This is a genomic window from Pseudomonas sp. S2_A10 (assembly GCF_054668465.1).
The window spans coordinates 3699711-4161083 of record NZ_CP162773.1; the positions used below are offsets into that span (position 1 = coordinate 3699711).

Sequence of the window (461373 nt, forward strand, 5' to 3'; positions counted from 1 at the left end):
AGGTCCTGGGCTCGATCGAAGAGGGCGGCGCTGCTGCTGCCGCTCCTGCCGCCGCTGCTGCTCCGGCCGCTACTGCCGCTGCCGCACCAGCTGCTGCCGATGGCGAAGATGACCCGATCGCCGCTCCTGCCGCGCGCAAGCTGGCTGAAGAAAACGGCATCAACATCGCTTCCGTTGCCGGCACCGGCAAGGGCGGTCGTGTGACCAAGGAAGACGTGGTAGCAGCGGTTGCTGCCAAGAAAGCCGCTCCGGCTGCCGCACCTGCCAAGGCTGCTGCTCCTTCGGCTGCTGCGCCTGTGTTCGCTGCCGGCGACCGCATCGAGAAGCGCGTACCGATGACTCGCGTACGTGCCACCGTGGCCAAGCGTCTGGTTGAAGCCCAGTCGAACATGGCGATGCTGACCACGTTCAACGAAGTCGACATGACCGAAGTCATGGCGCTGCGTTCGAAGTACAAGGACCTGTTCGAGAAGTCCCACAACGGCGTACGCCTGGGCTTCATGTCGTTCTTCGTGAAAGCGGCCACTGAAGCGCTGAAACGCTTCCCGGCTGTCAACGCGTCGATCGACGGCGGCGACATCGTTTACCACGGCTACGCAGACATCGGCGTTGCCGTTTCCAGCGACCGTGGCCTGGTGGTACCGGTTCTGCGTAACGCCGAGCTGATGAGCCTGGCGGAAATCGAAGGCGGCATCGCAACATTTGGCAAGAAAGCCCGTGACGGCAAACTGTCGATGGACGAGATGACCGGTGGTACCTTCACCATCACCAACGGTGGTACCTTCGGTTCGATGATGTCGACGCCGATCGTCAACCCGCCGCAGGCAGCGATTCTGGGCATGCACAACATCATCCAGCGTCCGATGGCCATCAACGGTCAGGTCGTGATCCGTCCGATGATGTACCTGGCTCTGTCCTACGATCACCGTCTGATCGATGGCAAAGAAGCTGTGACCTTCCTGGTGACCATCAAGAACCTGCTGGAAGATCCGGCTCGTCTGTTGCTGGATATCTAAAAAGCAGCTGCAAGCTTTCAGCTACAAGCCTCAAGCTCAGGGCGAGCGGGTGGGCTTGCAGCTTGGAGCTTGCGGCTTGTAGCTTTATTGCTAAAGAGGATTTTTTGAATGTCGCAGAAATTTGACGTAGTAGTGATCGGTGCCGGCCCTGGTGGCTATGTAGCGGCCATCAAGGCTGCTCAGTTGGGCCTGACCACTGCCTGCATCGAGAAGTACACCGACGCAGAGGGCAAGCAAGCCCTGGGCGGTACCTGCCTGAACGTAGGTTGCATTCCTTCCAAGGCGCTGCTCGACAGCTCGTGGAAATACAAGGAAGCGAAAGAAAGCTTCAACGTTCACGGTATCTCCACCGGCGAAGTCAAAATGGACGTCGCTGCGATGGTTGGCCGCAAGGCCGGCATCGTCAAGAACCTGACCGGCGGCGTTGCCACCCTGTTCAAGGCCAACGGCGTTACTTCGATCCAGGGCCACGGCAAGCTGCTGGCCGGCAAGAAAGTCGAAGTCACCAAGCCGGACGGTTCGGTTGAAGTGATCGAAGCGGAAAACGTCATCCTCGCGCCAGGTTCGCGTCCGATCGACATTCCACCAGCTCCGGTCGACCAGAAAGTCATCGTCGATTCGACTGGCGCGCTGGAATTCCAGTCCGTTCCTAAACGTCTGGGCGTGATCGGCGCTGGCGTTATCGGTCTGGAACTGGGTTCGGTGTGGTCGCGTCTGGGTTCGGAAGTGGTGGTTCTGGAAGCTCTGGACACTTTCCTGATGGCAGCCGACACCGCTGTTTCCAAGGAAGCGCTGAAAACCCTGACCAAACAGGGCCTGGACATCAAGCTGGGCGCTCGCGTTACCGGTTCGAAAGTCAACGGCGAAGAAGTCGTCGTCAACTACACCGATGCCAACGGCGAACAGACCATCACTTTCGACAAGCTGATCGTAGCCGTTGGTCGACGTCCGGTGACCACTGATCTGCTGTCTGCCGACTGCGGTGTGGAAATCGACGAGCGCGGTTTCATTGCCGTTGATGACCATTGCGTCACAGCTGTACCGGGCGTCTTCGCCATCGGTGACGTGGTTCGCGGCATGATGCTGGCCCACAAGGCTTCGGAAGAAGGCATCATGGTTGTCGAGCGCATCAAGGGCCACAAGGCTCAGATGAACTATGATTTGATCCCTTCGGTTATTTATACTCACCCGGAAATCGCGTGGGTTGGCAAAACCGAGCAGGCGCTGAAGGCCGAAGGCGTTGAAGTCAACGTCGGCACCTTCCCGTTCGCCGCTTCCGGCCGTGCCATGGCTGCCAACGATACCGGTGGTTTCGTCAAGGTCATCGCCGATGCCAAGACCGACCGCGTATTGGGCGTGCACGTGATTGGCCCGAGCGCTGCAGAACTGGTTCAGCAGGGCGCGATCGGTATGGAATTCGGCACCAGCGCTGAAGACCTGGGCATGATGGTTTTCTCCCATCCGACCCTGTCCGAAGCCTTGCACGAAGCTGCTCTGGCAGTGAATGGCGGCGCCATTCACATTGCCAACCGCAAGAAGCGTTAAGACACACAATAAGAAACCACGGCGGTAGCGGCCCGTCGTGAGCCTTGCGAGCAAGACTCACCGCGGAATGTCCGCCGGACGCAGTCTTGCGTAGCCCAGCTACGCAAGCAGCAGTCACAGGTGGCGCGGCACTCAAACGAGCGCAGCGCCGAATGCGCAGTACCTAACGAAGACGGTAAAAAGCATGAATCTTCACGAGTATCAGGGTAAGCAGCTGTTCGCTGAATACGGCCTGCCAGTTTCCACTGGTTACGCAGTAGACACCCCGGAAGCAGCAGCAGAAGCTTGCGACAAGATCGGCGGCAACGAGTGGGTCGTCAAAGCCCAGGTTCACGCCGGTGGTCGCGGTAAAGCGGGCGGCGTAAAGCTGGTTCGCAGCAAAGAAGACGCCAAAGCCTTCGCACAGCAGTGGCTGGGCAAGCGTCTGGTGACTTACCAGACTGACGCCAATGGCCAGCCAGTCACCAAGATCCTGGTTGAATCGTGCACTGATATCGCTAAAGAGCTGTACCTGGGCGCTGTCGTTGACCGTTCGAGCCGTCGCATCGTGTTCATGGCTTCCACCGAAGGTGGCGTGGACATCGAGAAAATCGCTCACGACACTCCAGAAAAAATTCTCAAGGCCACTATCGATCCACTGGTTGGCGCTCAGCCATCCCAGGGTCGCGAGCTGGCATTCCAGCTGGGTCTGGAAGGCAAGCAGGTCACTCAGTTCGCCAAGATCTTCGTAGGTCTGGCCAAGCTGTTCAAAGACCACGACCTGGCTCTGCTGGAAGTAAACCCGCTGGTGATCAAGGCTGACGGCGATCTGCACTGCCTCGACGCGAAGATCAACATCGACGCCAACGCCATGTACCGTCAGCCTAAGCTGAAGGCTTTCCACGATCCGTCGCAGGACGATCCGCGCGAAGCGCACGCTGCCAAGTTCGAACTGAACTACGTAGCGCTGGAAGGCAACATCGGTTGCATGGTCAACGGTGCCGGTCTGGCCATGGGCACCATGGACATCGTCAACCTGCATGGCGGCAAGCCAGCCAACTTCCTCGACGTAGGTGGTGGCGCTACCAAGGAACGCGTTACTGAAGCGTTCAAGATCATCCTGTCCGACCAGAACGTCGCGGCAGTACTGGTCAACATCTTCGGCGGCATCGTTCGCTGCGACATGATTGCCGAAGGCATCATCGGCGCCGTGAAAGAAGTCGGCGTGAAAATCCCGGTTGTTGTTCGCCTTGAAGGCAACAACGCTGAGCTGGGCGCTAAAGTACTGGCAGAAAGCGGTTTGAACATCATCGCTGCTACCAGCCTGACCGACGCTGCTCAACAAGTTGTCAAAGCTGCGGAGGGCAAATAATGAGCGTCCTGATCAATAAAGACACCAAAGTTATCTGCCAGGGTATTACCGGTTCGCAAGGTAGTTTCCACACCCAGCAAGCCATCGAATACGGCACCAAGATGGTTGGTGGCGTAACTCCGGGCAAGGGCGGCACCGAGCACCTGGGTCTGCCAGTGTTCAACACCGTAAAAGACGCAGTAGCTGCCACTGGCGCTACCGCCAGCGTGATCTACGTTCCGGCTCCGTTCTGCAAGGACTCGATCCTGGAAGCGGCATTCGGCGGCATCAAGCTGATCGTCTGCATCACCGAAGGCATTCCTACCCTGGACATGCTGGACGCCAAGGTTAAGTGCGACGAGCTGGGCGTAGTCCTGATCGGCCCTAACTGCCCAGGCGTGATCACCCCAGGCGAATGCAAGATCGGCATCATGCCAGGTCACATTCACTTGCCAGGCAAGGTCGGTATCGTTTCCCGTTCCGGCACCCTGACCTACGAAGCTGTGAAGCAGACCACTGACGCCGGTTTCGGTCAGTCGACTTGCGTCGGCATCGGTGGTGACCCGATCCCGGGCTCGAACTTCATCGACATCCTGAAGCTGTTCCAGGAAGACCCGAAGACCGAGGCGATCGTGATGATCGGCGAGATCGGCGGTTCGGCTGAAGAAGAAGCGGCTGCCTACATCAAGGCTAACGTGACCAAGCCGGTTGTTTCCTACATCGCTGGTGTGACTGCTCCTCCGGGCAAGCGCATGGGCCATGCTGGCGCAATCATCTCTGGCGGCAAAGGCACTGCAGACGAGAAATTCGCTGCGCTGCAAGACGCAGGCGTTAAAACCGTGCGTTCGCTGGCAGACATCGGCAAGGCCCTGGCCGAGCTGACTGGCTGGGAAGTGAAGAAGTAAGCTTCGGCTGACTTTTTAGCTCCAGCAACAAAGGCCACCTTCGGGTGGCCTTTGTCGTTCCTGGCGTATGAGAATTTTGAGAGCTGTAGTGGCGAGGGGATTTATCCCCGCTGGGCTGCGAAGTGGCCCCCATGCTAGCGACCATGATCAGTCAGGCAGTTCCAGCTCGGATTCTTTGGGACTGCTGCGCAGTCCAAGGGGGATAAATCCCCTCGCCACAGGTTCGTTGTGATGAATACAGGTTCTCTGTATGAAAAATAGATATGTAAACGCGACACTGAAACGTCGCGTATCGGATAGTTCGCCCTCTAACAGTGCGTTTGTCAGCCAAATTCGTTAGGCTGGCCGCCATTTTTGCGTCCGCCGCCCACAAGGCAGCTACGCGCTTTAAGGGTCAGTCCCATACGGATCGACAGCATTTCCCTAATCCAACAGGGCAATCCCCCTCTAAATTCCGATTTCAGTAGTGTGGTATTACCTTAATGAAAGTTTTGAAAGGTCAGGACATCCTGGCACTTGGTTTTATGACGTTTGCCCTGTTTGTCGGGGCCGGTAACATCATTTTCCCGCCGATCGTCGGCTTGCAGGCCGGGCCTCATGTCTGGATGGCTGCGCTGGGCTTCCTGATTACCGCCGTTGGTTTGCCGGTGGTCACCGTGGTGGCGCTGGCCAAGGTCGGCGGTGCGATGGATGCGTTGAGCAGCCCTATCGGCAAGATCGCTGGCGGTATCCTCGCGGCGGCATGCTACCTGGCCGTGGGTCCGCTGTTCGCCACCCCGCGTACCGCGACCGTATCCTTCGAGGTAGGTCTGGCGCCATTGACCGGCGAAAGCCCGCTGGCGCTGTTCCTCTACAGCTCGGTGTACTTCCTGCTGGTGTTCTTCATTTCGCTCTACCCTGGGCGGTTGCTGGATACCGTTGGCCGCTTCCTCGCACCGCTGAAAATCATTGCGCTGGCAGTACTGGGCATCGCCGCGTTCGCCTTGCCGGCGGGTGACATCGGTCACGGCACACCGGAATATGTGGCGGCACCGTTCTCTCAGGGCTTCATCAATGGTTACCTGACCATGGATACCCTCGGCGCACTGGTATTCGGCATCGTTATCGTCAACGCGATCCGCTCCCGTGGCGTCGAGTCGCCGGCGCTGATCACCCGTTATGCGATCATCGCCGGGCTGATTGCCGGCGTGGGGCTGGCACTGGTCTACGTCAGCCTGTTCCGTCTCGGTTCCGGCAGCCATGAAGTCGCGGTCGGCGCGACCAACGGCGCGGCGGTGTTGCATGCCTACGTGCAGCACACCTTCGGTTCGCTGGGCAGTGGTTTCCTTGCGGTGCTGATCTCGCTGGCGTGTCTGGTCACGGCGGTCGGCCTGACCTGTGCCTGCGCTGAATACTTCAGCCGTGTGCTGCCGTTGTCCTACAAGACTCTGGTGATTATCCTCGCAGCGTTTTCCCTGCTGGTCTCCAACCTCGGTCTGACCAAGCTCATTGCTTTCTCGATTCCGGTACTCACCGCGATCTACCCGCCGTGCATCGTTCTGGTCGCACTGAGCTTCTGCAAGGATTTCTGGCATGAGCACGGGCGCATTCTTGGCCCGGTGATGCTGGTTTCCTTCGTTTTCGGCACCATCGACGCCCTGAAAGGCGCTGGTCTGGCCGACTGGATGCCAACTCAGCTGACCCATCTGCCGCTGAGCGAGCAAGGGCTGGCATGGCTGGTGCCATGCGTGATGACCCTGGTGGTCGCCGTGGTCTGTGATCGTCTGCTGGGCAAGCGCAGCGAAGTCACTGCCTGACGTGATGTGACCCGCCACAAGCGGGTCAGGCACGGTTAAACAGAAATGCCCCGTATCAATCGATACGGGGCATTTTTTATCAGAGCTGATAATCCTCAACCCAGATAACGTACGACCAGAGCTCCCACATTGACGTTGTCGCTGTCACGGCTCAGGAGTATTCGCTTGTCGGGCTGCACTGCCACCGAGATCCATTGCATACCTGGCCCCATAGAGTGAGTAACGTATCCCTTGCCATCCCCAAAGGTTGTGTCCAGTTCACCCGTTGCCAGATAGCGGCAGGCAAGCATTTGCTCCCTGGTTATTTGCCCTGTACTCCCCACCACAACCAAACCATCCTCAGGCTCCCCACTTAGATCGAACAAAGTGCAACCGTCGGTTAATCCAAGATCAGTGACAACAGGCTTACCCTGATTGAATGCGAGATTTGGTCTACCGTTCGGGTTGTACGCGGCCATCATTGCTTTGCGTCCTTTCCCCCAAACGTCGTTGGGAGATGTGTCGACCTGGCCAGCAACAAAGAAGCTGCCGTCAGCACGTAACATCAGGCTTCGTACGCTGACCGGGTAATCCGATGGAATGTAGACGGTCCCGGTGCCATCATCGCCGAAGTCTTTATGGGGCGTTCCATCGACGTTCAGGCGCACAATCTTTCCTTCTCCAGCGCTCGAACCTGCAACTGTGATTACTCCATCCTCTGCTACTGAAATCGAAGCAATGCCCATTGCAAGATCCAGCCAGCCTTTGTTGTTGAAAGCGGTATCGAAATCTCCATTCTGATCAAGTCTGAACAGTCGGTCGCTTTGACCGACGAGTATTTTTTCATCAGCAGTCAGTACTAACCTGGTTCTGGATTGCGACGTGATGGAAGCTTCCGGTTTTGGCAATTGCGATTCGGACTGTGGCAGGAAAGGGACGTAAACCGTCCCATCGGGACCGAAATCGCGATCTCTTTCACCATCAGCGAAGAATCTGGCAAGCGCAAATCGAGTTCCTTGGTCCTCATCATATTGATACCCAAAAAGCAGCGCCTTGCCGTCTTTATAAAGACAGGCGCCAGTTCCGCTGGCTTGTCCCGAACCTGTAAACGTACCTACGATCAAACCGTTTTGATTGAAGCCAGTATCGTTAGTACCGTCCGCCAGTAATTGCGCCAAATGAAAACTGACTTTGCCCTCTACAACAGTTTGTCCCACGAGAAGGATCTTTCCATCCGGGCGCAAGCCTGCGATTTTCAAAGCCTGGCTTCCCGTAGCAAATGACTCGGCGTACCCCCGGTTGCCAAACGTTGTGTCAATGGGCAGCGCAGCGTTCAAAGGTCTCATGCTCAAATCCTTGTCTGATAGGGGAGCAGTCAGTGTTCCCGTTTGAGAAAACGACCTTATGCCTCGCCATACCCTCGGCGCTACTGTCAGAGTTGACAGGTATAAGCCTCTGAAAACTGATAGCTGCGGTCTATTTTGAATAAATTTGACTCTTCAATGAGCGTGTCTTTTTACGAGCCAACACGTCGAAACGAAGGGTTCCCTCCATCATTCCTCTTGCTCAGGACAACGAATGTCGTTCATCCAAGCCAATCTGATCCACTTGCTCGCCGCCGTCTGGTTTGTCGTCTGCTGGGGCGGTTACACCCGTTATGCCACCTGGAAGGCCCGTGATACGGCGTGTCTGGCCAGCGTGTTGCACCTGTACCGCGAAGACTGGATGCGCCGCATGCTGCTGCGTGACAACCGTATCGCCGATGCCAGCGTGATCGGCAATCTGGAACGCAACGCGTCGTTCTTCGCCTCCAGCACGCTGATCATCCTCGCCGGTATCCTCACCGTGCTCGGTGCGTCCGACCGAGCCGTGTCGTTGTTGGCGGATATTCCGATGGTGCAGCAGGCGTCGCAGGGCATGTCGGAGATCAAGTTGCTGTGTCTGGCACTGGTGTTCGTCTATGCGTTCTTTACTTTCAGCTGGTGCATGCGCCAATACAACTTCGCTGCGATTCTGGTCGGTTCAGCGCCGATGATCGGTGAGCGCCAAGTGACTGAGCAAGAACGCAAGGCGTTCGCTTCGCGGGCGGCGCGGGTGATTTCGATGGCGGCCAACCAGTTCAACTTCGGCCTGCGTTCTTATTACTTCGGCATGAGTATGCTGGCGTGGTTCGTCAGCCCGTGGCTGTTCATGATCATGAGCGCGGGAGTCGTGGTGGTTTTGTATCGCCGCGAGTTTCATTCCGACGTTCTCGATGTCATGGTCTATACCCCTACAGAGGCGCCCGTCCCTGAGGCGAACAAAGAGGCTGTTTGATGAGTATTCCGTTCTGGTGTGTGTTTATCAGTGCTTTATTGATCTATGTGGCGCGTATGCCGGTGGCCAAGGCCATGAAAGAGCAGGGCGGGTATGACAATCACTTGCCGCGGCAGCAGCAGGCGCAGTTGACTGGCTTCGGTGCGAGGGCGCTGGCGGCCCATCAGAACAGCATCGAAGCCTTCATCCTCTTCGCCGTCGGCGTGCTGATGGCGCATACCACGCAAACCGCGGGTTGGCTGATCGATGCGCTGGCGATCATCTTCGTGATCTCGCGAGTGTTCTATCTGTGGTTCTATCTGGCCGATCTGGCGAAGTTGCGCAGCCTGATGTGGCTAGTTGGCTTCATCTGTTCGTTGTTACTGATGATTAGTCCGACTTTTAGAACAGTGTTGCTCTAACCGGTAAATCGCAGGCAAAAGAAAACCCGCACTTGGCGGGTTTTCCTTTCACACCACAAAGCTTATTGCTTTTTGGCGGCTTCTTCTTGAGCAGCGGCGTTCGATTCAGCCTGAGCTTTGGCAGCTTCGGCGTTTTCTTTTGCTGCGTCGTTCACTTTATCCTGAGCTTTGTTCATGTCTTGCTGAGCTTGCTCAGCATGTTGGTTTGCATCTTGAGCTTTGTCCTCGGATTTTTTATCGCAGGCAGCGAGACCGAGGGAAGCGGTCAACATCAAGGCAATAGCTAAAGTCTTACGCATGGGGTGTATCTCCTTATGGAAAATAACTACTGGCCTTAAGAACTCGGCGCTACGGGTTAAGTTCCTCAATTGTTTCAGATATATAAGTTTGTTTTATCACGGAACTTTTGCCGCTTTTCTCAATACTGGCACAAGGCCCAAACGCGAGTAATTATCACATGGCCGAAAACCCCGTTTTTGAGCGCGCGACGCGCTTTTTATCGGCATTGCGCCACTGTCAGGTCCTCGGTCTGCAGGTGCACAGTGCCTCCAGCGAAGGGCTGATGGTGATCCTGCCGTACAGCGAAAAAATCGTCGGCAATCCCGAAACCGGAGTCATCCACGGCGGTGCCATCACTTCATTGATGGACACCGCCTGCGGCATGTCGACACTGTGCGTGCTGCCGGAGTTCGAAGTCTGTCCGACCCTCGATCTGCGCATCGACTACATGCACGCCGCTGAACCGCATAAAGCGGTGTACGGCTTTGCCCAGTGCTATCGCGTCACCACCGATGTGATCTTTGCCCGTGGTTTTGCCTACCAGGACGATCCCGAGCAACCGATTGCCCACGTCGTCGGCACATTCATGCGCATGGGCATCGGCCTGAAGGGCAGCAAGGGTTTCGCGGGCGCGATCAAGGGAGCGAGCCAATGAGCAACGATCTCAGGGAGCAGCTGCAACAGGCCCACGCGCAGGGCGATTACACGCCGCTGCTGGCGTTGATTCCTTATGCCGGGCTGATCGGTATCGAGTGCTCGCGAGTCGGCGATGAGTTGCTGTTCAAGCTGCCGGCGAACAAGGACAACATTGGTAACCCTTTATTGCCGGCGATCCACGGCGGGGTAATTGCCGGCTTCATGGAGCTGGCCGCAGCCCTGCATCTGCTGATTTTCACCGGCACGCCGGGTGTGCCGAAGATCATCGATTTTTCCCTCGATTACCTGCGCGCCGGGCAGTTTCGCGACACGTGGGCCAGGTGTCAGGTCTGCCGTCAGGGGCGTCGCGTGGCCAACGTTGCGGTCACGGCGTGGCAGAGCACCGAGGGCGAACCGATCGCCACCGCCCGCGCGCACTTCAAAATTGATGAGCCCTTGAAATCCTGAACAGCGCCCCCAACTCAGATGACAACCCGCCGCAGACCATTTCGGGTCGCGGCCACTGCCATCTGATTGGAGTTTGATGACCATGAGTGTGGAAACTCAAAAGGAAACCCTGGGCTTCCAGACCGAGGTAAAGCAGCTGCTGCACCTCATGATCCATTCGCTGTATTCGAATAAGGAAATTTTCCTTCGCGAATTGATCTCGAACGCCTCTGACGCTGTCGACAAGCTGCGCTTCGAAGCCCTGGCCAAGCCGGAGTTGCTCGAAGGTGGCGCTGACCTGAAAATCCGTGTGAGCTTCGACAAGGACGCCAAGACCGTCACCCTCGAAGACAACGGTATCGGCATGAACCGTGACGATGTGATCACCCACCTGGGTACCATCGCCAAATCCGGCACCGCCGATTTCATGAAAAACCTGTCCGGCGATCAGAAGAAAGATTCGCACCTGATCGGCCAGTTCGGTGTCGGCTTCTATTCGGCCTTTATCGTCGCCGACAAGGTTGATGTATACAGCCGTCGCGCCGGCACTGCCGCCAGCGAAGGCGTGCACTGGTCGTCGAAAGGCGAGGGCGAGTTCGAAGTCGCCACCATCGACAAGCCAGAGCGCGGTACCCGCATCGTCCTGCACCTGAAATCCGGTGAAGACGAATTCGCGGATGGCTGGCGTCTGCGCAACATCATCAAGAAGTACTCCGACCACATTGCTTTGCCGATCGAACTGCCGAAGGAAGTCACTCCGGCCGAAGGCGAAGAGGCTCCGGCCGTTGAATGGGAAACCGTCAACCGCGCCAGCGCCCTGTGGACCCGTCCGCGCACTGAAGTCAAAGACGAGGAATACCAGGAGTTCTACAAACACATCGCTCACGACTTCGAGAATCCGCTGTCGTGGAGCCACAACAAGGTTGAAGGCAAGCTCGAGTACAGCTCGCTGCTGTACGTGCCGGCCCGCGCGCCGTTCGACCTGTACCAGCGTGAAGCGCCGAAGGGCCTGAAGCTTTACGTGCAGCGTGTGTTTGTAATGGATCAGGCCGAGTCGTTCCTGCCGCTGTACCTGCGCTTCATCAAAGGCGTGGTCGATTCCAACGACCTGTCGCTGAACGTGTCGCGTGAAATCCTGCAGAAAGACCCGATCATCGATTCGATGAAAACCGCGCTGACCAAGCGTGTGCTCGACATGCTGGAAAAACTGGCGAAGAACGAACCTGAGCAATACAAGGGCTTCTGGAAAAACTTCGGTCAGGTCATGAAAGAAGGCCCGGCAGAAGATTTCGCCAACAAAGAGAAAATTGCCGGTCTGCTGCGTTTTGCATCGACCCAGGGCGACGACGGCGAGCAGATTGTCGGTCTGGCTGACTACCTGGCCCGCGCCAAGGAAGGTCAGGACAAGATCTACTACCTCACCGGCGAAACCTACGCGCAGGTCAAGAACAGCCCGCACCTGGAAGTCTTCCGCAAGAAAGGCATCGAAGTGCTGCTGCTCACCGATCGCATCGACGAGTGGCTGATGAGCTACCTCAGCGAATTCGACGGCAAGACTTTTGTCGACGTGGCGCGCGGTGACCTCGATCTGGGCAACCTGGACTCGGAAGAGGACAAGAAAGCCGCAGAAGAAGTCGCCAAGTCCAAAGAGGGTCTGGTCGAGCGCCTGAAAACTGCGCTGGGTGATTCCGTGGCTGAAGTTCGCGTGTCCCATCGTCTGACCGACTCGCCGGCCATTCTGGCCATCGGCGAACAGGATCTGGGTCTGCAAATGCGCCAGATTCTCGAAGCCAGCGGGCAGAAAGTCCCGGATTCGAAGCCGATCTTCGAGTTCAACCCGAGCCACCCGCTGATCGAGAAACTCGATGGCGAGCAGAGCGAAGAGCGTTTTGGCGATCTGTCGCACATCCTCTTCGATCAGGCCGCCCTGGCGGCGGGCGACAGCTTGAAGGATCCGGCCGCTTATGTGCGCCGGCTGAACAAGCTGCTGGTTGAACTGTCGGTTTGATCACGTTGTAGGAAAAACCCGCTTCGGCGGGTTTTTTCATTCTGGTGTTTACACAATCAGGAGTCAGAAATGAGCCAAGTCACTGTACGTTCCGTGGTCTATCAGATTGACGGCCAGACCTACGAAGGTCGCCTGGCGTTCGACGCCGAGCACAAGGGCGCGCGCCCGGGTTTGCTGATGGCGCCGAACTGGATGGGCGTCAGCGCCGGTGCTGAAGACATTGCCAAAACGGTGGCGGCCGAGGGCTACGTGGTGCTGATCGCGGATGTCTACGGCCAGAGCGTGCGTCCGCAGAACGCTGATGAGGCGCTGGCAGCGATGATGCCGCTCAAGGACGACCGCGCGCTGTTGCGCAAACGTCTGCAAGTGGCATTTGAGCAATTGCAGAGCCAGGGCGAAGCGGCAGTGGATACCTCGAAACTGGCGGTGTTCGGTTTCTGCTTCGGTGGTTGCTGTGCGCTGGATCTGGCCCGCACCGGCGCGCCGGTAAAAGCGGCGGTGTCGTTCCACGGCACGCTGGATTCGCCGAACCCGGCGGATGCGCAGAACATCAAGGGCTCGGTGCTGGTGCTGCATGGCGCGTCCGATCCATTGGTGCCGAAAGAGCAACTGCCAGCGTTCGAAGATGAAATGAACGCGGCGAAAGTCGACTGGCAACTGCTCAGCTACGGCGGCGCGGTGCACTCGTTTACCGATCCGCACGCCAATGTGCCGGGTAAGATGATGTACGACGAAAAGACCGCCAAGCGCGCGTTCAAGTCGATGCATGATTTGCTGGATGAAGTGTTCAACGGCTAAAAGCGAAAAGCCCCTCACCCTAGCCCTCTCCCGGAGGGGAGAGGGGACTGATTGAGGGTTGCTCGGGAGTGGCGTCGACCTGAACGTGAATAGGCGAATCCATAATCGCCGAGACTTTTCAGGTCGATGTATAACGCAAGACGCCTCGGTCGGCTCCTTATCCCTCTGGGATAGGCGACTGATTGAGGGTTGCTCGGGAGTGACGTCGACCTGAACTTGAATAGGCGAATCCATAATCGCCGGGATTTTTCAGGTCGATGTATAACGCAAGGCGCCTCGGTCGGCTCCCTATCCCTCTGGGATAGGGGACTGATTGGGGGTTGCTCGGGAGTGGCGTCGACCTGAACGTGAATAGGCGAATCCATAATCGCCGAGACTTTTCAGGTCGATGTATAACGCAAGACGCCTCGGTCGGCTCCCTCTCCCTCTGGGAGAGGGCTGGGGTGAGGGTAAGCGGCCTAGCGCGGTAGTTCGATCCGCTCGACTTCCCCCGGCACCGTCGGCCAATCCCCGGCCGCCCACTTGCGCCGTGCCTCATCAATCGCCGCCGGATCGCTTGCAACAAAATTCCAGTTGATCCGTCTCGGCCCGTCCAGTGCCGCGCCGCCGAACACCACCGCGTGTACATCGGTTTCGGCAAACAGGCTCATCTCTTCGCCGGCTGGCAACACCACCAGCGCATGCGGCTCGATCGCCTCGCCATTCAACTGCGCATCCCCGCTCAACACATACACCGCGCGTTCTTCATGCTCGGCCGGAATCAGCAATGTGGTCGCGGTCTGCATCTTCACTTCCGCATACAGCGTAGGAGAAAGCACCGGCACCGGCGATTCCAGGCAAAAGCCTGACCCGGCAATCATGCGAATCTGCACGCCGAGGTTATCGCTGACCGGCAACGTCGCTGCCGGGTGATGACTGTAATGCCCCGGGCCTTCTTCGTGTGCCTTGGGCGAGGCCAGCCAGACTTGCAGGCCGTGCAGGGTGAAGGTCTCGGCAAGCAGTGGCGCAGGCGTACGCTCGACGTGGGCGATGGCGCTGCCAGCGGTCATCCAGCTGACATCGCCGGCACCGACCACCTGATCGGAGCCCAGACTGTCTTTGTGCTGCAATTGCCCTTCGAACAGATAGGTAAGTGTCGACAGGCCAATGTGCGGATGCTGTCGGATATCCATGCCTTTACCCGTCGGATAAATCGTCTCGAGCATGTGGTCGAAAAACACGAAAGGCCCGACGTTGCGGCATTTGGCTGACGGCAGCGGGCGCAGGATCGGCTGGCCTTCGACGTCTTCGGCGCGCGGGCAGATGATCAGGAGTGGCGTGTCCATGGTGCATTCCAGGCTGAGCGGGTGATGCCAGAAGCATAACCCGCCGCTGGCATTGGGAGGATTATTGGCTGTCGAAGCCTTGTGGTGCGTGGGTTTCGATACTGACTTCGCTGGTGGTCATCAATTTGTGAATCGGGCAGCGATCGGCCACACGCAGCAGTTCCTCGCGCTGAGCGTCGGTCAGTACACCTTTGAGGGTGAGGGTGACATGCAGGGCGTATTTGCCTTTCTGCTCTTGGCTGTTGTCGCGCTTCACTTCGACTCCCACGCCGGTCAGCGGGATGTCTTTTTTCTTCGCGTACATCTTCAGGGTCAGCGCTTTACAGGCGCCAAGGGCGGCGTCGAAGTAGTCGTGTGGCTCTGGCGCGGTGCCTTCACCCCCAGCGGTTTTCGGTACATCGGCAAACAATTCGTGGTCGTCGATCTGGACGGTGTGACGAAAACCTTCGGCAGAGACGGTATTGACGGTAACAGTCATGGAAACCTCACAGGCGGCAGGAAAAATCGTTCGATCAAAACAGACCTTGCAGTTATAGAGCATTCGCGGCAGTGGGCGTTCCGCTTTTCGGCAGGGATGAACCCTTGTCGTTCGGGCGCGGTCTAGGCTATGCCCATCTGCCGGAGATTACTTGTGTCCTTGTCTCGTCTGAGTCTTGCCTGTCTGCTGCTGTTCGCTGGCAGCGCCAGTGCCCGCGAATACACCTACAGCGATGCGCACCTGCATTACGTGGATTTTTTCCAGGAAAGCGCCGGCATGCAGAAATTGCTCACGGCCATGAAGGACAATTCCATCGAGCACGTGATGATTTCCGGCATTCCCGTGGCGAAGAAATGGCATGAAGACGAACCCAAGCGCCCGCGTTATTACGCCGGTGATGACGCCGATGCCTATTGGTACAGCGCCACCGATGTGATCATTGCCGACGCGGTGGAAAAACTTGCGCCGGAACAGCGCCAGTACTTTCATCCGTTCCTGTCCGGCTTCAATCCCAATGACAAGAATTCCGCCGCGCACATCCAGCGCATGCTCGACCTGTATCCGGGGTTGTGGCAGGGCATCGGCGAGGTGTTCACCCGACACGACGATCTGACGGCGCTGACCTCCGGCGACACGCCCCGGGCCAACAACGAGGCAATGACCAAGATCTATCACCTCGCTGCGGAAAACGATCTGCCGGTGATGCTGCATTCCAACATCACTTCCAAGCGTGAGAAAAATCCGCTGTACCTGAAGGAAGTCGAAGAGCCGCTGCGCAACCATCCGCACACGCGATTCATCTGGGCGCATGCCGGCACCAGCGCCGAGATCCATCGGCATCAGACCCAGTTGCCGTTTCTCCTGCCAACCCTGACGCGCATGCTTGAGGCTTATCCGAATCTGTTTATCGACCTGTCGTGGAGCATGCTCACGCCGTATCTGCTGGACGAGCAGGGCAAGCCGCGCGCCGAATGGCTGGCGCTGGTGGAAAAGTATCCCGAGCGCTTCATGCTCGGCTCTGACGTGGTAGGACGGTTCAACAAGCTTGGTCAGGAAATGCACAGCTACAAGCCGTTTCTCGATGCGCTGCCGGAAGGGGTGGCGCGCAAAGTCGCGCGCGATAACTTCCTGGCAATACTGCCGCGCAACACAGAAAAACCCGCTGCTCCGCGCTGAAACGTCAAAGCCATGAGTTCGGACTAGCCGCTCGTTTGCCTATCGCTTTTTCGTCTTACGCAATTTCACGGCAATGCCGATACCTTCTAAAGCAACCCGCTGCAGGCTGATGCAGCGCTTTTGGAAGGAGCCAGAGTGATGAATATCCGTAGTCTCAATATTGCCCCGCGCGCCGGTCTCGGTTTCGGCCTGCTGGCCCTGATGGTGTTTGCCCTCGGCGCGTTCGCCTTGCTGCAAATGTCGAACATGCGAGCGCAGTCCGATGAAGTCGACAACAACTGGCTGCCAAGCGTGATGGCGGTCGGTGAAATGAGTCAGGACATGCTGCGCCTGCGTGCGCTGACCATGCGCCTGTTGCTCAACCGTGACCCCAAGGCACTGGAGCAGAATGTCGCCAAGCTCGACGAGCTGCGCAGTGGCTTGAGCGAAGCGCAGCAGCGTTATGACGGTCTGATCGTGCTGCCTGAAGAGCGCGTATTGTTCGAACGCTTCAAGGGCACCGAGCACAAATACCTTGAGCTTCAGGCACAAGTCCTACAGCTGTCGGCGCAGAATCGGGTCGCTGAGGCTGCGACGATTCTCAATGATCAGATGAGCCCGCTGGCCGATGAAATCGCCGCCACTTTGCGTGAGCTGGTCGAGTTGAATAAACAGAATGCCGGTCTGGCCACTGAGGCCGCGCGGCTGGTGTTCAAGCAATCGCGGCTATGGGTCGCAGTAATGATCGCCATGGCTGCGCTGATTACCGTCGGCCTGGCGTTGCTGCTGACGCGCAGCATTGTCGTGCCATTGTCGCAATCGCTCAGCGTGGCCGAGGTGGTGGCCGGTGGGGATTTGACCGGTGACATTCACATCGCTGGCAAAGACGAGCCGGCGCGTCTGCTGCAAGCGTTGAAAAGCATGCAGCACAATCTGCGCGACACGATCCGGCGCATCTCCGAGTCGTCAACGCAGTTGGCCTCGGCAGCCGAAGAACTCAGCAGTGTCACCGAAGACGCCACTCGCGGCCTGCATCAGCAGAGCCAGGAAATCGAACAGGCCGCCACTGCGGTCAACCAGATGACAGCAGCGGTGGAAGAGGTGGCGAACAACGCCGTGGCCACGTCCGAAGCCTCCCGCGAGTCCGACCGCATCGCCCGGCAAGGGCGCGAGCAAGTGCAGCAGACGGTGACGTCGATCGAGTTTCTCGCTGGCGATGTCACCAATAATGCCGCGCAGGTCGAGGCGCTGGCGCAAAAGGTTCATGGCATCAGCAAAGTGCTGGACGTGATTCGCTCGATCGCTGAACAAACCAATCTGCTCGCCCTCAACGCCGCGATCGAAGCCGCGCGGGCCGGTGATGCCGGGCGTGGCTTTGCAGTAGTGGCAGATGAAGTGCGGGCGCTGGCGCATCGCACCCAGCAGTCGACCCAGGAAATCGAGCAAATGATCGGCGGGATCCAGCAGGGCACCGATTCAGCGGTCAGTTCGATGCAGCAAAGCAACTCAAGGGCGCGCTCGACCCTCGAGCTGGCGAAGAGCGCAGGCTCGGCCCTGGAGGAAATCGCCTCGGCGTTTACCTTGATCAACGAGCGCAATCTGGTCATCGCCAGCGCCTCGGAACAGCAGGCAGCGGTGGCGCGGGAGGTGGATCGCAACCTGATGAATATTCGTGATCTGGCGATGCAGACATCGGCTGGGGCCAATCAGACCAGTGCGGCGAGTCAGGAGTTGTCGAAGTTGGCGGTGGATCTGAACGGGATGGTGGCGCGGTTTTCGGTGTGAGTTTGACCTTCAAAAGCCCCTCACCCTAACCCTCTCCCGGAGGGGAGAGGGGACTAATCGTGCGATGCTTTGGAATCCATATTCGACTCGGTTTCTCAGGTCGATGGTTAGCGGCAGACACCTCGGTCGGCTCCCTCTCCCTCGGGAGAGGGCTGGGGTGAGGGGTAGGGCCGCCGCGCAGTATCATCGAACAGATAAACAAAAGCCCCGCATTCGCGGGGCTCTCTGTTCTTGCGACGGATCAGCTGCCTTTGACAGTCTTGCCGTTGACAGTACCGTCCTGGAGCATGATGTTGTACTCCTTGCCGTCAGTCTCGACCTGTTGCAGGCGCACCAGCAGGTAATCCCAATCCTTGGCGAACCACAGCACGGTGATGCGTTTGCTTTGTGTCGGATCGCGCACGCGCTCGACCTTGATCGCATCGATCTGGCCGGCCTTGGTGTCGACCTTTTCCGAACCCAGCACGCGGAAGTCGTAGGTATCGACTTCGCCATCATCAACCACCTGATAGCTCATGCTTTTCTTGCCGGCGGCAACGTCGTGCTGCAGCGCCAGTTGATAGGTCGACTTGTCGACCATGCCGCGGTTCAGCGGGATCTTCACCGCGTCGCCACGGTCGGTGCCGGTCACGAGTTTATTGGCCCAGTCGAAGTCCAGATCAGCTTTTTTCGCTTTGCCCAGACCACCGCGTTCAAAGTGGTAGGACTGTGGCAGCAGGGTGTCCTTGTCCAGCTTCAGGGTGCTTTCTTCAGTCAGGCTGGCGATCATCATCGAGGCCTTGAAGCTGAGCTTCCAGACGCCGTCGGCTTCCTTGGTCAGGCTGCGTTCGGCGGTGCCGCTCATGGGCAGCTGCTTCCAGTCGGCGGTGTAGCTGGCGGAGAACGGTTGAAGGTCCGCTGCCTGCGCGAAGGGCAGGGCGAACAGAGCGCAAGCGAAGAGCAGGGCGCGACGCATAATATCTCCTAGTGTCGAATCAAGTGGCCGCTGGCGGCGAGTGGCTGACCGTCGAGTAAAGCACCCTGGTCACCGAGTGTCAGCCTGCCTTCGGCAAACCAGCGTACTGCCATCGGATAGATCAGGTGTTCCTGGGCGTGGACTCGTTGCGCCAGACTTTGCGGCGTGTCGTGCAACTCTACCGGTAATACTGCTTGTACGACCAGTGGTCCGCCATCGAGTTCCTCGGTGACGAAGTGCACGGAGCAGCCATGTTCCGTATCGCCGGCCTCCAGCGCGCGCTGATGAGTGTGTAACCCTTTGTATTTGGGCAGCAGCGACGGATGGATGTTGAGCAGGCGACCCTGGTAGTGACGCACGAAATCAGCGCTGAGAATGCGCATGAAGCCGGCCAGCACCACGAGTTCGGGGTTGAATTGGTCGATCAGTTCGATCAGCGCGGCATCGAAGGCCTCGCGGCCTTCGAATGCCTTGTGATCCAGCGAGCGGGTGGCGATACCCGCGTCGCGGGCGCGTTGCAGGCCGTAGGCGTCGGCGCGGTTGGAAATCACCGCAGCGATGCGGACCGGGCTGTCGCCGGTCCGCGTGCTGTCGATCAGAGCCTGCAAGTTACTGCCGGTGCCGGACAACAGCACCACGACATCACAGGACTTTGGCATCAGTGAGCCTTGAGGTTCTTCAGCTCGACCTGCGCAGCGCCTTCGGCGGCCACGGCGATCTGACCGATGACCCAAGGCTGCTCGCCGGCGTCACGCAGGGTGTTCAGGGCCACTTCGACGTGCTCCTGAGCCACGCAGATGACCATGCCGACGCCGCAGTTGAGCACGCGGTGCATTTCGGTTTCATCAACGTTGCCTTTCTCTTGCAGCCAGTCGAATACGGCCGGGCGAGTCCAGCTTGCCACGTCAACCACAGCTTGCGCGCCTTTTGGCAACACGCGCGGGATGTTGTCGAGCAGGCCGCCACCGGTGATGTGGGCCATGGCCTTCACAGCGCCAGTGTCCTTGATCAGCTTGAGCAGTGGCTTGACGTAGATGCGGGTCGGGGCCATCAGCAGGTCGGTCAGCGGTTTGCCGTCGAGCTGGGTGTTTTCGATGTCGGCGCCGGAGACTTCGATGATCTTGCGGATCAGCGAGTAGCCGTTGGAGTGCGGGCCGGACGATGGCAGGGCGATCAGGGCGTCACCGGTGGCGACTTTCGAGCCGTCGATGATTTCCGCTTTTTCCACGACGCCGACGCAGAAGCCGGCCAGGTCGTAGTCCTCGCCTTCGTACATGCCTGGCATTTCAGCGGTTTCGCCGCCGACCAGCGAGCAACCCGACAGTTCGCAGCCAGCGCCGATGCCGGTGACAACCTGGGCAGCGGTGTCGACATTCAGTTTGCCGGTGGCGTAGTAGTCGAGGAAGAACAGCGGCTCGGCGCCGCACACCACCAGATCGTTGACGCACATGGCGACCAGGTCGATGCCGATGCTGTCGTGCTTGTTCAGGTTCAGCGCCAGACGCAGCTTGGTGCCGACGCCGTCGGTGCCGGAGACCAGCACTGGCTGCTTGTAGCCGGCCGGGATTTCGCAGAGGGCGCCGAAACCGCCCAGGCCGCCCATGACTTCCGGGCGCGCAGTGCGCTTGGCGACGCTCTTGATGCGTTCGACCAATGCTTCACCGGCGTCGATGTCTACACCGGCGTCCTTGTAGCTCAGGGAGGGTTGCTTGCTCATGATCCAGGCCTTTAGGGGAGGGGATTCAGGGGGTAACGACCGAGTTCAGCGGGAACATCGAACTCGATGGGCGATCGCCTCACGCGAGTTTCGAGGGGCCCGGCTGTTGCCGGTCTGCGAAGGCGCGCGATTTTATCAGGCTTGAGGGGCAGCGGCCATCCTCGCACCGACGGGCAGGGCCATATCGGCGGAAATTTTTTGCAATCGCAGGGTATGACTGCCTGTATAAGGTGTGGCGATTAACCGTCTATCGTTAGGACTGTGCAAAAACTTACCGCCACCGTGTGAATGTTTTGCAAGAGGTGGGGGTCACAGCCTTGCTCAACCGGTTCACGCGGCGTGTTCCAGCCGCTCCTGTCGACGGGAATTTTCCATGCGTTTTTGTAAATTGTTATTTGTAGGCTGCCTGACGCTGGTCAGCCTGGCGAGCCATGCCGAAAACCTCAAAGGTCTGTATCAGGTGCGTCAGCCGGTCAACGGCCAGGCGCCGGAAGAGCGCGATCGCGCCACGCAGGCGGCGCTCGATACCCTGGTGCTGCGCCTGACCGGCGACCCGAAAGCCGCGCAGAACCCGGGGCTGGCGCCGATCCGCAAGGACCCGCAGCAGATCATCAGCCAGTTCGGTTTCGATGCCGGGCCACCGGAAGTGCTGAAAGTCGATTTCGATCCGGCAACCACCGAGCAGGCCTTGCGTCGGGCCGGGTTGCCGGTGTGGGGCGCCAGTCGACCGTCGATCCTCGGCTGGTGGCTGAACGATTCAACTGAAGGTGCGAGCCTGGTCGGTGACGGTCAGGCCGCAGCCTCAGCGTTGCGCACGGCCGCACAACATCGCGGTTTGCCACTGCGCTTGCCGCTGGCTGATCTCAGCGAGCAATTGGTTGCCACCGCACCCGCGCTGGAAAGCGCTGACCCCGCGCCCTTGCGCAGTGCTTCGGAGCGCTACAACGCCGACGCCTTGCTGGCGGTGCATGCCCGCGAAGAGGGCGGACAGTGGCAGGCAAAATGGCGCTTGTGGCTCGGTGATCAGAAAGAGGCCGGCAGCGTGCAGGGCGCCGATCAGGCTGCGATTGCCGATGCGGTGATGCTGGCGGTGGCCGAGCGTCTGGCGCCGCGATTCGTCGCCAAACCCGGCGCATCGGGTCAGCAGACGCTGGAAGTGCAGGGCATGAATCTGGAGCATTATGCGGCGCTGCTGCGGTTACTCGAACCGTTCGGCGTGCGTCTGCAAAGCGTGCAGGGCGATCGGATCGTCTATCGGGTCAATGGCAGCGCCGATCAGTTGCGCGCGCAATTGTCGCTGGCGAAGTTGCAGGAGCTGCCGGCCGAAGCGCCGGTTCCGGTGGCGCCTGCCCAGCCAGCGGCGGATGGTACGCCTGCGGTTGCAGCGCCAGCGCCAGCCCCGGCAGCGGCGGCACCGTCGTTGCGGTTTCGCTGGTAAGTCTTTCCTTATATAGAAGCATCAGGAGTGGTAAATGGCCGATACGCGGCGTTGGTTCTGGCTCGGTGGGGTAGTCCTGCTTTGCGCGTTTGTATGGTTGCTGCATCCGATCCTCACGCCGTTTCTGGTCGCGTTGTTGCTGGCTTATCTGTTCGATCCGCTGGTGGATCGTCTGGAGCGGCTCGGGCTGTCGCGAACCTGGGGCGTGATTGCCGTGTTTGCCTTGTTCACCTTGATCGTCACGGCGTTGATGCTGGTGCTGGTACCGATGCTCGCCAAGCAGTTGCTGCGTCTGTACGAGCTGGCGCCGCAGATGCTCGACTGGTTGCAGCACACCGCTGTGCCGTGGGCGCAAGCGAAGCTTGGTTTGTCGGACGGCTTCTGGAAGTTCGATAAAGTCAAAGCCGCGATCAGCGAGCACATGGGCCAGACCACCGACATCGTCGGTGTGGTGCTGAGTCAGGCGACGGCCTCGAGCCTGGCGCTGATCGGCTGGCTGGCAAACCTGGTGCTGATTCCGGTGGTGAGCTTCTATCTGCTGCGCGACTGGGACGTGATGATGGGCAAGATCCGCAGCCTGCTCCCACGTGATCGCGAAGAGCGCGTGGTTGCGCTGGCGGGCGAGTGCCACGAAGTGCTCGGCGCGTTCGTGCGCGGGCAGTTGCTGGTGATGGTTGCGTTGGGGGTGATTTATGCCGCCGGCCTGATGATCGTCGGTCTGGAACTGGGGCTGTTGATCGGCCTGATTGCCGGGCTCGCGGCGATTGTGCCGTACATGGGTTTTGTCATCGGCATCGGTGCGGCATTGATCGCCGGATTGTTCCAGTTCGGGGGCGATCTGTACCCGATGGTCGGGATCGTCGCAGTGTTCATGGTCGGTCAGGCACTGGAAGGCATGGTGCTGACGCCGCTGCTGGTCGGGGACCGCATCGGCTTGCACCCGGTGGCGGTGATCTTCGCGATCCTCGCGGGTGGCGAGCTGTTCGGTTTTACCGGCGTGCTGCTGGCGTTGCCAGTGGCGGCGGTGATCATGGTGCTGGTGCGTCATGTCCACGACTTGTATAAGGACTCCGGGATCTACAGCGGCGTTGACGAACCTGAGCTGTGATGGCGCGGGCGGCCCGGCGCTTGGCCGGGCTGCCGCGTTTCGTTCGAGCGAGGGCGCCAGAGAATCTGTCATCAAACCGCTGCGTCAACGCAAACCTTTGATTTTGCTTGGGGTCTGTCGCATTGTGCGCTCAGCCTCACGGGTATAAACTTCGCCAACTTTACACAGAGGCCACTAACGGTTCCTTTGAGAACTGTTCAGTCAGCATGAAACCGATTCAGCTGCCCCTAGGTGTGCGTCTGCGTGACGACGCCACCTTCATCAACTACTACCCAGGCGCCAATGCCGCTGCACTCGGCTATGTCGAGCGTCTCTGCGAAGCCGACGCCGGGTGGACGGAGAGCCTGATCTACCTGTGGGGCAAACACGGCGTCGGGCGCACGCATCTGTTGCAGGCCGCGTGCCTGCGCTTCGAGCAGATGGGCGAACCGGCGGTATATCTGCCGCTGGCCGAGTTGATGGACCGCGGCGTGGAAATCCTCGACAACCTTGAACAGTACGAACTGGTCTGCCTGGATGACTTGCAGGTGATTGCTGGCAAGGCGGACTGGGAGGAGGCGATGTTTCATCTGTTCAACCGTCTGCGTGACAGCGGCCGGCGCCTGCTGATCGCCGCGTCCACTTCGCCGCGCGAATTGCCAGTGAAGCTGGCCGACCTGAAATCGCGCCTGACCCTGGCGCTGATCTTCCAGATGCGCCCACTCTCCGATGAAGACAAATTGCGTGCGCTGCAATTGCGCGCATCCCGTCGCGGTCTGCACCTGACCGATGAAGTCGGGCACTTCATTCTCACTCGCGGCACGCGCAGCATGAGCGCGCTGTTCGATCTTCTCGAGCAGCTTGATCAGGCGTCCCTGCAAGCGCAACGCAAGCTGACCATTCCCTTCCTCAAGGAAACTCTTGGCTGGTAGTAGTGGGCTTTTGCCAGCTTTCAGGCGCCAAAAAACCCGCGTCCCTGCGCCGATTCACCGGCCAGACGAGTTACGCGCTTAGATGTAAACGCGAAACCGGGAAGTCACATAAAGTTCGATTGAATTTGCAAATGAGGACGATAGCGGGCATAGTCTCGGCTTCTTTACAACTATCAGCCACGGTCGTGCCCATGCTAAAGCGCTTCGCACCCCTCGTGCCTCTCGCACTCGTTACCCTGTTATTCGGTTGTGCTGCTCATTCTCCGGTTCAAGAGCCGCCGCAACAGGTCAAGAATTCTGCTACCGCCCAGTCTTCCGTTATTTACCAGGAAGAGCTGGACACCGAAAAAGAACTCAACCAGTTCAACGGCAGCAAGCCTTATCAGCTTCCTGTTCTGGCTGACAGCATCCTCGAACGCGGCATGTCCCTGATCGGTACCCGTTACCGTTTCGGCGGTACCTCTGAAGCCGGCTTCGATTGCAGCGGTTTCATCGGTTACCTGTTCCGCGAAGAGGCGGGCATGAACCTGCCGCGCTCGACTCGCGAAATGATCAACGTTGATGCGCCACTGGTTTCGCGCAGCAACCTTGAACCGGGGGATCTGCTGTTCTTCGCCACCAATGGTCGTCGCGGTCGTGTCAGTCACGCCGGGATCTACCTGGGTGACAATCAGTTCATCCACTCCAGCAGTCGTCGCAGCGGCGGTGTTCGCATCGACAGCCTGGGTGACAGCTACTGGAGCAAGACCTTCATCGAAGCCAAGCGTGCACTCGCCATGGCGCCGACCGTGGTCACCGCTCGCAAGTAACCTGCATGTCGCTGCGTTCGCGGCGACAAAACGGCACGGCAACGGAGTAGACCTAAACTTTACAAGGTGAAGTTAAAGTCTTACTTGAAGTTTGCCGCGTAGCCGCTAGAATCCTGAATCTATATTGATGGCAAACCGCCTGCGTGATGACGCAGGCGGTTTTGTTTCTGTCCATTCGGCAGAGAAAGCCGCAGCCAGATCAGGATGTTCTGCTTATGACGATGTCGGCCCGCCTCACCTTAATCCTTTGCGCCGCGCTGCTCAGCGCCTGCGCCAGCCGCACACCGCCGCCAGCCCCCGTGGTTCGCGCGCCGATCGTGTTCGCTCCCTCCCAGGCTTTTTCCCCCGTTGCTGAAGACGTGTTGTTCCGTGCCCTCGGCCTGGTCGGTACGCCGTATCGCTGGGGCGGCAACACCCCGGATTCCGGTTTCGATTGCAGTGGTCTGATCGGTTTCGTATACCGGGACGCGGCGGGAATTTCGCTGCCACGCTCGACCCGCGAAATGATCGTCATGCAGGCGCCGAATGTCGGCAAGGAAGGCCTGCAAACCGGCGACCTGATCTTCTTCGCCACCAATGGCGGCTCGCAGGTCAGTCATGCGGGGATTTACGTGGGGGAAGGGCGCTTCGTGCATGCCCCGGCCACGGGCGGCACGGTCAAGCTCGATAGCCTGTCGAAGGCCTATTGGCAGAAGGCGTATCTGAGCGCCAAGCGGGTGTTGCAGCCGGGGCAGCTGGCGCATAACCCCTAGTGCGTATGCATAACTAAATGTGGGAGCGAGCCTGCTCGCGAAGGCGGAGTGTCAGTTGACAATGATTTGACTGATAAACCGCTTTCGCGAGCAGGCTCGCTCCCACATTTTTTGCTTCGCGCTTAACTTACTTGCTGGCAGAAACGCGCCACACCTTGTTGCCCACATCATCTGCCACCAGCAAGCCACCTTGCTGATCGATCACCACGCCCACCGGGCGGCCCAGCGCGTTCTCGTCCTTGTCGAGGAAGCCGGTCAGCACATCCACCGGCTGCCCGGTCGGTTTGCCACCACTGAACGGTACGAAAATCACCTTGTAGCCACTGTGCGGTTTGCGGTTCCACGAGCCGTGTTGGCCAATGAATGCGCCTTCCTTGAATTGCGCCGGCAAGCGGTTGCCCTCTGCGAAGGTCAGGCCCAGCGAAGCGGTGTGCGGACCGACCGCGTAATCCGGAGCGATGGCCTTGGCCACCAGATCAGGATTCTGCGGTTTGACCCGCACATCGACGTGTTGCCCGTAGTAGCTGAACGGCCAGCCATAGAAGCCGCCGTCCTTGACCGAGGTGATGTAGTCCGGCACCAGATCGCTGCCGATTTCGTCACGCTCGTTGACCGCTGTCCACAAGGCGCCGCTGGTGGGTTCCCAGGCAAGGCCGTTAGGGTTGCGGATGCCCGAGGCGAAGATCCGGTGATTGCCGGTCGCACGATCCACTTCCCAGATCGCCGCGCGGCCTTCTTCCTGATCCAGACCGTTTTCGCCGACGTTACTGTTCGAGCCGACGGTGACGTAGAGCTTGTTGCCGTCCTTGCTGGCGATGACGTTTTTGGTCCAGTGGTGATTCAGCGTGCCGCCGGGCAAGTCGACGACTTTGATCGGTTGGGTCTTGATCTCGGTGGCGCCCGGCTCGTAGTTGAAACGCAGCAGGCGGTCGGTGTCGGCTACGTACAAATCGTTGCCAACCAGCGTCATGCCAAACGGCGAGTTGAGGTTCTGCAGGAACACCGTGCGGGTTTCCGCGACGCCATCGTGGTCGGCATCACGCAGCAGGGTGATGCGGTTCGGGCTGGGCACGCCGGCGCCGGCCTTGCCCATGACTTTCTTCATCACCCAGCCACGAATGCCTTTGCTGTCATCGGGCTTGGGCGGCGCATTGGTTTCCGCCACCAGCACATCGCCGTTGGGCAGCACGTAGAGCCAGCGCGGGTGATCGAGGCCTTCGGCAAACGCGGCGACCTGGGTGCCGGCCGCTGCGATCGGTTTCGCGCCGTCCGGCCAGCCCACCGCCGGGGCGATGTTGACTGTCGGTATCAGCGTCTTGTTCGGTTCGGGCAGTTTCGGTGACGGGCCGGTGCCGTCGGAGACTTGCAGGCTGGAGGTTTCACCGCAGGCGGCGAGCCCGCCAGCGACGGCGATGATAAGAGCGAGTTGGGCCTTGCGCATTGCTGATCTTCCCTATGAATGCATTCCTAAACATAGAGGAGGGCGCAGGCCCGATGGTTCAACTGCTCAACCGCGGGCTTCCTTGAACAGCACGGCGATGCCGGGATGATAGTTGCCCGCGTCGCTGTGCAATTTGCGATAGGCGTAGGGGAAATACCAGGCCACGGCGCAGGTGTGTTCCTTTTGCAGGTCGTCGACCATGTCCTGCAGTTCTTCAGGGCTGGCGCTGTGCTGGGCTTTTTGCGGAGCAACAAAGAGGCAGCCGAGCTTGAGATCGCTGGCGTAGCTGATGCGCTTGGCATCAGCGGTGACGTCGAGCAGTGCCTGGGTCAGGTTGAGGTTGTTGACCCGTGGCCAGCGTTGCGTGGCCTGAATGAACGCGCGGTCTTCGGCGCCGGCAATCAGCAGGTCGGCGCGAGCATTGCGTTCGCCTTCTTCGTTCTGTTTGCGCGTGGCCGTGTCGTTCAGCGTGACCATTTCAGCCATCCACGCCGCTGCCGCGAGCAGGCCGAGATTGGCTTTCTCGTCGTGCCAATATGGCGTGTCGTTGTCGCCGCGTACGGTGTTGTAGCGATCGATACAGTCAAACCAGCGTTCCAGCAGCGGGCGCAGGAATTCCAGGCGCGGGTTGCTGATGATCATGCCTTGCATCGTCGTCATCCTTATTGTTGTAGTGGGCTTTTCGGGAAAAGCATGGCTCTTTGATATCACTTGTCGCAGTCTGGCACAAGATTGCCGCTGCACAATGGATCAACGGCAGTTATTCGCGCGCAAAGCGCCTCTTCAATTGACGCTCCACCCCCAACCCTCTAACCTTCGCCGCTTGTTTCAGGTGCTCTGTGGCCCCGCGTCGACAGAGTGAAACAGGGAAGCCGGTGAGGGTGGTCTTCAAGCGAAGCCACGACGATCCCGGCGCTGCCCCCGCAACGGTAAATGAGTGAAAACTGCGCCTTGAGCCACTGCCTCGAAAGAAGCGGGAAGGCGCGCAGTCCGGCGAAACGCCGCTCATGAGCCCGGAGACCGGCCTGATCCATCTCAGCGGCATCACGGTGGGCGATGCCAGGCTTTTTGCCGTCTATTCTTGTGCCTGCCCGCCGTTATCCAGCCTCAACGGAGAGCTCCCCCCATGACTGATTCCCCCGAGCGTGACGAACGCCATCTGGCGCGCATGCAGCGCAAGAAAGCCGTGATCGACGAACGCATTGCCAACTCGCCCGACGAATGTGGCCTGGTGCTGGTGCTGACCGGCAACGGCAAAGGCAAGAGCAGCTCGGCGTTCGGCATGCTCGCCCGCGCGATGGGCCACGGCATGCAGTGCGGCGTGGTGCAGTTCATCAAGGGCCGCAACAGCACTGGCGAGGAATTGTTTTTCCGCCGCTTCCCCGAGCAAGTGCGTTTCCACGTCATGGGCGAAGGCTTCACCTGGGAAACCCAGGATCGTCAGCGCGATATCGCCGCGGCGACCGCCGCTTGGGAAGTCTCCCGCGAATTATTGCGCGACCCTTCGATCGGTCTGGTAGTGCTCGATGAGTTGAACATCGCCCTCAAGCACGGCTACCTCGATCTCGATCAGGTGCTCAGCGATTTGCAGGCGCGTCCGCCGATGCAGCACGTGGTGGTCACCGGTCGCGGCGCCAAGCCGGAAATGATCGAGATGGGCGACACGGTCACCGAAATGGGCATGCTCAAGCACGCCTTCCAGGCCGGGATCAAAGCGCAGAAAGGCGTCGAACTTTGAAGCAACCACGTCACTGCCCGGCGGTGTTGATCGCCGCGCCGGCCTCCGGTCAGGGCAAGACCACCGTCACCGCCGCACTTGCCCGTCTGCATCGCAACCAAGGGCGCAAGGTGCGCGTGTTCAAATGCGGCCCGGACTTTCTCGACCCGATGATCCTCGAGCGCGCCAGCGGTGCGCCGGTGTATCAACTGGACATGTGGATGGTCGGCGAGCAGGAAAGTCGCCGGCTGTTGTGGGAAGCCGCCGCCGAAGCCGACCTGATTCTGATCGAGGGCGTGATGGGCCTGTTCGACGGCACGCCGTCCAGCGCTGATCTGGCGCGCCACTTCGGTGTGCCGGTGCTCGGCGTGATCGACGGCACCGCCATGGCGCAGACCTTTGGCGCCTTGGCGCTGGGCCTGGCGAAGTATCAGCCGGACTTGCCGTTCGCTGGCGTGCTGGCCAACCGCGTCGGCACCTTGCGCCATGCGCAATTACTCGAAGGCAGCCTCACCGAAGGTCTGCGCTGGTACGGTGCGCTGTCCCGCGAAACCGGTATCGAATTGCCGAGCCGCCACCTCGGCCTGGTTCAGGCCAGCGAATTGAATGATCTGGATCTGCGCCTCGACGCGGCCGCCGATGCGCTGGCCAGCAGTTGCGAGGTCGCGCTGCCACCCGCCGTAGAATTCGCCGCGCCTGAGATCATCGCCGCCGAGCCTCTATTAAAAGGTGTGCGCATCGCCGTTGCCCGCGATGAAGCCTTTGCCTTCACCTATGGCGCCAGTCTCGATCTGCTGCGGGCGATGGGCGCCGAATTGCGCTTCTTCTCGCCGATCCGCGACACGCAATTGCCCGAGGCGGACAGCCTGTATCTACCGGGCGGCTATCCAGAGTTGCATCACGTCGCGCTGGCGCAAAACGCCTCGATGCTGGCGGCGATCCGCGCGCACCATACGGCGGGCAAGCCCTTGCTCGCCGAATGTGGCGGCATGCTTTACCTGCTTGATTCGCTGACTGACGTGGAAGGCACCCGTGCTGAGCTGGTCGGTTTGCTCAAGGGCGAGGCGGTGATGCAGAAGCGTCTGGCGGCGCTGGCGTTGCAGGCGGTTGAATTGCCGGAAGGGGAGTTGCGTGGGCATACCTATCATCATTCCCTGACCACCACAGCGCTGACGCCGATTGCCCGTGGGCTGAGTCCCAATGGCGGGCGCGGCGCTGAGGCGGTTTATCGCGAGGGGCGGATGACGGCGTCGTACGTGCACTTTTATTTCCCATCGAATCCGACTGCGATTGCGGCATTGTTTGCGCCAGATCGTGAGGCCGCCTTCGCGAGCAAGCTCGCTCCCACAATGGATGACCTGAACCCTGTGGGAGCGAGCCTGCTCGCGAAAGGGCCATGACCGACAACACATTCTCCGAAGCCGAACGCGCAGCGGTCTACAAGGCCATCGCCGAGCGCCGCGACATGCGCCACTTCACCGGCGGCAGCGTCGAGCCGCAACTGCTGCGTCGTCTGCTCGAAGCCGCTCATCAAGCGCCGAGCGTCGGTCTGATGCAGCCCTGGCGCTTCATCCGCATCAGCGATCGTGCTCTGCGCGGGCAGATCCGCGATCTGGTGGAAGAAGAGCGCATCCGCACTGCCGAAGCCCTTGGCGAGCGCAGCGATGAGTTCATGCAGCTCAAGGTCGAAGGCATCAACGATTGCGCCGAAGTGCTGGTCGCAGCGCTGATGGACGATCGCGAAAAACACATCTTCGGTCGGCGCACGTTGCCGGAAATGGACATGGCCTCGCTGTCCTGCGCGATCCAGAATCTGTGGCTGGCCTCCCGTGCCGAAGGCCTGGGCATGGGCTGGGTTTCGTTGTTCGAACCGCAAGCCTTGGCGGATTTGCTCAAATTGCCGGCCGGTGCGAAACCGCTGGCGGTGTTGTGTCTCGGCCCGGTCAAGGAATTCTATCCGGCGCCGATGCTGGTACTTGAAGGCTGGGCGCAGGCGCGGCCGCTCAACGAGTTGCTGTACGAAAATTATTGGGGAGTGAGTCAATGAGTGTGGCGTTGCTGAGTGTCGCCGCAGTAGCGCTGGATGCGCTGCTCGGTGAACCGAAACGCTGGCATCCGCTGGTGGCGTTCGGCAATTTTGCCGGGCGCATCGAGCAACGCTTCAACGCCGGAGGTCGTGGCTGGCGCAGCCATGGCGTGACCGCGTGGGTTATCGCGGTACTGCCGCTGACCTTGCTCGCCACGGCATTTTCCTGGGCGCCCTATGTCGGCTGGATTGTCGAGATCCTCGCGCTGTATTGCGCCCTCGGCATGCGCAGCCTCGGCGAACATGTCGCGCCGGTTGCGGCGGCGTTGCGCGCCGATGATCTGGACGAGGCGCGCAAGCGTGTCGGTTATCTGGTCAGCCGCCAGACCGATGAACTCGACAGCAACGCTGTGGCCCGTGCCGCCACCGAATCGGTATTGGAGAACGGAAGCGATGCAGTGTTCGCTGCGCTGTTCTGGTTTGCCGTCGCCGGCGCGCCGGGCGTGGTCCTGTATCGCTTGAGCAATACCCTCGATGCGATGTGGGGTTATCGCAACGAACGCTTTGAACGTTTCGGCTGGGCGGCGGCGAAAATCGACGACGTGTTGAACTACATTCCTGCGCGTCTGGTGGCGTTGACCTACGCGCTACTGGGCAAGACCCGCCTCGCGCTCAAATGCTGGCGCACCCAGGCGCCGCAGTGGGACAGCCCCAACGCCGGCCCGGTGATGGCGGCCGGTGCCGGTGCGCTGGGCGTCGAGTTGGGTGGCCCGGCGATCTATCACGGCCAACTGCATGAGCGCCCACAACTGGGCGAAGGTGCGCCGGCGGATGCCGATTCCATTGACCGTGGCTGGCAATTGGTCCAGCGCGGCGTATGGTTATGGCTGCTGATGCTTTGCCTGGGGGCGGAATTTTATGCTTGAGCACGGTGGCCGGTTGCGCAAGGCTGCACTCGATTACGGGATTGCCGAAGCCGACTGGCTCGACCTGTCGAGCGGCCTCGCGCCGTGGCCGTTCCCGATCCCGGAAATCCCGCTGCGCGCCTGGGCGCGCTTGCCGGAAACCGACGACGGTCTGGAACAGGCCGCCTGCGATTACTACGGCGCCGCGCAGGTGTTGCCGGTGGCCGGCTCGCAAATGGCCATCCAGTTGCTGCCGCGTCTGCGCCGGGCCGGCAAGGTCGGCGTGTTGTCGCCGTGCTATGCCGAGCATGCCGAAGCCTGGCGGCGCAGCGGTTACATCGTCCGTGAAGTGCTCGAGCAGGAAGTCGAGTTCTTTCTCGACAGCCTCGATGTATTGGTGGTGGTCAATCCGAACAATCCGACCGGCCTCAGCCTGACCCCGGCACGCCTGCTCGACTGGCATGCGCGGCTGGCGCAACGCGGTGGCTGGCTGGTGGTCGACGAGGCGTTTATGGACAACACGCCGCAGCTGAGCCTGGCGCCCTATGCGCATCAGGTCGGGCTGGTGGTGTTGCGTTCGTTCGGCAAGTTTTTCGGTCTGGCCGGGGTGCGCCTCGGTTTCGTTCTGGCCGAGCGCAAGTTGCTCAAACTGCTCGCCGAACAGGTCGGGCCGTGGGCGGTGAGCGGGCCGACGCGGGTACTCGGTACGGCGTGCCTGCAAGACACCGAGGGTCACACCCGTCAGCGGATTCGCAGCGATGAAGCGAGCGAACGGCTGGTGGCGCTGCTGACCCGTTGCGGTTTTGCACCGCAGGGTGGCTGCGCGCTGTTTCAGTGGCTGATCACCGAGCACGCCGAAGCGCTGCACGAATTCCTCGCCCGGCGCGGCATCCTCCTGCGCCTGTTCAGCCACAACAGCAGTGTGCGTTTCGGCCTGCCAGCGGATGCCGCGCAAGCGCTGCGTCTCGAACAGGCTTTGCAAGCATTCGCCAAGGACCACCCATGACCACTCTGATGGTGCAAGGCACCACGTCCGATGCCGGCAAAAGCACGTTGGTGACGGCGTTGTGCCGCTGGGCCACTCGCCAGGGCGTGGCGGTGGTGCCGTTCAAACCGCAGAACATGGCGCTCAACAGCGCAGTCACCGCTGACGGCGGCGAGATCGGCCGCGCGCAGGCAGTGCAGGCGCAAGCGGCCGGTCTTGAACCGCACACAGACATGAACCCGGTGCTGCTCAAACCCAACAGCGACACCGGCGCGCAAGTGATCATTCATGGCCGCGCGGTGACGACGATGAACGCCGTCGCCTATCACGATTACAAGGCCATCGCGATGCAAGCGGTGCTCGCCTCGCACGAGCGACTCAGCGCTGCGTACTCGTTGGTAATGGTCGAAGGCGCCGGTTCGCCGGCGGAGATCAATCTGCGCGCCGGCGACATTGCCAACATGGGCTTTGCCGAGGCAGTGGATTGCCCGGTTTTGCTGATCGCCGACATCAATCGCGGCGGCGTGTTTGCGCATTTGGTCGGCACGCTGGAATTGCTCTCGCCGAGCGAGCAGGCGCGGGTCAAAGGCTTCATCATCAACCGCTTTCGCGGCGATATCGCCTTGTTGCAACCGGGCCTCGACTGGCTGGAGCAGCGCACCGGCAAACCGGTGGTCGGCGTCTTGCCCTACGTGATGGACCTGCACCTTGAGGCCGAGGACGGCATCGACCAACGCCAGGCCGACAAGGCCGAGCAGGTATTGAAAGTGGTGGTGCCGGTGCTGCCGCGCATCAGCAATCACACCGATTTCGACCCGCTGCGTCTGCATCCGCAGGTGGATCTGCAATTTGTCGGCCCGGGGCAGGCGATTCCCGCCGCCGACCTGATCATCCTGCCGGGCTCGAAAAGCGTGCGCAGTGATCTGGCTTATCTACGCGCCAATGGTTGGGACGCGGCAATCAATCGGCATCTGCGCTACGGCGGCAAGGTGCTGGGGATTTGCGGCGGTCTGCAGATGCTCGGTGAGCAAGTACACGATCCGCTTGGGCTGGAAGGCGCTGCCGGCTCCAGCGCCGGTCTGGGGCTGCTGGCGTTCGAAACACAACTCGAAGCCGAGAAGCAACTGCGCAACGTGCGCGGGCGGCTGGCGTTGGAAAGCGCCGCAGTCAGCGGTTACGAAATACACGCTGGCGTAACCAGCGGGCCGGCGCTGGAGAATCCGGCGGTGCATTTGGACGACGGTCGTTGCGATGGTGCGCAAAGTGCCGATGGTCAGGTGTTTGGCACCTATCTGCATGGCTTGTTCGAATCCCCCGAGGCGAGCGCGGCGTTGCTGCGCTGGGCCGGGCTGAGTGATGTACAAGAGGTCGATTACCACGGCTTGCGCGAACGCGATATCGAACGGCTGGCGGATCTGGTGGAGAAGCATCTGGATACCGGGCTGTTGCGGCGGCTCTGCGGGATTTGAGTTGTCTGGACTGGCCTCTTCGCGAGCAGGCTCGCTCCCACAGGGAGACGCGATCAACGGTGGGAGCGAGCCTGCTCGCGAAGGGGCCGGTGGTCTCACCACACATTTTTGGATGAACCCATGCTCCAACTGATCCTCGGCGGCGCCCGCTCCGGCAAGAGTCGTCTGGCGGAAAAACTCGCCAGCGACAGCCATCTGGCGGTCACCTACATCGCCACCAGCCAACCGCTCGACGGCGAAATGAACCAGCGCGTCGCCCATCACCGCGCGCGCCGCCCAGTCGAATGGGCGTTGATCGAAGAGCCACTGGAACTGGCCCGCGTGCTGCGCGAATCCGCCGGCGCCGAGCGCTGCCTGCTGGTCGATTGCCTGACCCTGTGGCTGACCAATCTGCTGATGCTCGACGACGCCGAACGTCTCGCCGCCGAGCGTGAAGCCTTGCTCGACTGCCTGGCGTCGTTGCCGGGCGAAATCATTTTTGTCAGCAACGAAACCGGAATGGGTGTCGTGCCGCTGGGCGAATTGACTCGCCGCTATGTCGATGAAGCCGGTTGGCTGCATCAAGCTCTGGCCGAGCGTTGTCAGCGAGTTGTCCTGACCGTCGCCGGCCTGCCCCTGACTTTGAAAGGACCTGCGTTATGAGCCCGACCTGGTGGCTGAACCCGTGCAAAACCGTGAACTCGGACATCATCGCGCAAGCGACCGAGCGCCAGCAGCAACTGACCAAACCGGCCGGTTCGTTGGGGCGCCTTGAATCGGTGGCCGTGCAACTGGCCGGTCTGCAAGGTCAGCTCAAGCCAACGCTGGATCAAGTCTGGATCGCGATTTTCGCTGGCGACCATGGCGTGGTAGCCGAAGGCGTATCGGCTTATCCGCAGGAAGTCACCGGGCAGATGCTGCTCAACTTTGTCAGCGGCGGCGCGGCGATCAGCGTGCTGGCACGTCAGCTCGGCGCGCAACTGGAAGTGGTCGATCTGGGCACGGTGAATCCGACGCTGAATCTGCCCGGCGTGCGCCATCTGAACATTGGCGCGGGAACGGCGAACTTCGTCCAGGGCGCAGCAATGACTCAGGCGCAGGGCGAATCGGCCTTGCAGGCCGGTCGCGACAGCGTCTTGCGCTCGAAAGCCGCCGGCACCCAGTTGTTCATCGGCGGCGAGATGGGCATCGGCAATACCACGGCGGCCAGTGCGCTGGCCTGTGCCTTGCTCGATTGCCCGGTAGCGCACCTGACCGGCCCCGGTACCGGGCTGAATGCCGCTGGCGTCAGCCACAAGGCGCAAGTCATCGAACGCGCGCTGGCGCTGCATGCCGCACAGCGTGGCGATGCCTTGCAGACGTTGTTCAATCTTGGCGGTTTCGAGATTGCCGCGTTGGTCGGCGCCTATCTGGCCTGCGCGCAGGAAGGCATTGCGGTGCTGGTTGACGGCTTTATCTGCACGGTCGCCGCGCTGGTCGCGGTGCGCTTGAATCCGGCCAGTCGCGAGTGGCTGTTGTTCGGCCATCGCGGTGCCGAGCCGGGCCATCGTCATGTGCTGGAAACCTTGAGCGCCGAACCGTTGCTGGAACTCGACCTGCGCTTGGGCGAGGGCAGTGGCGCAGCGTTGGCGGTGCCGTTGTTGCGCCTGGCCTGTGACCTGCACGGGCAAATGGCGACGTTCGCCGAAGCGGCTGTCGCGGATCGCCCGGCATGAGTCTGCGTCTGGATCTGCTGCGTCACGGCGAAACGGAACTCGGCGGCGGCTTGCGCGGCAGTCTCGACGATGCGCTGACCGCAAACGGCTGGACGCAGATGCGTGCAGCGGTGGTCGACGGCGGGCCGTGGGATCGCATCGTCAGTTCACCATTGCAGCGCTGCGCGCGCTTCGCCGCCGAACTCGGTGAGCAATTGAACCTGTCCGTGCATCTGGACAAGGATCTGCAAGAGCTGCATTTCGGCGCGTGGGAAGGGCAGAGCGCGGCGGCGTTGATGGAAACGGATGCCGAAGCGCTGGGGCTGTTCTGGGCTGATCCCTATGGCTTCACGCCGCCGCAAGGCGAGCCAGTCAGCGCGTTTTCCGCGCGGGTGTTGGCGGCGGTCGCGCGGTTGCAGGCGGCTTACGCCGGCGAACGGATTCTGCTGGTCAGCCACGGCGGCGTGATGCGCTTGTTGCTCGCGCAGGCACGTGGTCTGCCGCGCGAGCAACTGCTCAATGTCGAAGTCGGCCACGGCGCGCTGTTTGCGCTGACGGTCGAGGCTGACGGCGCGCTCAAGGAAGGTCACTGAGATGTTACCGCTGTGGATCGCCTTGCAGTTTCTCAGCAGCCTGCCGATTCGCCTGCCGGGCATGCCCGAGCCGCAACAGCTTGGCCGTTCGCTGCTGTTTTATCCGCTGGTGGGATTGCTGTTCGGGTTGATCCTCTATGCGTTGAATCTGTTGTTGGCCAGCGCGCCGATGTTGCTCCATGCGGCGCTGTTGCTGACCGTGTGGGTATTGCTCAGCGGCGCGCTGCATCTCGATGGCTTGGCGGACAGCGCCGATGCCTGGCTCGGGGGTTTTGGTGATCGTGAACGTACGCTGACGATCATGAAAGATCCGCGCAGCGGGCCGATCGCGGTGGTCACGCTGGTGCTGGTGTTGTTGCTGAAATTCGCCGCGCTGCTGGCGCTGATCGAGCAAGCGCATACCCTGGCGCTGATCATCGTCCCGGTGCTCGGGCGGGCGGCGCTGTTGGGGTTGTTTCTGACTACGCCGTATGTGCGTGCGGGTGGCTTGGGTCAGGCGCTGGCCGATCATCTGCCGCGCAAAGCGGGGTGGTGGGTGCTGGGGTTGAGTGCGCTGGGCTGCGTGTTGATCGCGGGTATCGGCGCGGTGCTGATTTCGCTGGTCGGGTTTGTCTGGCTGCGGCGATTGATGATGCGGCGGTTGGGTGGGACTACCGGGGATACGGCAGGGGCGTTGCTGGAATTGCTGGAGATGGGGGTGTTGGTGGGGCTCGCTTTGGTCTGAAGGATTTGCGTAGATGATGCCGGCCCCTTCGCGAGCAGGCTCGCTCCCACCTTCGAAATGCAATCCCCTGTGGGAGCGAGCCTGCTCGCGAAGGGCCTCACCGGCAACAATGATGTTCAGAGTAAACTCATCTGTAACTTGATTTAACACACTCGCGGGTATATACACGCATCATGCTTCCTTCTCAGTGTTTATGCACCAACCTGCGTCGCGCCGCGCGTGGCGTCAGCAGGCATTACGACGGCGCTCTCGACGGCTTCGGGATCAACGTTGCCCAGTATTCTCTGCTGTGCAATCTGCAGCGGCTGGAGCAACCGAGCATTTCCGAACTGGCTGAGGCCATGGGCCTGGATCGCAGCACCCTCGGGCGCAATCTACGTGTGCTGGAGGGCGAAGGTCTGGTGGCGCTGGCCGAAGGCGAGGACATGCGCAACCGCATCGTGCGCCTCACTGAAACCGGCGTGCAGCGGCTGGCAGCGGCATTGCCGGCGTGGGAGGCGGCGCAACAGCGGCTGATCGACCGGCTCGGTGCCGAGAAGCGCGAAACCTTGCTCAAATTGCTCGACGAACTGGCCTGACGCCGGTTTCTTCGCGCTCAAGCGGGTATATACCCGCGACTGGAGAATAACAATGACATCGATGTGGCGTACGTGCGGTTGGGTGTTGCTGGGGAGTGCGCTGATCCTGGCGTTGTCATTGGGCGTGCGTCACGGGTTCGGCTTGTTCCTGTCGCCAATGAGCGCGCAGTTCGGCTGGGGGCGCGAAGTGTTTGCCTTCGCCATAGCCCTGCAAAACCTGATCTGGGGCCTGGCGCAGCCGTTCACCGGCGCGCTGGCCGACCGCTTCGGTGCGGCGAAAGTGGTGCTGGTCGGTGGGATCCTCTACGCGGCGGGCCTGGTGTGCATGGGCCTGTCTGATTCGGCAGTGACTCTGTCACTCAGTGCCGGTCTGCTGATCGGTATCGGTCTTTCGGGCACTTCGTTTTCGGTCATTCTTGGTGTTGTGGGTCGCGCTGTGCCGCCAGAGAAACGCAGCATGGGCATGGGTATCGCCAGCGCCGCCGGTTCGTTCGGCCAGTTTGCGATGTTGCCGGGCACTCTCGGGTTGATCGGCTGGCTCGGCTGGTCGGCCGCGCTGTTGGTGCTGGGCCTGCTGGTGGCGATGATTGTGCCGCTGGTGAGCATGCTCAAGGATAAACCCCTGCCGGTGCTTGGCCATGAACAGACTCTTTCCGAAGCGCTGCGTGAGGCCTGCTCGCACTCCGGATTCTGGCTGCTGGCGTTCGGCTTTTTTGTCTGCGGTTTTCAGGTGGTGTTCATCGGTGTGCACTTGCCAGCGTATCTGGTGGATCAGCATCTGCCCGCCAGTGTCGGCACCACGGTGCTGGCATTGATCGGGCTGTTCAATATCTTCGGCACTTACACCGCTGGTTGGCTTGGCGGACGCATGTCCAAACCGCGTCTGTTGACTGCGCTGTATCTGTTGCGCGCGGTGGTGATCGTGCTGTTCCTGTGGTTGCCGGTGACCACCACCACAGCGTATCTGTTCGGCATGGCCATGGGCTTCCTGTGGCTGTCGACGGTGCCGTTGACCAACGGTACGGTGGCGACCTTGTTCGGCGTGCGCAATTTGTCCATGCTCGGTGGCATCGTCTTTCTGTTCCATCAGCTCGGTTCGTTCCTTGGTGGCTGGCTGGGCGGGGTGGTGTACGACCGAACCGGGAGTTATGACTTGATCTGGCAAGTGGCGGTTCTCTTGAGCCTGCTCGCGGCGGCGCTGAACTGGCCGGTGCGCGAGCGTCCGGTGGCCCGCCTGCAAGCTGCGGCGAGCGCAGCATGAGCCGGATCTGCGCGCGATTCGCGCTGACCGCACTGGCTGCAGCGCTGTTGGCGCTGGTGTGGTGGGGCTGGCAACGCGGCGGTCTGGCGCTGATGCAGTTGGGCATGAGCATTTGCTAGATGGCAGCGTGGCGAGTAACGTCGAAGCCTGATGACTGCCCAAGGAAATTCGACATGTTGATGCGCTGGTGTGCTGTTCCCGCGTTGCTGATGGCGTTGACTGGTCTGGCCCAGGCCGCCGACTGTCCTGAGCTGCTGCAAGGCTCGCTGCCCAAGCTGCGCGCCAAGGAATCCATCGATCTGTGCAAGCAGTACGCCGACAAGCCGCTGGTGGTGGTCAATACCGCCAGCTTCTGCGGTTTCGCGCCGCAGTTCGAAGGCCTCGAGGCGCTGAACAAGCGCTATAAGGATCAGGGGCTGGAAATGCTCGGTGTGCCGTCGAATGACTTCAAGCAGGAGTCCAAGGACAGCGCGGAAACCGCCAAGGTCTGCTACGCCAATTATGGCGTGACCTTCAACATGACCGAGCCGCAGAAGGTCCGTGGCGACGACGCCACGCATCTGTTTCAGGTGCTGGCCGCGCAGAGCAATGCGCCGAAGTGGAATTTCTACAAGTATGTGGTCGACCGGCAGGGCAAGGTCGTGGCGAGTTTTTCCAGCTTGACCAAACCGGATGACCCCGAGTTTATTGCCGCGATCGAAAAGGCCATTGCCTCCAAACCGCTGAAGCCCTGAAGCCTTGTGATGGTCCTGTAGGAGCTGACGAGTGCAACGAGGCTGCGATCTTTTGATCCTGGAATTTCAAGAACAAAAGATCGCAGCCTCGTTGCACTCGTCAGCTCCTACCGGTTTGTTCGATGCCCAGGCATGAAAAAGCCCCGCCTCTGTAAAGAGAGCGGGGCTTTTTTCGTGGGCGAGGGTTTAGCCTCGCCACGGTGCATCAGAAGCGGTATGTCGCGCCGACACCGAAGCCGTTTGCCGAGTTTTCATACTTGGCATCGTAAGTCTGGCCGCGCGCGTTTTCGTTGCGGATGTTGACCGACTCTTCTTTCAGGTACGAGTACGCGACGTCGATGGTCAGGTCGTCGGTCGGGCTCCAGCCGGCACCGATACTGAAGATGGTGCGGTCGCCAGTCGGGATACGCGGCGAGCGGTCTTCGTTATTGGTTGGCGACTGGTCGAAGGTCAGACCGGTACGCAGGACCCATTCCTTGTTCAACTGGTACGAGGTACCCACGGCATAGGCCCAGGAGTCATGCCAGTTCTGGTCTTCGTTGATCGAACCGAACTGACCGGCCAGCAGAGGCTGCACGCCGGAGTTCTTTACGGTGATCTTGTCCAGTTGGCTCCAGCGGGTCCAGGTGGTGCCGGCGTAGACGTCCCAGCGATCGTTGATCGCCTGGGTGACCGACAGGTCCACGGATTCCGGCGTGGTGATCTTCAACGAAGCGTCGTACTTCTGGTTGGCGCCAACGCCCACCAGCGCCAGAGCGTTGTAGTTGACCTTGGTGTCGCCTTCGAGCTTGTAGTCGACCTTGGAGTGATAGGTCAGGCCGACACGGGTGGTGTCGGTGGCCTGTACCAGCAAGCCGACGTTGTAGCCCAGCGCGGTGTCGTCACCCTTGATCTTGACCTTGCCGTCCGGCAGTGCCTGGGTGATCGACAGGTTGGATTCCAGCGAGCCGTCGATACGGTTGATGGTCGGGCCGAAACCGATCGACACCTTGTCGTTGAAGGCGTAGCTGACGGTTGGCTGGAAAGTGATGACTTGCACTTCGGACTTGCTGCCGAAGTAACGACCGGCGAAGCCGTTTTCGTAATCCGTGATCAGGCCGAACGGTACGTACACACCGAGGCCGAATGCCCAGTGATCATCGATCGGTTTTACATAGAAGCCCATCGGTACGGCAGTGAGGGGCACCATGTCGCCCTTGTTGCTGCCGCCATTAGGGCTGGAGCTGGTATCGCTGATATCGGTATGCGCGTCGACCAGGGCGACGCCGCCGGTGACTTGTTCGCGCTTGATGCGCGCCATGCCGGCCGGGTTGCCATAAACAGTGCTTGCGTCGTCGGCAGAAGAAGATCGCCCGGCAAAACCAGTCCCCATCCCACTGATGCTTTGTTCGTTGAGGGCAAAACCTGCCGCGAAGATTTGTGTGGAGGCAAGGGTAACGGCGAGGCTAAGGGTGGTTTTGAGCATGACTTTTTTCATTATTAGAACTCCTGGTGATCACCGGGGCGAAAATTACCAACATTTTCGTCCCAGCGCTATAGCTTGTAAGCCTTGAGTTAGAGCGGTTTTGTAGGACAATCCGACCAAAATGGCGACTTGTTGCGAGAACTTGTGAAACCGCCCGGTCAGCAAGCGACCTGATTCAACGGTGAAACACAGGTTTGCCAGGCATAGGTGAAGTCGCGCAAACGGCCTTGCGGTTGAAAGGTCTGGCGCCAGATGCGCGCCATGCCGAGCAGGTCGGTCGGAGCGGGGAGGATGGGGTTCTGTTCTTCTACCAGCAGCCAGGCGATGGCCGTGGCGTAACGCAGATTGACGGTCAGTTCCAGATGCGGGCCGCTAAGGAATGCATGCTGACTGGCGAGGCCGCGCACCAGGCTGGCGCGCTCCGGGTCGAGCGCCAGATAATCGTCCCAGAGCGCCTGATGGCGATGCTCGGCAATCCGGTAGAGGCCGTGGCCGCGGCGGTCGTGCAGGGCAGAGCCGAGGGCGGATTGGCTGGCAGCGATACCCAGCAGCAGGGATTCGGCGGTTGCGCAGTGGCGTCCCAGATAGATCAATGTGGGACGGATCACATAGCGGCACAGTTCGCTGGCAGCGATACCCATAACACCCTCGGTTCTTGTTGTTGAGGGCGAGTCCTGAAGGGGCTTTGGCAGCAGTGGATCGAATCAGGCTCGCCGCAAGCGGGTCAAGCCGCTTGAGTTGAAGTGTAGTGTCATATTCAGCGTGTAAAGGACTGTTTTTAAAATATTTCCGCCATCGCATACCGGGCGTTAGATCGGAACATGCTTAGAAGCGTTGCGCTAAAAGTGAAATATCAGGCAATAAAAAGCCCCGCTTTTCAGCAGGGCTTTGCTTTCGCAGCCTGTCCGGCTTTCAGGCAACCAGTGCCTGACGGGTACGCTCGATCACGGCCTGCAGCGGTTCGGCGCTGGAGTATTGATCGGGGTACAGACGCTCGCTGTGACGAGCGATACCGTGTTCATTGACTACGGTGAAGCTGAAGCAGCCTTTGCGAGCGGCCATGATCAGGCAGTTCATTGGAGCAAAAGCGTTGGTTAGGGTGCGAATGGCATCCTGAGTCTGGATTTGAGTAGACATAGTTATTAGGTGTTCCTACAAATGACACGGATAAGAACCGTGCAACGTTAAAACGTTCCAGTAACGTTGATCACCATTGATCGAACGAAGAACCCGACTGGAACAAAGCAGCCAGTTTGAAGCGCTGATAAGTGAGCGCGCTTGGGCTGGCAGGTAGGTACTTAGGAGGACAGGCATCACAGCGAGGGCAAAGGTTCTGGGCCCGGGGTGAAGATCCTGATCAATTTGCAGGTTGGTTCGGTCAGAGTAAGTGTTCTTCGCAACGCCCTTTGCTTTCGTTCAAAGGCAGCGTCGTCGCAAGAGTTACCTGGAAACCATCGAGGGGTCGTTCCCGCTTTTTTCGGCAGTGTCTTCCTGTTGGAAGTTGACCGTGGGAGATGTTCGACCGGAATTGACTTTCAGCTTGGTACTAACGCCGCGGATAGTAACGGATTCGTTCGGGCGAAGCAAACCCCATGACGAAAAAAGCTTCGCACGGAATGGTCGTGTCACACCGTCCGTCGGCGTGCATGCTTTTCGCAGAGCCTTTCGGTCGTTCGCAGCTGCGCAAAATGACCCGAAAAAGCGCACGCATATAACCGGCGCACAGGTACTTGTGCACATTAGTTGCGCAGAGCGTAACGCAACTGTCACATCGATCCTGACTCCAGTCGCTGCCTGTATCAAAAGTTTAAGTCAATGAAAAATATCGTCTTTTTTTGTTGGTGAAAAAATCGTCAGTTTGACTGCGAGCCCCATTCCATAAGGCTTTGCGAGGATCACAGAGCGGTTGTCCACTGACTTATCCACAGCTTCTGTGGATTGTCCCTAGCGCTTGCTCTAGGACGGGCGTGCCGGGTTTTTTTCGACTTTACCTGTAAGAAAAAGAGAGTAAAGTGGCGCGCCTTCCGATCTGTCCCGCAGTGCTTTATGAAGTTTCGCTCAGTATCAGACTCTGTTACCTCCAATCCGACCTCTGTTACCGCTCCCAAGCGTTTTTCCGTACGTGTGGCTGAGTGGCTGCTCGATGCGCCGCGCCTGAGCGACAGCCCCAGCGCCAAACACCTCGCGGGCCGCCTGCTCAAGCAACCGGCCCGTGAAGGTGTAGTCGCTGCGCAAAGCCGTCTCGGCCAATTGATCTGCCGTGAGTGCGGCAATGCCCGTGACCGGCGTATCGGTCAGGAGCTGCTGCGTCAGGCCGCCCGCGCCGGTGACCGTCGCGCACAGCAGGAACTCGGTCTGATCGAAGACTGAGCTGTCCAAGCCCAGACACCTTGGTTAACCTTCAGGCTTTATCCGATTGGCAGGAGTCGCTATGGCTATGGACTTGACCAGCATATTGCTTGGTCTTGCGGCAGCAGGGGTGCCGCTGCTGGCGCTGGCCTGGCAACTGCAACGCCGGGCCAGCAATGCCCAGGCCGATCTGGCCTTGCTCGAAGAGCGCCTGGCCATGGCGCAACTGGCCCAGGACGGCCTCACCGGGCAGCTTGAAGCGAGCCGCGATGAAATCGCCGATCTCGGCCAGGCCAATGCCGCCAAACAGGCAGACCTCGCCGCCCTGCGCCGCGAAGTTGAATTGCTGCAGATCGAGCGCGATGACGCCCGCGATGCCTCCCACGCCTGGAACCTCGAACGCGCCAACAAGGACGCTGAGTTGCGCCGCCTCGACGCCCACGCTGCCTCGCTGAGTGCCGAACTGCGCGAACAACAGGAAAGCCATCAACAACGTCTCAACGACCTGCAAGGCTCGCGCGATGAGTTGCGTGCGCAATTCGCCGAGCTGGCCGGCAAGATCTTCGATGAGCGTGAGCAGCGCTTTGCCGAAACCAGCCAGCAGCGGCTCGGGCAGTTACTCGATCCGTTGAAAGAACGCATCCAGTCCTTTGAAAAACGCGTGGAAGAAAGCTATCAGGCCGAAGCCCGCGAGCGCTTCTCGCTGGCCAAGGAGCTGGAGCGTTTGCAGGCATTGAACCTGCGCCTGAGCGACGAAGCGACCAACCTGACTCGCGCGCTCAAGGGCCAGAAAACCCAAGGCAATTGGGGCGAACTGATCCTCGAGCGCGTTCTTGAGCATGCAGGTCTGGAGAAGGGCCGCGAGTACCAGACCCAGGTCAATCTCAAAGGCCCGGACGGTGAGCGTTTCCAGCCCGATGTAATCATTTATCTGCCCGGCGACAAGCAAGTCGTGGTCGACTCGAAAGTCAGCCTCACCGCGTATCAACAGTATGTTGCGGCAGATGACGACACGTTGGGGCAGATCGCGATTAAGCAGCACGTGTTGTCGCTGCGCAATCATGTCAAAGGTTTGGCCGGCAAGGATTACAAGCGCCTGGAAGGCCTGCACAGCCTCGATTTCGTCTTGCTGTTCGTGCCGATCGAAGCGGCATTTTCCGCTGCGTTGCAGGCTGAGCCGTCGCTGTTTCAGGATGCTTTCGACCGCAATATCGTGATCGTCAGTCCGACTACGCTGTTGGCCACGCTGCGGGTGATCGACAGTCTGTGGAAGCAGGAACGGCAGAGCCAGAATGCCCGGGAAATCGCTGAGCGGGCGGGTTGGCTGTACGACAAGTTCGTGTTGTTTATTCAGGATCTGGACGAAGTGGGCAATCGTCTGCAGCAACTGGACAAGGCTTACAGCTCAGCGCGTAACAAGCTGACAGAGGGGCGCGGTAATCTGGTCAGCCGCAGTGAGCAGTTGAAGTTGCTTGGGGCGCGGGCGAGCAAGAGCTTGCCGGCGGATTTGCTGGAGCGGGCGATGACGGATGTTGATGGGTTGGTTGAGTTGCCTGAGTAGGCGTCGTTTTTTGGGCTGATTGGGGGCATATCCGTTGCTGCGGGCGTGGCGGCTGGCGGTTTCGCCTGACGGCGACTTACTTTTTTACAAGCGCCAAAAAAAGTAAGCAAAAAACGCTAGCTCCTGCGTTCGGCCCTCGCAGGCTCGGGTTCCTTCGCTCCGGGATCGATCCGGGCGCAGCGGCTACGGTTTGCTTCGCTGCACCTCCTTCCGCTGTGTCTGGCTGCGCCAGACGGTCGCTGCGCTCCCACGCCCGGATCAATCCCTCCACTCAGCCTTCCGACGTCGCCGGTGGATCAAGATCAAAAGCACTCGAGCTTGCGCTCATTGTTGAGTGGGGCGGCTGCGCCGCGGGCAGCTTCGCTGCTTTGCTTTTCTGTGGGAGCGAGCCTGCTCGCGAAGGCGTCTGCAAGGTTACCTTCTACAACGGCAAATACCGACTCAACAGTGCCCGCAACGCCGCCGGCTTTACCGGTTTGGCCAGATAATCCAGGCCCGCCGCATGCACTTGCGCTACGGTCTCCGGGCGTCCATCCGCGCTGATGACCACGCCGGGCACGGGTTCACCCAGGCGCGTGCGCAACCACGCCATCAGCTCTGTGCCGGTATCGCCGTGGTCGAGGTGATAGTCGACCAGCGCCAGTTGCGGCCGCACGCCTTCATTCAATATCGCTGCGCATTCTTCGCGATTGCGCGCCGTCCACACTTGGCAGCCCCAGCGGCTCAGCAGGCTGTTCATGCCGATCAGGATGCTGTCTTCGTTATCGATGCACAGCACCTGCGCGCCGCTGAGCATTTTGCTGTTTGGCTCGACCGTGGCGCTCGCCGCAGGCGTTTGCGTGCGCGCCAGCGGTACCGTCACGCTGAATACACTGCCGCGCCCCGGCCAGGAGCGAACGCGCAGGGTGTGCCCGAGCACGCGGCACAAGCCGTCGGCGATCGCCAGACCCAGGCCCAGGCCTTTTTCGGCGCGGGTCTGGTGGCTGTCGAGGCGTTTGAATTCTTCAAAAATTACCTGCTGCTTGTCTTCCGGAATGCCCGGGCCGCGATCCCAGACTTCCAGACATAACTCACCACCGCGCCGACGCACGCCCAGCAGCACCGGGCCTTTGGCGTAGCGGAACGCGTTGGTGAGGAAGTTTTGCAGAATCCGCCGCAGCAGTTTGATGTCGCTGTCGATGCGCAATTGACTGCCACGCACCCGGAACGTGAGTTTTTGCTCTTGGGCCAGTGCCTTGAATTCCGCGCCGAGGGTGTCGAACAGTTCGTTGACGGCGAAGGCTTTGCGATCCGGGTTGATCTTGCCGTTTTCCAGGCGGGAGATGTCCAGCAGATCGCTGATCAGGTCTTCCGCCGAGCGCAGCGAGCTGTCGAGGTGTTGCACCAGCTGCTGCGCCTCTGCGCTCAAGCCTTCGTTCTGGTGGGAGAGGGCGGCGGAGAACAGCCGTGCGGCGTTCAGCGGTTGCATCAAGTCATGGCTGACAGCGGCGAGGAAGCGGGTTTTCGACTGGTTGGCCGCCTCGGCATTGCCCTTGGCTTCGGTGAGCGCGACGTTGAGTTGCGACAGTTCCTGGGTGCGCTCGCTGACCCGTTGTTCCAGCCCTTCGTTGGCCTCGGTCAGCGCCTGTTCGGCTTCGCGGAACGCGGTAATGTCGGTGAAGCTCATGACAAATCCGCCGCCGGGCATCGGGTTGCCGATCAGCTCGATCACCCGGCCATTGGGAAACAGCCGTTCGGAAGTGTGCGCGCGGCCCTGACGCATCCAGTGCAAGCGTCGCGCGACGTGCACTTCCGCTTCGCCGGGGCCGCACAAACCGCGTTCGGCGTTGTAGCGAATGATGTCGGCAATCGGCCGGCCGACGCTGATCAGGCCGTCGGGGTAGTTGAACAGCTCCAGATAACGCCGGTTCCACGCCACCAGTTTCAGCGACTGGTCTACCACGCTGATGCCCTGGGTGATGTTCTCGATCGCGCCTTGCAGCAGCGCTCGGTTGAACTGCAGCACTTCCGAGGCTTCGTCAGCGATTCGGACTACGTCCTCCAGCTGCATTTCCCGACCTTCGATGGCGGCTTTTACTACAGCGCGCGTCGAAGAAGCGCCGAGGACACCGGCGAGCAAACGTTCGGTATGGGCGATCCATTCACTGTCGGCGTTCTGGTTGGGGTTGAAACCCTTGCCCTGACGGTAGGCGAAGCGAATGAAGCTCTGCCGCGCGCGTTCTTCGCCGACGAAACGCGCCGCCAGTTGCAGCAGATCGTCGATCTGCACCGCCAGCATTGAACGAGCATTAGGCCGCGCGCTGATTTCCTGACCGATGAAACGCCCGGCCTGCCAGTGCTCGGAAACCCGCGTGCGCGACAGCACCGAGACCCAGGCGAACAGGGTGAAGTTACCCGCCAGCGACAGCACCACGCCTTGAGTCAGCGGCGTAATCGGCAGGTTCAGCGGATTGCTGTGCAGCCACGCCAAGCCGGGGAAACTCGCCAGCGACCAGCCGAGACTGTGCGCGGCAATCGGCAGCACCAGCGTGTAAAACCACAGAAACGTCCCGGTGGCGAGGCCGGCGAACACGCCCCGGCGGTTGGCCTGTTTCCAGTACAGCGCGCCAAGCATCGCCGGCGCCAGTTGCGTTACCGCCGCGAAAGCGATCTGGCCGATGGTCGCCAGGCTCGCGGTCGAGCCGAGCAAGCGATAACTGACGTAGGCCAGCAGCAGAATCACCACGATGCTGACGCGGCGCACCGAGAGCATCCACTGGCGGAACACTTCGAACGGGCGCTCGGCGTTATTGCGGCGCAACAGCCACGGCAACAGCATGTCGTTGGAGACCATGGTCGACAGGGCGACGCTGGCGACAATCACCATGCCGGTCGCTGCCGATGCACCACCGATAAACGCCAGCATCGCCAGCGCCGGATGGGCCTGGGCCAGCGGCAGGCTGATCACGAACGAGTCGGGCAGCACGTGGCTGGGCAGCATCATCTGACCGGCAAGGGCGATCGGTACTACAAACAATGCGGCCAAAGCCAGATAGGCGGGGAACACCCATTTCGCCAGACGCAGATCCTGCGGGTCGATGTTCTCCACCACGGTGACGTGAAATTGCCGGGGCAGGCAAATGATCGCCATCATCGCCACGCCGGTCTGCACCACCATCGATGGCCAATTAATCGTTTCCTTCCAGTACGCCTCAAGGCGCGGGGCGAGCATCGCCTGATTGAACAGGTCGTCGAAACCGTCATACAGGCCGTACGTGACGAAGGCGCCGACGGCGAGAAAGGCGAACAGCTTGACCAGCGATTCGAAGGCAATCGCCAGCACCATGCCACGGTGGTGTTCGGTGGCGTCGAGGTTGCGCGTACCGAAAACGATGGTGAACAGGGCTAGCACCAGCGACACGATCAGCGCCGTGTCCTGGGCGCGGGTGCCCATGGCATCGGCGCCGGCGCCGATCAGCAGGTTCACGCCAAGGACAATGCCTTTGAGTTGCAGGGCAATATAGGGCAACACGCCGACCAGACAGATCAGCGCCACAACCACCGCCAGCGATTGTGATTTGCCGTAGCGCGCGGCGATGAAGTCGGCGATGGAGGTGATGTTCTCCTGTTTGCTGATCATCACCATTTTCTGCAGGACCCACGGCGCGCCGACCAGCAGCAGGATCGGCCCGAGGTAGATCGGCAGGAATGACCACAGTTGTTCCGCCGCCTGACCGACCGCGCCGAAGAACGTCCAACTGGTGCAGTAAACCGCCAGCGACAGGCTGTACACCCAAGCGCGCACCCGTGGCGGCAACGGCGTGCTGCGACGGTCGCCGTAGAAGGCGATGGCGAACATGATGGCCATATAGGCCAGGGCAACGACGGCGATCAGCCCGGTGGACAACGACATGCAGCACTCCCGACAAAAGACTCCCCGGCACTCCTGCCCGGGCGGACAGTCTCGCACGCGCGCGGCGGTTAGTCAGTGTCGACCAAGGTCGTGGCGTGGCGGGGTGTCGCAGGCGGGGTACCGGGTGGTTTTTGTGGTGCCCGGGCGGGCCTCTTCGCGAGCAGGCTCGCTCCCACTTTCTGGAATGCATTCCCTTGTGGGAGCGAGCCTGCTCGCGAAGGCGTCAGTCCTGCCGCAATGCAATATCGATCAACCGATGCAACTCATCCACCTCCAGCGCCGTGGCCGAAAACAGAATCCGGAACACCACCGGCGCCACCATCAGATTGATCAAGCGATCGACACTCGGTGTGTTTTCATCCGGATAGCGATCGACAATGGTCTGCAACTGCGCACCAATGATCGCCACGCAATAGCCCGGCGTAGCGCTGGCCTGCACATCGCGCATCATGTTGCGCCCGAATTCCGAACTCATCTCGTCGAGATATTGCTCGGCCCAGGCGCGGATATCGCCGCGCAGGCTGCCAGTGTTCGCCGGTTCGCTGTCCGGGCGCATGCGGGCGAGGGCGACGTCGGCGAGTAATGCCGCCAGATCACCCCAGCGGCGGTAGATCGTCGACGGCGTAACCCCTGCGCGGGCGGCAATCTGCGGGACGGTCACGGTGGAACGTTCCTGCTCTTGCAGCAGCGCGTTGACAGCCGAATGAATCGACTCTTGTACCCGGGCACTGCGGCCCCCGGGGCGTAAACCTTCTTTAATAGCCATGCGGCAGACCTTAACACAAAGAATTTGCTTTAAGCGCTGGGCGGTAGCACACTGCGCAAAAGCAAAAAATTAGCTTTTGCGGAGTATGCCCATGACCAGCCCCTTAAATAGTGTCGCTTCCCACCAGTCGAGCTTGTGGTTTCTGGCGATCACCTTACTCAGTTTTCTCGCCGCTTCCACCGCGCCGACGCCGTTGTATCACTTGTATCAGGATCAGCTGCATTTCTCGGCAGCGATGTTGACGCTGATCTTCGCCGTTTACGCTTTCAGTCTGTTGGCGGCGTTGCTGACGGTTGGTTCGCTTTCCGACCATCTCGGACGCAAACCGGTGATCTTCAGTGCAGTGCTGCTCAATGCGCTGGCGATGCTGCTGTTCATTTATGCCGACAGCGTGTCGTGGTTGATCAGCGCACGGGTGCTGCAAGGTTTCGCCACCGGCATGGCCACTGCCGTATTGAGTGCAACGCTGCTCGACACCGATCGTCAGCAGGGGCCGCTGATCAACAGTGTCGCGCCGTTACTCGGGATGGCTTTGGGCGGTTTGGGCTGTGGCTTGCTGGCAGAATTCGCACCGGCGCCGTTGCAGCTGACCTATTGGTTGCTGTTGACGTTGTTCGTGTTGCAGGGCGTTTATGTCTGGCGCCTGCCGGAAAGTGACTCGCGGCAGGGTGGGGCGCTGGCGTCGTTGCGGCCGACCCTGCACGTGCCGGTGCAAGCGCGTTCAACGTTGTGGCGAGTGCTGCCGCTGAACACCGCAACCTGGGCGCTCGGAGGTTTTTATGCCTCGCTGGCACCGTCGTTGGTGCGCACCGCCACTGGCTCTACCTCCAATCTGATCGGCGGCGCTACGGTCGCGGCGCTCACCGTGACCGGAGCGTTGATGATTTTCATGATGCGCAATCGTCCGGCCGCTCAGGCGTTGCGGCTGGGCGCGAGCTTGCTGCCGATCGGGCTAGTGCTGATTCTGCTCGGTGTGCATGGCGCCAGTCTGTCGCTGTTTTTCTTTGGCACCCTGGTCGCCGGTTGCGGCTTCGGTTCCGGTTTCCTCGGTGCGGTGCGCAGTCTGGTGTCGCTGGCCTCGCCACACGAGCGAGCCGGGTTGATGTCGGCGTATTACGTGCTCAGTTATCTGGCGTTCTGTTTGCCGGCATTGCTTGCCGGGCACCTGGCGCGCAGTTTCGGGTTGCTGGCGACCACTGATGGTTACGGCGTTGTATTGATCGTGCTGGCCGTGGCTGCGCTGCTGCTCAGTCTGCGTCCGCAGACAGGCAGAGTTTGCAGCGCTCCTTAAGCGCGTGTAGATACTTATCTGCAAAACAGATAACATTTAGAGATATTACCCGTTATATCGATATTCGATTCGGATCTACCATGGACTCCACCTCACCAGAGGACAGGAGTTCATGATGATTTGCCCCAACAGTGTCACCCCCGGCTACAAACCTTTCAGCCAGCTTCAGCATCCGCGTGAAGTGATCCGCCAGTTCACGCCGAACTGGTTCGCCGCGACCATGGGCACCGGTGTGCTGGCATTGGCGCTGGCCCAGTTGCCGCTGGCCATTCCCGGATTACGCGTCGTGGCCGAGGGGCTGTGGCTGTTCAACATTCTGTTGTTCAGCTTGTTTACTGCTGCCTACGCCGCGCGCTGGATTTTGTTCTTTGACGAGGCGCGGCGGATTTTCGGTCATTCCACTGTGTCGATGTTCTTCGGCACCATTCCCATGGGCCTGGCGACGATCATCAACGGCTTTCTGTTGTTCGGGCTGCCGCGCTGGGGCGACGGTGTCATTCAGCTCGTTGAAGTGTTGTGGTGGATCGATGTAGCGATGTCGCTGGCCTGCGGTGTGTTGATTCCGTACATGATGTTTACCCGTCAGGAACACAGCATCGATCAGATGACTGCGGTCTGGTTGCTGCCGGTGGTGGCGGCGGAAGTAGCAGCGGCCAGCGGCGGTTTGCTCGCCCCGCATCTGACCGACGCCCATGGGCAACTCGTCGTACTGACCACCAGCTATGTGCTCTGGGCTTTCTCCCTGCCGGTGGCGTTCAGCATTCTGACCATCCTGTTGTTGCGTATGGCTCTGCACAAGCTACCTCACGAAAACATGGCCGCGTCGAGTTGGCTCGCCCTCGGTCCGATCGGCACCGGTGCGCTGGGCATGTTGCTGTTGGGCGGTGAGGCGCCAGCGATTTTTGCCGCCAATGGCCTGGCAGGCGTCGGTGAAATCGCTGCGGGCCTGGGCCTGGTGGCGGGGATTACGCTGTGGGGTTTTGGTCTGTGGTGGATGTTGATGGCGCTGCTGATCACCGTGCGTTATCTGCGTGACGGCATTCCGTTCAACCTCGGCTGGTGGGGCTTCACCTTCCCATTGGGCGTGTATTCGCTGGCGACGCTGAAACTGGCAAGTATCCTCAACCTGACATTTTTCAGTGTATTCGGTACGGCGCTGGTGATTTTGTTGGCGGCAATGTGGCTGATCGTCGGCAAGCGCACCGTGCAGGGCGCGTGGCGTGGCGAGCTGTTTGTCTCGCCGTGTATCGCAGGTTTGAAGAAATAATCCGAAAAGTTTAGGTAAGGTGTGGCCTGGATCGTGGTGCGGGATTCCAATAACAAGCACCCAGGCCTCACTACCTAACATCAGGAAACACGGAAGATGAGTCACCCCTCACAGTTCAACCTGTTGCGCACCCGGCGCTTTTTGCCCTTCTTTATTACCCAGTCGCTCGGCGCGTTTAACGACAACGTGTTCAAGCAGTCGTTGATCCTCGCCATCCTCTATCGGTTGACCATCGAGGGTGACCGCTCGATCTGGGTCAACCTCTGCGCGCTGCTGTTTATCCTGCCGTTTTTCTTGTTCTCGGCGCTGGCCGGGCAGTTCGGGGAAAAATTCGCCAAGGACGCGCTGATCCGTCTGATCAAACTCGCGGAAATCGCCATCATGGCCGTAGGATCGATCGGCTTTCTCTTCGATCATCTGTCGTTGATGCTGGTGGCGCTGTTCGCCATGGGCACGCACTCGGCGCTGTTCGGCCCGGTGAAGTATTCGATCCTGCCGCAGGCCTTGCGCGATGACGAACTGGTCGGCGGCAACGGTCTGGTGGAAATGGGCACGTTTCTGGCGATTCTCGCCGGGACCATCGGCGCCGGGATCATGATGTCGACCGAGCACTACGCGCCGGTAGTCTCCGCCGCGATCGTCGGCATTGCCGTGCTGGGTTACCTGGCCAGCCGCAGCATTCCGCGTGCGGCGGCATCGTCGCCGGAAATGCGCCTGAACTGGAACATCTTCAGCCAGTCCTGGGCGACGCTGAAACTCGGTCTGGGCCAGACGCCAGCGGTGTCACGCTCGATTGTCGGCAACTCGTGGTTCTGGTTCGTCGGGGCGATCTACCTGACGCAGATCCCGGCCTACGCCAAGGAATGGATGCACGGTGACGAAACCGTGGTCACGCTGATCCTGACCGTGTTCTCGGTGGGCATCGCGCTGGGTTCGATGCTCTGCGAAAAGCTCTCCGGGCGCAAAGTCGAGATCGGTCTGGTGCCGTTTGGCTCGTTTGGCCTGACCGTGTTCGGCCTGTTGCTGTGGTGGCATTCCGGTGGGATCCCGGACAGCGTCAGCGGCCATAGCTGGATTGCGGTGCTGGGCTTCGTGCACACCTGGGCGGTGTTGATCGACATCCTTGGCCTGGGCATTTTCGGTGGCTTCTATATTGTCCCGCTGTACGCGCTGATCCAGTCGCGTACGGCTGAAAACGAACGCGCGCGGGTGATTGCCGCCAACAACATTCTCAACGCGTTGTTCATGGTGGTGTCGGCGATTGTTTCGATCGTTTTGCTGAGCGTCGCCAAGCTGTCGATCCCGCAACTGTTCCTGGTGGTGTCGCTGCTGAACATCGGCGTCAACGCCTACATCTTCAAGATCGTTCCGGAATTCAGCATGCGCTTCATGATCTGGCTGCTCAGCCATTCCATGTACCGCGTCGAGCACCGCAACCTTGAAGCGATCCCGGACGAAGGCGCGGCGCTGCTGGTGTGCAACCACGTGTCGTTCGTTGACGCCTTGCTCATCGGCGGCGCCGTGCGTAGGCCGATTCGCTTTGTCATGTACTACAAGATCTACAACTTGCCGGTACTGAACTTTATCTTCCGCACGGCGGGCGCTATTCCGATTGCCGGACGCCAGGAAGATATCCAGATCTACGAAAAAGCCTTCACACGCATCGCTCAGTATCTGAAGGACGGTGAGCTGGTGTGCATTTTCCCGGAAGGCAAATTGACCGCCGATGGCGAGATCAACGAGTTTCGCGGCGGCGTGACGCGGATTCTCGAAGAGACCCCGGTGCCGGTGATTCCGCTGGCGCTGCAAGGATTGTGGGGGAGTTTCTTCAGTCGCGATCCGAATAAGGGTTTGTTCCATCGCTTGTGGTCGCGGGTGACGCTGGTGGCGGGGCCGGCGATTACCGAAGGGACCGAGCCGGCGAAGTTGCAGGTGTTGGTGGGGGAGTTGCGCGGATCCGTCAGATAGTTGTTGACTGGACGGCCCTCATCGCTGGCAAGCCAGCTCCCACAGGTTCGATGGTGTACACCAATCTTGTGGGAGCTGGCTTGCCAGCGATGGGGCTGGTGGCTTAAGCGCTGACCTTGAGCCCGATCAAACCGGTGACGATCAACGCCACACTGGCCAGCCGAATCAATGCCATCGACTCGCCGAACAAAATGATCCCGGCGATCACCGTACCCACCGCACCTACGCCGGTCCAGATCGCATACGCCGTACCCAATGGCAATTCCTTCATCGCCAGACCGAGCAAACCAAGGCTGATGGCCATGGCGGCAACGGTGAGGGCGGTGGGAAGCGGGCGGGTGAAGCCGTCGGTGTATTTCAGGCCGACGGCCCAGCCGACTTCGAACAGGCCGGCGCAAAACAGAATGATCCAGGACATGCAGGACCTCCATCGATTGACGGGGTCGTCCCCAGATGAATGACTCGATCGAGCCGCAGGGTCGTCCCCGCGTTGCGCAATATAGTGACGAGCATTAACCCGGGGATCAAGTTTTCAGCCTCAGTCGACAGCCCGTTGCGCGAGGTTGTCGCGGTCTTCCTTCTCGCTCATGCGCCGGAAGTACGTCGACAGCAGCGCCCCGGAGATATTGTGCCAGACGCTGAACAGCGCGCTCGGCACCGCCGCCAGTGGCGAAAAGTGCGCACTGGCCAATGCCGCGCCCAGTCCCGAATTCTGCATGCCGACCTCCAGTGCCAGCGACTTGCGCTGCGCCAGCGGCAAGCCGAACAGGCGCCCGGTGAAGTAGCCGAGCAGATAGCCGAAGCTGTTATGCAGCATCACCACCGCCATGATCAGCAGGCCGGACTCGGCGATTTTCGCCTGACTCGCCGCGACCACGGCGGTGACGATAATCACGATGCTGACCACCGATACCAGCGGCAACACATCCACCGCATGCCGCACCTTGTCGCCGAGCAAACGCTGCGCGACCACGCCGAGAACGATCGGCAACAGCACCACTTGCAGGATCGACCAGAACAGCTCCATGAACGATACCGGCAGCCACGCCGAGGCCAGCAGCCAGATCAGTGCCGGGGTCAACAGTGGGGCGAGGAGGGTAGTGACCGCGGCAATCGCCACTGAAAGCGCCAGATCACCGCGTGCCAGCCAGGTCATCACGTTCGAAGAGGTGCCGCTCGGGCAGCAGCCGACCAGAATCACCCCGACGGCGATTTCCGGCGGCAGGTGAAACACCTGGCAGAGCAACCACGCCACACCGGGCATGATCACGAAATGCGCAACCACGCCCAGCGCCACCCGCCACGGATGGCGAGCGACGGCAGCGAAGTCGTCGAGCTTGAGGGTCAGGCCCATGCCGAACATCACCAGACCCAGCAGCGGTACGATCGCGCTTTTCAGGCCGATGAACCACGCCGGTTGCAGGAAGGCCACGACGGCGAATATCAGAACCCAGTAAGCGAAGGTATTGCCGACAAAGCGGCTGAGTGCAGCCAGTGCGCGCATGGCTTGATCCTTATTTTTGGTTACACCACAAAACATTGTGGGAGCGAGCCTGCTCGCGAAAGCGGTGAGCCAGATACATTAATGTTGCTGGCGCACCGCATTCGCGAGCAGGCTCGCTCCCACAGGTTAGATGCTCGTCAGGGTCAGATCCCCTGCGGCATCTCTTCCCCACCCAACGCTTCAACCAGCGCCGGCAGGAAGTCGCCGAAGGTCAGCATCATCAGGGTGAAGCTGGCATCCAGTTGGCCCAGGGCTTCATCGCCACCGTCCTGTTCCGCCTGATCCTGCAGCAGATCCTCGAATTTCAGGCGTTTGACGGTCATCTTGTCGTCGAGCATGAACGACAGTTTGTCCTGCCACGCCAGCGACAACTGAGTGACGACTTTGCCGGTGCTCAGGTGCAGCTGGATTTCTTCGCTGGTCAGGTCCTGACGCTTGCAACGGACGATGCCGCCGTCTTCGTGGGTGTCGCGCAGTTCGCACTCGTCCAGTACATAAAAATCGTCGGCGGCTTTCTGCGTGGTGACCCACTCGGTCATCACCGCAGTCGGTGCCATTTTCACGGTCAATGGACGCACGGGCAGGGTGCCGATCACTTCGCGCAGCGTCGACAGCAGGTCTTCGGCGCGTTTCGGGCTGGCCGAGTTGACCAGGATCAGGCCCTGTTTCGGCGCGATCGCGGCGAAGGTCGACGAACGACGGATGAACGCGCGCGGCAGAAACGCCTGGATAATTTCATCCTTGATCTGGTCGCGTTCCTTCTTATAGACCTTGCGCATCTGCTCGGCTTCGATCTCTTCGACCTTTTCCTTGACCGCGTCACGCACGACGCTGCCCGGCAGAATGCGTTCTTCCTTGCGCGCAGAGATCAGCAGGAAATCGCCGCTGACGTGCACCAGCGGCGCATCTTCGCCCTTGCCGAACGGTGCAACGAAACCGTAAGTGGTCAGCTCCTGGCTTGCACACGGCCGCGCCAGTTTGGTCGCCAGTGCAGTTTCCAGCGCCTCGGCATCGACAGGCAGGTCTTGGGTCAGGCGATAGATCAGCAGGTTCTTGAACCACATGGGGCGAGTCACTCCTTTATACAAAGGGGGGCATTATTGTCTTCGCCGGGGCATAGGCCAACCCTTCTCTAAGCCTTTGGAAGGCCTCGGAAAATTATTTAAAAAAGTGCTTGCCAGAGGTTGGGGTGCTCCGTAGAATGCGCGCCACACCGAAGCGAAGGGTGATTAGCTCAGCTGGGAGAGCGTCTGCCTTACAAGCAGAATGTCGGCGGTTCGATCCCGTCATCACCCACCATTCGTTTCAAGTGTTTAGCGCAGCGGTAGTTCAGTCGGTTAGAATACCGGCCTGTCACGCCGGGGGTCGCGGGTTCGAGTCCCGTCCGCTGCGCCATATTCGGTAACCTGGACCACTGAACGCCAGGTCACCACGGAAAAACCCGCTGAGGCGGGTTTTTTTCTGTCTCAAGGTTGTACCCGCGGGATGTATCGTTTCACCGGTTTTCAGATTTTTTTGAAAATATTCAATTAAATCAACACTTTACGAAAACCTGTGGCATAATACGCCCCGTAACGAAGCGAAGGGTGATTAGCTCAGCTGGGAGAGCGTCTGCCTTACAAGCAGAATGTCGGCGGTTCGATCCCGTCATCACCCACCATTCGTTTCAAGCGTTTCGCGCAGCGGTAGTTCAGTCGGTTAGAATACCGGCCTGTCACGCCGGGGGTCGCGGGTTCGAGTCCCGTCCGCTGCGCCATATTCGGTATCTGGAACTGAACGCCAGACACCACAAAAAGCCCGCCTTGTGCGGGCTTTTTGCTGTCTGCGATTTATGAAATCGCCGCGCTACTGCGCCGCATTGCGGGCATGCCGATAGTCGCTCACCGCCTCGTACACTGCCTTGCGCAAGCGATTGATCCCGCCCACCGGCCGATGCGCCTCGATGCCGAACCACGGGTTGAACGACAGGTTGTCGCATTGCAGATTCAGCGCCGGCGTATCGAAGTCCTGCGCGGGCAGGGTGATCCGCGCCACCGTTGCAAAAGGCGCATCCTGCTCACGCCACTCAATGCTGGTGTTTTCGATCGGCATGTACTTGTTCGCGTCCTGGCGCTGGATCTGCAGGGCAAAACACGCCGGCACCCGATCCGTGGATAACTGTTGATTCAGTGCACTGCGCAGAAAATTCGGCAAGTCGTGATTCTGTTTGGGCAAGGTATACGCCGGGCAACGCTCCGGATCCGGCACGACGCGGAATTTCGCATTGGCCTCACCGAACTTGTAGGGTGATACAGAGAAATATGTAGTCTCGGTCGGACTGTCCGGCGGCGCTGACAGGGTTGCCAACGCGATGAATAGATGACGGACCTGCCAGGTGCGCGGATCCCATGTCGGAAAAAACGCCATTACCTTCTTGCCGTCAGCCTGCGCCGCCACATTCTGACGATACTCGGCGACATCGCTGACAAAGAAATTCGGATGGCTGAACATCACGAAATCCTGTTCATGCTGGTCCTGGCGGTTGCCGAGCAGTTGCTTGCCAGGAACCTCGAACAGCTTGATTGCCATCCCGCGCGCGTCGCGAATGCTGTCGAATTGCGGGTAGGCATTACCGTTGGACAACCGGATCAGCGCCTGCCAGGTCTTGCCCGGCTCGCTGAACACACCCTGTCGCAGCGATTGCGCCAGTTCCGGTAAAACCTGCACTTGCGCCTTCACGCAGCCATGCGCTTTGGCGTGGGCATCGCGCAGATAACGCGTGCTTTCGCGATGCTGGTCGACGATGCGCACAGCGGTTTGAATGATGTCCTGGGTCATCGCCGCTTCGCCTGGTGGAATCTGTTCCTGCGCCGACACCGGCCCACGATGCTGCCAAGCGAACCACGCGGCGGCGATGGCCCAGCCGAGCAGGCCGATGATCAGCAGGATCAGCAGCGTCTTGCCAAGCAAACGCCCCAACCAGAGCCAGAAGCGAGCCAGTGGCGGCAGTTCTTTTTTGAATGTCGGCATGATCATGGCAACTGCGCCTCCAGTGGTCCGCCCAGCACTTTCAGGTATTCGAGCAGCGCCCAGCGCTCCTCTGGTTGCAGGAGGCGGCCGATCACCCCGTTGCCGCGAGCGCCGGCGCGGAATTCGTGGCCGCTGTTATGGTTGCCGCTGATGCGCGTGTCGAACAGAAAACCGTTGGTGAAAGGTTCGGTGCGATAGCCGAGGTGGCGCGGGTCGTATTCGAGCGTGCCTTTATAGAAGGTGGTGGCGCGCTCATCCTGCGGTGACAGCAACTGATAGATGCTTGGCACCGAACCGTTGTGCAGAAACGGCGCAGTCGCCCACACGCCAGCCAGCGGTCGAGCCTTGTAAGCGACCTTCTCGCGCACGCCGATCGGCAGGCCGAAACCGTCCACGCGCGGTTTTTCTTCCGGCGTGATCTGCGCGTCGCGATAGGCACGGTTTTCCACGAACGCGGTGACGTAAGCCAGGCCCTTGGCCACCGACAATTGGCTCAGATCAAGCGGCGCTTTAGGTTCGGGGTGCAGTCTGACGTCCATTTTTTCCAACTCTTTGACATCCCATTGCAGCGCGCTCAGGTCGAAACGATGGCTGGCAACGTTGTTGGCCGCATTCGGATCGGTACCGATCACCTCCACGGGAATCATGTGCAAGTGCTGCACCCAACGTTCGCCTTCCTGCGATTGGCGCGGGACATGGCAGCCGGCGCAGTTTTCCGCGAACAGCGCGCGGCCTCTGGTGGCCAGCGGCTTGTCGATCGCTCCGAACAGATCTTCCGGCCAGGTCGGCGGCTTCAACTGCTGCAAGGTTTCTTCGATAGCGTGCAGATCGCGCACGCGCACGCTGGAGGGATAGCGCTCAGCGCCTTGCAGCGGCTGGCCGTTGCCGTCGAAGAAATTCAGCGTGGCACCGACGCCGAGCGCCTCGCCGATATTGCGCGCCATTGGCTGTTGAGCCGAGCCGTTCCACTGCACCCAGTCGAACGTCCACATGTCCCACAGCTGCGGGTAATCCACCGGGGCATCGGCCACACGGTAGTTGGCAGGGGAAATCGCATCGCCAAACGTCGCGTTGGCAATCCGGCCGAACGCATCGGTGCGCCCCGGGCCTTCCTCGGTCGGGTACAGGCCGCGATGGGTGTCGTTCCACGCCACTTTGACGAAGGTGTTCAGCGAGGTCTTGAACTCGCTGCGCAATTGTTCGCGGCGCGCTTCGTAATCATCTCCGAGCACCTGGCGGGCGAAGCGCTCGAACTTCCACGGGTTGTAGTAAGTCGAGGCGAGACTGGCGACCAGGGCCTGTCCGAAACTGCCACCGCGCAACGTAGGAACGCTGGAAGGCAACACGTGCTGTGCGCTGCCGCCATCGATACGTACGGCCTGGCCTTTGACGCGCAACTCGCCGGTGTGGCAAGCGGCGCAGGTGATGTCCAGATAATGCTCCGAGGCGTTGCCGGGATTCTGGTGCCGGGCAAAACCGACGGGAAGGTTGCCGGGGTTGTTCGCGCTCGCTTTCTGCTGCGGGTCGACCAGGAAGCCGAAACGGGCGAGATATTCAGGGGAGGCGAAGCGCTGCTCGGAGAACGGCAATTCCAATGCCTGGAACCACTCGTAACGCAGGCCTTTGACTTGCGTACCTTGGGGCGTGAAGTAGTAGGTCCGCCGTTGCTCTTCGCTCCATTGATCCAGGTAACGTACCTGTTGCGGCGGGGTGTAGGAGGGCAATTTCGGATTGGCGACGTAATAGACGGTCACCGCGAGGGCGATTATCGCCAGCACGATCACCAGAGTGAGAACGCGGAATAGAAGGCGCAAGTTAAACATCCTTGTCGAATTGTTGCGCTGTTATGCCTGAGCCATGACTGCTGGGCAAGTGGCCATTACGCCAGACGCTGAGGCAAGCTCCGATGACGCTTGTCGTCCGTGGATGACAGAAGCTTCATCCAGCCGTTGCCCAAATGCGTTTTAATCCCTGAACTTATCGGAAGATTCCTGCTCTCATGCCGGTAGCCATTGGTCGTGGCGGCCTGATAAGCTCGCGGCTTTACTCGATTGCCCATTCGGCGCATGAACAAGGAAATAGCATGAAACAGCATCGGTTGGCGGCGGCGGTAGCCCTGGTTAGCCTGGTACTCGCGGGTTGTGACTCGCAGACCAGCGTAGAGCTGAAAACCCCGGCGCAAAAAGCTTCCTACGGCATCGGCCTGAACATGGGCAAAAGCCTTGCCCAGGAAGGCATGGATGATCTGGACTCCAAAGCGGTAGCCCAGGGCATCGAAGATGCCGTTGGCAAGAAAGAACAGAAGCTGAAAGATGAAGAACTGGTCGAAGCCTTCGCCTCGCTGCAAAAGCGTGCTGAAGAGCGTATGGCCAAGATGAGCGAAGAGTCGGCAGCCGCCGGCAAGAAATTCCTCGAAGAAAACGGCAAGAAAGCCGGTGTAACCACTACCGCTTCCGGCCTGCAGTACGAAGTAGTGAAGAAAGCCGACGGCCCACAGCCTAAGCCGACCGACGTAGTCACTGTTCACTACACCGGCAAGCTGACCAACGGCACCGTGTTCGACAGCTCCGTAGAGCGCGGCAGCCCGATCGATCTGCCAGTCAGTGGCGTGATCCCGGGTTGGGTTGAAGGTCTGCAACTGATGCACGTTGGCGAGAAGTACAAACTGTACATCCCTAGCGATCTGGCTTACGGCGCTCAGTCGCCAAGCCCGGCAATCCCGGCCAACTCGGTTCTGGTTTTCGACCTGGAACTGCTGGCCATCAAGGATCCAGCCAAAGAAGACGCCGCTGCCAAGTAACACGCAACGGCATCGCCAACAACGCCTCGCTTATGCGGGGCGTTGTTGCATCTGCAGGTCAGGAAAGGTAAACAGAGCGAACTGACGCCGTTCAACACAGTCATAGCTTTGAGGCTGCCCGCGCTAGACGCCCTGAGCTGCCAAGTCAATGAAATATTGGGCTTTTTTATGTGAGTAAAAAACGCCCGATCTGAGCGCAGCCCTTATGAAACGGGGCTCTCAGCGCTGAAATGCAGCTCTGTTCACAAGGTTATCCACAATTTGTGTGGATAACATTTCAACGGGAAGAATAGATGAAAGCTCCGTGGAATTTCGCTCGATTCCTGCCGTTGGCCGGTCGCCTGCTGGCCCGTGGACGCCTGCCGACCCTATTGTTTGCCGTGGCCAGCAAAGGCGCCGCGCAAGGCAATCGCCTGGGCAAACTCAAGGATGATCTGCGCTTGCTGCAGTCGCTGTGCCTGGCCTACTGGCGTGGCGAGTATCGCGCGATCAGTGCCAAGTCGCTGATTTCGGTGGTGGCGGGCCTGATGTATTTCCTCAGCCCGGTGGATGCCATTCCGGATTTCATCCCCATGTTCGGCATGCTCGATGACATCGCTGTCCTCGCCTGGCTGATGAAAACCCTCGATGACGAGCTCAACGCCTTTCGTCTGTGGCGCAAGCGCCAGCAACCGGAGAAGCTGGCGGTGGTTGAACGCCTCCCTGATACCCCTGAACAATTGCAGCTGCAAGGCCCGAAAAAGCCCTGACTGACGAAGACTGCCTACAGATAGATACCACTCGCGACCTTGGCCGCTGTTAGGATTACACTTCTAGGGAAAAGTGCCGACTCGCTAAGTGGTGTTGTCCTACGGGGTAGTCATGGATATTCAGATAATTGCACGCGATGGCGAACCCGAATACGCGGTTCTGCCGTGGGCTCAATATCAGGCTTTACTGAAAGCAGCAGGGATCAACGCAACACCGGTGCAGCAGCCAGCAGCGCCGCTCGCCGCCTCGCCGGAGCCGATTCTTCCGGGTCTGGATCAATTACGCAGTTTGCGCGAAGGGAAGGGCATCGCCATCGAGGCGCTGGCCCGCACGGTAGGCATCAGCCCGTCTTACCTGGCCATGATCGAAAGTGGTGAGCGTCAGCCAGACGCCGCGATTCGCCGCAGCCTGGCCTGGGAACTGACGGTGCCAGGTTGGAGGGATGAATCGTGAGCGTACGCATCAGTCGTCAACATTGGGACGGATTGCTGGGGGAACTGGATCAGGCGCGCCGTCAGCGCCATCTTCTGACCTATCGAGCCTTGCTTGAGCGTTTGCAGCTACCGACTCCGGCGATGCAGACGTTGACGGCTGCACTGGAGCATCTGGCCGCACTGGACGCCAAAGCCGAGCAGCCGTTGCGCAGTTCGCTGGTCATCAGTCAGGGCGCCAGTCGTTTGCCGCGTACCGGTTTTTTTGAATGTGTCGAGCGTCTGGGGCGCTTTTCCGGGCCGTCGGATGGCGTTGCGGCGGCGTCCTGGCATGCGTCGGAAGTGGTGCGGGTCTTCGAATACGAATACCCGGAATCGGCGGAGGCCTGAGTGTTTCTGCGGCTCAAGGCGCGGGCCGGTTACTGGCTGGCCCGCCGGCTGTTTCGTTGGTCGTGGTTCGTTCGCCAGCCGCGTGGCTGGCGCTGGCTCGAAGGCCAGTTTGCACGAATGGCCAACCTCGGCGATGTCGGTGCGCAAAGCTTTTATGGGCACATTCTGACTTTTCGCGGCGTCGGGTTGGGCGCGCGTGAAGAAGGGGTGCGTTTACTGCGTCTGGCGGCGTTGGCTGGTGATGGTAAAGCGGCGTATCAAGTCGGCGTGATCAGCCTCGCCGGTACCCCGAGCAAGGCGCCGGATCCCGCTGAGGCCGCTCGTTGGTGGAGCATGGCCGCCAAAGCCGGCCACCCGTTGGCCGAGCTTAAGCTGCAACGGCTGATGGCTGGTGATTCAACGCAGTAATTCCATGTATGTCTTTTAAATAAACGCGGCGTGAGGTTTTCCTCACGCCGCGTTTACGTTTTTGCCTGCACGTTTTTCGCTGGATGTTGGATTGCAGATTAGTCCTACATCCTTTGCCTACTCGCCTGACTTCTTTCCTCTTTGATCCCCCGCACAGTTCCCGCGACTAATTTCTTGCGCGAGGGACCGCTCATGCTTCAGCCCGTTTTTCAGTCCACCTTGTTTGCTCGCGTGTGTTGATGGAAGCCATCGCGCGCATCGAGCAGGAACTCGACAGCTTTCCGCAAACGCTCAGCCTCTACCGCAAACAGCTCGATCACTGGCTCAGTCGCAGGGTGGACCAGATCAGTGAGGCAGCAGACCTGCCATCGCTGGTGGGTATGGAGCGGATCATTCGCTTCGGCGATCGCAGCACGGCGGTCAGTAGCAGCGACGAGGAGTTTTCTTCCAGCGTCGTCCAGTGCCCGCAGGGCGGGCTCATGCAGATCGAGAGCAAGTTCGAATCGGTCTACGACATCCCGCTGGGCAACATTTCCGTCGATGTGGTCGACGTGGATAGCGGCAAGACCGCGCCGGTCACCCTTGATCAGCAGGGCAAGGGCGAATTCAGAGGTGAAGAGGGCAAGTTCTACCGCGTTCTTGTGCACAGCGCTGTCACCTCCAATCAAGTCGCGAAGCTGTTCGAATCCTATGACGGTTTGACCGGCGAGCTGGACGGCTGGCTGCGTAGCGAGTGGCAAGGTTTCAAGCCGCAGTGGTCACAGTCGGTAGCGGCCGCAGCCAGCAACGGCATGCTCGCCGGCAGTTGGGCGGCCATCGAGGGGGTATGGGACAGCCTCGGACTGCTCTCGGAAATTCTTCAGGAACCCGGCAAGTTCGCCGAGCGTTTGGGCAGTGGCGCGGCTGATCTGATCGAGCTGGCACAGACCGCTCCGGATCTCATGGAAAAGCTGCAGTTGCTGGTCAGTGACGAAGCGGCGATGTGCTTGCTGCTGCGGTCGGCAAGCCTGTGGCTGGACATGCTGCCGCCCAGCGAGATTGCCGGCAAATCTGCTGAAGTGGCGTCGATGATGATCGTGCAACTGATCATCGATGTGTTGATCAGCGTGGTGCTGACGTTTGTCGGAGCGGGGGCGGGGATCGCTTATCTGACGCTGCGTCTGGCTGACCGCGCAGCGCAGCTGTTCAACGTCGCCAAGCGTCTGGTCAAGGCGCTGTTCAGCATCGTCAACGCCTTTATTGAATACGTCGACCGCTACAAAGCCGTTGCCGCGCGGGGCATCGCCGCCGGGGTGAAAAAGGGCCGGATGCAATTGCGCTGGGATGCCAAGCGCAACGCCATGTTGAAGAAAGACGAGCCCCACGACGACGTCCCCGACCAGGCGAAAAACCCCAACGGCGATGCCGCCGATTGCGTGCCCAATACTTGCAAAAACGGCTGCCCGGTGTCGATGGTCACCGGCGAAGAACTGCTGACCCTGACCGACGCAGTGCTTGATGGCGTGCTGCCCTTCGAGTTCACCCGCTTGTACCGCAGCAGCGCGGTCGAGATCGACATCGGCCTGGGTTTTGGCTGGAGCCACACGCTGGCCCATCGCCTGTCCTTCGACGGCGACGGCGTGATCTGGATCGACCACGAAAACCGCCGCACCCGTTTTCCCCTGCCCAACGTCGCGCGTCCAGCGATTCACAACAGCCTGTCGCGGGCGGCGATCTTTCTCGGCGAGGAACCGGAAGAACTGATTCTGGCTCTGGCCGGCGACAGCGCGCGGTTCTACCACTTTCGCGCCGGCCGGCTGACGGCGATCAGCGACGTCTACGGCAATCGTCTGACCCTGCAACGCGATCGCTCCGACCGCATTCAGCGTCTGGACAACGGCGCCGGCCGCGCGCTGCTGTTGCGTTATGACCGCACGCAGCTGGTGGCAGTCGATTATCAGGTGTTCGTCCAGGGCGAGTGGACCACCGAGCAAAACCTTGCCACCTACAGCTTCGATGCCCGGCAACGCCTGCTGGTCGCGACCAACGCGGTCGGCGACAGCGAGCGCTACGACTACGACGACCACCACGTCATCCTCCAGCGCCAGTTGACCGGCGGTGCGAGCTTCTTCTGGGAGTGGCAGCGCGAGGGCAAAGCCGCCCGCTGCGTGAGGCACTGGGCGTCGTTCTCGCAGATGAACACCCGTTACGTCTGGAACGATGATGACGCCAGCGTGACCGTGCATTACGTCGACGGTACCGAAGAAGTCTACGTCCACGACGAGCGCGCACGGCTGGTGCGCCAGGTTGCGGCCGATGGCGGCGAGCAGCTCAAGGCCTATGACGAGCAGGGGCGCTTGATCGCCGAGCAGGATGCGTTGGGCGCGGTTACCGAATACCGCTATGACGAACTCGGACGGCTGATCGCGCTGATTCCGCCGGACGATGCACCAACGTCCTACGAGTACCGCAACGGTTTTCTCTACAAGCGTTGCCGTGGTGATGCGGTGTGGATCTATCGGCGCAACGCTGAAGGCGCCGTCACCGAAGCGGTCGATCCCGACGGCCAGGTCACCCATTACTACTACAACCTGCGCGGGCAATTGCTGTCGCTGCGTTATCCGGACAGCAGCCGCCACCGCTGGGTGTGGAACGAGCTCGGCCAGCTCATCGAAGAAACCCTGCCGGACGGCGGCGTGCGGCGTTTTTCCTACGATGCGCTGGGCCGGCGGATTACCACCCAGGACGAATTTGGTGTTGTCAGTCGTCAGCAGTGGGACGCGGCCGGCCGACTGATCCTGACGACTTCTCCTACGGGCAGCACGCACGCCTACAGCTACGGCGCCTACGGCCAGATCACCGCTGAGCGCGATGAACTCGGGCGCATCACCCGCTACGAATATGACGACGACCTGCACATGGTCTCGCGGCGGATCAATCCTGACGGCACCCACGTGCAGTACCGCTATGACCATACGCGGCTGTTGCTGACCGAGATTGAAAACGAGTCCGGAGAAAAGTACCGACTGGATTACACGCCGACCGGATTGATCCGACAGGAAACCGGGTTTGATGGGCGGCGCACGGCTTATGCCTACGACCTTAATGGTCATTTGCTGGAGAAGACCGAGTTTGGTGATTTCGGCCCCAGTCTGGTCACCCACTATGAGCGCGACAAGGCCGGGCGTTTGCTGGTCAAAACTCTGCCAGATGGGCTCAAAGCTCGCTACGACTACGATCGCCTCGGTCGGTTGATCGGTGTCGATGACGGGCAAAACCATCCGCTGGCCTTCGAGTACGACCGTCAGGATCGACTGATCACCGAGCATCAGGGCTGGGGCACCTTGCGCTACGCCTATGACGCCTGCGGCCAGCTCAAACGCCTGCGCCTGCCGGACAACAGCAAGCTCGATTATCACTACGCCAAGGGCGGTGCGCTGAGCGCTATCGACCTCAACGGCACGCCGCTCACGCGCCACGTCTACCACTGCGGTCGTGAACAGCAACGCCAGCAAGGTCTGCTGCTCAGCGAATACTCCTACGACGATCAGGGCCGCTTGCTTGCCCACGCTGTAGGTCATCGCCACGCTTCGCTGTACCGCCGCGATTATGCCTACAGCGCCAACGGCAATCTCGAGCACATCGCCGACAGCCGCCACGGCCAGCGCACCTACGGCTACGACGCCCTCGACCGGTTGATCCGCGTACGTCACTCGCGCGACGAACTGCCCGAATCCTTCGCCCACGACCCGGCGGGCAACCTGCTGATGCAGGACCGCCCCGGTCCCGCGCAGATCAAGGGCAACCGCCTGCTGATGCAAGGCGACCGCCATTACGACTACGACGCCTTCGGCAACCTGATCCGCGAACGCCGAGGCCACGGCCAGACCCTGGTCACCGAATACCGCTACGACTGCCAGCACCGCCTGATCGGCCTGACCCGCCCCGACGGCCAGACCGCCACTTATCAATACGACGCCTTCGGCCGCCGTATCCGCAAAACCGTCGACGGCGCCATCACCGAGTTCTTCTGGCAAGGCGAACACCTCGTCGCCGAAAGCAGCGCCAGCCAATACCGCAGCTTCCTTTACGAACCCGGCACCTTCCGCCCGTTGGCGATGCTCGACGGCAAAGGCCCGAAAAAAGCCTGCCCCTTCTACTACCAACTCGACCACCTCGGCACCCCGCAGGAACTCACCGACTACAGCGGCGAAATCGTCTGGTCCGCGCAATACGACGCCTACGGCAAAGTCGCCGCCGTCACCCTCGCCGGCGAAGACTATCTGGACCAACCGCTGCGTTTTCAGGGGCAGTACTTCGATGTTGAAAGCGGATTGCATTACAACCGGCATCGGTATTACGACCCGAGGCTTGGGCGGTATCTGACGCCGGATCCGGTGAAGCTGGCGGGTGGGTTGAATCAGTACCAGTACGTGCCGAATCCGACGGGGTGGGTGGATCCGTTGGGGTTGAACGGATGCCCGCCAGATGGAGACGGAAAAGGGAATCCAACGGCACCATGCGGGAATGCAAAGGTTGATACCAGAGAACCTCTTCCACCGGATATAGAATGGTCGAGTCCTAGCGTTAAACGAGCTTCTGCGCTGCTGGATCAAGGTGCTAAGGACGTTACTGTTAACAGTCGAGCTGAAGCTGAAGAATTGTTCAGAGGGAAATATTTAGGTCAAGGATATAGGAATGCTGAAGAGTTCAATTCCGTTACCGCCAAAGACTATTTCCAAACGCCCTTTGGGAAAGAATCGTACTATCACTGGGATGACACAGCTGTATCTAATGTTGTGAATCGAAAAGTTTACATGGCAAATCATAGTCCTGACGATCCGCATGCTGTCATGCCTCATCTACAATTGCATCCAAAGGACGGCAAAGTAATCCGAATTTACTGGCCAAACTCATTTGCAGGTCAAAAATGAAACAGCAGAAGAAAATCGCTCGTAGCGTATGGTATGGACTCGAAGGGACGAGCTACGACAATATTGCACAAGAACTTCCGTGCAAAGATCACTCAAGTCGAAAATGGGTCTCAATATATGCTATATACAAATATTCTTTCTCAGGCGATCCGCATCAATATTACGATTTTATTCATAAATCGAAAGGGTTTAGGTTTTCGATTGTAGTGTTTACTCTGGCTATTAAAGAAATTGGCTCCAGCGATGGTATTGATGATCGGGATGTCGTGATATTAAACTTTTTGCCTGTTAATTCTGAGGAGGATATCTATACGGTTTTGGAACGGCTCGCGATCAATCCGGAATTATTCTGCCCCCCATGGCGGTGCGGGTATCCGATTTGATTAGTCCATTGCCACCGCCGGCGTAGAGCACACAACGCGATGTTGATGGAGTCTGTGAACTAACGAATTCACACGAGAGTAATATGGGGCGAGCCTCATCAAACGGAAAAATGAGCATTTACAAAGTGATTTCTAGAAAAGTATGGTGGGGGCTGGAAGCTAGAAATTACACAGAGATAGCCCAAGAGATGCCTTCGCATGATCGTTCGCTTCGGAAATGGGCTGCCATTTATGCTGTGTATCACTTGAATTTTATGGATAGGCACCCAGGAGAACGCTATTACGACTTCCTTGAGGATTCCAAGAGCTCTAAGTTCGTCTTCATTGAGTTCACCGTGCCAGTTCATATTTTGGGAACCAGAGATAGTTTTGGTGCTAGCGATACCACAATTACAAAACTGAAAAAAATGGAGACGGAGGACGAAATAAATGCCTTTCTTGAATTGAATGGGATCAATCCAGAGTTGTTCGTTCCCCCTTGGGCTTGCGACTATCCGATAGATTGAGAATTAGTCGTGACTACTTACTACCCTTCCGTGTCTTGAAAGAGGGGCATGTGATCGCTAGATTATGATTGTGAACTACATGGAGTTCATGATGCGCTACTGTGCTGGGGTTTAACCAACTAGCTGTGATGTCTGGGCCGGAGGCGCTATAGCATCGAGCAAATACACACTAAACCCCACAACCCCCTTCGCATGATGCTTAGCCTGCGAAGCCATCTCCGCAAGCTGGCTGGCATCAAGCGTTGCACAAGCTTCAGGTCGCAAATGCACCACCCCAATCGATAACGACAACAACGCAAATTCTTGCCGCACACCCTGTCGGTTTGGCGCTACAAAACAACCGGCTTCCAGATGCTCGGGCCGATAGAACCGGCGGCATTGGCTTTGGAAATCGTCGAGCAGTTGGTTGAGGCGTTTGCGCCAGTCTTCGGGGCCGAGGACGAGGAGGAAGTCGTCGCCGCCGATGTGGCCGACGAAGTCGCGGGTGGGGTCGATGCGTTCGTTGAGGCATTGGGCCAGGCAGAGCAGGACTTCGTCGCCACGGCCGTAGCCGTAGATGTCGTTGAAGGGTTTGAAGCTGTCGATGTCGACGTAGCAGATAATGGACTCGCGGGCCTGTTGCAGCAGGCGGGTGAGGCACTGCTGGATCGGTACGTTGCCCGGCAGCAGGGTGAGGGGATTGGCGTAGCGCGCCTGCTGGATTTTCAGTTCGGTGATCAGTTTCAGCACGTCGATCACTCGGCCGAGGCCTAGATAACCGCCGTTGAGGGTGATGATGAAGTCTTCTTCGATGCGCTGGCGGGCGCGGCTGGTGATCAGGCGGCTGACTTGCTGCAGCGACTGGCTGATTTCCACGGCGAGGAAATCATCGTTCATCAGGCGGCTGATCGGTTTGCGCGCGAACAGATCGGTGGCAAACGGTTTGAGCAGTGCGTCCGACAGCGAGTGGCGATGGACGATGCCGCAGGGCTGGCCTTGTTCGTCGAGCACCGCGAGCGAATTGAGGTTGGCCTGGCGGCGAAAGGCTTCCAGTACCGTCGCGGTGGGCGTATCGCGTTGCACGGCGGGCTGGTCGTTGAGCAGGGCGCTGAGGTCGCTGCCTTCGTCATTCAGCGCGACGGCGCTGCTATCGTGTTTGGGCATCATCGCGCGAGCGTCGCGGGATGGATGTTCCTGAGGGCGGCCGAGCAGGTAGCCCTGCACCAGGTCGACGCCCATTTCAGTCAGCACCGCGAGTTCTTCCGGTAGCTCGATGCCTTCAGCAATGACCTGCGCGCGGGACGCTTTGGCGATTTGCAGAATCGAACCGACAAACTCTCTTTTCAAGGCGTCCTGATGAATGCCATCAATGAAGTGTCGGTCGATCTTCACGTAGTCCGGACGCAATTCTGACCATAAACGCAGGCTTGAATAGCCGGCACCGAGATCGTCCAGAGCAATGGAAAAGCCCATCGCCCGGTAGTGGTGCAGGGCGGTTTGCAGTAACTGAAAGTCGTCAATCGGCGTCTGTTCGGTGAGTTCGATCACCACTTGGCTCGGCGCAATCCCCAAGTCCTGCAGCAGCTGCAATGTGCGGCCCGGTTGGTGCGCGGCTTCGAGCAAAGACTCGGGTGAGACATTGAGGAACAGCTTGCCCGGCAGTTGCTGTTCGTTGAAGCGGCGGCAGGCGCTTTGTCGGCAGGCGATTTCCAGTTCACTCAATCGACCAGCCTGTCGCGCCACGGCGAACAGGGCAATCGGCGAGTGAAGAGGGCTGTTGGACGGGCCACGGGTGAGGGCTTCGTAACCGAGAATGCGGCGTTCGGAAAGACAGATGATCGGCTGGAACAGGCTGTGTAAACCGCTTTGAGTCAGGATCGAGCTCAAGGCGCTCAGCTGTTCGGTCGTGGTCATGGCAGTCTCTGGCGATAAAAAAGGACCGGGAGCGCCTGCTCCCGGTCCTTTATTGCACGACAGAATGATGACTGTTTGATGACGATCCGGGGATCGCCAGCACTAAATTGCCATCACTTACTTCTTGGCCACCTGATTGCTCAGTTTCAGGTAATCCAGCAGCACGCGCCCGGTTTCGCTCAGGTAGGCATCGTCTTCTGGTTTGACCTTGTCCGGCTCGGCAGCGGCCAGTGCGTCTTCGTCTTCTTTCTTCAGCTCTTTGAGCGGTTCTTCGCCTTTGGCCTTGCGACGGATGTTCTCCATCGCCAGTTGCTTGGCGTCGATGTCGGCGTGCTGGGCACGACGATCGGCTTCGTTGAGGCTGACGGTTTTTTCTTCCATCAGTTTCTGCGCCAGGGCCAGCTTGTCGCGGATGAACACGAACTCGGCATCCTTGTTGGTGCGCGAGTCATGTTCGGACTTCAACTGGGCGAGGAACGGCTTGAACGGATCGGCCGCCGGCTTGATCGCCGCGCGAATGGTGTCCCACGGCATGGCTTCCGGCAGGGCACTTTCGCCGATTTCCTTGGTGTCGATCAGCGACGGGTAGTCGATGTCCGGCAGTACGCCCTGATGCTGGGTGCTCTGCCCGGAGACACGGTAGAACTTGGCCAGGGTCAGTTTCAGTTCGCCATGGTTCAGCGGCTGAATGGTTTGCACGGTGCCCTTGCCGAAGGTCTGGCCACCGATGATCAGCGCACGGTGGTAGTCCTGCATGGCGCCGGCGAAGATCTCCGAAGCCGAAGCGGACAGACGGTTGACCAGCAGCGCCATCGGGCCTTTGTAGAACGCGCCCGGGTTTTCGTCCTCGAGGACGTCGACACGGCCATCGGCATTACGCACCAGCACGGTCGGACCTTTGTCGATAAACAGGCTGGTCAGTTCGGTGGCTTCCTGCAGGGAGCCGCCGCCGTTGTTGCGCAGGTCGATGACCACGCCGTCGACTTTGTCCTTCTGCAGCTCGGTCAGCAGCTTCTTGACGTCGCGAGTGGTGCTCTTGTAGTCCGGATCGCCGGCACGGAATGCCTTGAAGTCGAGGTAGAAGGCCGGGATCTCGATCACGCCAAGTTTGTAGTCCTTGCCGTCCTGTTTCAGGCTGAGGATCGACTTCTTCACGGCCTGATCTTCGAGCTTCACCGCTTCACGGGTGATCGGCACGATCTTGGTGGTCTGGTCGTTCGGCGCATTGCTCGCCGGAATGACTTCCAGACGCACCACGGTGCCTTTAGGGCCGCGAATCAATTTGACCACTTCGTCCAGACGCCAGCCGACCACGTCGACCATTTCCTTGTTGCCCTGGGCAACGCCGATGATCTTGTCGGCCGGAGCGACCTGCTTGGTCTTGTCCGCCGGGCCTGCCGGCACCAGACGCACGACCTTCACTTGATCGTTGTCGCTCTGCAACACGGCGCCAATGCCCTCGAGGGACAGGCTCATGTTGATGTCGAAGTTTTCCGCGTTATCCGGCGACAGATAATTGGTGTGCGGGTCGTAGGACATGGCGAAGGTGTTGATGTACGCCTGGAAGATGTCCTCGGCGCGGGTCTGGTCGAGACGCGCCAGCTGATTCTTGTAGCGCTTGGTCAGGGTTTCCTGGATCTGCTTCGGGTCTTTGCCGGCGATCTTCTGGCGCAGCACTTCGTCCTTGACGCGTTTGCGCCAGAGGTCGTCGAGTTCTGCGGTGGACTTGAGCCAAGGCGCGTCCTTGCGATCGATCAGCAAGGTCTCCTTGGTGTTGAAGTCCATCTTGTCGACGCCTTTGTTCAGCTCGGCAAGGGCGAAGTCCAGACGCGCCTTGACGCGGTCCAGATAGCGCTTGTAGATGGTGAACCCGGCGTTGAGGTCGCCGCTTTTGAGGAAGTCGTCGAACTGGGTCTTCCACTTGTCGAATTCGGCGATGTCGCTGGCCATGAAATAGCTGCGCGACGGGTCGAGCAGCTTGATGTAGCTGTCGTAGATGATCACCGAGCGCGCATCATCGAGCGGCGGCTTGCTGTAGTGGTGACGCTTGAGCAACTCGACGACGTTCAGGCTGGCGATGACTTCATCGCGATCAGGCTGCAACTTGTCCCAGCTGTTGGCTGCGAATGTGGTGCCCGACACCGGCAACAGGCCGATACCGATGAAAAGAGCGAGGGCGGTGCTGGGGAGCAGATGCTTCATGCTGATTCGACGCGGGGACAATTGATAACGCATATTAGGCCGTCTTTGAAGTCGCCGGTTCTTTGAGAGCCGGTCGCATAATGCAAAAAGCCCGGCGCTACAGCTTCGGGCTCAGTCCAGACTCACTATGGAGGCAGTGTGAAGGCATTGCAAGGCGTTGAAGGTCAAGTGGCATGGGTTGAAGAGCCGAGTCCGACGTGCGATGTAGGACAAGTCCGCATCCGGGTGGCGGCAGCCGGCCTCAATCGCGCCGATTTATTACAGAAAGCAGGGCTTTATCCGCCGCCAGCCGGGGCCAGCCAAGTGCTTGGTCTTGAGTGCTCCGGGGTGATCAGCGAGGTCGGCGCGGGCTCGTCCTGGCAGGTTGGCGACCGGGTTTGCGCCTTATTGGCCGGGGGCGGCATGGCTGAAGAGGTGGTCGTCGACGGACGGCATGTGTTGCCCGTGCCCGAAGGTGTTTCGCTGATCGAGGCGGCGGCATTGCCCGAGGTGTACGCCACCGTCTGGCTGAATGTGTTTCAACTTGCAGCGCTGAAACCCGGTGAGAAAATTCTCCTGCACGCCGGCGCAAGTGGAATCGGTTCAGCCGCCATTCAGCTGTGCAAAGCCTTCGGTAACCCGTGCTGGGTCAGCGTCGGTTCCGCCGAACGCCTGGCTTACTGCGAAGCATTGGGTGCGCAGGGCGGCGTGGTGCGCACCGATGAAATTGAAAGCCTGCGCGACTTCGGGCCGTTCGATGTGATTCTCGACCCGGTGGGCGGCAATTATGCGGCGCTGAACCTCAAGCTGATGGCGCTGGACGGACGTTGGGTGCTGATCGGTTTGATGGGCGGGCGCGAGGCGAAACTGGATCTGGCGCAGGTGTTGGCCAAGCGTGTGCAACTGCTCGGTTCGACGTTGCGCAGCCGTAGCGATCAATTCAAGGCCGATCTGCTCAGTGATCTGGGCCAGCATGTGTGGCCGCTGTTTGCCGAGGGCCGCTTGCGTCCGCAATTGGCCAGAGCCTTTGCGGTGAAGGATGCCGAAGCAGCGTTTGCCGAACTGGCGAGCAATACGGTGGCGGGCAAGTTGGTGTTGGTGATCAATGAGGGTTTGAGCTGACAGCAAAGCAAGGTCAAAAGATCGCAGCCTTCGGCAGCTCCTACAGAGGCACGCATTCCAAAAGTAGGAGCTGCCGAAGGCTGCGATCTTTTGCTTTTATTTCCAGAGGTGGATCGGCCAGCCGGATTTTTCTGCGTGCTCGAGTAGCACCGGATCCGGATTGACCACGTGTGGAAAATCCACTTTCAACAGCAGCGGCAAGTCATTGCGCGAATCGGAATAGAAACTCGCGCCCTCGAGGTTTTCTTCTTCGGCGTCCAGCCATTCCAGCAGGCGAGTGATCTTGCCTTCGCGGTAGGTCAACGTGCCCACGGTATGGCCGCTGTAAACGCCGTGCGCGACTTCCAGTTCAATCCCTAGAATCTCGTCGATGCCGAGTCGATCGGCAATCGGTCTGACCAGGTGCGTGCCCGACGCCGAGATCACCAGAATCCGGTCGCCGGCCTTGCGGTGCGCGGCGATGGTTTTGGTCGCGTCGCTGAAGATGATCGGTTCGATAAAGTCTTCAACCCACGGCCCGACCAGGTGCTCGACTTCTTCTGGCGTACGGCCGATCAGCGGTTCGAGGCTGAACGCCATGTAATCTTCCATGCGTAATTTGCCATGGCTGTAGGCGTCCATCAGTTCGTTGTTCTTGCGCATGAACGGCTCGGGATCGACCCAGCCCAGGCGCCCCATCTGCTCGCTCCAGAGGGTGGCGCAGTCGCCGTGGATCAACGTTTCGTCCAGATCAAAAATTGCCAGGGCCATCAGTGCAGTTCTCTCTTCAACGTCAGCAAAGTCATCAGGCTACCTCACACAGGGCCGTCGGATCGATGGAAAGTGCCAGGCGTTGTCCGTCGGGATGCAGATCGGCGGCGGAGCGGTTGAGTACGTCGACCACCAGTTCCACCCCGCGCGCTTCGACGCGATAGCGAATGACGTTGCCGAGCAGGCTGTGGCTGCGGATCTGCGCGTCGAGTTCGCCGTCAAGGCTCAGTTCGATGGCTTCCGGGCGGATGGCGATGCGATGGTTGACCGGCCGTTGCAACAGCTTCGAGGCGGCATCTGCGTCGAGCAGGTTGTAGTTGCCGATGAAGCCGGCGGCGAATACATCGACCGGAGCGGTGTAGAGGGTTTCGGCGTCGCCGCTCTGGACGATCTTTCCCTGGTTCATCAGGAAAATCCGGTCCGACATGGTCAGCGCTTCTTCCTGATCGTGGGTGACGAAGATCGTGGTCAGGCCGAGTTCGCGCTGGATCTGACGGATCTGTTCGCGCAGGTGTTTGCGAATCCGTGCGTCGAGCGCCGACAGCGGCTCATCCAGCAGCAACAAGCGCGGGCGGGTCACCAGCGACCGGGCGAGGGCGACACGTTGGCACTGCCCACCTGACAGTTGATGCGGATAGCGGCTGGCGAAGTCGTGCAGTTCAACCAGTTTTAACACTTCAGAGACGCGCTTGTGGCTGTCATCGGCGTTGACCTTTTGCATGCGCAGGCCGAAGGCGACGTTCTGTTCGACGGTCATGTTGGGGAATAGCGCGTAGCTTTGAAAGACCATACCGATGCCACGTTTCTGTGGGCTCAACGGCACGAGGTCGACACCGTCGAGGAGGATCTTGCCGCCATCCACCGGGGTCAGGCCGGCGATGCAACGCAGCAAAGTCGACTTGCCGCAACCGGACGGGCCGAGCAGGGTGACGAACTCGCCTTTGTTGATCTCGCAATCGATGTCGCTGAACACCGTGGTGCCGGCATAACTTTTCTGCAGGTGTCGGACGCTGACGTAGCTCATTCGCTTTTGTCCTTGTTCAAGATGTTGGCGATCCAGGTCAGGACCAGCACGAAAAAGAAATACGAAATGACCAGCGCACTGGTGAAGTGACCGCTGCTGTTGCGCATGTTGTTCAGGTACACCTGCAAGGTTTCGTAGCGGGTGCCGACGAGGATGTTGGCGAACACGAACTCACCGAAGAGGAACGAGAAAGACAGTAGCAGCGCCACCATCAGGCCTTTGCGCAAGTTCGGCAGCACCACCAGAAACGCCGCTTGAAAGGTGCTGGCGCCGAGCAGTTGAGCGGCGTCCATCAGGTCGCGCAGGTTGATCGCTTGCAGGTTGTTGGTGATCGCGCGGTACATGAACGGCAGCGCTACGGTGAAGTAGCAGCCGATCAGAATCCACGGTGTGCCGACCATCGCCATCGGCCCGGAACCGTAGAGCTGCAGCAGCCCCACCGAGGACACCACCGGCGGCACCGCGAAGGGCAGCAGGATGAGGATGTTCATCAGCGCATCGAGTTTCGGAAAGTAGTAATGCACGACGAACAGCAACGGCAGGATCAGCAGCACCGACAGCACCAGCGCGCCGACGCAGACGATCAGCGACTGACCGAATGCATGCAGAAAGCGCGGATCGCTCCACAGCTGGATGTACCACTTGAAGGTAAAACCGCTGGGCAGAATCGTTGCCGACCAACTGCTGGCGATCGAATAGACCAGCGTGCCCAGCAGCGGCAACAACAGGATGGCGAACAGCAGATAGACCACGACGCGGTGGTAGACGCCGGCCGGGCCGGATTCAGCGCGAGACATGGTAGCTCCTCTTCAACAGCAATTGATGCACGACGGTGACAATGGTCATCAGCGCCACGAGCACCACCGCCAGCGCGCTGGCCAGGTTCGGGTCAAGGGAAATGTCGCCGGAGACCATCGCCGCAATACGGATCGGCAGAACGTTGAAGTTGCCGGTGGTCAGCGCATAAACCGTGGCGTAGGCGCCGAGGGCGTTGGCCAGCAGGATCACGAACGTGCCGAGCAACGCCGGGGTCAACACCGGCAGGCCGATGTGCCGCCAGAACTGCCAGCCGTTGGCGCCGAGCAGTGCGGCGGACTCGCGCCAGTCTTCACGCAGAGCGTCGAAAGCCGGATAGAGCAGCAGCACGCCGAGGGGAATCTGGAAATAGGTGTAGAGGATGATCAGGCCGGTTTTCGAATACAGGTTGAAGTCCTGAATGATCCCCGACTGCTTGAGCATGATGGTGATGCTGCCGTTGAAACCGAGCAGGATGATGAACGCGAACGCCAGCGGCACGCCGGCAAAATTGCTGGTCATGTTGGCGAAGGCATTCACGAAGTTGCGCAGCTTCGAATCGACGCGGCGTAGTGAATACGCACCAAGCACGGCGATGATGATGCCGAATACGCTCGACCAGAAACTGATCTCCAGGCTGTACTGGATTGCCTGCCGATAGAACTTCGAACCGAAGATCTTGCTGAAATTGGCCAGGCCCCAGCCGGACTCTTCCGATTCCAGGCTGTTGATCATCACCCAGACCAGCGGGGCGATTTCGAAGACGATAAAGAACAGCGCGAAAGGCACCAGACACAGCGCCGCGAGCCATTTGCCGCGAGTCATGGCATTCACTTGAGCAGCTCCCGGCACACAGGTTTGTCGTGGGGCACGCCGAGCAGCTCGCAAACCGTGCCGCAGAGCTCGGTCTGCTTCGGTGTGACATCAGGGTTGAGGCTGAACGCCTCGCCGAGGACGAACAGCGGCACCTGACGTTCTTCCGCCAGCAGGCCGTTGTGCGAGCGATCGTTGTTCATGCCGTGGTCGGCGGTCACCAGCACCTGATAACCAGCGTCGAGCCAGGTCTGCAGATAGTCGGCGAGGATGACGTCAGCCGAGCGCGCGCTGTTGCGGTATTGCGAGCTGTCGAGGCCGTGCCTGTGCCCGGCGTCGTCGATGTTCATCGGGTGGATCAGGAGGAAATCCGGCGCATGACGCAGGCGCAGGTTCTCCGCGTCGGCGAACAGGTGCGAATCCGGATAATGATCGTTCCAGTAGAAGTGGCCGTACTGGATCGGCAGCGTCGGATCGTCGGTGTGGCGGTCGCGCGCCGCCACGAACGGTGAGCGGTTATACAACTCGCTGACCCAGTGATACGCCGCAGCGGCGGTTTTCAGCCCGGCATCGCGGGCGTAGTGATAGATGCTGCGCTGGTTGGACAAGCGCGAGACATTGTTGTGAACGATGCCGCTGTCGATCGGTGGCACGCCGGTGAGGATACATTCGTAAAGCGGTCGGGACAGGGCGGGCAGTTCGCACTCCAGTTGATAGAGCGCCGCGCGTCCTGCGCCAACATAAGCCTGCAGATGCCCCATGGCGTGACACGCAACCTCGTAGTTGAGGCCGTCGAGCACGACAAGGATGACGTTGTGCTTCATAGGGGCAAGAACTCCGCGAAATTCAGATATTCCGAAATCAACCCGATCCCCTGTGGGAGCGAACTCGCTCGCGAATGCAATACATCATTCAACAGTAATGTCGACTGATGCGCCGCCTTCGCGAGCAGGCTCGCTCCCACATTCGGATCTTCAGCGGATCCCGAACAGGGGGATCACAGGATTACTTCATCTCGACGATGACTTCCTCGTTCCACTGCTGCGGCAGGGCTTTGGAGGTCTTTTCCCACGCTTCGGCGTCCTTGACCGGCGTGACCTTCTTGTACTGCTCGTTTGGCAGCAGTTTGGCTTTCACGTCTTCCGGCAGTTGCAGGTGTTCGGCGCGGATCGGCCGGGCGTTGCCGCGGGCGAGGTTGGTCTGGCCGGCGTCGCTGAAGATGTATTCGCGCGTCAGCTTGGCGGCATTGGGGTTTTTCGCGTACTTGTTGATGATCGTGGTGTAGCCGGAAATCACCGAGCCGTCGGATGGAATCAGCACTACGTAATCATCCGGGTTGGCCATCTTGGCTTTGTAGCTCAGGCCATTGAAGTCCCAGACCACGCCGACTTCAATCTCGCCTTTTTCCATGGTAGCGATGGTCGGGTTGGCCATCGACAGACGACCCTGTTTGGCGAGGTCGGCGAACAGCAGCAAGGCAGGCTTGATGTTTTTCTCGTCACCGCCATTGGCCAGTGCGGCAGCGAGGACACCGTTGGCGGCCTGGGCAGCAGTGCTCACGTCGCCGATGGAGACTTTGTATTTACCGGTTTTCAGGTCAGCCCATTTGGTCGGCACGTCGGAGCCGTTCAGCAGCTTCTTGTTGACGATGAAGGCGATGGTGCCGGTGTAGGCCAGTGCCCAGTTGCCGTCCTTGTCCTTGGCCCAGTCCGGAATCTGATCCCAGGTGCTTGGCTTGTACGGTTGCACCACACCTTGCTTGACCGCGATCGGGCCGAAGGCGGCGCCGACGTCACCGATGTCGGCGGTGGCGTTGTCTTTTTCAGCTGCGAATTTGGCGATTTCCTGGGCCGAGCTCATGTCGGTGTCGATGTGTTTCAGGCCGTATTTCTTGGCCAGGTCTTCCCAGGTGCCTTTCCAGTTGGCCCAGTCATCGGGCATGCCGACGCTGTTGACGGCGCCTTCCGCTTTCGCAGCGGCTTCTAGGGTTTTCAGATCGGTGTCGGCCGCCATGGCGGCGCTGCACATTGCAATGGTCGAGCCTAACAGTGTTGCCAGGAAAAGCTGTTTCATTCCGAAGCTCCTTGGTCGTGTTCAACGCTGCGATTGCGGTTGTGTTGGTCTAGGTCAGCAATACCTGAGCCAATTTAGGCGGGCTGGATGACATTTTGATGTCGATGGCCTTATGGCTGATCTTTTCTCCGCCCGGGATTGGCGGTTGCCAAACAAGCGTAGACCATGACGCAGGCCCGATAAGCAAGGGACTTGGCCGATGTATTGCAAGCCGTGAAAACGACTGTTGGGTAGTTTTGTCATCTGTCGGTCATCTGCACTGCCTAGGCTTGCAACACACGAAAGCGCTCTGAGCAGCGCCCGGATTTGCCCTGAAACAGTGCTGGTCTAGTCCAGATAGGTAACGTTGATGCGCGATGAGGCAACGAAAGCGGTGACAGCGATTGGCCAGGTGCTGCAGGAGCAGATCGATCATGGTTTGCTGGCGGCCGGGAGCAAGTTGCCCGCTGAACGCAAGCTCAGCGAGTTGTTCGGGACGACGCGGATCACTGTGCGTGAAGCGCTGTTGCAATTGGAGGCGCAAGGGCAGATTTATCGTGAGGAGCGGCGCGGCTGGTTCGTGTCGCCGCCGCGTCTGGCGTACAACCTGATGCAGCGCAGTCATTTTCACGCGATGGTCAGTGCGCAGGGGCGTGAGCCGTCGACCGAGGTGATTTCGGCGCGGTTGCAGCCGGCTTCGGCGGCGGTGTGTGCGTGGTTGCAGCTGCCGGCGTTGTCGAGCGTGATCCAGATTTGCCGCTCGCGGCGGATTGATGGGCGACTGGTGTTGTATGTCGAGCACTACCTGAATCCGCAGTTTTTTCCGGGGATTCTTGAGTTTGATTTGAATCAGTCGATCACTGAGTTGTATGCGCGGCATTTCGATTTGCACTATGGGCGGGTGCGGTTTGAGATTGTGCCTACGTCTTTATCTGTCGATGCGGCGGCGGCTTTGCGGGTGTCGGTGGGGAGTCCGGGATTGAGGATTGCTCGGGTCAATTATGATCAGCATGGGCGGCTGATTGATTGTGATCTGGAGTTTTGGCGGCATGATGCGATTCACGTAGGGGTTGATGTGGTTTGATCTTTTTTGACCTTGGCGGCCTTTGGGCCGACCAGGTTTTGGGGGTTTGGGTGAATATCCGTTGCTGCGGTAACGGCTTCTTATGGTTCCGCCCTTACGGCGGGTCACTTTTTCAAACGCCGGAATGCCGGCCCAGCAAAAAGTAACCAAAAGGCTGCGCCCTGACGTTCGGCCCGCTCGCTGGGGCTCGGGGTTCCTTCGCTGCGGGATCGATCCTGGCGCAGCGGCTCCGGTTTGCTTCGCTGCACCTACACTCGCTGTGTACGACTGCGTCGTACGGTCGCTGCGCTCCCACGCCCGGATCAATCCCTCCACTCAGCCTGCCGACGGGCTCCGAGATCAAGATCAAAAGCGGTGCTCGAGCTAACGCTCATCGTGTGTAGGAGCTGCCGAAGGCTGCGATCTTTTGTTTTTGCTTTCGCTTTTCTGTGGGAAGCGAGCCTGCTCGCGAAGGCGGCCTGTCAGCCGACCAATCTCTGTCGGATGTACTTAATCCCTGTGGGAGCGAGTCTGCTCGCGAAAGCGCCCCCACAGTCACCCCTTCCTACTTGCCCACCGCCGCATTCCCATACAGATAATCCGTCGCCAACGACGCCAGTGTCCTCACCCCAACCACCAGTGCCGACTCATCCACAAAGAACCCCGGATTGTGATTCGGCGCGGCTTTGCTCAAGTCCTGGTCCCGCGGGGTCACTCCAAGAAACACAAACAGTCCCGGTGCTTCCTTGGCGAAGAACGAGAAATCTTCCGCCCCACCCACCAGCGGTCCCTGCACCACATCATCCTTGGCCGCCCACTTCAATGTCGGCAGCATTTTCTCGGTCAGTGCCGGGTTGTTAATCGTCGGGTCGTATTTTTCGATGATGGTGACGTCGGCTTTGGCGCCGCCGCTTTCGGCGATTTTCTCGATGGTCTGGCGTACGTCGCTGTGCAGTTTCTGGCGGATGCCGTAGTCGTAGGAGCGGATGGTGCCGGTCATGTCGAGTGATTCGGGGATGATGTTGTAGCGGGTGCCGCCGTTGATGGTGCCGATGCTGACCACCGACGGGTAAGAGGAAATGTCGGTGCGGCGGCTGACCACGGTTTGCAGGCCGACGATGGTTTGCGCGCCGACGGTGATTGGGTCGATGCCATCCCAGGGGCGGCCGGCGTGGGTTTGTTTGCCGTGGATCTTGATGCGCAGGTCGTCGGAGCTGGCCAGGGTCGGGCCGGGGCGGTAGGCGATCTGGCCGGCGGGGACGCCGGCCCAGACGTGCAGCCCGAACACCGCGTCTGGTTTCGGCGATTTCATTACGCCTTCCTCGACCATCATCTTCGCGCCCCAGGTGTTTTTGCCGTCGGGAATGAAGTCGCTCGGGCCTTCTTCGGCGGGCTGGAAGTAGAACACCACGGTGCCGGGCAGGGTGTCGCGCATGCCCGTCAGAATTTTCGCTGCGCTGAGCAGGATTGCGGTGTGGGCGTCGTGGCCGCAGGCGTGCATGACGTCGACTTCCTTGTCGAGATACGTGCCTTTGGCTTTCGAAGCGAACGGCAAGTCGGAGACTTCCTTGACCGGCAGCGCGTCCATGTCGGCGCGCAGGGCGACGGTCGGGCCGGGCAGGGCGCCTTTGAGAATGGCGACAACGCCGGTGCGGGCGACGCCGGTTTTCACTTCCAGGCCCATGGCTTGCAGCTGTTTGGCGACCAGTTCAGCGGTGCGTTTTTCAGTGTTGCCAAGTTCTGGATGAGCGTGAAGGTCGCGGCGGGTTTCCAGCAGCTCCGGTTCGAGCTTCTGCGCCTGCTCGGCGATGCGCGTGCGGGCGCTGTCCATCGTCGCGGCACTGGCGTGGCTGGCGACCAGGGTGAGCAAAAGGGTCTGGGCAATGCGCGTCAGTTGCATGGGTTTCTCCTTGATTATTGTTGTTGGCTTCCTTGCCTGTGACAAAGGCTTTGCACGCAAGTGCGATCGGGTCCGGAAAGCGCTATGCGCTCCGACAGATTTACGTTTGAGCATAAGTTATCAGCGAAAACTCCTACCGCTTTATCAGTTCCGTCCGGCGTGACAGATAAAACGCGGGCGATAACCATGTACCGCACCGCACAACATCTATTTCCATAAATTTCTCCAGGTGCCGGTCACGTTATTGGCTGTTTGAGGGTAACGAGTCAGTGCGACAAAACTATTGTCCATGGAGGACTTATAAATGCAGCGTAATGGAATAACGCTTCCGCCGATTGTTGTGCGTCCGGATAAACAAGATGAATATTTACATTATTTAGGTGCAGGGGACGGCTCGGGACCAGGCATTAACTTTGCGCCGCTGGGTGAAATACTCGATATGGAAAGTATCTATAAAGATACTTCCAGGAATATTGCTCAGGTCATTGAAAATGAACTGGCAGAAGTGCGGGCAGCAGGTGATCAAAGTGTCTTGCCGCCTTTGGATGCGCTGGCGCGGGAGATGCAATTCAGGGATTCCCTGATCGCCAGGAAGTTTGGTGCGCTTTTGGTGGCCAAGGACGTGGCCATCGAACGTTTCGGCCACGCCCAGGTTGAAACCTTTTTCAACGGAGGCCGCTTACCGCAAGTCAATCGGCGAAGCGCCAGCGTCAGCGTACGGCAGGCTTAGAGCGCTCTGTTCAACGCCAAGTTACTGGTTGAAGGCATTGGCGTGTTGAACAGCCAGTCGGCCACGGTCAAGGGCATGATTGCCGTGGTGCAAGCGCAGGAAGCGGAGCGGATCGCTCAGGAGCAGGCGCGGTTGGCGGCGGAATACGCCAGGCAGGTTGCACAGGAACAGGCCCGCGTCGCTCAAGAGCAGGCGCGGCGGCAGGCGGAGGAGCTGGCGCGGCAGGCCGCGGCCGATGAAATCAGGCGGCTCGAAGAGGAACAGGCCCGTCTGGCGGCTGAGGCACTAGAGCGCAAGCGTGCCGAGGAACAGGCAGCGCTTGAGGCTGAGGCCGAAGCAAGCAGGGTTGCTGAGGAAAAGCGCCGGCAGGACACCTCCGGTGGGCACAGTAGCCTGTTGCGCTTTCAGGGCAATACCAGCCACGCCCAACTGGTATTTGCGACGTCCGCGGGTGCGGTCGCGATTGCCGACAACCTGATGGCGGGTTTTGCCGCTTCGATTCGCGCGGCGATGGCCGGTTTATCGGAGGTGGCTGCCGGCGCGGCGTCCGGGCTGATGGTGGGGGTGAGTGCGTTTGTCTACTCCCCGGTGTTGGGCAATGGGGAATTGCCTGAACGCTTTCTGCTCAGCCTCCCACTGGCAGATCTGCTGCCCGGTCAACTGCCTGATCTGGACAGGCTGGCAAGCGAAAGAGCACGACTGAATCTGCCGGTACGTTTGAGCGCCCGGCCGCTGACGGGCTCTCTCGCCGAACTGCTTGTCGTTCCGGTAGCGGGGACAAAACGGCCTTCCGGCGTTCGCGTGGTTGCAGCTGATTTCAACGCAGGGAACAACACTTACAGCGCGACCCTCACTGACATCCCGCCGACAACCGCGGTCTGGACTCCCGCAGTAACGCCGGCAGACAGTTCAACGCTGTTCCCCATCGAGAATCCGTCCCCACCTCGATATATCGGCGGCAACCTCGTGCCGATTGAAGGACGGATCGACGCTCACCCAGGGCGGGGCAGCATTCGTTTCGACGACTTCATTCTGGTCTTCCCGTCGGAATCGGGCCTGCCACCGCAGTACGTCATGTTCCGGGATCGACGCAATGATCCAGGGGTGGCGAGTGGTCATGGAGCGCCGGTTGCGGGTGGATGGCTAGGGGCTGCTGCGCAGGGTGATGGGGCGCCAATCCCATCGCACATTGCTGATCAGTTACGGGGTCGTCAGTTCAACAGTTTCAGAGCATTCAGAGAAACATTCTGGAAAGCTGTTTTCAATGACGAAAAACTGGCTGGCTTATTTAATGAAACAAGTTTGAACGAAATGAAAAAGGGCAAAGCCCCGATAGTTAGAATGAACGACTCAGCGGGAGCAAGAGTGAAATACGAACTGCATCATAAGGTCGGCTTGGCCGAGGGAGGGGATTTATATAATGCTGACAACATAAATATCGTTACCCCGAAAGCGCATGTTGAAATTCATAAAGGGCTTTGATATGAGGTCGATACAGGATATGAGAGAGGAAGATTTTCTTGAGTTTGTCAGGAAAATATATGATTCCGGGTTTACAACAGAGAAGCAACAAATTGCTGCCATTCTTGAGTTCTCTCGGCTAGTTGAACATCCATCTGGTTACGATTTGATTTACTACCCGGAGGAAGGTAAGGATGGGCCTGAAAATGTTGTCTTGGAGGTAAAAAACTGGCGTTCCGCTAATGGTAAACCCGGTTTCAAAGATAAATAAAAGCAACCCCCTATTGGTATTACCTGCCAATAGGGGGCCATCTCTGTTCAGCTTTCCTTTTTGATTTCCACCCCAGGCGTAATCACCTGCACACTCATCCTTGGCGTCGCCAGATCCAGCCCCGCCTCATCCAGTTGCCTTTTCAGCGACAAATTGAACGCCCGGGAAACTTCCCACTGCTTGATCGGCGCAGTCTTGAACCGTGCGCGCAGAATCGCGCTGCCGGACTCGAAACTTTCCACACCCTGAATCTCCAGCGGCGACCAAATATTGCGGCGCTGCAACGGATCGCTGCGCATCTTCTGGCCGACGTCGCGCATCAGTTTGATCGCGTCGTCGATTTCCATGTTGTATGGCACGGCGACGCGGAAGATCGCGTAGCCGAATTCCCGCGAGTAGTTCTTGATGCTTTTGATTTCGCTGAACGGGATGGTGTGGACGATGCCGTCGATATCGCGCAGGCGTACGGTGCGGATGGTCAGGCCTTCGACGGTGCCGAGGTGGCCGCCAACGTCGACGTAGTCGTCGATGGCCAGCGAGTCTTCGATGATGATGAACAGGCCGGTGATCAGGTCAGCGACGAGCGACTGCGCACCGAAGCCGATGGCCAGACCGATCACGCCGGCACCGGCCAGCAGCGGTGTGACGTTCATGCCCATGTTCGCCAACGCGACGATCAGCGCGATGATGAAAATCGCCACGAACAGCACGTTGCGGATCAGCGGCATCATCGTCTGCGCCCGTGCATTCGCCAGGCCTTTGCGCGAGCGGGTGAGGGCGTGGTGCACGGCGGTGTCGGCGAGGATCCAGATCAGCCAGGAGAAAATCAGCGTGCCGATCAGGCTGAACAGTTTGACGCTGATGTCATGGCCATCGCCTTCGGCGAACGCGATCAGCGAATGGCCCCAGACGCGCAGGCCCAGTTCGATGAAGATCAGCCACACCAGCAAATGCGTCAGGGTGTAGAAGAAGTTTTTCAGTCGCTCCGAATACAGCGCATGGCGTTTCGGCCCGCGTTGCGGTTTCAGCGAATGGCGGCGCACGAGGCCGTTGATCACCATGCACAACACCAGCAGCACCGTGCAGATCAGCGACTGGCGCAGCGCGGTGCTGGTGTCGCCGGCGGAGACAAACGTGGCGAACAGAGAGATGCCGACCAGCACCAGTGCCGGCACGTACCAGAAAGTGCCGAGGATTTCGATGGTATCGCTGAGGGCGCGGCGGGTCAGGCGGCGTGACAGCGGTTGGTTGCGGATCAGGTGCGCGATCGGTCGGCGGAATCGCAGAATGAACAGGCCGGTCGACAGCGCCGCAAGCACATTGGCCGTGGTCGCGGCGGTGTGCGCCAGATGTACGCCCAGGCTCTCGACCAGACGCGGATCGCTCAGCGCTTCACCGAACGCGGCGAAGCTGCCGATCAGCCACAGCGGCCGAAACGCCTGATGACGCAGGATGTACAGCGCGCGATGGCGATGCGGGCCGTCGAGCAGGGAGAAGGCGATCACGCAGATCGCCGAGAAACAGGTGCCGACCACCAAGGCATAGGCCAGCACCATCGCCAGGCTTTTGCCCAGCGAAGACGGCAGCACGTAGCTCATGTACACCGTCATCACCAATGCGATCAGCCACGGCCCGAGCTTGCGCAGGGCAAAGCGCAGCATGTCGAGGGCCTTGGGGTGTTGCGGCAGTTCTTCGGTGAGGCCGAAGCGCAGACGCACGCGGTGGCTGAGCCAGATCAGCGCGGCGGCGAGCAGGCTCCAGACCATCAGGATCACTGCGAAACCGAAGATGATCGGCAGCCATTCATTGGCCGGCAGCAGCTTGCTGGTCAGTTCGTCCTTGGCCAGATCGAATTCGTTGGACCAGCGGGTGAGCGGGCTGTCGGCGCCGGAAAACTGTTTTTCGAAGCTGGCGAGGGTGCCGCCGATCAGGCCCAGCACGCCTTCTTCCGGGGTGGCTTGAGCTTTCTTCGTAGCGTCGCGCAGCTTCTTCAGATCGCTGAGCAACTGCGCGCGTTGCTTGTCGTTTTCCAGCGACTTGATCACTTCGTCCAGTGACTGGCCAAGAGGTTCTACGGCTTCAGGCTGCGGTTTGGAAGTGTTGAGCAGGCCGGGCAGACCGACCGCTTGGGCGGGCGCCAGCGGCAGCAGTGTCATCAGGCAGACAAGCAGCAGACCGGGCAAAGCAAAAAGACGAGCGAACACCAGAAGACAACCTCGCGATAGGCGGATGCGCTGGAGTGTACGAGGCCCTTTGGCTCAATGCGAGCCGGGCGCGGTCATTCGTTGAGTTTGGCGAGGATCTTGTAGACCACCGTGGCGAGGATCATCAGCATGCCGATCCACATGGCGAACACCCCGGCGTTCTTGTCGCGGAAGTTGAAGCCGATGGCCAGCAGGATCATTCCGCTGAGGATGGGAATGAGCATGGCGTGGAAGGAGGACATTGAGATCATGGAGACTGCCTTGTCTGTGGGGGATGCTTGCAGTCTAGGCGGGTTTCCGAGGCGGGGTGTGATGTGGCTCAGGAATGCATCAGGCCGGGAGGATTCTGCTGTCTGCACAGGCGATTTCGCGAGCAGGCTCGCTCCCACAGGTTGATTTGCATTCCAAGGGGAGATGACTGGCTCCCACAATGAAATGCAGTTCAATTGTGGGAGCGAGCCTGCTCGCGAAGCTTGTCAGCCGTTACGGCAATTCACGGCTGGCATAGAACGCACTGAGCACTTTGACCAGATGCGCCAGGTCATGGCTGCCGCACAGCTCGCGAATCGAATGCATGGCGAAGGTCGGCAGGCCGATGTCGACGGTGCGCACGCCCAGATGGCTGGCGGTGATCGGGCCGATGGTCGAGCCGCAGCCCATGTCGCTGCGCACCACGAAGCTTTGCACCGGGACTTCTTCGGCCATGCACAGATGGCGGAAGAAACCGGCGGTTTCGCTATTGGTGGCGTAGCGCTGGTTGCTGTTGACCTTGATCACCGGGCCGGCGTTGAGTTTCGGGCCGTGGTTGGCGTCGTGCTTGTCTGCGTAGTTGGGATGCACGCCGTGGGCGTTATCGGCCGACACGAGCAGGGATTTCTGAATGGTGCGGACGAACTCGTCGCCATCTGGCAGCAGGCGGCGCAGAGTCTGTTCAAGCATCGGGCCATCGGCACCGCACGCCGAGCACGAGCCGACTTCTTCGTGGTCGTTACAGACCAGCACGCAGGTTTCGTCGGTTTCGGCGGTGAGCAATGCTTGCAGGCCGGCGTAGCACGACAGCAGGTTGTCCAGACGCGCACCGGCAATGAAGTCGCCGTTCAGGCCGATCACCGCAGCGCTTTGCGTGTCGTAGAAACTCAGCTCGTAATCCAGCACCACGTCGGCGTTCAAACCGTGTTCGCGGGCCAGTTGGTCGGTGAGCACGGCGCGGAAATCGACGCGCTCGTCACCGGCGAATTGCGCCAGGATCGGCGGTAGTTCGGTCTGCGCGTTGATCGCCCAGCCCTGGTTGGCTTCACGGTTGAGGTGAATGGCCAGGTTGGGAATGATCGCGATGGGTGCCTTGAAGTCGATCAACTGACTCTCGACCTTGCCGTCACGGCGGAAGGTCACGCGGCCGGCCAGCGACAGATCGCGGTCGAACCATGGCGCCAGCAGCGCGCCGCCGTAGACTTCGACGCCCAGTTGCCAGAAGCCCTGACGTTGCAGTTCCGGTTGCGGCTTGACCCGCAGGCACGGGCTGTCGGTGTGCGCGCCGACCAGACGGATACCGTCGTGCAGTGGCGAGTTGCGGCCCATTTTGATCGCGACGATCGAGGAGTCGTTACGGGTGACGTAATAGCGGCCGTTGGCCTCGGTGGACCATGGCTCGCGCTCGTCGAGGCGCACATAACCGGCGGCCTCCAGACGCTGAACGAGGCTGGCGGTGGCGTGGAACGGGGTAGGGGAGGCCTTGAGAAAGTCGATCAGGCCCTGGTTCAACTCTGCGCGCATAAGAAACTCCAGACAGCAATGGGCGGCAGTTTAACGCATCACTCAGCGCCATTGGGCAAGTGGTTTGCGCAAGCACGCTCAGGAGTGCTGATCGATGCGCTTGCGCAGGTAGGCAATGATGGCTTGTTGATCATCCTTTCTGGCGGGTTTCGGCAGGTGCTTCGGCCAGCCCTTGCCGCTGCCGAAGAAGGCCTTTTGCGTGACGCTGTCCCAGCGCAGGATTTCCCGCGACGCCGATTCCCACCATTCGTGACGGCAGATCTCGTAATACGGATGGGCAGGTGCAGCACTGCCGAACAGCAACGCCCGGCCGACTTTCTTCATGCCGCCGCGCTTTTTGCGCAGTTTCCACTTGATGCGCAGGCGCTCCCAGGTTGAGGGAACGGGTTTGCTGCGCGGAACCTCGTTGCACAGCGCTGGCAGTTCGGGGTGGAAGGCCTCGCCGTAACGGGCGAAAAAATGTTTCTGCATGGCGTGGAAGAAGTTCTTGTCGGCGAAGTAGTGATAGATGAATTTCTTCGCTTCCTGGATCGGCTGGTCGCGCATGGCAAAAGACAGTGCAATCTGTTCGATCGTATGGATGTCGAACGAACCCTGCGTCCACTCATCGATCAGCCGGACCGATTTCTCCAGCAGCGCTGCATCGCCATCGGTGACGCCGCACAAGCCGCTGTTGTAGAGCTTGAAGCTGTTAGTCGACGAGATGCCGTGGACTTGCAGGCAGCGCGCGAGTTTTTCGTAGTCCGCCCGGTTACAGACGTAACTCCAGTCATATTCGAAGCGGTCCATCACGTAACGGCCGGGCGTGATCATGCTGAACAACCGATGCGGCGAACCGAGAAACAGCGTGTCGGTGTCGACAAACAGGGTTTTTTCGGCAAGCGTCAGGCCCAGTGCAATGGCGCACGCTTTGCGGCGGTGGTGGTAGCCGTTCTCGCCCTGCCACTGGATCAGGGTCTGCTCGCTCAAAGGGACGGTATCGACCGGCCAGCCGGCATAGTCCTGCGGACGATCGGTCAGGACTCGGATGCACAATGATTCACCTGGCTGCAGTTGTGCCAGGGCGGTGAGGATGCTGAATTTCGCCTCGCGCCGATAAACGTCTTTGTCGCCATAGATCAGGTAGAGCAGCTGGTGCGGTACTTTTTCCATGGGGGGGAAGGCTTCGCGCATAAGCGGCTCCATACGGCGGGGGGCGCGAGTTTACCGTATTGCTCCGCTGATTTGCAGGCCGGGCACTTGCTTCAAAGTGTTGCCGGGGTGGGCGTCAACCGGTGATCAATCTGCCAGAGAGGAAGGCTTCACGGCGTTGCTTGCGACCGACGTATTCATGTTTGCTCAACTGATAGACAGCCTCGAACCTGTCTCTCGATAAGCCAGGCAGTGCACTGAGGTATTGATCTACCAGGCGATCATAGGCGGCTTCGGTGATGAATTTGTAGATATCCCGACGATAGAAGAAGCCGAGTTGAAAACCGAGGGTTTCACTTGCGTGCGCGGTCGGACCTGCGAAGCAGTTTTCAAAGTCGATGGCTTTGAGTGGCCTGTGCGTTTGCTCGGGCACCATGATGTTGCCCACCCAGAAATCCATGTGGGTGATGTTCTTGCTGGCGAGCGAGCTGAGCAGTTGAAACGCGTCGAGGATAAAGGCTTCGATGTTTTCGGGATTGCGTCTGATGCACTCGGCCCCATCAATATGGCCTTCGAGCAGGTGAGTCAGCAGGAAGAACTCCTCGGTCAGGCCGAGTCTGCTGCGGGTATAGCCATAGCCCTTCAGTGGAGGCATCTCCACGCCCCGGCGCTGAGCTTCGAGGGAATTCATCAGTTCTTCGAGCGGCCAGTCGAAGCGCCCGTTGCGTTGCGGTTTGTTCAGGCTCACCCGCACCTTTGCCTTGAACGTGTCCAATGGCTGGACCTTGGCAAATAGTGGTGTTTCACAGGACGACAACGGTGCGCTGGCCCGGGTCAGTTTGTGCGCGCGGCGTTTTTTAATGAGCTGCTCCAGGGCCTGGCGTGCCTGGATGCTGGGTGCTTCGCTCAAGTGCAGGGTCGTGTTACCGAATGCGTAGATGATCGGGTATTCGGATTGAAGTGTTTTGCTGCAGAACACGGGAAAGGCCTCCTGCCTGATATCGAAGTGCCATGATTTTATATTTGATTACAATTTTATGACAGTTCTTTACGTCAATCTATTGCCGGTGGATTTTTGGCAGGACAAAAAAGCCCTTCACCAGGAAGGGCTTCCAAAGTATTCACGCAATTCAGAACGGAGCCGGGCACTCGAAGCGCAGGCGCTCGCCGGTCTGCGGATGAGTGAAGATGAGCATGCTTGCGTGCAGGCACAGACGGGGCCAGGCCGCCAGCGCCTGCTCGTGGGCGTAGAGCCCGTCACCGAGTAGCGGGTGGCCGATCGACAACATGTGTACGCGCAGTTGATGGGAGCGGCCGGTAATCGGTGTCAGTTCGACACGGCACCAGTCGCCGCAACGTTCCAGCACCTTCCAGAAGGTCAGCGCGTGTTTGCCGAATTCGTGATCGACCACGTGTCGCGGCTTGGTCGGTGGGTCGTAGCGCAGGGGCAGATCGATGCTGCCGCTGTCCAGCTCAGGCTGACCCCAGGCCAAAGCGGTATAGGCTTTTTCGGTTTCGCGGTCGTGAAACTGCCGCGACAGTTCGCGATGAGTGTCGGCGTCACGGGCCAGCAGGATGATGCCGGAGGTTTCCCAGTCCAGGCGATGAACGATGCGCGCTTCCGGGTAGCCGTTTTCCTGCAGGCGGGTAATCAGGCAGTCCTTGTTGTCGTCAGCGCGACCGGGCACCGAGAGCAGCAGGGTCGGTTTGTCGACCACCAGTACGGCGGCGTCCTCATGGATGATGCGGATGTTGGACAGCGGCATTAAAACAGCCTCGTAACAAATGCCAACGGCGGCTCGGGACTGCTGATAACTCTGTAGGAGCTGCCGAAGGCTGCGATCTTTTGACTTTGAAGATCAACAGATCGCAGCCTTCGGCAGCTCCTACACGAGCATCAACAGCCCGAGCCGCCGTAGCGACTGCCAAATCGACTCAGCGATCGGGCAGGGTGATGTTGAGTTCCAGAATCGAGCAACTGCCCTGGCTTTCCAGTGCAACATGTACGTCGTCGTTGCCGATGTTGACGTACTTGCGGATCACGTCGACCAGTTCCTTCTGCAAGGCTGGCAGGTAATCCGGCGTGCTGCGCTGGCCGCGCTCATGCGCCACGATGATCTGTAGACGCTCTTTCGCTACCGAGGCGGTACTTGGCTTTTTGTTGGCACGAAAGAAGTCAAAAAGGTTCATTACCTACCTCCAAACAGGCGCTCGAAGAATCCCTTCTTCTCGACATCGAGGAATCGGTGGGCTTTTTCTTTGCCCAGCAGGCGGTCGACGGTATCGCTGTAAGCCTGACCGGCATCGCTCTGGTCGTCGAGAATCACTGGCACGCCCTGGTTGGAAGCCTTGAGTACCGCCTGGGATTCCGGGATGACGCCGAGCAGGGTCACCGAGAGGATCTCCTTGACGTCTTCAACGCCAAGCATCTCGCCCTTCTCGACACGCTCCGGGTGGTAGCGAGTGATCAGCAGGTGTTCCTTGATCGGCTCTTCGCCCCGTTCGGCGCGGCGCGATTTGCTCGCCAGCAGGCCGAGCATGCGGTCCGAGTCACGTACCGAGGAGACTTCCGGGTTGGTCACGACGATCGCTTCATCGGCGAAATACATGGCCAGGTGCGCACCTTTCTCGATGCCCGCCGGGGAATCGCAGACGACGAACTCGAATTGTTCCTTGAGCTCCATCAGGACTTTTTCCACGCCTTCGACGGTCAGCGCGTCTTTGTCGCGGGTCTGGCTGGCCGCCAGCACGTAGAGGTTTTCCAGGCGCTTGTCTTTGATCAGTGCCTGTTGCAGGTTGGCTTCGCCGTTTACCACGTTGACGAAGTCATACACCACGCGGCGCTCGCAACCCATGATCAGGTCGAGGTTACGCAAGCCCACGTCGAAGTCGACGATCACTGTTTTGTGGCCGCGCAGAGCGAGACCGGTACCGATAGCGGCGCTGGTGGTGGTCTTACCCACACCACCCTTGCCGGATGTAACCACGAGAATCTTGGCCAAGGTGTTTCACCCCTAAGGAAGAAGGACTGTTCAGCCCCTGAAAAACATCTCTTGAAAACTACTGCAGTCGGACAGCCTTGGCTGGAATTTGGCTTTGGGCCTTTTTCCTACTTCGTTTGAGCCGTTTTCGCTACGTTTTAGAGATGCTTGGAAAATGCGGCAGTATCCGTTAAAGCCGAATGATGTTCAACACGTCGCCTGACAGGCTGACCTGGACGCCCGAGCCCCACATCGGATCGCGACGCAAATCCTCGGAGACCTTGTAATGACCGGCGATGGAGATCAGTTCAGCGCTCAATTGCTGACAGAAAATCCGTGCCTTGGTGTCACCTTTGACGCCGGCCAGCGCACGGCCGCGCATCGGGCCGTATACATGGATGTTGCCATCGGCGAGAAGTTCCGCCCCCGGACTGACCGAAGAGACCACGACCAGATCGCCACCCTGGGCATATATCTGCTGGCCACCACGTACTGGCGTGGTGATTACGCGGGTCGGTTTGACGCTCGGCTCAGGCGGCTTTTCCGGCTTCTTTTTGACTTCGGCTTCCGGCGTCTCCAGCGGGCGCTCGCGGGCGCCGGAGGGCGGTAGCACGGGGATGTCGATGGCGATGGCGGCGGCGATGTCTTCGATGCGGCTGGCGCGAATGGCCAGGGTACGCAGACCGTGCTGACGGCAGACGCGCATCAGCCCCGGCAGATCAACCGCGCCTTGGTTCGGCGGCAGTTTGTCCAGCGCCAGGACCAGCGGTGCATTGCTGAAAAAATTCGGCGCCTGGGCGACTTTGGCGGCCAATTGCCGATCGAGGCTTTCGAGGTCGTTACGGGCCAGTTCCAGCACAGTGATGGCCAGCATGCTGCCCTTGAGCTGGAATACGGGATCTTGGTCTAACGGGTCGGTTTGGCTCATGTCGGCATACAACGGCTTGTCACTAAAAGTGCCGAGACTTATAACGAGAACGCCCGCGAGCCGCAAGCCGGGTCGAACGATGTAGAATGCGCGGCCACTGTATTTACGGAAGCTTTAATGGATCGCCCGCGTTTTCGAAAAGCATATCTTGCTCCGCGCTTCTGGCCGCTCTGGTGCGGTCTGGGGCTTTTGTGGCTGATCGTGCAGTTGCCGTATCCGGCGCTGCTGACCATCGGTCGAGTTTTGGGCGCGTTGATGTATCGCGTCGCCAGCGACCGGCGAACCATCGCCCGGCGCAATCTGGAATTGTGCTTCCCGGAAAAATCCGCCGCCGAGCGCAAACGCCTGCTCAAGGAAAACTTCGCCTCCACCGGCATCGCCTTTTTTGAAATGGCGATGAGCTGGTGGTGGTCGCGCGAGCGTCTGGCGAAACTGACCCACGTCGAAGGCCTTGAACATCTGCAGAAGGCCCAGCGCGAAGGCAAAGGCGTGATCCTCATGGCCGCGCATTTCACCACGCTGGAAATCGGCGCGGCGCTGCTCGGCCAGCAGCACACCATCGACGGCATGTACCGCGAACACAAAAACCCCTTGTTCGACTTCGTCCAGCGCCGTGGCCGCGAGCGGCACAATCTCGATTCGCTGGCGGTGGAGCGCGATGACGTGCGCGGCATGCTCAAACTGCTGCGCTCGGGACGGGCGATCTGGTATGCGCCGGATCAGGATTACGGCGCCAAGCAGAGCATCTTCGTGCCGCTGTTCGGCATTCAGGCCGCCACCGTCACTGCGACGACCAAGTTTGCACGGCTGGGCAAAGCGCTGGTGGTGCCGTTCACTCAGGAACGTCTGGCCGACGGCAGTGGTTATCGCCTGGTGATTCATCCGCCGCTGGAAGACTTCCCCGGCGAAAGCGAGGAGGCCGATTGCATCCGCATCAATCAGTGGGTCGAGAGCGCTTTGCGTGCCTGCCCCGAGCAGTATCTGTGGGCGCATCGGCGCTTCAAGAGTCGCCCACCGGGCGAGCCGAAGCTTTATCCCAAGCGTCGTTGATTCACCCGTACTGACAAGCACTGTGGAGTGTTGCGATGAGTCCTGCTGAACCGGTCACAGGTTTGATTCTTTCCGGCGGCGGGGCTCGGGCGGCTTATCAGGTCGGGGTGCTGGCGGCGATTGCCGAGTTGCTGCCGGTCGGCGCGGACAATCCGTTTCCGGTGATCGTCGGCACCTCGGCCGGGGCGATCAATGCGGTCAGCCTGGCCAGTGGTGCCATGGATTTTCGCGCTGCCATCGAACGCCTGACCCAGTTCTGGCAGGGCTTTCGCAGCCACCGCGTGTTGCGCAGCGACTGGCCGGGCGTGATCCATCAGGCCAGCCGTTTCGTCAGCCACAGCCTGCTCGGCCTCGGTCGGCAGATGCCGGTGGCGTTGCTCAACAGTTCGCCGCTGCGCGAGCTGCTCGAGGAAAAACTGCACCTGCCCGGCATCGCCGAATCCATCGCGCGCAAGCAATTGCACGCGGTAGCGGTGACCGCGTTTGGCTACGAATCGGGGCAAGCGGTGACGTTCTATCAGGGCGGCGGCACCATCGACGCCTGGCTGCGGCACCGCCGCATTGGCGTGCCGACGCAATTGTCGGTTGATCATCTGTTGGCCAGTTCGGCGATTCCGCTGTTGTTCGCGCCGGTGAAAATCGGCGAGGAGTATTTCGGTGACGGCGCCGTGCGCCAGTCGGCGCCGATCAGCCCGGCGCTGCATTTGGGGGCCAGTCGCGTGCTGGTGGTGGGCGTCAGCGGCAACCCGCGCGGCGTCGATCCGCAGCAGCCGCTGGAGCGCGCCTACAGCGGCCAGCAACCGACGTTGGCGCAGATTGGCGGGCACATGCTCAACAGCACGTTCATCGACAGTCTGGAGAGCGATATCGAGTTGCTGCAGCGTCTGAATCAGTTCAGTCATTTGCTCCCGGCCGGCACACCTACTCGTGCGCTGGGTGTGGCGCCGGTGGAAGTGCTGGTGATTGCGCCAAGTCAGCCGATCGACGAAATCGCCGCGCGGCATCGCCAGGAGTTACCGGCGGCGTTGCGCCTGTTTCTGCGCGGGCCGGGGGCGACGAAGACGAGCGGGGCGGGGGTGCTCAGTTACCTGCTGTTCGAGGCGGGGTATTGCAGCGAGTTGATCGAGTTGGGGCGGCGCGATGCGTTGGCCAAGCGCGAGGAGCTGTGCCGGTTTTTGCGGATATCTGAAGCGGTGGCTCCTGCCTGAAATCTGCGGTGAGGCCTTCGCGAGCAGGCTCGCTCCCACATTGGAACTCGGTCTGAATGTGGGAGCGAGCCTGCTCGCGAAGCTTTCAGGGTCAGAAGTGGAACTTGACCAGGAAGCTCGTGGTGCTCTGATCGGTCTTGAAGTACTGGCTGTCCTTGATCCCGTATTTGTCCGACCAGTAGTCGTACTCGACACCGACATACAACTGCTTCTCGCCGAAATTCAGCGCCTTGCCCAGGTCGTATTTGACCTGCGGGTTGAAGTGCAGGTTGGCGTGGTAGTCGCCCTTGGAATTGGAGTCGTTGTCGACCACCCAGTCCATGAAGCCGTCGATGAGGATGTTCGATTTGCCCACCGGGATGGTGTAGGACCACACCGGAGTGATCTGCCAGACATTGTCGCCGGCGCGTGCGCCCTGGGTGTGACGCTGGTAGAAGTTCAGCTGGAAGTAATCGAAGCCTGGAATCGCCAGGTCGAAGCCCGGACCGATCAGGTACGACTCGGTATCGCCTTCACCGAACTCGTAGGTCATGGCCAGCAACACGTCAGTCACCGGACCAAAGGCCAGTTTCTGATCGAGGATCTTGCCGAACGACAGGCGCGGGCTGAGCTCGCCGTAGTAGGTGTTGGAGCCGACGCCGCCATCATCCTTGCCGTTGTAGAAGATCTTGTCGATGAACAGGAAGTTGTCCCCATACTTCCAGGCATCGGCGTGCTCGAAGGTCACGGTCTGCTGAATGCGCGGGTTGACCTGGAAGTCCTTGCCATACAGGTAGGTCAGGCTGTTGTTCTGCCACTGCAGCAGGCCTTCGGCCATCGCCTGGCCGCCGGCGAACATCGATCCGGCCAGCATCAGGCTGGTGCACATACGTTTCATTCGGTTGCTCCCAAAGTAGGTGTTCCACGTTATTTTTTTAAGATCGGCGCTCTGATGTGGCGCCTTTTTTCGTACCGCAAATTTCATCCGATCGGTCAGCTTTGAATGCTGGTAGCAAAAGCTGCGCCAAGGCTTTTGAAAAACCAAAAAACGCCCGTTCGGCTGCTGAAAAACAGTCGACGAGCGTGTTTTCGGGGTGCCTCAGGACTGACCGCAGCCGGGATAAGTTGGCTTTTCGGTCAGAAATTGAATTCAGGCTTTTTTTTAGAGCGAATTCGGAAGGCCGCGGAGAATACTGACTCCTCGGCCAACGCTCAAGTGCCCCGCAACAGAGCACCGACGGCAAGCATGGCGCACGGTTGCGGGCCATCTCAGAAGTGCACCTTCAGCAGCAGGCTGGCGGTGTTCTGGTTGGTATCGAACGCGTGGCTGTTTTCGATGCCGTATTTGTTCTTCCAGTAGCTGTACTCGGTGCCGACGTACAGCTGTTTCTGGCTCCAGCCCATGGCTTTGCCGAGGTCGTATTTGATCTGCGGATTGATGTGCAGGTTGGCGTGGTAGGTACCGCGCGAGTTTTCGTCGTTGTCGACGACCCAGTCGAGGTAGCCGTCGATCAGCACATCGGAATTGCCCAGCGGGAAGCTGTAGGACCACGCGGGGGTGATTTGCCAGACACCATCGCCGGGCCGCGGGCCTTCGGTCTGGCGACGGAAAATGTTCAGGGTGACGTAGTTGAAGCCGGGCACTTTCAGGTCGAAGCCGGGGCCGATCAGATAGGCCTCGGTTTCGCCTTCGCCGTACTCGTAGGTCATCGCCAACAGCACATCCTTGATCGGGCCGAACTCGATCTTGCGGTCGAGGATCTTGCCGAAGGACAGACGCGGGGTGAACTCGCCGTAGAAAGTATGCGCCCCTTTGTTCGGGTCTTCCTTGCCGTTGTAGAAGATCTTGTCGACGAACAGAAAGTTGTCGCCGTACTTCCACTTGTCGGCGTGCTCGAAGGTGACCGTCTGCTGATACGAGGGGTTGATCGCGAAATTCTTGCCGTACAGATAGCTGAGGCTGTTGCTCTGCCACAGCAGCAGATCGCCGGCCATGGCCTGACTCGCGGCCAGCAGGCCGCCACTCAACAGAACGTTGCTTTGCGTGCGGATCATCTGTTGCTCCCTGTTGTTTTTATTGTTTGAGGCACAAGCAGTTGCGTAGTCTCTGTGGGAGCGAGCCTGCTCGCGAAGCGGTTGTGTCAGTCGCCATCAATGTTGAATGACACAGCGCTTTCGCGAGCAGGCTCGCTCCCACAGGTGGTGTGGTGGTTTCAATCAGTGCGCATGGCAATCGTTGATCGCCGTACGCTCCTTGCCGCCGAGGATGTTGAACAGCAGGTTCAGGGTCAGCGCGCTGAGGGTGGCCATGGCGATGCCGCTGTGGGTGATCGGGCTCATCCACATGGGCAAGTGGGCGAAGAATTCCGGACGCACCACCGGGATCAGGCCCATGCCGATGCTTACCGCGACCAGCAACTGATTGCGGCGGTCACCGATGTCCGCCTCTTGGAGGATCTTGATGCCAGTGGCGGCGACCATGCCGAACATCGCAATTGCCGCGCCGCCCAGCACCGCCGGTGGAATCGATGCCACCAGAAACGCCGCTTTCGGCAACAGGCTGAGGACGATCAGCAGACCGCCGGCAACGATGGTCACCGAACGGCAGCGCACACCGGTCATCTGCACCAAGCCGATGTTCTGCGCGAACGAGGAGTGGGTGAAGGTGTTGAAGAAACCGGCGAAGAACGACGCGCCGGCATCGCACAACAAGCCACGACGGAGCATGCGCGGGCAGACTTCCTGGCCGGTGATTTTGCCCAGCGCGAGGAACATCCCGGTGGACTCGACGAAGATGATCACCACCACCAGACACATCGACAGAATCGGTGCCAGCTCGAATTTCGGCATGCCGAAATGCAGCGGGGTGACGAACTGAATCCACGGTGCGCTGGCCATGCCGCTGAGGTCGACCATGCCGATCACGCCGCACAGTACATAGCCCAGGCACATGCCGATCAGCACCGAAATATTGACCCAGAATCCGCGCATGAAACGATGAACCAGAAGAATCGTCGCCAGCACCAGCGCAGCGATGGCCAGATAAATCGGCGAACCGAATTGCGCGGCGTCGACACCGCCACCGGCCCAGTTCACGGCCACAGGGAACAACGATAAACCGATCGAGGTGATGACCGTGCCGGTCACCAGTGGCGGGAAGAAACGCACGACCTTGGACATGAACGGCGCGATCAGCATGCCGAAGAAACCGGCAGCTATCGTCGCACCGAAGATCCCTTGCAGACCGATGCCGGGCATGCCGGCCATGGCCACCATGCTGCCGACCGCAGCGAAACTGGCGCCCATCATCACCGGCATGCGAATGCCCATCGGGCCGATGCCGAGCGACTGCACGATGGTGGCGATGCCGGCGACCAGCAGGTCGGCGTTGATCAGGAAGGCGATTTCTTCACGACTCAGGCCAGCGGCCTGTCCGATGATCAGCGGCACCGCGATGGCACCGCCGTACATCAGCAGAACATGTTGCAGACCGACCAGGATCAGTTGCAAAAGGGGCAAACGCTGAATGGCGGGTGCGTCGGGGATGCGCGCTTTGGACAGCTCGGACATGCAACACCTCGGATCTTTTTTATTCTTGTGATTAACAGCTGCCGGGTTGCTTGCAGCTGTTTCTTTGCATCAGGCAGACCGCGGAGCGGCCATTCGCGGGCAAGCCCGCTCCCACACAGGCTATGCAAAACCCTGTGGGAGCTGGCTTGCCAGCGATGCTTTTAACGATTAATTGGTTTGTGCTCCCTGGGCAATCCAGGCACCGATCAGGTCACGTTCCTGCTGGGTCATCTGGGTGATGTTGCCCAGTGGCATGATCTGCGTGGTGATGGCTTGCGCCTGAATGCGCGCGGCGTTCTGGCGGATCTGCTCGGGGGTGTCGAACATCACACCGGCCGGGGCTGCGCTGAACAACGGGCTGGTCGGCTTGGACGAATGGCACACCGTGCAACGCTCTTGAATCACGTTGTGCACCTTGTCGAAACCGGGGCCGGCATTCGAGGCTTGCGCGGGTGCCGCCGCAGGGGCTGCGGGTGCCGCAGGTTGCGCCGCTTCGGCCGGTTTCGCGCCACCGCCCAGTGCCGTTTCCGGCAGCGGTTGGTACTCGATTTTCGCCGGTGCCTTGGCCACTTCAGGTGCGCTCGACATCGGCGCCGGGCCAGTGACGTAGGCCAGGCAGATCATGCCCACCGCTGCCACCGGCAGGGTCCAGGCAAACTTGTGGCTGTCGTGACGGGTGTTGAAGTAGTGACGCACCAATACCGCCAACACCGCGATCCCGGCGAGGATCAACCAGTTGTACTGGCTGCCGTAAGTGCTCGGGAAGTGGTTGCTGATCATGATGAACAGCACTGGCAGGGTGAAGTAGTTGTTGTGACGCGAACGCAGCAGACCCTTGGCCGGCAGGGCCGGATCCGGCGTGCGGTTCTCGGCAATCGCCGCGACCAGTGCCCGTTGCGCCGGCATGATGATGCGGAACACGTTACCGACCATGATGGTGCCGATGATCGCGCCAACGTGCAGGTACGCACCCCGACCGCTGAACACTTTGCTGAAGCCATAGGCGGCGGCAATGATCAGCACGAACAGGATGAAGCCGAGCAGGGCGGGTTTCTTGCCCAGGGCCGAATCGCAGAGGAAGTCGTAGACAAACCAGCCGACGATCAGCGAGCCGATACCGATGGCCACGCCTTCAGGACCGCTGAGGCCACTGCCCGGTGCCACGAGGTAGAGCACCGGATTGGAGTAGAACACCACGCACAGCAGCGCGATCCCCGACATCCAGGTGAAGTAGGCTTCCCACTTGAACCAGTGCAGGTTGTCCGGCATGGACGGTGGGGCCAGTTTGTATTTTTCCAGGTGGTAGATGCCGCCGCCGTGGATCGCCCACAGATCACCGGCCAGACCGGTTTTCGGGTTGACGCGGTTGAGGTTGTTCTCCAGCCAGACGAAGTAGAACGACGCGCCGATCCAGGCCACGCCAGTGATCATGTGAACCCAGCGCACGCTCAGGTTCAGCCATTCCAACAGATGTGCTTCCACAGTCTTTACCTCTCGCCTGTCACTCTTGTTGTCGAGTGATCAGACCTTCTCTTATTGGTGGGGGGCGAGGATCAACCGCTCATCCTCTTTGAAAAAATGCTCATCGCAGTTATTGCCTGTGCCACTGCGATCAACCACCAGGAAGTCATCCCGCTTTTCGATCGTCAGCACCGGGTGGTGCCAAACGCCGCGATGGTAATTGATGCCCTGCCTGCCGTTGGTGACGAAGGCGCGGACCAAGCCTGATACAGGTTCATCGCCAACTGGCGCGACCACGATCAGAAAGGGGTTGCCGAGCAGCGGAATGAAAGCCTGGCTGCCCAGCGGATGGCGTTCCAGCATGCAAACGGTCAGCGGCATGTCCTGCGCATCGGCGCGGAAAATGCTGATGATTGCGTTGTCCTCAGGCGTCGCGGTTTCGACCGTCGCCAGTTTGTGGAAGCGCATGGTCGAACCGTTGTTGATCATGAAGTGATCGCTGCCGTCGGTTTCGATCACGTCACCGAAAGGGGCGAAGGCTTCTTTGGTCAGCGGTTCAATCGTCAGTGTGCGCATGCTGTTCTTCTTTTCGTTGAGTGATCGTTCCCACGCTCTGCGTGGGAATGCAGCCCGTGACGCTCCGCGTCACATCCAAAGCGGACGCAGAGCGTCCAGTGATGCATTCCCACGCAGAGCGTGGGAACGATCATTGCAGTGTTATTTAGCGACCTTGCCCAATACACGCAGGCGACTCACGCCACCATCCGGGAACACGTTCAGGCGGATGTGGGTGATCGGGCCGAGTGCCTTGATCTGCTCGACGAAGGTGTGTTCGGCGTGCATTTCAAGCTTCTGGCTTGGCAGCAGTTCGCGCCAGAACAGCGACTGGGTTTCGATCTGGCTGTCGGTGCCGCCCTTGACGAACGCGCCCTGGATCGAGCAGGTGTCCGGGTAGTTGCCTTTGAAGTGCAGGGTGTCGACGACGATTTTTTCGATCTCGCCCGGATGACCCAGCGCGACGATCACCCAGTCATTGCCCGGCGTGCGACGACGTGCGGTTTCCCAGCCGTCGCCCATGTTGATGCCACGGCCCGGGTTGAGGATGTTGCTCATGCGGCCGAAGTGTTCGTCGGAGCAGGCGAGGGCGCGGCCACCGTTAAGGGCTGCGGCCAGATCGACCTGCTCGTTGTCGCCCACAGCGGACCAGTCGCGGAACGGAATGCCGTACACGCGCAGACGGGCCACACCGCCGTCCGGGTAGATGTTGAAGCGCAGGTGGCTGAACGCTTTGTCGTTGCTGATTTCGTGGTAGTGGTGGCTGTTGCCCTGCAGCTCGACGGCCGACAGCACTTCGGTCCACTGGGTGTTTTCATCCGGCTCGCCCGAGGCCAGGAAGCACGCTTCCAGCGAGGCCGATGGCGGGTAGTTGCCGGTGAAGAATGAAGTGTCGATGTCCACGCCTTTGATCGAGCCCGGTACGCCCAGACGGATCACCGCGCTGTCGTAACCTTCGAAGCGCTTGCGGCGCGACTCCCAGCCGTCCATCCACTTGCCGTTGTCATCGAACACGCCCTCCTTCCATACGGCCGGGGTCGGTTGGAACAGACGATTGGCGTCTGCGAACCAGTCATCGGTGACCGAAATGATCTTGGTGCCCAGACGGGCGTCGGCCAGGTTGACGTATTTTTCGAAAGGTACGGCGTAAGCTTTCATTCTTCTTGTCTGCCTTTGATAAGTTGGCTGGGGATGCTCGCAGGGCCCTGGGCGTTTGCGCGTTCATGCACGCTCGGGCCAGGCTTGCTAAAGAGTCAGTAAACGGAACAGGGCAATCTTGTTGATCTCCGCCAGCGCGCATTTGAACTCGGCTTCCACCGAATGGTTGATGCGCGTTTCGAACGCCGCGAGGATCTGATGCCGGTTGCTGCCTTTTACCGCCATGATGAAGGGAAACTTGAACTTGGCTTTGTAGGCGTCGTTCAGCTCGGTGAAGCGCTGGAACTCTTCGGCCGTGCATTGGTGAATACCGGCGCCAGCCTGTTCATTGGTGCTGGCTTCGGTCAGTTGGCCCTGGACGGCAGCTTTGCCGGCCAGGTCCGGGTGAGCGTTGATCAGGGCCAGCTGGCTGGCATGATCGGCGCTCAACAGGATATCGCTCATGCGCTGGTGCAGGGTTTCGATCTCGTCGATCGAAGCGTCCGCACCGAGGTCGTAGGCCTTTTCGGCCACCCATGGCGAATGTTCGTAGATGTCGGCGAAGGCTTTGACGAAAGCGTCGCGGCTCAGGGTCGACGGTTGCAGGGTTTGAAAGCGGCTCATTTTGCAGTCCCTTGGTACGGGTGGGTTTGCTGCCAGTGGCGTGCGATGTCGACGCGACGGCTGAACCACACCTGTTCATGACTTTTGGCGTATTCGATAAAGCGCTTGAGCGAAGCGAGGCGACCAGGACGGCCGATCAGGCGGCAGTGCAGACCGATCGAAAGCATTTTCGGTGCCTCGGCACCTTCGGCGTAAAGCACGTCGAACGCGTCTTTGAGGTATTCGAAGAAATCGTCACCCTTGTTGAAACCCTGCACTTGCGTGAAGCGCATGTCGTTGGTGTCGAGGGTGTAGGGGATCACCAGATGCGGCTTGCCGGTCGGGTTGTTCGGTTCCCAGTAGGGCAGGTCATCGTCGTAGGTATCGCAGTCGTAGAGGAAACCGCCTTCTTCCATGACCAGGCGACGGGTATTCGGCCCGGTACGGCCGGTGTACCAGCCCAGCGGACGCTCGCCGGTCAGTTCGGTGAGGATGCGGATCGCTTCGAGCATGTGCTCGCGTTCCTGCGCTTCGTCCATGTACTGGTAGTCGATCCAGCGGTAGCCGTGGCTGCAGATTTCATGGCCGGCTTCGACCATCGCACGGATCACATCCGGGTGACGCTGGGCGGCCATGGCCACGGCGAAGATGGTCAGCGGAATATCGAATTCCTTGAACAGCTTCAAAATGCGCCAGACGCCGGCGCGGCTGCCATACTCGTAAAGCGATTCCATGCTCATGTTGCGCGCGCCCTGCAGCGGCTGCGCAGCGACCATCTCGGAGAGGAAGGCTTCGGATTCCTTGTCGCCGTGCAGAATATTGCGCTCGCCACCTTCTTCGTAATTGAGCACGAAGGACAGGGCGATCCGGGCATTGCCCGGCCAGTGTGGGTGAGGAGGGTTACTGCCGTAACCGATCAGGTCGCGTGGGTAGTCAGCGCTCACTGCAGTCTTCCTTCTTGTACGTTGACAGATTGGTGTGGCGGCCTGGCAGGCTGGCGTCACAGCGATGGGCTGATTGTATACAACTTTATTTACATTTTGTAAGCCTGAATTTTCGCATTTTTCACCGGCTGTCATCTTTTGCTGTTAATGGTTCCGGCCTGCAAGAAACCTGCCTGACCAGTCAGCTAATGAATAGAAGGTTCAATGATCAGGCGCTTTGCCTGCGAATTGGCGATTAAGGCCCGGATGGCGGGGGGAAGCGAAAAATGTCGTTTTTATTGTGTACAATTTTTTTGAAAAGTGTCTTAATCAGTCGCTCGCCGCAGCGTTTCGTGCTCCGAAACGGTGCGGTCTCCTTTTCAACTGACTTCGGGAGGCGCGAGGTCTGACCGCTTGTTGCGGCCGGGCGCGCAGAATCAATGGGACGTTTGACAACACACGTTTTGGACGCTGCACACGGTTGCCCGGGCAGTTCGATCAAGGTCGAGCTGTACCGCGTTGAAGGTTCGCACCTGGAATTGGTCGCCAGTGCGACAACCAACAGCGATGGCCGGGTCGATGCGCCGTTGCTGCAAGGCGATGATTACCGCACCGGGGTTTATCAGGTGCAGTTCCATGCCGGCGATTACTACCGCGCCCGGGGCGTGCAACTGCCCGAGCCGGCCTTCCTGGACGTGGTGGTGCTGCGTTTCGGCATCTCCGCCGAGCAGGAGCACTATCACGTGCCCCTGCTGATTTCGCCTTACAGCTATTCCACGTATCGGGGCAGCTGACCCCCAAGCAGCTGCCCCCACCGGGAAGCGACTGCGCATATAGCTTCTTTGGTCTTTCGCCCGCTCACACTGCGGGCTTTTTTTATGCCTGTTTACAGCTCATCTGCCGGTGCAGGCGGGTAGCTGCTCAGCGCTCGCGGATAATGAATACCGAATCTGGCGTGGACGCGACCTTCAATACGCCCCCGATCAGCCATACCACTTTGTTCTGCGCGGCTGCATCGGTCAGTGCCTTGAAGGCGTCCTTACCGATTCTGGCGAGCAAGCCCGGTTCCGCCAGTTCGTTGCCAGGCACATGAGTCAGGCCGGCCTGACTGATCGCTCCCAGTTTCAAAAAGAAGATCTGATCGTGACCGGCTCGTTTGAAGACCAGCGTCGGCATTCTGTGCTCATAAGTCAGTGGAAACAGCTCGTAACCACAGCCGACCAGCAACGCGCCGAGCAATCGCCGCAGATTCAGATCCGAGGGATAGGTCTTGTAATGATTCCAGGCAGAGGGGAAATGCTGCGGATCGAAGCTCAGGCGTTGCAATTCGCTGTCGGTCTGGGAAGGCATCGGAATAAGCCGTTTGCTTCCCAGGTCGATGTCCGGCGCAACGGCCAGCATGTTCAGCGGGTCGGCAAAATCGGGAGCTGTGGAAAACGGCAGTTGTTTCCACTGATGCAGAACGGCCTGGACATTGATCAATCCGGTGCCGGTAATCGTCTCGGAGTGATCGGCGAGTTCGAACAACCTGCGGGCGACGGCCCTTGCTGTTGCTTCAGAGAAATCGGGGAACGCGCGAGCGACGGACGTTGATATCGGCTCTTCAAAAAAACGTTTGCCCGGATGGACCTCACCCGGATCACTGCCGATGCGAAAAGTCGCTACCGGCTGTCGCTCGGGCATGTTTATCAGCATGCTTTCGAAAGTATTGAAATCTGTCGGGACAAACTCGGGATGACATACGAAATACACTTTGGGTGTCGTGTTCGAGCCGACAGGGACGATTGGATAATGCAGCCAGCCAAGCTGTACCGATTCGATGTGCACAGGTTTGTTCAGGTGCCCCCAGGGCAGCCAGAAATACGGGGTCAGCTCCTCAGGCGGAGTCGTGGCTTTCGACGCGGTAAGTGTTTCTGTGGCCTCGGCAAGTCGTGGACGCTTGCTCGGGCCGGGGACTGCGTTGTCGGACTGGCTGGCTTCGGGCTTGGTACCTGATGGCTTCGTCCCGGGTGTTTTTCGCCGCCAGAACACGGTGCCGGGGATTTGCTCGAAGAAAACGTCGGGTGCATTGGTCGTTGAGGCAAACGCTTGTTGATATTCACCGTCCTGGTTTTTGCGCACCATGACGGTGCCGTCTACCGTGGTTACGAAGGTCTGCCTGAGTCTGTTGTAACGAAGGCCTTCTGTCGCCATTTCCGGCTTGGTCAACGTCATGGCGTCGGCCGGCGAGATGTATGAGGGCAAGTGTGGCGTGGAGGACGCAGGCCGGTTGGAGGGCCTCGCGGGCCGCTGGATTTGCCAGATCGCCTGACCCTCGGTTCGCGTCAGAGGCAGGCCGGGCACGCCGGGCGCGAAGGTCAGTGGCACATGGTAGTTGCCTTGCCCGTCCTGCTCGACGACAAATTGGCCTTCATTGGCGATTTGAGCGTAGGTGCGCTGATCCGGTCCAGTGAACAAGCCATCGTTCTGCGTCACCGGTACCAATTCGTGGAAACGCTCTTGCGGCCAGGCGATTGCGTTCCGAGTGGCGCTGAAATCATGCGCTGCATCTGGCAAGGCATGAAGGCTGACCGTGGGCACTGCGTTGGCTGCGGCAGAGGTGGCTGGCGCTTGGCTGATCGCCGGCGAATCGATGCCCAGGAGCAGGGCGTCAGGCATGTCCAGGCCCACATTTTTGACGAGGGGCGGTGATCCGGGATGTGTGGCATCGGGCGAATCGGGCGATTTTATGGTCGGGATTTTTTTGGGTGATTTGGCCATGGGAAATACTCGGAAAAAGAGCGCGCAGACGCGTGCGGGTGCCGCGTAGACAGTACGCTGATAAAAAAAGGGTGTTTGTTGACGGGTTACCGCGAATTACGCGGGAGGCACTTTCATCAGCGAAACAGGGCGGAAAATGTTGGTCTGGTGACTGCAGCGATTCACTACTCTTAAAGCAGACTTTTCGATGCGGGATTTGTCGGCACGCAATACCCAGCCATGGGCGGCCAGGTTGTAGCCCACGCGCGCGGTTTCGTCGTTGACGCAGATAACGTTCCAGACTTTGACTTCGTCGTTGGCCAATGCGGCAAGATATGGCGGGAGCGCTTTTGAGGCGTCGGGCTCTTCGAAAAAACGTGCATCAAGCCCATCCAGATAAATGCGATCAAAGACCAGATCGACCGTGTGCACAACTCCACCGGTTGTAATAACGCGGACTTGATCTATCAGATCTTCGCTTCCATAGACCGGCAGATAAAAAGTGGTTGTGCCGATGGAGAGCCGGTTTTCTTCCAGCCTTATTTCGACCTTGCCGAGCTGCGTTGCATCAAGTTCCCAAGTGGATGAATAGGGCAGGCGAACTTTGGCATCGGCAAGTGCGCCGGGAGTCGAGAGTTTGATGGTCATGTCCGGGAGTACGTGGATGAGATAACTCGAACCTTCTCCTTCGTAGTTGTCCATGTCGGTTTGCACGGCCAGTCGAATCGGCGTTGCGCAAACTCTTGTACGGCCCATCGGTTCAGCTGCTTTTTCAGCCAGATTGTGAAAGTAGCGCTGAGAGCGAACCTCGAGCGGCAGTTTCATCTGGGTCACCCAATCCCGCGATACCGTGAAATCCGTAAAGGCAGGTGCGATTTCGGTTTGCGCTGTAAGCTCGGCATCTGCAACGACACCGTCCTTGAAAATCAATACGTAACGGCTGAACGGACGAACAGCCATGGTGCGCAGGATCTTCGTAATATTGTCGTGATCGTCTTCGTTACGCGCAGCGGAGTAATAATTGAGCTTGATGCTTTTCGCGCCGAAGTGATAGACGAGATGGCAACCAACAGTCAGGTGATATGACTTGGGTTTGTCCGAGAAAAAATGCGCCTCCGCTTTTGTCAGCTCGTCGCTGCGGAAATCCAGATATATCCGGGTAATGACATCAGAACGTAAAACTGCGTAAAAAGTGGTTGTCTTGCCGGTTCTCGGGACGTAATAGGCAGCGGGTTTGCGGTGGCGGATCCAGCATTCCGCTGCATAAATAATGATCGGGTTTACCGGTTTTCCTCGTTTGAGGAAAATTTCGGTTATTTCTACGGTGTGGCCGTCCGGGATTGTGTCTGGCAGATCAAGTCTGAAATGGAAATCATCGCTGGTTACGAAAACCAGGTTTTTGTTGCTCAACTTTCTAGTGTGTTCGGTGTTCGTATAAACGTCATGAATGGTCAACACGTTTTTGAGGTGGTCAGACGTTTCGAAACCTGAGCGGATGACCAGGTCGTTACCCTCGATATCAAAGGATTCAATCAACTCCTTGCGCCAGTTCATGACGATGTAGCTGGTCTGTTCACGATCATCGACAATGGAAAAACGGCCCGCCACATGCGCAATGTAATATTGATCGGTGCCGGCGCCTCCCGACGCTTTTGCTCTTTCGTGAGAGAGAAATATCTGGTCGTCCCCAGCGCCAGCTTCAATGCTGTCGCTGCCCCGGGATTTGATGATGTTGTTTTGCGCGGAGCCCGTTACCACGCTTGCCGCGCGATGGACTGTCTCAACGTTTTCGATGCTGTCCAGCAAACTGTGCAGGATAAATATCCGGTTATTGTCGGCATCGACATCGCTCGTGATGATCTGCAATGTTCCAGCCAGCAGATCTACGTCATAGCCAGTTCTGTTGGTATTACGGGAGGAGTAGCTGCCGCCGAGTACCAGTGTGTCATTTCCTGCGCCGCCGCTCAGCGTCGAATGATCTGCGACATGGCGACCCCTTTCAAGGAAGTCCGCTGCGTTCTCAAACAGGAACTGGTCATTTTCTTCGCCGCCCGAAAGTTGTTTTTTTCCTGACTTGTAATGGAAGGTGTTGGGTTTTTTTCTACCCCTTTGATCGAGTCGTTGCCCTCGCTGATGAACCAGAGAACGTTCTTGCCCTCTGCGGCGACCCCCAACTCCGCGCCGGGTGTATCTTTTGTTACCCCTGCGCGTGCATCAATGATGTCATCAGTGCCTACCACTTCAGGGACATTGACCGATTCCCACGCATCCTGTTTGGTCCACCAGTTTCGTTTCCAGACCCGCGTTGGTTTCAGGCGCACATCGAACTTGCCGTTGACGATGGCTTCGGTGGTCTCTTTCAAGGGGCCGTCGAGCAGCGTTCTGGCGGACTTTTTCAGTTGCAGAGAGTGCTGCAACAGCGTTTTTGCCTTGATATAGCGGTTTTGAACGCTTTGATCGACCTCCATCATGCAGAACGAAAACCAACCGCTACGCCACCGTTCATCGACAGTCAATTCAATGTAGTCATCTATATCGTCAACGATACGTACTGCGCCGTAGACCTGTGAGCCGATGGCGAGAATCGCGCCGGCTGCAAGTCCGACAGGGCCGGCAAACGAGAACCCGGCCATCGCGGCGGACCCGAGGATGACAGTCATGGCTGCACTGGTAATGCTCAGGCCAGCGCTGACGTAATGATCCATCGCTTCTTTGCCGGTGGCATTCTGAGCGGCGTTCATCGACCTCACGGCGGTAAAGATGTCGAAGGGCAGCGTCAGCATGCCGCCGACCAACCCTCCCGATCGACCCAATCTGAGTGCAAAGCGGGTTTTGGCGAAGTCCCGATAAGCACTTTGCCCGGCTGTGAGCATCTGCGTGGCTATCTTGCTCACCGCGACATCGGCCGCGATGGAGCCCAGCTCCGATACAATGCCTGCGCTGTTTATCGCTATTTCAGCAGTGTTTTCGGCTTTGATCGCATCGACAACGCCGCGAATTCCCATAAAGATGCCGAAGCCCTGGATGCCCACGCTGGAGCCCAGCGTCGCGTAACTTTTAGTCAATGCGGCCCAGCGGGGATGATGTTTGGGGACGTGCACGTGTTGCAGATCAAGCGACTGTGCGGCACTCAGAAGTTTGGCAAGTTTGTCGCGGTAATTGCTGGATACAGTATCTGTAGCATTCTCCCTCAAGAGCCGGGGAGCGGTGAGCGGGCGCTGGCTGGCCATTTCAAACAGGAGCGTGGGCAACAAGTAGCTATCGCTGCCCGTTGAAGTTTTCAGGTAGTGTTCAACTTTATTGGCGTCGAACTGCAGGCTATTGATAAAAGAGCGCTTGGGGCGGCGAAAGAAACTGTTCTCGCCATTCAACGGCTGACCATCAATGGTCGCGCCTAATCCGTCGAGTGCAGTACGGGTAATCGAAATGTCGCCAATTTCGAAAGGGCCGAAAACTTCGTCCACCATATGCAACTGACTCGATTTTTCGTTAGTTCGGCTCTGATCAATGGTTGAGGGCTTGTATTCGTTGGCTTCATAGCCCAGATCCATGATTATTACGGTATCGGAAACAGGTTGCAGGTCCGCATGTATTGAAGGGTCGGTTTGTGCTGTTGCTTCGCTTATCAGTGTGGCCATTAGAACTTCCTTGTTCCGGCAATTGTCGTTAAGGCGAAGAATATTACGTTGGCTTTTCCAGAGCTGTATATCGGGGGGTTGTTGCTATCTATTGCATATCAAAGATTGAATGTTGTTCGAGTTGAATTGATTCAAAACAACACATCATCCCGCCCGAGGTCCGTTCCGGCAGGATGATCAATAGTGGCGCTTTTCAGTGGCTGCCAAGCAACGACGCGGCGCCAGCACCACCAAATAGTCCGGCACTGACCCGATTGAACCAACTCTGGCCCTTGCCGCTGCGCAGATAACGTGCGGCGCCATGGGCGCCCAGGCCATAGGCCAGCTTGCAGCACAGATCGAGCACTACCCAGGTCGCGATCATGATCAGCAATTGCGGCAGAAAAGGTTGCTCAGCGCGGAGGAACTGCGGCAGAAACGCGGCGAAAAACAGGATGTCCTTCGGATTGCTCGCACCCAGTACAAAGGCGCGTCCGAACAATGTGCGAAAGCGCGGCACCGGTGCAGCCTCAGGTACTTCGGCGCCCGTCGATGGCTGCCGCGACTGCTGCCAGCTCTGCCAGGCGAGGTAGAACAGGTACAGCGCGCCGACGATTTTCAATGCGCTGAACAACTGCTCCGAAGCCATTAGCAATGCGCCGAGGCCAAGTGCCGACGCGCTGAGCAGGCAGATCGAGGCGATCACGCCACCCAGGAATGCGGGGTACGACCGGCGCAAACCGTAATTCAGACTGTTGCTGATCATCAGCAATGACAGCGGTCCCGGGATCAGGATCACCACCAGCGCAGCGCCACTGAACAGCAGCCAGGTTTCCAGACTCATCGTATTGCTCCTTTGTTGTTATCGGGATGTGCAAAAGCCCCACCGGTGAGGGTGAGGCTGGTTTGAAGCCTGAACCGCGCAGCGTTTACAGGAAGATGAACTTGGCGATGAAGATCGCGCAGAGCACCCACAGGCTGACGGAAATTTCCTTGTACTTGCCGGTGCCGGCCTTCAACGCGACGTAAGTGATGAAGCCCAGGGCGATGCCGTCGGCGACCGAAAAGGTCAGCGGCATCATGATCGCCGTGACGATCGCCGGAATGGCGTCGGTCGCTTCGTCCCATTCGATGTGGGCCATACCGCCCATCATCAGCATCGCCACGTAGATCAGTGCACCTGCCGTGGCATAAGCGGGAATCATGCCAGCCAGCGGTGCGAAAAACATGGCCGCTATAAATAGCACACCCACGGTGACGGCGGTAAGACCAGTCCGACCACCAGCGGCTACGCCAGCGGCACTTTCCACGTAACTTGTCACGGGTGGAACCCCCACCACGGCGCCAAATACGCTGGATGCGCTGTCAGCCTTCATGGCTCGGGAAAGATTCTCGATGCGACCGTCAGCGGCGACAAGGTTGGCGCGCTGGGCCACGCCCATCAGCGTACCGGCGGTGTCGAACATGTGCACGAAGAGGAACGCGAGCACCACGCTGATCATGCTGACGTTGAACACGCCGGCGACGTTCATTGCCATCCAGGTCGGTGCCAGGCTCGGCGGCGCGGACATGATGCCCTCGTAGTGCACCAGACCCAGGCCCCAGCCGGCGAGGGTGACGGTGATGATGCTGATCAGGATCGCACCGAACACGCGGTGGTAACTGAGGATCGCGATCATCAGGAAGCAGATCGCAGCGAGCAGCGGGCCAGGTTCACGCAGCGAACCCAGCTTGATCAGCGTCGCCGGGCTGTCGACGACGATACCGGCCGTCTTCAGACCGATCAGGCCCAGAAACAGACCGACACCGGCGCCCATCGCGAACCGCAGGCTGACCGGGATACTGTTGAGCAGCCACTCGCGGATCCGCGAAAAGGTCAGGAACATGAACAGCACGCCCGAGACGAACACCGCGCCGAGGGCGGTTTCCCAGTTGTAGCCCATGGTGCCGACCACGGTGTAGGTGAAGAAAGCATTGAGGCCCATGCCCGGCGCCAGGCCGACCGGCCAATTGGCATAGAGCCCCATCAACAGGCAACCGAGCGCAGCGGCGATGCAGGTGGCGACGAAGGCCGCACCGTGATCGATGCCTGCGTCGGCCATGATGTTCGGGTTGACGAAAATGATGTAAGCCATGGTGATGAAGGTTGTCAGACCGGCAATCAGCTCGGTCTTCACCGTGGTGCCATGCAAGCTGAGTTTGAACAGACGCTCCAGCAGGCCATTGCGTAATGGCGGCGTGAGCTCGAGCGGCGGTGCTTCGGATTTGCGGCTTTCCACAGCGAGTACTCCTCAAGAGTTTTATTGTTATTTCCAGGGCCGGACCCATGAGGGGTGGCAGCGGCCCTTTGAGGCATACGCGAATTTGTTGACCGTATAGTCAGGAACTCGCACGCAGTGGATTATGCTTTTGTGTACAAATAAAGCAAATATTGTTTTTTGTTTTGTCGGCGATTTTTTTGCCGATAGGGATATATGGCTATCAGGATGGCTACGCGAGCAGGCTCGCTCACACAGGAGAATGCGTTCCAATGTGGGAGCGAGCCTGCTCGCGAAGAGGGCGGTCCTGTCAATCGAGTTGCAGCTGATTCCCCCCAAGCGCCAGATTCACCGCCAACCACCCATTCACCGCCGCTTCCCCAGCCTCGGCAAATACCCGCTCGAGCAATTTCACCTGCTCACGGCGCAGCGCTTGCTCGAACTTCGCGCCTTCCGCCGTCAGCTCAAGCAGGCGCTTACGCTTGTCCGTCTGCGAAGCGACGCTGTCGACCAGGTGCATTTCCTGCAACTGGCGCAGGGGCATGTTCAACGCTTGTTTGCTCACGCCCAGCAGGGCCAGCAACTCTTTTACGCTGAGGTTCGGATAGCGCGCGATGAAAAACACGATGCGCTGATGCACCCGCGAGAGGCCGCGACGCTCGAGCATTTCATCAGCCTTGGCAGTGAACGCCTGATAGCCGAAGAAAAACGCTTCCATGGCCTGTTGCTGAGTAGAGGGGTTCTTAAGGTCAAGCATGTTGACGTACTCGCTCAAGCTGTCGTAATTTCAGTCAACCAGTTTGACTCATTTCCTGCATGCCTTGCTACGGTGACCTCCATGGCTTTTTCCGAACGTGTCTCGCGCCTTAAAAGTTCTTTGATCCGAGAAATCCTCGCGGCGGCCCAGCTTCCGGAGGTCATGTCGTTCGCCGGCGGTTTGCCCGCTGAGGCGATGTTGCCGAAGGTGGAGTGGGACGAGATGCCGTTATCGCTGGGTCAGTACGGCATGAGCGAAGGCGAGCCGGCCTTGCGCGAAGCTTTGGCGGCAGAGACGAGGGCGCTGGGCCTCGAGTGCGATGCGAGTCAGGTGCTGGTGGTCAGTGGTTCCCAGCAAACTCTGGATCTGGCGGCAAAACTGTATATCGACAAGGGCACGGAGATTTTGCTGGAGGCGCCGACTTATCTGGCCGCGCTGCAAATCTTCCAGCTGTTTGGCGCCGACTGCCTGACCGTGCCGCAGGAAGCGGACGGCCCCAACCTCGCGCAATTGCGTAATCGTTTAGAACAGCATCGCCCGGCGTTTATCTACCTGATCCCGACGTTCCAGAATCCATCCGCCGTGCGCTACAGCGAGGCCAAGCGCGCAGCGGTCGCGGCATTACTTGATGAATTTGGCGTCACCCTCATCGAAGACGAGCCATACCGCGAACTGACTTTCGATGGTGGCAGCGCAAAACCGATTGTGGCGCGCCTGAAAAAAGCCAGCTGGATCTACACCGGTACCGTGTCGAAAACCTTGCTCCCGGGTCTGCGTGTCGGTTACTTGATCGCCAGTGCGGATCTGTTCCCCCACCTGCTCAAACTCAAGCAGTCGGCGGATCTGCACACCAATCGCATCGGTCAGTGGCAGGCGCTGCAATGGATCGGCTCAGAGAAGTATCACCAGCATTTAAGTGAGTTGCGGGATTTCTACCGGCTGCGGCGAGATGCGTTTCAATTGGGGCTGGAAAGCCATTTTGCCGATCTGGCTGACTGGGACATGCCGCAAGGCGGACTGTTCTTCTGGCTGACGCTGAAGCAACCGCTGGATACGCGCACTTTGCTCAATGAGGCATTGGCCAATGATGTGGCATTCATGCCCGGTGAGCCGTTCTTTCCCGAGCCGGACAAGCATCATGGGCATTTGCGCCTGAATTTCAGCCACATCGATCCGGCGCGGCTGGATGAAGGGTTGAAGCGGTTGGCGGCGGTGGTGCGGCGGGCGCAGATGGAGAGGGCGGCCTGATAAGCAATAAACCGGCTGGAGGGCCGGTTTATCATTGTCTGAGTTTTGTGATGATTTGGCGGGCCTCATCGCTGGCAAGCCAGCTCCCACAATTCTTGTCTACAACCTGAGATCAATGTGGGAGCTGGCTTGCCAGCGATGGCGCCATCAGCCACAGCACATCAATGTCAGACCGCCGCAAACCGCTTATCCAGATAATCAATAATCACCTTGGATTCATACATCCAGGTGGTTTGCCCGTTCTCTTCGATACGCAGGCAAGGCACTTTGATTCGGCCACCCTGTTCCAGCAGGGTCTGGCGATCCTGCTCGTTGTTCTTCGCGTCTTTCAGCGCCACCGGCACATTCAGGCGATGCAGGGCGCGGCGGGTTTTCACGCAGAACGGGCAGGCGTGAAATTGATACAGCGTCAGGTCCTTCGCGGCAGCGTCGACTTGCGCCTGAGCAGCAGCGGGGCGTTTTGTCTTGCCCGGGCGGGTGATGAAGTCGATGAAGATAACCAGTTGGCCGAGGCCGACACGAAGCGCTTTGACGAACACGTTGAAAGCCTCACGGTGCAAATGAAGAAGGCGCGCAGCTTACCCGATTTTTCACGGGCGAAAAAAAACCGGCGATCAACGCCGGCTCTTTTCTGTTGCGAATTACTTGATGAGGCTGAGGAATTCGCTACGGGTTGCCGCGTTTTCACGGAATTCACCGAGCATCACCGAAGTGATCATCGACGAATTCTGCTTTTCGACGCCGCGCATCATCATGCACATGTGCTTGGCTTCGATCACCACGGCCACGCCCAGCGCGCCGGTGACTTGCTGCACCGCATCGGCGATCTGGCGGCTGAGGTTTTCCTGAATCTGCAGGCGGCGCGCGTACATATCGACGATCCGCGCAACCTTCGACAGGCCCAGCACTTTGCCGCTCGGGATATAGGCGACATGCGCCTTGCCGATGAACGGCAGCAAGTGGTGTTCGCACAACGAATACAGCTCGATGTCCTTGACCAGCACCATTTCGCTGTTGTCGGAGCTGAACAGGGCACCATTGGTGACCTCTTCGAGCGTCTGTGCATAACCGCGGCAGAGGTACTGCATGGCTTTGGCGGCACGCTTTGGCGTGTCGAGCAGGCCCTCGCGGGAGACGTCCTCGCCCAGTTGGCCGAGAATCGCGGTGTAATTCTGTTCCAGTGTCACAGAGCTTTATTCCGTATGGGTTCTAGAGGAGGGACGGTTCCTGTCAGTACCAATCAGGATTTGGTCAAGCGCCCCGGCTTCGCTTCAGTCATGAATGTGATTGATCCAACGGGCATAAGTCGAAGCGGCATTTGCACGCTACGGCCAAACTGATTCGGGATGAAATCGAGGTTCATGCATGTCATGGGGCTTATGGTAGCGTAAGTATGCACGTAGTTGTATTGCCAGTTGGCCCTGATATTGAGTGCAGCAGGGGCCGCTTGGCTGCTGTTGCCAGTCATTCTTGCGTGTTAGACAAACTCAAAAATCTTGATTGGCAGCCCAAACACGGTAATCACTCAGCGCTTATAGGTGGGACATTGGATATTTGCGCCTCAATGACCACGATCGGCTTGTCGGAGAAGCGTGTCGTCATGCACCTGACTGGAGCGGCGCAAGCCGGGGGCGGACATCCGTGTGAGGTTCCCGCGACCCCTTGTGGAAGAGGTGGCTGTTGCACATGGGGGGCACTAGGTCTGCCAGGGGCGCATTGCGTTGCGCCCTCGGTCGAAATTGCAATCCCTGCGGAGCTTTAGCCGATTCGTGAGTGTCACCTTTCAGGGCAGGGAGACGCACCAGGATACCGACGGCGGAGTATTCGAAGCGATGAATTCTGACGAAGCTAAGCCCCTGAATAAAGGTTGGCCTTGTCTAGAACTGTGCCACGTTCCGCTGACAATCATTGAGGCAGCCCTCTTGAGAGTCTGGGAAGTCTTACGACGGGATTGCGGCTCTCGGTAAAAGGACCGCGCTCGCGAGCGTGCGCCCGGCTCGTTGTTCAGTTCCCACGATTTTCCTTTAACGGAATCAGTCAACTGATGTGATCGGCGCTTCAATTGAACATAGAGGCTAAAGAAATACGTTATTCAAAATATTCCTTTTTGATAGCTGAATTCGGATGTTGCACTGACTCTCTAGCGCTGTTATAAAAAGACAAGACTAATGTCAAATATATTACTACAGCGAGCAATGCTTCCTTAGTGCTAAATTTATTCTTCAGATTTTTTGAGAAACCGTAAGAAATGGCGCAATAGCCTATCAAGTGAAATGGTAGGAAAAATCTGGTTTCTATCGCGCCTGGTGTGATCGCCAAAACAGGTAGCAACAATAAAACGAGCCAAGTGACTTTTGACAGTATTTGAGGCCAAGGATTTCGGCCCGTTTCAGATCTGGCAACCACGAGTACTAAGAAAAATGCACCTAGTACAGACACTGACAAGCTCGTAAAAGAACGGAAATTTCTATCCTTTGATGATGTTGATGTGTACGGGTCCGGATCTCTGACATCCATACCATTGATGAAATGCTTGGTATAAATTCGCAAAAACGAAAGCGGGTGATTGACAATGGCAGTAAGGATTTTTGGAACAGTAATAACGCCTTCGCCAAGATTTGCATTTTCAAATAAACGCTCGCCCAAAGGGTCTATGTAATAAATCGGATATATACCCCCGGTTTCTGAGTTGTATCCAGTCTCATACCTTTGTATGGTAACTCCCCACTTTAACTGATTGGCGTACAGCGAAGTATTTTTGTTATCTGTTATGACAAATGGTGACGGCGAGTTCAGGTGTTTAAAGTTGATTATTATCTGTGGCAACGAAGCAAAAGTCGCTCCGGCAATAAAAGAAGCTGTTAGCAGAAGTTTTTCGATGTGACTGTTTTTCTTCAGTAATAATGCCGGGATGATTGGGATGAAAATTAGTAATGGGAACAAATATATTGTTCTAATGTTGTAGGCGCCATAAGCGGTGATGCCTGCTAAAAACAAAAATAGAAACGATGAGGCCAGGTTTTTCTGTTTAGACGCTCTTAAGGCTAGGTAAAGGCTCGTCACGATCATGCATAGCGCCGGGAGATCACTTAGCGGATAGGCCATTAGACCTGGAAAAAATATCGCAACGAGAAGTGGTGGAAGTATTCGGCGGGAGATCGAGAGTTTCCCTCCGATAAGTCGTGTGAATACATAGGGTAACAATGTGGAAAAAATGTAGGAGAACAGTAGCGCTTGTATGACATAAAATCCAATGTAGCCGGACGAGGGCCACGAATTCGCTATAAATCTTGGAATGGCGAGCACCAGAGGATAAAAATATCCTCGCATGGTTTTTGGAAAATCCAAGTCTAGAATGAAAGAGCTGTAATGCCAGTAGGCGTTAGCATCGCCAACGAATTTAATAGCGCCTATGCAGAATTGGGTGGTGAAAATAATAAGTAAAGTTAAAAAAAATGCAGAAAGCTCTTCATGGTGCTTAAAGGCTTTAAGCATGGTTTTGATTTTAGAAGTATGTGGTTTCTTGTAACTGCCAGTGTCCATTCTTAATTTCCGGATGTTTTAATTTTAAACTCTGTAACGTGCTCGAGCTTTTAGGTGTTGGGCATGTGCTGGTAAATTCTACAGCATAAATTTCGGATTTATCGACCTACCATAAGTTTTGCCTGGAGCTTTTCTTTCTGAGGGAGGACGAATCGTCGCTTAGCAGTGCATGAAATGTTTCTCTCCGTACGCAGGATCCGATGCAGGTGGCCAAAAACTGGCCTGAGAGAAGAGTTGGTGGTATGTCCTCATTTTTGTCAAAATAGATCAGCGCATCCAGAGAAAGCCGCTCGGGGAGCTGAATGTCCGCAGGTCTGTGCTCGAAACCGAGCGCGCTCAGTGGGTGGAGGAACAGCACTATGAATTTTGCTCGTGCAAGCCGCTCCTGTGATCATATTTCGCCGCAGATGCGAGGTGATCGATGGACAGGTGTCTAATAATCGGCCGACTATCAAAAGCAAAGTGAAGCTCACGCGGGTGTTGGAAGTTAGTGCTTCAAGCGTCTGCAATCATGTGCAGGGCGGTTGGGCGCCGTTCGGAATTGGTTTATCTTGAATTTTATTGGAATTTATTTCGTTCGGAAAGTACAATTCGCCAATTTTTTAGCCTTCGTTTTACAGCGCGATGTGCTGCTAATTATTTGACAAGGAAATAATTTAATGGGTTCTAGTGCTGCGCAAAATTTGAGTTCAAAGGAGGCTTTGTCGGAGAGGGAGAATAATCTTTATGTTCGACCTTTAAGTTATCGTCCCGATATCGATGGGCTGCGAGCGCTCGCAATTCTTGCTGTAGTTATATATCACGCGTTCCCGACCGTGCTCGCGGGTGGGTTTGTAGGTGTAGATATATTTTTTGTGATTTCCGGGTATCTGATATCCAATATTATATTCAAGGGTGTATCGACAAATAGTTTCAGTGTCTATGATTTCTACGTGCGGCGTGTGAGGCGTATATTCCCAGCGCTCCTGATAGTTCTGCTTTCGTCGTTTATCGCAGCCTGGGTGATCATGATGGGGGCAGAGTTTAAAGTTCTCTGCAAGCATATGATCGCTGGTTTAAGTTTTGTTCAGAATTTAATGATGTATTCCGAGTCGGGTTATTTTGACGCAACCGTTGAGACTAAACCTCTCATGCATTTGTGGTCATTGGGCGTCGAAGAGCAATTCTATCTCTTTTTCCCAATTTCTATAATCGTTCTTTCCAAAGTCGCATCTAGGTTGGCGTATGCAATAGCGGTAACATTCGTTGGCCTATGTTCATTTGGATTCGGCTTGCTTTATATCTCCGACACACCAGCGGGCGTTTTTTTTCTACCTCAATACCGGGTTTGGGAGTTACTGTTTGGTAGCTTGTTAGCTTACAATACGGTGTTCGGATCGCCCCATTCGTGTAAAATTCGATCTCAGGTTCTTCGTAATGCGGCCTCGTTTGTGGGTATAACATTCGTCGTTACAGCAGTATCTATTATTGATAAAAATAAACAATTTCCTGGTTATTGGGCGCTGCTTCCCGTCATAGGCTCAGCACTATTAATATTTTCAGGGCCTGACGCTTGGATTAATAAAAAAGTATTGTCGTCACGCTTCTTGGTCTTTATTGGCTTGATCAGCTATCCGCTCTACTTGTGGCATTGGCCGATATTCTCTTTTACTTACATTTTTTTCTCAGGCACACCCGACTTCCCACTGCGCAGTGCTATGGTAGTTTTATCTGTAGTTCTCGCATGGTTGACCTATAGGTTTATCGAAATACCTATGCGCCAAAAAATATCCGGTCGCACAGCGTTCAGACTTCTGATCTGCGGGGCTCTGGTGTTTATAAGTATTGGTGCGGCGACCATTTCTAAAAATGGGTTTCCATCTCGTCAAGACGAAAGAGAGCAGTTCGCGGAGTACTTTGCAAATGGAAAACCTGATTGGCAATATTTTATGAAACAGGACATTCCTGGTAAGTTCAGGTACGATTGTGACTGGTACAATATGGATGCTTTTCTCAAAGGTTCAGCCACAAATATTCCAGTTTCCAATATTGCAGAAAAATGTTTCAAGTCAGACAAATCCAAGAAGCTTGTTTTTTGGGGGGATTCACACGCGCAACAATATATTTACGGAGTGACACACGAGTTACCTAAAGAGATTGGGGTTCTCAGTGTGGCTACTTCCGGTTGTTTGCCTAACCTTCCGGAAATCGACGCTTCAACTACTGAATATTGCAAAAAATCCAATAAGTTTGCGATTCAGACGATAAAGGATCAAAGGCCTAATGTGGTAATTATAGGTCAGGTACTCTGGCACGATGTCTCCGCCAGTCTCCCTCAACTCGCGACTGCATTGACCTCCTACGGCGTCAAGCATGTAATTGTTATGGGCCCAGTCCCGTTGTGGGACGGGAGGCTTAATCAGATCATATTACAGAGACATTGGGAGTCCACGCCGACTTACTTAAAAGATGGCGTCGTCCAGCATGTTCTTGATTCCGAAGCTGTGCTCAAAAGCAAGTATGGCGATGGGCAGGGTGGATTTCAGTATGTTTCGATGATTGACCTGTTGTGTACTGATAAAGGATGCAGAACTTATTTAGGTTCTGATCGAAAAACTGGAATGACTACATTTGATAATAGCCATCTATCTCCAGTTGCTTCTGTTTATGCTGCGCAGACGACGTTGGTTCCGTTGATAATGAAAGATATCGCAGAAGATAAATAGTTAGTACTTTTTTAGCCGGGCCCGCAGATATGCGGGCTTTTTACTATTGCCTTGGCTTTCTAGAACCGGGGTATGATTCTGTTCTAGATCTATCGAACTATCTGTGGAAGTTTTCGCAGCCCGCAAATTTGGTGTAACGCAATTATTCGTCGCGACCTTCCATCATCGTCCGTTTCAGCATCACATAAACCGCGCCGGCGCCGCCGTGACGGGCCTGGCAGGAGCAAAAGCCGAGGACTTGGGCGTGCTGGCGCAGCCAGGTGTTGACATGGCTTTTGATCATTGGCCGCTTGCCATCGAGGCGCACGGCCTTGCCGTGAGTCACGCGCACGCAGCGGATTTCGAACTTGGTCGCTTCGGCGAGAAAGGCCCAAAGCGTTTCCCGGGCCTTTTCCACGCTCATGCCGTGCAGGTCGAGGCTGCCTTCGAACGGGATCTGCCCGACCTTGAGCTTGCGCATCTGGCTTTCCTGCACGCCGTCGCGGGACCACATCAGTTCGTCTTCCGGGCCGACGTCGATCACGAACTGGTCGGACAAGCCATCAATGATAGTGGTGTCGCTGCGCACGGTGGCGGACTGACGCAGCTTGGCGATCTGCGCGCGGTCAGCCTTGGGTTTGCCGGTGTCGGCGCGGTCGTGCTTGATCGGCTTGACGCCCTGGATCGCACTTTTGAACAGAGAAAAATCGTCGTCTTGCATGTCAGCCTCCGCGAAGGGCGGCCAGTTTACCCAAGTCGACAGAAAACGGCCCGGCAAAAAGCCAGGCCGTTGGGTCAGTCGTGTTTTTTCATCAGATGCGGGGCCATGTTCAGTTCCCGCGATTGCCGTGCGCGACGGCGGCAGCGGCGCCACAGGGCAACGCCGAAATACAGAAACAGCAAGCCGACGGCGAGCATGATTGCCGAGCCCAGCGGTGATGCGTTCAGGTCACCCAGCGCCGGCGGGCGGCCGAGCAGGCTGGCTGCCCCGGCCATCGCCAGCAGCACGCCGAACGTAGCCAGAATGGCCGAGATCGCCGCGCCAAATCGAAAACGCCAGTTGCTTTGGCCTTTGGGCCGCAAACGGCGTGCGTCAAATCCATCGGATAACTTCATTCCGACCTTCCTCAATGGTATCGGCCCTTCGACCGGGAGTTGACCGGGTTGTTCCTGAGGCTATGGCATTTGCGGCAAATCAGCGGATATAGCGGATGAGCGGCGCCAATGCACCGCTCACAAGGGCAGGATCAGATCAGGTCCTGAGTCTTGGCCAGCGTGGCGAAGTTGTCAGCCATGATCGCCATTTCCGCTTCCTGCACGCGTTCGGCGCTGAGCACGCCGCCCTTGAACGGCAGATCGCGGGTCGCGCAGGCGTCTTCGACCAGAGTGCAGCGGAAACCGAGGTTCTTCGCCGCGCGCACCGTGGTGCTGACGCTGGAGTGACTCATGAAACCGCAAACGATCAGGTCCAGCGAGCCGAGGTTCTGCAGGCGCTCGAGCAGTTCGGTGCCATGGAACGCGCTCGGCAGCAGTTTGCCGATAATGGTTTCATCACCCTGTGGTTCCAGACCAGGGATGAACTCGCCACGTTCGCCCTGCGGGTCGAACAGGCCACCCACGGTGCCGAGATGACGCACGTGCACGATCGGCCGACCGGCGGCACGGGCTGCGGCAACCACTTGTTTGATGTTCGCGACGGCCGCGTCCATGCCGCTCAGGGCCAGCGGGCCACTGAGGTATTCCTTCTGGGCATCGATGATGACCACGGTGGCATGGCTCAGTGTGGCCGCTGCGTAACCGCGGCCGCTGAGTTGAAACATCGTTTTTGGAACGGACATTCTGGGGCTCCTCGGGGTGGGGCTTTTGCGACATTGTCCTCTGGCTGAGCGGTTCTGTGAATCGCTACCATCGTAGGCGCCGTCGTTCTTGGCCTGCAGCCTTGTCAAGTTACACGTTCCGTTCAATGCCTGATGCAAAAAAAAGAAAACTCCTACCGGAACCGCGTGGTTTTTCCTGCGTCGTCGTCGCGCGTTTTGGCTGCTAGAATCGCCAGTCGTTTTTTCTGGAGTTCTACGCCGTGATCACTTCCCGACTTCGTACCCTGCGCGACCACATCCGTTGGGCCGTCAGCCGCTTCCATGGGGAGGATCTGTTTTTCGGTCATGGCACCGACAACGCCTGGGACGAGGCGCGTCAGCTGGTACTGGGCGCTTTGCACCTGCCTTGGGAAATCGCCGACAGCTATCTTGATTGCGCGCTGGAAGATGACGAACTGGTCAATCTGCAGCGCTTGCTCAAGCGCCGCATCGAAGATCGCGTTCCCACCGCCTACCTGCTCGGCGAGGCGTGGTTCTGCGGCATGTCGTTCATCGTCGACCCGCGCGTGCTGATCCCGCGTTCGCCGATTGGTGAGCTGATCGAAAACCGCTTTGCGCCATGGATCGGCAACGAACCGGCACGAATTCTCGACCTGTGCACTGGCTCCGGCTGCATCGGCATTGCTTGCGCTTACGAATTCCAGAATGCCGAAGTGGTGCTCGCGGATCTGTCGTTCGAAGCGCTGGAGGTGGCCAACCAGAACATCGAGCGCCATGGCGTCGATGAGCGCGTCTATACCGTGCAGGGTGATGGTTTCGATGGCTTGCCGGGTCAGCGTTTCGATCTGATCGTGTCGAACCCGCCCTACGTCGACGCCGAAGATTTCGCCGACATGCCGGACGAATATCAGCACGAGCCGGAACTGGGCCTGGCCTGCGGTGATGATGGTCTGAATCTGGTCCGGCGCATGCTCGCCGAAGCGGCGGATCACCTGACCGAGAAAGGTTTGTTGATTGTCGAGGTGGGCAACAGCCAGGTGCACGTCGAGGCGTTGTACCCGGAAGTCGATTTCGCCTGGCTGGAGTTCCAGCGTGGTGGGCATGGCGTGTTCATGCTGACAGCCGAGCAGTGCCGCGCGCATCAGGCCCTGTTCGCGTCCCGCGTCTAAGGTTGTGACAGATCGTTCCCACGCAGAGCTTGGGAACGATCAGTACGCGCTCAAGCCCTCAGCGGTGCGTAGCAATCCAGATCAACAACCCCGCCTGAAACACCGCAAACGCCACCAGACACGTAATGGTGAAGCGCAACCCGGCGTCTTCACGCTTGAACTTGCTGACTTTCTCTTCCTGCTTCTTCAGTTTCACTTCCTGCTCAGCCAGATTCTGTTCGGCCTGCTGGAGCATCTGCGCGGCTTCAAGAATTTCGACGATCTGCAGCTTTTCGCTGTTCCAGTCACCAAGCAGATCACCGAGCTGTACCGCCTTGATGCTGCCTTTCAAATGCTGGGCGTCGGCGTAAGCCACATCGAAACCGTGCACGCGCAGGAAATGGTCGCGACGCAAGCGAGTGTCTTCGTTGAGCGCGTCCTTGTTGTTCAGGTCCATGCCGTCGAAGGTGTAGCCGGGCCAGCGTTTTTTCGCCCAATTGATGCCTTGCGCAGCCATGAAGCGGCCGATACCGCGATTCAGCGGTTCAATCTGCAAGCCGCTATCGGGACCGAAGCTCACCCGTTTGCTCGCGTGGTCTACCCACACATCAAGATGATTCTGCTCTTTGCGCACGCGCTGGTTGGGCAGCTTGATCGCCATGCGCATCAGGCTGCGCTCTTTGCTGTTGCGCTCGGCGTAACCGAATTCGACAAAGCGCAACGGCCGGCCGCCGGTATTGCGGTCGGTCTGCAGCGGCGCCAGGCGGAGCATCTTGTGGTGCTCGGCCTGAACGTCCGCCCACGGCAGTTCGACCGCTGGCGATGCGTCTTTTTCAGCGCTGGTGTCGGGTGAAGTCTGGGTTTCAGTCATAACGGCGAGATCCTGTCCAAGCCCTGCTTGCCGCCAGACGTTGCGCTGGCGACAAAGGCTTATCGGCCGTTTTCTGTGAGGCTGGAGGGTAAAACGCAGTTAACTTGCACGAATTCCGTCAATAAATTCGATGACGGCGGCGCCCAGTTCGGCGGCCAGGGGCAAATTCGGGTCCTTGTAGGAGGCCAATTGCCGCTTCATGTCGTTGTGGACGATGCGCAGCACGTGATTCATACCGTCGATCACCGTCAGTTGCGCTTCCGGTTTCGCCGCCTTGAGCAGCTTCGCGTCCTCGGTGCCGACCTGAATGTCGTTGCTGCCCTGGACAATCAGCGCCGGCATTTTCAACTGGGCAAAGGCCTGCGCCGGGTCCTGACGGAACAGCGAAATCAGGTACGGCTGCACGCTCGGGCGAAAGATCACCTGCAACGGCTGCGGCACGTTGTCATCGGTATGGCCGGCCTTGAGGCTGTCGAGCAGTTCGTTGCTGCGCAGCATCAGTGGCGGCGGCAGGCTGCGCGCCAACTGTTCGCGGATGACCTGATCGACCGGGCGCGCGCTGCCGGACAGCGAGATCACCGCCGCTGCGTCCAGCTTCGGCGCGGCGAGGCTGGCAATCAGCGCGCCTTCGCTGTGGCCGAGCAGAATCAGTTTGCCGAAACGCGGATCGGCCTTGAGCTTCTGCCCCCATGCCACTGCGTCCGCCGCATAGCCTTCTACAGACAAATCACGTTCATCGGGAGCGGCCGCCAGGCTCGCGGCGACGCCGCGCTTGTCATAGCGCACGCTGGCGATGTTGTGTTTGGCCAGCACCCAGGCCAAGCGCTTGAGGCTGTCATTGCGTCCGCCGTCGGGGTTATTTCCGTCGCGATCTGTAGGACCCGAGCCAGAAATCATCAGAACAATCGGCACCGGGCTGTCGGACTTGGGCAGTAACAGCGAACCGAAAAGTTCGCCGCTGCCGGTGTCCAGAGTGACCGGGCGCTGTAGGACTGTCGCTTGGGCAAAGCCGGTAAAGAGGGTAAGACTCAAGATCAGAACTCGCAGCATCATCACGCCATCATTGGTCAAGGTGCCGGTTGGACTCGCCAGCACCACTAAGGTTCGAGGATGAACTACTCGGTTAGCCTGCGTATACTGGCGCGCATCAAGAATTCGGGTTTGATTTCACGGAGCGTCCTGCATGTCCGGCAATACCTACGGCAAGTTGTTCACTGTCACCACCGCTGGCGAAAGCCATGGTCCGGCGTTGGTCGCCATTGTCGACGGCTGCCCGCCGGGCCTGGAGATTTCCCTGGAAGATCTGCAGCGCGACCTCGATCGCCGCAAGCCTGGCACCAGCCGCCACACCACCCAGCGCCAGGAAGCCGATGAAGTCGAAATCCTCTCCGGCGTGTTCGAGGGCCGCACCACCGGTTGCTCGATCGGCCTGCTGATTCGCAATACCGACCAGAAGTCCAAGGACTACTCGGCGATCAAGGACCTGTTCCGCCCGGCTCACGCCGACTACACCTATCACCATAAATACGGCGAACGCGATTATCGCGGCGGTGGCCGCAGTTCCGCGCGGGAAACCGCCATGCGCGTGGCGGCCGGTGCGATCGCCAAGAAGTATCTGGCCAGTCAGGGCATCGTGATTCGCGGTTACATGAGCCAGCTCGGCCCGATCGAAATTCCGTTCAAGACCTGGGATTCGGTCGAAGAAAACGCCTTTTTCAGTCCTGACCCGGACAAGGTCCCGGAGCTGGAAGCGTACATGGACCAGTTGCGCCGCGATCAGGACTCGGTCGGGGCGAAGATCACCGTGGTCGCCGAAGGCGTGATGCCGGGTCTTGGCGAACCGATTTTCGACCGCCTCGACGCCGAACTGGCCCACGCGCTGATGAGCATCAACGCGGTCAAAGGCGTGGAGATCGGCGCCGGGTTCACCTGTGTCGCCCAGCGTGGTACCGAACACCGCGATGAACTGACGCCGGAGGGTTTCCTCAGCAACAACGCCGGCGGCATCCTCGGTGGCATCTCGTCCGGCCAGCCAATCGTTGCGCATCTGGCATTGAAACCGACCTCGAGCATCACCACCCCGGGGCATTCGATCGACGTGAATGGCAACCCGGTCGATGTGATCACCAAGGGGCGTCACGATCCTTGTGTCGGCATCCGCGCGACGCCGATCGCCGAAGCGATGATGGCCATCGTGCTGATGGATCACCTGCTGCGCCACCGTGGGCAGAACGCCGATGTGCGCGTGAGCACGCCGGTGCTGGGCCAGCTCTGATGGCCGCGCTCAAAGCCGTCGCGGCATAACCGGCGTGGCGGCGCTTCCTTACTGGCGGTTGTCCAGTTTCTATCTGTTCTATTTCGCCTTGCTCGGATCGACAGCGCCATTTCTGGCGCTGTACTTCGATCACCTCGGCTTCAGCGCCGCACGCATCGGCGAGCTGGTGGCGATTCCGATGCTGATGCGCTGCGTGGCGCCGAACATCTGGGGCTGGCTCGGCGATTACACCGGCAGGCGTCTGGCCATCGTGCGCTTCGGTGCGGTGTGCACGTTGCTGACCTTTTCGCTGATTTTCGTCAGCCAGACCTACGCCTGGCTGGCGATGGTCATGGCCCTGCATGCATTCTTCTGGCACGCGGTACTGCCGCAGTTCGAAGTCATCACCCTCGCGCATCTGCAGGGGCAAACGTCGCGCTACAGCCAGATCCGCCTGTGGGGCTCGATCGGCTTCATCATCACTGTGGTGGTGCTGGGACGGCTGTTCGAATGGCTGAGTCTGGACATCTACCCGGCTGCGCTGGTGCTGATCATGGCCGGTATCGTTCTCAGCAGCCTGTGGGTGCCGAATGCGCAGCCCGCGCAAGGCAATCGGCCGACGGGTGAGGGCTTCCTCAAGCAATTGCGTCATCCCGGCGTGCTGGCGTTTTATGCTTGCGTCGCGCTGATGCAGGTCAGCCACGGGCCGTATTACACCTTTCTGACTTTGCACCTTGAACGCCTCGGTTACAGCCGTGGCGTCATCGGTATGCTCTGGGCCGTGGGTGTGGTGGCGGAAGTGCTGATGTTCATGGCCATGAGCCGCATTCTGGCGCGCTTTTCCCTGCGCCGGGTGCTGCTGGCGAGCTTCCTGCTGGCGGCGTTGCGTTGGGTGCTGCTCGGTTCGTTTGCGGAGTTTCTCTGGGTGTTGTTGTTCGCCCAGGTGTTGCATGCAGCGACATTCGGCAGCTTTCATGCGGCTGCCATCGCTTTCGTGCAACGTAGTTTCGGCGCCCGCCAGCAAGGCCAGGGCCAGGCGCTGTATGCGGCACTGGCCGGCACCGGCGGGGCGCTCGGCGCGCTGTATTCCGGCTACAGCTGGAATGCCCTCGGCGCAACATTGACCTTTAGTATTGCCAGTCTCGCAGCGCTTGCCGCTGCCGTTATCATTGCCACATGTATGCAAGAGGACAGGCCATGAGCCTTAGCCGTGAACAGCTCGCCCAGCAGATCGTTGACGCCGGGCGTTTTCTATATGGCCGTGGCTGGTCGCCAGCCACCAGCAGCAACTATTCGACACGCCTGTCGCCGAGCGAAGCGCTGTTGACCGTATCGGGCAAGCACAAGGGCCAGTTGGGTGTGGATGACGTGCTCGCTACCGATCTGTCCGGCAACAGCCTGGAGCCGGGCAAGAAACCCTCCGCCGAAACCTTGTTGCACACCCAGCTCTACCGCTGGCGCGCGGAAATCGGCGCGGTGTTGCACACCCACTCGGTGAACGCCACGGTGCTGTCGCGGCTGACCCCGGAAGATTTCATCGAGTTCGAAGACTACGAACTGCAAAAAGCCTTCAGCGGTATTTCCACCCATGAATCACGGGTGCGTGTGCCGATTTTCGACAACGATCAGGACATTGCGCGCCTCGCTGCCAAGGTGCAGCCTTGGCTCGACGCCCATCCTGATTGCGTCGGTTATCTGATTCGTGGTCATGGCCTCTACACCTGGGGCGCGCAGATGAGCGACGCGCTGCGGCAGATCGAGGCTTTTGAATTCCTGTTTGAATGCGAGTTGAAAACCCGCAGCGTCATGAACCGCCAAGGCTGAATTCATCTGAAACAGCCTGTTTGCCTGATGCCATGCGGCGCCCGACCGGTCTTCAAGAGCCGGACGGCGCCGCCGCTACCGAGGAATTGCCCATGAGCAGCCTGTCCGTTTATCACGTTTCCAGCCCTGAGATTCCCAATAAGGTGCTGACCCATTTCGAAGATATCGCCTCGACGCTGGCCGAGCAGGGCGTGCGTTTCGACCGCTGGCAGGCCGCCGCGAAGATTCAGCCCGGCGCCAGTCAGGAAGAGGTCATCAGCGCCTACAAAGAGCAGATTGACAAACTGATGACCGAGCGCGGTTACATTACGGTCGATGTGATCAGCCTCAACAGTGATCATCCGCAAAAAGCCGAGCTGCGCGCCAAGTTCCTCGAAGAGCACCGCCATGGCGAAGACGAAGTGCGATTTTTCGTCGCCGGTCGTGGCTTGTTTACCCTGCATATCGACGATTACGTCTACGCCGTGCTCTGTGAAAAGAACGACCTGATCTCGGTTCCGGCCGGCACCAAGCACTGGTTCGACATGGGCGAACATCCGCATTTCGTGGCGATTCGTCTGTTCAACAACCCGGAAGGCTGGGTTGCCAATTTCACCGGCGAAGACATCGCCGGTCGTTTCCCGCGTCTGGAGGACTGAAACCGTGTCGATCAAAGCCATCCTCACCGACATCGAAGGCACCACCAGCGCGGTGAGTTTCGTCTTCGACGTGCTGTTTCCCTACGCCGCCGAACATTTGCCCGACTTTGTGCGCCAGACCGCATCGCGTGCTGATGTCGCCGAACAGCTCGACGCCGTGCGCCGCGACAGCAACGAGCCGCAGGCCGATGTCGAGCGGGTTGTTGAAATCCTCTTGAGCTGGATCGCTGAAGACCGCAAAGCCACGCCGCTCAAGGCGTTGCAGGGCATGGTCTGGGCGCAGGGCTATCAGGCCGGGCAGTTGAAAGGGCATGTTTATCCGGATGCCGTTGAAGCGCTGCAACGTTGGCATGCGGCCGGTTATCAACTGTTTGTTTACTCGTCCGGCTCGATCCAGGCACAGAAACTGATTTTCGGTTGCTCGGAAGCGGGGGATCTGACACCGCTGTTCAGCGGCTATTTCGACACCACATCGGGGCCGAAGCGTGAGGCGCAGTCCTACCGCAACATTCAGCAGGCGGTGGGTGTTGAAGCCGATGAAATCCTGTTCCTGTCGGATATCGTCGAAGAGCTCGACGCTGCCCAGTCAGCCGGCATGAAAACCTGTGGCCTGGCGCGTGAAGGCGGGGAATTGGCAGGACACGTGACGGTGGACAGCTTTACCGGGATCGAACCGGAAGCGTTCTGACCATTGCACGCATCCCTGTAGGAGCTGTCGAGTGAAACGAGGCTGCGATCTTTCGATTTACGCATGAAATCAAGATCAAAAGATCGCAGCGTACCGCAGCTCCTACAAAAATCATGCGCACAAAAAACAGGCCGTGAAGCGCATGCTCCACGGCCTGTTTTTGTTTAAAGCCAATTACAGCGAGTGATAGGTCGGCAGAGCAAAACGCTGCTGGCTCTGCAGCATCGCAATTTGCGGCAGCTCGCTGGCTTGTTCGGCCAGGTCACGGCGGATCGCGCTGATCGCCCACGACAGTTGGTCGCCGGCATGCAGTTGCTGATACGAGAGTGCGCGTTTGAAGACTTTGCCGTCGCTGCTACGCAGAGTGAGCAGGATGCCACCGTCAGGACGTGGGGCAGTGCTGACTTCGTAGTTGGAGAACAGCGATGTAAATTTTTCTTGAATCAGGCTCATGTCATCAGCTCCGTATGTACTTGAATGGCAAGCATGCGGAGGTAGTTGCAGCGTTTGTGCCAGTATTGATGCGAATAAATTCCCTTTAAAATCAACAAGTTGAAAGTAGTGCATTTTGCCGGCGTCGTGCAATCTGCATGAATGGCCATCGTGCATCCTGCATTTTGCGTGATTTTTCTCCATGCAACGGAACCAAACGTCCGTACCAGAATCCGCTGTTCCCCGTAAGCGCGACGGGATACAAATCATTGCAAAAACCGCGTGTACAGCCCCGCGAGCACTGACGTACTTTCCTTCTCGACCCACGATATAAACGCGTCGGTCGCAGTCATTACCCGATAACAAGAACAGCGGTCTGCACGTCAAGATCGAACGGGGAGCTTTCATGCGTCACGCACCAAGCGACACGATTACCTGGGGCATGATGCTCCGCAAACTGCCGATAATCGCCAAGGCCATCCCCCGGGTGGTCAAAGGCATGAAAGTGGCCAACGTTACGGATCCGACCCAAACGTGTGGCCTGGGCTGGACGTTCGAGCAGGCGACGCTGCGCAATCCCAATGGTGTGGCGTTATTGCAGGGCGACGTGGCGTTGACCTACACACAGGTCAACCAGTGGGCCAATCGCATTGCGCATTATCTGAGCGAGCAAGGTATCGGCAAAGGCGATGTGGTCGCGGTGTTCATCGAGAACCGTGCGGAATTACTGGTGACAATCCTGGCGCTGGCCAAGCTCGGCGCGGTCAGTGCGCTGCTCAACACCTCATTGATGCGCGACACGCTTGTTCACAGTATCAATCTGGTTGCGCCTGTGGCCATCGTGGTCGGCGAAGAACTGACCGCTGCCTATGCCGGCGTGCGTGATCAGGTAGCGATCGCAGCGCCCCGCACCTGGTTTGTCGCTGATCAGGACACATACAGCCACCCGGGCATCGCGCCCGAGGGTTACGTCAATCTGATCAGCGCCAGTGCTGACGCCAGCAGCGATAACCCGCCGAGCAGCGCGCAAGTATTCTTCGACGATCCGTGTTTCTACATCTACACCTCCGGCACCACCGGTCTGCCCAAGGCCGGGGTTTTCAAGCACGGACGGTGGATGCGCAGTTCGGCGAGCTTCGGCATGATCGCCCTCGATATGCGCCCGGATGATGTCGTTTACTGCACCTTGCCGCTGTATCACGCCACAGGTCTGTGCGTGTGTTGGGGATCGGCGATCAACGGCGCCTCGGGTTTCGCCATCCGCCGCAAATTCAGCGCCAGCCAGTTCTGGAATGATGTGCGCCGCTATCGCGCGACCACCATCGGCTATGTTGGCGAATTGTGCCGCTACCTGGTCGAGCAACCGGTCAGCGTCGATGACAGCCGTCACGATGTGCGCAAGATGATCGGCAATGGCCTGCGTCCTGGTGCTTGGGCCGAGTTCAAATCACGTTTTGCGGTGGAGCATATCTGTGAGCTGTACGCGGCCAGCGACGGCAACATCGGTTTCACCAACATCCTCAATTTCGACAACACCGTCGGGTTTTCGCTGATGGCCTGGGAACTGGTCGCTTACGACCATGACAGTGGCGAACCGTTGCGCGGCGAAGATGGTTTCATGCGCAAGGTCGGCAAGGGCGAGCAAGGCCTGCTGCTGGCGCGGATCGACGAAAAAGCGCCGCTGGACGGTTACACCGATCCGCAGAAAACCGCGCGCGTCGTCCTCCACGATGTATTCAACAAGGGCGATCGCTTTTTCAACACCGGCGACCTGCTGCGCAACATCGGTTTCGGCCACGCGCAATTTGTTGATCGCCTCGGCGATACCTATCGCTGGAAGGGTGAAAACGTGTCGACCACCGAAGTCGAGAACCTGTTGCTGCAACATCCATTGATTGCTGAAGCCGTGGCCTACGGTGTCGAAATCCCAAACACCAACGGGCGCGCCGGAATGGCCGCCATCACTCCTGCGGAATCCTTGGCCACGCTGGATTTCGCTGAATTGCTGAGTTTCGTCCGGCAACGTATGCCGGCTTATGCCGTGCCGTTGTTCCTGCGGGTGAAAGTGAAAATGGAAACCACCGGCACGTTCAAGTACCAGAAGACTCGCCTGAAAACAGAAGGCTTCGATCCCGGCCTCACGGGCGATGACCCGATCTTCGCCTGGCTGCCGGGCAGCGAAACTTATGTGCATGTCAGTGAGCAAATCCTCGCTGAAATTCAACAAGGCAAACATCGGTATTGAGCGTGGCTATCGGGACGCTCGGAAAAAACCGAGTGACAGGCACCGTCGCGCTCGGGAAACTGTCGGCTTCCGATAGACCGAAATGGAGTGCCACATGTCTGACCAAAGCCGCCAGATGACCCCTGAAGAAGCTGCCGAATTCACCGAGCAGGTTTTCAACAAGGCGCGCGACGGTGATGCCGAGATGCTTGATCGCTTGGTCACCGCCGGGCTGCCGGTGAACCTGAAAAACAGCAAGGGCGACACCTTGTTGATGCTCGCCAGCTACTACGGCCATGTTGATGCGGTGAAGGTTCTGCTTAAACACAAAGCCGATCCGGAAATGCGCAATGGCAACGGCCAGAGCCCGATTGCCGGCGCCGCGTTCAAAGGCGATCTGGCGGTGGTCAAGGCGCTGGTTGAGGCGGGCGCCGAGATTGAAGGTTCTTCCTTCGACGGCCGCACGGCGCTGATGATGGCGGCGATGTTCAATCGCGTTGAAATCGTCGATTACCTGATCGGCCAGGGTGCTGACCCGAGAGCCAAGGACGCCAATGGCGTGACCGCGCTGGATGCGGCGCGGACCATGGGTGCAGTCGATACCACTGCGCAGCTGGAAAAGTTGTTGGCCTGATAAACGATCAAAAGATCGCAGCCTGCGGCAGCTCCTACACTTGATGCGTTCGCCAAGTGAACGCAGGACCTGTAGGAGCTGCCGAAGGCTGCGATCTTTTGCTTTTCTGCGCTATTCTTCGCGCCCGAAATTCTACTGTCACTACAGGATCCGCCCTCATGAAAGCCGCACTCGTCGAACTCATCAGCAAAATCAGCTCCGGCTGCATGGGCGAGGACGAGATCCTGAAAGTGGCCGACGAAGCCGCGCAGGCCTACGCCGATGCCAATGCTTTTCTGGCCGCCAATCCGGACATCAACTACGACGACACATTCCCGATCCCGCTAGGTGAGTGGGTAGTGGTCGGCAGCCTGCCGGAAACTGTGCTGTTCCAGGCCGATACCTATGTCGATCTGTTCGCACAAATCGTTGCTTCGTTTGGCCCCGGCGTGGATTTCAACCTCAAGCCCAAACAACTGGCCAAGACCGAAGCACTGACCGCACTCAACCGCATCCAGGTGCAGATGAGCAGCCTGAACAAGGAAAACGGCGGTTACACGTTGATGAACTTCAGCCAGTTGCTCGACGATGAATTGCAAATGGTCCTGGTCTACGGCAACGACGTGCCCCGCGTGCTGGAGTTGTGCGCCGAGGTCGGCATCGCCGCTGCGCCGGCACTGGAAGCCTTGAAGGTCGCTGTTCACGTCTGAACGCAATAAAAGGGAACCCTGCGCGCGACCGTCTATCCTAAAAGTGCATGCCACTATTCTGGAGCGACACCATGGGTTCCACGTTCAACGGTCTGATTGGCCTGATCATCCTTGCCCTCGATATCTGGGCCATCATCAATGTGCTCAAAAGCGGCGCCTCCACCGGGATGAAAATCGTCTGGGTGTTGCTGATTATCCTCCTGCCGGTGCTGGGCCTGATCATCTGGGCTATTGCCGGGCCACGGGGTAACGTCCGGATCTGAGCTGATTTTCGATCACACGGTCATCCCTGTGGGAGCGAGCCTGCTCGCGAAGACGTTGTGTCAGTCGCCATCACCGGCAACTGATACTCCGCTTTCGCGAGCAGGCTCGCTCCCACAGTGGTTTGCGCTGGTAAAAAACAACCGGAGGTTCGACCTGTCATCTTCGGCAACGTAGAATGCGCGCCTTTCCCGGGCAATCGTCCCCACGATGGCGCCCGCGCATTTATCGGAGCACTTGACCATGACCGTCACCAAGACCAGCGAGTACCTGGAAACCCTCTACGAAGGCTACGGCCAGCGTTTTCGCATGGAAAAACTGCTGCACGAAGTGCGCACCGAACACCAGCATCTGGTGATCTTCCAGAACCCGCGCATGGGCCGGGTGATGGCGCTGGACGGCGTGATCCAGACCACCGAAGCCGACGAATTCATCTACCACGAAATGCTCACCCACGTGCCGATCCTTGCCCACGGCACCGCCAAGCGCGTGCTGATCATTGGCGGCGGTGACGGCGGCATGTTGCGCGAAGTGACCAAGCACGCCGGCGTCGAGCACATCACCATGGTCGAAATCGACGGCACTGTGGTCGACATGTGCAAGGAATTCCTGCCGAACCATTCCGCCGGAGCCTACGACGATCCGCGCCTGAACCTGGTGATCGATGACGGCATGCGTTTCGTCGCCACCACCACTGAAAAATTCGACGTGATCATCTCCGACTCCACCGACCCGATCGGCCCGGGCGAAGTGCTGTTCTCGGAGAACTTCTACCAGGCGTGCCACCGCTGCCTGAACGAAGGCGGCATCCTCGTGACTCAGAACGGCACGCCGTTCATGCAAATCGACGAAGTCAAAACCACCGCCGGTCGCCTGCGCAGCCTGTTCCCGGACTGGCACTTCTACCAGGCCGCCGTGCCGACCTACATCGGCGGCTCGATGACCTTCGCCTGGGGCTCGACCAACCCGGCCTACCGCAAGCTCAGCCGTGAAACCCTGCAACAGCGCTTCATCGGCAGCGGCATCGTCACCCGTTACTACAATCCGGAAATCCACATCGGCGCGTTCGCCTTGCCGCAATACGTGCTGCAAGCGGTCAACAAGCCAAGCAACGACTGATCACTCTGAAGTCGCTCTGCAAGGGAGCTTTTGTGGCGAGGGGATCTATCCCCGTTGGGATGCGCAGCATCCGTGAACCGGCCTGCGCGGTGTCTCCGTTAAACCGCAATGGACGGCATTACGACTGCTGCGCAGCCGAACGGGGATAAATCCCCTCGCCACAGAGTCCGCCCTATCGATCGGATGGTTATTTTCACCGTTGGCGGCTGTAATCCTTTTGAACCAACTATCGCGGAAAAAAGTCGAGATAGAGGTAAGCCCATTTACGGGTTGATCGAGGAGGCACTGATGCAAAAGTGGAAAGTCACTTTCGTGGATGATCACGGCGAAATTGTTGATGAAGTCTTCGAACGTGAGGAATGCCCGTCCGATGATGAAGCCGCGCGGCTGATCAAGGAGCGGCTTCTTCCGGTCGCCGCCCAGCTGGATCTCAACGACCTGCAAGGGCGCACCACCGATGCCGAGGTGAAAAACCTCAAGACCCAGAACGGCATCGAAATCCGCAGCATCACCCCTGTCTGAACACTTCCTGTCATCTCGTAAACCAGGCCTTGGCAGCGGCGCTCTCTTGGGGCTACTCTGCAGGCGAGATCAGCGAATGGATCGCTAAGGTCTGGTCTTGTCAGCTACATGCTTGTTTCCCGCGCGCAACCACGTTGCCGTAGTACTTAGGCCAAAAGGCCCGGGGCGGGAATACGGAAAGTCTATCCATCAATCGAGGGGGACGATTCATGAGCACAGCCTATCAAGAAGACATCAGCAGCAACGTTCTGCGCCGCATGAAAGAAGGCGGTTTCGATTTTTCCCGGTTCCATCCCATCGAGTTCTACGCGATTTTCCCGGACGAGGAGCGGGCGCGCAGGGCAGCAGGCAAATTTCGCGGTGAATCCATCAATGCCCAGGTCAGTGCGCGCGACGACGGCGCCTGGTCGCTGGAATTGAGCAAAGTGATGTACGCAACCTATGACGACATCGGCGATTTCGAGCAAGGCTTTTCTGCCGTGGTCGAACCGCTGGGCGGCATTATCGAGGGTTGGGGCGTGAAGCAGGAGGTGCGCAATCGTTACCGGTTGAATTGATATTGCGCATTGTTTGTCGGGCAACGGCTGACCTTCGGGTCGGCCGTTGTCGTTTCTGGCTTCTGCACATCGCAGTGGCAAAACCCTGAAACAAGAATCCCGGGCAAAAAAAAGCCACCGGAGAGGGTGGCTAAAAGGGAAGACGGGTGTGCAATAAAGTCCTGTCGGGACGGGGCTGCCAAGGCAGTTCAGATCAGTTGAGCTGTCTCCTTCGCGGCGGCGTGCCGGGGAAGTTTTGCAGCGAATGCGCGGATTATCCGCAGTCGTGGCCGGGCAGTGAAATCAACTCTGACTATGCTGGTGATAGGCGATGCAGTGCGTCGCAATGAAGCGGGGGCAATCGGGCCGGGGCATTTGCCGCACAGGAATGGTGCGCAGCCTTCGGCGTGGATCTACAACCGATTGAAATCAAAGCGTTTATGCCGATGGCACGGGCCTTGCGAAGGCCTGTATGTCCGGAGTGACAAGGAGTACGGCATGATCCGCACCTATTTTGACGAGATGTACGATGCCGGCGGCCTGGTCCGCCCGCATTACCGGGAATTTGCCCGCTGGCTGGCCGAGACGCCCGACGAGCTGCTCGCGCAGCGCCGCCGCGAGGCCGATCTGCTGTTCCACCGTGCCGGGATCACCTTCACGCTCTATGGCGACGAGCAGGGCACCGAGCGCCTGATTCCGTTCGACACCATTCCCCGCAGCATTCCGGCCAGTGAATGGCGGATTGTCGAGCGCGGCTGCATCCAGCGGGTCAAGGCGTTGAATATGTTTCTCGCCGACCTCTACCACGAGCAGCGCATCATCAAGGCCGGGATTATTCCCGCCGAACAGGTGCTGGCCAACGAGCAATACCAATTGGCGATGCAAGGTCTGGATCTGCACCGCGATATCTATTCGCACATCTCCGGGGTCGATCTGGTGCGCGATGGCGATGGCACTTATTACGTTCTCGAAGACAACCTGCGCACACCCAGTGGCGTCAGCTACATGCTCGAAGACCGCAAGATGATGATGCGCCTGTTCCCTGAACTGTTCGCCGCCCAGCGCATTGCCCCGATCGATCACTATCCCAATCTGCTGCTCGACACCCTGAAAAGCTCAAGCCCGATCGACAACCCGAGCGTGGTGGTGTTGACGCCGGGACGCTTCAACAGCGCGTTCTTCGAACATGCGTTTCTGGCGCGGGAGATGGGCGTTGAACTGGTGGAAGGCGCAGATCTGTTCGTGCGTGACGACAAGGTATTCATGCGCACCACCGATGGCCCGAAAGCGGTCGATGTGATCTATCGCCGCCTCGACGACGCATTCCTTGATCCGCTGGCGTTCAACCCGGACTCGATGCTCGGTGTGCCGGGGCTGCTGTCGTCCTATCGCTCCGGCAACGTGGTGCTGGCCAACGCCATCGGCACTGGCGTGGCCGACGATAAATCGGTGTACCCGTTTGTCACCGACATGATCCGTTTCTACCTCGACGAAGAACCGATTCTGAAAAACGTGCCGACCTGGCAATGCCGCAACCCGTCCGAGCTGTCCCACGTACTGGCCAATCTTGCGGATTTGGTCGTCAAGGAAACCCAGGGCTCCGGCGGTTACGGGATGCTGGTCGGACCGGCCGCGACGACGGCGGAAATCGATGCCTTTCGCGAGCGCATCAAAGCCAAACCCCATGCCTACATTGCGCAGCCGACGCTGTCGCTGTCGACCTGTCCGACCTTTGTCGAAAACGGCATCGCGCCGCGCCATATCGACTTGCGTCCGTTCGTGCTGTCCGGCCGCGAAACCCGTGTGGTGCCTGGCGGTTTGACCCGTGTCGCGTTGCGTGAAGGCTCCCTGGTGGTGAACTCCTCCCAGGGCGGCGGGACCAAGGACACCTGGGTAGTCGAGGATTGAAGGAAGCTTGCCATGTTAAGTAGAACTGCCTCGGATCTGTACTGGATGTCGCGTTACCTGGAGCGTGCGGAGAATCTCGCGCGCATGCTCGACATCAGTTATTCGCTGTCGCTGATGCCGCAGGACGGGCGCGGCGACGGTCTGCACGAACTCGCCATGCCGTTGCTGATCACCGGCACCTTGGACGATTACCTTGAACGCCACGGCGACCTGCACGCTGAACGCTTGCTGCATTTCTTCGCACTGGACGCGGCCAACCCGGCCAGTATCTACAGCTGCCTTGGTGCAGCGCGGGCCAGTGCCCATGCCGTGCGCGGGCGAATCACTGCGGACATGTGGGAAAACATCAACGCGACCTGGCTGGAAATTCGCGGCATCGCCGAACAGGGCTTGAGCCGCTATGGCATGAGTCGTTTCTGCGAATGGATCAAGGAGCGTTCGCACCTGTTTCGCGGCGCCTCTTACGGCACGATCATGCGCAACGACGCGTTTCGCTTTATTCGTCTGGGCACGTTTATCGAGCGCGCGGACAACACGCTGCGCCTGCTTGATGCGCGTTACGAAATGGCCGGCGATCAGGCCGAAGCGGTCAGCGATGGCACCGCGCACGCTTATTACCAGTGGAGTGCGCTGCTGCGGGCGTTGTCGTCGTTCGAGGCCTACACCGAAATCTACCGCGACGCGCCCGGCGCCCGGCATGTCGCCGAATTGCTGCTGTTGCGCGCCGATGTGCCGCGTTCGCTGCGTGCCTGTACAGAAGAGATTGACCAGATCCTCGCGCAACTGCCCGGCGCCAACGGCCGCCCGGCACAACGCCTGGCGGCGGAAATGGACGCGCGCCTGCGTTACACCGGCATCAACGAAATTCTCGAAGAAGGCCTGCACGCCTGGCTGACCGAATTCATCCCGCTGGTGCGCCAGTTGGGCAACGCCATTCACAGTTCCTATCTGGAGGCTGCATGAGACTTTCCATAAGCCACGAGACCACCTATCACTACGAAGATCAGGTGCGCGCGAGCATCCAGTACCTGCGCCTGACACCCCACGACAGCGAGCGTCAGCATGTCCTCAGTTGGCAACTCGACCTGCCGCGTCCGGTGCGTGCGCAGCTCGATCCGTTTGGCAACATCCTGCATGTGCTGACCATGGACGAGCCGCACGAAGCGATCATCATCGGCGCCCGTGGTCAGGTCGATATCGATGAATTGCGCGAGGCCGAACATGAGAGCCAGTCGGCGCTGCCGTTCCTGCGCTTCACGCGCCTGACCGAAGCCGACGAAGCCTTGCGCGAGTTTGCCGCGAAGAACTGCAAGCAGCGGCGAGACCGCACCGCGCTGATCGACTTGATGCACGGTCTGAATCAGCACATGAGCTACACGCCGGGCTCTACCGAAGTCGACACCAGCGCCGCCGAAGCTTTCGCCGGTCGGGCCGGGGTCTGTCAGGATCATGCCCACGCCTTTCTAGCCTGCGCGCGCAGTCTCGGCGTGCCGTCGCGTTACGTGTCGGGTTATCTGTACAGCGAAGATTGCGAGCATCTGGCCAGCCATGCCTGGGCGGAAGCGTGGCTGGATGACGCGTGGTACAGCTTCGACGTGACCAACCAGCTGGCGCGCCCTGAGCGACACCTGAAGCTGGCGGTGGGCCTGGATTATCTCGATGCCTGCCCGGTCCGTGGCATGCGCCGGGGCGGCGGCTGCGAGCAGATGCACGCCAAGGTGTTCGTCTCGCCGACACCGGTTATTTCCGTGCAGCAACAATAGATTCGGGATACCGCTATCGCTGGCAAGCCAGCTCCCACAGGATGACCGCTGATTCGAACTCTGCGCATACCCTGTGGGAGCTGGCTTGCCAGCGAAGAGGCCAGTAATAACACCCTAAGGCTTACGGCTTAACTTTGCGCCCGGCCATATGCTTGAGATAGCCCACCAGCATTTCAAGATCTGTATCCGGCAATACCTCAGCAGAAAACCCCGGCATCTTCGCCTGCGGCCACTGACGCAAACTCTGCGGATCGCGGATGTAGCGCTTCAAGAAATCCGCCCCGAAATACTCGGTCGGGCTATACGGAATATTCAGATCCGGACCGAACTGCGCGTCTCCGGCACCATTCAACCGGTGACAGGCCAGGCAGTTTTTTTGAAACAGGGCAAAACCCTGGTTCACCGGATCATCGGCCTTCAAGGCAGGATCGGGCAGCAGGGCAGGAAAGCGTTGGGCCACCGGGGCCATCAGCTTGATACTGGCGACTTCGAACGGCCACTGCTCGGGGCTGATATTGCCCGCCTGCGGATCGGTCCAGACCAGATAGAACGGCCCGGCGCTGTGCTTGCCGGCTGACAGCGGTGGCCACGGCTGCGCCGGATCCTCGATCGCCAGCCATGCCCGCGCGCCGTCCTTGTTCAGCAAGGGCGCGGCGGCCAACTCTGCGGCAAAGCCATCCAGCGCCACCGCCTGCAAGTGATCCTCCGGCTTGACCCCCGTCAGCAATGCGGCCAGCGGCACGGCCTGATAGGTCATGTCCTTCTTATAGGAAACATCATTGTTGATCGTGAGAGTTTGCAGCTGAGGATGCTTGAGCAGCTCTTCGGTCTGCCAGGTGCGGCTGTTTGCGCCCAACTGCAGATCCAGTTGTGCGGCGGACAAGGGCAAGCTCAGCAGCAAGGCACCGAGCGCAATGAGCGTTTTCAAATGATCGCCGTCCATGTCGAGGAAGTGCGCAAAGGTTGGCACAACCACGCTGGCCCGGGTAGCGGGCCAGTCACATTTTCATTGGCGATATACAGCACGCGACGTTTGAATCAGCCGATGACCTTGGTCAGATTCGGCAAGATCAACAACAGCGTCGTGGCGAAAAGAATGAGTCCTGCTTGACGTACTTTCGGTTGTTTGAACATGGCTTGACCGCCTTTATTGTTATTTCCTGATGCATGCCTGACTGCATTTCCCTGACGGCACGCGTTGCACTTCCTGTTGAAGCACGCCCGTCTCGGCAAAACCCGACGACGATGGCGTACATGTTCACCTTAGAGCCCGCGTCACTCTTCGCTTAGATCCATTTCATATGGGGATCTTGAAAAAAGCTTTTAAAACGGCATGAGGCGTATTGCCAGCTTCTTTGCCGCCCGCTGGCTGAGACAACTCGACGACCTGAACCGGTTCACCTGAGGTCCGATGACCGTCCGTCTGAGCGTGTGCGTCAAGCGCTTTGAGCAATGTGGTCATTGCTTGCCAGTCGGCGCAGGGCGAAAGTGAAGTGACAATAAATCAGGTTCGAGGACGTCATGACTGAAGCTTTGATTTTCGATGCGTTACGCACTCCGCGTGGCAAAGGCAAGGCCGATGGCGCGCTGCACAGCGTGAAGCCGGTCAACCTGGTGGCGGGTTTGCTGAGCGCTTTGCAGGCGCGCACCGCGCTGGATACCAGTCAGGTCGATGACGTCGTCCTCGGCTGCGTCACGCCGATCGGCGATCAAGGTTCGGACATCGCCAAGACGGCGGTGCAAGTGGCCGACTGGGACGTCAGCGTCGCCGGTGTGCAGATCAACCGTTTCTGCGCTTCGGGTCTGGAAGCGGTGAATCTTGGCGCGATGAAAGTGCGCTCAGGATTCGAGGATCTGGTGGTGGTCGGCGGCGTCGAGTCGATGTCGCGGGTGCCGATGGGCAGCGATGGCGGCGCCTGGGCACTGGACCCGCAGACCAACCTGCACAGCCATTTCACCCCGCAGGGCGTCGGCGCCGATCTGATCGCCACCCTCGAAGGCTTCAGCCGGCAGGATGTCGATGACTACGCACTGCACTCCCAGCAAAAAGCCGCACGAGCGCGGGCCGACGGCTCGTTCAACAAGTCGCTGGTGCCGGTGCAGGATCAGAACGGCATCATCCTGCTTGACCACGATGAGTTCATCCGCGCCGAGTCTACCCTCGAGGGCCTGGGCAAGCTCAAGCCGAGTTTCGAAATGATCGGGCAAATGGGCTTCGACGCCACGGCGTTGCGGGTCTACAGCCATGTGGAGCGGATCAACCACGTGCACACGCCGGGCAACAGTTCCGGGATTGTCGACGGTGCGGCGCTGATGCTCATCGGCTCCGAAGCCAAGGGCCGCGCGCTGGGGCTGCAGCCACGCGCGCGTATCGTCGCCACGGCCGTCACCAGCACAGATCCGACCATCATGCTCACCGGCCCAGCGCCGGCGACCCGCAAAGCCTTGGCCAAGGCCGGACTGCGCGTGGAGGACATCGATCTGTTCGAGGTCAACGAAGCGTTTGCTTCGGTGGTGTTGAAATTCATCAAGGACATGGCCGTCGACCCGGGCAAGGTCAACGTCAACGGCGGCTCGATCGCCATGGGCCACCCGCTGGGCGCCACCGGTTGCGCGATCCTCGGCACCCTGCTTGATGAACTGGAAGCGCGCAACTTGCGCTACGGCCTGGCGACGCTGTGTGTCGGCGGCGGCATGGGCATTGCCACCATCATCGAACGCCTCTGAGCCCCGACTTCAAGGAACCCTGTTATGAGCGAAGCCATTCGTTACGAAAAAGGCCAGGACGCTATCGTCGTGCTGACCATGGACATGCCGGGCCAGAGCGCCAACACCATGAACGCCGTGTATCGCGAGGCCATGGCCGCTTGCGTTGCTCGTTTGTCAGCGGAGAAGGACAGCATCGCCGGAGTGATCATCACCTCCGCGAAGAAAACCTTTTTTGCCGGCGGCGACCTCAATGAATTGATCAAGGTCGGCAAACCCGAAGCCAAAGTTTTCTACGACATGGTGCTGACCCTCAAGGCGCAATTGCGCAGCCTGGAAACCCTCGGCAAACCGGTGGTCGCGGCGATCAACGGCGCTGCGTTGGGCGGCGGCTGGGAGATCTGTCTGGCCTGCCACCACCGCATTGCTGTTGATGACGCCTCGGTGCAACTCGGTCTTCCGGAAGTGACCCTGGGCCTGTTGCCGGGCGGCGGCGGGGTGGTGCGCATGGTGCGCATGCTCGGTATCGAAAAAGCCCTGCCGTACTTGCTTGAAGGCAAGAAGGTGCGCCCGCAACAGGCGCTGCGGGCCGGGCTGATTGATGAATTGGCAGCGAATCGCGATGAGCTGCTGGCCAAGGCGCGCGCGTGGATTCTCGCCAATCCGACGGCAGTGCAGCGCTGGGACGTGAAGGGTTACCAGATTCCTGGCGGCACGCCATCGAGCCCGAAAGTGGCGCAGATGCTGGCGATTGCGCCGTCGATCCTGCGCGCGAAAACTCAAGGCACCCTGCCGGCGCCGGAGAAGATTCTATGCGCGGCGGTGGAGGGCGCTCAGGTCGATTTCGACACCGCGCACCTGATCGAAACCCGCTACTTCACCGAGCTGACGACCGGGCAGATTTCGAAAAACCTGATCGGCACGTTCTGGTTCCAGTTGAACGAAATCAACGCCGGCGGTTCCAGGCCGCAAGGTTTTGCGCCCTATAAAACCCGGAAAGTCGGTGTGCTCGGCGCCGGAATGATGGGCGCGGGCATCGCGTTTGTCAGCGCTTCGGCCGGTATCGAAGTCGTCCTCAAGGACATCAATCTCGCTGCTGCCGAGAAAGGTAAGGCGCATTCAGCTTCGCTGCTGGATAAAAAAGTTGCCCGTGGCCAGCTGACTGTCGAGCAGCGCGAGGCGGTGCTGGCGCGCATCGTTGCGAGCGAAAGCGATGCCGATCTGGCCGGTTGCGATCTGATCATCGAAGCGGTGTTCGAGGATCGCCAGCTCAAAGCCAAGGTATCTGCCGCCGCGCAACAGGTGGTGGGTGGCGACGCTGTCATCGCCTCCAACACATCGACCCTGCCGATCACCGGCCTGGCGACGGCCGTGCCCGATCAAAGCAAATTCATCGGCCTGCATTTCTTCAGTCCGGTGGAAAAAATGCCGCTGGTGGAAATCATCAAGGGCGCGCAGACCAGCGACGAAACTCTCGCTCGCGGTTTCGACTTCGTTCTGCAAATCAAGAAAACTCCGATCGTGGTCAATGACAGTCGCGGCTTCTTCACCTCGCGGGTTTTCGGCACATTCACCAACGAGGGCATCGCCATGCTCGGCGAGGGTGTCAGTGCGCCGATGATCGAGACCGAAGCGCGCAAGGCCGGGATGCCGGTCGGGCCGCTGGCCATCTCCGATGAAGTTTCCCTCAGCCTGATGAGCCATATCCGTCAGCAGACGGCCAAGGACTTGCAGGCAGAAGGCAAACCGCTGATTGAGCACCCGGCCTTCGCCGTGATTGACTTGATGCTCAATGAATTCAAGCGACCGGGCAAAGCTGCCGGAGGCGGTTTTTATGAGTATCCAGCGGGCGCGCAGAAGCATTTGTGGCCGGAGCTGAAAACGCGCTTCGAGAAGGCCGACGGACAGATCTCTGCGAAGGATGTGCGTGATCGGCTGTTGTTTGTGCAGGCCATCGAAACCGTGCGCTGTGTGGAGGAGGGCGTGCTGACCTCGACGGCGGATGCCAACGTCGGTTCGATCTTCGGCATCGGTTTCGCCGCGTGGACCGGCGGGGCGCTGCAGTTCATCAACCAGTATGGCCTGAAGGACTTCATCGCCCGCGCGCAGTATCTGGCCGAGCAATACGGCGAACGTTTTACCCCGCCAGCGCTGCTGCTGGACAAAGCGGCGAAAGGTGAAATGTTCTAGGGCGAGCGAGCATTTCGGGGCTTGCCTTGGCCGGGTGTTTCAGGGCAGGCTCTGGGTGTTCATTATTCCCATCACGTGTCAGGTATTTTTTATGTCGCTGCGCATCTGCATTCTCGAAACCGACATCCTGCGGCCCGAATTGATTGACCAATATCAGGGCTATGGGCACATGTTTCAGCGGCTGTTCTCGCAACAACCGATCGCCGCTGATTTCACTGTCTATAACGTGGTGAAGGGGAATTACCCAAGCGACGACGAGGCTTTCGATGCGTATCTGGTCACTGGCAGCAAGGCAGATTCGTTCGGCACGGATCCGTGGATTCAGACCCTCAAGACCTATCTTCTGAATCGCTACGAACGCGGCGACAAATTGCTCGGCGTGTGTTTCGGTCATCAATTGCTGGCGCTGCTGCTTGGCGGCAAGAGCGAGCGGGCCTCTCAGGGTTGGGGCGTCGGTACTCACAATTACAAGCTGGCAGCCAAGGCGCCGTGGATGAGCCCGGTACGCGAAGAGCTGACACTGCTGATCAGTCACCAGGATCAGGTAACCGAGCTACCGGAAAACGCCACGGTCATCGCGTCCAGCGATTTCTGCCCGTTCGCGGCGTATCACATCAACGATCAAGTGCTGTGCTTCCAGGGTCACCCGGAATTCATTCACGATTACTCGCGCGCGCTGCTCGACCTGCGCCAGGAAGCGCTGGGCTCGCAGATCTACAGCAAGGGGGTTGCGAGCCTAGAGCAGGAACATCATGGCGCTACGGTTGCGGAGTGGATGATGCGGTTCGTGGCGCACAAACCAGAAACGGCTCAACGCTAAAAGGGCCTGCTCCCACAATCCCTGTGGGAGCGAGCCTGCTCGCGAATCTCCGGGGCAACGCGGTCCCGGCTACAGCCACCCGGACCGCTTGAAGCTCGCCCACAAACTCACACACCCCACCGCAATAAACCCCAGCACTGCAAAATAACCGTAGTGCCAGGTCAATTCCGGCATGTTCTGGAAATTCATTCCGTAGATCCCCGCCACCGCTGTCGGGAACGCCAGAATCGCCGCCCACGCTGCAAACTTGCGTTGCACCACGCTCTGCCGTGATGCCTCAAGCAACACGCCAATCTCGATGGTCTGGCTGGCAATGTCCGCCAGCGTGGTCAGGTCTTCCATCTGCCGCGTTACATGAATCTGCACATCGCGAAAGTACGGGCGCATGTTCTTGTCGATGAACGGGAAACTGAGCTTTTGCAGCTCCTCGCCGATCTCCACCATCGGTGCCGCGTACCGACGCAAGCGCACCACATCGCGGCGCAGACCGTGCAGCTTTTGAATGTCGCGCTCGTTGAGGGCGCTACACAAGACGTTGCGCTCCAGCTCATCGATCTCGGCGTGGATCGCTTCGCCCACCGGCTGATAGTTCTCGATGACGAAATCGAGCAGCGCATAGAGGACGAAATCCTCTCCGTGCTCGAGCAACAGCGGACGCGCTTCACAGCGTTGACGCACATAGGCGTACGACGCGGAATGGCCGTTGCGTGCGGTAATGATGTAACCCCTGCCGGCGAAGATATGCGTTTCGATGAATTGCAAAACGCCGTTTTCGCGAACCGGTGAGTAGGTGACGATAAACAGTGCGTCACCAAAGGTTTCCAGTTTTGGTCGGCTGTGTTTTTCCAGCGCGTCTTCGATGGCCAGTTCATGCAAGTTGAACTGACGTTGCAGGTTGGATAATTCCTGTGCGTCCGGTTCTTCCAGGCCGATCCACACGAAGTGGCCGGGTTTGGCCGCCCAGGCAGCACCTTCGTCCAGCGCAATATTGGTGACTTTCTTACCCTCGCTGTACACCGCAGCAGCAACAACTCGACCCATGGTGGTGATTCACTTCTTCTTGGCAGATGGCAGGGAAACTAGGCTTCAGCTTAGCCGTGTCGCTGCTTGAGAGTCAGTGAAACTTCTACAGTTCACCCGGCAAAAGAAAACCCGCACGGGGCGGGTTTGGTTTCACGCGGCTTGCAGTTGCCGATCCATCGACTCGATGCACTCGCGCATCTGCTCGCGGCATCGCTCGATGAGCATGGGCATGTCGTCCATGGTCATTCCGACTGTAGGAATTGCCGGCAAGGAACGTATGAGAACGTTGCCGCTGCGCCAGCGATTCAGGCGCATGTGTTTGATATAGCTGCTCACGCACACCGGAACGATCGGCACGCCGGCGGCAATTGCCATCTGGAACGCGCCTTTCTTGAACGGCAACAGATCTTCACCGAGGTTGCGGGTGCCTTCCGGAAACACCCAGATCGAGGTGTCTTCGTTCTGCAAGGTGTGGGTCGTCGTCAGCATCGACTGCCGCGCCTTGTGCGCATTGCCACGGTCGATCAACACATTGCCGGCCAGCCAGAACAACTGGCCGAACAACGGCACCCACTTCAGGCTCTTCTTGCCGATACAAACGGTGCGACGAGGGACGACATTGCCGAACACGAACAGATCGTAGTTTGACTGATGGTTGGCGATGATCACGCAACTGTCAGGCTTGTTCACCAAACCGTTGACCTCGGACCTGACCCGCAAACGCAAGATACACATCGCCGGCAAAGCGTAGAGGCGGGCGCACAGTCGACTGTTGTCCGGGTTGAACGGGCGGCACAATCCAAGGATCACGCCGAGCACGCCGGCCAGAATAAAGTGCAGGCCCATCAACAACATACGAAACACAAACAGCATTTTTGCAGGCCCACCGGGACAAAAGGTGGCGCAGTGTACGGATGTGCACTGTTTTCGGCAATTGCCGCTATAGAGTCCGGAGATGGCCGATGTTTAAGCGCATGTTTCAGCGTTGCCTGTCAGGCGCGTCCTAGAGCTTTCAGCGAATCTTCAACGCTGAACGTAAGAAAAAGCCCGACCAAGGTCGGGCTATTCTCTTACCGGCAGATTTTGGACGAGTCAGCCCAGATGTTGCTGATCCTGCAGGATCGCGTCGTCGAGGGTTTCCAGCAGTTGCTTGCGCACTTTGAGCTTGGTGTTCTTGTGCGCCAGCATGTTGATCTTCTTCAACTGACGCGCGGCAGCCAGCGCGGCGCCCTGCAATTCTTCGGCAGTGACGACTTTGTCGAGGAAGCCTGCATCAACGGCACTTTGCGGATCGAACATCTCGCCATTGATTACCGAGCGATGGAAAGCCGAACGCCGCAAGCGGTCGCGTGCCAGCTCAATACCGGCGTGGTGCATGGTCATGCCAATCTGCACTTCGTTCAGGCCGATGCTGTACGGGCCATCGACACCGATGCGGTAATCGGCGGACAACAGCAGGAAAGCGCCCTTGGCCACGGCGTGCCCCGGGCAAGCAACGATCACCGGGAACGGGTGAGAGAGCAGGCGGCGGGCCAGGGTCGAACCGGCCGTCACCAGCGCAACGGCTTCTTTCGGGCCGGCGGTCATCACCTTGAGGTCATAACCACCGGAGAGAATCCCCGGCTGCCCGGTAATGATCACCACGGCGCGATCCGCCACCGCCTGATCCAGCGCCGCATTAAACGCCGCAATCACGTCCGGAGAAATCGCGTTGACCTTGCCATTGTTCAGGGTCAGGGTCGCGATACCGTCTTCGAGGTGGTAGGCAATCAACTCGCTCATGACGCTATTCCTTATTAGAAAGATGGGCAGACGTTACCCACCGCCGCAGGCCAGGTAAAGCGCCGTGACTGACCTGCCAGTCACCGTTTTGCGCTTCGGCCAGCGCTGCGCGCGTGTTGCCTGCTATAAAAGGAAGCGCACGGTTTACCCAAGATTGGCGGGTTTGCCATCGTCCGCTCTGGCTGAACGCAGCGGCCTCTCTTAAGCGCATGAAAATTCTGAAAAAAAGTTTGCCATCGGAAAAGCTTTCGACTACATTAGCGCGCCTCGACAGACAGAACATGTCTGCAGAGATACGGTGAAGTGTCCGAGTGGCTTAAGGAGCACGCCTGGAAAGTGTGTATACAGGAAACTGTATCGAGAGTTCGAATCTCTCCTTCACCGCCACATTCAGTAAACGCAAACCCCTGATTTTCCTAGAGAAAGTCGGGGGTTTGTGGTTTTTGGTGTCTGGAAAATGGTCATATGGGACCGTTGGTGCTCGGCATCCATGAAATGTGTTTTGGTGATCATTCTCTCTCCAAAGCTATACAAAACCCTGTCACCCGTCGAAATCTCCTACACGCCTCATTGACCCCCCGAACCGTCCCGAGTTTACTGTATACGCATACAGTAAATTCACTATCAGGTTCGTATCATGAGCGTCACCATCCTCGGCCCTTTGTCAGGCGCGGGCGAACAGCTTGCGCTGTATTCGTTTCGGATTCCCGCCGGATTTCCTTCGCCAGCGGCTGATCACATTGAAAAGCACATCTCTCTGGACGAGGTTTTTGATATTCGTGCGCCGCACGTTTATCTGGCGAAGATCGAAGGCGAGAGCATGCAGGACGCCGGGATATTTTGCGGTGATCTGGTGATTGTTGATCGCAGCCTGAATGCCGAGCACGGCGATATCGTCATCGCCGGTCTCAACTCCGAACCTGTCTGCAAGCGCCTGCACATGCGCGCCAACACCATCATTCTTCTTTCGGCCAACAGCAAATACCCGCCTCGCTATGTGATGGAAGGGGATGAGCTGGTGATCTGGGGTGTGGTGACTTACAGCGTGCGCGACCATGGCAAATCGTGAGCAGGTCTTCGCGCTGATCGATTGCAACAGCTTCTATGCCAGCTGTGAGCGAGTGTTCCGGCCCGATCTGGCGAAGACGCCGATTGTCGTGCTGAGCAACAACGATGGCTGCGTGATCGCGCGCAGCTACGATGCCAAACCTTTTGTGAAAATGGGCGCGCCGTACTTTCAGATTCGTGATGATCTGCGCCGCCACGGCATTCAGGTGTTCAGCAGTAATTACGCGTTGTACGGCGACATGAGCGAACGGGTGATGACGATCATCGAATCCATGGTGCCGGCGGTCGAGGTTTACAGCATTGATGAGGCGTTCGCCGATCTCAGCGGCATTCCTGGGGACCTGACAGGTTTTGGCCGAACCATTCGCTCTGCTGTTTATAAGCGCACCGGCATCCCGGTCGGCGTCGGCATCGCCCCGACGAAAACGCTGGCCAAGCTCGCCAACCACACCGCGAAACGCCTGCAAGCGCATACCGGCGGCGTGGTCGACATCTGCGATCCGTCCAAACGCGACTGGGTGCTGCGCAATACCGATGTCGGTGACGTGTGGGGCGTCGGTCGGCGGATGAAAGCTCATCTGGAAAGCATGCAAATCAGAAGTGCGATGGACTTGGCGAAGGCCGATCCGTGGACACTGCGGCGCAAGTTCAGCGTGGTGATCGAGAAGACCGCGCGCGAACTGGGCGGCACATCCTGTCTGGAACTGTCGGAAACAGAACCGCCGAAGCAGGAAATTTGCAGCAGCCGCATGTTTGGCAACCGTTTGACTACCATCGAGCCGATCAAGGAAGCCGTTGCTACTTATGTGCATCGAGCGGCGGAAAAGCTGCGTGCGCAGAGTTCGCTGTGCAAAAAGATCCGCGTGAGTATCCGCACCGGCATGTTCAATCCGGAAGAGGCGAAGTACGCCAATGGCGCGCTGATCGAGTTGCCTTATCCGACCAATGATGTGCGATTGCTGAGCAAGGTGGCGAGCGAGGCGGTTGATCGATTGTTCCGGCCGGGCTTCAAGTACAGCAAGGCTGAAGTGTTATTGATGGATCTTCGGCAGCCCGGAGAGTTTACCGAAGACTTGTTTGCCCAGTCGCAACCGCAGACGGCGGAGAAGGTGATGGGGGTGCTCGACCAGATCAATCAGCGCTGGGGGCATGGAACGTTGCGAGCGGGGAGTGTGCCGGCGGATCCGGCCTGGGGCATGCGGCGGGAGATGATGAGTTCGAGTTTTACGACGAAGCTGGATCAATTGTGGGTGGTTAAATCCAATTGAGGCACGGGCCAGATCTGGTGCCGCGTTACAATCGCTGCCTTCACTTATGCAGTAAAAGGACGACTTTCATGATCATTTCCACCACTCATTCCGTCGAGGGGCGGCAGATCACGGCCTATCTGGACATCGTCAGCGCCGAGTCTGTGCAGGGCGTCAACGTGATCCGCGATATGTTTGCGGGCATGCGCGACTTCTTTGGCGGGCGCTCGCAGACGTTGGAGCGGGCTCTTAAAGAAGCACGCATTCAGGCCACCGACGAACTGAAGGATCGGGCGCGGGCATTGCAGGCTGACGCGGTGGTCGGCGTGGACTTCGAGATCAGCATGCCGGCAGGCAAGGGCGGCATGGTAGTGGTGTTCGTCACCGGAACTGCGGTCAAGCTGCGCTGATCATTGTGTTCAAGGCAAAGCCCACTCGCACAACGAGTGGGCTTTTTCGCGTCAATCAGCCTTGTGGCTTGAGCAACACAGCGCCTCTTGAGTCATAGGTCAGCGGTGTATCGATGGCAACGAGGGGCGGCGTCCCGTCAGGCTGCGCCGATGGTGCGGGCTCGCTGGGATGGTAGACGACGCCCGGTTGCAGAAGCGGTTTGTCTGGGTATTTGATGGTGATTTCACCCGAGGCGATCTTTTCCTTGAGTTTTTCCGCACCGGCCTTGCCGGCAGCGATCTGCTCGTCCGTGAGTTTTACGACTGGCATGTTCGGGAATCCATTGATCTGCATGATCTCTCCTTGAGATTCATTTGTAGGAGTAAGGGCAGCGGCCGTTCGATGGAAATCTTTAGCGAATGATCGTTCACGACGCTTTTTTCCATTCGTCGGTGATCAGTCTTAGGCAAGTCCAGTAGTGACCAGCTAGTCTCAAAAGCGCTGAGGGGCGATATTTTCCAGGCAAAACTGTTTTGTCGGTGTCGACCCAGTTGCGTAGGGGAGAGTCTATGTCAGGTCCATTTATCGAAGATGATGGCGCAGAGTTTTCATTCAACAATTGTGTGCGCTGCGGTCAGTCGGAGTATCAGTCGGGGTTTGGCGAGGATCCGGTGAGCATCGGCAAAATCAAATCCACAGCCCCCAAAGGGCCGAAAGCGAAATTCCTACCCAAGGTCACGGCAAGGACCAGAAAGTGATTTCATCCTGCACCCCGTCACTGAACGGGGTTTTTTATGTGCGCAAGAATAGGGGTTTGAAATCTCTGGCAAGCATTGACATTAATGTCGGTTTTTTTTCACAAACTTTTCACGTTGGCCAACGTAGTGTGAAGCCATCCGTTAGAAAGCAAGTCTCCAGCCCGTCTCCCCAGCGGGCTTTTTTTTGCCCGGCATAAAACCTTTTCCCTGATCGCGGTCCAAACGACGCTGTCGCCTGCGTCTGGACTTTCCTGGGCCGAGCGCATTAAATCCCGCTCCTTTTCGTCATCCCGTTTATTTGAGGTTTTCGTCATGCGTTTAACACTGCCTGCTCTGGTTCTTGGCCTTCTGGTTGCTCAAGGTGCGATGGCTGCCGGTGATGGCACTGCTGCGCTGGGCGGTGGCCTGGGTGGCGCGCTGGGTAACGTGGTCGGTCAGAAAATGGGCGGCAGCACCGGTGCCGCCATTGGCGCTGGCGTCGCGGGCGCAGCAGGCAGTGCCGTCGCCGCACGCAAGGGCAGCCGCACCAAAGCGGCGATCGGCGGCGGTGTCGGTGCAGCCGGTGGCTCGGTGATCGGCAACAGCCTGGGCGGCCGCAACGGCGCCACCATCGGTGCAGGTCTGGGCGGCGCGGCCGGCGGTGCCGTCGGCAGCAATCTGGGCAAAGGTCACAAGCGCCACTGAGACTGATGGCCTGTCAGAAAAAGCCCGACTCGATGTCGGGCTTTTTCATGGCTGAACGTTTCGTCAGAAATCATCTCCAATCTGCATACGCCCCGCTTGGGCGGACTGTCCCGATTCGGGAACTGCGAGGTTCATATGCGATTGTCATTATCTGCACTGTTTTTTGGCTTGGTCGTGGCGCAGGGCGCGATGGCGGCCGGAGACGGCACCGCTGCCGTAGGCGGTGGTCTCGGCGGTGCGCTGGGTAATGTGGTTGGCGGACAACTTGGCGGCAGCACGGGCGCAGCGGTCGGCGCAGGTGTTGGCGGCGCGGCCGGCAGTGCCGTCGGCGCGAACAAACGCAACCGCACCGAAGCCGCGATTGGCGGCGGTCTTGGCGCAGCAGGCGGCTCGGTCGTCGGCAACAGCCTCGGCGGCTCCACCGGCTCCGCCATTGGCGCAGGCCTGGGCGGCGCAGCAGGCGGCGCGGTAGGTAACAATCTTGGCGACGACGACGGCGGATCTCATTCCGGCGGCCACAAGCACAAGAACAAACACAAAAATAAACATCGCTGATTGATCAACGAAAACCCGGCCTGGCGCCGGGTTTTTCGTGTCTGGCCGTCAGGCGGAGGAACGATTGGCGATAGGGCTTTTCGAAAGTGATACATCCCACACGCTCAAGAGGTGCGCCATGACTCCTGAAACTGAAGGCAAAGAAGAGAAAGGCCCGAGTGGATTGCCATTTATCAATGATCCGGGGAATGAAGATCCCGGGTCGCTGATGGACGATGCTACGGTGCCGTTGAATGATGCGGATGAGGCGGATATGGAGTATGAGGAGGATGGGGATGAGCAGTGAGGTGGGGTTGAGGTTTTGAATGATGGTTTAAGGGCCTGACTCCGCAGGCCCTACAGAAAATCTGTTCCTCAGAACGAGACGTCGATTCTTTGTGCTCTGATTTTTACAAACTGACCATTGAGGTGCGGAAAATCGAAGTGGATATCTTGATCCGCAAATTCGACGAACGACTTGAGCGTATCGCCTTCTAAGCGCCCGTAGATATCGCATGAGAAACCATTGTCAAGCATCTCGACACGTGTTTCGCTGCCATCACATTTTGAAATGTCTATCTCGTCCGGCAGCACCATTTCGAACTCGGCTGAGTAGGTCTCACCTACTTCGATTACTGACGGGCAGCGGCCTGCGAAACATCTCACAGTCACACCGTTGATGCTGAGTAGGACCATTTCTTCGATGATTGGGTCGATCTCTACCATATGCGCGGGATATTTCTTAGTCATCTGCGAGCCATGCTCTCGTTTTCTTTCAGAGGATTGAGGTGATCAGTGAAGTTTTTTATGAGTTGGACTTTGCCATAATGGCCTGAGTCAGCAGGCGCTTAAGTCTCGTTTTCAGAGGTTTTCCGGCGGGTCGATTAATTCAAAGAGGTCATCGGAGGGCGATATTTTTTGATTCTGCCTGAGTCTATATAAGACTTGAACTCGCTCTCAAGAAAATTTATGTCAGTGTATTTTTTGTACTCTTCAGGTCTGTCGGTGGCGCACATTTAAAGGCGCCACTCATCAAAACCATCGATCCTGTTATTCGAACCGTAATCGAAATCCACTGATTCAGTGGGAAAATGAATAGCACAGCCTATGCCGTGTAGTTCATATTCAATACCATCGATGACTTCTCCGCAACTTTCTATTTTGCCGCTCCCCAAAGTCTTAGGATGTTTCGAGTACCAAATTTTTCTTGTAATAGCGTTGTTCCTTCTTCAACTTTGCTGAGGAAGTCTTTGATCAAGTCTTCGAGATGTATCATATTGTTACTCATGTTTTTCTATTGTCATCCAGTCGATCGATATCGAGTCTTTTTAGGCTGACATGTTTCATTCACTCTTGTCTCAAAAATGGTTTCCCAATATTTCTAATGATTTTTACGTTGTGAATTTTGGTGTTTGTCTCACAAGCAGGTGCGGAAGTCAGGTTGATTTTATGTGTTTTGGTCTATTCGTTTTTTTCAGTTGGACCATATATACAAGTTGCTAATTAAGGAAATTTTCTTGATTTTTTTTAGATCTATGTATTCGGCGAATTCTTTTTCGATTATTTTTTTGTCGCAGTATTTTCTATATTTAGATGGTCTTTCACAAGCAAAGAAGTATAAGCGGCAAATATCAAACCCATTGATTTCACCATTAGGCCCATAGTCAAAATCTACAGTTCCTGTCGATAGATTAATGCGGCAGCCAATGCCGTGCAGTTCATATTTAACGCCTCGAGTGACTCTCCCGCGACGCTTTATCGCCTTGGTATGCCAAAGTCTTCGAATGTCCCGAGTGCCAAATTTTTTTTCAAATATAAGCGTGCTTGTCTCTACCATAGAAATAAAGTCATGTATCAGGGTATCCAAAGTTTGATCTTGGTCACTCATTTTTTTCTCCGGTTTTGCGAAATATTTAGTCCAATGATTTGGCTGGCTGGCTGGCTGGCTGGCTGGATTGCATTTTTATTGTTTAAAAATTGCTGAGTGCTCTTTGGGGTGGTAGTGATTTTCAGCCTTGGTGATATTGCTTTTGGTCTTGCAGGCGCTGCGCGAGGAGTGTTTGATGCGTGATGTTTAGAAAAGTGACTCTGTTAAGTAGATGCTAGGTTCTCTTAATCTCAATGATGATGTAATGAATTTTATCTCGAAATTCTCTGATGCAACGCAAACTAAGTGCCTGCTCTCAATAGTTTGAATGGATAATTGAAATTTTTCCCGAAGCTTGTAACTTCACTGCACGTTATCCCTATGCGGCAAGCATTGTATTCTATGGATTCCCACTTCTTCGGAGGCGTGTCTGGAATTTCTCTGATGTCAAATGCCAGAGTCAGTGTTGAAAGATTATTGTCTATGTTTAGAGTGAAGAGCTTAATCTCTCCGATAGGTATATTTCGGCTGAAGACCATATTGAAGAATTTTCTGCCATTTATCTCATTCCAGTATTTCATGTGTTTCTTTTACTCTGTCGATCTATTTCTAGAAAGCGTCTTCATGTAGTGTTGGTTAATGCTCGGCCTGCGTTTTTCTAAATATTCACATGGGCGCCATTTGTCCATTCTGTCGTCGCGAGATATGTCTTTCTTCCCCTAAGTCCCTATCCACTGTAAGAAAAATTCCCTCTGTAATTCTGGCGAGTTTGTTAGGTTTTCATTTTCGTAGTCAAATATCGACACTACGTCTTTTAGTGATGGTTCTGCTCCATTTGTCAATTCATAAGCTTTTAATCCAAGAGACATTTGTGATGATAAGCTCGAGGGGTGAACATTTAGCTTTGAGCCTTTGCAAAAGAAAGTTACTAGAGGGTTGTCCTTTCGGACCAAACCGAAACAATGATAAAAATTTTTGCCGGCGTATGTTTTTGGCGATAAACCGTCCAGGTTTAGAGTTATGCTTATTTTCTCGCTGTCGCAAATCAGAACTACATCTTTGATTGCATATTCTTTTTCTACGATAATTTTGAATTCCGAAATCATTTGTCAATTTTCCTATATGGATTCGGGATGGAGTAACCAAAGTCACGCCCATCATCAATAATTATCGTGGCGCCTAGAATATCTTCGTTTTTGATGATTTTTGGGACGGCGAATTCCTGTTCTCGGGAAAATTTGTATCGGTTTCCTAATTCTTGCTTCAAATCATAGCCATTGACTCTCTTCAAAGTATAAAGAAACCCGGTTTTTGTAAAAAAGCTGGTAGCAAACTCTTTTCCCACGTCTCGAGAGGGGGAGGTGCTGATAAAGCCGCTTGGAGGAAAATCGCTATCAATGGAGTGGAGGAATAAGTCCTCACTGTCTCCCTTGCTTTTGAATCCGTTCACAAAAACATCGGACGGGTCTCTTGAATCTCCTCGGTACAGATATTCCTGCTTTTTCTTAGGCGCTGGTGCATCAGGCTCCCCCTCATCAACCTTAACCCTATCACTCGCCCCCGGCACCTCACACCTAGGCTTATTCGGCGGAGGGCAGTTGGACGTCAACCCCAACGGATCCACCCACCCCGTCGGATTCGGCACGTACTGGTACTGATTCAACCCACCCGCCAGCTTCACCGGGTCCGGCGTTAAATACCGTCCAAGCCTTGGGTCGTAATACCGATGCCGGTTGTAATGCAGCCCACTTTCAACATCGAAATACTGCCCCTGAAAGCGCAGCGGTTGATCCAGGTAGTCTTCGCCGGCGAGGGTGACGGCGGCGACTTTGCCGTAGGCGTCGTATTGCGCGGACCAGACGATTTCGCCGCTGTAGTCGGTGAGTTCCTGCGGGGTGCCGAGGTGGTCGAGTTGGTAGTAGAACGGGCAGGCTTTTTTCGGGCCTTTGCCGTCGAGCATCGCCAACGGGCGGAAGGTGCCGGGTTCGTAGAGGAAGCTGCGGTATTGGCTGGCGCTGCTTTCGGCGACGAGGTGTTCGCCTTGCCAGAAGAACTCGGTGACGGCGCCGTCTACGCTTTTGCGGATGCGCCGGCCGAAGGCATCGTATTGATAAGTGGCGGTCTGGCCGTCGGGGCGGGTCAGGCCGATCAGGCGGTGCTGGCAGTCGTAGCGGTATTCGGTGACCAGGGTCTGGCCGTGGCCTCGGCGTTCGCGGATCAGGTTGCCGAAGGCGTCGTAGTCGTAATGACGGTCGCCCTGCATCAGCAGGCGATTGCCCTTGATCTGCGCAGGGCCGGGACGATCCTGCATCAGCAGGTTGCCGGCCGGGTCGTGGGCGAAGGATTCGGGCAGCTCGTCGCGTGAGTGACGTACGCGGATCAACCGGTCGAGGGCGTCGTAGCCATAAGTGCGCTGGCCGTGGCGGCTGTCGGCAATGTGCTCGAGATTGCCGTTGGCGCTGTAGGCATAATCGCGGCGGTACAGCGAAGCGTGGCGATGACCTACAGCGTGGGCAAGCAAGCGGCCCTGATCGTCGTAAGAATATTCGCTGAGCAGCAAACCTTGCTGGCGTTGCTGTTCGCGACCGGACTGGTAGACGTGGCGCGTGAGCGGCGTGCCATTAAGGTCGATGGCCGACAGCGCACCGCCCTTGGCGTAGTGATAATCGAGCTTGCTGTTGTCCGGCAGGCGCAGGCGTTTGAGCTGGCCGCAGGCGTCATAGGCGTAGCGCAAGGTGCCCCAGCCCTGATGCTCGGTGATCAGTCGATCCTGACGGTCGTACTCGAAGGCCAGCGGATGGTTCTGCCCGTCATCAACGGCAACCAAGCGCCCGAGGCGGTCGTAGTCGTAGCGGATCTTGGCGCCATCGGGCAGGGTTTTGACCAGCAAACGCCCGGCCTTGTCGCGCTCATAGTGGGTGACCAGACTGGGGCCGAAATCACCAAACTCGGTCTTCTCCAGCAAATGACCATTAAGGTCGTAGGCATAAGCCGTGCGCCGCCCATCAAACCCGGTTTCCTGTCGGATCAATCCGGTCGGCGTGTAATCCAGTCGGTACTTTTCTCCGGACTCGTTTTCAATCTCGGTCAGCAACAGCCGCGCATGGTCATAGCGGTACTGCACGTGGGTGCCGTCAGGATTGATCCGCCGCGAGACCAGATGCAGGTCGTCGTCATATTCGTAGCGGGTGATGCGCCCGAGCTCGTCGCGCTCAGCGGTGATCTGGCCGTAGGCGCCGTAGCTGTAGGCGCGCGTGCTTCCCGTAGGAGAAGTCGTCAGGATCAGTCGGCCGGCCGCGTCCCACTGCTGACGACTGACGACACCAAATTCGTCCTGGGTGGTAATCCGCCGTCCCAGCGCATCGTAGGAAAAGCGCCGCACGCCACCATCGGGCAGGGTTTCTTCGATGAGCTGGCCGAGCTCGTTCCACACCCAGCGGTGGCGGCTGCTGTCCGGGTAACGCAGCGACAGCAATTGCCCGCGCAGGTTGTAGTAGTAATGGGTGACCTGGCCGTCGGGATCGACCGCTTCGGTAACGGCGCCTTCAGCGTTGCGCCGATAGATCCACACCGCATCACCACGGCAACGCTTGTAGAGAAAGCCGTTGCGGTACTCGTAGGACGTTGGTGCATCGTCCGGCGGAATCAGCGCGATCAGCCGTCCGACCTCGTCGTAGCGGTATTCGGTAACCGCGCCCAACGCATCCTGCTCGGCGATCAAGCGCCCCTGCTCGTCATAGGCCTTGAGCTGCTCGCCGCCATCGGCCGCGACCTGCCGCACCAGCCGTGCGCGCTCGTCGTGGACGTAGACTTCTTCGGTACCGTCGACGTAATGCACGGTCACGCTGGCGTCGTCATCGTTCCAGACGTAACGGGTGTTCATCTGCGAGAACGACGCCCAGTGCCTCACGCAGCGGGCGGCTTTGCCCTCGCGCTGCCACTCCCAGAAGAAGCTCGCGCCGCCAGTCAACTGGCGCTGGAGGATGACGTGGTGGTCGTCGTAGTCGTAGCGTTCGCTGTCGCCGACCGCGTTGGTCGCGGTCAGCAGCCGTTGCCGGGCATCGAAGCTGTAGGTGGCGAGGGTTTGCTCGGTGGTCCACTCGCCCTGGACGAACACCTGATAATCAATCGCCACCAGATGCGCGCGGTCATAACGCAACAGCAATGAGCGGCCGGCGCCGTTGTCCAGACGCTGAATGCGGTCGGAGCGATCGCGTTGCAGGGTCAGACGATTGCCGTAGACGTCGCTGATCGCCGTCAGCCGGCCGGCGCGAAAGTGGTAGAACCGCGCGCTGTCGCCGGCCAACGCCAGGATCAATTCTTCCGGCTCATCGCCGAGAAAGATCGCCGCCCGCGACAGGCTGTTGTGAATCGCCGGGCGCGCGACGTTGGGCAGGGGAAAGCGGGTGCGGCGGTTCTCATGATCGATCCAGATCACGCCATCGCCGTCGAAGGCCAGCCGATGCGCCAGCGTGTGGCTCCAGCCAAAACCCAGGCCGATGTCGATCTCGACGGCGCTGCTGCGGTACAAGCGGGTGAACTCGAACGGCAACACGCCATCGAGCACCGCGTCGGTCAGGGTCAGCAGTTCCTCGCCGGTGACCATCGACACCGGGCAGCCATTGGTACAGGTTTTGGGCACGCAGTCGGCGGCGTCGCCGTTGGGGTTTTTCGCCTGGTCGGGGGCGTCGTCGTGGGGCTCGTGGCGCTCAAGGCGCGCCATGCCCTGGGATTTTTCCCGCGCGAGTGGCGCCGGATTCGGCACGCGGAGCACCACCGCGTCGGCCTGACGAATGTTCAGCGGAATCGATGGCGTCGGCTTCAGCTCCACTTCGCGGGCATGGAACATCAGCGGCTTCAGCGTGCTCGCGTGCTGCTTAAGTTCCGGTGCCGAAGTCAGCTCAGCCAGACGCAAGGCTGAGGCGGCCAGCCACTCCCGCGCCCTTGGCGATTTGATCTTCGCCAGGACCTTGCTGCTCAAACGCAGCGATACGCCGGCACCGCCCGCCACGCGCATCAACAGGAAGCTGATCAGCAACTCGGTGCGAACTTCGGCCACCACCTCGGCGAGGTATTGCGGCGGCAGCATTTTTAGCCAACTGGTGAACGCGGCCAGATGAATGAACAACAACGGCTCGTCGCTGAGCATCAACAAGGCGTTGGCGATCGCTTCGTTTGAAGCGGCAAGCAGCGCCTCGAGTTCGACTTCGCTCAGGTATTCGAGGAGCTTTGCGCTGTGCTCCTGCAGATCGGCAAGTAGGGCGAACAGCTGTTGAATGTCATCCCAGACGCCATTCAGGGCTTTTTCCAGGCCGCGCCAATCGGCCCGCTGCAACTGCCCGTAACGATCAAGAAAACCGGCGCTGGAAAACTCCGTCCACTGCGGCTGGAAGCCTGTCCATTCGCTGCGCAGCCAGCCTTCAAGGCCGGCAATGACCCCTTCATATGAGGCATACAGGGCGCGGACATGGGCGGAGGAAACGTTGGGAAAGAAGGTGACGCGATAGCGCTGGCCGCGCATGCAATCGGTCACCTCGAGGATCCCGCTCGGGCCAATGGTGTAGCGCTTTGGTTCGCCGAAGGTCAGCACGCCGTCGACGTCGCTGAGCAGCGGTTCGAGGGTCACCGGGGTGTCGCCGATCGGCACGAAGCGCGCTGCTTCAAACAGATGCACCAGGGTCAGCGGTCCGCTGGCCGAACACATGACCACCGATGAACTGACAGGTGCGCGCGAAGTGATCGGCGCGCTCAGTTGTACGTCATTGCCAACCTTGAACACCTGCTCGATGTCCAGCGCCGTCCCCGTCCAGAATTGCTCGGCCCAGGCGTCGTAGTTGTTCAGGCACAGGCGGAACTCGTCGATCAGCGCTTCAAAATCTGGCTGCTTCGGATTCAGGGCGGCCACCACCAGCAGTCCGATGCTGTTGTTCAGGGCCAGGAGCTGATCGGGTTGAAACATTCGCAGTCGCTCGCGCATATGAAGAAACGGGAGCGCGGACTTTGCGGGGGATCAAAAAGGAAAGAAGTCGGGGAAGTAGGCAGTGTCTGTAGGAGTTTTCGCTAAATGCGAAAAGGCGTCGATGGCATTGCCCGTTGCTCAATGTCCATCGGCCTCGCTATGCTGCTGAACCCATTAATCAGATCCGCGTTGCGGCACGTTGCCTGTCGCCCGGGATGTCTTTGTTAACGGATCCGATGATGAATGCACCGCTGAAGACGTTAGGCCCGATCAAGGCCGTGATTTTCGATATGGACGGTTTGCTGCTCGACACCGAGGGCATTTACACCGAGGTCACCTCGCTGATTGCCGGGCGCTACGGGAAAACCTTCGACTGGAGCGTCAAGCAGAACATCATTGGTCGCGGTGCCAATGATCTGGCCAACTACGTGGTGCAGGCGTTGGAGTTACCGATCACTCCGGAAGAATTTCTGCAGATCCGCGAGCCGCTGATGCGCGAGCGTTTCCCCAAGGCGCAAGCGATGCCGGGGGCCGAAGCGCTGGTGCGTCACCTCAAGGCGCACAACATCCCGATCGCAGTCGGCACCAGTTCGTCGCGCCAGTCGTTCGGGCAGAAAACCACCTTGCACCGTGAGTGGTTTGCGCTGTTCGATTTCATCGTCACGGCGGACGATCCGGAAGTCGGCGCGGCCAAACCGGCGCCGGATATCTTCCTCACCGCCGCCCGGCGCCTGGGCATCGCGCCCGGGGATTGTCTGGTGTTCGAGGATTCGCCGTTCGGCGTCACCGCCGCGAAAGCGGCAGGCATGACCGCAATCGCCATCCCCGACGCAGCGATGGCCGATGAGAAATATGCCCACGCTGACGGCATTATTCGTTCGCTGAAAGCATTTATGCCCAGCGCCTTTGGCTTGCCGACGCTGGAACTGGCTTGACCGTCCGCACAAAAACGCCGTCCTTCCTGTAAAGAAGGGCGGCGTTTTTTCTTGCCGGTCTGTCAGGCGCCGAAACCACCGTCGATGGTCAGGCTGGCACCGGTGATGTAACCGGCTTCCGGCCCGGCCAGGTAGGCGACGAAGCTGGCGATTTCATCGGCGGTGCCGTAACGACCGACGGCCATCAGCGGGATCAGGCTGTCGGCGAATTCGCCATGGGCCGGGTTCATGTCGGTGTCGACCGGGCCAGGTTGCACGTTGTTGATGGTGATGCCCCGAGGGCCGAGGTCGCGGGCAAGGCCTTTGGTCAGGCCGACCAGTGCCGATTTGCTCATCGCGTAGACACCGCCACCGCCGAAGGGCATGCGGTCGGCGTTGGTGCTGCCGATGTTGATGATCCGCGAGCCTTCGCCCATGTGTTTCGCCGCTTCCTGCGAAGCAATGAACACGCTGCGCACGTTGATGGCCAAAGTCTGATCGAAATCTTCGAGTTTGAAATCTTCCAGCGGCGCGATGGCCAGCACGCCGGCGTTGTTGACCAGAATGTCCAGGCGTCCAAACGCTTCGACGGTGGCGCTGACGGCGTGGCGAATCGCGCTGGCATCGGCGCTGTCTGCCTTGATCGCCAAGGCTTTGCCGCCGTTGCCAGTGATGCTGTTCTGCAGTTCTTCAGCTTTGGCGGCGGAGCTGACGTAGGTGAAAGCGACAGCGGCGCCTTCAGCGGCCAGACGTTTGACGATGGCCGCGCCGATGCCGCGCGAACCGCCTTGAATCAGAGCGACCTTGCCGCTGAGGTGTTGAGTGGTCATGTTCGATCTCCAAGTGTTCAAGGCGGAATGCCTTGGTGTTGGTGCCGAGTATCGGCCTGGCATCGACAACCGTGTAGACCATGATTGCTATAGTCTGTGTAAACCAGAAGTTTATAGTGGCGATCATGGAAACGTTCAGCAGTATCGAATGCTTTGTGCGCAGCGCCGAAGTCGGCAGCTTTGCCGAAGCCGCGCGACGCTTGAGCCTGACCCCGGCGGCGGTCGGCAAGAGCGTGGCGAAACTGGAAGCGCGGCTTGGCGTGCGGCTGTTCCAGCGTAGTACACGCAGCCTGACGTTGACCGAAGCGGGGCAGCTGTTTTTGAGTGAAGTCAGCGCCAGCCTGACCACCATCCAGAATGCCGTAGCCAATCTGGCCAGTGCCGGCGGGCAACCGGCCGGCACGCTGAAAGTCAGCATGGGCACGGTGTTCGGTCGTCTGTATATCGTGCCGCTGCTCGGTGAGTTTCTGCGGCGCTATCCGGCGATCAACCCGGACTGGCATTTCGATAACCGCCAGGTCGACCTGATCGGGCAGGGCTTCGACGCGGCGATTGGCGGCGGCTTTGAACTGCCACAAGGCGTGGTTGCGCGCAGGCTGACACCGGCGCATCGGGTGTTGGTGGCATCGGAGGACTATCTGCAAAAACATGCGCCGATCAGCCATCCCGATGACCTCAAGCAACACGACGGCATTCTGATTCGCTCACCGCAGACCGGGCGCGTGCGTTCCTGGCAACTGACTCACCGCGATCAGCAACACAGTCCGCTGACATTGCGGGCGCGGATGACCATGAGTGATTCCGAGGCTGCCTGTGCAACGGCGATGCAAGGTTTGGGCATTGCGCTGGTGAGCATGCCGTTTGCGGTCGCGTATCTTCACGCAGGGACGTTGCAGCGAGTGCTGCCTGACTGGTTTGTCGATGACGGCAACATTTCGATCTATTACGCCGAGCACAAATTGTTGCCGGGCAAGACCCGGGCGTTTGTGGATTTCGTGATTGAACAGTTTGCTGAGCAGGGACTGGGGCGTCGGTTTAGTGCTATCTGAGCCAGGCATCAAACCGAGTTGCGGCTATCGCGGGCAAGCCCGCTCCCACAAGTTTTGAGTTGTTCACACATCTTGCAAACAACACAAAACCCTGTGGGAGCGGGCTTGCCCGCGATGAACGATAACTCGGTCTATCGAGCAAAGCGCTCCGCCCAACCAACAATGTTCTTCGGCCGTGGCGTCGCATAAGTGCGCACCTTGGACGTCGACAACTTCAAACGCACCAGCGACTCGGCAATCATCACGGCGGCTGTCACGCCATCCACCACCGGCACGCCGGTGCGCCGGCGGATCTGCTCGTCCAGCCCGGCCATGCCGCCGCAGCCCAGGCAAATCACCTCGGCCTTGTCCTGGGTCACCGCCAGTTCGGCCTGCTGCACGATCGCTTCCAGCGCGCGCTGCGGTTCGTGTTCAAGCTCCAAAACCGCCAGACCACTGGCGCGCACCGAGGCACAGCGATCCCACAGACCGGACAATTTCAGCCGATCCTCGATTAGCGGCACGGTGCGATCCAGTGTGGTCACCACCGAGTAGGCATGGCCGAGAAACATCGCGGTGCTGGCCGCCGCGTCAGTGATATCCACCACTGGCACGTTGAGCAGTTCCTGCAAGCCTTCGCGGCCATGTTCGCCGTAGCCGGCCTGGATCACCGCATCGAAGGGTTGATCGTAAGACATCACTCGATCCATCACGGCGATGGCGGCCAGGTAACTTTCGAAATTGCCTTCAATCGATTCGGCGCCGAAGTACGGCGTCAGGCCGACGATTTCGGTACCGGGCGAAGCGACGGCCTGCGCCGAGCGGGCGATGGCGTCGGTGATGGATTCGGTGGTGTTGACGTTGACCACGAGAATACGCATGGAAAATCCTTATTGCGGGCAGTGGTGCGGCCCGAAACCGGGCCGCGAAGGGATCAGTGGCTGACGTTATCCACAGCGATGCACTCGCCGCTGACGTCGGCGTAATGCGTGTGGCGTTTGGCGACGATCAGGTAAAGCATGCCGGCGATACCGGCACCGATCAGCCAGGAGAACGGTGAGACGCTGTGGAAACCGGGCACCAGCGCCAGGATGATGGCGATCAGCGCTGCAGGAATAAACGCCGCCACCGCGCGGAAATTGATGCCGCGGCTGTAGTAATAAGCGCCGTTGGGGTCTTCGCTGTAGAGCTGCGGCACGTTGATCCGGCCTTTGCGGATCAGCCAGTAGTCGACCATGATCACCCCGTACAACGGGCCGAGCAGGGCGCCGAGGCCCGACAGGAAATACACGATCACCAGCGGACTGTTGTAGAGGTTCCACGGCAGGATCAGCACGGCGATGGTCGCGCTGATCAACCCGGCGCGGCGGAAGGTCAGGTACTTCGGCGCCAGGTTGCTGAGGACGAACGCCGGGGCGACGAAGTTGGCCATGATGTTCACCGCAACGGTGACGATCAGAAAAGCCAGGCAGCCGAGCACCAGAAAGAACGTGTTGGGGATTGAAGCGATGATTTCGGTCGGGCTTTCGATGATTCGCCCGTTGATCTGGAACTGCGCGCCACACAGCAACACGGTAATCGCGGCGAATACCAGAATGTTCACCGGCAAGCCCCAGAAATTTCCCACCTTGATGGTTTTGCGGCACGGCGAAGAACGGGCGAAGTCGCAGAAATTGAGGATCAGCGTGCCGTAGATCGCCAGCCACAACGCGCCGCCGGCAAAGATGTTGCGCCACATCTCGCCACCGGTCAGCGGCTCGCGGATCGACCAGGCAATGGTCGCGTTGGCCTGGAAGTACATCCACCCGGCGAGCGCAGCAACGGTCAGCAGAATCACCGGCCCGGCAAATGCCTCGTAACGGCGCACCATCTCCATGCCGTAGGCGAGGATCGCCAGTTGCACCAGCCAGATTGCTACAAAGCACACCCAGCCCAGACTCGACAGGCCCAGAATTGAGTCGTGATCGTATTCGGCAAAGCCGGGATGCACGGCGGTCAGCAGGACGCGGAATACCACCGAGGCGAGGTACGTCTGAATACCGAACCAGGCGATGGCGATAACCGCCCTGATCAATGCAGGAATTTGCGCACCGTGGATGCCAAAACTGATCCGGCTGATCACCGGAAACGGCACCCCGGTTTTCTGCCCCATGTACCCGGACAGGTTCATGAAGAAGTACACCAGCGCCGCGCCGATCCCCAGTGACAAGAGGATTTGCCAGCCGCCCAGACCCAGTGCATACAAGCCGATGGCGAACGAGTAGTTGGCGATGTTGTGCACATCATTCGTCCACAGGGCGAAGATGCTGTACTGGCCCCAGCGCCGGCCTTCGGCTTTGGTCGGCGCCAGATCGCTGTTGTGCAGACGCGGGCTCAGTTGCAGCGGCTCGCTCAGTCCGTCATCGGGTAACGGTTGATCGAGCGTGGAGGAGGGCAGATTCAGCGCGATGTTATTCGAAAGACTTGTACGCATTCCGGCAGGCTCCTGACGTTCACTCCCGCGATGACTGTGCATGAGCGCTCAGGCTCGACAAATCTTCGTCGCGGCGGTGAAAACATCACTGGTTACGGGGCATCTGCAGCCTGTACGGGATAGGGCGCTTCAGGCTTGCGGATCGAAAGTGTGCATGTTTTGCAGTTTTGTATACAAAACATGTATGCGATAAAGCCAGATTTGTGCCAGTTGCGAATCTATAAGCGCCAGGCCTCATTTCGAATAGTTATCAATGCGGGGTAAGTGACTGAAAAACCGGCGATATAAATTGATCGATTGAACAGGTATTTTTTTTGGGGGAGGGATTTTGCAGGGGGCGCACGCAGAGGGGATTCTGCTGGGGGATGTAACTTTTCAGGGCGTAAAAACAGAAAGTGCACACATAAATGGCACCGATGGTGACAACCTTGTGTACACCTTTTGTGTGCCTGGCACATATCAATGTGGGAGCGAGCCTGCTCGCGAATGCGGTGTATCAGGCAACTGAAACGTTGACTGGAACTGCGCTTTCGCGAGCAGGCTCGCTCCCGCAGGTCTTTCTATAAATGGGGGATCAGACCTTGCTCTTGCTGATGATATTCCCCGCGTGCAGTCCGCATTCTTTCTGCGTGGCTTCTTCCCACCACCAGCGGCCCTCGCGCTCGTGCTGGTTCGGCAGCACCGGGCGGGTGCAGGGTTCGCAGCCGATGCTGATGAAACCGCGCTCGTGCAGGCTGTTGTAGGGCAGTTCGAGCATGCGGATGTAACCCCAGATCTCCTCGCTGGTCATCTGCGCCAGCGGGTTGAACTTGTACAGGGTGCGTTCCGGTGTCGAGAAGGCTGTGTCGATTTCCAGCACCGCCACGGCGCTGCGGGTGCCCGGGCTCTGGTCGCGGCGCTGGCCCGTGGCCCACGCTTTGACGTCGGACAGCTTACGGCGCAGCGGCTCGATCTTGCGGATGCCGCAGCATTCGCCGTGGCCGTCCTTGTAGAAACTGAACAGGCCTTTTTCCTTCACGAACGGTTCGAGTTTCGTGTAGTCCGGCGAGACGATTTCTATATCGATCTTGTAATGCTCGCGCACCTGCTCGATGAAACGGTAGGTCTCCGGATGCAGGCGGCCGGTGTCGAGGCTGAAGACTTTGACGTTCTTGTTCAGCTTCCACGCCATGTCCACCAGCACCACGTCCTCGGCGCCGCTGAAAGATATCCACAAGTCATCGCCGAACTCGGCGAAGGCGAGCTTGAGGATGTCCTGGGCGGATTTGTTGGCATAGGTCGTGGCGAGTTCCACGACGTCGAACGTTGGGCTCATCAGGGCGGCTTCCTACAGGTCAATGGCGCTCGGGCGCTCTATAGGGGGCCGATGGTAACAAAAAGCTGCCGCGGCCGGGGCGTCCTCTGCGTTGCGCGCCTCGGGTGCAGACGCTAGAGTTCGGCCTCGCTTGACTCAAATAATCACTATAAACGGGAGTGTCTTGTGGAAATTGCTTGCCTGGATCTTGAAGGGGTACTGGTACCGGAAATCTGGATCGCCTTCGCCGAAAAAACCGGAATCGACTCCCTCAAGGCCACCACTCGGGACATTCCCGATTACGACGTATTGATGAAGCAGCGTTTGCGCATCCTCGATGAGCACGGCCTCAAGCTTGCGGACATTCAGGAAGTGATCGCGACACTGAAACCGCTGGACGGCGCGGTGGAGTTCGTCAACTGGCTGCGCGAGCGTTTCCAGGTGGTGATTCTCTCGGACACCTTTTATGAGTTTTCACAGCCACTGATGCGCCAACTGGGCTTCCCGACCTTGCTTTGCCATCGCTTGATCACTGACGACAGCGGGCGGGTGACCAGCTATCAACTGCGTCAGAAAGATCCCAAGCGCCAGTCGGTGCTGGCGTTCAAGAGCCTGTACTACCGGGTGATCGCGGCGGGGGATTCATACAACGACACGACCATGCTCGGCGAGGCGGATGCGGGAATTCTGTTCCATGCGCCGGACAACGTGATTCGCGAGTTTCCGCAGTTCCCGGCGGTGCATACGTTTGAAGAGCTGAAGCAGGAATTTCTCAAGGCCTCTAATAGAGAGTTGAGTTTGTAGTTGTCTGGAAGGACGTCTTCGCGAGCAGGCTCGCTCCCACAAGAAAATGCATTGATGATCGTTCCCACGCTCTGCGTGGGAATGCCTCAACGGACGCTCCGCGTTCGGCTTTGGATGGGACGCGGAGCGTCCCGGGCTGCATTCCCACGCGGAGCGTGGGAACGATCATTCCTCAGAGGTTTTGCAGGGTTTCCAAGAGAATTCTGACTTTGGTCATCGACTCCTGATACTCCGCCTGCCAGTCCGAATCGGCGACGATCCCGCCGCCGCCCCAGCAGCACACCTGGCCATCTTTGACCAACAGACTGCGAATAGCGATGGAGCTGTCCATCTCGCCGCGCACGTCCAGATACAGCAACGAGCCGCAATACAGACCGCGCCGGGTCGGCTCCAGCTCGTCGATGATCTGCATCGCCCGAATCTTCGGTGCGCCGGTGATTGAGCCGCCGGGGAAGCTGCCGGCGATCAGGTCGAGCGCGTCACGATCCGCCGCCAGTTCACCGGTCACGCTGCTGACCAGATGATGCACATTCGGATAGCTCTCCAGACTGAATAGCTCCGGCACGCGCACCGAGCCGATGCGGCAGGTGCGCCCGAGGTCGTTGCGCAGCAGGTCGACGATCATCAGGTTTTCCGCGCGATCCTTGGGGCTGGCCAGCAGTTCGGCGGCGTTGGCGGCGTCTTCGGCTGGAGTCACGCCGCGAGGGCGAGTCCCCTTGATCGGTCGGGTTTCGACCTGACGCTGGCTGACTCTGACGAAACGTTCCGGTGACAGACTCAGCACCGCGCCGCCGTCGGGCAGGCTCTGGAAACCGGAGAACGGCGTCGGGCAGGCCTGGCGCAATGCGCAATAGGCCAGCCATGGATCGCCCCGACATTCGGCACGGAAGCGTTGCGCAAAGTTGACCTGATAGCAGTCACCAGCCTGGATGTAATCCTGAATACGCTCGAAGGCCTGACGGTAGTCGTCGGCCGAGAGATCAGCGGCCATGGGGGCGTTCAGTTTGAATGGCGCCAGCGCGTCAAATTGAGGCTGAGTGAACAGCGCGACCAATCGCTGCCGTTCACTGTCGACAAGCGAAGGATGAAAGACCAGTTGGCTGGTTTGCGCGTGGTGATCGCTGATCAGCGCCCAGTCATACAGGCCAAAACGCGCATCGGGCAGTTGCAGGTCATCCAGCGCCTGACTCGGCAGGTTTTCCAGATGTCGCCCGAAGTCGTAGCTCAAATAGCCGATCAATCCGCCGGCGAATGGTAATTCATACCCGGCAGGCAACTGAGCTTCGCCCAAGCGGCTGAGGTTGTCGCGCAGGCGCTGGAGGAAATGCGCACCGCTTTCCTCCGGCAACACCGCCAGTTGTTCCAGCGGCCAGGCGCTGAGCAAGTCATAACGGCCGCGTTCGGCGCTCGGCCGGCCGCTGTCGAGCAGCACGGCGCCGGGGGCATTGCGAATGGCCGCGAAGTAGTCGGCGGGATTGGCGCGGTAGGGCAGTGGGTGTACGGAGCAGGTCAACATGGGCGGGGCAGATCGGCCGTTGAGGCGGGGTGGGGATTGTAGTCCTCTGCGCTGCCAGATCAAAGTCAAAAGCCTCCCCCTCACCCCAGCCCTCTCCCCCAAGGGGGCGAGGGGGAAAGGGAGCAGATCGGGGGCTTTTCAAAACTTGGGTTCGGCTCGATATCTTGGGGGAGGGAGCCGATCTTCATGCTTTTCAAAGCTTGAGTTCGACTCAAGACGTTCAGGTTGGCGTACCTCCAACATCCACCTCGGTCAGTCCCCTCTCCCTTTGGGAGAGGGTTAGGGTGAGGGGCTCTTGAGCTTTTAGCCTTCGACAGCAGGAATATGCCCAAACATCTCCTGGGTAAACGCCACCCGCTCTTCAACCGACTCCGTCACGCCCCGCGCCTTCAGCTCTTCCAGCCGCGCTTCAACCGCGTGGGTACGCAAGGTCAGGCCGCAATCGTTGGCGATCTGAATGTTCAGCCCCGGCCGCGCATTCAGCTCGAGGATCAGCGGGCCTTTTTCCTGATCGAGCACCATGTCCACGCCGATATAACCCAGCCCACACAGCTCATAGCAGCCGGCGGCGAGTTTCATGAAACCGTCCCAGTAGGGCAGTTGCACGCCATCCACCGCGTTGGTGGTGTCGGGGTGTTTGGTGATGATGTTGTTCAGCCAGGTGCCGCGCAGCGTAAGGCCGGTGGCCAGATCGACGCCGACGCCAATGGCGCCCTGGTGCAGGTTGGCCTTGCCGCCGGACTGGCGGGTCGGCAGACGCAACATCGCCATCACCGGGTAACCCATCAGCACGATGATGCGGATGTCCGGCACGCCTTCGTAGCTGATGCTTTTGAAGATCTGGTCCGGGGTCACACGGTATTCGATCAGCGCGCGGTCGCGGTGGCCGCCCAGCGAGTACAGGCCGGTGAGGATGCTGGAGATGTGATGTTCCAGCTCCTCGCGGGCGAGGATCTTGCCCGACACCGTGCGATAACGGCCTTCGAAGCGGTCGGCGATGACGATGATGCCGTCGCCACCCGCGCCCTGCGCCGGTTTGATCACGAAGTCGCTGCGCCCGCCGATGATCTCGTCGAGCTTGTCGATTTCCTTCTCGGTGGAGATCACCCCGTACAGCTCCGGCACATGAATGCCGGCGGCGATGGCGCGTTCCTTGGTGAGGATCTTGTCATCGACGATCGGGTACAGGCTGCGCTTGTTGTACTTGAGCACGTAGTCCGCGTTTCGGCGGTTGATGCCCATGATGCCGCGCGCCTCGAGGGCCTTCCAGGTCTTCCAGAAACCGAACATCAGGCGTCAGCCTTCTTCAGGAAGGCCTTGAAACGTACCAGTTCGGTCAGGCGGTAGCCGCGATAGCGACCCATCGCCAGCATGAAACCGACCAGAATCAGCAGGATCGCCGGGAAGGTAAATACGAAGTACACCAGCTCCGGCACGGTCATGATCAGGTGCGCCAGGGAGGCGGCGAACAGCGTGCCGATGGCGACTTTCAGCGCATGGTTGGCGCCGCGTTCTTCCCAGGTGATCGACAGACGTTCGATGGTCATGGTCAGAATCACCATCGGGAACAGCGCCACCGACAAGCCACGCTCAAGGCCAAGCTTGTGGCTGAACAGACTGATCGCCGCAATCAACACCACGACGAAGGTCAGCACCACCGACAGGCGCGGCAGCATTTGCAGCTTCAGATGTTCGAGATACGAGCGCAGCGACAGGCCCAGCGCGGTGATCACCGTGAACAGCAGAATGCCGAAGCCCAGCTGCGTTTCGCGGAAGGCGAGGGCGATCAGCACCGGGGTGAATGTGCCGAGGGTCTGCAGGCCGATCAGGTTGCGCAGGATCAGGATCACCAGCACGCCGATCGGGATCATCACCATGATCATGAAGGTTTGCTGGGTCTGCAGCGGCAAGCCGTACAGCGAATAATCGAGGAAGTTGGCGTCGGTGTTTTCGTCGGTCAGCTTGGCCAGACGAATCGCGTTCATCTCGCTGTTGTTCAGGCTGAAGGTCACGTTGGCTTTCTTGCCGCCGTCGACGGTGATCAGGTTTTCGTCACCGGTCCACCACAGCAGGCGGTCGGTTGGCAGGCCTTGCTCACCGGTTTCCGGGTTGAAGTACAGCCAGTCGTTGCCGTTGAAGCTGCGCAGCCACAGTTCGGGAGTCTGGGGCTGATCGGCGACGAGGCGGATGGTGTGGACTTTTTCTACCGGAACGTGGGCAATCGACAGCAGCAGTTCGACGATCTTGGCTTTGTGCGAAGTCGACGGATCGCCGGCCAGCAGCAATTTGACGTTGTCGTCGTTGACGTTGTTGACGCGCTTGATCGCCTCGCCAATAAAGGTTTCGACGTCGGCCGAATGTTGGCGGATCGGCGCGAGCAGGGCTTCGGCGGCGATTTTTTCCGGGCCTTCGATGACCATGCTGTCACGGAAGGTCGGGCCTTTGACCTTGGATTTTTCCGCGGTGTAGCGCTTGGTCAGCACCAGACGGTAATACAGCGTCTGGTTGCCCTTGGCGCGACGGGCCGACCAGGTCACCTTGCGGTTGCCGTCGATGCGGTTGACCGCGACGCCGTAGTTATTGGAAATGAAGCTTTCGTTGAGGCTCACGTAATCGCGGCTCAACGGCGGCACGAACATCTGGATCTTCACCGGATCCTTGGTGCTGGCGACGAACTCGACCTTGGCGTCGATGTTCCACAAGTCGTCGGTGGCGTCTTCGGTCACCGGGATGCCGAGCACGAAAATCTGATAGGCCGTAACCGAAACGCCCAGCAGCACCAGCACGGCGATCAGGATTTTCAGGTGGAAGGTTAGAGAACGCATGGAAATTACTCGGCGGTGTGAGCGGCGATGGTGCAGGCAGGTTTGCCCGCAGCGTATTTAAGACTGGGGTCGACCAGCGCGTCGAAGCGTTTCAGCGCCTCGGAGCCGATCAAAAGCGGATATTGGAACGCACTTCGGTCGGTGAGGTTCACTTCTATGCTGCGCAATGCCGAACCCATGCAGATATCCAGCTCGATAACCGGACGGGCGGTGTACTGCTTGCCTTCTTCCGGATCGTAATCGCCGGCGCGGCGCTTGATCTTGCTGACGCGAGCCAGTGGCCGTTCGATGGGGTGCGAATGCGCGGTGTCGATGGCCAGGTAGAAGCGTACCCAGGATTCACCGTTGCGTTTGAAGCGTTTGATGTCGCGGGCACTCAGCGAGGCGGTTTTCGCCCCGGTGTCGAGTTTGGCCGCAACTTCGAGATTGATGCCGTCAAGCGAAGCGTATTCGTTGAGGCCGTACACGGTTTTTCCCCCGCGGCGGCGAGGCCGGGCAGGCAAAACAGAGCAAAAAAGGTGGGGAAAGGCTTGAGTCTCATAAATCCTGGTGCGCAGCGTTCCGTTATCGGTTCAGGTGCTCGCACAACCGTGCGCAAGCCCCCGCGTGTGCCTGGCAGCTTTTTATGGCAAGCCGTACAAAAGACCCGCAAATGCGGGCGGCATTCTAGCACGGTGGTTTTATGGCGCCAGCGCTTGCGCCGACCCAAAACCTGCAAGGGGTGCCACCCTTGTGGGAGCGAGCCTGCTCGCGAATGCGCTGTGTCATTCGATGCAGAAGCCGACTGACCTGCCGCCTTCGCGAGCAGGCTCGCTCCCACAGTAATAGATGATCGATTGGCAGCGGTTATTAGACGATTGTCGACAATACCTATTTATCCTTTGACTCATCGGGCCAGATTGGCTAGTTTTTGCCGCATTGGATTTAAAGGTGTCGACAATCATGCTGGATCAACTCGATCCCCCGGTCATCAGTGGCGACGATTCCGAGACGCTGTCGGAAAACGTCTTCCGGCGTATCCAGGCCGCAATCGTCAAAGGCGAAATCGCCCCGGGCAGCAAGATCTCCGAGCCGGAGCTGGCGCGCACCTATGGCATCAGCCGGGGGCCGCTGCGTGAGGCGATCCATCGTCTGGAAGGGCAGCGCTTGCTGGTGCGCGTGCCGCACGTCGGTGCGCGGGTGGTCTCGCTCAGCCATGCCGAATTGATCGAACTCTATGAAATCCGTGAATCCCTTGAAGGCATGGCCTGCCGCCTCGCCGCCGAGCGCATGAGCGTCGAGGAAATCGACGAACTGCGCCGGGTCCTGGAAACCCACGAGCGCGATGCGGCGTTTCAGGCCGGCGTCGGTTACTACCAGCAGGAAGGCGATTTCGACTTTCATTACCGGATCATCCAGGGCAGCGGCAATCGCACGCTGACGCAGATGCTCTGCGGCGAGCTGTATCAACTGGTGCGCATGTACCGCATCCAGTTTTCCACCACGCCGAACCGCCCGCACCAAGCCTTCGCCGAACACCACCGCATTCTCGATGCCATCGCCGACCGTGACGGCGAACTCGCGGAATTGTTGATGCGCCGCCACATCGGCGCCTCGAAACGCAACATCGCCCGTCACTACGAGGACGGCGCCCACAACAAGACAGCCACTGAACGAGGTGATGCATGACTTCCAACCTGAACACGCCGGGCCAGCGCTTCCGCGATGCGGTCGCCAGCGAGCATCCTTTGCAAGTGGTCGGCGCGATCAACGCCAACCACGCGCTGCTGGCCAAACGCGCCGGTTTCAAGGCGATCTACCTGTCCGGTGGCGGTGTAGCCGCAGGATCTCTGGGCGTGCCGGACCTGGGCATCACCGGGCTGGACGACGTGCTGACCGACGTGCGCCGCATCACTGATGTCTGCGACCTGCCGCTGCTGGTGGATGTCGACACCGGTTTCGGCTCGTCGGCGTTCAACGTCGCGCGTACGGTCAAGTCGATGATCAAGTTCGGCGCGGCGGCGATTCACATTGAGGATCAGGTTGGCGCCAAGCGCTGCGGCCATCGCCCGAATAAAGAAATTGTCAGCCAACAGGAAATGGTCGATCGCATCAAAGCCGCCGTCGATGCGCGCACCGACGACAGCTTCGTGATCATGGCGCGCACCGATGCGCTGGCGGTGGAAGGTCTGGAATCGGCACTCGATCGTGCGGCGGCGTGCATCGAGGCCGGCGCTGACATGATTTTCCCTGAGGCGATTACCGAGCTGGACATGTACAAGCTGTTCGCCAACCGCGTGAAAGCGCCGATCCTGGCCAACATCACCGAGTTCGGCGCAACGCCGCTGTACACCACCGAACAACTGGCCGGCGCCGACGTTTCTCTGGTGCTGTATCCGCTGTCGGCATTCCGCGCGATGAACAAGGCGGCGGAAAATGTCTACACGGCGATCCGCCGCGATGGCACGCAACAGAATGTAATCGACACCATGCAGACTCGCATGGAGCTCTACGATCGTATCGATTACCACACGTTCGAGCAGAAGCTCGATGCGTTGTTTGCACAGAAGAAAGGCTGAACAAAACCCTGTGGGAGCGAGCCTGCTCGCGAAGACGGACTGACATCCAACATTGATGTCGACTGATCCAGCGCTTTCGCGAGCAGGCTCGCTCCCACAAGTTTTCCCCATACAAATTCAAGAAGATTGGAGAACACAATGGCCGAAGCAAAAGTACTCAGTGGCGCCGGGCTCCGTGGCCAGGTAGCCGGGCAAACCGCACTGTCCACCGTGGGCCAGGCCGGAGCCGGGCTGACCTATCGCGGCTACGACGTGCGTGAACTGGCCGCCGACGCGCAATTTGAAGAAGTCGCGTATCTGCTGCTGTACGGCGAACTGCCGACCAAAGCGCAACTGGCCGACTATCAAAGCAAACTGAGCAAGCTGCGCGACCTGCCGCAAGCGCTCAAGGAAGTGCTTGAGCGCATCCCGGCTGACGCGCATCCGATGGACGTCATGCGTACCGGTTGCTCATTCCTCGGCAACATCGAACCGGAGAAGGACTTCGCCGAACAGCGCGACAAGACCGACCGCCTGCTCGCCGCTTTCCCGGCGATCATGTGCTACTGGTATCGCTTCAGCCACGACGGCAAGCGCATCGACTGCGTCAGCGACGAGCCGACCATTGGCGGCCACTTCCTGCATTTGCTGCACGGCAAGAAACCGAGCGAACTGCACGTCAAAGTCATGAACGTGTCGCTGATCCTCTACGCCGAACACGAATTCAATGCCTCAACCTTCACCGCGCGAGTTTGCGCCTCGACCCTTTCCGATCTGTACTCGTGCGTGACGGCGGCGATCGGCTCGCTGCGTGGCCCGTTGCACGGCGGCGCCAACGAAGCGGCGATGGAAATGATCGAGCGCTTCTCGTCGCCGGAAGAGGCGATCAAAGGCACCCTCGGCATGCTCGAGCGCAAGGACAAGATCATGGGCTTCGGCCACGCGATCTATAAGGACAGCGACCCGCGCAACGAGGTGATCAAGGGCTGGGCGAAAAAACTCGCGGACGAGGTCGGCGACAAGGTGTTGTTCCCCGTCTCCGAAGCCATCGACAAGACCATGTGGGAGCAGAAGAAACTGTTCCCGAATGCCGACTTCTACCATGCCTCGGCGTACCACTTCATGGGCATCCCGACCAAGCTGTTCACGCCGATCTTCGTCTGCTCGCGCCTGACCGGCTGGGCCGCGCACGTGTTCGAACAACGCGCCAACAACCGCATCATCCGCCCGAGCGCCGAGTACACCGGCGTCGAACAGCGCAAGTTCGTGCCAATCGAACGTCGCTGAAATGGTGGGCTGACCCGGAACCAGAGAACACCGCTAGACCCTGTGGGAGCGAGCCTGCTCGCGAAGACGGACTGACATTCAACATTGATGTCGACTGATATACCGCTTTCGCGAGCAGGCTCGCTCCCACAGTGGACGGTGTGTAACTCAGGTTTCTGGCCCACCCTTTGCAACCACCGTGACCCGAGTCCTGACCCGATGAACACAGAATTCCGCAAGAACCTGCCCGGCACGCCGCTGGATTACTTCGACACCCGCGCGGCGGTCGAGGCGATTGCGCCTGGCAGCTACGACACCCTGCCGTACACCTCCCGCGTGCTGGCGGAAAACCTCGTGCGTCGCTGCGACCCGGCCACGCTTACCGATTCGCTCAAGCAACTGATCGAACGCAAGCGCGACCTCGATTTTCCGTGGTTCCCGGCGCGGGTGGTCTGCCATGACATCCTCGGCCAGACCGCGCTGGTCGACCTCGCCGGTCTGCGTGACGCCATCGCTTTGCAGGGTGGTGACCCGGCGCAGGTCAACCCGGTGGTGCCGACGCAATTGATCGTCGACCACTCGCTGGCCGTCGAGGCGGGCGGTTTCGATGCCCAGGCCTTCGAGAAGAACCGCGCCATCGAAGATCGCCGCAACGAAGACCGTTTCCACTTCATCAACTGGACCAAAAAGGCCTTCAAGAACGTCGATGTGATCCCGCCGGGCAACGGCATCATGCACCAGATCAACCTGGAGAAAATGTCCCCGGTGATTCAGGTGCGCGAAGGCGTGGCGTTCCCCGACACCTGCGTCGGCACCGACAGCCACACGCCGCACGTCGATGCGCTGGGTGTGATTGCCATCGGCGTCGGCGGCCTCGAAGCCGAGAGCGTGATGCTCGGTCGCGCGTCGTGGATGCGCCTGCCGGAAAGCGTTGGCGTCGAACTGACCGGCAAGTTGCAACCGGGCATCACCGCCACCGACATGGTCCTGGCTTTGACCGAGTACCTGCGTAAACAGAAAGTCGTCGGCGCGTGGCTGGAATTCTTCGGTGAAGGTGCAGCGGCGCTGACCCTCGGCGACCGCGCGACCATCTCCAACATGGCCCCGGAATACGGCGCCACGGCGGCGATGTTCTACATCGACCAGCAGACCATCGATTACCTGAAACTGACCGGTCGTGAAGACCAGCAAGTGCAACTGGTCGAGCAATACGCCAAGTTGACCGGCCTCTGGGCTGACAGCCTCAAAGGTGCGCAATACGAGCGCGGCCTGACCTTCGATTTGTCCTCGGTGGTGCGCAACATGGCCGGCCCGAGCAACCCGCACGCCCGCGTCGCGGTGTCCGATCTGGCGGCCAAAGGCATCTCCGGCCAGTGGGATGACGTGCCGGGGCAAATGCCCGACGGCGCGGTGATCATCGCCGCGATCACCAGTTGCACCAACACCAGCAACCCGCGCAACGTCATCGCCGCCGGCCTGTTGGCGCGCAATGCCAACAAGCTCGGTCTGACCCGCAAGCCATGGGTCAAATCCTCGCTGGCGCCGGGCTCGAAAACCGTGGCGCTGTACCTCGATGAAGCGGGGCTGACCACTGAACTTGAACAGCTCGGCTTCGGCGTCGTCGCGTTTGCCTGCACCACTTGCAATGGCATGTCCGGCGCGCTCGATCCGCTGATCCAGCAAGAGATCATCGACCGCGATCTGTACGCAACCGCGGTGCTTTCCGGCAACCGCAACTTCGACGGCCGCATTCACCCGTACGCCAAACAGGCATTCCTTGCTTCGCCGCCGCTGGTGGTTGCCTACGCGATCGCCGGGACCATCCGTTTCGATATCGAGAAGGATGTGCTGGGCGTGGTCGATGGCCGGGAAATCCGCCTCAAGGACATCTGGCCGAGCGACGAAGAAATCGATGCGGTGGTGAAGTCTTCGGTCAAGCCTGAGCAGTTCCGTCAGGTCTATATTCCGATGTTCGCCGTGCATGAAGACACCGGGCCGAAAGTCGCGCCGCTGTACGACTGGCGCGAGATGAGCACCTACATCCGCCGTCCGCCGTACTGGGAAGGCGCACTGGCCGGCGCCCGTCCATTGAAGGGCATGCGCCCGCTGGCGGTGCTGCCGGACAACATCACCACTGATCACCTGTCGCCATCGAACGCGATCATGCTCGACAGCGCCGCCGGCGAATACCTGGCGAAAATGGGCCTGCCGGAAGAGGACTTCAACTCTTACGCCACCCACCGTGGCGACCACCTGACCGCCCAGCGCGCGACCTTCGCCAATCCGAAGCTGTTCAACGAAATGGTCGTGGAAAACGGCAAGGTCAAGCAGGGTTCGCTGGCGCGTGTCGAGCCGGAAGGCCAGGTCATGCGCATGTGGGAAGCCATCGAAACCTACATGCAGCGCAAGCAGCCGCTGATCATCATCGCTGGTGCCGACTACGGTCAGGGTTCGTCCCGCGACTGGGCGGCGAAAGGCGTGCGCCTGGCCGGCGTCGAGGCGATTGCCGCTGAAGGTTTCGAGCGCATTCACCGCACCAACCTGGTGGGCATGGGCGTGTTGCCGCTGGAATTCAAACCTGGCACCAACCGCCACACTCTGGCCATCGATGGCAGCGAAACCTACGACGTGATCGGCGAGCGCAAGCCGCGTGCGGATCTTACGCTGGTGATCAATCGCAAGAATGGCGAGCGTGTCGAAGTGCCGGTGACCTGCCGTCTCGATACCGCTGAAGAAGTGTCGATCTACGAGGCCGGCGGCGTGTTGCAGCGCTTCGCGCAGGACTTCCTCGAAGGCTCGGCGGTCGCCGTTTAAATCAACTTGTGGGCATGGGATTTTCAAGTCCCATGCCTTCGGTAAGGAGCACCATGGCTCACGCACCACAAATAAAAATCCCTGCGACTTACATGCGCGGCGGCACCAGCAAAGGCGTGTTCTTCAGCCTCAAGGATCTGCCCGAAGCAGCGCAGGTCCCAGGACCGGCGCGCGACGCTTTGTTGCTGCGAGTGATCGGCAGCCCCGATCCCTACGACAAGCAAATCGACGGCATGGGCGGCGCGACGTCGAGCACCAGCAAAACCGTGATCCTGTCGAAAAGCACCCGCGCCGATCACGACGTCGATTACCTGTTCGGCCAAGTGTCGATCGACAAGCCGTTCGTCGACTGGAGCGGCAACTGCGGCAACCTCTCGGCGGCGGTCGGTTCGTTCGCCATCAGCAACGGTCTGGTCGACGCCAGCCGCATTCCGCACAACGGCGTGGCGGTGGTGCGCGTGTGGCAGGCCAACATCGGTAAGACCATCGTCGCCCACGTGCCGATCACCAACGGCGAAGTGCAGGAAACCGGTGATTTCGAACTCGACGGCGTGACCTTTCCGGCGGCCGAAGTGCAGGTCGAATTCATGGATCCGGCGGCGGAAGAAGAGGGCGGCGGTGGTTCGATGTTCCCCACCGGCAATCTGGTCGATGAGCTTGAGGTCCCGGGTGTCGGCACGTTCAAGGCGACCATGATCAACGCCGGGATCCCGACGATATTCGTCAACGCCGAAGACATCGGCTACACCGGCACCGAACTGCAAGGTGCGATCAACGGCGATCCGAAAGCGCTACTGATGTTCGAGACCATTCGTGCTTACGGTGCGTTGCGCATGGGCCTGATCGCCAATCTGGAAGAAGCCGCCAAGCGGCAGCACACGCCGAAAGTCGCATTCGTCGCCAAGCCTGCGGATTACGTAGCGTCGAGTGGAAAAGCGATTGCCGCTGGTGATGTCGATCTGCTGGTGCGCGCGTTGTCGATGGGCAAGCTGCACCACGCCATGATGGGCACGGCGGCAGTGGCGATCGGCACGGCGGCAGCGATTTCCGGCACGTTGGTCAATCTTGCTGCCGGCGGCGTCGAGCGCAATGCCGTGCGCTTTGGACATCCGTCCGGGACGTTGCGCGTGGGCGCCGAGGCGACGCTGGAGAATGGCGAATGGGTGGTGAAGAAAGCCATCATGAGTCGCAGTGCGCGGGTGCTCATGGAAGGCTATGTCCGCGTGCCCGGAGATTCTTTCTGACTTAACACAAAACCAGGTAGGAGCTGCCGAAGGCTGCGATCTTTTGATCTTGATCGCGAATAACAAAATCAAAAGATCGCAGCCTTCGGCAGCTCCTACAGGAGTGAATCGAACATGAGCGCCAACGTCGACCTGAACAACCGCCCCGATTACGACGCAGTTCTGCAGGACATCGCCGACTACGTCCTCACCTTCAAGCCCGAATCCGCCGAAGCGCTGAACACCGCGCGCAACTGCCTGATCGACACGCTGGGCTGCGGTCTGCTGGCTCTGCGTTTTCCCGAATGCACGAAACATCTCGGCCCGATCGTCGAGGGCACGGTGGTACCGTTCGGCGCACGAGTGCCGGGCACCAGTTATCGCCTCGATCCGGTCAAGGCCGCGTGGGACATCGGCTGTATCGTCCGTTGGCTCGATTACAACGACACCTGGCTTGCCGCCGAATGGGGACATCCATCGGACAACCTCGGTGCCATCCTCGCCGTAGCCGATCACCTGTCGCAGAAACGCGTCGCCCACGGTGAGGCGCCGCTGACGGTTCGTGATGTGCTGGAAGCGATGATCATGGCCCACGAGATTCAAGGCGTGATCGCTCTGGAAAACTCCTTCAACCGGGTTGGACTCGACCACGTCATTCTGGTGAAAGTCGCCTCGACCGCCGTCAGCGCCAGACTGATGGGTGCCAATCGCGAGCAGATGCTGTCGGCGCTGTCCCATGCCTTCGCCGACGGTCAGGCGCTGCGCACCTATCGTCACGCACCCAATGCCGGCTCGCGCAAATCCTGGGCGGCGGGGGATGCGGCGAGTCGCGGCGTGCGCCTGGCCGACATCGCCATGCGCGGCGAGATGGGCATTCCCGGAGTTTTGAGCGCGAAGCAGTGGGGCTTCTATGACGTTTCGTTCAGCCACACCAACAACGATCTGGCGCTGAAACCCGCGGACAAACGCGCTTTCAGCTTCTCCCGGCCGTTCGGCAGTTACGTGATGGAAAACGTGCTGTTCAAGATCAGTTTCCCCGCCGAATTCCATGCGCAGACGGCGTGCGAGGCGGCGGTGACCCTGCATCCGCAGGTGCGCAATCGCCTGCACGAGATCGACCGCATTGTCATCACCACCCATGAATCGGCGATCCGCATAATTTCCAAGGTCGGCCCGCTCGCCAACGCCGCCGACCGCGATCATTGCCTGCAATACATGACCGCCGTGCCGCTGGCATTCGGCAATCTGGTGGCTGAGCACTACGAAGACGACTTCCACAAGGCGCATCCGATCATCGATGTGCTGCGCGAAAAAATGCTCATCGTTGAAGAACCGCGCTTCACTCGCGAATACCTTGAGCCCGACAAACGCTCGATTGCCAACGCCGTGCAGGTGTTTTTCAAGGACGGCAGCAGCACCGACAACGTCGTGGTGGAGTACCCGATCGGCCATCGCCGCCGCCGCGCCGAGGGCATTCCGTTGCTGGAGGACAAGTTCAAGGCCAACCTGGCCACGCGGTTTGCCGGGCAGCGTTGCGCTGAGATATTTGCGCTCTGTGAGGATCAGGCGCGGCTGGAAGCCACAGCGGTGAATCGATTCATCGACCTGTTTGTGATCTGACAGACCGCGTTATCGTTCTTCGCGAGCAGGCTCGCTCCCACAGTCGTTACGATGCAGGTCCACTGTGGGAGCGAGCCTGCTCGCGAAGGCGCCAGATCAGGCAACGCCGGACTACTTGAATCGCCGCTCAACGCCTTTTTCCACGAGAATCTTCGCCGAAATCTCTTCCACCGAGAAATGCGTGGAATTGATATGCGGAATGTTCTCGCGGCGGAACAGGTTCTCCACTTCGCGCACTTCGAATTCGCACTGGGCGTAGCTCGAATAACGGCTGTTGGGCTTGCGCTCGTTGCGGATCGCGGTCAAGCGGTCCGGGTCGATGGTCAGGCCGAACAGCTTGTGCTGATGGGCGCGCAGGGCCGTCGGCAGGGTCAGGCGCTCCATGTCGTCTTCGGTCAGCGGATAGTTGGCCGCGCGGATACCGAACTGCATGGCCATGTACAGACACGTCGGCGTTTTGCCGCATCGCGACACGCCCACTAGTATCAGATCGGCTTTGTCGTAATAGTGGGTGCGCGCGCCGTCATCGTTGTCGAGAGCGAAGTTCACCGCCTCGATGCGCTCCATGTAATTGGAGTTGTGCCCGATGGAATGGGACTTGCCGACGGTGTAGGAAGAGTGCTCGGTAAGCTCCTGTTCGAGCGGCGCGAGGAAGGTCGAGAAAATGTCGATCATGAAACCATTGGACGTTGCGAGAATCTCACGAATGTCCTGATTGACGATGGTGTCGAAGATGATCGGCCGAAAGCCGTCGGTTTCAGCGGCTTTGTTGATTTGTTGTACCATGGCCCGCGCTTTTTCCACGCTGTCGATGTAGGGCCGCGTGAATTTGCTGAAGGTAATGTTTTCGAACTGCGCCAGCAGGCTTTGACCCAGGGTTTCGGCGGTAATGCCGGTGCCATCGGAGATGAAGAAAGCAGATCGTTTCATTTGCACCTTGGGCCTTAAGCTAGTAACGAATCTTGGATATGATAGGCGCGATTTGCCGGCCGCCATTGGCCCGCATTCTCACTTATTTTCCAGGTCCAGGCCATACAACCGGCCAAGGCTCCCCCGGGCCGCCGGTTTCTGAGCTTTTCCAACACAGTTAGTGGAGAGATCACCTTGGTAGAGTACGTAGTTTCCCTCGATAAGCTCGGCAAACACGATGTTGAGCATGTGGGGGGCAAGAACGCATCCCTGGGCGAGATGATCAGTAACCTGGCAGGCGCCGGTGTTTCGGTCCCCGGCGGCTTCGCCACGACGGCTCAGGCCTATCGTGACTTCCTCGAACTGAGCGGCCTGAACGAGCAGATCCACAAGGCCCTCGACGCGCTTGACGTCGACGACGTCAATGCCCTGGCCAAGACCGGCGCGCAGATCCGCCAATGGATCATGGACGCCGAATTCCCCGAAAAACTGAATGCCGAGATCCGCACCGCGTTCGCCGCGCTGTCGGCGGGCAATCCTGATGTGGCTGTGGCCGTGCGTTCTTCTGCTACCGCCGAAGACCTGCCGGACGCCTCGTTCGCCGGTCAGCAGGAAACCTTCCTGAACATCCGTGGTGTGGAAAACGTAATCCGCGCCGCTAAAGAGGTGTTCGCTTCGCTGTTCAACGACCGTGCGATTTCCTACCGCGTGCACCAAGGCTTCGACCACAAACTGGTCGCCCTGTCGGCTGGCGTGCAGCGCATGGTGCGTTCGGAAACCGGCACCGCCGGCGTGATGTTCACCCTCGATACCGAATCCGGTTTCCGTGACGTGGTATTCATCACCGGCGCCTACGGCCTGGGTGAAACCGTCGTACAAGGCGCGGTCAACCCGGATGAGTTCTACGTACACAAAGGCACGCTGGAGGCCGGTCGTCCGGCGATCCTGCGTCGCAACCTGGGCAGCAAAGCCATCAAGATGATCTACGGCGACGAGGCCAAGGCCGGTCGTTCGGTCAAGACTGTCGATGTCGACAAGGCCGAGCGCGCGCGTTTCTGCCTGACCGACGCCGAAGTCAGCGAGCTGGCCAAGCAGGCGATGATCATCGAGAAGCACTACGGCTGCCCGATGGACATCGAGTGGGCCAAGGACGGTGACGACGGCAAGCTGTACATCGTGCAAGCGCGTCCGGAAACCGTGAAAAGCCGCACCCAGGCCAACGTCATGGAACGTTACCTGCTGAAAGAGACCGGCACCGTGCTGGTGGAAGGCCGGGCGATCGGCCAGCGCATCGGCGCCGGCAAAGTACGCATCATCAAAGACGTCTCGGAAATGGACAAGGTCCAGCCGGGCGACGTGCTGGTTTCCGACATGACCGACCCGGACTGGGAACCGGTGATGAAGCGCGCCAGCGCCATCGTCACCAACCGTGGCGGGCGTACCTGCCACGCGGCGATCATCGCCCGTGAGCTGGGCATTCCGGCGGTGGTCGGTTGCGGCAACGCCACCCAGTTGCTGAAGGATGGCCAGGGCGTGACCGTATCCTGCGCCGAAGGCGACACCGGTTACATCTTCGAAGGCGAACTGGGCTTCGACATCAAGAAGAACTCCGTCGATGCCATGCCGGAGCTGCCGTTCAAGATCATGATGAACGTCGGCAACCCGGACCGCGCCTTCGACTTCGCCCAATTGCCGAACGCCGGCGTTGGTCTGGCGCGTCTGGAATTCATCATCAACCGCATGATCGGCGTGCACCCGAAAGCGCTGTTGAACTACGACGGCCTGCCGCAGGAAATCAAGGACAGCGTCGACAAGCGTATTGCCGGTTACAGCGACCCGGTCGACTTCTACGTCGACAAACTGGTGGAAGGCATCAGCACCCTGGCTGCAGCGTTCACGCCGAAAAAAGTCATCGTGCGTCTGTCGGACTTCAAGTCCAACGAATACGCCAACCTGATCGGCGGCAAGCTCTACGAGCCGGAAGAAGAAAACCCGATGCTGGGCTTCCGTGGCGCTTCGCGTTACATCAGCGAATCTTTCCGCGATTGCTTCGAGCTCGAATGCCGCGCGCTGAAACGCGTGCGCAACGAGATGGGCCTGACCAACGTGGAAATCATGGTGCCGTTCGTCCGTACTTTGGGCGAAGCCAGCCAGGTGGTCGATCTGCTCGCCGAGAACGGCTTGAAGCGCGGCGAGAACGGTCTGCGCGTGATCATGATGTGCGAACTGCCATCCAACGCGATTCTGGCTGAGGAATTCCTCGAATTCTTCGACGGCTTCTCGATCGGCTCCAACGACCTGACCCAGCTCACTTTGGGTCTGGACCGTGACTCCGGTATCATCGCTCACTTGTTCGACGAGCGTAATCCAGCGGTGAAGAAGCTGTTGGCCAACGCCATTCAGGCCTGCAACAAGGCCGGCAAGTACATCGGCATCTGCGGTCAGGGTCCTTCGGACCACCCGGATCTGGCCAAGTGGCTGATGGAACAGGGCATCGAGAGCGTGTCGCTGAACCCGGACACCGTGCTGGAAACCTGGTTCTTCCTCGCCGAAGGTCAGGCACAGGCTTGATCAACATGTGAACGGGCCGCGCCCCCTGTAGGAGCGAGCCTGCTCGCGAAGACGGAGCAACATTCACCATGGATGTTGATTGATACACCGCTTTCGCGAGCAGGCTCGCTCCCACATGGGCCGGGCCTTGAGATTGAAGTAGGGCGGGCTCCATCGGATGCCGCCCTTTTTTGTGCAAGAGCATTATGCAAAGCAGCAGCAACCTGTTTCCTGTCGCGCTGATCAGCGCCGAGCGGCGCGGCGATCTGAGCGAAGACGTCTATCGATTGAAACCCGGCAACAGCCCGGACTGGTCCGTGGAGATCGCCGTCACCCGCCTGGGCATGGCCGATGACACGGCGCCACGCGGCGTGCCGGTGATTCTGTTGCACGGCAGCTTTTCCAATCGGCGCTTCTGGTTTTCCCCCAAAGGCCTCGGGCTCGGCGCGTATCTGACGCGGCTGGGCTTCGACGTGTGGATTCCGGAAATGCGCGGTCACGGCCTGTCCCAGCGCAACGAAGACTATCGGCGCAACCGCGTGGCCGATTATGCCCGTTACGATCTGCCGGCGATTGCCGCGTTCGTGCGTGAGCAAAGCGGACAGATCCCGCACTGGATCGGCCATTCGCTGGGCGGCATCACCCTGGCAGCAGCGCTCGGCGGCGAGTATCTCGGCGAACCGGCCGTGGCCTCGGCGGCGTTTTTCGGCACCCAGGTCAGCCGCACCTATTGGCCACTGAAGATTCCACCGGTGGAGTGGGGCGGGCGCTTTATTCTCAAGCGTTTCGCGCAGTTGTCCGGCTCACGCCTCAAACGCGGTCCGGAAGACGAACCGATCGGCCTGGCCATCGAAAGCATGCGCTGGTACGGCTTGTTCGGTCGCTTCGGCGACAAGGACAAGGACTGGTGGGCCGGACTTGCCGAGGTTCAGGTACCGGTGCTGGCGGTGACGGCAGCGGGCGATCATCAGGATCCGGCGTGGGCCTGCCGCAAGCTGTTCGAGCAGATCGGCTCAGAGTGCAAGCAGTTCATCAACCTGGGCCGCGAGCAGGGCTTCTCGGATAATTTCGGCCATGTCGAAATGCTGGTGAGCAAAGCTGCGCAGGCTGAAGTGTGGCCGCTGGTGGCGCGCTGGTTGAAGGATCAGCAGACACCGTTGCTTGCGCAGCCAGCGAATCTGGCCTCCGCAGTGTGAGGGGCGTTCCGTTCAGCCTGGCTTGCGGCTAAGATATGACGCATTGTGCGGTTCTGGTCATATTTCGTGACTGTTTAGCTATTACGTTTCAGGGTTTGTTCAGGTTGCGTCAGCGACCATGGCATGGACTAAGGTAAACAGCGACCGCCGGAACTCGTCTCATCAGAATGCGGCATCCCTTGATCGTCTTCCTTGTTACAGGAGTTTTTCGATGGAACATTACCTTACGCCTGACCTGTGCGACGCCTACCCGGAGCTGGTGCAGGTGCTGGAACCGATGTTCAGCAATTTCGGCGGCCGGGATTCCTTCGGCGGCGAAATCGTGACCATCAAGTGCTTCGAAGACAATTCGCTGGTCAAGGAGCAAGCCGAACTCAACGGCAAAGGCAAAGTGCTGGTGGTTGATGGCGGCGGTTCGCTGCGCCGCGCCCTGCTGGGCGACATGATCGCCGCCAAGGCCGCGCAGAACGGCTGGGAAGGGCTGGTGATCTACGGTTGCATCCGTGACGTCGACGTCATTGCCCAGACCGATCTCGGCGTGCAGGCGCTGGCCAGTCACCCGATGAAAACCGACAAGCGCGGCATTGGCGACCTCAACGTCCCGGTGACTTTCGCCGGTGTGACGTTTCACCCGGGCCAGTACATTTATGCGGACAACAACGGCGTGATCGTTTCGCCGACTCCGCTGAAAATGCCTGAATAAGGTTTTCGACAAGGGATGCGGATGTTCGAGGAAGAAAACGCGCAATGGGGGCTGGTACATGCCCTGGTACTGGACGGCAAGGGCGGTGCGCGTTCGATAGCCCGGACTGAGCTCGACGATTTGCAGCTGCAGGCCCATGAAAGCCTGTGGCTGCACTGGGATCGCAGCCATCCGCAGACCCAAACCTGGCTGCGCAAATCCAGCGGGCTCAACGAATTCACCTGCGATCTGCTGCTGGAAGAGAACACCCGCCCGCGTCTGTTGCCATTGCCCGACTCCGAGCTGCTGCTGTTTCTGCGCGGGGTCAATCTCAACCCGGGCGCCGAGCCGGAAGACATGGTCTCGGTGCGGATTTTTGCCTCCGCTCAGCGCGTGATTTCCCTGCGCTTGCGTCCGTTGCGCGCTACAGATGAGTTGCTGGCGCTGCTGGGGGAGGGCAAAGGTCCGAAAACGTCTTCTGAATTGATGCTGTATCTGGCGCAGTTCCTCACCAATAAAGTGCAGGATCTGGTCACGTGCCTGTCGGAAGTGGTCGATGAAGAGGAAGAAAAACTCGACGCCGACGAACGGTATACGCCCGAGCACGGGGCCATTTTGCACATCCGCCGCAGAGCGGCCGGGCTGAAGCGTTTTCTTGCGCCACAGCGGGATATTTTCGGACAGCTGACGCGGATAAAATTGCCGTGGTTCGTCGAAGACGACGCCGACTACTGGAACGAATTGAACAACAGCCTGACCCGTTATCTGGAAGAGCTCGAATTGACTCGAGAGCGTGTGGGGCTTGTGCTGGAGGCCGAAGATCGGCGTTTGAGCGTGCACATGAATCGCACCATGTACCGCTTCGGCATCATTACCTGCATCTTTTTGCCGATGAGTTTCATCACCGGTCTGCTGGGCATCAATGTCGGCGGTATTCCGTTTGCCGAAAGCCCGTATGGTTTCCTGATTGCCTGCCTGACGGTACTCGCCCTGGCGTTCGGTCAGTGGTGGTTGTTCCGTCGATTGCGCTGGGTGTGAACATGGCGCATGTGACCCGAGTAAAACTGCCCGCGTCTTTCACAGACATCACGAGAGGTGCGTATGCACGATCCGTTTGAACAGTCTTTGCGCGACATGCTCAACGCTTCGCCGTCCAGCCGCGACGACGATGCGTGCCTGGGCCGCGTACTCAAAACCGCCAACCGCCAGGTCGGCGCCGGTGATCTGTTCAGCTTGCTGGGCCGCTGGCTGCCCGCGCTGATGATCGCCCTGAACAATGGCTCGGCGCATGTCTCGCCGGTTTCCCGTCTTCGTAAAACCACTGCTCGCACTGCTGATAAGGCTGATTGAATATGGAACTTGATCTCTGGACTCAGAGCCTCGTCACTGCAATGACTGCGTTGTGGACCAAAGTCGCTAATTTCATTCCGAACCTGTTCGGCGCACTGGTTGTGCTGCTGTTGGGTTTCGTCGTGGCCAAGCTGCTCGACACCTTGCTCTCCAAATTGCTCGCCAAACTCGGCCTTGATCGTCTGATGGGCGGCACCGGGCTGACCAAGCTGATGTCGCGCGCCGGGCTGCAAGTGCCGATCTCGACGCTGATCGGTAAAATTGTCTATTGGTTCGTTCTGCTGATTTTTCTGGTTTCTGCGGCAGAATCCCTTGGCCTCGAGCGAGTTTCAGCTACGCTGGACATGCTGGCGTTGTATCTGCCGAAAGTATTCGGCGCCGCGCTGGTGTTGCTGGTCGGTGTCCTGCTGGCGCAACTGGCCAACGGGCTGGTGCGCGGCGCAGCAGAAGGCGTAGGGCTGGACTACGCTTCCGGGTTGGGGCGGATCGCGCAGGGGCTGGTGATCATCATCAGCATCTCGGTGGCGATCAGCCAGCTCGAGGTCAAGACCGACCTGCTGAACCATGTAATTGTCATCGTTTTGATTACCGTTGGTCTGGCAGTTGCGCTGGCCATGGGTTTGGGAAGCCGGGAAATCGCCGGTCAGATTCTTGCGGGAATCTATGTGCGTGAGCTGTATGAGGTTGGGCAACAAGTGCGTGTTGGCGAGGTCGAAGGCCAGATCGAAGAGATCGGCACGGTTAAAACCACATTGCTGACCGATGAGGGTGAGCTAGTCTCTCTCTCCAATCGGATCCTGCTGGAACAGCATGTGAGTAGCCGCTAAACCGGCAAACCCTGCTAATGTATGCCGCCGCAAAATGCCAGCCGAGGCTGGTTGTGGCGGACATTGACCTGACTGTCGGCACGACTTGTTTTGAATAAAGCCCAACCGCTATCCACGCGCTACGACCCCCGCGAGCTCTCTGATGAGGAGTTGGTCGCGCGCTCGCATACCGAGCTGTTTCACGTAACGCGCGCCTACGAAGAGTTGATGCGGCGTTACCAGCGAACATTATTTAACGTCTGCGCGAGATATCTTGGGAACGATCGCGACGCAGACGATGTCTGTCAGGAAGTGATGCTGAAGGTGCTGTACGGCCTGAAGAACTTCGAGGGGAAATCGAAGTTCAAAACCTGGCTTTACAGCATCACTTACAACGAATGCATCACGCAGTATCGGAAGGAACGGCGTAAGCGTCGCTTGATGGACGCTCTCAGTCTGGACCCTCTTGAAGAAGCGTCTGAAGAAAGGGCGCCGAAGCCGGAGGAGAAGGGTGGGCTTGATCGCTGGCTGGTGTATGTGAATCCGATTGACCGCGAAATTCTGGTGCTACGATTTGTCGCAGAGCTGGAGTTTCAGGAGATCGCAGACATCATGCACATGGGTTTGAGTGCGACAAAAATGCGTTACAAACGCGCTCTAGATAAATTGCGTGAGAAATTTGCAGGCATTGCTGAAACTTAGTTCAGCGCAAATATCTCTTACGTGTAGGCAAGTTCTGATAGACTTGCCGCCGAGTTGTCCCCCGGTTTGCGGGACTGCTTCACAATCACCAGATGGGGATTTAACGGATGAAACTGAAAAACACCTTGGGCTTGGCCATTGGTTCTCTGATTGCCGCCACTTCGTTCGGCGCTCTGGCACAAGGCCAAGGCGCAGTTGAAATCGAAGGCTTCGCTAAGAAAGAACAATTCGACAGCGCTCGTAACTTCAAGAACAACGGCAACCTGTTCGGCGGTTCGATCGGTTACTTCCTGACCGACGACGTTGAACTGCGTCTGGGCTACGACGAAGTGCACAACGTACGTGCCGACGATGGCAAGAACGTCAAAGGCGCTAACACCGCTCTGGACGCTCTGTACCACTTCAACAACCCAGGCGACATGATTCGTCCATACGTTTCGGCCGGTTTCTCTGACCAGAGCATCGACCAGAACGGTTCGAACGGTCGTAACCGTTCCACCTTCGCCAACGTTGGCGGCGGTGCCAAGCTGTACTTCACCGAGAACTTCTACGCCCGTGCCGGCGTTGAAGCTCAGTACAACATCGACCAGGGCGACACCGAGTGGGCTCCTAGCGTCGGTATCGGTGTGAACTTCGGTGGCGGCTCCAAGCCAGCTGCTGCTCCAGTTCCAGCACCTGCTGAAGTCTGCTCCGACAGCGACAACGATGGCGTTTGCGACAACGTTGACAAGTGCCCGGACACCCCAGCCAACGTAACCGTTGACGCTGATGGCTGCCCAGCAGTTGCTGAAGTTGTTCGTGTTGAGCTGGACGTGAAATTCGACTTCGACAAGTCGGTAGTCAAGCCTAACAGCTACGGCGACATCAAAAACCTGGCTGACTTCATGAAGCAGTACCCATCCACCACCACTACTGTTGAAGGTCACACTGACTCCGTCGGTCCTGACGCTTACAACCAGAAACTGTCCGAGCGTCGTGCAAACGCCGTTAAGCAAGTTCTGACCAACCAGTACGGTGTTGAATCGTCCCGCGTTCAGTCTGTTGGCTACGGCGAATCCCGCCCAGTTGCTGACAACAAAACTGAAGCTGGCCGCGCTGTAAACCGTCGCGTAGAAGCGCAGGTTGAAGCTCAAGCTAAGTAATTAGCTGCCGCTGATGGAAAAGCCCGGCTCAGGCCGGGCTTTTCTTTGTCTGCGATTTGGCTTCGCCGCTTAAAAGCGCGTGCGCGCGTTACGCCGTGCAGGAGCTGCCGAAGGCTGCGATCTTTTGCTCTTGCACGACACCAGCCACCGCACCAATCACCAGAATCGCCGGGCTCTTCAATTCAAACGCCGAGGCATCCTCAGCCATCGCACTCAGGTCACTGCGACATTCACGCTGATGCGCCAACGAGGCGTTTTCGATCATCGCCACCGGCGTATCCGCCGCCATCCCTCCCGCCAGCAGCTGATCACGAATCTCGCCCAGCTTGGCCACGCCCATGTAAACCACCAGCGTCGTCCCGCCTTGCGCCAGCGCCTGCCAGTTCAACTGGCTGTCATCCTGGGTGTGCGCAGTCACCAACGTTACTCCGCGCGCCACGCCCCGCAACGTCAGCGGAATATCGCACTGCGTCGCCCCGGCCAGCCCGGCGGTAATGCCATTGACCAGTTCCACTTCAACCCCGCGCTCGCGCAACCACTGCGCTTCTTCGCCACCGCGGCCGAAAATGCACGGATCGCCGCCCTTCAGGCGCACTACGCATTTGCCCTGGCGTGAATAACGCAGCATCAGCCGATGAATGAATGCCTGTGGCGTCGAACGGCAGCCGCCGCGCTTGCCAACGGGAATAAGCCGCGCAGTCGGGCAGTGTTCCAGCACGGCGTCGTTGACCAGATCATCGATCATCACCACATCGGCCTCGCGCAATGCACGCACCGCTTTGAGCGTCAGCAACTCCGGATCGCCAGGGCCTGCGCCCACCAGCCAGACTTTCGCATTCATGGTGTTGTCCTCGTTAAATGACCGCGACCGGCCGCGCTTCGGCAGCCAGCAGACGCTTGATTTCCGGCACGCAGGAACCGCATTGCGTGCCGCATCGGAGATTGTTTTTCAGGCCTTGCAGATCCAGGCCCTGGCGAATGCCGGCGCAGACTGCGTTGAGGCTGACGTTTTCGCAATTGCACAAGGTCTTGTCGGTGGCGATCGCTCCGACAGTGCCCGGCGGCGCGCTCATCGGCGCGAGCAGCCAGCGCCGCAGTTGTTGGTCGGCGCGGCCCTCCAGCCACAGGCTCTGCAACCAGTGTTGCGCAAGGGTTTCGCCGGCGAGGCGAATCGCAGTGATACGGCCGTTTTCGATACGCACCCGCTTGCCGATGGCTCGGCGAGGGTCGTCGTAGGCCAGAACCGGGCCATCCAGCAGCGAGAGGCATTGGTCGATCTCGCCCAGCAGCTGTGGATCGGGCGCCTCGGCGTGTGCAGCGCGTATCAGCAACGCTGGCCGCTCACGACCGACAAGGCTGAGGCTGACGTAGGAAAACGCCTCACACAGCGGTCGTAGCGTCTCGAAATGCCGCTGAACATCACCCTCGATCAAGGCGAACAGTTGCCACGGCAGGTTGACTGCCTCCAGACGCACGCCGCTGTGCTTGAGCTCCGGTTGTTTGGACAGCGGATCAAACGCCGGCAAGGTCAGCGTGTTGACGCCGCCCTTGAGATAGCGATCGCCCCAGTGCATCGGCAGAAACGCCTGGCCCGGACGCACGCTGTCGTCGCTGCCGACCGCAACAATCAGGGCGCCACGGCGGCTTTTCAGATTGACCAGATCGCCGGGATGCAAGCGGTGCCGACGCATTTCGTCCGGGTGCAGGCTCAGCACGGCTTCGCTGACGTGGCCGAACAATTGCGCGGCGGTGCCGGTGCGGCTCATGCCGTGCCACTGGTCACGCAGGCGACCGGTGATCAAAGTCAGCGGGAAGCGCGCGTCGCGTTGTTCCTTGGCGGCGCGGTACGGATCGGCAATGAATTGCGCGCGGCCGCTAGCCGTAGGAAAGACGCCGTCTTCGTAGAGTCGTGGCGTGCCTTGGCGGGCGCCGGCAGGGAAGGGCCATTGCTGCGGGCCGATCTCGTCGATCAAGGCATGACTGATTCCGCACAGATCCAGGTCTCGCCCTTGGGTCAGCGCTTTGAATTCATCAAACAACTGCGAAGGTTGATGGAAAGCGAACAGGCTCGGCTGCCTGGGGCGCAGACGTTTCTCCAGACGCTGTGCGAAATCCACCGTGATTGCCCAGTCCGGCCGCGCTTCGCCCGGTGCGACAACCGCTTTGCGCACGTGGGAAATGCGCCGTTCGGAGTTGGTCACCGAACCTTCTTTCTCGCCCCAACTGGCGGCGGGTAACAGCAGGTCCGCAAACGCAGCGGTTTCGGTGGTGCGAAAGGCTTCCTGCAACACCACAAACGGGCAGGCCTCAAGCGCTGCGCGTACTGCGCTCTGATCAGGCATCGATTGCGCCGGATTGGTACAGGCAATCCACAGTGCTTTGATTTTGCCGCTGCGCAGGCTTTCGAACAGTTCGATGGCGCTCAGGCCCGGCGCCTCGGGCAAGCTCTCCACGCCCCAGTACGCCGCCACCTCGGCGCGATGTTCCGCATTGCCGGCATCGCGATGGCCCGGCAACAGATTCGACAGACTGCCGGTTTCCCGCCCGCCCATGGCGTTTGGCTGACCCGTCAGGGAGAAAGGTCCTGCACCGGGACGGCCAATTTGCCCGGTGGCCAAGTGCAGATTGATCAGCGCGCTGTTTTTTGCGCTGCCGGCGGTGGACTGATTCAGGCCCATGCACCACAGCGACAGGAAGCTCGGCGCAGTGCCGACCCATTCTGCGCATTGCTGCAGTTGCTCGATGCTGATGCCGCACAGTTGCGAAACCATTTGCGGGGTGTAATCGCGCACCAGTGTCTTGAGTTCGGCGAGGCCTTCGGTGTGCGCCTTGATGAAATCGCGATCGACCCAGTCTTCCCACAGCAGCAGATGCAAAATCCCATGGAACAAAGCGACATCGGTGCCCGGAAGAATCGCCAGGTGCAGGTCAGCCAAATCGCAGGTATCGGTGCGACGCGGGTCGATCACGATGACTTTCATCTGCGGGCGACGGGATTTGGCTTCCTCCAGTCGACGGAAAAGTACCGGATGGGCGTAGGCCATGTTACTGCCGACGATCATCACGCAGTCGCTCAGCTCCAGGTCTTCGTAACTGCACGGCGGTGCGTCGGCGCCGAGGCTGCGTTTGTAGCCGACCACCGCCGAGGACATGCACAGCCGCGAATTGCTGTCGATGTTGTTGGTGCCGACCAGCGCCCGCGCCAGTTTGTTGAAGGCGTAGTAGTCCTCGGTGAGCAACTGTCCGGAGATGTAGAACGCCACGCTGTCCGGGCCGTGCTCGGCGATGGTTTCGGCGAACACGTTGGTCGCGTGGTCGAGGGCGGTATCCCAGTCAGTACGGCTGCGCGCCAGGCCTTTGCCCAGGCGCAGTTCCGGGTACAAGGCGCGGGCGGCGAGGTCGCCGGTCAGGTGCAGCGTCGAGCCTTTGCTGCACAGTTTGCCGAAGTTGGCCGGGTGCGCCGGATCGCCGCTGACGCCGAGGATGCGCTCGCCGTCATGCTCGATCAGTACGCCGCAGCCGACCCCGCAGTAACAGCAGGTCGAGGCGGTCGTCTGGCGGTTCATCAGATGGCGTCCCGCAGGGCCAGTTGCACCCGGCCATTCTCGACCCGCGCCGGATGATGGTGCGCACAGCCGATGTCCGGCGCCTGGGCTTCGCCGGTTTCCAGGTCGATCTGCCAGTTGTGCAGCGGGCAGGCCACGCGCTTGCCATAGATCAGACCCTGCGACAGCGGGCCGCCCTTGTGCGGGCAGCGATCATCGAGGGCGAAAACCTCGTCGTCGCTTGTACGAAAAATCGCGATGTCTCCTTTCGGCCCGGCAATGATCCGCGAGCCGAGGGCGTTGATCTCTTCCAGCGCACAGATATCGAGCCAGTTCATGCCGGCACCTCCAGGTTTTTCACGGGGATCACGTCGAATTCTTTCTTCAGTTGCGGCTGCGCCAGGCGCTCTTTCCATGGGTCCTGTTCGAACGACAGGGAGAATTGCAGGCGCTCATTCAGGGCCTTACGCCGCTCGGCGTCTTCGAGCACGTTCTTCTTGATGTGCTCCATACCGACCCGTTGCAGGTAATGCACGGTGCGTTCGAGGTAGAAGGCTTCCTCGCGGTAGAGCTGCAGGAATGCGCCGTTGTATTCGCGGACTTCCTCGGCAGTTTTCAGTTTGACGAAGAACTCGGCGACTTCGGTCTTGATCCCGCCGTTGCCACCGATGTACATCTCCCAGCCGGAGTCGACGCCGATAATTCCTACGTCCTTGATGCCCGCTTCCGAGCAGTTGCGTGGGCAACCGGACACCGCCAGCTTCACTTTGTGCGGCGACCACATGTTGAACAGGTCGTGCTCGAGTTCGATGCCCAGTTGCGTCGAGTTCTGCGTGCCGAAGCGGCAGAACTCGCTGCCGACGCAGGTTTTCACGGTGCGGATGGACTTGCCGTAGGCGTGGCCGGACGGCATGTCGAGGTCTTTCCAGACGCCGGGTAGATCCTGTTTCTTGATCCCCAGCAAGTCGATGCGCTGACCGCCGGTGACCTTGACCATCGGCACGTTGTACTTGTCGGCCACATCGGCGATCCGCCGCAGTTCCGATGGGTTGGTCACGCCGCCCCACATGCGCGGCACCACCGAATAGGTGCCGTCCTTCTGGATGTTGGCGTGGGCGCGTTCGTTGATCAGACGCGATTGCGGGTCGTCCTTGGCCTCGCCCGGCCAAGTGGAAATCAGGTAGTAGTTGAGCGCCGGGCGACAGGTCGCGCAGCCATTGGGCGTGCGCCAGTTCAGGTAACTCATGGTCTCGGCGATGGTCAGCAGGTGTTCCTGGCGGATCGCCTGACGAATCTGCCCGTGGTTGAGATCGCTGCAACCGCAGATGGCTTTTTCGCTTTTCGGTTTGACGTCGGCCGCGCCACCCACCGTATTGATCAGGATCTGTTCAACAAGGCCGGCGCAGGAACCGCAGGAGCTGGCAGCCTTGGTGTGTTTCTTGACTTCATCGACGCTGAACAGGCCGTGTTCCTGAATCGCCTTGACGATGGTGCCCTTGCACACACCGTTGCAGCCGCAGACTTCGGCGCTGTCGGCCATGACCATGGCTTTGTCCTGGCCCTGATGTCCTACGTCGCCTAAAGCGTTTTCGCCGAACATGAGGTGATCGCGGATCTCGCCGATGGCGTGATTCTCACGAATCTGCCGGAAATACCAACCGCCATCTGCCGTATCGCCGTACAGACAGGCGCCGACCAGCACGTCATCCTTTATCACCAGTTTTTTGTACACGCCGCCGATCGGGTCGGAGAGGGTGATGGTCTCTGTGCCTTCGCCGCCCATGAAGTCGCCGGCGGAGAACAGGTCGATGCCGGTGACTTTCAATTTGGTCGAGGTCACTGAACCCTGATAGCGAGCGAAACCCAGTTGCGCGAGGTGATTGGCGCAGACCTTGGCCTGTTCGAACAGCGGTGCAACCAGACCGTAGGCAATGCCGCGATGGCTGGCGCATTCGCCGATTGCGTAGATGCGCGGGTCGTAGGTTTGCAGGGTGTCGTTGACCAGAATCCCGCGATTGCACGGAATGCCGGCCTTTTCTGCCAGTTCGGTGTTGGGGCGGATGCCGGCGGCCATCACCACCAGATCGGCAGGAATGATGTCGCCGTTCTTGAACTGCACCGAGCCGACCCGGCCATTGCCGGCATCGTGCAAGGCTTGGGTCTGTTCGCACAGGCGAAAATGCAGGCCACGGGATTCCAGCGCCGATTGGAGAAGCTGGCCGCTGGTCTTGTCCAGTTGCCGCTCCAGCAGCCATTCGCCGAGGTGCACCACGGTCACGTGCATGCCGCGCAGCATCAGGCCGTTGGCCGCTTCGAGGCCGAGCAGACCGCCGCCGATGACCACGGCGTGCTTGTGGGTTCTGGCCGTGTCGATCATGGCCTGGGTGTCGGCGATGTCGCGGTAACCGATCACGCCCTGCAAAGTGTTGCCGGGGATTGGCAGGATGAACGGGGTCGAGCCGGTGGCGATCAGCAGGCGATCGTACTCGGCTTCGGTGCCGTCCTCGGCAATCACTCGGCGTTTGACCCGGTCGATCTCCACCACTTTGCGGTTGAGCAGCAACTTGATGTTGTTTTCCAGGTACCAGTCGAGGTCGTTGAGGACGATCTCTTCGAACGTCTGCTCGCCGGCCAGCACCGGCGACAGCAGGATGCGGTTGTAGTTGGTGTGCGGTTCGGCGCCGAAGACGGTGATGTCGTAGAGCTCGTCGCTCAGCTTGAGCAGTTCTTCCAGGGTACGCACCCCGGCCATGCCATTGCCGATCATCACCAGTTTGAGTTTTTTCATCAGGTTCTCCGGGAGCTGCGGCTGGCCTCTGGTGGGCCGTCGGGCCTTGCTCGACAAATTTTGCGCAAACAAAAAAAGGCGTCCCGCTAGTTGCCTAGCGAGGACGCCTTTGTCCTGGTCCCGTTCTCTCGGGAAGCGCAGCCTTCGTCGTTGAAGGTTGGGCTTTATGTATGGTGAAAAGGGTAATGCAGTGGTTGTGCCAACTCGGGGGGACGCGGATTTATTGGGGATTGGGGTTGTGACAGGAGATTTTTTTGCACCGAATCGAGGCGTGTTGCTCGTTCGTGGCGCGTTAATTCTTGGGGTTATGCGGTGTGAAGCCGAATGCCTTCGCGAGCAGGCTCGCTCCCACAAGGTGTCTGCGAACGACACCAATCCCCTGTGGGAGCGAGCCTGCTCGCGAATGGCGCAACTCAATCTCAGCCATGAAACAACAAAACCAGCAGCACTACATTCCCGAGCAACGCCATCAACGCCATGGTCCGCCAGACCTTCAACGGCTCCCGCTCGAGTAAAGGCCGGGGCCGCACACTCAAACTTTGCCGCTCACCCTGCTCCAGCACCAGCAGCCACTCTTCAGCGGTTTCGAAGCGTTGCTGCGGATCGGCGGCGACGCCGCGTTCCAGACTTTGCGCCAGCCAGTCCGGCAGGTCCGGGCGATAGCGACTGGCATTCACCGGTACGCCAAATCGGGGCCGCTGGAACGCTTCGATTTCGCCATAGGGAAAATGCCCGGTGAGCAGGTAATAGAGAGTGACACCGACAGAATACAAATCCTGTTGTGCACTCGGTGGTTCGCCGCGAAACGCTTCCGGGGCGATGAAACTAGGCGTTCCTGGCAGGGTCGACGGCGCGTCCTCGGACAGTCCCGGGCAATAAGCCAGGCCGAAATCCAGCAGGCGCAGCTCGCCATCATCCCCCAGCAACAGGTTTTCCGGTTTGATGTCGCGATGCAGAATCTGCCGCCGATGCATCAGCCCGACCGCGCGCAATAGCCGTTCGGCGATGTCCTGCCACTGCGCCAAAGGCAACGGGCCGCTATGTTGAAACACGTCGGCCAGCGTCGTCCCGGCATATTCGCGCATGACGTAATACAAATGCTGACGCTGAGTGCAGGCATGGATTTGCGGAAAATGCCGGCCGGCCACGCGCTTGAGGAACCATTCTTCCGACAGCAGCGCCTGCCCGGCTTGCGGATGGTCGGCCAGCCGCGTCGGCAAGGTCTTCAGCAGCCAAGGCTGGCCCTGGCTATCGAGCACGCGATACAGCAATGATTGCTGGCTCTGGCCGATGATGCCTTGCACCTGCCAGCCTTCAAACGCTTGCCCGGGTTTCAGCGTTGGCGGCAGTGGCCATTGCTGCAATTGCACCAGCGCATCGCCGATGCTCGCTTCGCCCAGCGCATCGACGCGCACCAGCAGGGCACTGGCGTTGTCCTGACTGCCGGCCAGATGCGCGGCGTTGACCAAGGTTTGCGCCGCGCTGTGCAGATCCGCTTGATCACGCAGAATCGCCGCGATCGCGGTATCGCCCAAGGTCGACCAGACGCCGTCGCTGAGCAGCACGAAGCTTTCGCCCTCTCGCAGTTCGCCGTCGAGGAAATCCAGGACCAGATGCTGATCGAGCCCGAGCGCACGTTTGAGCACGTGTTGCATGCCCGGTTGCTCCCAGACGTGATCCTCGCTGATGCGCTGCAAGCGCTCGGTGTGCCAGCGATAGACCCGGCAATCGCCGACATGGGCGAGGGTGAAGCGTCGACCACGCATCACCAGCGCGCTGACCGTGGTCAGCAGCGGTTGCCCGCCGCCGTTGGCCTGCAGCCAGCGATTTTGCGCGAGCAGCAGGCGATCCAGCGCCTGGGCCACGCTCCAGGTTTCCGGCGTGGCAAAGTAGTCCAGCGCCAGGGCCTGCAAGGTCGAACGCGCGGCGAGGCCGCCATCGGCGCACTGGCTGACGCCGTCGGCGATGGCGAAAAGATAACCCTTGCTCACCGCCAGTGCCGGCGCCGGTGTCACTGAACGCAGGGCGTCCTGATTCTCCGCGCGCGGGCCGGTGGCGCTGGCTTCGGCGAAACTCAGCTGCAGGGCCATTGAGGCCTCAGACCCGCGCCGCTGTCACCGCCGCCGAGCCCCAGGTGGTTCTCCAGCGACGCTTGACGCCGTGCAGGCCAAACCATGCCAGCACGCCGAGGCTGGCGAACAACCACAGCGCCAGTTGATAGCTGCCGGTGCTTTGCTTGATCGCGCCCATACCGGCGGCGAGGGCGAAGCCGCCGATACCGCCGGCCATGCCGATCAGCCCGGTCATCACGCCGATCTCCAGACGAAAACGCTGCGGCACCAATTGGAAAACCGCACCGTTGCCGGCGCCCAAGCCGAGCATGGTGCAGACGAAAAGCGCCAGCGCCGCGTAAGAACTTGGCAGATTGAAGCCCACCGCTGCGATGCAGATGGCAGCGACGGTGTACATCGCCAGCAAGGTACGAATGCCGCCGAAGCGGTCGGCCAGCGCGCCACCCAATGGCCGCATCAGGCTGCCGCCGAACACGCAGGCAGCGGTGTAGTAGCCGGCGGTCACCGGGCTCAGACCGTATTGATCATTGAAGTAACCGGGCAGGGCGCTGGCCAGGCCGATGAAGCCGCCGAAGGTGACGCTGTAGAAAAACATGAACCACCAGCTGTCGCGATCACCGAGGGCCTTGAAGTAATCGGCCATGGCTTTCGGTTTTGGCCGCTGAGGAGCGTTTTTTGCCAACCAGGCGAATAGCACCAAAGTCAGGACCAGCGGGATCAGGGCAAACCCGAAGACATTGCTCCAGCCGAACGCGGCGGCAATCACTGGCGCCAGCAGCGCGGCGAACACGGTGCCGGAGTTGCCCGCACCGGCGATGCCCATGGCTTTGCCTTGGTGCTCTGGCGGATACCATTGCGAGGCCAGCGGCAGGGCCACGGCGAACGACGCGCCGGCCATGCCGAGGAACAGGCCGAGGATCAGCGCCTGTTCATAACTGTGGATGCCGAGTTTCCACGCACCGAACAGCGCGCAGATGACGATGACCTGGCCGATCAGTCCGGCGGTCTTCGGCGACAAGCGATCAGCGAGCATGCCCATGGCGAAGCGCAACACCGCGCCGGCCAGAATCGGCGTGGCGACGACAAGGCCGCGTTGCTGGGTGGTCAGGTGCAGGTCGGCGGCAATCTGCACCGCCAGCGGGCCGAGCAGGTACCAGACCATGAAGCTCAGGTCGAAATACAGGAAGGCCGCGAACAGGGTCGGGGTATGGCCGGATTTCCAGAAGCTTGAATTCATCGCGCACCTCGGCTGAAAAGAGTCTCGAAAGGAGTCATGCACAGCAGGTGGAGCGCCTCACGGCCGCACCACCGGCCCCGTTCTGTGGGGCCAAAACGCAAAAACGCCGCTACCTGATTCGCCGAGGGGCGAACGGGGTGAGCGACGTCTTTGTCGTAGGTGGGGCAACCGCCGTTGGTTACCTGTGCGGTTTACTTAGCGAGATTTGTGCCAACAGCTGAAAAGCAAAAGCCCCTCACCCTAGCCCTCTCCCAGAGGGAGAGGGAACCGAGCGGGGGATGGCCGAATCATTTGCCGATCTGAACGATTTCGAGTGAATCCATAATCGACTCGGTCGTTCAGGTCGGCGGACAGCGCCAGACAACGCGGTCGGTCCCCTCTCCCTCCGGGAGAGGGCTAGGGTGAGGGGCTCTTGATTTGCAGCGAAAACTTCAGCCCAGCAACTCGCTCATGGCAATGATCTGCTCCGCCACCTGAATCAGCTTCTGCTGGCGGCTCATCGCCTGGCGGCGCATCAGCGTATAGGCCTCTTCCTCGTTGCAGTCCTTCATCTTCATCAGCAAACCCTTGGCCAGTTCAATGCGCTTGCGCTCGGCCAGTTGCTGGTCACGGGCCTGCAATTGCGCGCGCAAGGCCTGGTCACTCTCGAAGCGCGCCATCGCCACGTCGAGAATCGGCTGCAACCGTTGTGCGTGAATGCCTTCGACGATGTAGGCACTGACCCCGGACTTGATCGCCTGACGCATCACCCCCGGGTCGTGTTCATCGGTAAACATCACGATCGGCCGGGGCTGGTCGCGGCTGACCAGTACCACTTGCTCCATGACATCGCGGCTCGGTGACTCGGTATCGATCAGGATCACGTCCGGGCGCACCGTTTCGACGCGCGCCGGCAGGTCGATGGTCAGGCCGGACTCGTCGATTACCTCGAAGCCGGCCTCGGTCAGCGCCGCTTTCAGGCGTCCGACTTTTTTCGCGGTGTCGTTGATCAGCAGAATGCGCAACATGTTCGCGGTCTCCTGTCAGCGCTGGGCGAGAAGGGGGGCGGTGTCGCTCAGGGAATGCAGCTTGAAACTGCGCGCATAGCCCGCCGGGTCGCTGCCGTCCCAGACCTTGCCGTCGAGCAACTGGCTGCTGCGCAGGTCTGCGTACGAAGTCGCAACGCCGACCGCGCTCGCTGCCTCGCGGTACAGATCCAGACGCTGAACCTGACGGGCGACGGCCAGATAATCCGGATCCTCGCGCAACAGACCCCAGCGACGGAACTGGGTCATGAACCACATGCCGTCGGAAAGGTACGGCAGATTGACCTCGCCACCGCCGTGAAAACGCAGCGCATGCGGGTCCTGCCAGCGATTGCCGAGGCCATCGGCGTAATCCCCCATGAAACGCGGCTCGATGCACGGGGCGGGGGTGTCGAGGTATTCGGTGGCGCTGAGCAATTGCGCGGTACTGCGGCGGTTTTCCGGGCTTTCTTCGATGAAGCGGCTGGCCTCAAGAATGGCCATGACCAGCGCCCGCGCGGTGTTGGGGTATTGCTCGACAAATTCGCGGGTGCAGCCGAGGACTTTTTCCGGGTGGTCGGGCCAGATGCTCTGGCTGGTCGCCAGGGTGAAACCGAGATTCTGCTGGACGGCGCTGGCCGCCCACGGTTCGCCGACGCAAAAGCCGTCGATGCGCCCGGCTTGCAGGTGCGCAACCATTTGCGGCGGCGGCACCACCACGCTGTCGACGTCCTGCAACGGATGAATGCCCTGGCTCGCCAGCCAGTAATAAAGCCACATCGCATGGGTGCCGGTGGGGAAGGTCTGGGCGAAGGTCAGTTTTGCGCGGCTTTGGTGCACATGCTGATCGAGCGCTTCAGGACTGTTCACGCCAGCCTGTTGCAAACCATGGGACAGGTTCAGGCTCTGGCCATTCTGGTTCAGGCCCATCAGCACTGCCATGTCGGTCGGGGCGACGCCGCCGATGCCCAGGTGCACCGCATAAATCAGCCCGTACAGGCTGTGCGCGGCATCCAGTTCGCCGCTGACCAGTTTGTCGCGCAGGTTGGCCCATGAGGCCTGACGTTTGAGGTTCAGCGTCAGGCCGTAGGGCTGGGCGAAGCCCTGGGTGGCGGCGACCACCACCGAGGCGCAGTCGCTCAGCGCCATGAAGCCGAGATTGATCGCGCTCTTCTCCGGCGCATCGCTGCCATTGACCCAGGCCAAAGGCCCCAAGGACGTTTCGTTCATACGCTACCTCAAAAAAAACGTCGTCCCGGATTCTGCGCAGGCAAAACCCGGGGACGACGCCATTGTCCTGGCCTGCGCGCCGTCATTGGTCGGCAGACTGATGAGCGGGGTGGTGCAAGGCATATGCCAGTCGCCTGATTCGCGCAGGCGCCTCGCGCCGGGGGACGATGCCCGGCTATAATCGCCGCCTCTTTTCGCCGCCCGAGTCATCGCCGCCCATGTACACCCTGGCCCGTCAGCTGTTGTTCAAACTTTCCCCGGAAACCTCCCACGATCTGTCGCTGGATCTGATCGGCGCGGGTGGACGTTTGGGTCTCAACGGCTTGCTGTGCAAGGCGCCGGCGAAAATGCCGGTGACCGTCATGGGGCTGGAGTTCCCGAACCCGGTGGGGCTGGCGGCAGGTCTGGACAAGAACGGCGCGGCCATCGACGGCTTTGCGCAACTGGGTTTCGGCTTTGTCGAAATCGGCACCGTGACCCCGCGTCCGCAGCCGGGTAACCCGAAACCACGGATCTTCCGCCTGCCGGAAGCCGAGGCGATCATCAACCGCATGGGCTTCAACAACCTTGGCGTGGATAACCTGCTGGCGCGGGTCGCTGCGGCGAAATACACAGGCGTGCTGGGCATCAACATCGGCAAGAACTTCGATACCCCGGTCGAGCGCGCGGTGGATGATTACCTGATCTGCCTGGACAAGGTCTACGCCCACGCCAGTTACATCACGGTCAACGTCAGCTCGCCGAATACCCCGGGCCTGCGCAGCCTGCAGTTCGGCGACTCGCTCAAACAATTGCTCGCGGACCTGGCCACGCGCCGCGCCGAACTGGCCCTGCGTCACGGCAAGCATGTGCCGCTGGCGATCAAGATCGCGCCGGACATGACCGACGAAGAAACTGCGCAGGTTGCCCAGGCGTTGATCGAAACCGGCATGGATGCGGTGATCGCCACCAATACGACTTTGAGCCGTGTCGGCGTCGAAGGCATGGAGCATGGCGACGAGGCGGGCGGTCTGTCGGGTGCGCCGGTGCGTGAAAAGAGCACCCATACCGTGAAAGTGCTGGCGGGCGAATTGGCCGGGCGTTTGCCGATCATTGCTGCGGGCGGGATTACCGAAGGCAAGCACGCGGCGGAGAAGATCACGGCCGGTGCAAGCCTGGTGCAGATCTATTCGGGCTTCATCTACAAAGGCCCGGCGCTGATTCGTGAATCGGTAGACGCCATCGCCGCGTTGCGCTGAGGATTGCCGAGGACTTGTCGGAGCCTTTGTGGCGAGGGGATTTATCCCCGCTGGGCTGCTCAGCAGCCCCAAAGCCTTGCACATTGATACGCCAGGTAAATTGAAATTCGGACTTCGCGACTGCTGCGCAGCCGAGCGGGGATAAATCCCCTCGCCACGTGGATCCCGGTTAACCCTTTTTGCAGGCATAAAAAAGGGCTCCTCGAAGGAGCCCCTGGGCCGTAGCCCGCCGTCCGGGAAGGACGTGCGTGGTTAATTCAATGCAAATTCAGATTGTCGTGTCGGAATAAATGCCCTGTGTCAGCCGACGGCGTGAAGTTCGTTGAGTCTGTGGATTCCCGCAGTGCCGGTCATACCGTCCCAGTTGTCGCCGCGTCCTTCTCGCCAGCCGTTGATCCAGGCTTGACGTACCGACGGTAGAGTAAATGGGCAAAGCTCACGGGATTTGCCACCAACGCCATATTGATATCCGCGCAAAAATGCTCTTTCCAACGGATCACGCTTAAGTCTTCTCATAGGGTGTTTCCCTCACTTGTTGACTGTAGTGTCGCGTTGACCTCAATTGAGGTCTGGCAGAAAAAACCTGCCATCGTGCGGCTCGCTGCCGGCGTGGCGAGCCAAGGTGTTGACGCCGTTGCGACGTCAACCTGTGTTCAGTTCTAACCAATGAGTCACACCGAGGGAATGATCGTTTTGTCATAAGCACGTAACGTAAAGGATGCTATGGCAATAAGTAACCGCGTATTTATTCAACGTTCATTGCGCAAACCCCGGTATGATCGGCGCCCCGCTGGCTCAGGGGGTTAATCCTTTAGTGAGAATGACCCACGTTTGCGCTTGGGTAATATTCGACGAAGGGTCGCTTTCAGTCTTTTTGTTTCACCAACTTTTTTATCTGTCCCGGCATCTAAGCTCTTTTAACCCGAGCAGCGGGGATGGAACGGCACACCTTCGTGCCACGCGGGCGCTCTTTCAGAAAAGCGCCTGATTGAAAACCGGGTCGGCAATGCGTTGCCGGCCCACTAGCCAAAGGCTCTGGAATTACCATGTCCGATCGTTTCGAACTCTTCCTCACTTGCCCCAAAGGCCTTGAAGGCCTGCTCATCGAGGAAGCCGTCGGGCTTGGCCTTGAAGAAGCGCGCGAGCACACCTCCGCCGTGCGTGGCATGGCGACCATGGAAACCGCTTATCGCCTGTGCCTCTGGTCGCGTCTGGCCAACCGTGTGTTGCTGGTGCTCAAGCGTTTCCCGATGAAGGACGCCGAAGACCTCTACCACGGCGTGCTCGACATCGACTGGCAGGATCACATGCTCAGCGACGGCACCCTGGCCGTCGAATTCAGCGGCCACGGCTCGGGCATCGACAACACCCACTTCGGCGCGCTGAAAGTCAAAGACGCCATCGTCGACAAACTGCGCACGCCACAGGGCGATCGTCCATCCATCGACAAACTCAACCCGGACCTGCGCATTCACCTGCGTCTGGATCGCGGCGAAGCGATTCTCTCCCTCGACCTGTCCGGCCACAGCCTGCACCAGCGCGGCTATCGCTTGCAGCAGGGCGCGGCGCCGCTGAAGGAAAACCTCGCCGCCGCCATCCTCATCCGTTCCGGCTGGCCGCGTATTGCTGCCGAAGGCGGCGCGCTGGCTGACCCGATGTGCGGTGTCGGTACGTTCCTCGTCGAAGCCGGGATGATCGCCGCCGACATGGCGCCGAACCTGCGTCGCGAGCAGTGGGGTTTTACCGCGTGGCTCGGTCACGTGCCGGCACTGTGGAAAAAACTCCACGAAGAAGCCGTCGAGCGTGCCGCTGCCGGTCTGGCCAAACCGCCGCTGTGGATTCGTGGTTATGAAGCCGACCCACGACTGATTCAGCCAGGCCGCAATAACGTTGAGCGCGCCGGCCTCAGCGAGTGGATCAAGATTTACCAGGGCGAAGTGGCGACCTTCGAGCCGCGCCCGGACCAGAACCAGAAAGGTCTGGTGATCTGCAACCCGCCGTACGGCGAGCGTCTCGGTGACGAAGCCAGCCTGCTGTATCTCTATCAGAACCTCGGCGAGCGTCTGCGTCAGGCCTGCTTGAACTGGGAAGCGGCGGTGTTCACCGGCGCCCCGGATCTGGGCAAGCGCATGGGTATCCGCAGTCACAAACAGTATTCGTTCTGGAACGGCGCGCTGCCGTGCAAGCTGCTGCTGATCAAGGTCCTGCCCGATCAGTTCGTCACTGGCGAACGTCGCACCCCGGAACAGCGTCAGGCCGAGCGCGAGCAAGCGGCGTACGATCAGACCCCGGACGAGCCGCAAGAGCGCAAGTTCAACAAGAACGGCAACCCGATCAAGCCGACGCCGGCCCCGGCGCCAGTGATCGAACAGCCGCGCCTGAGCGAAGGCGGGCAGATGTTTGCCAATCGCTTGCAGAAAAATCTCAAGGCAATGGGCAAGTGGGTCAAGCGCGAAGGCATCGATTGCTACCGCGTTTACGATGCCGACATGCCGGAATACGCGATGGCCATCGACCTGTACCACGACTGGGTGCACGTTCAGGAATACGCCGCGCCGAAATCCATCGACCCGGAAAAAGCCTCGGCGCGCATGTTCGATGCGCTGGCGGCCATTCCGCAGGCGTTGAACGTCGACAAGAACCGCGTGGTGGTCAAGCGCCGCGAGCGGCAGAGCGGCACCAAGCAGTACGAGCGTCAGGCTGCGCAGGGCAAGTTCGTCGAAGTCAATGAAGGTGGCGTGAAGCTGCTGGTCAACCTCACCGATTACCTCGACACCGGCCTGTTCCTCGATCACCGGCCGATGCGCATGCGCATTCAGAAAGAGGCGGCCGGCAAACGCTTCCTCAATCTGTTTTGCTACACCGCGACCGCCAGCGTGCACGCGGCCAAGGGCGGCGCGCGCAGCACCACCAGCGTCGACCTGTCGAAAACCTATCTGGACTGGGCGCGGCGCAACCTGTCGTTGAACGGTTTCTCGGACAAGAATCGTCTGGAGCAGGGTGATGTGATGGCGTGGCTGGAAAGCAGCCGTGACGAATACGACCTGATCTTCATCGACCCGCCGACGTTCTCCAACTCCAAGCGCATGGAAGGCATCTTCGACGTACAGCGCGATCAGGTGCAGTTGATCGACTTGGCGATGGCGCGGCTGGCACCGGGTGGCGTGCTGTATTTCTCCAACAACTTCCGCAAGTTCCAGTTGGAGGAAAACCTCGCCGAGCGTTATGCGGTCGAGGAAATCAGTGCGCAGACCATTGATCCGGATTTCGCCCGCAATACCAAGATCCACCGCGCCTGGAAAATCACGGCTCGTTGACGCTTTCACTGGTTGGATCCACAGAGCCTTGATTTTTAACGGCTCGGTGGATCCAGCGGTGCTGGCTAAATTAGTGGCTAATAGCTATAACTCACACACCGCCAATGGGGTTTTCCCGTGAATCTGGCGGAGTGAGTCGTGCTTATGCCGTTGCACCCCGTGCGCCCGAAAATCCTCGGTTTCATCAGTGAAGACGTCTCAGCCTGGCTGGTCGCTTTGCTGGTGTTGCTTGCCGGCGGGATTCTCACCGGGCTGCTCGCGTGGGGCACCTTCAACCAGTTTCAGCAACAATCGCGTCAGCGCTTTCAACTGCTGGCCAACGAACGCTACAGCCGTATCGCCGAACGTTTTCAGGACCAGGAGCAACGTCTCGATAGTCTGCGCCGGTTCTTCGCCAACTCCGAATCGGTGTCCCGCGCCGAATTCGACGGCTACTCCCGCCCTTTATTGCTGCGCACCCAAGCCTATACCTATGCCCCGAGAGTCAGTGGTGCCGAACGCGCCGCGTTCGAACAGCAGGTGCGTGACGAAGGCCTGAGCAACTTCACCATTCGCGAGCTCGACGCCAATGGCGAGCTGCAACTGGCGGCAGCGCGCGACGCATATGTGCCGGTGCTGTACACCCAGACCCAAAGCCGATTGGCGCCACCACTGGGTTATGACTTGCTCGCCCAACCCTTGCGCCGCGAAACCCTGCAACGCGCCGACCAGCTCGGCAGCATGGCGGTGTCGCAACCGATGCACCTGGTCGGGATTGAGCCGTCCTACGCGCGTGGGGTGTTGCTACTGGCGCCGGTCAGTCGCGCTGGAGAGTCGCAGCCGTTCGGCTATGTGATGGCGGTGATCAGCATGCGCCAGTTGCTCGCCGACGGTTTGCCCGATGCCCTGCACGATTACCTGTCGGTGCGCATTCTCGACCTGTCGACCCAGGATCAGCACGAGGCGCTGTTCGAATCGAGCAACGAGGCGGTGCCCGGCGATCTGGCGGCGACACGCTTGCTGCGCATGGCCGACCACGACTATCAGGTCGATATCCTGCCGAGCGAAGCGTTCATGCAGGCCAACCATTCGTCGGTGGGCAGCGTGATCATTCTGGGCGGCTTGCTCAGCGCATTGCTCAGCGCCTTGTTGTACGTGCTGGTCAGCCAGCGTCAGCGCGCGGTGCGTCTGGTCGAGGTGCGCACCCAGGAATTGCACGAGCGCGAGCAGGAACTGCGCGGCACCCACGGTCAGTTGCGCGGCGTGCTGAATGCCGCCACCCAGGTCGCGATCATCGCCACCGACCTGCGCGGCGTGATCAACACCTTCAACCCCGGCGCTGAACAGATGCTCGGCTACAGCAGCGCCGAAGTGGTCGGGCGCATGACCCTGGAGAACCTGCATTTACCCCGGGAGCTGGCGGCGCGTTCGGCGGAGCTGAGCGCGCGCTACGGCAAAAGCATTCCGACCTGCCACGCGATGCTGGTCGAGGGCGGCGAAGTCGGCGGTCATGAAGCACGCGAATGGACCCTGGTACGCAGCGATGGCAGTCATCTGCCGGTGAACATGCTCGCCACCCCGGTGCTTGACGAGCAAGGCCTGTGGGTCGGTCATCTGGCGATCTGCATCGACATCACCGAGCGCAAACGCGTGCACGAAGTGCTGGCAGCACGCGACACGTTGCTGAAGAAGCTCAGCGCCCATGTTCCCGGTGGCATCTACCAATTCAAAATGGAATTCGACGGACGCTTCAGCGTGATCTACGCCAGCGATGGCATCCGCGAAATCTACGAGTTGGAGCCGGATGTGCTGCTGCTCGACTCCGAGGCGATTTTCAGCCGCATTCACCCGCAGGACGCGATTCGCGTGCGCTCATCAATCCGCGAATCGGCGGAAAATCTCAGCCCGTGGCGCGAGGAATACCGCGTGCAACTGCCCGAGCGCGGCCTGCGCTGGGTGCGCGGCGAGGCGACGCCTGAAGAACTGCCGGGCGGCGGGGTGCTGTGGCACGGTTATATCTCGGATATCTCCGATCTCAAGCGCGTGGAAGAAGAATTGCGCGCGTTGTCGATCACCGATTCGCTGACCGGCATACACAACCGCCGCTATTTCCAGGAACGCCTGACCACCGAAATGGCCCGGGTCGAGCGTGGCGGCGGTGAGTTGTCGGTGATCATGCTCGACATCGACCACTTCAAACGCATCAACGATCAGTTCGGCCATGCCGTCGGCGACCGCGTGCTGCAAGCAGTTTGCGAGCGGATCGGCCATCGCTTGCGCCGCACCGACGTGTTCTGCCGTCTGGGCGGCGAAGAGTTCATGGTGCTGTGCCCGGACATCGACGGCGAACACGCCTACATGCTGGCGAGGGAATTGTGGGAAGGTTTGCGCGGCGCGCCGGTGGACGTGGTCGGCGTAGTCACCGCCAGTTTCGGCATCGCCAGTTGGCGCCCGGGGGAGGGCGCGGATGCGCTGTTGCTGCGCGCTGACTCAGGGGTTTATGCAGCGAAGCAGAATGGCCGGGATCGGGTTGAGCGGGAGATGTGCTGATTCGAACCTGACACCTGACCCTGTGGGGCAGAGGGGACCTGGCGCTGATTTTCTGTGGGAGCGAGCCTGCTCGCGAAAGCGGTGTGACAGTCACTGAACATGCTTACTGAACCGACGCCTTCGCGAGCAGGCTCGCTCCCACAATTGCACCTGCTGCGCTTACAGCACCGAAGCGGTCTGCGGCAGTTTCGGCTGTTTGTACAGATCCAGCAGCACCTGATCGAGCACCGACGAGGCGCCGAACGGGGCCTTGTCGTTGAGGATCGCTACCACCGCCCAGGTATTGCCATTCACATCTCGGCTGAAACCGGCAATCGCGCGCACGGTGTTCAGGGTACCGGTCTTGACGTGGGCTTCGCCGCGCATCGCCGTGGTTTTCAGACGTTTGCGCATGGTGCCGTCGGTGCCGGCAATCGGCAGCGAGCTGATGTACTCGGCGGCGTACGGGCTGTGCCAGGCGGCCTGCAGCATGTTGGCCATTTCCCGCGCACTGACCCGCTCGGCCCGCGACAGACCAGAACCATTCTCCATCACCAGATGCGGCGCGGTGATGCCTTTCTTCGCCAGCCACTGACGTACCACGCGCTGCGCTGCCCGGGCGTCGTCACCGTCGGCATCGTTGCGGAAACGCTGGCCAAGGCTGAGGAACAGCTGCTGGGCCATGGTGTTGTTACTGTATTTGTTGATGTCGCGGATGATCTCGGCCAGATCCGGCGAGTACGCACGGGCAAGCAGTTTGGCGCTGCTCGGCGTCGGCGCCAGACGATCCTTGCCCTGAATGCTGCCACCCAGTTCCTTCCAGATCGCCCGCACGGCGCCGGCGGTGTAGGTCGCGTGGTCGAGCAGCGACAGATAAGTCTGCGAGCTGCAGCCTTCGCCCAACTGGCCGCCAACGGTCACGGTCACGCTGCCATCGGCCTGCGGCACCGGGTTGTAGCGAACGCCGCCGGTGCATTGCTTGGACGGCAGGGCTTTGACGGTGTTTTCGATGCGGATGTTCGCGATCGGCGGCTCCACGGAAATCAACACGCGGCCACCGTCATTACGTGCGACGAAGCGCAGGGCCTTGAGGTTGACCAGCAGCGAGTCGGGCTTGACCAGGAACGGCTTGTTGTCGTCGTTGCCGTCATCGTTGAATTCCGGCAATTGCGGCTGCACGAAGAAGTTGCGGTCGAGGATCAGGTCGCCGGTAATCTGCGTGACGCCGTTGGCGCGCAGGTCGCGCATCAACAGCCAGAGTTTTTCCATGTTCAGCTTCGGGTCACCGCCGCCCTTGAGGTAGAGGTTGCCGTTGAGAATGCCGCCGCTCAGGGTGCCATCGGTGTAGAACTCGGTTTTCCACTGATGGTTGGGCCCGAGCATTTCCAGCGCCGCGTAGGTGGTGACCAGTTTCATCGTCGAGGCCGGATTGACCGAGACGTCGGCGTTGAACACCGTCGGCGTGCCCGGACCGTCGAGCGGCACCATCACCAGCGACAGCGCAGTGGGCTGCAGCTTGCTGGCCTTCAGGGCTTTTTCGACGTTCGGGGTGAGGGAAGTGTTGATGGTGGCAGCGGAGACAGGCAGGGCCAGAGGCAGAAGAAGGCCGGCGAGAAACAGTGGACGCAACGATTTGATCATATGCAATAAAACCCTGCAAAAGAGGGGAAAAAAGACGAGGACATGGATGAAAAGGCCCTCAGTGGTCATGAAAGTGTCGGCATTATGCCCCAAGCTGTAACAGCTTGTGCCGTGTCGGGGCCGGCCAAGTGGTTATTTTTTACAGGCGGTCGGCCGCAGCGACCAGAGAGTCGGGCAATCGCTGGCTTAAACTGGTAAAGTGCCGGCCGTTATTACTTAAGAGGATTGTTCCAATGGCGACTAACCGTTCCCAGCGTCTGCGCAAAAAACTGTGCGTAGATGAATTTCAAGAGCTGGGTTTCGAACTGAACCTGGACTTCAAAGAAGACTTGTCCGAAGAAGCCATTGACGCTTTCCTCGAAGCATTCATCAAAGAAGCCATGGAAGCCAACGGTCTGGGTTATGTTGGCGGCGACGACTTCGGTCTGGTGTGCCTGCAGAAGCGTGGCTCGGTCAACGAAGAGCAGCGCGCTGCCGTTGAAGCCTGGCTGAAAAACCGCTCCGAGCTGACCAAGTACGAAGTCAGCCCGCTGCTGGATGTGTGGTATCCGGAAAAGCCGATCAACGCGGCTAAGTGATACTGAAAAAAACGGCGACCTGAGGGTCGCCGTTTTTTTTCGTCTGGTGTTTAGGTGATACGGCTTGGATTTGATGGTGGACTCGCCCCTCACCCCAGCCCTCTCCCGAGGGAGAGGGAGCCGATCTGTGGGCTTTTCGGGATGTGAGTTCGACTTGATATCCCTCGTCGGCGTATATCTTCCGAGCACCTTGGTCAGTCCCCTCTCCCTTTGGGAGAGGGTTAGGGTGAGGGGCTTTTGATCTTAAGCTCTGCGCCAATTCAAAATCACCAGCGTCAAAACCCCCGCCACAATCCCCCAGAACGCCGAACCAATGGAAAACAGCGTCAACCCCGACGCCGTGACCATAAACGTGATCAACGCCGCTTCCCGTTCCTTCACCTCGCTCATGGCAATGCTCAAGCCATTGATGATCGAGCCGAACAGCGCCAGCGCCGCAATCGACAGCACCAGTTCTTTCGGCAACGCGGCAAACAACGCCGCCAACGTGGCACCGAACACCCCGGCAATCCCGTAGAACACCCCGCACCACACCGCTGCGGTGTAACGCTTGTTGCGATCTTCATGGGCATGCGGACCGGTGCAGATCGCCGCGCTGATCGCCGCGAGGTTAATACCGTGTGAGCCGAACGGCGCCAGCAACAGGGAGGCAATGCCGGTGGTGGTGATCAGTGGCGAGGCCGGGACGTTATAGCCATCGGCGCGCAGCACGGCGATGCCGGGCATGTTCTGCGAGGTCATCGCCACCACGAACAGCGGAATGCCGATGCTGATGGTTGCGGCCAGGGAGAAGTGCGGCGTGGTCCAGACCGGGGTGGCCACTTCCAGATGAAAGCCGTTGAAATCCAGCAGCCCCATGAAGCCCGACAGCGCGGTGCCGATCAGCAGCGCCGCGAGCACCGCATAGCGCGGCGACAGGCGCTTGACCAGCAGATAAGTGAAGAACATCCCCAACACCAGACCGGTACGGTGTTGCGCGGCGACGAAGATTTCGCTGCCGATCTTGAACAGAATCCCTGCCAGCAGGGCTGCCGCCAAAGAGGCCGGGATCTTTTTCACCAGCCGTTCGAAGCTGCCGGTCAGGCCGCAGATCGTCACCAGTACCGCACACGTGATGTAGGCGCCGATCGCCTCGCCGTAACTGACTCCGCCCAGGCTGGTGATCAGCAACGCTGCGCCGGGTGTCGACCAGGCGATGGTGATCGGTGTGCGATAGCGCAGCGACAGGCCAATCGAACACACCGCCATGCCGATCGAAATCGCCCAGATCCACGAGGAAATCTGCCCGCTGCTCAGGCCGGCCGCTTGCCCGGCCTGGAACATCAGCACCAGCGAACTGGTGTAACCGGTCATCATCGCGATGAAACCGGCGACGATGGCGGAAGGCGAAGTGTCGGCCAGAGGGCGCAGGCGGGCGTGGGTGGCGTCGGTCATGACGGCGGTGTTCCTTATAGCAATGGAGATGTCCGCCACAACACGAATCCCTGTAGGAGCTGCCGAAGGCCGCGATCTTTTGACTTTGATTCTAAGAAGCAAGATCAAAAGATCGCAGCCTTCGGCAGCTCCTACGTAAGGGATTGTGCGTAGAAGGCGGATTCTGCGATCAAGCCTAAACTCAAACCTGACAAACCGTTGCAATACAGCCGCAGGCGCAAATAGCCGTACAGTCGTGTTGCCACCATTCATTGTGTACAATCGCGCTGTTTTTTACGCGATACTTGCCAGCGACCTACTGTGCCGTATTACAGTCACGGTCTATTCGCCGCAGTTTTCCCGACTCGAGTGCCCATGAACGAACAGTTGCAACCCCTCAAGAAACAACCGCGAGCAGGCAAAGCCGGCCGCAGCGGAACCCAGGACGATATTGTCTACGCGCATATCTTCGAGGCCATCCTCGAACAGCGTCTGGCGCCCGGTACCAAGTTGAGCGAAGAGGCGCTGGGGGAAATCTTCGGGGTCAGCCGCACCATCATTCGCCGCGCGCTGTCGCGTCTGGCCCATGAAGGCGTGGTGCTGTTGCGGCCGAATCGTGGCGCCGTCGTAGCCAGCCCGAGTGTTGAAGAAGCGCGTCAAGTGTTCCTCGCCCGCCGTCTGGTCGAGCGTGCGATCACTGAATTGGCCGTGCAGCACGCCACGGCCGAGCAGATCGCCGAATTGCGGCAGATGGTCAACGATGAGCGCGACAGTTTCTCGCGCGGCGATCGCGGTGCCGGTATTCGTCTGTCGGGCGAATTCCACCTGAAACTGGCGGAAGCGGCGATGAACGCACCGTTGATCAGCTTCCAGCGCAGCCTGGTTTCGCAGACCTCGCTGATCATTGCCCAGTATGAAAGCGGCAACCGCTCGCACTGCTCGTACGACGAACACACGCAGCTGATCGATGCCATCGAAAAGCGCGACGGCGAACTGGCGGTGAACCTGATGATGCATCATATGGATCACATCGACAGCAAGCTCAACCTCGACGAGGAAGGCGCGTCGGATGATCTGCATGCGGTGTTCTCGCATTTGTTGCAGACCAAGAAGCCGGGGCGTCCAGCGGCCAAGCTCTAAGCTGAAACAGAGTCGCGGCTTTCGCGAGCAGGCTCGCTCCCACAGGGGAATGCATTTCAAAGGTGGGAGCGAGCCTGCTCGCGAAGACAACCTGACCGGCATCAAAAATCCCCAGGGGTAAACACCACCGGGATGATCGTTCCCACGCTCTGCGTGGGAACGCCTCTAGGGACGCTCCGCGTCCAGTGACGCAGAGCGTCACGGGCTGCATTCCCACGCAGAGCGTGGGAACGATCAGTGCGAAGAGGTTAGCGCTGATGCACCAGCGCCCCCGCCGCATACGTCTGCGCCACCGTGCGGTCATCCCCCAGCGTCATCAGTACAAACAACGTCTCGGCAATGTTATTCGACTGCTTCAAGCGATAACTCAGCAGCGGCGTGGCGTTGTAATCCAGTACCAGGAAGTCGGCATCGGAGCCCGGTTGCAGATTGCCGATCCTGTCTTCCAGACGCAGCGCCCGCGCACCACCCAGGGTTGCCAGGTACAGCGACTTGAACGGGCTCAACCGCGCGCCCTGCAGTTGCATGACCTTGTAGGCTTCGTTGAGGGTTTGCAGCAGGGAGAAACTGGTACCGCCGCCGACGTCGGTACCGAGGCCGACATTGAGCTTGTGCTTCTCGGCCATCGGCAGGTTGAACAGGCCGCTGCCGAGGAACAGGTTCGAGGTCGGGCAGAACGAGATCGCCGAGCCGGTTTCCGCCAGCCGCGCGCATTCTTCGTCACACAGGTGCACGCCGTGGGCGAATACCGAGCGTTCGCCGAGCAACTGGTAATGATCGTAGACGTCGAGGTAGCCCTTGCGCTCCGGAAACAGCTCTTTGACCCACTCGATTTCCTTGAGGTTTTCGCTGATGTGGGTCTGCATGTACAGATCCGGGTATTCCGTCAGCAATTGCCCGGCGAGGGTCAGTTGTTCCGGGGTGCTGGTGGGGGCGAAGCGCGGTGTCACCGCATAGTGCAATCGACCCTTGCCGTGCCAGCGCTCGATCAGCGCCTTGCTGTCGACGTAGCTGGATTCGGCGGTATCGACCAGATAGTCCGGGGCATTGCGGTCCATCATCACCTTGCCGGCGATCATGCGCAGATCAAGCTTTTCCGCCGCTTCAAAAAACGAATTGACTGACTGCGGGTGCACGCTGCCGAACACCAGCGCCGTGGTGGTGCCGTTGCGCAGCAGTTCCTTGATGAAAATGTCCGCCACTTCGTCGGCGTGGGCCTTGTCGCCAAACTGGCTTTCGCAGGGGAAGGTGTAGGTGTTCAGCCAGTCGAGCAGTTGCTCGCCATAGGAGCCGACCATGCCGGTCTGCGGCAGGTGAATGTGCGTATCGATGAAGCCGGGGGTGATCAGCGCATCCTGATAATGGTTGATCTCGATATCCGCCGGCAGGGTTGGCAGCAGTTCGCTGGCGTGGCCGAGGGCGCTGATCTTGCCGTCGTCGATCACCAGCAGGCCATCCTCGAAATATTCATACGAGGCTTCGATGCCGACTTCGGCAGGGTCGGCGATGCTGTGCAGGATGGCGGCTCGGTAGGCTTTGCGAGTCAGAGGCATGAGGGTTCTCTAATCAGTTTGAGGCTTTGAGTTTGGCGGCCTGACTGCGGCGCGAAGCGGGCAGCAGTCGGGCAATCGGTTCGGCGCGGGCGCTGTGCTGGCCGAAATTGGCGTTGTAAGTGGCGATGATTTCGCCGGCGATGGAGATGGCGATTTCCACAGGCAGTTTGCCTTTGACTTCGCCGATGCCCATCGGGCAGCGCATGCGCTGCACCACGCTCGGGTCGAAACCACGATCACGCAGACGGTGTTCGAATTTGGCGCGTTTGGTTTTCGAGCCGATCAGGCCGAACCAAGTGAAATCGTTACGCTTGAGAATCGCCGCGGTCAGCTCCAGATCGAGCTGATGGTTGTGGGTCATGACGATGCAGTAGCTGCCGGCGGGCAGATCATCGACTTCGTCCACTGGCTCTTCGCTGACGATTTTACGCACGCCGTGAGGGATGTGTTCAGGGAACTCGGCCTCGCGCGAATCGATCCAGCGCACCCGGCAGGGCAGGCTGGCCAGCAGCGGCACGAGGGCGCGACCAACATGGCCGGCACCGAACACGGCAATCTGCGCCTGCACCTGGCCCATCGGTTCGAACAGCAACACCGTAGCGCCACCGCAGCACTGGCCGAGACTGGCGCCGAGGCTGAAGCGCTCCAGATGGGTGTCCTGCTTGCCGCTGGCGAGCATCTCGCGGGCGATCTGCATGGCTTTGAATTCCAGATGCCCGCCACCGATGGTGTCGAACAGGCGGTCGGCGCTGACGACCATTTTCGAGCCGGCGTTGCGTGGCGTCGAACCGAGTTCTTCGATGATCGTCACCAGCACACAGGGCTCGCCCTGGTTCTGCAGGTCGGCGAGGGCGTCGATCCAGTTGTACATGTTCACCTCGACATCTTCGTTGTCTGTGCCGGCCTCTTCGCGAGCAGGCTCGCTCCCACATTTGGAATGCATTGCCAATGTGGGAGCGAGCCTGCTCGCGAATGGCCGCGCCTCGGTCCTAGAGCGGAGCCAGCTCGGTTTCAGCTTCGACAGCCTTCACCGCTTTGAGCTGACGCATCTGCTCGCAACCCCACAACACCCGCTCCGGCGTGGCTGGCGCGTCGATTTTCGGCTGATGCTGATAATCACCGAGACTCGCCACCGCGTCCTTGATCGCGCACCACGCGGCAATCCCGAGCATGAACGGCGGTTCACCGACAGCTTTGGAATGGAACACCGTGTCTTCCGGGTTCTTGCGGTTTTCCACCAGCTTCACTCGCAGATCCAGCGGCATGTCCGCCACCGCCGGGATCTTGTAGCTGGCCGGGCCGTTGGTCATCAGCTTGCCTTTGTTGTTCCAGACCAGCTCTTCCATGGTCAGCCAGCCCATGCCTTGCACAAAACCACCCTCGACCTGACCGATGTCGATCGACGGGTTCAGCGAGGCGCCGACGTCATGCAGGATGTCGGTGCGCAGCATCTTGTACTCGCCGGTCAGGGTGTCGACGATCACTTCGCAGCAGGCTGCGCCGAAAGCGAAGTAATAGAACGGACGGCCCCGCGCCTGACTGCGGTCGTAGTAGATTTTCGGGGTCTTGTAGAAGCCGGTGCTCGACAGCGAGACCTGATTGAAATACGCCTGCTGGATCAGCGCTTCGAACGTCAGGATCTGCTCGCGCACCCGCACGTGGCCGTTGCGGAATTCGACGTCTTCTTCGCTGACCTTGTAGTGCCGCGCGGCGAACTCGACCAAGCGTTGCTTGATGGTCTGTGCTGCGTTCTGCGCGGCTTTGCCGTTCAGGTCGGCGCCGCTGGAGGCAGCGGTCGGCGAGGTGTTGGGCACTTTGTCGGTGTTGGTCGCAGTGATCTGCACACGATCGATTTCGACCTGGAACACTTCCGCCACGACCTGAGCGACTTTGGTATTCAGGCCCTGACCCATTTCCGTACCGCCGTGGTTCAGGTGGATGCTGCCGTCGGTGTAGATGTGGATCAGCGCACCGGCCTGGTTCAAGAAGCTCGCGGTGAAGGAAATGCCGAATTTCACCGGAGTCAGCGCCAGGCCTTTTTTCAGGATCGGGCTGTTGGCGTTGTAGCGACGGATCGCTTCGCGGCGCTCGGCGTACTGGCTGCTTTCTTCCAGTTCGGCGGTCATCTCTTCGAGCATGTTGTGCTCGACGGTCTGGTAGTAGTGGGTGACGTTGCGCTCGGTCTTGCCGTAGTAGTTGGCCTTGCGCACCGCCAGCGGGTCGAGCTTCAGATGCCGGGCAATCGCGTCCATCACTTCTTCGATGGCGACCATGCCTTGCGGGCCGCCGAAGCCGCGATAAGCAGTGTTCGACGCGGTGTTGGTCTTGCAGCGGTGACCGTTGATGGTCGCATCGCCGAGATAGTAAGAGTTGTCCGAGTGGAACATCGCGCGGTCAACGATCGAGGCGGACAAGTCCGGCGAGCAGCCGCAGTTGCCGGCCAGCTCCATGTTAATCCCGTGCAGACGGCCGCTGCTGTCGAAGCCGACGTCGTATTCAACGTAGAACGGGTGGCGCTTGCCGGTCATCAGCATGTCTTCGACACGCGGCAGGCGCATCTTGGTCGGTTGGCCGGTGAGGTGCGCGACCACCGCGCACAGGCACGCCGGGCTCGCGGCCTGGGTTTCCTTGCCGCCGAAACCACCGCCCATGCGGCGCATGTCGACGACGATTTTGTTCATCGACACGTCGAGCACTTCGGCGACCAGTTTTTGCACTTCGGTCGGGTTCTGCGTCGAGCAGTAGACGATCATGCCGCCGTCTTCAGTAGGCATCACCGAGGAGATCTGTGTCTCCAGATAGAAGTGCTCCTGGCCGCCGATGTGCAGCGTGCCCTGAATGCGGTGTTCAGCCGTGGCCAGTGCCGAAGCCGAATCGCCGCGCTGATGGGTGTGGCTGTCGAGCACGAAATGGCGTTTGCGCAGGGCTTCGACGACGTCGAGCACCGGTTCCAGATCTTCGTATTCGATGATCGCCGCCATCGCTGCCTTGCGCGCGGTTTCCAGGTCTTTCGCCGCGACTGCCAGCACTGGCTGGCCGACAAACTGCACGTCATCGATGGCCAGCAGCGGGTCACCCGGCATCAGCGGGCCGATGTCCTTCAGGCCCGGCACGTCTTCGTGGGTGATGACAATGCGCACGCCTTCGAAGGCGTAGCACGGCGACGTGTCGATGCTGAGGATTTTCGCGTGGGCACGGTCCGACAGGCGCGCATACAGGTGCAATTGGTTGGGGAATTCCAGCCGATCATCGATGTACTGCGCTTCACCGGACACATGCTTGGCGGCGCTGTCGTGCTTGACGCTGCGGCCGACACCGGTGGTCAGATCCTTGGCGAACAGTTCGGCCAATTCAGCTTGAGTCTTCTCTACGGCGTGATGGTTAGACATAAGCGGTCACCCGAGTCTCGATGTGCGGTGTTTGCAGTTCGATGAAGTATTTGCGCAGCAGATTCTGCGCGCTGAGCAGGCGATATTCCTTGCTGGCGCGGAAGTCCGAGAGTGGCGTGAAATCCTCGGCCAGCGCGGCGCAGGCGCGTTCGATCACGGCGTTATTGAACGGCTGACCGAGCAGCACGGCTTCGCAATTCGCAGCGCGTTTGGGGATTGCCGCCATACCGCCGAAGGCCACCCGGGCGTCGCTGATCACGCCATTTTCCACGCGCAGATTGAACGCGGCACAGACGGCGGAGATGTCGTCGTCCAGTCGCTTCGACACTTTATAGGCGCGGAACAACTGCTCGGCGCTGGCGCGCGGGACGATGATTTTTTCGATGAATTCGCTTTCCTGGCGCGCGGTGACGCGGTAGTCGATGAAGTAATCTTCCAGGTTCAAGGTGCGGCGGGTTTCGCCTTTGCACAGCACGATCTGCGCGCCGAGGGCGATCAGCAGCGGTGGCGAGTCACCGATCGGCGAGGCGTTGCCGATGTTGCCGCCGAGGGTGCCCTGATTGCGGATCTGCAACGAGGCGAAGCGGTGCAGCAGTTCGCCGAAGTCCGGGTACTCGGCATTCAACGCCTCATAGCAGTCGGAGAGGGCAGTGGCGGCGCCGATTTCGATGCGGTCATCGAAGGTTTCGATGCGCTTCATCTCGGCGACGTTGCCGACATAGATCATCACCGGCAGAGTGCGGTGGAACTGGGTGACTTCCAGCGCCAGATCGGTGCCGCCGGCGAGCAGGCGCGCTTGTGGATAAGCGTCGTAGAGATCGGCCAAGTCAGCGACGGTCAGCGGCACCAGGCAGCGCTTGTCGCCGCTGTTGAGTTCGCCGATATCGGTCGGCGCGATGGCCTTGAGGCGGGCAATGGTTTCGGCTTCGCGGGCGTCGAACTGATCCGCTGGTTTGCCGCAGCAGGATTGTTCGGCAGCGGCCAGAATAGGGCGGTAGCCGGTGCAGCGGCAGAGGTTGCCGGCCAGCGCTTCGTGGGCCTTGGCCTGATCCGGCGCATCGCTGTTCTTTTGCAGGGCGAACAACGACATGACGAAACCGGGAGTGCAGAAGCCGCACTGCGAACCGTGGCACTCGACCATGGCTTTCTGCACGCTGTGCAGTTCGCCCTTGTGCTTGAGGTCTTCAACGCTGATCAGTTGTTTGCCGTGCAACGATGAGACGAAAGTCAGGCACGAGTTGAGGCTGCGATAGCGAATGTGTTCACGCCCGCTGTCATCGGTCTGCAACTCGCCAACCACCACGGTGCAGGCTCCGCAGTCACCGCTGGCGCAACCTTCTTTGGTGCCGGGCTTGCCCACGTGTTCACGCAGGTAATTGAGCACAGTCAGATTCGGGTCCAGGGCGTGCTCGCTACGGAGTTCCTGGTTAAGTAAAAACTGGATCACGGAAGGCCTCGCAGACTCATTATTGTTGTTAACCGACGTGAACCGAATTTAGCAGGTCTGACTTTTCGGTCAATGGTTTTCTGACTTAAAGGTCAGGAAAATCCGTTTCGTCGATCAACAGCGTGTCTATTCAGTATTGACCTTCATCGGTCACCGCGCTTTTTTGCGGGATTCGTGCCAAAAACCGCTGAGTGGGCACTCCGCCATGACCGCGCATTTGCGCTACACTGCGCCGCTTGTGCAGATCGATAGAGTTTGAAGGACAACCATGACGTTCAAGGCGCCGGACAGCCTCGCCGAGCAAATCGCTCACCACCTCGCCGAACGCATCATTCGTGGCGAAATGAAGCCGGGAGAGCGCATCCAGGAACAGAAGGTCACGCTGGCGCTCAACGTCAGCCGCGGTTCGGTCCGCGAAGCCTTGCTGATCCTCGAGCGCCGTCACCTGATCGCGATCCTGCCGCGTCGTGGCGCCCACGTTACCGAGCTGACGCCGCACAAGGTGCAGAGCCTGTGCACGCTGATGAGCGAGCTGTACATCCTGCTCGGCAATTCCGTGGCCAATGGCTGGCAAGTGCAGTCGGACATGGCGCCCTTCGTGCAGATCCAGCAGCGCCTGACCGCCAATTACGAACGCGGCGATATCCGCAGCTTCGTCGATGACAGCTTTGCGGTGATGCGCGCCGCCTATCCGTTTGCCAACAATCCGTACCTGCAAGAAACCGTCGAGAACCTCCAGCCGGCGATGAGCCGCGCGTATTTCCTCGCCCTCGAACAGCGCAAGGCGGAAATGAGCGAATTCCTCGAACTGTTCGAACGCTTGCTCGCCGCCGTACTCGCCCGTGATTTGCCGCAGATCCGCATCGTGCTCACGGCGTATGCCCAGCGCAGCTGCGATCTGGTGGTGTCTGCGCTGACGGTTGCCTGAGCGTGCGGCTGAAGTGCATCAAACTGGCGGGGTTCAAATCCTTCGTCGACCCGACCACGGTGAACTTCCCCAGTAACATGGCGGCGGTCGTCGGGCCGAACGGTTGCGGCAAGTCGAACATCATCGACGCGGTGCGCTGGGTGATGGGCGAAAGTTCGGCGAAGAACCTCCGTGGCGAGTCGATGACCGATGTCATCTTCAACGGCTCGACCAGCCGCAAACCGGTGAGCCAGGCCAGCATCGAACTGGTGTTCGACAACTCCGACGGCACGCTGCTCGGCGAATACGCCGCCTACGCGGAAATTTCCATCCGCCGCAAAGTCACCCGCGACAGCCAGACCACCTATTACCTCAACGGCACCAAATGCCGTCGGCGCGACATCACCGATATTTTCCTCGGCACCGGCCTCGGTCCGCGCAGCTACTCGATCATCGAACAGGGGATGATCTCCAAGCTGATCGAATCCAAGCCCGAAGACCTGCGTAACTTCATCGAGGAAGCCGCCGGCATCTCGAAATATAAAGAGCGCCGCCGCGAGACCGAGAACCGCATCCGCCGCACCCACGAAAACCTCGCCCGCCTCACCGACCTGCGCGAAGAACTGGAGCGCCAGCTCGAACGTCTGCACCGTCAGGCCGAGGCGGCGAAAAAGTATCAGGAACTCAAGGCCGAAGAGCGTCAGCTCAAGGCGCAACTGTCGGCGCTGCGCTGGCAGGACCTCAACGAGCAGGTCGGCCAGCGCGAGTCGATCATCGGCAACCAGGAAGTCAGCTTCGAAGCGTTGGTCGCTGAACAGCGTAACGCTGACGCCGCCATCGAACGCCTGCGTGACGGTCACCACGACCTGTCCGAGCGCTTCAATCTGGTGCAGGGCCGCTTCTATTCGGTCGGCGGCGACATCGCCCGGGTCGAGCAGAGCATCCAGCACGGCCAGCAGCGTTTGCGTCAGTTGCAGGACGATCTGAAAGAAGCCGAGCGCGCGCGTCTGGAAACCGAATCGCACCTGGGCCACGACCGCACGTTGCTGCTGACCCTCGGCGAAGAACTGGACATGCTCACCCCCGAGCAGGAAGTCACCAGCGCCGCCGCCGAGGAAGCCGCTGCGGCCCTCGAAGAAGCCGAAACCACTATGCACGGCTGGCAGGAGCAGTGGGACGCTTTCAACCTGACCGCTGCCGAACCGCGCCGTCAGGCTGAAGTCCAGCAATCGCGGATCCAGCAGCTGGAAAGCAGCATGGAGCGCCTGGCCGACCGGCAGAAGCGCCTCGCCGAAGAACGTGCGTTGCTGTCCGCCGACCCGGAAGACGCGGCGATCATGGCGCTCAATGAGCAGCTCGCCGAGTCTGAAGCGACCCTGGAAGATTTACAGACCAGCGAAGAAGCGCAGGTCGAAAAGCTCGAACAACTGCGTCAGGAGTTGCAGCAGGCGTTGACCGCGCAGCAGCAGGCGCAGGGCGATCTGCAGCGGCTCAACGGGCGTCTGGCGTCGCTGGAAGCCTTGCAGCAGGCCGCGCTCGATCCGGGCACCGGCACCGCCGAATGGTTGAAGGAACACAATCTCGCCGAGCGTCCGCGTCTGGCCGAAGGCCTGAAGGTCGAGGCCGGTTGGGAGCTGGCGGTGGAAACCGTGCTCGGCGCCGATCTGCAAGCGGTACTGGTCGACGATTTCAGCGGCTTCGATCTGTCCGGTTTCACCCAAGGCGATTTGCGCCTGCTCAGCCCGGCCAGCGATGGCGTGCGGGTGGCGGGCAGCCTGCTGGACAAAGTCGAGGCGCAGATCGATCTATCGCCGTGGCTCGGCCAGGTCAAACCGGTCGACAGCCTTGAACAGGCGCTGGCGTTGCGCGGTCAGTTGAGCGCCGGGCAAAGCCTGATCAGCCGCGACGGCTATTGGGTCGGACGACACTTTTTACGCGTACGTCGCGCCAGCGAAGCGGAAAGCGGAATGCTCGCCCGTGGCCAGGAAATCGACGACTTGCAGCTTGAACGCGAAGAGCGCGAAGCCACCGTCGAGGCCATGGAAACCCGCCTGCAAACCTTGCGCGCGCAACAGCGCCAGCAGGAAAACGGCCGCGAACATCTGCGCCGCTTGCTGCAGGACGAAGCGCGCCAGCAAGGCGAACTGAAAGCACAATTGTCCGCTGGCAAGGCCAAGGCCGAGCAACTGACATTGCGCCGCACCCGTCTCGATGAAGAACTGGTCGAGCTCGCCGAACAGCGCGAGCTTGAGCACGAGCAGGTCGGCGAAGCGCGCATGCAATTGCAAGAAGCGCTGGACACCATGGCGCTCGACACCGAGCAGCGCGAGTTGCTGCTGGCCCAGCGCGACAGCCTGCGCGAGCGCCTTGATCGCGTGCGTCAGGAAGCCCGGCAGCACAAGGATCACGCCCATCAACTGGCCGTGCGTCTTGGCTCGTTGCGCGCGCAGCACGACTCCACGCGCCAGGCGCTGGAACGTCTGGAAATGCAGGCCAAGCGTCTGACTGAAAAGCGCGAGCAGTTGAGCCTGAATCTGGAGGAGGGCGAGGCGCCGCTGGAAGAGCTGCGCCTCAAGCTCGAAGAGTTGCTCGACAAGCGCATGACCGTCGATGAAGAACTCAAGACTGCGCAGATCGCCCTGGAAGACGCCGATCGTGAATTGCGCGACGCCGAAAAACGCCGCACCCAGGCCGAGCAGCAATCGCAGTTGATTCGCGGCCAGCTCGAACAACAGCGCATGGAATGGCAGGCGCTGACCGTACGGCGCAAGGCTTTGCAAGATCAACTGCTCGAAGATGGCTACGATCTCAACGGCGTGCTCGCAACATTGACGGCGCAAGCCAGTGAACGCGAGGCCGAAGAAGAACTCGAACGCATCAACGCGCGAATTCAGCGCCTGGGTGCGATCAACCTCGCGGCCATCGATGAATACACGCAACAATCGGAGCGTAAACGTTATCTGGATGCGCAGGACGCCGATCTGGTCGAGGCGCTGGAGACCCTGGAAAACGTCATCCGCAAGATCGACAAGGAAACCCGCAACCGTTTCAAAGATACCTTTGATCAGATCAACGGCGGTTTGCAGGCACTTTTCCCGAAAGTTTTCGGTGGCGGGCGCGCGTATTTGGAACTGACGGGCGAAGATCTACTCGATACAGGGGTGACGATCATGGCGCAGCCGCCCGGGAAGAAGAACAGCACCATCCATTTGCTTTCCGGCGGCGAAAAAGCCTTGACTGCACTGGCCCTGGTTTTTGCCATCTTCAAGTTGAACCCGGCGCCGTTCTGCATGCTCGATGAGGTTGACGCGCCACTGGATGACGCTAACGTTGGACGCTACGCACGCCTGGTCAAAGAGATGTCGCAGACCGTGCAGTTCATCTACATCACCCACAACAAGATCGCCATGGAAATGGCCGAGCAGTTGATGGGTGTGACGATGCATGAACCGGGCTGCTCGCGACTGGTGGCGGTGGATGTCGAGGAGGCGATGGCGATGGTGGATGCCTGAGTCGGTGTGGTGTCGGAATAGTTTTGGAGGTCTGTAGGACTTTTTACTGACATCGGCGGGATGGCCAATCGACATATTCGCGCAAGCCAAATGAGACAGACGGTGTAAAGTTGTCTTTGGTCGTGCTAGTTTAATGTCAATTTTTCGTATACGTGGGCAAAACGCCTGTCAGAACATAGAGTTGGCGCCACGTTTTAAAGCGGTTTACGCAGTGTAAACCCCTTATTTTTCAGCATTTTTTATAGAGGCACGGGATTACATGGAAATCGGTCTGCGCGAGTGGCTGATCGTCATCGGCATCATTGTGATAGCCGGTATTCTTTTCGATGGCTGGCGCCGTATGCGCGGCGGCAAGGGAAAGCTGAAATTCCGTCTCGACCGGAGCCTGTCCAATCTGCCGGACGAGGACACCAGCGCCGAGCTGTTGGGCCCGGCCCGCGTCCTGGATACGCACAAAGAGCCGCAACTGGACGAGCACGATCTGCCGTCGGTGAGCATGCCCAACCGCGAAGCCCGCGAGCCGCGTGAATCCGGTTCGAAACGTGGCAAGCGCGGCAGCAACGGCCCGGCGCAGGGCGACTTGAACCTCGACCTCGATCTGGACGGCGGCCCGAGCTTCAGCAGCCGTGACGACGATTTCGCCGAAGACAGCAAGCCTGCAGCGGCCGTGGCGGAAAAAGATCAGCCGCAAGCCGAAGAAGTCCTGGTGATCAGCGTGATCTGCCGCGATCCGGCCGGCTTCAAAGGCCCTGCGCTGCTGCAGAACATTCTCGAAAGCGGCCTGCGTTTCGGCGAGATGGACATTTTCCACCGCCACGAAAGCATGGCCGGCAACGGTGAAGTGCTGTTCTCCATGGCCAACGCGGTCAAGCCGGGTATCTTCGATCTGGACGACATCGACCACTTCAGCACCCCGGCGGTGAGCTTCTTCCTCGGTCTGCCAGGCCCGCGTCATCCAAAGCAGGCCTTCGACGTGATGGTCGCGGCAGCCCGCAAGCTGTCCCAGGAATTGAACGGTGAGTTGAAAGATGACCAGCGCAGCGTACTGACCGCGCAGACGATTGAGCATTACCGTCAGCGCATCGTCGAATTCGAACGCCGCGCATTGACCCAGAAGCGCTAAGTCCAGATCAAAAGATCGCAGCCTTCGGCAGCTCCTACAGAGGATCGCGATACTGGAGGAGCTGACGAGTGCAACGAGGCTGCGATCTTCTGGCCCCGCCGCCGATAATGGAATAAAACTGGAGCAGCCTCGGCTGCTCTTTTGCTTTATGAGAGAACACCCATGACCGCCGCCAAAACCCGCATTCTAGAGCTGCGCGCTGAGCTGGATCAGCACAACTATCGCTATCACGTTCTCGACGAGCCGAGCATTCCCGATGCCGAGTACGATCGCTTGTTCCACGAGCTCAAGGCACTGGAGGCGGCCAACCCGGAACTGATCACCAGCGATTCGCCGACCCAGCGCGTCGGCAGCATGGCGTTGACCGCGTTCACTCAGGTGCGTCACGAAATTCCGATGCTCAGCCTCGGCAACGCCTTCGAAGAATCCGACATGCGCGAGTTCGATCGCCGCGTCAACGAAGGCCTCGACGTGCCGGCCGGCGATCTGTTTGGTGGCGGCGCGGCGGTGGAATACAGCTGCGAGCCGAAGCTCGATGGCCTGGCGGTCAGCCTGCTGTATCAGGATGGTCTGCTGGTGCGCGGCGCCACCCGTGGCGATGGCACCACCGGCGAGGACATCAGCGTCAACGTGCGCACCGTGCGCAATATTCCGCTGAAGCTGCACGGCGAAGGCTGGCCGGCAACGCTGGAAGTGCGCGGTGAAGTGTTCATGTCCAAGGCCGGTTTCGAGCGCCTCAATGCTTCGCAACTGGAAATCGGCGGCAAGACCTTCGCCAACCCGCGCAACGCGGCAGCAGGCAGCCTGCGCCAGCTCGATTCGAAGATCACCGCCAATCGTCCGCTGGAATTCTGCTGCTATGGCATCGGCCAGGTGTCTCACGATATCGCCGACACCCACATCGGTAACCTCAAGCAGTTGCAGAAGTGGGGCATGCCGATCAGTCACGAACTGAAGCTGGCCAAGGGCATCGACGAGTGCCTGGAGTATTACCGCGACATCGGCGAGCGCCGTAACTCGCTGGCCTATGAAATCGATGGCGTGGTGTTCAAGGTCAACAGCATTGCCGACCAGCGTGAACTGGGCTTCCGCGCCCGCGAGCCGCGCTGGGCGATCGCGCACAAATTCCCGGCGATGGAAGAACTCACCGAGCTGCTCGACGTGGAATTCCAGGTCGGCCGCACCGGTGCGGTAACTCCCGTGGCGCGCCTGAAACCGGTGAAAGTCGCCGGCGTCACCGTGGCCAATGCCACGTTGCACAACATGGACGAAGTGGCGCGGCTGGGCTTGATGATCGGCGACACGGTGATCATTCGCCGCGCCGGCGATGTGATTCCGCAAGTGGTGCAAGTGATCACCGAGCGTCGCCCCGATGACGCGCGCCCGGTTGCCATTCCTCAGAGCTGCCCGGTGTGCGGCTCCCACGTTGAACGCACGCAACTGGTCAAGCGCAGCAAGGGCAAGGAAACCTTCAGCGAAGGTGCGGTGTATCGCTGCGTCGGCCGACTGGCCTGTGGTGCGCAATTGAAGCAGGCGATCATCCACTTCGTCTCGCGCCGGGCCATGGACATCGAAGGTTTGGGCGACAAGAGCGTCGAGCAACTGGTCGACGAAGGTCTGGTCAGTTCGCCGGCCGATCTGTATGCGTTGAAGTTCGACGACATCGTCGATCTGGAAGGCTTCGCCGAGGTATCGAGCAACAAGCTTCTGAAAGCCATCGAAGACAGCAAGCAACCGAGCCTGGCACGTTTCATCTACGCCCTCGGCATTCCCGATGTCGGTGAAGAAACGGCGAAAGTGCTGGCGCGTTCGCTGGGTTCGCTGGAACGCGTGCAACAGGCCCTGCCGCACGTGCTGACCTACCTGCCGGATGTCGGCCTGGAAGTGGCGCACGAGATTCACAGTTTCTTTGAGGATGCGCACAACCAGCAGGTCATCAGCGAATTGCTCGGCCATGGTTTGCAGATTCAGGATCAGGGCGAGTTGGGCGCCGAATTCGCCGCCAGTACCACGCTGGGCGGCTTGCTCGACAAACTGCACATTCCCTTCGTCGGCCCCGGTGGTGCGCAGAAACTCGCCGATCGCTTCGGTTCGCTGGAAGCGGTGATGAACGCTGACTGGCTGGACATGCGCCAGGCATTGCCGGAGAAGCAGGCCAACTCGGTACGCGAGTTCTTCGCCTCGCCTGAGCATCGGCAACTGGCCGAGCAGGCCGAGCAGCAATTGCGCGATTTCGGCATGCATTGGCAGAGCGAGAAGAAAGTCGTCGAAGGTCTGCCGCTGTCCGGGGAAACCTGGGTGCTGACCGGCAAGGTCGAACTGATGAGCCGGGATGTGGCCAAGGATCATCTGGAAAGCCTGGGTGCCAAGGTCGCCGGTTCGGTGTCGGCGAAAACCCATTGCGTGGTCGCAGGCCCGGGTGCCGGCTCGAAACTGACCAAGGCCAACGAGTTGGGTGTGAAAGTCATGGACGAAGAAGCGTTTATCGCCTTCCTCAAAACCCACGGCGTCGCTGTCTGACCGGAGGAACCCCCGTGGTGGGGGGATTTATCCCTGTCCGGATGGACACCTGTGGCGAGGGGATTTATCCCCGCTGGGTTGCGCAGCGACCCCAAGACCCTGCGACCGATCATTTCATCTGTATCGCGTGTACGGTTTTTTGCGACTGCTGCGCAGTCGAGCGGGGATAAATCCCCTCACCACAATGGTGCTATCACCCGGCTGCGCGGTTATGGGTGGGAACGATGTTGTCTTCAGAATGATCTAGTCTTGGCCAGTCCCAGGGAGAGATCGCCATGCACCGCTTTTTCGAGCAGCTCAGTTCCCGCATCATCGCGCCGTTCGTGGCCGGATCCTCACGCAACAGCAAAGTCTGGCCGTGCCGTTGCGGCCAGTCGCTGTTCTTTCGCAACAGTCAGTGCCTGGCCTGTAACGCCTTGCTCGGTTATCAACCTGAACAAAGTCGCCTGACCTCGCTGCAGCCGGGGCCGGAAGAGGGCACCTGGACGCTCGACGCTGATCCCGACGCCGGACTGTTCCGCCGCTGCGCCAACCTCGACATGCCCGCCGCGTGCAACTGGCTGCTGCCGGCCAACGATCACGACACCTTGTGCATCGCTTGCAGCCTTAACCGCACCATCCCTGATCTCTCCGTCGCGGAAAATCCCGAACGCTGGCGCAAGGTCGAAATCGCCAAGCGTCGACTGGTCGCGCAACTGATCACCCTCGGCTTGCCGGTCATCCCGAAAACCGTCGACGAAGAAACCGGATTGGCTTTCGACTTCATCGGTGTCGACCTCGAAGGCAACGCGCCGATGACCGGCCACGCCAATGGCCTGATCACCCTCGACATCAAAGAGGCCGACGATGCGCACCGTGAGCAGGTCAGGGCGGCGATGCACGAACCTTACCGCACGCTGCTCGGGCATTTTCGCCATGAGGTCGGCCACTACTACTGGGATCGCCTCATCGCCAACGGCCCTTGGCTGGAGGCGTTCCGTAACCTGTTCGGCGACGAGCGCGCCAGTTACGCCGAGGCGCTGGACCGGCATTACCAGCAAGGCGCACCGCTGGACTGGCCGCAGCACTACGTCAGTGCCTACGCGACCATGCACCCGTGGGAAGACTGGGCGGAAACCTGGGCGCACTACCTGCACATGATGGACGCCGTGGATACTGCGCTGGGCTTCGGCATGAGCGCGCGGGAAATGGACTTTGACTATCAGCCGTTTCCGACCAGCACCCTGTACGACCCGGAGCACCCCGGCGGTGGCGCTTTCCTGTCATTCGTCAATGCGTGGATCGAGCTGGCGGGCATGCTCAACGAACTGTCGCGCAGCATGGGCCAGCCGGATTTCTATCCGTTCGTACTGCCGGCAGCGGCGATCGCCAAGCTGCACTTCATTCATCTGGTGATCCAGGATGCGGGCGGTCGCGCAGACGAAGTCCTGGCCCTGTAGAAGCTGGCGCAGGCTGCGATCTTTTGGCGTCACCGCATGTCCTTGAACCTGTTGGTATTTTTTATCTGCAACCAACGGTTGTAACTTCATCTCAGACAGGTACAATGGCGCGGCTCGCCGACAGGCAAGCGTCGTTATGGTGACCCCATCGGTCCCCCCGCAACGATTACCCGTGAACCTGGTCAGATCCGGAAGGAAGCAGCCACAGCGGGAACATTGTGTGCCGGGGTGTGGCTGGTGGGGGCACCACCTTAACGAACCTACCGAGAATTCAGAGAACTGCATGGGTTTGCCCACTGCGGTTTTTTTATGCCTGCGATTTGGCTAGTGGCGTTGCTCCGCCAGCAAAAATGCTCGGATCAGCCGGGCAGCTTCCAGTGCCCGTGCGGCTGTCGACAGCGAACAGTGGCATACTCCCCCGCCTGGCAACGAGAGGTAAGGCAAGTGGGTGAAATTGACGATCTGACCCGGGAAAAGCTGCGCGAATGGCAGTTACGTCGTCTGGAAGTCAAAGCGCAGATGCAGGATCAGCCCGAGCGCACGCTGGAACTGTCGCGAGTGCTCGATCTGATGGATGAAGAACACGCTGCGATTCTGGCGGCATCTGCTGTTTTCAACGCGGCAGACGAGCCTGAACAGTCGGTCCCGGTCGAGGCACAATCGGCGATCGTCGAGCACGCATCAGCCTCGCTGACCGCAAAGTACGACCTGCAACTGCACGCCACCGCTCAAAACCCTGAACACCTGCGCAAACTGCTCGAAATGGCCCTCTACGAAGTGCAGGCGCAGATCGATGCGGCGGCGGTGGCCAGCGGCACTGAACGACGCGGCATGTCCGGCACGCTCGGCGGCTACTCCTTCGAGCTGCGCATCAGCCCCGAGGCCGGCAGTGAAGGAAACTTGCCGCAGTCTCATGAAATGCACGACGAGAATGACCAGGACTGATCTGGTGTTGTATTAAAGCCCAGGCGGCGAGGTTGTATGCACCCGGAACATTTTGATTTGGCCACCCCGGTATTTCTGCCCATCACCCATGATGTGTGTACGGCGCTGTTGCAGCCCGAGGGTGACGCGGCACTGGCCAACCTGAGCGACCCGGAACTGGCGGCGGTGCTGGTCATCCAGAACCTTGCCCAGGCCACGGAAAAGGACCTGAGTGCCAGCGCAGCGGAGAAAATTCTCGCCAGACTCATTGACTGGTCTGTCACCTCCCGGCGCTCCGGATCGGCGGGACTGCTTGCAGAGGCGCGGCGTCTTTTCGATTCGCGCAAATTGTATTTCGGCCTCAATGCGCTCAAAGGCCTGAACCTGCGGTTTCTCATGGCCGATGAAGTCGCCGCACAGGAATATCTGTTGCCCGGCGGGCAGTGGGATGTGGACTACAAAATTCGCCATCAGCAACAGAACAATCCGTTCAGCCAGCAAATGGTCACGCCACGCGAGCGCGAGCACTGGTTAAGCGCGGCGCAGGACAAACTGCTGCGAACCTTCCGTGCCAACCTCGACGAAGACCTGCACGTGCAGGGTTATGCGGGCATCGGCAAGAGTTACATGCTCAGCGCGCTGATCGAATGCCTGCGCTCGAAACGCACCCTGGTGCTGGCGCGCACCCCGGCGAAACTGGCGACGTTGCGCAAGCACATCGTGCAAGTGCACGACACGGAAATTGGCCAGACCTTCTACGATTTTGCCCAGGCCCAGTTGCTCGGCCCCGATCGCACATGGCCAGGACGCCAGCGCGGATCCCGAGCAGGCAGGCGCTGGCGCAGGAACTGAATATCTTCGGCTTTCGCCACCACGATGGGCAGGGCACTCTGGAGGTTTGTCTGCGCGTGCTGGAGCTGTATTGCGCCTCAAGAGATCACACGCTATCCGCCAGGCACCTGCCGCATTTTCAGCAGCCCTTGAGCGGTGCAGACTCACAGGCGCTGCTGGAATATTCCAGTCGCCTGTGGGTGTATCTGGAAGCCAATCCGGCCTGGGCCAGCCAGAGCGGCTTTCCGACGTTGCTCATGATCAAGCGCGCCAGTCTGGCCGGTTGCCGCGTCCCGCCGCGCTATACCCATGTGATCATCGACGAAAGCCAGGACGTGCCGGCGTCGCTGCTGCAAATCATCGAGCGCGGGCAGCAGGTGCTGATCACCCTCGGCGATGAATATCAGCAGGCCACGGGCGAGGCGCCCAAGCGCAAGCGTGAAGTTCGTCAGAGCGATATCTGCTATTCGGTGCGTTCGGGGCGCAATGTCGAGCGCCTGGTCAATCCGCTGATCTCGCGCCACACGCACAAGAGCAAGGTGCCGTTCGAAGGCGCTCGTCACGCCGACGTCGATATCGAGTACTACCCGCAAGCCTTCGTGCCGCCCGAAGGTTGCGTGGTGCTGACCGCGTCACCCTGGGACACGATGATGTGGGCCATCCATCTGCACGACTCCAGTTGCGCCTTCAGTTTTCCCGACCGGGAAGCGCAGGACGACATCAAGCATTTCATGACCACCGCCATCGAGCTGTTCCGCCGCGATTTCTACAACGCCGGGTCCAGCGAGAAAGGACCGCACCCGTATTTCAGCGACATGGCTGATTGGCAGCAGGTGCGCGCCGCCAACCAGTTCGATGAAGCTTTCTTGTGGATCGAGGCGCAGTTGCAAAACGGCTTCATGATTGCCGACCTGACTCGCCTGAGCCAAAAGATCATCGAGCCAGGCAAAGCCTGTCTGTTGATGATGGCCGAGCGGGCTGGCGGCATGGAGTTCAAGCGCGTGCTGTTGACCCGGACGTTGCTCAGCAACGAGAAATTCAAGGATGCCTACGAGTTCGATCAGCGCATCTGTGCCGTGTACATCGCCGTGTCCCGTGCCCGGCAGCAGCTTTATCTGCCTTACGACGTGGTCGAGTGGATCGATTATCACCACAGCCGCGAGCCGAAATTCCGCGAGTCGCACGGTTATTGACCAGGCCAACCCTGTGGGAGCTAGGGTGTGGTTGAAGAGGCGCCGGTGTACAACCGGATAATGTCGTCGATCTCGCCGGACATTTTCATTCGCAGCAGCGTGCGCAGGATCCGCTGCACCGGCACGTTCGGGTCGTTCCTCACATAGCAGCCGATATTCTGTTCCTGCAGCACCGCGACCCCCTGCAACTGCTGCTCCGGCAGCAGGCGTTGATTGATCCAGTCCAGTGTCCACTGATTGCTCACCGCATAGCGGTATCGCCCGGCCAGCAGCTTTTCCAGTACCTGTTCCTGATTGCGCGCGTCTTCGCGTTGCAACTGGTCAGCGTCGAACAGCGGTTGCAGGGTAGGGTAGCTGTAACCGAGGACGGTGCCGATGGCCTGGCGCGGCAGCCGGGCGGGATTGATCTGCGCCGGTTGTTCCTTGCGGCTGACCAGCAGGTCGCGCTGAAACCACAACGGCACGCTCCAGATGTAATCGCCGGACTGATTCGGCAACCACGACTGTGCGGCATAGCAGCGCACATCGATGTCGCCGTGCTCCATGGCGCTCTGTACCCGAGCGCGCGGCAGGACGACGAATTGCGCTGGCGCGCCGACCTGGGTCGCCAGGCTGAGCAGGACGTCATGCAGGATGCCCTGGGTCGGTCTGCCGCCTTGCAGTTGCACCATCGGCATCGCCCAACTGTCCGGCACGGCGAAGCGCAACGGCGCTTGCGCTGCCATCGCGTTGAGGCTGATACCCAGCAATGCCGCCACGGCCCACCGCATAGACGCTCCGGTAATTCCTCGTCCCGAGCTGATAAAAGCCTCTGCTGATGCAGCTTAGCCAGATTAGACGAGGACACCGGATGCAATTTTGCCCTTGCTCCGCTAGCATTAGCCGCTTCTGCTTCCTTCGCTGCGACGGTTTTCGATGAGTTATCAGGTTCTTGCACGTAAATGGCGTCCGCGCTCGTTCCGCGAAATGGTCGGCCAGACCCATGTGCTCAAGGCTCTGATCAATGCCTTGGACAGCCAACGGCTGCACCACGCCTACCTGTTCACCGGGACGCGCGGGGTCGGCAAGACCACCATCGCGCGGATTATTGCCAAGTGCCTGAACTGCGAGACAGGTATCACCTCCAGCCCCTGCGGCGAGTGCTCCGTGTGCCGCGAGATCGATGAAGGTCGTTTTGTCGACCTGATCGAGATCGACGCCGCCAGCCGCACCAAGGTCGAAGACACGCGCGAACTGCTCGATAACGTGCAGTACGCGCCAAGCCGTGGGCGCTTCAAGGTCTACCTGATCGACGAAGTGCACATGCTTTCCAGCCATTCCTTCAATGCGCTGTTGAAAACCCTCGAAGAGCCGCCGCCCTACGTCAAGTTCATCCTGGCGACCACCGATCCGCAGAAACTTCCGGCAACGATTCTTTCGCGCTGCCTGCAGTTCTCCCTGAAGAACATGACGCCCGAGCGTGTGGTCGAGCATTTGACCCACGTCCTGACCGCAGAAAACGTACCTTTCGAAGACGACGCACTGTGGCTGCTCGGCCGCGCTGCTGACGGCTCGATGCGCGACGCCATGAGCCTGACCGATCAGGCCATCGCGTTCGGTGAAGGCAAGGTCCTCGCGACCGACGTGCGGGCCATGCTCGGCACGCTGGATCACGGTCAGGTCTATGACGTGCTGCATTCGCTGATCGAGGGCGATGCCAAGGCGCTGCTCGAAGCCGTGCGGCATCTGGCCGAGCAAGGCCCGGACTGGAACGGCGTGCTCTCGGAAATTCTCAACGTGCTGCACCGCGTGGCCATCGCTCAGGCGTTGCCGGAAGGCGTCGACAATGGCCACGGCGACCGTGATCGCGTATTGGCCCTGGCCCAGGCGTTGCCGGCCGAAGACGTGCAGTTCTATTACCAGATGGGCCTGATCGGTCGCCGCGACTTGCCGCTGGCGCCGGACCCGCGTGGCGGTTTCGAGATGGTCTTGCTGCGCATGCTCGCGTTCCGACCGGCGGATACGGCAGACGCGCCGAGGCAACCGCTAAAGCCAGTGGGGATCAGCCAGGCCACAGTTGATTCCGCAAACTCAGTGGCTGCCGCGCCGAAGCCTGCGCCGGTGGTCGCTGCGGCTGCGGCTGCTGCGCCAGCACCCGCGCCCGCTGCCGAGCCAGAACCGGTTGTGCCGGTTGTCGAAGCGCAACCGGAGCCTGAGCCAGTCGCCGTCGAAACCGTGGTCGATCTGCCATGGAACGACCCGGTGGAAGCCGAGGCCGAGCCGGCACCAGTACAGCAACCCGCCGTCGAACCGGTGCTGGAAACCGCTGGCGAGCAGCCCGAGCTGCCGCCGATGCCGCTGCCGACCCCGGACAGCGTGGTGCCGGATGCGCCGGAGTGGGCCGCTGCGCCAATTCCCGAGCCGTCCGTCGCCGAGGTCGATGCCGCTACGCCGGGCATGGACATGGACGACGAACCACCGCTGGATGAAGACTACATCGAGCCGGACATGGATTCGGCCTACAGCTACCTCGACGAACTGGCCAGCGAACACGCCGCCGATCCGGAGCCTGAGCCCGAGCCGGAACCTGCCGCCGCGCCGGCCACCGGCCTGGCCCTGCAATGGCTGGAGCTGTTCCCGAAGCTGCCGATTTCCGGCATGACCGGCAGCATCGCCGCCAACTGCACATTGATTGCGGTCGACGGCGACCACTGGCTGATGCACCTTGATCCGGCCCACAGCGCGCTGTTCAACGCCACGCAGCAGCGTCGTCTCAACGACGCGTTGAACCAGTTCCACGGGCGCACGCTGACGCTGACCATCGAGCTGATCAAGCCCGAGCAGGAAACCCCGGCCCAGGCCGCCTCGCGCCGCCGCGCCAATCGCCAGCGCGAGGCCGAGGAATCGATCCACGGTGATCCGTTCATCCAGCAGATGGTTCAGCAGTTCGGCGCGGTGGTGCGAAGCGATACTATTGAACCTGTCGACGCCTTGGTCACCCAAGGCTAATAACTGAAGGTGCTCGGCCAAGATGGCCGGGCGCTGTTTTATCCAAGTACGTTTGAGGTGATTCCCATGATGAAAGGTGGCATGGCCGGCCTGATGAAGCAGGCGCAGCAGATGCAGGAAAAAATGGCCAAGATGCAGGAAGAACTGGCCAACGCCGAAGTCACCGGCAAGGCCGGCGGCGACATGGTCACCGTGGTGATGACCGGTCGTCACGACGTTAAAAGCGTGAGCATCGACCCAAGCCTGGTCGAAGGCCTGAGCGAAGACGACAAAGAAATGCTGGAAGCCGTGGTCGCTGCCGCCGTCAACGACGCCGTGCGCAAGATCGAAGCCAACAGCCAGGAAAAAATGGGCAGCATGACCGCCGGCATGAACCTGCCGGCGGGTATGAAACTGCCGTTCTGATTCGCCATTGCGCGGCAGATGAGCTACACAAAATGCCAGGCATTGTGCCTGGCATTTTTGTTTCGGCCTGATGGGCATGTGCCGCAGACTGACGCTTTCGCGAGCAGGCTCGCTCCCACAGGGATTGCATTTCCAAGTGTGGGAGCGAGCCTGCTCGCGAATGAAGTCACCTCGGCACAACTGAAGAAACATCGAACACACCACCGCTACCAAGGTCTGCTCCCTATACACCGAATTCCCCATTCACAGGAGACGCTGACATGTCCGACCCTCTCACCCTCAATCAACGCTTCGTCCTCGCCTCGCGCCCGAGCGGCGCGCCGACCCCGGAGAACTTCCGTCTGGAGCGCGAGGCATTGCCCGATCTGCAGGACGGTCAAGTCCTGCTGAAAACCCTGTACCTCTCTCTCGACCCGTACATGCGCGGGCGCATGAGCGACGCACCGTCCTACGCTGCGCCAGTGCAAATCGGCGAAGTCATGACCGGTGGTGCGGTCAGCCGGGTCGAGCAGTCCAATCATCCGAAATTCCACGTAGGTGATCTGGTGGTTGGCGCCACCGGTTGGCAGAGCCACAGCATCAGCGACGGCCGCAACATCATGCCGATCCCGGCCGGCCTGCCGAGCCCGTCGATGGCCCTCGGGGTGCTGGGTATGCCGGGCATGACCGCGTACATGGGCCTGATGGACATCGGCCAGCCGAAAGAGGGCGAAACCCTGGTGGTGGCCGCGGCGTCCGGCGCCGTCGGCTCGGTGGTCGGGCAAGTGGCGAAGATCAAAGGCCTGCGCGCGGTCGGTGTGGCCGGTGGGGCCGAGAAGTGCAAATACGTCGTTGAGGAGCTGGGTTTTGATGCCTGCATCGACCACAAGGCCGATGACTTCGCCGAGCAACTGGCCAAGGCCTGTCCCAACGGCATCGACATCTATTACGAGAACGTCGGCGGCCATGTCTTCGATGCCGTCGTGCCGTTGCTCAATCCCAAGGCGCGCATCCCGTTGTGCGGCCTGATCGCCGGCTACAACGCCGCCGAGGCGCCGACCGGCCCGGATCGTTTGCCGATGCTGCAACGCACTTTGCTCACCAAGCGTGTGCGGATTCAGGGCTTCATCGTCTTCGACGATTACGGTGATCGTCAGCCGGAATTCATCAGCCACATGGTGCCGTGGGTACGCGACGGCAAGGTGAAGTTCCGCGAGGACGTGGTCGAAGGCCTGGAGCAGGCACCCGAGGCGTTCATCGGTCTGCTGGAAGGGCGCAACTTCGGCAAACTGGTGGTCCGGGTCGCCCAGGACTGAGGATTTGACGCTGGCCAGAGGCGCGGGTATAAACCGCGTCTCGTTGTTTAGTCGGACTGTTTACCCATGAGCTTCAGCCCTTTGATTCGCCAACTGATCGACGCTCTGCGCACCTTGCCAGGCGTGGGTCAGAAAACCGCTCAGCGCATGGCGTTGCAGTTGCTCGAACGTGATCGCAGCGGCGGTACGCGTCTGGCCCAGGCCTTGAGCCAGGCCATGGAAGGCGTTGGCCATTGCCGCCAGTGCCGCACGCTGACCGAAGACGACCTCTGCCCGCAATGCGCCGACCCGCGCCGCGATGACACGCTGCTCTGCGTGGTCGAAGGGCCGATGGACGTTTATGCGGTGGAGCAGACCGGCTTCCGTGGCCGCTATTTCGTGCTCAAGGGGCACCTGTCGCCGCTGGATGGCCTGGGGCCGGAAGCGATCGGTATTCCGCAACTGATGGCGCGGATTGAAGAGGCGGGGACCTTTACTGAAGTCATCCTCGCCACCAACCCGACGGTGGAAGGCGAAGCGACGGCGCACTACATCGCGCAGTTGCTCAACAACAAAGGCCTGGTCGCCTCGCGGATTGCCCACGGCGTACCGCTGGGCGGTGAGCTGGAGCTGGTCGACGGCGGCACGCTGGCGCATTCGTTTGCCGGGCGTAAACCGATTTCCCTCTGAATTTGCGGCGTCTGAACTGACGCCTTCGCGAGCAGGCTCGCTCCCACATTGGTTTTGTGTCGTTCACAAATCCCCTGTGGGAGCGAGCCTGCTCGCGAATGGCGCACCACGGTCCATCTGATTCACACAATTTCATTGGTAACCAAGCAAGCGCTCGGTTAACGTCGGCGAACCCTTCCGTGGAGCTCGCCCATGCCTGCCTTTCAGGAATACTTCGACCCCAGCCACCAATTGGTCCGTGACAGCGTCAGACGTTTCGTCGAACGCGAGATCCTGCCGGACATCGATCAGTGGGAAGAAGCCGAAAGCTTTCCCCGTGAGCTGTACCTCAAGGCCGGTGCGGCGGGCATTCTCGGTATCGGCTATCCCGAGGCGCTCGGCGGCAGCCATGAAGGCGATCTGTTCGCCAAGGTCGCCGCCAGTGAAGAGTTGATGCGCTGTGGCTCAGGCGGGCTGGTGGCGGGGCTGGGTTCGCTGGATATCGGTTTGCCGCCGATCGTCAAATGGGCGCGGCCTGAAGTGCGAGAGCGGGTCGTCCCCCAAGTGCTCAGCGGCGAGAAAATCAGCGCCCTGGCGGTGACCGAGCCCGGTGGCGGTTCCGACGTCGCCAACCTGCAAACCCGCGCCGTGCGTGACGGCGATTTCTACCGGGTCAGCGGCAGCAAGACCTTTATCACCAGCGGCGTGCGCGCGGATTTCTACACCGTCGCGGTGCGCACCGGTGCGCCGGGGTTTGGCGGCATCAGTTTGTTGCTGATCGAGAAGGGCACGCCGGGGTTCAGTGTCGGTAGGCAGTTGAAGAAAATGGGCTGGTGGGCGTCGGACACGGCTGAATTGTTCTTCGACGATTGCCGCGTGCCTGTAGGAAACCTCATCGGCGCCGAGAACATGGGCTTCGCCTGCATCATGGGCAATTTCCAGAGCGAACGCCTGGCGCTGGCGCTGATGGCCAACATGACGGCGCAATTGGCGCTGGAGGAGAGCCTGAAGTGGGCGCGCGAGCGTGAGGCGTTCGGCAAACCCATCGGCAAGTTTCAGGTGATCAAACATCGCCTCGCCGAAATGGCCACGGCGCTGGAAGTGTCGCGGGAGTTCACTTACCGGCAAGCAGCGAAAATGGCGGCGGGGCAGAGCGTGATCAAGGAGATTTCCATGGCGAAGAACTTCGCCACCGACACCTCGGACCGGATCACCACCGAAGCCGTGCAGATCCTTGGCGGGCTCGGTTACATGCGTGAAAGCCTGGTGGAGCGGCTGTATCGGGATAATCGCATTCTGTCGATTGGCGGCGGAACGCGGGAAGTGATGAACGAAATCATCAGCAAGCAGATGGGGCTCTAAGTCCTGCGGTGTAGCTGCCGGCCCCTTCGCGAGCAGGCTCGCTCCCACAGTTGAAATGCATTCCCCTGTGGGAGCGAGCCTGCTCGCGAAAGCGGCCTGTCAGACGCTGCTTATTTGTCAGTCAACGCAAACTGCGTCAGGCAGAACGTCGGAATGCCCATGTCCTGCAAGCGCTGCGAACCTTGCAGCTCCGGTAGGTCAATGATCGCCGCCGCTTCATGCACCCGCGCGCCCATGCGGCGAATCAGGTTGGCTGCTGCGATCAGCGTGCCGCCGGTAGCGATCAGGTCATCGAACATCACCACCGAATCGCCTTCACACAGGCTGTCGGCGTGCACTTCCAGAAACGCTTCGCCGTACTCGGTGGCGTAACCTTCGGCCAGTACGTCCGCCGGCAGTTTGCCTTGCTTGCGGAACAGCACCAGCGGCTTGTTCAACTGATAGGCCAGTACCGAACCGATCAGAAAACCACGGGCATCCATGGCGCCGATGTGGGTGAAGTCGGCTTCGACGTAGCGATGGGCGAAGCTGTCCATCACCAGGCGCAGGGCCGTCGGCGACTGGAACAGCGGGGTGATGTCGCGAAAGATCACGCCCGGTTTCGGGAAGTCGATCACGGGGCGGATCAGGGATTTGATTTTGATGTCGAAGGAGTCGAAGACCATCGGGGTGTCCTGGCAGGGCTGCAAACGGCGCAGTATACCCGCGGCTGAAACGATTCGCTCAACCGCGGGTCGTGATCAGCCTTCGATCGAACCGCCGGCCAACGCGCACAGCTGAATCGGGTCGAGGATATGGATCTCCTTGCCCTCGGCGGCAATCAGCTCGTTCTGCTGGAAACGGGTGAACACCCGCGACACGGTTTCCACCGCCAGGCCCAGGTAGTTACCGATTTCATTGCGCGACATGCTCAGGCGGAACTGGTTGGCCGAGAAGCCGCGAGCGCGGAAGCGTGCCGACAGGTTGACCAGGAAAGTAGCGATGCGCTCGTCAGCGGTTTTCTTCGACAGCAGCAGCATCATTTGCTGGTCGTCACGAATCTCGCGACTCATCACCCGCATCAACTGGCGGCGCAGTTGCGGCAATTGCAGCGCGAGTTCGTCGAGGCGCTCGAAGGGGATTTCGCAAACCGAAGTGGTTTCCAGCGCCTGGGCCGAGACCGGGTGTTTTTCGGTGTCCATGCCCGACAGGCCAACCAGTTCGCTTGGCAGGTGGAAACCGGTCAGTTGCTCTTCGCCGGCATCGCTCAGGCTGAAGGTCTTCAGGGCGCCGGAGCGGACTGCATAAACGGAATCAAAGGTGTCGCCCTGGCGGAACAGGAACTCGCCCTTCTTCAGCGGGCGGCCGCGTTTAACGATTTCGTCGAGCGCATCCATGTCTTCCAGATTCAGAGAAAGTGGCAGGCAGAGCGGGGCCAGGCTGCAATCCTTGCAATGGGCCTGGTTGTGAGCGCGCAGTTTGACTGGCTCGGACATTTCTTCAATCCTTGTGGGAAAACACACATAAGCCGTAAGGGTAACCCACGGGAGGACATTCAGGCCAGCACGTGGCGGCGTTGTCCTACAGACATAAAGCCGCAGCACCGGCGGCCGATAACCCGCTATCAGCATTCAACCAAGGAAGGCCCCGATGACCGCCATTGGTACGCTAAGCCCCGGCAGCAGCGGCGTTGCCGCTTCGCCGGAGATGACCAGCACCGACGCTGCAATCGATCGCGATGAAGACTTGTCGCACACGGCAACCCCGACCTTGGTCGAGGGCGTCAAAGTGTCGCTCTCCGGCGCGGCCATCGCCAAATCCGCCGCTGTCGGTGGCGAAAACAGTGACATCGACAACAGTGGCTTACCGGAGAACATCCAACAGTTGCTGAAGATGATTCGCAAGATTCAAAAAGAAATCATCGAGAAAAAAGCGCGCATGGCGGCGGTCATGTCAGACAGAACCCTCTCCACCGAGGAAAAGATCAACAAGCTCGCCGCACTGCGGGGCGCCATCGCCGCCCTCAACAGTGGCCTGATCACCGCCAACCTCGCCCTGTCGAAAGTCATGAACCAGTCGGCGCTCAATCCTGATCAGAACCTCAAAGTCGGCTCGTTGCTGACCAAGCCTTAAATCACCCGTGAGAAACGCTGGCGGTTCTGCTGCTCCAGGTACGCATCGAAGACCATGCACACCGAGCGCACCAGCAATCGGCCCGCTGGCAACACCTCGATGCGCTCGCGCTCAAGCCTGATCAGGCCATCCTCGGCCATACCTTGCAACTGCGGCCAGAGCGCGCCGAAGTAGCCTTGAAAATCGATGTTGAACTGCTGCTCGATCTCGGCGAACTCGAGTTTGAAATTGCAGATCAGTTGCTGAATCACTGCGCGGCGCAAGCGGTCGTCGGCGTTGCACACCAGACCGCGACTGGTCGCCAGCTGCGCGCTGGCCAGGCTGTTCTGATACGCGTTGAGGTCGCTGCTGTTCTGGCAGTACAGATCGCCGATCTGGCTGATCGCCGACACGCCTAGGCCAATCAGGTCGCAATGGCCGTGGGTGGTGTAACCCTGGAAGTTGCGTTGCAGGGTGTGCTCTTCCTGGGCAATCGCCAGTTCGTCATCAGGCAGGGCGAAGTGGTCCATGCCGATGTAACGGTAGCCGGCAGCGGTCAGTTGCTCGATGGTGCGCTGGAGCATTTCCAGCTTGTGCGCCGGGCTCGGCAGTTCGCTGCTGTTGATTCGCCGTTGCGGCATGAAGCGTTCCGGCAGGTGCGCGTAATTGAATACCGAGAGGCGATCCGGTTGCAGGCTGATCACTTCCTCGACGGTGCGGGCGAAATTGTCGGGCGTCTGCTTGGGCAGGCCATAAATCAGATCGATGTTGATCGAGCGAAATTGCAGGGTTCGCGCCGCATCGATCACCGCGCGGGTTTCTTCCAGGCTTTGCAGGCGATTGACCGCGCGCTGCACCGCCGGGTCAAGATCCTGCAGGCCAATGCTGACCCGGTTGAAACCCAGTTCGCGCAGCAGGCCCATGGTCGACCAGTCAGCCTCGCGCGGGTCGATTTCAATGCCGTAATCGCCCGAGTCATCGTTGAGCAAATTGAAATGCTTGCGCAGGTGCGCCATCAGCTGGCGCAATTCGTCGTGGCTGAGAAAAGTCGGCGTGCCGCCACCGAAATGCAGCTGCTCGACGGTTTGCGCCGGGTCGAGGTGGCAGGCAATCAACTGGATTTCCTGTTCGAGCCGTTGCAGGTACGGTTGCGCGCGGCCGCGGTCCTTGGTGATGACCTTATTGCAGGCGCAGTAGTAGCAAATGTTCGCGCAGAACGGCACATGTACGTACAGCGACAACGGCCGCTGGGCCTTGCGGCTGTCGCGCAGGGCGTGGAACAGGTCGAAAGTGCCGACCTGACCGTGAAATTGCACGGCAGTCGGGTACGAGGTGTAGCGTGGCCCCGCCAGATCGTAGCGGCGGATCAGATCAGAGTCCCAACGAATGGCGTCGAGCATGCGGGCATTCCCCCGGATAGGCTGGCAGTGTGGCGAGTCTAGGGGAGTGCGTTACAGGGCATCTTGATTTGCATCAACGGCGAGGATTTGTGTTGTTCGTGCGGGCGTCTTCGCGAGCAGGCTCGCTCCCACATTGGATTTGCAGCGTACTCAAGACCTGTGGGAGCGAGCCTGCTCGCGAAGGCCGCGCCACACATTTAATGGCCCATAAGCCAATGCTGATGCGGGCCGGGAAGGGTCCACAGGCCAAACAGGATCACCAGCAAGCCACCCGCCATGCGCACGCTGCGTTTGCGCAGGATCGCGGTGACCCGCTCAGCCGCCAGCCCGGTGGCGAGCAGCACCGGCCAGGTGCCGAGGCCGAAAGCGAGCATCAGCAACGCACTGTCCAGCGCATTGCCCTGACTCGCGCTCCACAGCAAGGTGCTGTAAACCAGCCCGCACGGCAGCCACCCCCACAGCGCACCGAGCAGCAAGGCACGCGGCAGGCTGGAAACCGGCAGCAAACGATTCGCCACGGGTTGAATAAAACGCCACAAGCCACGCCCGAGCGCTTCGATACGCGTCAACCCGCTCCACCAGCCGGCGAGGTACAAACCCATGGCGATCAGCAGCAAACCGGCCAGCACGCGCATGAACAGCGCCGCCGGGCTGTTGGCGACGGCCCAGCCGGCCAGACCGATGAGCAGTCCCGCCGTGGCATAACTGAGAATCCGCCCGAGGTTGTACGCCAGTAACAGGCGAAAGCGCCGGCTGCGCTGCTCCTTGGGGATCGCCAGGGTCAGCGCGCCCATCAGACCGCCGCACATACCCAGACAGTGGCCGCCACCGAGCAGGCCGAGGATCAGCGCCGAGACCAGCAGCGGCGCCAGTTCAAGCATGGGGTGGCGCCTTGTCGTCCGGTTTGCCGGCGTTGGCTTCGTCCACCGCAGCGGTGTGGTTGGGGTCCTGATCGTCAAAAAGGATGCTGTGTGCCGGGCCGTCGAGGTCGTCGTACTGACCGCTATCCACCGCCCAGAAGAAGATGTACACGGCGATGGCGACGATGAGCAAGGCAGCGGGAATCATCACATAGAGAGCTGGCATCGGTAACTCCAGGCCCGCGCGGCTCAGGCCGGGAGCGGGCGGGTTGCTGTTGCGGTGCTGGCGGCCGGTGCGCTCGGCAGACGAGTCAGGCGCAGGGCGTTGAGCACCACGGTCAGCGAACTGATCGACATGCCGACCGCCGCCCACACCGGAGTGATCCAGCCGAGGGCGGCGAACGGCAACATGAGGCCATTGTACAGCGCCGCCCACAGCAGGTTTTCGATGATTACCCGGCGCGTGCGTCGCGCCAGCGTGAAGGCTTGCACCAGAGCGTCAAGGCGATTGGACAGCAACACTGCATCGGCGCTGGTTTTCGCCAGATCGGTGGCCGAGCCCATGGCCACGCTGATATCGGCCGCAGCCAGCACCGGCACGTCGTTGACGCCGTCACCGAGCATCAACACTTTGCGACCTTCGCGATGAAGTTGCTGCAGCACTTGCAGTTTGTCATCGGGGCGCAAGCCGCCACGGGCCTCGTCGATGCCCAGTTCGGCGGCGACACTGGCGACCATCGGCGAACTGTCGCCGGACAACAGCAAGGTGCGCCAGCCCCGCGCTTTGCAGGCCGCGAGCAGGGCGGGGGCGTCGTCACGCAGGCGATCATCGAGCACCAGCCACGCCAGCGGCCCGTGGGTGTCAGCGAGCAGCAGCCATTGCCCGGCCTCATCAGGCATTGACGGCAGTGCCGCGCCGCTCAGGGCACAGGCGAACGGCGCCTGACCGATGCGCAAGCGTTGCTCACCGACCACGCCTTCCAGGCCCAGGCCTGGTGTGCTGTGCACGTCCTCGGCGGCCAGCGGCGCACGCCCGAAAGCGCGGGCGATCGGGTGTTCCGAGCGGTTTTCCAGCGCAGCGGCGAGGCTCAGGCATTGCTCGCTGTCGAGCGCGCCGAGCGGGCGAATCGAGCGCAGCACCAAGCGGCCTTCGGTGAGCGTACCGGTCTTGTCGAAAATCACCGTGTCGATCTGGTTCAAGCCTTCCAGCACATGGCCGCGGGTCAGCAGCAGGCCGAGTTTGTGCAGGGTGCCGGTGGCGGCGGTGAGGGCGGTCGGCGTCGCCAGCGACAGCGCGCACGGGCAGGTCGCTACCAGCATGGCGAGGACGATCCAGAACGCCCGTGAAGAATCCAGTTGCCACCACAGCACGCCGATCACTGCTGCGGCAATCAGCGACAGCAGCAGGAACCATTGCGCGGCGCGGTCGGCGATTTCTGCCAGACGCGGTTTCTCCGCCTGAGCGCGGTCGAGCAGACGCACGATCGCGGAGAGACGCGTGTCCTGTCCCAGCGCCTGCACTTGCACGGTCAATGCGCCTTCGACATTGAGCGTGCCCGCAGTAACAGCATCGCCGAGCGTGCGTGGCTGCGGCAGGTATTCGCCAGTCAGCAGCGATTCGTCGATGCTCGACTGACCGTCGATGATCTTGCCGTCAGCCGGCAGAATCGAGCCCGGTTGCACCAGAATCCGCTCGCCCACACGCAACTCGCTGAGCAGGATGCGTTCGCTCTGGCCATCGCTATCCAGGCGCAGGCACGAGGCCGGTAACAGGTTGACCAGTTGCGCGGTGGCAGCAGCGGTGCGTTCGCGGGCGCGGCGTTCCAGATAGCGTCCGGCGAGCAGAAACAGCGCGAACATGCCGACCGCATCGAAGTACAGCTCGCCGACCCCGGTAATCGATGTCCAGATCCCGGCGATGTAAGCGCTGCCGATCGCCAGTGAAACAGAAACGTCCATGGTCAGGTGGCGCGTACGCAAATCGCGCATCGCGCCTTTGAAGAACGGCGCGCAGCTGTAGAACACGATGGGTGTAGTCAGAAACAGCGCGACCCAGCGCAGGATCGTGTGCAGCTCGGGACTGAGGTCGATGTTGAATTCCGGCCAGGTAGCCATGGTCGCCATCATCGCCTGAAACCACAGCAACCCGGCGACGCCGAGCTGGCGCAGGGCCAGGCGATTCTCGCTGGCCAGCTGTTCGCTGGCGCGGTCGGCCTGGTACGGGTGGGCGGCGTAACCGATGTGGCGCAGCTCGGCGAGGATCTGGCTCAGCGGCAATTGTGCGTCGGCCCAACGCACGTGCAGGCGATGGTTGGACAGGTTCAACCGCGCTTCGGCGACGGCGGGCAGGGTGCGCAGGTGTTTCTCGATCAACCAGCCGCAGGCGGCGCAACTGATGCCTTCCATCAACAGCGTGGTTTCAGCCAGATCGCCTTCGTGGCGCACGAAGGGCTGCTGCACGTCGGCGCGGTCGTACAGCGCCAGTTCATCGCTCAGTTGCACCGGCAGCGCTTCGGGATTGGCCGACGCTTCGCTGCGATGCTGGTAATAGCTTTCCAGACCACCGGCGACGATGGCTTCGGCTACCGCCTGACAGCCCGGGCAGCAGAACTCGCGGGCCTGCCCGAGGACGACGGCGGTGAAGCGGCTGCCGGACGGGACGGGCAGGGCGCAGTGGTAGCAGGGGATTGGGGTGGTCATGGCATTGATGAGGGTGTGAGCCCTTGCATTGGGGGTGTTCGCTTGCCCTCACCCCAGCCCTCTCCCGGAGGGAGAGGGAGCCGATCGATGTGAGCCTGAAGAGCGGCTTCAGTCGCCGACATTGTCACTGTCATACGCCCCGCTTCCAAGCAACCGAGATCAGTCCCCTCTCCCTCCGGGAGAGGGCTAGGGTGAGGGGCTCTTGATTTTGATTCACTTCTTCAGATCTTCGGCACCCTGCAATGGCTCATCACCCAGCAGCAGCTCCTTGTCATGGCTGACCAGCTCTTCTTCAAACATGCGCCACACGTGCTCGTCCTGGCTGCCAAGCAACTCGACAAACCGTCGCCCTTCAACCTTGTCGCTTAGCTGGCCGATGTAGCGCCCGCTCTCGCTGCCACTGCGGGTCAGAACGATCTTGCGATCCTTCTCCGGCTGGGTCGGCGAGATCAGGTTCAGCTCCAGCGTTTGCGGCTGGCTGTCACCGTTCAAGCGCAAGTCGACTTCCCCGGTCACATCATCCAGATGCACCGCTGCACGCAGCTTCAGGGTTTGCGCCAGCAGCTCGCGATCCAGTGAACGGTTGATGCCTTTGCCTGCTTCGTAATAGTTGTCGTTGACCAGATTGTCCGGGTTGTTCACCGCGATGGTCACCATCGACAGGGTCAAGGCCACCGAGCAAGCCAGAATCGCGATGATGATCCACGGCCAGAGGTGCTTGTACCAGGGACTTGCGGCGTTTGCAGCGGGCATGTTCAAAATTCTCTCAACGGATTTGTGGGCCGATGAATCGGCTCTTGGCTTCAACGTGGACGCTTTCGTCATCGGCATCCTTGAGGATGAATTTCACCTCGTTGGTGCTCGATGGCAGTTGTTCCGGTGCGCTCGACAACTCGACCGGCATGCTGACGATATCGCCGGCGGCAACCTTGATCTCGCGCTTGCCTTGCAGGCGCAGGTCCGGCAGACCCTCGGCTTGCAGCAGGTAAGTGTGGTCGCGCTGATCCTTGTTCATGATCTTCAGGCTGTAGACGTTTTCGATCCGGCCTTCAGCGTTTTCGCGGTACAGCACGCGGTCTTTGCTGACGTCGAAACCGACCAGCGAACGCATGAAGAACGCAGCGACCAACAGGCTGATCATCGCCAGCAGCACCACGGCGTAGCCGATCAGGCGCGGTCGCAGTTTATGGGTTTTCTGCCCGGAGAGGTTGTGTTCGGTGGTGTAGCTGATCAGCCCGCGCGGGTAATCCATCTTGTCCATGATGCTGTCGCAAGCGTCGATGCACGCAGCGCAGCCGATGCACTCGATCTGCAGGCCATCGCGGATGTCGATGCCGGTCGGGCAGACCTGCACGCACATCGTGCAGTCGATGCAGTCACCCAGCCCCAGCGCCTTGTAGTCGATGCCTTTCTTGCGCGGCCCACGGCTTTCGCCACGGCGCGGGTCGTAGGAAACGATCAGCGTGTCCTTGTCGAACATCACGCTCTGGAAGCGCGCATACGGGCACATGTAGATGCACACCTGCTCACGCAACCAACCGGCATTGCCGTACGTGGCGAGGGTGAAAAAACCGACCCAGAAATACGACCAGCCATCGGCCTGGCCGGTGAAGAACTCGATAACCAGTTCGCGGATCGGCGAGAAGTAGCCGACAAAGGTCATGCCGGTGACAAAACCGATCAACAGCCACAGCGAATGTTTGGCCAGCTTGCGCAGGAATTTGTTGGCGCTCATCGGCGCCTTGTCGAGCTTGATGCGCTGGTTGCGGTCGCCTTCGGTGACCTTTTCGCACCACATGAAAATCCACGTCCACACGCTCTGCGGGCAGGTATACCCGCACCAGACGCGCCCGGCATAGACAGTGATGAAGAACAGGCCGAACGCGGCAATGATCAACAGGCCCGAGAGCAGGATGAAATCCTGTGGCCAGAAAGTCGCGCCGAAGATGAAGAACTTGCGCTCCGGCAGGTTCCACCACACCGCCTGATGACCGCCCCAGTTCAGCCACACCGTGCCGAAATACAGCAGAAACAACGCCGCACCGCCGAGCATCCGCAGATTGCGGAACAGGCCGGTGAAAGCCCGGGTGTAGATTTTTTCTCGTGAGGCATAAAGATCGACGCTGTTGTTCGCGTTCTTGCTCGGTGGCGTGACGTCGTGTACCGGAATCTGATTGCTCATCATTGCATCCCACGGCAGTGGAAAAATGCCTCGGTCGATACGTGCCAACCGAGGTCAAAAAGGCTGTTGCAGTAGCGCGATGATACGCCTGCCGCTCTGGCTCAAGGGTGCGACCTTTGGTCGCGTTGGGTAAAAAATGCGGATGGTGTAGCGATTGCGCAAAAGCCTGACGCAGATCAATTGACTTGTTGAGTATGGACGGTTTTGCCGAAGTGGCTAGTTCATCCTTTCAATTGCTTGTTCACTCACTGCCGTTGATTTCGCAAGTTGAATAACACCCGTGATTGTTTTCATTCTGGCGACAAGTCAGGCCGGACGCTACGGGTTTCTATTAATTGGTATGTTGTAAGTTGGTGGGTCTGAAATATATTCACTCGATTGTTGTTGGTGAAGGCTTTGAAGTTTTCGCTGTATTCGAATAAGTTCTGTTCGCGCGAAACTTCTTTTGCGTACCGAAAATTAATTGAAATGGAATTTCAAGCATGGCTTTGAATAAATTCATGAGCACCTTTATGGGTGCTTGTCTGGTAGCTTCGGCTATTACCGCTCAGGCTACAACTGGCATGCCGAAACATATGGTCTTTGCTTCGGATACTCAATATCCGTGGACAGACAAGACTGATATCCGCGAGCCCGAATCGGATTCAGAATTCACGGCGCGCTCGAAATGGCTGATTGAAACACAACTTGCAAGCATTGCCGAATTCAGAAATCTACACGGCTCCCAAGCGCAGGTTCCTTTGATGATCAATGGCGATATAACCGCTTTTGGTCATGGCTGGCAGCGCTCGTTCATGAAGGATTCGCTGAACAGGCACTTCAAGGGTGAATATCTTTACGGCTTGGGCAATCACGACTATGAAAACAATGTTGATGATTGCTTTACCAATAACTGTGCTGCAGGAGGTATTGTCGAGTTCAAAGAACATCATGAAGGTAAAGTCGATAACTTTGATCTGAAAATCACTGACGGTTTTCTGAGCAGGACGTATGCCGGTAGTCTCGCCTATTCGAAAAATATCGGCGAAGTGCATATGGTTCAGCTTAATAACGAGCCGACCTACACCACCCGGATTGCTCATCCGTTGAACCCGACAACGTTCGAAATCAACGACGCACTGGACTGGCTCGAGACCGATCTGCGACTGGCGCGAGCGTCGGGCTACGCCATCATTATCAATATGCATAAACCCTTGCGGCACCAGGGCAGCCCCGAGCAGAAGAAGCGTTTCCATGACATGGTCAACAAGTACCAGGTGACGGCCATTTTCGCCGGCCACCTGCATACCGAGGGAGGAAGTTCCTACTGGGAGGGCAGCGTCCCCATGTATCTCAGCGGAAGCACCTCTCAGCAAACCTACCTGACTGCGAATTTCACCGAGGATCGCAAGCATTTGCAGATCTATCTGGTGAAGAACAACCAGTGGCGTGAGCGGACGCTGATCGATACCACGGTTGTGCATTCAATCTTTGCCCAACGCCCATGAAAAAAGCCCCGCCGGTGATAGGGCGGGGTGTTCAGCAGTCAGTTATTCGCAGCGATCCATGGGTTGATCAGATTGACGCCGCTGAGTTGAAAGTCCGCAATGTTGCGAGTTACCAGCGTAAGCCCGTGCACAAGCGCGGTGGCGGCGATCAAGGCGTCGCATTCACTGCTGCGGTCGGGAACATGCAATCGTGCGCACCGGGTGGCGACGCTGGTATCGACAGGCAGGATTCTTCCAGAGAACGCCGGTTTGACGTGATGTTCCAGCCAGTTGCGCAGCAGCTGGCCTTGTGAAGGGTCACGACGTTCGATACGCAGGACGCCCGTTTCCAGTTCCAGCACAGTGATTGCGGATAGATACAGGCTGGCTGGGGAAACGCTGTTTGCCCATTTCACCACATGCCTGTCGGCTTGTTTTTTCCGCAGCTCGGAAACTACATTGGTATCCAGTAGGAACATCAGGAAAGGTCCACGCTGCGAGGAGTGATTACAGCGCGCTCGGGTTCGAATTCGATTTCAAGCGCATTCGGCATCGCCAGCAGCTCAACGATGCTGGTCTCGCAACCGGTCAGTTTCTGGTACTCCTCAATGCTGAGCAATACGTGGGCAGGCCTGCCTCGGTCAGTAATGATTACTGGACCTTGACGCGTGGCTTTTTTGGCTGCACTGGTGTCCTGATTGAACTCGCGGCTGGAAATGGTGGTGATGGCCATCATGTTTGGCCTCCAGAAATTCTGATGTAGGAACGTTACTATTTTGAGGTTTTCACCGCAATCGAAAAGGCAGGTCGGGGACGATCGGTTTGTCAATTTCATAAGGGCACCGGCGAAGGCGCCTCCCGCCAAGGCGTGAGGCACTGGATACAGGGCGTAAATTCGGTGTTTTTGCTGCCCTTGTCAGAGCAATCTACCGCCGCCGAGGCCGTCGAGTCCGCCACCGTCGCCGGGGCTGTTCATGGTTTGCTGCGATACCTCGAGTAACGGTTTCACAGATGTTCGTTCGAACCCTGCCCTATGGGTAGAGCCGGGTTGAGGCTGATTTTGCAGTGCGCTTTGGTGATCTTTCGACATTGGGCTTCATCCTTGAAGTGGACCCGATATGGATTATCGGGGCGAAAAAAACCTACCGTGCATCGCAGCTCAGGTCCATTGAGCAAGCGTTTCGAATCATGAATGCCAGCATGAAAAAAGGCCCCGCCAATTCCCATTGGCGGGGCCTTTTTTGCTTCAAGCGTTGGCCTTACTCAGCCTTCGCCTCCGGTGCTTTTTCACCGTGAGACAGGCTGTAAACATACGCCGCCAGCAGGTGCACCTTGTCATTGCCCTGCAGTTGTTCCTGCGCAGGCATCTGGCCCTGACGACCGTAACGGATGGTCTGCTGCAGTTGCGCGAAGCTCGAGCCGTAGATGAATGCGCCCGGATGGGTCAGGTCGGGCGCACCCATGGCCGGCGTGCCTTTGCCGGCAGGGCCGTGGCAAGCCACGCAGTTGGCGGCGAAGAGTTTCTGGCCGTTGGCCGGGTCGGCCTTGGTGCCTTCCGGCAATTTACGGCCGTCGAGATTGGTCACCACGTAAGCAGCCACATCGGCCACGCCTTGCTCACCGATCACTTCCGCCCACGCCGGCATCACCGCGTGGCGGCCGCCCATGATGGTGGTCTTGATGGTTTCCGGCTCACCGCCCCAGCGCCAGTCGGCGTCGGTCAGGTTGGGGAAGCCATAGGCGCCCTTGGCGTCGGAACCGTGGCACACCGAGCAGTTGGACGCGAACAGACGGCCGCCCATCTTCAGTGCTTGCGGATCCTTGGCGACTTCCTCGATCGGCATCGCCGCGAACTTGGCGAAAATCGGACCGAAGCGCGCGTCCGAACGGGCCATTTCCTTTTCCCACTCGTGGACGCCGGTCCAGCCAGTCTGGCCGTTGGCGAACGCGGTCTGTTTCTCGGTATCCAGATAGTTGTAGCCCGGCAGCAGACCTTTCCAGTTGCCCAGACCCGGGTACAGCACCAGGTAGCCCAGAGCGAACACGATAGTGCCGACGAACAGCATGAACCACCATTTCGGCAGCGGGTTGTCGTACTCCTCGATCCCGTCGAAGGAGTGGCCGACCGTCTCGTCCGTCTGTTCGCTGCGTTGGCCCTTGCGGGTCGACAGCAGCAGCCAGGTCAGGGCGAAGATCGTACCGAGACTGAGGACTGTGACGTACAGACTCCAGAATGTAGTCATTCTTTGTTACTCCTAGAAGCTTGCTCGACGTGCTTGATGGCTTCGGGATCATCCGCAAAAGGCAGCATGGTCGCGTCGTCAAACTCCGACTTGCGCTTGGGGCTGAACACCCACAAGGCCAGACCGATGAAGGCCACCATCACGACCACGGTGCCCAGGCCTCGAATCATCCCGATATCCATCAGATTCACCGTTTGCTTTTGATGATGGTGCCCAGGCCTTGCAGATAGGCCACCAGCGCGTCCATTTCGGTTTTGCCCTTCACGGCATCCTGTGCACCGGCGATGTCTTCGTCGGTGTACGGCACGCCGAGGGTGCGCAAGACTTCCATTTTTTTCGCGGTTTCCTTGCCGTCGAGCTTGTTTTCCACGAGGAACGGGTAAGCCGGCATTTTCGACTCGGGGACCACGTTGCGCGGGTTGTACAAGTGCGCACGCTGCCAGTCATCGGAGTAACGACCGCCCACACGGGCCAGATCCGGGCCGGTACGTTTGGAGCCCCACAGGAACGGGTGGTCCCAGACGCTTTCACCGGCGACCGAATAGTGGCCATAGCGTTCAGTTTCAGCGCGGAACGGGCGGATCATCTGCGAGTGGCAGCCGACACAACCGTTGGCGATGTAGACGTCGCGGCCTTCCAGTTCCAGCGCCGAACGTGGCTTCATGCCCTCGACCGGCTTGTTGGTGACGTCCTGGAAGAACAGCGGAACAATTTGGGTCAGGCCACCGACGCTGACGGCGATGACCATGAAGAAGGCCAGCAGGCCAATATTCTTCTCGACAGCTTCATGCTTCATCAGTGAGCTCCAACGACGGCAATCTTGGCGGCGGCTTCGGCTTCAACCGGATCCGACGCACGGACAGTGCGGTACACGTTGTAAGCCATCAGCAGCATGCCGCTGGCAAAGAAAGCACCGCCCAGCGCGCGGACGATGAAGCCCGGGTGGCTGGCCTGCAGCGCTTCGACGAACGAGTAGGTGAGGGTGCCGTCATCGTTGATTGCACGCCACATCAGGCCTTGGGTGATGCCGTTGACCCACATCGACGCGATGTAGAGCACGGTGCCGATAGTGGCAAGCCAGAAGTGCGCATTGATCAGCCCGGTGCTGTGCATCTGCGCGCGGCCGAACAGTTTCGGGATCATGTGGTAGATCGCGCCGATCGAGATCATCGCTACCCAACCGAGGGCGCCGGCGTGTACGTGGCCGATGGTCCAGTCGGTGTAGTGCGAGAGCGAGTTGACGGTCTTGATCGCCATCATCGGCCCTTCGAAGGTCGACATGCCGTAGAACGCCAGCGACACCACGAGGAAGCGCAGGATCGGGTCGGTGCGCAACTTATGCCAGGCGCCCGACAGGGTCATCATGCCGTTGATCATGCCGCCCCAGCTTGGCGCCAGCAGAATTATCGACATCGCCATGCCCAGCGATTGTGCCCAGTCCGGCAGGGCGGTGTAGTGCAGGTGGTGCGGGCCGGCCCAGATGTACAGGGTGATCAGCGCCCAGAAGTGCACGATCGACAGACGATAGGAATAGATCGGGCGTTCGGCCTGTTTCGGCACGAAGTAGTACATCATCCCGAGGAAACCGGTGGTCAGGAAGAAGCCCACCGCGTTGTGGCCATACCACCACTGGATCATCGCGTCAGTGGCACCGGAGTAAGCCGAATACGACTTGAACAGGCTGACCGGCAGCGACATGTGGTTGACGATGTGCAGCATCGCGGTGACAACGATGAACGCGCCGTAGAACCAGTTGCCGACGTAGATGTGCTTGGTTTTGCGCTTGGTGATGGTGCCGAAGAACACCAGACCGTAAGTGACCCAGACAATTGCCAGCAGAATCGCGATCGGCCATTCCAGCTCGGCGTATTCCTTGGTGGTGGTGTAACCCAGCGGCAAGGTAATGATTGCGCCGACGATCACCGCTTGCCAGCCCCAGAAGGTGAAGGCAGCGAGGCTGTCGGAAATCAGTCGCGTCTGGCAGGTTCGCTGCACGACATAGTAGGAAGTGGCAAACAGTGCACAACCGCCGAAGGCGAAAATCACCAGGTTTGTGTGCAACGGGCGCAAGCGTCCAAAGCTCGTCCACGGCAGACCGAAGTTCAGTTCCGGCCAGACCAGTTGCGAGGCGATGAAGACACCGAGCCCCATGCCAAGGATCCCCCAGACCACCGTCATGATGGCGAACTGGCGGACTACCTTATAGTTATAAGCAGTCGGACTGATTGCTGTGCTCATTCTAAGGTTCCACGGTTTGGGTATTTTTATAGGGATAAAATCGGCCGCAAGTATGTATAAAGCAGGGGGTCATTGCAACGCGCCATGACCTGGGTCAATGCTTTCCAACGCTGATTCTGCGGCCTTTCCATGCGCCGCGTAGGGTCAAAAATGGCCTCTGACAAAATGTCGCAGTGCGCGTAAAAAGCTCGCAATCCTGATCGCCGTCAACGGTGCCCGTTCACAGGTCGTGATCGGGAAATTGCGGGCAATCGGCGCAACAGCCGTTATCTACCTGCGTTTGCGGCGAATCCATCAACCGGTTCACGGCGCGCATCGTTCGGGATTGATCTGGAAACCGACTTCAGCCGGTCCGCTTCGATGAAGCGTAGACCCGAATCCGGGGTTCCGAAAGGAGAGGATCCAAGGGGTGCGACAATGCGTCGCAAAGGGACGGGAAACTGCCGCAGCGAGAAAGCTGCGGCAGTGGTGTACGCAATTGCTATTTCTTGTTGTCTTCAGTTATCAGTTTTTCTGTGTTCAATCCGTGGCTCAGGCTGTACACATAAGCGGCGAGCAATTGCACTTTATCGTTGCCCAGCAATTCGTTCTGCGCTGGCATATGCCCCTGACGACCATGGCGGATGGTCTGTTCCAGTTGGGTCAGGCTGGTGCCATAAATGAAGCCGGCCGGGTGGGTAAGATTCGGTGCGCCCATGGCAGGGGTGCCTTGGCCAGTTGCGCCGTGGCAAGCCACGCACGTGGTGCTGAACGCCTGCTGTCCGGCTTGCAGGTCTGCTTTGCTGTCGGCGGGTAGCGGCAGGCCGGCCAGTTCGTGGCGCACGTAGGCGGCAACGTTTTTTACCCCGGACTCACCGAGCACTTCGCCCCAGGCCGGCATGGCCGCCATGCGGCCGCCCATGATGGTGGTCTTGATCGTCTCGGCATCGCCGCCCCAGCGCCAGTCGCTGTCGGCGAGGTTAGGGAAGCCGAACGCACCCTTGGCATCCGAGCCGTGGCACACCGAGCAATTGGAGGCGAACAGACGACCGCCCATTTTCAGCGCCTGCGGATCCTTGGCCACTTCTTCCAGCGGCATCGCGGCGAATTTGGCGAAGATCGGCCCGAACCGGGCGTCCGCCTTGTTCATTTCCTTTTCCCATTCGTGCACGCCGGTCCAGCCATCCTCATAGCCGGGCAGGATGCCTTTCCAGTTGCCCAGGCCCGGATAGAGAATCAGATAACCCACCGAGAACACCAACGTGCCGGCGAACAGCATGAACCACCACTGCGGCAGCGGGTTGTCGTACTCCTCGATGCCGTCGAAGCTGTGGCCCATGGTCTGGTCGACACTGCCCTTGGTCTCGCCCCGGCGGGTGCCGATCAGCAGCCAGGTCAGGCCGATCAGGCTGCCAATGGTCAGTACGCAGATCCACGTACTCCAGAAGGTGGTCATGGCCGGGTACTCCTTGTTTCAGGGGCTGAAATTGTTTCGGGTAGTGGCTCGTCGGCGAACGGCAGCAGGCGTGCTTCGGCGAATTCCGGGGTGCGCTTGCGGTTGAACACCCACAAGGTCAGGCCGACGAACGCGACGAACACCACGACCGTGCCGAGACCGCGAATCAGGCCTGCACTCATTTCAATGACCATGACTCACCTCTTGCTCTTGATTGCAGTGCCGAGCACTTGCAGGTAGGAAACGAGGGCGTCCATTTCAGTCTTGCCCTTGAGGCTGGCGACCGCGCCGCTGATGTCGTCATCGGTATACGGCACGCCGAGGGTACGCATGGTTTTCAGCTTGGTTTCGGTGTGGCTGCTGTCGACCGCTTGGGTGACCAGCCACGGGTAGGCTGGCATCTTCGACTCCGGCACGACGTTACGCGGGTTGTACAAGTGCGCGCGGTGCCAGTCATCCGAGTAACGCGCGCCGACCCGGGCGAGGTCCGGCCCGGTACGTTTCGAACCCCACAGGAACGGGTGATCCCAGACGCTTTCACCGGCCACCGAGTAGTGCCCGTAGCGTTCGGTTTCGGCGCGGAACGGACGGATCATCTGCGAGTGGCAACCGACGCAGCCTTCGCGGATGTAGATGTCGCGACCTTCCAGTTGCAGCGCGGTATAGGGCTTCATGCCCTCCACCGGTTTGTTGGTGACGTCCTGGAAGAACAGCGGGACGATCTGGGTCAGGCCGCCAATGCTCACGGCGAACACCATCAGCAGCATCAGCAGGCCGACGTTCTTTTCAATCGTTTCGTGTTTCATGGCGGACTCCTCAGGCCATCTGCGCGGCAGCGACGACGTCGGCAGGCTGCGAGGCCCGCACGGTGCGCCAGGTGTTGTAAGCCATCAGCAACATGCCGCTTAAGAAAATCGCCCCGCCGATCAGCCGCACGACAAAGCCCGGATGGCTGGCCACCAGGGTTTCGACGAAGGAATACGTCAGCGTGCCGTCCTCGTTGACTGCGCGCCACATCAGGCCCTGGGCGATGCCGTTGACCCACATCGAGGCGATGTAGAGCACGGTGCCGATGGTCGCCAGCCAGAAATGCGCGTTGATCAGTCCGACGCTGTGCATCTGCGCTTTGCCGAAGATTTTCGGGATCATGTGGTACAGCGCGCCGATCGAGATCATCGCTACCCAGCCGAGGGCGCCGGCGTGTACGTGGCCGATGGTCCAGTCGGTGTAGTGGGAGAGGGCGTTGACAGTCTTGATGGCCATCATCGGACCTTCGAAGGTCGACATGCCGTAGAACGCCAGCGACACCACGAGGAAGCGCAGGATCGGGTCGCTGCGCAACTTATGCCAGGCGCCGGAGAGGGTCATCATGCCGTTGATCATGCCGCCCCAGCTCGGTGCCAGCAGGATCAGCGACATCACCATGCCCAGTGACTGTGCCCAGTCCGGCAGCGCGGTGTAGTGCAAGTGGTGCGGGCCGGCCCAGATGTACAGGGTGATCAAGGCCCAGAAGTGTACGATCGACAGGCGATACGAATACACCGGACGTTCGGCCTGTTTCGGCACGAAGTAATACATCATCCCGAGGAAACCGGCGGTGAGGAAAAATCCCACAGCGTTGTGGCCGTACCACCACTGCACCATCGCGTCGGTTGCACCGGCGTACACCGAGTAGGACTTGGTGAAACTCACCGGCAACTCAAGGTTGTTGACGATGTGGAGGATCGCCACGGTGATGATGAACGCGCCGAAGAACCAGTTGCCCACATAAATGTGTTTGGTTTTGCGCTGCATGATCGTGCCGAAGAACACGATCGCGTAGGCGACCCAGACGATGGTGATCAGGATGTCGATCGGCCATTCCAGTTCGGCGTATTCCTTGGAGCTGGTGTAACCCAGCGGCAGGCTGATCGCCGCCAGCAGGATCACCAGTTGCCAGCCCCAGAAGCAGAACGCGGCGATTTGCGGCGCAAACAATTGCGTCTGGCAGGTGCGTTGCACCGAATAGAAAGAGCTGGCGAACAGCGCGCAGCCACCGAAGGCGAAGATCACCGCGTTGGTGTGCAGCGGGCGCAGACGGCCGAAACTGGTCCAGGGCAAATTGAAGTTGAGTTCCGGCCAGACCAATTGCGCCGCGAGAAAAACCCCGAGGCCCATGCCGACGATGCCCCACACCACCGTCATAATGGCGAATTGGCGGACCACCTTGTAGTTGTAGGCGGTACTGATAGAAGTGTTCATGGTTCCCCATCCACGGTTCAGCCGAAGTGAGCGCGCGCAAACGACGCGAATCCTTCGCCTGGAGTTATAGGCAGACTAAAAGCGAGGCAAGCATGGACAAACAGCACAAGGCCAGTATTGACGGGGATCAATGGGCGCAGTGTGTGCTCGATCATGGATGGTTGTGGGATGCCGCTGTTGGTGAGGCTTCAGCAACGCTGATTCTGGCCCACGGGGCGGGGGCGCCGATGGATAGCGAGTGGATGAACGACATGGCTGGGCGCCTTGCCGGGCTTGGGGTCAACGTGTTGCGGTTTGAGTTTCCCTATATGGCGCAGCGGCGGGTGGATGGGGTGAAGCGGCCGCCGAATCCTGCTGGCAAGTTGCAGGAATGTTGGCGGGAGGTGTTTGCGCTTGTGCGGCGTCATGTCGCTGGGCCGTTGGCGATTGGCGGCAAGTCCATGGGTGGGCGGATGGCGAGTCTGGTGGCGGATGAGTTGGGGGTGGATGCGTTGGTGTGTCTGGGGTATCCGTTCTATGCGGTGGGGAAGCCGGAGAAGCCTCGGGTTGAGCATTTGGCTGGTTTGAAGACTCGGACGTTGATTGTGCAGGGGGAGCGGGATGCACTGGGGAATCGCGAGGCGGTTGAGGGGTATTCGTTAGCGCCGGGGATTGCGGTGTTTTGGTTGGTGGCGGGGGATCATGATTTGAAGCCGCTCAAGGCTTCTGGCTTTGCGCATTCCGATCATTTGGCGGGTGCTGCGCAGAAGGTGGCTGAATTTCTCGGTGACTGATTTTGAGCCGGGCCGGGATTTTGCGTTGCATGAAGACCTGCTCCCTTTCCCCCTCGCCCCCTTGGGGGAGAGGGTTGGGGTGAGGGGGCTAGCTTTTGATCTTGCTCTTGGGGGCATATCCGTTGCTTCGGGAGCTGCGGCTGGCGGTTTCGCCTGACGGCGACTTACTTTTTTACAAGCGCCAAAAAAAGTAAGCAAAAAACGCTAGCTCCTGCGTTCGGCCCTCGCAGGCTCGGGTCCCTTCGCTCCGGGATCGATCCGGGCGCAGCGGCTCCGGTTTGCTTCGCTGCACCTCCTTCCGCTGTGTCTGGCTGCGCCAGACGGTCGCTGCGCTCCCACCCCCGGATCAATCCCTCCACTCAGCCTTCCGACGTCGCCGGTGGATCAAGATCAAGAGCACTCGAGCTTGCGCTCATCGTTGAGTGGTGCGGCTTCGCCGCGGGCAGCTGCGCTGCCTTGCTTTTCTGTGGGAGCGAGCTTGCTCGCGAAGGCGGCCTGACAGCCGACCTGATTCTTCCTGATGTACACCGCGCTCCTTGTAGAAGTGAGCCAGCTCGCGATGGCGGTCTCCCAGTCGACCAATCTCTACCGTTTGGACCAAATCTCTGTGGGAGCTGGCTTGCCAGCGATGGCGGCCTCCAAGCCGACCAATCCTCACTGACGTACCCGATCCAAATATGGGAGCGAGCCTGCTCGCGAAGGCGGCCTGACAGCCGACCTGATTCTTCCTGATGTACACCGCGCTCCTTGTAGAAGTGAGCCTGCTCGCGATGGCGGTCTCCCAGTCGACCAATCTCTACCGTTTGGACCAAATCCCTGTGGGAGCTGGCTTGCCAGCGATGGCGGCCTCCAAGCCGACCAATCCCCCACTGATGTACCCGATCCAAATGTGGGAGCGAGCCTGCTCGCGAAAGCTCCCTTCCAGACGACATCAAACCACCTGCCTGTCAGAGGCAATCTCTGAACTTAAACATCATCAAATACCAATGTTTAAACTACACGACCCGTTACGCCATCCCGGCTACAACTCCTTGCGCCATTGCCTACGCCTACGCCAGAATCCGCCGGCTTACGCGTCTAGGCGGCGGGCTATATCGTTTGTCTGTCACTGAGAAACAGTGATGGGGTTTGGTAGCCCGCGTCGAAACCGTTGTATAGCGTCACCGTATGCAGTCCCGTTTCGGGGCTCGACTTTTATGGTGGGCATGCGTGGGGCTCCTTTGTGAGCGCCGGGTTTCCTGTTTCGACCGGTCTACCAACCTGCGTATGACCACCACCTTTCGTTTGGTAGCGAGGGTGTTGGCTCCCAATATTCGAAACCGGAGTACGCCCATGTTCAAAGTCACCCCAAACCCGCCACCCCCCCAAGACCGCGCTCTCGATCCGCAAAAAATCCAGGAAGCCACCGACCGCGCCCTCGATTACTACCTCAAACCCGAAGATCTGGCCGCTCCACCAAGCTCTCCAAAATATCGCCCGATCTATGTCGTGGACCCCACGCTGGATGACGAAACCCTGTTGATCGAAGCCTGCGAGTCGCTTTCATACGCGCATGCCATGGCCGGTAACATCGCCAACTCGATAGGCGGCCCGGAACGCAAACCACTGCTGGCGCTGCAACAGGTGATCATGCTCAACGAACTGTTGGTCAATCGACTGCTGGACAAGCTGAAGTTGCCTCAATAATTTCATTGGCTGTTATGGCCTCTTCGCGAGCAGGCTCGCTCCCACAGGGGATTGGTGTCTGGCACCTAATCTGTGATCAGCGCAGATCCAGTGTGGGAGTGAGCCTGTTCGCGAAGCGCCATACGGCTGAAAGGGCGGGGATGCAATCTGATCGAAACGTTGTCGCGAAAAATCACAAATCATCCCTAAGCAAGTTGAAAGTACCTATAGGCTGCGTTCGGTATCCATGGCTTTTGAACTTTGCTTCAAATGTACCTTTAGCAATCCCCTTGGTGGGATGGATGTCGATAGTGACCGTGGCTTCATCAGCATCAACATAAGTAAATCCATAAAACCCAGAGGGTCCAGGTGACGAGTGGCCGTGCTGGAATGTCAGCCCGTCTTCTAACGTATAAGTTTTATGGAACGGGGCGTCACTGGTATAGGGGATCGAGAAAGAGTAGAGAAAGATGTTCTTCTCCTCCAGCGTTCCTGTAGATCCTGAGATTGACCAGCTCTTTTCGCCCGTCGGAATAAAATGACGTAGCTCAAAAGAAATTATAGTGGCCGTGGTTTCAGGGTTGGTGCCGAATTGCCAAGTGAAGACATTAGACTGTTTTGCAATGGCACCTGGTTTTGGGATGAGGATGCTATGTTTACTCATTTTTTAGCTCCTTGGTCATATCGTGATAACAATGAAAACCATCTGTTCAACGATTTATAGATATGCCCCTGAAGCTTGAATGTCTACTGTAAGACCTGACAGTAGACATACGCTGTGTTCTGTGGATTTTCGCCAGGATTTCCGAATGTGCAGCGCAAAACTTTCTGATGAAGTTCAATATTAGATGTTTCGGTTTGGCAGGCGGCGCAATGCATGACTGAACTACTCAAGCACAGTCTCAACCTACTCAAATCCTATTGAGTAGTTCATTGACACAACAAAAAACCCGGAAAGCTCACGCCATCCGGGTTTTTTCATTCCAGCCTTCCAATCAGCGGTTAAACCGCGCCACCAACGAATACTGCGTGTTGGCCGTCTTCGTCAGTTCTTCACTGAGCAACGCCGAGTTGTGCGCTTGTTCCGAGGTCTGATCGGCCAGTTCCGAGATATTGCTGATGTTACGGCTGATCTCCTCAGCCACGGCACTTTGCTCTTCGGTCGCGGCGGCGATCTGGGTGGTCATGTCGGTGATATTGGCCACTGCTTCGCTGATGCCGACCAGTGCCTGATCCGCTTCCAGAACCCGGGCCACGCCTTCTTCGGCCTGGCGATGCCCGGCTTCCATGGTTTGCACGGCGCTGGAGGCAGTCTGCTGCAACTTGGCGATCAGGGCGTGAATCTGCCCGGTGGATTCGCTGGTGCGTTGCGCCAGTTGGCGGACTTCGTCAGCCACGACCGCAAAACCACGGCCCATTTCACCGGCACGCGCCGCTTCAATCGCAGCGTTGAGGGCGAGCAGGTTGGTCTGGTCGGCGATGCCTTTGATCACGTCGACCACGCCGCCGATTTCGTCGCTGTCCTTGGCCAGTTGCGTCACGGTCAGGCCGGTTTCGCCGACGACCACCGACAGGCGCTGAATCGCTTCGCGGGTTTCCCCGGCAATGTCGCGGCCACGCCCGGTCAGGCGGTTGGCTTCCTGGGTGGCGTCAGCGGTGCGCTGTACGTGGCTGGCGACTTCCTGGGTGGTGGCGGCCATCTGGTTGACGGCGGTGGCGACCTGTTCGGTTTCCACGCGCTGGCGTTCCAGGCCGGTTGAGCTGTTGTGTGCCAGGGCGTCGGACTGCTTGGCCTGTTCGGTCAAGTGCTCGGCGGTGTCCTGCAGGCGGGTCAGGCAGGTTTTCAGGCGCGCTTCCTGGCTGAGGATCGACATTTCCAGACGTGCCTGCGCGCCACGGCTGTCGGTGTACATCTGCGCGATCAGCGGGTCGGAGGTGGTCTGTTCGGCCAGGCGCAGCAGGCGCTTGAGCCCGCGTTGCTGCCATTGCAGGCCCATCAGGCCCAACGGCACCGAAAGACCGGCGGCGAGGGCGAAGCCCCACTGCGAGTTCAGCGTCGCGCCGATCATGAAGCTCAGCTGGCTGACCAGAATGAACGGCAGCCAGTCCTGCAGGAGCGGCAGCCATTTGTCCGTCGATGGAATCGCCGACTTGCCCTGGTTGATGCGTTGGTAGAGCGCTTCGGCGCGGCGGATCTGTTCGGCGGTGGGCTTGACGCGCACCGACTCGTAACCGATCACCTGGCTGCCATCGAACACCGGTGTGACGTAGGCGTTAACCCAATAGTGGTCACCGGATTTGCAGCGATTCTTAACGATGCCCATCCATGGCAAGCCTTGTTTCAGTGTGCCCCACATGTGCGAGAACACCGCCGACGGCACGTCAGGGTGACGGACCAGATTGTGCGGCGCCCGGATCAGTTCCTCCCGCGAAAACCCGCTGATCTCGACAAAGTCGTCGTTGCAGTAGGTGATCACGCCCTTGGCATCGGTGGTGGAAATCAACCGTTGCTGAGCTGGAAAGGTCCGCTCGCGTTGTGTAATGGGCTGGTTGTTACGCATGGTTTTTCAATCCGCAAGGCTTTGAATGGTTGTCGGCGCCGACAGGTTTTTATTGAAGTTTTTTTTCAGATTTAAGTACGCCGTCGCAAAACCGCGCTTGCGTCAACTGGCCAGCATCGGATAGGTGAACAGGCCGAAGTGCAACAGGTTCAGGCCGAAATGGGTGGCGATCGCCGCGCCCAGTCCGCCGAAACGGTAGGCCAGACCATAGCCGACCCCGGCCAGTCCCGCCAGCAACACCCAGGTCCAGCCAGCGCCGACATGCACCAGACCAAACAACAGCGAGGCCAACAGCAGCGCGAGGTTGTCGCCGTAGGGCAGGTGCTTGAGGCGACGGCTCAGCCCGCCCTGTATATAGCCGCGAAACAGCGCTTCCTCGACCAGCGTCACCAGCAGCAGATTGTTCAGCACCCACAGCCAGGCCTGATCCGGCCATTTCGGTGCCCAGGCGATCACGCCAAGTAAAAGCGCGCCGCCGAGGGCGAGAATCGCGCACAGCGTCAGGGCGAGGGCGGTGGCATAGACCGTCAGGCGCAACGATCGCCGCGCGACGATCCACGGACAAACCAGCAGCAACCAGAAGCCCACCAGCGGTTTGTCGAGATTGAGGTACATCGCGAACGGCACGGCGTTGTCAGTGAAACGTTGCGGATTGATCACGCGGCCGTTGGCGAAGCCCGGCAGCCAGTGCAGCGCCAGTGCCACGGCCAGAACGATGAACAGGCCATGGCCGAGCCAGCGCGCGACTGGCACTTGTTGCTGGCGCACGGCGAATGCGGCGAACAGCAAAAGCCCCACGGAGATCAATGCGAGCCAACCGAGCTGGCCGTAGCTCAGGGCCAATCCGTAACCGAGGCCGAGCAACGCGAGATAGAGCCAGGGCAGCGCCTTCATCGAAAGTCCTTGTGCGAGATTTCTGGAAGGGGCTTTCTACACGGGCGAGGGAGGTGGGACAAGTGAAGGTGTGGCAGTCATGCCAGACACAAATCAAATGTGGGAGCGAGCCTGCTCGCGAATGCGGTCTTCCAGATGACGTCACTGGCGCCTGACACTCCGCCTTCGCGAGCAGGCTCGCTCCCACAGGTTTTGCATTCGGCTGGATATCAGCGCAGGCCCAGTTTGGCCGCTGCGCGTTCGGTAATCTCGGTACGCAGCTTCAACGACGGCACCGCGCGCAACCGCGCTTCATCGACCACCGCGATCGGCGCCACGTCCGGGCTGCCGGCATTGAACGGCGGTGCCGGGGCATATTCCAGTTGCAACTGCACCAGTTGCGCCGTGTCGGCATCGACCAGTTCCGCCGCCAGCACCAAGGCAAAATCGATCCCGGCAGTGATTCCGCCACCGGTAAACAGATTGCCGTCGCGTACCACCCGATCCTTCACCGCAACCGCGCCCAGCGTCGGCAGCAACTCGTGATAGGCCCAGTGCGTAGTCGCGCGCTTGCCCTGTAGCAGGCCAGCCGCGCCAAGCACCAGCGAGCCGGTGCACACCGAGGTCACGTAACGTGCCTGGGCGGCCTGGCGTTTGATGAAGTCCAGCGTCTGCTGATCTTCCATCAACGGCCCGACGCCGCCACCGCCGGGTACGCAGATTACGTCCAGATCCGGGCAATCCTCGAAAGTTGTAGTCGGTTTCAGCAGCAGCCCGGTGCTGGATGTCACTGGCATCAGATCCTTCCAGATCAGGTGGATCTGCACGCCGGGCAACGAGGCGAGGACGTCGTAGGGGCCGGTGAGGTCGAGTTGCTGGACCTGCGGGAATAACAGAAAACCGATCTGCAGCGTCATCGTTCTTGCTCCGTTGAAAGAAGTGGACGACTGCACTGTAGGCGCGTAGGTTCTGGCGCATACGCCAATCACCCCACGAATTACGCCAAATGCCCAAAGCCATTCACGTCCTCGCGTTTGCCAACATGCAGATTCTCGATGTCACCGGGCCGTTGCAGGTGTTCGCCTCGGCCAACGATCTGGCTCGCCAGCGCGGCATGCCGACGCCCTATGCGCCGAGCGTGATTGCCAGCGGTGGCGGGGCGGTGATGTCATCGGCGGGGTTGGCGGTGCTCGCCGAGCCGTTGCCACAAACGCCCAGCGACACCCTGATCATCGCCGGTGGTTGGGGCATTTATCCCGCCGCCGAAGACTCGCAACTGGTCGCCTGGGTGCGCGAGCACGGCACTCATTGCCGGCGCGTGGCTTCGGTATGCACCGGGGCCTTTCTACTCGCGGCCAGCGGCTGGCTCGATGGTCGCCGCGTGGTCACGCACTGGACGCGCTGCGAGCAACTGGCCGCGCAGCATCCGAATCTGCACGTGGAAGCCAATCCGATTTTCATCAACGACGGCCCGGTGTGGACTTCCGCCGGGGTCACGGCAGGCATCGATCTGGCGTTGGCCATGGTCGAAGAAGACCTCGGCCGCGACATCGCCCTCGACGTCGCCCGGCACTTGGTCGTCTTCCTGAAACGCCCGGGCGGGCAGTCGCAATTCAGCGTGACGCTGGCGCTGCAACAACAGGGGAATCGCTTCGATGAACTGCACGCCTGGATCGCCGAGAACCTGACCTGCGACCTCGGCGTCCCGACCCTCGCCGAACAGGCCGGCATGAGCGAACGCAGCTTCATCCGTCACTACCGCGCCGACACCGGCCAGACCCCGGCGCGGGCGATCGAATTGATCCGCGTGGAAACCGCCCGCAGACTGCTCAGCGATACCGGCCTGCCGGTGAAACGCATCGCGGCCAATTGCGGCTTTGGCAGTGAAGAGACGCTGCGGCGCAGTTTTCTGCGAGCGATTGGCGTGACGCCGCAGGCTTATCGGGAGCGGTTTTCGGTCAGTGTTGCAACAGATCCAGTATTGCCTTGAGGGTTTCCTGCGGCGCTTCTTCGGGAATGTTATGGCCGACACCCGCCAGCACGCGCCGCTCATAAAAGCCGCTGAAATGCTCGGCATCTTCATCGATCAGCGAAGGCGGGCCGACGCCATCATCGGCGCCGCACAGCGAAATGCTCGGCACGCTGATCACCGGCTGTGTGGCCAGCGCTTCTTCCATCCACTCCAAGGCTGGATCGCCCGGGGCGTATCCGAAGCGATGCCGATAGGAATGAATCACCACGTCGACAAAATCAGGATTATCAAAAGCGTCAGCGGTCAGCGGGTAGCGTTCGTCCTTACGCGCCCATGTCGGCGACCACAGCCGCCAAAGCAGCTGACACAACTCCCGGCGATTCTGCTTAAGGCCCTCGACGCCACGCGGCGTGTGGAAATAGTACTGATACCAGAGCCGATGCTCGTCTTCCGGGTCCAACGGCTGGTTCGCATGGGCGATGTCCTGCACGAGGTAGCCGTCGCCGCTGACCAGCCCGCGCACTCGCGCCGGAAACAACTCCGCGACAATACACGCCGCCCGACCGCCCCAGTCATACCCGCAAAGCGTGGCCTGTTCGATGCCCAGCGCATCCATCAGATCGAGCAAGTCCTGCGCCATCGCAGCTTGCTGGCCGGAGCGCAGGGTTTGCGCACTGTTGAACCGGGTCGGCCCGTAACCGCGCAAGTACGGCACGATGACGCGGTAGCCTTGCGCGGCCAGCGCCGGGGCGACTTCGTCGAAGGTGCGCGGGGAATAGGGGAAGCCGTGGAGCAGAATTACCGGGGCGCCGTTGTTCGGACCGTGCTGTTCGTAGGCAATGGTCAGGGTTGGGGTAAGAACGCTCTCGATCATGACGAACCACTCCGTTTGAATCGTATTCAGACACTCTGGATCTGCGAACGGAATGCGGGTCACCGCTGCGCAGGTTTCACCATGAATATGGGCCTGAGCCAGTTGTCTGGCATGCAGGCCCGTTGTGGAAACATACCTGTCGATCAGAGATCGGTCTGACAAGCGCTGGCGAAAAAGCGCTCACCGCTATGGCTGCCAGGAGCTCTTTTCGCCACTCAATTTGCGATCGAGAAAACTCGCTGCACTGATCAACGCCAGATGCGTCAGCGCTTGCGGCGTGTTGCCCAGATGCCGGCCATGGCTGTCGAACTCTTCGGCGTACAGCCCAAGCGGGTTGGCATATCGCAGCAATTGCTCGAACTCCAGATGGGCTTTTTCCACCTGGCCGGCGCGGGCCAGGCATTCGACGTACCAGAACGAACACGCGGCGAACGCGCCTTCGGTGCCGCTGAGGCCATCGATGTTGGCGTCCTCGTTGCGATAGCGATAGACCATGCCGTCGCGCACCAGGGTTTTTTCGATCGCTTCCAGAGTCGACAGCCAGCGCGGATCCTTGGCGCTGACGAAGCGCACCAAAGGCATCAGCAGCATCGAGCCATCCAGTGCGGTACCGCCCTTGTACTGAACGAAATGCCCGCGTTCTTCGTCCCAGAAGTTTTCCCAGATATCGGTGTAGATCGCTTGCCGGGTGTCATCCCAACGGGCGAACGGCGCCGGCAGCGAACGCTTGGAAGCCAAGCGGATCGCCCGGTCCAGCGCCACCCAGCACATCAGCCGCGAGTGCAGGAAGTGATGAGTCTCGCCGCGCATTTCCCAGATGCCGACATCTTCGCTCTGCCAGTTTTCGCAGACCTGATCGACCACTTCGCCGACATGCCGCCAGCCTTCGTGGGAGATCGCATCACCGTACTTGTTGACCAGATACACCGCGTCCATCAGCTCGCCGAAGATGTCCAGCTGGACCTGATCGTAGGCACCATTGCCGATGCGCACCGGTTGCGCGCCGCCGTGGCCGGCCAGATGCGTCAGTTCGGTTTCCGGCAATTCCTGCTGGCCGTCGATGGCATAGAGGATGTTGAGTTTCATCGGTTTGCCGCAGCAATCGCTGACCCGTCCGCGCAGCCATTGCATGTAATGGTTGGCCTCATCGACGAAGCCCAGGCGCATGAACGCGTAAACGGTGAACGAGGCATCGCGGATCCACGTGTAGCGGTAATCCCAGTTGCGTTCGCCGCCGGGGGTTTCCGGCAGGCCGAAGGTGGCGGCGGCGAGGATCGCACCGTGGCGACGCGAGGTCAGCAGTTTCAGGGCGAGGGCGGAGCGATTGACGATTTCCCGCCAGCGCCCGCGATAGTTGGATTGGCCGATCCAGCCGCGCCAGTATTTCAGGGTGCGCTCCATGCACAACTCGCCGGCGCCTTCGGCAAAACGCGGATCGTCGCTGCCGCCGAGCACGAACGCGGCGGTTTCATTGTGCTTGAGGGTGAACTGCGCGACGGCCGCTTGCGCGTCGATCTGCAGTGCTTGATCTGAAGCCAGGCGTATCGACGGCTGGCCAGCGGCGTGGAACGTTACGTCTTTTTCGTTCATCTCTGCCCGGGTGTCGGCGCGGCCATAGTCGTGGCGCACCGCGCAACGCAGATTGAACGTCGCCGAGCCGCTGACCACGCGCACCCGGCGCATCAGCAGCGGCAGGGCGTCGACATCGTCACCGATGGGCAACAGATCGGTGATTTCCACCACTGCGTGTTCGCTTAGCCAACGGGTCTGCAAGACGTTGGTGTCGGGCAGATAAATCTGTTCCCGGCGCGCATCCGGCAAGTCTGGCGCGAGCTGGAAAATCCCTGCTTGCGGCGTGTCGAGCAGCGAGCAGAAGATCGTCGGGCTGTCGAACTCCGGCCAGCAGAAAAAATCCACGCTGCCCTTGTCGTTGACGAGTGCGGCGCTGCGCATGTCGCCGATGATCCCGTGGGCTCCGATGGCGCTTTGTTGTTCCACTTCAGGCTCAGCCATTGCCGCGAAACTCCGGATAGAGGCTCATCCCGCCATCGATGAACAGGGTGGTGCCGACGATGTAATCGGACAGATCGGAAGCGAGGAAAACCACTGCGTTGGCGACATCCTCGACATCGCCGATGCGCCCGTACGGAATCAGCTCAAGAAGTTTGTCGCCGGCCGCGCCTTCAGTAGCTTCTGTGTTGATGGCCGTGCTGATCGCACCGGGCGCGATGCTGTTGATACGGATGCGCTGGTGGCTGACTTCCTGGGCAAGGCTTTGCATCAACTGATCGACGCCGCCCTTGGACGCCGCGTAATTGACATGCCCGGCCCATGGAATGCGCTGGTGCACCGAACTCATGTGAATGATCTTGCCGGCTGCGCGCGACACGCCCTCGCGCACGCCCTGACGCTGGAAAATCCGCAACGCCGCACGTGCGCAGAGGAACTGCCCTGTGAGGTTGACGCCGATCACCGTGTTCCAGTCGTCGAGGGTCATGTCCACGGCGGCAGCGTCTTTTTGCAGACCGGAGTTGGCCACCAGAATGTCCAGCGAGCCGAAGGCTTCGACGGTCTCTTTGAACAGCCGCTCGACATCTTCTTCTTTCGAAACATCCGCGCCGATGGCGAGCGCCTTACCGCCTTCGGCGTTGATTTGCGCGGCCAGTTCTTCCGCGGGTTCAGCGCTGCTGTTGTAGTTGATCACGACCGCAGCACCGGCCGCAGCGAGTGCTTTGGCGGCGGCATGGCCGATGCCGGAGCTGGCACCGGTGACAAGCGCCACCTGATGAGCGAGGGAAATCTGCATGACGATTCGCGCCTTGGTTCCAGAGACTTAAGTAGCTGACTGATGGCAGACGCTGAGAGTTCATTTGCTGGATGCGGTGATTGCGCCGGCCCCTTCGCGAGCAGGCTCGCTCCCACCGGGGGACGGCATTTCGAATGTGCGAGCGAAGGGGCCTTCACAGACCGCTAACAATTGCGCGCTTCCACGGCATTCAAGGCTATGGCAACTTGGCCGCCCCTGATGAGGCTGCAATCGATGGCAAATCCCTACCGCGAATTGTTCACCGCCCCCGGTGCCCGTGCGTTTGTGCTGGCCGGGATGCTGGCGCGCATGCCGATTTCCATGACCGGCATCGGCCTGATCACCATGCTCGCGCAGTTGAACGGCGGTTATGCGCTGGCGGGTGCGGTGGCGGCGACGTTTGCCTTGGCCACGGCGTTTTGCGCGCCGCAGGTATCGCGGTTGGTGGACCGTTATGGGCAGGGGCGGGTGCTGCCGATCGCAGCGCTGACCGGTGGCGGCGGGCTGTTGATGTTGCTGCTGTGCACGCGTTTGCAGGCGCCGAACTGGACATTGTTCGTGTTCGCCGCGCTGGCCGGGTGCATGCCGAGCATGTCGGCGATGGTGCGGGCGCGCTGGACCGAGATCTACCGTGGCCAGCCGCAATTGCAGACGGCGTATGCCCTGGAGTCGGTGCTCGACGAAGTGTGTTTTATCGTCGGGCCGCCGCTGTCGGTGGGCTTGTCGGTCGCGGTGTTTCCCGAGGCCGGGCCGCTGGCGGCGTTGTTGGCCCTGGCCATAGGGGTAACGGTGTTTGTCGCCCAGCGCAGCACCGAGCCACCCGTGCACGCGCAGGAGTCGCAGCATCGGGGCTCGATCATTCGCTCGACCGACGTGCAATGGCTGCTGGCGTTGATGCTGGCGATGGGCGTGATCGTCGGGGTCATCGATGTGGTCAGCGTCGCCTTCGCTCAACATCAGGGCCAGCCGGCAGCGGCGAGTATTGTTTTGTCGGTATACGCGATCGGCTCATGCCTGGCTGGCATCGCCTTCGGTGCGATGCGTTCGAAACTGCCGCTGCCGCGCCTGTTTCTCTACGGCGGCGTGGCGACGGCAGTGACCACGCTGCCGCTGCTCTTGGCGAGCAATATCCTCGGCTTGTCGATCGCGGTATTTATCGCCGGGCTGTTCTTCTCACCGACGCTGATCGTCGCGATGGCGTTGATCGAACGCATCGTGCCGCCGGCCAAACTGACCGAAGGCCTGACCTGGCTGGTGACCGGGCTGAGCATCGGCGTGGCGATCGGCGCCGCCGGTTCCGGCACGCTGGTGGATGCGTTTGGCGCGCGCAGCGGCTTCTGGCTGGCGATTGCGGCGGGGGCGGTGGTGCTGATTTCCGCGTTTCAAAGTTTCCGTCACTTGAAATAACAGTCCTGTTGTAGGAGCTGACGAGTGCAACGAGGCTGCGATCTTTTGACTTTGACTTTGGATTTGAAGATCAAGATCAAGATCAAAAGATCGCAGCCTCGTTGCACTCGTCAGCTCCTACAGGGGATCGGGTTACCAGCCTCGTCCTGAGTTGACCCAGAAGTTGACGGACAGCGAAGTCGACACCGACTCCACCTGATGGAACCAGCCCTCGGGCAGGAACAGCAGATCCCCAGCCTCCAGCGTCACCTGCAAAAACGTCACCTCCCGCGCTGCCGGGAAGCGTTCATAGTCCGGCGCGTCCGGGTTGAAATCGCAGCCATCCAGACCTCCCTTGGGCGCGGTCGACCAAGTGCCCAGTGCCTCGCGGTGATGAGGCGCGGCAAGGGTGAATTTTTTCTGCCCCCAAACTTGGGCGAAGAGGTTGTCGGTGTCATCGCGGTGCAACGGCGTCAGCGTGCCCTTGGGGCCGATCCAGATACGTGGCGGAATGAACAGCGACGTGTCGAAGTAGGGCGGGTACTGGATCTGCTGCAACAACTGCGCGGGCAGGATGTTGTTGCCCATGTACGCCGGCGGCTCGCCGTCCGCGCCTTTGACTGCCGGGCTGTCCAGTGAGGCGATGAACTCGGCCATCGAGGTCGAGCGGAAATCACGCTCGGTGGAAAAGGTCTTCTTCACGTAATCGCCATGACGGGTGATGCCCTGCAGTTCGGCGAAATGCACCAGCGACTCCTCGCGGCTCAGGCTGAACAACGGCCAGTCGTGCAGGGCATTGCTGATCACCAACGGAATGCCGTTGGGCAGATACCGGGTTTCGAATTCGTGCCGGCTCAACTCGGCGCGTGTGCGACGTTCGACGCTGGTCTGCCGAGGCAGCGCGGCAGTGAGCTTTTCGCTGAAGCGTGGCGGCGTCGGGTAGCGCTTGTTCATGTCGACCTTTGCCACCGTGCCGCCTCCCTGGCGGGCGTGGTCGATGATCTGCGGCAGCATTGTCGCCAGGCCCATGTTGCCGCCGATCTTCAGGCGCCCGCTGGCGAACAGTTCCTCGACGTTGGCCACGCCGGCCATGATCCCCAAAAAGTCCTTTTCCGCGACTTCGATGGTCACGTCCGGGCTGGGGTGGCGACCGGCTGCGGTGCGCTGGCTGGTCTTGATGTCATACCAGTACGCCTGTTGCGCACTGAAGATGAACTGGAAAACCCCCTCGATGCCGACCGCGCCGGCGTTGGCGAACAACTTGCCCAGAATGCTCTGCAGGTCCACGGTGATTCCCTCGCGATTGTTGTTTTTTTCCTGAACAGGCAACGAGCGGCTGGCGGGGGAATTTAGCGACCGGGCGACTAATTTGTCCGGCGAGTGATCCGTCTTTCTTGCAGACACATTTTTCAAGGAAAGCGCGGTGACCAAGCTGACATTGCTGTGCCTGCCCTATTCGGGCGCCAGCGCCATGGTTTACAGCCGCTGGCGGCGTCAACTGCCGACGTGGCTGCAATTGCAACCGGTGGAACTGCCGGGACGTGGCGCGCGGTTCGATGAACCGCTGCAAACCGACATGTGCGCACTGGCGCGGCAACTGGCGCGCGAGCACAAGCCGGGGCTGCAAGGCCCGTATGCGTTGTTCGGGCATAGCCTCGGTGCATTGCTCGCCTGCGAACTGGCCCATGCCTTTCGCGAGTTGGGTGTGCCGGAGCCGCTGGCGCTGTTCGCCTCCGGCACTGCCGCGCCGTCCATGCGCAGCGATTACGACCGCGGCTTTGCCGAACCGCGCAGTGATGAAGAACTCATCGAACAGTTGCGCACCTTTCAGGGCACCAGCGAAGAAATCCTCGCCAATCAGGAATTGATGAGCCTGACCCTGCCGGTGCTGCGCGCCGATTTCATGATGTGCGGGCGCTTCACGCCTGCCGAGCGGCCCCTACTCAATTGCCCGGTGCACGTGCTCGGTGGCAAGGAAGACCGCGCCACCACCGAGCAACTGATCGGCTGGAGCAAGGAGACCCTGGGCAGCTTCTCGGTGGACATGATGACCGGCGGGCATTTCTTCATTCATGAGCACGAAGCGCGGGTCATTCGCACGATCAAGACGCATCTGGAAGTGCATCACCGGCGCCATGCGCAGGCCGCGCAACCGGCGTTCTGAGACGCGACTCATCTATCACGCATATTCAGGAGGCCAGTCATGACTGTTGCTCTGGGATTTTCCGTTCGGCCATTGCTGCCGCAGCGCGGACGCTTGCCGCTGTTGATCGAGGCGAGCGATGCCGACACTGATCTGTTGGCGGTATTCGATGAATTGAAGGAGCTGGTCGACGAGCATCTGCTGCGCGACGGTGGCGTGCTGTTTCGCGGCTTCCGCCTCGACGGCGCCGAGCAGTTTCGCCAGTTTGCCGCGAGTTTCGGCCATCCATTGCTCAACTACGAGTTCGGCTCGACGCCGCGTACCAACGTCACCCAAGGGGTGTACACCTCCACCGAATACCCGGCGCACCAAAGCATTCCGCTGCACAACGAACAGGCTTATTCCCGCGACTGGCCGATGAAGATCTGGTTCTACAGCATGATCGCCGCCAAGTCCGGCGGCGAGACGCCGATTGCCGACAGCCGCGAAGTCTACCGGCGCATCCCGGTGGCGATCCGCGAGCGTTTCGTCAGTAAAGGTCTGATGTATGTGCGCAACTTTGGCAACGGCCTCGACGTGGCGTGGGAAGACGTGTTCAACACCGAAGACCGTGAAGTCGTCGAGGCTTACTGCAAGGCTCACGGCATAGTTTGCGAGTGGAAGGACGACGGTGAGCTGCGCACGCGGCAGACCTGTCAGGCGGTGGCGGTGCATCCGGTGACCGGCGACCACGTCTGGTTCAATCAGGCGCACCTGTTTCACATCTCCAACCTGCCAGCGGACGTGCGCGAAAGCTTGCTCGACATCGTCGACGAAGAAGACCTGCCACGTAATGTCTACTACGGCGACGGCTCGCCGATCGAAGACGAAGTGCTGGCGCAGATTCGCGCGGTGCTCGACGACTGTGCGATCAGTTTCCCCTGGCAGGAGGGCGATGTGCTGATGCTCGACAACATGCTCTCGGCTCACGCGCGCTCACCGTTCGAAGGGCCGCGCAAAGTCATCGTGGCCATGGCCGAGGGGCATTCGCAGGACGCGCGCTGACCTGTTCGCAACTCTTCAACTCAAATGCCGAATCCGGGCCTGTACCGGCTTCGGCATTTGTCTGTCTGGCCTTTGAACCGTCGGGCCGTGATTGCCGCTGGCGCGCTAAATCATCGCGCGGGCCATTCGTTCTTGTTGATACGACCGGGTCTCCAGGTCACGCCGCCGATCAGCAAGGACTCCACGCATGAATGCCGCAGACGCACAGAAACTAGCCCGCCGCTTTATCGAATTGCCCCAGGACAAACGCCGTCTGTTCCTCGCCGGCATGGCCCGCGAAGGTATCGATTTTGCGCAGCTGCCCATGACCGCCTGCGACGGCATCGCCGAGCGTGACGGCCTGTCTTACGCGCAGCAGCGCATGTGGTTTCTCTGGCAGCTGGAGCCGACCAGCGCAGCCTATAACTTGCCGATGGCGGTGCGTCTGGAGGGCGATCTAAGCGTCGAGGCACTGGAGCAGGCCTTCAGCCGTCTGGCGGCGCGCCACGAATGTTTGCGCACCACCTTCGGCCAGGACGGCGAGCGGGCCTTCCAGCGTGTGGCCGAACCTCAGCCTCTGAAACTACCCGTGACTGACCTGAGCGAGTTGCCCCAAGCCCGGCGCTGGCCGCTGGCGCAGCAGCACATGATGGCCGAGGCGACGCAGGCCTTCGACCTGCAGAACGGCCCGCTGCTGAGTCTGCGTCTGTTGCGCCTGGCCGAGCAGGAACATGTGTTGCTGCTGACCCTGCATCACATCATCGCCGACGGCTGGTCGATGAACATTCTGATCGACGAGTTCATGCGCACCTACGACGCGCTGGTGGCCGGGCGTGAACCGACGCTGGCGACGCTGAGCGTGCATTACCGCGACTACGCACTGTGGCAACGCAGCTGGCTGGAGGCCGGTGAGCGCGAGCGGCAACTGGACTACTGGCGCACGCAACTGGGCGACGAACATCCAGTGCTGGAATTGCCCACCGATCGCGCCTATCCGGCGCAGTCCAGTCATCAGGGCGCACGCCTGGAAACGGTGATCGACGCAGCCCTGCGCGAAGAGCTGAAAAACCTTGCCCAGCGTCAGGGCGTAACCTTGTTCGTGGTGTTGCTGGCAGCGTTCAAGACCCTGTTGCATCGCTACAGCGGCCAGACCGATATTCGTGTCGGCGGGCTGATCGCCAACCGCACCCGCAGTGAAACCGAGGGCCTGATCGGCTTCTTCGTCAACACGCAGATTCTGCGCAGCGCGGTCACTGCACAAATGCCATTCGCCGAGCTGCTGCAGAGTCTGCGCCAGGCCGCCCTCGGAGCCCAGGCCCATCAGGATCTGCCGTTCGACGCCTTGATCGAAGCCCTGCAACCGGCGCGCAGCCAAAGCCACAATCCGCTGTTTCAGGTGATGTTCAACCATCAGCCGCTGGTCACCGATTTGCACCAGGCGCAACTCGCTTCCGGCTTGCGCGTGGGCTATCTGAGCGAGGAACAACTGGCCGGCAGCGGCCGGCAACATGCGGCCACCAGTGACCTGATGCTCGACACTCGCGAGGAGGGCGAGCAATTGTTTGCCGCCTTCACGTACGCCACGGATATTTTCGATGCCTCAACCATCGCCGCATTGGCCGGGCATTGGCGCAACATTCTCCAGTCGGTGTGCCGTGACCCGCAGCAGTTGATCGGCGATGTGGCGATGCTTGCCGAAGACGAACGCCACGCCTTGATCCAGGCCACCGCGCCAGCGCCTCGTTTCACTAGCATGCAAAGCCTGTTCGAAGCGCAAGTCGCACGGACTGCGCAAGCGCCGGCGGTGCGGTTGGCCACAGCGCCTGCGCCGGCATTCAGCTACGACGAACTCAACAGCCGCAGCAATCGCTTGGCCCATCAGTTGCGCGCACAGGGTGTCGGCCCGGACGTGCTGGTCGGCGTCGCGCTGGGGCGTTCGCTGGAATTGGCGGTGGCGCTGCTGGCGGTGCTCAAGGCCGGTGGTGCCTATGTGCCGCTGGATCCGCAGACGCCGGCCGAACGCTTGCGCCATGTGCTCGCTGACAGTGGTTTGCAACTGTTGCTCGGCGACCAGCAAAGCCTCGCCAGCCTGCCGCCGCTCGACGGCATCGAATGCCTGTGTCTGGAGCAATTGCCCGCCAGCGAACAGAGCGACAATCTGCCGGTCACTGTCGAAGCCGACAACCTCGCTTATGTGATCTACACCTCGGGTTCCACCGGGCGGCCGAAAGGCGTGGCGGTCAGTCATGGCGCGCTGAGCGAGTTCATCGCCCGCGCCATCGACTACAGCGATTTGCGCGAAGGCGACCGGGTTCTGCAATTCGCCACCAGCAGTTTCGATGGCTTCGTCGAGCAGTTTTTCCCACCGCTGTGCCATGGCGCCAGCGTGGTCATGCGCGACGCGCCGTTGTGGGACAGCGCGACGCTGCATCAGGTGATCATCGATCAGGGCATCACCCTGGCCGATCTGCCAGCGGCTTATTGGTATTGGCTGGTGCAGGAATACGCGGCGAAACCGCCGTCAAGTTTCGGCGCGCTGCGGCAGATTCACGTCGGCGGTGAAGCCATGGCGGTGGACGGTTTGCGCTTGTGGCAACAGGCCGGGCTCGGCCATATGCGCCTGCTCAACACCTACGGCCCGACCGAGGCCACGGTGGTCTCGACGATTCATGACTGCACTGCGCTGACCGCGCAGGACGTGTCGTGGCGCGGCATGCCGATCGGCAAGGGCCTGGCGGCGCGGCGTCTGTACGTGCTCGACGATGATCTGAACCTGCTGCCGCAAGGCGCGGTGGGCGAGTTGTACATCGGTGGGCCGGGGCTGGCGCGCGGTTATCACCGTCAGCCGAGCCTCAGCGCTGAGCGTTTCATTGCCGACCCGTTTGCCGACGGCCAGCGCCTGTATCGCACTGGCGACCGTGCACGGCTGCGCGGCGATGGCGCGCTGGAGTATGTCGGCCGGGTCGATCATCAAGTGAAGATTCGTGGCTTTCGCATCGAACTGGGCGAGATCGAATCGCGCCTGCAGCAATGTTCGGGCGTTCGCGAAGCAGTGGTGTTGGCGGTGCCGTTCGCCGGCGGTGCGCAACTGGTCGCCTACGTTGTGACAGAACCTGCGGTGCTCGCCAGCGCGGCGACGCAAGCGGCATTCCGTCAGCAGACCCGCGCCGCGCTGCAAGCCAGCCTGCCGGATTACATGGTGCCGGGGCATCTGCTGTTGCTGGCGAACCTGCCGCTGACACCGAGTGGCAAGCTCGACCGCAAGGCCTTGCCAGCGCCGGATCCTGCGCAGTTGCAGGGCGATTACCGCGCCCCGCAATCACCGGCTGAACAATGTCTGGCGCAGGTCTGGGCCGAGGTGCTGCACGTGCCGCGTGTGGGCCTGGATGATCACTTTTTTGAACTGGGTGGTCATTCGTTGTTGGCCGCGCAGGTGATTGCCCGGGTCAAGGAGCAGATGGGCGTGGTGCTGCCACTGCGCAGCCTGTTCGAAAACCCGCTGCTGGCGGATCTGGCCGAGGTGCTCGGGCAACTGGCCGAGGTGAGCGGCGACGACGACTGGTCCGACATGGATCAGTTCATGAATGCTTTGCAAGGAGAAGAAGTATGAGCGGCACGATGGCGGAACGTATTGCAAAAAGGTTCGTCGGCTTGCCGCTGGAACAGCGTCGGCTGTTTCTCGCCAAACTGCGCGAGGAGGGCAAGGACTTCAGCCTGTTGCCGTTGCCGGTCAGCCGCCACGACTGCGGGCAGATTCCCCTGTCGTTCGCCCAGCAACGCCTGCTGTTCCTGTGGCAACTGGAACCGCACAGCGCCGCGTACAACATGGCCGCTGGCTTGCGTCTCAAAGGTTCGCTGAATGAGTCAGCCCTGAGCCGCTCGTTCGATCATCTGCTGGCGCGCCATGAAGTGTTGCGCACGGTGTTTCACACCGACGGCGATCAAGCGCATCAGCTGATCCTCGAGCAGCAAAGTATTGCGCTGCAACGCTTCGATCTGACCGGCACCGCCGCGCAAGAGCGCGAAGAACTGCTCGCGCAACACGTGCAAGACGTCACCGCGCAACCGTTCGATCTGCGCCACGGCCCGCTGTTGCGCGCCAGCCTGTTTGCTTTGGCCGACGATGAGTTCGTGCTGGTGGTGAGCATGCATCACATCGTCTCCGATGGCTGGTCGATGGACGTCATGGTCAAGGAATTCGTGCAGTGCTATCAGGCGTTCAGCTTGCAGCGCGAGCCGCAATTGCCGGCGCTGCCGTTGCAGTACGCCGACTATGCGATCTGGCAGCGGCGCTGGCTGGAGGCCGGCGAGGGCGAGCGCCAGCTCGACTACTGGCGTCAGCAATTGGGCGACGAGCATCCGCTGCTGGAAGTGGCAGCGGACTTTGCCCGACCGCTGACGCAAAGCTTTGAAGGACAGACCCTGAGTTTCGATTTCGGTGCTGACCTTTCGCAGCAGCTCAATGCCTTCGCGCGCAGCCAGGGCATCAGCCTGTTCATGCTGGTGCTGGCCGGGTTCTCGCTGTTCCTTTCGCGTCTGGCCGGCGAGCGCGACATTCGTGTCGGCGTGCCCAATGCCAACCGTGGCCGCGCCGAAGTCGAGGGGCTGATCGGTTTCTTCGTCAACACCCAGGTGCTGCGTTGCCAGGTCGATGAGCGCGGCAGTTTCGCCGATTTGCTCGCGCAGGTGCGTGAAGCGGCGTTCGGCGCGCAGGCGCATCAGGAATTGCCGTTCGAGCAACTGGTCGACGAATTGGTCGCCGAACGCACCCTGGGCCACAACCCGCTGTTCCAGGCCAAGTTCAACCAGAACGTCGGCATGCAGAAACAGCGCTCGATGGCCTTGCCCGGCCTGACCGTCAGCGAATACCCGCTGGCCAAGGACGGCACGCATTTCGATCTGGCCTTGGATATCACCGACGACGGCGCGCTGATCCACGGCCAGATGACCTACGCCAGCGATCTCTATCGGGCGGAAACGGTCGCCGGTTTTGTGCCGATGTTGCTGGATCTGTTTGCACAGTTGCTCGACTCGCCGCAGGCGCCACTGCACACCGTGGCCACGCGGCAGCCTGCTGCGCTTGCCATTCACCGCGAACCGGCGTTGACGGTGTTGCAACACTGGGCGGGTGAAGTGGCCCGGCAGCCGCAGGCGCTGGCCGCTCGGGATTTCAAGCAAACGGTGACTTTCCAGGCGCTGGATGAACAAGCCAACCGTCTCGCCCATTATTTGCGTGCGCAGGGCGTCAATGTCGGCGAACCGGTGGCGGTGCTGCTGGAACGTTCGCTGGACTGGCTGACTTGCCTGCTGGCGATTTTCAAGGCTGGCGCTGTGTACATGCCGCTCGACGTCAAGACGCCAAGCGCGCGCCTGAAGCAGATGCTCGGCGCTGCGCAGGCGCGGGCGCTGATCGGTGCTGAAGGCGACGCACGGCTCAGCGAACTGGCGGCTGAGGGCTGTCAGGGTCTGGAGTTTGCGCCGGGGCAATGGCAGTCGCTGCTGGCATCCGCGCCTGAGCTGACGCTGTATGCGCAGTCGCCGGCCTACGTGATTCACACCTCCGGTTCCACCGGGCAACCCAAGGGCGTGCTGGTCAGCCACGGCGCGCTGGGCAGTTATGTGCGCGGTGTACTCGAGCGTCTGGCGCCGGCGCCGGAGGCGAGCATGGCGCTGGTCTCGACCATCGCCGCCGACCTTGGCTTCACCGTGCTGTTCGGCGCGTTGTGCTCGGGCCGATTGCTGCATGTGCTGCCGGAAGAACTCGGCTTCGATCCGGATCGCTTTGCCGAATACATGGCCCGCCATCGCGTTGGCGTGTTGAAAATCGTCCCCGGACATCTCGCCGCGCTGTTGCAGGCGGCCAAGCCTGCCGATGCGTTGCCGGAACACGCGCTGATCGTCGGCGGCGAAGCCTGTTCGCCGGCGCTGGTCGAGCGCGTTCAGCAACTTAAGCCGGGCTGCCGCCTGATCAACCACTACGGGCCGAGCGAAACCACCGTGGGCGTGCTGACCCATGAGGTCGAAGTGCTTGCCGCGCAAGCACGCAGTGTTCCGGTCGGCACGGCGTTGGCCGGTGCCCATGTCTATGTGCTCGACGATGTGCTCAACCCGGTAGCCGATCAGGTCGCCGGTGAGCTGTACATCGGCGGCGACAGCGTTGCCCTTGGTTACCTGAATCAGCCAGCGCTGACCGCAGAACGCTTCCTGCCCGACCCGTTCGGCGCAGCGGGCGCGCGGGTCTACCGCAGCGGCGACCGGGTCCGGCGCAATCGCGAGCAGGCGCTGGAATTCATCGGTCGTGCCGACGATCAGGTCAAAGTGCGCGGCTACCGTGTTGAGCCTGCGGAAGTCGCGCGGGTGTTGCTCAGCCTCGACGGTGTCAGCGAAGCCGCCGTGCTCGCGCTGCCACTGGATGACGATCCGGCGCGCCTGCAACTGCTGGCATGGTGCGTGCCGGCAGCGGGCGCGAAGGTGCAGGCGCAGGATCTGCGCGAGCAATTGCAGGCGCGGCTGCCGGATTACCTGGTGCCGGCGCAGTTAGTGTTGCTGGAAAAGCTGCCGCTGACCGCCAACGGCAAACTCGACAAGCGTGCCTTGCCAGTGCCCGGCGTGGTCAGCCAGCAGTTCGTCGCGCCGGTCGGTGAGATCGAAGAGAAACTGGCCGCGATCTGGGCTGAGGTGCTCAAGCTTGAGCGGGTCGGCAGCAGCGATAACTTCTTTGAACTGGGCGGCGACTCGATCCTCAGCTTGCAGATCATCGCCCGGGCCAAGCGCCAGGGCATCAAGCTCAGCCCCAAGCAGTTGTTCGAAAAACAGACCATCGGCCAACTGGCTGCCGTGGCCAGACTGATCGAAGCCAAACCGGCTGCCGTCGCCGCACCAGTGGCTCGCGGGCCGTTGCCGTTGCTGCCGATTCAGGTGCGTTTCTTCGAGACGCCGATTGCCCAGCGCCAGCACTGGAACCAGTCGGTAATGCTGCAACCGACCCTGGCGCTGGACGCCGTGCATTTGCGCAAGGCGCTGGCGACGTTGGTCGAACAGCACGAAGCGCTGGCCTTGAGCTTTGTGCAGTCGGGCGATCACTGGCAGGCACTGCCGCAGCCGCAGGGTGATGCCGAATTGCTCTGGGTTCGCGAGCTGGACAACCTCGATGCCTTGCCCGTCGTGGCCGACGCAGCGCAGCGCAGCCTGGACCTGCAGCGCGGGCAGTTGCTGCGCGCGGTGCTGGTCAACCTGCCGAACGCCGAGCAGCGCTTGTTGCTGGTGATCCATCATCTGGTGGTCGACGGCGTGTCGTGGCGCATTCTGCTTGAGGACTTGCAGCAGGCTTACCAGGCATTGGCGGCGGGGACGGCGCCGGTGTTGCCGGGCCAGAGCAGTTCGCTGCACAACTGGGCCGAGCAGTTGCATCGTTATGCACAGAGCGAAACGTTGGCGGCCGAAAGCGCTTATTGGCACCAGACCCTGGCTGCCGACGACGCGGCCCTGCCACGGGATTTCGCCGAGGACAGCCAGACCCGCGCCCAGGCCGCCCGCGCCAGTACGCGCCTGAGCCAGACACTGACCGACAAGCTATTGAAAGTCGCCCCGGCGGCCTACCGCACGCAAATCAACGACCTGTTGCTGACCGCATTGGCGCGGGTGCTGTGTGACTGGAGCGAGCAGCCTTCGGTGTTGATCCAGCTCGAAGGCCATGGTCGTGAAGACCTGTTCGACGACATCGACCTGAGCCGCACGGTCGGCTGGTTCAGCAGCCTGTTCCCCGTGCGCCTGACCCCGCAGGCCAATCCCGCTGCGTCGCTGTGCGCGATCAAGGAGCAACTGCGCGCCGTGCCGGGCAAAGGCATCGGTTATGGCGTGCTGCGTTACCTCACGCGTTGCGCCGAGTTGCAGACGCTGGCGCAACCACGGGTAACCTTCAATTATCTCGGCCAGTTCGATGGCGCGTTCAGCGCCGAGCAAGGCGCGTTGTTCCTGCCGAGCAGCGACAGCACTGGCGCCAATCAGGATGGACAGGCACCGCTGGGCAATTGGCTGAGCGTTGACGGTCAGGTTCTCGGCGGAGAGCTGGAACTGACCTGGACCTTCGGCACCGGCATGTATCGCGCCGAGACCATCGAGGCGTTGGCCGAGGCCTATCGCCGCGAACTGCAACGCCTGATCGAACATTGCTGCGACAGCGCGGCCGGTGGCGTGACACCCTCGGATTTCAACCTCGCCAACCTGACCCAGGCGCAGCTGTCGGCGCTGCCGATGGCGCCGCGTGACATCGTCGATCTGTACCCGCTGTCGCCGATGCAGCAAGGCATTCTGTTCCACAGCCGCAACGAGCCGGACAGTCCGGCTTACACCAATCAGCTGCGCGTCGACGTCGAGCAGCTCGACGCCGAGCGCTTCCACCAGGCCTGGCAGCAGACCCTCGAAGCCCACGATATTCTGCGTACGGCGTTCGTCTGGCCGCAGGATGCCGCCGCGCCGGTGCAGGTGGTACGCAGCCGTGTGCAGATGCCGTGGCAGGTGCAGGACTGGCGCGGTCGCGCCGGCCTTGATTCAGCACTTGATCATCTCGCCGCTGAAGATTTGCAACGTGGGTTCGATTTGCTCGACGCGCCGCTGTTGCGCGTGACGCTGGTGCGCATCGATGAGCACACTCATCACCTGATCTACACCTGCCATCACATCCTCATGGACGGCTGGAGCACTTCGCAGTTGTTCGGCGAAGTGCTGCAACGCTACGCCGGCATCACGCCGAGCACAGGGCAGGGGCGTTATCGCGATTACATCGAATGGCTCGGCCAGCGCGATCCGCAAGCCAGTCGGCAGTTCTGGAGCACGGCGCTGGCGGATCTCGAAGAGCCGACGCGACTGGCCAGTGCCATGCCGGTCAGGCTCGCGGCCAGCGGCTATGCCGATCACCAGCATGTGTTCAGCGAACCGCAGACCGCGGAACTGAACCGCTTCGCCCGCGAGCAGAAAGTCACCCTCAACACGCTGGTACAAGCGGCGTGGCTGCTGCTGTTGCAGCGCTACACCGGCCAGGATCACGTGGCGTTCGGCGCGACTGTCGCCGGGCGGCCGACGGATTTGCCGGGTGTCGAGCAGCAGATCGGTCTGTTCATCAACACCTTGCCGGTGGTAGCGGCGCCATCGCCGGAGATCGGCGTCAGCCAATGGCTGCAACAGGTGCAAGACCTCAACCTGGCCTTGCGCGAGCACGAACACACGCCGCTGTATGACATTCAACGCTGGGCCGGTATGGGCGCCGGGGCGTTGTTCGACAGCATTCTGGTGTTCGAAAACTACCCGATGGCCGAGGCCTTGGCGCAGGGCCCTGAGACGAGCCTGAAGTTCTCGGCAATCCGCCGGCAGGAGCAGACCAACTATCCGCTGACGCTGGTGGCGGTCACCGGCCGCGAGCTGAGTCTGGGCGTGAGTTACGATCAGGCCAGTTTCGACGCTCAAGCGATCAATGCGTTGAGTGCGCAGTTGCAAGGCCTGCTCGAGCAGTTCCTCGCCGACGCCACGCAGCCGCTGGGGGCGCTGCAACTGCTCGCCGAGCCACAACGGCAACAAGCGATCGAGTGGGGCAAGGCACCCGCGACCGCGCCGGATCAACGCACGGTGCTGGCGTACATTGCCGCGCAAGTGCAACGTCAACCGCAGGCGAACGCGGTGCTGTTCGCTGAGCAATCCATCGCTTACCAAAACCTCGATGCCCGAGCCAATCGTCTGGCGCACAAGCTGCAAGGCATGGGCGTCGGGCCGGAAGTGCGCGTCGGCGTGTGCATGCGCCGCACGCCGGACATGCTGGTCGGCTTGCTGGCGATCCTCAAGGCCGGTGGCGCCTACGTGCCGCTCGATCCGGATTACCCGCAGGAACGCTTGCTGCACATGCTCGACGACAGCCGCGCGGCGGTGCTGCTCACTGAGCCAGCGGCATTGGCGATGCTGCCCGAAACCTTGAGTGCGCAGGTGCTGCTGGTGGACGAGAACGTCGCCAGCGAATGCCCGGCCACTGCGCCGCTGGTTAACCTCGCGGCTGAAAATCTGGCGTACGTGATCTACACCTCCGGCTCCACCGGCAAACCGAAAGGCGTAGCCATCAGCCACGGCAATCTGTCGGCGCTGATTCAATGGTCGGCGGGGGTCTATCGCGAAGAGCAATTACGCGGTGTGCTGGCTTCGACTTCGATCTGCTTCGACCTGTCGGTGTGGGAAATCTTCGTCACGCTGGCCTGCGGTGGCTGCCTGGTGCTGGCCGACAACGCTCTGGCGCTGGCGGATTTGCCGGCGCGCGATCAGGTCACGCTGATCAACAGCGTGCCGTCGGCGATTGCCGCGTTGCAACGGGCCGGGCAGATCCCGACTTCGGTCGGCACCATCAATCTGGCCGGCGAGCCGCTCAAGCAGAGTCTGGTCGACAGCCTCTACGCCAGCACTCAGGTGCAGCAGGTCTACGACCTCTACGGGCCGTCGGAGGACACCACTTATTCGACCTTCACCCTGCGCACACCGCAGGGCCGGGCGAACATTGGCCGGCCGCTGGACAACACCGTGGTCTACCTGCTCGACAGTCAGTTGCAGGCGCTGCCCGAGGGCGTGGCGGCCGAGCTGTATCTGGCGGGTGCCGGGGTGACGCGCGGCTATCTGCGCCGCGCCGCGCTGACCGCCGAACGCTTTGTGCCGAATCCTTACGCGAGCAATGGCGAGCGCCTGTACCGCACCGGCGATCTGGTGCGCCAGGGCGATGAGGGCAACATCGAGTACATCGGTCGCGCCGACCATCAGGTGAAGATTCGCGGCTTCCGCATCGAACTCAGCGAGATCGAAGCGCGTCTGCTGGAACTCGACGATATCGGCGAAGCGGTGGTACTGGCGCAGGACGGCGCCGCTGGCAAACACCTGCATGCCTACCTCGTCGCCGCGCCGGACAGCGAGCGGTCGACGCTGACCGAGCGGGTACGCAATGCCTTGGCCAGTCGCTTGCCGGCGCACATGGTGCCGGGGCATCTGCACCTGATCGACGCGATCCCGCTGACGCCCAACGGCAAGCTCGATCGCAAGGCGCTGATGGCGTTGGGCGAGAGCCCGACGCAGGAGCAATACCAGGCACCGCAAAGCGACTTGCAGTGGGAGGTCGCGACGATCTGGCAGCAAGTGCTGGAAGTCGAGCGGGTAGGGCTGGCGGACAACTTCTTCCAGCTCGGCGGCCATTCGTTACTGGCGACGCTGGTGGTGACCCGGGTGCAGGAACGTCTGGGCGACAAGGTGCCGCTCAAGGCGCTGTTCGAAACCGACACCCTCAAGGATTTCTGCGCGCGGATCGAAGCGCTGCGCGTCGAAATGTCGCCCGTTCAGGATGAATTGGCTAAATCACTGGAGGCCCTCAAACGTCTATCCCTCGATGATCTGGAAAAACTGATTTCTTGAGAGGGAAAAACGCGTGCAAGAGTTAATCGAGTCGGTAGGACAACTTTCGGCTAAGCAAAGAAAGGCTCTGGCGGTTCTGCTCAAGCAGAAAGGCGTCAACCTCTTTGACATTGCCCCGGTTTTCAAGCGCGCGGCTGAAGAGCCGTTGCTGCTGTCCTACGCTCAGCAGCGCCAGTGGTTCCTCTGGCAGTGGGCACCGCACAGCGCGGCCTACAACATTCCGACGGCCCTGCGCTTGCAGGGGCCGCTGGATGTGCCGGCACTGGAACGCAGCATTGCGGCGCTGATCGAGCGCCACGAAACCTTGCGCACGGTGTTCTCTCAAGACAGCGCGCAACCCTTGCAAGTGGTCCTGCCCGCAGGACCTTTTACCCTCGATATTCACAACCTGAGCGCTGATCTGGCGAATGACCCGGAGCACTCGATCGAGGCTTTCGTCCAGACCCAGAGCCAGAAGACTTTCGATCTGCAGCACGGCCCGTTGCTGCGAGCCGCGCTGCTGCAGGTCAACCCCGCTGAGCATGTGCTGGTGCTGACCCTGCATCACATCGTTTCCGATGGCTGGTCGCTGCAAGTGATGATCGAGGAACTGGTGCAGCTCTATGCCGGTTTCAACCTCGGTCACGACGCCGGTCTGCCGGCGCTGCCGATTCAATACGCCGATTACGCCTTGTGGCAGCGCCAGTGGATGGAGGCCGGTGAGCAGGAGCGACAACTGGCCTACTGGCAGGCAAAACTCGGCGGCGAACAACCGGTGCTGGAGTTGCCGCTGGATCGCCCGCGCGCGGTCGATCAAAGCTTCGCCGGCGCCAGCCATAACCTGATTCTCGACCCGGCGCTGAGCCATGCCCTCAAAGCGTTTGCCCGGCAGGAAAACGTCACCCTGTTCGTGTTGCTGCTGGCTTCGTTTCAGGCCTTGCTGCATCGCTACAGCGGGCAAAGCGACATCCGTGTCGGCGTGCCGGTGGCCAACCGTGGCCGGGTAGAAATCGAGCGCCTGATCGGCTTCTTCGTCAACACCCAGGTGCTCAAGGCGGACATCGACGCAGAGCTGCCGTTTGTCGAACTGCTGCGTCAGGTCAAACAGACCGCCCAGGAGGCGCAGGCGCATCAGGACTTGCCCTTCGAGCAACTGGTCGAAGCGCTGGAGCCGGGCCGCAGCCTCAGCCACAGTCCGCTGTTCCAGGTGATGTTCAACCACCAGGCCGAGCGCCGTGCGAGCGTTGCGACGCGCCTTAACGGCCTGAACATCGAACCGCTGGAATGGCAGAGCCAGACCGCGCAATTCGACCTGACCCTCAACACTACCGAACAGGCGCACGGCATCGAAGCGGTACTCAAGTACGCCACCGACCTGTTCGACGCAGCGACCATCGAGCGACTGGCGCAACACTGGACCGCGCTGTTGCAGGCGATCGTCGCCGAGCCGACCCGGTGCATCGGCCAATTGCCGATGCTCGACGCCGGCCAGCAGCAACAGCTGTTGGCGCAATGGAATCCGTCGCTGGTTGAACAACCGCTGACGCCGTGCATCCAGCAAGCCATTGAGGCCCAGGCCGAGCGGCATGCCGACGCGGTGGCCGTGACCTTCGCAGGACAACGCCTGACCTACGCTGAACTCAATCGCCGCGCCAACCAGTGGGCGCATACGCTGCTCGAGCAGGGCGTCGGCCCGGACGTGCGCGTCGGTGTGGCGGTGGAGCGTTCGCTGGACATGATCGTCGCCATTCTCGCGGTGCTGAAAGCGGGCGGCGCCTATGTGCCGCTGGACCCGAGCTACCCGGATGACCGCTTGAGCTACATGATCGACGACAGCGGTATTCGATTGCTGTTGACCCAGGGCCATTTGCTCGGGCAATTGCCGATTCCGCCGGGGCTGGTCTGCCTCGATCTGGATCAGGCGCCGGAACACAGCATCGAAAGCAACCCGCCATGCCTGACCACGCCGGACAATCTGGCCTACGTCATCTACACCTCCGGTTCCACCGGCAAACCCAAGGGCGCGTTGCTGCCGCACGGCAACGTGATGCGCCTGTTCAGCGCCACCGCGCACTGGTTCGATTTCGGCGCGCAGGACAGCTGGACGCTGTTCCATTCCTACGCGTTCGACTTTTCGGTGTGGGAGATTTTTGGCGCGCTGCTGTACGGCGGCAAACTGGTGGTGGTGCCCCACGACGTCAGCCGTTCGCCAGAGGATTTCTACACGCTGCTGTGCGATGAAAATGTCACGGTGCTGAACCAGACACCGTCGGCGTTCAAGCCGTTGATGCAGGTCGCCTGCGAGTCGAGCCGCAGTAATACCCTGCGTTACGTGGTGTTCGGCGGCGAGGCGCTGGAAGTACAGAATCTGCGCCCGTGGTTCGAACGTTTTGGCGACCGCGCGCCGACGCTGATCAACATGTACGGCATCACCGAAACCACCGTGCACGTGACCTACCGGCCATTGTCGCTGGCGGATCTGCACAGCAATCACAGCAGCCCGATTGGCGCGCCGATTGTCGACCTGTCGTGGTACTTGCTCGACAGCTCGCTGAACCTGGTGCCGCAAGGCTGCATCGGTGAGTTGTACATCGCTGGCGCCGGTCTCGCCCGTGGTTATCTGAATCAGGCCGGAATGAGCGCCACCCGCTTCGTGCCCGACCCGTTCAACCGCAAGGCCGGCCAGCGCCTATACCGTACCGGCGACCTTGCACGGCTGCGCGGCGACGGGGTGATCGAGTACATCGGCCGTATCGACCACCAAGTGAAGATCCGTGGCTTCCGCATCGAGCTCGGCGAAATCGAAGCGCAACTGCTCAAGCATCCACAGGTGCGCGAAGCGGTGGTGCTGGCGGTGGACGGCCTCAGCGGTCAGCAACTGGCAACCTGGGTCGTGCCCGTCGAGGTAGTGAACGCGGACGAGCAGGGCGCCCTGCGCGATTCGATCAAGGCGCACCTGCGCGAAACACTGCCCGATTACATGGTTCCGGTCAGTTGGGCGTTCCTTGACCGGCTGCCGCTGACCGCCAACGGCAAGCTCGACCGCAAGCAGCTGCCGCAGCCGGACGTTGCGCAGGTGCAAGAGGCCTATGCGGCGCCGCGCAGCGAACTGGAACAGCGTCTGGCGGAGATCTGGCAGGACGTGCTCAAGGTCGAGCGGGTCGGGCTTCACGATAATTTCTTCGAGCTGGGCGGCGATTCGATCATTTCGATTCAAGTGGTCAGCCGCGCGCGGCAGGCCGGCATTCGCTTTACGCCCAAGGACATTTTTCAGCACCAGACCGTGCAGCGTCTGGCCACCGTCGCGCAACAAAGCGACGCCGTGCAGACGGAGCAGGGCGAGGTGCTTGGCGACGCACCACTGACGCCGATCCAGCAGTATTTTTTCCACAGCGACATCCCGGCGCGGCATCACTGGAACCAGTCGATCCTGCTGACCCCGGCGAAAACCCTGCAAGCCGCAGCCCTGCAACAGGCCCTGGCGCAGGTGCAAAAACAGCATGACGCCTTGCGTCTGCGCTATCGCGAAACCGAGCAGGGCTGGCAGCAAAGCCACGGCGCGGCGGATCAGCCACAAGAATTGTTGCGCAGCTTTACGCTGGACGACAGCGCGGCACTGCCAGCGCTGTGCCTGGACCTGCAACGCAGCCTCGACCTGCACAACGGCCCGCTGATCCGCGCGGCGCTGGTCGATATGCCGGACGCCAGTCAGCGTCTGCTGCTGGTGATTCATCACCTGGTGGTCGATGGCGTGTCGTGGCGAATCCTGCTGGAAGACCTGCAAAGCGCCTATCAGCAGATCAGCAGCGGACAGAGCGTGCATCTGCCGGCCAAGACCAGCGCGTTCAAAGACTGGGGTCTGCGCCTGCAAGAACATGCGCGCAGCGCGGCGCTGGGCAGCGAACTCAGCTACTGGCGCGAACAGTTGCGCGACGTTCCGCTCGGTTTGCCGCTGGATAATCCGCAGGGCCAGTTGTACAACCGCTTCGAACGCAGCGTCGACACGCGGCTGGACGCCGAACGCACTCGCCAGCTGCTGCAACAGGCCCCGGCGGCCTACCGCACTCAGGTCAACGACCTGCTGCTGACCGCACTGGCGCGGGTGTTGTGTGAGTGGACCGCCAGCGACAGTGCGTTGGTCCAGCTCGAAGGCCATGGCCGCGAAGACCTCTTCGATGACATCGACCTGAGCCGCACCGTGGGCTGGTTCACCAGCATGTTCCCGGTGCGCCTGACGCCAAACGCCAGTCTGCAAACCTCGATCAAAGGCATCAAGGAGCAACTGCGCGCGATCCCGAACAAGGGCATCGGCTATGGCTTGTTGCGTTATCTCGGCACCGCCGAAGCACAAGCGGCACTCCATGAACTGGCGCAACCGCAGGTGACGTTCAACTACCTCGGCCAGTTCGATAACAACTTCGACGAAGACGCCTTGTGGCGGCCGGCCACCGAAGACAAGGGCGCCGGTCAGGACGCAAACGCGCCGATGGCCAATTGGCTGACCATCGATGGTCGGGTTTATCAGGGCCAGTTGAGCCTGACCTGGACCTACAGCAGCGACGTTTTCGAAGAGGCGACCATTGTCGGTTTGGCCCGTGCCTACGAAGTGGCGCTGAGCGAATTGATCGACCACTGCCTCAGTCATTCCGGGGGGCTGACTCCGTCCGACGTGCCGCTGGCCGGTTTGTCCCAGGCGCATCTGGACAGCCTGCCGATCGCCGCCCAGCGCATCGAGGACATCTATCCGCTGGCGCCGATGCAGCAGGGCATTCTGTTCCACAGCCTGTACGACGCGGACGCCAGCGCCTACGTCTATCAGATGCTGCTGGACATCGACGGCCTCGACGTCGCGCGGTTTCAGCAAGCCTGGCAGCGGGTGGTCGATCGCCACGAAGTGCTGCGCGCCGGTTTCATCTGGGGCCGCGATGGCCTCGATGCGCCTTTGCAGGTGATCAACCGCCAACTGACCCTGGAAATGCCGGAAATCGATGTGCGTGATGCCGCCGATCTGCCGGCGGTGCTTGAAGCACGGGCGCAGGCCGACCGCGAGCGTGGCTTCGATCTGCAGAATCCACCGTTGTTGCGCCTGTGCCTGCTGCGCACTGCTGACGATCGCCATCGACTGATTTTCACCTGCCACCACATCCTCATGGATGGCTGGAGCAACTCGCGGATGTTCGGCGAGGTGCTGCAGGATTACGCCGGCCAGCCGGTGCCGAGCGCGCAGGGTCGCTATCGGGATTTTCTGGTGTGGCTACAGGGCCAGGACAAGGCGGCCGCGCAGGAATTCTGGCGCGGGCAACTGGCCGAACTCGACGAGCCGACCCGACTGGCCTCCGCCTGCCACGGACGCACCGTGCCGGGGCCGGGCAAACAGATGCATCGTCTGCATTTCGATGAAGCGTTGACCCAGCGTCTGAACAGCTTCTCCCGTCAGCAACAGGTGACCCTCAACAGTCTGGTGCAGGCCGCGTGGCTGCTGGTGTTGCAGCGCTACACCGGCCAGGCCACCGTGGCGTTTGGCGCCACGGTATCCGGGCGTCCGGTGGATTTGCCGGGCATCGAAGAACAGCTGGGGCTATTCATCAACACCTTGCCGGTGATCGCCAGCCCGCAGGCCAGCCTCAGCGTCGGTGACTGGGTGCGCAGCGTGCAGGACAAGAACCTGCTGTTGCGCGATTACGAACAGACGCCGTTGCAGGACATTCAACGTCTGGCCGCATTGAGTGGCGAAGCGTTGTTCGACACTTTGCTGGTGTTCGAGAACTACCCGGTATCCGAAGCGCTGGAGGGCAATCCGGGCGGGCTGCGTTTTTCCGGTCTGGAGCATCGCGAGCAGACCAACTACGGTCTGACCCTGATCGCCGGCGCCAGCGAAGTGCTCAACCTCGATTTCAACTACCTCACCGAGCACTTCGCCGAGCGCAGCGTGCTTGGTCTGGCGGCGCATTTGCGTGAAGTGCTGGAGCAATTTATTGCAGCGCCGCAGCGGGCACTTGGCGAGATCGGTCTGCTGCCGCAGGCCGAACGGCAGACGCTGGCGCAGTGGAACGACATTCACGCCGCTTATCCGGCCGAGCGGCTGATCTCGCAGAGCTTTGAAGCAAGGGTCGCAGCACATCCGCGGGCACTGGCGTTGAGTCATGCCGGCGTGGCCCTCAGCTATGGCGAACTGAACCGGCGGGCAAACCAGTTGGCCCGGCATTTGGTGACGCTGGGTGTCACCGCCGAAGTGCGCGTCGGCGTGGCGCTGCCGCGTTCGGCGGAACTGGTGATCGCCCTGATGGCGGTGCTCAAGGCCGGCGGCACCTACGTGCCGCTGGACCCGGACTACCCGGCCGACCGCGTGGCCTACATGCTCGACGACAGCCAGGCGAAAGTTCTGCTGACCCAGCAAGCCTTGCTGGCGCAACTGCCATCCAGCGAAGCACACGTGGTGCTGGTCGAGGCCGGCGGCGAGGCGTTCGCCGCGCAGGCACCTGACAACCTGCCGGCGCGCGCCGACTCGAGCAATCTCGCCTACGTGATCTACACCTCCGGTTCCACCGGCAAACCGAAAGGCGTGTCCATCGCCCATCGCAACGTACAGGCGCTGATTCACTGGTCCGCCGAGGTCTACAGCGAGGACGATCTGCAAGGCGTACTGGCCTCGACGTCGGTGTGCTTCGACCTGTCGGTGTGGGAGATTTTCGTCACCCTGGCGCGCGGCGGATCCATAGTCATGGCGCGCAATGCCCTGGAGCTGGCGGACTTGCCCGAGCGTGATCAGGTGCGCCTGATCAACACCGTGCCATCGGCGATTGCCGCGCTACAACGCATCGGCCAGATCCCGCCGGGCGTGCGCATCATCAATCTGGCCGGCGAGCCGCTCAAGCAGGCGCTGGTCGACACGCTGTACCGCGAGACTTCGGTTGCCCACGTTTACGATCTGTACGGGCCTTCCGAAGACACCACGTATTCGACCTGGACCCGTCGCGAACTCGGCGGCCAGGCCACTATCGGCCGGCCACTGCGCAACACCACCGCGTACCTGCTCGACGGGCAATTGCAGGCAGCACCGCTCGGCATCGCTGCGGAGCTGTATCTGGCCGGTGAGGGCATCACCCGTGGCTATCTGTTGCGCCCGGGCCTGACCGCCGAACGTTTCGTGCCAAACCCGTTAGCGAGCAACGGCGAGCGCATGTACCGCACCGGCGACCTGACGCGTTTCATGGACGACGGCCGTATCGAATACGTCGGCCGCATCGACCATCAGGTCAAGGTGCGCGGCTTCCGTATCGAACTGGGGGAAATCGAAGCGCGTCTGCTGGCCCAGGCCAGCGTGCGCGAAGGCGTGGTGCTGGCGGTGGACGGCGTTGGCGGCCAGCAACTGGTCGCTTATGTGGTGCCGGCCGAGGCTGATCAGAGTCTTGCGCAACTGGACGCGCTGATTGCTGAGTTGCAAGCCGCGCTCAAGGCGCATCTGCCGGACTACATGGTGCCGGCGCAGTGGCTGTTCCTCGAACAGTTGCCGCTGACACCCAACGGCAAACTTGATCGCAAGGCCTTGCCGACGCCGGATGCCAATCAGGCGCAACGCGATTACGTCGCGCCTTCGACGCCGCTGGAGCAGCAACTGGCCGAGGTCTGGCAGGACATTCTGAAGATCGAGCGGGTCGGCGTGACCGACAACTTCTTCGCCCTCGGCGGCGATTCGATCATCTCGATTCAACTGGTCAGCCGCGCGCGGCAGCAGGGCATTTGCTTCACGCCCAAGGACCTGTTCCAGCAGCAGACGGTGCAGAAACTGGCCGCAGTGGTTTCGCATGCAGACGCGCAATCCGCCAGCGCCGCCGACTACCCGTTGGCGCAATTGGATCAGGCGCAACTCGATGCCTTGCCGGTGCCGACGGAGCTGATCGAAGACGTCTATCCGCTGTCGCCGATGCAGGAAGGCATGCTCTTCCACACGCTGTCGGATAACGGCAGCAGCCTCTATGTGCAACAGGTCAGCCTGCCGATCAAGGGCCTCGACGTTGAGCGTTTCCGCCAGGCCTGGGAATTCATCATTGTGCGGCAGGCGATCCTGCGCACCAGTTTCCATTGGCAGGATGGGCTGGCCAAGCCGTTGCAGGTCGTCCATCGCCAAGCGCCGTTGCAGATGCAGGTGCTCGATTGGCGTGGGCAGGACTGCAGCGAGGCGGCGATTGCCGAATTTGCCAGTGCCGACCGCGCGCTGGGCTTCGACTTGTCCGAGGCGCGTTTGCAGCGGGTGACCCTGCTGCAGCTGGGCGACGAGCAGTACCAGATGATCTGGACCAGCCACCACATTCTGATGGACGGCTGGAGCAGTTCGCGGTTGTTCGGCGAGGTCTTGCAGTTCTATTCCACGGGCCAGGTGACTGGCGAGAACGGCCGCTATCGCGACTTTATTGCCTGGTTGCAGGCGCAGGATCAGGATGCCCAAGAGCTGTTCTGGAAGGCGCGTCTGGCGGTGGTCAACGAACCGACCGCGCTGAGTCAGGCGATGCACCCGCGTCATAGTGCCGACGTTACTGGTCACGATGCTATCTATTCGAACTGGGACAAAGCGCAAACCGCGCGCCTGCTGGAGTTCTGCCGCGATTTGCGCATCACCCCGAATACGTTGATTCAGGGTGCGTGGCTGCTGCTGTTGCAACGCTACACTGGCCAGCAAACGGTGACCTTCGGCGCCACCGTATCCGGGCGTCCGGAAAGTCTGCCGAACGTCGGCAACATGCTCGGCCTGTTCATCAACACCTTGCCGATCATTCAGACCCCGCAGGCCGATCAGCGTCTGGCCGACTGGCTGGAGGAAGTGCAGGCCTACAACCTCGACATTCGCGATTACTCCCAGGCACCGCTGGCCGATGTGCAGCGCTGGTCGAACCTTGGTGGTCAGGCGCTGTTCGACAGCATCGTGGTGTTCGAGAACTTCCCGATCGACGAGCGCTTGCAGGAAGAAACCGACACCGAGCTGACCTTCGGCAAATCCATCGGCCACGGCGTGACCAACGTGCCGATGGACCTTGCGGTGATGCTCGGCGACGAATTGTCGATCGAGTACCTGTACCTGCGCAGCCACTTCAGCGCCGAGGCGGTAGAAGGCATTCGCCTGACCCTGGAAAACACCCTCGCGGCGATGATGGCCGCGCCGTATGAGCGGCTGGGCAACTTGCAGCGTCTGTCCGCCGAACAATGGCAAGCGGCGCAGGCCTGGAGCGCCGAGCCTTCCCACCGCCACGCGCCGCAGTTGCTGCCGGAGCTGATCAGTCGTCATGCGCAACAGCAACCCCACGCGATCGCGGTGCAATGCGCCGGCGAGAGCCTGACCTACGCCGAACTGGAGCGGCAGGCCAATCGACTCGCGCAGTGCCTGATCGCCCACGGCGCCGGGCCGGAAGTGGTGATCGGCGTGGCGTTGCCGCGCTCGCTGGAAATGCTGGTGAGTTTCCTCGCCGTGCTCAAGAGCGGTGCGGCGTACGTGCCGCTGGACATCGATTACCCGCCGGAGCGTCTGGCCTACATGATCGAAGATTCGCGCATGGCCCTGCTGCTGACGCAAACCAGCCTGCGCGCGACGTTACCGGCGCCGCATGGCGTGTTGCGCCTGGAAATCGATCAGCTCGATCGCAGTCTTTACAGCGATGCCGCACCGGTCTGCGATGTTCACGAGCAGAGCCTGGCCTATCTGGTTTACACCTCCGGTTCCACCGGGCGGCCGAAAGGCGTGGCCGTCACCCAGGGACCGCTGAGCATGCACTGCCAGGCGATCGCCGAGTTGTACGAAATGGACGCGAGCAGTTGCGAGCTGCACTTCATGTCCTTCGCTTTCGACGGCGCTCACGAACGCTGGCTGAGTACGCTGTACAGCGGCGGTCGTCTGGTGATCCGTGACGGATGCCTGTGGACCCCGGAGCAGACCTATCAGGCCCTGCACGATTACGGCGTGACCATCGCCTGCTTCCCACCGGCCTATCTCAAGCAACTGGCCGAGTACGCCGCCGCCAGCGGCATTGCACCGCCACCGGTACGCATCTACTGCTTCGGTGGCGACGCGGTGCCGGAACAGACTTTCGAACAGGTGAAAGCGGCGTTGCGTCCGCAGTACTTCACCAACGGCTACGGCCCGACCGAAACCGTGGTCACGCCGATGCTCTGGAAAGTCGCCATCAGCCAGCAGTGCGAAGCGGCATACGCGCCGATCGGTCGCGCGGTCGGTGCGCGTTCGCTGTACGTGCTCGACGACGATCTGAATCCGCTGCCGCCGGGTTTTGCCGGTGAGTTGTACATCGGCGGTTACGGCGTCGCTCGCGGTTACTACGGCCGCCCCGATCTGACCGGCGAGCGCTTCGTGCCCAACCCGTTTGCCCCTGGCGAGCGCCTGTACCGCAGCGGCGATCTGGTGCGTCGTCGCCCGGACGGGGTGGTCGATTACGTCGGGCGCATCGACCATCAGGTCAAGGTCCGTGGCTTCCGCATCGAGCTAGGCGAAGTCGAGGCCAGCCTGCGTCAGTTGCCGGCGGTCAGCGATGCGCTGGTGATTGCCCGCGACAATGCCTCCGGCAAGCAACTGATCGGCTACGTGGTCACCGCCAGCGGTGAAGACATCGGCGATGAACTCAAGGCCGGGCTGCGCGCTTCGCTGCCGGAATACATGGTGCCGGCGCAGATCGTCTGCCTCAGCGCGTTCCCGGTCACGCCCAACGGCAAGCTCAATCGCAAGGCCTTGCCGGAGCCGGAGTTCAAAAGCGACGAATATGTTGCCCCGCGCACCGAGCAGGAACGCCTGCTGGCGGAAATCTGGGCGCAGGTGTTGCAGGTCGAGCAGGTCGGTATCAGCGATAACTTCTTTGAACTGGGCGGCGATTCGATCCTCAGCCTGCAAGTGATCTCGCGGGTGCGAAACCACCCGACCCTGCAGATGGAACTGAAGCTGCGCGATCTGATGCGCTATCAAACCATCGCCGGCATCGTCGAGCAGCAGGTGGCGAAGGAGGGCGCCGAGCAAGCGCTGCCGGACCTGACACAGGTTGCCGCAGAGGGCGCGTTCAATTTGCTGCCGATCCAGGAGTGGTTCTTCGCCGAAGGCATGGCCGAGGCGCATCACTACAACCAGTCGTTGCTGCTCAGCGCACGTCAGCCGCTGGATCTGGATGCACTGGAGCAGGCCCTGGGCTTGATCGAACAGCATCACGATTCGTTGCGTCTGCGTTTTTCCAACGACGGCGGGCGCTGGTTGCAGCGCTATAGCAGCAGCGCGTCCGACGAGGCTGTGCTGTGGCGCCGTGAAGCGCAAAGCAGCGAAGAGGTCGAAGCCTTGGCCAACCTCGCGCAGCGCAGCCTCAAACTCGATGACGGGCCGGTCTGGCGGGTCATGCATGTGGCCTTGCCGGATGGCCAGGCGCGGTTGCTGGTGGTGATTCATCACCTGGTGGTCGACACCGTGTCGTGGCGGATTCTGCTCGACGATCTGAAAGTCGCTTATGAGGCGTGCGTGCAGGGGCTGGCGCCGCAACTGCCGATTCGCACCAGCAGTTATCGTTCGTTTGCCGAGGCATTGCAGGCGCAGGCGCCGGTGATTGCCGAGCAGGAATTGAGTTATTGGCTGGAGCAACTGGATCAGCCCGGCGTTGATCTGCCGTGCGACAACCCGCGCGGCAAGAACCTCGTGCGGCAACAGGCGCAGGCACGGCTCAAGCTGTCCCGCGAGCACACCGAACAACTGCTCAAACAGGCCCCGGCGGTGTACGGCACGCAGATCAACGACTTGCTGTTGTCAGCGCTCAGCCGCGCCCTGTGCCGCTGGAGCGAGCAACCGTCGGCGTTGATTCTGCTCGAAGGGCACGGGCGCGAAGACCTCTTCGAATCGATCGACCTGAGCCGCAGCCTCGGCTGGTTCACCAGCATGTTCCCGGTGCGTTTGCGCCCGGACAGCGATGACATCGGCCAGTCGATCATCGATGTGCAGGCGCAACTGGCGGGCGTACCGCAGAAGGGCATCGGCTATGGCGTGCTGCGTCATCTGGCCGGGCCGGAAATCTCGGCGCAACTGGCTGCATTGCCGCAGGCACGGGTGACCTTCAACTACCTCGGGCAGTTCGACCAGAGCTTCGATGAACAGGCGTTGCTGGTGCCGGCACTGGAAGAGACCGGCGACAACTACAGCCTCAAGGCGAATCTGGGCAACTGGCTGGAAATCGTCGGCCAGGTCTATGACGGGCAACTGGCCTTGCGCTGCATCTATAGCAGCCAGCGTTACCGCGCCGGCACCATGGATGCGCTGATGAGCGATTACCAGCGTGAGCTTAAAGCGTTGATCGAGCATTGCATGGCGCGGGTGAGTTGATCGCCCGGTCTTTTGCGCGGGCGCTGCCCAGGCGCGCCCGTCTTATTGCGGATACAAGGATTTTTATCGATGTCGTTACACCCTGATCTGGAAGCTTTCCTCGACCTCGCTCAAGACAGCCAGGACGCCGGCCTGCCGGCCATGCACCAACTGACCCCGAGCGAGGCCCGCGCCACATTCGAACAGACCACCGCGCAGTTGCGCTGGCCGGCGCCGCAAGACCTTGAAGTCAGCGAGATTGCAACACTGACCCGGGACGGCGCGGTGCTGGCCTTGCGGTTGTACCGGCCCAACGGTGTTGCTTCACCGCTGCCGGTGCTGGTGTATTTCCACGGTGGCGGGTTTGTGGTCGGCAGTCTGGATTCCCACGACGGTGTCTGCCGTGAGTTTTGCCAGCGCACGCCGTGTGCGGTGCTCTCGGTCGGTTATCGGCTGGCACCGGAGCATCGCTTTCCGACGGCGCTGGAGGATGGCGAGGACGCGTTGGCGTGGCTGGCCGAACAGGCTGTGAGCCTCGGCCTGGATTGTTCGCGGGTCGCGTTTGGCGGTGATAGCGCGGGCGCCACGCTGGCGACGGTGCTGGCGATTCAGGCGGTGCGGCAGCCGCACACGGTGGCTATCGCGCCGAAGGCGCAGTTGTTGTGTTATCCGGTGACCGATGCTTCGCGGGTGCATGATTCGCGGCTGTTGTTTGGCGAGGGGTACCTGCTCGAGAACGACACGCTGGAGTGGTTTTATCAGCACTATGCGCGAGGGCCGGAGGATTATCTGGATTGGCGTTTTTCGCCGTTGCTGGCGGAGGATTTGCGTGGGGTGGCGCCGGCCATTGTCATATTGGCCGGGTTTGATCCGTTGCTGGATGAGGGGCAGGCTTATGTCGACAGGCTGCGTGGGCAGGGGGTTGAGGTCGAGGTCGAGGTTTGTGCCGGGTTGACTCATGATTTGTTGCGGTTGGGGACGGTGGTGCCTGGGGTTCTGGAGGTTTATTCGCGGGTTGGTGGGGCGCTTGCGCGGGTTTTTTGGATGGGGTGAATATCCGTTGCTTTGGTAGCGGCTGCTGGCGGTTTCGCCTGACGGCGACTTACTTTTTTACAAGCGCCAAAAAAAGTAAGCAAAAAACGCTAGCTCCTGCGTTCGGCCCTCGCAGGCTCGGGTTCCTTCGCTGCGGGATCGATCCGGGCGCAGCGGCTCCGGTTTGCTTCGCTGCACCTACACTCGCTGTGTTCGACTTCGTCGAACGGTCGCTGCGCTCCCACCCCCGGATCAATCCCTCCACTCAGCCTTCCGACGTCGCCGGTGGATCAAGATCAAAAGCACTCGAGCTAACGCTCATTGTTGAGTGGTGAAAAGCGTGTGGTCTGCTTTGGATCTGTGTTGGATTCGCCCCTCACCCCAGCCCTCTCCCGAGGGAGAGGGAGCCGATTTTTGCGGTGTTCAAAACCTGCATTCGACTCGGTATCGCAAGTCGGCGTGTTTCGCCCAAACACCTCGGTCAGTCCCCTCTCCCTCTGGGAGAGGGCTAGGGTGAGGGGCTCTTGATCTGGCTTTGGCTTTTGCTTTTGATCTTTTGCCCCTTCGGCAGGCTTCGTTACGGGATCGATCCGGGGGTGGGAGCGTAGCGACCGTACGACGCAGTCGTACACAGCGAGTGTAGGTGCAGCGAAGCCAACCGGAGCCGCTGCGCCCGGATCGGTCCCGTAACGAAGGTACCCCGAGCTCCAGCGAGCGGGCCGTACGCCGGGGCAAAGCCTTTTGGGTTACCTTTTCGGCGTTTGGAAAAGGTGACTCGCTGTAAGAGCGAAACCGCCAGCGGCAGCACCCGCAGCAACGGATATGCCCCCCAATCCCCAATCCCAAAAACCAAAAAGCCCCGCATCTCACAATGCGGGGCTCTCTCACAGCTCAAATCAAAAAATCAGAAATCAGCCTTCACCGACATCACAAAATTGCGTGGATCCCCGTAGAAGTTACCGAACCCCTCGGTACCAATAGTCGCGTAATAACGCTTGTCGAACAGGTTATTGCCGTTCAACGCCACCGACCAGGTGTCATCGATCCGATAACCAATGCGACCGTTCCAGACCGCATAACCCGCGCCATCGACATTGTCCCCGCCCAGAGGCGAAACCCGGTAGGTGCCCGTCTGCGCATTGACACCCGCACCAATCGTCACACGGTCCAGCGGCCCGCTCAGGGCGTAATCACCCCAGACGCGCAACAGGTGACGCGGCACGTAGGAGTTGTAGACCGCGCCATCCTGAGTGGCATCGGCATCTTCCAGCACCTTGGTCTGGGTGTAGGTATAACCGGCCAACAGTTGCAGGCGGTCGATCACTTCACCGCTGACTTCAGCTTCAAAGCCCTGGGCGCGGACCTTGCCCGAGTTGATCTGGCACGAACTGTCTTCGCACCGCAGGTCATCCTGGGCCGCGTCTTTCTGGATGGTGCGGAACAGGTTGAACGTGGTGTTCAGACGACCGTCGTACCACTCACCCTTGATCCCCAGCTCGTAGCTCTGGCCAATCAGCGGCTTGAGCGTGCTGCCGTCGATGGTTTTGTACGAGCCTTGCGGGGTGAAGATGTCGGTGTAGCTGGCGTAGGCGGTCAGGTTGTCGTTGAGGTCGTAGAGCAGGCCGGCGAACGGCGTGACCTGGCCGGTTTCGGTGGACTGGGTGTTGACCTCGGTGCCTTCACCGCGGAAGTACTGCACCGAGTCGGTGTCGGATTTGTACCAGCTGACCCGGCTGCCGAGTACCAGGGTCATCGGGTCGGCGAGTTTCAGGCGGGCGATCGAGTAGGCGCCGTATTGCTTGATGTGCATGTCCACCGGGCCGCCACGGGAGGCGTTGGCCAGGTAGTAGCTTTCATCCGGCTGCGGGATGTTGTGGTTCGGGTTGAACACGTTCTGGCGCTGTGGCAACGCGGCCACCGCATAGAAGTCGTCCTTGTGCGAACGGCTGGCGTTGGCACCGACGATCAGTTCGTGCTGCTGGCCGAAGGCGTCGAATTTGCCATCGACGTAAGCATCGAAACCGTAGTCGCGCTGATCGTAGTCATAGGTACTGCCGAGCATCAGCGTGTTGGTGGCGGTGGCGCCCAAGGGCACTGTGCCGCTCGGGAAGGAATATTCCATGTCCTGAGTGTTGCGCGAGTACACACCGGCGACTTTCAGCGACCAGTCATCGTTGAACTGGTGTTTGACGTCGGCGAAGTAGGTGGCGCGTTTGCTGCGCTGGTTGTTCCACGAGGTGTTCAGGCAGGTGGAGCGTTTCAGGTGCAGGTCGGAGCCGTCGGCGTAGCGCGGCAGGCCGCCCCAGCACGGGGTGGCGTCGACGTCTTCATAGGCCATGCCCAGACCGAGGGTGGTGTCGGGGCTGAGGTCGAAGTCCAGGGCGCCGTAGTAGATCTGGTCGCGGCGTTCAGCCACATCGTAGAAATACTGACGGGTCTGCTGGGTCACCACGGCGCGGCCACGGACAGTGCCGGCGTCGTTCAGCGGGCCGCCGGTGTCGACCTGGCCGCGATAGTTGTCCCAGGTCCCGGCCGACAGCGACAGCTGTGTGTGCGGGGTGTCCTGGCCGCGCTTGCGCACGAAGTTGACGCCGCCGGCGGTGCCGCCCGCGCCCTTCATCATGCCCGCCGCGCCGCGGAGGATTTCCACGCGGTCGTAGATGGCCATGTCGCTGTTGAAACTGTCCGCCTGCACGTAGCTGCTGCCGATGTCCAGCGGCACGCCGTCGTACTGGTACTGGCCGGTCATGCGGAAACCGCGCGAGTAGAAATATTTGCCGCCCATGGGCGAGTCGTAGACGGTGATGCCCGGGGTCTTCTCCATCACCTGTTCAATGGTGTTGAGGTTCTGGTCATCGAGCATCTTGCGGGTCATCACCGTGACCGACTGCGGCGTTTCCTTCAGCGAGTGCACGCCCTTGCCGATGGTCACGCCGCCGGTGGTGTAGGAGTTGCTGCCTTCGGTGGTGGCGCCGAGGCGGTTGGCGTTGACGTTGGTCGGCGCCAGTTCCATCGCGCTGCCGCTGGTGACCGGGCCGAGCACGGTGACGGTGTTGCCGTCACGCTGATAGCGAATGCCGGTGCCGCTGAGCATCGCCTTCAGCGATTCGTCGTCCTGGTAGCGGCCGTTGAGGGCGCTGGAGCGCAGGCCTTGCAGGCTTTCCGGGCTGTAGATGATTTGCAGGCTGGTCTGCTGACCGAGGGTTTGCAGGGCCTGGGCCAGCGGTTGGGCCGGGATGTTCAGGGTCCATTCCTGGGCCTGGACATACGGCGCTGCCGCGAGGGTCAGTGCCAGACCCAGGCCGCTACCGGCCAGGCGTGTGCGGGTCGCGCCGTGCATCAGCAGGGCTCGAGTCAGAGGGCGAAGCATGAAACGGGATGCGGACATGAGGTTAAGACCTTGGCAGGTATAGTTGTTAATGGTTCTTATTCATCTCATTAAGACGAGGAAGCCGCGGCAAACCGGAAAAGTTTTTTCTCCGGCCCGGTCGCGGCTGCCTCGATCAAGCGGTTTGCAGTTCGCTTCTGACCTTGCCGGCCTCCATGCGCACCAGTTGATCGGCGACGTCGAAGTAACGGTCGTCGTGGGAAATCACGATGATGGTTTTGCCCAGACGCTTGAGGTCGGGCAGCAGCTCGGTATAGAAGATCCGCCGGAAGGTCGGGTCCTGATCCGCCGCCCATTCATCGAACACCAGCACCGGCCGCTCTTCGAGCCAGGCGTTGACCAGTGCCAGGCGTTTGCGCTGACCGGTGGACAGGTCGGTAGTGCTGAAGGCGCCGTCGCGCACGCTGACCTTGTGCGCGATCTCCAGACGTTCCAGGTAGCGGGTGGCATCCTGCGGCACTTCACGATCGCCCTGGATCAAGTCATCGAACAGGTAGTAGTCGGCGAAGATCGTCGTGAAGTTCTGCCGGTAATCATCGCGGTTGACGGCGGTGATCGGCTTGTCGTTAACGCGAATTTCGCCCTCGGTCGGCGCGTACAGGCCCAGGAGCAATTTGATCAGCGTGGTCTTGCCGCAGCCGTTCTCACCGACGATAAACACAATGTCGCCCTGTTCGATGCGCAGGTTCACCGGGCCGAGGCGGAACGGCTCGCTGCCTTCCACGGGAGGGAAGGCGTAGCGCACGTTGCGCAGTTCCAGGCTGTTGACGGCGGCCGGCTTGCCGCCCTGATCCTGCAGCAACAGGTGCGGTTCCGGTGAGGAGAACTGTTCGCTGAGTTCGGCAATGCGGCGGAAGGCAATCTGCGCGCGGCTGATGATTGGCAGGGTGCTGATCAGGTGTTCCAGCGGCCCCTTCATGTACAGCAGCACCAGAACGAAACCGCTCATCACCGCTTTGTCGGCACTCGGCCACAGCGATTGCAGGGCCAGGGCCATGCCGATGACCACGAAGAACAGCATCGAGCCAAACGACTTGGCGATGACGAAGGTGTTGATCGATCTGATCTGGGTATCGCAGATTTTCTCGGCGGTTTTTTGAATGCCGGCGACGAACATGCGCTGGCGACGCGGGCGGTGAATGCGCAGTTCCTTGGCGCCTTCGGCAATTGCGTTGTAGTGCTTCTGCAGTTCGTCTTCGGAATCGCGGGCGGCGTAGAAACCGCGCATGCCTTTGGCCCGGGCGATGGCCTGGATGGTGGTGCCGATGGCGATGGCCACCAGCATCATCAGGAACATCGGCCACGACAGCATGGCCAGATAGCCGAGACAACCAAGGGTCACGGTCATGGAGATCGCCAAGGGCGCGAAGGCGAAGGCGAAGTCGCTGATGGTGTCGACGTCGTGGGTCAGCACCGGGATCAGGCGATGGCTGCGATAGCGTTCGATCTGGTCGATCGGCGCCGACAGGACTTTCTCCCCCAGCTCTTTGCGCAGTTTGGCGATGATGTGCTGGCCGACGTAGTTGGTGCCGATGTCCGACAGGATCGTGGTCAGCAGGGCCAGGGCACAGAGGCCGGCAAAGATCATCACCACGGTGCGGGTCAGGCCGTCATCGGAATGCAGGGCGTTGTTGATGGTCGCCAGCAGCACGGTGACGCTCAGGCCGCCGAGCATGCCGAGCACGATGGACGCCGAGACGATCAGGCGGAAGGGCTTGAGCAGGGCGAACAATTCGTTGATCGCCCCACGCGTAGGCTTGGTCATGGAGGATTCCTGCTTCGATGCGGAGGGAGTGCCGGTACTTAAGGAAAACGAATGGTCGCGGAGTTTCTTTAACCGAGCGCAGGCGTGGCTGCGCTCGTCGAGGGCGGGATCAGAGGTCGCGTACTACGCGAAAGCCCAGCCAGTCGCCCTTGCTGGTCGGCCAGCTGCTGTTGCGGTTGCCCGAGCGGGAGAAGATCGGCGCCTCGCCCCAGTCGTTGCCGCGCATGACCTGGCGTTCGCAGTTTTCCTGGGTCCATGGGCGACCGTCGGCGGGCACGCCGGAGTAGTCCGGGTGGTAGCAGTCGGCGGTCCATTCGTAGACGTTGCCGTGGGCGTCGAACACGCCAAACGCATTGGCCGGGAAGGTGCCGGCCGGCGAGGTGAAGTTGTAGCCGTCGGCTGCGCCGTAGGTGTTGGCGTGTTTGGAGATCTGGTAATCCTTGCCCTCATCGAACGGGAACGGGAAAGGCCCGGTGCTGCCGCCCCGGGCGGCGTATTCGCGGATCGATTCGCTTTGCAGGCGATAGGCGTGCCCGGTCTTTTTCGACAGCCAGTCGATGTAGCCCTGGGCTTCGGCGACGTTCATGCATACGGCCGGGTCGCGTGGCGTCTGTTTGAATTCCGGCTTGCCGGCGGTGCAACGACGGCCCGGACGATCATCGAAGTCGTAGGGCTTGTTGCCGGTCTCGCGGACATAGGCGTCCCATTCACCCACCAGCACCTGCGAGCGGCTGATAGCGAATGGTTTGCTGAACGTCACCGTGTGCAGCGGGCCTTCGTCGGGTTGGCGGCCGACTTCATCGTCCGGCGTGCCCATGGTGTAGCTGCCAGTCGGCAGCACGACCATTTCCGGGCAGTCCTTGCAGTCCTTGAACACTTTACCCGCGGCGGGGGCGGTCGCCGCCTGCGCGCTGCCGGGCATCAATGCGCCGCAGAGGGCGCTGAGCGCCAGTGCGGGCAGGGCTTTGGAGAGGAGTGACGCGTGAGGCTTTTTCATGGGTCGTCTCTTTGAAAGGAAAACGGCAGTCGAGGGTCAGGCACGCAGCTTGGTGCCGAGGATGTCCATGAAGCGATCCACTTCGGCTTCGTTGTTGAGCAAGCCCGGTGCGGTGCGAATCACCGGCCCGACGTCGCGGCTGACCGCGTCGCAGATCACCCGGTTCTGCATCAGCCAGGCAGCTACTTCATCGCTGTCCTGGCCCTTGATCCGGAAGAAGGTGAAACCGGCGGAGAACTGCGAGGCGAGCGGGGTCACCAACTCGATGTTGCGGTGCTCCTGCAAGCGTTGCTTGAGGTAACTGTTGAGCTGATGAATGCGCGTCTGCACCTCGGCCTTGCCCAGTTGCAGGTGTAACTTGAAGGCTTCGTCCAGTGCCCAGCGATGCTCGAAGGCGTGGTAGCCGCCCGGGGTCATGATGGTCGAGAAGGCCGTGGCCTCGGAGAACGTCGGCACGCTGGGGCTGACGTATTTCAGTTCTTCGGTGCGGCTGCAGACGATGCCGGTGCCGCGCGGGCCGAACATCCACTTGTGCGTGCCGGCGATGAAAAAGTCGCAGTTCATCTGCGGGAAACTCAAGTCGTCGACACCGAAACCGTGCACACCATCGACCACGTAAATCAGCCGATCCTTGTCGTCGCGCTGGCGGTTGTGCTCGTCGACCAGCCGCGAGATGTCGCTGATCGGCAGCTTCACGCCGCTGCCCGAATGCACCCAGGTCATGCCCAGCACGCGGGTTTCGGGGCGGATATTGCGATTGATCGTGTCGAGCACCTGATCCAGAGAAATGCTCTGCGGGGTTTCGAACAGCTTGAGTTTGCGCACGCGCGTGCCGTCACGACGGCTGCGGAAATCGAGAATGTTGCGCGTCGAATAATGTTCGTGAACCGTGGTAAGAATTTCCTGATCCGCGCGCACCTGCACACTGCCGTAGATCATCGCCAGGCCTTCGGTGGTGCTGCCGGTCAGGGCGATTTGCGCCGGTTTGGCTTGCAGGTACTGGCCGGCCCAGTGGCGCACGTTTTCTTCACGCTTCTCGGTGACGCCCAGATCCCAATCCATCGCCAGACCCGGATTCAGATCCAGCGCCGCGCGATGGCGTTCGATCGCTTCGCGCACCGGTTTCGGATGTGAGGTGACGAGGAAATTGGCGAAGTGAATCGCCTGAGGATCCTGATCGAACATTTGACGCAACTGCGCCCATTTGTCTCGCGACGCAGTCGGCACGGCAGCGATGGCCGCCGGTGCAGTCAGACTGGCGCCCAGGGGCAGGGCGGCGGCGAGCAGGCCGGCCTGCTTCAGGAAAGTGCGACGATCGGTCATGGCCGGGCCACCTCCTGGCGCGACGCCAGCGCTGGTTTCGCGGCTTTTTGCACCTGATCCCAGACGCGCATGAAGTTGCCGCCCCAGAGCTTGGCGATATCCGCTTCGGAGTAGCCGCGCTGTAGCAGTTCGGCGGTGACGTTGCGAATCTCGCCGACGTTTTCCCAGCCCTTGATACCGCCGCCATCGTTGAAATCCGAAGCAATGCCGACGTGGTCGATACCGATCTTGCGCACCGTGTAATCGATGGCGTCGCCGAAGTCCTTGAGGGTGGCTTTCGGTTCCTCTTCGAGGATCGCGTAGAGGCCGCTGGCGTACTGGCCGAGCTTCTGTTCCGACCAGGCGGTGATGATCGGATCGCCCGGCATCAGTGCCATGGCCAGATTGGGCAGTGGCGGCAGATCGAAGCGCGCACGTAGCGCATTGAGTTTGTCCTGCGTGCCCTGGGTCAGCGGTTTCAGGTATTGCGAGAAGGCGACGACTTGCACCACGCCGCCACTGTTCTTGATCAGTTGCAGTTCTTTGTCGCTGAGGTTGCGCGGGATATCCACCGCCGCCCGTGGCGCCGAGTGCGAGGCCACCAGCGGTGTGCGGCTCAGTTCGGCGACTTGCTCGAGGGCCTTGGTCGACATCTGCGAAACATCGATGATCACCCCCAGATCGTTCAAGCGCTGCACCGCTTGTTTGCCGATGTCCGACAGACCATCGAGGGCGTCGGGCGAATCATTGAAAAACGGCAGCGGCCGCGACGAGTCGGCCCAGCTGTTGTTGCCGATGTAACTGAAACCGAACATGCGCATGCCGCGCCCGGCCCACAGGTCGAGCTTGCTCAGGTCATTGCCCAGCGGGTAGGCGTTGAGCATGCTGATGAAAATCGCAAACTTGCCTTCGCCGTGCAGGCGGCGGAAATCATCTGGCGTGTAGGCGATGCCGGCCTGATTGGGGAAGTCGCGGACGATCCCGGAAATGATCTTGTAGCGCACCTCCTGCTGATTGCGCGCTTCTTCGACAAAACCCTCGGTCGGACGGTGCGGGGCATTCGGGCCGTTCCACATTTCCGGCCAGCCGAACACCGTCAGCGCCGCGCCGGACAGGCGTCCGCGATTGGCCTTGATGAGGTCGAACTGGCCCGAGCCATCCTTGTCGGCTTCGTGATCGTGGCTGCCGAAACTCAGCGGTACGGTGATGTGGCTGTCGAACGACAGCAGGCGATCCTGCAACTCCGTCGCCTGTTTCATCACCTTCACCGGATAGCCGGGGTTGTTCCAGTAATCCCAGGCCAGAAATCCTGCGCCGGCACTGATCGCCAGGGCCAGCGGCAGGCCGATGAATAGAGCCTTTTTCCAACGCGGTTTTGTCATTGCCATCTCATTCAGGTTCGCCGTCGAGGTACAGGCGCAGGGGCCTTTGCTATCTGGGAAGAACGAGTGGCCGCAGGGCTAATTTAGGCGCGCGTTACAAATGCCCGGCAGCGGCGCAGGGATGTTTTGCCGGCGGCGTAAATTTCCCCGCCGAGCAAACGTTCTAGCTTGGATAAAGCCTGCTTCATGGCTGACACAGGTAGGGCAATGACGATCTCTCGACGCTGGTTCATGGCGGGCATGGCACTCACGGGCGCCGCGCTGCCTGCCGCTTTTTATGCACATCGTGAATTGACCCGCGAGGAGTTTCCGATCACCCCGGGCGAGGCCACGGTCGATCTGGCGGACACCGCCGGGCAACAGCTGGCGGACAATTTGCGTGGGGTCTGGGACATTCGCTTTACCGGTGCGGCGGCCGGGCTTGATGGTTTGCCGGCGCAAGGCCTGGAGCTGTTTCTCGACATCGCTCATCGTGGGCGCGGCCTGCGCGGTTATCTCGACACCGGAGCGAATCTGCGTGCCGAAGGGCCTGTGCGTTATCAAGTGGTTGGCGATCTGGCACCGGGCAACGGCGCCGAGATGTATTGGCGCCTGCTGCGCACCGATGCGCCACTTGCACCGCCGGTGTATGAATTAAAAGTCAAACTGGATGAGGTCTGGGCGGCGTTCGGCAATGCCGGCAGCGCCACGTTCACCGGGCAAGTGCTGCGTCTGGACCGGCCGTTGGCGTTGCCCGAGCTGGACAACCAGTTCATCGCCATCAAACGACGTTTTCCCGAGGCCCGTGAACGCACCGGTCTGAATCCGCAACTGTTGGCCTGGCTGGTGGCGCCCGAGCATCGGTTGTTCCACCAGCTCTGGCACGCCACCCGCGACAAGTGGCACAAGCTCTCGGAGAAAAAGCGCGAAGCGCTGCGCGGCATCGGCTGGCAGCCCGGGCCGCGTGACAAGGAGCGCGACGCCCGTGGGCCAAGCAAGGATCGCAATGGCTCGGGCGTGGATTTTTTCTTTATGCATCGGCACATGCTAGGCATCGCCCGCTCGATGCAGGATTTGCCTTCCTGGCCGGCGTTTCCGCAGCCGCAGCCTGAGCTGGAGCGGGACCGACAGGGCTTCGCCCGCTATTTCGACAATCATGACGGCAATTCGCTGCCGCCGACCTGGCTGGCCGAGGGCGATGACGAGTACACCAAGTGGGTCAGCGACATCAAAGCGGCGGAGACTTTCCAGAGCAATTTCCTGGTCTGGGAATCGCAGTACCGTGACCCGCGTTATTTGTCGAAATTGACCCTTGGCCAGTTCGGTTCGGAAGTCGAACTGGGCCTGCACGACTGGCTGCACATGCGCTGGGCTTCGGTGGCGCGTGACCCATCCAACGACATTCCAGTGCCGATGGCGCGGGATCAGGCAGACTTCGCTGCGCGCTGGTATGCGCCGGAAAACGACTTTCTCGGCGACCCGTTTTCCTCCCATGTAAACCCGGTGTTCTGGCGTTTCCATGGCTGGATTGATGACCGCCTGGAAGACTGGTTCCGCGCCCATGAACGTTTTCACCCGGGCGAAGTGAGTCGTTTGGAAGTCAACGGCGTTCCGTGGTTTGCACCGGGACGCTGGGTGGAAGTCGCCGACCCCTGGCTCGGCCCCGACACCCACGGCTGCAGTACCGTGCCCGGCCTGCAAGTCGGACGCTCAGTGGAGATGGACCCGGAAACCATGAAACTGGCACTGCGCATCACCTTCGGCGATGAAGACAACATGACCGAGCTGTTCCGCAAAGTGCCACAGCGCCCTTGGTATGCGCGACACCTGAAGGTCAAGGGCCGACAGCTCTAGATTGGTTCAAACACACACACTCTCTGAATTGGTCGCAATCCCTTGTAGGAGCGAGCTTGCTCGCGGAGGCTTTTTTTGGGGCGGTGGGGGCATTTTGAGTGAGTACATATCCATCGCTGCGGTAACGACTACCTAAGGTTTCGCCCTTACGGCGACTCACTTTTTTTACAAACGCCTAAAAAAAGTAAGCAAAAAAACGCTTGCTCCTGCGTTCGGCCCTCGCAGGCTCGGGTTCCTTCGCTGCGGGATCGATCCGGGCGCAGCGTTTCCGGTTTGCTTCGCTGCACCTCCTTCCGCTGTGTCTGGCTGCGCCAGACGGTCGCTGCGCTCCCACGCCCGGATCAATCCCTCCGCTCAGCCTTCCGACGTCGCCGGTAGATCAAGATCAAAAGCACTCGAGCTAACGCTCATTGTTGAGTGGGGCGGCTTCGCCGCGGGCAGCTGCGCTGCTTTGCTTTTCTGTGGGAGCGAGCCTGCTCGCGATAGCGATCTCAAAGATACGAATGAACAGCAGATTTACCCTGATCCCTGTGGGAGCTGGCTTGCCAGCGAAGGCGTCAGTTCAGTCGACGCATCGCCCTCAGATCACTTCCCAACCACCCCCCAACGCTTTGTACAAGGCAATGCTCGCCTGCAAGCGCGACAGGCGCAGCTGGACGTTCAGGTCTTGCGCCGCATACAGCGTGCGCTGAGTTTGCAGGACGGTGAGCAGGTCTTCGGCGCCGGCCTGGTAGCGGCTCTGGGCGATGTCGAAAGCGGTCTGTGCCTGGTTCAGTTCTTCGCTTTGCCATTGCCGTTGTTCGTCGAGGCCGCGAATGCTGCTGAGGGCTTTTTCGACGTCGGCGAAGCCGTTGATGATTGCCCCGCGATAGGTCTCCAGCAGTTCATCCTGCCGCGCCTTGGCCTTGTCGCGTTCGGCGCTGAGGCGGCCGTTGTTGAAGATCGGCGCGGTCAGCCCCGAGGACAGGTTGTAGAACGTCGTGCGCAGCAGGTCGGCGGCAAGGTCGGCGCCGCTGCCGAGGCTGGCGGTCAGGGTGATTTTCGGCAGCATCGCGGCGCGGGCGACGGTGACATCAGCCTCCGCCGCCGCCAGTCTGGCCTCGGCGCTGGCAATGTCCGGGCGGCGACTGAGCAAGTCGCTCGGCACGCCACTGGCGATGTCCGGCCAGTGCAATTGGGCGAAGGATTGCTCGGGCAACGGCAACGCTTGCACCGGTTGGCCGAGCAGGGCGGCGAGGCTGATCAGTGCTTCGCGGGCCTGTTGTTGCACCAGCGGTAGGCGACGCTGTTGTTCCGCCACCAGGCTTTTCTGCTGGGCCAGTTCCAGCGCGGTGGCGCTGCCGGCGTCGAAACGGGTCTGCACCAGATGCAGCACGTTCTGTGCATTGGCCAGATTGAGTTCGGCGATGCGCGCCTGCTCACGCAGGGCCAGGGCCTGGGTGTAACTGTTGGCGACGCCGCTGAGCAAGGTCAGCTCGACGGTGGCGCGGTCGAACTCGCTGGCCTGCACACCGAACAAGGCACTGTCGCGCGCGGCACGCTTGCCGCCCCAGAAATCGATTTCGTAACTGGCGCTGAGCTCGGCGTCGTAATAATCCAGCGAGCGATTCTCGGGACTGACATCCAACTGGCTGTAGCCCTTGCCGTGGATCAGTTTCTGCCGGTTGGCGTTCAGCCCGGCCTTGAGTTCGGGCAGCAGCGGGGCGCCGGCAATGGTTGCGCTGGCCTCGGCCTGTCTGACCCGTGCCACGGCGGCGGCGAGGTCGTAGCTGCCCAGCCGCGCCTGTTCGACCAGTCGCGCCAGCTCGGGGCTGCCGAACTGCGTCCACCATTGTCGATTGCTCTGCAGCGCGCCATGGCTGTCGACGGACTGCCACGCGCTCGGTGGCTGCACGCCGCTGTCCAGGCGCGGCACCGGGCTGCTGCAGGCCGCCAGCAACAGGCTGGCGGCGAGGAGCGTCAGTCGCACTTTCATAGGTCGATCATTCACTGGTAAGGGCCGTGACCGGGTCGAGCCGGGCAGCTTTGCGGGCCGGCATAAAGCCGAAGATGACGCCGGTGACCAGCGCACAGGCAAACGCACCGATCACCGCCAGCGCTTGAAAGGCGATCGCCACGCCACTGAGCAACAACACGCCGCCGACCAGCAGCGCCAGGCCGATTCCGGCAATTCCGCCGACCACCGAGAGCATCAAGGCTTCAGTGAGAAACTGACGCAGGATGTCGCGCTGACGGGCGCCGGTGGCCATGCGAATACCTATCTCGCGGGTACGTTCGCGTACGGTCATGAGCATGATGTTCATCACGCCGATACCGCCGACCAGCAGGGAAATCGCCGCAATCGCCCCCAGCATCAGCGACAGCGTGCCTTGCGTGCGCGCTTCGGCCTGGATCATCGCGGCATTGTTGGTCAGCTCGAAATCCTTCTTGCCGTGGTGTCGACGCAACATCGCCTGTTCGATGGCCTGTTCGGCGTCCTTGACCTTGCGCGCGTCCTTGGCGGCAATCACCACGTATTGTGGATTGCGGCTGCCGAACAGGCGCGTGCTCGCCGCCGAGTAGGGAACGGCGATGCGGTTGTCGCTATCGGAGTCGCCGGAGCTGGCGCCTTTTTCCGCAAGCACGCCGAGGATCTGGAACGGCACGTTTTCGATGAGGATGTATTGACCGATGGGGTCGGCGACATCCTTGAGCAACTTGTCGCGAACCTTGGTGCCGATCACCGCGACGGCGGCGGCGCTGTCCTCGTCGGCCTGGGTGAAGTAGCTGCCCTGAATCACCGGCCAGTTGAAAATCTGCGGAAAGTTGGTGTCATTGCCGCCGACGTAACTGCTGTGGTCGGCGTTGCCAAAGCGCACCCCGGCGGTCGAGCCGTTGACCGGCATGATCCGTTCCACCTGGGGCAGGGTGGACAGTTCGGCAACGTCGTCGAGGGTGATGATGCCCTCCGGCGTACGCGGGTTCGGCGCCGAGCCGCTGAGGTAAATGATGTTCGAGCCGAACGCGCCCATTTGTGCCATGACCTGACGCTTGCTGCCCTCGCCGACGGCGAGCATGACCACCACCGAGGCCACGCCAATGACGATGCCCAGCAGGGTCAGCGCCGTGCGAAAGCGGTTGATCCACATCACCCGCCACGCCGCTTGTACAGCGTCGAGCAGTTCACCTTTCCAGGCGCCGGTCTGGTTGCTGCCGCTGCTCAGGCGCTGGCGCAGGTCGACCGCTTGCAACGCCCCGGGATTGGCCGCGGGCGGCGCGCACGCGTGCTCGGCGCTGTCGCTGATGATCAGGCCGTCGCGGATTTCGATGATGCGTTTGGCCCGTTGCGCCACTTCGCGGTCGTGGGTGATAAGGATCACCACATGGCCCTGATCGGCGAGTTCGTCGAGCAGGGTCATCACTTCAGCGCCGCTGTGGCTGTCGAGGGCGCCGGTCGGCTCGTCGGCGAGGATGATGTGGCCGCCGTTCATCAGCGCTCTAGCGATCGACACCCGCTGTTGCTGACCGCCGGAAAGCTGATGCGGACGATTGCCGGTGCGAGTGCCGAGACCGAGACGTTCCAGCAGCGCGTGAGCTCGGGCATGCCGCTCGGCGGCCGGGGTGCCGGCATAGATCGCTGGCATCTCGACGTTTTCCTGCGCCGAGCCGGACGGGATCAGGTGATAGCCCTGAAAGACAAACCCGAACGCTTCGCGGCGCAGCCAGGCCAGTTCATCACTGTCCAGCTGCGCGACATTTTCCCCGGCGAACAGATACTCGCCGCTGGTGGGACGGTCGAGGCAGCCGAGGATGTTCATCAGCGTCGATTTGCCTGAACCGGAGGCGCCGACAATCGCAACGAATTCGCCGGCGTGGATCGACAGATCGATCCCGCGCAGCACTTCCACCCGGGGGCTGTCATCACCGCCGTAGGCTTTGCGGATCTGCCGCAGGTCGATCAGAGGCGTGTGCATTCAGCCTCCATGACCAGCGGCCGGCGCGCTGAGAACATGCTCGCCCTCGGCCAGACCTTCCAGCACCTGGGTGCGCAGGCGATCGTTGATGCCGGTGCGCACTTCCCGCGTTTGAATATCACCGTTGGCAGCGACGATCTGCGCCCGCTGCCACTGCGGACGCGAGCCCGGTTGCAGGGCAGCAGTCGGCACGGTCAGGGTGTCTTGCGCCTGTTCGGCGACGAAGAACACCTGGGCGGTCATGTCGGTCATCAGGCTGTGATCGGCGTTGTCGACGTCGAGCAGCACGGTATAAAGAACCACGCGTTCGCTGCCGCTGCGACCACTGGTAGGGCTGCCGCCCTGATTCTGTTCAAGCGGACGTGGTGGCACCGGCAGGATCTGCCGCACCGTGCTGCTCCAGCGCCGAGTGCCACCGCTGAGGGTGGTGAAGTAAGCGGTCATGCCCGGTTTGACGTGGCCAATGTCGGCCTCCGAAACTTCGGCCCATACCGTCATCGGCGACAGTCGGGCGATGCGCAGGATCAGCGGGGTCTGTTGCTGCGCGTTGAGGGTCTGGCCTTCGCGCGCACCGACGGCGACCACGGTGCCGCTCATCGGCGCGTAGATGCGCGTGTAACCGAGCTCCGCTTCGTCGCTGCGCAGGCTGGCCTGGGCTTGGCGGATCTGCGCCTGGAACATGTCGATGCGCGCCTGGGTTGCGCGAACCTCGGCGCGCGCGGTCTGCACGTCTTCCTCGCGGGTGGCGCCACCGGCGGCGAGTTTCTGCTGGCGCTGGTATTTCTGCTGCGCCAGATCGTGCTGGGCGCGTTGCTCCTGCAACTGCGCCTTGAGGTTTTCGATGGAAAAGCGCCCGGCATCGAGCTTGGCTTTCTGTGTCGACGGGTCGATTTCCACCAGCAACTGGCCTTCCTTGACCGTATCGCCAGCCTCGACGTGAATCTTCTGAATCTGCCCCGAAGCCTGCGCCCCGACATCCACATAGCGGCGCGGCTGCAAGGTACCGAGCGCCGTCACGCTGTTTTCGATATCGCCCCGGCTGACCTGCACAGTGGCAACGGCGTCGCGACCGGGTGGCAAAACCTGCCAGGCAGCAACGGCGATCACGGGAATCAGACAGAGGGCGGCAAACAGCGCGCGACGGGCGGGGCGGGGACGATTCATGCAGGGTTCCGGCCAGTGGTTGCGGCCCGTCGCAAGGCACGACAGACACAGGGGCTGTCCTGTAAACGAGGCATGGGCGACGGAATTTAGCCGCAGACACATCGAGTTACCGCACGCCGGGCGACGACTATTTGTCCGGGATATGGAATCAACTCTTTAAATCTATATGAGAATTACTATAAATTACGCACCTCAAGTTGCCACTATCTTGCTACTGCGTGATCCGCAGGTCTGATCAGTGCGCTCAAGGACAGAAACGGCATCGATGCGGTCGGGAGTCATGTTGGAAAACTACTATCGTGAGCTGGTGTGTTTCCTCAACGCCAGACTGGGCAACCGTCAGGTCGCCGAGGATGTGGTGCATGACGCCTACGTACGCGTGCTGGAGCGCTCCAGCGAGGTGCCGATCGAACAACCCCGGGCCTTCCTTTATCGCACCGCGTTGAACCTGGTTATCGACGATCACCGCCGCAACGCGCTGCGCCAGGTCGAATCGCTGGACGTGCTGGATAACGAAGAGCGCTATTTCACTCCCTCGCCTCACGGCACCCTTGATCACGGACAGCGCCTGGAAATGCTCCAGCGCGCACTGGCCGAATTGCCGCCGCTGTGCCGCGACAGTTTTCTGCTGCGCAAGATCGAAGGCCTGTCCCATCCGGAAATCGCCCAGACCCTCGGCATCTCCCGGGCGCTGGTGGAAAAACACATCGTCAACGCCATGAAACATTGCCGCTTGCGCATCCAGCAATGGGATGGCCAGTGATCCGCGCCGGTTAAATTTCCTTTCATCGTCCTCGTTCCTACTCAACAGACGACCTGCTGACCTGATTCAGGCCGGTCAGGCCACCCAGGCTTTATTTCCCCGCGTTGAGGGGTTCATCCAGAGGACACTGGAAATGACACAGGCAATTGCATCGCCCATCGTTCACGACCTGATCGGCGTCGGTTTCGGCCCTTCGAACCTGGCACTGGCCATCGCCCTGCAAGAGCGCGGCCGGATCCAGGGCGAACTGGATGTGCTGTTCCTCGACAAGCAGGCCACCTACAGCTGGCACGGCAATACATTGTCGACGCAGAGCGAGTTGCAGATTTCCTTCCTCAAGGACCTGGTGACCCTGCGCAATCCGACCAGCCCGTATTCTTTCGTCAATTACCTCAAGCACCACGGGCGTCTGGTCGACTTCATCAACCTCGGCACTTTTTATCCATGCCGCATGGAGTACAACGACTACCTGCGCTGGGTGGCCGGGCAGTTCACCGAGCAGAGCCGTTATGGTGAAGAAGTGCAGTTTATCGAACCGGTGTTGCACAACCAGCAGGTTGAAGCGTTGCGGGTGATTTCCCGGGGCAGCGACGGCCAGCAATTCGTGCGCACCACGCGTTCGGTGGTGGTCAGCGCTGGCGGCACACCGCGCATTCCGGAGGCGTTCAAGGCGCTGAAGGGCGATCATCGCGTGTTCCACCATTCGCAGTATCTGTCGCAAATGGCCAGACAGCCTTGCGTGAACAATCAACCGATGAGCATCGCCATCATCGGAGGCGGACAGAGCGCGGCGGAAGCCTTTATCGATCTGAACGATTCATTCCCGTCGGTGCAGGTCGACATGATCCTGCGCGGCTCGGCCTTGAAGCCTGCGGACGACAGCCCGTTCGTCAACGAAGTGTTCTCGCCGGAATTCACTGATCTGGTGTTCCAGCAGAACAGCGTCGAGCGCGAGCGTCTGGTCAACGAGTACCACAACACCAACTATTCGGTGGTCGACATCGACCTGATCGAACGCATCTACGGCATCTTCTACCGGCAGAAGGTTTCCGGGATTGCCCGCCATGCGTTCCGCACCCTGACCACCGTCGAGAGCGCCACTGCCACGGCAAACGGCATCGAACTGGCCGTGCGCAACAACGCCACCGGGGAAGTCACGGTGCGAATCTATGACGCCGTGGTGCTGGCCACCGGTTACGAGCGCCAGATGCACCGCAAATTGCTCGCGCCGCTGGAGGAATATCTCGGCGAATTCGAAGTCGATCGCAACTACAAACTGATCACCGACGAGCGCTGCAAGGCCGGCATATATATGCAGGGCTTCTGCCAGGCCAGCCATGGCCTGAGCGATACGCTGCTGTCGGTGCTGCCGATTCGCGCCGATGAAATCGCCGGCTCGCTGTACGAGCATGGCAAACAGCGCGGGCACAGTCGCTCGGTGGCGGAGCTGTTGTTGGCGACTGCCAGCTGAATCTGCATTGCCTGACATATCGCCTTCGCGAGCAGGCTCGCTCCCACAATGGTTCTGTGAACGCAGGCCAGAATGTGGGAGCGAGCCTGCTCGCGAAGGGGCCATGGAAAGCCTCACATATGATCGTTCCCACGCTCTGCGTGGGAATGCAGCCCGGGACGCTCCGCGTCCCTTTCAGAAGCCGAACGCGGAGCGTCCGATGAGGCGTTCCTACGCTGAGCGTAGGGACGATCGCGGGGAAATTCTGAACCCTTCCTGAACACCCGCCACATTCCCGGCAAACACCTCTTCCAGCCGTTTCGCTGCGGGCGTAAGCTGCGCGCGTTTTCATCAATTGCGGAGACCCACAGTGGGTACTTGTTCGAGTGACAGTTGTCGGCCGGTCTCGATCACCGGCAGATTCTCGGCAAGATAACGCGCAGCCTTTCCCTGCCGTTGTCTCGCCGTACCAGCGAGCAGCGGCATCCCGTGCACGACCCGTTCCGGATCGTGTCTCGACGTCCTTCTCATCGACGCTGAACCAAGCGTGCTGACGACCTCAGTCGTCATCGCAGCCTATCGACACGCCTGTCATTCCCGACGGGCGCGCTACGCCTTGCCGTGCCGGTTGTCCCGGTGCCAGGGCGCGGCGGTACCTGCTCGACGGTTTCCCGGCTGACCACAGGGGACACAGCCATGAAACTTACACTCAAGGAATTTTTCGCAGGCTTTCTGCGCAGCCGTCACATCGCCCGGCACTTCCGTCGCCTCGCGTTGCTGGATTCGATCAACGACACCAGGGTCAACCGTGAAGTGCCGCCGACGCTGGCCAGTACGCTGGTGGCTGCCGCCCATGCCGACAGCGCCGCGTTGCTGTCGTCGTTGGGCACGCACGGCGAGGGGCTCACCGAGGTCGAAGCCGATGCACTGCGTGCGCAACACGGCCTCAACGAAGTCGAACACGAGCAGCCACTGCCGTGGTGGACCCATCTGTGGCACTGCTACAAAAATCCGTTCAACCTGCTGCTGACCTTGCTCGCGGTGATCTCCTGGCTGACCGAAGACCTCAAGGCGGCCGTGGTGATTTTCTCCATGGTGGTGCTGTCGACGCTGCTGCGCTTCTGGCAAGAGAGCAAATCCAATCAGGCCGCCGATGCGCTCAAAGCCATGGTCAGCAACACCGCCACGGTGCTGCGCCGCGATGGCCCACGCCGGGAGCTGCCGATCAGGCAACTGGTGCCCGGCGATCTGATCGTACTCTCGGCCGGCGACATGATTCCCGCCGATTGCCGCGTGCTCAGCGCCAAGGACCTGTTCGTCAGCCAGGCAGCGATGACCGGTGAATCGATGCCGGTGGAGAAATTCACCCGGTACACCGATCGCGACACGCGTAACCCGCTGGAGCTGGACAACATTCTGTTCATGGGCACCAACGTCGTTTCCGGCAGCGCGATTGCGCTGATTCTCACCACCGGCAACAGCACCTATTTCGGTGCGCTGGCGCAACGGGTCGGCGCGACGGACCGCGCGGTGACCTCGTTCCAGCAGGGCGTCAACAAGGTCAGCTGGCTGCTGATCCGCTTCATGTTCGTCATGGCGCCGCTGGTGCTGTTCATCAACGGTTTCACCAAGGGTGACTGGACCGAAGCGCTGCTGTTCGCGCTGTCGATTGCCGTCGGCCTGACCCCGGAAATGCTGCCGATGATCGTCACCTCGACCCTGGCCAAAGGCGCCGTGTTCCTGTCGCGCAAAAAAGTCATCGTCAAACGCCTCGACGCGATTCAGAACTTCGGCGCCATGGATGTGCTGTGCACCGACAAGACCGGCACCCTGACTCAGGACAAGATCTTTTTGGCGCGTAATGTCGACGTCTGGGGTGAGGATTCTGACGCTGTGCTGGAACTGGCCTACCTCAACAGCTACTACCAGACCGGCCTGAAAAACCTGCTGGATGTCGCCGTGCTCGAACACGTGGAAATCCATCGCGAATTGAAAGTCGGCAGTGCGTTTCGCAAGGTCGATGAAATCCCGTTTGATTTCAATCGCCGGCGCATGTCGGTGGTCGTGGAGGGCCGCGCTCAGCCCCACCAATTGATCTGCAAAGGCGCGGTGGAAGAAGTGCTGGCGGTGTGCAGCCGGGTGCGTCACGGCGAAGTTGATGAGGCATTGAGCGATGAATTGCTGGCGCGGATTCGCCAGGTCACCGGCGCTTTCAATGCCGAAGGTCTGCGCGTGGTGGCGGTCGCGGCTCGCTCAATGCCAGCAGGCCGCGAGATTTACAGCCTGGCCGATGAGCAGGAACTGACGCTGATCGGTTACGTGGCGTTCCTCGATCCGCCGAAGGAAAGCACCGCGCCAGCGCTCAAGGCTTTGGCCGAGCATGGCGTGGCGGTCAAGGTACTGACCGGCGACAACGAGCTGGTGACGGCGAAAATCTGCCGTGAGGTCGGCCTCGGCCAACAGGGTTTGCTGCTGGGCAATGACATTGAGCGCATGGGCGATGCTGAGCTTGCGGTGGCGGTCGAGACGACCAACGTCTTCGCCAGACTCACGCCGTCGCACAAGGAGCGCATCGTCCGTGTGCTCAAGGGCAACGGCCATGTGGTCGGGTTCATGGGCGATGGCATCAACGACGCGCCGGCGCTGCGCAGCGCCGACATCGGCATTTCCGTGGACAGCGCGGTGGACATCGCCAAGGAAGCGGCGGACATCATCCTGTTGGAAAAAAGCCTGATGGTGCTGGAGGAGGGCGTGCTCGAAGGGCGGCGTACCTTCGCCAACATGCTCAAGTACATCAAGATGACTGCCAGCTCCAACTTCGGCAATGTGTTCTCGGTGCTGGTGGCCAGTGCATTCATCCCGTTCCTGCCGATGCTGCCGATGCACCTGCTGGTGCAAAACCTGCTGTACGACATTTCGCAGATTGCCATTCCGTTCGATAACGTCGACGACGAGATGCTGAAACAGCCGCAGCGCTGGCAGCCGGCTGACGTCGGGCGCTTCATGCTGTTCTTTGGCCCGATCAGCTCGATCTTCGACATCACCACCTTCGCCTTGATGTGGTACGTGTTCGACGCCAATACCCCGGATCACCAGACGCTGTTCCAGTCCGGCTGGTTCGTGGTCGGGTTGCTGACCCAGACGCTGATCGTGCACATGATCCGTACGCCGAAGATTCCGTTCCTGCAAAGCCGTGCAGCCATGCCGCTGATGGTGATGACGGCGATTATCATGGCAGTCGGCATCTTCCTGCCCATGGGCCCGCTGGCGCATTACTTCAAGTTGCAGGCATTGCCGTCGCTGTATTTCGCGTTTCTGCCAATGATTCTGCTCGCGTACATGGCTTTGACCCAAGCGGTGAAAGGCTTCTACATCCGTCGATTCGGCTGGCAATAGCAGCCATGGAATGCTCTCCCCTGTGGGAGCGAGCCTGCTCGCGAAGGCGCCGTGTCAGTCAATACGTCTCTGACTGGTATAGCCCCTTCGCGAGCAGGCTCGCTCCCACAGGGGATATTGGTGCGTCGGGGCCGCCGGATGAATGAGCGGATTTTTAGGAAAAGTCCTACAGAGCTATCCCCGGCGCTTGCGTAGTCTTGCCCTCCCCAAACCTCACCGGGAGAATGACCATGAGCAACAAAGCGTTGCGCATCCTGATCGCCGACCCGCAGCATTTTCATCGCATGAAAATCGAGCGCCTGTTCAACTCGCTCGGCTACTACCGCGTCGCCCCGGTGCAGAATCTCGGCGAATTGTTGACGCTGGTCGACTACGGCTGCGAGCCGTTCGATGTATTGGTGATCAATGCCGAGCTGGCGGCAGGCTCCCTGGATCTGTCGGGCTTTCTGCTCGATCACCCACAGGTTCGCCACGCTCTGATCTACAACGAACCGTCGGCGCCCTTGCTGGCGGTTGCGGGGTTTGCTCAGGAAAACGCGCAGATCAGCCCGACGCCATTGCCCAATTCACAGCTCATCGGGCAGGTGATGGCGAGAGTCGAAGCTTGCGACGAACGCCAGGCACCGCCCGACTCTCACGCGTCGTTGCGCCATGCCAATGCATAAAAAACCACTCTGCACAACTGTCAGACCTGACAGGTGATTCTCTTGCTCATCCATGTAACAGTGCCGGCGCGGCCACCGACTCCGGGACAGACTGTTGCGGTGTCTTCGATTTTGCAGGAGTACCAATGAAGTCAGCGCTGATCGTCGATGATCACCCAGTCGTGCGCGCGGCCATTCGAATCGTCCTGCAGGCTCAAGGCTTCACGCAGATTCATGAAGCGTCCAATGGCAATGAAGTCGTGCCGTTGATTTGCGCGCATGATCCGCACCTGGTCGTGCTCGATCTCGGGTTGGGGTCCATGGACGGGCTGGAAGTGCTGACGCGAATCCAGATCAAAGCGCCGACGGCACGCTGCCGGATCCTGGTGTTCAGCATGCATGAGCCCACGCATTACCAGGAGCGCTGTTTGCGCGCGGGCGCGCGGGGTTACGTGACCAAGAGCAATCATCTGACGCTGCTGCACGACGCTATCAAGGCGCTGATGTCCGGCCACACCTATTTCTCCGCGTTGCCCAATACCAGCGGTCTGTACAACGCGGTGCAACGCACTGAACAGGAGCTGATCGCGCAGCTGTCCGATCGAGAGTTATGCATTTTCGTGAACCTGGCGTTGGGCAAGCCAAACAAAGCCATCGCCCAGGAGATGCACCTGAGTCACAAGACCGTCAGCACCTACAAGACCCGCATGATGGCGAAACTTGGCCTGGGTTCGCTGGTGCTTCTGCGTGAGTTCGCCAAGCGCAATCACTTGATCTGAGTACCTCGACATGACGCAGGGACTGCGGGTTTTAGGACTGTGGCTGGGGCTTGTTGCCTCGGTCGGGGCGAATGACCAACCGCAGACACTGGAGGTGCTGGCGCGCCTCGAACCTGGGGGTATCCAGGTCCGCCTCGATGATCGGGAGCGCCATTGGCTGCGTGAGCATCCAGTTTTGCGCATGGGCATCTCCGGCCCGGATTACCCGCCCTTCGAAATCACCCGCCAACAGCATGAGCTGGAAGGGCTGACCGCCGATTACGCCGATCTGCTGGCGCAACTGCTTGGCATCAGGATCGAAGTGCGGCGTTTCGCCGATCGGCCGGCACTGATGGCCGCACTCAAGCGCGCCGACGTTGATCTCTTGGGCACCTCGAACAGTTTCGAAGCGGCGGATCCGGCCTTTGTTCTGTCGCGGCCGTATGCTGAAGATCAGCCGATGCTGGTCACGCGTCACGACGAGAAGCTGACCGCCGACCTTACGGCCAAACGCATCGCCATGGTCGAGGATTACCTGCCACTGGCCCATGTTCAGGCGTTCTACCCCGGCGCCCACGTGCAGCTTTATGCTTCGGCCATGGATGCACTCGGCGCGGTCGCCTTCGGTGCCGACGACGTGTACCTGGGCGACTTCATCAGCGCCAATTATCTGATCAACACCAACTATCGCAACGACCTGCAATTGGCCGGGCCGTCGGGGCTTGATGCCAATCCGTTCGCCTTTGCGTTATTGCGCAGCGATGTGGTGCTCAAACGCATCGTCGACAAGGCCTTGCTGGCCGTGCCCATGGAGCGTCGGCATCTGATCGAACAGCGCTGGAGTGTCGGCCTTGCCGAGATGGCCGAGCAGTCCCGGGTACAGCTCAGCGCCGCTGAACAGCAGTGGCTTGATCTGCACCCGGTGGTGCGGGTGGGCGCGGTCGAAGACTTCGCGCCGTTGGCGTTTTTCGATGCCGAGGGACGCTTCAACGGCCTGGCAGCGCAGTTGTTGAGCCTCATCGCCCAGCGCAGCGGGCTGAATTTCGAGATCGTGCGTGGCACCTCGTTGAACGATCAGTTCGAGCAGCTCCAGGCGGGTGAACTTGATGTCCTGCCGGTAGTGACGCCGAGCACCGAGCGGGAAGCGCAGCTGCAATTCACTCGCGCCTATCTGAACAATCCGTTCGTGCTGGTCAGTGCGGCGAACGGGCCACATCCATTGCCGCTCGACGACCTGGCGGGCAAACGCCTGGCCATCTATCGCGGCCACCCGTTGCGCGAATACCTGTTGCAACGCGTGCCCGGACTACGTCTGGTCGAAGTGAAAAGCCCCGCCGAAGGCATGGCGCTGATTGCCCGAGGACAGGTCGACGTAACGGTGAGCTCGTTGCTGGTGGCGCGTTTTCTGATTGCCCGGCAGTACCGCGATCGCCTGCGAATTACCGGCACCGTTGGCGATCAGCCGGCGCGCATCGCATTGGCCACGGCGCCGCAATCGGCATTGCTGCACTCGATCCTGAACAAGGCGTTACTGAGCATTGCGCCGCAGCAAATGGATGAACTGGTCGAGCGCTGGAGCCACGATGTAGTGGTCGAGAACAGCTACTGGCTGCGCCACCGTCAGGAGATTCTGCTGGGTTTCGCCAGCGCAGCTGCCTTGCTTCTGTTGGCACTGCTGTGGATTGGCTGGCAGCGCCGGCAGATCCACCAGCGTCAGCAATGGTTGCTGCAACTGCAACAGGCCAAGGACGCGGCGGACGAAGCCAGTAGGGCCAAGAGTACTTTTCTGGCGACCATGAGCCACGAGATCCGCACGCCGATGAACGCCCTGATCGGCATGCTCGAACTGGCCCTCAAGCGCGCAGAGGAGGGCGTGACCGATCGACTCGCCATTCAGGTGGCGTCGAATGCCGGCCAGCAATTATTGGCGTTGATTGGCGACATTCTCGATATCGCTCGTATCGAATCGGGGCACTTGTCCCTCGCGCCCGAGCGGGCCAACCTGCGGGAGACGGTGTCGTCGGTATGTCGAGTGTTCGAAGGGCTGGCGCGGCAGAAACGCTTGTTGTGGCGCATCGAGCTTGATCCGCGCGCCGACGTGGATGTGCTGATCGATCCGACGCGCTTCAAACAGGTGCTGTCCAACCTGTTGAGCAATGCGATCAAATTCACCGAGGCAGGCGAGGTCAGCCTGCGTCTGCAGATCGTTGCGATATCGCACGAGCAAGTGAGTGTGCAAGTGCTGATCGAAGACAGCGGCATCGGTATAAGTGCTGAAGATCAAAAGCGCCTGTTCAGCCCGTTCGTTCAAGCGAGCAATAGCCTCCAAGCGGCGCGCAGCGGTTCCGGCCTGGGGCTGGTGATCAGCCGTAACCTCTGCGAAATGATGGGCGGCACGCTGGGTCTCGATAGTGATCTCGGGCAAGGCACGCGAGTAAAAATCAATATCCAGTTGCCGCTGCTGACGTCGGTGACGACCACACTGGCAACGCCCGAGGCGGCAGCCGCGACGTGTGTATTAAGCGTGTTGGTGGTGGACGATCACCCGGTCAATCGCTTGCTGATGTGCTGGCAATTGAGCGAACTCGGGCATCGCACGGTAGATGTGGGCGATGGCGAACAGGGGCTGGACCGCTGGCGAACCCAGGCCTTCGATGTGGTGATCACCGACTGCAACATGCCGCGACGCAATGGCTATGAACTGGCACAGGCGATTCGCAACGAAGAAGCCGCCAGCGGCCGCAGGCCCTGTCTGATCCTCGGTTTTACGGCCAACGCGCAGATCGAAGAGCGCCTGCGCTGTCTGGATGCCGGCATGGACGGCTGCCTGTTCAAACCGATTCGCTTGCATGATCTGGCTGAAGCCATGAACGGCGCCCGCCGTTGCGAGCTTCACGAAGATGAACCGCCTGGCGCCGAGTCGGTCGAGATTGACCTGAGTGCCCTGGAGCAGATGGCCGGGACCGATCACTCGTTGATCGAGCGTTTGCGCAAGGAAGTCGGCAACAGCCTGCGTGATGATCTCCAGGCTCTGGATCATATCCACGTCGGCGACCGCAACGGCCTGCGTGAGCTGGCCCATCGCATCAGGGGCGGCGCGCAAATGGTCGGCGCTGCGCGGGTTGTTGCGGCGTGTGCAGATCTGGACACGGCGTGCCGAGACGGTGATAACGCGTTTATCGAGCGTGCCATCGGCAAGCTGCGCGACGCCATGCACGGCCTCGCACGGTGCCTCTGAACCAATGCAGTCTGCTGTGGGAGCGAGCCTGCTCGCGAAATGCGCGCTGCTGACCCAATTGTTCTGCACATGGAACACTCAAGCCGGTTTTCACCGTCTAGTCGAATATTCGATATGCCTTTAGGCTTAATCCAATGCATTTACCCATTGGAGACCCCATGAAAAACATCATCGGCATTTACACCAGCCCGCGCGGCCATTGGGTCGGCGATGGTTTCCCGGTGCGCACACTTTTCTCTTACGACAACCTGGGCAAGCACATCAGCCCGTTTCTGCTGCTCGATCACGCCGGTCCCGCCGAATTCACCCCGACCACTGAACAGCGTGGCGTCGGCCAGCATCCGCACCGTGGTTTTGAAACCGTGACCATCGTTTACGACGGCGAAGTGCAACACCGCGACTCCACCGGCAGCGGCGGCACCATCGGCCCGGGCGACGTGCAGTGGATGACCGCAGCGTCCGGCATCCTCCATGAAGAGTTTCATTCGGAGAATTTCGCCAGAACCGGCGGCAAGCTGGAAATGGTCCAGCTGTGGGTCAACCTGCCGGCCAAGGACAAAATGGCCGCGCCGGGTTACCAGACCATTCTCGACCGCGACATTCCCAGCATCGCGCTCAAGGACAACGCCGGCAGCCTGCGTCTGATCGCCGGTGAATTCGACGGGCACACCGGACCTTCGCGCACCTTCACGCCGATCGACGTCTGGGATCTGCGCCTCAATGCTGGCAAGGTGCTGACGCTTGATCTGCACGAAGGACGCAACACCGCACTGGTGGTGCTGAAAGGTTCGGTGCAGGTTAACGGTGCGGAATCGGTAGGGGTAGGGCAGTTGGCGCTGTTCGAACGCGACGGTGATCGACTCACTCTCCAGGCCAGCGAAGACGCGGTGGTATTGCTGCTCAGCGGCGAGCCGATCGACGAACCGATCGTTGGTCACGGCCCGTTTGTGATGAATACCGAGCAGGAAATTCATCAGGCCTTCGCCGACTTCCAGTCCGGGCGTTTTGGCCGGATGCACGCCTGACCCCGAGCTTTACTGGCAACTGAAACTCCCCTGTGGGAGCGAGCCTGCTCGCGAATGCTCTGATTCAGTCGAAGAGGTAGTGACTGACAGGACGCCTTCGCGAGCAGGCTCGCTCCCACAGGTTTTTCAGCGTCTGATCGTTCCCACGCTCTGAGTGGGAATGCAGCCGGGGACGCTCCGCGTCCCACAGCCTCAAGATCGCAGCCTTCGGGAGCTCCTACAGGGTTTCGCAGTGTTTTCAAGCGGCGGTTCATCCGCCGAAATCAATTGCTCCTACACTGTACCAATCTGTGCGATCTTCTCGCGATTGGCCTTTGTCGGAGTTGTTTGATGCTGTCTCTGCTGACCGAACACCCGTTGTTTAGCGCGTTGATCCTGATCCTGCTCGATCTTGGCCTGTGGCGGCTGATCAGCTCTCGCGGCAGCGAATGGAAGCTGCTGGTGCGGGTACTGATTTTCGCCCTGTTCAGCATTGTGCTGTTCAACGAAGGCCTCAACCCGATGGAGCCGGCGCCGTGGGCCGACAACGTGCCGCTGCATCTGGCGGCGACCGGGTTGCAGATCGGCTGGTGGCTGTTTGGTGCGCGGACCCTGACGGTGCTGATCGGCGCGGTGATGATGCAGCGGGTCGGCCACACCGGCCGGCTGTTGCAGGACTTGCTCGGCGCGGTGATTTTCCTCATCGCGATCATTGCGGCGCTGGCGTACGTGCTCGATCTGCCGGTCAAAGGCGTGCTGGCGACGTCCGGCGCGTTGGCGATCATCGTCGGTCTGGCCTTGCAGAGCACGTTGAGCGACGTGTTCTCCGGCATCGTCCTCAACACCACCAAGCCCTATCAACTCGATGACTGGATCTCCATCGACGGCACCGAGGGCCGCGTCACCGACATCGACTGGCGCGCCACGCGTCTGCAAACCAGCCAGGGCAGCATGGCCGTGATACCCAACTCGCTGGCGGCGAAAGCCAAAATCATCAACTTCAGCCGACCGAGCAATATGTTCGGCGTTTCCGTCAGCGTGCCTGTCAGCCCCCATGCCCGGCCCAGCTCAGTGATCGAGGCGCTGGAGCGGGCAATGCAGGGTTGCCGGCAATTGCTCGACACGCCGGCGCCGAGCGTATCGTTGAAGAGTTCTGCCAGCGGCGGCGCGGAATACGAAATCAGTGGATTTGTCGCCTCGATGGGCGAGAAGCGCGTGGTGCGCAATCAGTTGTTCGACCTCGCTTACCGGCATTTGCAGGCCTCCGGCGTCAACCTGCTGTCGAGCAACGAGACCAGCGCCGCACCGCAGTTGTCGCGGCCAAGGGCGTTGTTAGAAAGCTCACCGATCTTCTCGACTCTGCGTGAAGAAGAGAAAGACACCTTCAGCCAGAACATGACCCTGCAAACCTTCCGCGCCGGCGAAACGATTCTGGCGGGCGGGGAGGTCAGCGATCATTTGTTCATCATTGAATCCGGCGTGGTTTCGGTGACGCTCAAGCGCCATGGTGCACCCCTGGAATCCGGGCGCATGGGGCCGGGCGAGGTGATCGGCGAGGCCGGGATTCTCTCCGACACCGCGCTGCCGGCGGATTTTTCCGCGAAGACTTTCTGCGCCCTGTATCGCATCGAGAAGTCCTACCTGAAACCGTGCCTGGACGCGCGCCATGACATCCATGATGCGATGCAGGCGTTGCTCGATTTCCGCCTGCACAAGGCGCAGTCGCTGACCGAGGAAGCGCCCGTGGTCGCGCCGAAAAGAGGCTTCCTGCAATGGCTGCGTAATCGCGTCTGAGCTGTCGCATTGTCATTCGATGCAACCTGCGCGGCGTTCTCAGGGTCACAATTTGCAATCCCACCGGGCAGGAGTTGCAGACGATGAAAAACCTGCGAATCGCCACCTTCAACGTCAATGGCATGCGCGCGAGGCTGCCGAATCTGCTGGAATGGCTCAAGCGCGAGCAGCCGGACATCGCCTGCCTGCAAGAGCTCAAGTCAGTCGACAGCGCATTTCCCGCCGCCGAACTGGAGGCCGCCGGTTACGGCGCGATCTGGCAGGGCCAGGCGTCATGGAATGGCGTGGCGATTCTGGCGCGTGATGCGCAGCCGTTGGAGAGTCGACGCGGTTTGCCCGGCGATCCCGATGACACGCACAGCCGCTATATCGAAGCGGCGGTGCACGGTGTGCTGGTCGGTTGCCTGTATCTGCCCAACGGCAACCCGCAGCCGGGGCCGAAATTCGATTACAAACTGGCCTGGTTCGAGCGTCTGATCAATTACGCCAAAGACCTGCAAAGCAGCGATCACCCGGTGGTGCTCGCCGGTGACTTCAATGTCGTGCCCACCGACATGGACATCTACAACACGCGATCCTGGCTCAAGGATGCTTTGTTGCAACCCGAAAGCCGCGAGTGCTATCAGCGCCTGCTGGGCCAGGGCTGGACCGATTCCCTGCGCCACGTGTATCCCGAAGAACGCATCTATACCTTCTGGGATTATTTCCGTAACCATTGGCAAACCAACTCCGGCCTGCGCATCGACCACCTGCTGCTCAACCCGGCATTGAGCCCGTATCTGCACGATGCCGGCGTCGACGCCTGGGTGCGCAACGAACCGCACGCCAGCGACCATGCACCGACATGGATTCGCATCGCTTCGCGGAAAAAGCGCTGAGCGGGCGATTGGCGAAATCAATTGTCGGAAGCCGTGCTTGATCCCGTATACAGGGCAACATCCACGCAGTGTTCTGCGGCCCCACGCATAAGGATCGAGCAATGAGTGCGCCACGGCTGAGCAATACCAATCTGTATCTGCAACGTTTGGGTTTCGATGCGCCGCCGCCACCGACGCTGGATACGTTGCGTCAGTTGCAACTGCGCCATACCGCCGAATTTGTTTTCGAAAATCTGGCTACGATCATGGGTGAACCGGTGTCGATCGACCTGGACTCCATCGAAAGCAAGGTGCTGCAGCAAGGGCGGGGCGGCTACTGCTATGAGCTCAATCATTTGTTTTATGCGCTTTTGCTTGAACTGGGATTTGAGGCGCGCGGCATCAGCGGGCGCGTGGTGATGAATCAACCGGAAGGCAGCTGGACGGCGCGCACCCATCGTTTGAGCCTGGTCACCATCGACGGCACTCGCTATATCGCCGACGTCGGCTTTGGCGGCATGGTGCCCACCGCGCCGCTTTTGCTCGACAGCGAACATGAACAACCCACCCCACACGAACCCTATTGCATCGACAAGCGAACCGATGGCTACCTGCTGCGCGCCAAGGTCGCAGGTGAATGGCGGCCGATGTACCTGTTTGATCTGCAGCGCCAGGAAGACATCGATTACACCGTCGGCAACTGGTACGTCTCGACGCATCCCGAGTCACCTTTTGCCCAGCGCCTGATGCTGGCGCGCACCGGCGCTGGTTGGCGCAAAACCCTGAACAACGGCAGTTTTGCCATTCATCACATGGGCGCGGACAGTGAGCGGCGCGAGGTGGCGGATGTCGACGAGCTGATGAAATTGCTGCGGCGTGAGTTTGATCTTCAAGTGCCTGATTCACCGCGTGTGCGGCAAGCGCTGGCTCGGGTCATCGCGCCAGCCTCCATCTAAGGCTTTACATCAGGCTCCAATACGCGACGGATCTCCCCGATTGCCGCTGAAAGAGCGCGACTGCACCGTCGGTCGCCTTGAACACTTCAGCCTGGTGGGCACTGGCGCGGACGCAGCGGGGATGTGTTGCCGAATTTGTTGGGGCAAGAAGCGCAGACTAGAAGGTTGGATGGCTACCTAACCATTATGTGACTGACAAGTTGTATACAACTCTATGGACATTTGTCCTGAGTATTGAATACAGTGTGCGCATAACAAAAACCAGGGAACCCCCCACCATGAAAACGCCCCATGTTTCACACCAACGGCCCGAGGACGAAAACCTCGGGGTCGGCGCGAATATGGCTTACGGCCTGCAACACGTTCTGACCATGTACGGCGGTATCGTTGCGGTGCCACTGATCATTGGCCAGGCGGCGGGTCTGTCGCCGGCGGACATTGGTCTGTTGATTGCTGCTTCATTGTTTGCGGGGGGGCTGGCGACGTTGCTGCAAACCCTGGGTCTGCCGTTTTTTGGCTGTCAGCTGCCGCTGGTCCAAGGCGTATCGTTCTCCGGCGTGGCGACCATGGTCGCGATCGTCAGCAGTGGCGGGGAGGGCGGTTTCCAATCGGTGCTGGGCGCGGTGATTGCCGCCTCGTTGATCGGCTTGCTGATCACGCCAGTGTTTTCGCGCATCACCAAGTTCTTTCCGCCGCTGGTCACCGGCATTGTGATCACCACCATCGGCCTGACGCTGATGCCAGTGGCCGCACGCTGGGCGATGGGCGGCAACAGCCACGCGCCGGACTTCGGCAGCATGCAGAACATCGGTCTGGCGGCGGTGACGCTGGTGCTGGTGTTGCTGCTGAGCAAGGTTGGCAGCGCGACCATTTCTCGGCTGTCGATTCTGCTGGCCATGGTCATCGGCACGGTGCTGGCGGTGTTCCTCGGCATGGCGGATTTCTCCAGTGTCACCACCGGCCCCATGTTCGGCTTCCCGACACCGTTCCACTTCGGCATGCCGACCTTCCATTTCGCCGCGATCCTGTCGATGTGCATTGTGGTCATGGTGACGCTGGTGGAAACCTCGGCAGACATCCTTGCCGTGGGCGAAATCATTGACACCAAGGTAGATTCCAAACGCTTGGGCAACGGCCTGCGCGCCGACATGCTGTCGAGCATGTTTGCGCCGATCTTCGGTTCGTTTACGCAAAGTGCTTTCGCGCAAAACGTCGGCCTGGTGGCGGTGACCGGGATCAAGAGCCGATTCGTGGTGGCCACCGGCGGTCTGTTTCTCGTCGTCCTCGGGCTGCTGCCGTTCATGGGCCGGGTGATTGCCGCCGTGCCGACTTCTGTCCTCGGCGGCGCAGGGATCGTGCTGTTCGGCACCGTGGCGGCGAGTGGCATTCGCACGTTGTCGAAGGTGGACTACCGCAACAACGTCAACCTGATCATCGTCGCCACTTCGATCGGTTTCGGCATGATCCCGATCGCAGCGCCGAACTTCTACGATCACTTCCCGAGCTGGTTCGCGACGATTTTCCATTCGGGCATCAGTTCATCGGCAATCATGGCGATCCTGCTCAATCTGGCCTTCAACCACTTCACGACCGGCAACTCGGATCAACAGTCGGTGTTCGCCGCAGCCGAAGAGCGCACGCTGCGTTATCGCGATCTCGCCGCGCTGCGTGAAGGCGATTACTTCAGTGACGGCAAGCTGCATGATTGCGATGGCAAGGAAGTGCCGGTGATCGAGCCGGATGACCATGATCATGGCCACGGCGCGCCGAAGGTGCAGGTGAAAAGCAGCGAACATGTCTGACCGCTGCGTCTGAAACAGGAAAGGCCGATATGCCCAAACAGATCGGCCTTTTGGTATTTTTAATGCGCCTACAAAAAAGCCCCTGAACCTTGCGATTCAGGGGCTTTGCTATTTGGCTCCACAACCTGGACTCGAACCAGGGACCCAGTGATTAACAGTCACTTGCTCTACCAACTGAGCTATTGCGGAATTGGTGCGTATGTTACTGATTCAAAAAGAGAAGTCAAGCGTCGCCTGGCGATTTATGTGATTCAGCGGGACGGACGGCATTTTGTCAGCGATTGACGGTTACCAGAAAGACTTCAGAGGTCTACCATGGCAGCCCGGAAGTGGTCACACGCGCTACCGGCCATTCGCCGCAAAGGTACGCGCCATGATTCAAATCACTCGCAACACCGAGGTGCTCGCATGAGCACCGCACAGATCAGCCTGCCCAAAGGGATCGGCCCGCACGCCGAAAAACTCTTCGATGCAATCACCGGCGCCAGTACCGCCGAAGAATTGAACCGCGCCGGCGGCAAGGCCGAAGGTTTCGTCCTCGGTCTCGAAAGCAGCAAGGCCATCAAAAGCCAGGTCGCCGAATCGCTGTATGTGATTTACGACGATGCCGCCACCCAGCGCTCGGCTGAACTGGCTTAACTGCCGAAAGTAATCGTGCCGAGCATCAGCTTGGCATAGGCCGCTGTCGCCGCCAGTTGCACCAGCCACAGGGCCAGGCCACCGAGGAATACCCCGGTGGCGACTTGCAGCACCAGGCTCTTTTCACGCTTGGCCGGAGCGCGCGGGATGAAATCATCCAGGTCGTCACGGTCGGCGCGCAGGTTGTCGTTTTTCATGTGGGTTCTCGCAAGGTTCCGGGTTCGGCTCATGTCCTGTGGGAGCGAGCCTGCTCGCGAAAGCGTCTTGTCAGATGACATAACATCAACTGGTCGACCGCATTCGCGAGCAGGCTCGCTCCCACAGATTTGAATTGTGTGCAGTCTAGAGGTTGCAAGGCGTTTCCAGAGACAAATAAAAACGGGAAGCCCAAAGGCTTCCCGTTTTTCATCGCGCGGCGAAATCAGATGACCTGAACGATCGCGTCCGTCACAGCCTTGATGTTGCTCTGGTTCAGCGCAGCCACGCAGATGCGGCCGGTGTCCAGGGCGTAGATGCCGAACTCGTTGCGCAGGCGATGCACTTGTTCAGTGGTCAGGCCGGAGTAGGAGAACATGCCGCGCTGACGACCAACGAAGCTGAAATCGCGGCCCGGGGCTTTTTCCGCCAGCAGGGCAACCATCTGCTCGCGCATGCCGCGAATGCGCAGGCGCATCTCGGCCAGCTCGGCTTCCCACTGTGCGCGCAGTTCCGGGCTGTTCAGCACCGCAGCAACAATGCTGGCGCCATGGGTCGGCGGGTTGGAGTAGTTGGTGCGGATCACGCGCTTGACCTGCGACAGCACGCGCGCGCTTTCTTCTTTCGATTCGCTGATGATCGACAGTGCGCCAACGCGTTCGCCGTACAGCGAGAACGATTTGGAGAACGAGCTCGAGACGAAGAAGGTCAGGCCGGATTCGGCGAACAGGCGCACAGCGGCGGCGTCTTCATCGATGCCGTCGCCGAAACCCTGGTAAGCCATGTCGAGGAACGGCACGTGACCTTTGGCCTTGACCACTTCCAGTACCTTGTTCCAGTCCGCCGGGGTCAGGTCGACGCCGGTCGGGTTGTGGCAGCAAGCATGCAGGACAACGATCGAGCCGTTCGGCAGGGCGTTGAGGTCGTCGAGCATGCCGGCGCGGTTCACGTCGTGGGTGGCAGCGTCGTAGTAACGATAGTTCTGCACCGGGAAACCAGCGGTCTCGAACAGCGCGCGGTGGTTTTCCCAGCTCGGGTCGCTGATCGCCACGACGGCGTTCGGCAGCAGTTGCTTGAGGAAGTCGGCACCGATCTTCAGCGCGCCGGTCCCGCCGACGGCCTGAGTGGTGATGACGCGACCGGCGCTGATCAGCGGCGAGTCGTTGCCGAACAGCAGTTTCTGCACGGCCTGGTCGTAGGCAGCGATGCCATCGATCGGCAGGTAACCGCGCGAAGCGTGTTGCGCGACGCGAATCGTCTCGGCTTCGATCACCGCGCGCAGCAGTGGAATTCGCCCCTCTTCGTTGCAGTACACGCCTACGCCCAGGTTGACCTTGGTGGTCCGGGTATCGGCGTTGAATGCTTCGTTGAGGCCCAGGATTGGATCGCGGGGTGCCATTTCGACAGCGGAGAACAGGCTCATTATTACGGCGGCTCTGAATGGAGAGTGGAGGGACGTGTAGCGCTCCAGCCGAATGCACTAGAGCGGTGCACAAACGGGGAGCTAGTATAGAGGCCATCACCGCGCAATGGCGACAGGCGAATCGGCTTTTGGGGTAAGTTTTTCCGATTATTTCTGGACCGTTAGTCGATTGACTTTGTCAGACTCTTTACCGGATGTAGGACGTTTGCCTTGAAAGGTCAGGCAATCGCCACCACATTCAGCACAATCCAGGTTTTTTCTTGCGCGACATCGGTCGTTTGCGGTCGTCCTCGTGGTGCTCCGTCTGACGCGGAGCGCCGCGAATCCAGAGGTGTGTATGTCGGAATTCCAGCTAGTCACCCGCTTCGAGCCTGCCGGCGATCAGCCGGAAGCCATTCGCCAATTGGTTGAGGGCATTGACGCCGGGCTGGCGCACCAGACATTGCTCGGTGTGACCGGCTCGGGCAAGACCTTCAGCATTGCCAACGTCATCTCGCAGGTACAGCGGCCAACGCTGGTGCTGGCGCCGAACAAGACCCTGGCCGCGCAGTTGTACGGTGAGTTCAAGGCGTTCTTCCCCAACAACGCCGTTGAATACTTCGTTTCCTATTACGACTACTACCAGCCCGAAGCCTATGTGCCGTCGTCCGACACCTTCATCGAGAAGGACGCGTCGATCAACGACCACATCGAGCAGATGCGACTGTCCGCGACGAAAGCGTTGCTGGAGCGCAAGGACGCGATCATCGTCACCACGGTGTCGTGCATCTATGGTCTGGGCAGCCCGGAAACCTATCTGAAAATGGTCTTGCACGTGGATCGCGGCGACAAGCTCGATCAGCGCGCGCTCCTGCGGCGCCTGGCTGACCTGCAATACACCCGCAACGACATGGATTTTGCCCGGGCGACGTTCCGCGTGCGCGGTGATGTGATCGATATCTTCCCGGCGGAATCCGATCTGGAAGCGATCCGCATTGAGCTTTTCGACGACGAGGTCGAGAGCATTTCCGCGTTTGATCCGCTGACCGGCGAAGTCATCCGCAAGATGCCGCGCTTCACTTTCTATCCGAAGAGCCACTACGTGACGCCTCGGGAAACCCTGCTCGACGCCATCGAAGGCATCAAGGTCGAATTGCAGGAGCGCCTCGAATACCTGCGCAGTAACAACAAACTGGTGGAGGCCCAGCGCCTGGAGCAGCGCACCCGTTTCGACCTCGAGATGATCCTCGAACTGGGTTACTGCAACGGCATCGAAAACTACTCGCGCTACCTTTCCGGGCGTCCATCCGGCGCGGCGCCACCCACGCTTTACGACTATCTGCCTGCCGACGCCTTGCTGGTGATCGACGAATCCCACGTCAGCGTGCCGCAGGTCGGCGCGATGTATAAGGGCGACCGTTCGCGCAAGGAAACGCTGGTGGAGTACGGCTTCCGCCTGCCTTCGGCGCTGGACAACCGGCCAATGCGTTTCGACGAGTGGGAAGGGGTCAGCCCGCAGACCATTTTCGTTTCGGCGACCCCCGGCAACTATGAAGCCGAGCACGCCGGGCGCGTGGTCGAACAAGTGGTGCGGCCGACCGGCCTGGTCGACCCGCAGGTTGAAGTGCGGCCGGCACTGACTCAGGTCGATGACTTGCTCTCGGAAATCACCAAGCGCGTGGCGATCGAAGAACGTGTGCTGGTCACCACGCTGACCAAGCGCATGGCCGAAGACCTGACCGATTACCTCGCCGACCACGGCGTGCGCGTGCGTTATCTGCACTCGGACATCGATACCGTCGAGCGCGTCGAGATCATCCGCGATTTGCGCCTCGGCGTGTTCGATGTGCTGGTCGGGATCAACCTGCTGCGTGAAGGCCTCGACATGCCGGAAGTGTCGCTGGTGGCGATTCTCGATGCTGACAAGGAAGGCTTCCTGCGTTCCGAGCGCTCGCTGATCCAGACCATCGGCCGCGCGGCGCGTAACCTCAATGGCCGGGCGATTCTCTACGCCGATCGCATGACCGGTTCGATGGAGCGGGCGATTGGCGAGACCGAGCGCCGTCGCGAGAAGCAGATCGCTTTCAACCTTGAGAACGGCATCACCCCGAAAGGTGTGATCAAGGACGTCGCCGACATCATGGAAGGCGCCACCGTACCGGGCTCGCGCAGCAAGAAGCGCAAAGGCATGGCCAAGGCCGCCGAAGAGAACGCCAAGTACGAGGCCGAGCTGCGCTCGCCAAGCGAAATCACCAAACGCATCCGCGCGCTGGAAGAGAAGATGTACCAATTGGCGCGGGATCTGGAGTTTGAAGCGGCGGCGCAGATGCGTGACGAGATTGCCAAACTGCGCGAACGATTGCTTACGGTTTAAGGGATCGTTCCCTGTAAGAGCGAGCCTGCTCGCGAATGGCCTTCACACCATCCGAAGGGCTTAGGGCATCTGGCTTAAATACCCTGCCCGCTGGAGCGGGGCGGGTGTCGCCTGTTACCATTCGCCGCTTGATTGTTCTGCTCTTCATTTTTTCGAGACAAGCCATGACCACCGTCCGCACTCGCATCGCGCCATCGCCTACCGGGGACCCCCACGTAGGTACCGCTTACATCGCATTGTTCAACTACTGCTTTGCCAAGCAGCATGGCGGTGAGTTCATCCTGCGCATCGAAGACACCGATCAGTTGCGTTCGACCCGCGAGTCCGAACAGCAGATCTTCGACGCCCTGCGCTGGCTCGGCATCGACTGGAGCGAAGGCCCGGACGTCGGCGGCCCGCACGGCCCGTATCGGCAGAGCGAGCGCGGCGACATCTACCAGAAGTACTGCCAGCAACTGGTCGACATGGGGCATGCGTTCCCGTGCTTCTGCACTGCTGAAGAACTCGATCAGATGCGCGCCGAGCAAATGGCTCGTGGCGAAACTCCGCGCTACGACGGCCGCGCGCTGCTGCTGTCGAAGGAAGAAGTCGCGGCGCGCTTGGCCGCTGGCGAACCGCACGTGATCCGCATGAAGGTGCCGAGCGAAGGCGTCTGCGTGGTGCCGGACATACTGCGTGGCGACGTCGAGATCCCGTGGGATCGCATGGACATGCAGGTGCTGATGAAGACCGACGGCCTGCCGACGTACTTCCTCGCCAACGTGGTCGACGATCACCTGATGGGCATCACCCACGTGCTGCGTGGCGAAGAATGGCTGCCATCGGCACCGAAACTGATTTTGCTGTACGAATACTTCGGCTGGGAACAACCGGAGCTGTGCTACATGCCGCTGCTGCGTAACCCGGACAAGAGCAAGCTGTCCAAGCGCAAGAACCCGACCTCGGTGACGTTCTACGAGCGCATGGGCTTCATGCCGGAAGCGATGCTCAACTACCTCGGGCGCATGGGCTGGTCGATGCCGGACGAGCGCGAGAAGTTCTCGCTGCAGGAAATGGTCGACAACTTCGACCTCAAGCGCGTTTCCCTCGGCGGGCCGATCTTCGATATCGAGAAGCTGTCGTGGCTCAATGGCCAGTGGCTGCGCGATCTGCCGGTGGAAGAGTTTGCCGCCCGCGTGCAGAAGTGGGCGTTCAATTCCGACTATATGATGAAAATCGCGCCGCACGTTCAGGGCCGTGTTGAAACGTTCAGCCAGGTCGCACCGCTGGCGGGGTTCTTCTTTGCCGGCGGCGTGAATCCGGATGCCAAGCTGTTTGAGTCGAAAAAGCTCTCCGGCGATCAGGTTCGCCAGTTGATGCAATTGATCCTGTGGAAACTGGAAAGCCTGCGGCAGTGGGAGAAGGACAGCATCACCGCGACGATCCAGGCGGTGGTCGAATCCCTCGAGCTGAAACTGCGCGATGCGATGCCGTTGATGTTTGCTGCGATCACCGGGCAGGCGAGTTCGGTGTCGGTGCTCGATGCGATGGAAATCCTCGGCCCGGATCTCACCCGTTTCCGTCTGCGCCAGGCGATTGACCTGCTGGGCGGCGTGTCGAAGAAAGAAAACAAGGAATGGGAAAAGCTCTTGGGCGCCATCGCCTGATTGCTTTTGCTTCTTTGCAGGACTGCCGAAGGCTGCGATCTTTTGATCCTGCCTTCGGCGTTTCTCCCGAATTTACGGGGGAGGGCGGTAAGTGATTGTTATCCCGGCAAAAAATTTTGAAATTTTTCAAAAATAAGTTTGACAGGCTTTCGATACGCCCTTAAGATTCGCCCCGTCCTCAGCGATGAGGGGCTATAGCTCAGCTGGGAGAGCGCTTGCATGGCATGCAAGAGGTCGACGGTTCGATCCCGTCTAGCTCCACCAATTTACACTTCGAGGTCTGGCCACACCGGCCTTGAAGCGATCAACACTCAGCGTTGATCAGTTGTATAGAAGGGTTTGCGTCCCCTTCGTCTAGTGGCCTAGGACACCGCCCTTTCACGGCGGTAACAGGGGTTCGAGTCCCCTAGGGGACGCCAGTTTTACAGAAGTGATGTTGCAAGAGATCACTCCGCCGCGAGGCGAAAAATCCGGGGCTATAGCTCAGCTGGGAGAGCGCCTGCATGGCATGCAGGAGGTCAGCGGTTCGATCCCGCTTAGCTCCACCAATTTTACAGTTCAAGGTCTGGCCACACCGGCCTTGAATCGATCAGCTCTCAGCACTGATCAGTTGTATAGAAGGGTTTGTGTCCCCTTCGTCTAGTGGCCTAGGACACCGCCCTTTCACGGCGGTAACAGGGGTTCGAGTCCCCTAGGGGACGCCACGATTACCCGCTCTGCGGGATTTTATAAGGGTCATTCAATTATTGAATGGCCCTTTTGTTTGTCTGGCGTTTGGCCAACTCTCCTTTTTCCTTACACTGTGCTTCAGACCAGCGGTCATATTCATGACTTGCGGAATATTATTATGCGAATAATATTCTAGTCGTAATATTCGGAGGCAACGATGAACGATAAAAAAGCTCAAACCCGCGAACGCATCCTCAAGGCTGCCAGCGCCGCATTGATTCAACGCGGCCCGGCAGACCCGAGCGTGGGTGAAGTGATGGGCGCCGCCGGGCTGACTGTCGGCGGCTTCTATGCGCACTTCGAAAGCAAGGACGCGATGATGCTCGAGGCGTTCAAACAGCTGCTGGGCCGCCGTCGCGACCTGATTGCCGACATGGACGCCGATCTGACCGGCGAAGAGCGTCGCGCTTTGGTGGCTGCGTTCTACCTGTCACGCAAACACCGGGATTCCAGCGAGGCCGCATGCCCGATCCCGGCCTCGATTGGGGAGCTGGGGCGTTTGCCAGAGTCGTTCCGCATTGCGCTGAACGAGCATTTGGAATTGATGGTCGCGCAACTGGCGGCCAGCCCTGAAGACACCGACAAGGCTTTGGCCGATGTCGCGTTGATGGTCGGTGGTCTGGCCTTGGCCAGAGCGCTGGGTCCGGGAGATTTATCCGATCGATTGCTGCGCGCCGCCAAGTCGGCGGTGCGTTGACCTGAAGGCAACAAGCCTGAGGAGAGTGCGATGAACGCGTTGAAGTGGGTTCGTGGCGTTAACGGTACCTTGGGCTGGTTTGCACCGAGACTGGTGGCAAGCAAAATGCGTCTGGCGTTCATGACGCCCCGCGCGCTACCGCTGCGCGATTGGGAGCTGCCGCTGTTGGCCAGCTCCGAACGCATCACATTGCGCTTCGGCCTGTCGGCGCTGCGCTGGGGCCAAGGTCCTGCAGTGTTGCTGATGCATGGCTGGGAAGGGCGGCCAACGCAATTCGCCTCGCTGATAAACGCTTTGGTTGATGCCGGCTATACCGTCGTCGCGCTCGATGGCCCGGCACACGGTCGCTCCCCTGGGCGAGAAGCCAATGTAGTGCTGTTCGCCCGCGCCATGCTTGAAGCCGCTGCCGAATTGCCGCCGCTGCAAGCGGTTATCGGCCATTCCATGGGCGGCGCCAGCGCGATGCTCGCCGTGCAATTGGGGCTGCGCACCGAAACCCTGGTCAGCATCGCCGCACCGTCACGGATTCTTGGCGTGCTGCGCGGTTTCGCGCGAATGGTCGGCATGCCGCCGCGCGCGCGTTCGGCGTTTATTCGTCAGGTCGAGCAGGACGTCGGCATGCGCGCCGCAACGCTGGACGTGGCCCACTATCAACTGGATATGCCCGGCCTGATCGTCCATGCCGAGGACGACAATTTTGTCTCGGTCAAAGAATCGCAATTGATTCACGAAGCCTGGTTCGACAGCCGCCTGCTGCGCCTCGAAAGCGGCGGCCATCAACGCGTGCTGGCCGACCCTCGAGTGATTGATGGCGTGTTATCACTGCTCGCCGGTCGCAGTCTTCAGGCGCGCCAATCGGCCTGAGCTCCGTTACACTGCCCCGGTTGAATACTTTGACCGGGAGTGGAGCATGGGCTGGGATCGGGCAACGCCGTTTACCATTGATCTGCAAGTAGGCGCCGAAGACATCGACGGGCTCGGGCACGCCAATAATGCGGTGTACGTCACCTGGCTCGAGCGCTGCGCCTGGCGCCATTCGCAGCGCCTCGGCCTGGACCTGGTCGAATACCGGCGTCTGGACCGAGCAATGGCCGTTGTCCGCCACGAAATCGATTATCTGGCCGCCGCCTATGAAGGCGATGAACTGCAACTGGCGACCTGGATCGTCGATTGGGATCAGCGCCTGAAAATGACCCGGCATTTCCAGCTCAAACGCCCCAGCGACAACGCCACCCTGTTGCGCGCGCAGACCACATTTGTCTGCATCGAGCTGTCGACCGGCAAGCCCAAGCGTATGCCGGCGGAATTTATCGAAGGCTATGGCCCGGCGATCCAGATTGCAGAAGCCATGTGAATCTCACCCTGTGGGAGCGACCTGCTCGCGAAAGCGTCAGGTCAGTCACGCATGCATGAGCTGACAGACCGTCTTCGCGAGCAGGCTCGCTCCCACAGAGATATGTGTTGTTCTGCGGATTTGTGCGATATCCAGTAAACTGCCGCACGTTTTTTCTTCAAGTAGTGTTTCCCCATGCAAATTGCTCTGGCGCCCATGGAAGGGTTGGTCGACGACATCCTGCGCGACGTGTTGACCCGCGTTGGCGGCATCGATTGGTGCGTGACCGAGTTCATTCGGGTCAACGACCAGTTGCTCACGCCGGCCTATTTCCACAAGTTCGGCCCCGAGCTGCTCAACGGCGCTCGCACCGCGTCCGGCGTACCGCTGCGCGTGCAATTGCTCGGTTCCGATCCGGTGTGCCTGGCGGAAAACGCGGCGTTGGCCTGCGAGCTTGGCTCGGAAGTGATCGACCTCAACTTCGGCTGCCCGGCCAAGACCGTCAACAAATCCCGTGGCGGCGCCGTGCTGCTCAAGGAGCCGGAGCTGCTCAACCAGATCGTCGAGCATGTCCGTCGCGCCGTCCCGGCGCACATCCCGGTCACCGCGAAAATGCGCCTGGGTTTCGACAGCCCGGACGGCTCGCTGGTCTGCGCCACGGCACTGGCCGAAGGCGGGGCAGAGCACATCGTCGTACACGCGCGGACGAAAATGGACGGCTACAAACCGCCGGCGCATTGGGAGTGGATCCCGCGTGTGCAGGATGTGGTCAAGGTCCCGGTCTTCGCCAACGGAGACATCTGGAGCGTCGAAGACTGGCGCCGTTGCCGCGAAATCAGCGGCGTCGAAGACATCATGCTCGGTCGGGGCGTGGTCTCCCGCCCGGATCTCGCTCGGCAGATCGCTGCCGCTCGCGCTGGTGAAGAGGTCGTCGAGATGACCTGGGCCGAGCTGATGCCGCTGATTCAGGACTTCTGGCTGCAGGCCAAGGCGCAGATGACCGCGCGCCAATCGCCCGGTCGCCTCAAGCAATGGCTGGCCATGTTGACGCGCAACTACCCGGAAGCCGCCGAGCTTTTCACTGTTCTGCGTCGCGAAACCGAGCCGGATCAAGTCTCGCGCTTGCTCGGATTGCCGCTCGTCGAAGCCGCATAAAAAATCTCAAAATATTCTCTTGAAATCAAAACAGCGGTCCCTATCTAAGGGTTACGCGATGCCGAATTCGGGTCGCGGAGACACAAAACCTTGCTGATTGTTTTCAGGAGATTTGAATCATGAGTACTGCATTTTCTCTCGCGCCACTGTTCCGTTCCTCGGTAGGTTTCGACCGTTTCAACGACCTGTTCGAAACCGCCCTGCGTAACGAGCCAGGCAGCAGCTACCCACCCTACAACGTCGAAAAACACGGTGATGATCAATACCGTATCGTCGTCGCGGCCGCCGGTTTCCAGGAAGAAGACCTGGACCTGCAAGTGGAGAAGGGTGTGCTGACCATCAGTGGCGGCAAGCGTGACACTGACGAAAGCGTCACGTTCTTGCATCAAGGCATCGCCCAGCGAGCCTTCAAGCTGTCGTTCCGTCTGGCCGATCACATCGAGATCAAGGACGCTGCGCTGCGCAACGGCCTGCTGAGCATCGACCTGCTCCGTGTGATCCCGGAAGAAGCGAAAGCCAAGCGCATCCCGATCAATGGAGCGCAGCAGCCGGCGTTGCAGCATTGATTCATGTGCTGACACACAATCGCCCGAATCGGCGATAAGCCGCTGAACGAAAGGCCCCGATACGTCGGGGCCTTTTTTGTGCGCGCAAAGAAAGCCGACGCAACGTTTGCTGCTGGCTTTGTGGCTCTTTACAATCCGCGCCATCAAGGCCAGCCCCCCCTTAATTCCCGCTGGCCCCGGAGCCTTTGTTCATGGACGAAATGGAACAGCGCTGGCTATACGCGCTTTCTGCGCCTTTGGTCGCCCTCAATCCCGACGCCGATTACACCGCACCCACCTATTGCTTTGACCTCAAACATGTCGATGTCGAAGGTGGTTGGGGCATCACTACGCGCGAACAGCTGTTGGACATGCTGCGTACTGCCGATGACGGCCACGCTACGCAGTTGAACGAAGCCTATCGGCAGTGGCAGAGGTGTCTGCCGTCCGAATGGCAGGCCTTGCTCGCAACACTCGACACTCGCCAGCGAGCTTTCTACGAATTCGCCAGTCGCACATTTGGCGAGTGCGGTTCAGGTGGCATCCGTGCCTGGGACCTTGGTCGCATGGGTTTTCTGCTGCGTTCTGCAGTGCTGCACGGCTGGATTGATCTCACCGAAAGCCTTTGGCTGCATGGTCGCATGGCGGCACGCGCGCGCTACTACTACGACAGTTGGACGAGCTACCTTAACGGCTTTGTCTTCGGCAAAGCCTTCTGGCATTGCTTGGGCAACAAGGATGAAGAGCTGGAGCACGAATATGACCGGCAAGGCGATTACATAGGCACCACCGTGGTCATCAGAAAGCTTGATCGTGATGCGCGCGCGCTGTTCGCACAATTGCCTTGGGACATGCCCTTGTATCCACCCGAGCGGCCTGATTCGCTAGGGGAGTTCGACTGGTCATGAGCTGCTGGATTCGCTTGGGTATCGAGCCCACCAAAGACAACGACGTCATTCGCGGCGCCTATCGCGCACGCTTGCCGCAGCACCATCCGGAAACCGATCCGGAAGGTTTTCAGGCGCTGCGTGAGGCTTATGAGCTGGCATTACGCTTTGCCCGCGAGGAAGCCGTGGAGCCGGATCAACCGGTTGCCGATGAGATCAGTCCTGCCGATCAGACGATGGCCGACTTTGAAGCATTGCTGCTTGATCCAGCGCGTCGCTTCCAACCGGTGGCCTGGCAGGCATTCAACCTTGAGCTGGACCGCCTGCCGCTGGAGGTGCTGGACGAAGTTTGCTGGCCATTGCTGCGCGAGTTGCTCGACGCCGGCCCGATTTCCCATGTCTGCGCCCGTTTGTTGGCCCAGCGCCTGGGCTGGGCGAGCCGCATGCTGGATCTGGATTTCGACAACGCACGGCATGTCGACGAGTTTTTGCAGCGGATCAGCGCGGCGGATCCGTTCGACACCTCGTTGATGAGCCATTGGCCCGCTGTCGCGCAGTTGGAAACTCTCTGGTATGTGCGAACCCTGAATCACCTGCACCGAGAGGCGTCGCTCGACGACTACCGTCATTTCGCCGGCCTGCACACTTGCATCCCCCTGCCTGCTGATGACGGGTTATTGCAACGCCTGGCCATACAGTTCAGTCAGGCTGATATCGCCAACAAAGACTTTCTCGACATTATCAGCGAGCAGCATCGGCTTGCGCCTGAAGATGTCGACTGGCTGTATCTGTTGGCCTGTCAGCGCAGTGCGCTGGGAATGGAAGAGTTGGCACTGCAGGCATGGGTGCGGCTCTGGCGCGAACATCAGCATCCGAAAGCGGCGACGTGGTTACTGGCGTTGTGCGCGCGACATCAGCCTCAGCGCCTGCCGCTGCTGATTCAGGCCTTTGATCGTCTGGAAAACTTCCGCGACTGGTCCGAGGATCTAGGTGATGTCACTCAAGAGTACGGCAGTCCATCACAGCGCCCGGAAACACTCGGGCGTTGGTTCAGGGCCAAGCAGCTCGAGTTGCAGGACATTGCCGGTGCATTTGTCGAATGGCGTGTCAGTGGTGACGAGTTGCCGTTGTTGGCGGCGCTGATCATTGACAGTGATGACCGTCCGTTGCAAACGCTCTACCAGCATGCCTGGGCTTTGCACCGTGGTGATGTGCCATTGCTGCGACGCATCATGCAGGCATCCGAGCCGGGGGATGTGCTCGATCAACTGGTGCTGGAAGGCTTGCAGTATCAGGCCGGGCAGCAGATCTGCTGGTTGACCCGAGCGCCGATTCCTCAGGCCCTGGAAGCGTTTCTGGCCAGCGACTCGGCATCGACACTGCCGTCGGCGCTGGAAAAGGGCGAACCGCTTGAGCTCAGTCTGCTGTGGATGCGCCGTTTGCGTGCTTACGACGCCCGATCGCTGGCGCGGCTTGCCGAAGCGTTCAGTCTCGACAAGCGTGACGAACGGCTTGCGGGGCTCAAGTTGCAAGCGCAACTGGCCGCGCAAGGCATGCTGCTTCCGGCGGTCGATAGCTACTCTGATGTCTGGGAATGGCATCGTCAGGCGATTTACCTGCTGGCCACCCTCGACGATCCGACGCGTTGGCTGGGCGCGCAATCGGGACACTGCGTCGACGCCATGAGCATTGCGCGTGAACACCCCTTGGCCCGTTTGCAGCCGCTGCTCTGTCGCCTGAGTCGCGAGCAGGGCAGCGCCAGTGGCCTGCTCGGCTGGCTGCAAGCGGCGGATCCGGTGCACTCGCTGCTCGCGCGCAAGTTGTTCAGTGTGCATGAGGCGCTCGATAGCACTCGGCTGTTGGGTAATGACCGTTTGTTCGAGTGCATGCGCAGCGACATCGTCAGCTTCAACGAAGATTTGCTCGGGCGCATGCTCTTGGGTGGAGTCCTTTACCACGATCCGTTGCTCACTGCGCAACAGCGTAAATACCTGCTGGAAAGTATCACCGAGGTGGTCAATCCACAGGACTGGTTCGACGGCTTCCGTCACAGTCTGATCAAGGGTGAGCCTGTTCACCCGCCCCGTGAGGCTCTCGCGGAGGAGGGTGTCAGCGACGCCTTTTACCTGGCGCTGGATGTGCTGAAGGATCTGGTGCGTTTTGGCAATCTGGGCTTGCCAAGGCAGAAGGTTCTGTTACGCATGCAGCGGGCCAAGGATGACTCGGAAAATGGACTCGGTTTGCGCTTCGCATTCAGTGCATTGCTGTCGTGGTCTGAGCGTTTGCTGTTAGCCAAGGCAACGACCCGTCCAACCCCCGCCGCTGCGTTCTGGAGCCTGGGTACCCGGCTGGGGCGCGGGGCGTTTATCTGGCAGGTCATTGGCGCGTTGCTGGTGACGCCCGTGGCGGCGTTGCTCAGCGGTACGCCCGTATCCGGCATCGTCGTGTTGCTACTGGGCCTGGCGTTTCTGCTCGGTGCGGTCCTGCGCCGTTTGCATGACATGGGGCGGGGCATTCCGATGTTGTTGATTTTGGTAATGCTGTCGCCGGTATTGCCGTTTCTGCCGCTGATACTGTTCGGTTTTCCCGGAGAGAAGCTGCCCAATCGTTATGGCGTGCCACCGGACAGTGGCGGTGAAGATACCTTGTCCGGTGGTTTGCAGGCGACCTTACGGCGACTTATCGGCTAGAGGCGTAACTCATCCAGAACCTTGTTGAGTTGTGAGCGGTGGCTGGCGATTTCTTCCGATCGCTGGTCGCCCAGCACCGTGGTGAAACTGTCCAGCCAGTCGGCAATCCGCTGGCGTTCTTCGCCCAGACTTTGCGTCCACGCCCGTTCCAGTCGAGCCAGCAGGGTTCGATTGGGCAGAGTGTCGCGGGGGTGAATTTTCAGCGTACTCAAGCGTTCATGACTGGTTTGCCGCGATTGCGCATCGAGTCCGGTCGGGCTGCGGTCAATGCTGTGGCTGTGGCGTTCGCCCGTCCTTGGCAGGGTGACGTCAACTTCGAGCAAACCGTTGATGTCATAACTGAACCGCACATCCAGCGCCTGGATATCATCGCTCGGCGTCAGCGTGACATCGAAAGCATCGATAAAAATGTTGTCGCGTACCCACGGACGTTCGCCCTGATAGACCGCAATACGGATGACTTCCTGTCGTGGAGATGTCGTGTGGTAACGCTCCACCCTTGAGGTCGGGATGATGGTGTTGCGCTCGATGATCGGCGAGAACGCGCCACTGACGCCTTCGCCACGATTAGTCGAAATCCCCAGCGTATACGGACAGACATCCGTCAGAATCAATTCCTCGACCGCACCGTCCCGCGCCATGCATGCCGCCTGCGTCGCCGCCCCCAGCGCCACGATAGTGTCTGGATCAAGATGCCGATAAGGCAGGCGTCCAAACAACGTGGCGACCATTTGCTGTACCGCCGGCATGCGCGTGGCGCCACCGACCAGCACCAGGCTGTCGAGGTCGCGCGGTTTCAGTCGGGCATCGCGCAGAGCCTGTTCGATTGGCGCGCGCAAGCGGGCCAGCAACGGCTCCCATATTTTCACTGCAGCGGCTTCATCCAGTTCCCATTCGAATGTCTGCTCGGCATGCCGCCAGCTCAACTGCTGCGCGCCTTCGCCGAGTTTGCATTTCAGCTGTTCGAGGGCATCACCGAGGCTGGCCATGGCTTGTGCATCGATCGTTGAGGGGGTGAGTTGCCAGTGTTTCAGGCAGGCCTGCAACAGGGCGGCGGTAAAGTCTTCGCCGCCAAGAAAGTTGTCGCCAGTGGAGGCGTGCACTTCGATCAGCGGCAATGCGTATTCGAGCACGGTGACGTCGAACGTGCCGCCGCCGAGATCGAATATCAGCGTGCGTTCGAACTTCTGTTCGTGCAGGCCGTACGCCATGGCGGCAGCGGTCGGTTCATTGATCAGGCGCGTCACGGACAGCCCGGCCAGTTCGGCGGCGAACAAGGTGCGCTTGCGCTGCTCGTCACTGAAATATGCCGGTACGGAAATGACCGCTTCCGTGACCGCCTGGCCGAGAAAGGCTTCCGCGTCTTGCTTGAGTGAGCCAAGTACCAGCGCCGACAACTCTTCCGGGCTGAACTGGCGAGAGCCGAGCTGGATTTGCCTGTCGCTGCCCATGAAGCGCTTGAACGCGGCGGCAGTGCGTTCCGGGTGCGTGGTCAGGCGGGCGCGGGCGGCTTTGCCGACCAGAATCGTGTCGTCTTCATCAAGGCTGACCACCGACGGTGTCAGCACATCGCCGAGGGCGTTGCGGATCAGTTCGGCGCGGCCTTCACGCCAGACGGCGATCAGGCTGTTGGTGGTGCCAAGGTCGATGCCCAGCAGGGCCGGGCGAGGAAGGGATGCATCCTGCATGGTTGATCTCGAAGCGGCGCAAAAAACGCGACCCTACAGGCTGAGGCAAAGCGTGGCAATTGTTGCTCTGTTGCCAGTCTGTGCAGCGGCCGGTTCAGGGCAGCAGTTTTTTCAGATCCTCCAACCCCACCGGCCGGCTATGCAGATAGCCCTGATACAAATGGCATTCCAGCCCCTGTAAAAATGCCAGTTGCGCGGGCGTCTCCACGCCTTCGGCAATGACTTCCAGCTCAAGGCTGCGCGCCATCGCGACAATTGCGCGAATGATCTCCGCGACATTGGAGTCAGTGGTTGCATCGCGGATGAACGACTGGTCGATCTTCAGGGTGTCTACCGGTAGCCGCTTCAAATACGTCAGCGATGAATAACCGGTGCCGAAATCGTCCATGGCGAAGCTCACGCCGAGCTTTTTCAGGCGGCGCATTTTGCTGATGGTGTCTTCCAGATTCTGAATGACTATGCCTTCGGTGATTTCCAGTTTCAGTAGCGAGCAGGGCAGGCCGTGGCTGGTCATGCTGTGTTCGATGCGTTCGACGAAATCGTTCTGGCGGAACTGCCTCGGGCTGATGTTCACGCACAGGCTGAAGTTCAGCGGGTCAACGAGTTTCAACGCGATCAATTGTTTGAAGGCGTTACAGGCTTCATCGAGGATCCAGGTGCCGACTTCGAGAATCAGGCCGCTATCTTCCAGCACCTTGATGAACTCGGTGGGCGATTGCGCACCAAGTTCGGGATGGTTCCAGCGCACCAGGGCTTCGGCGCCGATGATGCGGTTGTCGCGGGCATCGACCTGTGGCTGAAAATGCACGTTGAACTCGCCGCGCGACAGCGCCAGGCGGAGGTCGGTCTCCATGCGCAGGCGTTCGCTGGCCGCTTTCTGCATGGTGTTGTGATACATCTGCGTGGTGTTGCGCCCGGAATCCTTGGCCCGGTACAGCGCGATGTCGGCGCGTTTGAGCAGGTCGGTCGGGGTCGAGCCGTGATCGGGAATCAGCGCCACGCCAATGCTCGGCGTCACTTGCAGGCGCTGGCCATCGAGGAACATCGGCTCCGAAAGCAATTCGCGAATGGTGTCGGCCAGCGCGCGCACTTGTTCGCTGACTTCACTGCGCGAACCTTCGAGGCCGCTGAGCAACACCACGAACTCATCGCCACCGAGGCGAGCTACCGTGTCTTCCATGCGCACGCTGGCTTCGAGCCGCGCGGTGATGATTTTCAGCACGGTGTCGCCGACCGGGTGACCGAGGGAATCGTTGATGTGCTTGAAGTGGTCGAGGTCGAGAAACAGCAAGGCGCCGCGCAGATTGTGGCGCTTGAGCAGGGCGATCTGCTGACTCAGGCGATCCATCAGCAGGGCGCGGTTGGGCAGGTTGGTCAGCGGGTCGTGATAGGCCAGGTGACGAATCTGCGCTTCGGCGTTCTTCAACAGGCTGACATCGCGCGCGGTCAGCAGCAGGCACGCGGTTTCATTGAGGGTGATCGGCTCGACCGAGACTTCCACCGTGAGCAATTCGCCGCGCTTGTTGCGCCCGAGCATTTCCTGATGATGCACGCGGCCCTTGATCTGTAACTCGGCGAGTAAGGTCGAGCGCTGTTTCTCTTCGGCCCAGATCCCCACCTGATAAACGGTTTTGCCCACTACTTCGTCGGCGCGGTAACCGGTGAGGCGACAGAAACCGTCGTTGACCTCCAGATAACGCCCGGTGTCGCGTTCGGTGATGGTGATCGCGTCTGGACTTGAGTGAAACGCCTTGGCGAACTTTTCTTCGCTAGCCTTCAGCGCTGCTTCCGAGCGTTGTTGCTGAGTAATGTCGCGCAGGGTGGTGACGATGCACGGCTGATCGCCGACGCTGATCTGCCGGCTGGAAATCACGCAGGTCAGCGACTGGCCGTCCTTGTGCTGGACGAGAATGGCCACGTTGCTCAGGCCTTGTTCGCGAATCACCCGTTCGATGCGTTGCAGGCTTTTCGCCGAGGCGTCCCACAGACCGATTTCCTCGGCGGTGTGGCCAATCACATCGGCGGCGCTCCAGCCAAAGGTCTGGCTGAAGCTCGAATTGATTTCGATGAATTCCCCGGTTTCCTGGCGCGTCACGCAGATCGGATCGGGGCTGACCTGAAACAGCGTGGCGAATTTCTCTTCCGAGGCTACCAGCCGCTGCTCGCGCTCGACCTGATCGGTGATGTCCAGCAACGTGCCGGCCATGCGCAGCGGCGCGCCGTTGTCGTCGCGATAGAGACGCGCGCGGCTTTCCAGATAGCGCGAGCTGCCGTCGGGCAATTGCACGCGATAGGTCAGTTGATAATTGCCGGCGGGGCCTTCGCGCAGGCTGCGGTAGGCGTCGCGCATGCTGTCGCGCTCCTCGCCCGGCACGCCTTCGAAAAACTCCTCGAATGATTCATGGAATGGAATCGGCTCCAGCCCGTGCAATTGCGCAGCGCGCGCCGATCCGTAGAGCATGCCGCTGGGGATGTGCCAGTCCCAGGTGCCGAGTTGCGCCGAGTCCAGCGCCAGGTCGAGGCGTTCCTGGCTGTCCTTCAAGGCCAGTTCGGCGGCTTTGCGTTCGGTGGTGTCGAGGAAGGTGCTGAGCAGATAGGGCTGACCTTCGAGCTCGACCTTCTGCGCGCTGAGGATGCCGTCGTGCACTTGGCCATTGCTGGCGCGAAACTGCACTTCCATGCTGATCAGCTCGCCCTTGGCTTTGGTTTTCTTCACCAGTTCGGCGCGTTGCTCGGGATGCACCCACAGGCCCAGTTCCAGGGTGGTGCGGCCGATTGCGCTTTGCACCGGCCAGCCGAACAGGCTTTCGAAATACTGGTTGGCCTCGCTGATCAGACCGTCATCCTGACGGGTCAGCAGAACCATGTTCGGGCACAGGTGGAAAAGTGTCGCGAAACGTTTCTCCGAGCTGCTCAGGGCCTGCTCGCGCTGGCGTTGGTGGGTGATTTCGCGAATCACCCCGATCATTCGGGGCCGGCCGTTCTTGTCTGGCAGCAGGCTGCCGCTGATCTCCAGCCAGTGCAGGCTGCCGTCGGGCCAGCGAATGCGGTGATGCATCGCCTGCTCCAGAGGGGCGCCGGCGATCACCGCGTGGAAAGCACGCACGGTTTTCGCACGGTCTTCCGGCGGCAACAGGTCGAGGTATTCCAGGTCGGCAGGTAATGGCTGCCGTGGATCGAAACCGAACAATGCCTGAGTGCCCCGCGACCAGCTGATCTGCCCGCGCTCGATGTCCCAATACCAGGCACCGAGCCGCGCGCCGTTGAGCGCGGCGAGCAATTGCGGCGCGCTTTCCCAGCTCTGCTCGGAATGGCGCGGATCGACAGCCTGGATTCGCGGCATCGGCGGAGTTCGGTCAACAGATTTCGGCATTGTCAGCGGGCCTTGAGCTGAGTGGCGTGAGGCACAGGAGCGGCTCTATAGGAGTAGCACAAGTCAGGCCGGGATCCCTGGCCGATCGATTTGTGCATCCAGCAGGGCCATGAAGGCGCGTGCTGCATTCGATAGCGTCCGTTCGGTGTGCAAGATATAGCCTAGCTGGCGAGTGAGCTGTATGCCCGGCAATGCGATGCTTGCCACTTGTTCGTCGAGCATCGTGCGCGGCAGCACGCTCCAGGCCAGGCCAATGGAGACCATCATCTTTATGGTTTCCAGATAGTTGGTGCTCATGGCGATGTTCGGCGTCAGGCCCTGAGCTTCGAACAAACGCTGGACGATGTGGTGGGTAAACGTGTTGCCGCCGGGGAAAACCGCCGGATGGCCGGCGATGTCCGCCAGACTGACGACACCGTTGTTGATCAGCGAATGCTCCGGGGCGACGACGAAATCCAGCGGGTCGTCCCATACCGGCGTAGCTTTGACCAGGGTATGCGGCTCTGGCGCGAGGGTGATGACCGCCAGTTCTGCGCGGCCGTGGAGAATTTCCTCGTAGGCCACTTCCGAATCAAGGAACTGAATATCCAGCGCAACCAGTGGGTAGCGGCGGGTGAACTCCTTAATAGAGGCGGCAAGCGATGCAGGCCGATGTGGTGACTGGTGGCCAGGGTCAGGCGGCCACTGACCTCGCCGGTCAGGTTGGTCAGGGCGCGGCGGGTGTCGTCGAGCACATTGAGAATCTGATAAGCCCTTGGCAGCAGGGCGCGACCCGCCTCGGTCAGACCGACTTCGCGACCCAGTCGATCAAACAGGCGTACCTTCAATTGCTGCTCAAGCCCGGCGATGCGCTTGCTGATCGCCGGTTGGGTCAGATGAAGGCGTTCGCCGGCGCCGGAGAAGCTGCCGGTCTCGGCGATGGCAATAAAAGCATTCAGGTTAGCCAGATCCATGTCGCATTCCAGTTGGTTATCCAAAGCATAAAAAATATGAATTTGAGTTATTTAATCTAACCCCATAGGATCGGCCTCACAAGCCAAAGGGTTATTGATAAGCCCAGGGCATAGAAACAAGCTGATGAGGAACCGTCTGATGGCCGGCAAAACGCTCTACGACAAGCTCTGGGATTCGCATTTGGTCAAGCAGCGCGACGATGGCTCGGCGCTGATCTACATCGATCGTCACATCATCCACGAAGTGACTTCGCCGCAAGCTTTCGAAGGCTTGCGTCTGGCCGGGCGCAAGCCTTGGCGCATCGATGCCAACATTGCGACCCCGGACCACAACGTACCGACCACTCCGGAGCGCAAGGGCGGCATCGAAGCCATTGCCGACCAGGTTTCGCGTTTGCAGGTGCAGACCCTCGACGACAACTGCGATGAATACGGCATCGTCGAATTCAAGATGAACGACGTCCGTCAGGGCATCGTTCACGTGATCAGCCCGGAGCAGGGCGCGACCTTGCCGGGCATGACCGTGGTCTGCGGTGACTCGCACACTTCGACCCACGGCGCATTCGGGGCATTGGCCCACGGTATCGGTACATCTGAGGTCGAGCACGTGCTCGCCACCCAGTGCCTGGTCGCAAAAAAAATGAAAAACATGCTGGTGCGCGTCGAAGGCCAATTGCCGTTCGGCGTGACCGCCAAGGACATTGTCCTTGCGGTGATCGGCAAGATCGGCACCGCCGGCGGTAACGGCCATGCCATCGAGTTTGCCGGCAGCGCGATCCGCGATCTGTCCGTCGAAGGCCGCATGACCATCTGCAACATGTCCATCGAAGCCGGCGCCCGCGTGGGCCTGGTGGCGGCAGATCAGAAGACCATCGACTACGTCAAAGGTCGTCCATTCGCGCCGAAGGGCGAGCAGTGGGACATGGCCGTCGAAGCCTGGAAAGATCTGGTCTCCGACGCCGATGCCAAATTCGACACCGTGGTCGAGCTCGACGCCGCGCAAATCAAGCCGCAAGTCAGCTGGGGCACTTCGCCTGAAATGGTCTTGGCCGTGGATCAGAACGTGCCGGATCCGGCCAAGGAAATGGATCTGGTCAAACGTGACTCGATCGTTCGCGCCTTGAAATACATGGGTCTGACCGCCAATCAGGCGATCACCGACATTCAGCTTGATCGCGTATTCATCGGTTCCTGCACCAACTCGCGCATCGAAGACTTGCGCGCCGCTGCGGTCATCGCCAAGGGCCGCAAGGTCGCCTCGACCATCAAGCAGGCGATCGTCGTGCCGGGCTCGGGTCTGGTCAAAGCGCAGGCTGAAGCCGAAGGGCTGGACAAGATTTTCCTCGAGGCCGGTTTCGAATGGCGCGAGCCGGGTTGCTCGATGTGCCTGGCGATGAACCCGGACCGTTTGGAGTCCGGCGAGCATTGCGCCTCGACTTCCAACCGTAACTTCGAAGGCCGTCAGGGCGCCGGTGGCCGTACCCACTTGGTCAGCCCGGCCATGGCGGCAGCAGCAGCGGTGAACGGCCGTTTCATCGACGTTCGTGAATTGATCCAAGGAGCACAGTAAAGATGAAGGCATTTACTCAGCACACTGGTCTTGTCGCGCCTTTGGATCGTGCCAACGTCGACACCGATCAGATCATTCCCAAGCAGTTCTTGAAGTCGATCAAGCGCACCGGTTTTGGTCCGAACCTGTTCGACGAGTGGCGTTATCTGGATGTCGGCCAGCCGTACCAGGACAACTCCAAGCGCCCGCTGAACAAGGATTTCATCCTCAACGCCGAGCGTTATCAGGGTGCCAGCGTATTGCTCGCCCGCGAGAACTTCGGCTGCGGCTCGAGCCGTGAACACGCGCCGTGGGCGCTGGAAGAGTACGGTTTCCGCAGCATCATCGCGCCGAGTTACGCCGACATCTTCTTCAACAACAGTTTCAAGAACGGCCTGCTGCCGATCATTCTCAGCGATGCAGAAGTTGATGAACTGTTTAAGCAGGTTGAAGCCGAGCCGGGTTATCAATTGCAGATCGACTTGCAAGCGCAGACCGTGACCCGCCCGGATGGCAAGGTGTACAGCTTCGAGATCGATGCGTTCCGCAAGCACTGCCTGCTCAACGGTCTGGACGATATCGGCCTGACCTTGCAGGACGGCGATGCGATTGCGACGTTCGAGGCCAAGCATCGGGTTAGCCAGCCGTGGTTGTTCCGCGACGTGTGATTCGAAATTGATGTAGTCGGGGCTGGCCCCTTCGCGAGCAGGCTCGCTCCCACCTTGGAATGCATTCCCCTGTGGGAGCGAGCCTGCTCGCGAAGACGGCAGCGCAAACAACATAGATACCAGGATGTGCCCATGACCAGCACCGCCCAACACACTCAGGTCGTACAAAAGCAATTCGGTGAACAGGCCGCCGCTTACCTGAGCAGCGCGGTTCACGCTCAAGGCACCGAATTCGCATTGCTACAGGCTGAGCTGGCCGGGCAGGGCGAGGCTCGTTTGCTGGACTTGGGTTGCGGCGCAGGCCATGTCAGTTTCCATGTCGCTCCATTGGTCAAGGAGGTGGTGGCTTACGACTTGTCGCAGCAAATGCTTGATGTGGTTGCCGGCGCTGCCGTCGATCGCGGCTTGAGCAATATCATTACCGTCAACGGTGCTGCCGAGCGCTTGCCGTTCGCCGATGGCGAGTTCGATTTTGTGTTCAGCCGCTATTCGGCGCATCACTGGAGCGACCTCGGTCTGGCCTTGCGCGAGGTGCGCCGGGTGCTGAAGCCGGGCGGGGTGGCAGCGTTTGTTGATGTGTTGTCACCGGGCAGTGCGTTGTTCGACACTTACCTGCAAAGCGTTGAAGTGCTGCGCGACACCAGCCATGTCCGCGACTACTCCGCCGCCGAGTGGCTGCGCCAGGTCAGCGAGGCTGGTCTGCATGTGCGCAGTACTACCCGGCAGCGCCTGCGTCTGGAGTACAGCAGTTGGGTCGAGCGCATGCGCACACCTGACGTGATGCGCGCGGCGATCCGCCAGTTGCAGCAGTCGATGGGCAACGAAGTGCGTGAGTATTTTGAGATAGATGCCGACGGCTCGTTCAGTACCGATGTGATCGTACTGATGGCCGAGCGATAGGAATTTTTCCCGGCGCGCCGTTCACTGGCGCACCGCTTGAAGACACGAGGAAAGCATGAGCAAGCAGATTCTGATTCTCCCGGGTGACGGTATTGGTCCGGAAATCATGGCCGAAGCGGTCAAGGTGCTGGAATTGGCCAATGACAAGTACAGCCTGGGCTTCGAGCTGAGCCACGACGTGATCGGCGGCGCGGCCATCGACAAGCATGGCGTGCCGCTGGCCGACGAAACCCTTGATCGCGCCCGCGCTGCCGACGCCGTGCTTCTGGGCGCGGTCGGTGGCCCGAAATGGGACACCATCGAGCGTGACATCCGCCCTGAGCGCGGTCTGCTGAAAATCCGCGCGCAACTGGGCCTGTTCGGCAACCTGCGCCCGGCGATCCTCTATCCGCAACTGGCCGACGCGTCGAGCCTGAAACCGGAAATCGTTGCCGGTCTGGACATCCTCATCGTCCGTGAGCTGACCGGCGGCATTTATTTCGGCGCGCCGCGTGGCACCCGTACGCTGGACAACGGAGAGCGTCAGTCCTACGACACGCTGCCGTACAGCGAAAGCGAAATCCGCCGCATCGCCCGTGTCGGTTTCGACATGGCCATGGTTCGTGGCAAGAAGCTCTGCTCGGTGGACAAGGCCAACGTCCTGGCATCCAGCCAGTTGTGGCGCGAAGTGGTCGAGCAAGTGGCCAAGGATTACCCGGAAGTCGAACTGAGCCACATGTACGTCGATAACGCCGCCATGCAGTTGGTGCGCGCACCCAAGCAGTTCGACGTGATCGTCACCGACAACATGTTCGGCGACATCCTCTCCGACGAAGCGTCGATGCTCACCGGCTCGATCGGCATGCTCCCTTCGGCCTCCCTGGACTCCAATAACAAGGGCATGTACGAGCCGTGCCATGGTTCGGCGCCGGACATTGCTGGCAAAGGCATTGCCAACCCGCTGGCGACGATCCTGTCGGTATCGATGATGCTGCGTTACAGCTTCAATCTGCACGACGCTGCCGATGCCATCGAAAAAGCCGTCAGTGTCGTGCTCGATCAGGGCTTGCGCACTGGCGACATCCACTCGGCCGGTTGTACCAAAGTCGGTACGCAGGAAATGGGCGACGCAGTAGTCGCCGCGCTGCGGAATCTGTAATCTCTCGGGCCCGCTGCGAAATTCAATACAAAGCAGCGGCCCACTTTTCAAGAAGGTGTAGTTGCGATGAAACGTGTAGGTCTGATCGGTTGGCGCGGGATGGTCGGTTCCGTGCTCATGCAGCGGATGCTGGAAGAGCAGGATTTCGATCTTATCGAGCCGGTGTTTTTCACCACGTCCAATGTCGGTGGCCAAGGCCCGTCCGTGGGCAAGGACATTGCTCCGCTCAAGGACGCTTACAGCATTGACGAGCTGAAGACCCTCGACGTGATCCTGACCTGCCAGGGCGGCGACTACACCAGCGAAGTATTCCCCAAGCTGCGCGAAGCCGGCTGGCAGGGTTACTGGATCGACGCGGCGTCGAGCCTGCGCATGAACGATGACGCGGTGATCATTCTCGACCCGGTCAACCGCAAGGTCATCGACCAGCAGCTGGACGCGGGCACCAAGAATTACATCGGCGGCAACTGCACCGTCAGCCTGATGCTGATGGGTCTGGGCGGTCTGTTCGAGGCCGGTCTGGTCGAGTGGATGAGCGCCATGACCTATCAGGCGGCCTCCGGTGCCGGCGCGCAGAACATGCGTGAACTGATCAAGCAGATGGGCGCGACCCACGCCGCTGTCGCCGATCAACTGGCCGACCCGGCCAGCGCGATCCTCGACATCGACCGTCGCGTGGCCGAAGCCATGCGCAGCGACGCGTACCCGACCGAAAACTTCGGCGTACCGCTGGCCGGCAGCCTGATCCCATGGATCGACAAGGAACTGCCGAACGGCCAGAGCCGCGAAGAGTGGAAGGCCCAGGCCGAGACCAACAAGATTCTCGGTCGCTTCAAGAGCCCGATCCCGGTCGACGGCATCTGCGTGCGCATCGGCGCCATGCGCTGCCACAGCCAGGCGCTGACCATCAAGCTGAACAAAGACGTACCGATCGCTGATATCGAAGGGCTGATCAGCCAGCACAACCCTTGGGTCAAGCTGGTACCGAACAACCGCGAGATCAGCATGCAGGAGCTGAGCCCGACCAAGGTCACCGGCACCCTGAATGTACCGGTCGGTCGTCTGCGCAAGCTGAACATGGGTTCGCAATTCGTCGGTGCCTTTACCGTCGGCGACCAGCTGCTGTGGGGCGCGGCCGAACCGCTGCGCCGCATGCTGCGGATCCTGCTGGAGCGTTGATCGCTTGAAGCATTGAAGAAGCCCGTGCCTTGTGAGAGGTGCGGGTTTTTTTATGCCAAGGATTTCTCCGGTGTCTGTACTGCCTTTTTCGCGAGCAGGCTCGCTCCCACATTGAAATGCGGTCCCTGTGGGAGCGAGCCTGCTCGCGAAAGGGCCGGTCCAGCCGCCGCAAATCCTGCAGAAATTGCCTGTGCGCCACCCACCCGGTAAAGTGCCGCTCCCCCCGTTTTGCCAGAGGTAGCTCCATGACCCAGACTTTCGATATCGCCGTTATCGGCGCCACCGGTACTGTCGGCGAAACCCTCGTACAGATTCTCGAAGAACGCGACTTCCCGGTCGGCAACCTGCACCTGCTGGCCAGCAGTGAATCGGCCGGCAGCTCGGTGCTTTTCCGCAACAAAAGCGTACGCGTGCGCGAGGTCGACGAGTTCGATTTCAGCAAGGTCAGACTGGTGTTCTTCGCCGCCGGCGCTGCTGTGTCGCTGAGCTACGCCGCTCGCGCCCATGCTGCCGGTTGCTCGTTGATCGACTTGTCCGGCGCCTTGCCCACCGATCAGGCGCCACAAGTGGTGCCCGAGGCCAATGCCGATATTCTCGCCAGTCTGAAAAGCCCATTCCAGGTCAGCAGCCCAAGCCCGTCTGCGACGACGCTTGCGGTGGTGCTGGCGCCGTTGCTCGATCTGCTCGATCTGCAATACGTCAACGTCACCGCCAATCTGGCCGTTTCGGCACAAGGCCGCGAGGCAGTCACCGAGCTCGCGCGGCAGACCGCCGAGCTGCTCAACATGCGCCCGCTGGAGCCGACGTTCTTTGATCGGCAGATGGCGTTCAACCTGCTGGCACAAGTCGGTACGCCTGATGCGCAGGGCCACACGCTGCTGGAAAAACGATTGGTTCGAGAGCTGCGCCAGGTCCTGGCGAAACCTTTATTGAAGATTTCTGCCACTTGCGTTCAAGCCCCGGTGTTTTTTGGCGATAGCTTTAGCGTGACCTTGCAGTCAGGCAGCGCTGTTGACCTGGAAAAGGTCAACGCCGCGCTTGAGGCTGCACCGGGCATCGAGCTGGTCGAGGCCGGCGATTATCCGACCGCGGTCGGCGATGCGGTGGGGCAGGACGTGGTCTACGTAGGCCGCGTGCGGACGGGCGTCGACGACCCGGCGGAACTAAATCTTTGGCTGACGTCAGATAACGTACGCAAAGGCGCGGCGCTCAACGCCGTGCAACTGGCTGAGTTGTTGATAAAAGACCTGCTGTAAAAGATACTTGGCAACAATTTGTCGACTGATTCTAGGTGAGCGCTATGCTTGCCCGAAGCGCGTCGATGACGAGTCACCCTCCGGGACTTTCCGGGGCAGCACCGAAATGATCGCGCGCGGCGACACCCGTCGTCGCGCGCAATGCCTTACGGCAGCGGTATTCAAAAGCTTCTCGCTGGCCGAGGAACGTTCAAACAAAGGATGAGGCTATGGTTCAAGTTCGCAAACTGGTGTTAGCAATAGCGGCCGCCTCGGCGCTGTCCTCCGGTATGGCGCATGCCCTCGGGCTCGGGGAGCTGACCCTGAAGTCGACCCTGAACCAGCCGTTGGTGGCTGAAATCGAGCTGCTCGACGTCAAGGATCTCACCGCTGCCGAGGTGGTGCCGAGCCTGGCTTCCCCTGAAGATTTCGCCAAGGCTGGCGTTGATCGTCAGGCTTTTCTCAATGACCTGACGTTCACCCCGGTACTCAACGCCAGCGGCAAAAGCGTGTTGCGCGTGACCTCGAGCCAACCGCTGTCGGAACCGATGGTGAAGTTCCTCGTGCAGGTGATGTGGCCCAATGGCCGCTTGTTGCGTGATTACAGCGTGCTGCTCGATCCGTCGAAATTCTCGCCGCAGACCGCAGACGCCGCCGCGCAACCGGCGCCGTCGCAGACCATCACCGCGCCAACCACTGGCGCCACCCATCGCAATCAATACACCACCACGCCGCGCGACACCCTGTGGGAAATCGCCGCGAAGGCGCGCAACGGTGGCTCGGTGCAGCAGACCATGCTGGCGATTCAGGCGCTCAATCCGAATGCCTTTATCGACGGCAACATCAACCGTCTGAAAACCGGCCAGGTGCTGCGTCTGCCTGACCCGGTACAAAGCACGGCGCTGCCGCAGTCGGCTGCCATCGCTGAAGTGGCGGCGCAGAACGAAGCCTGGCGTCAGGGCCGGCGTTATGTGGGCAAGCCTGGCACCGGTCAGCAGCAGCTGGATGCGACCAATCGTGGCCGTGGCAATACCGGTGCAGCGGCCAACACCCAGGACAATCTGAGCCTGGTCTCGGCGGAAAGCGCCAAGCCCGGTGCGAAAGGCCCGGCCGGCGACGCCAAGGCGCTGAGCAACAAACTGGCAATCACTCAGGAAAACCTCGACACGACCCGTCGTGACAACGAGGAACTGAAAAGCCGCATGGCTGATCTGCAGAGCCAGCTGGACAAGCTGCAAAAGCTGATCGAGCTGAAGAACAATCAACTGGCGAAGATGCAGGCCGACGGCGCCGGCGCTGCGCCTGGCGCCACTGCTGCTGTGCCGCCGGTGCCGGCGATCACTGCCGAACTGGCCGCAACACCGCCAGCCACCCCGGCCGACGCCGCAGCGGCTTCACCGACTCCAGAGTCGGCCATCGCGCCGCCAGCGGAAACCCCGGTTGAGCCGGTCGTCGAGCCGGTGGTCGAAACCACGCCTGCTGCCGCCGATGACGACAAAGCCTTCAATGAACTGCTGACCAATCCGATCCTGCTCGGCCTGATCGGCGGCGGTGCGGTGGTTCTGCTGCTTCTGCTGTTGCTGTTGGCGCGGCGTCGCAAAGCCCAGCAGGAAGCCGAAAAGCACCTGCGCATGGCCCGCGCTCTGGCTGAAGAGCAAGAGTTCTCCGCTGAGCAGGATCTGCCGGAAAGCAGCTTCTCCGGCCTGGAAACCCCGGCAGCCAGCGTCAAGCTCAACACGCCAGCTCCGGCACCTGCGCCAGCCCCTGCACCGGTCGTCACTCCGGTGGTGATGGCTGCGCCGATTGCCGCACCACTGGTGGCCCCGGCCGGCGAACGCTCTGATGATGTGCTCGACAAAGCGCAATCGCACATCAATGCCGGCCGCCTTAATCAGGCCGCCGCGCTGCTGGAAGAGGGCGTCAGTCTTGAGCCGGAACGCAGCGATCTGCGCCTGAAGCTGATGGAAGTCTACGGCCAGCAGGGCGACCGCGATGCGTTCGTTGCGCAAGAGCGTCAACTGGTGGCCAATGGCGATAACTTCGCCAAGGTCGAAGCGCTGAAAAGCCGCTTCCCAGCCATGGCTGTGGTCGCTGCCGGTGGGCTGGCAGCTGCCGCCGTCGCTGCCGAACTGGACGCGCAGTACGTCAAGGAACTGTTGCAAGACGAGCCGCAAGCGCCAGAGGCTGCCGCTGACGATCTCGACACTGCGTTCGATTTGAGCCTGGACGACCTCGACAACATCACCCCGGTCGATCCTGCGCCAGCGGTCGAGCCAGAGGCGCCTGTCGAGCTCGACGCATTTCCGGCTGAAGACGATCTGAGTTTCGCCTCGGTGCTGCAAGAGCAGACCGAGATGAAAGACAATCTCGACGATCTGTCGGACTTCGATCTGGACATGGATCTGGGCGCCGAACCATCGCCGGCCACGTTGGCTGAAGATGACTTCCTGCTGGATCTGGACGACGGCGTGAAGGACTTGCCACCGGTCGAGACGCCGGTAGTTGCTGACGTGCCGCAGGACGATCTGGAACTCCCAGCCGATTTCGACCTGTCGCTGGCCGACGAAATGGACACCAACCCAGCCGCCGAGCCGGATGCTTTCGCGGCCGAGCTCGACGACGTCAATGCCGAGCTGGATCGCCTGTCGCAAAGCATGGCCGAGCCGAGCTTCACCGAAGCGGACGCTGCGTTGGGCGATGATCTGGGCGAAGACGATTTCGACTTTCTCGCCGGCACCGACGAAGCAGCGACCAAACTCGATCTGGCCCAGGCTTACATCGACATGGGCGACGCTGACGGTGCGCGTGACATCCTCAACGAAGTGTTGACCGAGGGTGACGAGAAGCAGCGGGGCGAGGCCAAGGAAATGCTTTCCAACCTGGCGTAAGTTCAGCGGTAAACAACAAGCGGCAGCCCGGTGGGGCTGCCGTTTTTGTTTGTGCCGGATTCGGCGGTGTTTGATCGATTGCTTTCGCGAGCAGGCTCGCTCCCACAGGGGGGCGCATTGCAAATGTGGGAGCGAGCCTGCTCGCGAAGGGGGCGGTACTGCCGATAGAGAACTCTGGCATCCCCAGCCCACCGCCTTATAATGCCCGCCTTTGCAAATCAGCAGGCTGTCCCACCTTGGCAAACATAGATAACCCGGTCGCCGAAATGGCGCCCGACGGCTTTTACCGCGTCGCGCTGGGCGTTGAGTACAAAGGCTCGCGCTACAGCGGCTGGCAACGGCAGCTGACCGGAGTGGCGACTGTGCAGGAAGAGCTTGAAAAAGCCCTGTCGAAAGTCGCCAATTCGCCGGTTTCCCTGCAATGCGCCGGGCGTACCGATGCCGGCGTGCATGCCTGCGGCCAAGTGGTGCACTTTGACACCCAGGTTGATCGCTCGCTGAAAGCCTGGGTCATGGGCGCCAACATCAATCTGCCCCACGACATCAGCGTCAGTTGGGCCAGGGTCATGCCGGCGCATTTTCATGCGCGCTTCAAAGCCATTGCCCGGCGTTATCGCTATGTGATCTACAACGATCAGATCCGCCCGGCGCACCTCAATGAAGAAATCACCTGGAATCACCGTCCGCTCGACGCCGAGCGTATGGCCGAGGCCGCGCAGTACCTGATTGGTACCCACGATTTCAGCGCGTTCCGGGCCGGTCAGTGCCAGGCAAAGTCGCCGATCAAGAAGATGCATCACCTGCGCGTGACCCGTCACGGCAAGATGATCGTGCTCGACATTCGGGCCAACGCGTTCCTGCATCACATGGTGCGCAATATCGCTGGTGTGCTGATGACCATCGGTGCCGGTGAGCGTCCGGTGGAGTGGATGAAGGAAGTGCTGGAAAGTCGCGAGCGTCGCTCCGGCGGGGTCACGGCGCATCCCTACGGGTTGTATCTGGTGCAGGTCGAGTACCACGACGAATTTCCGTTGCCCGAGCGCTTTATCGGGCCACATTTCCTTACGGGTTTCTCCGAACTTGACGGCTGACGCCCTCGAACGCTTTTGTTACCATCCGGGACGTTTTCGGATTTTGCCTTGAGGTTTTCCTGACATGTCAGCCGTTCGCAGCAAGATCTGCGGCATTACCCGCATCGAAGATGCGCTGGCCGCCGTCGAAGCCGGTGCCGACGCGATCGGCCTGGTGTTTTACGCCAAGAGTCCGCGAGCGGTGAACGTGCAGCAGGCGCGGGCGATCATCAAGGCGCTGCCGCCGTTCGTTACCACCGTGGGGCTGTTCGTCAATGCCAGCCGTTGCGAGCTCGGAGAAATCCTCGATGCGGTGCCGCTGGATCTGCTGCAGTTCCATGGCGACGAAAATGCGGAGGAGTGTGAAGGCTGGCATCGTCCGTACATCAAAGCGCTGCGGGTCAAGGCGGGTGATGACATTGCTGCTGCCTGCGATGCCTTTCCCGGCGCCAGTGGCGTGCTGCTCGACACCTATGTCGAAGGGGTGCCTGGCGGAACCGGCGAGGCGTTTGACTGGTCACTGATTCCGCAACACTTGAGCAAGCCGCTGATTCTGGCCGGCGGCCTGACGCCGGAGAACGTTGCCGACGCGGTAGCGCGGGTCAAGCCCTACGCGGTGGATGTCAGCGGCGGGGTGGAAGCGAGCAAAGGCATCAAGGATCACCACAAGATTCGCGCATTCATCAACGCGGTGCGCGGCAATACATCGTCGATGTGACGGCTGGCAGTCTGCCGCCGTCCATCAATGCACTTGCACAAAGCAGGCGCGGCTGAGGGTTGCTGAATCGTACGCAGGTCATGTTCCGCGCTGACCGCCACTGTTCGGCAACCATCGCCACACACATGAATTTAGCTCAAGGGCATACGCGGGGCTGCGAACCAGAGCGTTCGGGCCGCCGGTACTGGAGAAAGAAAGCATGAGCAACTGGTTAGTAGACAAACTGATCCCTTCGATCATGCGCTCGGAGGTCAAGAAGAGCTCGGTGCCTGAAGGTCTGTGGCACAAATGCCCGTCCTGCGAGGCGGTGTTGTACCGTCCGGAGCTGGAAAAGACCCTGGACGTTTGCCCCAAGTGCAACCACCACATGCGCATCGGCGCACGTGCGCGCATCGACATCTTCCTCGATCCGGAAGGCCGCAACGAACTGGGCGCTGACCTGGAGCCGGTTGACCGTCTGAAATTCCGCGACGGCAAGAAGTACAAGGACCGCCTGGTCGCTGCGCAGAAGCAGACCGGCGAAAAAGACGCGCTGATCTCGGTCAGCGGTACCCTACTGGGCATGCCGGTAGTGGTTTCGGCATTCGAATTCAACTTCATGGGCGGTTCCATGGGCGCCATCGTCGGTGAGCGCTTCGTGCGCGCTGCCAACTACGCACTGGAAAACCGCTGCCCGATGATCTGCTTCGCCGCCTCCGGTGGTGCACGCATGCAGGAAGCGCTGATCTCGCTGATGCAGATGGCCAAGACTTCGGCCGTGCTTGCGCGTCTGCGTGAAGAAGGCATTCCGTTCATCTCCGTACTGACCGACCCGGTCTACGGCGGCGTTTCCGCCAGTCTGGCGATGCTTGGCGACGTCATCGTCGGCGAACCGAAAGCCCTGATCGGCTTCGCCGGCCCGCGTGTGATCGAGCAGACCGTCCGCGAGAAACTGCCGGAAGGCTTCCAGCGCAGCGAATTCCTGCTGGAGCACGGCGCGATCGACATGATCATCCACCGTCAGGAACTGCGTCCGCGTCTGGGTAACCTGCTGGCACAGATGACCGGCAAGCCGACGCCGAAGTTCGTCGCCGCGCCGATCGAACCGATCGTGGTGCCGCCGGTGCCTGCCAACGTATGACCCAGCGCACCCTTGGTGAATGGCTCGCCTACCTTGAGCAGTTGCATCCGTCGGCCATCGACATGGGCCTGGAGCGTTCGCAACAGGTAGCGTCCCGCATGGGGCTGGGCCAGCCGGCGCCTCGGGTGATCACGGTCACCGGCACCAACGGCAAGGGCTCGACCTGCGCGTTCGTGGCTTCATTGCTGCGTGCGCAGGGCCTGAGCGTTGGTGTCTACAATTCTCCGCACCTGCTGCGTTACAACGAGCGGGTGCAGCTCGACGGCGTCGAAGCCACTGACGCGCAGCTCTGCGAAGCCTTTGCTGCGGTCGAGGCGGGCCGCGGCGAGACTTCCCTGACTTACTTCGAAATGGGCACTCTGGCAGCGTTCTGGCTGTTCCAGCAGGCGGCGCTTGACGCTGTGGTGCTTGAAGTCGGGTTGGGCGGGCGTCTGGATACCGTCAATGTAGTCGATGCCGATATTGCGCTGGTCACCAGCATTGGCGTCGATCACGCCGATTATCTGGGCGATACCCGCGAATCCGTGGCCTTCGAGAAGGCCGGAATTTTCCGCCAGGGCAAGCCTGCTCTGTGTGGCGACCTGAATCCTCCGCAACCACTGCTCGACAAGGCGCACGAACTGGCTTGCCCATTCTTTCTGCGTGGACGCGATTTCGATCTCGGCATCACTGACCAACACTGGCAATGGCGCGGCACCGATGCCCTGGGCCAAGTGGTCGAGTTGCGCGACTTGCCGCTGCTCGATCTGCCGATGGAAAACGCCGCGCTGGCGCTGCAAGCCTATCTGCTGACAGGTTTGCCGTGGAATGCCGAACAGATTGTCGCGGCGTTGCAGGCGACGCGCGTGGTTGGGCGCCTCGATCGTCGGTCATTCGAATGGAATGGCAAGCGCCTGAACCTGTTGCTTGATGTTGGTCACAATCCGCATGCCGCTGAATATCTCGCTCGGCGTCTGGCTGCGCGGCCCCCGGCGGGCGAGCGCCTGGCGGTATTCGGCCTGCTGGCGGACAAGGATCTGGATGGTGTTGTTGGCGAATTGAATGCTAGTGTCGCGCATTGGGCTGTCGCGCCGCTGGATTCGCCGCGCGCGCGTCCGGTGGCTGAGCTTGAGGCCGCGCTGCAGAACCTTGGTGCTTCGGTTACGTCCTATGCCAGCGTGGCGGCCGCTCTGGAAGGGCAGTGCGCTGAGGCAACCAGCGACGACGAGATTCTCTTGTTCGGATCATTTTATTGTGTCGCCGAGGCCCTTGAATGGCTGGCCCGGCGCTCCACGGAGGAAGCGGCAAATGGCTTTGCTGGATAAAGCGTACAAGCAGCGCATGGTTGGCGCGCTGGTGCTGGTGGCGCTGGCGGTGATCTTCCTGCCGATGCTGTTTTCCCGTCAGGACGAGCAGCGTCAGGTGGCCGTCGAGGCGCCGGCTGCGCCTCAGCCTTCGGCCATGCCGCAGGTGCAGATTGACCCGGTGGCCGTGCCTGAGCCGCAGGCCTTGCCGCAAGAGCCTGTGCCGACTGACGAAGAAGTCGCTGAAGAAGCTGCGCCCGCTGCACCGGCCACCCCGGCCGCCCCGGCACCGACCATCCCTGCGCAAATTGCCCGTCCGGCAACGCCGCCGCCAGTGGCCAAGCCAATTCCTGCGCCGGCCCAGCCGATCACATCGGCAACGAGCAAGCCGGATACCACGCAGAGCCGCGTCGATGCCAACGGTCTGTCGGTGAGCTGGTCGGTGCAACTGGCCAGTCTGTCGAGCCGCGCCAGCGCCGAAAGCCTGCAGAAGAACCTGCGCAGCCAGGGCTATAACGCCTACATTCGTTCTGCCGATGGCAAGAATCGGGTGTTCGTCGGTCCGCTGATCGAGCGTGCCGAAGCCGATCGTCTGCGCGATCTGCTGAGTCGTCAGCAGAACCTCAAGGGCTTCGTTGTCCGTTTTCAGCCTGAACGTGGCTGAAATCTATCACCTCGATTGAAAAGCACTGACAATCGCAGCTTACCGACAGCCATGCGCTCTGCTAAAATGCGCCGCCTTATCCGTCTGTAGGCTGCACTGTGCCATTTACCTGGGTTGACTGGGCGATCGTTGCAATCATCGCCATCTCCGCTTTGATCAGTCTGAGCCGCGGCTTCGTAAAGGAAGCTTTATCGCTGCTGACCTGGATCATCGCAGGAGCGGTTGCCTGGATGTTTGGTGGCTCACTGTCCGAGTACCTCGCCGGATACATCGAAACCCCATCGGCTCGCGTGATCGCGGGCTGTGCCATCATGTTTGTCGCCACACTGATCGTGGGCGCAATGATCAATTATCTTATCGGCGAGTTGGTTCGCGTCACCGGGTTGTCCGGGACCGATCGATTCCTCGGCATGGCCTTCGGCGCAGCGCGTGGCGTGTTGCTGGTGGTCGTGGCGGTCGGGCTGTTGAGCCTGGGGCCGGTACAGCAGGACGGCTGGTGGAAAGAATCACAGCTCGTGCCCAAGTTTCTATTGGTCGCCGACTGGTCCAAAAACCTGATACTGGGGTGGAGCAGTCAGTGGCTTGCCAGCGGAATCAGCGTACCCGCTGAGATTCCGTTCAAGGAGCAGCTCTTGCCGACGGCGAAAACGCCTCAGTGAGTGCTGTTCAGTTCAGATCCATTAAGTAGGGGTTGCGTCGCATGTGTGGCATCGTCGGTATCGTCGGTAAGTCGAACGTCAATCAGGCGCTGTATGACGCGCTAACCGTGCTCCAGCACCGCGGCCAGGACGCTGCCGGTATCGTGACCAGCCATGATGGCCGGTTGTTCCTGCGCAAGGATAATGGCCTGGTGCGTGACGTGTTCCAGCAGCGTCACATGCAGCGTCTGGTCGGCCACATGGGTATCGGCCACGTCCGTTACCCGACTGCCGGCAGCTCGACGTCGGCCGAAGCCCAGCCGTTCTACGTCAACTCGCCGTACGGCATCACACTGGCGCATAACGGTAACCTGACCAACGTTGAACAGTTGGCCAAAGAGATTTACGAATCCGATCTGCGTCACGTCAACACCAGTTCCGATTCGGAAGTGCTGCTCAACGTATTCGCCCACGAGCTGGCCCAGCGCGGCAAGCTGCAGCCGACCGAAGAAGACGTGTTCGCCGCCGTGACCGACGTGCACAACCGTTGCGTTGGTGGTTACGCCGTTGTGGCGATGGTCACCGGTTACGGCATCGTCGGTTTCCGCGATCCGCACGGCATCCGCCCGATCGTGTTTGGCCAGCGACACACCGACGAAGGCGTCGAGTACATGATCGCCTCGGAAAGCGTTTCGCTGGACGTGCTCGGTTTTACCCTGATTCGCGACCTGGCCCCGGGTGAAGCGGTCTACATCACTGAAGACGGCAAGCTGCACACCCGTCAGTGCGCAACCAACCCGTCGCTGACCCCGTGCATTTTCGAACACGTCTACCTGGCGCGTCCGGACTCGATCATCGACGGCGTGTCGGTTTACAAGGCGCGTCTGCGCATGGGCGAGAAGCTTGCCGAGAAGATCCTGCGCGAGCGCCCTGAGCACGATATCGACGTGGTCATCCCGATTCCGGACACCAGCCGTACCGCAGCGCTGGAGCTGGCCAATCACCTGGGCGTGAAATTCCGCGAAGGTTTCGTCAAGAACCGTTACATCGGTCGCACCTTCATCATGCCGGGCCAGGCTGCGCGCAAGAAGTCGGTACGCCAGAAGCTCAATGCCATCGAGCTGGAATTCCGTGGCAAGAACGTCATGCTGGTCGATGACTCGATCGTGCGCGGCACCACCTGCAAGCAGATCATCCAGATGGCCCGCGAAGCTGGCGCGAAAAACGTCTACTTCTGCTCGGCGGCACCTGCGGTGCGCTTCCCGAACGTGTACGGTATCGACATGCCGAGCGCCCACGAACTGATCGCGCACAACCGTTCGACTCAGGACGTGGCCGACCTGATCGGTGCAGACTGGCTGATCTATCAGGACCTGCCTGACTTGATCGAAGCGGTCGGCGGCGGCAAGATCAAGATCGAGCACTTCGATTGCGCAGTGTTCGACGGCAAGTACGTGACCGGTGACGTCGACGAGGCTTACCTGAACAAGATCGAGCAGGCGCGCAACGATGCCTCGAAGGTCAAGACCCAGGCAGTCAGTGCGATCATCGATCTGTACAACAACTGAGTTTCCACCGGCCCTGAGGGGCCGGTTTTGTATCTGATATTTATTGTTCGAGAACAGCAAGGAGAGACAGCATGAGTCAGGAATGGGATGCCGGTCGGCTGGACAGCGACCTCGAAGGCGTAGCGTTCGATACCCTGGCCGTCCGTGCCGGTCAGCACCGCACGCCGGAAGGCGAACACGGTGACCCGATGTTCTTCACCTCCAGTTACGTGTTCCGCACCGCTGCCGATGCAGCGGCGCGCTTTGCCGGCGAAGTGCCTGGCAACGTCTATTCGCGCTACACCAACCCGACCGTGCGCGCGTTCGAAGAACGCATTGCCGCGCTGGAGGGCGCCGAGCAAGCCGTCGCCACGGCAACCGGCATGGCCGCGATCATGGCGGTGGTGATGAGCCTGTGCAGTGCTGGCGATCATGTGCTGGTGTCGCGCAGCGTGTTCGGCTCGACCATCAGCCTCTTCGAGAAATACTTCAAACGCTTCGGCGTCGCAGTCGATTACGTCCCGCTGGCCGATCTGTCGGCCTGGGACGCGGCGATCAAGTCCAACACCAAACTGCTTTTTGTCGAGTCGCCGTCCAACCCGTTGGCCGAGCTGGTGGATATCGCCGCCCTGGCTGAAATCGCTCATGCCAAGGGCGCGCAGCTGGTGGTCGACAACTGCTTCTGCACCCCGGCGTTGCAGCAGCCGCTGAAGCTCGGCGCGGATATTGTCGTGCACTCGGCGACCAAGTTCATCGACGGTCAGGGCCGCTGCATGGGCGGCGTTGTCGCCGGTCGCGGTGAACAGATGAAAGAAGTGGTGGGTTTCCTGCGGACCGCCGGGCCGACCCTCAGCCCGTTCAACGCGTGGATCTTCCTCAAAGGCCTCGAGACCCTCAACCTGCGCATGAAAGCGCATTGCGCCAACGCTCAGGCGCTGGCCGAATGGCTGGAGCAGCAGGACGGCATCGAGAAGGTCCATTACGCCGGTCTGAAGAGCCATCCGCAGCACGAGTTGGCCCAGCGCCAGCAGAAGGGTTTTGGTGCGGTGGTCAGCTTCGAGGTCAAGGGCGGCAAAGAAGGCGCCTGGCGCTTTATCGATGCCACGCGGTTGATTTCGATCACCGCCAACCTCGGCGACAGCAAAACCACGATCACCCATCCTAGCACCACCTCCCACGGCCGTCTGGCGCCGCAGGAGCGTGAAGCGGCGGGGATTCGCGACAGCCTTATCCGCGTGGCGGTTGGTCTGGAAGATGTCGCTGACCTGCAGGCTGACCTGGCGCGCGGTCTGGCGGCATTGTGATCGAGTTGTCCACACCGGCGGCCAATACCCATGGCCGCGTGGCGCTGGTCACTGGCGCTGCACGCGGTATCGGCCTCGGAATTGCCGCCTGGCTGATCAGCGAAGGCTGGCAAGTGGTGCTGACCGATCTTGATCGGGTGCGTGGTTCGAAAGTGGCGAAGGTGCTCGGCGAAAACGCCTGGTTCATCGCCATGGACGTCGCCGAGGAAAATCAGGTCGCACTGGGCGTGGCCGAGGTGCTGGGGCAGTTTGGTCGCCTTGATGCGCTTGTGTGCAACGCGGCGGTGGCCGATCCGCACAACATTACTCTGGAAAGCCTCGATCTCGCCTATTGGAATCGAGTGCTGGCGGTGAATCTGAGCGGGCCGATGTTGCTAGCCAAGCACTGTGCGCCTTATCTGCGTGCGCACAACGGTTCGATCGTCAATCTGGCCTCGACCCGTGCGCGACAGTCGGAGGCGGACTCCGAGGCGTATGCGGCGAGCAAGGGGGGGCTGTTGGCGCTGACCCATGCGCTGGCAATCAGCCTTGGGCCGGAAATCCGCGTGAATGCGGTCAGTCCGGGCTGGATCGATACTCGTGATCCCTCTGTGCGCCGCGCCGAACCGTTGGCCGATGCCGATCACGCCCAGCATCCGGCGGGCAGGGTGGGGACGGTCGAAGACGTGGCGGCGATGGTGGCGTGGTTGCTGTCGAGGAATGCCGGGTTTGTCACCGGCCAGGAATTCGTCGTCGATGGCGGCATGACCAAGAAAATGATCTACGAGCAGTGAAAGGCAGCTTCAAGCTGCAAGCTGCAAGCTTCAAGTTAAAGCAAGACGCTGGTGTGCCTGCTTTAGGTGATCATCCTTTTCTTGAAGCTTGAAGCTTGAAGCTTGAAGCTTGAAGCTTGAAGCTTGAAGCCGTTTTTGAAAAAAACTCCAATCCTGCTATTGACTTAGCTTCGCCACCTGCGTAAATTTCGCGGCCTCGGAGATGCAAACGGGTGATTAGCTCAGCTGGGAGAGCGTCTGCCTTACAAGCAGAATGTCGGCGGTTCGATCCCGTCATCACCCACCACTCCCGAGAAGCTTGCGCAAGCAAGAGAGTAGGCTGAAAGTGCCTGCACCGACGCGCAGCGGTAGTTCAGTCGGTTAGAATACCGGCCTGTCACGCCGGGGGTCGCGGGTTCGAGTCCCGTCCGCTGCGCCATATTTTACGAGTCAGATTCATCTGATTCGCGATTGCAAGGCACCGAAGCCGGCAATCAAAACGAGTTACTTGAGCGCAAGCTCAAAGCGATACGCAGCGGTAGTTCAGTCGGTTAGAATACCGGCCTGTCACGCCGGGGGTCGCGGGTTCGAGTCCCGTCCGCTGCGCCATATCTGTTTCAAGGACCACTGAACGCCTTGAAGCGCCGAAATCAGCCATTGGCTGAATCGGATCGATAGCAAAGACCCTGGTCGAAAGACCGGGGTTTTTTGTGTCTGAAATTTAGCTATTCCTCTCTCGAACTCCTACGCAAATCGTCCTGTAGGAGCTGCGGCACGCTGCGATCTTTTGATCTTGATTTTAAAAAGCAAGATCAAAAGATCGCGGCCTCGTTTCACGCGACAGCTCCTACAAGAATCTCTGCAAGCCCTCTGCGGTGCTACGTCGCATTGATTTTTTGATTATTTAGTCAGGTTTTTGTAACTGGTTGTTTGCTGTGGGCGCAGAAACCTTTAAAGTTAACCTTTCGGTCAGCTTTGCACTGTCAACACAGCTCTTTGCTTCGCCAGAAAGAGCTTCTGCACGACTCGAGATCCCCAGTAGATAACCACAAGGGCGGACCTATAACCGCCCAGAGGATGATCCATGTCCAACCGTGAAATATCCCGGCGCTCGTTCCTCCAGGGCGGGCTGGTGGCGGGTGTGAGCGTTACGCTTACGCCGCTCAGCAGTCAGGCGCTGGCTGCCTTGATGGAAAACAGCGTCACCGTGCCGTCCGAGAAATGGCTCGGCAATAACGGCAAGGCCCGTCAACGCAACGATGCCTTGTCCAAGGTCTGCGGCAGCAAGGTGTTTGCCCGCGACATCCGCGCCAAGGACATGCCTGGCTGGCCTGAGCAACAGGGCCACGGCATGCTGCTGAAAACCATCAAGGCCGACCGTATCTACGCAGGTTACGACCTGTCGTGGCTCGGCGCTGATCTGCAGCCAGACCGCATCGTTACCGCTGCCGATCTGGACAAGGACGGTATCGTCTTCCCCGAAGAGCACGCGCCTGATCCATTGCTGCCGGAAGGTAAAGTGCCGATGTTCATCGGTCACCCGGTGGCGATCCTGATCTGGAACGATTTCGAGCGTTTCCGTCAGGCCAAGAATCAACTCAAATTCAATGACAAGGCGATTCGTTACGGCGCCAAAGTGCCGTTCTACGAAGGCGATCCCTACGGCAGCTTCCGCTATGTGCGCGTCGGTGGCGCGACCTCGGCGGATGAAGACGAGTTCGCCAGCCTCAAGGATTCGATTCTGTTCCCGATGCTGAAGAACCGCCGTCCAGTGTGGAATGCATCGCCGAACCTGCATGGCAACCTCACCGAGCGCGGTCTGTTCTACGCCGACCGCATAAAGCAGGAGATCGACACGCCGCCAGACAACTGGCTGGTGTTCGATGAGCGCTACAAGACGCCGTCGATCGAACCGGCCGCCCTTGAGCCGGACAACGGCAACGGCTGGTACGACCCGAAAACCAAAACCCTGCATTTCGTCGTGGCGACGCAGTGCCCGCTGGAAGTCGCGACCGAGACTGCGAAGATGATCGGGCCGTCGCGTTTCGGCTTGGCCAACCTGAACATGCACCCGGGCTATACCGTCGGCTATGGCTCCAAAGACCACAACATTTTTGTCTACTATGCAGCCCTGGCCGCGCTGTACGGCGCCGGTGTGCCGGTGCGTCTGGCCAACGACCGCTATGAGCAATTCCAGAGCGGCATCAAGCGTCACCCGTTCGACATCCGCTACCAGTTGGCCGTGGACAAGAATGACTACACCTTCAAGATTTTCCGCGCGGAAATGAGCGTCGACGGCGGCGGTCGGGTCAACTACAGCCCATCGGTGGCAGCGGTTGGCGCCACGGCTGCGCAGTCGATCTACTACATGCCGCAGAACGATCTGCAGGTCACCGCCTATCACTCGCGCGCAGTCGAAGCGGGTTCGATGCGCGGTTACGGCACCCTGCAAAGCATGGCGGCGACCGAAATGATGGTCGACGAAATCGCTAATCGTCTGGGTGTCGACGCCATCGATTTGCGCCGCAGGAATGCACTGCGGTCCGGCATGAAAAACACCCAGGGCGCAATCCCGGCCGGTGCACTGCGCCTGCACGAAATTCTCGACAAGGCCTCGGTGCACGAAGTCTGGAAAAACCGCGACACGATCAAGCAACAACGTGAAGCGGCAGACCCGGATAACTGGTACGGCGTCGGTTTCGCCATCTGCCAGAAAGACTTCGGTACCGGCTCCGAAGCGCCGATGGCCAGCATCGAATTCACCGCAGACGGGCGCATTACCCTGCGCCATATCGGTATCGAAATCGGCACCGGCATGTCCACTTCGCAAGCCTTGGTCGTCGCCGATTTCCTCGGCAGCCCGGCGCATGATGTGAAGACCGGAGAAACCGAGTGGCAGGAAATGCAGCTGATCACCAGCGGCAACCCGTACATCATGAGTCAGGCCGAACAGGACAATCTGCTGCGCAATCCGCGCTGGGTCGGCAAGCTGGCGTCGGCGTCTTCGGCGACCAACTCCGCCTATTACTTCAGCCATGCAACCCGTGAGGCAGCGCGCGTGCTGTTCAACCATGGTTTGTGGCCCGCGGCGCTGGAGATATGGCGTCAGGGGCCGTACGGCGGCCAGGCCAACCCTTACGTGGTGCGTCGCGAAGATGCGCATTGGATCGACGGCAAGCTGACCGCCAACGGCATGCAGCCGCTGAGTTTCGAAGAGCTGGCCAAGCGCGCCCACGAACGCGGGCTGGTGACGGGCGCCACGGTGCACGGTTTCAACCGTTGGAGCTGGGCCGAAGCCGAATACAGCATCGACGGCGTGCGCGAGCGCTTGCCGCTCGACGGTCTGGCGGTGAAATACGGCGATGGCGCGCCACAAGCGAAGAAAGCACAGATGAACAGTGCCGGCTTCCACCTGCTCGATCGGCAGAACGTCAACTACCCGGTAGTCCAACTGAACAACGCTGCCGTGACCTATTACAGCCCGGTTGCCACGTTGGTCGAGCTGAAGGTCAACAAAGGCTCGTCGGAGGTTCAGGTGCTCAACCACCATTCGTGGATCGAGTGCGGTCGCGTGCTGGTTGAAGAGTTGGTCAAGGGCCAGCTCGAAGGCGGTATCGCCATGGGTATTGGTCATGCGCTGATGGAAGAAATGCCGTTGTACGAAGGCGGGCCGGGGGAGGGTGACTGGAACTTCAACCGTTACCGTCTGCCGATGGCCCGTCACGTAGCGGTGTGGAAGCAGACTGCGGAGATCCTGCCGCCGCTGTCGCCGAGCGATCCGTCCAAGGGCATCGCCGAAGTGGTGATGATCCCGATTGTCGGTGCCATCGGTAACGCCGTGGCGCACGCCATCGGCAAACGTGTTCGCGACCTGCCCATCACTGCTGCGCGCATCAAGGAGGCCCTCAATGGCTAACCGTCCGCTTCAACTGACCCTCAATGGTCAATCCGTCGGCCCGGTGGACATCCCTGATGACCTGCCGATGATCGACTATCTGCACGAATACAAAAACCTCACCGGCTCGCGGCTGGGCTGCGGTCAGGGGATCTGCCACGCCTGCGTGGTGATCGTCGATAACCCCGACGGTACCAGCGAAGAAGTGCGCACCTGCATCACCGGCGCGCACTACTTCGAGGGCAAGAAAGTCCGCACCATCGAAGGCCACGCCACTCGCGACGAGCAGGGCCAGGTCACTGAGCTCAATCCGATCCAGCAGCGCTTTGTCGACGAGTTTGCCTTCCAGTGCAGCTACTGCGCGCCAGGCTTCGTCAACGCCGCGACGGTGTTGGTCGAGAAGCTGCAGCGCCAGCCGATCGTCAAAAGTCAGCTGGAACAGGTGATCGAGGACAGCCTCGGCCATCACGTCTGCCGCTGCACCGGGTACGTGCGTTATTACAACGCCACGCGCAACGTGCTGACCGATCTTGGTCTGGTCAAGGAGGGTTGAGCATGAAGCGTTTACTGACCCGCCTGACTTTTGCGGTCGGACTGGCTGCGCCGTTTTTGGCGGTCCACGCCGATGATCAGGTCAAGCGCGGCGAATACCTCGCCCGCGCCGCTGACTGCATGGCCTGCCACACCGCACCGGGTGGCGCGCCCTATGCCGGCGGCCTGCCGATCGTGTCGCCGTTCGGCACGATCTACGGCACCAACATCACCCCGAGCAAAGAGCACGGCATCGGTCTGTACAACGATGACGAGTTCTTCGCTGCGCTGACCGAAGGCAAACGGCGCGACGGTGCGAATCTGTATCCGGCGATGCCGTACACTTCGTATCACCTGATGCCGCGCGCCGATTCCGATGCGATTCACGCGTATCTGAAAACCATCGAGCCGATCGAACGCGCCGCGCCGGTAACCAGCCTGAGCTTTCCGTTCAACGTGCGTCTGGGCCTGACCGGCTGGAACATGCTCTACGGTAAAGACGTCAAGCTGGAGCCGGCCGAAGGCAAAAGTGCGGCGTGGAAGCGCGGCCAGTATATGGTCGATGTGCTCGGCCACTGCGGTGAATGCCACACGCCACGTGGCCTGCCGGGCGCGATGCAAATGGACAAGCGCATGACCGGCGGCATTCTCAATGGTTATCTCGCGCCGAGCCTGCTGGCCACCGACCTGGCCGCGCGCGGCTGGAATCAGCAGGATCTGAGCACGTTTCTGAAGCATGGCATGAGCGCGCAAGGAACGATGTTCAACGAAATGTTCCCGGTGTTTCACAACAGCACTCAAGGTCTGAGCGATGCTGATCTGGCGGCAATGGCGACGTTCCTGCTTGGCGAGCAACCGCCACCAGCCAAAGAGCTCGTCGAAGTACCGCTGGACAAGCTCAGCGCGAGTGCTCAGCGCGGCCGTCAGGAATATCTGAACGTCTGCGCCGGTTGTCACGCGGCTGGCGGTGAAGGCAAACCGCACATCGCAGTGGCCATGCGCGGCAACACCACGTTGCGTCTGGAAGATCCGCGCAACCTGTTGCGAGTGATCGAGGACGGCATCGGCGAACAGAAGTTCTCCGGGTTCGAGCGCATGCAGCCGATGCCGGGGTTTGCTGAAAAGCTCAGTCCTGAGCAATTGACTGATCTGCTCAACTACCTGCGTCAGGGTTGGGGCGGCCAGAGGGCTGAACTGGCGGTGAGCGAAGTGCAGAAGCTGCAAGCCGACGCGCCGAGCGTCGAGCACAAGGCCCACTGATATGCAGCATCTCGATCTGCAAGTGGTGCGTCGGGCGCTGGAATGGTCGGTGGCCGGGCAGCGAATCTGGCTGTGCACGGTGCTGACCACTTACGGCTCGGCTCCGCGCGCGCCGGGTTCGCTGCTCGCGGTGAACGAAAGCGGGCAGTGGATCGGTTCGCTGTCGGGCGGTTGCGTTGAGGAGGATTTTCTTGAGCGCGTTGCCGAAGGTGCGTTTCTCGAAGCAGTCAGCGTCGTGCGTTACGGCGAAGGCGATGATCCGCGCTCGCGGGTCAGTCTGCCTTGCGGTGGCATTCTCGATGTGTTGGTGGAAAAACTTGACGCCGACTGCGCGGTGCAGGCGCATCTGCGTGAACTGGAATCAGCGCTGCTGGGTCAACGTCGTCTGCTTCGCGAAGTCGATCTGGCCAGCGGTGCGCGCACTCTGTTTGCTGATCGCCAGCAGGGTGCACGGATCGAGCGTGAGATTGATCGGGTGCGCATCCGTATCGGTGCAGCACAGCGTTTGTTGCTCGCCGGCTACTCCAGTGTGGCGCAGGCCTGTGCCGAGTTCGCGGTAGGACTTGGCTTCGAAGTGATTCTCTGCGATCCGCGCGACGAGGTGCTGGAAGGTGTGGTGCTCAGTGGCGTGGAAATTCGTCGGCAGTTGCCTTCGGTGTTTATTGCCGACGGTGGTTGTCATCGCGATACGGCGGTAGTGGCGTTGACCCACGATCCGCGTATCGATGATCTGGCGATGATGGAGGCGGTGCGCACCGAGGCGTTTTACATCGGTGTGATGGGGTCGCTGCAGACATCGCAAAAACGCTTTGAGCGCTTGCGTCGCATTGGTGGTTTGAGCGAGGCGGAGCTGGCGCGGATTCATGCGCCGATCGGCCTCAACCTCGGCAGCAAGACACCGGCGGAAATTGCGCTGGCGGTGCTGGCGGATATCCTGCGGATTCGCAGCGGGATCGCTCGGGATCAGCTCTGATCCTAAGCCTTGCTGAATCTACTGTGGCGAGGGGATTTATCCCCGTTGGACTGCGCAGCAGTCCCCTCCTGCTCAAGAGGGGGCGCTTCGCACCCCCAACGGGGATAAATCCCCTCGCCACAATGGTGTCTATAGGCCGTACTTATCGCGTAGCCCGTAATACCAGGCGCCCAGCGCGGCAAATGGTGTGCGTAGCAGTTGCCCGCCGGGGAAGGGGTAGTGGGGCAGGTCGGCAAAGGCATCGAAACGCTCGGCCTGACCGCGCAACGCTTCGGCGAGGACTTTGCCAGCCAGATGCGTGTAGGTGACGCCGTGACCGCTGCAGCCCTGCGAGTAATAGATGTTGTCGCCCAGTCGTCCGACCTGAGGCAAGCGCGACAAGGTCAGCAGGAAGTTGCCGGTCCATGCGTAATCGATCTTCACATCCTTGAGTTGCGGGAAGGCCTTGAGCATCTTCGGGCGGATGATCGCTTCGATGTTCGCCGGATCGCGAGCGCCATAGACTACACCGCCGCCGAAGATCAGGCGTTTGTCGGCGGTCAGGCGATAGTAGTCGAGCAGATAGTTGCAATCCTCCACGCAGTAATCCTGCGGCAAAAGCGCCTTCGCCAGCTCATCGCCCAGCGGCTCGGTGGTGATCACCTGGGTACCGCACGGCATCGATTTGGCCGCCAGCTCGGGCACCAGATTACCAAGATAGGCGTTGCCGGCGACGATGATGAACCTGGCCCTGACCTTGCCTTGCGGTGTATGCACAACCGGATTGGCCCCGCGCTCGATGCGCACGGCAGGTGATTGCTCATAGATGGTGCCGCCGAGAGACTCGACTGCCGCTGCTTCACCGAGCGCCAGATTCAGCGGATGGATGTGGCCGCCGCTCATATCGAGCATGCCACCGACGTATTGATCGCAACCCACCACTTCACGGATGCGGCGTTGGTCCATCAATTCCAGCTGGGTGTGGCCAAAGCGTTCCCACAGGCGCTTTTGCGATTCCAGGTGGCCCATTTGTTTGGCGGAAAGGGCGGCGAATACACCGCCATCTTTCAGGTCGCACTGGATGTTGTATCTGGCCACGCGCTCGCGAATGATCCGGCCGCCTTCAAAGGCCATTTCGCCGAGCAGTTGCGCCTGCTTGGGGCCGACCGTGCGTTCGATGACATCAATGTCGCGGCTATAGCTGTTGACGATCTGCCCGCCGTTTCGGCCCGAGGCGCCAAAACCGACTTTCGCCGCTTCCAGCACGGTTACGCGAAAACCGTTCTCCAACAGGAACAGGGCGGACGACAGCCCGGTATACCCGGCGCCGATCACACAGACGTCCGTCTCCACATCATCCTGCAGCACAGGGCGTGGTGGTACGGCATTGGCCGACGCAGCGTAATAAGACTCTGGGTATTGGGTGTTCGCCATCCTGCCGCCTCTGTTTAATATATTTTACGAGTGTGCCGATCCTACCCGAGTTGAAAAACCTCCGCCAGCCACCGCAAAATCTTCGTCGCTGAGGCGAAATTAAATATTTTGCATATTCATAGGGTTAGGTGGAAAAAAGGTGTTGACACCCCTCCGGAATTCCGTAGAATGCCGCCTCACAGCAGGCACGTAGCTCAGTTGGTTAGAGCACCACCTTGACATGGTGGGGGTCGTTGGTTCGAGTCCAATCGCGCCTACCAAACAAAATCCGCTCTGCTGGGCGGTCTGGAAGGGCTCACCGAAAGGTGGGCCCTTTTTTGTTGTCTGCGATTTGCGCAACGCTTGTTTCCGGTCATTTCCGCTTCGCTCTGTTCAGCTCTCCATTCATTACTGTTAGCGCAAAGCGATCAAGCGCCATTTTGGTGCGTTCTTCTTACATTTCGTAGTTGAAAACACCTGAATATCCAAAGGCTTACAGCTCTTTTTCTCCAACCGGTTATCGAAAAAGCCTTGTTGCATGTTGGGAATTTAAGTAACATCCGTTCCGCGTTCACCACCACGGTTTATGCATTTTTAAATCCCAAGCTTCCATCAGCTGCTTGGGATTTTTTTTGCCTGCGATTTGGCTTTTGAGCGCCTATCCCTCCATCACCTCCAAGCGAGGCGCGGTTTTTTCGTCTACTACTGACTGGCCGATTTTCAACTCTTTGTAAGGGAGTGCGTCGATGCTGAGTCAGTGGATCCTTGCGGCTGTTCATCTATTCGCGTTTGCCTTGGCTTTCTGGGCGGTACTGACGCGCGGCACAGCGTTCAGCCAGCTCTCGGCGGGCACGGGAGAGCTCAAGCGCGTGCTGCTCGCGGATAACCTCTGGGGGCTTTCAGCTTTGACGCTGCTTATTACCGGAGCGATGCGTGCGTTTGGTGGTTACGAGAAAGGCTCTGACTATTACCTGCATCAGCCGCTGTTTCATCTGAAGATGACGTTGTTACTGCTGATCCTGCTGGTAGAGCTTGCACCCATGATCACGCTGATCAAATGGCGCATCGCATCGTCGCGCGGGGTAGCGCCTGAAGCCGGGCGTGCGAAGTTGTACGCGCGAATCAGTCATGTTGAAGCGCTGCTGCTAATCCTGATGATGGTCGCGGCGACGGGCATGGCGCGTGGGGTGATATTCGCTTAGAAGGCGAAATTCTCCGCGCTCTATCGGAAACGTCCGACAGCCAGCTCCGGGAGTGAAAGGTAATATCGGCGTAAGAAAGGAGGGAGTGACAAGTGAAAGGAGTCAGTGTGCTTCAGGCGCCGTGCCCAGCGGGGTGAAATGCGGATGGCTAAACGGCGCGTGAATCTTTAGCCAGTCTTGCGCGACGGCAATAGGACTGGCTACGTAATGCAAAGTGGCTCAGGGCGTTTGCGGCTTGTCCGGAGCGGTCAGGCCGGCCTGGATGCGTTGGTAAATTTCTTCACGGTGCACTGCCACGTTTTTCGGAGCGTTGATGCCGATGCGAACCTGTTGGCCGCTGACTCCGAGGATGGTGATCGTGATGTCATCACCAATGTTTATGCTTTCACCGACTTTGCGGGTGAGTATCAGCATGGTCTTCTCCTTGATTGCTTTGTAGGGCACCTGATTCAGACAGTGCAGAGGTCGGTGGTATCTATAGATTAGTGCGAAGTCTCACGGTTTGGGTGCCTCTTTCTGACGCGCAGATGCGGCATTAATTCCCAGGGCGTAACTATACAGAGGCTGCAATCATCATTCTCGTTGTTTTGTGCCCATTTTGCGGGGCTCGCGAAGTATTTATGAATGATAAGATCGCCGCTTTGTGAATTCCGAGGAAAGCGTTGTGCGCAAATTGGTTTGGCTGGTAGCGGCACTGGCATTGGCAGGCTGCGGTGAAGGCAAGAGTGTAGATGCGCCCAAGCCTGAGACAAAGGTCGCGGCAGCGCCGGCGGCCGCCGCGCCACAGTGGGATCTGGAAGTGCGTGGCGAGACTCCTCAGGCCGTCAGTGATCTGAGCGGCTGGTTGATCGAGCACGCTTTCGTTCCGACGGTCGTGAAGGACGGCAACGGTAAAACACGAATTCTGATAGGTCCGTTCAACTCCCAGGCTGATGCCGAGGCGCGCAAGGTGCAGGTGGATGCAGCGTTGGTAAAAGCCAAGAAACAAAATATCGAGTCGGTGGTGATTGAGCATCCGCTCACGCCATAAGCGAAGCGCCTTCAACACAGATTGAACGCCAGACATGAAAAAGGCCTCGAGCATAACGCTCGAGGCCTTTTTTTTGTGCTGCGATCAGCCGCAGGCTTTCAGATTTACCGAGCCGACAAACTCGTTGCCACGCCCCATCACGCACGCCACGCTCTGGTTGCGCTGACGTTCCCAGTCCTGCACTGGATAGGTCTTGTCCCACGCTTCGTACAACTGCCGATCTTGCTTCGACAGCCGCAGTCCGTATTGTTTGCTCATGTAAAAATACGTGCGGGCGATCATGCCGCGAATCGAAGGGCGGGGCATGACCTTCTTGGCCTTGAAGTCGACCTGGGTCAGGCAGGATCCATACTGACCGGACTGCACCGGCAACCAGCCGTAGCTGAAGTTGCTGCGATCACCGTTGACCTCACCGATGCTCGGTACCAGGTTGTGCAGGTCAGCTTCGGCTTTTTGATAAACCGGATCGTAACGCGTGCAATTCTTGCGTCCGCCTTGCTGCCAGCACTGCCGCTGATGCCCGATCTGCCAGGCCGGCACGATGTGCTCCCACTCGATCCTCGATGCACGCTTGGCGTTCTTGCGCGGCACATAGCCGCAAGCCTTGAGATCGACGCGGTTGCCGGTGTACTTGCAGCCGCAGTAAAACTCCGTGGACTGCGGCGCATAAAGTTTCCATGCGGCTTTCTTGGCTTCGGAAAATGTACGTGGGGCGCCAGCCTGGGCGCCCACGGCGAAAAACAACAACAGCAAAGCAACACAGCGGACACTCATTGAATCAATCTTCCTTCGGCACAACCCAAAAAATCTGCACGCCACCGTCATCGCGATAGGCGAGGGTGACGTTGTCGTTCTCGTCGATTTCCTCGAGCAAGCGCTCCCAGTCGTCCATCGGCTCATCCGGCAGACGGAAAATCAGTGCGGCTTTGGCTTTTTGGGCGGTGGGGGAATTGATGATTTTCTGAACGCGCATACCCATGCGTTCATAAGCGTCAGGAGCAGCAGGAGAGGTGGCCACGAGGTTATCCTTATTAAGCTGTACGTGCATACAGTATTTAACTGTAAGCGATTTCGCAACTGCTTAAAATTCAAGAAAATCCTCTGACAGCGGGTTTCCGATTTTGGTGTAGGACTTGTCGAGATTTTTGTGGGAAAAGTATTTGAAGGGTGTAAGCGGGGCACCACCTGCCAAGCTGGCAGGTGATGCGCAATTGCCCGATCGAGAAGTGATCAGGCGATGTTCAATCAGTATTCCCAGAACATCCGTTGCAGCTCTTTGCTGTCGTTGGTCTTGGTCAGTGCAACCATCGCCAGGATGCGGGCTTTCTGCGGGTTCAGGTCGTGAGCGACAACCCAGTCGTATTTGTCGTCGGGTTGTTCGGCGTTACGCAGGACGAAGCCGCCGGCGTTGACGTGCGACGAGCGAATGATCTGCACGCCATCCTTGCGCAGCGCTTGCAGGGATGGAACCACGCGGGAAGATACCGAACCGTTGCCAGTGCCGGCGTGGATGATGGCTTTGGCGCCGGCTTGAGCCAGTGCCTTGTAGGCGGTATCGCTGACGTTGCCGTAGGAATAGGCGATTTCTACGTCAGGCAGGCTCTTGATGTTTTTGATGTCGAATTCCGAATCCATGGTGTGACGCTTGGCCGGCAGGCGGAACCAGTAGGATTTGCCTTCGACCACCATGCCCAGCGGACCCCAGGCGCTTTTGAATGCTTCGGTCTTGATGTTGATCATTTTGCTGACGTCGCGACCGGACTGGATCTCGTCGTTCATGGTCACCAGCACACCTTTGCCGCGTGCTTCTTTGCTGCTCGCCACGGCGACGGCGTTGTACAGGTTGAGCATGCCGTCTGCCGACATGGCAGTGCCCGGACGCATCGAACCTACGACGATGATCGGCTTGTCGGTCTTCTCGACAAGGTTCAGGAAGTAAGCGGTTTCTTCGAGGGTGTCGGTGCCGTGGGTGATAACGATGCCGTCCACGTCCTTGCTGTCAGCCAGTTCAGAAACGCGACGACCCAATTGCAGCAGGTTGTCGTTGGTGATGCTTTCCGAAGCGATCTGCATGACTTGTTCGCCACGCACGTTAGCCAGTTTGCTCAACTCGGGAATGCCGGCAATCAGTTGTTCGATGCCGACTTTTGCTGCCTGATAAGTGGCGCTGTTGGCAGCACTGGCGCCGGCGCCAGCGATGGTGCCGCCTGTGGCAAGGACGACGACGTTGGCCAGTTTCGTCTGGGTTTCGGCTTCTTTTGCCTGAAGGGCAGCAGGCAGGAGCAGGAGTAGGGCCAATGCGCCCGGAATCAAGGTATTGAAAGCAGATTTCATTATTTTTCTCTCTAGTCGTGAGACGGTGCTGATGCAGGTTCATCTAGATGCGCCCCAAGCCGATCTGAATGCTCGAGGTGCAAGGACGGGAGCAGGATTCATACCATGCGTAATGTGCTGGCGGAAAATGTTTAACCCAATGATTTAAATCAATATTTGTCGAGGGCTGGAGCATCGTTGAGGATCCATCCATCCGGGATTCCGAACGATAGGCGGATTCGCGTTCGGCTCGCCGATAGGCAATCTCTGAAAAGCCAGGCGGGTGACAAATCCTCGCTAAAGAAATGTGCTCTCAGGCCGATGCGTCCTCAAGGAAACCAAATCTTAGGAGTTCACATGTCACTGACGGTCGGTTTTGCCAATCCCGCTGCAGTCACCATTGGCGGTAAAACTGCAGCGACGATCAACAGCCTGAACGATGCGACCAATGAGACTTCGGCGCAGGCGCTGGGTACCGAAAAGACTGAGAAGAATCAGGTCAGAACCGGTGGCGGGCCTGTGCAGGAAAACAGTGAAACCGAGGCTGACAGCAATCTCAGCATCACCGTCAAGACGTTGCTCAAGCGGATGAAGGAATTGCAGAAGCAACTTCAGGAGCAGCAACAGCAACTGGCTGCGGCTCAGGCTGCAAGCTATCCGACTCCCGAAGCGAAATCCCAGGCAGTGATGTCGATTCAGGGCCAGATCGCGCAAACCAGCGCCGCACTGGCAGAAGTGGCGGGTGCGTTGGTCAAGGAGATGTCGAAAAGCGCTACCAGCGGTGGCCTGGTCAACACGACCGCCTGAAGCGTCTGATGGCCGACTCAGCGATTCGGCCTACAACAAAAGACGATTTCTGATTGTTGACAAATGTCAGCGGGATTCTCATAGTTCGGTCTACGCAAACGTTTGCGCGACTTGGAAGGGCATCTGCTCCCGGAGTCGTGACGTAGCTTACGTCAGCGCAAACGTTGCTCACAATAATCATAAGATCGGAGTGAACCCATGAAGCTGCCATTCGCCGCACGTCTTCTTGCTGTCGCTATGCTGGCTGCCACAGCCGCCGCACTACCTGTCTCCTCGGCGTTCGCCGAATCTGCAGAAAAGCCCAAAGTCGCGCTGGTCATGAAATCCTTGGCCAACGAATTCTTCCTGACCATGGAAGACGGCGCCAAGGCCTACCAGAAAGAACACTCCGCCGATTTCGATCTGATCTCCAACGGTATCAAAGACGAAACCGACACCGCCGGCCAGACTCGCATCGTCGAACAGATGATCCTGGCCAAGGTGAATGCACTGGTGATCGCGCCTTCTGACTCCAAGGCCATGGTGCCGGTGATCAAGAAGGCCGTAGACGCCGGTATCACGGTGATCAACATCGACAACCAGCTTGATCCCGCCGTGGTCAAAAGCAAGAACATCAACGTGCCGTTCGTAGGTCCGGACAACCGTAAGGGTGCACGTCTGGTTGGCGAATATCTGGCCAAGCAACTGAAGGCGGGCGACGAGGTCGGCATCATCGAAGGCGTGTCCACCACCACCAACGCGCAGGCGCGCACGGCCGGTTTCAAGGACGCGATGGAAGCCGCGCAGATCAAAGTGGTCTCGCTGCAATCCGGTGACTGGGAAATCGACAAGGGCAACAAGGTTGCCGCTTCGATCCTCAGTGAATACCCCGATGTCAAAGCACTGCTGGCCGGTAACGACAGCATGGCGGTCGGTGCCGTTTCCGCAGTCCGTGCCGCTGGTAAGGCTGGGCAGGTGAAAGTCGTCGGTTACGACAATATCAATGCCATCAAGCCAATGCTCAAGGACGGTCGTGTGCTGGCGACGGCTGACCAGTTTGCAGCCAAGCAGGCCGTGTTCGGCATCGAAACCGCACTGAAGATCATCAAGGGCGAGAAAGTCGACAGCGGTGCCAACGGCGTGATCGAAACACCGGTCGAGCTGGTCACCCAGTAAGTCATCTGGCGACACAACGGCGCTCGTCCGTCCGGGCGAGCGCATGGAGATTTCTATGTCAGTTTCCGCCCCGAACGCTGTCCTCTCGGTCAGCGGTATCGGCAAGACCTATGCGCAACCGGTGCTCACCGGCATCGATCTGACGCTGATGCGCGGTGAAGTACTGGCGCTGACCGGCGAAAATGGTGCCGGCAAAAGTACCCTGTCGAAGATCATTGGTGGTCTGGTCACACCCACTACCGGCCAGATGCAATTCCACGGCAAGGATTATCGTCCGGGCAGCCGTACCCAGGCCGAAGAGCTTGGCGTGCGCATGGTCATGCAAGAACTCAATCTGTTGCCGACGCTGTCGGTGGCGGAAAACCTCTTTCTGGATAATCTGCCGAGCAGCGCTGGCTGGATCAGCCGCAAGCAGTTGCGCAAGGCCGCGATCGAAGCCATGGCGCAAGTCGGCCTCGATGCGATCGATCCGGACACGCTGGTCGGCGAACTCGGTATCGGCCATCAGCAGATGGTTGAAATCGCGCGCAACCTGATCGGCGACTGCCATGTGCTGATCCTTGACGAGCCGACCGCGATGCTCACGGCGCGCGAAGTCGAAATGCTCTTCGAGCAGATCAGCCGATTGCAGGCCCGCGGCGTTTCCATCATCTATATCTCTCACCGTCTCGAAGAACTGGCGCGGGTGGCGCAGCGTATTGCCGTGCTGCGTGACGGCAACCTGGTCTGCGTCGAGCCGATGGCCAACTACAACAGCGAGCAACTGGTCACCTTGATGGTCGGTCGCGAACTGGGCGAACACATCGACATGGGGCCGCGCAAGATCGGCGCTCCGGCGTTGACGGTCAAAGGGCTGACCCGCTCTGACAAAGTCCGCGACGTCTCTTTCGAGGTGCGTGCCGGGGAGATCTTCGGCATTTCCGGATTGATCGGAGCTGGGCGCACGGAACTGCTGCGGCTGATATTCGGTGCCGATGCTGCCGACAGCGGCACCATCGCGCTCGGCTCCCCGGCCAAGGTCGTGAGTGTTCGCTCGCCAGTCGATGCCGTACGCAATGGCATCGCGTTGATCACCGAGGATCGCAAGGGCGAAGGGCTGCTGCTCAGTCAGTCGATCAGCGCCAACATCGCCTTGGGCAACATGCCGGAAATCTCCAGTGGTGGTTTCGTCAACAACGGCGACGAAATTTCCCTGGCGCAGCGTCAGATCGAGGCCATGCGCATCCGCAGCTCGAGCCCTACGCAGTTGGTTTCGGAGCTGTCCGGCGGCAATCAGCAGAAGGTCGTGATCGGTCGCTGGCTGGAGCGCGACTGTTCGGTGCTGCTGTTCGACGAGCCGACTCGTGGAATCGATGTCGGTGCCAAGTTCGACATTTACGGTTTGCTCGGCGAGTTGACCCGTCAGGGCAAGGCGTTGGTGGTGGTGTCCAGTGACTTGCGCGAGTTGATGCTGATCTGCGACCGAATCGGCGTGCTTTCGGCGGGGCGTCTGATCGACACCTTCGAGCGCGACAGCTGGACCCAGGATGATTTGCTTGCCGCCGCATTCGCCGGCTACCAAAAACGTGATGCGTTGCTCAATGAGGCAGCGCCTAGGGATCTCCCATGAAAACTGCATCTTCTGCCAGTAAACGTAGTGGCAATTTCTTCGGCCTGGGCACATATCTGGGCCTGGCCGGTGCCTTGCTGGCGATGATTGCGCTGTTCTCGGTTCTGAGCAGCCATTTCCTCTCGTACAACACTTTCAGCACCCTGGCCAACCAGATTCCCGACTTGATGGTGCTGGCGGTGGGCATGACCTTTGTGCTGATCATCGGCGGCATCGATTTGTCCGTCGGCTCGGTGCTGGCGTTGGCCGCATCGACGGTCAGCGTTGCAATTCTCGGCTGGGGCTGGAGCGTTTTGCCAGCGGCGCTGCTCGGCATGGCGGTGGCGGCGCTAGCCGGGACCATCACTGGCTCGATCACCGTGGCCTGGCGGATTCCGTCGTTCATCGTCTCTCTCGGCGTGCTGGAAATGGCCCGCGGTGTGGCGTATCAGATGACCGGGTCGCGGACTGCGTACATCGGCGATGCGTTCGCCTGGTTGTCGAATCCGATCGCGTTGGGCATTTCCCCGTCGTTCATCATCGCTTTGCTGGTGATCTTCATCGCGCAGGCAGTTTTGACCCGCACGGTTTTCGGCCGCTACCTGATCGGCATCGGCACCAACGAAGAAGCCGTGCGGCTGGCCGGGATCAATCCCAAGCCCTACAAGATTCTGGTGTTCAGCCTTATGGGGCTGCTGGCGGGCATTGCCGCTCTGTTTCAGATTTCGCGCCTGGAAGCGGCTGACCCGAACGCAGGTTCGGGTCTGGAACTGCAAGTGATCGCGGCGGTGGTTATCGGCGGTACCAGCCTGATGGGTGGACGCGGTTCGGTAATCAGTACTTTCTTTGGCGTGCTGATCATTTCCGTGCTCGCGGCCGGTCTCGCGCAGATTGGTGCGACGGAGCCGACCAAGCGCATCATCACCGGTGCGGTAATTGTTATCGCCGTGGTGCTCGACACCTATCGCAGTCAACGCGCCAGTCGCCGGGGCTGAACCATGGCAACGATCAAGGATGTAGCGGCGCTTGCGGGTATTTCCTACACGACCGTGTCGCACGTGGTGAACAACACCCGCCCGGTGAGTCAAGAAGTGCGGCGCAAAGTCGAGGCGGCGATCAAGAGCCTCGACTACGTTCCCAGTGCCGTGGCGCGCTCGCTGAAAGCCAAAACCACGGCGACCATCGGCCTGCTGGTGCCTAACAGCCTCAACCCGTACTTCGCTGAATTGGCGCGCGGAATCGAGGATTACTGCGAGCGCAACGGTTACTGCGTGATCCTCTGTAACTCCGACGACAATCCGGACAAGCAGCGCAGTTATCTGCGCGTGTTGCTGGAAAAACGCATCGACGGTTTGATCGTCGCCTCCGCCGGCGGTGACAGTGGTCTGGCGCAAGGGCTGGCGGGCGTGAAGACGCCGATGGTCATCGTTGACCGGGGTCTGGAAGGTGTGAATGCCGATCTGGTGCGTATCGATCACGAATATGGCGCTTATCTGGCAACCCGTCACCTGCTCGAGTTGGGGCATCGCGACATCGCCACCATCGGCGGTCCGGCCAGTACCAGCGTGGCGCAAATGCGTCAGGCCGGTTATTGCCGAGCGCTGCGAGAAGCGGGAATCGAGGTGCGCGAGGAGCGTATGCTCGAAAGCGACTTCACCAGCACCGGCGGTTACAACGCCGCTGCCCGGCTGCTCGAAAGCAATCCCCCGAGCGCAATTTTTGCCGGTAACGACATGATTGGCATCGGTGTGCTGCGTGCGGCGGCTGAACGTAATGTCCGGGTGCCGGCCGAGCTGTCGGTGATCGGCTTCGATGACATTCAGATGAGCCGTTATGTCTATCCGGCGCTGACCACGGTCGGCCAGTCGATCCTGCAACTGGGCGAGATGGCCGCCGAAGTGCTGTTGCGCAGAATTGCTGCGCCGGATTCGGGCACCGATCAACGCATCGTGACCCCGAGCATTGTCCTGCGCGAATCGACCGCGCCGCTGTCCGGCGTGTTCACCGAATATCGCTGAAACCGAATTGATGAGTAGTGATGTATGCCAGCAAATGTAGTGGTAATAGGCAGCCTGAACATGGACCTGGTCACCCGGGCGCCACGGCTGCCACGCGGCGGTGAAACGCTGATCGGTCATTCCTTTGCCACGGTGTCTGGCGGCAAGGGCGCCAATCAGGCGGTTGCTGCTGCGCGCTTGGGCGCTAAGGTGGCAATGATCGGTTGCGTCGGAAATGACGACTACGGTGTGCGATTGCGTGATGCCTTGCTCGCCGAGCACATCGACTGCGAGGCTGTCAGTGTCGTAGAGGATTCCAGTGGCGTAGCGCTGATTGTGGTGGATGACAACAGCCAGAACGCCATCGTGATTGTCGCCGGTGCCAACGGCGCGATGACGCCGGCAGTGATCGACCGTTTTGATGCGGTTTTACAGGCCGCCGATGTAGTGATCTGTCAGCTCGAGATTCCCGATGCGACGGTCGGACATGCGCTCAAGCGTGCGCGTGAGCTGGGCAAAACCGTCATCCTCAACCCGGCGCCGGCCAGCCGTCCTTTGCCGGCTGACTGGTTTGCCGCCATCGACTATCTGATTCCCAACGAAAGCGAAGCCGCCGCATTGAGCGGGCTCGCTGTCGACTCGCTGCAGTCGGCAGAAACGGCTGCCACTCAGTTGATTGCCATGGGCGCGGGCAAAGTCATCGTCACGTTAGGCGCGCAAGGCTCATTGTTCGCCAACGGCAACGGCTTCGAACATTTCCCCGCGCCGGCCGTGAAGGCGGTCGATACCACGGCGGCGGGCGACACTTTCGTCGGCGGTTTTGCCGCAGCGCTGGCCGATGGCAAGTCTGAGGCCGAGGCGATTCGCTACGGGCAGATCGCCGCTGCACTGTCGGTTACCCGCGCCGGTGCGCAACCGTCGATTCCAACCATGTCCGAAGTACAGGCGTTCAAACCCGCATGAAAAAGACTCCTCTGCTTAACGTCGCGCTGTCGCGACTGATCGCTTCTCTTGGCCACGGTGACATGGTCGTGATTGGCGATGCCGGTTTGCCCGTGCCACCGGGTGTCGAGTTGATTGATCTGGCACTGACCCATGGCATCCCTGATTTCGTCAGCACGCTGAAAGTTGTACTCAGCGAGATGCAGGTCGAGAGCCATGTGCTGGCCAAAGAGATCTTCGACAAACAACCCACGGCGCTGGCCGATCTGGACGCGTTGAACGAAGAGGGCGCGCTGGGCCGTAGGGATCTGCTCACCCACGAGCAGTTCAAGGTGCTTAGCCGACAAGCCAGGGCGATCATTCGTACAGGAGAATGTCAGCCGTACTGCAACATCGTTCTGGTCGCCGGGGTTACATTCTGATTTCCGATATCACCTGCACAAGGAATGCGCTATGCAACGCTATGCTGCAAAAATTCATCAACTGGTCCGGAGCCTGCTGCTTTTGTCTGTGATAACTGCGACCGGCGTTCAGGCCGCTGAAAAAATCGATTTGATCATCGACACCGATCCAGGCGCTGACGACGTTGTCGCTTTGCTCTTCGCGCTGGCGTCGCCGGATGAATTGAATATCCGCGCGTTAACGACTGTCGCCGGCAACGTGCGCCTGGACAAGACTTCGCGTAACGCACGCCTGGCTCGCGAATGGGCAGGGCGCGAAGACGTGCCGGTTTACGCTGGCGCACCGAAGCCGCTGATGCGCACGCCGATCTACGCCGAGAACATTCATGGCAAGGAAGGTTTGTCAGGCGTCACGGTTCACGAACCGAAGAAAGGCTTGGCGAAAGGCAATGCGGTCAATTATCTGATCGACACTCTTAAATCGGCCAAACCGCACAGCATCACCATTGCCATGCTCGGTCCGCAGACCAACCTGGCTCTGGCATTGATCCAGGAGCCGGAAATCGTTCAGGGCATCAAGGAAGTGGTGATCATGGGCGGGGCGCATTTCAACGGTGGCAACATCACCCCTGTGGCTGAATTCAACTTGTTCGCCGATCCGCAGGCTGCCGAGGTGGTGCTCAAGAGCGGGGTGAAACTCACCTATCTGCCGCTGGACGTGACCCACAAGATCCTGACCAGCGATGCACGCCTGAAGCAGATCGCCGCGCTGAACAACAATGCGAGCAAGATCGTCGGCGACATTCTCAACGAGTACATCAAGGGCGACATGGAGCACTACGGCATTCCAGGTGGCCCGGTGCATGACGCGACGGTTGTGGCGTATCTGCTCAAGCCTGAGTTGTTTACCGGTCGGGCCGTCAACGTCGTGGTGGATAGCCGTGAAGGACCGACATTCGGCCAGACCATTGTCGACTGGTACGACGGCTTGAAAGCGCCGAAGAATGCATTCTGGGTCGAAAATGGCGACGCCCAGGGATTCTTTGATCTGCTGACCGAGCGCCTGAAACGCCTGAAATAAGTCGTCAACCCGCAGGCGGTTGCCTGCGGGTTTTCACTGCGGCTGTTCGGCCTGACCGATCGGATAGCGTTCGAATACCTGATTGATAAAATGCTGCGCCGCTTCTATCCCCAACTCCTTGACCAGTAAATCAATGCCGATCAGCGCCAATTCTTCCGTCGTGCCGGGGCTGTAAGAGCTGTGTCCTTCGGCCCATTTGGCGTTGATGGCGGCGTCGATGCTTACACTGGTCATGGGAGGCTCGAAAGGTCAGGATGTCTGTTTTCGAGTTAACCATTTTGTGCGGCATTTGGCACTGCGACTTAGGCATGAGCGGAGCGCTATGCGACACTTGGTCTTTTCCGGCTTGCAAAGGACCCCGCTGTGCAGATTGATTTGAATACCCCTGACGGCCTCACACTCGAAGCAGTGCGCCAATTGCTTGCCTCGGGCAGTGACGACGTGCACAACCAATTGCGCGTGACCAAAGATGGCATTGCCTATCTGTCTACGGTGACCGGTGGGCAGGATATCGAGGGTCTGCTGTTTCGCCTGGAAACCTGGGCGAAGGGGTCGGGCTATGTGGGTAACGTCGCAGCCAGCGATGAAGTCTGGGTGATGCAGATTTTCAACGCACTCAAAGACAACTGGCCGAATCCGCCCTACGACTACATCGACGTTTATTGAGGTCGTTAATATTCAGTCACGAATGTTTGATGAGCCGGACAGGGCGGCTCAGGCACACTCGGCATTTTTCCGCTCGTGGGGCAGGGCATGGCTTGAGCCTTGAAACCAAACGCCGCATTGGCGGTCGCACGATCTCTGCTTAAACATTTGAAAACAAGGAGGCTTCATGCCTTTGAAGTTCGCGACACTGGGTGCACTTATGGCCGCTGCTCTGTTGGCTGGTTGCAGCACAACTTCCAGCGAGTCGGCAAAGGAGCCCGTGGCGGCTGAATCAGGAAATAGCCGCTGCGAAGCATCGGCGGCGCAATTTGCCATCGGCAAGAAGGCATCCCCTGAGTTGCTGGATCAGGCGCGTGCCAAGGCTGGGGCGCAAAATGCGCGTTTTCTCAAGCCGAACGACATGATCACCCTGGAATACCGCTCCGATCGCCTGAACCTGAACACCGACAACAACCTGATAGTCACCCGCGTCAACTGCGGCTGAGTCCTTTTGTCTCAGGCATAAAAAACCCCGTCACCAGGACGGGGTTTTTTTAGTGCGCCGAGAAATTACTCTGGGCGAACCTGTGCAGCTTGCATACCCTTTTGGCCTTTCTCAGCCACGAAAGAGACGGTCTGGCCTTCTTTCAGGCTTTTGAAACCGTCGGATTCGATAGCTTTGAAGTGTACGAACAGGTCGTCACCGCCACCTTGAGGAGTGATGAAGCCGAAGCCTTTTTCATCGTTGAACCATTTAACGGTGCCGGTTTGGCGATTAGACATGGTGTATCTCCAAGAAACATATATTTTCAGTAGTGCTGTGCTGCTCAGGCCAACTGGGCACACCCGGGTATCATAGTCGAAATGTTCGCTTTGGTAGCCCCCCGGACGTGCTGTTTGCCAATCAGTCGTGTTTTCTTTACCACCTGGTTGCGCTGAAAGCCCCGGTTTGAAAGGCTTTCAGCGAAACGTAAAGACGATAAAAAAACCTGTAAAACCTGCATAAATCGTCTGAAAAGCCTCATTTCCAGCACTTTTTTCCGCCTTTCAGCCGATGTTAATGCCCGGTTTTCTTATTTTTTCGGGGCGGTATTTGCCTTGCATTTGGCGATCTGGCCAAGGGCTTTCTGTTGCAATTCAGGAGTCGCCTTGTTGTCCATCAGTGCCTGAATGTCGCTGGCCGGATAAGACTTGATGGCATCGGCACCGCAAGCGCAGTGGGATTTGGCGGCAGCAGCACCAATTTGTTGGGTGGCAGCCTGAGTGCACTGGGCCATGTACTTCTCGCGCTCGCCTTTTGGCCAGTCGGCATGGCCGCTCAGTGGCAGCAGCAGAACGACGGGGGCGACGAGGGCGAATAAGCTTTTCAGACGCATGCGAGGATGCTCCTTGTGGGTCAATGTCTTGTTATCTGAGGGCGCAAAGGCCGATCAAGTTCAGCACTCTGGCATAAAAACGGACATTTGGCCTTCTGCCAAATCAGGGCGTAAGCGACCGCTCATCTGTGCTAGCATGCCGGGCTCAAGCGTTCTCAGGCTTCGGATGACCTTCAGTCCCGAAGCGGTCGGCGTGCGAATTTTTCCGATTTGAATCCCAGTCACTCTGGTTCGGTTTTCCGGTTGGCCGCAAGGCTCCTGCCGCTGTAAGGCAGGCGTTCGTCATTGAATGGCCTGGATCGGATCTTGTACTGGCTCATCCCAACCCACGTGACCTTTGGTAGGGGTCACCACTAGGAGAGGAGGCGCCATGCCAACTATTACTCTTCCCGACGGCAGTCAACGTTCATTCGATCACCCGGTTTCCGTAGCCGAGGTCGCCGCATCCATTGGTGCAGGTCTGGCCAAAGCCACGCTCGCGGGCAAGGTCAATGGCCAACTGGTCGACGCCAGCGACATCATCAGCAGCGACGCGACCCTGCAAATCATTACGCCAAAGGATGAAGAGGGGCTGGAGATCATTCGCCACTCTTGCGCGCACCTGGTTGGCCACGCGGTCAAGCAGCTGTACCCGACCGCGAAGATGGTCATCGGCCCGGTCATCGACGAAGGCTTCTATTACGACATCGCCTACGAGCGTCCTTTCACGCCGGAAGACATGGCGGCCATCGAGCAGCGCATGCAGCAGCTGATCGAGAAGGATTATGACGTCATCAAGAAAGTCACTCCGCGCGCGGAAGTGATCGAAGTGTTCAAGGCCCGCGGCGAAGATTACAAGCTGCGTCTGGTCGAAGACATGCCGAACGAGCAGGCCATGGGTCTGTACTATCACGAAGAATACGTCGACATGTGCCGCGGTCCGCACGTGCCGAACACGCGTTTCCTGAAATCCTTCAAGCTGACCAAGCTGTCGGGCGCCTACTGGCGTGGCGACGCCAAGAACGAGCAATTGCAGCGCGTCTACGGCACCGCTTGGGCGGACAAGAAACAGCTGGCGGCTTACATTCAGCGCATCGAAGAAGCCGAGAAGCGCGATCACCGCAAGATCGGCAAGCGTCTGGGCCTGTTCCACACTCAGGAAGAGTCGCCGGGCATGGTGTTCTGGCACCCGAATGGATGGACTCTATACCAGGTGCTCGAGCAGTACATGCGCAAGATCCAGCGCAACAACGGCTACCTTGAGATCAAGACTCCTCAAGTCGTCGACCGCAGCCTGTGGGAAAAATCCGGGCACTGGGCCAACTACGCCGACAACATGTTCACCACTCAGTCGGAAAACCGCGACTACGCCATCAAGCCGATGAACTGCCCATGCCACGTGCAGGTGTTCAATCAGGGCCTGAAAAGCTACCGCGAGTTGCCGATGCGTCTGGCCGAGTTCGGTGCTTGCCACCGTAACGAGCCGTCGGGTGCGTTGCATGGCATCATGCGCGTGCGAGCGTTTACTCAGGACGACGCGCATATCTTCTGCACCGAAGAGCAGATGCAGGCCGAGTCCGCTGCGTTCATCAAGCTGACCATGGATGTCTATCGCGATTTCGGCTTTACCGAAGTCGAGATGAAACTGTCCACTCGTCCGGAAAAACGCGTCGGCTCCGATGAGCTGTGGGATCGCGCTGAAGCTGCATTGGCTGCAGCCCTTGATTCTGCTGGCCTGCCGTACGATCTGCAGCCGGGCGAGGGTGCTTTCTACGGGCCGAAGATCGAGTTCTCGCTGAAAGATTGTCTCGGTCGAGTCTGGCAGTGTGGTACCTTGCAGCTCGATTTTAACCTGCCTGTCCGTTTGGGCGCTGAATACGTCTCCGAAGACAACAGCCGCAAACACCCGGTGATGTTGCACCGCGCGATCCTCGGTTCGTTCGAGCGTTTCGTCGGGATTCTGATCGAGCACTACGAAGGTGCTTTCCCTGCTTGGCTCGCGCCGACCCAGGCGGTGATCATGAATATCACTGATAAACAGGCAGATTTTGTTGCAGAGGTTGAAAAAACTCTCAACGAAAGCGGATTTCGTGCCAAGTCCGACTTGAGAAATGAAAAGATCGGCTTTAAAATCCGCGAGCATACTTTGCTCAAGGTTCCCTATCTTTTGGTTATCGGAGATAAGGAAGTCGAGATGCAGACTGTCGCTGTGCGTACTCGTGAAGGTGCTGACCTGGGCTCGATGCCCGTCGCCCAGTTCGCTGAGTTTCTCGCGCAAGCGGTTTCCCGGCGTGGTCGCCCAGATTCGGAGTAATTATTATTAAGCGTGAAATGAGACAAGATAAACGAGCTGCACCGAAAGCCCCGATCAACGAGAATATCTCGGCACGCGAGGTTCGGTTAATTGGCGCTGATGGCGAGCAGATTGGCATCGTCTCGATTGATGAAGCGCTTCGTATCGCTGAAGAAGCAAAGCTTGATCTGGTGGAAATTTCCGCAGATGCAGTCCCGCCTGTTTGCCGGGTGATGGACTACGGCAAATCGATCTTCGAGAAGAAGAAGCAGATTGCCGCGGCGAAGAAAAACCAGAAGCAGATTCAGGTTAAAGAAATCAAGTTTCGTCCAGGGACGGAGGAAGGGGATTACCAGGTAAAACTGCGCAACCTGGTACGTTTCCTGAGTGACGGGGACAGGGCCAAGGTATCCTTGCGATTCCGCGGCCGTGAGATGGCCCACCAGGAGCTGGGGATGGAACTCCTCAAGCGGGTTGAACAAGACCTGCTCGAGTACGGTTCGGTCGAACAGCATCCTAAGATGGAAGGACGCCAGCTGATCATGGTCATCGCCCCGAAAAAGAAGAAGTAATCAACAGGGCACGGCAGGCCTTCTGATTATGTTTATCAACTGAATGCGGAGTATCCGAACATGCCAAAAATGAAAACCAAAAGTGGTGCTGCCAAGCGGTTTCTGAAAACTGCTAACGGCATCAAGCACAAGCACGCTTTCAAGAGCCACATCCTGACTAAAATGTCGACCAAGCGTAAGCGTCAACTGCGCGGTAGCAGCTTGCTGCATCCGTCTGACGTGGCAAAAGTCGAGCGCATGCTGCGCCTTCGTTAATTTAGTCAAGAATAGAGGAAGTAACTCATGGCTCGTGTAAAGCGTGGCGTCATTGCCCGTAAGCGTCACAAAAAAATTCTGAAACTTGCTAAAGGCTACTACGGCGCACGCTCCCGCGTATTCCGTGTTGCCAAGCAAGCGGTAATCAAGGCAGGCCAATACGCCTACCGTGACCGTCGTCAGAAAAAACGTCAGTTCCGCGCTCTGTGGATCGCTCGTATCAACGCTGGTGCTCGTGTTAACGGTCTGTCCTACAGCCGTTTCATCGCTGGCCTGAAAAAAGCGTCCATCGAGATCGACCGTAAGGTTCTGGCTGATCTGGCAGTGAACGAAAAAGCGGCGTTTGCTGCGATTGTCGAGAAAGCTAAAGCCACCTTGGCTTAAGTACCCCCGACAGTCACCCGGCCTCACCTCTGTGGGGCCAGGTGTTAAACGTCATAAATAGGGGAAGAGCCTTCAAGCTCTTCCCCTATTTTGTATCTGGAGTCTGTACATGGAAAACCTGGATGCGCTGGTCTCTCAAGCACTAGAGGCTGTGCAAAGCGCTGAAGATATCAATGCCCTGGAGCAAATCCGGGTTCAATACCTTGGCAAGAAGGGCGAATTGACTCAGGTGATGAAGACCCTGGGGAATCTGCCGGCCGAAGAGCGTCCGCAAGTCGGTGCGCTGATCAACGTTGCCAAGGAACGTGTTACAGGCGTTCTCAATGCGCGCATGGCATTGTTTGAAGAAGCCGAGCTGGCTGCCAAACTGTCTGCCGAATCCATCGACGTGACATTGCCGGGCCGTGGCCAGACCTCTGGCGGTCTGCATCCGGTCACCCGGACTCTGGAGCGTGTCGAGCAGTTCTTCACCCGCATTGGCTACGGCATCGCCGAAGGCCCTGAGGTCGAAGACGACTACCACAACTTTGAAGCGCTCAACATCCCAGGCCATCACCCGGCCCGGTCGATGCATGACACCTTCTATTTCAATGCCAACATGTTGCTGCGCACCCATACCTCGCCGGTACAGGTCCGCACCATGGAATCGAAGCAGCCGCCGATCCGCATCGTCTGCCCGGGCCGCGTCTATCGCAGCGACTCCGATATCACCCATTCGCCGATGTTCCACCAAGTCGAAGGCCTGCTGGTCGATCGCGATATCAATTTTGCCGATCTCAAAGGCACGATCGAAGAATTCCTGCGGGTGTTCTTCGAGAAAGAACTGGCCGTGCGTTTTCGCCCTTCGTACTTCCCGTTCACCGAGCCATCCGCTGAAGTCGATATGGAATGCGTGATGTGCAGCGGCAAAGGCTGCCGCGTCTGCAAGCAGACCGGCTGGCTGGAAGTGATGGGCTGCGGCATGGTTCACCCGAACGTGCTGCGCATGTCCGGCATCGATCCGGAAGAGTTCTCCGGATTTGCCTTCGGCATGGGTGTCGAGCGTCTGGCCATGCTCCGTTACGGCGTGAACGACTTGCGTCTGTTCTTCGACAACGACTTGCGGTTCCTCGCGCAATTTCGCTAGTCGTAACGAATTCTTAGGAGAGCAGGATGAAATTCAGTGAACAATGGCTGCGTGGCTGGGTCAGCCCGCAGGTAGATCGCGACGAGCTGGTTGCCCGTCTGTCGATGGCCGGTCTTGAGGTCGATAGCGTTACTCCGGCCGCCGGCGTATTCAGTGGTGTGGTGGTGGGTGAGGTGCTGAGCACCGAGCAGCATCCGGACGCCGACAAGTTGCGCGTATGCCAGGTCAGCAATGGCGCGGAAACCTTCCAGGTCGTGTGCGGAGCGCCAAACGTGCGCCCGGGCCTGAAGATTCCGTTCGCCATGATTGGCGCAGAGCTGCCGGGCGACTTCAAGATCAAGAAGGCCAAGCTGCGTGGCGTCGAGTCCAACGGCATGCTGTGCTCGCAGGCAGAGCTGCAGGTCGGTGAGGGCAACGACGGTCTGATGGAGCTGCCGGCCGATGCGCCGGTGGGCGAAGATTTCCGTGTGTATCTGGATCTGGAAGACGCCAGCATCGAGGTCGACCTGACCCCGAACCGTGGCGACTGCCTGTCCTTGGCCGGTCTGGCCCGTGAAGTCGGCGCGCTGTACGCCGTGCCGGTAACCCGTCCTGTGGTGGCTGCGGTTGCAGCGGTACACGACGAAGTCCGCTCGGTCGAGGTGCTGGCCCCGGCGGCCTGCCCACGTTACCTGGGTCGGGTCATCCGTAACGTCGACCTGTCCAAGCCAACCCCGCTGTGGATGGTTGAGCGTCTGCGTCGCGCCGACGTGCGCAGCATCGACGCTGCCGTCGATATCACCAACTACGTCATGCTCGAGCTCGGCCAACCGCTGCACGCTTTCGATCTCGCCGAAATCAATGGCGGCATTCGTGTGCGCATGGCTGAAGAGGGCGAGAAGCTGGTTCTGCTTGATGGTCAGGAAGTCAGCCTGCGCAGCGATACGCTGGTCATCGCTGACCACACTCGTGCACTGGCGATCGCCGGCGTCATGGGTGGCGAGCACAGCGGTGTTTCCGCGACCACCCGTGATGTGTTCCTCGAATCTGCGTTCTTTGATCAGATTGCGGTTGCCGGCAAGGCACGTTCTTACGGCTTGCATACCGACGCTTCGCATCGCTACGAGCGTGGCGTTGACTGGCAGCTGGCACGTGAAGCCATGGAGCGCGCCACTGGCCTGCTGCTGGAAATCACTGGCGGCGAAGCTGGTCCGATCATCGAGACCGTCAGCGAGCAACACCTGCCATCGATTGCACCGATCACTTTGCGTGCTCAGCGCATCACTCAGATGCTCGGCATGGAGATGGATTCGGCACAGGTCGAGCGTCTGCTCAGTGCCCTGGGCCTGAGCATTACCGCTGATGGCGAAGGCCAATGGCGAGTTGAAGTGCCAAGCCACCGCTTCGATATCAGCCTGGAAGTCGACCTGATCGAAGAGCTGGCACGTCTGTACGGTTACAACCGTCTGCCGGTTCGCTACCCCCAAGCGCGTCTGGCGCCGCAAGCCAAGGCAGAAGCGCGTAGTGATCTGCCTGAGCTGCGTCGTCTGCTGGTTGCTCGTGGTTATCAGGAAGCGATCACTTACAGCTTCATCGATCCGCGTCAGTTCGAACTGTTCAATCCAGGTGTCGAGCCGCTGTTGCTGGCCAATCCGATCTCCAACGATATGGCCGCCATGCGCTCGTCGTTGTGGCCAGGTCTGGTCAAGGCGTTGCAGCACAACCTCAACCGTCAGCAGGATCGCGTGCGTCTGTTCGAGAGCGGCCTGCGCTTCGTTGGTCAGCTTGAAGGCTTGAAGCAAGAACCGATGCTGTCCGGGGTTGTGTGCGGGAGTCGCTTGCCGGAAGGCTGGGCGCAGGGTCGGGATACCGTCGACTTCTTCGACGTAAAGGCTGACGTGGAGGCTGTACTGGGTTTTGCCGGTGCCCTGGATTCGTTCACCTTTGCTCCGGGCAAACACCCAGCGCTGCATCCGGGTCAAACCGCGCGCATCGAGCGTGAAGGTCGCGAGGTAGGCTATATCGGTGCAATTCACCCTGAGCTGTCGAAGGCGCTGGGGCTGGATCGTCCGGTGTTCGTCTTTGAGCTGGTTCTGGCGGAAGTGGCGCTCGGTAAAATGCCGAAATTCCACGAGTTGTCGCGCTTTCCTGAAGTGCGTCGTGACCTTGCACTGATCGCGCACAAAGACGTCGCGGCCTCGGCTGTACTGGACGTAATCCGTGAAAATGCAGGCGAATGGCTCACAGAGCTCAGGCTGTTTGACGTGTATCAGGGTAAAGGTATTGATCCTGATAGAAAAAGCCTTGCAGTCGGCTTGACCTGGCAGCATCCATCGCGCACTCTTAATGACGATGAGGTGAATTCGACGACGCAAAATATCCTCACCTCGCTCGAACAAAGGTTGAACGCCACGTTAAGGAAGTGACGTATGGGGGCTTTGACGAAAGCTGAGATGGCGGAACGTCTGTATGAAGAGCTGGGCCTGAACAAGCGGGAAGCCAAGGAATTGGTCGAACTGTTTTTCGAGGAAATCAGGCACGCTCTTGAAGACAACGAGCAGGTCAAATTGTCCGGTTTCGGCAATTTCGACCTTCGGGACAAACGCCAGCGGCCTGGCCGCAACCCGAAAACGGGGGAAGAAATCCCGATCACGGCTCGCCGTGTGGTCACCTTTCGTCCAGGGCAGAAGTTGAAGGCCCGAGTTGAGGCTTATGCTGGAACCAAGTCATAACGACGAACTACCCGTCATCCCGGGCAAACGCTACTTCACCATTGGTGAGGTCAGCGAGCTGTGTGCCGTAAAGCCACACGTGCTGCGCTACTGGGAGCAGGAGTTTCCTCAGCTCAACCCCGTCAAACGCCGCGGGAACCGCCGGTATTATCAGCGCCAGGACGTGTTGATGATCCGGCAGATCCGCGCGCTCCTTTACGATCAGGGTTTCACCATCGGCGGCGCACGTCTGCGCCTGTCCGGCGACGAAGCCAAAGATGACACCACACAGTACAAACAGATGATTCGGCAGATGATTGCCGAATTGGAGGATGTCCTGGTGGTACTCAAGAAATAAAAAGCTGCGTTTGAATACTTCCAGTTTTCAAAAGCTTGCGATATATTCTTGAGCGTTCTTCGAGGTGAAGAACGGGATGCAACATCAGTCGGGGCGTAGCGCAGTCCGGTAGCGCACTAGCATGGGGTGCTAGGGGTCGAGTGTTCGAATCACTCCGTCCCGACCATATTTTTCAATGACTTAGGCCAATGTTCACAGCATTGGCCTTTTCATGTGTGTGAGATTTGCGGGGCTACTCGATCACGCCTGCGACTCGCATCACCAAGTGTTTGGATTAGTAAGAAAGTCCGCTCGTCGAGCAAATAGCACTCTCTGTGCGCCGATCTTCTCTTACTTATTAAGCGCAGCCCCTGCGCCACTGACGGGAGAGAATGATGATCGACGACAACAACGGCCCTGAAGCGCCATATCCGGGACCAGACGAACAAACCCCTGATTCTGGCGAGGGTCATGATTCCGGCCTGGAGCAGGCTGATTCTGAGCCGAAGCAGGGTACCGACGAACGACCAGAGGACTGGAATCCGCCACCCGGCAATCCTGGCTCTGATCAGGACGCCCAGACGGGCCGAGATAATGGCGGCGCCAAGTAAGCCCGATCAATTGTAATGGTTCACGAGACCCGGCCATCGCGCCGGGTTTTTATTGCCGCCCAACCCTCTATCGCCATCCCCGGGCGCAGACGGTTATTTGGGCTTGGGTGGGCGAAGCTGAGCGGCGCCGGCGGCTGGAAGCTTCGATCCAGGCGCCGGCAACAAGCATGTTCACTCTACGATGCAGATCCAGCGATGGTTGTATCGATAGGGTGCGCGGGTGAAATGGACGTCTGAGACCATTTTCATGCCTCGCTCTTGGAGCGCTTCGGTCAGTTGTACGAGTGTCTCTGCCTGGATAGTCATTGCTGTCACCTCGTCAGATTTACTGCGTTCATAATTCTTGACCGAGGGATCAGGCGGCTAATTCATTTTTTCTACAGTCATCATTGAAGTAGTGCGATCAAGAGCGCTGTGCTTCACTTCGTGTCCACTAACTTGCCCCATTCAAGTCCGAACCGCGCCAGGTACTTCCTCAAGCGATCGGCATCATTAGGCTGCGCCTTGGCCTGCCGGGAAATGCCGAACAGCTGTCGACCAGCATCCGACAGGCTGTCCGCCTGCCGGCATACCTCAATAACCGCCTTCAGCTGTAAGCGATCGAACAAGTCCATACTCTCGCTATCTCCCGGCAACTCGGTTGATACAGCAGTGGGTTGCGCCAACCCCCACGCATATCGCAATCGATCGATCTCATCGTCTACCTGCGCTTCATCGATGCGTCCGCTGTCGGCCAAAGTTGCCATCCGTGTAATCGACGCGGACAGTTCGCGAAAGTTGCCCAGCCAGGCTGCTGCAGGTGAGCTGGCGAAGGCCAGGTAGCGTCGGCGTGCTTCGAGATTGAAACGCGCGCGTTGCCCATGTTCGCGCGCGTGGCGTTCCAGTTCGAAATCGATGTTTGGCTCGATGTCCTCGCGGCGGCCGGCGAGGCCGGGGAGGTCGAATGTCCAGAGGTTGATCCTTGCGTACAGGTCCTCGCGAAAAAGGCCTTCGGCGACGCGGCTGCGCAGGTCGCGGTGGGTGCCGGCGATTATCAGAAAATCACTCTCGACTTCCTTGTCCGAGCCCAGCGGGAAGAAGCGTTTCTCTTCGATTGCCTTTAACAGCATCGCTTGTTCGTCTGCGCCGAGCTCGCCGATTTCATCGAGAAACAGCATGCCGCCGTTTGCGGCGCGCAGCAGGCCATCGCGAGCGTTTTGCGCGCCGGTGAAGGCGCCTTTGACGTGTCCGAACAAGGCCGACATCGCGCCGTCGCCACGCAAGGTTGCACAGTTGACTTCGACAAAGCGTCCCTGCATCTGATGGCGATTGCGTTTGAGTTCGTAGATGCGCCGCGCCAGGAAGGATTTGCCGGCGCCGGTCGGGCCGATCAGCAGCATGGGGGCTTTGGAGCGCAGCGCAACGCGCTCGATCTGTTCAATGGAGCGGTTGAAGGCCGGGTTGCGCGTGGCGATGCCGGACTTGAGAAATTCCAGGCCTTCGAGGCGTTTGCTGGCGAAACGTGAGGCAATGCGATCATAGCGCGACAGATCGAGATCGATCAGCGCGTGAGTGCCGCAGGCGGGCTCGTTTTCGTTCTTGCGCTTGGCGGGGGAGGTCTGAATCAGCCGGGCTGGCAGATAGCGCGCCTCGGTCAGCAGGAACCAGCAGATCTGTGCGACGTGGGTGCCGGTGGTGATGTGGACGAGGTAATCCTCGTGCTCGGTGTCAAAATTGTACGCAGTGGTGAAGTCGTGCAGGGCGCCGTACACCTCCTCGAAGTCCCAAGGGTTGCGCAGCGACATTGGATGCAGGCGCACTTCGGTGCTTGGAGAAATCTGCTGGATGTCCACTCGAATGCGCTCGGCGAGGCTGACGTCGCGCGCGTCGAGGCCGTGAATCAATTCAAGTCGGTGGATAGGGAGGTCTGTTTGTTGGCACAGGCCTACGCTTGGTCGCCAATAATTCCAACGGCTGGCACCTTTGCCGACACGATCCAGGGTGGCTCCGATAAATCCGATGGCGACCGTGCGTTTGTTGGGCATGCTTATCTCATAAGATAAATGACGATATGCAATGATAATTTTGCTGGTCTGATTTGTCTTCCATAGATTATCGAGCCTCGTCCAATCAGAGATAAAAGTTATTAAAATCAAAAACATAGCAGAAACAACCATGGCCGCATCCAAAGCTGGCACAGCGGCTGCAATGCTGATGGAAACGAACATGGACACCAAGATATGAAAGACCAAACCTACCAGCTTCTCGAAGTCGCCAACGGCAAGCCCATCAAACTCTGGACCGAAGGCGTCCCGGTTGAAAACGAAGCCCGCGCACAGTTGATGAACACTGCGAAAATGCCCTTCATCTTCAAGCATCTGGCGGTGATGCCGGATGTGCACCTGGGCAAGGGGTCAACCATCGGCAGCGTTATTCCAACGGTCGGCGCGATCATTCCGGCGGCGGTGGGCGTCGACATCGGTTGTGGAATGATCGCTGCGCGTACATCGCTGATGGCTTCGGATCTGCCGGACAACCTCCAGGGACTGCGTAGCGCCATCGAGCAAGCGGTGCCACATGGCCGCAGTTCGAATCGTTTGCGGCGAGACAAAGGCGCCTGGGACGAGATTCCTCAGCAAGCCGATCAGGCCTGGGCGGGGTTGCAGCCGCGCTTCAAACTGATCACCGACAAGTATCCGAAACTGGCCAACACCAACAACCGTGGGCACTTGGGGACGCTCGGCAGTGGCAACCATTTCATCGAAGTGTGCCTGGACGAGGCCAATCGGGTGTGGTTCATGCTGCACAGCGGTTCGCGTGGCGTCGGCAACGCTATCGGCAACCTGTTCATCCAGATGGCCCAAGCCGATATGCGTCAGCACATTGCCAACCTGCCGGACCGTGACCTGGCCTATTTCGAAGAGGGCAGCCAGCATTTTGATGATTACGTGGAGGCGGTTGGCTGGGCGCAGGACTTCGCCAGACAGAACCGTGAACTGATGATGCGTGCGGTGGTTCAGGCCACGCGGCAGATCATCCGCAAGCCGTTCGAAGTGGCGCTGGAGGCGGTCAACTGCCACCACAATTACGTGCAGAAGGAACGGCATTTCGGTGAAGACGTGCTGATTACCCGCAAAGGCGCGGTGTCAGCGAAGAAGGGCGAGCTGGGGATTATTCCGGGCTCGATGGGCGCCAAGAGTTTCATTGTGCGCGGTCTGGGCAACGCAGAGTCGTTCAGTTCCTGCAGCCACGGCGCCGGCCGCACCATGAGCCGCACCAAGGCCAAGAATACCTTCACCGTCGCCGATCAGATCCGCGCCACTGCCCACGTGGAATGCCGCAAGGACGAAGCGGTGATTGACGAAATTCCGATGGCCTACAAGGACATCGACAAAGTCATGCACGCCCAGCGTGAGCTGGTGGAAGTGCTGCACACCCTGCGTCAGGTGGTGTGCGTCAAAGGATAAGGAGCTACAGCGCTGGCGAGAATTCTGCATCCGGCGCTGCCCCGGTTCATCGCGGCTGAGCTGAAGCGCGAATTATCAATATTGATCGTAACTCAGGAAGACCCACGACGGTTTAACGGTACCTCAGAGACACCGTCGGGCTATACGCGTAAGGATTTGCAATGAAAGAGATAATCGAACTGGACGGCGCCATCGGTGGCGGCCAGGTGTTGCGCAGTGCGTTGAGCTTGTCGATGGTGACAGGTCGGGCGTTTCGCATTAAACAGATTCGCGCCAGACGCAGTCGTCCGGGATTGCTGCGTCAGCATCTGACAGCCGTGATGGCGGCGGCCGAGGTTTGTGGTGCAGAGATATCTGGTGCGCATCTGGGGTCGCAAGGCCTGAGCTTCGAACCGGGCGAAATTCGCGGCGGCGACTTTCAGTTCGCCATCGGCACGGCCGGCAGCTGCACGCTGGTGCTGCAGACGTTGCTGCCAGCCTTGTTGCGGGCATCGAAGGCCAGTCGGGTGACGATCTCCGGTGGCACGCATAATCCGCTGGCACCGCCGACGGATTTCCTGTCGCGCAGTTGGTTGCCGCTGCTGCGGCGCATGGGCGGCGATGTCGAGTTGGAGTTGCTGCGTCATGGTTTCGTACCGGTTGGCGGTGGCGAAATTGCGGTGAAGGTGCAGCCCTCGCGCCTCACGCGCCTGGACCTGTGTGAGCGCGGCGGGGCAGTCTCACGACGCGCATTGGCGTTGACCGCAGGTCTCGCACCCACTGTCGCTCAGCGAGAGCTGAGTCAGGTGGCCAAGCGTTTGAACTGGCCAGAGGAGGCGCTGCAACCTGTGGCGCTTGATCCGGCACGCGGCCCGGGCAATGTGTTATTGCTGGAGTACGTTTTCGAGCATGTCACTGAGGTGTTCAGCGCATTTGGCCAAGTGTCGTTACGCGCCGAGAAGGTGGCCGATGCCGCAATCAATCAGGCTGTCGACTGGTTGCGCAGTGATGCTGCGGTCGCTGAGCATCTGGCCGATCAGTTGCTGTTGCCGATGGCGCTGGCCGGTGGCGGATCGTTCACCACGCCGCGCATGACTGATCATCTGCGCAGCAACATCGAAGTCATTCACCTGTTTTTGCCGGTCCGTATCGATTGCCGAGAGGAGGGCGGCGATCGCTTGCGGGTAGACGTTTTCCAAACCGATTAACAGCGGCCGGCAACCGGAAAGCAGTTGCACAACCTCATCGCAGGTGAGGCTAGCCTTCAGCCATTAGCACATCCGACCTAATTGCCCCCGGTCTGGCTCGACCTTAAAGTCCTTTCGCTTGGCAGGTTATTGCCAGTATTTCTCCGGTATGAAAATCAAAAAGGTCGATCTGCAATGAACTCATCAAGGACTATCCCGGTTCTCGCTTTATTCGCAACAATGGCGCTCGCAGTTACTGGATGCCAGACCGTCAAACCGGGAGAGAGTGATCTCAAGAATCGCGCACAGACCACCATCGGTAAACCCGTAATCAAGGTTTCAAATATCCGCAGCGACTTCAATACAACCTTCTACACCGCGCAAACCGAAAGTGGCGAATATACGTGCGAACTGCCGAGCGGCCCGATGGTTGCTCTGGGTTCCATGGGCATGGGACTGGGCGCTCAGTGCACCAAGCAATGACTAATCAATCCTTTCGAAGCTGAAAGAAAAAGGCCAATGTCGATGACATTGGCCTTTTTCTTTAACGAATACTCGGCGCAGATCAGCTGGTTTTCGAGTTCAGCTTGCGCAGTTCTTCGTAGGTCGCCGATTGCACGAACCAGAAGCCGGAGACGATGCACCAGCCCAGGGTACCGCCTACGAACATGCCGAGACCCGAAAGAAAGCTCTGGCTCATCATGAAGAGGGAAACGATCAGGATGACCGCCAGTGCGATGTAGAGAACGATGTTGTTGACGCCGATGACGAAATCTTTCATTTGCATTCCTTGGATGTATCTTCCTCTGGCCACCTTCTATGGTGGCCAGTGCGCGCATCATATTGATATCACCCTGTATTGCGCTAGTTCGGCGTCGGTATTTCGTTATGAATAGCAAAGTCCGTCGTTACTGAGCGGGTTTTTTCTCAAGATCTTCGGAGTCGCTCGACGTCGCCGCATCCTTCTCCGTCTCATGAGGTTCTGAGCCCGCATTGGCGCCTGAAGACTCTTCACCTTTCTTGTTGGCCTTCTCATCATGGTCACTAGAGCTTTGTGCATGATTGACACCGGGCAGGGCGGTGGCGGGGGTGGCAGCGCCCGCTGTTGTTTCGGCTGCCCAAGCGTGGAACGGGCCAATCAAGCACAGACTGAAAAACGACATTGCGAAGATTTTCTTGTTCATCACGTGGGCCTTCTACGCGGTGGGATGTACTGCTTTGGATAAGCCTGTCTGCCAAAGGTGCGCAGTACTGGACGAGCGGCGAAGCCTGATTGTATTCAGCCGGATCAAAAATCTCGCGACAGCAGGCAAATTGCTGGCCCCCATAGGTATTTCGCACCGGCAAAATCGCCTTTTTTCAAAAGGTTAGGTTGGCTATATGCGCACGATTGTCATCACCGTTGTGACGCTTTCCCTGGCTTTGATCGCCTCGGGAGTGCAGGCAAAAGAGTTGAGCAAGGGCCATCGCTTTGCCTGCACCTGGGGCTCGGATATTGCTGCCGGGGCGCAGCGATCAAAACTGTCCGGGGTTTCGCTGTATGGCGCGCGCAAGCAATTGCAGGTTCGCCGATTCCAGCAACCCTGGATGCGCATGACAGCGATGGGGATTACCGAGCAGACCTACAACAGCAGTTCGAAGCTCAAACCGGCAGCGGTCAAGCAGACCTATTACGAACAATGCGTACGCCATGAGTTGGCTCGGCGCTGATGCCGGTTTCTCAGGGCTGATTTACACAGCTCAGGAATCGCGAGAGCCCTTGGCGACTGCCGGCCCGGCAACCCGCGGCGCCGCTTTGGTCTGCATCAGTGCATCCAGAGCCTTGCGATAGCCTTGGCCGCCAAGCGCCATGCTGTTGTTGTGCGTCGCGCCGGGCACGAGCAGCAGGCGTTTGGGCTGCTCTGCGGCATTGAATAGCTGCTCGCTGAAGCGCGGCGGCACGAAGGCATCAGCCAGGCCATGCACCACCAGCAGTGGCATGTGAATGTCGGCGATCTTGTCGATGGAATCGAATTTCTGCGACAGGAGCCAACGCACAGGAAGCGAGGTGTTGGCCACGGCGGCAGCTACGTCGGCGAGAGAAGTGAAGGTAGATTCGATGACCAGACCGCGAACCGGCAGAGGTGTGTTGTTGCGCGCCGCGTTCTGTCCGAGCTCGGCCGCCAGATCAATCGCCACCGCACCGCCGAGAGAGTGGCCGTAGATCAGGCGCTTGTTCGGGTCCGGTTGCAGCAGCTGGAAGCGCTCCCAGGCCACGCGGGCATCTTCATAAACGCTGCTTTCGGATGGTAGATCACCCTTGCTTTGGCCGAACCCGCGATAATCGATGGCCAGCACCGAATAGCCCGCCGCGCGTAGTTGTTCTATGCGGAATAACTGTCCGGTGAGGTTCCAGCGCACACCATGCAAGTAAAGGATTGCCGGGGCATTGGCACGTTCCGCCGGCCACCACCAGGCATGGATGTTCTGCCCGGCCTTGAAACTCTTCGGTTGCAGATCGAGTTCCTGAACGCTGCCGGGCAGACCGCGATACCAGCCGGCGGTGCCCGGCTCGATGCGAAACAACAGTTTGCGCTCGGTGTGTTCCAGCACCGCACAACTCGTCGGCACGCCAATGATCAGCGCGGCCATCATGGCGAATGCCAAGCGGCGGCGTCGCAGGCGGGTCAGGAAGGACAGGAACATTAATCGTTTCACCACAGCGCAGACAAAGAACGCTTTTTACCAGATGCCTCGGTCTGCGCGTGACTGTTTTTCGACCACCGTGCACGCCCAACGATTACAAGATGCTGCAATCGATCACGCCACTTGCAGCACAATCTTGCCGATATGATCGCCGCCCTCCATGCGGGCATGGGCCTGAGCCGCGTCAGCCAGCGGGTAAACCTTGTCGATGATCGGCAGGCAGCGCCCGGCGCTGAGGGCAGGCCAAACGTGTTCTTGCAGTTGATCGGCGATGGCGGCTTTCTCCTCAGCGGTACGCGCGCGCAGCAGCGAACCGGTGACCACTGCGCGTTTGCCGAGGATCGCCAGCAGATCGATGTCGTTGGCGCGGGCGCCGCCGAGAAAGCCGAGCATCACCAGTCGGCCATCCATTGCCAGTGCGCTGATGTTGCCGTTCAGATACGAGCCACCCATGATGTCGAGAATCACGTTCACGCCTTGATCTGCGGTTTTCTGGGCAATGACCTTGGCGAAATCTTCCTCACGATAGTTGATCGGTTGCCCGCCAAGCTGACGGATCGCGTCGCATTTTTCAGCACTGCCTGCGGTAGCAAACGCCTCGATGCCAAATTCACGACAGAGCATCAGCGCAGTGGTACCGATACCGCTGGTGCCACCGTGAATCAGCACGCGCTGGCCGGCCTTGGCACCGCCGAGGCCGAACAGGTTGGCCCAGACGGTGAAAAACGTTTCCGGAATCGCGGCGGCCTGGACCCAATCGACTCCATCCGGCACAGGCAAAGTCTGGCCGGCCGGAACCGCGCAATACTCGGCGTAGCCACCGCCATTGGTCAGTGCGCACACACGATCGCCCACAGCGAACCGCGTAACTCCGGGACCCAGTGCAACCACTTCGCCAGCCACTTCCAGACCGGGGATCGGGTCCATGCCGGGCTTCATCGGGTACTTGCCGGCGCGCTGCAAGGCGTCCGGACGATTGATTCCGGCGGCGTGAACACGGATCAGCACTTGGCCCTCGGAAGCAGTGGGCAGAGATACGCGCCTGGCTTGCAATACTTCAGGGCCGCCGGGTTGGGTGATTTCGATACGGGTCATTTCTTTAGGCAGTGACATGTCGATTCCTGTGGAGAAGGTCGTGTAGATGGGAGCGCAGACAGGGTGCAATGATTCCCCTCAGTTCGCCGCGCAGCGCGTTTCATTAGCAGAGGGCAGCCAGCGCATGGCTAGCCCCAGCAGTAGAGCCACGACGATTGCGCCAGCGGCGATCACAAACAGCAGCGTGTGCTGACCACCTGAAGCGTTGAACAGCGCCGAGTAGGCAAACCCGGCCAGAGCCTGAAAAGTGGCGAACGATACGGTGGCGCGGCTCCAGGCGATCTGCTGACGGTGATGCGACGGCACCAGCTCATGCACGCGGGCCAAGGCCAGAGGCACGATGCCCGGCGGGAACGAGCCGAGAATCACCGCCAGTAAAGCCAGCGCCAGAAACGCATGGGAGACGGCGAGCAAACCGAGGGCAATGGCTTGAACTACCAGCACCACGCGAATGCCAGTGCGTGCACCAAGCTGGTCGGCCAGAAAACCGTACGTCACCGGCCCGACAATCGCTCCCAGGCCATACATCACCCAGACCATTGCGCCGATATGCGCCCCGGCGCCCAGTCCGCGAGCCACGTAATCCACCAGAAACACCATGGCAGGCACCAGCCCGGCGGCCATGAACGCGTATTGAGCAAACAACAGGTAGACGCCCGGCGGTGTCGGCTCATCAGCCGACGTTGCGTGCGCAGCCACAGGGTGCGCGGTATCCGCAGGCCAGCCGAACCAGCTCACCGCGGTCAGCAACAACGCCAGCGCGCCCAGTCCCAGCCAGGTCGCTTGCAAGCCGAGGCTCAGCAGCGGCGGCACGATGGTCCCGGAGCCGGCGATTCCGAGGCCGATGCCCAGGAAGATTGCGCCACTGGCCAGACCTCTGCGCGCCACCGGAACGTGAGGCAGCACGGTTGCCGCCACCAGCACCATGATCGCGCCACCGGCAATGCCGGACAGCAAACGCCAGCCGAAGAACCAGCTCACCGACAGCGGATAAGCACAGGCAAAAAATGCTCCCGTGACCGCGAGCATCATCAGGCGCAGGGCGTTGCGGTTACCCAGTCGATGGGCCATGGGCCGACCGAGCAGGGCGCCGATCAAGTAGCCGACCAGATTGGCCGCGCCGAGATAGACGACATCATTGGCGGAAAACCACTGCGCCTGAATCAGCGAAGGGATCAGCGGCGTGTAGGCGAAACGCGCCAGGCCAATGCTGACCAGGCTGGCGCAAAGCCCGGCGAAGATCGGCAGCCAGATGCCGGAGGAATTTGCAGTACGCATGATAGCGATCTCACAAGAGGTGTATGGCGCTCAGCTTATCGGCTATCTTGGCTGCGCATATGCAGCGATTAAGCGGCAGAGTGATGCAAAAATGCTTCGATGAGGATCAGCATGAATTGGGATGATGCGCGGGTTTTTCTGGCGGTCTGTCGCGAGTCCACCTTGCGCGGAGCTGCACGAGTTCTGGGCGTGGACCAGGCCACTGTCGGGCGGCGTATTACCGCGCTGGAAAAGTCTTTGAGCGCGACGCTGTTCCTGCGTACCTCCGATGGCTACGCGCTGACCAGTGTTGGTGAAGCGGCGCGTAAAAGTGTGGAAAAAATGGAACATTCGGCACTGGAACTGGAGCGGCACATCCACGGGCTGGACGATCGTCTGACCGGTAACGTACGGGTCAGCACCACCGACTCGATGGCCATCGACTTCATCATCCCGGCGATGGCGCGCCTGCATGACCAGCACCCCGACGTGCAGATCCAGTTGGATGCGTCGACGCAAATCCTCAGTCTGGCCAAGCGCGAAGCCGATATCGCAGTGCGCAATACTCGGCCGGATAACCCGGATCTCATCGCTCGGCGAATCGCCCGTTGGCCTGTAGGACTTTTCGCAGCACAGGCCTATGTCGAGCGCCATGGACAACCGCAGCCCGGCAACGCTTTCGAGGGCCATGATCTGGTGGTGTATCAGCCGTACTTACAGAGCAAAAAAGACCTCACGCTGGTCTCTGAACCGTTGACCCGCGGACGCATCGTCGCCACGCTCAGCTCCAGCCTTTTGGTGCGTCGAGCCCTTGCCGCAGGCCTCGGGATAGGCGAGATACCGGTATACATGGGCGAACGCGATGGCCTCGTCAGACTTTGGCCGGAGCGGACCCGGCCGCTGCCGTATGAAGTGTGGCTGGTCACCCACGCTGACCTGCGTCACACCGCGCGGGTACGGGCGGTCATCGAGCAGATCGTTGAGGCTTTTGCGCTGGAAAACGAATAAGTGGTTCAGGGTTTTGCCGAGGCTACAACTGCTGACGAAACAGCCTACGTCCGAGACAGAATGGGCCGGCTTGTTGTAGTCCGTGATGAGTTCTATTGTCACTGCAGCTCGATGCAGACCTCAGTGACGCATCGAAACGAAGAGCCAGGGAAGGCCGCGTAGCCGCAGAAAGGTGTCGAATTGAAAATCAGGGAAGTGAATCAATATGCAGTCACGGACAGATCGGACGCGGGGCGGGACAGGCAAATCATGAGCAGCATAAGTCGCGAAGAATTCGATGCCAGGATAGAAACCATCGAGACGAGGATGGATGGCCGCGTGGCAGAAATGCGCGCCGACATTCGCGGGTTCCTGGCTGCTCAGGCAGAGCGGGACAAGGTCTATCTTGAACGGGACAAGGCCCTGCAGGAACGGGACAAGCGTTATGACCTGATGTGGATGGGCGTGCAGAAAATCGCCGACGAATCGCGGGAAGCGATCAGACAGGCATCGACGGTAAAGGCCAATTACTGGGCTGCCACCACTGTGCATTTCCTCGGCGTGGCTTCCTTGCTGGTTGGCGCACATTTTGCCAATCAGGCGGCGGTGTTGACCACGATACAAACCACGCTGGCAGCGATTCAGATTGGCAAAGAGGTATCGTCACCCAAACCTGTCGTACAACCCTCAGCAGAGCCGCCGCAATAAAAAACGGCCTTCAGTGGAAGGCCGTTCTGCATCGCGCCAGATCATGGCATTTGCGGCAACTCCTGAGGCCGCAAGTCGAACACCAGCACTTCGGCATCGACCCCGTTGCTCAAGGTGAGCAGCTGTTCTTCACGAACCCGCACGCCGTCGCCTTCCTGCAAGGCTTGGCCATTGAGTTCGACGCTGCCACGCGCAACGTGCACGTAAGCGTAACGATTGGCCGGCAATTTCAGCGTGGCACTTTCCTCGCCGTCAAATAACCCGGCGTAGACCCGCGCATCCTGACGGACTTTCAGGGAGCCATTGCTACCGTCCGGCGAGATGATCAGTTGCAGGCGACCACGTTTTTTCTGCGCGCTGAAGTGTTCCTGTTGATAGCGCGGCTTGGCGCCACTGACATCCGGCACGATCCAGATTTGCAGAAAGTGCACGGGCTTGGTGGCCGAGTGGTTGAACTCACTGTGCGCCACGCCGCTGCCGGCACTCATCAATTGCACGTCCCCGGGGCGGATCACCGAGCCAGTACCGAGGGTGTCCTTGTGTTCCAGCGCGCCTTCGAGCACATAGGAAAAGATCTCCATGTCGCGGTGCGGGTGCTGGCCAAAGCCTTTGCCGGCGGCGACCCGGTCATCGTTGATCACCAGCAGATCGGAGAAACCCTGTTCACGCGGGTTGCGGTAGCTGGCGAAAGAAAAGGTGTGAAACGACTTCAACCAGCCGTGATTGGCGAGGCCGCGATCGGAGGCTTTGCGAAGAGTCAGCATGATGAAATCTCCTGGCGGGACGTGAATTCGTCCGAGTGAGGAGAAGGTTACTGGTTACCCGGTGAGGCAATAAGTAGATGGAAATTGAAAGACTGTCCGGCTCAGGTTGACAGTTTTGCGTTATGGTTCACCCATTCGATCACGCTCCTGAACACTCGGTCCGCCATAATGCCTTGGCTGAAGCGTGCGTATTGACCCTTGAATATGTGTGAAACCTCCCATGAAAACCGTGGCAATGGTGCTGTTCCCTGACTTTCTGATGCTCGACATGGCGGGGCCGCTGGAGGTGTTTTCAGTCGCCAACCGTTATCTGAAACCTGATCTGCACTATCAATTGACGACTCTCGGCACAGAGCGCGGCTTGCTGAGGGCGTCCAACGGCGTGCAGGTTCAGGCTGACTTGCACATCGACGAAGCGGCCGAGCGCTATGACCTGCTATTGGTGCCGGGCGGACCCGGCGCCTATAACCAGAGATTTCCCGAGCTGTTTGGCTGGTTGAAAAAAGCCGTGCCGCGCGCGGAGCGTTACGGTTCGATTTGCACTGGCGCATTCATCCTCGGCCACGCCTGCCTGCTTGATGGTTATCGCGTCACCACGCATTGGAACTACACCGAACGGCTGATCAAGGCTTTCCCGAAAACCACGGTGACCACCGATCAGATCTACGTCGAGGATCGTAATCTCATCACCTCCGGTGGCGTTACGGCCGGCATCGACCTGGCGCTGGCGGTGGTGGCCAGAGATCACGGCAAGAAAATCGCCCAGGACGTTGCCAAGGTCTTGTTGGTGGTCATGAAGCGCCAGGGCGGGCAAGCGCAGTTCAGCCCGTTGATGGCGGCAGTCTCACCGCAAGAAACGCCCATCACCCGCGCGCAGAATTACGTCCTTGAACATCTGGATGAAGCGTTCACCGTCGAGCGCATGGCCGGATTGGCGAACATGAGCGCACGGCACTTTGCTCGCCTGTTCGCCCGTGACGTCAATATGACGCCGATGGAGTTTTTGCAGAATGCCCGCATTGACTGCGCGCGAAACCTGTTGGAAACCGGCGATCTGCCGCTCAAGACCATCGCCTACAAAAGCGGCTTTGGCAGTGTCCGGCACATGCGCTCGTTGTTCGCCGAAAAGCTCGGTCTTACACCGTTACAATACCGCGAACAGTTCAGCTAGAGCGGTTCTGTCCGTCTGACGCAGTCGGATGTCCGTGCTGCGTCGGCTCTGGCGGTTGTATCGTCACGCGAGAGTGCCAAGATGTTTGGCATGAATAATCACAACGACACAAGCCACGGTTCAGTGCTGCGTTTCGGCCCCTACGCCTTTCATGTGCGCCAACGTCTGGTCCTTGAAGGAGAGCAGCCGTTGCGCATGGGCGGGCGCGCCATGGACATCCTTCAGGCGCTGCTAGAACACGCGGGTGAGGTGGTCAGCAAAGAGCAGTTGATTGCTCGAGTATGGCCGACCTCGATCGTCGAAGAGATCAACCTGCGGGTGCACATTGCGGCGTTGCGCCGCGCACTGGGTGACGGCGTAAACGGGCAGCGTTTCATCATTCACGTGGCGCACTGCGGCTACAGTTTTGTCGCCCCGGTGGAGCAGGGCACCAGTGATGCGCTGACCATGCCCGCTGCCGCGCTCATGCCCCTGCACAATCTTCCGGCACGACTGACGCCAGTCAGTGGGCGCGACGCCCTGATTGGTAGTCTGGTTCGACAAATGCCGGTATGCCGCTTGATGACGATTACCGGTGCGCCGGGTGTTGGCAAGACCACTGTGGCATTGCGCGTGGCGGAATTGCTCCTGCAATACTTTCGCGATGGCGCCTGGTGGGTCGACCTTGCCAGCCTCGAAGATGACATTCCATTGCTCGAGCGCCTGTTGCACACCCTGAAGACAGACTTTTTCACACTGACCGGCCGGCACGCCTTGTTGATCCTGGATAACTGCGACCACCAGCGCGACAGCTGTGCGGCACTGGTGGAAACGCTGTTGCATGCTGCGCCTCGCCTGTCGATTCTGGTCACCGGCCGCGAAGCCTTGCAAGTCGCGCAGGAGACCGTTCATTACGTGCCGCTGTTGGCGATTCCCAAGCGCTCGACATTGAACACCGTCGAAGAAGCCATGGGCTATCCGGCGGTGCAGTTGTTCGTCAATCGCGCGCGGGCACGGCAGCATGGCTTCTGTTTGCGTGAGCAGGATTTGCCAGGTGTGCGCGAGATCTGCCGTCAACTGGACGGTCTGCCGCTGGCGATCGAGCTCGCCGCTGCGCAGATCGACGCGCTTGGCTTGATCGGCTTGCAGGCACAGGTTGAAAACGGCCTGCAGTTGCTTGGCCAAGGCCGGCGCACCGCGGAACCGCGCCATCAGTCGATGGCCGCTGCGATCGATTGGAGCTTCCAGTACCTGACGGAGATGGAACAGCGTGTGCTGCTGCGTCTGTCGGTATTCAGCGCGGGCTTTACCCTGGAGGCCGCACTGAGTGTGATCAGCAGCGCGGATCTGGCGGGCTCCAGACTGTCCGCGATAATCGAAGGGTTGGCGCGCAAATCGTTGCTTGTTCGAGAACCCAACCGTGCGACGGCCCGCTATTGGATGCTCAACACCGTGCGCCGCTATGCTCGTGATCAGTTCGAGCGCAGTGACGACAATTTCGAACTGAAACAGCGCCATGCGCGCTATCTCAGCAGAACGCGCAACGCTTCAGGCCGGGCACTGCTCGTGGAGGCTGTCGAGTAGCAGGCGGACCTTGCGCAAGTCCGGTGTGGCGTAGCCTTCGGTGAAGCGCTGGTAAATGGGGCTGAGCAAATCCCATGCTTCGCGATGGCGGGACTGGCGCTGCCATAATCGGGCGAGGTCCGTGGCGCTGCGCAGTTCCCAAGCGAGGGCGCCCTGGCTTCTGGCGATGGCCAGAGCTTGTTGCAGGGTTTGTTCGGCTTCTCGGGTTTCAGCGGTGTCTGAGCGGGCCGATTCGCGAGCAGGCTCGCTCCCACAGGATGAACCCTTCAACAATGCCGCCGCCCGCGCCCGCAATATCTCCGCTGCACTCCATCCCGCATCGCCATTGCGCGCGCGCTCCACCAGTGCATCATCGACAAAACGCTCATCCAGCGTAACCATCACTTCCCGAATCAGACCGCTGCTCTGTGCTGGTACGGGCACGGCATTATCCGGATCGATCACCTGCGCATACTGCCGGCCCCAGTTATTGAACAGCAGCACCGAGTGCTTCTGCGATTGTTCCAGCAGCAACTGCAGCAGCGCGCGGGCGTTTACATGGTCGCCGTTGTAATGAGCGATCAGACAACTGGCCAGCGCCAGGGTGTAACAGATCGATGTGCCGTGATTGATCTGCACGGCGATGTCCAGCGCCTGCCGTGCGGCGCGCCAGGCTTGCTCGGGCAGACCCTGCAACCACAGCACTCGGGCCAGTACTGTCAGCGAAGCGACGCTCTGGTCGTATTGCACGCCAAAACCATGGGTGAAACGATTGAGATGGCCGCTGTGGGCCATGCGTTGCAGCACCTGCTCGGCATGTACGCGTGCCTGCGGCTGGTCGCCGGCATAATGCAGGGCCAGCACCCGCAAGCGATGTGTGCTCAGTGACAGCAGCGGTTCGCCATGCAGTCCGATGCGGTCGAATTGCTCACTCTGCGCCAGCGCCATGCGGTAATGCCCGCAACTCAGATTGACCGCCATATGCCCCGATATCGCACGCAGTTGCCCGGCCAGATCGCCGTGTTCCTCGGCCAATTGGCAGGCGTCGACGAAGGCCTGAATAGTTTGTGGCGTGCCGCCCCAGGTGTGGTAGCTGGCGCTACCGAGCGCCAGTTTCAAGGCGATTTGCAGGCGAGGGCAGGGCGGTAGCAGCGAGTCTGCTGGCGAAGCCTCCAGCAGACTCAGTGCCCGGCGTACATAGCGGCTGTAATCGCGCAGCAACGACAGCTCCTGCCACAAAGGCGCCGACGCGGCTGCCAGTTGCACCCCCAGCTCATCCGGTCCCGGCCCGTTGAGGCTCCAGTCCAGCGCCGCGCGCAAATCCTCCAGACCCCGGGCATAGCGCTCCATCCACAATACAGTCGGAGTATTGTCCCAATCCGCCTGCGCCTGCTGCATCAGTGTCAGGCATCGCTCGGCGTGGCGTTGGCGGGTTGCGTTGAGCTCGTCGGCCTGTTCGAGTTTTTCCAGTGCGTAGTGGCGGGTAGTGTCGAGCAAGCGATAGAAAACATCTTCGTCGCCCACTTCGACGCTCAGCAGGGATTTGGCCACCAATTGTGTGACGGCGGTGAACACCGCGCCGGGATCAATCTGTTGGCCGATGACCACCGCTGCTGCCGAGGCGAGGGTGAAGCTGCCGCGGAAAATCCCCAGTCGCCGCAGACAGGTTTGCTCGCAGACGTTGAGCAGGTTGAAACTCCAGTCCATCGTCGCGCGCAGGGTCAGGTGGCGTTCGGCGCTGCTGTGGTGTCCGGCCGACAATGGCGGCAAACCCTCGCGCAATTGCTTGAGCAATCCGTCCATGCCCAATTCGCTGACCTGCGCGGCGGCCAGTTCCAGTGCCAGCGGAATGCCGTCCAGGCGCTGGCAGATTTCGATCGCTTGCGGCAACTCGGCGTGGCTTAGTCGGAAGTTTTCCCTGGCTGCGGTGGCGCGCTCGACAAACAACTGCATCGCAGCAAAGCCCAGCGCCTGGGCCGGCTCCATCGGGGTCGACATGGACGGGCATTCGAGCGATTCCAGACGCTGCACGAACTCACCCTCAGCGCGCAGGCTCTCGCGGCTGGTCGCCAGGATATGCACCTTTGGTGCCCCCCGCAGAATCTGCTCGCTGAGCGCGGCGACCGCATCAATCAAGTGCTCGCAGTTGTCGATCACCAACAACATTTGCTGTTCTCGCAGGCCGTCGACCAGACCAGCCTGCGCATCGCCTTCAGCTGCGGACAGATCAAGCAGCGTCGCCAGATGCGAGCCGATCAGCGCGGGATCGGCGATGGGCGCCAGATCCACCAGGCGGATGCCGTCGCGATACTGGTCGAGCAATTGTTCGGCGACGCGCAGGGCGACGGTGGTCTTGCCAATGCCGCCGGGGCCGACCAGAGTGATGCAGCGTCGGCGCGGCAGTTGCGTAATCAAGTGATCGATCAGGGGTTGGCGACCAATCATCCGCGTACGACGCAGCGGCAGGTTGTGCCGGGGCGCGGCGACCGCAGGCGTTGCTTCGATGCTGTCGAGCACGAACGGTGCGACAAAGCTGTAGCCGCGCTGCGCCACGGTGACGATGTAGCGCTGGCCGTTCTGCCCGTCGCCAAGCGCTTTGCGCAGCGCCGCCATGTGCACGCGCAGGTTGATGTCTTCGACGACGCTGTCTGGCCAGACCCCGGCCATCAATTGCTGTTTGCTCACCACTTCACCGGCATGGGCCAGCAAAATCAGGAGGATGTCCATCGCCCGCCGTCCCAGGCGCAGAGGCTGTTGGCCTTCAAGTAGCAATCGTTGCCCGGGATGAATCCGATAGGGGCCAAACGCAATGGCCTGATTCGGGGAAAAACTCAACAGCGCGCTCCTGCGGTGATGCGGCGGACAGGGCGAATCAGTGCCTGGCGCATGCGCAGGCCGTCTGATCCGGGGTGTCCGGGCATAATCCTCAGGTTTGAGCATCAGTGCAACGGGTGGCGTAACGGCAGCAGTCAAAACACCGCAGGCTGCGCTGCGGTGTTTTTCGGTTTATCCATGACTCGACAGCGCCAGGCGAAGGGATTGATGCCCTCGCTGCGGGTGAACATGTGGCAGAAGTGCGCCTGATCGCAGAAGCCGCATTCGAGGCTGATTTGCGTCAGGCTCAAGTCGGTGTGCTGGATCAGCAACTTGGCTCGAGCCAGACGCTGGGCGCGGATCCAGTCCTGTGGCGACAGGCCGGTGCTGCACTTGAATGCGCGGGAGAAATGACTGCGTGACAGTGCACATGCCCGGGCCAGTTCAGCCACTTCGAGGCTTTCGCCCAAGCGATCCAGGATCAACTGTTTGATCTGGCGTTCGCGCTGCGGACTGAGTCCGCCAGTCGTGTTTTTACGCGGTTCGCTGGCAGGGGCGAGGGCGACGGATTGCTGTAGATAAGCCATGGCCAAGGTCCGTGTCGGTGGGGAAGGCACGGTCGGCGCATTCCCTCAGGTCAAAAAAGCAACGCTGCGCAGAGGGCTTCATTGTTGGGCGATGCCTTGAGACTGACGAGTTAATCGTTGTTAATTTCCTCGCTCAGGCTGGAACTCAGCACATCCTTGCAAGTCAGCGCCCGGCGCTTTGCGCGACGATGTCGACAAAGCACGGCCGCCGTTGGCCAGGTTCAAAGGGGAATGCAATGAAAAGCTTGGTGAAAGCGGCAACGACGCTGGCGGTCGTGCTGGCAATGTCCGGCGCCATGGCGCAGGCACCGCAGGTTGGCACTCAGGCGCCGGGTTATTTCCGGCTGGCTGTCGGCGATTACGAAGTCACCGCGTTGTTCGACGGTTACAACGATTTGTCGCCGAAGTTGTTGCAGGGCATGAGCCAGAGTCAGATTCGCGCGCTGCTTGCGCGCCGTTCGATTGAAACCCCTGGCGTGCAGACGGCGTTCAATGCCTTTCTGGTCAACACTGGCAAACAACTGATTTTGGTCGACACGGGCGCAGGGCAGTGCATCGGCGCCACCGCAGGCCAACTCTCGGCCAACATGCAGGCCGCCGGTTACAAGCCTGAACAGGTCGACACGATTCTGCTGACGCACCTGCACCTCGATCACGTCTGCGGTCTGGTCGACGCCGAAAAGAAACCGGTGTTCGCCAACGCCACCGTGTTTGCAGCCAAAGCCGAGGCCGACTACTGGCTCGATCCGGCAGCGCTGGCCAAGGCCCCGGCGGGCGCCAAAGAGTTTTTCAAGATAGCCCGGGACTCTACGGCGCCTTATGTTGCCGCCGGTCGCTTCAAGACGTTTGCCGCCGGGCAATCACCGCTGCCCGGGCTGGTCGAAGCAACCCTGGAAGCCGGCCACACGCCGGGCAGCACCACGTACCGCTTCACCTCGCAGCAACAGAGCATCGTGTTCATGGGCGATCTGGTGCACAACCTCGCGGTGCAGTTTTTGCACCCGGAAGTGTCGATCGGTTTCGACGTCAACAGTCAGCAGGCGATCAGCAGTCGTCAGGCAGTGTTCAGTGCTGCGGCAGCGAGCAAGACCTGGGTGACGGCAGCGCATCTGCCGTTCCCGGGCATCGGCCACATCACCGCCGAGGGCAAACATTTCCAATGGGTGCCGGTAGAGTACGGCCCCTACAAACGCGCGGCGAAAGTGCCATTGATCGAGTAAAGTGCCCAACGCCTGTGGCAAAAAGCGTCTGACACCGATAAGGAAACCACACCCATGAACCGTAACGATCTGCGCCGCGTCGACATGAACCTGCTGGTGATTTTCGAAGCGCTGATGTTCGAAAAGAATCTGACCCGTGTGGCGGAAAAACTGTTCATGGGCCAGCCGGCGGTCAGTGCTGCACTGGGGCGCTTGCGTGATCTGTTCGACGATCCGTTGCTGCTGCGCAACGGTCGCGGCATGGAGCCGACAGCGCGGGCGCTGGCGATCCTCAAGGAATTGCAACCGGCAATGGACGTGATTTCCGGCGCAGTCAGCCGCGCCAAGGAGTTCGAACCGGCCAGCAGTTGCGACGTATTTCGCATCGGTCTGTCGGACGACGCCGAGTTCGGTCTGTTTCCACCGCTGTTGCGCCAGCTTCAGCAGGAGGCGCCGGGGATCGTCGTGGTGGTGCGCCGCGCCAACTATCTGTTGATGCCGGCGTTGTTGGCCTCTGGAGAAATTTCCGTGGGCGTCAGCTACACCACGGATCTGCCTGCCAACGCCAAGCGCAAGAAGCTGCGTGATATTCCCTGCAAAGTGCTGCGCGGCGACGACCGTCCGGGGCCGTTGACCCTGGACGAATATTGCGAACGTCCGCATGCAATGGTGTCGTTCTCCGGTGACCTGAGCGGCAATATCGATCTGGATCTGGCCAAGATCGGCCGTTGCCGCCGAGTCGTTCTCGGCGTGCCGCAGTTCAGCGGCTTGCGCGCCTTGCTCGCCGGTACCGAGATGATCGCGACGGTCCCGGACTACGCCGCCTGTGCCTTGGTTGAAGGCTGCGCCCTGCGTGCCGAAGATCCACCATTCCCGATCGATGCCGCGCAATTGTCGATGGCGTGGAGCGGGGTGCATGACAACGACCCGGCGGAGAAGTGGCTGCGCTCGCGCATCAGCCAGTTCATGGCGGCGCCGCTGGATATTCCGGCGCTTTAACCGCCCTCGATTACACAAGCAGTTCTCCTGTGGCAGCGAGCCTGCTCGCGAAAGCGGTGTGTCAGTTAGTGTGGATGTGACTGGCCTGACGCCTTCGCGAGCAGGCTCACTCCCACATTGTTTTTGTGGCGGTCTGCAAATTGAATGCACGCCGCCAATCCTTGTGGGAGCGAGCTTGCTCGCGATTGCGGTGGGTCAGTTAGTGTGGATGTGACTGGCCTGACGCCTTCGCGAGCAGGCTCGCTCCCACAGAGAAATTCGGGGCTGACCGGGCTTTGTGATTCGGCACATAGACTTGTGGGAGCTGGCTTGCCAGCGATTGCGGTGGGTCCGTCAAAGAAGGTGGTGGATGTGCCGACCAATCGCTGGCAAGCCAGCTCCCACAGGGATACGGGGTGGAATGAACATTGTTGGTCACCACAAAAACCTGTGGGAGCGAGCCTGCTCGCGAAAGCGGTGTGTCAGTCAATGTGGATGTGGCTGACCTGACACCTTCGCGAGCAAGCTCACTCCCACATTGTTTTGTGGCTGGCGGCAGAACATCAAAGACCTGAAAAGCAACTAAGCACACCCATCCAATTTCTCCCGCGCCGGCCTTGGCATGATTCCCGTCAATGACATTCAAAGGGTCGGGTCATGATTGCTACGAGGGATGAACAGGCGCGCGACATCGGGTTGCTGTTTCTGCGGGTCAGCGGCGGGTTGTTTCTGTTGTGGGTGCACGGCTTGCCCAAATTGCTGGACTTCACCGCGCAGCTGCAATTGATCGAAGACCCGTTCCACCTCGGCGCTCACCTGACCCTGATCCTGGCGATTTTCGCCGAAGTCCTCTGCCCGTTGCTGATCGTCGCCGGTGTGCTGGCGCGATTGGCTTGTTTGCCTATTCTCTTTGTACTGCTCGTGGCGCTGCTGGTCGTGCATCCGCAATGGAGTGTGGCTGAAGGGCAGTTTGGCTGGTTGCTGTTGATTCTTTTCACCACCGTATTGATTGCCGGGCCGGGACGGCTGGCGATCCCTGTTCGTTTGCCCGGAGTGCTGCGTTATGCCTGAAGTCCTCAATTCACAAGCACCGGGGGCCGATGAGACCGTCACGTTGATCATCAAACACTCGGTCAAAACCGGTTTCGAATCGGCGTATGAAGCATGGCTGCGCAATATCGTGCGCGTCGCCGGGCAGCGCGAAGGGCATTTGGGTGTCGACGTGGTGCGCGGCAAGCGCGGGCGTCTGGATTTCTACACTTGCGTATTGCGCTTTAGCTCCACCGAAGCGATGCAGGGCTGGCTGGAATCCTCCGAGCGTCAGGCGCTGGTGGCTGAAGCCGCACCGATGCTGGCTGACGGTGATCAGACCGAAGTCGCGCCGGTCAATGAATTCTGGTTCACACCGCTGGCCGAGGCCGGCTCGCCGCCGCCGCGCTGGAAGCAGGCTGTCGTCACACTGTTGGTGATTCTGCCGCACACCCTGCTGGTGCCGCTGATCTGGGGCCCGCTGCTGGCGCTGCATCCGCTTCTGTCCAACTACGTGGTCGCCACGTTCCTGATCACCCTGACCATCGTCCTCTCGGTGGTCTACGTGGTGATGCCGCCGGTCACCCGTTTGTTTACCCCGTGGCTGGAAGCCAGTCAGGCCCACGAACACCTCGATTCCCAAGAAACCTCGCCGCGTTGAGCGGGGTTTGCTTCTTTTCACTTTCGCTTGAGGAACTGCGATGAGCGCCGATCTGATTTTATTCAATGGCCAATTTCATACCGTAGACCGGGAAAAACCACTGGCCAGTGCGGTGGCGATCAAGGATGGCCGTTTCGTCGCCGTCGGTAACGATGCCGAGGCCATGGCCCTCAAGGGCAGCGCCACACAAGTGGTCGACATGAAGGGCCGCTGCGTCATCCCTGGCCTCAACGACTCGCACTTGCACCTGATTCGCGGCGGTCTGAACTACAACCTCGAACTGCGCTGGGAAGGCGTGCCATCGCTCGCCGACGCGCTGCGCATGCTCAAGGATCAGGCCGATCGCACGCCCACCCCGCAGTGGGTGCGCGTGGTCGGTGGCTGGAACGAATTCCAGTTCGCCGAAAAACGCATGCCGACCCTGGAAGAAATCAACCAGGCCGCGCCGGATACTCCGGTGTTCATCCTGCACCTCTACGACCGTGCGCTGCTCAACCGCGCTGCCCTGCGTGTGGCCGGCTACACCCGCGACACGCCAAACCCGCCGGGTGGCGAAATCGTCCGCGACAGCAACGGCAACCCGACCGGCATGCTGGTCGCGCGGCCGAACGCGATGATCCTCTACTCGACACTGGCCAAGGGACCGAAGCTGCCGCTGGAATATCAGGTCAACTCGACCCGTCAGTTCATGCGCGAGCTCAATCGCCTGGGCCTGACCAGTGCAATCGACGCCGGGGGTGGTTTCCAGAATTACCCGGACGATTACCAAGTGATCGAGCAACTGGCCAAAGACGACCAGTTGACCGTACGCATCGCTTACAACCTGTTCACCCAGAAGCCGAAAGAAGAGCTGACCGATTTCCAGAACTGGACCGGCAGCGTCAAGTTGCATCAGGGCGACGACTACCTGCGCCACAACGGTGCTGGCGAAATGCTGGTGTTCTCCGCCGCCGACTTCGAGGATTTCCTCGAACCGCGTCCGGACCTGCCGCAGACCATGGAACAGGAACTCGAGCCGGTGGTACGCCACCTCGTTGAGCAGCGCTGGCCGTTCCGTCTGCACGCCACGTACAACGAATCGATCAGCCGTATGCTCGATGTGTTCGAGAAGGTCAATCGCGACATTCCGTTCAACGGTCTGCCGTGGTTCTTCGACCACGCTGAAACCATCACCCCGCAGAACATCGAGCGTGTGAAAGCGCTGGGCGGCGGTATCGCGATTCAGGATCGCATGGCGTTCCAGGGCGAATACTTTGTCGATCGCTACGGCAAACAAGCCGCCGAAGCCACGCCACCGATCAAGCGCATGCTCGCTGAAGGCGTGCCGGTTGGCGCTGGCACCGACGCCACCCGCGTGTCCAGTTATAACCCGTGGACCTCGCTGTACTGGATGGTCAGCGGCCGTACCGTTGGCGGTCTGGCGCTTTACGAAGAAGGGTTGCCACGTAGCACCGCGCTGGAACTGTTCACCCACGGCAGCGCCTGGTTCTCCTCGGAGCAGGGCAAGAAGGGCCAGATCCGCGTCGGCCAACTGGCAGACCTGGCGGCACTGAGCGCGGACTTCTTCAGCGTTGAGGAAGAAGCGATCAAGTGGATCGAGTCGGTGATGACCGTGGTCGGCGGCAAGATTGTCTACGCCGCCGGCGACTTCGAAGACCTCGGCCCGCGTTCGATTCCGGTGCTGCCGGACTGGTCGCCGGTAGTCAAAGTCCCAGGCCACTGGCGCCCGAACTCGCCACTGCAGGCGCAGGTTCACCAGTGCAGCGGGCCGTGCGCCGTGCACACCCACAGCCATGAAAAAGCGCGGATGTCGAATGCGCCGGTCAGCGATTTCGCCGGTTTCTGGGGCGCGTTCGGCTGTTCCTGCTTCGCGTTCTGAGTTTGAAAAAAGCGCCGGTCATCAGGGCCGGCGCTTCCCGCAACAACCATCCATCCAGGAGTTTTGCCATGAGCGTTCCTTACAAGCGTCTGAACAAAGATGATGCCGTCGTCCTGCTGGTCGATCACCAGACCGGTCTGATCTCGCTGGTGCAGGATTTCTCGCCGAACGAGTTCAAGAACAACGTGCTGGCACTGGGCGACATCGCCAAGTTCTTCAAGCTGCCGACCATTCTGACCACCAGCTTCGACGCAGGTCCAAACGGCCCGATCGTGCCCGAGCTGCTTGAGCAATTCCCTGACGCGCCGTTCATTCAGCGTCCAGGCCAGATCAACGCCTGGGACAACGAAGACTTCGTCAAAGCGATCAAGGCCACCGGCCGCAAGCAACTGATCATCGCCGGTGTAGTGACCGACGTTTGCGTAGCTTTCCCGACCCTGTCGGCGATTGCTGAAGGCTTCGAAGTGTTCGTCGTCACCGACTCGTCGGGTACCTTCAACACCACCGTGCAACAAGCGGCGTGGGCGCGGATGTCGGCCGCCGGTGCACACCTGATGAACTGGTTCGCTGTGGCCTGCGAGCTGCAAGGCGACTGGCGCAACGACATGGAAGGTCTGGCGCATCTGCTGTCCGAGCGTCTGCCTAACTATCGCAACCTGATCAACAGCTACACCAAGTTCACTGCCAAGTAAGAAAATCGAAAGATCGCAGCCTTCGGCAGCTCCTGCATGGGAACGCATTCTCCCTGTAGGAGCCGCCGAAGGCTGCGATCTTTTGCTGTTAGCGTTTTTGCAACCAACCCAAGAAACCACCTTTTTTCACCGCCACCGGTTTGGCCATCAACGCGAGGCGACTGTTCTGCTGACGCACCGCCTGCAACTTGTTCAAGGCCCGGCCGACTTCGCTGCGCTTGTCCATGCACTCACGGGTCAACTGTTTGTCGAGACGATAGATGATGCTCGACGTCAGCGCTGTGAACGTCGCCTGCGACGGTGTATCGGCAAGAATGCTCTGTTCGCCCATGACTTCGCTCGGCCCCATGCGCCCGGCCTCGGTCTGGCCATTGCCGTCCGGCACCGTCGCGCTGACCACGCCCGTGGCGATCACGAACAGACTGTCCGGCACCTCGTCCAGATCCAGCACCACCTGACCGGCCGTGTACTGCTGCGCGACCATCGATTCAGCGAGGCGATCGCGCTCTTCACTGCTCAGCGAGCGGAAAATCTTCACCTCATCCAGCAACGCACGGGCGCGGCTCGACGGTTCGATCACGCCGTCGGGATGCCGGGAAATACCTGCGGCTTCGAGATGGCGATGCGCGAGGTCGAACAGTTGATTGCGCACTTCGCTCTTCTTGCCCAGCTCAGCGATGAAACCGCTGGCAACGTATTCCGACATGGTTTCGCCGGCTTCTTTGAGTACGGCTTTCGGCGCCGGGCTGAGCAACAGCGAACTGCTGCCCTGCAGAGTGCGATCAAGGGCATCCAATACCCGACGCGGACGAATGTGGTTCGGCACTTTGATACTGATCGAGACACCGTGCATGTTGCTCGGCCGGCTGAGATTGACGATTTTCGCCTTGGCCGCTACCGAGTTCGGTACTACGGCCATGGTGCCGGCGCTGGTCAGCAGGTGCGTGGCGCGCCAGTCGATATCGAAGACCTTGCCTTCGACGCCGTCGATCATCACCAGATCGTCTACCTGATACGGCTTGGTGGTGTTGAGGACGATGCCGGAAAACACATCGGCGAGGGTGCTTTGCAGCGCCAGACCGACCACGATGGCGACCACCCCGGAAGTGGCCAGCAGACCTTTGACTGGCAGTTCCAGCACGTAACCGGCCGCCGCGACAATCGCGACCAGAAACACCAGCGCGCCGATGACGTCCTGCAGCAAGCGCCCGCTGTGACCGATGCGGCGCATCAGCGCCAGGCCGATCACTTCGGTCAGCACCCGTGCTGCGTACAACCACCAGAGAATCCCCAGCGCCGTCGCCCCCAGTTGTGCCACGCGATCATCGGCGAACAGCGGCGCCTGCAAGGGGCTGACACCGGCATTGATCACCAGCGCGCTGAACGCCAGAAACAGTGCCAGACGCACGCCGACTCGCGGCGCGCGATGGCTGAAGGGCGAGAAATGCCAGAGCGCGGCGTCGAGCAGCAACAGGACGGCGCTCCAGGACAGCAGGTGGGCGTAGAAAACAGTCATGACCGGTACTCCGCGACGCTGGTGAGAAAAAGATCGCAGCCTTCGGCAGCTCCTACAGGAAATGGTATTCCAGGGTAGGAGCTGCCGAAGGCTGCGATCTTTTGCGGTTAAGGCTGCAAGTGGGTTTTCAGTTCAGCCGCCGCCTGACGCACCGCCGCTTTGACTTCCGGAATCTGGCTCAGCGGATTGAGCAGGCCGAAGTCATGAATCATCCCGTTGTAGCGCACCGAAGTCACCGGCACGCCGGCTGCATCCAGATGCCGCGCATAGCCTTCGCCTTCGTCACGCAGCACGTCGAACTCGGCGGTCTGCACCAGCGCAGCGGGCAGGCCCTTGAGCTGTTCGGCGCTGGCTTTGAGCGGCGAGGCATGGATCTGCGCACGCTCGGCCGGGTTGGTTGTGTAGTTGTCCCAGAACCACTGCATCATGCCCTTGGTAAGGAAGTGTCCCTCGGCAAATTGCTGGTAAGAACCGTCGTCGAATTGCGCATTGGTCACCGGCCACATCAACAGTTGGAAGCGCAGGGCAGGGGCTTTCTGCTCCTTGGCCATCAACGCCACGACCGCCGCCATGTTGCCGCCGACGCTGTTGCCGGCCACCGCCAGACGTTTGCCATCGACACCGATGTCCTTGCCGTGCTCGGCCACCCATTTCGTCGCGGCGTAAGCCTGATTGATCGCGGTCGGGTACTGCGCTTCCGGCGATGGCGTGTAATCGACATACACCGCAACAGCGCCAGAGCCGACCACCAGATCACGGATCAGGCGCTGGTGCGTCGGGAAGTCACCTAGCACCCAGCCGCCACCGTGGAAGAACATGAACACCGGCAACTCGCCTTTGACCTTGGCCGGGCGCACCACTTTCAGGTTGAGGGTCTGGCCATCGACCTTGATCGCCTTGTCGCTGACTTCCACACCGGACAGATCAACCTTCACCGAAGCCTGCGCACCGGTCAGCACCGCACGGGCGTCTTTCGGGCTCAGTTGCTCCAGCGGACGACCACCGCCAGCGGCGAGGGCATCGAGGAATGCTTGGGTATTGTGTTCGACGCCAGGGCTGCCAGCGGCGAAAGCGCTGCTGACGGAGAGGGCGAGGAGCGACGCGGCGAGGGTTTTCTTGACGATGTTCATGGTGGAAATCCTTTTGAATGATTTTGATTTTTTTGCCTGAGTTGCGGGCTGCTGTGGCACTGGGTTTGCGGCCTCAGCAACACCGTGAGCACAGATTAATGGGCTGCTGAAAAGCGAAAAAGCGGCTATAAAGCGTTTAACTGTCCACCAGAGAGTGACAATGAACCCGTTCGAAGACATGCGTATTTTTTGCCAGGTCATGGACTCCGGCAGCTTCACCGCCGCGGCCGATCAGTTGGGGCTGTCCAAGCAGTTCGTCAGCCGCCGTTTGATGCAACTGGAAGAGCGCCTCGGTGTGCGCTTGTTGAATCGCTCGACCCGCCGGCTCGACGTCACCCCGCTGGGGCAGAGCTATTACGAATCGGCGTTGCGCTTGTTGGGTGAGGTGGAACAGGTCGAGCAGGGCATCGCCGGCGAAACCGCCGAGCCGCGCGGCACGATTCGCCTCAGCGCGCCGTTGTCGTTTGCCGTGGCGCATCTGGGTTGTCTGCTACCGCTATTCCTGCAGCGTTATCGCGAAGTCACCGTCGAAGTGGATCTGAGCGATCGTCCGGTCGACCTGCTCGGCGAAGGCTACGACCTGGCCCTGCGCATCGGCGTGCTGGAGGACTCGACATTGATCGCCCGACGTATCGCCAGCATCGAACGGGTCTACTGCGCCAGCCCGGCCTACCTCGCCGAACGCGGCACACCGCTAAAGCCTGAAGACCTGCACAGCCACGACTGCCTGCCTTACGGCCACGGGCGCTCGGTGCAATGGCGTTTCAACGAAGCGCCGGGCAAACCGCTGCTGATCAACGTCGCCGGCCGCATGCGCGTCAACAATGGCGAACTGCTGCGAGACGCCGCGGTGCAGGGGATGGGCATTACTTATCTGCCGACCTTCATCGTCGGTGCGGCGCTGAAGGACGGGCGGCTGGTACCGGTGCTGGATGATTTACGCCCGGAGCCGCTGACCCTGTCGGCAGTTTATCCGCAGCATCGCCAGGCTTCGCGGCCGGTGCAGGCGCTGGTGGAGTTTTTGCGTGAGCGGCTTAACCAGAGTCATGTGAATCTTTGATAGTGGTGCCTACTGGGCAAACAAACGGCGTGTTATCGATCGGGCGAAGGTCACACCGTTTCCTGCGATGTCTTTATGGATATTCCTGTCGGGTATGCAAAACGCTAAGTATCTCGATTCGATCCGTCACCTCATAAATCACTACGTAGTTAGGATGGACAACGATTTCCCGGGTGCCGGGAGATCGACCTTTACGGTAGAGATGGGGATGAACGGAGAGTGAGGTTGTGGATTCTTCGATGGATTTCGAGAGACTCACTGCGGCTGCAAAGTTTCTCTCGCCAATGTATCTGAGGATGTTCGAAAGATCGGCCTTGGCTTCGGGCCGCCACTCAATCTGCATCGGCCTTTTTTCGCATGGATTCGATCAAGGCATGCATGTCCGCCATCACGTCCTCATGGGGGAGACTCGGATGGGGATCATCTCTGGACGCCTGCACCTTGGCTCGCAACCAGCGATCATGACTGGCAGCCTGCTCGTTGTTTTCAAACCCTGAATCGTCGGGAAAGATTTTGCCGTCCATAGTGCCTCCGGGATCAATGCCTGGCAGTCTATTCGGTACAGGGATTGCTGTCGTCGTTGTCTGGATGAACTGCATCTTGGTCGAGCTCCATGAGTACTTGTAGTTCGACAAATCCTAGACTGAGCGCTTCCGACGGCCAACCGACGGAAGATGTAGGAAAACGGTTGGGGTTTCCCGAGTTCCTTCCTTTTTCTGTAGGACTCGCTGAAGAGGACTGCGCAGTGTGATTACAACATTGGAACAACCGCCACCCCGCGTCTGTTCTACACTCACGCCGCTCAATCACGAGCTTCACCCGGAGTAGCGCCATGGAAGTGCCCAACCCCAAAACCGCCATCGAAAGCAATCGACAGGCGTGGAACGATTCCGCTCGCCATCATCAGGATTCACCGGACTGGCAGGCATTGCTCAGCGATGTTGCGCAGGGGGAGTTTTGCTGCCTCGATGACACCTTGCGCGGCTTGCTGGAAGTCGACGGCAAAGACGTGATTCAACTGGGCTGCAATAACGGTCGGGAGAGCCTGTCGCTGTTTGCGCTGGGTGCGCGCAGTGTCGTCGGCGTCGATCAATCGGTAGCGTTTCTTGAGCAGGCCCGCGAGCTCAACAGCCGCTCGCCGCATACTGCCGAATTCGTCGAGAGCGATATCCACCATCTGCCCGCATCGCTGCATAACCGCTTCGACGTCGGCCTGATCACCATCGGGGTACTCAACTGGATGCCTGACATCGGCGAATTCTTCCGTCATGTCGCGCAGGTGCTCAAGCCGGGCGGCAAACTGGTGATCTACGAAACCCATCCGTTTCTGGAAATGGTTGATCCACGGGCTGAAGATCCTTTCCGCCTCGCCAGCTCGTATTTCCGTGCCGAGCCGTTTGTGCAGCAAGAGCCGATCGTTTACGTAGGTAAAGTCGAGCAGCCGGCGGCAAAGTCGTACTGGTTCGTGCATACGCTGGGCGCGATCTTCAGCGGCGCCATTGGAGCGGGGCTGAGCATTGTGGATTTTCAGGAATATGCGCATTCGAACCGGGAAGAGGTGTATGACTGCTACCTGAACCAGCAGGCGCAGCTGCCGATGTGCTTTAGCCTGGTGGCAAGCAAGGCCTGAGAACCTTTTTTGCGACGGCTGGCCTCTTCGCGAGCAGGCTCGCTCCCACAGGGAAACGCATTCCAATGTGGGAGCGAGCCTGCTCGCGATGGCGGCCTTGCGACCGCCACATTTCACAAGGCCGGATCAAGCCTGCGCCGCGGCACTTACCACCGGCCGGCCCGGTTTGCGCAGCGGATCCAGGCGTGAGCCTTCATAGCGGGTTTCGCGGAAGAATTTCCAGCGGCCGAACAGACAGTAAACGTGGGTCACCCGGCCCTGTTCCTGATAACCCATGCGGATATGCAGTTTAAGCGCCGGGATGTTGTGGGTTTCGCAAACGTCGACCACCTTGGTGCAACCCTGCGCCGCCATCGCTTGCCACAGTGCAACCTGCACGTCCACCGACAGGCTGCTGCCGAAGTAGGCGCGGATCATTTCGCCGCCGAATTCGAAGAACTCGCCGGGTTTGACCGGGAAGGTGCAGCCGTAATAGTGGCGGTCGTGGTAGTCGCGAATGCTGCCCCAGATAAAGCCCACGGCGTGGCCATCGGCGTCCAGGTACATGTGCCCGGTGTGGCCCTCGGCAGCCAGTTCGGCCATGGTGCCGACACGGTCGCCGAAGTGTTTGCTGAACGCCACGGCGTTCTCCGGGGTGATGTCGACTTTGCGCAGGCCTTCATACGGGCGCAGTTTGTGTGGCGGCACCGGGCTGACCAAGTCGCGCTCCATCCACAGCAGTTCCCAGTGGAAGAACACGTAGCGTTTCCACAACGTGCCGACGGTGCGGCCCAGGCCTTTCTGTCTGATGCGATCTTGCACTTTGGTGATGATGCTCATGATGCCCCTCCAGGGTCTTTGCCCGGATGTTGTGGTGAGTGTCGTTACAGCGGTGATTCATTCGAGCGCCGTAGCGCCCTGCGTTTCCTCTCGATTGAGGTCGGCATACGAGACTCGCGCGACGCCTCTCAAACCCTGCTCAAGTACCTCGCTCAAAGAATCGCCGGAGTCGAGATAGGCATCGCCGAAATCGACGCCGAGGCGGGTCGGGTGGGCGACGATTTCCAGCACGCCGTCGCTGGGGACGCTGGCATTGCGCAGGTCCAGCGGTGTACAGACGTAATCGGCGGTGACCCGCGCCAGACTCTGCAAACGGCCATTGAGCAAACCCTTGAATAGGCGCTTGGGCAGCGTGAGGTTGTGCCCGAGGTTGCGCGCCAGCCGAATCGGTACGCCTTGCTCGGCGGCAAACTTCGCGACGACTTCGCCGATTGGCCAGATGTTGTGTACGTGCTGGTGCGAGTCGATATGGCTCGGGCGCATGCCGTGATCGACGCAGCGTTGCCACTGCGCCTGTAACTCGGCGCGCACCGCGTCACGGTCTGCGCGACTCAGCCACAGGCTGTGGCGGGGCAGGTTGAGGTCGAACACGCCGTTGCCATCGCAAAAGGTCCGCCGCCCCAGGATCGCCTGGCTCAGCGGGCGCCCGTAGGTCAGGTTGAAGTGCAAGCCGACCCGACCTTGCAGCGTCGGATGGCGGGCCATGGTGCAGGCAGCTTCGAACGCCGGCATGTTGGCCATGGCCGTGGCCGAGCTGATCAGGCCGGCGTGGAAGGCAGCGAAGATCACTGCGTTTTCGTTGGCGCTGAGACCGAAGTCATCAGCGTTGACTATGACTTGGCGAGGCATGGCCGCCCTCCGGAGTGATTGCGACAGGTTGCACCAGTGCTGCAGATTTTTTGTTGGCGCGCCTGGTGCGCCACTGCTGCACGGCGGGCTTGCAGCGATACCAGATGCGCAGCGCCAGACCCAATGCCAGCCCACTTGGGCGCCACGAATAGAAACTCCAGCGCCAGTGTTCCAATTGCCCGGTCATGCGTTCGTGCAGTTGATGGCTGGAGTTTTCCAGGCTGACCCGCGAGGCATCGATCCAGCGCCAGTGCTCGTCCAGGCCCCAGCGAATCCATTCCTCCAGCAACACCCGGCCACTGCCGAGATCGGCGTACTGCGGCAGGAAGGCGAGGTTGTAATCGTAGAGCCGGCCCTGTTCGAGCAGGCCGAGGCGATAGCTGATGCAGCGGCCGTTCAGCTCGAGCATCACCACGCGTACCAGGCCTTGGCCGGCGAGGGCGGTGAAGGCGCGTTCGATCCATTGGCGACTGCGCGGTGTGGCGAAAATCCCGACGCCTTCATCGCCTTTCCAGCTCACCGCCTCGACTTCGCTGATGGTCTGCAACAAGGCAGCCATGCTCAGCGCATCCGGGGTAATCCGGCGGATCTGCGCACCGCACGCGGCAATCCGTTTGCGTGCCCGGCGCAGTTTGTAGCGCGGGTCGCCGGAGACTTCCTGATGGTCTGCTTCGCTGATCAGATGCACTGGCACCCGGCAGCTCAGGCGTCGCTCGGCCGTGGAACTGCGCGCCATCCATGCGGTGACGGCACTTTCTTCACCCGCCGGTTCCGAGAGCTCATTGAGTTGCAGCAGCGCATGGGGCAGGCGCTGGCGAATCAACAGCAGCGCCTCGTGCATGTCCGCGCCGCCGAGCAACGACAGCAGGGCCAGACGATCAGCCAGCGGATAACCCAAGTGATGCAAGACCCGAAACGGCACGCCGGCGAAGCGCTCGCGGCTGGCTACCAGCGGCAGGCACAGGCGTAGTTCTGCGGCTTCCCAACCGAGCAGAATGTGCAGGCGCTGATCCTCACCCAGAGCCTGTTCCGCCGCACATAACCAGCCGAGATTGTTGAACGGCGTATGGTCGGTCACGCCCAGGCGCAGCGTTTCATACGCGGTTGCCGGGAAGTCGGCGGCGCACAGGGACGTGCACCATTCGAATCGCATCACCATAGGTTCAGGCCGCCGTTGCGTTGACAGGTGGACGGGAAGTTTTACCCAGCGCCGCCAGGCGCGAACCGCTGTAGCGGGTTTCGCGATAGAAGCGCCAGCGGCCGAACAGCGTGTAGATATTCATGATCCGCTGTTGTTCGGTATAGCTCATGCGCAGATGCAGCTTGAGCGCCGGTATGTTGTGCGACTCGCAGACATCGACCACTTTGCTGCAGCCCTGGGCGGCCATGGCTTCCCACAAGCGCAATTGCAGGTCCACCGACAGCTCTGTTCCCCAGTAGGCCCGGGCCAGTTCGCCGCCGAACTCGAAGAACTCGCCGGGCTTCACCGGGAATCGGCAGCCGTAGTAGTGCCGATCAAAATAACTGCGCGGCGTGCCCCAGATAAACGCCACGGCATCGCCTTGCTCGTCGACATGCATGTGCCCGGTGTGGCCCTCTTTGGCCAGCTCGGCCATCGTGCCGACACGGTCGCCAAAGTAACGCGCGAAAGCGCTGGCGTTGTCCGCGGTGATCCTGACCACGCGCAGCGGCGGATAGGGTTTGAGCTTGTGCGGCGGCACCGGGCTGACCAGGTCGCGCTCCATCCACAGCAGTTGCTGATGGGAAAAAATGTACAGTTTGCGGATCTTGCCCAAGGTCGCTCGCAGGCCTTTACGACGAATATGTCCGCTGAGTTTTTGCAAAACATCCATGGTCTCTTCTCCTGATGAAGGTGCCATGCGCGGCATCAAGACCGCGCGGCAGAGCATCGAAGGGCGGCTCATGAAGCGCTCCAGCTCAGGGCAAACAGGGTTTGCCCCGGCAGTTCGAAACGCACGCGCCCGTTGTCGCAGGCAAACGGTGCGTCGCGGCTGCGATTGTCGGCGCCGAAGTAACGCAGGGCGCCATGGTTCAGCGGGCACCTGGCGCCGCTCAGATCGACGCGTTGCAGGCGCGTCCCTTTGTTCACTCCGAGCAACGTGCGCTGCTCGTCGCCGGCCATCGCCAGCACATCCACCTCGAAGGCGTCGTTGTCCAGTTGCAGCACCTGGTGCAGCCAGTGGCGGGCGATGAATTGCTGGGCCAGGCCGACCGGTTTCAGCTCGAAGCGATCGTCGCCCAACACGCGCAACATGCCTTTGGGGTAATGCGGTTCGTCAGCGGCCTGAAACCAGTTGAGCATGCTCAGCAAACCGTCCTGCGAGGCATTGATCACCACTGAGGCCCACCACAGCGAGGTGTAGTGGGTTTCCTGATCGTAGGGGCTGAGGCTGGAGCCGCTGGACAGGTTGGTCTGATCGAGCAGCAAGGCCTTGCGCGGCTGACCATTGGCGTCGCGGCCGACCAGTTCGGCGGCACGGCGCACGCTGTCGCGGTAGACGCGGGTGGCGAGCAGATCGCGAATCATCCATTCATGCCAGGCCAGTGCATCGACCTGATCGGCTGACTCGCTGAGCAGGCGCCGTGCCCAATCGATTCCGCGCTTGTCCGCCGCATTATCGGCGAACGGGCCGTTGACCAGTCGCGAACTGGCCGGCATGGCGATGCGCACACCGGCGCGGGCATTCGCCGGGTCGCTGCGCACCTGACGGGCCATGCTGGTGAAAATCGCCTGATATTGCCCGTAGCTGGAATAGTTGAGATTGGGTTCGTCGGCAAAGCCGATGTAATGCGTGCCATTGCCGCCCAGCGCGCGGGTGCTCGCCAGCCAGGCGTCGAGGCCGCTGTTGCTCTGCACGTCGGCGCGCAGATCGGCCTGGCGCTGACTGCCGGCCAGCAGGGTGATGTCGTTGCGAATGCCGAAGCGCTGCTGATAGACCCGGCGGAATGCGTCTTCGAATTGCGGGTTCTGCGCCGTGACGTCGACGAAACTGTAATAGCTCGCTGCCGTCGGTTTCAGCGCATCGAGCAGCGCGTGGCTGGCTGCGGGCGGCATCACGTAGGGCAGGGCAATACCGAGATCCGGCGTGCGCCCGAGGACTTTGTCATGCAGCACCAGCCGGACATCTCCGACGTCTTCGCGCAGCGGTTGCAGTTGCTGCGGATTCTGCGCAAACAGATTGGCCGTGCCGTCGAGCCAGAACGCCGCTTTGCCGCTGCCTTGCAGTTGCAGACGCCAGACCTGCTCACGGGGGCTGACTGGCAACGCGACCTGATCGAACTGCCAATAGGCGCGATAGGGCTTCAGTGCGAGAGTCAGCGCCTGGTGGTCGCCGATCCGCTGCGCCTGTAGCGCGGTGACGCCGCCGTGAAACTTGCCGGCGAGCACTGCATGCTCACCGGCCGCGACTTTGAAATACAGCACGTCGCCATTTTTGCTTTCGGCACTGAAGTGCACTTTGGCCGGGGCAAACAGGGCAACGGTGCGTTCATCGTGTTCGATGCGGTAGTGGCGGAAGCTGTAGCCGGGAATTTCCAGTCGATAACTCGCCGCGCCGGGCAGCAGCGGCCAGGTCTGGCTGCCACGGGTTTCGCTGGCCTTGATCAAGCGTTCGCCGAGCAATTTGCCGCGACCGTCGAGCAGGTACAGTTGCTCTTCGTTGGCATCCGCTTGCCACGCCGGGGTCCAGCGCACGGTCACGCTGTCAGGCTGATCGGTTTGCAGAAACAGACTGCCGTCACGAATCTCGCCCCAGCGCATCGACGCCGCCAAAGCGTCCAGCGACAGGCCGAGACCGAACAGCAGGTACCAGCCTTTCATGCGGGTTTCCTCTGCAGCATCGACCACATCGGCAGCACGTCGCGGGGCAGGATGATCAGGGTTTGCCAGAACGGCACAGCGCTCAAACGGCAATACAGCACGAGCATGGCCACGGTCACCGCCAGATAGGCGATCGATGATGCGGCGGCGGCGCCGACGATGCCGTAGGCCGGAATCAGCACCAGGTTCAGCGCCAGATTGAGCAGCGCGCCCAGGCCCATCAACAACGACACCGAGCCGGGGCGATTCTTGCCCAGCAAGTCCAGGCGCAGAATGCTCGCGTAGCACAGACCCAACAGCCCCGGCAGCAACGCCAGCAGCGCCGGGTACGCCGGTTGGTAGGCAGCGCCAAACAGGGTGACGATCAACCACTCGCCGATCACGGCCATGCTCAAACAGGCGCCGAGCATCACCGTCGCGGTCAGGCGCAGCGCCAGCGGAGTGACCTTGTCCATGCCTTCATCCTGTTGCAGCAGGCGTTTCATCAGGGGCGTAGTCACCGCTTCGGGGACGATCAACAGCAATTCGGCAGCAGCGCTGGCCATGGCGTAATGGCCCAGCGCGGTGCTACCGAGCAGGGCGCCGATAAACAGGTAATCTGAGCGCAAAATCACTTGCTGGAACAGCAGATCGGGATGGCTGCGCGCGCTGTAGCGCAGCAGCTCCTTCTGGCTGGCGCGATCCCATTGCAGCTGCAATGGCTGCGCCCGCTTCAGCCAGACCCAACCGGCGAGCACCACCAGACTGATACCGGCCAGCCAACTGATCAGCGCTGCCTCCAACGCCGCGCTCTGCCACATCCAGAACAGTGCGACGAACAGCAACAGCGGCGCCAGCGATTCGATCAGGCGCAAGACGTTGAACGCGACCACGCCACCCGAGGCGTTGTGCAGGGTCAGCAGGCCGCTTTTCAACACGGTCAACGGCACCGCCAGCAGCAACAGCCAGGCGAGCAGGCCCAGTTGCGTGGTCACGTCCAGTTGCGTGCCGAATTCGCGCACCAGCGCCACCACCAGCAAAGTCAGCAAACCGGCCAGCAAACAACCGAACACCAGCACCTGGCTGAGCAGCAAACCCATCGGCCGCTGCTTGGCCGCCTGATAACCGACCGCCGAATTCAAACCGCCGCTGGTGGCCGCGCTGATCAGGTCAGGCAGGGTGCTGAGCAGGGCGAACAGGCCGCGTTCGCTGGGGCCGAGAATCCGCGCGAGCAGGACGTTGCGCAGCAAACGCAAGGCGATCATCGCCAGCTTGGTGCCCATGCTCAACGCGAGGTGCTTGAGGTAGTTGCCTCGGCTCATGGCCGCGCTCCCCGGTAGATCCGCCACGACAGCAATTGCGGATGGCGCGCGGTGCGCTGGCTGACGCCGAAACGCGGCAGGTTCAGCGGATCGCCGTCGCCGCGATAGATCCCGGTGCCGGTGCCCAGCGCAAACGGGTAATCGTGGTCCGCGACCTGCTGGCGAACGCGATCATCGTTGTCGCCGTTGGGGTAGCAATAGACCGGTAGAGGTCGGTTGCAGCCGTTGTTCAATGCGTCGCGGCTGCGGCGGATTTCTTCGCTCAGGCGCGCATCATCGAGACCGGTGAGGATTGCGTGGCTGGCGCCGTGCGGGCCGAACCGCACCAGACCGGAGGCTTCCATTGCCCGCACCTGATGCCAGTCCAGTGCCTGTGGCAGCGAGTCCTTCGGGCATTCGTCGGTGAGTTCTTCCAGCTCCTGCGGGGCCAGGCTTTTCAGCCCTTGCAGGTAATGCAGCAGCGCCAGGCTGCGGCGCTCGACATCGATGTCATCAAGCAGCACCGGCAGCGGATGTTTGCGCGCATGCAGGCATTCGATCAGGTGCATGCGTGCTTTATCGCCATGGCTGCCCCATAGGGTTTCGCCAAGGCTTTCCCACCAGAAACGCTGGCGGCTGCCGATGAAATCGGTGGAGAGAAAAATGCTCGCCGGCACCTGGTGTTTCTGCAGCAACGGGAAGGCGTTGACGGCGTTGTCACGCCAGCCATCGTCAAAGGTCAGCGCCACCCGTGGGCGCTCGCTGCGCAGGGCGTTGGGCTGGAGAATTTCCATCAGCGGCACGCAGTCGAAATGCTTGCGCAGCCACACCAGCAAATGCTCGAACGCTTTCGGTCCGACGCACAGTTCATTGCGGTGCGGCAGGTCGGCGGCGCGGTCATTCGACAGCACGCGGTGCAGCATCAGAATCACCCCCGCGCCCTGCAACTGCTGACGGCCCACCGGCGAGTTGAGATAGAGCCAGCCACTGGTGCTTTTTATCAGTTGTTTGATCGCCATGGCTTCGGTCCTTTTAACGGTTCTGTTCCGGATTCCACTGGGCATACCGCTGACCGCGCAGGAACTGCCACAGGCCGAGACTCATCCCGGCGAGGGTGACCAGCAGAAACGCGGCGAGGCGGAACGGTTTCGGCAAGCGGTGTTGCGCATCCAGCAGCCCTGCAATTGCCACGCTGTAGCCGAACAGTTGCGCGATCAGGCTCAGGCGATAGAAAGCGTGCTCGTCCCACAGCCAGCAATTGCTCAGCAGCAATGGCAGCAGGAGTACCGGCGCCAGGCGGCGGATCAATTTGTGGCTGATCAACGCCAGGGAATACAGGCCATGCTTGAGCGGGTTGAGCAGCTCGCGGCGCTGGGCCAGGCTTTGCAGGCCGCCGACGGTGACGCGCTGACGGCGGCGAAACTGTTTGTCCGCCTCGTCGACGCCATGGTCGATCACTTGCGCTTCGGGAACGTAGACGATGCGCTTGCCGGCTACCGGCGCGCAGGTGCTGATAAAGAAGTCGTCGTTGACCTCGGCCGGTACGTTCTGGAACAGCTCGCGGCGCAGGGCGAGCAGGGCGCCGTCGGCCGAGACCATGCAACCGGTGCGGTTCTCGACCCGGCGCAACCACCCTTCGTAATGCCGATAGAGGCTGTCGCCGACACTCAGACCGCCACCGGTGACCGGGATCACCATGTGCCCGGCGCAAGCGCCGACCTGTGGATCGCTCAGCGGCGCGAGCAAGTGACCGAGGGTGTCGCGTGACCATTGGTTGTCGGCATCGGTAAACACCAGAATGTCGCCGCTGCTCAGGGCCGCGCCGGCATTCAGCGTGGCGGCTTTGCCCTGACGCGGCAGGTCAAGCACGGTGATGCGCGGATCAATCACTTTGTGCGCGCAGGCCACGGTGTCATCGGTAGAGCCGTCGCTGGCGAGAATGATCTGCAGCGTTGCCGGTTGATAATCCTGGGCCAGCAGCGTGCGCAACTTGTGCTCGATATGCCGCGCCTCGTTGTGCGCGGCGATGACGATGCTGACGTTCAGCGGCGGCGCCGGCGTGTGTCGCCACGCTGGAAACAGCGGCGCGAGGATCGTCAGCAACAGCGGGTAGCCGACGTAGGCGTAGACGGGCAGCAACAGGCACATCCAGAAAATGAACTCAGCCACGGGCAGGCCTCCTTGCGTTCCATTGACACAGACTCAAAATGAACGCCGCGCCGGCCAGGTGCAGGCGCAGCCAGTGCAGGCCCCACAGTTGCAGGAGCAGAATCGGATCGCGGTGCTTGATGCTCTGGCGAACGCTCAGGACCAGACCGGGGATCACGGTCAGGGTGACCATCACCGCCGCGTGATGGGGAAAGCCGTCTAGCAGTGCGGAAATCGCCAGGAAATCGAGGATCCACACCAACAACGACAATATTGGAAAGCGCAGCAGGCGCAGGCTCATGCCATGGGTGCGCAGCAGTTGCAGATGGCTGCCCTGACGCCACATTTCCTTGCCCATCCATTCGCGCCAGTTCATCTCGTAACCCCAGTGCAGCGCGACCTTGTCATTGACCGACAGCAGACGCGCGCCCTGTTCGTGCAGGCGCAGGGTGAATTCCTTGTCTTCGCCAGTGCGCAGGGCCTCGTTGAAACCGCCGACCTTGTCGAACCAGTCGCGACGCATCAGCAGGTTGGAACTGGGCAGCCAATCGACACTGTGGCTGACGCGGTGCGACGGCTGCGAAGTGCGCCGCTGCCAGGCCGTGGCGAACCATGGCGCCTCGGCCGGCGTATGCAGATCCAGGCCGAACACATCGGCTTGGCCACTGGCTTGGATGTCGAACAAGGGCTGCAACCAGGTTTCAGGCATTTCCACGTCGGCGTCGATGAAGGCCAGCCATTCCCCGCTGGCGATCGCCGTGCCGCGATTGCGTAGAGCGCCGATCAACAGCCCCGGCAAGCTCAGCACGGTTGCGCCGAACTGCCGGGCAATCTGCGGACCCTGATCGGTCGAGCCGTTGTCGACCACGATCAGCTCGCACTCGACGTTGGCCGCGTGTGCGGCTTTCTGCGCGGCGAGCAGGGTACGGCCAATGTGCCGCGCCTCGTTGTACATCGGGATGACGATGCTGATCCGCTTCATGCCTGCGTCTCCGGGGTCAGTGGCGCCTGCTCGGCCTTGATGCGCAGGACGCTGGTCAGCGCCAGCATGATCCACACGTATTTCTGGTTCGGCGCGCTGAGGAACATCAGGAACAGGGTCAGCGACAGAAAGCTCACCCCCAGGTGGGTCATCATGTCCGCCCGATGTCCATCACCGCGCAGCATCCACGCCGCCCGCGCGCGAATCAGGTTGTACAGACCGAGCCCGAGCATGCCGACGAAGAACAGCCCGGCAGGCACGCCCAGTTCGCTGAAGATTTCCAAATAGGTGTTGTGGGCGCGGCGGTACAGATCGCCGATCTTGCGGTTGGCGGAAAACGCCTTGGCGTAACCGGTGGTCGCGTAATGCAGTGGGAAGGTGCCGGGACCGGAGCCGAGCACCGGATGTTCGCGGATCATCTGGCCGCCGACGACGATGTAGGAAGCACGGCGGCCGAGGGATTCGTCCTGCGCCTTGGAGCCGGCGCTGAGGATGCTCAATGACTGGATCCGCGCCATGTAACCGGCCGGCATGGCGTAGATCGCCAGCGGAATCACGATGGCCGCACCGAGCATGACGAAACCCAGATGCCGTGGGCGGATGTGGGTCAGTTGCGCGCGGTAGTGCCAAATGCCGATGAGCAGGCTCAACGCCAATACCACCAGACCTGAGCGCGATTCGGTCTTGGTCATGCCGCCCAGCAACAGCAGGCAGCAGGCGCCCCAGAACAAGCGGTGCAGCAGGTTCGGGCTGCGGATCACCAGCAGCAGGCCCAGAGGAATGGCGAAGGCGATGAGCATAGCGAAGGCGTTGGGGTCTTCGAGCAGGCCGGCGGCGCGGCCCTGATCCTGAAACTTCGCCGAGAACATTGCCATGGCGCAGGTCGCGGTGACGGCGAGGGTCACCAGCCGGGCGAACAGGTCGAGGTTCAGTTCGCGGCCGATCAACAAGGTAATGACAAACAGCACCAGACCAACGCTGAGTTCGCGCAGATGCCCCAGCGACATGCCCATGTCATCGGTATTGAGCAGGCTGAGAAAATACAGAATCATGAAGCCGATCAGGCAGTGCCACAGGTTGCTGCGCAGGCGTTGCGACGGAATCTGGTGCAGCGTCAGTTGCAGCATCACGATTACCGCCAGGGAGGCGCCGAGCAACTTGCTTCCCGACACTGAACTGTCCTTGAAGAACCCTTCGAACGGCACCAGCGCGGCAATGCCGAGCAGGCCCCATGTCGGCTTGCGGTACAGGACGGTGAAACCGACCAGGCCAATCACCGCCCCCGGCGCCAGATACGGCCAAGGACTGGCCAGCAGACCGAGGCTGACCAGGGCGAACAGACTGACGATCGAGAGCGGGAAAATCATGCGCGTGTCTCCCGTGCCGTTTGGATGTACAGCTGCGACCAGCGTTCGGCCAAAGCCTTGAGGTCGTAGCGTTCCTGTTGGGTGCGTCTGGCGTTTTCACGCAACTGCGCGGCCAGCTTCGGTTCGGCCAGCAAGGTGTCGAGCTGGCGGGCGAGGGCGGCGGTATCCGTCGGCGCCGCGAGCAGGCCGTTGTGACGGTCCTGCAGGACATCGGGAATACCGCCGACCGCGAACGCCACAACCGGCACGCCGGCCTGCATCGCTTCGAGCAGAATCATTGGTGTGCCCTCGGTGCGCGAGCTGATCACCAATGCATCGAGTTGCTGCCACCAGCCTTGCATCGCCGTCTGGTAGCCCGGCAGGCGAATCCGCTGCTGCAACCCGGCAGCATCGATGCGCGCCTGCAAGGCCTCGCGTTCCGGGCCGTCACCGAGCATCACCGCGTCCAGTTGCGGATGCTGGTGACACAACGCGATCAGCGCATCGAGGAACAGGTCCGGGCCTTTCTCGCTGCTCAACCGCCCGACGTAACCGGCCAGCCAGCGTTGCCGCTCTGCCAGCGACGGCATCGCTGGCGCCGCTGGCAAACCGTTGGGAATCACCTGCAACTTCTCCGTCCGGACGTTGGCCTGACGGTGCAGCACGGCGATACTTTCCGCCACGCAGACCACCCGTTTCACCGACGCCGTGCGGCACAGTTGCAGGCTTAGCCAGGTGTAGAACTTCTGCTTGCGACTGCGCGGCGTGAACCCGTGCTGGGTGATCACCAGCGGCAGGCGCAACAGCGTGGCACCGACCCAGCCGAACAGCAGTCCTTTGAAGTTGTGAGTGTTGAGCAACGGTTTGTCGCCACGGCGCTGACGCAAGTGCCGCAACAGCTCGCCCGGCCCTGAACAAGCGCGAGCGTCCACCCCAGCCTCGCGAAAGCGCGAGATCAGCTCAGGCGGTGCGTCGAGGAACAGCACCTGGTGCTGCCCCGGCGTGGCCAGGCAATGATCCAGCAACATCCGCTCGGCCCCGTAGAAGCCGCCGCTGCTGAGCAAATGAATGATCGGCAGGGCGACGATTGGGGTGGACACCGCGTTCAATTGCGCACCCAGTGAACCAGGCTCGGCATGGTCCAGTTCTTGTGCGGATTGCCCGGCTGTGACGTTTCTTCGTTAATTACCAACAAGACCGGCAGACCCAGCTCATGGCTGATTTGCGCCGGATGCTTGAAGCGGTGATCGAAGAACTCACGCACGTAGACGAACGCGATTGCCAGCAGCAGACCGGTGAACAGCCCGAACGGGATGATCAGCAGCGGTTTCGGGAACGCTGCCTCGGTCGGTTCGAACGGCGGGCTGAGTACCCGGGCGTTGGACAGGTCATCGTTGAGCGAGCGCGTGGTGCTGCTTTCGGCAAAACGCTGGGCATAGGTCGAGAACGCTGCGTGCAGCGCATCGATCTCGGTGTCCATCTGGCGCAGTTTGCTCTGGGTCTGCTGCAGGTCGCGGATGCGGTTCTTGAACTCGGCGATGCGCGCGGTTTTCTGCTCGATCACCTGCTTGACCACGGCCAGGTCGGCGGTGCGTTCCTGGATGCGGTTGCTCACCACTTTGAGAAACTGCTGACGGGTGCGGGCGATCTGCTCGCGGGTCAACAGCATCGGTTCGCTGCCGGGCTGGAACACCGCCAGATCGTTCATGTAACGGCTGACCTGGCTGGTCAGTTGCTCGCCCATCTGTTTGATTTCCCGGTCCTCGAACGCCACGTTGTCGACGGTGGTGGTGAAGGTGTAGGGGAAGGTGTAGTCGTTGAGCTTGCTACTGCTGGCGGCGGCGAGCGCGGTTTTCAGATATTCGAGCCAGCGCTGGCTTTGCAGCAGGCGGTCCTGATACAGGTTCAGCGCCTGTTCTTCAGTGTTGATGGCGTTGAGGCGGAAGGTGATTTCCTCCTTCGGATCCGCTGCGCCGACATTTTCCAGCAGTGCTTGACGATTACCTTCCAGGCCATCGAGACGCACTTGATACTGGTGCTTTTTGGTCTCGTAGAACGACTGCGGCAAGTCGATCGATTGCAGGGCCTGACGGCTGACCAGATAGTTCTGCAGCAGGGCGCTGACAAACGTCGTGCCTTGCTGCGGATCCGGGAAGCTGTAGGTGATCGAGATCACGTTGGAACCGGGCAGGGTTTCGATTTTCAGGCTGTCGACGGCTTGCTGGGTCAGGGCGTCGAGGGTGGTGTCACGTACCGGATCGGTTTCCATGCCGAGCCCGTCGCGAAGCGGATTGATCACGTACTCGCGCAGCGGCGTCGAGACGTAGCGCTTGAACGGTTCGCCGAGCAACTTGGCGAACACCCCGGGTGGCGGGCTGTATTCGCCGTTGTCGCGCAGTTCGCTGATGGTCTGACGGATCAGCGCTGGCGAGCGGAGGATATTGCTCTCGGTTTCCATGTCCGCCAGCGACGGCGGAATGAAGGTGGCGTTGTCCACCGTGAGCGACGTAGTGGCGTCGCCCTGAGAGAGTTTTTTCGACTGCACGATGACCTGCGCGGTGATATCGAAGCTCTGTTTGAGCAGCAACGGCAGGAGCAGGGCGATGACTGCAAAGGTCAGGAAGACGCGCTTCACCAGTTGCTTGTTGGCGAAGAAAATCCTGAAGAACTCATGCAGGTAGTTTTCCTTGGGGTTCATGTCGGTCACCTGTGAGTTAGTTGTCACTGTCTTTGTTGTCGACGCGGTAGCCGAAGCTGAAACCGACGCCCTGGAACAGCACCACATCAGCCAGTTGGCGGGCGAGTTCGCCGGCGCTGGCCAGTTTGGTTTTTGGCACGTAGAGCATGTCGTCCGGTTGCAGGTAGGCGATTTGCGGGGCGTCGCCGGACAGCGCTTTTTCGACGTCGTAGCGCACGGCTTTCACCTGATTGCCGTTGCGCCGCATGATCACCACCGAATCCAGCCGCGCCTTGACGTTGGTACCGCGCGCCAGGGTCAGCGCCTCGAGCACCGACACCGGCCGGCGGATCGGATACGAGCCCGGTTGTGCGACCTCGCCGAGCACGTAGATCTCGTTGCCTGCGGTGGACTTGAGCAGCACGTCCACGGTCATGCGGCCCGGCAGTTGCGCGTACTTTTTGTTGAGGAACGATTCCAGTTGATTGACGGTCATGCCTTGCAGCGGCACGGCGCCGATTTCCGGAAAACTCGCGTAGCCGTCAGTGCCGACGGTGATCTCCCGGCTCATACCGGTGGCCGGGTGGTTCAGCGCACTTTTAAGGTTCTGCTCGTTGCTCAAGGGGCTGATGATCTGCACGGTGAGCTGGTTGCGGTTGGGCTGGAACAGCTGTTTGCGCTGATACACGCGCTGGATTTCCTGACGCGCTTCTTCGCTGGTCAGCCCGGCGATCTTCACCGAGGTGTTGGCGCCCGGCAGTTCGATGGTGCCGTCGGGCAGCACCAGTTGATTGCCGTTGAGCTGGCTGGCGGCGGTGAAATTCAGGCCGATCTGGTCGCCCGATTGCACGCGGTAGGCGTCCGAACCGCTGGTGCTGATATGGAAGATCACGTCCAGCACATCCTGCGGGCGCAGGGTCTGCTCGATCTTCGGCATATCGGTCGCCTGGGCGTTGGCCGGGGAGGCGGTGAGAATATTCACCGGCATGTTCTGGGTGTCGGAAGTGCTGGAGCAGCCCGCAAGCGGCAGCAACAGCAGGACAAGCATTCTGGCGTTCATGGCGTCATCCTTTGCGTTCGCTTACAGGTTTTTGTAAAGCCATTTGGGCATGTAGTACTTGCGCCGGTTGAACACGCTGCCGACCACTTTCGCCCCGGCCTGAGTCAGGCGTTGCACAGCGGCCTGGGCGACTTCCCAGCGGGTGTCTTCGGCGCGCACGACAAACACCACGCCGTCGACCTGAGTGCTGATGACCAGGGTGTCGGCGGCGGAATACACCGCGTCGCCGTCGATCACCACAAAGCGGTACTGGCTGCCCAACTGGTCGAGCAACGGGCTCAGGCGCTCGGCGGTCAGGTGTTCCAGCGTGCGGATCGGCCGGCCGTTGGGCAGCACATGGAAGGGCAGGCTCGAGACCTGCACCACGCAGTCCTGCAACAGCGGCGGGTTGCCCGGGTTGAACAGCAGGTCGCGCAGGCCGCGCTCCTTGCCGAGGTTCATCTGCTGGGTGAGGTTGTTCGCCGACTGGCTGGCGTCGACCAGCAGCACCTGGCCGCTGCTCATCTGCGCCAGCTGACTGGCCAGTGCCAGCGCGCTGGTGGTGGTGCCGGCGCCGGGGTTGGCGGCGGTCAGGAACAGAATGCGCAGATCGAGATCCAGCACGGTCGAAGTCAGATTCGATTCGCTGGGGCTGGCGATGCTCAGGCTTTTATTGGTTGAACCGTCCATTAGCTTGCTCCGTGGCCGCTGAATACTTTGAAGGGGGTTTTCAACAGAATCTTCAGATCAAGCAGAAGGCTCTGCTCGGCGATGTAGCTGAGGTCCAACTCAACGCGCTGGTCGAAGTCGATGTTGCTGCGTCCGGAGATCTGCCACAGACCGGTCATACCGGGGTAGATCGCCAGACGCGCGAGGTGATTGTCCTTGTAGCGGTAAGCGTTGAACGAGGTCGGGCGAGGGCCGACCAGGCGCATGTCGCCGGTCACTACGTTGATCAGATTGGGCAGCTCGTCGAGGCTGGTGCGCCGCAGAAAACTGCCGATGCCGGTGACGCGCGGGTCCTTGTCGATCTTGAAGTCGATGGCGTCGGCCCCGTGTTTGTTGAGGTGGCGCAGCGACTCTTTGAGGTCTTCGGCGTTGCTGACCATGGTGCGGAACTTGAACATGCCGAACTTGCGCCCGCGATAACCGGTGCGTTTCTGCACGAACAGCACCGGCCCCGGGCTGGTGAGCTTGATGGCCAGGGCCAGGCCCAGTAGCACTGGCGAGATCAGCACGAGAATCGTCAGCGCGCCGAGGCAGGCGACCACCCGGTTGGTCCGCGACAGCTGCCATGGGCGGCCGCCATCGCGGCCGCTGAGCCAGCCGCGACCCTGACGGTGGATCGCCGCGTCGAGGCGCATGCGATGTTCCGGGTCGACGCGCTTGTCAGGGCGCATCTGTGCAATCGACACACTTCTTTCATGTCCAGTCATGGCGTCCTCCGCATTCAATCAGCCGCAAGCGGCGCACGGGCAGTGGGGTAGTAGTCGCGGAACCAGGCGATGAAGCGGCCCAGTCCTTCATCCAGTTCTATCCGGGGCTGGAATCCGGTGGCCTGGGCCAGATCGCTGGCCTCGGCGCAGGTGTTGAGCACGTCGCCCGGTTGCAGCGGCAGCAGCTCGACAATGGCTTGCCGATCGAGATGTTTTTCCATCAGCGCGAGGTAGGTTTTCAGTGCAACCGGCTGCTGCCCGCCAATGTTGAACAGACGCCACGGCGCCATGCTGCTGGCCGGGTCGGGCTGCTCGCGATCCCACTGCGGATTGGCTTGCGGTGGCTGATCGATGAGGCGTGCGATGCTTTCGATGATGTCGTCGATGTAGGTGAAATCGCGCTGGTGCTCGCCGTAATTGAACAGCTTCAGCGGCTCGCCTTCGCTGATCGCCCGGGCGAACTGGATCGGCGACATGTCCGGCCGTCCCCAAGGCCCGTACACGGTGAAAAAGCGCAGGCCGGTGCAGGGAATGCCGAACAGATGGCTGTAGCTGTGCGCCATCAGTTCATTGGCTTTTTTGGTCGCGGCGTACAGCGACAGCGGATGGTTGACGCCATCCTTGACCGAGTAAGGCGTGTGTTGATTGGCGCCGTACACCGAACTCGACGAGGCGTAGATCAGGTGCTCGACCGGGTGGTGGCGGCAGCTCTCGAGAATGTTCAGGAAACCGTTGAGGTTGCTGTCCAGATACGCCCGTGGATTGTCCAGCGAATAACGCACCCCGGCCTGCGCGGCCAGATGGATCACCACTTGTGGCTGCTCGCGGGCAAACAACGCGTCGATCGCTGAAGCGTGGGCCAGATCCACCGTCGCCAGCGGAAAATCGCCGACCTGCTCGCGCACCCACTGCACGCGGTCGTGCTTGAGCTGCGGGTCGTAGTAGTGATTGAAATTGTCCAGGCCGACCACCGAATGCCCGTCGCGCAGCAAGCGCAGGACGCAATGGGCACCAATGAAACCGGCGGCACCGGTCACCAGAATTTTCATGGCCGCAGCCCTTCGGGGGCGATGTGGCGCAGGCCGATGCCGCTGTAATGCAGGCCGGCGGCGGCTACTTGTTCCGGGTTGTAGAGATTGCGCCCATCGATGATTACCTTCGAACGCAGCTTCTCGGCGAGCAGTTCGAAATCGACCACGCGGAAGTTTTTCCACTCGGTGCAGATCACCAGCGCGTCGGCGTCTTCAAGGGTGTCGTCGCGGGTCGCGCACAAGTGCAGGTCGTTGCGATAGCCGTAGATGCGTCGGCACTCGGACATGGCTTCCGGATCGTAGGCCTGCACGCTGGCGCCTTCGGCCCACAACGCGTCCATCAGGTAACGGCTGGGGGCTTCGCGCATGTCGTCGGTGTTCGGTTTGAACGCCAGGCCCCAGACCGCGATGGATTTGCCGGCCAGGCCTTGCGGAAACTGCGCGCGCAGTTTGCTGAACAGGATGTGCCGTTGGCTGTCATTGACGTCGGTGACGCTGCGCAGCAGTTTCAACGGCATGCCGTTGTGTTCGGCGGTGTGCAGCAAGGCCCGCAGATCCTTGGGAAAGCACGAGCCACCGAAGCCGCAGCCCGGATAGATGAAGTGATAGCCGATGCGCGGGTCGGAGCCGATGCCTTTGCGCACCGCTTCGATGTCGGCGCCGAGCAGCTCGGTGAGATTGGCCAGTTCGTTCATGAAACTGATGCGGGTGGCGAGCATCGCGTTGGCCGCGTATTTGGTCAGCTCGGCGCTGCGGTTGTCCATGAACATCAGTTTTTCGTGGTTGCGGCAGAACGGCGCGTACAGCTCGCTCATCTGCTCGCGGGCAGCGTCGTCGCGGGTGCCGATGATGATCCGGTCCGGGCGCATGCAGTCGGCGAGGGCACTGCCTTCCTTGAGAAATTCCGGGTTGGAAACCACACGCACCTGCAGCTCGGTTTTGCCGCGCTGCAGCAATTCGCTGGTGGCCGTGGCCAGAACCTGATCGGCAGTCCCGACCGGCACTGTGGATTTAATGATCAGCGTGCGATCGGCCTCCATCAGGCCGGCGATCTGCCGGGCGACGTTGAGTACATGGCTGAGGTCGGCTGAGCCGTCTTCGTCCGCCGGGGTGCCGACGGCGATGAAAATCAGCTCGGCGTGAGTCACCGCATCACTGGCCTGGGTGCTGAACAACAAGCGCCCGGCCTTGATGTTTTCTTCAAGTGTTGCGGACAGGCCTGGTTCACTGATGGGCGGTACCGCTTGTTGCAGTTGTTTGATCTTGTTGGGATCAATATCAATGCATAAAACCCGATGACCGACATCGGCAAGTGCAGCGGCTTGTATAAGTCCGACATAGCCAGTGCCAAATACGCTCACGTCCATCTGCGCACCTCAATAAAACCAGAAAAGTTAACTACGGAATGAGATTGTTAAAGGGGTATAGCGCAGGGTTTGAAAAGCGTGTCAGCAAAATGACATGTTGCACGGGTATAACACTTGAGGCGTTTTTGGCGATTGGCCATCAAGTCATTGCTGCGATTGAATTTGTTCTTTCTTTGCAGATTTGTTCAGATTCAATTTAACCGACAGACGGTCTAAGTCCCCGAAATTAAAGGCTTTCATCCCCCCGGGTGTGTCAGATTTGAGTCACCGTTTTTTTGACGCTTTACCCGGCTATCAGTCATTTCTTGCGCTTTGATGGCCGGGTGCTAGTGTCAGGTTTTGACCGACAAAGCTTTGACAACCTCCCATTTCGGACGGCCGGTATCGCCATGTTCAAATACGCCAAGGAACTGCTTTTAGTTGCCTACTTATTGCTCTTTTCCGACTACTATCTGGACCGGTTAAATGCTATCGGGTGGGGCTTTAATGTACTTGTTTTTGGCGCGATGTTTTTGGCGCTTACTTTCGCGTTATATCTAACTGCCTATATACGTCAGGCTCTTGTTCGACATGCGTTCGCATTAACGCTGTTTGTTGCGGCGGTTTTTTTCGATGTCTATACCCGGGTCACGGCGGATTACCTGAGGTACAGCGATTTTGTCTCGCTGGTGTACTCCGGCGGCTTCATTCAGGAAGCGGCCTATCAGTATCGCGACGCGATCCTGCGCGCGCTGCTCAGTGGCTTGCTGCTGTTATTCGGCATCGGACTCAAGCCGCGTCATGCGCTGTTCATACCCAATACGTTGCGGGTAGCGGCTCCGGTCATCGGCGTGTTGATGCTCAGCGCTTTGCTGTTTTTACGTGCGGGTGAGGGCGCACGTGGTCTGCCGATCATGTACACGCCGCTGGCCTACCTCAACCTGTTTGCCTACGAAGCGTTGCATGACACCGTCGGCCCGCGTGAATCGGTGACGCTTGCGCGCGCCACGCCCGCCGTCGGCCACGACATCGTGCTGATCATCGACGAAAGCATTTCCGGCAATTACCTCGACATCAACGCGCCGTTCGGCGTGCACAGCAACCTCAAGCAAGCGCCGGCCGGGGTCGATGTCTTCAACTTCGGTTATGCCGCGTCCATTGCCAACTGCAGCGCCGACACCAACGTCACCTTGCGCTACGGCGGCACCCGCGCCGATTACAGGCGCATCAACAGCACGTTGCCGTCGATCTGGCAGTACGCGAAGAAGGCCGGGCTCGGCACGGTGTACATCGACGCCCAACGCACGGCCGGCAACCTGCAGAACCTGATGACCGCTGCCGAGAAAAACGACATCGACAGTTTCGTGCAATTCGACCAGACCAGCGTGCGCGACCGCGATATGGCGGCAGCGGCGAAGCTGATCGAATTGCTCAATGACGATCGCCCCGAGCTGATCGTGATCAACAAGGTCGGCGCGCATTTTCCGGTGCATGACAAATACCCGGACGCGTTCATGGCCTACCGGCCAACGCTGCCGCGCGGGCAGTTCACTGAAGTCGCCGACACTGGCGAACGCACCGGTTTCAACGGCCAGCCGGATGACTGGGTGCTGTATCGCAACGCCTACAAGAACACGCTGTTGTGGAACGTCGGCGAGTTCTTCGCCCGGGTGTTTGCCCAGGCCAATCTGGACAATGCGCTGCTGATCTACACCTCCGATCATGGCCAGGATCTGCATGAGCGTGGCAACCCGGGCTTGAATACCCATTGCGGCGGCGACCCGGTGGAAGAGGAGGGGCTGGTGCCGCTGGTGGTGATTCAGGGTAGTGGATTGCAGACGCCGGACTGGGCGGCGAATCTGCCGGCAAACAAGGACCGCTCCAGCCACTACAACATCTTCCCGACACTGTTGCAGGTGATGGGCTACGACTTGGGCGCAATCGAAGCGGTATATGGCAAACCGCTGAGCGTGCCGACGGCGGATGAGTTCACTTTCAACTACCGCTTCAATGCGCGCTTGGGGGCCAAGCCTGAGTGGAAGCATATCGATCTGGGCAGCATCGTCACCCCTGAGCGGGCACCGGCGAGTGTGGCTGCGGGGCAGTGAGTTTTGGGTTGCTCGGGCGGGCCTCTTCGCTGGCAAGCCAGCTCCCACAGGGTTCGAGGTTGTTCACAAATCCTGTGTCAGCACTGGCCTCTGTGGGAGCTGGCTTGCCAGCGATGGGGCCAGCACTGACACCAGCCAATTCAAAGCTTCAGCCACCGCGCGCGATACTCCCCAGGCGCGCACCCCAGCCAACGCGCGAAAGCCCGGTTGAATCCCTGCACATCGCTGTAACCCAAGCGATCCGCCACGTCGACCAGCTCCAGCGCCCCGGATTGCAACAGGTCCTCGGCACGATAGCGGCGATGCTCATCAAGCAGTTCGCTGAAAGTCCAGCCCAACGCCTTCAAGCGCCTTGCCGCCGTGCGCTCAAGCACATGCTGTGTAGCACAGAACTGCTGCCAATCCGCTGAAGCCAGATCTTCGATCAGATAATCGCTGAGCTGTCCGAGCAAGGTCGATTCACTGAGGCGTCGGGTCTGTTCCAGCAGATCGACAAGCGTTGTTTCCAATGCCGGATTGCCCGGTGTCAACGGCATCACGAACAGCTGAGGATCCAGATAAATCGCCGCGCATGATTGCTCTGCGCTCACCGGGGCGCGCAATGCCGATTGATGCTGCTCGCGGCTTGCCGATGCCAGTGCCACACCTAGCACCGGATCACGATTCACGCCGCTGGCGAGCAATTTGCGTCGTACCAGGCTGCACAGGCTGACAAGGATGTAATCGGTCAGCGCCGCCGGAGCACCCAGACTGCCGGCTTCGACCAGACGCAGTGTTACGCCGTCATCTTCACGCAGGATTTGCACACGGAAATGTCCGTTGAAAAACGCAAAGTACTCGGCGAAAAACGCACAGGCACGTTCCAGCGACACGGCGACATCGAACAGATAGGTCAGCCCGTTGGTGGCCGTCGAAACGAAACGTTCACCCGCCGCCAGACCGATCAGTGGATCCCCGCTCTGTTCCACGGCAAACGCCCAGAAGCGCCGCGACATCAGCAGCGGCATGCGCGTGAACGGCGTGCGCAGATCGAACAGGCTGCGGCGCAGCTGCGCTTCGATGGCGTCTTGGGTAACGCCGCGCGCGAGCAATTCTTCAATGGCCGGCAGCAGGGTCGGCGCGTAAAAAGCGTTGACGGATTGCGGATGGGTTTTGCTCATGTTGCGCGCGCGTCTCCCGTCGCTCCGTTAGCCGCCAGCAAACGCTGATCGACGCTGAGGATCGCCTCGATCATCGCCCGCGCTGCTGGCGTCAGGGTAAAACCGGCGCGGCTGACGATGCCGTAACCCAGTTGCAGCGCAGGCTCGTCATGGGGGACGTCGACAAAGTCGAGCAGCTCGATCAGGCCTCGATCAAGTTGTTCACGCAAGGCCTCAAGCGTGGCAAGCCCCACCGCGTCTGAACGCAGCACTACGCGCTGGATCGCGTCAAATTGTGCGCACTCGACGCTCGGGGTGAAGTCCTGCTCACCGAGGATATCGGCGAGCACCTTGCGGATCATCGGAGGAATGCGCGTGCCGACGATCGGGTAATCGAGCAGGGCGCGCAAGCGCAGGTCTCGTTGCGCGGCAAGCGGATGGCCAGCGCGACAGAAAAACCGTCCCGGCCGCGTGCGCAGCAGGTGTACCTCATACTGCGGATCGCTGACGAAGTGCCGCGCATCGGCGACGAAAAACTCGATCTGCTGCTCGCGCAACCACAGCGTCAATTGCTGCCAGTCGCCCTGATGAAACCGCGTGCGAATCGCCGGATGCGCATCAATGAAGTCGGCCAGCGCTTCCGGCACCAGCACTTGCGCCGGATACGGACCGCAACCGAATTGCAGTTCGCCGCCGGTGAGGCCGTTGTATTGCGTCAATTCGTTGTGCAGCGCCTGACTGCCAGCGAGCAGGCGCCGCGCATGTTGCAGCACCAGTTGGCCTTGCCCGGTCAGGCGAAACTCACGGCTGCTGCGCTCGACCAGCTCGCAGTCAAGGTCACGCTCCAGAGTCTGGATGCTGCGGCTGAACGCCGGTTGGCTGAGGTTGATCGCCTCGGCGGCGCGACCGAAGTTGCGGTAATCAGCGAGGGCGACCAAGTGGCGAAGCTGGCGAAGATCCATCATGCGTCTCCTGCATTTTGCGAATACTTTTAATGCATTGGATCGATAGCACGTCCGCTGGCATAAGTACACGCCTGTTCTTCGATGGCCGCCTTCATGTCTCAGCCTCTGTTCGCCTCCAGCGCGTTCACCCGCACGATTCTCGCGCATGCTCGCCAGTCCGGGCTGTGCCCGCAACGCTTGATGACGCGCGTCGGGATCTGCCCGTCTGTGCTCGCCGGACAGCATCAATTGATCGCCGCACAAGCGCTTGAACGGTTGTGGCGTGAGTGTGAATGGGCCGGGGTAGCGCCGACGTTTGGCTGCGAACTGTCCGACGGGATGGCGACCGATTGCCTGCAAGGACTGAATATTCTGCTCGACTCGGCCGCGACCCTGCGGGCCAGTCTGAAGTGCTTCATTGACTGCTTGCCAAGGGTGATCAATTACGTTGCGGTGGAGTTGGTCGAGGCAGGCGACGTGGCTCGTTTGCGCCTGCGTTCGCTGCGGGGGCAGCTCCATCATTTCGCTCTGGATGCGGCGGCGATAACGCTGGTGCGCAACATTGCCCGTCGACTCGGCGGGGCGCCTGGAGATTTGTTTGTGAGTGTCAGCCTGCGCCCCGCGCAAATGGCCGGTGGCTGGCTGCGTGGAGTGGGTATCGCGGTGGAGCAGGGCGAGCATCTGTGCCTGACCTTGCCGCGCTCCAGGCTCGATCAGGCTTTGCTGGGCGCCAACCCGTTTCTGCACCAGAGCATGCTGCGTCACTGGCACGCTGCAACTTGTGCGCCTGCGCGTGAGGACAATCTGACGATGGCGCGGCACTGGCTGACGGCGGGTGATCAACCGATCGAGCGGATCGCTGAGCGGCTGGGTTATCGCCAGCCGAGCAACTTTATCCGCGCGTTTCGCAAACAGTTCGGGATTACGCCGAAGCAGTTCCGGTTGAATCCGGGGCAGGTTTGTTGAAAGCAGGATTGAGGTGATTGATCGTTATTGAGGGTGCCAGCAAGATTTCCCCCCTCTCCCCCAAGGGGGCGAGGGGGAAAGGGAGCCGATCTTCATGGCGTTCGGAATCTGAGTTCTACTCGGTATCCCACCTCGGCGTATCTCGTACATCCAACACGGTCAGTCCCCTCTCCCTTTGGGAGAGGGCTAGGGTGAGGGGCTTTTGACTTACGGCGTGACGATATTGAACTGCGGCCCGAACGTATCCAGGCTGCCCATCAATAATCCGAATTTCTGACCATTGCCCTGCAACTTCACCAGCCCTTTTTGCATCGCCGTCGGGAAGTCCAATTGCTTCAGGCTGATCTTCTCCAGCGTATCGCGGCTCAGGCTGACGCTCGCATCCGCCGCCGGATTCAAGCCGGCGCGATGAGTCAGCACGCCATTGCGCAGGGTCAGGGTGAAATCCCTTTGCACATCGTCGAACGTCCAGTTCAGCGTCAGGTCATGGGCCACGGCTTTGTCGCTGTCCAGGCGTACCGCGAGGTAGTCGAAGAACATTTCCGGACTCATCGCCCGGACCATGTCCACCGATACGGTATTGGCAGACTGCGGTGGTACGCCGTTGCGCAGTTCCATCGCACCGGTCAGGTACATGTTGCGCCAGGTGGCGTTCTCGCTTTGATAACCCAACTGCTCCAGCGTCTCGGCTTGAGCGTTGCGGGCATCCGCGTTGTCCGGATCGGCGAACAGCAACTGGTTGCCCAACTGCGCGGCCCATCGGTAGTCAGCGCTGGCCATCGCACTGCGCATTTTCTCCAGCACCGACGCGGCACCGCCCATGGCCTCGACCGAGCGTTTAGCCGCATCGACCGGGGGCAGCGGATTGAGATTGGCCGGGTTGCCGTCGTAGAAACCCATGTAGCGCTGATACACCGCGCGCGTATTGAAACTCAGCGAGCCGTAATAGCCACGGGTGTACCACTTCTGATCGAGCGAGCCGGGCAGTTTCTTGATTGCTTCGGCAATTTCCAGCGGCGTCAGGCCCTGGTTGAGCAAGTGCAGGGTGCGGTCGTTGATGAACGCGTACATGTCGCGCTGATCGGCGAGCAAAGTACGAATCCGCTCGCCACCCCAGGTCGGCCAGTTGTGTTGGGCGAACAGCACGTCGGCCTTGTCACCATAGCGCGCCAGGCTGTCATCGAGATATTGCGACCAGGCTTTGGCGTCACGCACCTGCGCACCGCGCGGGGTGAGGATGTTGTGCATCATCTGCGTGGCGTTTTCGGCCATGCACAAGGCTTTCAGCTGCGGTAGATAAAGGTTCATTTCCGCTGGCGCTTCGGTGCCCGGGGTCAGCTGGAATTCGACTTGCAGGCCAGCGATGGTGCGGGTTTCCAACGGCTCGGCAATCAGATCGGTAGGCGCGATCAGTGTGACCGTGCCACCGCTGGGCGCGCTCTTGCCGAGGCCAGCATCGACCTGACCTTTTTCACTGCGCGGCAACAGGCTGCCGAACTGGTACTGCGCGCGGCGGCTCATGGCATTGCCGGCCATGACGTTCTCGCTCATCACGTGTTCCATGAAGCCGACCGGCGCGTAGACCTTGACCTTGCCGGACTTGACATCGGCCTCGTCGATCACCCCGCGCACGCCGCCGAAATGATCGACATGGGTGTGGCTGTAGATCACCGCGACGACCGGTTTGCGCGGGCGATGGGCGTAGTACAGATCCAGCGCTGTCCTGGCGGTTTCGGCCATGGTCAGCGGATCGATGATGATCAGCCCGTCGTCACCTTCGATGATGGTCATGTTGGCGAGGTCGAGGCCGCGCACCTGATACAGCTTGGGGCTGACCTCGAACAGACCGGCGTGGGCATTGAGCTGGGCCAGCCGCCACAGGCTCGGATTGACCGATTCCGGCGCCTTGTCTTTGACGAGGAAGTCATAGGCGTTGACGTTCCAGATGACTTTGCCGGCAGCGTCCTTGATCTGACCCTTGAACGGTGCGATCAGGCCTTTGCTGACGGATTCGAAATCGGTGCGGTCGCTGAAAGGCAGGGTTTGCAGGACGGCAGCGTTGCTTGCGGCGGTTTGCATGCTCGGCGCAACCGGACCGTCAGCAGCGAGCAACGGTTGGCTCAGGCAAGCGGTGATCAGGCAGGTCAGCAGGCCGCGCGGGCTCAGGATGAAACGGGGCATGGGTGTCTCCGGTTTTTTATCGTTATGGCCGAACAGCCAGCAGCGTATGGCGCGTCCCGGAGTTGGCGATGATCATCAGCGGACAAAAACCATTCAGGGCCGCTATCCTAGGCCCAGGTTCACTGATCGGGTTTGCCCATGCTTGAGGTTCGCGACGTTTTCAAAAGCTATGCCACGCCACAGGGATTATTGCCGGTGCTGCAAGGCGTCGACCTGACGCTGGAGGCCGGTGGCAGCCTCGCGCTGATGGGCGAATCGGGCAGTGGCAAAAGCACGCTGCTGCATTTGGTGGCGGGGCTGGACAAGGTCGACAGCGGCAGTATTCGCAGCGGCGAACATCGCCTGGAAGCCATGAGCGAAGCGCAACTGGCGAACTGGCGGCGCACGGAAATCGGTCTGGTGTTTCAGCAGTTCAACCTGATCGGCAGCCTGCGCGTGGAAGACAACCTTGCCTTTCAGGCGCGCCTCGCCGGGCGCCATGAGCCGCGCTGGCAAGCGCATCTGGTGCAGCGTCTGGGTCTTGGCGATCTGCTCTCGCGGTACCCCGAGCAACTCTCTGGCGGCCAGCAGCAACGAGTCGCATTGGGCCGGGCATTGGCTTCGCAGCCGAAATTGCTCTTGGCGGATGAACCCACCGGCAGCCTCGATGAAGCGACCAGCGATGAAGTGCTGCGGCTGTTGCTGGAATTGCTCGATGACACGCCGACGACTTTGTTGATGGTCACTCACAGTCAGCGCGTTGCGGCGCGTCTGGCTCAGCGCGTGGTGTTGTCGAACGGGCGGGTCGCCTGATGATCTGGCGGCAAACCCTGCGCGCGCTGCTCAGCCACTGGCGGCGTCATCCCGTGCAGTTTTTCAGTGTGCTGACCGGGCTGTGGCTGGCCACCAGTCTGCTCACCGGCGTCGAGGCGCTGAACAGTCAGGCGCGCGACAGCTACGCGCGGGCCAGCCAGATGATCGGCGGCGAACCGCAAGCCAGCTTCAGCACGCCAAATGGGTCGCTGTTTCCACAGCGCTGGTTTATCGAATTGCGCCGTCAGGGCTGGCCAGTGTCACCGGTGTTGCAGGGCCGGCTGACGCTCAAGGGCCACGAAGGCCAGCGGATTCAGGTGATGGGCATCGAGCCGGTATCGCTGCCGACGGATTCGGCAGTGGCCGGGCAGGCGAT

The 461373-nt window shown here is 60.1% G+C and carries 383 protein-coding genes, 15 tRNA genes, 1 other RNA gene, 3 pseudogenes and 1 riboswitch (2 of these 403 running past the window's edge); of the genes and pseudogenes, 225 read left to right on the forward strand and 177 right to left on the reverse strand.

All coding sequences use genetic code 11. The features are described from left to right. The 5 genes from odhB to brnQ all read left to right on the forward strand — a co-directional run. A protein-coding gene (odhB, locus tag AB4N41_RS16685) for a 2-oxoglutarate dehydrogenase complex dihydrolipoyllysine-residue succinyltransferase (protein ID WP_024012151.1) crosses the window boundary here: on the forward strand, positions 1 to 1016 show its 3' portion. It extends 211 nt beyond the left edge of the window; 1016 of the gene's 1227 nt are visible here — the last part of the coding sequence; its start codon lies off the left edge, out of view; its stop codon occupies positions 1014 to 1016. Between the two features lie 108 nt (positions 1017 to 1124). Then, positions 1125 to 2561, forward strand: a complete 1437-nt coding sequence (lpdA, locus tag AB4N41_RS16690; protein WP_042607587.1) for a dihydrolipoyl dehydrogenase — start codon at positions 1125 to 1127, stop codon at positions 2559 to 2561. Between the two features lie 184 nt (positions 2562 to 2745). After that, on the forward strand, positions 2746 to 3912 hold the full coding sequence (gene sucC, locus AB4N41_RS16695; RefSeq protein ID WP_016773679.1) for an ADP-forming succinate--CoA ligase subunit beta: 1167 nt from the start codon (positions 2746 to 2748) through the stop codon (positions 3910 to 3912). After that, positions 3912 to 4796: a succinate--CoA ligase subunit alpha gene (gene sucD, locus AB4N41_RS16700; RefSeq protein WP_016773680.1), complete on the forward strand. Its 885-nt coding sequence runs from the start codon at positions 3912 to 3914 to the stop codon at positions 4794 to 4796. Before sucC ends, sucD begins: the two co-directional genes overlap by 1 nt. A 482-nt stretch (positions 4797 to 5278) precedes the next feature. Beyond that, on the forward strand, positions 5279 to 6592 hold the full coding sequence (gene brnQ, locus AB4N41_RS16705; RefSeq protein WP_016773681.1) for a branched-chain amino acid transport system II carrier protein: 1314 nt from the start codon (positions 5279 to 5281) through the stop codon (positions 6590 to 6592). Between the two features lie 95 nt (positions 6593 to 6687). Here the strand turns inward: brnQ and AB4N41_RS16710 are convergent, their stop codons facing one another. Beyond that, on the reverse strand, positions 6688 to 7917 hold the full coding sequence (locus AB4N41_RS16710; RefSeq protein WP_252877702.1) for an NHL repeat-containing protein: 1230 nt from the start codon (positions 7915 to 7917) through the stop codon (positions 6688 to 6690). 232 nt (positions 7918 to 8149) lie between these two features. On the opposite strand from AB4N41_RS16710, the gene AB4N41_RS16715 reads away from it, so the two are divergent. Next, positions 8150 to 8887 carry a DUF599 domain-containing protein gene (locus AB4N41_RS16715; RefSeq protein ID WP_016773682.1) on the forward strand — a complete coding sequence of 246 codons (738 nt, stop codon included), beginning with the start codon at positions 8150 to 8152 and terminating at the stop codon, positions 8885 to 8887. After that, entirely contained in the window at positions 8887 to 9288 is a 402-nt protein-coding gene (locus AB4N41_RS16720) for an MAPEG family protein (protein ID WP_016773683.1), read from the forward strand. The genes AB4N41_RS16715 and AB4N41_RS16720 overlap by 1 nt, the downstream gene beginning before the upstream one ends. 62 nt (positions 9289 to 9350) lie before the next feature. Here the strand turns inward: AB4N41_RS16720 and AB4N41_RS16725 are convergent, their stop codons facing one another. Then, entirely contained in the window at positions 9351 to 9587 is a 237-nt protein-coding gene (locus tag AB4N41_RS16725) for a hypothetical protein (RefSeq protein WP_007959016.1), read from the reverse strand. A gap of 158 nt (positions 9588 to 9745) precedes the next feature. Here AB4N41_RS16725 and AB4N41_RS16730 point away from each other — a divergent pair, with 158 nt between their 5' ends. The 4 genes from AB4N41_RS16730 (at position 9746) to AB4N41_RS16745 (ending at position 13456) form a co-directional block, all read left to right on the forward strand. Next, positions 9746 to 10222, forward strand: a complete 477-nt coding sequence (locus AB4N41_RS16730) for a PaaI family thioesterase (protein WP_252877703.1) — start codon at positions 9746 to 9748, stop codon at positions 10220 to 10222. After that, the gene (locus AB4N41_RS16735) at positions 10219 to 10671 is read left to right on the forward strand and encodes a PaaI family thioesterase (protein ID WP_041479556.1); all 453 of its coding nucleotides are present in this window, start codon (positions 10219 to 10221) and stop codon (positions 10669 to 10671) included. The genes AB4N41_RS16730 and AB4N41_RS16735 overlap by 4 nt, the downstream gene beginning before the upstream one ends. An 82-nt stretch (positions 10672 to 10753) precedes the next feature. Further along, positions 10754 to 12658 carry a molecular chaperone HtpG gene (htpG, locus tag AB4N41_RS16740; RefSeq protein WP_150741309.1) on the forward strand — a complete coding sequence of 635 codons (1905 nt, stop codon included), beginning with the start codon at positions 10754 to 10756 and terminating at the stop codon, positions 12656 to 12658. Between the two features lie 69 nt (positions 12659 to 12727). After that, on the forward strand, positions 12728 to 13456 hold the full coding sequence (locus tag AB4N41_RS16745) for a dienelactone hydrolase family protein (RefSeq protein WP_095180749.1): 729 nt from the start codon (positions 12728 to 12730) through the stop codon (positions 13454 to 13456). Between the two features lie 458 nt (positions 13457 to 13914). Here the strand turns inward: AB4N41_RS16745 and AB4N41_RS16750 are convergent, their stop codons facing one another. Continuing rightward, a complete protein-coding gene (locus tag AB4N41_RS16750) occupies positions 13915 to 14781 on the reverse strand; it encodes a pirin family protein (RefSeq protein ID WP_252877704.1) in 867 nt (288 codons plus the stop codon). 61 nt (positions 14782 to 14842) lie between these two features. Continuing rightward, the gene (locus AB4N41_RS16755) at positions 14843 to 15259 is read right to left on the reverse strand and encodes an OsmC family protein (RefSeq protein ID WP_039763671.1); all 417 of its coding nucleotides are present in this window, start codon (positions 15257 to 15259) and stop codon (positions 14843 to 14845) included. 129 nt (positions 15260 to 15388) lie between these two features. Between AB4N41_RS16755 and AB4N41_RS16760 the strand changes: the two genes are divergently transcribed. After that, positions 15389 to 16435: an amidohydrolase family protein gene (locus AB4N41_RS16760; protein ID WP_150741312.1), complete on the forward strand. Its 1047-nt coding sequence runs from the start codon at positions 15389 to 15391 to the stop codon at positions 16433 to 16435. Between the two features lie 138 nt (positions 16436 to 16573). Further along, a complete protein-coding gene (locus tag AB4N41_RS16765; RefSeq protein ID WP_095180752.1) occupies positions 16574 to 18199 on the forward strand; it encodes a methyl-accepting chemotaxis protein in 1626 nt (541 codons plus the stop codon). 241 nt (positions 18200 to 18440) lie between these two features. On the opposite strand, the gene AB4N41_RS16770 is transcribed toward AB4N41_RS16765, so the two are convergent. Genes AB4N41_RS16770 through purM form a run of 3 tightly spaced genes read right to left on the reverse strand, consistent with a single transcriptional unit; the run spans position 18441 to position 20871 of the window. Beyond that, positions 18441 to 19154 carry a DUF3108 domain-containing protein gene (locus AB4N41_RS16770; RefSeq protein WP_150636710.1) on the reverse strand — a complete coding sequence of 238 codons (714 nt, stop codon included), beginning with the start codon at positions 19152 to 19154 and terminating at the stop codon, positions 18441 to 18443. Positions 19155 to 19162: 8 nt separating this feature from the next. Beyond that, positions 19163 to 19813, reverse strand: a complete 651-nt coding sequence (purN, locus tag AB4N41_RS16775) for a phosphoribosylglycinamide formyltransferase (protein ID WP_041479550.1) — start codon at positions 19811 to 19813, stop codon at positions 19163 to 19165. Beyond that, positions 19813 to 20871 carry a phosphoribosylformylglycinamidine cyclo-ligase gene (gene purM, locus AB4N41_RS16780; RefSeq protein WP_016773695.1) on the reverse strand — a complete coding sequence of 353 codons (1059 nt, stop codon included), beginning with the start codon at positions 20869 to 20871 and terminating at the stop codon, positions 19813 to 19815. Before purM ends, purN begins: the two co-directional genes overlap by 1 nt. A 373-nt stretch (positions 20872 to 21244) precedes the next feature. On the opposite strand from purM, the gene AB4N41_RS16785 reads away from it, so the two are divergent. From AB4N41_RS16785 to AB4N41_RS16805, 5 genes are all read left to right on the forward strand, one after another. Continuing rightward, complete coding sequence (locus AB4N41_RS16785; protein WP_252877705.1) at positions 21245 to 22309, forward strand: DUF2066 domain-containing protein; 1065 nt, start codon at positions 21245 to 21247, stop codon at positions 22307 to 22309. A 34-nt stretch (positions 22310 to 22343) separates the two neighbouring features. Then, entirely contained in the window at positions 22344 to 23417 is a 1074-nt protein-coding gene (locus tag AB4N41_RS16790) for an AI-2E family transporter (RefSeq protein ID WP_095180755.1), read from the forward strand. Positions 23418 to 23623: 206 nt separating this feature from the next. Continuing rightward, entirely contained in the window at positions 23624 to 24328 is a 705-nt protein-coding gene (gene hda / locus AB4N41_RS16795) for a DnaA regulatory inactivator Hda (RefSeq protein ID WP_007919828.1), read from the forward strand. Positions 24329 to 24519: 191 nt separating this feature from the next. Further along, positions 24520 to 25137, forward strand: coding sequence for a C40 family peptidase (locus tag AB4N41_RS16800; RefSeq protein ID WP_016773699.1), 618 nt, complete (start codon positions 24520 to 24522; stop codon positions 25135 to 25137). Positions 25138 to 25352: 215 nt separating this feature from the next. Then, positions 25353 to 25889: a C40 family peptidase gene (locus tag AB4N41_RS16805; protein WP_041479547.1), complete on the forward strand. Its 537-nt coding sequence runs from the start codon at positions 25353 to 25355 to the stop codon at positions 25887 to 25889. Between the two features lie 127 nt (positions 25890 to 26016). On the opposite strand, the gene AB4N41_RS16810 is transcribed toward AB4N41_RS16805, so the two are convergent. After that, on the reverse strand, positions 26017 to 27330 hold the full coding sequence (locus AB4N41_RS16810) for a PQQ-dependent sugar dehydrogenase (protein ID WP_252877706.1): 1314 nt from the start codon (positions 27328 to 27330) through the stop codon (positions 26017 to 26019). A gap of 66 nt (positions 27331 to 27396) precedes the next feature. After that, a complete protein-coding gene (locus AB4N41_RS16815; protein ID WP_252877707.1) occupies positions 27397 to 27981 on the reverse strand; it encodes a hypothetical protein in 585 nt (194 codons plus the stop codon). Between the two features lie 162 nt (positions 27982 to 28143). Continuing rightward, positions 28144 to 28373: riboswitch (cobalamin riboswitch) on the forward strand. An 83-nt stretch (positions 28374 to 28456) separates the two neighbouring features. Here AB4N41_RS16815 and cobO point away from each other — a divergent pair. From cobO to AB4N41_RS16885, 14 genes are all read left to right on the forward strand, one after another. Beyond that, positions 28457 to 29068, forward strand: coding sequence for a cob(I)yrinic acid a,c-diamide adenosyltransferase (gene cobO, locus AB4N41_RS16820; protein ID WP_016773703.1), 612 nt, complete (start codon positions 28457 to 28459; stop codon positions 29066 to 29068). Then, positions 29065 to 30447, forward strand: coding sequence for a cobyrinate a,c-diamide synthase (locus tag AB4N41_RS16825; RefSeq protein WP_252877708.1), 1383 nt, complete (start codon positions 29065 to 29067; stop codon positions 30445 to 30447). Before cobO ends, AB4N41_RS16825 begins: the two co-directional genes overlap by 4 nt. Then, positions 30444 to 31094, forward strand: a complete 651-nt coding sequence (gene bluB, locus AB4N41_RS16830; RefSeq protein ID WP_024012169.1) for a 5,6-dimethylbenzimidazole synthase — start codon at positions 30444 to 30446, stop codon at positions 31092 to 31094. The genes AB4N41_RS16825 and bluB overlap by 4 nt, the downstream gene beginning before the upstream one ends. Next, positions 31091 to 31999 (forward strand): adenosylcobinamide-phosphate synthase CbiB, encoded by a 909-nt coding sequence (cbiB, locus tag AB4N41_RS16835; RefSeq protein ID WP_236169122.1) that lies wholly within the window; start codon positions 31091 to 31093, stop codon positions 31997 to 31999. The genes bluB and cbiB overlap by 4 nt, the downstream gene beginning before the upstream one ends. Then, on the forward strand, positions 31992 to 32984 hold the full coding sequence (cobD, locus tag AB4N41_RS16840; RefSeq protein WP_041479542.1) for a threonine-phosphate decarboxylase CobD: 993 nt from the start codon (positions 31992 to 31994) through the stop codon (positions 32982 to 32984). Before cbiB ends, cobD begins: the two co-directional genes overlap by 8 nt. Continuing rightward, entirely contained in the window at positions 32981 to 34432 is a 1452-nt protein-coding gene (locus tag AB4N41_RS16845) for a cobyric acid synthase (RefSeq protein WP_252877709.1), read from the forward strand. Before cobD ends, AB4N41_RS16845 begins: the two co-directional genes overlap by 4 nt. Before the next feature lie 120 nt (positions 34433 to 34552). Further along, the gene (cobU, locus tag AB4N41_RS16850) at positions 34553 to 35074 is read left to right on the forward strand and encodes a bifunctional adenosylcobinamide kinase/adenosylcobinamide-phosphate guanylyltransferase (protein ID WP_041479540.1); all 522 of its coding nucleotides are present in this window, start codon (positions 34553 to 34555) and stop codon (positions 35072 to 35074) included. Next, positions 35071 to 36126: a nicotinate-nucleotide--dimethylbenzimidazole phosphoribosyltransferase gene (gene cobT / locus AB4N41_RS16855; protein WP_252877710.1), complete on the forward strand. Its 1056-nt coding sequence runs from the start codon at positions 35071 to 35073 to the stop codon at positions 36124 to 36126. The genes cobU and cobT overlap by 4 nt, the downstream gene beginning before the upstream one ends. Continuing rightward, the gene (gene cobC / locus AB4N41_RS16860; RefSeq protein WP_150741323.1) at positions 36123 to 36698 is read left to right on the forward strand and encodes an alpha-ribazole phosphatase family protein; all 576 of its coding nucleotides are present in this window, start codon (positions 36123 to 36125) and stop codon (positions 36696 to 36698) included. Before cobT ends, cobC begins: the two co-directional genes overlap by 4 nt. Position 36699: 1 nt before the next feature. Beyond that, positions 36700 to 37422, forward strand: a complete 723-nt coding sequence (locus AB4N41_RS16865) for an adenosylcobinamide-GDP ribazoletransferase (protein ID WP_252877711.1) — start codon at positions 36700 to 36702, stop codon at positions 37420 to 37422. A 173-nt stretch (positions 37423 to 37595) separates the two neighbouring features. Then, positions 37596 to 38000, forward strand: coding sequence for a MarR family winged helix-turn-helix transcriptional regulator (locus AB4N41_RS16870; protein WP_016773714.1), 405 nt, complete (start codon positions 37596 to 37598; stop codon positions 37998 to 38000). Between the two features lie 52 nt (positions 38001 to 38052). Next, a complete protein-coding gene (locus tag AB4N41_RS16875; RefSeq protein ID WP_056783951.1) occupies positions 38053 to 39261 on the forward strand; it encodes an MFS transporter in 1209 nt (402 codons plus the stop codon). After that, complete coding sequence (locus AB4N41_RS16880; RefSeq protein ID WP_256584315.1) at positions 39258 to 39380, forward strand: hypothetical protein; 123 nt, start codon at positions 39258 to 39260, stop codon at positions 39378 to 39380. Before AB4N41_RS16875 ends, AB4N41_RS16880 begins: the two co-directional genes overlap by 4 nt. A gap of 54 nt (positions 39381 to 39434) precedes the next feature. Beyond that, positions 39435 to 39995 (forward strand): glutathione peroxidase, encoded by a 561-nt coding sequence (locus AB4N41_RS16885; RefSeq protein ID WP_041479535.1) that lies wholly within the window; start codon positions 39435 to 39437, stop codon positions 39993 to 39995. Positions 39996 to 40200: 205 nt separating this feature from the next. Here AB4N41_RS16885 and AB4N41_RS16890 read toward each other — a convergent pair whose 3' ends face one another. From AB4N41_RS16890 to AB4N41_RS16900, 3 genes are all read right to left on the reverse strand, one after another. Beyond that, positions 40201 to 41472, reverse strand: a complete 1272-nt coding sequence (locus tag AB4N41_RS16890; protein ID WP_252877712.1) for an OmpP1/FadL family transporter — start codon at positions 41470 to 41472, stop codon at positions 40201 to 40203. Between the two features lie 146 nt (positions 41473 to 41618). After that, a complete protein-coding gene (locus AB4N41_RS16895; protein WP_073472662.1) occupies positions 41619 to 42101 on the reverse strand; it encodes a hypothetical protein in 483 nt (160 codons plus the stop codon). Between the two features lie 271 nt (positions 42102 to 42372). Then, the gene (locus AB4N41_RS16900; RefSeq protein WP_016773719.1) at positions 42373 to 42597 is read right to left on the reverse strand and encodes a hypothetical protein; all 225 of its coding nucleotides are present in this window, start codon (positions 42595 to 42597) and stop codon (positions 42373 to 42375) included. 909 nt (positions 42598 to 43506) lie between these two features. Between AB4N41_RS16900 and AB4N41_RS16905 the strand changes: the two genes are divergently transcribed. Further along, a complete protein-coding gene (locus tag AB4N41_RS16905; protein ID WP_024012181.1) occupies positions 43507 to 43830 on the forward strand; it encodes an SEL1-like repeat protein in 324 nt (107 codons plus the stop codon). A 175-nt stretch (positions 43831 to 44005) separates the two neighbouring features. Next, positions 44006 to 45370: a DNA recombination protein RmuC gene (locus tag AB4N41_RS16910; RefSeq protein ID WP_252878161.1), complete on the forward strand. Its 1365-nt coding sequence runs from the start codon at positions 44006 to 44008 to the stop codon at positions 45368 to 45370. A gap of 421 nt (positions 45371 to 45791) precedes the next feature. Here the strand turns inward: AB4N41_RS16910 and AB4N41_RS16915 are convergent, their stop codons facing one another. Beyond that, a complete protein-coding gene (locus tag AB4N41_RS16915; RefSeq protein WP_252877714.1) occupies positions 45792 to 49262 on the reverse strand; it encodes a hybrid sensor histidine kinase/response regulator in 3471 nt (1156 codons plus the stop codon). 223 nt (positions 49263 to 49485) lie between these two features. Then, positions 49486 to 50028: a TetR/AcrR family transcriptional regulator gene (locus AB4N41_RS16920; protein ID WP_252877715.1), complete on the reverse strand. Its 543-nt coding sequence runs from the start codon at positions 50026 to 50028 to the stop codon at positions 49486 to 49488. Positions 50029 to 50119: 91 nt separating this feature from the next. Between AB4N41_RS16920 and AB4N41_RS16925 the strand changes: the two genes are divergently transcribed. The 3 genes from AB4N41_RS16925 to AB4N41_RS16935 all read left to right on the forward strand — a co-directional run bounded on the left by AB4N41_RS16925 (position 50120) and on the right by AB4N41_RS16935 (position 54554). Beyond that, positions 50120 to 51319: an MFS transporter gene (locus AB4N41_RS16925; RefSeq protein ID WP_252877716.1), complete on the forward strand. Its 1200-nt coding sequence runs from the start codon at positions 50120 to 50122 to the stop codon at positions 51317 to 51319. Between the two features lie 115 nt (positions 51320 to 51434). After that, entirely contained in the window at positions 51435 to 52586 is a 1152-nt protein-coding gene (locus AB4N41_RS16930; RefSeq protein WP_252877717.1) for a TDT family transporter, read from the forward strand. Between the two features lie 96 nt (positions 52587 to 52682). Beyond that, positions 52683 to 54554 carry an MFS transporter gene (locus AB4N41_RS16935; RefSeq protein WP_041479527.1) on the forward strand — a complete coding sequence of 624 codons (1872 nt, stop codon included), beginning with the start codon at positions 52683 to 52685 and terminating at the stop codon, positions 54552 to 54554. 103 nt (positions 54555 to 54657) lie between these two features. On the opposite strand, the gene sugE is transcribed toward AB4N41_RS16935, so the two are convergent. The 3 genes from sugE to rdgC all read right to left on the reverse strand — a co-directional run bounded on the left by sugE (position 54658) and on the right by rdgC (position 57122). Beyond that, entirely contained in the window at positions 54658 to 54972 is a 315-nt protein-coding gene (gene sugE / locus AB4N41_RS16940) for a quaternary ammonium compound efflux SMR transporter SugE (RefSeq protein WP_041479526.1), read from the reverse strand. Between the two features lie 120 nt (positions 54973 to 55092). Continuing rightward, the gene (locus AB4N41_RS16945) at positions 55093 to 56058 is read right to left on the reverse strand and encodes a bile acid:sodium symporter family protein (protein ID WP_130900882.1); all 966 of its coding nucleotides are present in this window, start codon (positions 56056 to 56058) and stop codon (positions 55093 to 55095) included. Between the two features lie 143 nt (positions 56059 to 56201). Then, positions 56202 to 57122: a recombination-associated protein RdgC gene (gene rdgC / locus AB4N41_RS16950; protein ID WP_024012190.1), complete on the reverse strand. Its 921-nt coding sequence runs from the start codon at positions 57120 to 57122 to the stop codon at positions 56202 to 56204. A gap of 159 nt (positions 57123 to 57281) precedes the next feature. Here rdgC and AB4N41_RS16955 point away from each other — a divergent pair. The 4 genes from AB4N41_RS16955 (at position 57282) to AB4N41_RS16970 (ending at position 57814) form a co-directional block, all read left to right on the forward strand. Continuing rightward, positions 57282 to 57357: transfer RNA gene (locus tag AB4N41_RS16955), tRNA-Val, on the forward strand. 19 nt (positions 57358 to 57376) lie between these two features. Further along, positions 57377 to 57453, forward strand: a tRNA-Asp gene (locus AB4N41_RS16960). Between the two features lie 189 nt (positions 57454 to 57642). Then, positions 57643 to 57718 (forward strand) — tRNA-Val (locus AB4N41_RS16965). A 19-nt stretch (positions 57719 to 57737) separates the two neighbouring features. Next, a tRNA-Asp gene (locus AB4N41_RS16970) sits at positions 57738 to 57814 on the forward strand. Positions 57815 to 57903: 89 nt separating this feature from the next. Here AB4N41_RS16970 and AB4N41_RS16975 read toward each other — a convergent pair. Further along, positions 57904 to 59073, reverse strand: coding sequence for a catalase family protein (locus AB4N41_RS16975; protein WP_252877718.1), 1170 nt, complete (start codon positions 59071 to 59073; stop codon positions 57904 to 57906). Beyond that, positions 59070 to 60881 carry a di-heme-cytochrome C peroxidase gene (locus AB4N41_RS16980; protein WP_252877719.1) on the reverse strand — a complete coding sequence of 604 codons (1812 nt, stop codon included), beginning with the start codon at positions 60879 to 60881 and terminating at the stop codon, positions 59070 to 59072. The genes AB4N41_RS16975 and AB4N41_RS16980 overlap by 4 nt, the downstream gene beginning before the upstream one ends. Positions 60882 to 61150: 269 nt before the next feature. Between AB4N41_RS16980 and AB4N41_RS16985 the strand changes: the two genes are divergently transcribed. The 8 genes from AB4N41_RS16985 to AB4N41_RS17020 all read left to right on the forward strand — a co-directional run bounded on the left by AB4N41_RS16985 (position 61151) and on the right by AB4N41_RS17020 (position 69648). Next, positions 61151 to 61867 (forward strand): FKBP-type peptidyl-prolyl cis-trans isomerase, encoded by a 717-nt coding sequence (locus tag AB4N41_RS16985; protein ID WP_016773732.1) that lies wholly within the window; start codon positions 61151 to 61153, stop codon positions 61865 to 61867. Between the two features lie 293 nt (positions 61868 to 62160). Continuing rightward, the gene (locus AB4N41_RS16990; RefSeq protein ID WP_016773733.1) at positions 62161 to 62616 is read left to right on the forward strand and encodes a YkvA family protein; all 456 of its coding nucleotides are present in this window, start codon (positions 62161 to 62163) and stop codon (positions 62614 to 62616) included. Positions 62617 to 62728: 112 nt separating this feature from the next. Further along, a complete protein-coding gene (locus AB4N41_RS16995; RefSeq protein ID WP_056783977.1) occupies positions 62729 to 63070 on the forward strand; it encodes a helix-turn-helix domain-containing protein in 342 nt (113 codons plus the stop codon). Further along, a complete protein-coding gene (locus tag AB4N41_RS17000; protein WP_003223109.1) occupies positions 63067 to 63438 on the forward strand; it encodes a hypothetical protein in 372 nt (123 codons plus the stop codon). Before AB4N41_RS16995 ends, AB4N41_RS17000 begins: the two co-directional genes overlap by 4 nt. Further along, entirely contained in the window at positions 63439 to 63846 is a 408-nt protein-coding gene (locus AB4N41_RS17005; protein ID WP_252877720.1) for an SEL1-like repeat protein, read from the forward strand. A 239-nt stretch (positions 63847 to 64085) separates the two neighbouring features. Next, complete coding sequence (locus tag AB4N41_RS17010) at positions 64086 to 68759, forward strand: RHS repeat-associated core domain-containing protein (protein ID WP_460137862.1); 4674 nt, start codon at positions 64086 to 64088, stop codon at positions 68757 to 68759. After that, positions 68756 to 69142: a hypothetical protein gene (locus AB4N41_RS17015; RefSeq protein ID WP_252877721.1), complete on the forward strand. Its 387-nt coding sequence runs from the start codon at positions 68756 to 68758 to the stop codon at positions 69140 to 69142. Before AB4N41_RS17010 ends, AB4N41_RS17015 begins: the two co-directional genes overlap by 4 nt. A 110-nt stretch (positions 69143 to 69252) precedes the next feature. Further along, complete coding sequence (locus AB4N41_RS17020) at positions 69253 to 69648, forward strand: hypothetical protein (protein WP_252877722.1); 396 nt, start codon at positions 69253 to 69255, stop codon at positions 69646 to 69648. Between the two features lie 111 nt (positions 69649 to 69759). On the opposite strand, the gene AB4N41_RS17025 is transcribed toward AB4N41_RS17020, so the two are convergent. Both AB4N41_RS17025 and AB4N41_RS17030 read right to left on the reverse strand, forming a co-directional pair. After that, the gene (locus AB4N41_RS17025) at positions 69760 to 71541 is read right to left on the reverse strand and encodes a bifunctional diguanylate cyclase/phosphodiesterase (protein ID WP_236169464.1); all 1782 of its coding nucleotides are present in this window, start codon (positions 71539 to 71541) and stop codon (positions 69760 to 69762) included. A gap of 117 nt (positions 71542 to 71658) precedes the next feature. Beyond that, positions 71659 to 73743, reverse strand: coding sequence for a carboxy terminal-processing peptidase (locus AB4N41_RS17030; RefSeq protein WP_177434207.1), 2085 nt, complete (start codon positions 73741 to 73743; stop codon positions 71659 to 71661). Positions 73744 to 73881: 138 nt separating this feature from the next. On the opposite strand from AB4N41_RS17030, the gene AB4N41_RS17035 reads away from it, so the two are divergent. Continuing rightward, positions 73882 to 74844, forward strand: coding sequence for a zinc-binding dehydrogenase (locus AB4N41_RS17035; RefSeq protein WP_252877723.1), 963 nt, complete (start codon positions 73882 to 73884; stop codon positions 74842 to 74844). A gap of 96 nt (positions 74845 to 74940) precedes the next feature. On the opposite strand, the gene AB4N41_RS17040 is transcribed toward AB4N41_RS17035, so the two are convergent. The 6 genes from AB4N41_RS17040 to AB4N41_RS17065 form a co-directional block, all read right to left on the reverse strand. Beyond that, positions 74941 to 75594: an HAD family hydrolase gene (locus tag AB4N41_RS17040; RefSeq protein ID WP_252877724.1), complete on the reverse strand. Its 654-nt coding sequence runs from the start codon at positions 75592 to 75594 to the stop codon at positions 74941 to 74943. A gap of 34 nt (positions 75595 to 75628) precedes the next feature. Beyond that, on the reverse strand, positions 75629 to 76618 hold the full coding sequence (locus AB4N41_RS17045; protein ID WP_150638743.1) for an ABC transporter ATP-binding protein: 990 nt from the start codon (positions 76616 to 76618) through the stop codon (positions 75629 to 75631). After that, on the reverse strand, positions 76615 to 77415 hold the full coding sequence (locus tag AB4N41_RS17050) for an ABC transporter permease (RefSeq protein ID WP_252877725.1): 801 nt from the start codon (positions 77413 to 77415) through the stop codon (positions 76615 to 76617). Before AB4N41_RS17050 ends, AB4N41_RS17045 begins: the two co-directional genes overlap by 4 nt. Continuing rightward, positions 77402 to 78238: an ABC transporter permease gene (locus tag AB4N41_RS17055; RefSeq protein WP_191637016.1), complete on the reverse strand. Its 837-nt coding sequence runs from the start codon at positions 78236 to 78238 to the stop codon at positions 77402 to 77404. Before AB4N41_RS17055 ends, AB4N41_RS17050 begins: the two co-directional genes overlap by 14 nt. Positions 78239 to 78243: 5 nt before the next feature. Further along, positions 78244 to 79050, reverse strand: coding sequence for an alkaline phosphatase family protein (locus tag AB4N41_RS17060; RefSeq protein ID WP_252877726.1), 807 nt, complete (start codon positions 79048 to 79050; stop codon positions 78244 to 78246). 181 nt (positions 79051 to 79231) lie between these two features. Beyond that, positions 79232 to 80299: an ABC transporter substrate-binding protein gene (locus tag AB4N41_RS17065; protein WP_252877727.1), complete on the reverse strand. Its 1068-nt coding sequence runs from the start codon at positions 80297 to 80299 to the stop codon at positions 79232 to 79234. 349 nt (positions 80300 to 80648) lie between these two features. Between AB4N41_RS17065 and phnR the strand changes: the two genes are divergently transcribed. Further along, on the forward strand, positions 80649 to 81362 hold the full coding sequence (gene phnR, locus AB4N41_RS17070; RefSeq protein ID WP_016773745.1) for a phosphonate utilization transcriptional regulator PhnR: 714 nt from the start codon (positions 80649 to 80651) through the stop codon (positions 81360 to 81362). A gap of 544 nt (positions 81363 to 81906) precedes the next feature. Here the strand turns inward: phnR and AB4N41_RS17075 are convergent. After that, complete coding sequence (locus tag AB4N41_RS17075) at positions 81907 to 83241, reverse strand: amidohydrolase (protein ID WP_252877728.1); 1335 nt, start codon at positions 83239 to 83241, stop codon at positions 81907 to 81909. 304 nt (positions 83242 to 83545) lie between these two features. Between AB4N41_RS17075 and AB4N41_RS17080 the strand changes: the two genes are divergently transcribed. Genes AB4N41_RS17080 through AB4N41_RS17090 form a run of 3 tightly spaced genes read left to right on the forward strand, consistent with a single transcriptional unit; the run spans position 83546 to position 85703 of the window. After that, complete coding sequence (locus AB4N41_RS17080; protein WP_252877729.1) at positions 83546 to 83971, forward strand: hypothetical protein; 426 nt, start codon at positions 83546 to 83548, stop codon at positions 83969 to 83971. A 42-nt stretch (positions 83972 to 84013) separates the two neighbouring features. After that, a complete protein-coding gene (locus AB4N41_RS17085; RefSeq protein ID WP_460137863.1) occupies positions 84014 to 85453 on the forward strand; it encodes an S-type pyocin domain-containing protein in 1440 nt (479 codons plus the stop codon). After that, positions 85428 to 85703 carry a bacteriocin immunity protein gene (locus AB4N41_RS17090; RefSeq protein ID WP_290127533.1) on the forward strand — a complete coding sequence of 92 codons (276 nt, stop codon included), beginning with the start codon at positions 85428 to 85430 and terminating at the stop codon, positions 85701 to 85703. Before AB4N41_RS17085 ends, AB4N41_RS17090 begins: the two co-directional genes overlap by 26 nt. 47 nt (positions 85704 to 85750) lie before the next feature. Here AB4N41_RS17090 and AB4N41_RS17095 read toward each other — a convergent pair whose 3' ends face one another. The 9 genes from AB4N41_RS17095 to minC all read right to left on the reverse strand — a co-directional run bounded on the left by AB4N41_RS17095 (position 85751) and on the right by minC (position 94720). Continuing rightward, entirely contained in the window at positions 85751 to 87907 is a 2157-nt protein-coding gene (locus tag AB4N41_RS17095; RefSeq protein ID WP_041479310.1) for a mechanosensitive ion channel family protein, read from the reverse strand. Positions 87908 to 87981: 74 nt separating this feature from the next. Further along, a complete protein-coding gene (locus tag AB4N41_RS17100; protein ID WP_016773747.1) occupies positions 87982 to 88158 on the reverse strand; it encodes a hypothetical protein in 177 nt (58 codons plus the stop codon). 232 nt (positions 88159 to 88390) lie between these two features. Next, the gene (locus AB4N41_RS17105; protein WP_252877731.1) at positions 88391 to 89680 is read right to left on the reverse strand and encodes a M18 family aminopeptidase; all 1290 of its coding nucleotides are present in this window, start codon (positions 89678 to 89680) and stop codon (positions 88391 to 88393) included. 78 nt (positions 89681 to 89758) lie between these two features. Next, positions 89759 to 90853, reverse strand: coding sequence for a hypothetical protein (locus AB4N41_RS17110; RefSeq protein WP_252877732.1), 1095 nt, complete (start codon positions 90851 to 90853; stop codon positions 89759 to 89761). A 94-nt stretch (positions 90854 to 90947) separates the two neighbouring features. Continuing rightward, positions 90948 to 91790, reverse strand: a complete 843-nt coding sequence (locus AB4N41_RS17115) for a protein kinase family protein (RefSeq protein WP_252877733.1) — start codon at positions 91788 to 91790, stop codon at positions 90948 to 90950. A gap of 151 nt (positions 91791 to 91941) precedes the next feature. Continuing rightward, on the reverse strand, positions 91942 to 92577 hold the full coding sequence (locus AB4N41_RS17120) for an RluA family pseudouridine synthase (protein ID WP_460137864.1): 636 nt from the start codon (positions 92575 to 92577) through the stop codon (positions 91942 to 91944). Positions 92578 to 92746: 169 nt separating this feature from the next. Further along, the gene (gene minE, locus AB4N41_RS17125; protein ID WP_003223146.1) at positions 92747 to 93001 is read right to left on the reverse strand and encodes a cell division topological specificity factor MinE; all 255 of its coding nucleotides are present in this window, start codon (positions 92999 to 93001) and stop codon (positions 92747 to 92749) included. Further along, positions 93001 to 93813 (reverse strand): septum site-determining protein MinD, encoded by an 813-nt coding sequence (minD, locus tag AB4N41_RS17130; RefSeq protein WP_056784017.1) that lies wholly within the window; start codon positions 93811 to 93813, stop codon positions 93001 to 93003. Before minD ends, minE begins: the two co-directional genes overlap by 1 nt. Positions 93814 to 93982: 169 nt before the next feature. Next, the gene (gene minC, locus AB4N41_RS17135) at positions 93983 to 94720 is read right to left on the reverse strand and encodes a septum site-determining protein MinC (protein WP_024012205.1); all 738 of its coding nucleotides are present in this window, start codon (positions 94718 to 94720) and stop codon (positions 93983 to 93985) included. A 117-nt stretch (positions 94721 to 94837) separates the two neighbouring features. Between minC and AB4N41_RS17140 the strand changes: the two genes are divergently transcribed. Beyond that, positions 94838 to 95770 (forward strand): lipid A biosynthesis lauroyl acyltransferase, encoded by a 933-nt coding sequence (locus AB4N41_RS17140; protein ID WP_252877734.1) that lies wholly within the window; start codon positions 94838 to 94840, stop codon positions 95768 to 95770. Between the two features lie 35 nt (positions 95771 to 95805). Continuing rightward, a complete protein-coding gene (locus AB4N41_RS17145; protein ID WP_041479321.1) occupies positions 95806 to 96978 on the forward strand; it encodes a patatin-like phospholipase family protein in 1173 nt (390 codons plus the stop codon). A gap of 91 nt (positions 96979 to 97069) precedes the next feature. Here AB4N41_RS17145 and AB4N41_RS17150 read toward each other — a convergent pair whose 3' ends face one another. The 8 genes from AB4N41_RS17150 to puuE all read right to left on the reverse strand — a co-directional run bounded on the left by AB4N41_RS17150 (position 97070) and on the right by puuE (position 105227). Next, positions 97070 to 97855, reverse strand: a complete 786-nt coding sequence (locus AB4N41_RS17150) for an outer membrane protein OmpK (RefSeq protein ID WP_095180785.1) — start codon at positions 97853 to 97855, stop codon at positions 97070 to 97072. A 371-nt stretch (positions 97856 to 98226) separates the two neighbouring features. Then, the gene (locus AB4N41_RS17155) at positions 98227 to 99012 is read right to left on the reverse strand and encodes an outer membrane protein OmpK (protein ID WP_252877735.1); all 786 of its coding nucleotides are present in this window, start codon (positions 99010 to 99012) and stop codon (positions 98227 to 98229) included. 162 nt (positions 99013 to 99174) lie between these two features. Next, entirely contained in the window at positions 99175 to 100527 is a 1353-nt protein-coding gene (locus AB4N41_RS17160; RefSeq protein ID WP_252877736.1) for a nucleobase:cation symporter-2 family protein, read from the reverse strand. Between the two features lie 168 nt (positions 100528 to 100695). After that, positions 100696 to 102009 carry a urate hydroxylase PuuD gene (locus AB4N41_RS17165; protein ID WP_236169474.1) on the reverse strand — a complete coding sequence of 438 codons (1314 nt, stop codon included), beginning with the start codon at positions 102007 to 102009 and terminating at the stop codon, positions 100696 to 100698. A gap of 51 nt (positions 102010 to 102060) precedes the next feature. Next, positions 102061 to 102564, reverse strand: coding sequence for an ureidoglycolate lyase (locus tag AB4N41_RS17170; protein ID WP_016773758.1), 504 nt, complete (start codon positions 102562 to 102564; stop codon positions 102061 to 102063). 141 nt (positions 102565 to 102705) lie between these two features. Beyond that, a complete protein-coding gene (alc, locus tag AB4N41_RS17175) occupies positions 102706 to 103701 on the reverse strand; it encodes an allantoicase (protein ID WP_071171520.1) in 996 nt (331 codons plus the stop codon). 87 nt (positions 103702 to 103788) lie between these two features. Further along, entirely contained in the window at positions 103789 to 104304 is a 516-nt protein-coding gene (uraD, locus tag AB4N41_RS17180; protein ID WP_252877737.1) for a 2-oxo-4-hydroxy-4-carboxy-5-ureidoimidazoline decarboxylase, read from the reverse strand. Then, the gene (gene puuE / locus AB4N41_RS17185) at positions 104301 to 105227 is read right to left on the reverse strand and encodes an allantoinase PuuE (protein ID WP_042608504.1); all 927 of its coding nucleotides are present in this window, start codon (positions 105225 to 105227) and stop codon (positions 104301 to 104303) included. Before puuE ends, uraD begins: the two co-directional genes overlap by 4 nt. Before the next feature lie 419 nt (positions 105228 to 105646). Between puuE and uraH the strand changes: the two genes are divergently transcribed. Beyond that, positions 105647 to 106000 (forward strand): hydroxyisourate hydrolase, encoded by a 354-nt coding sequence (gene uraH, locus AB4N41_RS17190; RefSeq protein ID WP_041479332.1) that lies wholly within the window; start codon positions 105647 to 105649, stop codon positions 105998 to 106000. Positions 106001 to 106127: 127 nt separating this feature from the next. On the opposite strand, the gene AB4N41_RS17195 is transcribed toward uraH, so the two are convergent. The 6 genes from AB4N41_RS17195 to AB4N41_RS17220 all read right to left on the reverse strand — a co-directional run bounded on the left by AB4N41_RS17195 (position 106128) and on the right by AB4N41_RS17220 (position 114577). Then, positions 106128 to 107966 (reverse strand): hypothetical protein, encoded by a 1839-nt coding sequence (locus AB4N41_RS17195; protein ID WP_252877738.1) that lies wholly within the window; start codon positions 107964 to 107966, stop codon positions 106128 to 106130. A gap of 96 nt (positions 107967 to 108062) precedes the next feature. Beyond that, positions 108063 to 109811: a hypothetical protein gene (locus tag AB4N41_RS17200; RefSeq protein WP_460137865.1), complete on the reverse strand. Its 1749-nt coding sequence runs from the start codon at positions 109809 to 109811 to the stop codon at positions 108063 to 108065. Between the two features lie 98 nt (positions 109812 to 109909). Beyond that, the gene (locus tag AB4N41_RS17205) at positions 109910 to 111583 is read right to left on the reverse strand and encodes a hypothetical protein (RefSeq protein WP_460137866.1); all 1674 of its coding nucleotides are present in this window, start codon (positions 111581 to 111583) and stop codon (positions 109910 to 109912) included. Between the two features lie 193 nt (positions 111584 to 111776). Then, positions 111777 to 112406, reverse strand: a complete 630-nt coding sequence (locus tag AB4N41_RS17210; RefSeq protein ID WP_041479336.1) for a LysE family translocator — start codon at positions 112404 to 112406, stop codon at positions 111777 to 111779. 85 nt (positions 112407 to 112491) lie between these two features. Beyond that, the gene (locus tag AB4N41_RS17215; protein ID WP_024012217.1) at positions 112492 to 113841 is read right to left on the reverse strand and encodes an NCS2 family permease; all 1350 of its coding nucleotides are present in this window, start codon (positions 113839 to 113841) and stop codon (positions 112492 to 112494) included. A 289-nt stretch (positions 113842 to 114130) separates the two neighbouring features. Beyond that, a complete protein-coding gene (locus AB4N41_RS17220; protein ID WP_056786765.1) occupies positions 114131 to 114577 on the reverse strand; it encodes a MarR family winged helix-turn-helix transcriptional regulator in 447 nt (148 codons plus the stop codon). Between the two features lie 81 nt (positions 114578 to 114658). On the opposite strand from AB4N41_RS17220, the gene AB4N41_RS17225 reads away from it, so the two are divergent. Further along, complete coding sequence (locus AB4N41_RS17225; protein ID WP_252877741.1) at positions 114659 to 115825, forward strand: aminotransferase-like domain-containing protein; 1167 nt, start codon at positions 114659 to 114661, stop codon at positions 115823 to 115825. 167 nt (positions 115826 to 115992) lie between these two features. On the opposite strand, the gene AB4N41_RS17230 is transcribed toward AB4N41_RS17225, so the two are convergent. The 3 genes from AB4N41_RS17230 to AB4N41_RS17240 all read right to left on the reverse strand — a co-directional run bounded on the left by AB4N41_RS17230 (position 115993) and on the right by AB4N41_RS17240 (position 119368). Further along, positions 115993 to 116364, reverse strand: a complete 372-nt coding sequence (locus tag AB4N41_RS17230) for a glutathione S-transferase N-terminal domain-containing protein (protein WP_041479340.1) — start codon at positions 116362 to 116364, stop codon at positions 115993 to 115995. A 102-nt stretch (positions 116365 to 116466) separates the two neighbouring features. Beyond that, positions 116467 to 117012 (reverse strand): GTP cyclohydrolase I FolE, encoded by a 546-nt coding sequence (folE, locus tag AB4N41_RS17235; protein ID WP_205970537.1) that lies wholly within the window; start codon positions 117010 to 117012, stop codon positions 116467 to 116469. A 901-nt stretch (positions 117013 to 117913) separates the two neighbouring features. Further along, positions 117914 to 119368 (reverse strand): hypothetical protein, encoded by a 1455-nt coding sequence (locus tag AB4N41_RS17240; protein WP_460137867.1) that lies wholly within the window; start codon positions 119366 to 119368, stop codon positions 117914 to 117916. A 659-nt stretch (positions 119369 to 120027) separates the two neighbouring features. Between AB4N41_RS17240 and AB4N41_RS17245 the strand changes: the two genes are divergently transcribed. Continuing rightward, on the forward strand, positions 120028 to 122073 hold the full coding sequence (locus tag AB4N41_RS17245) for an acyltransferase family protein (RefSeq protein WP_252877743.1): 2046 nt from the start codon (positions 120028 to 120030) through the stop codon (positions 122071 to 122073). Between the two features lie 142 nt (positions 122074 to 122215). Here AB4N41_RS17245 and AB4N41_RS17250 read toward each other — a convergent pair whose 3' ends face one another. The 3 genes from AB4N41_RS17250 to AB4N41_RS17260 all read right to left on the reverse strand — a co-directional run bounded on the left by AB4N41_RS17250 (position 122216) and on the right by AB4N41_RS17260 (position 123890). Beyond that, positions 122216 to 122773, reverse strand: a complete 558-nt coding sequence (locus AB4N41_RS17250) for a Smr/MutS family protein (protein WP_016773770.1) — start codon at positions 122771 to 122773, stop codon at positions 122216 to 122218. 74 nt (positions 122774 to 122847) lie between these two features. Continuing rightward, entirely contained in the window at positions 122848 to 123168 is a 321-nt protein-coding gene (locus tag AB4N41_RS17255; RefSeq protein ID WP_041479344.1) for a hypothetical protein, read from the reverse strand. 131 nt (positions 123169 to 123299) lie between these two features. After that, a complete protein-coding gene (locus tag AB4N41_RS17260) occupies positions 123300 to 123890 on the reverse strand; it encodes a cysteine hydrolase family protein (RefSeq protein ID WP_016773772.1) in 591 nt (196 codons plus the stop codon). Between the two features lie 239 nt (positions 123891 to 124129). On the opposite strand from AB4N41_RS17260, the gene prmB reads away from it, so the two are divergent. Then, positions 124130 to 125038, forward strand: coding sequence for a 50S ribosomal protein L3 N(5)-glutamine methyltransferase (prmB, locus tag AB4N41_RS17265; protein ID WP_016773773.1), 909 nt, complete (start codon positions 124130 to 124132; stop codon positions 125036 to 125038). Positions 125039 to 125096: 58 nt separating this feature from the next. Here prmB and AB4N41_RS17270 read toward each other — a convergent pair whose 3' ends face one another. Both AB4N41_RS17270 and AB4N41_RS17275 read right to left on the reverse strand, forming a co-directional pair. Next, on the reverse strand, positions 125097 to 125888 hold the full coding sequence (locus tag AB4N41_RS17270) for a hypothetical protein (protein ID WP_252877744.1): 792 nt from the start codon (positions 125886 to 125888) through the stop codon (positions 125097 to 125099). A 99-nt stretch (positions 125889 to 125987) separates the two neighbouring features. After that, a complete protein-coding gene (locus AB4N41_RS17275) occupies positions 125988 to 126941 on the reverse strand; it encodes an alpha/beta hydrolase (protein ID WP_056786766.1) in 954 nt (317 codons plus the stop codon). Between the two features lie 130 nt (positions 126942 to 127071). Between AB4N41_RS17275 and aroC the strand changes: the two genes are divergently transcribed. From aroC to mtnC, 5 genes are all read left to right on the forward strand, one after another. After that, complete coding sequence (gene aroC / locus AB4N41_RS17280; protein ID WP_056784052.1) at positions 127072 to 128163, forward strand: chorismate synthase; 1092 nt, start codon at positions 127072 to 127074, stop codon at positions 128161 to 128163. Positions 128164 to 128197: 34 nt separating this feature from the next. Beyond that, entirely contained in the window at positions 128198 to 129343 is a 1146-nt protein-coding gene (locus AB4N41_RS17285) for an MFS transporter (RefSeq protein ID WP_024012224.1), read from the forward strand. Then, positions 129340 to 129966: a methylthioribulose 1-phosphate dehydratase gene (locus AB4N41_RS17290; RefSeq protein ID WP_095180814.1), complete on the forward strand. Its 627-nt coding sequence runs from the start codon at positions 129340 to 129342 to the stop codon at positions 129964 to 129966. The genes AB4N41_RS17285 and AB4N41_RS17290 overlap by 4 nt, the downstream gene beginning before the upstream one ends. 92 nt (positions 129967 to 130058) lie before the next feature. Next, positions 130059 to 130604 (forward strand): 1,2-dihydroxy-3-keto-5-methylthiopentene dioxygenase, encoded by a 546-nt coding sequence (locus AB4N41_RS17295; RefSeq protein WP_038861971.1) that lies wholly within the window; start codon positions 130059 to 130061, stop codon positions 130602 to 130604. A gap of 4 nt (positions 130605 to 130608) precedes the next feature. Continuing rightward, positions 130609 to 131292 carry an acireductone synthase gene (gene mtnC, locus AB4N41_RS17300; protein ID WP_236169483.1) on the forward strand — a complete coding sequence of 228 codons (684 nt, stop codon included), beginning with the start codon at positions 130609 to 130611 and terminating at the stop codon, positions 131290 to 131292. Between the two features lie 174 nt (positions 131293 to 131466). On the opposite strand, the gene AB4N41_RS17305 is transcribed toward mtnC, so the two are convergent. Beyond that, positions 131467 to 131745: a DUF3509 domain-containing protein gene (locus tag AB4N41_RS17305; RefSeq protein ID WP_016773780.1), complete on the reverse strand. Its 279-nt coding sequence runs from the start codon at positions 131743 to 131745 to the stop codon at positions 131467 to 131469. A 385-nt stretch (positions 131746 to 132130) separates the two neighbouring features. Between AB4N41_RS17305 and AB4N41_RS17310 the strand changes: the two genes are divergently transcribed. From AB4N41_RS17310 to AB4N41_RS17355, 10 genes are all read left to right on the forward strand, one after another. Then, on the forward strand, positions 132131 to 133969 hold the full coding sequence (locus AB4N41_RS17310; protein WP_252877745.1) for a long-chain-acyl-CoA synthetase: 1839 nt from the start codon (positions 132131 to 132133) through the stop codon (positions 133967 to 133969). A 94-nt stretch (positions 133970 to 134063) separates the two neighbouring features. Next, the gene (locus AB4N41_RS17315; protein ID WP_056784059.1) at positions 134064 to 134582 is read left to right on the forward strand and encodes an ankyrin repeat domain-containing protein; all 519 of its coding nucleotides are present in this window, start codon (positions 134064 to 134066) and stop codon (positions 134580 to 134582) included. A 158-nt stretch (positions 134583 to 134740) separates the two neighbouring features. Then, positions 134741 to 135271 carry a hypothetical protein gene (locus AB4N41_RS17320; protein ID WP_056784060.1) on the forward strand — a complete coding sequence of 177 codons (531 nt, stop codon included), beginning with the start codon at positions 134741 to 134743 and terminating at the stop codon, positions 135269 to 135271. 71 nt (positions 135272 to 135342) lie between these two features. After that, entirely contained in the window at positions 135343 to 135534 is a 192-nt protein-coding gene (locus AB4N41_RS17325; protein ID WP_016773784.1) for a PLDc N-terminal domain-containing protein, read from the forward strand. Between the two features lie 241 nt (positions 135535 to 135775). Further along, on the forward strand, positions 135776 to 136651 hold the full coding sequence (speE, locus tag AB4N41_RS17330) for a polyamine aminopropyltransferase (protein ID WP_016773785.1): 876 nt from the start codon (positions 135776 to 135778) through the stop codon (positions 136649 to 136651). 288 nt (positions 136652 to 136939) lie between these two features. Then, the gene (locus AB4N41_RS17335) at positions 136940 to 137173 is read left to right on the forward strand and encodes a hypothetical protein (protein ID WP_252877746.1); all 234 of its coding nucleotides are present in this window, start codon (positions 136940 to 136942) and stop codon (positions 137171 to 137173) included. A 209-nt stretch (positions 137174 to 137382) separates the two neighbouring features. Further along, positions 137383 to 137730 (forward strand): ribonuclease E inhibitor RraB, encoded by a 348-nt coding sequence (locus AB4N41_RS17340; RefSeq protein ID WP_003223226.1) that lies wholly within the window; start codon positions 137383 to 137385, stop codon positions 137728 to 137730. 477 nt (positions 137731 to 138207) lie between these two features. Beyond that, positions 138208 to 139617 carry a circularly permuted type 2 ATP-grasp protein gene (locus AB4N41_RS17345; protein WP_041479359.1) on the forward strand — a complete coding sequence of 470 codons (1410 nt, stop codon included), beginning with the start codon at positions 138208 to 138210 and terminating at the stop codon, positions 139615 to 139617. A 12-nt stretch (positions 139618 to 139629) separates the two neighbouring features. After that, complete coding sequence (locus AB4N41_RS17350; protein WP_016773788.1) at positions 139630 to 140580, forward strand: alpha-E domain-containing protein; 951 nt, start codon at positions 139630 to 139632, stop codon at positions 140578 to 140580. Beyond that, on the forward strand, positions 140577 to 141380 hold the full coding sequence (locus tag AB4N41_RS17355; protein ID WP_056784068.1) for a transglutaminase family protein: 804 nt from the start codon (positions 140577 to 140579) through the stop codon (positions 141378 to 141380). The genes AB4N41_RS17350 and AB4N41_RS17355 overlap by 4 nt, the downstream gene beginning before the upstream one ends. A gap of 121 nt (positions 141381 to 141501) precedes the next feature. Here AB4N41_RS17355 and AB4N41_RS17360 read toward each other — a convergent pair whose 3' ends face one another. Beyond that, the gene (locus AB4N41_RS17360) at positions 141502 to 142323 is read right to left on the reverse strand and encodes a c-type cytochrome (protein WP_252878162.1); all 822 of its coding nucleotides are present in this window, start codon (positions 142321 to 142323) and stop codon (positions 141502 to 141504) included. 578 nt (positions 142324 to 142901) lie between these two features. Here AB4N41_RS17360 and AB4N41_RS17365 point away from each other — a divergent pair. The 3 genes from AB4N41_RS17365 to AB4N41_RS17375 all read left to right on the forward strand — a co-directional run bounded on the left by AB4N41_RS17365 (position 142902) and on the right by AB4N41_RS17375 (position 147096). Further along, entirely contained in the window at positions 142902 to 144107 is a 1206-nt protein-coding gene (locus AB4N41_RS17365) for an acetyl-CoA C-acetyltransferase (RefSeq protein WP_252877747.1), read from the forward strand. 24 nt (positions 144108 to 144131) lie between these two features. Further along, a complete protein-coding gene (locus AB4N41_RS17370; RefSeq protein ID WP_252877748.1) occupies positions 144132 to 146276 on the forward strand; it encodes a 3-hydroxyacyl-CoA dehydrogenase NAD-binding domain-containing protein in 2145 nt (714 codons plus the stop codon). Positions 146277 to 146367: 91 nt separating this feature from the next. Continuing rightward, complete coding sequence (locus AB4N41_RS17375; protein WP_252877749.1) at positions 146368 to 147096, forward strand: amidotransferase; 729 nt, start codon at positions 146368 to 146370, stop codon at positions 147094 to 147096. Between the two features lie 69 nt (positions 147097 to 147165). Here the strand turns inward: AB4N41_RS17375 and AB4N41_RS17380 are convergent, their stop codons facing one another. From AB4N41_RS17380 to AB4N41_RS17390, 3 genes are all read right to left on the reverse strand, one after another. Continuing rightward, entirely contained in the window at positions 147166 to 148137 is a 972-nt protein-coding gene (locus AB4N41_RS17380; RefSeq protein WP_056784082.1) for a magnesium and cobalt transport protein CorA, read from the reverse strand. A 132-nt stretch (positions 148138 to 148269) separates the two neighbouring features. Continuing rightward, positions 148270 to 148992: a 1-acylglycerol-3-phosphate O-acyltransferase gene (locus AB4N41_RS17385; RefSeq protein WP_252877750.1), complete on the reverse strand. Its 723-nt coding sequence runs from the start codon at positions 148990 to 148992 to the stop codon at positions 148270 to 148272. Between the two features lie 219 nt (positions 148993 to 149211). Then, a complete protein-coding gene (locus AB4N41_RS17390) occupies positions 149212 to 149901 on the reverse strand; it encodes a crotonase/enoyl-CoA hydratase family protein (protein ID WP_252877751.1) in 690 nt (229 codons plus the stop codon). Between the two features lie 297 nt (positions 149902 to 150198). On the opposite strand from AB4N41_RS17390, the gene AB4N41_RS17395 reads away from it, so the two are divergent. From AB4N41_RS17395 to AB4N41_RS17410, 4 genes are all read left to right on the forward strand, one after another. Further along, positions 150199 to 150288, forward strand: a tRNA-Ser gene (locus tag AB4N41_RS17395). Between the two features lie 250 nt (positions 150289 to 150538). Then, entirely contained in the window at positions 150539 to 150970 is a 432-nt protein-coding gene (locus AB4N41_RS17400; protein WP_056784089.1) for a LexA family protein, read from the forward strand. Continuing rightward, on the forward strand, positions 150957 to 152237 hold the full coding sequence (locus AB4N41_RS17405) for a Y-family DNA polymerase (RefSeq protein WP_252877752.1): 1281 nt from the start codon (positions 150957 to 150959) through the stop codon (positions 152235 to 152237). Before AB4N41_RS17400 ends, AB4N41_RS17405 begins: the two co-directional genes overlap by 14 nt. Before the next feature lie 68 nt (positions 152238 to 152305). Further along, positions 152306 to 152626, forward strand: coding sequence for a YbjQ family protein (locus AB4N41_RS17410; protein ID WP_016773801.1), 321 nt, complete (start codon positions 152306 to 152308; stop codon positions 152624 to 152626). 55 nt (positions 152627 to 152681) lie between these two features. Here AB4N41_RS17410 and AB4N41_RS17415 read toward each other — a convergent pair whose 3' ends face one another. Beyond that, positions 152682 to 152960 (reverse strand): hypothetical protein, encoded by a 279-nt coding sequence (locus AB4N41_RS17415; RefSeq protein ID WP_056784095.1) that lies wholly within the window; start codon positions 152958 to 152960, stop codon positions 152682 to 152684. A 215-nt stretch (positions 152961 to 153175) separates the two neighbouring features. Here AB4N41_RS17415 and AB4N41_RS17420 point away from each other — a divergent pair, with 215 nt between their 5' ends. The 4 genes from AB4N41_RS17420 (at position 153176) to AB4N41_RS17435 (ending at position 154889) form a co-directional block, all read left to right on the forward strand. Continuing rightward, positions 153176 to 153364: a hypothetical protein gene (locus tag AB4N41_RS17420; protein ID WP_024012286.1), complete on the forward strand. Its 189-nt coding sequence runs from the start codon at positions 153176 to 153178 to the stop codon at positions 153362 to 153364. A 312-nt stretch (positions 153365 to 153676) separates the two neighbouring features. Further along, positions 153677 to 154048 (forward strand): hypothetical protein, encoded by a 372-nt coding sequence (locus AB4N41_RS17425; RefSeq protein ID WP_016773803.1) that lies wholly within the window; start codon positions 153677 to 153679, stop codon positions 154046 to 154048. Between the two features lie 135 nt (positions 154049 to 154183). Continuing rightward, positions 154184 to 154603, forward strand: coding sequence for a YMGG-like glycine zipper-containing protein (locus AB4N41_RS17430; RefSeq protein ID WP_024012287.1), 420 nt, complete (start codon positions 154184 to 154186; stop codon positions 154601 to 154603). A gap of 118 nt (positions 154604 to 154721) precedes the next feature. Beyond that, positions 154722 to 154889, forward strand: a complete 168-nt coding sequence (locus AB4N41_RS17435; protein ID WP_016773805.1) for a hypothetical protein — start codon at positions 154722 to 154724, stop codon at positions 154887 to 154889. A gap of 68 nt (positions 154890 to 154957) precedes the next feature. Here the strand turns inward: AB4N41_RS17435 and AB4N41_RS17440 are convergent, their stop codons facing one another. From AB4N41_RS17440 to AB4N41_RS17465, 6 genes are all read right to left on the reverse strand, one after another. Beyond that, positions 154958 to 155332 (reverse strand): hypothetical protein, encoded by a 375-nt coding sequence (locus AB4N41_RS17440; protein ID WP_041479377.1) that lies wholly within the window; start codon positions 155330 to 155332, stop codon positions 154958 to 154960. A 266-nt stretch (positions 155333 to 155598) separates the two neighbouring features. Then, positions 155599 to 155757: a DUF6896 domain-containing protein gene (locus AB4N41_RS17445; protein ID WP_371924066.1), complete on the reverse strand. Its 159-nt coding sequence runs from the start codon at positions 155755 to 155757 to the stop codon at positions 155599 to 155601. 299 nt (positions 155758 to 156056) lie between these two features. Further along, complete coding sequence (locus AB4N41_RS17450) at positions 156057 to 156470, reverse strand: DUF6896 domain-containing protein (RefSeq protein ID WP_041479379.1); 414 nt, start codon at positions 156468 to 156470, stop codon at positions 156057 to 156059. 281 nt (positions 156471 to 156751) lie between these two features. Further along, positions 156752 to 157030 (reverse strand): Imm50 family immunity protein, encoded by a 279-nt coding sequence (locus AB4N41_RS17455; RefSeq protein ID WP_353956566.1) that lies wholly within the window; start codon positions 157028 to 157030, stop codon positions 156752 to 156754. Positions 157031 to 157168: 138 nt separating this feature from the next. Then, positions 157169 to 157555, reverse strand: a complete 387-nt coding sequence (locus AB4N41_RS17460; protein WP_081932527.1) for a hypothetical protein — start codon at positions 157553 to 157555, stop codon at positions 157169 to 157171. Then, positions 157552 to 162408: an RHS repeat-associated core domain-containing protein gene (locus AB4N41_RS17465; protein ID WP_353956567.1), complete on the reverse strand. Its 4857-nt coding sequence runs from the start codon at positions 162406 to 162408 to the stop codon at positions 157552 to 157554. The genes AB4N41_RS17460 and AB4N41_RS17465 overlap by 4 nt, the downstream gene beginning before the upstream one ends. 239 nt (positions 162409 to 162647) lie before the next feature. Between AB4N41_RS17465 and AB4N41_RS17470 the strand changes: the two genes are divergently transcribed. Continuing rightward, positions 162648 to 163343 (forward strand): HAD-IA family hydrolase, encoded by a 696-nt coding sequence (locus AB4N41_RS17470; RefSeq protein ID WP_252877754.1) that lies wholly within the window; start codon positions 162648 to 162650, stop codon positions 163341 to 163343. A gap of 62 nt (positions 163344 to 163405) precedes the next feature. On the opposite strand, the gene AB4N41_RS17475 is transcribed toward AB4N41_RS17470, so the two are convergent. Next, positions 163406 to 164152, reverse strand: coding sequence for a 3-oxoacyl-ACP reductase family protein (locus AB4N41_RS17475; RefSeq protein ID WP_056784118.1), 747 nt, complete (start codon positions 164150 to 164152; stop codon positions 163406 to 163408). Positions 164153 to 164277: 125 nt separating this feature from the next. On the opposite strand from AB4N41_RS17475, the gene AB4N41_RS17480 reads away from it, so the two are divergent. Then, positions 164278 to 165201 carry a LysR family transcriptional regulator gene (locus tag AB4N41_RS17480; protein ID WP_252877755.1) on the forward strand — a complete coding sequence of 308 codons (924 nt, stop codon included), beginning with the start codon at positions 164278 to 164280 and terminating at the stop codon, positions 165199 to 165201. Between the two features lie 131 nt (positions 165202 to 165332). On the opposite strand, the gene AB4N41_RS17485 is transcribed toward AB4N41_RS17480, so the two are convergent. The 3 genes from AB4N41_RS17485 to AB4N41_RS17495 form a co-directional block, all read right to left on the reverse strand. Next, positions 165333 to 166061, reverse strand: a complete 729-nt coding sequence (locus tag AB4N41_RS17485) for an aspartate/glutamate racemase family protein (protein ID WP_095180831.1) — start codon at positions 166059 to 166061, stop codon at positions 165333 to 165335. A 53-nt stretch (positions 166062 to 166114) separates the two neighbouring features. After that, positions 166115 to 167653: an NCS1 family nucleobase:cation symporter-1 gene (locus AB4N41_RS17490; protein ID WP_150635875.1), complete on the reverse strand. Its 1539-nt coding sequence runs from the start codon at positions 167651 to 167653 to the stop codon at positions 166115 to 166117. 574 nt (positions 167654 to 168227) lie between these two features. After that, positions 168228 to 168968, reverse strand: coding sequence for a phosphoadenylyl-sulfate reductase (locus tag AB4N41_RS17495; protein WP_041479156.1), 741 nt, complete (start codon positions 168966 to 168968; stop codon positions 168228 to 168230). A 165-nt stretch (positions 168969 to 169133) separates the two neighbouring features. Here AB4N41_RS17495 and thrH point away from each other — a divergent pair, with 165 nt between their 5' ends. Further along, positions 169134 to 169751 carry a bifunctional phosphoserine phosphatase/homoserine phosphotransferase ThrH gene (gene thrH, locus AB4N41_RS17500; protein WP_252877756.1) on the forward strand — a complete coding sequence of 206 codons (618 nt, stop codon included), beginning with the start codon at positions 169134 to 169136 and terminating at the stop codon, positions 169749 to 169751. Between the two features lie 172 nt (positions 169752 to 169923). Here the strand turns inward: thrH and pabB are convergent, their stop codons facing one another. The 4 genes and pseudogenes from pabB to rloA all read right to left on the reverse strand — a co-directional run bounded on the left by pabB (position 169924) and on the right by rloA (position 174633). Beyond that, a complete protein-coding gene (gene pabB / locus AB4N41_RS17505) occupies positions 169924 to 171267 on the reverse strand; it encodes an aminodeoxychorismate synthase component I (protein ID WP_252877757.1) in 1344 nt (447 codons plus the stop codon). A 303-nt stretch (positions 171268 to 171570) separates the two neighbouring features. Beyond that, positions 171571 to 172557 carry an alpha-L-glutamate ligase-like protein gene (locus AB4N41_RS17510; protein WP_252877758.1) on the reverse strand — a complete coding sequence of 329 codons (987 nt, stop codon included), beginning with the start codon at positions 172555 to 172557 and terminating at the stop codon, positions 171571 to 171573. After that, complete coding sequence (gene rloB, locus AB4N41_RS17515; RefSeq protein WP_016773818.1) at positions 172557 to 174092, reverse strand: osmotic stress tolerance membrane protein RloB; 1536 nt, start codon at positions 174090 to 174092, stop codon at positions 172557 to 172559. The genes AB4N41_RS17510 and rloB overlap by 1 nt, the downstream gene beginning before the upstream one ends. Before the next feature lie 5 nt (positions 174093 to 174097). Next, positions 174098 to 174633: pseudogene (gene rloA / locus AB4N41_RS17520) on the reverse strand (retropepsin-like aspartic peptidase RloA). Between the two features lie 404 nt (positions 174634 to 175037). Between rloA and AB4N41_RS17525 the strand changes: the two are divergent. The 6 genes from AB4N41_RS17525 to prpD all read left to right on the forward strand — a co-directional run bounded on the left by AB4N41_RS17525 (position 175038) and on the right by prpD (position 183552). Next, complete coding sequence (locus tag AB4N41_RS17525) at positions 175038 to 175760, forward strand: GntR family transcriptional regulator (protein WP_177180867.1); 723 nt, start codon at positions 175038 to 175040, stop codon at positions 175758 to 175760. Continuing rightward, complete coding sequence (gene prpB / locus AB4N41_RS17530) at positions 175757 to 176650, forward strand: methylisocitrate lyase (RefSeq protein WP_024012298.1); 894 nt, start codon at positions 175757 to 175759, stop codon at positions 176648 to 176650. The genes AB4N41_RS17525 and prpB overlap by 4 nt, the downstream gene beginning before the upstream one ends. 138 nt (positions 176651 to 176788) lie before the next feature. Then, the gene (prpC, locus tag AB4N41_RS17535) at positions 176789 to 177916 is read left to right on the forward strand and encodes a bifunctional 2-methylcitrate synthase/citrate synthase (RefSeq protein WP_252869074.1); all 1128 of its coding nucleotides are present in this window, start codon (positions 176789 to 176791) and stop codon (positions 177914 to 177916) included. 198 nt (positions 177917 to 178114) lie between these two features. Then, positions 178115 to 180709: a Fe/S-dependent 2-methylisocitrate dehydratase AcnD gene (acnD, locus tag AB4N41_RS17540; RefSeq protein ID WP_016773823.1), complete on the forward strand. Its 2595-nt coding sequence runs from the start codon at positions 178115 to 178117 to the stop codon at positions 180707 to 180709. 53 nt (positions 180710 to 180762) lie between these two features. After that, positions 180763 to 181953 (forward strand): 2-methylaconitate cis-trans isomerase PrpF, encoded by a 1191-nt coding sequence (gene prpF, locus AB4N41_RS17545; protein ID WP_252877759.1) that lies wholly within the window; start codon positions 180763 to 180765, stop codon positions 181951 to 181953. A gap of 114 nt (positions 181954 to 182067) precedes the next feature. Further along, positions 182068 to 183552, forward strand: a complete 1485-nt coding sequence (gene prpD / locus AB4N41_RS17550) for a 2-methylcitrate dehydratase (RefSeq protein WP_252877760.1) — start codon at positions 182068 to 182070, stop codon at positions 183550 to 183552. A gap of 111 nt (positions 183553 to 183663) precedes the next feature. On the opposite strand, the gene ppsR is transcribed toward prpD, so the two are convergent. After that, entirely contained in the window at positions 183664 to 184482 is an 819-nt protein-coding gene (gene ppsR / locus AB4N41_RS17555; RefSeq protein ID WP_016773826.1) for a posphoenolpyruvate synthetase regulatory kinase/phosphorylase PpsR, read from the reverse strand. Between the two features lie 174 nt (positions 184483 to 184656). On the opposite strand from ppsR, the gene ppsA reads away from it, so the two are divergent. From ppsA to AB4N41_RS17595, 8 genes are all read left to right on the forward strand, one after another. Beyond that, entirely contained in the window at positions 184657 to 187032 is a 2376-nt protein-coding gene (ppsA, locus tag AB4N41_RS17560; RefSeq protein WP_041479139.1) for a phosphoenolpyruvate synthase, read from the forward strand. A gap of 185 nt (positions 187033 to 187217) precedes the next feature. Continuing rightward, positions 187218 to 188207, forward strand: a complete 990-nt coding sequence (locus tag AB4N41_RS17565) for an alpha/beta fold hydrolase (protein ID WP_252877761.1) — start codon at positions 187218 to 187220, stop codon at positions 188205 to 188207. 211 nt (positions 188208 to 188418) lie between these two features. Continuing rightward, positions 188419 to 188910, forward strand: a complete 492-nt coding sequence (rraA, locus tag AB4N41_RS17570; RefSeq protein WP_039762996.1) for a ribonuclease E activity regulator RraA — start codon at positions 188419 to 188421, stop codon at positions 188908 to 188910. Between the two features lie 21 nt (positions 188911 to 188931). Then, on the forward strand, positions 188932 to 189927 hold the full coding sequence (locus AB4N41_RS17575) for a zinc transporter ZntB (protein WP_016773830.1): 996 nt from the start codon (positions 188932 to 188934) through the stop codon (positions 189925 to 189927). A gap of 63 nt (positions 189928 to 189990) precedes the next feature. Further along, positions 189991 to 190239 (forward strand): hypothetical protein, encoded by a 249-nt coding sequence (locus AB4N41_RS17580; protein WP_003223293.1) that lies wholly within the window; start codon positions 189991 to 189993, stop codon positions 190237 to 190239. A gap of 2 nt (positions 190240 to 190241) precedes the next feature. Next, positions 190242 to 191066 carry a mechanosensitive ion channel family protein gene (locus AB4N41_RS17585; protein ID WP_016773831.1) on the forward strand — a complete coding sequence of 275 codons (825 nt, stop codon included), beginning with the start codon at positions 190242 to 190244 and terminating at the stop codon, positions 191064 to 191066. Positions 191067 to 191156: 90 nt separating this feature from the next. After that, entirely contained in the window at positions 191157 to 191747 is a 591-nt protein-coding gene (gene sigX / locus AB4N41_RS17590; RefSeq protein ID WP_252877762.1) for an RNA polymerase sigma factor SigX, read from the forward strand. Positions 191748 to 191854: 107 nt separating this feature from the next. Next, positions 191855 to 192889: an OmpA family protein gene (locus AB4N41_RS17595; protein WP_039762998.1), complete on the forward strand. Its 1035-nt coding sequence runs from the start codon at positions 191855 to 191857 to the stop codon at positions 192887 to 192889. An 88-nt stretch (positions 192890 to 192977) separates the two neighbouring features. Here the strand turns inward: AB4N41_RS17595 and cobA are convergent, their stop codons facing one another. The 8 genes from cobA to AB4N41_RS17635 form a co-directional block, all read right to left on the reverse strand. Beyond that, positions 192978 to 193730, reverse strand: coding sequence for a uroporphyrinogen-III C-methyltransferase (gene cobA, locus AB4N41_RS17600; protein ID WP_252877763.1), 753 nt, complete (start codon positions 193728 to 193730; stop codon positions 192978 to 192980). A gap of 13 nt (positions 193731 to 193743) precedes the next feature. After that, positions 193744 to 196455 (reverse strand): nitrate reductase, encoded by a 2712-nt coding sequence (locus tag AB4N41_RS17605; protein ID WP_252877764.1) that lies wholly within the window; start codon positions 196453 to 196455, stop codon positions 193744 to 193746. Further along, positions 196455 to 196772 carry a nitrite reductase small subunit NirD gene (gene nirD, locus AB4N41_RS17610; RefSeq protein ID WP_016773836.1) on the reverse strand — a complete coding sequence of 106 codons (318 nt, stop codon included), beginning with the start codon at positions 196770 to 196772 and terminating at the stop codon, positions 196455 to 196457. Before nirD ends, AB4N41_RS17605 begins: the two co-directional genes overlap by 1 nt. Beyond that, positions 196769 to 199222 carry a nitrite reductase large subunit NirB gene (gene nirB / locus AB4N41_RS17615; protein WP_016773837.1) on the reverse strand — a complete coding sequence of 818 codons (2454 nt, stop codon included), beginning with the start codon at positions 199220 to 199222 and terminating at the stop codon, positions 196769 to 196771. Before nirB ends, nirD begins: the two co-directional genes overlap by 4 nt. 419 nt (positions 199223 to 199641) lie before the next feature. Further along, a complete protein-coding gene (locus AB4N41_RS17620) occupies positions 199642 to 201312 on the reverse strand; it encodes a bifunctional protein-serine/threonine kinase/phosphatase (protein ID WP_252877765.1) in 1671 nt (556 codons plus the stop codon). Positions 201313 to 201319: 7 nt separating this feature from the next. Next, positions 201320 to 202531 carry a nitrate/nitrite transporter gene (locus AB4N41_RS17625; protein ID WP_041479125.1) on the reverse strand — a complete coding sequence of 404 codons (1212 nt, stop codon included), beginning with the start codon at positions 202529 to 202531 and terminating at the stop codon, positions 201320 to 201322. Positions 202532 to 202962: 431 nt separating this feature from the next. Next, positions 202963 to 203538, reverse strand: a complete 576-nt coding sequence (locus tag AB4N41_RS17630; protein ID WP_007916390.1) for an ANTAR domain-containing response regulator — start codon at positions 203536 to 203538, stop codon at positions 202963 to 202965. A 15-nt stretch (positions 203539 to 203553) separates the two neighbouring features. Continuing rightward, positions 203554 to 204765 (reverse strand): CmpA/NrtA family ABC transporter substrate-binding protein, encoded by a 1212-nt coding sequence (locus AB4N41_RS17635; RefSeq protein WP_252877766.1) that lies wholly within the window; start codon positions 204763 to 204765, stop codon positions 203554 to 203556. Between the two features lie 218 nt (positions 204766 to 204983). On the opposite strand from AB4N41_RS17635, the gene AB4N41_RS17640 reads away from it, so the two are divergent. Beyond that, the gene (locus tag AB4N41_RS17640) at positions 204984 to 206003 is read left to right on the forward strand and encodes a quinone-dependent dihydroorotate dehydrogenase (RefSeq protein ID WP_252877767.1); all 1020 of its coding nucleotides are present in this window, start codon (positions 204984 to 204986) and stop codon (positions 206001 to 206003) included. 300 nt (positions 206004 to 206303) lie between these two features. Here the strand turns inward: AB4N41_RS17640 and rmf are convergent, their stop codons facing one another. Next, entirely contained in the window at positions 206304 to 206519 is a 216-nt protein-coding gene (gene rmf, locus AB4N41_RS17645; RefSeq protein WP_003223300.1) for a ribosome modulation factor, read from the reverse strand. A gap of 530 nt (positions 206520 to 207049) precedes the next feature. Here rmf and rlmKL point away from each other — a divergent pair. Together rlmKL and AB4N41_RS17655 are read left to right on the forward strand one after the other, a co-directional pair. Beyond that, a complete protein-coding gene (gene rlmKL / locus AB4N41_RS17650; protein ID WP_024012311.1) occupies positions 207050 to 209320 on the forward strand; it encodes a bifunctional 23S rRNA (guanine(2069)-N(7))-methyltransferase RlmK/23S rRNA (guanine(2445)-N(2))-methyltransferase RlmL in 2271 nt (756 codons plus the stop codon). Between the two features lie 144 nt (positions 209321 to 209464). Beyond that, complete coding sequence (locus AB4N41_RS17655) at positions 209465 to 211849, forward strand: sensor domain-containing diguanylate cyclase (RefSeq protein ID WP_252877768.1); 2385 nt, start codon at positions 209465 to 209467, stop codon at positions 211847 to 211849. 159 nt (positions 211850 to 212008) lie between these two features. On the opposite strand, the gene dacB is transcribed toward AB4N41_RS17655, so the two are convergent. Then, positions 212009 to 213469, reverse strand: a complete 1461-nt coding sequence (dacB, locus tag AB4N41_RS17660; RefSeq protein ID WP_041479117.1) for a D-alanyl-D-alanine carboxypeptidase/D-alanyl-D-alanine endopeptidase — start codon at positions 213467 to 213469, stop codon at positions 212009 to 212011. A 233-nt stretch (positions 213470 to 213702) separates the two neighbouring features. On the opposite strand from dacB, the gene AB4N41_RS17665 reads away from it, so the two are divergent. Beyond that, positions 213703 to 214047, forward strand: coding sequence for a YggL family protein (locus AB4N41_RS17665; protein ID WP_016773843.1), 345 nt, complete (start codon positions 213703 to 213705; stop codon positions 214045 to 214047). Positions 214048 to 214290: 243 nt separating this feature from the next. Here AB4N41_RS17665 and AB4N41_RS17670 read toward each other — a convergent pair whose 3' ends face one another. Further along, positions 214291 to 215481: a benzoate/H(+) symporter BenE family transporter gene (locus AB4N41_RS17670; RefSeq protein WP_252877769.1), complete on the reverse strand. Its 1191-nt coding sequence runs from the start codon at positions 215479 to 215481 to the stop codon at positions 214291 to 214293. 354 nt (positions 215482 to 215835) lie between these two features. Between AB4N41_RS17670 and AB4N41_RS17675 the strand changes: the two genes are divergently transcribed. Next, entirely contained in the window at positions 215836 to 216600 is a 765-nt protein-coding gene (locus AB4N41_RS17675) for a GntR family transcriptional regulator (RefSeq protein WP_007918375.1), read from the forward strand. Between the two features lie 248 nt (positions 216601 to 216848). Here AB4N41_RS17675 and guaD read toward each other — a convergent pair whose 3' ends face one another. The 4 genes from guaD to xdhA all read right to left on the reverse strand — a co-directional run bounded on the left by guaD (position 216849) and on the right by xdhA (position 222989). Then, a complete protein-coding gene (gene guaD, locus AB4N41_RS17680; protein WP_236169149.1) occupies positions 216849 to 218153 on the reverse strand; it encodes a guanine deaminase in 1305 nt (434 codons plus the stop codon). 13 nt (positions 218154 to 218166) lie between these two features. Continuing rightward, entirely contained in the window at positions 218167 to 219024 is an 858-nt protein-coding gene (xdhC, locus tag AB4N41_RS17685; RefSeq protein WP_024012316.1) for a xanthine dehydrogenase accessory protein XdhC, read from the reverse strand. 118 nt (positions 219025 to 219142) lie between these two features. Next, complete coding sequence (xdhB, locus tag AB4N41_RS17690) at positions 219143 to 221542, reverse strand: xanthine dehydrogenase molybdopterin binding subunit (RefSeq protein ID WP_122692165.1); 2400 nt, start codon at positions 221540 to 221542, stop codon at positions 219143 to 219145. After that, positions 221535 to 222989, reverse strand: a complete 1455-nt coding sequence (xdhA, locus tag AB4N41_RS17695) for a xanthine dehydrogenase small subunit (RefSeq protein WP_252877770.1) — start codon at positions 222987 to 222989, stop codon at positions 221535 to 221537. Before xdhA ends, xdhB begins: the two co-directional genes overlap by 8 nt. Before the next feature lie 268 nt (positions 222990 to 223257). Here xdhA and AB4N41_RS17700 point away from each other — a divergent pair, with 268 nt between their 5' ends. From AB4N41_RS17700 to AB4N41_RS17735, 8 genes and pseudogenes are all read left to right on the forward strand, one after another. After that, positions 223258 to 223917, forward strand: a complete 660-nt coding sequence (locus AB4N41_RS17700) for a GntR family transcriptional regulator (protein ID WP_039763015.1) — start codon at positions 223258 to 223260, stop codon at positions 223915 to 223917. A 2-nt stretch (positions 223918 to 223919) separates the two neighbouring features. Further along, positions 223920 to 227408, forward strand: coding sequence for a chromosome segregation protein SMC (smc, locus tag AB4N41_RS17705; protein ID WP_252877771.1), 3489 nt, complete (start codon positions 223920 to 223922; stop codon positions 227406 to 227408). Positions 227409 to 227667: 259 nt separating this feature from the next. Then, positions 227668 to 228531, forward strand: coding sequence for a cell division protein ZipA (zipA, locus tag AB4N41_RS17710; protein ID WP_016773851.1), 864 nt, complete (start codon positions 227668 to 227670; stop codon positions 228529 to 228531). Between the two features lie 162 nt (positions 228532 to 228693). Next, on the forward strand, positions 228694 to 231051 hold the full coding sequence (ligA, locus tag AB4N41_RS17715; RefSeq protein ID WP_252877772.1) for an NAD-dependent DNA ligase LigA: 2358 nt from the start codon (positions 228694 to 228696) through the stop codon (positions 231049 to 231051). Between the two features lie 275 nt (positions 231052 to 231326). After that, on the forward strand, positions 231327 to 232490 hold the full coding sequence (locus AB4N41_RS17720; RefSeq protein ID WP_252877773.1) for a zinc-binding metallopeptidase family protein: 1164 nt from the start codon (positions 231327 to 231329) through the stop codon (positions 232488 to 232490). Positions 232491 to 232636: 146 nt separating this feature from the next. Beyond that, positions 232637 to 232733, forward strand: an RNA gene (gene ffs, locus AB4N41_RS17725) — signal recognition particle sRNA small type. Positions 232734 to 232934: 201 nt separating this feature from the next. Then, entirely contained in the window at positions 232935 to 233435 is a 501-nt protein-coding gene (locus tag AB4N41_RS17730; protein WP_252877774.1) for a hypothetical protein, read from the forward strand. A 36-nt stretch (positions 233436 to 233471) separates the two neighbouring features. Beyond that, positions 233472 to 235438 (forward strand): annotated as a pseudogene (locus AB4N41_RS17735) (hypothetical protein). A gap of 20 nt (positions 235439 to 235458) precedes the next feature. On the opposite strand, the gene AB4N41_RS17740 reads toward AB4N41_RS17735, so the two are convergent. Then, positions 235459 to 236208 (reverse strand): substrate-binding periplasmic protein, encoded by a 750-nt coding sequence (locus AB4N41_RS17740; RefSeq protein ID WP_252877776.1) that lies wholly within the window; start codon positions 236206 to 236208, stop codon positions 235459 to 235461. A gap of 145 nt (positions 236209 to 236353) precedes the next feature. On the opposite strand from AB4N41_RS17740, the gene dnaX reads away from it, so the two are divergent. The 5 genes from dnaX to AB4N41_RS17765 all read left to right on the forward strand — a co-directional run bounded on the left by dnaX (position 236354) and on the right by AB4N41_RS17765 (position 242136). Then, the gene (gene dnaX / locus AB4N41_RS17745; RefSeq protein WP_252877777.1) at positions 236354 to 238426 is read left to right on the forward strand and encodes a DNA polymerase III subunit gamma/tau; all 2073 of its coding nucleotides are present in this window, start codon (positions 236354 to 236356) and stop codon (positions 238424 to 238426) included. Between the two features lie 66 nt (positions 238427 to 238492). Further along, complete coding sequence (locus tag AB4N41_RS17750) at positions 238493 to 238831, forward strand: YbaB/EbfC family nucleoid-associated protein (protein WP_003223337.1); 339 nt, start codon at positions 238493 to 238495, stop codon at positions 238829 to 238831. Positions 238832 to 239091: 260 nt separating this feature from the next. Next, positions 239092 to 240126, forward strand: a complete 1035-nt coding sequence (locus AB4N41_RS17755) for an NADP-dependent oxidoreductase (RefSeq protein ID WP_095180857.1) — start codon at positions 239092 to 239094, stop codon at positions 240124 to 240126. Positions 240127 to 240192: 66 nt separating this feature from the next. After that, complete coding sequence (gene recR, locus AB4N41_RS17760; RefSeq protein ID WP_016773861.1) at positions 240193 to 240795, forward strand: recombination mediator RecR; 603 nt, start codon at positions 240193 to 240195, stop codon at positions 240793 to 240795. Between the two features lie 192 nt (positions 240796 to 240987). Next, the gene (locus AB4N41_RS17765) at positions 240988 to 242136 is read left to right on the forward strand and encodes an acyl-CoA dehydrogenase family protein (RefSeq protein ID WP_150741394.1); all 1149 of its coding nucleotides are present in this window, start codon (positions 240988 to 240990) and stop codon (positions 242134 to 242136) included. 110 nt (positions 242137 to 242246) lie between these two features. Here AB4N41_RS17765 and AB4N41_RS17770 read toward each other — a convergent pair whose 3' ends face one another. Then, the gene (locus AB4N41_RS17770) at positions 242247 to 242801 is read right to left on the reverse strand and encodes an adenine phosphoribosyltransferase (RefSeq protein WP_252877778.1); all 555 of its coding nucleotides are present in this window, start codon (positions 242799 to 242801) and stop codon (positions 242247 to 242249) included. Between the two features lie 75 nt (positions 242802 to 242876). Continuing rightward, positions 242877 to 243611 carry a fumarate/nitrate reduction transcriptional regulator Fnr gene (fnr, locus tag AB4N41_RS17775; RefSeq protein WP_016773865.1) on the reverse strand — a complete coding sequence of 245 codons (735 nt, stop codon included), beginning with the start codon at positions 243609 to 243611 and terminating at the stop codon, positions 242877 to 242879. A 154-nt stretch (positions 243612 to 243765) separates the two neighbouring features. On the opposite strand from fnr, the gene AB4N41_RS17780 reads away from it, so the two are divergent. Continuing rightward, positions 243766 to 244248 carry a hypothetical protein gene (locus tag AB4N41_RS17780; protein WP_150741395.1) on the forward strand — a complete coding sequence of 161 codons (483 nt, stop codon included), beginning with the start codon at positions 243766 to 243768 and terminating at the stop codon, positions 244246 to 244248. On the opposite strand, the gene hemN is transcribed toward AB4N41_RS17780, so the two are convergent. The 6 genes from hemN to ccoG all read right to left on the reverse strand — a co-directional run bounded on the left by hemN (position 244245) and on the right by ccoG (position 251369). After that, positions 244245 to 245627 carry an oxygen-independent coproporphyrinogen III oxidase gene (gene hemN / locus AB4N41_RS17785; RefSeq protein WP_236169137.1) on the reverse strand — a complete coding sequence of 461 codons (1383 nt, stop codon included), beginning with the start codon at positions 245625 to 245627 and terminating at the stop codon, positions 244245 to 244247. The two genes, AB4N41_RS17780 and hemN, sit on opposite strands and share 4 nt — an antisense overlap. A 197-nt stretch (positions 245628 to 245824) precedes the next feature. Then, on the reverse strand, positions 245825 to 246508 hold the full coding sequence (locus AB4N41_RS17790; RefSeq protein ID WP_041479091.1) for a sulfite exporter TauE/SafE family protein: 684 nt from the start codon (positions 246506 to 246508) through the stop codon (positions 245825 to 245827). Continuing rightward, a complete protein-coding gene (gene ccoS / locus AB4N41_RS17795; protein WP_039763029.1) occupies positions 246501 to 246713 on the reverse strand; it encodes a cbb3-type cytochrome oxidase assembly protein CcoS in 213 nt (70 codons plus the stop codon). Before ccoS ends, AB4N41_RS17790 begins: the two co-directional genes overlap by 8 nt. A 23-nt stretch (positions 246714 to 246736) precedes the next feature. Further along, entirely contained in the window at positions 246737 to 249187 is a 2451-nt protein-coding gene (locus AB4N41_RS17800) for a heavy metal translocating P-type ATPase (protein ID WP_252877779.1), read from the reverse strand. A gap of 213 nt (positions 249188 to 249400) precedes the next feature. Further along, entirely contained in the window at positions 249401 to 249940 is a 540-nt protein-coding gene (locus tag AB4N41_RS17805) for a FixH family protein (RefSeq protein WP_056784237.1), read from the reverse strand. 13 nt (positions 249941 to 249953) lie between these two features. Further along, positions 249954 to 251369 carry a cytochrome c oxidase accessory protein CcoG gene (gene ccoG, locus AB4N41_RS17810; RefSeq protein ID WP_016773872.1) on the reverse strand — a complete coding sequence of 472 codons (1416 nt, stop codon included), beginning with the start codon at positions 251367 to 251369 and terminating at the stop codon, positions 249954 to 249956. A gap of 482 nt (positions 251370 to 251851) precedes the next feature. On the opposite strand from ccoG, the gene AB4N41_RS17815 reads away from it, so the two are divergent. Beyond that, the gene (locus AB4N41_RS17815; RefSeq protein ID WP_252877780.1) at positions 251852 to 252856 is read left to right on the forward strand and encodes a metallophosphoesterase family protein; all 1005 of its coding nucleotides are present in this window, start codon (positions 251852 to 251854) and stop codon (positions 252854 to 252856) included. A gap of 38 nt (positions 252857 to 252894) precedes the next feature. Here AB4N41_RS17815 and AB4N41_RS17820 read toward each other — a convergent pair whose 3' ends face one another. The 10 genes from AB4N41_RS17820 to ccoN (AB4N41_RS17865) form a co-directional block, all read right to left on the reverse strand. Further along, positions 252895 to 253314 (reverse strand): type II toxin-antitoxin system VapC family toxin, encoded by a 420-nt coding sequence (locus AB4N41_RS17820; RefSeq protein ID WP_252877781.1) that lies wholly within the window; start codon positions 253312 to 253314, stop codon positions 252895 to 252897. Continuing rightward, on the reverse strand, positions 253314 to 253568 hold the full coding sequence (locus AB4N41_RS17825; protein WP_056786773.1) for a type II toxin-antitoxin system Phd/YefM family antitoxin: 255 nt from the start codon (positions 253566 to 253568) through the stop codon (positions 253314 to 253316). The genes AB4N41_RS17820 and AB4N41_RS17825 overlap by 1 nt, the downstream gene beginning before the upstream one ends. A 526-nt stretch (positions 253569 to 254094) precedes the next feature. Beyond that, on the reverse strand, positions 254095 to 255078 hold the full coding sequence (ccoP, locus tag AB4N41_RS17830; protein WP_150635810.1) for a cytochrome-c oxidase, cbb3-type subunit III: 984 nt from the start codon (positions 255076 to 255078) through the stop codon (positions 254095 to 254097). Further along, a complete protein-coding gene (locus AB4N41_RS17835) occupies positions 255075 to 255260 on the reverse strand; it encodes a CcoQ/FixQ family Cbb3-type cytochrome c oxidase assembly chaperone (protein ID WP_016775513.1) in 186 nt (61 codons plus the stop codon). Before AB4N41_RS17835 ends, ccoP (AB4N41_RS17830) begins: the two co-directional genes overlap by 4 nt. Before the next feature lie 5 nt (positions 255261 to 255265). Beyond that, positions 255266 to 255874: a cytochrome-c oxidase, cbb3-type subunit II gene (gene ccoO, locus AB4N41_RS17840; protein ID WP_007917161.1), complete on the reverse strand. Its 609-nt coding sequence runs from the start codon at positions 255872 to 255874 to the stop codon at positions 255266 to 255268. Next, the gene (gene ccoN, locus AB4N41_RS17845; RefSeq protein WP_024012334.1) at positions 255874 to 257316 is read right to left on the reverse strand and encodes a cytochrome-c oxidase, cbb3-type subunit I; all 1443 of its coding nucleotides are present in this window, start codon (positions 257314 to 257316) and stop codon (positions 255874 to 255876) included. Before ccoN (AB4N41_RS17845) ends, ccoO (AB4N41_RS17840) begins: the two co-directional genes overlap by 1 nt. 481 nt (positions 257317 to 257797) lie before the next feature. Beyond that, positions 257798 to 258751: a cytochrome-c oxidase, cbb3-type subunit III gene (gene ccoP, locus AB4N41_RS17850; RefSeq protein WP_095179454.1), complete on the reverse strand. Its 954-nt coding sequence runs from the start codon at positions 258749 to 258751 to the stop codon at positions 257798 to 257800. After that, positions 258748 to 258945 carry a cbb3-type cytochrome oxidase subunit 3 gene (locus AB4N41_RS17855; protein WP_016773878.1) on the reverse strand — a complete coding sequence of 66 codons (198 nt, stop codon included), beginning with the start codon at positions 258943 to 258945 and terminating at the stop codon, positions 258748 to 258750. The genes ccoP (AB4N41_RS17850) and AB4N41_RS17855 overlap by 4 nt, the downstream gene beginning before the upstream one ends. A 3-nt stretch (positions 258946 to 258948) precedes the next feature. After that, on the reverse strand, positions 258949 to 259557 hold the full coding sequence (gene ccoO / locus AB4N41_RS17860; protein WP_003223389.1) for a cytochrome-c oxidase, cbb3-type subunit II: 609 nt from the start codon (positions 259555 to 259557) through the stop codon (positions 258949 to 258951). Between the two features lie 10 nt (positions 259558 to 259567). Further along, on the reverse strand, positions 259568 to 260992 hold the full coding sequence (gene ccoN, locus AB4N41_RS17865) for a cytochrome-c oxidase, cbb3-type subunit I (protein WP_024012337.1): 1425 nt from the start codon (positions 260990 to 260992) through the stop codon (positions 259568 to 259570). 92 nt (positions 260993 to 261084) lie between these two features. On the opposite strand from ccoN (AB4N41_RS17865), the gene AB4N41_RS17870 reads away from it, so the two are divergent. Together AB4N41_RS17870 and AB4N41_RS17875 are read left to right on the forward strand one after the other, a co-directional pair. Beyond that, on the forward strand, positions 261085 to 261765 hold the full coding sequence (locus AB4N41_RS17870) for an alpha/beta family hydrolase (RefSeq protein WP_252877782.1): 681 nt from the start codon (positions 261085 to 261087) through the stop codon (positions 261763 to 261765). Positions 261766 to 263097: 1332 nt separating this feature from the next. Beyond that, on the forward strand, positions 263098 to 263451 hold the full coding sequence (locus AB4N41_RS17875) for a DUF6124 family protein (protein WP_252877783.1): 354 nt from the start codon (positions 263098 to 263100) through the stop codon (positions 263449 to 263451). A gap of 172 nt (positions 263452 to 263623) precedes the next feature. Here AB4N41_RS17875 and AB4N41_RS17880 read toward each other — a convergent pair whose 3' ends face one another. The 4 genes from AB4N41_RS17880 to inhA all read right to left on the reverse strand — a co-directional run bounded on the left by AB4N41_RS17880 (position 263624) and on the right by inhA (position 267781). Then, a complete protein-coding gene (locus AB4N41_RS17880; RefSeq protein WP_052392185.1) occupies positions 263624 to 264094 on the reverse strand; it encodes a hypothetical protein in 471 nt (156 codons plus the stop codon). 331 nt (positions 264095 to 264425) lie between these two features. Continuing rightward, complete coding sequence (locus tag AB4N41_RS17885; RefSeq protein WP_056784262.1) at positions 264426 to 265991, reverse strand: methyl-accepting chemotaxis protein; 1566 nt, start codon at positions 265989 to 265991, stop codon at positions 264426 to 264428. 102 nt (positions 265992 to 266093) lie between these two features. After that, entirely contained in the window at positions 266094 to 266885 is a 792-nt protein-coding gene (locus AB4N41_RS17890) for a CPBP family intramembrane glutamic endopeptidase (RefSeq protein ID WP_460137869.1), read from the reverse strand. 209 nt (positions 266886 to 267094) lie between these two features. Then, entirely contained in the window at positions 267095 to 267781 is a 687-nt protein-coding gene (inhA, locus tag AB4N41_RS17895) for an isonitrile hydratase (protein WP_252877785.1), read from the reverse strand. Between the two features lie 89 nt (positions 267782 to 267870). Between inhA and AB4N41_RS17900 the strand changes: the two genes are divergently transcribed. Further along, the gene (locus AB4N41_RS17900; RefSeq protein WP_151551171.1) at positions 267871 to 268854 is read left to right on the forward strand and encodes a GlxA family transcriptional regulator; all 984 of its coding nucleotides are present in this window, start codon (positions 267871 to 267873) and stop codon (positions 268852 to 268854) included. Here AB4N41_RS17900 and AB4N41_RS17905 read toward each other — a convergent pair. From AB4N41_RS17905 to AB4N41_RS17915, 3 genes are all read right to left on the reverse strand, one after another. Then, positions 268823 to 269710 (reverse strand): alpha/beta fold hydrolase, encoded by an 888-nt coding sequence (locus AB4N41_RS17905; RefSeq protein WP_252877786.1) that lies wholly within the window; start codon positions 269708 to 269710, stop codon positions 268823 to 268825. The two genes, AB4N41_RS17900 and AB4N41_RS17905, sit on opposite strands and share 32 nt — an antisense overlap. Before the next feature lie 186 nt (positions 269711 to 269896). Then, entirely contained in the window at positions 269897 to 271723 is a 1827-nt protein-coding gene (locus AB4N41_RS17910) for a glycoside hydrolase family 15 protein (RefSeq protein WP_252877787.1), read from the reverse strand. After that, positions 271716 to 272516 carry a glucose 1-dehydrogenase gene (locus tag AB4N41_RS17915; RefSeq protein WP_056784282.1) on the reverse strand — a complete coding sequence of 267 codons (801 nt, stop codon included), beginning with the start codon at positions 272514 to 272516 and terminating at the stop codon, positions 271716 to 271718. The genes AB4N41_RS17910 and AB4N41_RS17915 overlap by 8 nt, the downstream gene beginning before the upstream one ends. A 234-nt stretch (positions 272517 to 272750) precedes the next feature. On the opposite strand from AB4N41_RS17915, the gene AB4N41_RS17920 reads away from it, so the two are divergent. Continuing rightward, complete coding sequence (locus tag AB4N41_RS17920) at positions 272751 to 273923, forward strand: MFS transporter (protein ID WP_252877788.1); 1173 nt, start codon at positions 272751 to 272753, stop codon at positions 273921 to 273923. 132 nt (positions 273924 to 274055) lie between these two features. Here the strand turns inward: AB4N41_RS17920 and AB4N41_RS17925 are convergent, their stop codons facing one another. Beyond that, positions 274056 to 275189 (reverse strand): cupin-like domain-containing protein, encoded by a 1134-nt coding sequence (locus AB4N41_RS17925; protein ID WP_252877789.1) that lies wholly within the window; start codon positions 275187 to 275189, stop codon positions 274056 to 274058. Positions 275190 to 275325: 136 nt separating this feature from the next. On the opposite strand from AB4N41_RS17925, the gene AB4N41_RS17930 reads away from it, so the two are divergent. The 6 genes from AB4N41_RS17930 to AB4N41_RS17955 all read left to right on the forward strand — a co-directional run bounded on the left by AB4N41_RS17930 (position 275326) and on the right by AB4N41_RS17955 (position 301858). Next, positions 275326 to 276066, forward strand: coding sequence for a thioesterase II family protein (locus tag AB4N41_RS17930; protein ID WP_252877790.1), 741 nt, complete (start codon positions 275326 to 275328; stop codon positions 276064 to 276066). 39 nt (positions 276067 to 276105) lie between these two features. Next, positions 276106 to 277089, forward strand: coding sequence for a TauD/TfdA family dioxygenase (locus AB4N41_RS17935; RefSeq protein ID WP_252877791.1), 984 nt, complete (start codon positions 276106 to 276108; stop codon positions 277087 to 277089). Between the two features lie 187 nt (positions 277090 to 277276). Further along, positions 277277 to 280678, forward strand: a complete 3402-nt coding sequence (locus AB4N41_RS17940) for an amino acid adenylation domain-containing protein (protein WP_252877792.1) — start codon at positions 277277 to 277279, stop codon at positions 280676 to 280678. Next, positions 280675 to 288498 (forward strand): amino acid adenylation domain-containing protein, encoded by a 7824-nt coding sequence (locus AB4N41_RS17945; RefSeq protein WP_460137870.1) that lies wholly within the window; start codon positions 280675 to 280677, stop codon positions 288496 to 288498. Before AB4N41_RS17940 ends, AB4N41_RS17945 begins: the two co-directional genes overlap by 4 nt. A 13-nt stretch (positions 288499 to 288511) precedes the next feature. Next, positions 288512 to 300826 (forward strand): non-ribosomal peptide synthase/polyketide synthase, encoded by a 12315-nt coding sequence (locus AB4N41_RS17950; RefSeq protein ID WP_460137871.1) that lies wholly within the window; start codon positions 288512 to 288514, stop codon positions 300824 to 300826. Between the two features lie 69 nt (positions 300827 to 300895). Further along, a complete protein-coding gene (locus tag AB4N41_RS17955; RefSeq protein WP_252877795.1) occupies positions 300896 to 301858 on the forward strand; it encodes an alpha/beta hydrolase in 963 nt (320 codons plus the stop codon). Between the two features lie 883 nt (positions 301859 to 302741). Here AB4N41_RS17955 and AB4N41_RS17960 read toward each other — a convergent pair. The 5 genes from AB4N41_RS17960 to pvdM form a co-directional block, all read right to left on the reverse strand. Next, a complete protein-coding gene (locus AB4N41_RS17960) occupies positions 302742 to 305225 on the reverse strand; it encodes a TonB-dependent siderophore receptor (RefSeq protein WP_252877796.1) in 2484 nt (827 codons plus the stop codon). Between the two features lie 115 nt (positions 305226 to 305340). Next, positions 305341 to 306990, reverse strand: coding sequence for a cyclic peptide export ABC transporter (locus AB4N41_RS17965; protein ID WP_252877797.1), 1650 nt, complete (start codon positions 306988 to 306990; stop codon positions 305341 to 305343). Between the two features lie 109 nt (positions 306991 to 307099). Then, on the reverse strand, positions 307100 to 307987 hold the full coding sequence (pvdO, locus tag AB4N41_RS17970) for a dihydropyoverdine dehydrogenase (RefSeq protein ID WP_041478504.1): 888 nt from the start codon (positions 307985 to 307987) through the stop codon (positions 307100 to 307102). Positions 307988 to 308023: 36 nt separating this feature from the next. Next, a complete protein-coding gene (pvdN, locus tag AB4N41_RS17975) occupies positions 308024 to 309310 on the reverse strand; it encodes a pyoverdine-tailoring periplasmic protein PvdN (RefSeq protein WP_252877798.1) in 1287 nt (428 codons plus the stop codon). Next, entirely contained in the window at positions 309307 to 310671 is a 1365-nt protein-coding gene (gene pvdM / locus AB4N41_RS17980; protein ID WP_095179475.1) for a pyoverdine-tailoring dipeptidase-like protein PvdM, read from the reverse strand. Before pvdM ends, pvdN begins: the two co-directional genes overlap by 4 nt. Before the next feature lie 207 nt (positions 310672 to 310878). On the opposite strand from pvdM, the gene pvdP reads away from it, so the two are divergent. Beyond that, complete coding sequence (gene pvdP / locus AB4N41_RS17985; protein ID WP_095179476.1) at positions 310879 to 312504, forward strand: pyoverdine maturation tyrosinase PvdP; 1626 nt, start codon at positions 310879 to 310881, stop codon at positions 312502 to 312504. Positions 312505 to 313084: 580 nt separating this feature from the next. Here the strand turns inward: pvdP and AB4N41_RS17990 are convergent. From AB4N41_RS17990 to AB4N41_RS18000, 3 genes are read right to left on the reverse strand one after another with little or no spacing between them, the layout of a single operon-like run. After that, positions 313085 to 314479, reverse strand: coding sequence for an efflux transporter outer membrane subunit (locus AB4N41_RS17990; protein WP_252877800.1), 1395 nt, complete (start codon positions 314477 to 314479; stop codon positions 313085 to 313087). 7 nt (positions 314480 to 314486) lie between these two features. Further along, entirely contained in the window at positions 314487 to 316457 is a 1971-nt protein-coding gene (locus AB4N41_RS17995; RefSeq protein WP_252877801.1) for a MacB family efflux pump subunit, read from the reverse strand. Next, positions 316458 to 317621 (reverse strand): efflux RND transporter periplasmic adaptor subunit, encoded by a 1164-nt coding sequence (locus AB4N41_RS18000; protein ID WP_150635768.1) that lies wholly within the window; start codon positions 317619 to 317621, stop codon positions 316458 to 316460. Positions 317622 to 317901: 280 nt separating this feature from the next. Between AB4N41_RS18000 and AB4N41_RS18005 the strand changes: the two genes are divergently transcribed. The 11 genes from AB4N41_RS18005 (at position 317902) to AB4N41_RS18055 (ending at position 334283) form a co-directional block, all read left to right on the forward strand. Continuing rightward, on the forward strand, positions 317902 to 318384 hold the full coding sequence (locus AB4N41_RS18005; protein WP_041478511.1) for a sigma-70 family RNA polymerase sigma factor: 483 nt from the start codon (positions 317902 to 317904) through the stop codon (positions 318382 to 318384). Between the two features lie 133 nt (positions 318385 to 318517). Continuing rightward, positions 318518 to 319855 carry a lysine N(6)-hydroxylase/L-ornithine N(5)-oxygenase family protein gene (locus AB4N41_RS18010; protein WP_041478512.1) on the forward strand — a complete coding sequence of 446 codons (1338 nt, stop codon included), beginning with the start codon at positions 318518 to 318520 and terminating at the stop codon, positions 319853 to 319855. Positions 319856 to 320530: 675 nt separating this feature from the next. Then, a complete protein-coding gene (mgtA, locus tag AB4N41_RS18015; protein ID WP_460137872.1) occupies positions 320531 to 323230 on the forward strand; it encodes a magnesium-translocating P-type ATPase in 2700 nt (899 codons plus the stop codon). A 230-nt stretch (positions 323231 to 323460) separates the two neighbouring features. Further along, complete coding sequence (locus AB4N41_RS18020) at positions 323461 to 323895, forward strand: ANTAR domain-containing protein (RefSeq protein ID WP_041478514.1); 435 nt, start codon at positions 323461 to 323463, stop codon at positions 323893 to 323895. Positions 323896 to 324020: 125 nt separating this feature from the next. Continuing rightward, complete coding sequence (locus AB4N41_RS18025; RefSeq protein WP_056784337.1) at positions 324021 to 324653, forward strand: response regulator transcription factor; 633 nt, start codon at positions 324021 to 324023, stop codon at positions 324651 to 324653. A gap of 10 nt (positions 324654 to 324663) precedes the next feature. Then, positions 324664 to 327870, forward strand: coding sequence for a transporter substrate-binding domain-containing protein (locus AB4N41_RS18030; RefSeq protein ID WP_252877803.1), 3207 nt, complete (start codon positions 324664 to 324666; stop codon positions 327868 to 327870). A gap of 158 nt (positions 327871 to 328028) precedes the next feature. Further along, positions 328029 to 328895 (forward strand): pirin family protein, encoded by an 867-nt coding sequence (locus AB4N41_RS18035; RefSeq protein WP_252877804.1) that lies wholly within the window; start codon positions 328029 to 328031, stop codon positions 328893 to 328895. A 330-nt stretch (positions 328896 to 329225) separates the two neighbouring features. Beyond that, positions 329226 to 330668 carry a mechanosensitive ion channel family protein gene (locus AB4N41_RS18040; RefSeq protein WP_041478518.1) on the forward strand — a complete coding sequence of 481 codons (1443 nt, stop codon included), beginning with the start codon at positions 329226 to 329228 and terminating at the stop codon, positions 330666 to 330668. Positions 330669 to 330751: 83 nt separating this feature from the next. After that, entirely contained in the window at positions 330752 to 331546 is a 795-nt protein-coding gene (gene xth / locus AB4N41_RS18045; RefSeq protein ID WP_252877805.1) for an exodeoxyribonuclease III, read from the forward strand. A 101-nt stretch (positions 331547 to 331647) separates the two neighbouring features. Further along, a complete protein-coding gene (locus AB4N41_RS18050) occupies positions 331648 to 332481 on the forward strand; it encodes an arylamine N-acetyltransferase family protein (RefSeq protein WP_252877806.1) in 834 nt (277 codons plus the stop codon). 278 nt (positions 332482 to 332759) lie between these two features. Continuing rightward, positions 332760 to 334283, forward strand: coding sequence for a nucleobase:cation symporter-2 family protein (locus AB4N41_RS18055; RefSeq protein ID WP_024012376.1), 1524 nt, complete (start codon positions 332760 to 332762; stop codon positions 334281 to 334283). Between the two features lie 113 nt (positions 334284 to 334396). Here AB4N41_RS18055 and AB4N41_RS18060 read toward each other — a convergent pair. Next, positions 334397 to 334472 (reverse strand) — tRNA-Asn (locus AB4N41_RS18060). A 219-nt stretch (positions 334473 to 334691) separates the two neighbouring features. Between AB4N41_RS18060 and AB4N41_RS18065 the strand changes: the two genes are divergently transcribed. Continuing rightward, positions 334692 to 334922, forward strand: a complete 231-nt coding sequence (locus AB4N41_RS18065) for a hypothetical protein (protein ID WP_024012377.1) — start codon at positions 334692 to 334694, stop codon at positions 334920 to 334922. Here AB4N41_RS18065 and AB4N41_RS18070 read toward each other — a convergent pair. Together AB4N41_RS18070 and AB4N41_RS18075 are read right to left on the reverse strand one after the other, a co-directional pair. Further along, the gene (locus AB4N41_RS18070) at positions 334919 to 335119 is read right to left on the reverse strand and encodes a hypothetical protein (protein ID WP_016773917.1); all 201 of its coding nucleotides are present in this window, start codon (positions 335117 to 335119) and stop codon (positions 334919 to 334921) included. The two genes, AB4N41_RS18065 and AB4N41_RS18070, sit on opposite strands and share 4 nt — an antisense overlap. Before the next feature lie 224 nt (positions 335120 to 335343). After that, the gene (locus tag AB4N41_RS18075) at positions 335344 to 336540 is read right to left on the reverse strand and encodes an amino acid aminotransferase (protein WP_016773918.1); all 1197 of its coding nucleotides are present in this window, start codon (positions 336538 to 336540) and stop codon (positions 335344 to 335346) included. 337 nt (positions 336541 to 336877) lie between these two features. Between AB4N41_RS18075 and uvrB the strand changes: the two genes are divergently transcribed. The 13 genes from uvrB to AB4N41_RS18140 all read left to right on the forward strand — a co-directional run bounded on the left by uvrB (position 336878) and on the right by AB4N41_RS18140 (position 348575). Continuing rightward, a complete protein-coding gene (uvrB, locus tag AB4N41_RS18080; protein WP_016773919.1) occupies positions 336878 to 338893 on the forward strand; it encodes an excinuclease ABC subunit UvrB in 2016 nt (671 codons plus the stop codon). 164 nt (positions 338894 to 339057) lie between these two features. Continuing rightward, positions 339058 to 340539, forward strand: a complete 1482-nt coding sequence (gene gltX, locus AB4N41_RS18085; RefSeq protein WP_150635761.1) for a glutamate--tRNA ligase — start codon at positions 339058 to 339060, stop codon at positions 340537 to 340539. 188 nt (positions 340540 to 340727) lie between these two features. Beyond that, positions 340728 to 340803, forward strand: a tRNA-Ala gene (locus tag AB4N41_RS18090). Between the two features lie 79 nt (positions 340804 to 340882). After that, positions 340883 to 340958 (forward strand) — tRNA-Glu (locus AB4N41_RS18095). A gap of 53 nt (positions 340959 to 341011) precedes the next feature. Continuing rightward, a tRNA-Ala gene (locus AB4N41_RS18100) sits at positions 341012 to 341087 on the forward strand. Positions 341088 to 341167: 80 nt separating this feature from the next. Next, positions 341168 to 341243 (forward strand) — tRNA-Glu (locus AB4N41_RS18105). A gap of 182 nt (positions 341244 to 341425) precedes the next feature. Continuing rightward, positions 341426 to 341965 carry a TetR/AcrR family transcriptional regulator gene (locus AB4N41_RS18110; protein WP_041478525.1) on the forward strand — a complete coding sequence of 180 codons (540 nt, stop codon included), beginning with the start codon at positions 341426 to 341428 and terminating at the stop codon, positions 341963 to 341965. Positions 341966 to 341995: 30 nt separating this feature from the next. Beyond that, a complete protein-coding gene (locus AB4N41_RS18115) occupies positions 341996 to 342829 on the forward strand; it encodes an alpha/beta fold hydrolase (RefSeq protein WP_150635760.1) in 834 nt (277 codons plus the stop codon). A 46-nt stretch (positions 342830 to 342875) separates the two neighbouring features. Then, positions 342876 to 343319: an acyl-CoA thioesterase gene (locus AB4N41_RS18120; protein WP_016773923.1), complete on the forward strand. Its 444-nt coding sequence runs from the start codon at positions 342876 to 342878 to the stop codon at positions 343317 to 343319. Between the two features lie 174 nt (positions 343320 to 343493). Further along, the gene (locus tag AB4N41_RS18125; protein WP_252877807.1) at positions 343494 to 344453 is read left to right on the forward strand and encodes a tRNA dihydrouridine synthase; all 960 of its coding nucleotides are present in this window, start codon (positions 343494 to 343496) and stop codon (positions 344451 to 344453) included. 119 nt (positions 344454 to 344572) lie between these two features. After that, positions 344573 to 345019, forward strand: a complete 447-nt coding sequence (locus tag AB4N41_RS18130) for an Hsp20 family protein (protein WP_016773925.1) — start codon at positions 344573 to 344575, stop codon at positions 345017 to 345019. Positions 345020 to 345210: 191 nt separating this feature from the next. Beyond that, entirely contained in the window at positions 345211 to 345906 is a 696-nt protein-coding gene (locus tag AB4N41_RS18135) for a DUF1266 domain-containing protein (RefSeq protein WP_056784370.1), read from the forward strand. After that, positions 345903 to 348575: a DUF805 domain-containing protein gene (locus tag AB4N41_RS18140; protein WP_252877808.1), complete on the forward strand. Its 2673-nt coding sequence runs from the start codon at positions 345903 to 345905 to the stop codon at positions 348573 to 348575. The genes AB4N41_RS18135 and AB4N41_RS18140 overlap by 4 nt, the downstream gene beginning before the upstream one ends. On the opposite strand, the gene AB4N41_RS18145 is transcribed toward AB4N41_RS18140, so the two are convergent. The 3 genes and pseudogenes from AB4N41_RS18145 to AB4N41_RS18155 all read right to left on the reverse strand — a co-directional run bounded on the left by AB4N41_RS18145 (position 348572) and on the right by AB4N41_RS18155 (position 354589). Next, positions 348572 to 350263 (reverse strand): molecular chaperone HscC, encoded by a 1692-nt coding sequence (locus AB4N41_RS18145; RefSeq protein ID WP_252877809.1) that lies wholly within the window; start codon positions 350261 to 350263, stop codon positions 348572 to 348574. The two genes, AB4N41_RS18140 and AB4N41_RS18145, sit on opposite strands and share 4 nt — an antisense overlap. A 94-nt stretch (positions 350264 to 350357) precedes the next feature. Next, on the reverse strand, positions 350358 to 353636 hold the full coding sequence (locus AB4N41_RS18150) for a PAS domain S-box protein (RefSeq protein ID WP_024012383.1): 3279 nt from the start codon (positions 353634 to 353636) through the stop codon (positions 350358 to 350360). Between the two features lie 63 nt (positions 353637 to 353699). Continuing rightward, positions 353700 to 354589 (reverse strand): annotated as a pseudogene (locus AB4N41_RS18155) (LysR family transcriptional regulator). A 139-nt stretch (positions 354590 to 354728) separates the two neighbouring features. On the opposite strand from AB4N41_RS18155, the gene leuC reads away from it, so the two are divergent. The 23 genes from leuC (at position 354729) to AB4N41_RS18270 (ending at position 379901) form a co-directional block, all read left to right on the forward strand. Further along, the gene (gene leuC / locus AB4N41_RS18160; protein ID WP_041478531.1) at positions 354729 to 356159 is read left to right on the forward strand and encodes a 3-isopropylmalate dehydratase large subunit; all 1431 of its coding nucleotides are present in this window, start codon (positions 354729 to 354731) and stop codon (positions 356157 to 356159) included. A gap of 2 nt (positions 356160 to 356161) precedes the next feature. Beyond that, on the forward strand, positions 356162 to 356806 hold the full coding sequence (leuD, locus tag AB4N41_RS18165; RefSeq protein WP_252877811.1) for a 3-isopropylmalate dehydratase small subunit: 645 nt from the start codon (positions 356162 to 356164) through the stop codon (positions 356804 to 356806). A gap of 132 nt (positions 356807 to 356938) precedes the next feature. Next, a complete protein-coding gene (locus tag AB4N41_RS18170) occupies positions 356939 to 357706 on the forward strand; it encodes a class I SAM-dependent methyltransferase (protein WP_095179493.1) in 768 nt (255 codons plus the stop codon). A 55-nt stretch (positions 357707 to 357761) separates the two neighbouring features. Continuing rightward, entirely contained in the window at positions 357762 to 358844 is a 1083-nt protein-coding gene (gene leuB, locus AB4N41_RS18175; RefSeq protein WP_016773933.1) for a 3-isopropylmalate dehydrogenase, read from the forward strand. A gap of 66 nt (positions 358845 to 358910) precedes the next feature. Then, positions 358911 to 360023: an aspartate-semialdehyde dehydrogenase gene (asd, locus tag AB4N41_RS18180; RefSeq protein ID WP_016773934.1), complete on the forward strand. Its 1113-nt coding sequence runs from the start codon at positions 358911 to 358913 to the stop codon at positions 360021 to 360023. Positions 360024 to 360268: 245 nt separating this feature from the next. Then, positions 360269 to 361279, forward strand: a complete 1011-nt coding sequence (locus AB4N41_RS18185) for an aspartate-semialdehyde dehydrogenase (RefSeq protein WP_252877812.1) — start codon at positions 360269 to 360271, stop codon at positions 361277 to 361279. Between the two features lie 209 nt (positions 361280 to 361488). After that, positions 361489 to 364146: a FimV/HubP family polar landmark protein gene (locus AB4N41_RS18190; protein WP_095179495.1), complete on the forward strand. Its 2658-nt coding sequence runs from the start codon at positions 361489 to 361491 to the stop codon at positions 364144 to 364146. Positions 364147 to 364412: 266 nt separating this feature from the next. Next, entirely contained in the window at positions 364413 to 365237 is an 825-nt protein-coding gene (truA, locus tag AB4N41_RS18195) for a tRNA pseudouridine(38-40) synthase TruA (RefSeq protein ID WP_016773937.1), read from the forward strand. Positions 365238 to 365301: 64 nt separating this feature from the next. Continuing rightward, positions 365302 to 365934, forward strand: coding sequence for a phosphoribosylanthranilate isomerase (locus tag AB4N41_RS18200; RefSeq protein WP_041478535.1), 633 nt, complete (start codon positions 365302 to 365304; stop codon positions 365932 to 365934). A gap of 199 nt (positions 365935 to 366133) precedes the next feature. Further along, on the forward strand, positions 366134 to 367054 hold the full coding sequence (accD, locus tag AB4N41_RS18205; protein ID WP_016773939.1) for an acetyl-CoA carboxylase, carboxyltransferase subunit beta: 921 nt from the start codon (positions 366134 to 366136) through the stop codon (positions 367052 to 367054). Continuing rightward, entirely contained in the window at positions 367051 to 368358 is a 1308-nt protein-coding gene (folC, locus tag AB4N41_RS18210; protein WP_252877813.1) for a bifunctional tetrahydrofolate synthase/dihydrofolate synthase, read from the forward strand. The genes accD and folC overlap by 4 nt, the downstream gene beginning before the upstream one ends. After that, positions 368342 to 369001 carry an SPOR domain-containing protein gene (locus AB4N41_RS18215; RefSeq protein WP_252877814.1) on the forward strand — a complete coding sequence of 220 codons (660 nt, stop codon included), beginning with the start codon at positions 368342 to 368344 and terminating at the stop codon, positions 368999 to 369001. Before folC ends, AB4N41_RS18215 begins: the two co-directional genes overlap by 17 nt. A 98-nt stretch (positions 369002 to 369099) precedes the next feature. Next, positions 369100 to 369660, forward strand: a complete 561-nt coding sequence (locus AB4N41_RS18220) for a CvpA family protein (protein WP_016773942.1) — start codon at positions 369100 to 369102, stop codon at positions 369658 to 369660. A gap of 41 nt (positions 369661 to 369701) precedes the next feature. After that, on the forward strand, positions 369702 to 371207 hold the full coding sequence (gene purF / locus AB4N41_RS18225; protein WP_016773943.1) for an amidophosphoribosyltransferase: 1506 nt from the start codon (positions 369702 to 369704) through the stop codon (positions 371205 to 371207). Between the two features lie 71 nt (positions 371208 to 371278). Next, positions 371279 to 372490, forward strand: coding sequence for an O-succinylhomoserine sulfhydrylase (locus AB4N41_RS18230; RefSeq protein ID WP_056784395.1), 1212 nt, complete (start codon positions 371279 to 371281; stop codon positions 372488 to 372490). Next, the gene (locus AB4N41_RS18235; RefSeq protein ID WP_252877815.1) at positions 372487 to 373263 is read left to right on the forward strand and encodes an SDR family oxidoreductase; all 777 of its coding nucleotides are present in this window, start codon (positions 372487 to 372489) and stop codon (positions 373261 to 373263) included. The genes AB4N41_RS18230 and AB4N41_RS18235 overlap by 4 nt, the downstream gene beginning before the upstream one ends. A gap of 210 nt (positions 373264 to 373473) precedes the next feature. Then, positions 373474 to 373549, forward strand: a tRNA-Val gene (locus AB4N41_RS18240). Between the two features lie 55 nt (positions 373550 to 373604). Next, a tRNA-Asp gene (locus AB4N41_RS18245) sits at positions 373605 to 373681 on the forward strand. Between the two features lie 93 nt (positions 373682 to 373774). Continuing rightward, positions 373775 to 373851 (forward strand) — tRNA-Asp (locus AB4N41_RS18250). Between the two features lie 475 nt (positions 373852 to 374326). After that, on the forward strand, positions 374327 to 377158 hold the full coding sequence (locus AB4N41_RS18255; RefSeq protein WP_252877816.1) for a xanthine dehydrogenase family protein molybdopterin-binding subunit: 2832 nt from the start codon (positions 374327 to 374329) through the stop codon (positions 377156 to 377158). Beyond that, positions 377151 to 377690: a (2Fe-2S)-binding protein gene (locus AB4N41_RS18260; protein WP_016773947.1), complete on the forward strand. Its 540-nt coding sequence runs from the start codon at positions 377151 to 377153 to the stop codon at positions 377688 to 377690. Before AB4N41_RS18255 ends, AB4N41_RS18260 begins: the two co-directional genes overlap by 8 nt. A 2-nt stretch (positions 377691 to 377692) precedes the next feature. Further along, complete coding sequence (locus AB4N41_RS18265) at positions 377693 to 378928, forward strand: c-type cytochrome (protein ID WP_252877817.1); 1236 nt, start codon at positions 377693 to 377695, stop codon at positions 378926 to 378928. A 1-nt stretch (position 378929) separates the two neighbouring features. Further along, positions 378930 to 379901, forward strand: a complete 972-nt coding sequence (locus tag AB4N41_RS18270; RefSeq protein ID WP_252877818.1) for an XdhC family protein — start codon at positions 378930 to 378932, stop codon at positions 379899 to 379901. A 129-nt stretch (positions 379902 to 380030) separates the two neighbouring features. On the opposite strand, the gene AB4N41_RS18275 is transcribed toward AB4N41_RS18270, so the two are convergent. After that, positions 380031 to 381314, reverse strand: coding sequence for an NAD(P)/FAD-dependent oxidoreductase (locus AB4N41_RS18275; RefSeq protein WP_041478544.1), 1284 nt, complete (start codon positions 381312 to 381314; stop codon positions 380031 to 380033). A 183-nt stretch (positions 381315 to 381497) separates the two neighbouring features. Between AB4N41_RS18275 and AB4N41_RS18280 the strand changes: the two genes are divergently transcribed. Continuing rightward, a tRNA-Val gene (locus AB4N41_RS18280) sits at positions 381498 to 381574 on the forward strand. A gap of 465 nt (positions 381575 to 382039) precedes the next feature. Next, positions 382040 to 382495: a DUF2214 family protein gene (locus AB4N41_RS18285; protein ID WP_252877819.1), complete on the forward strand. Its 456-nt coding sequence runs from the start codon at positions 382040 to 382042 to the stop codon at positions 382493 to 382495. Positions 382496 to 382714: 219 nt separating this feature from the next. Here AB4N41_RS18285 and csrA read toward each other — a convergent pair whose 3' ends face one another. Then, on the reverse strand, positions 382715 to 382909 hold the full coding sequence (gene csrA / locus AB4N41_RS18290) for a carbon storage regulator CsrA (RefSeq protein WP_003179932.1): 195 nt from the start codon (positions 382907 to 382909) through the stop codon (positions 382715 to 382717). A 250-nt stretch (positions 382910 to 383159) separates the two neighbouring features. Between csrA and AB4N41_RS18295 the strand changes: the two genes are divergently transcribed. Beyond that, entirely contained in the window at positions 383160 to 383525 is a 366-nt protein-coding gene (locus tag AB4N41_RS18295; protein ID WP_041478546.1) for an SPOR domain-containing protein, read from the forward strand. 84 nt (positions 383526 to 383609) lie between these two features. Here the strand turns inward: AB4N41_RS18295 and AB4N41_RS18300 are convergent, their stop codons facing one another. From AB4N41_RS18300 to AB4N41_RS18310, 3 genes are all read right to left on the reverse strand, one after another. Further along, on the reverse strand, positions 383610 to 384299 hold the full coding sequence (locus AB4N41_RS18300; protein WP_041478547.1) for an endonuclease: 690 nt from the start codon (positions 384297 to 384299) through the stop codon (positions 383610 to 383612). A 4-nt stretch (positions 384300 to 384303) separates the two neighbouring features. After that, positions 384304 to 384573: a DUF1654 domain-containing protein gene (locus AB4N41_RS18305; protein ID WP_016774035.1), complete on the reverse strand. Its 270-nt coding sequence runs from the start codon at positions 384571 to 384573 to the stop codon at positions 384304 to 384306. A gap of 197 nt (positions 384574 to 384770) precedes the next feature. Continuing rightward, entirely contained in the window at positions 384771 to 385859 is a 1089-nt protein-coding gene (locus AB4N41_RS18310) for an asparaginase (RefSeq protein ID WP_125915872.1), read from the reverse strand. A gap of 336 nt (positions 385860 to 386195) precedes the next feature. Between AB4N41_RS18310 and AB4N41_RS18315 the strand changes: the two genes are divergently transcribed. The 8 genes from AB4N41_RS18315 to AB4N41_RS18350 all read left to right on the forward strand — a co-directional run bounded on the left by AB4N41_RS18315 (position 386196) and on the right by AB4N41_RS18350 (position 393809). Beyond that, complete coding sequence (locus AB4N41_RS18315; protein ID WP_041478549.1) at positions 386196 to 386645, forward strand: hypothetical protein; 450 nt, start codon at positions 386196 to 386198, stop codon at positions 386643 to 386645. 198 nt (positions 386646 to 386843) lie between these two features. Further along, entirely contained in the window at positions 386844 to 387800 is a 957-nt protein-coding gene (locus AB4N41_RS18320) for a sugar ABC transporter substrate-binding protein (protein ID WP_024012403.1), read from the forward strand. 55 nt (positions 387801 to 387855) lie between these two features. Beyond that, positions 387856 to 389409 (forward strand): sugar ABC transporter ATP-binding protein, encoded by a 1554-nt coding sequence (locus tag AB4N41_RS18325; RefSeq protein ID WP_041478550.1) that lies wholly within the window; start codon positions 387856 to 387858, stop codon positions 389407 to 389409. Then, a complete protein-coding gene (locus AB4N41_RS18330) occupies positions 389406 to 390383 on the forward strand; it encodes an ABC transporter permease (RefSeq protein ID WP_056784425.1) in 978 nt (325 codons plus the stop codon). The genes AB4N41_RS18325 and AB4N41_RS18330 overlap by 4 nt, the downstream gene beginning before the upstream one ends. A 3-nt stretch (positions 390384 to 390386) precedes the next feature. Beyond that, positions 390387 to 391406 carry a LacI family DNA-binding transcriptional regulator gene (locus AB4N41_RS18335; protein WP_076567153.1) on the forward strand — a complete coding sequence of 340 codons (1020 nt, stop codon included), beginning with the start codon at positions 390387 to 390389 and terminating at the stop codon, positions 391404 to 391406. A 24-nt stretch (positions 391407 to 391430) separates the two neighbouring features. Further along, positions 391431 to 392348 carry a ribokinase gene (gene rbsK, locus AB4N41_RS18340; RefSeq protein WP_041478552.1) on the forward strand — a complete coding sequence of 306 codons (918 nt, stop codon included), beginning with the start codon at positions 391431 to 391433 and terminating at the stop codon, positions 392346 to 392348. Then, entirely contained in the window at positions 392345 to 392749 is a 405-nt protein-coding gene (rbsD, locus tag AB4N41_RS18345; protein ID WP_041478553.1) for a D-ribose pyranase, read from the forward strand. The genes rbsK and rbsD overlap by 4 nt, the downstream gene beginning before the upstream one ends. Before the next feature lie 31 nt (positions 392750 to 392780). Further along, on the forward strand, positions 392781 to 393809 hold the full coding sequence (locus AB4N41_RS18350; protein ID WP_252877820.1) for a nucleoside hydrolase: 1029 nt from the start codon (positions 392781 to 392783) through the stop codon (positions 393807 to 393809). Between the two features lie 33 nt (positions 393810 to 393842). On the opposite strand, the gene AB4N41_RS18355 is transcribed toward AB4N41_RS18350, so the two are convergent. Then, entirely contained in the window at positions 393843 to 394043 is a 201-nt protein-coding gene (locus AB4N41_RS18355; protein WP_016774045.1) for a hypothetical protein, read from the reverse strand. Between the two features lie 129 nt (positions 394044 to 394172). Between AB4N41_RS18355 and AB4N41_RS18360 the strand changes: the two genes are divergently transcribed. Together AB4N41_RS18360 and AB4N41_RS18365 are read left to right on the forward strand one after the other, a co-directional pair. Further along, positions 394173 to 394475, forward strand: coding sequence for a hypothetical protein (locus AB4N41_RS18360; protein ID WP_056784439.1), 303 nt, complete (start codon positions 394173 to 394175; stop codon positions 394473 to 394475). Positions 394476 to 394641: 166 nt separating this feature from the next. After that, complete coding sequence (locus AB4N41_RS18365; RefSeq protein ID WP_095179508.1) at positions 394642 to 394959, forward strand: I78 family peptidase inhibitor; 318 nt, start codon at positions 394642 to 394644, stop codon at positions 394957 to 394959. Between the two features lie 65 nt (positions 394960 to 395024). Here the strand turns inward: AB4N41_RS18365 and AB4N41_RS18370 are convergent, their stop codons facing one another. Together AB4N41_RS18370 and AB4N41_RS18375 are read right to left on the reverse strand one after the other, a co-directional pair. Continuing rightward, positions 395025 to 395237: a cold-shock protein gene (locus AB4N41_RS18370; protein ID WP_003179963.1), complete on the reverse strand. Its 213-nt coding sequence runs from the start codon at positions 395235 to 395237 to the stop codon at positions 395025 to 395027. Between the two features lie 290 nt (positions 395238 to 395527). After that, positions 395528 to 395830 (reverse strand): hypothetical protein, encoded by a 303-nt coding sequence (locus AB4N41_RS18375; RefSeq protein ID WP_460137874.1) that lies wholly within the window; start codon positions 395828 to 395830, stop codon positions 395528 to 395530. 370 nt (positions 395831 to 396200) lie between these two features. Here AB4N41_RS18375 and thrS point away from each other — a divergent pair, with 370 nt between their 5' ends. The 10 genes from thrS (at position 396201) to AB4N41_RS18425 (ending at position 404077) form a co-directional block, all read left to right on the forward strand. Continuing rightward, the gene (thrS, locus tag AB4N41_RS18380; RefSeq protein ID WP_252877821.1) at positions 396201 to 398123 is read left to right on the forward strand and encodes a threonine--tRNA ligase; all 1923 of its coding nucleotides are present in this window, start codon (positions 396201 to 396203) and stop codon (positions 398121 to 398123) included. Beyond that, a complete protein-coding gene (gene infC / locus AB4N41_RS18385; RefSeq protein WP_169432615.1) occupies positions 398123 to 398674 on the forward strand; it encodes a translation initiation factor IF-3 in 552 nt (183 codons plus the stop codon). The genes thrS and infC overlap by 1 nt, the downstream gene beginning before the upstream one ends. 60 nt (positions 398675 to 398734) lie before the next feature. After that, positions 398735 to 398929 carry a 50S ribosomal protein L35 gene (gene rpmI / locus AB4N41_RS18390; protein ID WP_002553160.1) on the forward strand — a complete coding sequence of 65 codons (195 nt, stop codon included), beginning with the start codon at positions 398735 to 398737 and terminating at the stop codon, positions 398927 to 398929. A 27-nt stretch (positions 398930 to 398956) separates the two neighbouring features. Continuing rightward, on the forward strand, positions 398957 to 399313 hold the full coding sequence (rplT, locus tag AB4N41_RS18395; RefSeq protein ID WP_002553161.1) for a 50S ribosomal protein L20: 357 nt from the start codon (positions 398957 to 398959) through the stop codon (positions 399311 to 399313). A 109-nt stretch (positions 399314 to 399422) separates the two neighbouring features. Beyond that, on the forward strand, positions 399423 to 400439 hold the full coding sequence (gene pheS / locus AB4N41_RS18400; protein WP_003226365.1) for a phenylalanine--tRNA ligase subunit alpha: 1017 nt from the start codon (positions 399423 to 399425) through the stop codon (positions 400437 to 400439). A 26-nt stretch (positions 400440 to 400465) separates the two neighbouring features. Next, positions 400466 to 402844, forward strand: a complete 2379-nt coding sequence (gene pheT / locus AB4N41_RS18405; RefSeq protein WP_125926676.1) for a phenylalanine--tRNA ligase subunit beta — start codon at positions 400466 to 400468, stop codon at positions 402842 to 402844. A 3-nt stretch (positions 402845 to 402847) separates the two neighbouring features. Continuing rightward, entirely contained in the window at positions 402848 to 403150 is a 303-nt protein-coding gene (ihfA, locus tag AB4N41_RS18410; protein WP_002553164.1) for an integration host factor subunit alpha, read from the forward strand. Then, positions 403131 to 403487, forward strand: a complete 357-nt coding sequence (locus AB4N41_RS18415) for a MerR family transcriptional regulator (RefSeq protein ID WP_003179985.1) — start codon at positions 403131 to 403133, stop codon at positions 403485 to 403487. Before ihfA ends, AB4N41_RS18415 begins: the two co-directional genes overlap by 20 nt. Before the next feature lie 89 nt (positions 403488 to 403576). Continuing rightward, positions 403577 to 403653: transfer RNA gene (locus AB4N41_RS18420), tRNA-Pro, on the forward strand. 208 nt (positions 403654 to 403861) lie between these two features. Continuing rightward, entirely contained in the window at positions 403862 to 404077 is a 216-nt protein-coding gene (locus AB4N41_RS18425) for a hypothetical protein (RefSeq protein ID WP_076567342.1), read from the forward strand. A gap of 419 nt (positions 404078 to 404496) precedes the next feature. Here AB4N41_RS18425 and rtcR read toward each other — a convergent pair whose 3' ends face one another. Next, positions 404497 to 406101 carry an RNA repair transcriptional activator RtcR gene (gene rtcR, locus AB4N41_RS18430; protein WP_252878165.1) on the reverse strand — a complete coding sequence of 535 codons (1605 nt, stop codon included), beginning with the start codon at positions 406099 to 406101 and terminating at the stop codon, positions 404497 to 404499. Between the two features lie 195 nt (positions 406102 to 406296). Here rtcR and AB4N41_RS18435 point away from each other — a divergent pair, with 195 nt between their 5' ends. The 3 genes from AB4N41_RS18435 (at position 406297) to AB4N41_RS18445 (ending at position 409172) form a co-directional block, all read left to right on the forward strand. Next, positions 406297 to 407523: an RtcB family protein gene (locus AB4N41_RS18435; protein WP_252877822.1), complete on the forward strand. Its 1227-nt coding sequence runs from the start codon at positions 406297 to 406299 to the stop codon at positions 407521 to 407523. A 161-nt stretch (positions 407524 to 407684) separates the two neighbouring features. Continuing rightward, positions 407685 to 408710 (forward strand): RNA 3'-terminal phosphate cyclase, encoded by a 1026-nt coding sequence (gene rtcA, locus AB4N41_RS18440; protein WP_252877823.1) that lies wholly within the window; start codon positions 407685 to 407687, stop codon positions 408708 to 408710. A 174-nt stretch (positions 408711 to 408884) separates the two neighbouring features. Beyond that, positions 408885 to 409172 (forward strand): hypothetical protein, encoded by a 288-nt coding sequence (locus tag AB4N41_RS18445; protein ID WP_041478565.1) that lies wholly within the window; start codon positions 408885 to 408887, stop codon positions 409170 to 409172. Between the two features lie 82 nt (positions 409173 to 409254). Here AB4N41_RS18445 and AB4N41_RS18450 read toward each other — a convergent pair whose 3' ends face one another. After that, on the reverse strand, positions 409255 to 409470 hold the full coding sequence (locus AB4N41_RS18450) for a hypothetical protein (protein ID WP_041478566.1): 216 nt from the start codon (positions 409468 to 409470) through the stop codon (positions 409255 to 409257). 127 nt (positions 409471 to 409597) lie between these two features. Next, positions 409598 to 409873, reverse strand: a complete 276-nt coding sequence (locus AB4N41_RS18455) for a hypothetical protein (protein WP_252877824.1) — start codon at positions 409871 to 409873, stop codon at positions 409598 to 409600. Between the two features lie 196 nt (positions 409874 to 410069). On the opposite strand from AB4N41_RS18455, the gene AB4N41_RS18460 reads away from it, so the two are divergent. Continuing rightward, positions 410070 to 410399 carry a hypothetical protein gene (locus tag AB4N41_RS18460; RefSeq protein WP_041478568.1) on the forward strand — a complete coding sequence of 110 codons (330 nt, stop codon included), beginning with the start codon at positions 410070 to 410072 and terminating at the stop codon, positions 410397 to 410399. A gap of 30 nt (positions 410400 to 410429) precedes the next feature. Here the strand turns inward: AB4N41_RS18460 and AB4N41_RS18465 are convergent, their stop codons facing one another. The 3 genes from AB4N41_RS18465 to AB4N41_RS18475 form a co-directional block, all read right to left on the reverse strand. Further along, positions 410430 to 411374, reverse strand: a complete 945-nt coding sequence (locus AB4N41_RS18465) for an alpha/beta hydrolase (protein WP_041478569.1) — start codon at positions 411372 to 411374, stop codon at positions 410430 to 410432. A gap of 114 nt (positions 411375 to 411488) precedes the next feature. After that, a complete protein-coding gene (locus AB4N41_RS18470) occupies positions 411489 to 412487 on the reverse strand; it encodes an NAD(P)H-quinone oxidoreductase (RefSeq protein WP_252877825.1) in 999 nt (332 codons plus the stop codon). Between the two features lie 60 nt (positions 412488 to 412547). Continuing rightward, entirely contained in the window at positions 412548 to 413747 is a 1200-nt protein-coding gene (locus AB4N41_RS18475; RefSeq protein ID WP_252877826.1) for a YbfB/YjiJ family MFS transporter, read from the reverse strand. Between the two features lie 111 nt (positions 413748 to 413858). On the opposite strand from AB4N41_RS18475, the gene AB4N41_RS18480 reads away from it, so the two are divergent. Together AB4N41_RS18480 and AB4N41_RS18485 are read left to right on the forward strand one after the other, a co-directional pair. After that, on the forward strand, positions 413859 to 414734 hold the full coding sequence (locus tag AB4N41_RS18480; RefSeq protein WP_095179517.1) for a LysR family transcriptional regulator: 876 nt from the start codon (positions 413859 to 413861) through the stop codon (positions 414732 to 414734). Positions 414735 to 414914: 180 nt separating this feature from the next. Continuing rightward, a complete protein-coding gene (locus tag AB4N41_RS18485) occupies positions 414915 to 415421 on the forward strand; it encodes a hypothetical protein (protein ID WP_252869157.1) in 507 nt (168 codons plus the stop codon). A 41-nt stretch (positions 415422 to 415462) separates the two neighbouring features. Here AB4N41_RS18485 and AB4N41_RS18490 read toward each other — a convergent pair whose 3' ends face one another. Then, positions 415463 to 416185: a pirin family protein gene (locus AB4N41_RS18490; RefSeq protein ID WP_252877827.1), complete on the reverse strand. Its 723-nt coding sequence runs from the start codon at positions 416183 to 416185 to the stop codon at positions 415463 to 415465. 220 nt (positions 416186 to 416405) lie between these two features. Between AB4N41_RS18490 and AB4N41_RS18495 the strand changes: the two genes are divergently transcribed. Beyond that, on the forward strand, positions 416406 to 417356 hold the full coding sequence (locus AB4N41_RS18495; RefSeq protein ID WP_095179519.1) for a GlxA family transcriptional regulator: 951 nt from the start codon (positions 416406 to 416408) through the stop codon (positions 417354 to 417356). A gap of 90 nt (positions 417357 to 417446) precedes the next feature. Then, positions 417447 to 418919, forward strand: a complete 1473-nt coding sequence (locus AB4N41_RS18500; RefSeq protein ID WP_252877828.1) for an ATP-binding protein — start codon at positions 417447 to 417449, stop codon at positions 418917 to 418919. Here AB4N41_RS18500 and AB4N41_RS18505 read toward each other — a convergent pair. Together AB4N41_RS18505 and AB4N41_RS18510 are read right to left on the reverse strand one after the other, a co-directional pair. Continuing rightward, on the reverse strand, positions 418884 to 421733 hold the full coding sequence (locus tag AB4N41_RS18505; RefSeq protein ID WP_252877829.1) for an ATP-binding protein: 2850 nt from the start codon (positions 421731 to 421733) through the stop codon (positions 418884 to 418886). The genes AB4N41_RS18500 and AB4N41_RS18505 overlap by 36 nt on opposite strands. Positions 421734 to 421867: 134 nt before the next feature. Then, a complete protein-coding gene (locus AB4N41_RS18510; RefSeq protein ID WP_041478577.1) occupies positions 421868 to 422299 on the reverse strand; it encodes a helix-turn-helix domain-containing protein in 432 nt (143 codons plus the stop codon). A gap of 236 nt (positions 422300 to 422535) precedes the next feature. On the opposite strand from AB4N41_RS18510, the gene AB4N41_RS18515 reads away from it, so the two are divergent. The 6 genes from AB4N41_RS18515 (at position 422536) to ycaC (ending at position 428737) form a co-directional block, all read left to right on the forward strand. Continuing rightward, positions 422536 to 423519 carry an MBL fold metallo-hydrolase gene (locus tag AB4N41_RS18515; protein WP_041478578.1) on the forward strand — a complete coding sequence of 328 codons (984 nt, stop codon included), beginning with the start codon at positions 422536 to 422538 and terminating at the stop codon, positions 423517 to 423519. A 54-nt stretch (positions 423520 to 423573) separates the two neighbouring features. Next, entirely contained in the window at positions 423574 to 424497 is a 924-nt protein-coding gene (locus AB4N41_RS18520; RefSeq protein WP_039762138.1) for a LysR family transcriptional regulator, read from the forward strand. A gap of 636 nt (positions 424498 to 425133) precedes the next feature. Next, a complete protein-coding gene (locus tag AB4N41_RS18525) occupies positions 425134 to 425547 on the forward strand; it encodes a DoxX family protein (protein ID WP_024012430.1) in 414 nt (137 codons plus the stop codon). After that, positions 425540 to 426166, forward strand: coding sequence for an antibiotic biosynthesis monooxygenase (locus tag AB4N41_RS18530; RefSeq protein ID WP_110646470.1), 627 nt, complete (start codon positions 425540 to 425542; stop codon positions 426164 to 426166). The genes AB4N41_RS18525 and AB4N41_RS18530 overlap by 8 nt, the downstream gene beginning before the upstream one ends. Before the next feature lie 40 nt (positions 426167 to 426206). Further along, positions 426207 to 428045, forward strand: a complete 1839-nt coding sequence (locus AB4N41_RS18535; RefSeq protein ID WP_042609477.1) for an amidohydrolase — start codon at positions 426207 to 426209, stop codon at positions 428043 to 428045. A 68-nt stretch (positions 428046 to 428113) separates the two neighbouring features. Beyond that, complete coding sequence (ycaC, locus tag AB4N41_RS18540; protein WP_016774080.1) at positions 428114 to 428737, forward strand: isochorismate family cysteine hydrolase YcaC; 624 nt, start codon at positions 428114 to 428116, stop codon at positions 428735 to 428737. Between the two features lie 88 nt (positions 428738 to 428825). On the opposite strand, the gene AB4N41_RS18545 is transcribed toward ycaC, so the two are convergent. Then, on the reverse strand, positions 428826 to 430253 hold the full coding sequence (locus AB4N41_RS18545) for a mechanosensitive ion channel family protein (protein WP_041478581.1): 1428 nt from the start codon (positions 430251 to 430253) through the stop codon (positions 428826 to 428828). Positions 430254 to 430360: 107 nt separating this feature from the next. Next, positions 430361 to 431383 carry an alpha/beta hydrolase gene (locus tag AB4N41_RS18550; RefSeq protein ID WP_252877830.1) on the reverse strand — a complete coding sequence of 341 codons (1023 nt, stop codon included), beginning with the start codon at positions 431381 to 431383 and terminating at the stop codon, positions 430361 to 430363. A 160-nt stretch (positions 431384 to 431543) separates the two neighbouring features. Here AB4N41_RS18550 and AB4N41_RS18555 point away from each other — a divergent pair, with 160 nt between their 5' ends. Then, a complete protein-coding gene (locus AB4N41_RS18555) occupies positions 431544 to 432443 on the forward strand; it encodes a LysR family transcriptional regulator (protein WP_041478583.1) in 900 nt (299 codons plus the stop codon). Positions 432444 to 432516: 73 nt separating this feature from the next. Here the strand turns inward: AB4N41_RS18555 and AB4N41_RS18560 are convergent, their stop codons facing one another. Together AB4N41_RS18560 and relB are read right to left on the reverse strand one after the other, a co-directional pair. Further along, entirely contained in the window at positions 432517 to 432786 is a 270-nt protein-coding gene (locus tag AB4N41_RS18560; RefSeq protein ID WP_082228561.1) for a type II toxin-antitoxin system RelE/ParE family toxin, read from the reverse strand. Further along, on the reverse strand, positions 432776 to 432967 hold the full coding sequence (gene relB / locus AB4N41_RS18565) for a type II toxin-antitoxin system RelB family antitoxin (protein WP_236169329.1): 192 nt from the start codon (positions 432965 to 432967) through the stop codon (positions 432776 to 432778). The genes AB4N41_RS18560 and relB overlap by 11 nt, the downstream gene beginning before the upstream one ends. A gap of 308 nt (positions 432968 to 433275) precedes the next feature. On the opposite strand from relB, the gene AB4N41_RS18570 reads away from it, so the two are divergent. Then, a complete protein-coding gene (locus AB4N41_RS18570; protein ID WP_252877831.1) occupies positions 433276 to 434073 on the forward strand; it encodes a class I SAM-dependent methyltransferase in 798 nt (265 codons plus the stop codon). Positions 434074 to 434199: 126 nt separating this feature from the next. Here the strand turns inward: AB4N41_RS18570 and AB4N41_RS18575 are convergent, their stop codons facing one another. The 17 genes from AB4N41_RS18575 to AB4N41_RS18655 form a co-directional block, all read right to left on the reverse strand. Then, on the reverse strand, positions 434200 to 434892 hold the full coding sequence (locus AB4N41_RS18575) for a GNAT family N-acetyltransferase (RefSeq protein ID WP_041478587.1): 693 nt from the start codon (positions 434890 to 434892) through the stop codon (positions 434200 to 434202). A gap of 57 nt (positions 434893 to 434949) precedes the next feature. Then, positions 434950 to 435741: a carbohydrate deacetylase gene (locus AB4N41_RS18580; RefSeq protein WP_252877832.1), complete on the reverse strand. Its 792-nt coding sequence runs from the start codon at positions 435739 to 435741 to the stop codon at positions 434950 to 434952. Continuing rightward, positions 435713 to 436900, reverse strand: coding sequence for a GNAT family N-acetyltransferase (locus AB4N41_RS18585; protein WP_252877833.1), 1188 nt, complete (start codon positions 436898 to 436900; stop codon positions 435713 to 435715). Before AB4N41_RS18585 ends, AB4N41_RS18580 begins: the two co-directional genes overlap by 29 nt. Before the next feature lie 4 nt (positions 436901 to 436904). Continuing rightward, positions 436905 to 437594 (reverse strand): GNAT family N-acetyltransferase, encoded by a 690-nt coding sequence (locus tag AB4N41_RS18590; RefSeq protein WP_252877834.1) that lies wholly within the window; start codon positions 437592 to 437594, stop codon positions 436905 to 436907. 68 nt (positions 437595 to 437662) lie between these two features. Then, complete coding sequence (locus AB4N41_RS18595; protein WP_252877835.1) at positions 437663 to 439582, reverse strand: hypothetical protein; 1920 nt, start codon at positions 439580 to 439582, stop codon at positions 437663 to 437665. Continuing rightward, on the reverse strand, positions 439579 to 440883 hold the full coding sequence (locus tag AB4N41_RS18600; protein ID WP_130899478.1) for an oligosaccharide flippase family protein: 1305 nt from the start codon (positions 440881 to 440883) through the stop codon (positions 439579 to 439581). The genes AB4N41_RS18595 and AB4N41_RS18600 overlap by 4 nt, the downstream gene beginning before the upstream one ends. After that, positions 440880 to 441881 carry a polysaccharide deacetylase family protein gene (locus AB4N41_RS18605; RefSeq protein WP_041478593.1) on the reverse strand — a complete coding sequence of 334 codons (1002 nt, stop codon included), beginning with the start codon at positions 441879 to 441881 and terminating at the stop codon, positions 440880 to 440882. The genes AB4N41_RS18600 and AB4N41_RS18605 overlap by 4 nt, the downstream gene beginning before the upstream one ends. A 13-nt stretch (positions 441882 to 441894) precedes the next feature. After that, positions 441895 to 443031: a glycosyltransferase family 2 protein gene (locus AB4N41_RS18610; RefSeq protein WP_150635726.1), complete on the reverse strand. Its 1137-nt coding sequence runs from the start codon at positions 443029 to 443031 to the stop codon at positions 441895 to 441897. Next, positions 443024 to 443992, reverse strand: coding sequence for a glycosyltransferase family 2 protein (locus AB4N41_RS18615; protein ID WP_150635725.1), 969 nt, complete (start codon positions 443990 to 443992; stop codon positions 443024 to 443026). The genes AB4N41_RS18610 and AB4N41_RS18615 overlap by 8 nt, the downstream gene beginning before the upstream one ends. Continuing rightward, a complete protein-coding gene (locus AB4N41_RS18620) occupies positions 443989 to 445359 on the reverse strand; it encodes an O-antigen ligase family protein (RefSeq protein ID WP_252877836.1) in 1371 nt (456 codons plus the stop codon). The genes AB4N41_RS18615 and AB4N41_RS18620 overlap by 4 nt, the downstream gene beginning before the upstream one ends. After that, positions 445356 to 446447, reverse strand: coding sequence for a glycosyltransferase family 4 protein (locus AB4N41_RS18625; protein ID WP_252877837.1), 1092 nt, complete (start codon positions 446445 to 446447; stop codon positions 445356 to 445358). Before AB4N41_RS18625 ends, AB4N41_RS18620 begins: the two co-directional genes overlap by 4 nt. After that, positions 446444 to 448036, reverse strand: coding sequence for a GumC family protein (locus tag AB4N41_RS18630; protein ID WP_252877838.1), 1593 nt, complete (start codon positions 448034 to 448036; stop codon positions 446444 to 446446). Before AB4N41_RS18630 ends, AB4N41_RS18625 begins: the two co-directional genes overlap by 4 nt. 16 nt (positions 448037 to 448052) lie before the next feature. Then, the gene (locus tag AB4N41_RS18635; protein WP_095179536.1) at positions 448053 to 449075 is read right to left on the reverse strand and encodes a polysaccharide biosynthesis/export family protein; all 1023 of its coding nucleotides are present in this window, start codon (positions 449073 to 449075) and stop codon (positions 448053 to 448055) included. A 21-nt stretch (positions 449076 to 449096) separates the two neighbouring features. Continuing rightward, positions 449097 to 449744: a CpsD/CapB family tyrosine-protein kinase gene (locus AB4N41_RS18640; RefSeq protein WP_024012451.1), complete on the reverse strand. Its 648-nt coding sequence runs from the start codon at positions 449742 to 449744 to the stop codon at positions 449097 to 449099. Beyond that, positions 449744 to 450490 carry a sugar transferase gene (locus tag AB4N41_RS18645; protein WP_041478600.1) on the reverse strand — a complete coding sequence of 249 codons (747 nt, stop codon included), beginning with the start codon at positions 450488 to 450490 and terminating at the stop codon, positions 449744 to 449746. The genes AB4N41_RS18640 and AB4N41_RS18645 overlap by 1 nt, the downstream gene beginning before the upstream one ends. Positions 450491 to 450504: 14 nt before the next feature. Continuing rightward, a complete protein-coding gene (locus AB4N41_RS18650; RefSeq protein WP_041478601.1) occupies positions 450505 to 451539 on the reverse strand; it encodes an NAD-dependent epimerase in 1035 nt (344 codons plus the stop codon). After that, positions 451536 to 452888, reverse strand: a complete 1353-nt coding sequence (locus AB4N41_RS18655) for a UDP-glucose dehydrogenase family protein (protein ID WP_056784540.1) — start codon at positions 452886 to 452888, stop codon at positions 451536 to 451538. Before AB4N41_RS18655 ends, AB4N41_RS18650 begins: the two co-directional genes overlap by 4 nt. Positions 452889 to 453277: 389 nt before the next feature. On the opposite strand from AB4N41_RS18655, the gene AB4N41_RS18660 reads away from it, so the two are divergent. After that, a complete protein-coding gene (locus tag AB4N41_RS18660; RefSeq protein ID WP_252877839.1) occupies positions 453278 to 454975 on the forward strand; it encodes a sulfatase-like hydrolase/transferase in 1698 nt (565 codons plus the stop codon). Between the two features lie 140 nt (positions 454976 to 455115). Here the strand turns inward: AB4N41_RS18660 and AB4N41_RS18665 are convergent, their stop codons facing one another. Then, positions 455116 to 456135 carry an AraC family transcriptional regulator gene (locus AB4N41_RS18665; RefSeq protein WP_252877840.1) on the reverse strand — a complete coding sequence of 340 codons (1020 nt, stop codon included), beginning with the start codon at positions 456133 to 456135 and terminating at the stop codon, positions 455116 to 455118. Then, the gene (locus tag AB4N41_RS18670; RefSeq protein ID WP_252877841.1) at positions 456132 to 457076 is read right to left on the reverse strand and encodes a LysR family transcriptional regulator; all 945 of its coding nucleotides are present in this window, start codon (positions 457074 to 457076) and stop codon (positions 456132 to 456134) included. Before AB4N41_RS18670 ends, AB4N41_RS18665 begins: the two co-directional genes overlap by 4 nt. 96 nt (positions 457077 to 457172) lie before the next feature. On the opposite strand from AB4N41_RS18670, the gene AB4N41_RS18675 reads away from it, so the two are divergent. Next, positions 457173 to 458024, forward strand: a complete 852-nt coding sequence (locus AB4N41_RS18675) for a helix-turn-helix domain-containing protein (protein ID WP_252877842.1) — start codon at positions 457173 to 457175, stop codon at positions 458022 to 458024. A 207-nt stretch (positions 458025 to 458231) separates the two neighbouring features. Here AB4N41_RS18675 and AB4N41_RS18680 read toward each other — a convergent pair whose 3' ends face one another. Further along, on the reverse strand, positions 458232 to 460205 hold the full coding sequence (locus AB4N41_RS18680; protein WP_252877843.1) for an alkyl/aryl-sulfatase: 1974 nt from the start codon (positions 460203 to 460205) through the stop codon (positions 458232 to 458234). A 138-nt stretch (positions 460206 to 460343) separates the two neighbouring features. Between AB4N41_RS18680 and AB4N41_RS18685 the strand changes: the two genes are divergently transcribed. Both AB4N41_RS18685 and AB4N41_RS18690 read left to right on the forward strand, forming a co-directional pair. Then, a complete protein-coding gene (locus tag AB4N41_RS18685; protein WP_016774109.1) occupies positions 460344 to 460997 on the forward strand; it encodes an ABC transporter ATP-binding protein in 654 nt (217 codons plus the stop codon). Beyond that, positions 460997 to 461373, forward strand: the 5' portion of a protein-coding gene (locus AB4N41_RS18690; RefSeq protein ID WP_460137875.1) for an ABC transporter permease. It continues 2092 nt past the right edge of the window; the window shows 377 of its 2469 coding nt (coding positions 1-377); it begins with the start codon at positions 460997 to 460999; its stop codon lies beyond the right edge, outside the window. Before AB4N41_RS18685 ends, AB4N41_RS18690 begins: the two co-directional genes overlap by 1 nt.

What these genes read in the sequence shown, in the direction of transcription:
- lpdA (WP_042607587.1), top strand. Translation starts at nt 1,125, where the DNA reads ATGTCGCAGAAATTTGACGTAGTAGTGATCGGTGCCGGCCCTGGTGGC.
- sucC (WP_016773679.1), top strand. Translation starts at nt 2,746, where the DNA reads ATGAATCTTCACGAGTATCAGGGTAAGCAGCTGTTCGCTGAATACGGC.
- sucD (WP_016773680.1), top strand. Translation starts at nt 3,912, where the DNA reads ATGAGCGTCCTGATCAATAAAGACACCAAAGTTATCTGCCAGGGTATT.
- brnQ (WP_016773681.1), top strand. Translation starts at nt 5,279, where the DNA reads ATGAAAGTTTTGAAAGGTCAGGACATCCTGGCACTTGGTTTTATGACG.
- AB4N41_RS16710 (WP_252877702.1), bottom strand. Translation starts at nt 7,917, where the DNA reads ATGAGACCTTTGAACGCTGCGCTGCCCATTGACACAACGTTTGGCAAC.
- AB4N41_RS16715 (WP_016773682.1), top strand. Translation starts at nt 8,150, where the DNA reads ATGTCGTTCATCCAAGCCAATCTGATCCACTTGCTCGCCGCCGTCTGG.
- AB4N41_RS16720 (WP_016773683.1), top strand. Translation starts at nt 8,887, where the DNA reads ATGAGTATTCCGTTCTGGTGTGTGTTTATCAGTGCTTTATTGATCTAT.
- AB4N41_RS16725 (WP_007959016.1), bottom strand. Translation starts at nt 9,587, where the DNA reads ATGCGTAAGACTTTAGCTATTGCCTTGATGTTGACCGCTTCCCTCGGT.
- AB4N41_RS16730 (WP_252877703.1), top strand. Translation starts at nt 9,746, where the DNA reads ATGGCCGAAAACCCCGTTTTTGAGCGCGCGACGCGCTTTTTATCGGCA.
- AB4N41_RS16735 (WP_041479556.1), top strand. Translation starts at nt 10,219, where the DNA reads ATGAGCAACGATCTCAGGGAGCAGCTGCAACAGGCCCACGCGCAGGGC.
- htpG (WP_150741309.1), top strand. Translation starts at nt 10,754, where the DNA reads ATGAGTGTGGAAACTCAAAAGGAAACCCTGGGCTTCCAGACCGAGGTA.
- AB4N41_RS16745 (WP_095180749.1), top strand. Translation starts at nt 12,728, where the DNA reads ATGAGCCAAGTCACTGTACGTTCCGTGGTCTATCAGATTGACGGCCAG.
- AB4N41_RS16750 (WP_252877704.1), bottom strand. Translation starts at nt 14,781, where the DNA reads ATGGACACGCCACTCCTGATCATCTGCCCGCGCGCCGAAGACGTCGAA.
- AB4N41_RS16755 (WP_039763671.1), bottom strand. Translation starts at nt 15,259, where the DNA reads ATGACTGTTACCGTCAATACCGTCTCTGCCGAAGGTTTTCGTCACACC.
- AB4N41_RS16760 (WP_150741312.1), top strand. Translation starts at nt 15,389, where the DNA reads ATGCCCATCTGCCGGAGATTACTTGTGTCCTTGTCTCGTCTGAGTCTT.
- AB4N41_RS16765 (WP_095180752.1), top strand. Translation starts at nt 16,574, where the DNA reads ATGAATATCCGTAGTCTCAATATTGCCCCGCGCGCCGGTCTCGGTTTC.
- AB4N41_RS16770 (WP_150636710.1), bottom strand. Translation starts at nt 19,154, where the DNA reads ATGCGTCGCGCCCTGCTCTTCGCTTGCGCTCTGTTCGCCCTGCCCTTC.
- purN (WP_041479550.1), bottom strand. Translation starts at nt 19,813, where the DNA reads ATGCCAAAGTCCTGTGATGTCGTGGTGCTGTTGTCCGGCACCGGCAGT.
- purM (WP_016773695.1), bottom strand. Translation starts at nt 20,871, where the DNA reads ATGAGCAAGCAACCCTCCCTGAGCTACAAGGACGCCGGTGTAGACATC.
- AB4N41_RS16785 (WP_252877705.1), top strand. Translation starts at nt 21,245, where the DNA reads ATGCGTTTTTGTAAATTGTTATTTGTAGGCTGCCTGACGCTGGTCAGC.
- AB4N41_RS16790 (WP_095180755.1), top strand. Translation starts at nt 22,344, where the DNA reads ATGGCCGATACGCGGCGTTGGTTCTGGCTCGGTGGGGTAGTCCTGCTT.
- hda (WP_007919828.1), top strand. Translation starts at nt 23,624, where the DNA reads ATGAAACCGATTCAGCTGCCCCTAGGTGTGCGTCTGCGTGACGACGCC.
- AB4N41_RS16800 (WP_016773699.1), top strand. Translation starts at nt 24,520, where the DNA reads ATGCTAAAGCGCTTCGCACCCCTCGTGCCTCTCGCACTCGTTACCCTG.
- AB4N41_RS16805 (WP_041479547.1), top strand. Translation starts at nt 25,353, where the DNA reads ATGACGATGTCGGCCCGCCTCACCTTAATCCTTTGCGCCGCGCTGCTC.
- AB4N41_RS16810 (WP_252877706.1), bottom strand. Translation starts at nt 27,330, where the DNA reads ATGCGCAAGGCCCAACTCGCTCTTATCATCGCCGTCGCTGGCGGGCTC.
- AB4N41_RS16815 (WP_252877707.1), bottom strand. Translation starts at nt 27,981, where the DNA reads ATGCAAGGCATGATCATCAGCAACCCGCGCCTGGAATTCCTGCGCCCG.
- cobO (WP_016773703.1), top strand. Translation starts at nt 28,457, where the DNA reads ATGACTGATTCCCCCGAGCGTGACGAACGCCATCTGGCGCGCATGCAG.
- bluB (WP_024012169.1), top strand. Translation starts at nt 30,444, where the DNA reads ATGACCGACAACACATTCTCCGAAGCCGAACGCGCAGCGGTCTACAAG.
- cbiB (WP_236169122.1), top strand. Translation starts at nt 31,091, where the DNA reads ATGAGTGTGGCGTTGCTGAGTGTCGCCGCAGTAGCGCTGGATGCGCTG.
- cobD (WP_041479542.1), top strand. Translation starts at nt 31,992, where the DNA reads ATGCTTGAGCACGGTGGCCGGTTGCGCAAGGCTGCACTCGATTACGGG.
- AB4N41_RS16845 (WP_252877709.1), top strand. Translation starts at nt 32,981, where the DNA reads ATGACCACTCTGATGGTGCAAGGCACCACGTCCGATGCCGGCAAAAGC.
- cobU (WP_041479540.1), top strand. Translation starts at nt 34,553, where the DNA reads ATGCTCCAACTGATCCTCGGCGGCGCCCGCTCCGGCAAGAGTCGTCTG.
- cobT (WP_252877710.1), top strand. Translation starts at nt 35,071, where the DNA reads ATGAGCCCGACCTGGTGGCTGAACCCGTGCAAAACCGTGAACTCGGAC.
- cobC (WP_150741323.1), top strand. Translation starts at nt 36,123, where the DNA reads ATGAGTCTGCGTCTGGATCTGCTGCGTCACGGCGAAACGGAACTCGGC.
- AB4N41_RS16865 (WP_252877711.1), top strand. Translation starts at nt 36,700, where the DNA reads ATGTTACCGCTGTGGATCGCCTTGCAGTTTCTCAGCAGCCTGCCGATT.
- AB4N41_RS16870 (WP_016773714.1), top strand. Translation starts at nt 37,596, where the DNA reads ATGCTTCCTTCTCAGTGTTTATGCACCAACCTGCGTCGCGCCGCGCGT.
- AB4N41_RS16875 (WP_056783951.1), top strand. Translation starts at nt 38,053, where the DNA reads ATGACATCGATGTGGCGTACGTGCGGTTGGGTGTTGCTGGGGAGTGCG.
- AB4N41_RS16880 (WP_256584315.1), top strand. Translation starts at nt 39,258, where the DNA reads ATGAGCCGGATCTGCGCGCGATTCGCGCTGACCGCACTGGCTGCAGCG.
- AB4N41_RS16885 (WP_041479535.1), top strand. Translation starts at nt 39,435, where the DNA reads ATGTTGATGCGCTGGTGTGCTGTTCCCGCGTTGCTGATGGCGTTGACT.
- AB4N41_RS16890 (WP_252877712.1), bottom strand. Translation starts at nt 41,472, where the DNA reads ATGAAAAAAGTCATGCTCAAAACCACCCTTAGCCTCGCCGTTACCCTT.
- AB4N41_RS16895 (WP_073472662.1), bottom strand. Translation starts at nt 42,101, where the DNA reads ATGGGTATCGCTGCCAGCGAACTGTGCCGCTATGTGATCCGTCCCACA.
- AB4N41_RS16900 (WP_016773719.1), bottom strand. Translation starts at nt 42,597, where the DNA reads ATGTCTACTCAAATCCAGACTCAGGATGCCATTCGCACCCTAACCAAC.
- AB4N41_RS16905 (WP_024012181.1), top strand. Translation starts at nt 43,507, where the DNA reads ATGAAGTTTCGCTCAGTATCAGACTCTGTTACCTCCAATCCGACCTCT.
- AB4N41_RS16915 (WP_252877714.1), bottom strand. Translation starts at nt 49,262, where the DNA reads ATGTCGTTGTCCACCGGGCTGATCGCCGTCGTTGCCCTGGCCTATATG.
- AB4N41_RS16920 (WP_252877715.1), bottom strand. Translation starts at nt 50,028, where the DNA reads ATGGCTATTAAAGAAGGTTTACGCCCCGGGGGCCGCAGTGCCCGGGTA.
- AB4N41_RS16925 (WP_252877716.1), top strand. Translation starts at nt 50,120, where the DNA reads ATGACCAGCCCCTTAAATAGTGTCGCTTCCCACCAGTCGAGCTTGTGG.
- AB4N41_RS16930 (WP_252877717.1), top strand. Translation starts at nt 51,435, where the DNA reads ATGATTTGCCCCAACAGTGTCACCCCCGGCTACAAACCTTTCAGCCAG.
- AB4N41_RS16935 (WP_041479527.1), top strand. Translation starts at nt 52,683, where the DNA reads ATGAGTCACCCCTCACAGTTCAACCTGTTGCGCACCCGGCGCTTTTTG.
- sugE (WP_041479526.1), bottom strand. Translation starts at nt 54,972, where the DNA reads ATGTCCTGGATCATTCTGTTTTGCGCCGGCCTGTTCGAAGTCGGCTGG.
- AB4N41_RS16945 (WP_130900882.1), bottom strand. Translation starts at nt 56,058, where the DNA reads ATGCGCGCACTGGCTGCACTCAGCCGCTTTGTCGGCAATACCTTCGCT.
- rdgC (WP_024012190.1), bottom strand. Translation starts at nt 57,122, where the DNA reads ATGTGGTTCAAGAACCTGCTGATCTATCGCCTGACCCAAGACCTGCCT.
- AB4N41_RS16975 (WP_252877718.1), bottom strand. Translation starts at nt 59,073, where the DNA reads ATGATCATGCCGACATTCAAAAAAGAACTGCCGCCACTGGCTCGCTTC.
- AB4N41_RS16985 (WP_016773732.1), top strand. Translation starts at nt 61,151, where the DNA reads ATGAAACAGCATCGGTTGGCGGCGGCGGTAGCCCTGGTTAGCCTGGTA.
- AB4N41_RS16990 (WP_016773733.1), top strand. Translation starts at nt 62,161, where the DNA reads ATGAAAGCTCCGTGGAATTTCGCTCGATTCCTGCCGTTGGCCGGTCGC.
- AB4N41_RS16995 (WP_056783977.1), top strand. Translation starts at nt 62,729, where the DNA reads ATGGATATTCAGATAATTGCACGCGATGGCGAACCCGAATACGCGGTT.
- AB4N41_RS17010 (WP_460137862.1), top strand. Translation starts at nt 64,086, where the DNA reads ATGGAAGCCATCGCGCGCATCGAGCAGGAACTCGACAGCTTTCCGCAA.
- AB4N41_RS17015 (WP_252877721.1), top strand. Translation starts at nt 68,756, where the DNA reads ATGAAACAGCAGAAGAAAATCGCTCGTAGCGTATGGTATGGACTCGAA.
- AB4N41_RS17020 (WP_252877722.1), top strand. Translation starts at nt 69,253, where the DNA reads ATGAGCATTTACAAAGTGATTTCTAGAAAAGTATGGTGGGGGCTGGAA.
- AB4N41_RS17025 (WP_236169464.1), bottom strand. Translation starts at nt 71,541, where the DNA reads ATGACCACGACCGAACAGCTGAGCGCCTTGAGCTCGATCCTGACTCAA.
- AB4N41_RS17030 (WP_177434207.1), bottom strand. Translation starts at nt 73,743, where the DNA reads ATGAAGCATCTGCTCCCCAGCACCGCCCTCGCTCTTTTCATCGGTATC.
- AB4N41_RS17040 (WP_252877724.1), bottom strand. Translation starts at nt 75,594, where the DNA reads ATGGCCCTGGCAATTTTTGATCTGGACGAAACGTTGATCCACGGCGAC.
- AB4N41_RS17045 (WP_150638743.1), bottom strand. Translation starts at nt 76,618, where the DNA reads ATGAGCTACGTCAGCGTCCGACACCTGCAGAAAAGTTATGCCGGCACC.
- AB4N41_RS17050 (WP_252877725.1), bottom strand. Translation starts at nt 77,415, where the DNA reads ATGTCTCGCGCTGAATCCGGCCCGGCCGGCGTCTACCACCGCGTCGTG.
- AB4N41_RS17055 (WP_191637016.1), bottom strand. Translation starts at nt 78,238, where the DNA reads ATGACTCGCGGCAAATGGCTCGCGGCGCTGTGTCTGGTGCCTTTCGCG.
- AB4N41_RS17060 (WP_252877726.1), bottom strand. Translation starts at nt 79,050, where the DNA reads ATGAAGCACAACGTCATCCTTGTCGTGCTCGACGGCCTCAACTACGAG.
- AB4N41_RS17065 (WP_252877727.1), bottom strand. Translation starts at nt 80,299, where the DNA reads ATGAAACAGCTTTTCCTGGCAACACTGTTAGGCTCGACCATTGCAATG.
- phnR (WP_016773745.1), top strand. Translation starts at nt 80,649, where the DNA reads ATGCGCGATGAGGCAACGAAAGCGGTGACAGCGATTGGCCAGGTGCTG.
- AB4N41_RS17075 (WP_252877728.1), bottom strand. Translation starts at nt 83,241, where the DNA reads ATGCAACTGACGCGCATTGCCCAGACCCTTTTGCTCACCCTGGTCGCC.
- AB4N41_RS17080 (WP_252877729.1), top strand. Translation starts at nt 83,546, where the DNA reads ATGCAGCGTAATGGAATAACGCTTCCGCCGATTGTTGTGCGTCCGGAT.
- AB4N41_RS17090 (WP_290127533.1), top strand. Translation starts at nt 85,428, where the DNA reads ATGTTGAAATTCATAAAGGGCTTTGATATGAGGTCGATACAGGATATG.
- AB4N41_RS17100 (WP_016773747.1), bottom strand. Translation starts at nt 88,158, where the DNA reads ATGATCTCAATGTCCTCCTTCCACGCCATGCTCATTCCCATCCTCAGC.
- AB4N41_RS17105 (WP_252877731.1), bottom strand. Translation starts at nt 89,680, where the DNA reads ATGCGCGCAGAGTTGAACCAGGGCCTGATCGACTTTCTCAAGGCCTCC.
- AB4N41_RS17110 (WP_252877732.1), bottom strand. Translation starts at nt 90,853, where the DNA reads ATGCGCGAAGCCTTCCCCCCCATGGAAAAAGTACCGCACCAGCTGCTC.
- AB4N41_RS17120 (WP_460137864.1), bottom strand. Translation starts at nt 92,577, where the DNA reads ATGCCGCTGTCCAACATCCGCATCATCCATGAGGACGCCGCCGTACTG.
- minE (WP_003223146.1), bottom strand. Translation starts at nt 93,001, where the DNA reads ATGAACCTTTTTGACTTCTTTCGTGCCAACAAAAAGCCAAGTACCGCC.
- minC (WP_024012205.1), bottom strand. Translation starts at nt 94,720, where the DNA reads ATGAGCCAAACCGACCCGTTAGACCAAGATCCCGTATTCCAGCTCAAG.
- AB4N41_RS17140 (WP_252877734.1), top strand. Translation starts at nt 94,838, where the DNA reads ATGGATCGCCCGCGTTTTCGAAAAGCATATCTTGCTCCGCGCTTCTGG.
- AB4N41_RS17145 (WP_041479321.1), top strand. Translation starts at nt 95,806, where the DNA reads ATGAGTCCTGCTGAACCGGTCACAGGTTTGATTCTTTCCGGCGGCGGG.
- AB4N41_RS17150 (WP_095180785.1), bottom strand. Translation starts at nt 97,855, where the DNA reads ATGAAACGTATGTGCACCAGCCTGATGCTGGCCGGATCGATGTTCGCC.
- AB4N41_RS17155 (WP_252877735.1), bottom strand. Translation starts at nt 99,012, where the DNA reads ATGATCCGCACGCAAAGCAACGTTCTGTTGAGTGGCGGCCTGCTGGCC.
- AB4N41_RS17160 (WP_252877736.1), bottom strand. Translation starts at nt 100,527, where the DNA reads ATGTCCGAGCTGTCCAAAGCGCGCATCCCCGACGCACCCGCCATTCAG.
- AB4N41_RS17170 (WP_016773758.1), bottom strand. Translation starts at nt 102,564, where the DNA reads ATGCGCACACTGACGATTGAACCGCTGACCAAAGAAGCCTTCGCCCCT.
- alc (WP_071171520.1), bottom strand. Translation starts at nt 103,701, where the DNA reads ATGAAAGCTTACGCCGTACCTTTCGAAAAATACGTCAACCTGGCCGAC.
- uraD (WP_252877737.1), bottom strand. Translation starts at nt 104,304, where the DNA reads ATGAGCCGCTTTCAAACCCTGCAACCGTCGACCCTGAGCCGCGACGCT.
- uraH (WP_041479332.1), top strand. Translation starts at nt 105,647, where the DNA reads ATGGGACGTTTGACAACACACGTTTTGGACGCTGCACACGGTTGCCCG.
- AB4N41_RS17195 (WP_252877738.1), bottom strand. Translation starts at nt 107,966, where the DNA reads ATGGCCAAATCACCCAAAAAAATCCCGACCATAAAATCGCCCGATTCG.
- AB4N41_RS17205 (WP_460137866.1), bottom strand. Translation starts at nt 111,583, where the DNA reads ATGGCCACACTGATAAGCGAAGCAACAGCACAAACCGACCCTTCAATA.
- AB4N41_RS17210 (WP_041479336.1), bottom strand. Translation starts at nt 112,406, where the DNA reads ATGAGTCTGGAAACCTGGCTGCTGTTCAGTGGCGCTGCGCTGGTGGTG.
- AB4N41_RS17220 (WP_056786765.1), bottom strand. Translation starts at nt 114,577, where the DNA reads ATGCTTGACCTTAAGAACCCCTCTACTCAGCAACAGGCCATGGAAGCG.
- AB4N41_RS17225 (WP_252877741.1), top strand. Translation starts at nt 114,659, where the DNA reads ATGGCTTTTTCCGAACGTGTCTCGCGCCTTAAAAGTTCTTTGATCCGA.
- AB4N41_RS17240 (WP_460137867.1), bottom strand. Translation starts at nt 119,368, where the DNA reads ATGGACACTGGCAGTTACAAGAAACCACATACTTCTAAAATCAAAACC.
- AB4N41_RS17245 (WP_252877743.1), top strand. Translation starts at nt 120,028, where the DNA reads ATGGGTTCTAGTGCTGCGCAAAATTTGAGTTCAAAGGAGGCTTTGTCG.
- AB4N41_RS17250 (WP_016773770.1), bottom strand. Translation starts at nt 122,773, where the DNA reads ATGCAAGACGACGATTTTTCTCTGTTCAAAAGTGCGATCCAGGGCGTC.
- AB4N41_RS17255 (WP_041479344.1), bottom strand. Translation starts at nt 123,168, where the DNA reads ATGAAGTTATCCGATGGATTTGACGCACGCCGTTTGCGGCCCAAAGGC.
- AB4N41_RS17260 (WP_016773772.1), bottom strand. Translation starts at nt 123,890, where the DNA reads ATGTCCGTTCCAAAAACGATGTTTCAACTCAGCGGCCGCGGTTACGCA.
- AB4N41_RS17270 (WP_252877744.1), bottom strand. Translation starts at nt 125,888, where the DNA reads ATGACTGAAACCCAGACTTCACCCGACACCAGCGCTGAAAAAGACGCA.
- AB4N41_RS17275 (WP_056786766.1), bottom strand. Translation starts at nt 126,941, where the DNA reads ATGATGCTGCGAGTTCTGATCTTGAGTCTTACCCTCTTTACCGGCTTT.
- aroC (WP_056784052.1), top strand. Translation starts at nt 127,072, where the DNA reads ATGTCCGGCAATACCTACGGCAAGTTGTTCACTGTCACCACCGCTGGC.
- AB4N41_RS17290 (WP_095180814.1), top strand. Translation starts at nt 129,340, where the DNA reads ATGAGCCTTAGCCGTGAACAGCTCGCCCAGCAGATCGTTGACGCCGGG.
- AB4N41_RS17295 (WP_038861971.1), top strand. Translation starts at nt 130,059, where the DNA reads ATGAGCAGCCTGTCCGTTTATCACGTTTCCAGCCCTGAGATTCCCAAT.
- AB4N41_RS17305 (WP_016773780.1), bottom strand. Translation starts at nt 131,745, where the DNA reads ATGAGCCTGATTCAAGAAAAATTTACATCGCTGTTCTCCAACTACGAA.
- AB4N41_RS17310 (WP_252877745.1), top strand. Translation starts at nt 132,131, where the DNA reads ATGCGTCACGCACCAAGCGACACGATTACCTGGGGCATGATGCTCCGC.
- AB4N41_RS17315 (WP_056784059.1), top strand. Translation starts at nt 134,064, where the DNA reads ATGTCTGACCAAAGCCGCCAGATGACCCCTGAAGAAGCTGCCGAATTC.
- AB4N41_RS17320 (WP_056784060.1), top strand. Translation starts at nt 134,741, where the DNA reads ATGAAAGCCGCACTCGTCGAACTCATCAGCAAAATCAGCTCCGGCTGC.
- AB4N41_RS17325 (WP_016773784.1), top strand. Translation starts at nt 135,343, where the DNA reads ATGGGTTCCACGTTCAACGGTCTGATTGGCCTGATCATCCTTGCCCTC.
- speE (WP_016773785.1), top strand. Translation starts at nt 135,776, where the DNA reads ATGACCGTCACCAAGACCAGCGAGTACCTGGAAACCCTCTACGAAGGC.
- AB4N41_RS17335 (WP_252877746.1), top strand. Translation starts at nt 136,940, where the DNA reads ATGCAAAAGTGGAAAGTCACTTTCGTGGATGATCACGGCGAAATTGTT.
- AB4N41_RS17340 (WP_003223226.1), top strand. Translation starts at nt 137,383, where the DNA reads ATGAGCACAGCCTATCAAGAAGACATCAGCAGCAACGTTCTGCGCCGC.
- AB4N41_RS17345 (WP_041479359.1), top strand. Translation starts at nt 138,208, where the DNA reads ATGATCCGCACCTATTTTGACGAGATGTACGATGCCGGCGGCCTGGTC.
- AB4N41_RS17350 (WP_016773788.1), top strand. Translation starts at nt 139,630, where the DNA reads ATGTTAAGTAGAACTGCCTCGGATCTGTACTGGATGTCGCGTTACCTG.
- AB4N41_RS17355 (WP_056784068.1), top strand. Translation starts at nt 140,577, where the DNA reads ATGAGACTTTCCATAAGCCACGAGACCACCTATCACTACGAAGATCAG.
- AB4N41_RS17360 (WP_252878162.1), bottom strand. Translation starts at nt 142,323, where the DNA reads ATGGACGGCGATCATTTGAAAACGCTCATTGCGCTCGGTGCCTTGCTG.
- AB4N41_RS17365 (WP_252877747.1), top strand. Translation starts at nt 142,902, where the DNA reads ATGACTGAAGCTTTGATTTTCGATGCGTTACGCACTCCGCGTGGCAAA.
- AB4N41_RS17370 (WP_252877748.1), top strand. Translation starts at nt 144,132, where the DNA reads ATGAGCGAAGCCATTCGTTACGAAAAAGGCCAGGACGCTATCGTCGTG.
- AB4N41_RS17375 (WP_252877749.1), top strand. Translation starts at nt 146,368, where the DNA reads ATGTCGCTGCGCATCTGCATTCTCGAAACCGACATCCTGCGGCCCGAA.
- AB4N41_RS17380 (WP_056784082.1), bottom strand. Translation starts at nt 148,137, where the DNA reads ATGGGTCGAGTTGTTGCTGCTGCGGTGTACAGCGAGGGTAAGAAAGTC.
- AB4N41_RS17385 (WP_252877750.1), bottom strand. Translation starts at nt 148,992, where the DNA reads ATGCTGTTTGTGTTTCGTATGTTGTTGATGGGCCTGCACTTTATTCTG.
- AB4N41_RS17390 (WP_252877751.1), bottom strand. Translation starts at nt 149,901, where the DNA reads ATGAGCGAGTTGATTGCCTACCACCTCGAAGACGGTATCGCGACCCTG.
- AB4N41_RS17400 (WP_056784089.1), top strand. Translation starts at nt 150,539, where the DNA reads ATGAGCGTCACCATCCTCGGCCCTTTGTCAGGCGCGGGCGAACAGCTT.
- AB4N41_RS17405 (WP_252877752.1), top strand. Translation starts at nt 150,957, where the DNA reads ATGGCAAATCGTGAGCAGGTCTTCGCGCTGATCGATTGCAACAGCTTC.
- AB4N41_RS17410 (WP_016773801.1), top strand. Translation starts at nt 152,306, where the DNA reads ATGATCATTTCCACCACTCATTCCGTCGAGGGGCGGCAGATCACGGCC.
- AB4N41_RS17415 (WP_056784095.1), bottom strand. Translation starts at nt 152,960, where the DNA reads ATGCAGATCAATGGATTCCCGAACATGCCAGTCGTAAAACTCACGGAC.
- AB4N41_RS17420 (WP_024012286.1), top strand. Translation starts at nt 153,176, where the DNA reads ATGTCAGGTCCATTTATCGAAGATGATGGCGCAGAGTTTTCATTCAAC.
- AB4N41_RS17425 (WP_016773803.1), top strand. Translation starts at nt 153,677, where the DNA reads ATGCGTTTAACACTGCCTGCTCTGGTTCTTGGCCTTCTGGTTGCTCAA.
- AB4N41_RS17430 (WP_024012287.1), top strand. Translation starts at nt 154,184, where the DNA reads ATGCGATTGTCATTATCTGCACTGTTTTTTGGCTTGGTCGTGGCGCAG.
- AB4N41_RS17435 (WP_016773805.1), top strand. Translation starts at nt 154,722, where the DNA reads ATGACTCCTGAAACTGAAGGCAAAGAAGAGAAAGGCCCGAGTGGATTG.
- AB4N41_RS17440 (WP_041479377.1), bottom strand. Translation starts at nt 155,332, where the DNA reads ATGACTAAGAAATATCCCGCGCATATGGTAGAGATCGACCCAATCATC.
- AB4N41_RS17450 (WP_041479379.1), bottom strand. Translation starts at nt 156,470, where the DNA reads ATGAGTGACCAAGATCAAACTTTGGATACCCTGATACATGACTTTATT.
- AB4N41_RS17455 (WP_353956566.1), bottom strand. Translation starts at nt 157,030, where the DNA reads ATGAAATACTGGAATGAGATAAATGGCAGAAAATTCTTCAATATGGTC.
- AB4N41_RS17460 (WP_081932527.1), bottom strand. Translation starts at nt 157,555, where the DNA reads ATGATTTCGGAATTCAAAATTATCGTAGAAAAAGAATATGCAATCAAA.
- AB4N41_RS17465 (WP_353956567.1), bottom strand. Translation starts at nt 162,408, where the DNA reads ATGTTTCAACCCGATCAGCTCCTGGCCCTGAACAACAGCATCGGACTG.
- AB4N41_RS17470 (WP_252877754.1), top strand. Translation starts at nt 162,648, where the DNA reads ATGAATGCACCGCTGAAGACGTTAGGCCCGATCAAGGCCGTGATTTTC.
- AB4N41_RS17475 (WP_056784118.1), bottom strand. Translation starts at nt 164,152, where the DNA reads ATGACCACTCAACACCTCAGCGGCAAGGTCGCTCTGATTCAAGGCGGT.
- AB4N41_RS17480 (WP_252877755.1), top strand. Translation starts at nt 164,278, where the DNA reads ATGGAAACGTTCAGCAGTATCGAATGCTTTGTGCGCAGCGCCGAAGTC.
- AB4N41_RS17485 (WP_095180831.1), bottom strand. Translation starts at nt 166,061, where the DNA reads ATGCGTATTCTCGTGGTCAACGTCAACACCACCGAATCCATCACCGAC.
- AB4N41_RS17490 (WP_150635875.1), bottom strand. Translation starts at nt 167,653, where the DNA reads ATGCGTACAAGTCTTTCGAATAACATCGCGCTGAATCTGCCCTCCTCC.
- AB4N41_RS17495 (WP_041479156.1), bottom strand. Translation starts at nt 168,968, where the DNA reads ATGAGCCCAACGTTCGACGTCGTGGAACTCGCCACGACCTATGCCAAC.
- pabB (WP_252877757.1), bottom strand. Translation starts at nt 171,267, where the DNA reads ATGTTGACCTGCTCCGTACACCCACTGCCCTACCGCGCCAATCCCGCC.
- AB4N41_RS17510 (WP_252877758.1), bottom strand. Translation starts at nt 172,557, where the DNA reads ATGTTCGGTTTCTGGAAGACCTGGAAGGCCCTCGAGGCGCGCGGCATC.
- rloB (WP_016773818.1), bottom strand. Translation starts at nt 174,092, where the DNA reads ATGCGTTCTCTAACCTTCCACCTGAAAATCCTGATCGCCGTGCTGGTG.
- prpB (WP_024012298.1), top strand. Translation starts at nt 175,757, where the DNA reads ATGACTTCCAACCTGAACACGCCGGGCCAGCGCTTCCGCGATGCGGTC.
- prpC (WP_252869074.1), top strand. Translation starts at nt 176,789, where the DNA reads ATGGCCGAAGCAAAAGTACTCAGTGGCGCCGGGCTCCGTGGCCAGGTA.
- acnD (WP_016773823.1), top strand. Translation starts at nt 178,115, where the DNA reads ATGAACACAGAATTCCGCAAGAACCTGCCCGGCACGCCGCTGGATTAC.
- prpF (WP_252877759.1), top strand. Translation starts at nt 180,763, where the DNA reads ATGGCTCACGCACCACAAATAAAAATCCCTGCGACTTACATGCGCGGC.
- prpD (WP_252877760.1), top strand. Translation starts at nt 182,068, where the DNA reads ATGAGCGCCAACGTCGACCTGAACAACCGCCCCGATTACGACGCAGTT.
- ppsR (WP_016773826.1), bottom strand. Translation starts at nt 184,482, where the DNA reads ATGAAACGATCTGCTTTCTTCATCTCCGATGGCACCGGCATTACCGCC.
- AB4N41_RS17565 (WP_252877761.1), top strand. Translation starts at nt 187,218, where the DNA reads ATGCAAAGCAGCAGCAACCTGTTTCCTGTCGCGCTGATCAGCGCCGAG.
- rraA (WP_039762996.1), top strand. Translation starts at nt 188,419, where the DNA reads ATGGAACATTACCTTACGCCTGACCTGTGCGACGCCTACCCGGAGCTG.
- AB4N41_RS17575 (WP_016773830.1), top strand. Translation starts at nt 188,932, where the DNA reads ATGTTCGAGGAAGAAAACGCGCAATGGGGGCTGGTACATGCCCTGGTA.
- AB4N41_RS17580 (WP_003223293.1), top strand. Translation starts at nt 189,991, where the DNA reads ATGCACGATCCGTTTGAACAGTCTTTGCGCGACATGCTCAACGCTTCG.
- AB4N41_RS17585 (WP_016773831.1), top strand. Translation starts at nt 190,242, where the DNA reads ATGGAACTTGATCTCTGGACTCAGAGCCTCGTCACTGCAATGACTGCG.
- AB4N41_RS17595 (WP_039762998.1), top strand. Translation starts at nt 191,855, where the DNA reads ATGAAACTGAAAAACACCTTGGGCTTGGCCATTGGTTCTCTGATTGCC.
- cobA (WP_252877763.1), bottom strand. Translation starts at nt 193,730, where the DNA reads ATGAATGCGAAAGTCTGGCTGGTGGGCGCAGGCCCTGGCGATCCGGAG.
- AB4N41_RS17605 (WP_252877764.1), bottom strand. Translation starts at nt 196,455, where the DNA reads ATGAACCGCCAGACGACCGCCTCGACCTGCTGTTACTGCGGGGTCGGC.
- nirD (WP_016773836.1), bottom strand. Translation starts at nt 196,772, where the DNA reads ATGAACTGGCTCGATATCTGTGCGCTGGAAGAGATCAACGCCCTCGGC.
- nirB (WP_016773837.1), bottom strand. Translation starts at nt 199,222, where the DNA reads ATGAAAAAACTCAAACTGGTGATGATCGGCAATGGCATGGCCGGGGTG.
- AB4N41_RS17620 (WP_252877765.1), bottom strand. Translation starts at nt 201,312, where the DNA reads ATGGCCCTGCAGCTGAGTTTCGCCGAAGCCAGCGCCACCGGCCCGCGC.
- AB4N41_RS17625 (WP_041479125.1), bottom strand. Translation starts at nt 202,531, where the DNA reads ATGAATTCAAGCTTCTGGAAATCCGGCCATACCCCGACCCTGTTCGCG.
- AB4N41_RS17630 (WP_007916390.1), bottom strand. Translation starts at nt 203,538, where the DNA reads ATGTTGCGCATTCTGCTGATCAACGACACCGCGAAAAAAGTCGGACGC.
- AB4N41_RS17635 (WP_252877766.1), bottom strand. Translation starts at nt 204,765, where the DNA reads ATGAACGAAACGTCCTTGGGGCCTTTGGCCTGGGTCAATGGCAGCGAT.
- AB4N41_RS17640 (WP_252877767.1), top strand. Translation starts at nt 204,984, where the DNA reads ATGTACACCCTGGCCCGTCAGCTGTTGTTCAAACTTTCCCCGGAAACC.
- rmf (WP_003223300.1), bottom strand. Translation starts at nt 206,519, where the DNA reads ATGAGAAGACTTAAGCGTGATCCGTTGGAAAGAGCATTTTTGCGCGGA.
- rlmKL (WP_024012311.1), top strand. Translation starts at nt 207,050, where the DNA reads ATGTCCGATCGTTTCGAACTCTTCCTCACTTGCCCCAAAGGCCTTGAA.
- AB4N41_RS17655 (WP_252877768.1), top strand. Translation starts at nt 209,465, where the DNA reads ATGCCGTTGCACCCCGTGCGCCCGAAAATCCTCGGTTTCATCAGTGAA.
- dacB (WP_041479117.1), bottom strand. Translation starts at nt 213,469, where the DNA reads ATGATCAAATCGTTGCGTCCACTGTTTCTCGCCGGCCTTCTTCTGCCT.
- AB4N41_RS17665 (WP_016773843.1), top strand. Translation starts at nt 213,703, where the DNA reads ATGGCGACTAACCGTTCCCAGCGTCTGCGCAAAAAACTGTGCGTAGAT.
- AB4N41_RS17670 (WP_252877769.1), bottom strand. Translation starts at nt 215,481, where the DNA reads ATGACCGACGCCACCCACGCCCGCCTGCGCCCTCTGGCCGACACTTCG.
- AB4N41_RS17675 (WP_007918375.1), top strand. Translation starts at nt 215,836, where the DNA reads ATGAACGAACAGTTGCAACCCCTCAAGAAACAACCGCGAGCAGGCAAA.
- guaD (WP_236169149.1), bottom strand. Translation starts at nt 218,153, where the DNA reads ATGCCTCTGACTCGCAAAGCCTACCGAGCCGCCATCCTGCACAGCATC.
- xdhC (WP_024012316.1), bottom strand. Translation starts at nt 219,024, where the DNA reads ATGTACAACTGGATCGACGCCCTCGCCGACCTGCAGAACCAGGGCGAG.
- xdhB (WP_122692165.1), bottom strand. Translation starts at nt 221,542, where the DNA reads ATGTCTAACCATCACGCCGTAGAGAAGACTCAAGCTGAATTGGCCGAA.
- AB4N41_RS17700 (WP_039763015.1), top strand. Translation starts at nt 223,258, where the DNA reads ATGACGTTCAAGGCGCCGGACAGCCTCGCCGAGCAAATCGCTCACCAC.
- zipA (WP_016773851.1), top strand. Translation starts at nt 227,668, where the DNA reads ATGGAAATCGGTCTGCGCGAGTGGCTGATCGTCATCGGCATCATTGTG.
- ligA (WP_252877772.1), top strand. Translation starts at nt 228,694, where the DNA reads ATGACCGCCGCCAAAACCCGCATTCTAGAGCTGCGCGCTGAGCTGGAT.
- AB4N41_RS17720 (WP_252877773.1), top strand. Translation starts at nt 231,327, where the DNA reads ATGCACCGCTTTTTCGAGCAGCTCAGTTCCCGCATCATCGCGCCGTTC.
- AB4N41_RS17740 (WP_252877776.1), bottom strand. Translation starts at nt 236,208, where the DNA reads ATGCGGTGGGCCGTGGCGGCATTGCTGGGTATCAGCCTCAACGCGATG.
- dnaX (WP_252877777.1), top strand. Translation starts at nt 236,354, where the DNA reads ATGAGTTATCAGGTTCTTGCACGTAAATGGCGTCCGCGCTCGTTCCGC.
- AB4N41_RS17750 (WP_003223337.1), top strand. Translation starts at nt 238,493, where the DNA reads ATGATGAAAGGTGGCATGGCCGGCCTGATGAAGCAGGCGCAGCAGATG.
- AB4N41_RS17755 (WP_095180857.1), top strand. Translation starts at nt 239,092, where the DNA reads ATGTCCGACCCTCTCACCCTCAATCAACGCTTCGTCCTCGCCTCGCGC.
- recR (WP_016773861.1), top strand. Translation starts at nt 240,193, where the DNA reads ATGAGCTTCAGCCCTTTGATTCGCCAACTGATCGACGCTCTGCGCACC.
- AB4N41_RS17765 (WP_150741394.1), top strand. Translation starts at nt 240,988, where the DNA reads ATGCCTGCCTTTCAGGAATACTTCGACCCCAGCCACCAATTGGTCCGT.
- AB4N41_RS17770 (WP_252877778.1), bottom strand. Translation starts at nt 242,801, where the DNA reads ATGGTCTTCGACTCCTTCGACATCAAAATCAAATCCCTGATCCGCCCC.
- fnr (WP_016773865.1), bottom strand. Translation starts at nt 243,611, where the DNA reads ATGTCCGAGCCAGTCAAACTGCGCGCTCACAACCAGGCCCATTGCAAG.
- AB4N41_RS17780 (WP_150741395.1), top strand. Translation starts at nt 243,766, where the DNA reads ATGACCGCCATTGGTACGCTAAGCCCCGGCAGCAGCGGCGTTGCCGCT.
- hemN (WP_236169137.1), bottom strand. Translation starts at nt 245,627, where the DNA reads ATGCTCGACGCCATTCGTTGGGACTCTGATCTGATCCGCCGCTACGAT.
- AB4N41_RS17790 (WP_041479091.1), bottom strand. Translation starts at nt 246,508, where the DNA reads ATGCTTGAACTGGCGCCGCTGCTGGTCTCGGCGCTGATCCTCGGCCTG.
- ccoS (WP_039763029.1), bottom strand. Translation starts at nt 246,713, where the DNA reads ATGCCAGCTCTCTATGTGATGATTCCCGCTGCCTTGCTCATCGTCGCC.
- AB4N41_RS17800 (WP_252877779.1), bottom strand. Translation starts at nt 249,187, where the DNA reads ATGACCACCCCAATCCCCTGCTACCACTGCGCCCTGCCCGTCCCGTCC.
- AB4N41_RS17805 (WP_056784237.1), bottom strand. Translation starts at nt 249,940, where the DNA reads ATGCCCGCTGCAAACGCCGCAAGTCCCTGGTACAAGCACCTCTGGCCG.
- ccoG (WP_016773872.1), bottom strand. Translation starts at nt 251,369, where the DNA reads ATGAGCAATCAGATTCCGGTACACGACGTCACGCCACCGAGCAAGAAC.
- AB4N41_RS17815 (WP_252877780.1), top strand. Translation starts at nt 251,852, where the DNA reads ATGGCTTTGAATAAATTCATGAGCACCTTTATGGGTGCTTGTCTGGTA.
- AB4N41_RS17820 (WP_252877781.1), bottom strand. Translation starts at nt 253,314, where the DNA reads ATGTTCCTACTGGATACCAATGTAGTTTCCGAGCTGCGGAAAAAACAA.
- AB4N41_RS17825 (WP_056786773.1), bottom strand. Translation starts at nt 253,568, where the DNA reads ATGGCCATCACCACCATTTCCAGCCGCGAGTTCAATCAGGACACCAGT.
- ccoP (WP_150635810.1), bottom strand. Translation starts at nt 255,078, where the DNA reads ATGACTACATTCTGGAGTCTGTACGTCACAGTCCTCAGTCTCGGTACG.
- AB4N41_RS17835 (WP_016775513.1), bottom strand. Translation starts at nt 255,260, where the DNA reads ATGGATATCGGGATGATTCGAGGCCTGGGCACCGTGGTCGTGATGGTG.
- ccoO (WP_007917161.1), bottom strand. Translation starts at nt 255,874, where the DNA reads ATGAAGCATGAAGCTGTCGAGAAGAATATTGGCCTGCTGGCCTTCTTC.
- ccoN (WP_024012334.1), bottom strand. Translation starts at nt 257,316, where the DNA reads ATGAGCACAGCAATCAGTCCGACTGCTTATAACTATAAGGTAGTCCGC.
- ccoP (WP_095179454.1), bottom strand. Translation starts at nt 258,751, where the DNA reads ATGACCACCTTCTGGAGTACGTGGATCTGCGTACTGACCATTGGCAGC.
- AB4N41_RS17855 (WP_016773878.1), bottom strand. Translation starts at nt 258,945, where the DNA reads ATGGTCATTGAAATGAGTGCAGGCCTGATTCGCGGTCTCGGCACGGTC.
- ccoO (WP_003223389.1), bottom strand. Translation starts at nt 259,557, where the DNA reads ATGAAACACGAAACGATTGAAAAGAACGTCGGCCTGCTGATGCTGCTG.
- ccoN (WP_024012337.1), bottom strand. Translation starts at nt 260,992, where the DNA reads ATGAACACTTCTATCAGTACCGCCTACAACTACAAGGTGGTCCGCCAA.
- AB4N41_RS17870 (WP_252877782.1), top strand. Translation starts at nt 261,085, where the DNA reads ATGGACAAACAGCACAAGGCCAGTATTGACGGGGATCAATGGGCGCAG.
- AB4N41_RS17875 (WP_252877783.1), top strand. Translation starts at nt 263,098, where the DNA reads ATGTTCAAAGTCACCCCAAACCCGCCACCCCCCCAAGACCGCGCTCTC.
- AB4N41_RS17880 (WP_052392185.1), bottom strand. Translation starts at nt 264,094, where the DNA reads ATGAGTAAACATAGCATCCTCATCCCAAAACCAGGTGCCATTGCAAAA.
- AB4N41_RS17885 (WP_056784262.1), bottom strand. Translation starts at nt 265,991, where the DNA reads ATGCGTAACAACCAGCCCATTACACAACGCGAGCGGACCTTTCCAGCT.
- AB4N41_RS17890 (WP_460137869.1), bottom strand. Translation starts at nt 266,885, where the DNA reads ATGAAGGCGCTGCCCTGGCTCTATCTCGCGTTGCTCGGCCTCGGTTAC.
- inhA (WP_252877785.1), bottom strand. Translation starts at nt 267,781, where the DNA reads ATGACGCTGCAGATCGGTTTTCTGTTATTCCCGCAGGTCCAGCAACTC.
- AB4N41_RS17900 (WP_151551171.1), top strand. Translation starts at nt 267,871, where the DNA reads ATGCCCAAAGCCATTCACGTCCTCGCGTTTGCCAACATGCAGATTCTC.
- AB4N41_RS17905 (WP_252877786.1), bottom strand. Translation starts at nt 269,710, where the DNA reads ATGATCGAGAGCGTTCTTACCCCAACCCTGACCATTGCCTACGAACAG.
- AB4N41_RS17910 (WP_252877787.1), bottom strand. Translation starts at nt 271,723, where the DNA reads ATGGCTGAGCCTGAAGTGGAACAACAAAGCGCCATCGGAGCCCACGGG.
- AB4N41_RS17915 (WP_056784282.1), bottom strand. Translation starts at nt 272,516, where the DNA reads ATGCAGATTTCCCTCGCTCATCAGGTGGCGCTTGTCACCGGTGCCAGC.
- AB4N41_RS17920 (WP_252877788.1), top strand. Translation starts at nt 272,751, where the DNA reads ATGGCAAATCCCTACCGCGAATTGTTCACCGCCCCCGGTGCCCGTGCG.
- AB4N41_RS17935 (WP_252877791.1), top strand. Translation starts at nt 276,106, where the DNA reads ATGACTGTTGCTCTGGGATTTTCCGTTCGGCCATTGCTGCCGCAGCGC.
- AB4N41_RS17940 (WP_252877792.1), top strand. Translation starts at nt 277,277, where the DNA reads ATGAATGCCGCAGACGCACAGAAACTAGCCCGCCGCTTTATCGAATTG.
- AB4N41_RS17945 (WP_460137870.1), top strand. Translation starts at nt 280,675, where the DNA reads ATGAGCGGCACGATGGCGGAACGTATTGCAAAAAGGTTCGTCGGCTTG.
- AB4N41_RS17955 (WP_252877795.1), top strand. Translation starts at nt 300,896, where the DNA reads ATGTCGTTACACCCTGATCTGGAAGCTTTCCTCGACCTCGCTCAAGAC.
- AB4N41_RS17960 (WP_252877796.1), bottom strand. Translation starts at nt 305,225, where the DNA reads ATGTCCGCATCCCGTTTCATGCTTCGCCCTCTGACTCGAGCCCTGCTG.
- AB4N41_RS17965 (WP_252877797.1), bottom strand. Translation starts at nt 306,990, where the DNA reads ATGACCAAGCCTACGCGTGGGGCGATCAACGAATTGTTCGCCCTGCTC.
- pvdO (WP_041478504.1), bottom strand. Translation starts at nt 307,987, where the DNA reads ATGAAAAAGCCTCACGCGTCACTCCTCTCCAAAGCCCTGCCCGCACTG.
- pvdN (WP_252877798.1), bottom strand. Translation starts at nt 309,310, where the DNA reads ATGACCGATCGTCGCACTTTCCTGAAGCAGGCCGGCCTGCTCGCCGCC.
- pvdM (WP_095179475.1), bottom strand. Translation starts at nt 310,671, where the DNA reads ATGACAAAACCGCGTTGGAAAAAGGCTCTATTCATCGGCCTGCCGCTG.
- pvdP (WP_095179476.1), top strand. Translation starts at nt 310,879, where the DNA reads ATGACGATCTCTCGACGCTGGTTCATGGCGGGCATGGCACTCACGGGC.
- AB4N41_RS17990 (WP_252877800.1), bottom strand. Translation starts at nt 314,479, where the DNA reads ATGAAAGTGCGACTGACGCTCCTCGCCGCCAGCCTGTTGCTGGCGGCC.
- AB4N41_RS17995 (WP_252877801.1), bottom strand. Translation starts at nt 316,457, where the DNA reads ATGCACACGCCTCTGATCGACCTGCGGCAGATCCGCAAAGCCTACGGC.
- AB4N41_RS18000 (WP_150635768.1), bottom strand. Translation starts at nt 317,621, where the DNA reads ATGAATCGTCCCCGCCCCGCCCGTCGCGCGCTGTTTGCCGCCCTCTGT.
- AB4N41_RS18005 (WP_041478511.1), top strand. Translation starts at nt 317,902, where the DNA reads ATGTTGGAAAACTACTATCGTGAGCTGGTGTGTTTCCTCAACGCCAGA.
- AB4N41_RS18010 (WP_041478512.1), top strand. Translation starts at nt 318,518, where the DNA reads ATGACACAGGCAATTGCATCGCCCATCGTTCACGACCTGATCGGCGTC.
- mgtA (WP_460137872.1), top strand. Translation starts at nt 320,531, where the DNA reads ATGAAACTTACACTCAAGGAATTTTTCGCAGGCTTTCTGCGCAGCCGT.
- AB4N41_RS18020 (WP_041478514.1), top strand. Translation starts at nt 323,461, where the DNA reads ATGAGCAACAAAGCGTTGCGCATCCTGATCGCCGACCCGCAGCATTTT.
- AB4N41_RS18025 (WP_056784337.1), top strand. Translation starts at nt 324,021, where the DNA reads ATGAAGTCAGCGCTGATCGTCGATGATCACCCAGTCGTGCGCGCGGCC.
- AB4N41_RS18030 (WP_252877803.1), top strand. Translation starts at nt 324,664, where the DNA reads ATGACGCAGGGACTGCGGGTTTTAGGACTGTGGCTGGGGCTTGTTGCC.
- AB4N41_RS18035 (WP_252877804.1), top strand. Translation starts at nt 328,029, where the DNA reads ATGAAAAACATCATCGGCATTTACACCAGCCCGCGCGGCCATTGGGTC.
- AB4N41_RS18040 (WP_041478518.1), top strand. Translation starts at nt 329,226, where the DNA reads ATGCTGTCTCTGCTGACCGAACACCCGTTGTTTAGCGCGTTGATCCTG.
- xth (WP_252877805.1), top strand. Translation starts at nt 330,752, where the DNA reads ATGAAAAACCTGCGAATCGCCACCTTCAACGTCAATGGCATGCGCGCG.
- AB4N41_RS18050 (WP_252877806.1), top strand. Translation starts at nt 331,648, where the DNA reads ATGAGTGCGCCACGGCTGAGCAATACCAATCTGTATCTGCAACGTTTG.
- AB4N41_RS18055 (WP_024012376.1), top strand. Translation starts at nt 332,760, where the DNA reads ATGAAAACGCCCCATGTTTCACACCAACGGCCCGAGGACGAAAACCTC.
- AB4N41_RS18065 (WP_024012377.1), top strand. Translation starts at nt 334,692, where the DNA reads ATGAGCACCGCACAGATCAGCCTGCCCAAAGGGATCGGCCCGCACGCC.
- AB4N41_RS18070 (WP_016773917.1), bottom strand. Translation starts at nt 335,119, where the DNA reads ATGAAAAACGACAACCTGCGCGCCGACCGTGACGACCTGGATGATTTC.
- AB4N41_RS18075 (WP_016773918.1), bottom strand. Translation starts at nt 336,540, where the DNA reads ATGAGCCTGTTCTCCGCTGTCGAAATGGCACCCCGCGATCCAATCCTG.
- uvrB (WP_016773919.1), top strand. Translation starts at nt 336,878, where the DNA reads ATGTCGGAATTCCAGCTAGTCACCCGCTTCGAGCCTGCCGGCGATCAG.
- gltX (WP_150635761.1), top strand. Translation starts at nt 339,058, where the DNA reads ATGACCACCGTCCGCACTCGCATCGCGCCATCGCCTACCGGGGACCCC.
- AB4N41_RS18110 (WP_041478525.1), top strand. Translation starts at nt 341,426, where the DNA reads ATGAACGATAAAAAAGCTCAAACCCGCGAACGCATCCTCAAGGCTGCC.
- AB4N41_RS18115 (WP_150635760.1), top strand. Translation starts at nt 341,996, where the DNA reads ATGAACGCGTTGAAGTGGGTTCGTGGCGTTAACGGTACCTTGGGCTGG.
- AB4N41_RS18120 (WP_016773923.1), top strand. Translation starts at nt 342,876, where the DNA reads ATGGGCTGGGATCGGGCAACGCCGTTTACCATTGATCTGCAAGTAGGC.
- AB4N41_RS18125 (WP_252877807.1), top strand. Translation starts at nt 343,494, where the DNA reads ATGCAAATTGCTCTGGCGCCCATGGAAGGGTTGGTCGACGACATCCTG.
- AB4N41_RS18130 (WP_016773925.1), top strand. Translation starts at nt 344,573, where the DNA reads ATGAGTACTGCATTTTCTCTCGCGCCACTGTTCCGTTCCTCGGTAGGT.
- AB4N41_RS18135 (WP_056784370.1), top strand. Translation starts at nt 345,211, where the DNA reads ATGGACGAAATGGAACAGCGCTGGCTATACGCGCTTTCTGCGCCTTTG.
- AB4N41_RS18140 (WP_252877808.1), top strand. Translation starts at nt 345,903, where the DNA reads ATGAGCTGCTGGATTCGCTTGGGTATCGAGCCCACCAAAGACAACGAC.
- AB4N41_RS18145 (WP_252877809.1), bottom strand. Translation starts at nt 350,263, where the DNA reads ATGCAGGATGCATCCCTTCCTCGCCCGGCCCTGCTGGGCATCGACCTT.
- AB4N41_RS18150 (WP_024012383.1), bottom strand. Translation starts at nt 353,636, where the DNA reads ATGCCGAAATCTGTTGACCGAACTCCGCCGATGCCGCGAATCCAGGCT.
- leuC (WP_041478531.1), top strand. Translation starts at nt 354,729, where the DNA reads ATGGCCGGCAAAACGCTCTACGACAAGCTCTGGGATTCGCATTTGGTC.
- leuD (WP_252877811.1), top strand. Translation starts at nt 356,162, where the DNA reads ATGAAGGCATTTACTCAGCACACTGGTCTTGTCGCGCCTTTGGATCGT.
- AB4N41_RS18170 (WP_095179493.1), top strand. Translation starts at nt 356,939, where the DNA reads ATGACCAGCACCGCCCAACACACTCAGGTCGTACAAAAGCAATTCGGT.
- leuB (WP_016773933.1), top strand. Translation starts at nt 357,762, where the DNA reads ATGAGCAAGCAGATTCTGATTCTCCCGGGTGACGGTATTGGTCCGGAA.
- asd (WP_016773934.1), top strand. Translation starts at nt 358,911, where the DNA reads ATGAAACGTGTAGGTCTGATCGGTTGGCGCGGGATGGTCGGTTCCGTG.
- AB4N41_RS18185 (WP_252877812.1), top strand. Translation starts at nt 360,269, where the DNA reads ATGACCCAGACTTTCGATATCGCCGTTATCGGCGCCACCGGTACTGTC.
- AB4N41_RS18190 (WP_095179495.1), top strand. Translation starts at nt 361,489, where the DNA reads ATGGTTCAAGTTCGCAAACTGGTGTTAGCAATAGCGGCCGCCTCGGCG.
- truA (WP_016773937.1), top strand. Translation starts at nt 364,413, where the DNA reads ATGGCGCCCGACGGCTTTTACCGCGTCGCGCTGGGCGTTGAGTACAAA.
- AB4N41_RS18200 (WP_041478535.1), top strand. Translation starts at nt 365,302, where the DNA reads ATGTCAGCCGTTCGCAGCAAGATCTGCGGCATTACCCGCATCGAAGAT.
- accD (WP_016773939.1), top strand. Translation starts at nt 366,134, where the DNA reads ATGAGCAACTGGTTAGTAGACAAACTGATCCCTTCGATCATGCGCTCG.
- folC (WP_252877813.1), top strand. Translation starts at nt 367,051, where the DNA reads ATGACCCAGCGCACCCTTGGTGAATGGCTCGCCTACCTTGAGCAGTTG.
- AB4N41_RS18215 (WP_252877814.1), top strand. Translation starts at nt 368,342, where the DNA reads ATGGCTTTGCTGGATAAAGCGTACAAGCAGCGCATGGTTGGCGCGCTG.
- purF (WP_016773943.1), top strand. Translation starts at nt 369,702, where the DNA reads ATGTGTGGCATCGTCGGTATCGTCGGTAAGTCGAACGTCAATCAGGCG.
- AB4N41_RS18230 (WP_056784395.1), top strand. Translation starts at nt 371,279, where the DNA reads ATGAGTCAGGAATGGGATGCCGGTCGGCTGGACAGCGACCTCGAAGGC.
- AB4N41_RS18255 (WP_252877816.1), top strand. Translation starts at nt 374,327, where the DNA reads ATGTCCAACCGTGAAATATCCCGGCGCTCGTTCCTCCAGGGCGGGCTG.
- AB4N41_RS18260 (WP_016773947.1), top strand. Translation starts at nt 377,151, where the DNA reads ATGGCTAACCGTCCGCTTCAACTGACCCTCAATGGTCAATCCGTCGGC.
- AB4N41_RS18265 (WP_252877817.1), top strand. Translation starts at nt 377,693, where the DNA reads ATGAAGCGTTTACTGACCCGCCTGACTTTTGCGGTCGGACTGGCTGCG.
- AB4N41_RS18270 (WP_252877818.1), top strand. Translation starts at nt 378,930, where the DNA reads ATGCAGCATCTCGATCTGCAAGTGGTGCGTCGGGCGCTGGAATGGTCG.
- AB4N41_RS18275 (WP_041478544.1), bottom strand. Translation starts at nt 381,314, where the DNA reads ATGGCGAACACCCAATACCCAGAGTCTTATTACGCTGCGTCGGCCAAT.
- AB4N41_RS18285 (WP_252877819.1), top strand. Translation starts at nt 382,040, where the DNA reads ATGCTGAGTCAGTGGATCCTTGCGGCTGTTCATCTATTCGCGTTTGCC.
- csrA (WP_003179932.1), bottom strand. Translation starts at nt 382,909, where the DNA reads ATGCTGATACTCACCCGCAAAGTCGGTGAAAGCATAAACATTGGTGAT.
- AB4N41_RS18300 (WP_041478547.1), bottom strand. Translation starts at nt 384,299, where the DNA reads ATGAGTGTCCGCTGTGTTGCTTTGCTGTTGTTGTTTTTCGCCGTGGGC.
- AB4N41_RS18305 (WP_016774035.1), bottom strand. Translation starts at nt 384,573, where the DNA reads ATGCACGTACAGCTTAATAAGGATAACCTCGTGGCCACCTCTCCTGCT.
- AB4N41_RS18310 (WP_125915872.1), bottom strand. Translation starts at nt 385,859, where the DNA reads ATGAAATCTGCTTTCAATACCTTGATTCCGGGCGCATTGGCCCTACTC.
- AB4N41_RS18315 (WP_041478549.1), top strand. Translation starts at nt 386,196, where the DNA reads ATGTCACTGACGGTCGGTTTTGCCAATCCCGCTGCAGTCACCATTGGC.
- AB4N41_RS18320 (WP_024012403.1), top strand. Translation starts at nt 386,844, where the DNA reads ATGAAGCTGCCATTCGCCGCACGTCTTCTTGCTGTCGCTATGCTGGCT.
- AB4N41_RS18325 (WP_041478550.1), top strand. Translation starts at nt 387,856, where the DNA reads ATGTCAGTTTCCGCCCCGAACGCTGTCCTCTCGGTCAGCGGTATCGGC.
- AB4N41_RS18330 (WP_056784425.1), top strand. Translation starts at nt 389,406, where the DNA reads ATGAAAACTGCATCTTCTGCCAGTAAACGTAGTGGCAATTTCTTCGGC.
- AB4N41_RS18335 (WP_076567153.1), top strand. Translation starts at nt 390,387, where the DNA reads ATGGCAACGATCAAGGATGTAGCGGCGCTTGCGGGTATTTCCTACACG.
- rbsK (WP_041478552.1), top strand. Translation starts at nt 391,431, where the DNA reads ATGCCAGCAAATGTAGTGGTAATAGGCAGCCTGAACATGGACCTGGTC.
- rbsD (WP_041478553.1), top strand. Translation starts at nt 392,345, where the DNA reads ATGAAAAAGACTCCTCTGCTTAACGTCGCGCTGTCGCGACTGATCGCT.
- AB4N41_RS18350 (WP_252877820.1), top strand. Translation starts at nt 392,781, where the DNA reads ATGCAACGCTATGCTGCAAAAATTCATCAACTGGTCCGGAGCCTGCTG.
- AB4N41_RS18355 (WP_016774045.1), bottom strand. Translation starts at nt 394,043, where the DNA reads ATGACCAGTGTAAGCATCGACGCCGCCATCAACGCCAAATGGGCCGAA.
- AB4N41_RS18365 (WP_095179508.1), top strand. Translation starts at nt 394,642, where the DNA reads ATGCCTTTGAAGTTCGCGACACTGGGTGCACTTATGGCCGCTGCTCTG.
- AB4N41_RS18370 (WP_003179963.1), bottom strand. Translation starts at nt 395,237, where the DNA reads ATGTCTAATCGCCAAACCGGCACCGTTAAATGGTTCAACGATGAAAAA.
- AB4N41_RS18375 (WP_460137874.1), bottom strand. Translation starts at nt 395,830, where the DNA reads ATGCGTCTGAAAAGCTTATTCGCCCTCGTCGCCCCCGTCGTTCTGCTG.
- thrS (WP_252877821.1), top strand. Translation starts at nt 396,201, where the DNA reads ATGCCAACTATTACTCTTCCCGACGGCAGTCAACGTTCATTCGATCAC.
- rpmI (WP_002553160.1), top strand. Translation starts at nt 398,735, where the DNA reads ATGCCAAAAATGAAAACCAAAAGTGGTGCTGCCAAGCGGTTTCTGAAA.
- rplT (WP_002553161.1), top strand. Translation starts at nt 398,957, where the DNA reads ATGGCTCGTGTAAAGCGTGGCGTCATTGCCCGTAAGCGTCACAAAAAA.
- pheS (WP_003226365.1), top strand. Translation starts at nt 399,423, where the DNA reads ATGGAAAACCTGGATGCGCTGGTCTCTCAAGCACTAGAGGCTGTGCAA.
- pheT (WP_125926676.1), top strand. Translation starts at nt 400,466, where the DNA reads ATGAAATTCAGTGAACAATGGCTGCGTGGCTGGGTCAGCCCGCAGGTA.
- ihfA (WP_002553164.1), top strand. Translation starts at nt 402,848, where the DNA reads ATGGGGGCTTTGACGAAAGCTGAGATGGCGGAACGTCTGTATGAAGAG.
- AB4N41_RS18415 (WP_003179985.1), top strand. Translation starts at nt 403,131, where the DNA reads ATGCTGGAACCAAGTCATAACGACGAACTACCCGTCATCCCGGGCAAA.
- AB4N41_RS18425 (WP_076567342.1), top strand. Translation starts at nt 403,862, where the DNA reads ATGATCGACGACAACAACGGCCCTGAAGCGCCATATCCGGGACCAGAC.
- rtcR (WP_252878165.1), bottom strand. Translation starts at nt 406,101, where the DNA reads ATGCCCAACAAACGCACGGTCGCCATCGGATTTATCGGAGCCACCCTG.
- AB4N41_RS18435 (WP_252877822.1), top strand. Translation starts at nt 406,297, where the DNA reads ATGAAAGACCAAACCTACCAGCTTCTCGAAGTCGCCAACGGCAAGCCC.
- rtcA (WP_252877823.1), top strand. Translation starts at nt 407,685, where the DNA reads ATGAAAGAGATAATCGAACTGGACGGCGCCATCGGTGGCGGCCAGGTG.
- AB4N41_RS18445 (WP_041478565.1), top strand. Translation starts at nt 408,885, where the DNA reads ATGAACTCATCAAGGACTATCCCGGTTCTCGCTTTATTCGCAACAATG.
- AB4N41_RS18450 (WP_041478566.1), bottom strand. Translation starts at nt 409,470, where the DNA reads ATGAAAGATTTCGTCATCGGCGTCAACAACATCGTTCTCTACATCGCA.
- AB4N41_RS18455 (WP_252877824.1), bottom strand. Translation starts at nt 409,873, where the DNA reads ATGAACAAGAAAATCTTCGCAATGTCGTTTTTCAGTCTGTGCTTGATT.
- AB4N41_RS18460 (WP_041478568.1), top strand. Translation starts at nt 410,070, where the DNA reads ATGCGCACGATTGTCATCACCGTTGTGACGCTTTCCCTGGCTTTGATC.
- AB4N41_RS18465 (WP_041478569.1), bottom strand. Translation starts at nt 411,374, where the DNA reads ATGTTCCTGTCCTTCCTGACCCGCCTGCGACGCCGCCGCTTGGCATTC.
- AB4N41_RS18470 (WP_252877825.1), bottom strand. Translation starts at nt 412,487, where the DNA reads ATGTCACTGCCTAAAGAAATGACCCGTATCGAAATCACCCAACCCGGC.
- AB4N41_RS18475 (WP_252877826.1), bottom strand. Translation starts at nt 413,747, where the DNA reads ATGCGTACTGCAAATTCCTCCGGCATCTGGCTGCCGATCTTCGCCGGG.
- AB4N41_RS18480 (WP_095179517.1), top strand. Translation starts at nt 413,859, where the DNA reads ATGAATTGGGATGATGCGCGGGTTTTTCTGGCGGTCTGTCGCGAGTCC.
- AB4N41_RS18490 (WP_252877827.1), bottom strand. Translation starts at nt 416,185, where the DNA reads ATGCTGACTCTTCGCAAAGCCTCCGATCGCGGCCTCGCCAATCACGGC.
- AB4N41_RS18495 (WP_095179519.1), top strand. Translation starts at nt 416,406, where the DNA reads ATGAAAACCGTGGCAATGGTGCTGTTCCCTGACTTTCTGATGCTCGAC.
- AB4N41_RS18500 (WP_252877828.1), top strand. Translation starts at nt 417,447, where the DNA reads ATGAATAATCACAACGACACAAGCCACGGTTCAGTGCTGCGTTTCGGC.
- AB4N41_RS18510 (WP_041478577.1), bottom strand. Translation starts at nt 422,299, where the DNA reads ATGGCTTATCTACAGCAATCCGTCGCCCTCGCCCCTGCCAGCGAACCG.
- AB4N41_RS18515 (WP_041478578.1), top strand. Translation starts at nt 422,536, where the DNA reads ATGAAAAGCTTGGTGAAAGCGGCAACGACGCTGGCGGTCGTGCTGGCA.
- AB4N41_RS18520 (WP_039762138.1), top strand. Translation starts at nt 423,574, where the DNA reads ATGAACCGTAACGATCTGCGCCGCGTCGACATGAACCTGCTGGTGATT.
- AB4N41_RS18525 (WP_024012430.1), top strand. Translation starts at nt 425,134, where the DNA reads ATGATTGCTACGAGGGATGAACAGGCGCGCGACATCGGGTTGCTGTTT.
- AB4N41_RS18530 (WP_110646470.1), top strand. Translation starts at nt 425,540, where the DNA reads ATGCCTGAAGTCCTCAATTCACAAGCACCGGGGGCCGATGAGACCGTC.
- AB4N41_RS18535 (WP_042609477.1), top strand. Translation starts at nt 426,207, where the DNA reads ATGAGCGCCGATCTGATTTTATTCAATGGCCAATTTCATACCGTAGAC.
- ycaC (WP_016774080.1), top strand. Translation starts at nt 428,114, where the DNA reads ATGAGCGTTCCTTACAAGCGTCTGAACAAAGATGATGCCGTCGTCCTG.
- AB4N41_RS18545 (WP_041478581.1), bottom strand. Translation starts at nt 430,253, where the DNA reads ATGACTGTTTTCTACGCCCACCTGCTGTCCTGGAGCGCCGTCCTGTTG.
- AB4N41_RS18550 (WP_252877830.1), bottom strand. Translation starts at nt 431,383, where the DNA reads ATGAACATCGTCAAGAAAACCCTCGCCGCGTCGCTCCTCGCCCTCTCC.
- AB4N41_RS18555 (WP_041478583.1), top strand. Translation starts at nt 431,544, where the DNA reads ATGAACCCGTTCGAAGACATGCGTATTTTTTGCCAGGTCATGGACTCC.
- AB4N41_RS18560 (WP_082228561.1), bottom strand. Translation starts at nt 432,786, where the DNA reads ATGCAGATTGAGTGGCGGCCCGAAGCCAAGGCCGATCTTTCGAACATC.
- relB (WP_236169329.1), bottom strand. Translation starts at nt 432,967, where the DNA reads ATGGACGGCAAAATCTTTCCCGACGATTCAGGGTTTGAAAACAACGAG.
- AB4N41_RS18570 (WP_252877831.1), top strand. Translation starts at nt 433,276, where the DNA reads ATGGAAGTGCCCAACCCCAAAACCGCCATCGAAAGCAATCGACAGGCG.
- AB4N41_RS18575 (WP_041478587.1), bottom strand. Translation starts at nt 434,892, where the DNA reads ATGAGCATCATCACCAAAGTGCAAGATCGCATCAGACAGAAAGGCCTG.
- AB4N41_RS18580 (WP_252877832.1), bottom strand. Translation starts at nt 435,741, where the DNA reads ATGCCTCGCCAAGTCATAGTCAACGCTGATGACTTCGGTCTCAGCGCC.
- AB4N41_RS18585 (WP_252877833.1), bottom strand. Translation starts at nt 436,900, where the DNA reads ATGGTGATGCGATTCGAATGGTGCACGTCCCTGTGCGCCGCCGACTTC.
- AB4N41_RS18590 (WP_252877834.1), bottom strand. Translation starts at nt 437,594, where the DNA reads ATGGATGTTTTGCAAAAACTCAGCGGACATATTCGTCGTAAAGGCCTG.
- AB4N41_RS18595 (WP_252877835.1), bottom strand. Translation starts at nt 439,582, where the DNA reads ATGAAAGGCTGGTACCTGCTGTTCGGTCTCGGCCTGTCGCTGGACGCT.
- AB4N41_RS18600 (WP_130899478.1), bottom strand. Translation starts at nt 440,883, where the DNA reads ATGAGCCGAGGCAACTACCTCAAGCACCTCGCGTTGAGCATGGGCACC.
- AB4N41_RS18605 (WP_041478593.1), bottom strand. Translation starts at nt 441,881, where the DNA reads ATGGCGATCAAACAACTGATAAAAAGCACCAGTGGCTGGCTCTATCTC.
- AB4N41_RS18615 (WP_150635725.1), bottom strand. Translation starts at nt 443,992, where the DNA reads ATGAAGCGGATCAGCATCGTCATCCCGATGTACAACGAGGCGCGGCAC.
- AB4N41_RS18620 (WP_252877836.1), bottom strand. Translation starts at nt 445,359, where the DNA reads ATGATTTTCCCGCTCTCGATCGTCAGTCTGTTCGCCCTGGTCAGCCTC.
- AB4N41_RS18630 (WP_252877838.1), bottom strand. Translation starts at nt 448,036, where the DNA reads ATGAACCCCAAGGAAAACTACCTGCATGAGTTCTTCAGGATTTTCTTC.
- AB4N41_RS18635 (WP_095179536.1), bottom strand. Translation starts at nt 449,075, where the DNA reads ATGAACGCCAGAATGCTTGTCCTGCTGTTGCTGCCGCTTGCGGGCTGC.
- AB4N41_RS18640 (WP_024012451.1), bottom strand. Translation starts at nt 449,744, where the DNA reads ATGGACGGTTCAACCAATAAAAGCCTGAGCATCGCCAGCCCCAGCGAA.
- AB4N41_RS18645 (WP_041478600.1), bottom strand. Translation starts at nt 450,490, where the DNA reads ATGACTGGACATGAAAGAAGTGTGTCGATTGCACAGATGCGCCCTGAC.
- AB4N41_RS18650 (WP_041478601.1), bottom strand. Translation starts at nt 451,539, where the DNA reads ATGAAAATTCTGGTGACCGGTGCCGCCGGTTTCATTGGTGCCCATTGC.
- AB4N41_RS18655 (WP_056784540.1), bottom strand. Translation starts at nt 452,888, where the DNA reads ATGGACGTGAGCGTATTTGGCACTGGCTATGTCGGACTTATACAAGCC.
- AB4N41_RS18660 (WP_252877839.1), top strand. Translation starts at nt 453,278, where the DNA reads ATGTTCAAATACGCCAAGGAACTGCTTTTAGTTGCCTACTTATTGCTC.
- AB4N41_RS18665 (WP_252877840.1), bottom strand. Translation starts at nt 456,135, where the DNA reads ATGAGCAAAACCCATCCGCAATCCGTCAACGCTTTTTACGCGCCGACC.
- AB4N41_RS18670 (WP_252877841.1), bottom strand. Translation starts at nt 457,076, where the DNA reads ATGGATCTTCGCCAGCTTCGCCACTTGGTCGCCCTCGCTGATTACCGC.
- AB4N41_RS18675 (WP_252877842.1), top strand. Translation starts at nt 457,173, where the DNA reads ATGTCTCAGCCTCTGTTCGCCTCCAGCGCGTTCACCCGCACGATTCTC.
- AB4N41_RS18680 (WP_252877843.1), bottom strand. Translation starts at nt 460,205, where the DNA reads ATGCCCCGTTTCATCCTGAGCCCGCGCGGCCTGCTGACCTGCCTGATC.
- AB4N41_RS18685 (WP_016774109.1), top strand. Translation starts at nt 460,344, where the DNA reads ATGCTTGAGGTTCGCGACGTTTTCAAAAGCTATGCCACGCCACAGGGA.